The organism is Acinetobacter sp. YH12252 (assembly GCF_013417365.1).
Lineage (GTDB): Bacteria > Pseudomonadota > Gammaproteobacteria > Pseudomonadales > Moraxellaceae > Acinetobacter > Acinetobacter towneri.
This window is the reverse complement of sequence record NZ_VPEA01000001.1, coordinates 57,672-498,133: the sequence shown is the minus strand read 5'-3', so window position 1 is coordinate 498,133 and position 440,462 is coordinate 57,672. Positions and strand designations below refer to the sequence as shown.

The window sequence follows — 440,462 nt, the reverse complement described above, 5'->3', positions numbered from 1 at the left end:
GTTCCATTTTAGAGATTTGTTTAAGATAAGATATAACTCATTGAGATGTGTCATAGTATTCGTCGTTAGAAAACAATTATTGTGACATTATTTCAATGAGTTATCTATTTTTGTCGTGTACAGAGAAAATCTGATTACTGGCAGCAAACTCATCTAATTGAGTTTGCGTCACCACACGCACAGCATTCATTTCATCGACCCGCACCAAAAGTAAATTGGACAATGCAGGCTGATAACGGCGTGCGCTGCCAAAAGGCGTATAAGCCACTTTGGATTGCGAGGAAAACAGTAACCAATCTTCATGCCCAAGCATCACAGCAAAAGGCTCTAGCCCTTGATTTTGCATCTGCTTCACTATGTACTCAGCCTGCTGTTGGATTGTTTGTGCAGTCATGTTTATTTTCCAAATCTTCAAACTCAACCATAGTATAAGCTAATGTCCATTTGGTGCCGACATGCTCCACACTGATATGCATTGCGCTAAATTAAAGCTTTGCATGAAAAATGGATAATCCCCATATGTTCATGCTGAAAATAAATACAGCCTAAAACTAAAAATCATTAACAAAATATTTCTAAGTCATCTTTTGGCAATATATCTAAGACCTTAAAATTAATTACGCCACCTCAGTTAAAATAATAAATATCAATAATTTACAAATAAATAATTCTTTTAAAATATTCTAATTGCTTAAAAGGACTTTAGATTTCTAAAAATCAGTGAAAAAAATGTCAAAGAAATACATTTCTGCCCTTTAAAAATTCAAGAAATATCCCTATTAATAATTAAATAAATGGATAGGAGTTCTCTCGTGAAAAAAGTTGTTAAAGCAAAAAATTTAATTGCGTTTCGTATTTGGTTAGAAAAATTAGGTTATTCAGTCAAAAATTTGGCGGATGGTCACGGTTTCACATTTAGCTTTCAAAAAGAATATGGTTTGGTCACTTGCGAGCTTTCTGGTAATGCTTTAGCAATGAAATTAGGCGAGGAATTTGAAGACCATTTAAAAGCATAAGTACTTATACAATATAGATAAGTATGCGATAACGGTTGAACTTGATAGGATGCAAAAATAAAAATTCAAATCGTATTTCATCAACATTTAAAGATGATCTTGCCCATAACCTGTTTATGGGCTTTTTTTATGTTGAATTTTAAATCTTAAAATACATCTAAGCCTTGTCAAAGAGATACAATGCTTTAAAGCTAAAATAACAGGCAATAAAAAAGCAAGGTCATTGCCTTGCTCTTTAATGTATGGTGGGGACGGAGAGACTCGAACTCTCACACCTCGCGGCGCTGGAACCTAAATCCAGTGCGTCTACCAATTTCGCCACGTCCCCAACATCGGGTACCAACTGAGTTGTTGGATTTTAATTTGGCAGAGGATCAAGGATTCGAACCTTGACGAACGGTTTTGGAGACCGTCATGCTACCATTACACCAATCCTCTGTAACTTAAAATCAAGCTGACTTGATATTTAAGTGGTGGGGACGGAGAGACTCGAACTCTCACACCTCGCGGCGCTGGAACCTAAATCCAGTGCGTCTACCAATTTCGCCACGTCCCCGATGGCTGTGTATATTATAGAGATCACTTCCTGATGACAAGCCTTTTTTATAAAAAAGCACAATGACTGTTTAAATAAAAAACAAAAAACTATTTTTTGATTTTTTCTTAAGCATATTCAGCCACTAAGCCATAATTTCAACTCTGCAATACTCGTTGCACGCTGCGAATAGGACTTTGCCAACATGTGATTCAGCAGTGGTAAAAATGCTTGTAGATGCGTAGAAAGTTGGATATGCAATCTTTGACAATGTAAATACGCCCAATCGTGGTAACTATTTGCCTGCAAGCGTTGTTGCGTTAACCATTCATAAAAAATAATGCCTAACGCATAAATATCACTTTGTGCAGTTTTAGGCTGTCCGTGAAATAATTCTGGCGCCATATAACGTGGTGTGGCGGTCATCCCCTGACATTGAATATCTGCAACTTGCTGTGCTTGCTCAAAATCTAACAGTTTGATTTGCCCATCTAACTGCACAATATGTTCAGCTTTTAAGTCGGCATGAATCCAACCCAATTGATGCAATGCATCCACTGCTTCAAAGACACGCAAAAATATGTGTTTAATCGCTTCTGTATATTCAGGTAGATTACCCATCGCAAAAACAGCTTGCGCCTCAGACAGAATTAAAGCACGTGAATAGACCTGTGAATAATGCGATGAAATGTCGTGTGAATTACCCTGCGGCTGAATATGAATGGGTGCAGCATCCATCAATTCACATGGCAATAAAAAAGATAAATGTGATGATTGCGCGTACTGTTTATAAAAGTTCCATTCTTGTGCAAAGCCCTGCTCTACTGTCGCATAAACTCCCTGTTGTTGGGCTTTCAGCCAATAAAACTGCCCTTGATGTTCAAAACGATAAATATGCCGACCATGTTGCAAACTTTGCGCTTTACTGCGCAACTCGAACTGCGCAGTATCTAGCTGTTGAACATCCAAATTTAAAACATTAAACAACACTTGCGCCAGTGCGCATTTCTGCTGCGACTTCGGTGGATACCTCTATTTGTGGTACATTTAATAACTCTAAGCAATGTTGCAAAGTTTTACCGACACGTGCATGCGTTTCAATTGATGAAATTTTCGGCCAAGTCGCACGCTCGCCTTCACGCTGTAAAATTTTAAATAAATGTGGTTTCGGGTTTTGCAACATATAGCTGTAATGACGCAGGTTATAGCTTCCTACAATATTCACATCACCATAATAGCGTTGATCGACAATACCATAGCCATGATCTAGCAAACGACGCACAGGCGGTACAGCTCCTGCTCGCTCACGCACAAAATCCATTACCCCACGACTAATGACTTTGCCCTGACGACGAATAATCCGTTCTGGCCAACTCAGCATATCTTTACGATAGCGCTTAATATCATCCTGCATAAAAGGCACTACATGCGGATTGACCTGACTGGCGATGGTGTAATTAATATTATACAAACGCGCCATTTTTTCCTGCGGGAAATCACTACGCACACTGCCATCCACCCAACGGGTTTTACCCATATATGGAGTGTGTTCGCCATCATAGCGTTTGTTGGTTAAACGTACAGGTGGAAATAAAATTGGCACAGCACACGAGGCCAACACCGCACTCCAAACCAATAAATCTGGCGCAGTAAAGCTGTTCATAATGCGTGAGTCTTGCGATGCATCATAAGGCGCAACCGCCACATTAATATGCAAACCTGATTTTTGAAAAGCTTCTTCAAACGTGGTATCGCCCAAGTTTTTGATCAGGAATTTTTTTAAATAATGCACATCGGCAATTCCACCATTACCTTTAAGAATTTCGCGCATTTGTCTAAACTGAAATGCTTCGTGGAAAAATGACTCACCACCCAAAATATGCTGTACTTCTTCAGGTTTTGCGATGCCTAGCATTGCAGTCATTATTGCACCCGCGCTCGAACCCGACAGCACTTTAGGCATTAAATCCTGTTCAAGTAAGGCCTTACAAACACCTGTATGAAACAAACCTAGCGTTGCCCCACCAGAGAACATCAAGGCAGGTTGTCCGTATGCAGTTTGGCATTGCTGAAAAAACTCTATTTTTTCTACTTTGGTTAAAGCCTGACATTCATCTGAAGCGACAAAAGCCAAACTTTTACTGACTTCATCCACATAATCTTCAATAATTTTTTTAGTACCCACATAGGTTGCAGTAAACAACATCGGATGGGCAATATTGGCGATGTCAAAAGTTAAACCTTCACGCAAAATATAAATTAAATCGTGACTGCGTTCGGTGGTGCGATAACGGCGTAATAAATTTAAACGATGCGAGATAATTTCCGCATCAAAATATGGCGAACTGTTGTCATATTTCCATTCTTGCGCACCAGTTTCTTCATCTATACGAATGGCAATACTTTTCCATTCTTCATACGATTCGGCATTTTGAATTTGGCGCTTGAGTTTTTTTATGCGATAGGCTTGATGCGGATTAACATCTTCGGTGAAATCTTTAAATAACATAGCATTCCTCAATCCGTTGGTTTATTCGCAGCACTACGCTTGCCTATGCCTACTATACACAACAATATCTAAAAAATTGTAATACGCGTCAATGACTCGATTCACACTTTGATTGTCAAATCTAGGTCAATTGCGCTAGTCTTAAAGTGTAGCAATCTGATCTGCATTTTTTAAGCTGAATTATCATGGCAAACCTAGATTTACCCGACAACATCTTATTATCACTTTCTCATGTACTCCAACAACTACAGCAAAGTTTACCTGCTTTAAAACAAGAAACCGACTTTTCCGCCATCGCATTCAAATGGCAAGATCGACAATTGATAGCGATTCAACAACCAAGAAAAATTGATTTAGATGATTTAAAAGGCATCGAAAAGCAAAAAGAAAAAGTCATTCAAAACACCTTGCAGTTTTTAAATGGCTTACCTGCCAATGATGTGTTACTTACAGGCTCACGCGGTACGGGAAAATCATCTATTGTACGTGCCCTATTGACCGAGTATGCCAATCAAGGATTACGTTTAATTGAAATTGAACGCGATGATTTGTCTGAATTGCCAGAAATTCAAAAAATCATTCAGCATCGTCCTGAAAAATTTATTGTCTACTGTGATGATTTAGCTTTTAACGCAGAAGATGAAAATTATCGTAGTTTAAAAAGTGTTTTAGATGGTTCATTACAATCAGGTTCCAGTAATTTTATTATTTATGCAACCAGTAACAGACGTCATCTATTACCTGAATTTATGCATGAAAATACACCTGTCACTCGTGTAGATGTACCGCAATATACTGAGTTGCATCCTCAAGAAGCAATTGAAGAGAAAATTTCACTGTCTGATCGCTTTGGTCTATGGCTGTCGTTTTATCCAATGGATCAAAATCTATATTTAGAAATTGTGGAGCATTATTTACACAAAGCCGAAATGCCAATGACTGCCGAAGTACGTGCAGAAGCATTAAGATGGTGTCAGGCACGTGGACAGCGTTCAGGGCGTGCTGCCTATCAATTTTCTAAACACTGGATTGGCTCGCAGCAACTTAAAGCACTTTAAATATTTTAATGGGTTGTTTGCATATAGAAGATAGTCAGCAACCCACTCTATTTAAACGCGCTAAATGACTGAGCGACTACTGACCTTGTTCTGCAGCAATCCGTGCCAATGTGTCTTTATAAAATTCTTCGCCATGCGCCTGCATTTCTGCCACAGTCGGCTCTCCTACATATACTTCTTGCGGTACTGTCGCTTCAGGTGTGATAGCCGAAGGATGAGTTGCTACAGTAGTCAAACGAGTCGGTACTTCGACCTGTTGGGCTGTCACTGAACTCGGCTGATTTTCTGTACTATTTATATTTTGCTGTATTGACTCAGCCCCTTCGCAAGCGGTCAATACCATCATCCCCATCACACAAATAATGCAAAATGTATTTTTAAATCGCATGTTTATCTCAATTGGTTTTATATTAAATATCTACCAAAAATCATAGTTTAAAGTTGAAAACACAACAATTGGACAGGATTCACAGATTTAAATACTGCTGTCAGCTACTTTATGGATTTCTATAAATTGTAGGATGAGTGCACAAAAAAAATAAAGCAGTTCTATTTGAAACCAATACGTGAAATAAAGTTTGGGATAGAATATGACTATAAAACTTCAAAAAAATTAAAAATATTTATATTGCAATTATTTAATTTTACTTAATAAGATCAACTTTAGTCCATTGTATTATTTTATGAACCCATTATTCGCTTAAGATGCAATCTCTTTAAAACAAACAACGGTTAAAAAATAATGTTTAAATTTAAAAATTTGTTAATTACAGTAAGTTTAATTACAACGCTTACAGCATGTACACAAGTGAAAACGCAAGAGTATTATGCCGAGAACTTAGATGAAGCTAAAAAAGTTTTGCAGAAGTGCGAAGAAATGGCCAATCAAGGTAAATCACTAGAAGGTAAAAAATTAGAAAACTGTACAAATGCAGGGAATGCTGTGATGCAAGGCATGATGAAAGATCTTACCAAAGGTTTAATGGACGCAGTTCGCTAAGTCTTAAGTATTCGTTTCTAATATTAATGTAAAAATTTAGCATATAAAGTCAGAGGCAGATTATTGCCTCTGATTGATTTTATGCTACGAACAACTTAACCCGCAGTTGGATTGGTAAGCTCCGTCATTGGCCAACGTGGTGTAGTCGTAACCGATAAACCATCTTGCTGCCCTGCTTTTAAACGCTGATAGCCCGCAAAAGCAATCATTGCACCATTGTCGGTGCACAATGCAGGTTCTGCATAATAAACCGTTGCACGAATTTTAGCTAAATCTGCTTCTAAACGCTCACGTAACCGAGTATTTGCACTCACCCCACCCGCGATCACCAAGCGTTTTAAACCTGTTTGTTTTAAAGCTTTTACCGATTTTTTCACCAAAGTATCAACAATCGCTTCTTGGAAACTTGCCGCAATATCGGCATCACGGTTTTCATCACCTAACTTTTTCATTTGTACTGAAACCGCAGTTTTTAAACCGCTAAATGAAAATTCTAAGCCTTGGTGCAACATTGGACGTGGAAATTCAAAAGCTTTGGCATCGCCTTGTTCAGCTAGTTTGGCGATATTTGGCCCACCCGGATACGGTAAACCCATCATTTTGGCAACTTTGTCAAAAGCCTCGCCTGCAGCATCATCAATCGACTCGCCTAACAATTCATATTGGCCAATGCCATAAGCTGCCATGAGCTGTGTATGTCCACCCGAAACCAATAAAGCGACAAACGGAAATTCTGGCGGTGTCGCAGACAATAATGGTGCAAGCATGTGCCCTTCCATGTGATGCACCCCAATTGCAGGTTTATTTAAGGCAAAAGCTAAAGTTCGTCCAAATAATGCGCCTGTCATGAGTGCGCCCATTAGCCCCGGCCCACGGGTATAAGCCACTGCATCAATTTCAGATTTTTTGACTTGGCTCTGCTCAAGCAATTGATTGATTAAAGGAATAAGTTTGCGCACATGGTCACGTGAAGCCAGTTCGGGTACCACACCACCATACTCTGCATGCAATTTAATTTGGCTATACAGTACTTGCCCGCGCAAACCTAACTCGCTGTCATACAGTGCAAGTCCTGTTTCATCACAAGATGTTTCTAAGCCTAAAACGATCATTAAATTGCCTATAACCTGTATCAATTCTATTGCGAAACCTATTATAGACTTGTGATATGAGATGTAAATGAGTAAAATACTGACCTTCACTTGTGATCGTGGGCAATTTCGCCCAGATCTTATCCATAACTTAATGAGGATTCTTCATGCCACAAGTTAAATTGAAAGAAGGCGAACCAGTAGACGTAGCTATCCGTCGTTTCAAACGTTCTTGCGAAAAAGCAGGTGTTTTAGCTGACGTACGTAAGCGTGAATTCTACGAAAAACCAACTCAAGAACGTAAGCGCAAAAAAGCTGCTGCTGTTAAACGCTACCAAAAGAAATTGGCGCGTGAATCAGTACGTACTACTCGCCTTTACTAATTAATTTGTGATTGCCTGTCTGGATTAAATGATGACGACTTTAAAAAACCAAATTACTGACGTTTTGAAAGCGACAATGCGCGCCAAAGAAATGGATAAGTTAACGGTAATTCGTAGTCTACAGGCGGCAATTAAGCAAATCGAAGTCGATGAGCGCAAAGAGCTTGACGATGCTCAGGTTCTTGCGGTCATTGAAAAGCAAATTAAACAACGTAAAGAATCGGTTAAAGCCTTTGAAGGCGCTGGCCGAGAAGATTTAGCTAGTAAGGAACAAGCCGAAATTGAGGTGTTATCTCAGTTTCTACCAGAAGCTATGACTGAGGAAGAACTTGATTCCATGATTGCGCAAACCATTGAAGCGCAACAAGCTACTAGCATGAAAGATATGGGTAAGGTGATGAACTCTCTGCGTCCGCTCATAGCCGGGCGCGCCGATCCTGCTCAAGTATCTGCCAAAATTAAAGCCAAATTAAGCTAATTAGCTCACCCCAAATTTGTGCTTCTCCGAACACTGATTTAAATGTCAGATTAAGCCCGCTTTAATCTTTCTATCTAATGCTATTAAGTAAAATGCTAAACCTAGGATGAGATAGATTATCTATTCACCCTTAGACACTTCTGCTTTAACTTTTTACTTTAAATCGCAGTTCACTTGATATTTTTTCAGTAATTGCATTTCTTTAGATGTGCTGACCTGCTGAATCACGTCCTGTTTATTAATATTCTGATAACGACGATCCAAATAGGCACGGTTTTCATCTGCTGCCTGATATAAACGATCAACATAACGACTAACAATGCCGCAAAACTGCTGCTGTTGCTGCGGATTAAAACCCTGCTGTTGTGGGTTTAAGCCTCGTAAAAACTGTCGGGTATCTTGTTTATATTGCGCATTAATTTCTTCAACAGCCAACACATACTGCTCTGCACTCGCAGCATAGACATTTTGCAAGGTCATCCCCAAAGTAAGGCATAAATAAATATATTTTTTCATTTTCAGGTCAGGGTCGTTTCAACTCAAGTTCTATTTTAGCATTGTATATTCGGTGAATAACTATTCACACGACTCAATTGCCAAAAAGTTGGGTTTGTATTGCGCAAATGCTTGCTCACATGGTTCGGGAACTTTGCCTTGAGTCACTGTCCCTAAGCGTAAGCGAATAATATCGGGTAAATCTAGCCGATAAGAATAAATCGGGCTGCCACACTCCTGACAAAATACCCGTGCTTTATTGGGACTATGAAAATATTCTTTTAGATATTTTAAGCCACGCACCACTTCAAAATGTTCGCGTGCCACTGGACTATTCCATCCCATAATACCGCCTTGCGCACGACGGCAATGCTGGCAAAAACATAATATTGTTTTTTCAATTTCGGCATGGTAACGGTAATACACCGCACCACATAAACATTGTCCCTCAATCATTCTTAAACTCCTTTTCTTTATTGTTATGCCACCGTATGTACACCCGACTTATATTTTTAACTGTCGTTCTCTTTGCATTTCAGTCACACGGTTTTTTATATTTGCCGACATCGCCTGATTGTCTTTGGCTAAACGCTGCGCGTGCAGTAATGATTTAATTGCCTCTTCTTCCCAACCTGACCAATACTGTACTTCTGCACGATACCGTAACACATTTACCGTGCGTAATGCAGAGCTTCGGTCTACATTTGCCGTTTGCTGCATTAAATTCCATGCCGATAAATCACGTGGATTTTTTTGCAAGAAATCCTTCAAAATACTTTCTGCTTGCGTAGTTTGATTTTGACGAATCAAAACCTCGGCCCATTTATAATTCAGCGCACGATTTTCAGGCATAATTCGCGCAGGTGAACCAATTGTTTTGAGCGCTAAATCAATTTTATTTTGCCCTAAATAAATGTCAGTTTGAATAAGTGTCAATAAATTATGTAAACGATTGTGACTTTTGGCCTGATCTATACTTTGTTGCGCCAAAACAAAATCGCCTTGCTGGCTATAAAAATAAGCCAAAGCCAAATTCGCCGCAAAATGGTTACGGGTTGCAAATGCTTTAAGCTGCTGTTCTGTCGCCTGCTGCGAAACCACCAAACTATATAACTTTAAAATCTCAAAGTCTTCATCACGCAGCGAGGTTGGCACTGGTGGCAATTGATTGGCACGTAAACGCGCCTCACTCATCCGCTCTGTGGTTAAGGGATGGGTAAACCAAAAGTCAGGTAAGAAGCTCACTCGACTCGTAGTACGGTGCATCACCTCAAAAAAGTCTGCCATGCTTTGTGGGTTATAGCCTGCGCTATACATATATTGCATGCCAATACGGTCTGCTTCACGTTCCTGATTACGGCTATAAGTCAATTGCTGATCCATTAAAGCGGCTTGAGAACCCATCATCACCGCTGCGCCTGCATCACCATCGGCTTGTGAGGCAACCAATGCCCCAACCACAACCCCAGCGAGTGCCAACAAACCCTGTCCTTTAAATGCCTCTTGAGAGCGACTGTAATGACGTTGCGACACATGCGCAATTTCATGCGCCATCACGCCCGCAACTTCATCCATATTACGGGCAGAATTAATAAGACCTGTGTTTAACGCAAATAAACCACCCGGCACAGCAAAAGCATTAATTTGTGGATCATTGATAATGAGTAGCCCAATGGGTTGCCCCAATTGAGTTTGGCTGAGTAGATACGAAAACGTATTGATTAATTGATCTTCCAGCCACGGGTTTTGCGTGACAGGCATTTTACGCTGCACTTCCCGATAGACTTTTTCACCAATACTGCGTTCTTTTTGCTGATCAATTAATCCCACACCACTGCCTATTTCAGGCACATTAAATTGTGGTGTGGTGGTTAGATTGGCACTTTGGGTTGTCGCAATACTGGCAAAACTCAAACCGCAGATCAGTAATAGATGTTTCAATGGATGATCTCAAATACATATTTTGCATAATGATTCACTATAACATTGAAAAATGAACGCATTTGCAATGATGTGTTATCAATTTTTACCAAATCATCTTTAACTTTAAGACGTATAACAAGCAGGATTAACAACATATTGCGGGCGACGTCCTTCCAGCGCATCAACTAAATTTTTATAGGCTAAGTTTGCCATTTGTCTACGAGTTGCTGCAGTTGCTGAACCAATGTGCGGCAAAGTCACGACATTATCTAACTCAAATAATGGTGATTCTTGCAGTGGTTCTTTGTCATAGACATCCAAAGCTGCGGCAAAAATTTTGCCTGCTTGTAAGGTCTGAATAAGTGCCTGCTCATCAATGACCGAACCACGCGAAATATTGACCAAAATTGCATGAGACGGCATTAAATCAAGTTCACGCTGACCAATTAAGGCTTTAGAGTCTGCATTTAAATCGACTGCCAGCACCACAAAATCAGACTGTTGCAGCAATTCATCCAGACTTAAATATTCTGCATTAAATGCCTTCGCCACTTCCATTTTTTCACGACGATTGTGGTACACCACATTCATATTAAAACCATGAAATGCACGCCGTGCGATAGCCGCACCAATATGCCCCAAACCTACAATACCAATGGTTTTACCATAAATATCCTGTCCAAACTGCGCTGCACCCACGGTACGTTTCCATTGCCCTTGTTTAGTCCACCGATCTAAATATGGCACTTGTCGTGCTGCACTCATCAATAAAGTAAAGGCTAAATCTGCTGTGGTTTCAGTCAAGACATGCGGTGTATGGCAAAGACTAATCTTTTGTTGGGTTAAATAATCTACATCATAGTTGTCGTAACCGACACTTACACTCGAAATCACTTTGAGTTTAGTCGCAGTATGTAAGTTACTTTGATTAAGCAAGCGCCCTGCACCAATCATGCCATCGGCATCTTGCACATGCTCAAGAAACTGTTGATTCACGTCACCCAACTTCGGGCTGACCTGCACCACCTGATAATCTTGCTCTAGCTTACTTAAAATTTCTGCATCAATTTGACTAAACACTACCACTTTTTTACGCATGATTATCCCTGTTTCGTGTCTACAATTGCTTGTATATGTAGAGTTTTAAATATCTGAATTGACTTAGGCTTTAGGCTGTAACGATGTGATTTGTATCGCATCCCACAGACTTTTTTTCAACAGCGGTTGATCTAACATCTCTTGCAAGCTGGCTAAATGCAAACATTGTTCAGATTTAAAATGTGGTAATTGACCTAAAATCAGCATGTTTTTATCTGTGCTCAAGACATCAACAAAACCTTGCACATAATTTTCTACCCCGATGCCGTCTTGTAATACTTCTAAAGCAAAAGGCCATTGCAATACGTGATATTCGGCCTGTAGCGCATGTTGAATATTACGCCACAATTGTTGCTGTTCCTGACTCAAGGTAGTGCTTTCTACCAAAATGACACAATGTGGCAACTGCAAAGCTTCAATACTAAATGCTTCAATTTGCAGCATGACACGCGCTTCAGGAACAACTTCTGGCGCGGCCGCTTCAACTGTCGTATGTTGCGGAGATGGTTCTTGCTTAGGCTTTTCGTGAATAATCGGCTGTTGTTGTTTTAATTGTTGAGGTACTGCAGCAGGAACAATAATTTCGCTGTGTATTTCAGGTGCAGCTTGGTCGCGCCAAACCGATGATTGTGGCAAAGTTTGAGACACAGCCGTTCTGGAAACCCAAATATCGATTCCCAAACTGGCTAAAATGTCACGCTGATGCCCCATCATGTTTATCATCACCTATCTAATTTTTCGCTGCACGTATTTATCACAGAACAACATGCAAGATAGCACCTATTCTACCTAGAAAGGCTGCACAATGCTGTGCTTTCTTTCACCCAATCTGACCTATTCGTATTTTTTCAAAATCTGCTTTAAACACACCTAATCAATCAGTGTCACACAATCATCAAACTGTTTTGTTTTTGCATTTGCTCGACAATTTCTTCGGTTTTAAAACCTAAACGCCAATAGAGCAACTCCAAAACATCCAATTCATCTTGGGTGATAATACGGTCATTCCACAAACAAATTTCAGCAATGCCTAACACCATCAGTCGATCACGCAGCAGCAAACCTGCCATATCATTTAAAATTTCTGATAAATCAATCGGTTCATCTGAAATTTCTTCATAATCAATCAATTCATCTGCAGTTAAAACACGTTCTAAAATACGTTCACGTACATCTAACTGATTAACACTATTAATTTGCTGCACATGCAATAAAGCATCGATTAAACGTACAATTTGCGGTTTAACTTCGTGTAACGCTGCAGGTGTATGTAAAGGCAGCAAGTTCAATTCAAACTTGATTCGTTCAAGCAGCAAAGCATCTAACAAACCAATTTCACCATCTTCCTGAATGATTTTTGCCAATTTGGTTAAAAACTGCCGTGCGATACTCAGCGGCATACCACCAATATTTTTACACGCTTCATGGAAAATCGAGATATGTACTCGCCCATCCAAATGTAATAAAGCATCTACAATTGCACGACTCACTTCTGCTTCAGCAGGAATAAATTCACGATATTGGCGAATCATCAAAATAGCGACAATCACCTCACGCGAACCCGTTGCCGTTTGTAAGGCACGCTGAATTAGCTCTGGACGCGGCATGTTATTGCGAATTTCAGGCTTGAGTGGCTTAATTGCATCATTAATTGCAAAGCTAATCGGCGACAAGCGCAGCAAAGGCAAAGGTTGCGGCGAGCTCCACGGCGCATAATATTCAGCATTCATTTCTTCTAACGAGCGAAATAGGCTAAACAAAGGCTGATTGCGTAAACGCTTCAAATTTTCGAGTTGTAAGTCTTGCACCAAGGTTGGATCAAGCTCAAAAATACGGGCTTCAACACTTGGATGAATATTCATCCAGCTTTGCGGACTGAGCGAGTTAGCAAAGCACATGTGGGAAATCGATTCTGAATATTCACTATGAATTTGCGATCCCGCATGATGCACATAAATCCGCAGCAAAGTTTGAATATTGGCATTATTTTGAATCAAACGTTTGGTTTTTAAATCATTTTTAAAGGTACGTCCGCTTAGACTAATATATTTAATTAAGCGGGTAATCAACACTCCTAAACTGCCAAACAACCAAATACCACCACCTACAGCCACAAAAAAAGTCGCTAACTTATGTGGCGGCGCATCACGATGTTGTCCAAAACCAAGTTTGGCGATGCTACTGCCCCACTTACTAAACGTGGTTAGACTACTGTAGAGGATTTTAAGTTTAGTATTATCAATGGTTTCACCACTTAAAATATGGTTAAACTCATGGCTGAGCAATCCATAAAGCTCTTGCTCATCCAAGTTTTGCAAAGCGCCCCAAGTCAAAATAATCACAATGTCTTTATGACTAAAGCCTGCGGTTAAGGCATTCACCCCAATTTCATCGGGCAATACATATACAGTAGGCGCTGGGATTTGAAAGGTATCGGCCAATTGTTCGGTCAGTTTAAGTGCGGTACTTTCTTCTGGGGTACTTTCGAACTGGGTTAAACGACGCGCACCCAATTGTTTTGCCAAAGAATGACCGCCTGAGCGAAAAACGTAAAATTCCAAAATAACGGATACAGTCATAATCAACACCAAGACCGTAATCCAGTATGGACTTAGACTGTGCCAATAGATGGATTGGCTTGAATCGACATAATAGACCAACAGACCCAAAACTGTGTTTAAGATAAACAGGGTCAAAGCGACTGCAACCAAACATAAAATTGCAGACCAAATCATATTTTTGTTTTTAATCAAGTAACTACTCACAGACCTCAATGTAAACATCCTGAATTACATTGTATTTGAGCCACCATCATAAATGAAAAAAGCGGGAATTTCCCGCTTTTCTCACTGAGCTGATCAGAAAAAGAATTAACTCTCTTTTACACCAGTTAAGTCTACTGACGCAGCATCAATATTGACATCAATATAACCATCTTTGCCTTTTTTAGCCAAGTCGTTGCGCTTTTGCTCAAGATCATTCAGATAAGCTTCGTCAATTCCGCCAGCTACATACACACCATCAAATACTGAACAATCAAATTCAGTTAAATGCGGTACTTTATGGGTACGAACGGCTTGTTTTAAATCTTCTAAATCTTGGAAAATTAAACGGTCTGCACCAATAATTTCACGAATTTCTTCGACATTACGGTTAGACGCGATTAATTCATCTTTGGCTGGCATATCAATACCATACACGTTTGGATATTTCACCATTGGCGCTGCAGAAGCAAAGAATACTTTTTTCGCCCCAGCATCACGTGCCATTTGAATAATTTCGTTACAGGTCGTACCACGGACAATCGAGTCATCCACCAACAGTACATTTTTGCCTTTAAACTCAAGCTCTACAGGGTTCAGTTTTTGGCGCACTGATTTTTTACGCAATTGCTGACCTGGCATAATAAAGGTACGTCCGATATAGCGGTTTTTCATAAAACCTTCACGGAATTTAACCCCTAAAGTATTTGCCAATTCTAAAGCTGAAGTACGCGATGTATCTGGAATTGGAATAACGACATCAATATCGTGCTGCTCGCCCCACTCTTGAGTAATTTTATGCGCCAGTTTTTCGCCCATTTTCAAACGCGCTTTGTACACTGAAATACCATCAATGGTCGCATCTGGACGAGCAAAATATACATATTCAAAAATACATGGGCGATATTCAGGTTTAGCTGCACATTGCTGGGTAAACAATTCACCTGCATCATTAATAAAAATCGCTTCGCCTGGCGCAATATCACGCTCAACTTTAAAGCCAAGTGCGGTAATTGCAACTGATTCTGATGCAATAATATATTCCATGCCCTGTTCAGTTTCACGCGAACCATAAATCAATGGACGAATACCATTCGGGTCGCGGAAGCCAACCAATCCTTGACCTGTAATCATTGCAACAACGCCATAAGCACCTTTGCAGCGCTCATGCACACGGCTGATCACATGAAAAATATCTTCTGAAGTTGGGTTTAATTTGCCACGTTTTTGCAATTCATGTGCAAATACGTTCAATAACACTTCTGAGTCAGAATCGGTGTTCATGTGACGTAAATCTGTTTTAAACAGATCTTCGTGAATTTCTTCGGCATTGGTCAAATTACCATTGTGTGCCAAAGTAATCCCGTACGGCGAGTTCACATAAAATGGCTGCGCTTCGGCACTGCTAGATGAACCTGCAGTTGGATAACGCACGTGCCCAATACCATAATTACCTTGCAACGCACGCATGTGACGCGTATGGAATACATCACGCACCATACCGTTATCTTTACGCAAGAACAAACGTCCATTGTGGCAAGTTACGATCCCAGCTGCATCCTGTCCACGATGTTGTAACATCGTTAATGCATCAAACAACATTTGGTTAACAGGTGATTTACCAGCTATACCAACAACTCCACACATAGCAACCTCGCAGACCAGCTAGGGATTAATAAAAAGGATTATTCGTTGAGCCATCTGCGCCAGAGCGGTTTTCTTTTGCGTCAGATGCGATGTCGGAAGATGGCGCGGCACCTTTCGACTTGATGTGCTGTAAAGCCTCATTGGCAGCGTCTTTGGACAGTTCTGTTGCCCACGGTGCATACGGCAATAAAGTTTGCACAAATTTAGACTGTTTCCAATAAGGCGAGCTTTCGACCCAAGGACCAATGCCTTGAATGGTAATAAGAACAATGAGTAAGCCTTTCAAGGTACCAAATGCACCGCCTGCCAAACGATTTAATGGGCCAAGTTTCAAGCTCTTTAAAACACCATTTAAAACAGCGGTTACAATCCAGGTCAGTACCACAATCACCAAGACAATAAATGCAAAGGCTGCAATTTTTTGTACCACAGGATCGCTACTGAGTGCTGTCATCGAAGGTGCTAGGACAACTGCATATTTTGCCGCAACAATTAGGGCAAAAATCCATCCTACCAAGTTCGCAAAGGCTTTAATAAATCCTTGTCGCAAACCGTTCAACCCTCCAATAAGCAAGAGAATCAGAATAACGATATCAATGGTATTCATAAGTTATAAGGCGTTCACACAATCTTGAACCAACTCAGGACCTGCATAGATTAAACCACTATACACCTGAACCAAGCTTGCACCTGCATTTTTTTTGGCAACCGCTTGTTCGCCCGACAAAATGCCACCGACACCAATTAAAGGAATTTCACCTTTCAGTGCTGCTGAAAATGCTGCCAAACATGCAGTACTTTTTTCAAACACAGGCGCGCCCGATAAACCACCAGCTTCATCGCCATGCGGCAAGTTTTCTACGCCTTCACGCGACAAAGTGGTATTGGTCACAATCAGGCCATCAATTTTGAATTGCAATAATTGTTTGGCAATAAACTGAATATCTTCAGGGTCAAGATCTGGAGCAACTTTTAATACCAACGGCACATAATGTTGATGTTCTTCGGCTAACTCCAACTGACGCTGTTTGAGGGTTTGCAATAACTCAGTCAGCGCATCACCACTTTGCAAACTGCGCAAGTTTTTGGTATTCGGTGATGAAATGTTTACGGTGATATAAGAGGCATAGTTATAGACTTTTTCTAAACAAATCAGATAATCATCTACTGCATTTTCAACTGGCGTATCGGCATTTTTACCAATATTAATCCCCAAAATGCCTTTAAATTTTGCCGCTTTGACGTTTTCAATCAGCTGATCGACCCCATCATTATTAAAACCCATACGGTTAATAATGGCTTTGGCCTGCGGAATGCGGAATAAACGTGGATGCGGATTGCCCACTTGAGGACGTGGCGTAATGGTACCAATTTCAATAAACCCAAAGCCTAAACCAGCCAAGGCATCAATATACGCACCATTTTTGTCTAGACCTGCTGCCAAACCTACTGGATTAGGGAATTCAATTCCCATACACGTCACAGGTTTCGCTACAGTCTTTTGACGCATCAAGCCCATTTTATGGCTCGATTTCAATAGTGATAGTGTCAGCTCATGTGCACGCTCTGGTGCTAAAGAAAATAACAACGGGCGGGCTAGAGAATACAACATATCTGCAAAAGTCTACTGCTTTCTAAGTCGCCATATTATAGGCTTAGCCCAGTCAAAACGCTATGCTTGACATGGGTTTATTTTCCGAGTTTCGGACTTTATTTTTAACCTTTACTGGACTGTCGCTGTTAATTTAATCTGCCCTGCTTCAGAAATTAATTCCATTTTTTCGATACTTAAACCCATTTGCGCCAATTGGGTTAAAAAATTTGCCAACACAGCATAATTGGCATGACTCGCCACCAGTAGCATCTTGTCACCACTTTGCTGCGAAGCAACCGATAAACCCTGTTGCTGAGCCACACGCTGAATTTTATCGGCTGCACTGAGTTGTGCATCATTGGCAGGTTTCATGGTGACTGCATGACTTTGCATCACCACCACCAAATCTTTAAGATCATTCACCCGTTTTTGCTGTTTTTCGGCTGCGGCATGCATATACCACAACGCAGAACCCACAGCAGCAACGATCACAAAGATTGTGGTAAATACCACCAAAACACGTTCACGTGTATTTAAACGATCTAGATAATCTTGTATCAGTTCAATACGTTGATCGAACCAAGTTGACATTTTTTCCATGGCTTTCATTATTGTATTTTCACCAATCCTACTGCACCTGACGCGCTCGGCTGAATATTACCCAGCTCGACCTTAAAACCCTGCTGATTCAATTGCTGAGTGAGCGCTTGTAAGGTCGCTGCCGAGTTGGCATTCAATTCCATGTTCAACATATTGGCATCAAAACTCACACGATTGGCCACAATTTGATTTTGCATCAACACAGGGCCAACACGACTGAGCAATTGCAGCGCTTGAGTATCTGCATTTTTACTCATGCGTACCTGACTTTCAAACTGGCTTTGAATATTTTGTTCGGTAATACGACTATTTGCACCAAACCAATATTGATATTGTTCTATGGCTTGAACCGCTGTTTGATCTGCTACTTTTTTAAGTTTGCTCCAACGCAGTGCATCATAGCTAAACTGTACAATTAAAATCCCAAGAAATACTGCTGCACAGGCTTTCCAATAACCTGAAACACCCGTGTCTTGCTTGGATTTTGGCAGCATATTGAATGGATGCTGTTTGGCTTTCACTAATGCAGGTACTACATAATGAAAGCTTTCTAATTGTTCTTGTGTTGCAAATGCTTCAATACTTTGCATTTGTTCTGCACTAAAGTTGGTGATTTTATAGTTTCGTTCTGCAGTTTGATAATCTAGATAAAGTGCCAGATCATCAACTGAATAACCTAAAAATTCACTTTCACGTACCAACAAGCGTCCGCAAATATTTCCAATCACCGTTTGCCCTGGTTCAGGTTGCGGCAAAATTAAAAAATCAGGTAACAATGCACTGATTTTAACTGGCAACAAACTTAATACATGCAAATAGGTTTCAATACTATGCTTGGCAACTCCCAGCACGGTTATTTGCTCAGGTGGCTGAAAATGATGAACCACCTGCATCGCATCAATTGGCAATACGGTATATTCTTCTAATAAATACTTCACGCCATCGGTACCCAATTGTTTATATTGAGCTTTAGGCAAAGTTTGTTGCATGATTTGCACATCACGGCTTGGGAAAAACACCACAGCATCTTTTCCTTGAAAAGCCTGCAATGCCTGAATCAAGGCATCAAGACTATCTGCCTCTGTCCAGTATTCCCCATTTGACCATTGCCAAACCCCATTGGCTTCTGGCATCCATAAATACAGCATTATTATCGTTCTACCGTTGAATTATATTTAACTTTATACATTTATTTTATGCGTTTGGAATAAAACTTTTGATTTGGGTTGAAAGCCCCGCAGCAATTACTGCCTGCTCATAAATCCGTGCTTCTGCCAAATGATAGGGATGGAATGATTCTGAAGTCAAAATCTCTGCCATGTGCGCCACTACATTCATGTGACACACCACTGCAATTGACTCATACGGCAATTGTGACAACCATTCCACAGCAACTTTTGCATCATCTTCAGGTTTAATGGTATTGCAGACCACCACAGGCACATCTTTAAAATATTGCTGCAAATGTGCCAAAGTTTCTTGTGCACGCAGTAAAGGACTGACTACAAACACATCGGGCTGAATGATATTTTTTAAATAATCTGCCGTTTCTTGTGCTTGTATATGACCACGCTCAGTCAATGGACGCTGATGATCATTGCCCATAATCGCAGGAGCGGCTTCACCATGACGAACAAGAGTCAGTTGCATAGAATTTCCTTATAGGATGATACACATTAAGTTGTGTCAATTTAACTCAAATTATGCGCTCAGTATAACCTGAGAATATGACAATTCAGTTCACCAAACTGTCATATTCCACGCAAGTTTTTACCTACTGTGGCGCAGTTTTATGGATGTAAAACTAAACTTGATGATGCGGCAAGACAAATTCCACATCACTGCGATGTCCATTTTTCATTAAAGACAGTGCAATATTCATAGGCGGCGCACCTTCAAAAATCACTTCATAAAGCGCACAAGTGATTGGCATATACACATCTAATTCATTCGAGCGCGCCCGCACTTGCACGATGGTATTAATCCCTTCGGCTGTTTGCCCCAATTCTTCTGTGGCTTGTTCCAAAGTTTTGCCTTTGCCCAATGCATAACCCACTTGATAGTTACGACTCAATGGACTGCTACACGTTGCAAATAAGTCACCGACACCAGACAAACCCAAAAAGGTCAATGGATTTGCACCAAGCTTAACCGCAAAACGACTCATTTCTGCCAATGCACGGGTTAAAATCATACTCTTGGTATTTTCACCCACGTTATAAGCGGCTGCCATGCCCATCGCCACAGCATAAATATTTTTCAGCGCACCGCCTAATTCCACACCATTCACATCATCGCTGGCAAAAACACGGAATAACGCACTGTGTAAAGCTTGCTGCACCGCATAACGCACCAATTCAGAATGACTGGCAATAACCGTACCTGCAGGCTGCCCCGCCACAATTTCTTTGGCAAGGTTCGGGCCAGACAATACACCATACGGCACTTCTGGCAATTCTTCACGGATAATATCGCTCATAAAACTAAAGGTTTTGGCTTCAATACCCTTGGTTAAAGACACCACTGCTTGTGCGCTAATAAAAGGTTTAATTTGGCGCAACACATCACGGAAAGAATGACTTGGAATAGCCACTAAAATAATGTCACGGTCACGAACTGCAGTTTCCAAATCTGAAACGGCTCTTAAACCCTGCTCCAACTGAAAATCTGGCAAATAACGTCGATTAATATGCGTTTCATTAATTTCTTTGGCAGTCGCTTCATCACGAATCCAAATCATCGTGTCGCAGCCATTACGCACTGCTGTATTGGCCATTGCTGTACCAAAACTGCCACCACCTAGCACTGTAATGCGTAACGCAGTTTTTCGATCTATTGCAACAGGTTCAACCAAATCGGTAAAATTTAATTCTGACATTATTGTTATATCCTAAAAAATAAAGACTTATGCGTTCCAATAACGAACATAAGCTTGCGTATTCAACTCAGTGCGGGCAGGAATGGCTTTGGCTGCTGTTCCCACATAAATAATGCCTGAAATTAAATCATCTGCATTTAAGTTTAAAGCTTGTTTCAGCAAGTTCGACTCAACGACTGCCCCACTACGCCACATACTGGCAAAGCCCTGCGCCTGCAAAGACAGTAAAAAGTTCTGTACCGCAGCGCCTGTACTTAAAGTCTGCTCAAAACGTGGCACTTTTGAATGATCCTGAAATTGCGTTAACGCCAACACTAAAAGTGGCGCACGAAATGGATGCTGTTTCACTCGCTCCAACTGAACCGCATCGGTTTCGCCCATATCTGCCAAGGCTTGAGAAAGTAACTCACCAAATGCTGCACGTTGCTCGGCAGTAATCACCACAAAGCGCGTAGGTTTTAAACGATGATGATCTGGTGCGGTTAAAGCTGCCTGAAAAGCCATTTCTAGCTGCTCAGTATTTGGTGCAGGTTCAACTAACTGCCCCGTAGACTGACGTTGATGAATATTTTGATGAACGATTTCTACCGCTGTATCCGTCATTGACTTATATAACTATTTCAAAAAGCTCGGTTAAGATTAGCATAAACTCAAAAAATTGCGCTATTTCCGTATGCTTATTTGCAAGATTCTGATTAGGGTCTATATGTCTGCACTTTTAAGATGAACCTGCTCAGCACATCTAAACAATGATGCTTTGACGCATTCATCTATAGTTTAAGAGCATGAAAATACATTATGGATTGGGTTTGATGTGTATAAATGAATGACGAATTATCAACACAGCCTATACAGTGTCTACATCTAAAACCATCCAGATTATGTTCAACTAGATCAAATTGTTATTTTCAATCTCTACACATTTGAATTGAAATATCATCAACAAACAATACGCGCTACAGCGTTTTAGCCCCGAGGTAGATATGAAAAAAATAGTCGCCTTTTCTAGCCTTGCCGTTTTTGCACTTTTAACCGCATGTGCCACCACGCCAAATAATTCTCTTGCCATTCAAAAAGAAAACAACCTATATGAAGTCACAGGTTTAGGTAAAAGTAATATTATTGCCAAAAATAATGCAATTACAGCTGCCAATAAAACCTGTGGTACTCGTGCCGCTCCAGTCTTGGTTGATGAAAAAACATCTTATAACGGCGCACTCAAAGGTGTAGTCGATGAGCAAACGGGACAAATGATTCAGGCGGCAGCAACTGTTTTAGGTACAATTGCGGGACGTAATACTGATATTGCCCGTGATGATGATTATCAAACTGTGCTGACCTTTAGATGTCAGGCAAAGTAAATTATTACAGCACGACATAAGAAGCAAATACAAAAAAGTCGCTCCACTGAGAGCGACTTTTAAACTAAGAACAGCAGGATTTAAACTAAAAAATAGCTTAAATGAGTAATTAGCAATAACCATCTAAACGTGTTAATGGCAATTTTTGACCAATGGCTTTTTCAATTTCTGGTAAATAGAACGCATCATCTTCCGACAAGAAGCTAATACTCACACCACGTGTACCTGCACGACCTGTACGACCAATACGGTGCACATAATCATCTGACTGTTCAGGCAAAGTGAAATTCACCACATGCGAAACACCATCGACATGAATACCACGCCCTGCAACGTCTGTTGCAATCATGATGTTATGTTTGCCATTTTTAAACTGATCCAGCATTTTTAAGCGTTTGTCTTGGGCAATTTCACCTGACAACATCACCACTTTATAGCCATCACGCTTTAAATGATCATAAAGCTTACGCACCTGATCACGCCGATTGGCAAAAATCATGACTTTTTCAATCGGCTCATCACGTAAAATTTCTTCAAGCAATTTGTATTTATCGGTTTTGGCAACCATATATACCCGTTGCTCAACATCGGCATTGGTTTTCTTTTCAGGTTCAATTTCGACTGTAACAGGTTCAAATAACCACTGTTGAGCCAAGTTCAACACATCATAACTAAAAGTTGCCGAGAACATTAACGTCTGACGCTGTTCCTTACGCGGTGAATAACGCACAATACGTTTTACCGATGGAATAAAGCCCATATCCAGCAAGCGGTCTGCTTCATCAATCACTAAAAACTCAATCTGATCTAGCCAAACTTCTTTTTGTTCTACAAAATCAATCAAGCGCCCTGGTGTCGCAACAATAATATCGACAAAGTTTTTATTGAGTTGTGACTTTTGCTTATCAAAATCTACACCACCCAACAAAGTCACCACATTTAAGTCGGTAAATTTGGTTAAGTCTTTTGCATCACTTTCGATTTGCAAAGCCAATTCACGCGTAGGCGCTAAAACCAATGCACGTGGTTCACCACGATAACGCTGCCCTTGAATTGGGTTATTCAATAAATCGTTGATGACACTAATTAAAAAGGCAGCAGTTTTTCCTGTACCTGTTTGCGCACGACCAATGGCATCATGTCCAGCCAAAGTAAATTTTAAAACCTTTTGCTGAATTGGCGTCATTTCCTTGAAACCCAAAGCATCAATAGCCTGTTTCAATTGCGGATGTAAATTTAAGGTTTCAAAACCAGATGACATAAATATGTGCTCGAACTTATACAGACAAAAAACTGACCTATTATAAACAGAAATACAAATAAAAAACGCCCCAATCAGGATTGGAGCGTTTTTTTAGAATAATCGAGTGATTAGTCTAGTGGCTGTACTTCTTCAGCTTGGAAGCCTTTTTGGCCTTTTACTACGCTGAATTCAACACGTTGGCCGTCACGAAGTGAACGGTGGCCGTCACCTTGGATCGCACGGAAGTGAACGAATACATCGTCGCCGCCATTGCGTTGGATAAAGCCAAAGCCTTTAGTGTCGTTGAACCATTTAACTACGCCTTGTTCACGAGCTGTCATAAGTTAATCCTCATTGATTAAAAAGAAGGACCACCCGGTGTTGCAAACAGCAGAGCAAACAAAGTTTAAAAATATTTTTATTTCTAAGCTTGTAATCATTCTGTATAACTATTAACAAAATCCCGGTTACATCCATTTGTAATAGGGCGACAAACAACGATTGTCTATCTAAAATCCTAAATACGCATCGAGCTTAACACGGCTTTATGACAATTAATAGATTTTTTTTGATTTATCTTGTTCAGTTTGAAACGAGTTGAACAAATAGAAAATTTTTATTTCTGTTAAGTGACTTAGCACAATTTTGATCTATAAATTTTATTGCAAATATCTCGCAAAATAAGCCAATTCTCTTGCCCTTATGCGCAGTAAGCCGCGCAATGAATAGCCCCGATGCTTCAGATGAAATTTATTTGGGATTTGTGAGCGAATTTGCTAGTATGATCATTCTGTTTTTTAAGGCGAATTTTTACTTCAATGCTGTGTGATGCTGAACAACCTATCATAGTGATTGATGCCATGGGACAACCTTGTCCTATGCCTTTATTGATGCTGAAACGTGCCCTTAAACATTCAGATTCTGCACGGTTTTTATTGAAGTCATCTGATCCGCACAGCCAGCAAGATGTGGCGCGTTATTGTCAGTTACATCAATATAGCTGTGAAGCAAGTCAGATTTCGGCAACAGAGTTTCATTATGTGATTGATGTTGCCAAGCCAAAAGCATCGTAATAAGCGTATCTGTTTGATTGTTCATTTGTTTTAATGACTTAATATTCGCCGCTTATTGCTATAAAGATTTACATATCTACACCAATTTTACTTATTTAAGTAGAATATTGGCATTAAGATAAAGACATCGGTTATTTTACCTACCTAATCCTATAAGGAGATCTCATGAGTGACAGCAGCAATCAGTTGATGCCCCTGTCATTATCTGCACCAGGGGTAAACCTCGGGGCTTATATTAGTACTGTTAACCAAATTCCTATTTTAACGGCTGAACAAGAAAAAGAGTTAGCCGAGCGTTATTATTACGATCAAGATTTAGACGCGGCCAAAATGTTGGTCATGTCGCATTTACGTTTTGTGGTGCATATTGCACGAAGTTATGCGGGCTATGGTTTACCGCAGGGCGATTTAATTCAGGAAGGCAACTTGGGCTTAATGAAAGCCGTGAAACGCTTTGACCCGAATATGGGCGTGCGTTTGGTGTCATTTGCCGTGCACTGGATTAAAGCTGAAATTCACGAATATGTGATTCGTAACTGGCGTATTGTTAAAATTGCCACCACCAAGGCGCAGCGTAAATTGTTCTTTAATTTGCGTAGCCTCAAAAAATCTAGCAAAAAACTGACGCTCGAAGAAGCACAATCTATTGCCAATGACTTAAATGTGACTGCAGAACAAGTCTTGGAAATGGAAGGTCGTTTAACCGCTTATGATGCGGCTTTTGAAGCACAAGGCGATGATGACGATGAAGGTTCAACTTATGTTGCACCTGCATTGTATTTGGAAGATAACCGTTACGACCCTGCACGTTTAGTCGAAAACGAAGACTACGAAGAACAAAGCACTTCTGCCCTACATGAAGCTATGGAGCAGTTGGATGATCGTTCACGTAATATTTTGCAGCGTCGCTGGTTAGATGATGATAAATCGACCCTGCATGAATTGGCAGCAGAATATAATGTTTCGGCAGAACGTATTCGTCAGCTCGAAAAAAATGCCATGGAAAAAATTAAAGTGGCAATGTCATCAAACTAAACTGACATTCTCCAAATTGATGCAGACACATCGAAAAATAAAATTGGGCAAACTGCCCTTTTTTATTGTCTTTAATTGGTACAGCTACATACAGGCAGGCAAATCTCAGATTTTCCCGCCCCTAAAAATGTGCTAAGGTTAAGCGCAAAATTAAATAGGTCAATTTGCGTATGTGGATTGCAATTTCTGCCCTGAATTTAGCTATAGCAGTCATGCTCGGTGCATTTGGTGCACATGGCTTAAAGGCCCGTGCAACTGAAGCGCAATTGCTTTGGTGGCAAACTGCAACAGATTATTTTTTCTATCATGCCCTTGGACTTTTAGCATTGGGCATATTGGCCAAAGTAATTCCACAACTTCCTATTAAAGCCAGTTTTATTCTGATTCAACTGGGTATTTTATTTTTCTGCGGTTCACTGTATATCATGGCATTGGACATTGTACGCGGTTTGGGCATGATTACCCCAATTGGTGGTGCGCTCATGATTGCTGGTTGGCTGACCTTAGCATGGCAAGCCATGAAATATGCCAAATAAAGCTCAATTGTATTTTGTAATTTTGAAGATGGATTCTCGGTCATGCAAATTTATCTGAATGGCGAAGCACAACAGACCTCTCACACGACCCTGTTACAACTGATTCAGGCATTAGATTTAGAAGGCAAACGTTTTGCTGTGGAGCAAAACGAAAAAATTATTGCCAAAAGTAAACTTGCCGAAACCCCTATTTGCGATCAAGACCGCATTGAAATTATTCATGCCGTTGGTGGCGGCTAAACTCGGAGCACCCATGCAAGATACCTTTAAAATCGGTTCACGTACCTTTAATTCACGTTTATTGGTGGGTACGGGCAAATATAAAGATTTAACCGAAACAGATTTGGCGATTCAAGCCAGTGGCGCAGAAATTGTCACGGTTGCCATTCGTCGTGTAAACATTGGGCAACATCCAGATCAGCCAAACTTACTTTCCGTGATTCCACCAGAAAAATACACCATTTTGCCAAATACAGCAGGATGTTTTGATGCCAACAGTGCCGTGCGCACCTGCATGCTGGCGCGTGAATTGCTAGATGGTCACAACCTTGTCAAACTGGAAGTTTTGGGCGATGAAAAAACCCTTTACCCAAATATCACCGAAACTTTAAAAGCTGCACGCACGCTAATTGACGATGGTTTTGAGATCATGGTCTACACTTCCGATGACCCGATTGTGGCGCAAGAATTGGAAAGTATGGGCTGCGTGGCAATTATGCCATTAGGTAGTTTAATTGGTTCAGGCTTAGGTATTCTTAACCCGCATACCATTTCGATTATTAAAGAAAATGCCAAAGTACCTGTATTGGTAGATGCAGGTGTGGGTACTGCCAGTGATGCTGCGATTGCAATGGAATTAGGTTGCGATGGTGTGCTGATGAATACTGCAATTGCAGCAGCACAAAACCCAGTGCTAATGGCATCTGCGATGCGTAAAGCAGTAGAAGCAGGACGTGAAGCTTATTTGGCAGGACGTATGCCACGTAAGCGTATGGCGAATGCCAGCTCACCTGAAACGGGTTATTTCTTTAAATAATCATTAGGGTCTTTTCCAAGTCCGACAGCACAAATAAAAAGACGTTAAGTGTTAACTCAACGTCTTTTTTTATTATGCGATTTGGGCAAATAAAAGCCGATTAAGGAATCAAGCCTTCATCACGCATAGCAATTTGTACCGACTGACGCGCAGCAACTTTATTACGGATTTCAACCACATGGCTATACGGAGTTAAATCATGCTCAATATAGTTTGACCAATTAGTGATAACAAACAAATACGCATCGGCTGGACCAAAGTTATCATCCACCAAATATTCATGGTCTGATGATGCAATCGCTTGATCAATATAAGTCAACAAACGATCAATTTCTGCATAGGCTTTTTCTTTGGCTTCTGCATCTAAAGGCGCGCCAAAAAATACTGCGTAAGCGTCATGTAATTCAGAGTTTAAATAACCCAACCATTCCAAAACTTTAGCACGACCTAAACCAGATGGCGGAATTAAATCCTGTTTAGGGTCTTGCTGCGCTAAAAATGGCAATAGCGCTACGTTTTCCGTCAAAATTAAACCTGGGTTAATTTCTAAAGCAGGTACATAACCTTTAGGGTTAATTTCATAATAATCGGCACCCTTTTCTGTTTTATGGGTTTTTAAATCTACACGCTCAATATCAAAATCGACATTCACTTCATTTAAAATAATATGTGCTGCCAAAGAGCATGCGCCAGGTGAATAATAAAGCTTCATATTTGATCCTTGTTATATAACTATCTATGTTGTAAATCGCTTGTCACAAACTTGCAAGTGATTGAACCTATAAATTGCAAAAAAGCGTAAATGTCTTAAAAAGCCCTTACGCTTTGACTATCCTGCAAAAGACAGGCTTTTTCAAGTCTGTTTTGCCTGCTTTTTTATCTCTAGATGTTTTAACATACAGCCCTTTAAAGTTTCATGAAATTGAGATTGTGATTAGCCTGAAAAAAGAAGAATGGTTTTCCAATATCCGCACCGATGTTTTGGCAGGTTTAGTGGTGGGTTTGGCATTAATTCCTGAATCAATTGCCTTTGCGGCTATAGCAGGCGTCGATCCGCAAGTCGGCTTATATGCATCGTTCTGTATTGCGGTCACGATTGCTTTTTTTGGTGGGCGTACTGCCATGATTTCTGCCGCGACAGGCGCTATGGCATTACTGATGATTACCCTCGTCAAAGAACATGGTTTGCAATATTTATTGGCTGCAACAGTACTCACAGGGCTGATTCAGGTTGTGGCAGGTTATTTTAAAGTTGCCAAACTGATGCGTTTTGTTTCGCAATCGGTGGTTTATGGCTTTGTAAATGCTTTAGCGATTTTAATTTTTGTGGCGCAACTGCCTGAATTATCGCAAATGGATAGCTTAGGCTATTTATTTGTAGGATTAGGTTTGGCGGTGGTCTATCTGTTTCCATACATTCCTAAAATTGGTAAAAGCATTCCCTCGCCTTTGGTCTGCATTATTATGCTGAGTATGGTTGCCTTATTACTTGGTGCAGATATGCGTACCGTAAGCGATTTGGGACAATTTCCCGACACGCTGCCTATTTTTCTAGTGCCTGACATTCCACTGAATTTTGAAACTTTATTTATTATTTTTCCTTATGCCATGACCTTAGCCACAGTCGGTTTACTCGAAACCATGATGACCACTACGATTGTCAATGAAGCCACAGGCACAGAAGCAGATCGGCATCAGGAATGTCGTGGTCAGGGTTATGCCAATATTGTGAGTGGCTTTATGGGCGGTATGGCAGGCTGTGCCATGATTGGGCAATCTATTATCAACGTCAGTTCTGGGGCGCGTACACGGCTATCTACACTTACAGCAGGCGTATTTTTGCTGTGCTTGGTGGTTTTTCTCAAAGATTGGTTGGCATATATTCCTATAGCAGCCTTGGTTGCGATTATGATTATGGTGTCATTCACGACTTTTAACTGGGATTCCATCCGTAATTTTAAAAAGCATCCGAAACAAAGCAATATAGTCATGTTAGCTGTGGTGATTGTGGTGTTAGCTACCCATAACCTTGCTTTGGGTGTTTTTGTTGGCGTACTGCTTTCTGCTTTATTTTTGGTGAATAAACTGGAAAGTGAAGTTAAAGTCAGCTCATTTTTATTGGGCGAACATACCCGCCAATATGTGATTTCTGGACAAATTTTCTTTGGCAGTTCAGAAAAGTTTTATCAGTTTTTTGATTTTTCAGAAGATATTAGCAATGTCACCATCGACTTAACGCATGCGCATATTTGGGATATTACCTCTGTAAATATGCTGAATAGCGTGGTGAACAAATTTAAAGCCCAACAAATTAAAGTGCATATTATTGGATTGAATGAGGCCAGTCATACCTTAATTGATCAATACAGTACCCATTCGTAATTATTGTATTAAAATACCGTTGATGATGTTAAATGCTGAATCTTAATGATTCGGCATTTTTTATGCTCAAAAGATGCAGATGTATCGCAATCTTGCACGGCGCTGCGAAAAAGAGCGAAAAAATTTGACTTCAATGGCTCAGGACTTAAAATACCGCATTCGAATTTATTAGATTTGCCAAAATTATGTCGAACGATCAATTAGACCAGCACGTTGTCGAGCTGGACAACCTCAACGAGCATCGTGAAATTGTAACGTTCATGCGCCGTTCTTCACCATTGAATACGTCACAACGTAGCGCCTTGGAACAATACGGCGACTTAATTTTGGAATATCCTGTTGGCGATTTACGTCAACATTTTGAACACCCTGAACGCCCGCTTACAGTAGAAATTGGTTTTGGGATGGGGCGTTCTTTGGTACTTATGGCGCAGGCCAATCCTGAACGTAACTTTGTCGGGATTGAAGTCCATATTCCAGGGATTGCACAGTGCGTTTATGAAGCAGGTACAGCAGGTTTAAGCAACTTACGTGTCTTAGATGCCGATGCAATTCAAGTACTGCGTGAAATGCCAGACAATAGCATTGATACGGTGCAGTTATATTTCCCAGACCCATGGCAGAAAAAACGTCACTTCAAACGCCGTTTTGTTGCTCATGAACGCATGGAATTGGTAGAGCAAAAATTAGTGTTAGGTGGTACGTTCCATGCAGCAACCGACTGGGAACCGTATGCAGAATGGATGCTGGATGTATTGGACAACCGTCCACGTTTAGAAAACTTGGCGGGTAAAGGCAATAGCTACCCTCGCCCTGAATGGCGTCCACAAACCAAGTTTGAACGCCGCGGAATTGAAGCAGGTCATAAGATTAATGATTTTATCTTCAAGAAAATTAACTAATTTCTGCTAGAAAAAATGCTTCCACAAGGAAGCATTTTTTATTTGAACTCGTGTTATCGTATCAAATGACTAAGATTGATGCCGCGTTAAAATCTGTTGGCTCATTAGCGCATAAACTTCGGCAAGTGCATGTTGCTGCCCTGCTACCAATAAGTCCTGATGCATTTTTAAAATATTGTGATCACCCCGCATAGCAGGCCCTGTTTGCATTTGACGCGGATCATTCTGGGTCGCTTTATGCGCAGTTTCCAAAATAAGAGGATACAGCAGACTGAAATCTACTTTCTGAGCATCGACCACTTGCTTGGCCATGTCATAACAATAATTACTAAAATTACAGGCAAATACCGCAGCCAAATGCAAACTCAAACGCTGTGCTGAAGTATAGGCATAAACCCTTTTGCTTAGGCTATTTGCCAAAGTCATTAAAAGCTGCTGATCTTCAGCAAATGCAGCTTCTATAAATAAAGGCGTTTCTGACCAATCAATTTCACGCTCTAAACTAAAGGTTTGCAAGGGATAAAATACCCCTGAACGTACATGATGCTGTTGCAATACATCTAATTTAGTACTGCCTGAGGTATGCACAATCAACACATGATTTAAATCACGATGAACTTCCTGAATCACCTGTGCAATGCCCTGATCACTCACTGCAATAATCACTAAATCTAGATCTGAATGAAGTTTTTCTACTTCAGCAATCGCTTCTGCGCCAACCTGCGCAGCCAAATGCTGCGCCTTGTCCAGACTACGGCTATAAATTTGCACAATTTGATGCTGTGCGTTTAAAACATAAGCCAAATGATGTGCAACGCGCCCTGCACCAATCAAACTAATTCGCATAATATTTTCAGATAAAATAAGATGAAATAATCTGCACACAGCATGCCAATAAAAAAAGGACGAAGCAATTCGTCCTGATGTTTTTTGTTTGATATTGAATAGATTTAGAATTGACGCAAAGTTAAAATCTGCTCACTACGTCCAAATGGCCCTTGAGTATCATGCAAAACTGCACTCGTTAAGCCAATACCATCTTCACCATATTGTTGTGTTACTTCCAAGCCTAGCCATTCGCCTTGCGGTAAACGGTGTAAATGCATTTGCAAATCTAAATTTGGAAAACCCCAGCCCGCATTCGGGTCTAAGCGTGGCACTACGCCATTGGCGGTATCCACCATCCCCAATAAACGCACAAAACTGGATGTGTTTTGATTTTCAACCATATCCAATTGGTTTCTTAACCAAACGATGCCCTTACCTGCACGACGATCTAAATGCGCACGGGTTTCAATGCTTTGAATATAGCCGCCCGGCCAACAACGCATGCCATCCCAATCGGGCAAATATTCAGGGTTTTCTATCGGTAAATCTTCCAATCCTGCAATTGCGCGTGTATCTGAGGTTTTCATTTTCCATGCACGCGCCACAATACAGGTTTTTCCTTCAGCACACATTTCCGCTTCAATCAGCTCAATGGTTTTACCCGGTCGAATCATACGGGTGGTGATACTAAATTCACCAAAGGCAATTAAGCCAAAAATATCTAAACCGACCCGACCAATTCGCATATCATCACGCGGCATAAATTGCTCAAGTTCTGCACACAAAATACCCGTTGCAGGTGCCATGTGTTGTTCATGCGGATTCCACGCGCCTTGTGCATGAATGTTGCAACGATAGTGCGCAGTACAGCCACCATCGGCATGTTGTTCACGTTTGAGTAAAGTGTAATATGCTGACATTTTGTCTCTTTCCCTGATCTAACTTTTCTTGTGCGGATACTTTTACTACAAAGATTACTGACTAAATAATGTTATTGATCAACTATTTCTCTGCAAAAAAACCATAATAATTCATAAGTTGACAATATGTTTTACACTGACGAAAACCCACTTGAGTAAGCAATGCTGCCTGCGCATCTGCCGTAATTAAATGAAAATCATCGGCCAGTCGTGCAAGCATTTTTTCCGCTTGAGTCGTAGTTAAACCACAATCCAAAGCCAAATTCTGCATCCAGCGCAGTTCTATATTTTCAGTCTGCTGCATCAGATCATAGCTTAATAAAATCGCTGTAGGTTTTAATGTTTGGTAAATATCTTGAAAAAATAATGTTTTTTCTGCGACTGGCACAAAATGCGCCACCAAAATCGCCAATGCCGCATCAAACTGCAAATTTTCAACCTGCGCTTGTTGGGCAAATTGGTGGGTATCTGCCTGTATAAAACGTACTCGCTCATGCCCTGCCACAGACTGAATGTTTTTTTCTGCCTGCTGTAACATGCTTAAAGATGGGTCGATGGCCGTAAATTGCCACTGTGGATGTTGCTGCAGTAAATACTGCAACTCATAGCCTGTGCCACACCCCACCACTAAAACTTGTGCTGTTTCGGGCAAATGACTACTTAAAATTGCATTGATGTGTTGATGTACCAATTCATATCCGGGAATGAGTTTCCGAATATGACTGTCATAGCCTGCAACCACAGTTGCACTGTGAAAATCTTTTGCCATATCACATGATTCTTCTTTAATTTACTGACATTAAATATCTGAGTCTTTTTCAAGATCTGCTTAAGCCACAGCCATTGCATCTACCGACAATTCCGAAACGGTTGGCTTGGCACGTTCAGGCACTAAGCCTAATTTTTGGAACAATTGTTTGTCTTTGCCTTCGCCTGCGTTTGGTGTGGTCAAAAGCTTTTCACCTGAGAATAACGAGTTCGCACCTGCCATAAATGCCAACGCCTGATCTGAATCAGATAATGATTCACGCCCTGCAGATAAACGAATATAGCTGTTTGGCATGATAATACGTGCAACTGCAATGGTACGAATCCACTCAATCACATCCAGTTTTTCTACTTCAGCCAATGGTGTACCTTCAATCGGAACTAACATATTGATCGGCACAGATTCAGGATGTAACGGTAAAGTCGCTAATTCATGTAATAAACCAATACGGTCTTGGGTATCTTCACCTAAACCGACAATACCGCCACTACATACTTTCATACCTGTTTGACGCACAATATCCAAAGTGTTTAAGCGATCATCAAAACAGCGGGTACTAATCACATTAGGATAATACTCACGCGATGTGTCTAGGTTATGGTTGTAATAATCTAAGCCTGCATCTTTTAAGCGTTCTGCCTGCGATTGGTTTAACATCCCTAAAGTCATGCAAGTTTCTAAGCCCAGAGCTTTGACTTCACGCACCATTTCCAGAACATAGGGCATATCGCGTTCATGCGGATTACGCCAAGCAGCGCCCATACAAAAACGTGAAGAACCTGATGCTAAGGCTTCTTTAGCTTCTTGAATGACTTTATCCACTGCAATACGTTTTTCAGCTTCAAGCTGTGAATCATAATGCGCAGACTGCGAGCAATATTTGCAATCTTCAGGGCATTTGCCTGTTTTAATAGACAATAAGGTACTGACTTGTACGGTATTGGCAGCAAAATGTTGGCGATGCACACGCTGTGCTTCAAAGACTAAATCCAGAAAAGGCTGTTCATATAACTGCTGAATTTCTTCTCGAGTCCAATCATTGCGTACGGTCATTATTTTCATCCTTGATTATCACGCATCATGCTTAAACTTGTGCCATCTTTTATTAAGCTGAGCATGCGATATATTTTTAGTGTGATTATTCCTGTATAGAGTATCCCTTTATCTCTGCGTGAGAAATAAAGGGTGTGTGCTGACAAAATTAAAAGGTCGATCTTGCAGCAGTAAATAGCTGAAATAATGTCTTAAGCAATTTCCTTTAAATTTAATTCTTCACGCATAAATTCACGTAATTTAAATTTCTGTGCCTTGCCTGAAGCGGTCATTGGAAATTCACTAAAGAAGCGCACATAACGTGGGACTTTATTGTGTGAAATGTGTTCTGCACAGTATTGGCGAATTGCCTCTTCGGTACATTCATGGTGTTCATGCAAAATAATACAGGCACATAGTTCTTCACCATAACGATGATCTGGCACGCCAATTACTTGCACATCGCAGACCGCATCGTGAGTATATAAGAAATCTTCAATTTCTTTCGGGAACAGGTTTTCACCGCCACGAATCACCACATCTTTAATGCGACCTTTGATTTTTACAAAGCCTTCATCATCCATTTCTGCAATGTCGCCTGTGTGCATCCAACGTGCAACATCAATGACTTCTTGGGTTTTGTCATGTTCATCCCAGTAACCCAGCATGACTGAATAACCACGCACACACAATTCTCCTAACTGTCCGCGCGGCACGACTTTGCCTTCTTCATCGACAATTTTTACTTCCAGATGTGGATGTACACGCCCCACCGTACTGACTCGACGTTCCACCGAATCTTCAGTCGAACTTTGTGCGCTCACAGGCGCTGTTTCGGTCATGCCATAACAAATGGTGATTTGCGCCATGTGCATACGGTCGATGACGCGTTGCATAATTTCTTGCGGACACGGACTGCCTGCCATGATGCCTGTACGCAAGCTAGATAAATCAAATTCATCAAACTGTTCATGCTCTAAAATGGCAATAAACATGGTCGGTACGCCGTAAGCAGCTGTACATTTTTCTTGCTGAATGGCTTTTAAGGTATCGAGCGGGTTAAACACTGCCGATGGATAGACCATGGTTGAACCATGTGTGATACAAGCTAAATTACCCATCACCATACCAAAGCAGTGAAACAGCGGCACGGAAATACAAACACGGTCTTGTGGACTTAAATGAATTGCTTCTCCTACAAAGTAACCATTATTTAAAATGTTGTTGTGGGTCAGCATAGTGCCTTTCGGATTGCCCGTCGTGCCTGAGGTAAATTGAATATTAATGGTTTCATCGAACTGCAACTCACTAGCAATGTGTTGCAGTTTTTTCAGCATGTGTGTGGTTGGAGCTGTCAATAAATCCTGAAAACGATGCATTCCTGTATGTGCTTGATCATCAATTTTAATCACATGCTTTAAATGCGGTAAACGCTTGGCGTTGAGGACTTTATTGTCTGCCTGACACAGCTCTGGGGCAATTTTCGTTAAGATGTCCTGATAGTTGGTACTTTTAAACTGCGATGCAATTACCAAACCTTTACAGGAAACTTTGTTGAGCACAAATTCCAGTTCATTGCTTTTATAGGCTGGGTTTAAATTCACCAAAATCACCCCTGCCTTAAAGGCTGCGAATTGAGTGATCGTCCATTCCACACAATTCGGAGACCAAATGGCAAGGCGGTCACCTTTTTTAAAACCGAGTTTTAACAAACTACAGGCAAAGGCATTGACCTGTTGCTGTAGTTGCTTATAGGTCAGACGCACATTTTGATGCACGCTTACCAAAGCATCCTGATCTGCATATTGCTGGCAAGCCTGATCAAACTTTTCACCAATGGTCATGCCTAACAAAGGCTGATTACTGGTGCCATAGGCATAACTTAACCGTACTTGTGTCATTGAATCGATCTCCTTGATTCTTTGTAATTCTGTTTTCCATTATGACGACGATTACTTTTTGCCTGTTTTGTGCGTTGTTTTTACTACCCTCCCTGCTGTTTTCGCACTGCATTTACACAAAAGTCGGCAATTTGTTTGACAAAGTAATCTTTATAATTTTGATCAAACATCACATTGCGAGACGGGTTTAAAGGTTCAATCACTACAAAGGTCATGGAGCCAACCACACCTAAAGCAGCAGTGTTCAAATCTTCAAAATCAAACTCACCATTGACTTTTCCTTCAGCCAAAATTTCCTTGATGCTCTGTTTGATCAGTTGTTTACTGCGAAAACGCTCATGTTCCATTTCTGGGTCTACAGGCTCGAACATTAACGAATACGCCAATTGAGGGCTGTTCATCGCACGCTTCACAAAAGTGGTGACAGATTTTTGCAATTTTTGTTTTGCACTTAAATCTGACTTCGCAATGTGGTCCAAAATTTCGACCTCACGACGAATCGCATCCGATAAAACTTCAATCAAAATCTGACTTTTATTTTCAAAGTAGCGATACACCAAACCTGTAGATACGCCTGCGCGTTCTGCAATGGCTTGGATAGACGCTTCTTTAAAGCCCCCATGAGCAATAAGTTCACGAGCAGAATCTAAAATCGCCATGCGATTTTGTTCCATACGTTCCTGCATCAATGATGATCTTTTATAACTCATATCTTATTCTCAACCAGATAAAATGAATTGTAAATCATTTTGTGAATTTTAGTTCACTTTTTTAAATTTTCGATGTATGTTAGAACCTAAGCACAACAACAATGCTTGTTTTAGGAACAACAAATATAACCACAGGATGGATGAACACATGATTTTACAAAGCTTAGACTTCGGCTTAGATGAAACCTTAATCGCCCTGCGCGATTCAATCGCTGCTTTTTGTGCAAAGGAAATTGCACCCATTGCTCAACAGGTTGATCGTGATAACGAATTCCCTGCCCAGCTTTGGAAAAAATTTGGCGATATGGGCTTACTTGGCTTAACCGTGAGTGAAGAATACGGCGGCACTAACTTAGGCTATTTAGCTCACATCATTGCCATGCAAGAAATTTCTCGTGCATCAGCATCCATTGGTTTGTCTTACGGTGCTCATTCTAACCTATGTGTGAACCAAATTAAGCGAAATGGGACAGAAGAACAGAAGCAACGCTATTTACCAAAACTGATTTCAGGCGATTACGTCGGCGCTTTGGCAATGTCTGAACCAAATGCAGGCTCAGACGTGGTTAGCATGAAACTGAAAGCTGAAGATAAAGGCGATCATTACTTGCTCAACGGCTCAAAAATGTGGATTACCAATGGCGGTGATGCCGATGTTTTGGTGGTGTATGCCAAAACTGACTTACAGGCAGGCGCCAAAGGTATGACTGCTTTCTTAATTGAAAAAACCATGTCAGGTTTTAGCCACGGCAGCCATTTAGACAAACTCGGGATGCGCGGCTCAAATACCTATCCATTGTTCTTTGACAATGTTGAAGTACCAAAAGAAAACGTCTTGGGCGGTGTGGGCAATGGTACAAAAGTACTAATGAGTGGACTGGACTATGAACGTGCAGTTTTAAGTGCAGGGCCGCTAGGCATTATGGATGCCTGCATGGATACCGTGATTCCTTATATTCATGAGCGTAAACAGTTTGGTCAGGCATTGGGTGAATTCCAGCTTATGCAAGGCAAAATTGCCGATATGTATTCGACTTGGTTGGCATGTAAAGCACTGGTCTATGCCGTTGGCGCAGAATGTGACAAAGCTGAACACAGCCGTAGTTTACGTAAAGATGCAGCCAGTGCCATTTTATACGCTGCCGAAAAAGCCACATGGATGGCAGGTGAAACCATTCAAACCTTGGGCGGTAATGGCTATATCAATGAGTTCTCTGCAGGACGTTTATGGCGTGATGCCAAACTCTATGAAATTGGTGCGGGTACTTCAGAAATTCGCCGTATGTTGATTGGCCGTGAATTGTTTAACGAAACTGCCTAAAAATAAATCACAAGAATAGACAAGGATGTTGGCATGAATCAATTACAGAGCAAAATTAATATTCGCAGCGACGAGTTTAAAAACAACCAAGCTGCGATGCAAAGCCTAGTCGATGACCTCAGAGAAAAAGTCCAAAAAATTGCTTTGGGTGGTGGCGAAACTGCACGCCAAAAACATTTAGACCGTGGCAAATTACTGCCACGTGAACGGATTGACCACCTGATCGATCCGGGTACTGCATTTATTGAAATTGGTCAGTTGGCCGCTTATCAGGTCTATCAGGATGATGTCCCTGCTGCGGGTGTAGTGGCGGGTGTCGGTCAAGTGAATGGCGTGACCTGCATGATCATTGCCAACGATGCCACAGTAAAAGGTGGAACGTACTATCCACTGACTGTGAAAAAGCATTTACGCGCACAGGAAATTGCCGAACAGAATCACCTGACTTGTATTTATTTGGTCGATTCTGGCGGTGCATATTTGCCGCTACAAGATGAAGTCTTTCCAGACCGTGATCATTTCGGACGCATTTTCTATAACCAAGCGCGTATGTCGAGCATGGGCATTGCCCAAATTGCCGTTGTGATGGGAAGTTGTACCGCAGGCGGTGCGTATGTCCCTGCCATGTCAGATGAAACCATCATTGTGCGTAATCAGGGGACAATTTTCTTGGGCGGCCCACCGCTGGTTAAAGCCGCAACAGGTGAAGTGGTTAGCAGCGAAGACTTGGGTGGTGGCGATGTACACACTCGCCTTTCAGGTGTAGCCGATCATTTGGCAGAAAATGATGAACATGCCTTGGCAATTGCCCGCAACATCGTTGCCAATTTAAATAAAAAGCCAAACCCGCAGCCTGAGCATATAGAAGCACCATTATTCGATGCCTCTGAACTGTATGGCATTGTTCCGACTGACGCGCGTAAACCGTTTGATGTACGTGAAGTGATTGCCCGTATTGTCGATGGTTCACGTTTTGATGAATTTAAAGCGCGCTTTGGCACCACATTAATTACAGGTTTTGCCAAACTATATGGTATGCCTGTCGGGATTATTGCCAACAACGGTATTTTATTTTCCGAGTCGGCACAAAAAGGCGCACACTTTATTGAACTATGCACCCAACGCAACATTCCCCTGTTATTTATTCAAAATATCACAGGCTTCATGGTTGGACGCCAATATGAAAATGAAGGCATTGCCAAAAATGGTGCCAAACTGGTGATGGCGGTTGCCACAGCCAATGTGCCTAAACTGACTTTGGTGATTGGCGGTTCTTTTGGTGCAGGTAACTACGGGATGTGTGGTCGTGCTTATTCACCACGTTTTATGTGGACATGGCCAAACTCACGTATTTCAGTGATGGGTGGCGAACAAGCATCGAGCGTATTGTCTACCTTAAAGCGTGATCAGATTGAAGCCAAAGGTGGTAGCTGGTCTGCAGAAGAAGAAGATCAGTTCAAACAGCCAATTCGTGAACAATACGAACGTCAGGGTCATCCATATTATGCGTCTGCACGCTTATGGGATGATGGTGTGATTGATCCAGCACAGTCGCGTGAAGTTTTGGCATTAAGTTTAGCCGCTGCCCTCAATGCACCCATCCAACCGACCAAATTTGGCGTGTTCCGCATGTAAGAGGTGACAAAATGGATTATCAGTTTTTACAGCTCGAACAGAACAACCAAGTGGCTACGGTTTGGATTAATCGTGCGGAATTGCATAACGCTTTCAATACAGAGGTGATTGAAGAATTACACGCCTGCTTTCAGGCACTGAATAGCCGTGATGATATTCGAGTGGTGATTTTGGCAGGACGCGGCAAAAGCTTTTCTGCAGGTGCAGATTTGAACTGGATGAAACAGGCAGGTCAAGCTTCTACAGCAGAAAATCAAGCCGATGCCCTAAAACTGGCAAAAATGCTGCAAAGTTTAGCGACGTTAAAACAACCGACTATTGCCCGTGTGCATGGTATTGCCTTTGGTGGTGGTATGGGTTTGGCAGCTGCCTGTGATATTTGCGTTGCCAGCACCGATGCCAAGTTTGCGACCTCTGAAGTACGTTTAGGTTTAGCACCATCTACCATTAGCCCTTACGTCATTCGTGCGATTGGCGCACGTCAGGCATCACGTTACTTTTTAACGGCAGAGCGTATTTCTGCAGAACAGGCACAGCAAATTGGTTTAGCGCATGAAGTCACTTCAGCCGAAGACTTAGACAGCAAAATTGATGAAATTGTGCAAGCCTTATTGCTTGGTGGCCCAGAAGCGCAACATGCTTCTAAACAACTGATTCAGATGGTTAATCATCAAGTTTTGACCGAAGATTTACTCCAACAAACTGCACAGCATATTGCACATGTTCGCCAAGGAACTGAGGCGAAAAATGGCTTAAATGCTTTTTTAAATAAACAAAGCCCGGCTTGGATCAAGACCACGGCAGAATAAAAGAAGGATCGCACGATGTTTGAAAAGATTTTAATTGCCAACCGTGGTGAAATTGCCTGCCGTGTAATTCGTACCGCAAAAAAACTTGGGATTGCGACTGTCGCGGTGTATTCAGATGCCGATGCGCAATCACAACACGTTAAACTGGCAGACGAAGCCATTTATATTGGTGAATCGCCTGCGGCACAAAGTTATTTGCAAGTTGAACGTATTATTCAGGCAGCCAAAAGCACAGGTGCACAAGCGATTCACCCGGGTTATGGTTTCTTATCTGAAAATGACCAATTCGCACTTGCCTGTAAAGACAACAATATTGTTTTTATTGGCCCGCCAGTTGAAGCCATTTTGGCGATGGGTCTAAAAGCAACCTCTAAAGCCTTGATGGAAAAAGCAGGTGTGCCACTAACTCCGGGCTACCACGGCAGCAATCAAGATGCGGCATTTTTAAAGCAACAAGCCGACAGCATTGGTTATCCTGTGCTCATTAAAGCCAGTGCAGGCGGTGGCGGTAAAGGCATGCGTTTAGTAGAACGCAGTGAAGACTTTCTCAGCTCACTCGCTTCATGTAAAAGTGAAGCACGTTCTAGCTTTGGTAATGAAGATGTGCTGATTGAACGCTATGTGATTCAACCACGTCATATTGAAGTACAGGTTTTTGGCGATACTCACGGCAACTACGTGCATTTGTTTGAACGTGATTGCTCGGTACAACGTCGCCACCAAAAAGTGCTTGAAGAAGCACCTGCACCAAAAATGCCAGAAGATAAACTCGAAACTATGCGCCAAGCCGCAATTGATGCCGCACGTGCTGTAAATTACGTGGGCGCAGGTACGGTAGAGTTTATTGTCGAGCAAGACGGTACTGCTTATTTCATGGAAATGAATACCCGCTTGCAGGTCGAACACCCCGTCACAGAAATGATTACAGGGCAAGACTTGGTTGAGTGGCAATTGCGAGTTGCTTTTGGTGAGCCATTGCCAAAACAGCAACATGAATTGCAAATTCATGGTCATGCCCTTGAAGCGCGTGTGTATGCCGAAGAACCAGAAAAAGGCTTTATTCCTGCCATTGGTCAAATCAGCTATCTGCATTATCCAGAGCAAAATGATGCCGTACGTGTCGATAGCGGGATTGTCGAAGGTGATGAAATCAGCACCTACTACGACCCAATGATTGCCAAACTGATTGTTTGGGGTAAAAACCGTGAAGCAGCATTAACGCAAATGCACCATGCTTTAGGTCAGTTCCACGTCGATGGTTTAGGCAACAACATTGCATTCTTGGATCGTTTGGTGCTGTGTGATTCCTTTAAACATGCCAATTTGGATACAGGGCTTATTCAACGTGAGGAAGCATTTTTACTTAACGCAAAACCTGAAGTCGCTACAGAAACTGTCGTTGCAGCTGCGTTAATTGATGTACTTTCTCGTATTCAAAACAACAAAGCGGCAAACAACGCGGTTTGGCAAAAAGACCACTTCTGGCGCTTAAATCAGCAAAGCGCCCACACAGTGCAATTACAGTGCAATGACCAAACACTCAAAATCCAGTTAAAACCATGCACTTCTGGTTTTGAGGCTCACTACAATGGGCAAACGCTGAGCGTTCAAGGCGAGCTTTTGGATGCACATCGTCTACAGGTTTGTATCAATGGTCAGCAACAAAAAATAGCATTTAACCAACATGCGCAAGGCATCACCCTGTTCCAAAACGGTCAGCGTCATGTGTTTAGCTATGTACAAGCAAACTTTAACAGCGATGATCAACAAGACAATGCCAACAATCTGACTGCACCAATGCCGGGTGTAATCACCCAAGTTTTGGTGGCAGCCAATGCCCGTGTGAAAAAAGATGATGTACTGATGACACTGGAAGCCATGAAAATTGAATATTCAATTCGTGCGCCTTTCGATGGCATTGTGGCAAGTTCGTACTTCCAAGCGGGCGATCAGGTCAAAGCAGGCGATGAACTGGTTGAATTTGAAGCCTTGACGGAGGAAGTTGCATGACTGAATTTGTCAAAATTGTAGAGGTTGGCCCACGAGATGGTCTGCAAAATGAGAAAACGCCACTCACTTTGGCAGACCGTAAAAACCTGATTTTGGATTTAATGCAAACAGGTTTAAGCAGCATTGAGGTCGGTTCTTGCGTATCGGCCAAATGGGTACCGCAAATGGCAGACAGCGATGTGCTGTTTGCCAGCCTGCCACAAAACCCAAACATTCAATTCAGTTTACTGACCCCAAACTCAAAAGGTTTTGAGTCGGCTTTGGCGGTGGGTTGCAAAGAAGTTGCCGTGTTTACCGCCGCTTCTGAAAGCTTTACCCGAAAAAATATCAACTGTTCAATTGAAGAAAGTTTGGAAAAATTTAGCGATGTCATGCGTCAAGCCAAAGCGCACAACATTCGCGTGCGTGGTTATGTATCTTGTATGGTGGACTGTCCTTATGAAGGCGCAATTGACCCGAAACAAGTCGCAAAAGTCACACAGCAATTATTGGACATGGGCTGCTATGAAGTGTCTTTGGGTGAAACCATTGGTACAGCAACCCCTGACCGTGTGCAAAAAGTCTGGGATGCATGTTTGGCAGAGGTCGATGCCAAAGTTTTAGCAGGTCATTTTCACAATACTTACGGCATGGCGATTGCCAATATTTATCAGTCGCTCTTGCAAGGCATTCGTGTATTTGATTCATCTATTGCTGGTTTGGGTGGCTGTCCGTATGCCAAAGGTGCATCGGGCAATGTGTCTACCGAAGACTTGTACTATTTACTGTCCAAGATGGGTTTTGAAACAGGTGTGCGGTTAGAACCGCTGATGACAGCTAGTCGTAACATCAGCAATGTCTTACAGCGCAATAATCCATCTCACTATGCCAATGCCTACTGGCAAAAGGTTTGTGCTTAAAACCTATTTCATCCTCAATAGCATTGGAACATAAGCAATAAGGATGGCAACAACACAACATGGCAAGTGAATGCCGTGCAGAGAATAAAGAGGTGACAAATGTCCAATAAAGTATATGACAGCGCACAAGCTGCATTAAATGGCGTGGTTCAAGATGGGCATACCTTGGCGGTGGGTGGTTTTGGTTTATGCGGTATTCCTGAAGCCTTGATTGCTGCGTTAAAAGATACAGGTGTGAAACAGCTGACTTGTATTTCCAACAACGCAGGGGTCGATGGTTTTGGTTTAGGCTTATTGCTTGAAACCAAACAAATTAAAAAAATGATTTCATCTTATGTCGGCGAAAATAAAGAATTTGAACGCCAGTTTTTAAGCGGTGAACTGGAAGTTGAACTTACCCCGCAAGGCACACTGGCAGAAAAATTACGCGCAGGCGGTGCGGGTATTCCTGCATTTTTCACCCCAACAGGTGTAGGCACTGTCATTGCAGAAGGCAAAGAAGTCCGTGAATTTAATGGCAAAGATTATATTTTAGAAGAATCTTTGACCGCAGATGTCGCTTTGGTCAAAGCCTACAAAGCAGATAAAGCGGGCAATCTTGTTTTCCGTAAAACAGCACAAAACTTTAATCCTGTCTGTGCCATGGCAGGCAAAATCACCATTGCCGAAGTTGAACAGATTGTTGAAATTGGCGATTTAGACCCAGACGAAATCCACTTACCCGGTATTTATGTGAACCGCATTGTCCTCAATGCAAACCCAGAAAAACGTATTGAACAAATGACTTTAAAGGCGGAGGCTTAAGACATGGCTTGGACGCGTAATCAAATGGCGCAGCGCGCTGCACAAGAATTAGAAGATGGTTTTTATGTCAATCTAGGCATTGGCTTACCCACACTGGTCGCCAATTATATTCCTGAACATATCAATGTTTGGTTGCAGTCTGAAAATGGCTTACTTGGCATTGGTGAATTTCCGACTGCCGACACTGTAGATGCCGACCTGATCAATGCAGGCAAACAAACTGTGACTGCACGTAAAGGTGCGGCATTTTTCTCCAGCGCAGATTCCTTTGCCATGATTCGTGGCGGGCATGTCAATATCGCCATTTTAGGGGCAATGGAAGTTTCTGAACAAGGCGATCTTGCCAATTGGATGATTCCCGGCAAGAAAGTTAAAGGCATGGGCGGTGCAATGGATTTGGTTGCAGGCGTACAAAAAGTTGTAGTGCTGATGGAACATTGTGCCAAAGATGGTACGCCTAAAATTGTATCGCAGTGCAGTTTGCCACTCACAGGTAAAGCGGTGGTGCATCGTATCATTACCGACTTAGGCGTGCTTGATATTACTCCACAAGGCGTAAAGTTGATTGAACTTGCACCCGATGTCAGTTTTGATGAAATTCAAAAAGTCACAGGTGTTGCCTTACAAAAAGTCGCAGCTTGATGAATTTATCTCGAGTGAATAACCCTCTCCTTTGCAAGTTTTGATGCACTGCTTTAAAACTTAATACAAGGGAGAGAGTTTATTTTGACTCCTATACTTTTCCACTCAACAAAACCAATAAATCACTGATTTATAAAACGATTCCACTAAACCAAAAATCATTTAAAAAATCACTTTCAATTTCGATATTTGCACAATACTTCGGGATTGATCCACAATAAAAAAGCCTTCACTTTGCAAAGTGAAGGCTTACAAGAAAATAGACCTATTTTAAGATCGAGGCGCCTTTTGCTCTACCACGCCAGCATCTTCCACACTACGCACCGTGCCTGTATCTACATTCAAGACTTCAAACTCAATACGGCGGTTTTTAAATTGACCTTCTGGCGTTGCATTTGCCGCAATCGGCTGCTCTGAACCAAAACCAATGGCTTGCAATTGACCCGGATTTACACCACGTGATACTAAATAATCGACCACTGCTTGCGCACGTTGTTGTGACAAAGTTTTGTTGGCATTGGCATCACCTACGGCATCGGTATGCCCTTTCACGGTTAATTGCACTTGTGGCGCGCGCTGCATCAATACCGCAGCCTGATCTAAAATAGACTTATTGGCTGCTGGAATTTCAGTCGATGCAGAATCAAAATTAATGATTTGCATATTGAGTGCCGTCGCAATATCCAAAGCTTGAATATTGTCAGGATTAATTGCAGCCAAAGCCTGCTCGGCATTGCTAATACTGCTGGTTACAGCCTGATTCACATCGGTTACTGTAGTTTCTGCAGGTTGCTGAGTCACTACAGTCATGTTTTTAGCCAATGGACGAATTTGACTGGCTAAACGCTCTGCATCGGCAGGGTTCGCGGCTTGAATAGACAGTTGATTACCCACCCAGTTTAAATTGACATTCGGTACACCTTTCAGCATTTTTAAAACGCTTGGAATCACGTCCTGATCAATAAATTCCGAATGATAGTTGGCAAAATTTTCTGCACCACAACCTGTTGGATGATTGAAAATTTGCTTCACTTCATTCTGCAGAATTTCCATATAGCTTGGATTATTCAGCAAAATTTGACAGGTCACCAAATTACCATCACTGCCTGTACTGACTTGCAACATTGCAGCCTGATTCGCTGCCACTTGGGTCTGTGTGGTTGCAGGCGCTTGGTTGCGGTCACTACATGCACGGAATAAAAATGCCAATAAACCAATTAAAATAATTAAAGCTAAAATTGGCAATAACCACGAACGGCGTTCTTCTACGGGCTCAGTCACAATGACTTCAGGTGCTTGATGTACGGTTTGGCCCGCAGCATTATTTACCCCCAAAGCAGCCAATAATGCTGTTGCCCACTGCGGTAAAGCCGCCTGAATTGAATCTAAATTGTTTTGCAGTAAATGCTGAATGGCAACTGGGTCAGATGAACCTGCCTGATTTTCCAAAAAGTTTAAACTTGGTGCAATTGAACGATTCAGGGTGTTTTCAATTTCGGTTTGCGGTGCTGTGCCGCTGACCAAATCTAAAAACTGCTGTTTTAAAGATAGATTTGAACCAAATACATCGCCCACACGTGGATTCAGTTGTCGCAGCAGATTGTCAATCAGTTCAGGTCGTGAATTTAAAATAGACAATAAAATGGGATAAAAACTATTTAATGCCTGATTTTTTTCAAGCAAATGCTGGGTTTCCCCTTCCAATACAATGGATGACACACTTTGTTTGAGCAAGTCTATAAAATCTGTTTGCATATATATGCCCTCTTTTTTGTCTTTGTTTTCAAGTTGTTTTTTAGTGTATATGCTTAAAATTTAAACAAATGTAATAAATTGTGGTGTTTTGATTTTGTTGTGAAATTTGAGTCAACGGAATGTAGAGTCTCTTCTTCGATTTTCTATTTGGGGATTGTTAAAATTCAATAAAAAAGCCAGCCGAAGCTGACTCTTATTTAAACTTGAAAATAAAATATCAATCAGAGCATATTAAGCAGTAAAGACGCGTACTGCTTTGCCTTTTACAACTTGATTAATCAAAGGCGTATTTTTGCCTTGTGACACAATCGTTTCTTTGTTCAGTGTCCATTCCACTTCTGGATCAACCAAGACCCAACCCGCTTCCTGTTCCCAACGACTTTGCATTTTTGCCACACGCGCAGGTGCAAGTGTCACTTTTTCTACCCATTCCAATGGACTGAACAGACCTTCCTGAATCAGTTGAATCCCAAATGGAATATAAGTATCAAATGCAGTAAAACCTGACAAAGTATCTGCAAATGGTGCCATTTTTGCAGAGCTATTTAACGGCTCATGATGAGTACAAATCGCATCAATCACACCATCTTTTACACCTTGACGCAGTAATGCTTTGTCTTGCTCTGAGCGCAGTGGCGGACGTACATGCGCTAACGAGTTAAAACCATCAATAATTTGATCGGTTAAATGCAGTTGATGCATCGCAACATCACAAGTGACAGGTAAACCTTTGGCTTTAGCTTGTTGAATCAATTCAACTGATGCACCACAAGACAATAAGCCAAAATGCGCACGTACACCTGTGGCTTCAATCATCAGCAAATATTTGGCAATCGCTACGGTTTCTGCCAAAGTTGGAATCATAGGCAAGCCCTGACGCGATGCAATAAAACCTTCATGCACACAGCCATCTTTAGCAATTTGCGGTTCTTCGGCATAGAACACCACGGTCATGTCCAAACCTGCAGCATATTCCAGTGTGCGAATCACGACATCATCATCTTCAAAAGGTGCATTGGCATTGGACACTGCACTACAGCCGCCTTTTTTCAGTCCCGCCATATTGGCAGGCTGCTTGCCGTTTAAACCTTGAGTTTGTGCACCAATCACTTCTAAATAAATGCCACCATCCAACATGGCTTTTTCGACCAAACCATGAATGAGTGCACCGTTGTCTTGCACGATTGGTTTAGAATCGGGTGGCGTAAATAAGTGCAGAATTCCGTTTTCACGTGCGGCCTTGCCTTCAGATTTGAGCGTGCCATGTTGTTGCTGACCAGGTTCACGTAAACGTGCGCATAAATCGACCATAGTTGGCATGAGCCATTGACCTTGGGCATCTATGCTTTCGCTAATATCTGCACTTTCTGCAACCAACTTGCCATTTTCAAGATATACCGTTTGTACGCGGTCAATTTGCTGGATTGGGTCAAGCACACGTACATTTTCAATTTTTACAATCGCCATGACTTTTTCCTTATACCGCAATCGCGTCAATCAAACCTTGTTCTTGCAATTGACCTTGCATCGCCAAGGCCAATACCGCCATACGTACCGCAATACCGTTGGTTACTTGATTTAAAATCACCGATTGAGGCCCATCGGCAATGCTTGAATCAATTTCGACACCACGGTTCATTGGACCAGGATGCATCACAATACAGTTTGGTTTTGCAAGCGCCAAACGCTCTTTGTTTAAACCGTACATTTTGTAGAATTCGGCTTGTGAGGCAAGTGCTGGCGAATCAATACGTTCATTTTGAATACGCAGGGTGATAATCACGTCGCAATCTTTAATGCCTTCTTCCATTTTGTTAAATAAACGCACGCCTGCGCCATATTCATCAAAACCGTAGGGCAACAAGGTGTTCGGTGCAATCACGCGAATGTCTTTACAGCCCAGTGTTTGCAAGGCAGCCACATCGGAACGCGCCACGCGTGAATGTTTGATATCACCAATAATCGCAACACTTAATTCTTCATAAGGTCGTTGGGTTTCACGGCGAATGGTCAGCATATCCAACATCGCTTGCGTTGGATGTGCATGACGGCCATCACCCGCATTAATAATGGCAACCTTTGGGCAAACCGTTTTAGCAATAAAATGTGCTGCACCTGAAGATGAATGACGCACCACGAAAATATCCGCTGCCATCGCCTCTAAGTTCCACAAAGTATCACGTAAAGTTTCACCTTTAGAGGTACTTGAACGGGCAATATCAATATTGAGTACATTGGCAGAAAGACGCTTGGCTGCGGCTTCAAATGTGGTGCGGGTACGGGTAGAGTTTTCGAAGAACAAGTTCATCACCGTACGCCCTTCCAGCAAATTATTGGTGATCAGTTGATTTTGTTCATTGAAAAAGGACTGTGCTGTGTCCAGAATTTTAGTAAGGGTTTCTTTGGAAAGACCTTCGATGGTCAAAAAGTGTTTTAAATGCCCATCTTTATTCAATTGAATCTGGCTCGGAGTATGCAATGCCGCCAAATGCATGAGAGATTCCTTATACGTTAAGTTAACGCATTATACAGAAATTGATTTGCCAAAGCAGTGCCCGTTGGCGTGATTTCAACAAAAGAAATAGATGATTTTAAAAATTAAGTCAGTGCAATACATCTAGACTTTCAATGAAAAAACTCGCTTGCTAAAACTCAGCACTCTCTTTGCACTTCAAATTTCAGATCTTTTTGGAAGCAAATCGAGTGCTCGACGCCAAATGCCTTCTAGCGTAATGCACCAATATAATGGTGTGCGACCTGTGCCTGATAAATTTCTTCTTCTGTTGGTTCGTGCGTCTCTTCTAAACTGTCTGTTAGCTCCTCATTATCTTCTTTTTTATCTATGCTCAGATCATTTTGAATATCATTGCCAAGATCATACTGCGGTGCCAATTTCACTAATATTGCTTCCAAACGGGATATATGATGATGCAGTTCGGCGTCTTGTGTCGCCAAAGCCAACTGCACCACATAACGTGCATAATCGGTATTTTCCACTAAATACATCACATCTATTACACGTCCACTCACACGTCTTAAACGGGTATAAATTAAAGTCGCAACCGAAAAAAGTTCACTTTGACCAAGCGCATGCAATGTACTCATCTGAATATAACCCCTTAAATTTTTTTGCTTTTAAAATGCTTTTTTCATTTGCATGATGTTCAGTATGCAACTCACATTTACGCACGCAAATACGATGTGTATTTGCAGCTTGAACTCATGCCACCAAGTATTAGCAAGATTCGTACCAATCATGTGAATATTCAGATATCTAAAAACCAATAAAAAGCGTTAAGCATAAAATGTGATGAACTTAACTCAGATCTAATGTGTAAATTTTCGCTATATCAATGATGACTGCAGAATTTAACCAAGATGCTTATTCAACACTGTTTAAAATTCTGCTGAATTCAGGCTAAATCACTAAGTTTTACCACACAAAATACGTTAAAATAGCCGATTGCTGAATTGCTTTTGGAAATTTTCATGAATTCGAAACCCCGTCTTTCTACATATTGGGTCACCTGTGCAGATGGACTTGAAACCTTACTTCAAGAAGAAATGCAAGGTTTAGGTATTCCAAATATCGAACGTTTACCGGGTCGTTTAATTTTCAAAGGCACACTCGAAAATGCCTATCGTGTCTGCATGTGGTCACGTTTAGCCTCACGTGTCCTTACACCAATTCACACACACGAAATTGAATTTAGTCACGACGCGCGCGATGTAGCCGAAGAGCTTTATGAAGGTGCGCTGAGCTTTGACTGGTCACTGATTTTTGCGCCACAAAGTACTTTTGCAGTGCGTTTGCATATAGAGCGTGACATTAAAGTGAACAGCCAATTTGCGACCTTGCGCGTTAAAGATGGTGTGGTCGATTCATTTATGGATGCAGTGGGCAAACGTCCAAGCATTGACATCAAACAGCCTGAAATTACCTTATACGTGTTGGCAGGTAAAAAAGAACATACATACTGCCTAGATTTATCTGGCGATTCACTGCATAAACGCGGCTATCGTCGTTTTATGACCGATGCCCCAATTAAAGAAAACCTTGCCGCAGCGATTCTGCAAAAAGGTCAATTACAACAAATTCAACCCGACATTATTTTAGACCCAATGTGTGGTTCGGGTACGTTTATTATTGAAGCATTGATGATGCTGACTGACCGTGCACCGGGTTTGGTACGTCGTTTCGGTTTTAACGGTTGGCAAGGTCACGACCATGAATTATGGATGAGCATTAAAGCAGAAGCGGCTGAACGCCATCAAACTGCATTACAACAACCATTGCCAAAATTTTATGCTTTCGATGCCGACTGGGAAGCAGTCAAAGCCACCAAGCAAAATATTATTGCAGCAGGTTTTGAAAGTCTGCTCGATCAGATTCAAATTGAAGAACGTACTTTGGCTGACTGGCCCGACTTTCAAGCCGAAGGTAAAAAGGCCTTTATTGTAACCAACCCACCTTATGGTGAGCGTTTGGGCGATAAAGCCTCGAACCGTGCCTTATATTTGGGTCTGTCTGCCCTCTTGCAAAAGCATTTCCCAAATCAAAAAGCAGCCGTCATTGCAGCCCAAGTTGAACAAGCCGATGTGTTGGCTTTCAATGACCCGCAAATTTTACGTTTGATGAACGGTAAACTGCCAATTTATGTCCGTTTTGGTACGATCAAACCTGCAACCGTCGCGCGTCCATTCTTAGCAGATTGGCAACCGCAACAGTTTGAACCCATTGAAGGCGCAGAAGATTTCACCAACCGTTTGCAAAAAAACATGCAGAGCCTGAAAAAATGGGCGGTGAAAGAAAATGTGCATTGCCTGCGTTTATACGATGCAGACTTACCTGACTTTAATGTCGCAGTCGATTTATACGGCGACCGTTTGCACGTGCAGGAATATGCGCCGCCGAAAAAAATTGATCCTGAAAAAGCCAAAAAGCGTTTTAACCTTGCCTTACAAGCCATTCGTGCCGTGACAGGTTTAGGGCGCGATGCGGTATTTATTAAAACCCGTGCCCGTCAGGAAGGTAAAAACCAGTACACCAAACAAAGTACCGCCTCGAAGCGTTTTATTGTGCAAGAAGGTCAGGCTAAAATTTTGGTTAACCTCACCGACTACCTAGATACAGGCTTGTTCCTTGACCATCGTCAAATGCGTTTACGTATTGCCAAAGAAGCACGTGGCAAGCACTTCCTGAATTTATACAGTTATACCTCAACTGCAAGTTTACATGCCGCGCTTGGCGGTGCAGCAAGTACCACCAGCGTCGATTTATCCAATACTTATTTGAATTGGTCTAAAGAAAACTTTGTATTGAATGGTTTAACGGTAGACCATGCCGATGAACAACATCAATTCTTTGCCAGTGATTGTTTTGAATGGCTCAAAGAAGGTCATGAACAATATGATCTGATCTTTATTGACCCACCAACTTTCTCAAACTCTAAAAAGTTCTACGGAACATTTGACGTACAACGCGACCACGTTTCTTTAATTAAGCGTGCCATGAACCGCTTAACCACAGGCGGAACGCTGTACTTCTCCAACAACTACCGTGGTTTTGAAATGGATGAAGAAATTGAAGCCATGTTTGATGTGCAAGAAATTAGCCATGAAACTATTGGGCTAGATTTCAAACGCAATACCAAAATCCACCGTGCTTGGAAAATTCAGCACCCGCCTGTTTAAATAAACGATATGGCAATACAACAAAGCCTGTTCATTTGAACAGGCTTTGTTGTATCGTAGATCAGTATCTAGATTATTGACCAGTTAAAAACTTCTTTTCACCATATTGATAATGCATCGACAGTTTAAATTCATCACCATCACGTTGAATTTGCTGATTGCTTTGCATCGCACTGAGCATCTGTTCTAATTCTTGATCAGACATGCTTTTACCCGCAGCATTCATATAATTATTCATAATAGTTTTGACTACTTGTTTGTTAAAACTCACATCGGTTTGCACTTCTAGCAAACTTGGGAACATTTTCGCTAAGCCTTCTACAGTGGTTTGATGCCCTGGCATCACTTTACCAACCAAATCTGCCCGAATACTGCCTGTGCCTAATTTCAACTGATTCTTCTTGGATTCGAACTGAAAGCCCTCATTAATCACAGCCAACAAGGCTTGTTGTACATCTTTCTCAAAGTTTTCCGCTTCTAGGCATGAGTTGTTTTGTTTTTGCACAATATCAAGAAACGTCTGCATTTTACTGCGCTGCAAATTTTTAACATCCCAATTCACTTGCAGGTCTTGCATGGCAGGCACATTATTTAAACCCAACTCGGCAATTTTAAATTTCGATTGAATATCTACCGTGCGCTCATGCAGTTGAGTATCCATACGCCAACTGAAGTCTTTCATTTTGCCTGAACCCACTGCTTTTGGGTCTTGACGCTGCATTTCTGCAATACTGAATTGGAAATAGCCCGGCTCTAAAGACTGCACATTCAAAGCCTGATTGGTTTTAAACTGCATGCCTTTTACTTGAAGATGTCCAAATTGATCCAGCACCGTCAATTGAGGCACATCAAAACTCATATTTACAATTTTCTGCTGCCCCTGACTTTGTTTCGCCTGAAACTCAATCTGCATAGGAGAAAATTTAGCTTCAAGTCCTGCTTCTTTTTTCTCTATAGCAGGTATGCTCAATTTCGTGGTCGATACACCCAACCAATTCACTTGCGTTGTCACATTTAGAGGCTGCTGAAAGAACTCGGAAAATTGTCCCTGCCCTTGTTCCAGATTCATTTTAGAATCAATTTGGTAACCTTTCCATGTCCGCTGAATTTGATCTTGTCCGTGAAACACCAGTTTTTCTTTAGCATTACATGGGTCTGCAATAATGGTCATTTTCCATTTGGCAGTACCTGTTAAAGTCCCCATGTCGTAGTCCGTATATTGGACGCTCACATTGGGTACAGGATTTAAATTTTGTTGATAATGCTCACGCAGGCTCTTATCTGCATATAAATTTCCTGCAGTGACAGCTCCTGCCAACACTGCAACCCCCATTCCACCCCATACTATTTTTGACATAGATTCTGCTCAGAATTTATCTATTCTTATTGAACAATAAATTATAATTAATCTTCTTTAAAAAAGATAATTGTTTTGCAAATAAATCACTTAAATATAATATTCATCACAAAATATTAAAAATAGCTGTCATTTTTTACCAAAAATTTTACTTATGTGACCTAAATTGTCAGTCATAAAAAACCCAGCCGAAGCTGGGTTTCTTAAAAGTTGCTTACACATAGCCAATTAGCTGAGTTTCATTTTTTCAAACAGCAAATGACCATTTTCAGCTTTAATTAAAATCGTATCACCTGCAACAAAGTCACCTGCGAGGATTTTTTGCGCCAATGTGTTTTCCACTTGTTGCTGAATTGCACGTTTCAATGGACGCGCACCGTAGACTGGGTCAAAACCTGCTTCAATCAATTGATCAAATGCAGTATCGTCTATCGACAAGCTCAAGTCGCGTTCGCTTAAACGCGCACGTAAACGATCCAATTGAATATCGGCAATGCCACGAATTTGTGCTTTTTCCAGTGAATGGAACACCACCAACTCATCAATACGGTTAATAAACTCAGGGCGGAAATGTTGTGAAACTGCGGCCATGACCACGGTACGCACTTCTTCACGTGTTGGATTGTCACCCAATTCACGTACTTCGTGTGAACCCAAGTTAGAAGTCATCACAATTACAGTGTTCTTAAAGTCCACCACGCGACCTTGCGAGTCGGTTAGGCGTCCATCATCCAACACCTGCAACAAGATGTTAAATACGTCTGGATGGGCTTTTTCCACCTCATCAAACAGCACCACACTGTACGGTTTACGACGTACTGCTTCGGTTAATACACCACCTTCTTCATAACCGACATAGCCTGGAGGCGCACCGACCAAACGGCTGACCGAGTGTTTTTCCATAAATTCAGACATATCAATCCGAATCATGGCGTCATCGCTGTCAAACAAGAAGTTCGCTAACGCTTTGGTCAATTCTGTTTTACCTACCCCTGTTGGGCCAAGGAACAGGAACGAACCACTTGGACGGTTAGGATCAGACAAACCTGCGCGTGAACGACGTACCGCATTCGACACCGCCACCACAGCTTCATCTTGCCCCACCACACGGTTATGCAAGAAATCTTCCATGTGTAGCAATTTTTCACGTTCACCCTGCAGCATTTTCGATACAGGAATGCCCGTTGCAGCACTCACGACTTCAGCAATTTCATTGTCCGTAACTTTGTTACGCAATAATTTTGGTTCTTCTTTCTCTTCAACCAACTCATCTTGTGCCAGTTGTTTTTCCAACTCAGGAATCACACCGTATTGTAAACGTGACATTTCCGCCAAGTCATTTTCACGCTGCGCTTTTTGCAATGCCATACGTGCCTGATCAAGCTGAGTCTGAATTTGCTTGGTGCCTTCAACCAAGGTTTTTTCCGCTTTCCAGACTTCTTCCAAATCATTGTATTCATTCTGAACTTCAATAATTTGTTTTTCCAGATGTGCAACTTCAGCACGGCTGCCTGCATCTTCATCTTTCTTCACGGCTTCAAGTTGCAGTTTTAATTGAATTAAACGGCGCTCTAATTTATCTAAGGCTTCAGGCTTAGAATCTAGCTCCATTTTAATCCGTGACGCTGCCTCATCCACCAAATCAATTGCCTTGTCGGGAAGTTGACGGTCAGTGATATAACGGTGCGACATTTTAGCGGCGGCAATAATCGCCGAATCTAAAATTTTAACCCCGTGGTGCACTTCGTAGCGTTCTTTCAGACCTCGTAAAATTGCAATGGTGTCTTCTACACTTGGCTCATCGACCAATACTTTTTGGAAACGACGCTCTAAAGCCGCATCTTTTTCAATATATTGACGATACTCATCTAAAGTAGTGGCACCGACGCAGCGCAATTCGCCACGCGCCAATGCAGGTTTCAACATATTGCCTGCATCCATGGCACCATCGCCTTTACCTGCACCCACAAGTGTGTGTAATTCATCAATAAATAAGATGACTTCACCTTCTTGTTTCGCCAAGTCTTTTAAGACCGCTTTTAGGCGTTCTTCAAACTCACCGCGATATTTCGCACCTGCCAACAATGAGCCCAAATCTAAAGATAAAACACGTTTACCTTTTAAACTTTCAGGCACTTCACCATTCACAATACGCTGCGCCAAACCTTCAACAATCGCAGTTTTACCCACACCAGGTTCACCAATGAGTACTGGGTTGTTTTTGGTACGGCGTGACAACACCTGAACGGTACGGCGAATTTCATCATCACGACCAATTACAGGGTCTAGCTTGCCCGCCAACGCACGTTCGGTTAAATCGATGGTATATTTATTGAGTGAGTCACGTTGATCTTCGTGATTATTGCTCATGACTTTTTCATCCCCTCTAATTTTGTCAATCACGCTACGCAAACTATCTGAGGTCACGCCTACACTGTTCAGTAGTGTTTTGGTCGCGCCCACTTCGGTCAAACCCAGCATCAACCAATCGGTTGACAAGAACTCATCACCTGCTTTTTGGGCAAAACTGTCAGCCAAATTCAAGGCTTTAACCGCATCTGGACTTAAGTTGATATCGCCTGTTGGATTGGCCAAAGTCGGTGCATCGGCAATCGCTTGCTGTAATTTGCTTTGCAAATCACGTAGGTTGGCGCCTGCTTGTTGTAATAAACTGACATTGGAGGCTTCTTCGAGCAAAGTCGCCAATAAGTGAATGCCTTCAATGGCAGTATGATCTTTCCCTATCGCAAGAGATTGGGCATCGGATAAAGCTTGCTGTAGTCGGTTGGTAAACTTTTCAAAACGCATTCTTGTTATTCCTCACAACAAATTGTGTACTTGATGGATATATGGGAACGCAGGCGTAAATTTCAATTAAATTTTTTATATATTTTTCAAAATCTTAATTAAAATTAACAGATAGATTTCAGTAATAATATTGGACTGATTAAAGTAAATTTCAAGTTTAGTCTGGTAATTTTTTATTTTAGTTGAGTCATTGACATACACTTGCATATCAATCAATTAAAGGCTTTTGATTGTTATTTATGCCATTTGAAATATTTAGTTACAATGATTGGCAAAATATACCAACCATTGTATGACCTATCAGTCAAAGCTTAATCTTGTTCAATAATTTCAAAATCATGGCTAATTTCGACGCCACCATCAGATAGCATTTTACTGGCAGAACAGTACTTTTCTGCTGAAAGTTCAACCGCCTTCGCAACCTGCTTTTCCTTGACAGCCTTGCCTTTGACCACAAAATGCAAATGAATTTTGGTGAACACGGCAGGGATGCTATCGGCACGTTCTGCTTTTAACTGACATTCAACATGCGTCACTTCTTGGCGTGATTTCTTTAAAATAGTCACAATATCGAATGAAGCACAACCACCAAGTCCCATTAAGATTAACTCCATAGGACGTGGACCACGGTTTTCACCGCCATATTCTGCAGATCCATCCATCACCACAGAATGACCACTTTCCGATTTGGCTTCAAAAGCAACGTTCTCTAACCACTGAACACTTGTTTGCATTGCAACTACCTAAAAAAAACTATAAATTGACACGGGTATTTGTACACTAACATAACTTGAGTTGATAAGGAATTTCATCTCTACTGTGTGACAAGTTCAGACTAGGTCTTGTGCGATCTATTATTTATCCATTTTCGGAACCGTTAGCATGACTTCAAACTTTTCACAGCTGAGCACTGATGCATTGTCCCCTGGACAACTGCCTGACTCAGTCAAAGCATTATTAAAACGTGCATACATCAACCGTTATCCAAAACGGACAACTATTGTTGATGCGGGGACTGAATCTAAATCGTTATATTTGATTTTAAAAGGTTCAGTATCAATTATTCTTCGCGAAGATGATGATCGCGAAATTGTTGTGGCATATTTGAATCCAGGCGACTTTTTTGGGGAAATGGGTCTGTTTGAATCGAATCCACAACGTACTGCAGAAGTTCGTACTCGTGATGTCTGTGAAATTGCAGAAATTACTTATGAAAACTTCCACGAACTCAGCAAACAATATCCTGACCTAAGCTATGCCGTTTTTGCACAGCTGGTACGTCGTTTAAAAAATACTACACGTAAGGTAACTGACCTTGCCTTTATAGATGTGTCTGGTCGTATTGCACGTTGCTTGATTGATCTTTCTGCGCAACCAGAAGCCATGATTTTGCCAAACGGTCGTCAAATTCGTATTACACGCCAAGAAATTGGTCGTATTGTCGGCTGTTCACGTGAAATGGTCGGGCGTGTTCTAAAAACACTTGAAGAACAAGGCATGATTGAAACTGATGGTAAAGCCATTCTGATTTTTGATGCTTCTTTGGAGCAAAATGAAGCCACTGATGGCGACTTTGATGACGAATAAGCCATCCACATGCTAAGCAAAAAGCAAATCTTCGGATTTGCTTTTTTATTGCCTGTATATAACTTATAGCCATTTTCAACTATAAAAATATAATTCTTACGACCATTACAAAGCATCAGCAATTTTAACTGCCACAAGCGGCTCAAAATGGTTTAGCCTCTTAGGACATGACTTCATAAAGACAATGTTAAGCGAGATGCTAAGATGCAATTTAGACCTTTGGCAAAAACAGGCATTCTAGTTCCAGAAATCTGTTTAGGCACCATGACATTTGGTGAACAAAATACCCAGCAAGAAGCCTTTCAACAACTCGATTATGCGCTAGAACGAGGCTTATATTTTTGGGATACCGCAGAAATGTATCCCGTACCACCAAAAGTAGAAACTCAAGGTGCAACTGAAACTATTATTGGCAATTGGTTACAACAACGTGGCGGACGTGACAAATTGTTTTTAGCCTCTAAAATTGCAGGCCCTTCGCAAGGCGGCAGTCATATTCGAGACGGCAAAACCCGCTTTAACGCAGAGGATATTCATTCTGCACTGGATGGCAATTTAAAACGCCTGCAAACCGACTATATCGACTTATACCAACTGCACTGGCCGCAGCGTCCAACCAACTTTTTTGGCAAACTTGGTTATGGCAACCAAGAAGCACAAAATACGCAAGAAGTAACCGACCTTGCTGAAACCTTAACCGCGTTGCAACAAGAAATTCAAAAAGGACGGATTCGCTATATAGGTCTGTCGAATGAAACCCCTTGGGGCACCATGAAGTTTTTACACTTGGCAGAACAATTAGGATTAAGTAAATTTGTCAGCGTACAAAATCCGTATAACCTGCTGAATCGTACTTATGAAATTGGTATGTCTGAAATTGCCCATTATGAAGGTGTTGGACTACTCGCCTACTCACCTTTGGCTTTTGGTTATTTAACTGGTAAATTCCGTCATGGCGCACGCCCTGCCAATGCACGTGTCACGCTATATTCACGTTTTAGCCGTTACAGTAATCCACAAAGCGAATGGGCAACCGAGCAATACGCCCAACTTGCAGAACAACACGGCTTGAGTTTGACGCAACTGGCGCTGGCATTTATCAAGCAGCAATTTTTTGTGACAAGTACCATTATTGGCGCGACCAATATGGCGCAACTCAAAGAAAATATTGATGCCTTTGACATCACCTTATCAGATGAAATTTTACAAGGCATTGAAGCCATTCATCGTCAACAACCCAATCCAGCGCCCTAATTTTATTTTAAGCACTGCTTTAAAATGAAATTAAAAATATGAACTCAGCAATAACTCATCATTTTTATGCTGTTTAAAGTCAAAAAGTCTTCATAAAAAAAGATGCGCATAAAACCATGCGCATCTTTTTTGTGTTTTATCTTAACCAGTTGAACTGGCTGAGGTCATCTTAACGACGACTTTGGTTATATAGCGCTTGTGCTGCTGGCAAGTTTTTACGCATTGCTTCAATACGCTGACTGTTCGATGGGTGAGTCGATAAGAAGGACGCACCGCCGCCACCTTCAAGCTTGTTCATTTTTTCCCAAAGGGTAATTGCAGCTTGTGGGTTATAACCTGCACGCGCCATCAGCATTAAACCACCCTGATCGGCACGACTTTCCAAATTACGTGAATATGGCAAGCCAATCCCAATTTGGGTACCCAATTGCGCTGCTGCTGCACCCAATTGACCAACGTTATTGCCTGCCGCACTTAAACCTACGTTCAAGGCAATATTGGTTAAAGCCTGTGCACCAATTTTACTTTTCGCGTGTTCTTCTAAAGCATGCACCATTTCATGCCCCATAATTGCGGCAATTTCAGCATCAGTTAAATTCAGTTTATTCACAATACCAGTGTAGAACACCACTTTACCACCAGGTGCGACAAAAGCATTGACTTGATCAGACTTAAGTACCGCCAATTGCCACTGGAAAGGCTGACCTGTTTGGTTCATTTGATTGGCATGTGGAATCAAACGCTGAAACACAGTATTGATACGTTTATACGTGGTGGAGCTTGTGTCTAACTGATTTTTATTGCGTGCGTCTTGCACCATTTCATTATAGCTTTTGGTTGCAGTTGCATTTAAGGTCGCAGTATCTGCACCCGCCATGTCTGCAACAGTCGTACACCCTGAAACTGTGATTGCGCCTGCGGCACATAAACTTAACATCAGTTTTTTGTTCATTATAATAATCTCCGCCTTGCGAGCTATCTTCATACCAATCAATTATATGAAATCAATTCAAGGCTTTAAATCTATAATCACTTCATAATCATATCATTTATGTAAACAACGCCTAAGCTGTGTACAGATTGTATGTCTGAGCGATCAATCACTACCCTAGTAAAGAAATTGATAACACAACCAAAATACTAAACAGAAAACATTTAAACCCAAGTAAATTTTAGACACTACTTCTACTTTTTCTTCCATTTCTGGATTTTTGCGTTTGTAGAGTAGGTAAGCATTTTGAATCAGAATCAGTGGCACCAAAATACAGGCAAAAATAACGCTTAAACCAATAAATGCCTGATACATAATATTCGGATCATGCTTTTGCGATAAAATCAGCATCATGGCAATGGTCGGTGCGCCGCCCATCGCAAACAATAAAGAATAAAAAATCGTACTGGTAATATTTTTATGCATCCTGCATAACCTTAATTAAATTTAATTTTCTAAAGCCATTGTAACAAGCCACCCTGCTCTGCACAGCGCCAGTCATCTGCAACTTTAGTCTTGAAAAAACAACTCACTCAGCATCATCTATAATGTTTCCAAAAATGAGTCGCTATTGAAACTGAAACAACAGCAATAAAAAGCCCCATCATTTAGACAGGGCTGAATACATCATCAGAGCTTAAATGCTATGCTAAAGCACAACGACTTAAGCATCAAATGGATGACGTAATACGATAGTTTCTGCGCGGTCTGGACCTGTAGAAATAATGTCGATTGGACATTCAATTAACTGCTCAAGACGTTTGATGTAGTTCACTGCATTTTCAGGCAATTGTTCTACACTGGTCGCGCCCACAGTTGATTCAGACCAACCTGGCATTGTTTCATAAATTGGCTTTAAGTTTTCGTATGCAAGCGCATCAGAAGAACCTACACAACCTGAATCGGTATTTTCATAACCTACGCAGATTTTGATTTCTTCTAAACCGTCCAATACGTCTAACTTGGTCAAGCAGATACCAGACAGTGAGTTTACATCGACTGAACGACGTAAAATTTCGGCATCAAACCAACCACAACGACGTTGACGACCTGTAGAAGCACCGAACTCGTGACCCACAGTACCTAAGTGTTTACCAATCGCATCACCTACGTCATTTGCTGCGTCATACACCAACTCAGTTGGGAATGGGCCTGCACCTACACGTGTGGTATAAGCTTTGGTAATCCCTAAAACGTAGTCTAAATGTAATGGACCTAAGCCTGAACCAGAGCTTACACCGCCCGCAGTTGTATTCGATGAAGTCACATACGGATAAGTACCGTGGTCAACATCAAGTAATGAACCTTGCGCACCTTCAAACATAATGTTGTCACCGTTTTTACGGTAATTATGAATTTCAGTCGTTACATCAACCACTAATGGTGCAATCACTTCACGCCATTGGTCACATAGCGCTAAAACTTCATCTAACTGAACTGCTTCAACACCGTAGTATTGTGTCAATTGGAAGTTGTGATAGTCCAATAATTCAGTCAATTGAGCGCGTAATGCTTCACCGCCACGAACCAAGTCAGCAACACGAATCGCACGACGTGCAACCTTGTCTTCATAAGCTGGGCCAATACCACGACCTGTTGTACCAATTTTGGCATTACCACGTTTTTTCTCACGTGCTTGGTCAAGTGCAATGTGGTTCGGCAAAATAAGCGGACAGTTTGGTGAAATACGTAAACGCTCTTTCACTGGCACGCCTTCTTGCTCCAAAATACCCATTTCTTTAATGAGTGCTTCAGGAGAAAGTACTACACCATTACCAATTAAGCACAGTACGTTTTCACGTAAAATACCTGATGGAATGAGGTGTAATACAGTTTTCTTACCACCAACCACGAGAGTATGGCCTGCGTTGTGTCCGCCTTGATAACGAACGACTGCCGCCGCCTGATCTGTGAGCAGGTCGACGATCTTACCTTTACCTTCGTCGCCCCATTGGGTACCAAGTACCACAACATTCTTGCCCATAATAGCCTCATTACATCATGCTGTTAAAATTGAAAACCAAGACCTGTAACATGAAACATGCCTTGGCGATTAAATTTTTTCGACTGTCCACTCACCATTTGCAAGAACCAATTGGTGCGTTGCGTATGGAACCGAGTTTAAATCATCATTGCCCAACAATTGAATTACACTAAAGCCTTGCGCACGTGTGTTTTGGATAGCCGCGATTAAATCAGGTTGTGAGCCTTTAGGCGCAACAACAACAGACGATGATTCAAAACGACCTGCACTTAATACAAACAAGTCACAAGAGAAACCTGTTGCAGGGCGCGCACGTCCGAAATGCTGACCAATGCCATCATAACGACCGCCTTGTGCCAATGGTGCAGCACGATTTGGCGCATACACTGCATACATTAAACCTGTGTGATAGTGATAAGAACGCAGCTCAACCACATCAATACCAATATGCAAGTTTGGCCAACGTGCCTGAATTTCAGCTTGTGTTGCTTTCACGGCTTCAAACGCTTGCTTAAATTCGGTATTTTCCAACACATCAGCACTTAAATGAGCCTGCAAAGCAGTTAAATCACTGGCATAGCGACCTAAAGCATAAAAATCTGAACCGAAATTTAAATCTTGGGTAAATTCTGCCAATTCAGGCAATGCTTTACGCTGATATAAATCTGACAATTGACGTTCAGTGGCTTTGCTTAATTCTGCTTGTTTAACCAAGCTACGGAACAAGCCGACATGACCCAAGTCTAAATGCACACCTTCTGCCAAACCTGCTTCTTTTAGCAAGCTGAGCATCAGATCAACCATTTCTACATCGGCATCAATGCTGTCTGAACCAAATAACTCTGCACCCAATTGCAATGGTGCACGTGTGGTATTAAAACCTTGTGGTTTGGTATGTAAAACCGTACCTGCATAGCAGTAACGTGCAATGCCATCTACAGGATGTACATGCGCATCAATACGCGCCACTTGTGGTGTCATATCGGCACGAACACCCAGCAAACGACCTGAAAGTTGGTCGATCACTTTAAATGTGGCAAGGTCTAAATCTTGATTCGATTCTGAAAGAGAAGATAGAGATTCAATGTATTCTATGAATGGCGTGTACACCAACTGATAACCTCGAGATGCGAGGAAATCCAGTGACTTACGACGCAAGCTTTCAATCACTTGCGCTTGTTCTGGTAATACATCAGCTACACCATCAGGTAATAACCATGTCTCTGAAATGGGCATGTTGTAAACCTAAATTCTTGTTTGCGCGGAACGAATCCGCATAAAAAAATCGGGAGCACACCCGATTTCTCCTAGTTTAGCATGATACTTTTGCTCATGCACCTGACTTTTTCTGAAATATGCGGTAAAAAATATGAATACACCACATCTTTCAAAGCCGTCATTTAAAAGTCCTGATTTGATTTGACCGCCTTTGCCAATAAACTGACCAACTCAGCATTTTGCATTTCAAGCTGTGCGGTTTTTTGCACAGTTTTATCGAGTGCATCTTGCTGAACTTGCATCTTTTTAGCCAAATCTTGCATAATCTCCAACGTCTTTTTTAGATGCTCTTCTAAATGTAATACTTTTTGCTCGACTTGCTGTTGATGCTGCACGTCGCTGCTGCTGTCTGCCTGATTTTTAAATTGCAACCAAATCAGAAAAATGACAGCAAGTGCCAGCAAAAAAATAAATCCCCACAATAAAATAATCATCATCCCACTACTCTATTTTCAATCTTATAGGCTAAATTTGCTATATTCATCAATGAATTAACTTCGGGTTTTCGTCTACACACCCATCACTATTACATGCTTTAGCGGCTTTGTATAGCAAACCGCATAAGCTAAAAATCACGCTACCCGCTGACTAAAAGATTCACACAAGTCGAGTAAACGGTTGGCATAACCCCACTCGTTGTCATACCACGCAAAAACTTTGGCTTGATGACCCACGACCATGGTTTGACTTAAATCGACAATTAAAGAATAAGGTGAATGGTTAAAGTCGCTCGATACCAAAGGCTCATCGGTCACTTGCATAATTTCGGCATAATCATGCGCTGCCGAAGCACACAACACCTGATTCAATTTGTGCACCGTAATTGGTGACTGAGAAATAAAAGTTAAATCAATAGCTGCAACATTAATGGTCGGTACACGAATCGAGTAACCATCAATCCGATCTGCCATTTTTGGCATGACTTGTTTTAATGCACCCAAGGCAGATGAAGTTGTAGGAATAATATTTTGCCCTGATGCACGCGCACGACGTAAATCACGGTGTGCTTGATCCAATACAGTTTGATCGGCTGTGACTGCATGAATTTCAGTCATTAATGCGGTATCAATTCCGAAAGCATCATCAATGATTTTAACTAATGGTACTAAAGCCTGCGTGGTACAAGATACGCTGGAAATAATTTGGTCGGTACTTTTGACTTCATGATGATTCACACCATAAACAATCGCAGCATCTACAGTATCGAATGGTGCAGCGCCAATAATCACACGTTTGGCGCCCGCAGTAATATGCTGCGTTGCCGCCTCGCGGGAACGAAACAACCCTGTGCATTCCAATACCACATCTACATTTAAAGCTTGCCACGGCAACTGTGCAGGTTGAGCCTGATTCAACACCTGAACTTTTAATTGCGCCAAACCTGCAGAAATATTCAAAAAAATCTGTTCATTTTCAAGGCTAATTTCCACCTGCCCTTTAAAACGACCATGGGTACTGTCGTATTTAAATAAATGAACCAAGGTTTCTACATCGGCAATGTCATTTATGGCGACGATTTCAAAATGAAAGTCTTTGGGATTTTCAAACCAAGCCCGCAGCACATTGCGCCCGATTCTACCAAAGCCATTGATTGCCACTCGTTGCATGACTGATCCTTTCATAATGAAATCAAAATTTAAGCACAGACTATGTTAATAGATTTTGAGGCCTTACTGAAAAAAATCAGATCAATTCTGCGAATTTTCACGCAATTTGTTGTTTAATTCGGCAAATCAAAAATATCAGCTTTGACTTTCTAGCTTACATTTACGTTTTCTTAAATTTTGTATTCTACTTTATGGCAGTTCGGCATACTCCGTGACCTACAGTAAACGCTTATTTTGAATGTAAATGTTCATCATCTTCTATTGCAAAGATTTATTCTGCGTAATCGCAACCAAGTTTGCGTCAGAATTGTCATCTATTCACACTAAAATGATTGGTGATAATGGCTTTTTCCGTTATAATTTGGCGTTTTTAAAATTTTAAGCCTGCATTACAGCAAAAGAATTATTTTTGTCAGACTGTCTTGCGTTTAGCCCAATCGGAAATTATGGAGTGACTTGGTTGTGAGTACTCGTTTTATGACATCAGCTGAAATTCGTGAAGCATTTTTGCGTTACTTTGAATCGCAAGGGCATACACGTGTCGCATCGAGTTCTCTAGTACCCGCCAATGACCCAACCCTGTTATTTACCAATGCAGGTATGAACCAGTTTAAAGACTGTTTCCTTGGGTTAGAAAAACGTGATTATGTACGTGCTGTATCGTCACAAAAATGTGTGCGTGCAGGCGGTAAACATAACGATTTAGACAATGTGGGTTATACCGCACGTCACCATACTTTCTTTGAAATGTTAGGTAACTTCTCGTTTGGTGATTATTTCAAACGTGATGCAATTAAATTTGCTTGGGAATTTTTAACCAGTGAACAATGGTTAGCGCTACCAAAAGACCGTTTATATGCCACGGTTTACCACACCGATGATGAAGCATTTGACATCTGGAACAAAGAAATTGGTTTAGATGCTTCTCGTATTATCCGTATTGGCGATAACAAAGGCGGCCAATATGCTTCAGACAACTTCTGGGCAATGGGTGATACAGGTCCTTGCGGTCCGTGTTCTGAAATTTTCTATGATCATGGCGATCATATCTGGGGTGGCTTACCAGGCACACCTGAAGAAGATGGCGACCGTTTCATTGAAATTTGGAACAACGTATTCATGCAGTTCAACCGCACTGCAGATGGTGTATTACACCCGCTTCCAGCACCTTCTGTAGATACAGGTATGGGCTTGGAGCGTATTTCTGCAGTATTGCAACATGTGAATTCAAACTACGAAATTGACCTGTTCCAGCACTTACTCAAAAATGCAGCACAGATTATTGGTTTAGACACGACTGCTCTTGAAGTAACTGCACAGCAAACTGGCAAGCCTGTAGACTACCCTGCTTCACTCAAAGTAGTTGCTGACCACGCTCGTTCTTGCTGCTTCCTAATTGCCGATGGCGTGAATCCATCGAATGAAGGTCGTGGTTATGTATTGCGTCGTATTATTCGTCGTGCAGTACGTCACGGCAACAAGCTTGGCGCAACAGGTTCATTCTTCCACAAAATGCTTCAGCCTTTAATTGAAGTAATGGGTCAAGCTTATCCTGAACTTGCAGCAAATCAAGCGCGTATTGAAGCGCAACTTCTAAAAGAAGAAGAACAATTTGCCAAAACGCTTGAGCAAGGTTTGAAATTGCTTGAAGGTGAATTGGCACAGCTTAAAGGCTCGGTCATTCCTGGTGAAGTGGTATTTAAACTATATGACACTTACGGCTTCCCAACAGATTTAACGGCAGACATTGCACGTGAACGCGACTTGACCATTGACGAAGCAGGCTTTGAAGTTGAAATGGCAGCGCAACGTCAACGTGCACGCGATGCAGGTAAATTTGCAGTTGACTACAACTCAATTGTAAAAGTTGAAGGTGAAACTCAATTTGATGGCTATGACGCAACGACTGGTCAGGGTCAAATTGTGGCTATTTATAAAGATGGCGAACAAGTCGATGAAGTAGTTGAAGGCGATGAAGCTTTAATCGTACTCAATCAAACCCCGTTCTATGCAGAAAGCGGTGGTCAGATTGGTGATACAGGTCTATTCAAAAACGAAACAGGTATTTTTGAAGTTCAAGACACCAAAAAATCTGGCGGTGCTTTTGTTCATCAAGGTATTGTTACCATGGGCAGTTTAAAAGCTGCGCAAGCGGTGGAAGCGATTGTAAAAGCAGACATCCGCGAAGCTACTGCACGCAACCACTCTGCAACACACTTATTGCACGCTGCCCTACGTCAAGTTTTAGGTGCACACGTACAGCAAAAAGGTTCGTTGGTTGCTTCTGATATTTTACGTTTTGACTTTGCCAATGACCAACCTGTGTCATTTGAACAATTGCAAGAAATTGAGCGTTTGGTAAATGCAGAAGTCATTGCCAATACCGCAGTTTCTACTGAATTACTGGATATTGAAGCAGCCAAAGCCAAAGGCGCAATGATGCTATTTGGTGAAAAGTATGGCGATGAAGTTCGCGTACTTTCTATGGGTTCAATCATTGAAGATAAAAACTTCTCCATTGAACTTTGTGGCGGTATTCACGTGAAACGTACAGGTGATATTGGTCTGTTCAAAATCATCTCTGAAGGTGGTGTTGCAGCTGGTGTACGTCGTATTGAAGCAATTACAGGCAGCAAAGCCGTTGAAGCCGTTCAAAAAACTGAACGCGATATCAACAGCATCAATGCTTTGTTGAAAGCACAAAAAGACCAAACTTTAGAAAAAGTGAATACATTGGTCGATACAGCATCTAGCCTTCAAAAGCAGATTGAACAGCTCAATCAAAAATTAGCGCACTTCCAAGCAGCTGAACTTTTAAGTCAAGTACAAGAACTTGCTGGACGTACCACGCTCATTACCACTGTACAAAATATGGATGCAAAATCACTGCGTAATTTGCACGACGGTGTAAAATCCAAACTCGACCAAGCAGTGATTGTACTTGCAGGTGTAGAAGGCGATAAAGTCAGCTTAATCGCTTCTGTTGCACCAGACTTTACTGCTACGATTAAAGCAGGAGACATCATCAAACACTTGGCTACAGAACTAGGTGGTAAAGGTGGTGGTAAACCTGATTTGGCACAAGGTGGCGCGCCACTTAACGAGAACTTTGCAACGGTGATGGCAGGTTTAACTGCTTGGCTTGCGGCAAAATAATCTCACTTTTTGTGTAACTGACCCTGAGCAGGTAAATTCGGGGTCATGGCTTATATGGAACAACTATGGCACTAATCGTTCAAAAATATGGCGGTACCTCAATGGGTACTCCCGAGCGCATTTTAAATGTTGCTCGTCGTGTGAAGCGCTGGCATGATCATGGCCACAAAGTAGTGGTTGTCGTTTCTGCCATGAGTGGCGAAACCAATCGCCTACTCGCTCTCGCGAAAGCCATTACCGAAACCCCTGATCCGCGTGAATTAGACCAAATGGTGTCTACAGGCGAACAGGTGACGATTTCGATGTTAGCGATGGCGCTGAATTCTATTGGCGTTGCAGCAAAATCACTAACTGGTCGCCAAGTTGGTATTCAAACTGACAGCGCATTTACCAAAGCACGTATTGAAGCGATTAATACTGACGTGTTAACTGAAAACCTAGACGCAGGCCGTGTGATTGTGGTTGCTGGTTTCCAAGGGTTTGATGCTGAAGGTAACACCACGACTTTAGGTCGTGGCGGTTCTGATACTTCTGGCGTTGCACTTGCTGCTGCATTGAAAGCCGATGAATGTCAAATTTACACTGACGTAGATGGCGTTTACACCACAGACCCACGCGTTGCACCAAAAGCCAAAAAAGTAGATCGTATTTCTTTTGAAGAAATGCTAGAAATGGCTTCTTTAGGTTCTAAAGTATTGCAAATTCGTGCGGTTGAATTTGCAGGTAAATACCAAGTACCTTTACGTGTATTATCAAGTTTTGATAATGACAATGATGGCGCATTCGACGAAGATTTTAAACAAAATGTCGGCACACTCATTACTACTGAATTGGAAGACAACATGGAACAACCTATCATCTCAGGTATCGCGTTTAACCGTGACGAAGCAAAATTAACTATTTTAGGTGTGCCTGATGAGCCAGGTATTGCATCTAAAATCTTGTCACCTATTGGCGCTGCCAATGTTGAAGTTGACATGATCATCCAAAACGTAGAAGAAGATGGTACTACCGACTTTACTTTTACTGTAAACCGTGGCGAACTTGCCAAAGCAAAATCAATTCTTGAAGCAACTGCCAAAGAAATTGGTGCACGTGAAGTCGCTACACGTGGTGACATCGTGAAAGTATCTATCGTAGGTGTAGGTATGCGTTCACACGCAGGTGTTGCAAGCAAAATGTTTACTGCACTTGCAGATGAAGGCATCAACATTCTAATGATTTCTACTTCTGAAATTAAAATTTCAGTCATTATTGAAGAAAACTATTTAGAGCTTGCAGTACGTACTTTACACACTGTATTTGGTCTAGATCGTGAAAGCGGTGAGTCTAGCGCACGCGCTTAATACGCCCCTGTCAGAAAATGTAATTGTCTGACAAATTTTGCGAAAAAGTACAAAAAAATAGAGCCACTATAGTTTTTTTTATAGTGGCTCTGTTATATTGAGCAACATGCTTTCATAAATTTTGGCAGCGCTGTATCTTATAAAATAAATAATGATACGTTCCGTTAAAATTTACTGGTTTTTATTTGGTTGTGACTTTTAAATTGCTTTAAAAATCAATGCAGGTTTAGCATTTTGCAAGGAGATAAACATGCTGATTCTGACCCGACGTGTCGGAGAAACATTAATGATTGGGGACCAAGTCAGCGTGACTGTGCTTGGTGTCAAAGGTAACCAAGTTCGTATTGGTGTAAATGCCCCGAAAGAAGTATCGGTTCATCGTGAAGAAATCTATCAACGTATTCAACACGAGCGTGCCATGCATGAGCATTTGCAACATTTAGATCAAGATTATCAACCTTCATTTGAAGAAGATAACTACTCGCAAAATGACTTTAATCGTTAAACGATTAAGGTAATTGAATATAAAGCGGCTCATTTGCCGCTTTAAATTTTTCTGCTGAATGCTTTTTAAAAACTCGCATCATTTCAGAGTTGCTCGCTGATTCGAAGCATGTAAAGACTATTTTACAGGCAACTCAGCACAAGTTTTGCATGAAAATTACTGTGAGTTTTCCATTAATTCTAAAGCTTTACGCACAGGTGCAAAACTACGTCGATGTGCCGCAATCACGCCATGCTGTGCAATGGCTTCAAAATGTGCTTTGGTTGGATAACCTTTATGTTTGGCAAAACCAAATTGTGGAAATGCTTGATCAAGCAATACCATTTCACGGTCACGCGCCACTTTAGCTAAAATACTGGCTGCCGAAATCTCTGCATGTAATGCATCTCCCCCAACAACGGCATCACAAGACATCGCTAAACCCTGCGGAATTTTATTGCCATCGACTAAGACATGCTCAGGTTGAATAGATAAGGCTTCCACCGCACGACGCATCGCCAATAACGACGCTTGCAAAATATTCAGTTCATCAATTTCGGCTGCAGATGCTTCTGCAATTGCCCAAGCCAAAGCCTTTTCCTGAATTTCAACAAATAACTTTTCACGCTTTTTTTCTGTCAGTTTTTTAGAATCATTTAAACCTTCAATCGGGTTATTCGGATCTAAAATAACTGCCGCAGCGACAACAGAACCCACTAAAGGCCCACGCCCTGCTTCATCTACACCTGCAATTTTCATCATCTTTTTCCAGAAAAAATAGGCTGAAATCTTCAGCCTATCTTACGATGCGAGTCACAACGCACCATTTTTAATTTTACAGAATCGGTAAAACTTATCTTACTGCTTCTGCCACACATGCATTAATGGTTCTTGATACTGCATTGCTCACAATGGTTGCACGTGCAGCAGGGTCAATTGCTGCAGTGGCTAAATCTACTGCAGTCACATTTTGTGGTGCTTTTTCACTAACACAACCACAAATTTCCGCTTGAACATTTTGCTTTTGCGTTGGTGTCATAACACGTGTCGCAGTGTGCCATGCAGGAATGTTGTTTAATTCAGTCACACACTTGGCATTAATTGCAATTTTAATCGCCGCCATACCCAATTGTTGAGTTGCTGTCGGTGCAGTTGTCGTTCCTGTAGTAGTACCTGTAGTGGTGGTACATGCAGATAAAACCAAAGCGATAGGTGCCAATACAGCGAGTAGTTTTTTCATGGATATTTCCTGTATTTAATATTCAAGTCATTTGAGTGAAACAATGCCGCTATTGTGCCTAAACTTGTTTGACGAAGGAATAGCTTTTTGCAATTTCTACATTCATGTGCTTAGGCTTAAGGCTAGGGGCTGTTGACAATTTTTCTATGTTTGCGACAACGCATATTTTTTAGCTGATATAAGGCATGAGGTAGGAAATTTAGTCATTCTAAATGACTGACTCATAACGCAATAGCAGCAAAAAATATGCTTGTCCTGAAAGGCTGTGGCTAAAACTTTCTCAGATTGCGTTATGAAACTTGGCAATAGTCTCGCTATTCCCTGCGTTTCATGCCTGATCTGCTCAGTTTTAGCCTACAGCGCAAACTATTTATGAAATATCAACAGCCCCCTCAAGAACGCTATTTTTTTTGCAGCGTTGCAGATTTTCAACACTCCGTTGCAGGTGGATACTTTTTTCGCTACATGCTGTTGTTTAGCATGCAAGCACACTATTCGCCTGAAACACAACATGAACAGTTCTCATTCATATTACACCCGTACCGCACAAGTTTTACATTGGCTCATGGCGATTATTTTTATTGGTGATTCGCTTATTTTGGCGTTACACCCACCCTGCGCCACAACTGCCTGACAGCATGTCACCGTTGATGAAAACACTAGCGCATTTAGGACATCTAGGTCTGTATTTTATGCTGATTGCGATTCCAATCACGGACTGTTTGTTTAGCTGGAGCGTGGGTAAACCTGTGCCTGTGTTGTATTTATTTGAAATTCCAGCCTTGGTGGATAAGAACCCCGAACTATTAGCAATTGTTAAACCTGTGCATACTTATTTGTCATGGTTTGCAGGGGCAATGGTGGTTGGGCATATGCTTGCAGCACTTAAACATCACTTTATAGATAAAGACGATGTATTGCGTAGTATGACGCAACAAGGTAAATAATTTTTAAAGCTTGAGTTTAAAGCGATTCAAATCGTTCTCCCACAAAAAAGCAGCTTAAATTAAGCTGCTTTTTTGTAGTCTAAGCTAATCTAAATTCAGTTTAACTCATCCCAATGCTTGAATTTGCTCAATCCATTTTTGCTTTTCTTCAGCCGAAATAAATGAAGCTTCAAAAGAATTAACCGCCAATTGTTTTAATTCAGCATTGCTTAAATCTAAAGCTTGGCTAATAGCAACAAAGTTATCATTCATATAACCACCAAAATAAGATGGATCATCTGAATTAACTGTCACTTTAACACCCTGCTGCAATAAACGGCGGATGTTGTGCTGTGCCATATCATCCACTACGCATAGCTTTAAATTACTCAATGGACAGACCGTGAGCGGCATTTTCTCTGCAATTAGACGTTGCATTAATACAGGATCTTCTTCAGAACGCACACCATGATCAATACGGTTTACTTTCAGTAAATCTAATGCTTCCCAAACATATTCGGCTGGCCCTTCTTCGCCTGCATGTGCCACGACTAAAAAGCCTGCTTCACGTGCTTTGGCAAAGACACGTTCAAACTTTGAAGGTGGATGTCCAACTTCGCTTGAGTCCAAACCCACTGCGATAATTTGATCTTTATAAGGCAAAGCCTGTTGAAGTGTGGCAAATGCTGCATCTTCGCTTAAATGACGCAAGAAACACATAATTAAATTTGAACTGATGCCTAATTTTGTTTGCGCATCATCACAAGCACGTTGTAAGCCATTAATCACGGTTGCAAATGCCACACCACGCTCGGTATGGGTTTGCGGATCAAAAAACATTTCGGTATGTACCACACGGTCTTCAACACATTTTTCAAAATATGCCCAAGCCAAATCGTAAAAATCTTGCTCATGCACCAACACTTGTGCGCCTGCATAATAAATATCTAAAAAAGACTGCAAGTTATGAAAGTTATATGCTTGTTTGACTTCTTCTACGGACTGATAAGGGATGTCTATTTGGTTGCGCTGCGCAATGGCAAACATCAATTCAGGTTCAAAAGTACCTTCAATATGCACATGCAATTCTGCTTTAGGTAATGCACAGATTAGCTCAAGTTGATTCATGTTCTGTCCTTTTTGCTATTTTATGGGAGAATATTAAAAAATTGATCAAAATAAAAAAGGGTGCAAACTGAGTTTACACCCCTTTTCAGTTTAAGAATATTAACCGCCAAACATGGCAAATTTTAATGCCCAAAGTGCAGCAATAATCCACACCATATAAGGTACAGACTTGGCTTTGCCAGTGAGTAGTTTAATCAGCGCATAGCTAATAAAGCCCATAGCGATGCCATCGGCAATAGAATAAGTAAATGGCATGAACACGACTGTTAAGAATGCAGGCACGGCTTCGGTGATGTCATCCCAATCAATATGCACAATGCCTTGAATCATCAACACACCCACAAATAACAAGGCAGGTGCAGTCGCAAAACCTGGTACCGATTGCGCAAGTGGTGCCAAGAACAAACAGGCAATAAACAACAAGCCAACAATCACTGCGGTTAAGCCTGTACGACCACCCGCTGCAACACCTGCAGATGATTCAATATACGGCGTTGTTGAAGATGTACCCAATGCCGCACCTGCAACAATTGCAGAAGAATCGGCAAAAAGTGCTTTTTTCAAACGGGGTAATTTACCATCTTGCAACAAGCCTGCACGGTGTGAAACACCCACTAAAGTACCTGTAGAGTCGAATAAATCGACTAAGAAAAATACGAAAATTACGCCAATTAAACTTGCTGTAAATAGACCTTCAAAGTCCATTTGCATAAAAGTAGGTGCAATAGATGGAATTTCACCAACCACACCTTTAAATTCGCTTAAACCTAAAGCTGTTGAAATAGCAGTCAGCACCAAAATACTGATGATAATTGCACCACGTACTTTAAAGTGATGCATTACTACAACCATTAAAAAGCCAAGTAGCGCTAACAGTACTGATGGTTGTTTTAAGTCACCCAAGCCCACCAAAGTCGCAGGATTATCAACAATAACACCTGCATTTTTTAGGGCGATTAAAGCTAGGAATAAACCAATACCACCGCCAATGGCTAGTTTTAATGACATGGGAATGGCATTAACAATGGCTTCACGGATTTTAAACATGCTAATGGCAATGAAAATAATCCCTGATACAAAAACTGCAGCCAAAGCCGTTTGCCAAGGCACACCCATGCCTAAACAAACCGAGTAAGTGAAATAGGCGTTTAGCCCCATGCCTGGTGCGAGTGCGATTGGGTAATTGGCAACAATTCCCATCACCAAGCAGCCAATAGCTGCGGCTAAACAGGTGGCGACAAAGACAGCTCCATGATCCATTCCTGTTTCAGATAAAATCATCGGATTGACAATAATGATGTAACACATGGTTAAGAATGTGGTTACACCCGCCAAAATCTCGGTACGGAATGTGGTCTTGTTTTCGCTTAATTTGAATAAGCGCTCAAGCATTCCCGCTGAGGATGGATTAGGAGTCGTCATGACCTAGCCCCTGTAAATAAACTGAATTTGCAGCATGACGCAATTTTAAGTCAGCACTTAAAAGCCTGTGTCAGTTGCGGCAATGGATTTGCCCAATGAGCATGTAAAATTACATGAAAAAGATAAACTTAATTCACAATCAAGCATTTGATTTTATCAAAATCAAAAATTCGGAATGCTAAATAAAAAAGCCGCATAAATTTTATGCAGCTTTGTTCATCTTTTTTTTACTTCAGTCACTCTCAAAAGTAATGCCTTTGAGTTGTGATGAAGCAGTTTCAATTGGCAAATTATACCATAGGGATTTTTTAAAAATTCTAGTTTTTTGAATTAAAGATAAAATTTTACGATAAAGTGAAGCACACAAAAGTGTGATGAATAAAGCAATTACCACACATTATGTTAGAAATTTCTACGCTTATTCTGTGACTTGCAAAATCTGTGGTGTAGCCGCTTCTGTTTTTTCTAGCGATAAATTTGCAGATTCAGTCAAAACTCGGTTCAGTTCTGCCTGCTTTCGCGTTTCCTCTTCCAAGTAAACGAGATAACCTAATAAAACGACCAACACCACCAAAACTGGCACAAGAATGTGTTTCATGTCATTTACTTTTATTGAACAATTTTCATACATATTAGCAAAAATTATGCGCGGTGTAACTCTTAATACGCCCCAGTCAAAATTTGTGCTTCAGCGATCAAACTCAATCTATTACATTAAGCCATTGTATGAATGGTATTTTTAAAACGTTTCCAAGATACATAGAAAAATGTTGTTGCAATTGCGATTAACCATAGAAAGGAAGGCCAGACCACATCCAATCCTGCATTTCGGTATAAAATTGCTTGCGCCAATGTTACAAAATGCATTGTCGTTGCAATCAACATGATATTTTGAATAATTTCTGGCATGCTTTCTCGTGGTGTACTTGCCCCAGACAACATTTGCAAGGGAATCAGAATAAGCATCATCAGCAAACCGAATTGCGGCATCGATTTAGACACGGTTGCCATATATATACCCATTGAGGTTGTTGCAAATAAGGTCAGCAAGGCTCCAAAGAAAAATAACAGCAAACTTCCTTCTATGGGTACCTGTAATGCCCCCTGCACCACTACTTTTAAGCCTAAAAAAGCTGCTAAAAGCACCACAAGGCTCATCGATAAAACCTTTGCCAGCATAATTTCAAAAACCGTGACTAGCATAACCGTTAAATGCTTAATGGTGCCATGTTCTCGCTCACGAATCAGTGCACAAATGAAATGTGGAAAGAGGCTTCAAAGCTCTAGTGCAAAATAAAAACCAATTAGTGCAAAATAAGCCGAAAACTTACATGTGTACACCACTGTGTACATATTTTTAAACTATAAGCGAATTTATGTATCTTTAAGAAAAGCAATAAAAAAGCCCTAAATCGTTATAATTCAGAGCTTTATTACTTATATGAAGTTATGTAACAACATATAATTTTAATGTATTGGTAGGCATATCCAGACTCGAACTGGAGACCTCTACGATGTCAACGTAGCGCTCTAACCAACTGAGCTATACGCCTAAAGTGCTTCGCATCATATTCAGTTTTGATTTTTAAGACAAGTCCTTTCTGTGTTTTTTCAACACATCCGAGCAAGTTTTAAGCAAATCAAAAAACACCTGCTCTGAAACACGGTCATGTTCAGGCGCATAAGAATATTGTTGATAGCACACGCCTAAACGCTTAAATGCCTCTTGTTCATTTGCATCTACCTGCGCTGCTAAACGCTGCATCCACACACTCACTGTTTCTGCATCCTGTTTTTGCAACTGAGCGGGCAATCTTTTAGAAAATTTGTCTAAGGCACGATTTATGCGAGAACCTTGCTGACGTTTTTTCCAAAAAATCCAGCCAAAATACCCTGCTAAGATCATGAGAATACTTGAAACCAACACCGCTGCCAAAGCATAGTTTGAGTGCAGCCCTAAGCGTCCAAACCAGTGACGCTGTGACTCGGCATCATAACCCACGACCTTGCTTTGCCATTGATAACTTGCATAATCACTCCACACCCGTAAAGAACGAATAAAATTAGAATGTTGGTATTGCCACATTTGTGTGTCAGCACCCAAAACGGCCCGATCATCTGCCATTAGGTTTTGCATACCATCATCTATACGTTGAGGTGCAATGATGGCTGTCGGGTCTATGCGTACCCATTGTTGATTGAGCAACACTTCTGTCCAAGCATGTGCATCTTGCTGTCGTACTTCCCAGCTTTGTCCATCGGGTGCAAGTTCCCCACCCTGATAGCCCACGACTACACGCGCTGGAATCCCGACATAACGCATCAATAAGGCAAAACTTGAGGCATAATGTTCACAAAAACCTTGCTTACTCTGAAACAAGAATTCATCGACTCGGTTTTGTCCGAGCATTCCAGGTTTTAAGGTATAACTAAAGCCATTATTGCGATACCACTGCAATACATTCTGCACGTAGCGTTCAGGTTGTTGCTGACTTTGAGCAAACATCTGCAGGGCAAATTGCTGAGCTTTTGGGTCAGATTGCGTCTGTACCTGAACATTTAAACGCTGGCTAAAGCGTCGATAACGCTCGTTCTGTGCATCATCCCCTTGAATACGTGCAGATTCCCCAACCCACTGCAAAGCAATCGGTTGAATCCGACCATTTTGACGCTGTGGCACCATACTCCAATCACGGCGTAATACATAACCGTGTTGATTCGGTACAGATTTTTCCAGCGCCATAATCCACTGTGCACGTGGGTCTGCTGCAATATATTGATACTGAAAATCGACTTGCTCTGGCTGTAATTGTGCTGCCTGAACGGGTTGTTGATTGCTAAAATTGCTTGTCCATGTGCGACCATCATATTGATCAAGTACCATCGCCCGCCAATATAGTTTTGAACGTGGCGGCAGTTGCTGCATATTCCCCACAATACGAAATGCCAAAGCAGAAGATTGTGATAATTCGGCAATATCGCCCGGTGACATCGTGTCACTAATACCTGTCACGCCTTTGGCATCAGGAATAGGTACATGCCACAATGGCGGTAAACGTGGAAAGAATAAAAACAATAATAAAAAGAATGGCAAAGCGTATGCGATAAACTTGGCGACATTTTTAAGGTCATGCTTTGCATCTTGCCTGCTCGAATGACGCGACGCATAATCTGAAAATGCACTTTTTTGAATCCGATATAACCCAATTAAACAACTGATTAAACATAGAATGACCAACACGGTCATCCACATGCTCTGGCTGTATAAAAATGAACTGGCGCTCACAAAAAGCGCAAAATTAAATAAAATAATCAGGTCGCGCTGAGTATGACTTTCTAAAGCTTTGGCAAACAAAAAGGTGCTTAATAAGGCAACCCCTGCCTCTACACCAATCAGGCTTTTATAACTCAAATAAATGCTGGCTAAGGCACAACAGGTCAATCCATAAGTCCAAACTTTAGAAATACGCGCTGTCTTGTTTTTATAGTGAAGATACAACAGCAACAACATGAGTCCGAAAATGACACTCAATGCCACAGGGCTAAACAGCATGTGAGCAGCCAAAATTAAGATCAGGCTAAGCAGAATAGATTGCTGAATCGAATTGTGCATGATCATCAAGCCTGTGCCAAAAGAATTTTTGCCTGTTTCAACTGCCGCTCGCCTACGCCTTTTTCAAGGGTCGCATGCGGCAAAAACATCGCATAATTCAACTGTTGTTGTTCACATTGTTCAACTAAGCCCATCATCAAACTTAGTTTTTCTTCGTGGGTCGGTGCAGGCATGTGTTCATAGTGAATGTCGATACTCTGTTGATCCTGATATTGTTCAAAAACTTTCACATATAAGCCCTGACCGCGTGCCGCTTGCTTCCACGACACGGCTTGTAAGGAATCGCCCAATTGAAAATCACGCAGCTCACGAAACTCGTCTAAATCGGGTTGAAAGCTGTGTTGATGCTGTTTATTCTCTGCGCTATACATGGCGGCTTTGGGTGCCACCCACGCGGTACGTGACAAATTCAAATAAGTCCACGCACGTACCAAGCCAAAAGGATAAACCGAATAAATGTGTAAATAAGGATAATGAAACTGCCCACGTTGCGCTGCAAAAAATGTCAACACATACTGCTGCTGAGTGTCTTGAATAAGAACCTTTTCTAATTGATGATCGGCTTTAATCCATAAATAGCGTGCCTGCGCGACCTCTTGTTTGAAATGCAATTGTAATTGCAATACTTCACCTACTTGCCCAACTTCGGTGGTCACAATTTCAATCTCTAATTCATGCAGCTGCTTAAAGGTCAAATAAAAACTGATACATAAAATGGCACTGATCAAAAAGCAAAAGCCTAAAATCAGGTTATTGCCATAATTCACGCCTGCAATAAACGTGATCAAAATCAGCACTAAATACAGATAGCCCTGTTGGTAAATAAAAACCAAAATATCTTTTTGTTTTAAGGCCTTGTGTCGATCAAATTTAAAACGTGTCTTGATCCAGTTTTGCCATGCCTGCTTAAACATGCGTGTACTAACTCACTTTAACCTGTTGCATCACATACAAAGTTTCTGCCTCACTCAATCCAATACGATGTGCAGCAACTGCCACAAATACCGCTTGAATATCATCGGCAGTGACAAAACTACGTTGCTCAATTAGAGCATGTGCTTGTGCTGCTTTTTTCAATGCCAAAACACCACGGGTAGATAATCCGTGACGCGCTTTACGGGTTTCTGTGGCTAAGTCGAGTAAGTAATCTAGCGCGGTATCTGACACATAAATTTCCGTGACCAATTGCTGTAAATTTAAAATTTCTGTTTCAGTAAAAATATGGGCCAAACTGGCAATCAGCGCATGTCTGGAGTTTTGTTGCAGCAACATTTTTTCAGCAAAACGCGATGGATAACCCAAAGACAGACGCATTAAAAAACGATCAAGCTGTGATTCTGGCAGCGCATAAGTACCACTTTGAAACAGTGGATTTTGTGTGGCAATCACCCAAAAAGGTTGCGGCAAGCTATAACGCACACCATCCACCGTAACCGCGCCTTCTTCCATCGCTTCCAACAAGGCACTTTGGGTTTTAGGCGAACAACGGTTAATTTCATCTGCCAATAAAATTTGGGTAAAAATAGGGCCTTGCTTAAACTCAAATTGATGTTCTTTTTGATTAAACATATTCACGCCAATCACATCACTGGCCAGCATGTCATTGGTAAACTGAATACGCTGAAATTGCAGACCCGCCAAGTGCGATAAGGCACTCGATAAAGTCGTTTTACCTAATCCGGGTAAATCTTCAAAAAGCACATGCCCGCCCGCCAACAAACAACTTAACGCCAATTTGGTCTGCTGTTCTTTATCTAAAATAATGGTATTAATTTCAGTCAAAAAAGCCTGAATTTTTCCAGCATAAGATTCAATCTGTGCATTGAGCTGTTGCTGCGCTTGCGTCAGTTGTTGTTTTTGAACTTTTTCTGTACCCCAAATCACAGTAAATCCCCTTATCCCCAATAAAAAACGGCGCATGTTTAAACATACACCGTTTTGCTAAATTTCCAAAGAAATCCTCGAGATATTCTAAACTGCCTAAAAAAGTAAGTTTTAAACAGCTCGTATCTCTATACGTTTCCATCGTGATACGGGATTAACACGGACACTTTTTCAAACCACCTTTTGCCGATGGATAACGCGCATCGACACAGTAGCGATAAAAAGTCTTCGGATCCATGGCTTCTAAATCTGGATGATGCTTACGCATGTGTTCCAAATAATTCTGATAATCGGGTACACCGACCATTAAACGAAAACTTTGTTGCAAACGCTGCCATAAAGTAGCGATACGCGACCAGTTTTTCGGATTCAGAATCAAATCCTTTTGCGACATGATGGTCATTTTAATGATGTTGTAAATCACCGTTTTACTCTGTTGGGCAAATTTAAGCTTAATCATGTGCTCACTCCTAATGACCACTATTCGGCTGAATCGTTTCAGGATCACGATAAATCGCTTCAGCTTCATGTACAGTTGGTGTTGGACTTGCCAAGGCACGACGAATCACCCCAATGGCAGCGAACAACATCACAAATGCCACAATCATAAAGAAACCACATAACACGGCATTAATTTGATTGGACATGACAATGGTTTGCATTTCAGTCACTGTTTTTGCAGGTGCTAAAATTTCATTGCGTTGAATTGCAGCATTGAAACGATCTGCTTGCGCCAAGAAACCAATTTTGGGATTGTCGTGGAAAATCTTTTGCCAACCTGCGGTCATTGAAGTAATGAACAAGAAAACCGTTGGGATAATCGTCACCCAAACATATTTTTCTTTTTTCATTTTAAACAGAATCACTGTACCTAAAATGAGCGCCATCGCTGCCAAAATTTGGTTACCAATACCAAATAGAGGCCATAAGCTATTAATACCGCCTAAAGGATCGACCACGCCTTGATAGACGAAGAAGCCCCAACCAGCCACCGCAACTGCTGTGCCAAGCAAGTTACCAAAGAAGTTATGTGAGTTTTTCACTGCAGGAATAACAATACCTACAGTATCTTGCACCATAAAACGGCAAGCACGTGTGCCTGCATCTACTGCAGTTAAAATAAATAAGGCTTCAAATAAAATGGCAAAGTGATACCAGAATGCCATCATTGAGCGGTTATTAAAAATCTCGGTGATGATATGTGCCATACCAATTGCAAACGTTGGCGCACCACCCGTACGTGACAGAATCGAGCTTTCACCGACTTCTTTTGCCAAAATGGTTAAAGCCTCAGGAGTCACTACAAAGCCTAAATTTCGTACCGCTTCTGCTGCACTTTCCACCGTTGTACCTAAAACTGCAGTGGGTGCATTAATGGCAAAGTACACGCCTGGGTCTAGCACCGTGGCACAAATCATTGCCATGATTGCCACGAAAGACTCCATCAACATGCCGCCATAACCAATCATCCGAATGTCTTTTTCGTTATTGACTAGTTTTGGCGTCGTACCTGAAGACACTAAGGCGTGGAAACCTGAAATCGCACCGCAGGCAATGGTAATAAATAAGAATGGGAACAATGAACCCGCAAATACTGGCCCTGTACCATCAATAAAATGGGTCACCGCAGGCATCTTCATTTCAGGCATTGCAAACACAATCCCGACAGCCAAACCCGCAATAACACCAATTTTTAAGAACGTCGATAAATAATCACGTGGCGCCAATAACAACCACACTGGCAAAACTGAAGCAATAAAACCGTAGGCAATTAAACACCACGTTAATTCTGTGCCACTTAAAGTAAATAAAGGCCCCCAGAATGGATGCTGTGCAACATTTTCACCATAAATAATACCCATCATCATCAGGACAAAACCAATAATGGAAACCTCAGCAATTTTCCCCGGGCGAATAAAACGCATATAAATGCCCATGAAAATCGCAATTGGGATGGTGGCTGCAATACTAAATACGCCCCACGGACTATTGGTTAAAGCTTTCACGACAACCAAAGCGAGTACGGCAAGAATAATCACCATCACGCCCAGCGCACCCAGCATGACAATCACACCAGCAAATGAACCCAACTCTTGTTTTGCCATTTCTCCCAAAGAACGCCCATCACGACGTGTAGAAATAAACAAAACCAAAAAGTCTTGGACTGCACCTGCCAACACCACCCCGACTAAAAGCCAGATCGTGCCGGGTAAATAACCCATTTGTGCTGCAAGAATAGGCCCAACTAAAGGGCCTGCACCTGCAATCGCGGCAAAGTGGTGACCAAATAACACACTTTTATTGGTGGGCACATAATCTAAACCGTCAGCCAAACGATGTGCGGGCGTTAAGCGTCGCTCATTTAACTCAAATACTTTGGTGGCAATAAATAAACTGTAGAAGCGGTATGCAATGCTATAGACACAGACCGCAGCTAAAACTAACCAGACTGCATTGACGTGTTCGCCTCTACTGACTGCCAATATCCCAAAAGATACTGCACCCAATATAGCGACCAAAAGCCATATAATTTTTGAAGTCAGACCAGACTTCGGTTGAACTGTTTCCATGTCAATCTCTCTTCTTGTTACATTTTTTAAGTGTTACTTTTATTGTCGAGATGTAGCTTTATTTCCTAAATCCTTGGTTGATCCTGCTCCTTTTATTTTGATGTCTGCTGCCCTTACATCCATAGTGTGCGCTACCGTACACTTAAATGGAGCACCAACAGTTTCCTATACTTTTCACCTATTCTTTTACCACATAATCAAATCAACAAAAAAGGGGGATGACGCGAATCATCCCCCTCTTTTACTTATGATTTATCAATAAATCATTATGCGCGTTCTAGGTATTCACCTGTACGTGTATCTACACGAACGCTTTCTTCTTGCTGTACGAATAAAGGAACACGTACCACTGCACCTGTTTCTAATTTCGCTGGTTTACCGCCACCACCAGAAGTATCGCCACGTACACCCGGATCAGTTTCGACAATTTTTAATACCACGAAGTTTGGTGCGTTTACAGTTAAAGGCACACCGTTAAACAACATAATGGTACATTTTTCGTTTGAATCATCTTTTAACCATTTTGCAGCATCGCCCATTGCGGTTTTGTCAGCAGCAATTTGCTCAAAAGATACAGGATCCATGAAGTTCCACATTTCGCCATCGTTGTAGAGGTATTCCATTTCTACTTCTACAATGTCAGCTGCTTCTAGTGAATCACCAGACTTAAATGTTTTTTCTAAAACTTTACCAGAACGAAGGTTACGAAGTTTTACGCGGTTAAACGCTTGACCTTTACCTGGCTTTACATATTCATTTTCCATGATTGAACATGGGTTACCATCAAGCATAACCTTAAGGCCTGACTTGAAATCATTCGTAGAATAATAGGCCATGACTGGCACACTCCAAACTGACTAACTTAACTATTTATGTTACAAAGCAAATGACCAACGCAGCTTTGCGATGCTCGCCATCTTGCAACATCTTTTTTCATCGGACGTATTGTAAATGAGCAAGCCATAACGAAGCAATGAAAATCCACTACCGATCACCTCAAGATATCGGTAAAATCAGCTGTTTTGTAATGATTCTGATTCAAAGCGATTAATCATTCGCGGCATTCACGCTCAATGAACAAAGAATTCATCTACGCTAAATAGATGTGTACTTGGTTCCTTTCACCTCATATTTAAATCTTTTCTGGCATGATCAACTACCTGTACCAAGAACAAAACTGGCAATCTCAACTCAGTGACTTGATCACCGACCCACGCGAATTGTTAAATATTTTAGAGCTGTCTGAACAGCAGTTGCTGTCAGGTGCTTTACTGGCATCCAATCGGTTTAAATTGCGTATCCCGCGTGCATTTGTGGCCAAAATGCAAAAAGGCAATCCACTCGATCCTTTACTGTTACAGGTTCTGCCGCATCATTTAGAACTGGAAGATCATCCTGGATTTGTGACCGACCCTTTGGGTGAGGAACAAGCCAATCAACAACCTGGAGTCTTACACAAATATAAATCACGCTTTTTGCTGACCTTGACTGGTGCTTGCGCAGTACATTGTCGTTATTGTTTCCGCAGGCACTTTCCTTATCAGGAAAATCTGCCAAAAACTGAAGACTGGGACAATATCCGTAATTACATTGAAAGTCAGCCCGATATTAATGAAGTGATTTTAAGTGGTGGCGACCCGCTCACTTTGTCAAATCGTAAATTAAATATCTGGATTGAGCGTTTAGCGTCTATTCCACAAATAAAATTTTTGAGAATTCATTCACGAGTTCCGATTGTTATTCCCAACCGTGTCGATGAATCGCTGATTTCCTTACTAAAAAATAGTAGGCTGCGTATTATTCTAGTGGTACACTCGAACCACGCATCAGAATTAGATGACTTTACCTGTTCGCAACTTGCCAAGTTAGTCGAACAAAATATCACCGTTCTGAATCAAGCAGTCTTATTAAATGGGGTCAATAATTCTGCTCAGGTCTTGGTCGATTTAAGCTATCGTCTTTTTGATGCGGGGGTGATGCCTTACTATTTACACGTGTTAGATAAAGTAAAAGGAGCGCATCATTTTGATTTAATGCCGCAAGACATTGATCACATCTATAAAGAGCTTTTAGCGAACTTACCCGGCTATTTAGTTCCTAAACTCGTTAGGGAAATTGCGGGCGAAAAAAACAAGACACCGCTTTTTGGGGTTTCAACTTATTGAGTTAAATAACAATCATGAATATGAATACTTCAGATCTTTTTCTAGTTCCCAGCGAACTAAAGCTGGAGCAATTGAGTTTTTGTCAAAATACGGTTAAAAGCATTCAGGCATGGGCAGCGGATTTATCCATTTTACAATTGGGTGATTCTTCCCAAGCTCTATTTAATGCACTTTTAGAAATTTCAGAACTGAAATGTCAGGAAACATTACGTTTTGACTTAATTCAAGCTATTCATCCGACACTTGAAAATGTGCTTACCAGTCTGGAAAAGCATTTTTTCAACCAGGCTTTGATTAGTAATGACCGCAACGATCATATTATTGAACTCGCGCTGTTATTACGCAGTCATTTCGCCAAAGTCTATATTAATATTTCCCGACGTAGCCACCAACAACTCACCCAACAAAAATTTTCTTTATTTGCCTTTAATTTAAAAAAGAACTTACAAACTGCACGAGTTCTATCTAGCTATTATGCTTTACAACAATTAGCTCTACTGCGCTATCAACAACACATGCTTTATAGCCACGCCTTGCCAAATCAGTGGTTAATTGCACACCAACTTTTAGATACAGCCATTCAACAACATTATTATTTAAATAATATTAATCAGTTACAAGGCACACAACATCAACTGATTAATATTGCTCAAGCCTATGCACAGCTGATTTTATTGGAAATTTTCAATACCCATCAAATTCGACCTGCAGAAATTCAAGGCTTATATCTCTGCAGCTTTGATTGGGCAAAACTGATTCAAGTTTTACCCAAAGAAACGACGCTTTCACGTTATGTGGTCGATGCAAGCAAAGATCATCCACCTATTTACAATACGCACCAAAGCCAAGGTTTTCATGCCAATATTTTTATTGCAACTCAACCCCTACTCGATCATTTAAATGAAGCTCAAGGTCGTAAAGGTGAACATTTATCACGCAATGAAAAGCTATTCTTAACCCCTGCTTTGCATTTCCATTTGCACAATATTTTGACCAATACAGCAGAACGTGTGCATGAGCGTTATGAATATTCGGCACGGATTAAAATTTGCTTTGGTTTGACTGTGGCACATTTTTATCTGTCTAATGGCAAAAACTTCAATGAAACGCTGGCTTTGGGCGATAACTACCAATTCCAGAATGAAAGCCAGTTTATCAATGCCATGCATACCAACTCTACGGTAGATATTAGCGCTGTTAAAACCTTAGACCGTGAAGCCAAACAAATTTACAATGCCGATGTTTTAGATATTAGTGTCAATGGCTATCGTATTAAATGGACGGGTGAAACACCGAAAAACCTTAAAACAGGTGAATTTATTCTGGTTCAGGAAAATAGCCAAAGTCCGTGGCGTGGTGGTGTCATTCGCTGGATTAAACAATCTGCTGAAAAAAGCTTAGAACTTGGCTTGGAAATTTTAACCCAAGATATTTACCCTTGTGCTGTTTTTGTTAAAACAGATCGGCATACAGGACATTATCATCCAGCATTATTGGTACAAAGTACGCAGGTCAATGAAGTCAATACCTCATTGATTTTGCCAAGTCTGCAATTATTACGTGACAAACAAACCGTACAGCTACGTTTAGGTGAAGAAGAACTAAAAGTGTTCTTAATTAAGCCGTTATTGATTACCCAAAGCTTTATGCGCTTTGATTTTGAGTTGTTGAATGACCAACAACAGCCTTTACTTGATGGTTTTATTCAGAAACAAGTGAATGAAGTTAAAAATCACGATTTATGGGAAGCATTAAAGTGAGAAATCCATTATTGTCTAAAAAGCTCAAACGTACCGAAACACGTTTACTCATAATCGATGACAACCAAATACGTTTTAATCAAATTTGTGAACAACTCACTGCAAATGAGCACCGTGTTCAGGCTTATCTATTAGATGACATTAAAAACTTTGAAAAACAATTACATTTAACTTGGGATTTGGTGATCTTTGGTCGTGCTTATGACCTAAAAGTCGATCAGGCACTCACTTTAATTCGTGCATCACAGCAACCAAATTTACCGCTACTTTTGCTCAAACCAGACGATTACGATGCCACGCAATACACCAGTTATGTGCGCAAAGGCATCTATGACATTATCAATTTAGATTACCCCGAACGCTTCTATTTTGGCTTAATTCGCGCACTGTCTTTTAGTCGCTTACAGCAGTCACAAGAACAACTTATGACTGAACTGGAAAATGCACAATCACAAGCTCAGGCGTTGGTCGAAGACAGTAGCAAAGCAGTAGCCATTATTCAGGAAGGAATTCATGCACAAGCCAATGCTGAATATTTACAGCTATTTGGTTTAAAAAGTGAAGATGACCTTATTGGCTTGCCATTATTGGATTTATTGCAACCGCAAGATATTACAGATTTTAAATTCCGCTTTAAGAAAGTCAGTCAAGGACAATTTGAACACGGCCGTTTTGATATTCATAGCCAAAACCCGCTTCTGGCAAAACAAAACCCGCTCAAAATTGAATTTGTTGGAGCAGCTGACGACGCCATACAAATCACCATAGATATTGAAAATACGGCGCAAAATACTGTCCCTGCTCAAACGACAGCAGACAAAGCAGCGGCAAAACCAAGCACATACCAATTGGTAAATCGCACTTTAGCCAAACAGCCATCTAATGCCAATGCTTTGGTGGTGTTTTCTTTGGCGAACTGTCCTGAATCAATTTTCCAAGCCGATTGGCAAACCACAAAAAATTACTTTACCAACATTCAAAATTTTTTAAAAGAACAGACCAATGTACCATTATTTAATGTGAGTAATGGTTTAGTGGTTGGTTTGTTCCAAGCAGAATCGCCTGCAATTTTAGAATCGAAACTGATTGGCTTAAATTCACTCACGAAACCGCAATTACTTACGGTAGATCAACATACTTACCCACTTAATTTGCGTATTGGTTATGTGCCATTCACTCCAGACATTCAAAATGAAAGCAGTTTTGAGCAACTGATTAGCCAAGGTTTTGCCAACGCATTACCACAACAGCAAGAACAACATAACTCAGGTTTAACCTTAGACTTGTCCTTTGGTGAATCTAACTTAAATGTAATTGAATCTGCTGCAGCTGTACCACAATCGTATAGTGAATCTGCGATTATTGCAGCGATACGTCAAAGTCTTGATCGTGGTGAAATTCATCTGAAGTATCAACAACTTTATGATAAGCAAGACACCAATTTATATACCTATGAAGTAACTAGTGGCTTTATTTTCAATAGTGAATGGAAATCACTGACAGGCTTAATAGATTTGGCTGAAGACCCAGAATTATCCATTAAACTGGATCGTTGGATTTTGGTCGAAGCCTGTAAACAATTGCACAACTTCATTACCCAATATCCTGAAGCAAAGCTGATTATCAATTTAAACAAATTTGTTTTATTACAAGACCGCAGCTTCCCTGAGTTTGTGTCTAAACTGATAACGATTATTGGTAGCCGCCTCAGCCATCCATTAATTTTACAATTCTCTGAAGAAGACATCAGCCAAAACTTAGGTGATGCGCAGAAACAAATCAGTTTATTACGTCAGCACGGCGCTGAAATTTCTCTGCGTGATTTTGGTCATTCGATTTATAGTGAATCTATCTTGAAACAAGTCGATATTCACTACTTGACCTTGCACAGTGCACTGACTGAAAAACTGGCTGCTGATGACTCGACGCAAGAATTACAGGAACAATTGAGCATTTATAGTGAAATTAAACCTGTAGAAGTGTTATTGCGTGACTTAAATGATATGAACCTGTTTGCGAATGCGTGGAATGTCGATGCGCGCTTTATTCAGGGTGATTATTTCCAGAAAAAACTCGATCATTTAATTGATGTGCAAGACCAATAAGGTCTTGTGCATTAGGGTCTATTTGTAGACCCTAAAATTTAAGGCACAAAAAAACGGGCAATTGCCCGTTTTTTTCGTACTGGATATTAACGTTTGATAGAACGTGACATACCAGCAAAACGTTGTTTGAACTTGTCGATACGACCGCCAGTGTCAACGTTCTTTTGCTTACCAGTGTAGAACGGGTGGCATGCAGAACATACGTCAAGATAAAGAGTTTCTTTACCAACTGCTGAACGAGTTTCGATTACGTTACCGCAAGAACAAGTTGCAACTAATTTTTCATATTTTGGGTGAATATCGGCGCGCATCGTCGATTACTCCTAAGATTTAAGAAGGCTTAAGCTGTCATCGCAATTGGTCACTCTCATTAAAAAAATGAGGACATGCTTTAAAAGCAGACCAACACCACAACAGACCATTCTTTTGGCCCACCGAGACGGATACCGTCAGAGCTAAGCACAACAAGTTGGGCAATATTATACGGAATAAAATATTTTAAAGCTAATTATTCTTAGGAATTTAATTCCTGAGGTTCAGTCGAATCGGGCTGCTTTTCGAGATAATTGGCTATCACACCGCACACCATCAACTGAATTTGATGGAAAATCATGATCGGTAAAACAATCATCCCCAACGGCTGCCCAATAAATAAAATTTGCGCCATCGGTACACCACTGGCTAAGGTTTTTTTGGAGCTACAAAAAAATGCGGCAATTTGGTCTTCACGTGCAAAACCCAACCATTGCGGCATAACCCACGCCAACCACATCACAAGGGTCAATAACACGGAACAAGCAATAATCAACAGCAATAAAGTCATACCACTAACTTGATGCCACAATCCTGCTACCACTGCCCCACTAAATGCACCATAAACCACCATCAAAATCGAACCCTGATCAAATACCTTGACCAGCTTTGGTAATTTCAACATCTGAGGAAAAACATAAGGACGTAATAACTGCCCCAAAATAAATGGCACCAATAACAATAAAGTAATTTGAATAATCGAATTTGTCGGGTCAAAACCGTGTTCAGACTGCCCTAAAATAAAGATGCCTACTAAAACTGGGGTAATAAACATCCCAATTAAATTAGAGAATGACGCACTGCAGACTGCGCTGGCAACATTGCCTTTTGCCACTGACGTAAAGGCAATTGAAGATTGCACGGTTGAAGGCAAAAAGCACATGAACAAAAAGCCCCAATACAGCTCCTGCCCGAGCATTGGCACTAGAATTGGCTTTGCCAGCAAACCTAAAATTGGGAATAACGCAAAGGTAAAAGTAAATACCAACGCATGCAATTTCCAATGCATCATGCCCTGAATGACAGCTTCACGTGATAATTTCGCCCCATGCAAAAAGAATAAGATTGCAATGGCAACTGTCGTAATCACACTAAAAACTTCGGCTGCTTGCCCTGACACAGGCACGACACTGGCGAGGATGACCATCACAAACAAAAGAATGGTAAAGCGATCCAATGCCAATAACTTCAACATAAACACATCCTGTATATTCTTTTACTGTTGCAAAAAAGCCCAGCAATTTTTACCTTTCGATAAAGGTATATTACTGAGCAATATTCAAAAAGCGAGCATTTTCAGGCGATGCTCAATATTTTCAAAATGAATACTGAACAACATTCAGTTTATTGCGCCATAAAGGTTTGGTTTTTACTGCTTCACTGATGAAGACTTAGTTATTACGTGCGTTCTGATCTTGCTGAATCAATTCAACTTTATAACCATCTGGGTCTTCAACAAAAGCAATGACAGTTACACCACCTTTCATTGGCCCTGCTTCACGTACCACATTGCCGCCACGCGCCTTAATTTCTTCACATGCTTTGTAGGCATCGTCTACCGCAATTGCGATATGACCATAGCCATTGCCCAAGTCATAACTGTCTGTATCCCAGTTATGCGTCAACTCCAAAACGGTGTGATTTTCTTCATCGCCATAGCCTACAAAAGCAAGGGTAAAACGACCTTCTTCATAATCACGCTTACGCAGCAAAGTCATGCCTAAAACTTCTGTATAAAATTTTAATGATTGCTCTAAATTACCTACACGTAACATGGTATGCAGCATGCGCATGTCATTCATCCTTTTGTTCAATCGGTTTTGCTTGTATGTGTTGATGGTCACGTAACAATTTCGCCACCCACACCACTAAAATTAAAATAGGGATTCCAATTAATGTGGTCATGAGGAAAAAGTTTGGATAACCAATATTGGTCACTATAGTACCTGAATAACCACCTAAAATCTTAGGAGTCAAGGTCATGAGTGAGCTAAAAATTGCATATTGCACAGCAGTAAATGACACACTGGTTAAACTGGATAAAAATGCGATAAAAGCCGCGCCCGCTAAACCTGAAGCCAAGTTATCGACAATAATCGCAAAATATAACCATGCTGTGCTATATGGCTTAATCACCTTGCCCTGAATTTCAACCATATTGTTTGAAGATGATTGAACGATCGGCAAAGGTTGTATATCTACATCCAAAGCATTGGCTTCATGTGTGTTTAAATCGACCTGATAGGTTTGGCTGTGTTGTTGTACTGTTTGCTGTCTATTCAATAATACGGCTTGCAGTTGTTTACTTGGTGAGTCTGCCAAAAGCTGCCCTGCAATCGCTGCCGTAAACATTCCTTGTGCATCTAGTTTTGCATCAAAATTTTGACCATCTAGCTGCAGTACAATTTTTTGCTGTTCGGTTAAGGCAGGCCCTGCATATTGCCCACGTACGACAATACTGTTGCTGGCTTCATTTTCGCTAATACGATTATCCGAAGTCAGTGGTAAAAACTGGAGTTGTGCAGTTTCAATCTCAGTTTGGTGCAAATACGGCATCGACACTAAACGTGACGGCGTATCGCCCGTTTGGTATTGCGCACGTACCTGAATTTCATCCTGTGTTGCTAAAACCTGACTAGGCACAGCCACTTTCCAATATCCAACTTCATCGGCCTGGGTTTGATATTGTTGCTGCCCCACAGAAACTTGCACATCGCTCAGTTGCTGTCCTGACTTCACCAGACCAATAAAAATAAGATTGGTGGATGATGCCAACACCGCGCCAACAAACATTAATTTCATAATGTTCATACGCTGTGCCAGTAAACCGCCCAAGAAGCCACCCACTAAACTGAAAATGACCCCATAAACCTTAACCGCTTCGGCAATTTGTTCTTTGCTAAAGTTCAAATCCTGATAGAACACATTGGAAATTACACCTGCAATAATGTCTGAAACTCGATAAAAACCAATCAAGAGTAATAACACCAGTGCCAGTTTCATGCCGTAGCGTTTAAAGAAATCTGCAACAGGATGCACCCATGTTTCAAATGCCATCTGTTTATTGACTGCGCCCAATTTGACCAAAATTGTGCCCATGCTTACAGCAGCCGCACCCGATGCAATAAAACGTAAAGCTTCTATAGAAAATAATAAAAATGCATCTTTGAGTTGGAATTGTTGTTTTAAGGCTTCGGTAAAATTACCCGAAAAGACGTAGCACAATACAAAACTGAATACCGCAACAAAAAACACCGTAACCAGACGAAAATAGTCGCGTCGTTGATAATGCTTGCTGACCCGATTCACTTGCGGCTCACGAATCACCAAAGTCGTGATAATGCCAATCAGCATCACCGCAGCCATCGCCAAATAGGTAATTTTCCATGCACTATAAATATAGTTGCCTTTGGCTGTACCTAACGAGGCTGCCAAAAATAAAGCACCTGCCCCTGCGACAATCATCCCAATGCGATAGCCCGCGTTATAGGTCGATGCCAACACGGTTTGCATTTGAGTTTCAGCCAGTTCGATACGGTAAGCATCAATCACAATATCTTGCGTGGCTGCAGAAAAGCCTAGTAATACTGCACCCAATGCCATTTGATATAAATGTGCCTGCCCCAAAGCTGGGTCAGAAAATGCCATGACTGCAATTGCACAGACTATTAAACATTGAGCAATGAGCAGCCATGCCCGACGTCGCCCTAGTTTTTTGGTTAAATAGGGTACGGGTAATTCATCAATTAATGGTGCCCAGACAAATTTAAAGGAATAACCCAAGGCAGCCCAACTAAAGAAAGTGACCGCACTTTTGTCAATGCCTGCTTCGCCCAACCACAAAGATAGACTGGAAAAAATCAGTAAAATTGGAATACCTGCAGAGAAGCCCAAAAACAGCATAATCAGCGCACGACGGTCTAAAAATGCCGTAAATGCAGCTTTCCACCCTGTATTTTGTGCTGAAGTTTGCCCAGTCTGTTGTGTGGTCATTCGATTATTATTTTCTATCAAGTCAAATTGTTGTTATTCAATCGCGGAATAGCTTCTGTTTCAACAGTATTTATGAAATTATCCACAACAGCCTTGTCATTTTGTAGTAAAAATTACGGCTTAGCTTGAATTTTCCGCTTAAACCTGTATACCTTTAAACTTCTAACTGCAATATTTCGTTTTGGATTTCTACAGTGACCCAAAGACTTGATCAAATCACCCCATCAATGACAACCAACACAACAACAGCAGCGCAAGATGAACAACAACCGCTTCTCAGCTCTGCCTTTGAACAAAGCGAAATACAAACGACTTTAGAAAATACACGACTCAAAGCAACACAACTAACCCATATTCCAAATTACGATAACATTCCCGCTTCGACCCGACGCATTAAACCGCTGAATAATTTTTTAGGACAAGATCGGGCACGCGCTTCGGTGGAAGCAGGTATTTCCCTGCCATATTCTGGCTACAATATTTTTGCAGTGGGTACGGCGGGATTGGGCAAACGTACCATGGTCAAGCGTTTGCTGCAGCAACATGCCAAGAGCATGCCCACACCGAATGACTGGGTTTATGTCAATAATTTCAAACACCCGCGCCAACCGATTGCCTTGCAACTGCCTGCAGGTCAAGCGCCTAAATTTCAAAGTTTGTTACATCAAACTTGGCAAACTATTTTAAAGCAACTCGAACGTCGCTTTACCGCAGAAACCTATCACAACCGCATTGAAATGATTCGTCAGCAAGCGGGTGATGAACAGCAACAAGCCTTAATTGAGCTGACCAGTGAAGGTGAAGAACTCGATTTAAAACTGATTGCGCAGGAAGATGAACATTGCTTTGTACCCGTGCATCTGAAAAATGACAAAATGCAGGAAATGTCTAAGGAAGATATTAACGCCTTGGACAGCAAAACCCGTGCAGAAATTGCGTCCAATATTCGTTATATGAATAAAAAACTGGAGCGTTTGGGTTTGCATTTAGGCGATTTAGAAGATGACGCACGTGACAAAGTACAAGACCTGAACCGTGATATTGCCAAACAAGTGGTAATGCCACGCATTGATATTATTCAAAATAAATATCCTAGTGTCGAAGGTTTGACTGAATATTTACAATACTATGCCGAAGATATTATTAATAATGTCGAGTTTGTTTTAGAACAGGAAGAAGATGATTTCCGTCCTGGCACCTTTAGCCGTATTCCTGCGCGCTACCAAGCCAATATTATTGTGACGCACAAACCCAACAGCGGTGTACCTGTTATTTTTGAAGATTTTCCAACCCATTACAATTTATTGGGGCATGTAGAACAACTCACGCAAAACGGCACCATTACCACTGACTTCACCTTAATTCGTGCAGGTAGCTTACATAAAGCCAATGGCGGCTTTTTGATGCTCGAAGCAGAGCAGTTACTGGAACAGCCTTATGCATGGCAAGGACTGAAACGCGCTTTAAAATCGGGGCAATTGAAACTTTCATCTTTGGAACACATGCTAACTTTAACAGGCAGCATTTCAATTGAACCACAAGCCATTCCACTAAATATTAAAGTGATTTTACTGGCAGAGCCTGAAATTTATTATGAAATTTTAGAGCTAGAACCCGAACTTGGCAGCGTGTTTAAAATCCGTGCCGACTTTACCGATACATTACAACGTAATGACGAAAACGAGCAGGCATATATGCAGCTGATTGCCGACTATGTGCAATCTGACAAATTATTACCATTTGACCGTTCTGCTTTGGCAGCTTTACTTACTGACTCAAGCCGTCAAGCTGAAGATCAAAGCTCACTCTCCTTACATGCCCTCACCTTGGGGGATTTAATTCGTGAATCGCATCACCATGCGGCACAGGCGGGCGATAAAACGGTTTCCGAACAGCATATCAATACCGCACTGGATCATCGCAAATATCGCTTAGGCTATTTAAGAGAACTGTACTGGCAAGATTTATCACGCGGTACGCAGTTAATAGAAACTCGCGGACATCGTTTAGGGCAAATTAATGCCCTGTCGGTCATTCACTATGCCGATGTCGAGTTTGGCTTACCTTCGCGCTTAACCGCCTCAGTCTATCAAGGCGGCGGCGATATTTTAGATATTGAACGCAGTGTTGAACTTGGCGGTTCTTTACATGCCAAAGGCGTGTTGTTGATGGCCAGTTTCCTCAAAGCACATTTTGGCCGTGAGCAAATTTTACATTTTTCTGCTGCCCTTGCCTTTGAGCAAAGTTATGGTCAGGTTGATGGTGACAGTGCAACAGTGGCAGAGCTTTCTGCTTTGATTTCTGCAATCAGCCAACTACCTATTGACCAATCTTGGGCCATTACAGGCTCCATGAACCAACTTGGTCAAGTACAGCCAATTGGTGGCGTGAATGCAAAAATTGAAGGTTTCTTTGATGCCTGCAAACTGCAAGGTTTAACTGGCAAGCAAGGCGTGATTATTCCACGTCAAAATATGCAGCACCTTATGTTGCGTAAAGATGTGATTGAAGCGGTAGAACAAGGTCAGTTCCACATTCACGCCATTGATACCATTGACCAAGCCTTAGAAATTTTAATGGCGCGTCCTGTGGGTAAACTCACTAAAAAAGGACGTTACAGTAAAGGTTCAATTTACGCTGCAGTGATGGAACAACTTGAGTATTGGCAAGCCATTGAAGATGGTGCTGAAATTGAAGAAGAGCCAAAGAAAAAGAAAAAGTCCAAGAAAGAAAAGGACAAAAAAGACCCAGAGAAAAAGGACAAAGCGCAAAAAGCCAAGAAAAAACAGAAATCGGCTGAACCATCTGATGCGGCAACTTCTGATGAAGTCACTGCTGAGTCGGCTGAAACTGCTGAACTTGCAACTGAAAGTACTACGGTAAACTAAGTGCAGTGATTCAAATCAGCTATTCAAGTGAATTCCAGATATATAAAAAGCGCCAAGGCGCTTTTTTTATATCAACTTTTTTGTATGGATGACTTTGGTCTAGTGTGACCCAAGTCCAATACTTTAAGCTTCAGGTGCTGGGCTGTATTGCTCAACTAAAGGCTTTAACTCACCTTTCTGGAACATATCCAACATAATATCGCTACCACCAATCAACTCACCGTTAATCCACAATTGTGGGAAAGTTGGCCAGTTCGCAATTTTTGGCAAAGTGGTACGAATATCCTGATTTTCTAAAATATTCACATAAGCAAAAGGACGACCAATTTGACTGAGTGCTTCTACTGCGCGCGCAGAAAAACCGCATTGTGGAAATTGTGGTGTGCCTTTCATGTAAAGAAGAACAGCATGTGTAGCAATTTGTTCACGAATTAACGCTTCGGTATCGCGTACTTGTTCAGTCATTGGTAAATCCTCAACTCATCTGTGTGGCATTATACCCAAAACCGAGCAAAACAGTACGTCTAAAGCAATAAATCCAATTTTATTTACAATTAGGCTTTTCATCTGCAGTAGATTTTGCTTATATAAGTTTTTCCCTCCAACCTAACAGATAAGAGTTAGTCATGAATAACATTACCCTTGCTCCTGTGCAAACTGATCAACCATCACATTTGATGCCTGTATTTGGCCGTCAGCCGATCAGCTTTGTCCGCGGTCGAGGTTCTTATCTTTATACTGAAGATGGCACAGAATATTTAGATGCACTTACAGGCATTGCCGTATGTGGTTTAGGTCACGCACACCCTGCAATTACCGAAGCCATTGCAGATCAGGCGGCTACCTTAATTCACACCAGTAACTTGTTTGAAGTGCCGTGGCAGACTGCTGCTGCACAAAAATTGGCGCAAGTTGCTGGCATGGAAGAAGTGTTTTTTTCAAACAGTGGCGCAGAGTCTAACGAAGGTGCAATTAAAATTGCACGTAAATTCGGTCATATGCAAGGCGTAGCCAATCCTAAAATTATTGTTGCAGATCACTCTTTCCACGGTCGTACTTTGGCTACCCTGTCTGCAACTGGCAATAAAAAAGTTCAGGAAGGTTTTGCACCTTTGGTTGAAGGCTTTATTCGTGTGCCTTTTGGTGATGTCGAAGCCATTGAAGAAGCTGCGATTCAGCATCCTGATATTGTGGCTATTTTAGTCGAGCCGATTCAGGGTGAAGGCGGTGTGAATACTGCACCACAAGGCTTTAGCTACCTAGAAGACATCCGCCGTATTTGTAATCAACACAACTGGCTGATGATGCTGGATGAAGTACAAACAGGAAATGGTCGTACAGGTAAATTCTTTGCTTATCAGCACACCAATATTGTGCCTGATGTATTGACTACAGCGAAAGGTTTGGGCAATGGCTTCCCAATTGGTGCAGTCATGACTCAAGGTCGTGGTGTGGGCGTTCTTACTGCTGGTAATCATGGCTCAACCTACAGTGGTACTGCGTTAGGTTCACGCGTGGTTTACACTGTTATTGACACCATCCAGAAAGAAAACTTGGTAGAAAATGCAGCAAAAATGGGTGGCTACATTGTGGAACAATTGCGTCAACAACTCGCAGACCAAAATGTAAGCGTGCGTGGTTTTGGCTTGATGATTGGTATTGAATTACCAAAACCATGTGCAGAGTTGGTCGATATTGCCCGCGATGAATACAAAATGATTATTAACGTAACTGCAGGTTCTGTAGTGCGTTTATTGCCAACATTAAATATTACTCAAGCCCAGGCAGATCAATTGATTGAACGCCTTGTAGCAATGATTAAAAAATTCTTGGCTTAAATAAATCCCTAACAAAAAGCCGCAGTTTGAACTGCGGCTTTTTGCTAACTAAATGGTCGATCAGTATATTATCAACATTCAATTAAGATGCTTCTTGAAACACTCGCCCACCCTGCAATTGAGAAAAATATTGTTTTAAGGCTTCCAAACAACGATGTACTTTCATCGGTTGTTGCTCATGTTTGGAAATGATTGCATACAAGGTAAATGCGGGTAATTTCCACTCAGGCAAAATTTCAACCAAACTGCCATTAAGCAAATCTTTTTGAATATCCAAATGCAAAATTCGCGCAAGCCCATGCCCTTGCATACACAAAGATTTAGACACCAACACATTATTGGTCGATAGACGCGAGCCCAACTCTACATCCACATTTTCAGCAGTGCTGATATGCTTAAAATTGAGTTGCTGAAAATTCTTCATAATGGTTAATGGAATTAACTCGTGATGTTTTAAATCTTCAGGACGTGAAATGGGCGCGGTTTGATTTAAATAACTAGGTGATGCGACTAAAACTTGGTCAATAAGTGCAATAGGAATCACATGCTGGTTTTGATCTTCAATTATTGGACTCATACGCAGCGCAATATCAATACGACCATCAATCAGGTCAATGTATTGATTGTCGGTTTCTAGATGTACAGACAAGCCACGATGGGCAGACAGCCAATGAGAAAGTGCGGGAATCACATGGTTCGCGGCTAATTCTGGAGTGGTGGCAATTCTTAAATCACCGACCAAATCATCTCTTAACTCATTAATGCGTATTTTACCACGCTCAGCAGCGGCGAGCATTTCTTGACAACTGTGGAAAAAAGCTTGTCCTGCTTCAGTCAAACTCAGTTTTCTAGTAGAACGATGCAGAAGCGTGACTTCCATATCTTGTTCTAGTGAACGGATTTGCTGACTGACGGCGCTGGTGGTGATCCCTAAATCACGTGCTGCACCGCTAAACGAGCTTTTTTCAACAACACAAGCAAATACACCCATTGCTCGAAGTTGATCTAACATAAATTCCCTCTGAAATTATAATCGTTGCCCTCATCTATCGATAAAAGCAACTTATTGTATTATACGGTGAAATTTATGCTTTGTATTCGTGATATTTAATTTATTGGTAAAACATTAGTTGGATTGATTGGCTTGCCATCTAGACGTACCTGAAACTCCAACATGGTACGTGTTGCACCAGAAGAACCCATTTCAGCAATCTTTTGACCCGCTGTGACATTTTGACCACTGCTCACATTCATCTTACTGTTATGTGCATAGGCGGTGATATAACCATCAATGTGCTTGATTAAAATCAAGTTCCCATATTCTTTTAATCCATCTGCAGCATAAACCACCTGCCCATCTGCTGCGGCATAAATTGGATCGCCCACATTGCCACCGTAACGAATTCCTTTGATATTACTTGCCAAATTAAACTGTGCAATCACAGCACCTTGTGATGGTTTCACCCAGCGCAATGTGCTGCTACGCACAGGTGTACTTGGTGTTGTTGAGCTAGTGGTCGTGGTTGTAGTCGATGTTACCGGTGCAGGTGTCACAGGTGTCGTTGGTAATGTGACTGTTTGACGTTGAATTGGTGCAGCCTGTGTTACAGGGCGAGTGCTTGTTGTACGTGGTGCATTGCCCGCTTTCAAACGAATCGACTGCCCGACATAAATACGATACGGCGGTGCAATATCATTCATTTCTGCAATGCTGAGATAGCTCAAACCATAACGTGCAGCGATACCACTTAAAGTATCACCCGAACGCACAGTATAAAAATTCGGCGCTGTTGCATAACGCGCAGAATTATTCACTTGAGGTTTAGAGGCACAACCACTCAACACGACGGTAGCCACAACAGCACTTGATAACACTAAGGTTTTCAACAATGCTGTTGGTGTGCTAAATAAACGATACTGAAACACCACAGGCATTCTTTCCTCTCTACAAATTCTAAATATTTTCTATTGCGCTAAGAGTAGCAAAAAAGTCCTTGTAATGAGGCTTACAAGCTACTTTTTCACAAAGTTATAACATTAGTTAGCCAATTTGGGAAAATTGACTGTGCAATGATTGCAAAACGTCATAATTGGTGGCATCCATCTGAATTGGTGTCACGCTGACATAGCCATTTGCTACCGCAAAAAAATCAGACTCAATTTCAGTTAAGCCTTTTTTCGGTGCAGCCACTGCCTCGCCCGACAAACCAATCCAATACACTTGACGCCCTCGTGGATCGACCTGACTAGTAATTGGCTTAGATTGGGTACGCTGTCCTTGATAGGTAATTTTTGTGCCCTGCAACACTGGCACATCTGGAATATTCACATTAAAAATATGTCGTGCAGGTAAACTTGGTAAACCTTGAGCAATAAAGTCATGTACCCACTGCGCTGCCTGCATATAATCTTGCGGATGCTGATAAGCACGTACATTATGCCCTGCAAGTGATACCGCAATCGCAGGCTGTTTCATCAAACGTCCTTCAAATGCCGCACCGACTGTGCCTGAGTACAGTACATCATCCCCTAGATTTGCACCGCTGTTAATGCCGCTGACCACCAAATCAAATTCGAAATCGAACAATCCATTCATCGACAAATAGACACAGTCTGCAGGTGTACCATTCACTGCCCAGACATCTTCAGCAATTTGCACAGGACGTAATGGTCGGTCTAAAGTCAGCGCACTCGAAAAACCACTGCGTTCACTTTCGGGTGCAACAATCACCACGCGACCCAAAGGTTTTAAGGCTTTCGCCAAAGCTTGGATACCAGGTGCAAACACGCCATCATCATTGGCTATCAAAATATTCACAGAAAAATCTCAGATAAAACAAATATAAAGGTTATATACTAAAATATAGCAACGTCGGTTCAATCTTAAACTTGTTTGTGCCTGATTCATGCCTAAGCACATTTAATAAGCACACGACAACAAAATGACTGATCAGCACATTTCATTGAAATATACAAAAGATTATATATATTTAGCGCTTAACATCCATCCAAAAATATATGTGATTCTCATGATTTTAGCTTTGTCATTTCGTCGTTTATTGGGTCTAGGTTTTGCTGCTGTATTAACGCAGTCTGTAATTGCAGAAGATTTGACTGCAGCAGAAGCCAATACGATTGTGAAAGAAGATGTTGCAGCGGCACAAGTCATGACTGAAATGTGCCCTGCACTGATTGGAAAAAATGCAAAATTAGATGCCAATATTCAAGCACTGATTCAAACTTATCTACAAGATTATTCAGAATCGAACATGACGCTTGCCAAACTACAAGCCGACGCAGAATATCAATCCGTTTTAGCTGAAGCGCGTGAAGCAGCAAAAGATACAGCCAAAGAAGAGCAAAAAGTAGTGTGTCAGGAAGCTTTAGAATTAGCACTTTAAATCACATGATTTAAATACTATTTTGAGCCTGTAAATAATTTTGCATACTCACCCTTTAAGGCAAACTTTCAAAGTTTGCCTTAAATTTTATGCTTAGTTTTTATATCTGGTATTTTTCCACTATTATTTTACGCTTTATATCAAGCCACTGATTTTCAAATTTCAGACTTTAATCTTCACTTTTTATACATGATTTGCGCTCAGATCACACAGCTTTAATACATTTTCACTCTTTCAATTCGCAAATAAATGATTCATCTTATAAGCACTTAAATGAATCGGTAGATTCAGTTCAAACAATATTTAAGGTACTTGATATGCAATTTTCTGGCTTAAAAAATTCACGTGCAGTTCATTTTTTTGGCGCAGTTGCGCTCAGTTTGGGTTTAAGTCAAGCCGCAATTGCGCAAGAAGAAAATATTGAAGTGACGCCATTACAACAAGTGACTCAGCAAGAATTAGCCGCTATTTATGTGTTATCTGAAGTTTGCCCTTCACTAGTCAAAGAACAAGATCAATTTCATCAGGGTTATACAAAACTTGCCCAAGAATATATGCCTAAAGAAAAAGACGCTGTTACTGCCTTAAGTAAACTCAGCAAACAAAAAAGCTTCCAGCCAATTTTAAAAGAAGCCCGTGCCGATGCCAAAGCTGCTGGAACAGCCAAAAACCAAGCAATTTGCCAAGAATTGACAGCATATAGCAGATAATACAATTTGGTTACAATACTTTTATCAATAAGCCGATTTCTCCCATAGAAGTCGGCTGAGCTTTGCCCTAAAATGCTAGCTCTTTTGTGCATACCTCAAGTATTGGAACCTCTTAGAATGACCCCAAAAAGCGCCCTTGCTGCATTATTACTATTACCAAGCTTTTCTTATGCAGCAACTGTCTTAGCTACACCACCAGAACTCAATAACAAATCATACGTTTTGATGGATTATGAGACGGGACAAATTTTAGCTTCAAAAAATGAAAACGAAAAACTCGCCCCTGCCTCAATGACCAAAATGATGACTAGTTTCATCATTGAACAAAAGTTATTAAAAGGCGAACTCACGGAAGATGAACAAGTCCGCATGAATGAGTCTGCATGGTGTCGTGGCAGCAGCACAGAATCATGTATGTATGTTCCTTTAAATGGCACAGCAACCGTACTTGAAATGCTACGCGGAATTATCGTGCAATCGGGCAACGATGCATCTAAAGCCATGGCAGAGCACATTGCAGGTAATGAAGGCACATTCGTTCACATGATGAATGAAGAAGCCAAACGTATTGGCATGAGCAATACCCAGTTTATGAACTCTACGGGTATGCCTGCTGAAGGTCACTTTTCTACCGCAAAAGATATGGCGACTTTAGCGCAGCACATCATCCATGACAGCTCAAAATACTACCCAATTTATTCTGAAAAAGAGTTTTCTTTTAATGGAATTAAACAAGGCAACCGTAATGCCCTGTTATATACCGACCCAAGCGTGGATGGTTTAAAAACAGGTCATACCAACGAAGCGGGTTACTGCTTAACCACTTCATCTAAACGTGGCCCAATGCGTTTAATTTCGGTGATTTTTGGTGCGCCAACCATGCAAGCTCGTGCAACTCAAACTCGTGAATTGTTAGCTTGGGGTTATGCAAATTACGAAACTGTACGTGTTCAACCTGCCAACCAAGTCTTGGCAAAAGCCAAAGTTTGGTACGGTAAAAGTAAAGAAGCTCAAATTGGTTTACCAGAAAACTTTAACGTGACCATGCCTAAAGGCAAAGCCAACCAAATCAAAACACAATTGGTGGTTCAGCCTAAATTGACTGCTCCTTTGAAAAAAGGTCAAGTCATTGGTAAATATGTGGCAACTTTAGACGGTAAAGTGATTGCAGAAAAACCATTGGTTGCTTTGCAAGATATTGAACAAGCAGGCTTCTTTGCACGTATGCTAGACCATATCAAACAGTTCTTTAGTAATTTATTCTAAGATTTTCAGCTTAGACTAAAGCGAAGCACACATGCCCGCATGTGTGCTTTTTTATTTTATACTGTGTTTAATCCTGAATTTATAAGCTATAGATGTGTCAATCATGAAAAAAAATATTCGTGCCTATTTAGACCACACCCCAAAAATTGACGCAAGCTGTTATGTAGATGAATTATCTATTGTGATAGGTGATGTGCATTTGGCTGCCAATGTATCGGTTTGGCCTTTTGCCGTGATTCGTGGCGATGTTAATCATATTCGGATTGGTCAAAACTCCAATGTGCAAGATCATGCCATGCTGCATGTCAGCCATAAAAAAGCCGACAAACCTGAAGGTTCTCCGCTAATTATTGGCGAAGATGTCACCGTTGGACATGGTGTAACGTTACACGGCTGTACCATTGGTAATCGGGTGTTATTGGGCATCAATACGATTGTTTTAGATGATGTCGTTATTGAAGATGATGTGATGATTGGCGCAGGGTCTTTAGTGCCACCGCGTAAGCGTTTAGAAAGTGGCTATTTGTACGTGGGTAGCCCTGTGCAAAAAGTTCGTCCTTTAACCGACAAGGAAAAAGAGTTTTTGCCTTATTCTGCACGACACTATGTAAAAGTGGCGGGGAATTATCAATAATCCCCCCCTCAAAGTTCTTTTTGATTGTTGTAATTTGAGGGATTACACGTTCTGCACCGTTAATTTTAAACTCAGTGTATGAATGACATGATTAATCTTATCAAATCGAGAGGCTGAATCTTGACTTAGAGTTTTATACAAAGCTTTACGGTCAATATCTGCCTCTTTTTCTATTTGTGCAATAGCTTTGACTTTGGCAACAACACCTAGCGCAAATGAGATCACATCCAGCATCACCAAATGAATCAAAGAACAAAGTACCCCTCACATCTTCCCACAACTACACAAACCTACATTTACAGTTTTAAAGAAATCCCCTTTCAACATAGCCACATCCCCCTAAATTTTGTAGAATATGCGTTTTACCCCATGGTGCTTTTCAATGACCGCTTGGACTGCTCACGTTACTGTCGCCACCGTTATCGAAAAAAACGGAAAATTCCTGTTTGTTGAAGAACATACAGAAGGTGTGACGCATAGCGTGTTTAATCAGCCTGCAGGGCATGTTGAAGCTGGCGAAAGCTTAATTGAAGCAGCAATACGTGAAACCATGGAAGAAACTGGGCATCGGGTGAAAATTAATGCCTTACTCGGTATTTATAGCTATACTCCGCCTATGTTTCCTGACCGCACCTATTATCGCTTCTGCTTTCTAGCCGAATCGCTGCAACATGATGCGCAAGCCCAGCTCGATTCCGATATTATCGGTACTGTGTGGATGTCTGCAGATGAACTGGCTGAATCGGCACGTGCCCGAAGTCCGTTGGTACTGAAAGCGGTTCAAGATGCGCTCAGTGGTCAATCTTATCCTTTATCGCTCATTTACGAGCACCAAAATTCTCCCCTTATTTCTAGTTTGGATGCCTAATCCTATGCAACAACGTGTCATCGTCGGTATGTCAGGTGGTGTAGATTCATCTGTTTCTGCTGCACTTCTACTTCAACAAGGTTATCAAGTTGAAGGGCTTTTCATGAAAAACTGGGAAGAAGATGACGGCACTGAATATTGCACCGCGATGGAAGATCTTGCCGATGCGCAAGCGGTGTGCGACAAGCTAGGCATTAAGTTGCATACAGCCAACTTTGCGATGGAATATTGGGATCGGGTTTTTGAGCATTTTCTTGCCGAATATGCCGCAGGACGCACGCCAAACCCAGATATTTTATGCAATAAAGAAATTAAGTTCCGTGCCTTTTTAGATCACGCCATGAATTTAGGTGCAGATTTTATCGCCACAGGTCACTACGCTCGTCGTGGTGGAACGCAGTACAACTCCAAAGGTGAAGCATACGCTCCACTGTTACGTGGTTTAGATAAAAATAAAGATCAAACCTATTTCTTACATGCAGTGCATGGTCGTGAAATCAATAAAACCTTGTTCCCTGTGGGCGAAATTGAAAAGCCGCAAGTCCGAAAAATTGCCGAAGAACTAGATTTAGTCACTGCCAAGAAAAAAGACTCGACAGGGATTTGCTTTATTGGTGAACGTCGCTTTAATGATTTCTTAAAACAATATTTGCCTGCTCAAGCTGGAAAAATTGTTTTAGACGATGGCAAAGAGGTTGGTGAACATCACGGCTTAATGTACTATACGCTCGGTCAGCGTGGCGGGATTGGTATTGGCGGCTTAAAAGGTGTTGCTGAAGGTGCATGGTTTGTCCTGCATAAAGATATTGAAAACAATCGTTTAGTGATTGGTCAAGGTCATGAACATCCACTCATGCAAAGCACTATTTTATGGAGCGAAGCAATTGATTGGGTGGCAGGTGAACAAGAAATTCCAGCGTCAGGCTTCCGTTGTACTTGTCGCACTCGCTATCGCCAAGATGATCAGGACTGTGTAATTTTCAATGATGACAGCATGCCTGGCGGTGTACGTGTGGAATTTGATGAGCCACAACGTGCAGTCACTCCTGGTCAAAGTGTCGTATTCTATTCAGGCGAAGTGTGTTTAGGTGGTGGTGTGATTCACCATACCAATGCACCTAAACCCGATTTTATTTAAGGATTGTTTCGGATGACAGAGTTACCGTTTCAACAGTCACCAACTCTGAATGTTCGCCAAAATCGTGCCTTGGCGTTAGCGGGTGTGTTTCAAGCCACCCAGCTCACGCACATGACTGCACTCACAGGTCGACAAAGTATTGGTGAAAGCGGTAACTTTTATTTTGAGCAATTGATTAAAGCCAGTTTAAATATCCGTCCAAGTAGCAACCACAGTTCGCAAACTTTAGATTTTTTTAATCATTTGGCCGATATATCTTTAGGTTTAAAAACACTAGAAAGCAGCATCAACCAACCTTTTAATACTGCCCCTAAATCGCGTTTACCTAAATTATCCAATACCAAACTACCCATGTCGTATGCGATGGCACTCTTACAATTAGAAAAGAAAGTGTATAGCAATCCTAAATACGTCGAAATTATTGAACAATCGCAGCAAAAAATCTTAAAACAACTTTCATTTTTTGATCATAACTATTTGCATCCCAGTATTATTGCCAATTTAGCCCAAACCTATGTCGATACTGCGGGACAAATTAACCCGCGCATTATGGTACGTGGCAATGCAGAAGCATTTAAGGATTCTGCACATACCAACCGAATTCGAGCTTCGCTTTTTACAGGCTTACAAATGGCACACCTTTGGCGTCAACTTGGTGGCAGTTCATGGGGCATGGTATTTAGCAAACGTAAATTATTACGTGATATTCAAGATCTGGCGCGTTTACAGTATCAGGTGGTTTAAACCATGCTGAACACGCTTTTGTTTTAGGTTTAATTCCAAAGTTTAAGGAATCGATATGAACGCTTTAACCGCACTTTCTCCATTAGATGGGCGCTATGCAAGCAAATGTGATGCTCTCCGCCCTTTCCTCTCTGAGTTTGGTTTAATCCATGCTCGTGTGACTGTTGAAGTGCGTTGGTTACAAGCGCTTGCCAATCGTCCTGAAATTACCGAAGTACCTGCTTTCAGTGCTGCAACGAATGCTGCATTAGATGCAATTGTTGCAGATTTCTCTGAAGATGATGCCAACCGCATTAAAGAAATTGAACGCACCACCAACCATGACGTAAAAGCAGTTGAATATTTCTTAAAAGAAAAAATTGCCAACATTGATGAGTTAAAAAATGCAGGTGAGTTCATTCACTTTGCTTGTACTTCAGAAGACATCAACAACTTGTCACATGCTTTAATGCTTAAAAATGGTCGTGAAGTATTGGTTGCAGCGATGCAGCAAATCATTGATTCGATTGTTGCATTGGCAGAAAAACACGCAGATCAACCAATGTTGTCACGTACTCACGGTCAAACTGCAAGCCCAACAACTTTGGGTAAAGAAATGGCAAACGTGGCATATCGTCTTGCACGTCAAATCAAACAGTTCAAGCAAGTTGAGCTTTTGGGCAAAATCAATGGTGCAGTAGGTAACTACAACGCTCACCTTTCTGCATACCCAGAAATCAACTGGCCTGCACATTCTCAAGCATTTGTAGAATCTTTAGGTTTAAGCTTTAACCCATACACGACTCAAATTGAGCCACACGACTATATGGCAGAATTGTTTGATGCGCTACGTCGTTTCAACACCATTCTAATCGACTTCAACCGTGACGTTTGGGGCTACATCTCACTTGGTTTCTTCAAGCAAAAACTGAAAGAAGGTGAAGTTGGTTCTTCAACCATGCCGCACAAAGTAAACCCAATTGACTTTGAAAACTCTGAAGGTAACTTGGGTATCGCCAATGCAGTCTTGGCTCACTTAGGCGAAAAATTACCAATCTCTCGCTGGCAACGTGACTTAACTGACTCGACTGTATTGCGTAATATGGGTGTTGGTTTTGCACAAAGCTTGATCGCATTTGAAGCTTGCTCTAAAGGTATTGGCAAACTTGAATTGAACGCACAACGTATTCTTGAAGATTTAGACAATGCTCAAGAAGTATTGGCTGAGCCAATTCAAACTGTGATGCGTCGTTATAACATCGAAAAACCATACGAAAAATTAAAAGCTCTTACACGTGGTCAAGCTATGACACGTGACATGATGGTAGATTTCGTGAATGGTAATGAGTTGGAAGGCGTTCCTGCAGCAGATCGCGCACGTTTAGCGACAATGACGCCTGCAACTTACACAGGTAATGCAGCTGAACAAGCAAAACAAATTCAAGATTTAATTGCTAAAATCTAATTTGTAAAAGCATTCATCACAATACAAAAATGCGAAGCTTCGGCTTCGCATTTTTATTAGAATAAAACAAATCTTCCAACTTAAACATCACATGCAAAATCAATTCCGCATTCAACATTACTGTGCTTTAGGCTTGGTTATACTCGCCATGCTTGCTGCCAGTATTCAACCACTGGAATTTGAATCGTATCTACTGCATCAGGCAGGCACAGTTTTTATGCTCGCGGCTTTATTGATTGCGTTTAAAAAAGTAGGACTGAGTTTTTCTAGCTTTGTGCTGTATTTAATATTTTTACTGATTCATATTGTCGGAGCACATTATCTGTATTCTTATGTGCCCTATAATGATTGGATTTTGCACAGCTTTGGCTTCAATTTAGATCAGAGCATGGGTTGGTCACGCAATATGTATGACCGTTTTGTGCATTTGGCTTATGGTATTTTGCTCTATCCTGTTTTATTGCGCTTGTTTGAAGTCTGGTTTCCAAAAAACAAACCTATCGTTTTATATCTTTTGGTCATTCAATTTATCATGGCAAGCAGTTTAATTTATGAATGGGTGGAATGGCTCATTGCGCTTGGCTTATCGCCAGAAGATGCTGAAAATTATAATGGTCAGCAAGGTGATATTTGGGATGCACACATGGATATGCTTTTAGCAACGATAGGAGCAATGCTGATGGGATGCTTCTACTTGATCAAGAAACCCTAACAGGATGCCTCTTTCGTACTAAATCCAAATTTATTGCCAATACCACCACCAGAAGCCAGCTAAACTTGCGACTGAAATCATCCAGATCAACACCGTTAATACTGCAGGTTTACCTGAACCCCAAAACATGGTTTTGGCAAGCCATTTTTTAAACAATACGCTGCTTAAAGTTAGGCTCGCTAAATGCACCAATACTGCAGCCAAGAATAAATTTGCAGCAAATTCATGGCACCTCTTTTAAGGTATGACTCTGGGTATAATCGGTGAAAAATCCAGCCAACACAGTTAAAGGCAATGCCAACCAAATCAACAAAATACTGAATTGAAATGCACTAGAACTACTTGACTTTAAAAACTGCAATGAAAAAAACTGCTGAGGCTGTTTCCAATAGCGTTTTACAAATTGTTGAATCATGCCTAAACGTTTAGAAATTCCTGTTGGCTGTGTGCTGTTCAACATACTCAACACCTGCCATACGATTCGTAAAGCTAAACTAATCCCCAACGTATAGCCAAAAGCCATATGTAACTGATGCCATTCTTCCGCATCACCTGTTAAATAAGCCCCTGTAAAACTTAGCAGCATCACCACATGCAAAAAGCGAATCATTAAATCTGTAGATGTTGATTGCTTCGCGGGCACACTATTTGTTTGCATATTCAATCTATCAAGGTGGTTTTGTTCTTATCACAAAGATATAACATCAAGCTGAATTGAAAATTAAGATGCTTAAATCAAAGACCCTATATTTTTGAATAAAAGTGAATAAAAAAATTGCGCTCAATTGAGCGAAATTTTTAGATAAATTTTAGAAGTTAGATCATCACTATTACAGTTTAGGATCACGGATTTGCAACAAACTGCTGTTGGCTTTGCTTAGGCTATCAACCAGTTTATTCATCACTGCAGGAATCAAACTGTCTGCCATTTGTGCAGCTTGCAAACCCAGTTTTTCACCCAAAGTTGGCTTTTTACGGGTTTGAATCACATAAATATCATGCTGTGGCAACAAACTTAGTAAGTATTCATCTGAGGTTTGTAACTTATCTACCAAGTTTAAATCCAGTGCATCCTGACCATACCAATGCTCACCTGTTGCCACTTTTTCAACATTCAGTTGTGGACGGTATTTTTCGACAAAGTGTTTAAATAGTACATGAGTTTGTTGCAATTCTTCTTCAAACTTAGCCTTGCCTTCTTCGGTATTTTCACCAAACATGGTCACAGTGCGTTTGTATTGACCTGCTGTGTACATCTCAAAATCTATATTTTTTTCTTTGAGCAAGCGATTAAAGTTAGGCACTTGTGCCACTACGCCAATAGAACCCAAAATTGCAAATGGCGCTGACACAATTTCTGAACCAATACATGCCATCATATAGCCACCACTTGCTGCGACTTTATCGACGCAAATCGTGAGATGGAAACCTGCATCACGCAAACGTACCAATTGTGCAGCTGCAAGCCCATAACCATGCACCATACCGCCTGGACTTTCCAAACGTACCACAACACGGTCACGTCCAGCTTTGGCCGTTGCCAAAATTAGGGTGATTTCTTCACGCAATTGCTCTACAGCAGACGCAGCAGTATCACCTTTAAAATCCAACACATAAATTTTTTGATTGTTCTTTTTACGGGCGCGCGCTTCACGTGCCATTTGTTGTGAAAGTTGTAATAGCTCGAGTTTAGATGCCGTGGTTTGCGCAATTTTTTTTCGTTGTTCATTAATTCGCGCATTCAAATGACTAATCCGAATTTCGGCAGGTAGTTTAGGTAAATGAAATAACATAAAAATGAGTTCTCAATTTAATTCGGTTTATTAGGACTACATTAGGTCAATTTAGACTTTTTCAATACTTTTTCTATCTTAAAGCAGCTTCTTTTTGAATCAATCGTAAATATCGTTTAGAAATCTGCCGAACAGCCATTAAACGTACAGCAAACCAAATTTGCCCCTGATAGCAAATCCCAATAATAAGTGCGTTGATCGGCCACCAACCAAACAGTAGAAAACTACCTCTACGCTCATGATCTGAAGGTGTAAGCATTGAATAGAAACACACTAAACCTACGCAGAAACACATTACGCAAAGAAATTCACCTACTGCACTGTGCAAGAACGGTAACTTATTTTTTTGTTGTGCTTTTACATAGCGATAAAACTTAAATTTAGCATTGGCATCAATATAGTCTCGCCAAGCCTGCCGAAAATGGGGATCACTTGCTTGCTGCTGTACCCTAAAATAAACAACAAGCACTATCACACCTGAAACTATCACAAATTGATCATACAACCAACGATGATAATTGCTCATATTGGGGCTTTGAGAAGTTGGAAACCACCCATCATGGTTAAAAAACGTTGCCAATAAAATACTCAGCAAAACCAAAAGTGCTGCTATCGTCTCTGCACTATGTTGAAATCCAAACAAGGCATCGATTATTTTTTTCGTGGCTTGGCGTGCTGGTTTTGCCTGTTGTCGTTCTTCTTGTGAAGGAAACTGCATTTTTTATTTTCGCTGCGCGTACAAAACAATCAATACTATAACAAAAAAACAGAATCCTAAGATTCTGTTTTAATAGCTTTCAGGACTTAAGCAGATTAACCAAAACGACCTGTAATATATGCTTCTGTTAATTGATGGTCTGGCTGAGTAAATACTTTTTCAGTTGCATTCACTTCAATCAAATCACCTAAATGGAAGTATGCGGTACGGTCAGATACACGCGCTGCCTGTTGCATTGAGTGCGTTACAATCGCAATCGTATATTGAGTAGAAAGTTCAGAAATTAGCTCTTCTACTTTTGCCGTTGCAATTGGGTCAAGTGCCGAACATGGTTCATCCATCAAAATTACTTCTGGACTTACCGCAATGGTACGCGCAATACAAAGACGTTGTTGCTGACCACCAGAAAGACCTGTGCCTGGTTGATTCAAACGATCTTTCACTTCATCCCACAAACCTGCCTTACGCAAGCTGTTTTCTACAATTTCTTCTAAATCGTACTTATCACGTGCTAAACCATGCAGTTTAGGGCCATAGGCTACGTTTTCAAAAATTGATTTTGGGAATGGGTTTGGTTTCTGGAACACCATGCCCACTTGCGCACGCAATAACACCACGTCTAAGTTCGGATCGTAAATATCTTGGTTATCCAACATTACTTTACCCGTCACACGACAGCTATCAATCGTGTCGTTCATACGGTTTAAAGTACGCAAGAACGTAGATTTACCACAACCCGATGGACCAATAAATGCAATCACTTCATTTTCATAGATATTTAAATCAATACCTTTGATGGCTTCAGACTCACCATAATACACATGCACGTCATTGGTGCTTAACTTTACATTTGAAGATTTCGCTTCTTTTTTGCTTGAAGTTTGCGTATCAAATTGTGAAACAAACGAAGTCGATGATTGCTTCTGTTCTACATCGGTAGATGTAAATTGGCTTTGTTGTGGATTCACTTGCTTATCCTGTTCTAAGGAATTCTGTTTTTCTGTGCTTGCTACAGCATTCATATTCTCTGCCCTCAATTACCAGCGTACTTCAAACTTCTTACGTAACCAAATTGCAAGGCTGTTTAAGCCAATCATTAGCGCAAGTAGTACGATAATGGCTGCAGCGGTACGTCCCTCGAAGAAGTTACGCAATTCATTACCCTGCCATAAGAAAATTTGCACAGGTAACGCAGTAGATTGATCAAGTGGAGTTGCTGGTACACTGGCAACGAAAGCACTCATACCAATTAATAACAATGGTGCGGTTTCACCTAAAGCTTGTGCGACACCAATAATTGCACCCGTTAAAATACCCGGCAATGCAAGTGGGAGTACGTGGTGGAACACTGTTTGTAAACGAGAAGCACCCAAACCTAAAGCAGCTTGACGAATAGACGGCGGCACTGCTTTTAATGATGCACGCGTGGTAATAATCACTGTTGGTAAAGTCATTAAACTCAGTACCAAACCACCGACCAATGGTGCAGACAATGGTAAATGCATCCAACCAATAAAGATCGCGGCACCCAACAAACCAAATACAATAGAAGGTACAGCGGCCAAGTTATTGATGTTCACTTCAATAATATCAGTAATCGCATTTTTTGGCGCAAATTCTTCTAAGTAAATTGCTGATGCAACACCAATTGGAATCGAAATAAAGATCACAATCAGCATCATGAATAATGAACCCATGAATGCACCTGCCAAACCAGAAGTCGCTGGAGAACTACGTGAGTCTGGGCTAACAAAAATATTGGTATTGAAAGTACTTTCAATAATACCTTGTGATTCGAGCTGATCTGCCAATTGACGTACTTCAGGGCTTAATTGTTGCTGCTCATCTGGTAAGCTGCGGTCAATCTTGCCTTCTAACCATACATCAACGTTCGCATCTGCAAGCACTTTCACTTCTTTGGTTTGACCAATTAAAGAAGGATCAGCCAAGACCATGTCACGAATACGGTATGCTTCAGAACTGGTATATAAGTAACCAAGATCATCACGCTTAGCTTCAAGCGCTTTGTCTTTCGCCACAATACCATTCACGATTAAAGCATCCCAATCGACCATACCCATTTCGGTTTGCCACGCAATCATACGGTCTTCGTATTGTGCTGGTGACTCGCCTGCAATCGCCTTAGGTTTTGGACCTGCATTGACAATCGCTGGATCGAAGTAAATTGGAAGGCTCATGCTGCTTTGCCAGAACGCAGGCAAACCTTTAGATAAGATACTGCCGAATAACAATACGACAAAGAATAAACCTGCAATAACTGCCGAGAAACCCATCAAGCGGAAGGTTTTTTCCTTACGATGACGCTTACCCAATGAACTGGCGATGGTTTTTTTACGTTGTTCACGTAATTCGGCAGCAGCTTGTGGATCTAACTGATCCAAAGACGATGTATTTGAAGTACTCATTAGTCGTATTGCTCACGATATTTACGCACGATGTATAGTGCAACAATGTTCAAACCTAAGGTAATCACGAACAGGGTCAAACCAAGTGCGAAAGCAACCAATGCCTGCGGACTTGCGAAATCTGTATCACCTGTTAATTGGTTCACAATCGTAATCGTAACCGTAGATACCGCTTCTAATGGGTTTGCGTGTAGTAAAGGACTATTACCTGCAGCCAACACCACAATCATGGTTTCGCCAATTGCACGTGACGCAGCAAGTAAGAATGCACCAATCACCCCTGGTAATGCAGCTGGCATCACCACGCGACGAATGGTTTCAGATTTGGTTGCACCCAAGCCTAAAGAACCATCACGCAGCGCACGCGGCACTTGCGTAATAATGTCATCAGACAATGAAGATACAAAAGGAATAATCATGATGCCCATCACTAAACCAGCGGTTAATGCACTCGTGGCATTAATATCTAGTCCAATGATTGCACCCGCAGTTTTAAGGAACGGGCCGATGATCATCATGGCAAATACACCGTACACAATGGTCGGAATACCTGCTAAAACTTCAATGGTCGGCTTTGCCCATGCACGGAATTTAGGCGATGCATATTCTGCAAGGTAAATGGCGATCATTAAACCAATAGGTACTGCAACTAATAAAGCAATACCACTCACCATTAATGTACCCCACAGTAATGGAAGTAAACCATAACTGCCATCTGCACTACCCGAGGTGCTAAAACCAGGGTTCCAGACTGTACCAAAGAAGAAATCCAGTGGGCTAACGAAACTAAAGAATCGCATCGCTTCACTGAACATGGACATCACAATACCAACCGTAGTTAGAATCGCAACACCAGAACATAATGCCAAAGAAATGTTGATGATTTTTTCAACTTGGTTACGTGCGCGGAATTGTTGTGAAACACGTTTCTTTGCCCACAGCAAACCAAATAAGGCCGCACAGATCACCACCGCAAGTTTGGCATAAGAACCAATGGTTTCAATTTTCGCTAATTGCTCTGCCGCTGCAACTTCGTATGCAGCAGGTGTATCACTTACACCAAAACCAGATGCAATGGCTTGTACGCGATCAACCAAAACACTTGTACTTGCAGGGTCTAGGCTTGCAGCAATGTGCGCTGGCACATTATTAATTACCACTTGCTCTAGAATACTTGGTTCAACCAAGTTCCAAACAATCAAAATTAAAAAAGCAGGAATACCACACCATAATGCTACCAACGCGCCATAATATCCTGGGCGTGAATGTAACATTGCAGAGTTATTTCCCTTACCTGCTAGGTTACGGCTCTTGCTTAACCCGATTTGATAGGCTACGGCGATAATCGCCAATAACACACCTATGAGTAGCAGATTCATGTATTCTCCACTGTTTTTTCAATTTGTGTTTTTGAAAAAACATTTCTTAGCAAAAAGCCGATGGCAGGTTGTTCCCTGCCATCAGCTGCTTTAACTCAAATTACTTAACCGCTTTACCAGCTTTGAAGTTAGCAAGAACTTGTGCACGCTCTTTGTCAGACATAGAGATCAAACCTGCTTTGTCTAATTTAGAATCTTTACCAGATACTTTCTTGCTCAAGAAGTATTCAGTAAATTGCGGTAAACCTTTGATTGATTTAAGGTGCTCACCTTTCACGTAGAAGAACAATGGACGTGATACAGGGTAAGAACCATTTAAAATTGTGTTTTCAGATGGCGCTACGTTGTTTACAGTTGCAACACGTAAACGGTCACGGTTTTGGTAATAGAAACCTAAGCCGAATACACCTACTGCGCTTGGAGAAGTTTTCAAACGTGCCAGTGTTTCTGTGTAGTCACCCGCGATTTCGATTACACGACCATCCTTACGGAAAGTAGTACACACTTTCTTTTGCGCATCTTTGTCTAATGCTTTGATTGCAGCATAAGCTTCACAGCCTGCATCAACCATTTTCTCTTGGAACACTTCACGTGTACCGTGGTTAGACGCTGGAATTACAAGTGTAATAGGCTCGTTTGGAAGTGTTTTGTCAATTTGGTTCCAACGTGTATATGGGTTAGCAACCATTTTACCTTTAGATGGTAATTGAGCTGCAATTGCTGCATATACATGGTAAGGCTTTAATTTGTAAGCCGCTTTGTTTGAGTTAGAAGCAAATACGATACCGTCGTAACCAATTTTAATTTCTAAAACTTGGTTTACGCCTGCTTTTTTACAAGCAGCTAATTCTGAATCTTTAATTTTACGAGATGAGTTCGCGATGTCGATTGTGTTATCACCCACACCTGTACAGAACTGCTTCAAACCACCTGAAGAACCGCCTGAACCAACAACTGGAGTTTTGAATTGTGGGAAAGTATTACCAAATTCTTCTGCTACAATACTTGCGTATGGTAGAACGGTTGAAGAACCCGCGATTTGGATGGTGTCACGAGCTGCGTTAGCAGTTGTTACAGCTGCTGCAGATACGGCTAAAGCAATGGCGATGTTAGTAAAGCGCATTCTGTTCTCTCTCATAGTATGCAAGTTCGGAGTACGTCACTTGTTATTAAGTTTTGTACTTATTTCGATAACTGCATTGTGGTTTTATAATATGACAACCATGTTACAGCTTTGTTACGCTTTGGTTATATTTGCTTTTCGTATCTGAAATAATTTTTAAATGATTTAAAATCAATAACTAATAAAACACTAGAGTGCTTATTTTTTTCAGTATTTAAATTTCAAATTGTAATAATTCATGCCAATGTCATCATTATTTATGGTTTTTTCTACCAAAATTGATGGTTTATTCGCCAATTGCGTAATTTTTATGTCATCCGCAGTGCATTATTTGAGCCCAAAACACCCAATCCATCACAAAATTCAAGCAAGAACGGTACAACACTTCACTGCAATATTTTTAATCAGACACAAAAAAAGCCACCGTAGTGACTTCTTTTGTTGTATTTCATAACAATCTGAATAATGAAAGCATTAGTCGATTGGTGGCGTATAAGTACCCGCGACAATCGCATCTTTAATGCGATCTGCTTCTGCCAATACTAGGCCTAACAAGTTTTTCACGTTTTCAAGTGTTGCCACTGGACTTAAAGTCGTCATCTTCAATGATTGAACATTACCGACTTTAGTTACACCAATATTGGCCTCACCACGTGCAAATAATTCATCTGCCACGTTTTGGTTCAAGCTATCCAAGAACTCTGCAGGATAACCTTCAGGCACAACACGGAACAACACTGAAGCAAATTGTGGTTCAACCAACAATTCTAAACCTGCAGTCGCTTTAATATAATCAGCAACGTCACGGGTTAGCTTCACACCATGATCAATCATAGAACCGTAAAGCTCTTCACCTAATGCTTCAATCGTCATCCAAAGTTTCAACGCATCAAAACGACGCGTTGTTTGCAATGACTTAGACACCAAGTTTGGTACGCCATGTTCTTCATCATAAGCAGAGTTCAAATATTCTGCTTCATAGTGCATGAAACGATAGTTCGCTTCATCTTTCAGTAAGAACGCACCGCACGAAATAGTTTGGAAATAATGCTTATGGAAATCCAGTGTCACAGAATCAGACAACTCAATACCATCAAGCATGTCACGATGACTGTTAGAAAGAATTAATGCACCACCCCAAGCTGCGTCAATGTGCATCCACGCGCCATATTGATTGGTGATGTCACGAATCTTTTTAAGTGGATCAATCGCGCCCGCATCGGTTGTACCCGCAGTTGCAACCACACATGCAACAATCTTACCTTCAGCTTTTAAATGCGCCATGGTTTGCTCAAGTGCAACCACGTCCATTTGTGCATTTTCATTAACAGGTACAGTAACAACCGATTGGAAGCCCATACCCATCATCGCCATGTTCTTTTGCACAGAGAAGTGTGCATTTTCAGAACAAATGACTTTCACATTACGCATTGCATCGCTTGGAATACCATCGCGCTGAACAGACCACGGATTACCGTTTTCATCTTTCCAGTTCTTTGCAATACACGCATCACGCGCCAATAACACACCCATCAAGTTAGACTGCGTACCACCTGAAGTGAACACGCCCGCTTGACCTGCACCATAGCCAACTTTTTGACGTAACCAGTCAATTAGTTGTACTTCCATCAATGAACCTGCAGGGCTTTGATCCCAAGAGTCCATAGATTGGTTGGTTGCGTTAATGAGAACTTCTGCAATTTGGCTTGCCACCATAGTTGGACAATGCAAATGTGCCAAAGAATGTGGATGATGAACTTTTAAACTTTTGTTTAAGAAAAGCTCAACCATGCGTTCCAATGACTTTTGTACACCCAAACCTTGTTTTGCAGGCTGGAAAGAAATCGCTTCACGCAATTCTTTAATGCTGCCGCCTGTGTACATTTTGTCATTTTGCAACCATGCCGCGACTGCTTGAGTCGCTTGTTCCATTGCTGCACTGTAGTCAGCAATGGATTGAGCATCATTGCAGAGTAACGCTTTACGATGTTCTGCAAAATCTACCATAAACTTATGCGCCTCGAACTGCGACTAACGCTTCAGCAACTGCTTTCTTGAAGCGAGCGATGACTTCTACACATTCTTCTTGAGTAATGATGAGTGGACAAAGTAAACGGATTACCGTACCACCACGACCACCTTTCTCAAGCAACAATTTGTTGTCAAAACATGCAGCTTGAACAGCAGCAGCCAATTGAGAGTCTGCTGGATAAGCACCTAAACGGTCTTTTTCTTGGCGTTCATCTACAATTTCGATACCAATCATTAAACCGCGACCACGCACGTTACCAATACATGGGAATTCAACAGCTAATTTTTTCAATTCAGCTTGTAAGAACTCACCACGCTCTTGCGCATTTTGTGCAAGGTTTTGTTCTTTAATGGTTTTAAGCACCACAAGACCAGTACCCATTGCCAATTGGTTACCACGGAAAGTACCCGTGTGACCTGCAGGCTGCCATGCGTCAAACTTACGTTTAATTGCAAGTACAGCCAATGGCAAACCACCACCAACAGCTTTAGACATTACAATCACGTCTGGCTCAATACCTGCATGTTCAAATGCAAACATTTTGCCTGAACGTGCAAAGCCCGCTTGAACTTCGTCTAAAATTAAAACGATGTTGTGCTTTTCAGTCACTTCGCGGATTTTTTTCAACCATTTAATTGGTGCAGTTACTACACCGCCTTCACCTTGAATTGCTTCAAGAATCACAGCTGCAGGCTTAGTTACACCGCTTTCTACATCTTCAATGAAGTTTTCAAAATAATACGTTAAAGCATCTACACCCGCTTCACCGCCAATACCAAGTGGGCAGCGGTATTCATGCGGATATGGCATAAATTGAACACCAGGCATTAAACCATTGACTGCGTTTTTTGCAGACAAGTTACCTGTCATCGCCAATGAACCATGAGTCATACCATGATAGCCACCTGAGAAGCTGATGACTGAGCTACGACCTGTATAGGTTTTTGCAAGTTTGATTGCCGCTTCTGTGCCATCTGCACCTGTAGGACCACAGAACTGCAAGCAGTATTCTTCTTGACCACCAGGCATGTGTGAAAGTAACGCTTCAGTAAAAGCATCTTTCAAAGGTGTCGTTAAATCTAGGGTATGTAATGGCAAACCACTCGCTAAAGTGTCTTGGATGCTTTGAACCACCGCAGGATGGTTATGGCCCAATGCCAAGGTTCCTGCCCCAGCCAAACAATCTAGGTACTCAGTACCTTCAACATCGGTAACCCAACAACCCAGTGCTTTCGCTATCGCTAACGGTAATTTACGAGGATAACTACGCACATTCGATTCCATCTGACTTTGGCGAGTCAAGTAGTATTCGTTTGTGGAATGGTTGGCAGGGTTTACAGAAGTAACGCTCATATCGAATTACCATCTCTGATATGGGTTGAAAGAAATAAGTCTGGTGACTTGCGGTCCTTTGACTCGGTGCTTTTTTGATCTAGCGAGATAGAGTTTTGTTCTTCAAGACTAGGAAGCGGGATAATACCTAATTTTTCTAGAAAATAAACAGGTTTAACCCAAATATTGCCTAATTTCATCGAAAAAACATATCTTGCAGATGATTCGATTGAATTATCATCTTACATTGTGACAAAGGAAAGAAAATTTAACTCTTTCCACTTCCTTTATACGTTTTTTTGCACAATCTCTCAAGTCATGCAGCATTTATTTTCAAAATAGTATAGATCATTATTTTTATTGAATTTTATAAATGCTTTTTTGCTGCAATTTTTAACGCATATTTTACAAAGCCACCACAAATTCAACTAAAAATCCTCACAAAGCAAAGTTACTATTTAAATCAATTCAAACGCTTTTCATAAATCCTGATCCCCTGAATAATAGGTCAAAATATGCGCTTACTTTCTCTCGCTGCTACCCTGTTGGCTGTTGGTGCTGCAAGCACTGCTTTTGCCCAACAAAATGAATCTTTAAATTACAATATCGTCAATGTTCAAGCCGAAGCTACACGCGAAGTTTCAAATGATCAAATGCACGCTGTGTTATATATTGAAAAAAGTCACAAACAGCCTGCTGAACTTGCATCACAAATTAACCAGTTAATGAACCAAGCCATTGCAACTGCACGTAAGTATCCACAAGTGAAAGTTGAAACGGGCTCACAAACCACCTATCCAATTTACGACAATGACAGTCGTAAGTTAAAAGAATGGCGCGGTCGTGCAGAGGTACGGGTACAAAGTACCGATTTTAAAGCCGCAAGCCAATTGGTGAGCGAGCTACAACAAAACTTTCAGACCCAATCTATTAATTTTAGCGTGTCTGATGCACAACGTAAAAAAGTTGAAAATGAGTTGATGGTCGAAGCATCTAAAAACTTTCAACAACGTGCGCAAATGTTAAGTCAGGCTTGGAATAAATCGGGCTATAACTTGGTAAACTTGAACCTAAACACCAATTCTTATTTCCCGCAGCCTGTTATGCGCGCAAGCATGGCAAAATTTGCAGTCGCAGAAACGGCTGTAGCTGATCAAGATATGGCAGCAGGTGAATCTAAAATTACAGTCAATGCAAATGGAACGATTCAGTTTAAATAAACTTGAAGCATGACATGAATTGCTTAAGTAATAAAAAACCGCTTGGATATTCCAAGCGGTTTTTTTTGATAACTTCAATTGAATGATAACTTACAGCATCATCAATAAATCGCCATGTGATTGCGGTGAATCATCTCCAACGAACGTGCCTCGCCTAACACCTGATGCACTTTGTCAGAAGCCAAGCCTTTGACCAAGTCAGCTGAACGCGAACTAAAATTAACACGTCCCACAGCGACACGATGACCCTGTGTATCTACACACTCCACCACATCGCCACGTTCAAAATGCCCTTCTACCGCTTTTACACCCACAGGCAATAAACTGCGATGATTTTCTTTAATGGCTTTGACTGCGCCATCATCAATCACCAAACGTCCTGCCGTTTGTAAATGTGCCGCCAACCACTGTTGATGTGCTGCAATACGGTCATTGTCAGTAATGAACAGTGTACCCAACATTTCGCCCGCCATTAAACGCGCAAGCACATTGTCACTTTCACCACTGGCAATTAAAGTTGGACAACCCGATTTAGCCGCCAAACGCGCTGCACGGACTTTGGTCAGCATGCCACCGCGCCCAAACTTGCCGCCACCACCCGCCATATCAAACAGACTTTCATCCAAAGCACGTACAGTATGGAACAGTTTTGCGTTTGGATTAGAACGTGGGTCGGAGTCAAACATGCCTTGCTGATCGGTCAAAATAATCAACAAATCTGCATGTACCTGCCCTGCCACCATCGCAGCCAAAGTGTCGTTATCACCAAAGCGAATTTCGTCAGTAGACACTGTGTCATTTTCATTAATGACTGGTATCACGCGCCATTCAATCAGGTTTTGCAATGCATCGCACGAGTTTAAATAACGACGACGATCTGCCAAATCATCATGGGTTAATAGGACTTGTGCAGTTTGAATCTGGTGTTTTTCCAGCACACTTGACCAAGTTTGAATCAAGCCCATTTGACCAATGGCAGCGCATGCCTGAAGACTGGGTAGATCGGTGGGTCGATGCTCAAGTTTCATTCGCACCATACCTTCAGCCACAGCTCCCGATGACACTAAAATAATTTCGTGTCCAGCATTGTGTAGATCTGCAATTTGTCCCGCCCAATGCGAGATTGCATCCAAATCTAAACCTTGCCCATTGGCTGTGAGTAAAGATGATCCGATTTTAACAACGATTCGTTTACAACCCTTGAGCTGACGTTGCCCATCTACCACTTCTATCATCTTGTCCTCAGTCACTTTTTGTAGCGCTTAGCGTACGTAGTACACTTCTACTTCGCCATCTTCACCATCATCGTCTTCGTCATCATCGCCCAGCATACCTGCAAGACGTTGCTGACGGCGCATCTCACGATACGCTTCTTTCGCGGCAATGGTTTGTTCACGTGTTTCAGCTTCCAGCTGATCACGGAATGCTTTCATTTCTGCTGCGTACTCAGGATCTTCAACTTCGCGTTCACGTTGTTGCTCAATTTGATCCATCAAGTAATACACCACTTGCTGTGTACCTTCAGACATTAAGCCTGAAGTTTTGAACACAGGACCATCCCACTGCAATTCTTCAAGAATGTGTTTACACCATTCTTCACGTGAATCTTCAGGAAGTTGATCAAGTTTATTCAACACCAACACGATTGGTAACTTTGCCAAAGTTGGAGAGAATTTTTCCAACTCTTGCAGAATTGCTTTGGCATTGTACGCAGGATCAGAACCATCAATAGGTTGAACATCCACAATGTGCAGTAAAATACGAGTACGCGCCAAGTGTTTCAGGAAGCGAATCCCCAAACCTGCGCCTTCTGCTGCACCTTCAATTAGTCCTGGAATATCTGCCATGACAAAAGAACGATGACGATCTGCATCCACCACGCCTAAATTTGGCACCATGGTGGTAAATGGATAGTCAGCAACTTTTGGTTTTGCCGCAGACACGGCACGAATAAAGGTCGATTTACCCGCGTTTGGCATGCCTAGCAAGCCTACATCGGCAAGGACTTTCAACTCCAGACGGATTTCACGAAACTCACCTTTCGTACCATGCGTGAATTTACGCGGTGTACGGTTGGTAGATGATTTAAAGTGAGTATTCCCTAAACCACCATCACCGCCTTGAGCGACCAATACTTTCTGACCGCTTTCGACTAAATCTGCAATAATATCGCCAGAGTCTGTATCAACAATGGTTGTGCCCACTGGAACGGTCAAAACGACAGATTCACCACCACGACCTGCACAGTTTGCGCCCGAACCGTTTTTACCACGTTCAGCGCGAAATTTACGGGTATAACGATAATCTACAAGGGTGCTTGCGTTGTCGTCGGCTTGCACATAAATACTGCCGCCACGTCCACCATCACCACCATCTGGTCCACCAAATGGTACGAATTTTTCTCGGCGAAAACTGGCTACGCCATTGCCACCGTCGCCAGCCTCTACGGTAATGACTGCTTCATCAACAAAGCGCATCTTGCCAATCCTCTAAAACTTTAAAAGCCGTATATTCTGCCATATTTTAGAAAATTTCTCGAATTATATTTATGCAATCGTATCAACTCAGGCTTTTTATATCAGGAACGTCAAAATCACTGATTTATTTTAACAATCATGTGATCGTTTTTTCTTATTTCTCCTTCTTAGGTTAAATTCTTATAGTGCATCCGCCCTTTTTGTTTTACTTGCATTTATGTCTGACTCTGCAACCACAACAACTGCTTTATCTCCTCAATTTAGTTTACTGATGGCAACAGCATGTGGTTTATGTGCAGGCTCTGCTTATTTTAACCAACCGCTGATTTATTCAATTGAAAAAAGTTTAGGCATCAGCACCAGCCAAGCAGGTTTTGCAGTAGTACTTGCACAAATCGGCTATGGTTTAGGATTAATGTTACTTGTGCCTTTGGGCGATTTACTCAATAAAAGAAAATTGATTGTGAGTTTGATGGTCTTTGCAGCACTCTCACAAATTTTACTGTCCTTTAGCAGCAATTTAACCATGCTGTATTTCTTTACGGTATGTGCCACATTTGGTGCGATTTCCGCACAGGTTTTAATTCCTTTTGCATCAAGCATTAGTCCACCCGAATCGAGTGCTGCCATTGTAGGCAAACTGATGAGTGGTTTGGTGATGGGTATTATTTTATCGCGCACCTTTGCTGGTTTTGTTTCGACCTTTTGGTCTTGGGAAGGTGTTTATTTAAGTAGCGGCATAATCACCCTACTGTTTGCAGGGCTGATGTGGAAAAAGCTACCTTCTACAACTGCCAATAAAAATTTGACCGTGGTAGCTATTTATCGTTCTCTAATACAATTGGCCACCACCCAGCCACATTTAATTCGCAGAGCCTGCGCAGGTGCTTTAGGCTTTGCCATTTTATCTTTAGTTTTCACTTCCATGACTTTTGTCTTGGCCAATCCACCTTATCATTTTAGTGATTTTCAAATCGGGCTTTTTGGCTTATTGGGTGTAATAGGCATTTTTTCTTCAAGCTGGTCAGGTAAAACGGTGGGCAAAGGCCGCGAAAATTTCGTCGCAATGCTCTGTATCAGTTTGATGTTGTTTTCTTGCATTCCACTCTTTTTTGCACAGCAGAATATTATGGCTTATGCAGTGGGCGTATTGATGAGTTATTTTGGCCTCACTGCATTTCACGTACTGAATCAGAACTTGGTGTATCGAATTGATGCCACCGCACGCTCACGCATTAATGCCGTATATATGACCATTTATTTTTCGGGTGCGGCACTTGGTTCTCTGACGGCGGTCTACGCATGGCAGCACTGGGGGTGGATGGGCTGTGTCGCGTGTATTTTAATTTTTGCTGTGGGCATTTTATTGATTGATCGTTATGATTTTAGACAGCAAGAAAGATAATTATTCTGACAAAGTCTGATTGATATTCTTTTCTAAATAACCAATCAACTGATTAATTTTTTCTGCAATTTGTGAACCTTCAAACGTAAGTTGATACTCCACTTTAGGCGGCACCGTTGGGTAAACTGTACGTAAAATTAACCCATCTTGCTCAAGAGTTTTCAGGGTTTGCGCCAGCATTTTTTCACTCACCCCTTCAATGCGCTGTCTTAGCTCACTAAAGCGGTGCAAACCTTCGCTTAAACAATGCAACACCAACATTGACCATTTATTGGCTAAATGTTCTAAACGAATCCGTGATGGACAATCTTTAGCAAGGACTTGCCCGAGTAAGTGACTGGTTGCATATTGCATAACGGTATCCTTCTGTTATTTCTATTGTTCAGGCTTTGAAAGCTTGAAAGCAAAATCAAATCTACTTACTTTTTAGCATAGACTCTATTTTGGTAAGTTTAGGATAGCGTATTAGGTGGAAATTTCAACACTCATCCTTATATTTAAGAATGAAATAAATGCAAAAAAAAGAGCTTCATTTGAAGCTCTTTTTGATTTTAAATTCTGTATCTACAAATTATGCATTTGTTTCAGCAGGAACTTTAGGATAGCTTACGCCGCCCATTTGCTCAGCGATACGTAATACTTGACAGCTATAACCCACTTCGTTGTCATACCAAACGTAAGCAGTTAAACGGTTGCCAGAAGTAATGGTTGCTTGCGCGTCAAATACACCCGCAGTACGTGAACCAATGAAGTCGCTTGAAACCACTTCAGTCGAGTTGGTATAACCAATCTGACCTTGAAGGTTAGAGTGAATTGAAATTTGACGAATATATTCGTTCACTTCTTCACGATCTACTTCTTTCTCAAGCGTTAAGTTCAAGATAGCAAGTGATACGTTTGGCGTTGGAACACGTACAGAGTTACCTGTTAATTTACCTTGCAATGCAGGCAATGCTTTCGCAACTGCTTTTGCTGCACCAGTTTCAGTAATAACCATGTTCAAAGTTGCCGCACGACCACGACGATCTGCCTTGTGATAGTTATCAATCAAGTTTTGGTCGTTAGTGAATGAGTGAACAGTTTCAACGTGACCATTCACAACAGTGTACTTGTCATGCAACACTTTTAAAGTTGGTGTAATTGCGTTTGTTGTACAGCTTGCTGCAGAAATAATGGTATCTTCATCAAGAATGTCTGCTTGGTTAACACCGTACACCACGTTTTTCATGTCACCTTTACCAGGTGCAGTTAAAATTACGCGTGCAGCACCTGGGCATTGAAGGTGTTGTGCAAGACCTTCTGCATCACGCCATTTACCTGTGTTGTCAATCACCAATGCATTGTTGATGCCATAAGCCGTATAGTCTACTTCAGATGGGTTAGACGCATAGATCACTTTAATGAAGTTACCATTTGCGATAATTGCTTCATTTTCTTCATCTACAGAAATCGTGCCTGCAAATGGACCGTGAATAGAGTCACGACGCAATAAAGACGCACGTTTTTCTAAATCACCATCAGACGATTTACGTACCACAATTGCTTTAAGGTTTAAGCCACGGCCAAGACCAGATTGACCAATGATTAAACGCGCAAGGATACGACCAATACGACCAAAACCGTAAAGTACAACATCTTTGCTTTCTACAGTTGTTGGATTGCCCGCTAAAGATTTCACAGCGTCTGCAACAAATGCATTTACATCGCCGCCTTTTTCTTTATATTCAACAGCAAGTTTACCTAAGTCGATTTCTGCTGAACCGATGTTGTCTACTTTAGCCAAAGCTTCAAGCAATGGGAAAGTGTGAACAACTGAAAGTTCTACGTCCATCATACGAGTACGACGGTGTGCTTTCAAAATTTGAATCACAGAACGGTTAACTAAAGAACGACCAAAAACTGAAACCATGATATTTTTTTCACGGTACAACTGACCGAGTAAAGCAATCATACGTTCCGCGATTTCTTCACGGTTTTTCCAGCGACCTTGGTGCTCTGCGTGTAGGGCGATGATAGTCTCTTTGCTCACAGATACGTCCTCTAATTAATTGTATATCTAGGCATGAATTTCAAAACCCGATAATTGTAATGGAATTGTCGTCAAGATTGAATCAAAAGCTGGTACTGACCCGAATATTTTCCTATATATTCACTATAAATTCATAAAATAGTTGTAATTATTTTTGTGATTTTAGTTTTTTCAACAAAAGTTCAATTTTTTAGACGAAAAGGAGGATGATGCCAAACCTCATTATCCTCTTGGAAATTTGAATATCTCACCATAACGACGGCTTTTATTATTCAGATGACTGTTGAATTTTCCGCTGTAAATCTTGCTGATTCATTTTTTGCTTTCTTAAATGCAAGCACCCTTCAACCACCAATAATGCAACTGCCAACCAAATTGGGATATAAGTCAGCCATTCCCCTGCTTCAACTCGTTCACCTAACAACATAGACACAAAAGCCAACAGCACAGGTTCTAAATAACTCAGTAAACCAAAAATCACAAAAGGCAAATGGCGGCTGGCCAAAATATAACTGCCAAGTCCCAATGCACTTAAAAAGCCCAATCCAAGTACCGACCAAATTAAATATGGAAAAGCTGCGATGACATTTACACTGTCACTATAATAAAAGCCTAAATATACCGCGACAGGAATAACTAGCAGTAAATCCCACCAAAACCCGCCCAAGTGATCGGTTTGAAAGACCCGACGTAAAAAGAAATATAAAGGATAGGCAAATGCCACATATAAGGTTTCCCACGCCACCGTGCCAATGCGCCAGATTTCATGACTGACACCTAGCACGGCTAAGGCAACTGCTGCCATCTGCCAAGTCGATAACTTTTCTTTATATAGCACACAGCCAAGCAAAACCATGATCAAAGGCAATAAGAAATAACCCAAAGAAACCTGCAAACCACGCCCGTTAATCGGCCCCCACAAAAATAACCACAATTGCGTAGTGCATAAAAAAGAACTAAAAATCAGCCAAAGTATGAATTGTGGTTGTTGTTTGAGCCGCTGAAAAATCGCGGAAATATGTTTTAAATCTCCCGACCACCACATAAACAAAGTTAGGAATGGCAAAGTTGCCAACATACGCCACGCAAAAGTTTCTTCGCTGTCTAAAGGTTTGAGTAATTGGGTATAAAAATACAGCACCCCAAAAGTGACCGATGCTAAAACCGATAGTGCAATGCCTTTATACATCCGACTCTCCCCTATATCAGTCGGCATTATACTCATATATACGTTGTTTTAGAGATTGATCGAATGTTCAAAATTTAAAATGACAGGATATAAAAAACCACGCAGCTTTTGCGTGGTCAATTGGTCTGCATACGTTTGTCTGCTTATATCTATAAGTAGCTCTGGAGCTGCTGCAACTTAGTCTGACTTTTTAGTTTGCGTATGTCTGGTATAAATCACATCACTTAAGTCATAACCGAGTGATTTGGCATAGTTCAGATATTCAGTCACGACAGCCTGATCAGGATGCGGCGTACGTGAAAGTACCCATAAATATTTACGGCGTGGTTCACCCACCAAGGCAGTTTGATAGTCATCATCTAGCTTTAACACCCAATAATCACCACGCCCTACAGGCAACCAACGAATGACTTCAGGTAAAAAGCTAACTTTGAGTTTGCTGTTAAAAGGCGCATTTTGTACAAAAGCTTCGCCCAAAGCACGCATTTGTTTGCCATCTTTTGCAATACAACGGTTATCCACCTGCACATTGCCATTTTCATTCAATGTATATGCTGCTGTTACATTTGAACCGCATTTGTTTTGGAAATATAAAGGCTTTCTTGCAACCTCATACCAAACGCCTAAATATTTATCTAATTCGACTTTTTCTACCGTTTTCATCGGTTCATTGGTTTTGGAATATGCCATAGTCGCAGCACCCAAACCAATCAGCACCACACCACCAAGGGCAATTTTGGCAAGTCGCGCACCTGCAAACGGAAGTTTTTTAGCCATTGTCCCAACCTCTAAACTCTAAACTCTAATGTTCAGTCAATTTTGTTTATCTTCTTCAAAAATAACCGCAAGCATTTCAATTTACTGTATGGATATGTAATTTTTGCAACTCAAATTTTACATAGCAAGTTTAGTATGCAAACTCGCACTTACACTGACAGTGCAATTCGCCCCAATTTAGCCAGATTGCAACATTTGCGCTTTTAAACGCAAAATTTCATCACGTAAACGAGCCGCTTGTTCAAATTGCAGTTCTTTAGATGCTTTCAACATCTCTTTTTCAAGTTTGGCAATATGTTTGGCATACAGTTTAGGATCAGCCAAAATGTGCTGTTCATCGTCACTTAAAGCACGGCTTTGTGCATTGATTTTTTCATCAATTTGCTCATCGTTCAGCACTTCACCTGTGTCGATTTCTTTAATCACCTGACGCACTGCACTACGTGGAGTAATGCCGTGCAATTCATTAAATTCAATTTGTTTGGCACGACGACGCTCTGTTTCATCTATCGCCTTTTGCATTGAATCGGTAATGCGATCTGCATATAAAATTGCTTTACCTTTCAAGTTACGTGCTGCACGTCCAATGGTTTGAATCAACGAACGTTCTGAACGTAAAAAGCCTTCTTTGTCGGCATCTAAAATTGCCACTAAAGACACTTCAGGCATGTCTAAACCTTCTCGTAACAGGTTAATGCCAACCAAGACATCATGCACGCCTGTACGTAATTCGTGAATAATTTTGACGCGTTCTACGGTATCAATATCAGAGTGTAAATAAGCCACTTGAATGCCGTATTCTTTTAAATACGAGGTCAAATCTTCAGCCATGCGTTTGGTTAAAGTGGTGACCAACACCCGCTCATTCAATTCTTTACGCAAATTGATTTCAGACAGCACATCATCCACCTGCGTTAACACAGGACGAATTTCAATTTCTGGGTCAATCAATCCTGTTGGACGCACCACTTGCTCTACAATTTGTTGCGATTTTTCCAACTCATATTGTGCAGGTGTAGCGCTCACATAAATTGTGGATGGGACGATGCGCTCCCATTCTTCAAATTTCATTGGACGGTTGTCTAACGCACTAGGTAAACGGAAACCATAATTCACCAAGTTTTCTTTACGTGATCGGTCACCTTTATACATCGCGCCAATTTGCGGAACGGTCACGTGCGATTCATCAATAATCAGCAAGGCATCATCAGGTACATAATCAAACAAAGTGGGCGGTGCTTCGCCTGCAGGTCGTCCAGACAAATGTCGTGAATAGTTTTCGATGCCGTTGGTATAGCCCAATTGCTGCATCATTTCTAAATCATAGCGGGTACGTTGTTCTATGCGCTGCGCTTCTAGCAATTTGTCATGTTCGCGAAAAAACACCAAACGCTCTTTTAGTTCTTCTTTAATGGTACCAATCGCACGTTCCAAATTATCCTTAGGCGTAACATAGTGACTTTTAGGATAAATAGTCACGCGCGGCACTTTACGCACCAATTTGCCTGTTAATGGATCAAACCAACGAATCGAATCGACTTCATCATCAAATAATTCTATGCGAATAGCATGCTGATCAGATTCAGCAGGGAAAATATCTAAAATTTCACCACGAATACGGTAAGTACCGCGCAAAAACTCTAGCTCATTACGGCTATATTGCATTTCCACCAAACGACGGATCAAATCATCACGATTCACCCGATCACCTTGCACCACATGCAGCAACATGCTCATATAAGCATTGGGGTCACCCAAACCGTAAATTGCAGATACCGATGCGACAATAATGGCATCACGACGCTCTAGCAAAGCACGTGTGGCCGAGAGTCGCATTTGGTCAATATGATCATTAATAGCCGCATCTTTTTCAATAAAAGTATCGGAAGATGGTACATAGGCTTCAGGCTGATAATAGTCATAATAACTGACAAAATATTCGACTGCGTTGTTCGGAAAGAACGCTTTAAACTCACCATACAACTGCGCTGCCAGCGTTTTGTTATGTGCCATGACAATGGTCGGACGCTGTGTTCTGGCAATCACATTGGCCATGGTATAAGTCTTACCTGAGCCTGTAACCCCAAGTAATAGCTGATCATGATAGCCCTGTTCTATCCCTTGAACCAATTTTTCAATGGCTTGTGGTTGGTCACCCGCAGGTTGATAGTTGGTGACTAAATCGAAAGGTTGCTTATCACTCACAAATGCAGCTCTCAGGTTTGATGCGACCTAATATTTTAGCAGATTTGCCTACACTCAGGACATCCGAATATGTTGTGGCGATGTTGCGTAGCTACAAAGCCATTGCTCGGTTTTAATTCTGTATTGGACGCTGTTAGAACGAAGATGTGCTACGACTAAATTGAGCACGGGGAAACTGCTTTAAGACTTGACCCACTGGCTATTCAAAGGCAACATGAAATTTCAGGACGACAACCATAAAAGCACACATTCATGACTTACCAATATCACGACGAATCAATTATCAAAAGCCTCCCTGAAGATACTGTTTTCGTATTTGGCAGTAACATGGCAGGACAACATGCAGGTGGTGCAGCACGAACAGCCAAAGAATTTTTTGGTGCCGTTGAAGGCGTCGGGCGCGGTTGGGCAGGACAAAGTTTTGCCATTCCAACCATGAATGAACATTTACAACAAATGCCACTATCGCAAATTCAGCACTATGTGGATGACTTTAAAATCTATGCCAAAAACCATCCTAAAATGAAGTATTTTTTAACTTCAATTGGTTGTGGTATTGCAGGTTATACGGTTGAAGAAATTGCCCCTATGTTTAAAGGCATTGCCCATAATGTGATTTTTCCTGCGTCGTTTCGTCCTTTTGTCGAAAAAGCATTGCCTAAACTAACGCAAAAATTACTACACACCATTTACCGTGATTCTGTGATTTTTACCCCTGCCACCGATGAATTAATTGAAGTCTTGGCATTGAGCGATAATGAAAAAGCCTTGGCTAAAATCATATTGAATACACAAATGTACCCAACTGACAGCAATGGGCGTGATCGGGTCTTTGAAATTCAGGATATTTTGCACAACTTAAATGGTAAGGTATTCGAGTTCCAAAATAATTCAGAAGGCCCAATGCTATTTGGTGCAGCGATTTTGGCTTTATTGGAATTGTATAATATCAACGAGCAAGATTTTAGCGATGTATGGCATGGCGTACGTGAAATCTCGCCGCCAAAACCTGCCAACAAAGCGCGTAAGCATGTTCGTTAATTTCAATACTTTTAAATCCCCATCAATAAAAAATGCCACGTAATTGTGGCATTTTTTTTAGCGCTTACCCATCGAACGACGAGTACCACGTGGCGGTGGCCAAGTCTTATCCGCATATTGCTCAGGTTTAGGACGCACCGAATTATGTACCGCCTGATCATTATCCTGCGCTGTGTTTGGCATTGGGAATGGGAGATTCACCAATGGTTTTTTTGAAGTAGGCTGCTGCTTACTCATGACCATTACTCTTATAAAATTTGGACTATTTTAAAGTTTTTTGCCGCCCGATGCGAGAAACTTCCACCTCACAGCAGTTTTAATCACGATTTCATAGGAAATTGGTCTAATTTGGTGATTTTTTATTAATTTGATGCAATTTTAAACGACGCAGACATCGAATTTAAGCTAAGATAATATGCTTTTTATTTTTTTTATCCCCATAAGAAGGAATATGCCGTGGACGTACGTCTCTCTGATCGTGTCAATGCCATCAAACCGTCCCCAACACTTGCAGTAACCAATAAAGCCGCTGAACTTAAAGCTGCGGGTCATAACGTTATTGGTTTGGGTGCAGGTGAACCGGATTTCGATACACCACAACACATCAAAGATGCAGCTATTGCAGCAATTAATAACGGTTTTACAAAATATACTGCTGTTGACGGTACGCCTGGTCTTAAAAAAGCCATTATCGCAAAATTAAAACGTGACAATAATCTTGACTACCAAGCGAACCAAATTTTGGTGTCTTGTGGTGGTAAGCAATCATTCTTTAACTTGGCGTTGGCTTTGTTAAACAAGGGTGATGAAGTGATTATCCCTGCACCGTTCTGGGTAAGCTATCCAGATATGGTGATTATTGCTGAAGGCGTGCCAGTCATTGTGGAATGTGGTGAAGAACAACGTTTCAAAATCACGCCTGAACAATTAGAAGCTGCGATCACTGACAAAACACGTTTAGTGGTGTTAAACAGCCCATCTAACCCTACAGGTATGATCTACACCAAAGCTGAATTAGAAGCTTTGGCTGCTGTACTACGTAAATACCCTGAAGTATTCATTGCATCTGACGATATGTATGAACCAATCCGTTGGGATGATGAGTTCTATAACATCGCAACAGTTGCACCAGACCTTTATGACCGCACAATCGTATTAAACGGTGTGTCTAAAGCTTATGCAATGACTGGCTGGCGTATTGGCTATGCAGCGGGCCCTGCTAAACTAATTGGTGCGATGAAGAAAATTCAATCTCAATCGACTTCTAACCCAACTTCTATTTCGCAAGTTGCTGCAGAAGCTGCATTGAACGGCCCACAAGACGTACTTGAGCCAATGGTTGAAGCATTCAAACGCCGTCACGACTTAGTTGTAAATGGTTTGAATGACATCAAAGGTATTTCTTGCTTACCTGCAGATGGCGCATTCTATGCGTATGCAAACATCAAACCATTGATTCGTGCGAAAGGCTTAAAATCTTGCACAGAATTCTCTGCTTGGTTATTGGAAGAAACTGGTGTTGCCGTTGTTCCTGGTGATGCGTTCGGTTTAGGCGGTTTCATGCGTATTTCTTATGCAACTGCAGACGAAGTACTTGTAGATGCGCTTGCACGTATCAAAAAAGCTGCTGAATCAATTGAAGGTGTAGATGAAGCGATTGCTTCAATCGAAGCTGAAAAAGCTGCAAAATAATCTAAACCTGTTTAGATGAACAAAACCCACGATTGAATCGTGGGTTTTTGTTTTTAATTGCGTTTTTTCACTCACTATTTCCCCTTCTTTCTGAGGAGAGAGATCACAAACAACGCTTTAAAAAAGCCTCACAATCATTTCTTGATAGATATAAGAAATTCAATAAAAGACCAAACCCGCTGCAATCTAAACGGTTTTATACACGTGGTTTAGTTAAAATCACCATCAAAATACCACACAACACAATCAAGGTTGCCACGACCATCAACAGGGTGAGTTGTTCACCTAAAAAAATCACACCGCCTAAAATCGCCAAACACGGTACAGAAAGTTGCACAGTACTTGCGGTAATGTGATCAATTTTTTTCACAATGCTATACCACAACACATACGCGCCAGCCGAAGCCAATGCACCCGACAACACTGCCAAAACCACACCCTGCCAAGTGATAAAACTTTCAGGTAAATGCCAAAGAAAAAATACAGCAACAAGTGGTGTCGCCAGAATGAAATTAGATAGAGTATTGGTTAAAGCATGCTGCATCGTCTTTGCAGCAATACTGTAAAAACCCCATGCAATACCTGCCAGTAACATCATCAATGCATATTTGAACGTTGGCGTACTGGCTTCAGGCAATAGCAACAAACCCATCCCCAATATAGCACAACCTAACCCGACCCAGCGCGGCAAAGTCATGCGCTCACCATGCAAAATCGCATAACTGATCATGGTGATTTGCACTGCGCCAAATAGAATCAATGCACCAATGCCTGCATCTATATGCAAATATGCCAACGAAAAACCGAGCAGATATACAGCAAGGCTGAGTGCAGATTTCCATTGGAATTGAATTGGTTGTTGAACCTGCAAAACAGCATAGAATATGCCTAAGCACACTGCCCCACTGCCAACCCTGAGCAAACTAAAACTCATAGGGTCAATTTGCTGTTCAGCCAATGCCAAACGACACAGCAAAGAATTTGCAGCAAATGCGAGCATGGCAATGCATATTTTAATCCACACGGCTGAATATCCTTTTCAAGCTGTTCGCAAATTTTTATCGCAGTTTATAACACTATTTTGGTGCGAGTCATTTAACTCGATTCAATGCAAATCTATTTGGCTGGCAATGATCAATCATCATAGATTAAACACTGTTTTTCAACGCAGTAATCAGTTCTGATTTAGACACTGTAGGTTGAGATGTTCCTTTATATTCACATAAATAGCGAAAAGTAAAGTCTAATTCTACACGCAATTGTTCTTGTTCAGACACAGACCACACGCGTGAACGGTTACTCCCCGAAAGCGCGCTGCCCGCCAGTTGGTACAAATACAAATCATGATCACGCTGCAATGGTTTTTTTGTGCCGTTGTCTGGATGGTCTGAAAGCAATTGGCAGGTCGATTGAATGAGCCATTTTTCACTAAACCACAACTGCAATAAATCGCCCAAATACAAATCTTGAGGTGCCAAAGGCCAGACATGAATAAACGCGCCTTCTACAGCAGTGTAGTATTGTTCAGGCGTAGACAAGATAGAAAGATAATGTTCTTGATAATAAGAAAATTGAGAAAAAATGTCAGAAATGCTGAGCGTATTCATTCGCTTACTCCGATTTAGCCATTTTAGTGCTGGCAAGTTGGGTTAAATCCACACTGTTTAAGATGCTACTTAAACGCTTTGTTCTGTCACTCAGACTAACAACCGATTTTGTGTAACGCAAGTCTTGTGGGTGATTTTTTAATAAAATTTTGTTTTTTGTTCAAATAAAAAGCATATAAAGTCAAAATGAAAGAAACATGACAATTTATGCTTGACCCTTGCTTAAATCTGCTTATAATCGCATTCAGATTCTCCCATAGCTCAGTCGGTAGAGCGACGGACTGTTAATCCGCAGGTCCCTGGTTCGAGCCCAGGTGGGAGAGCCAAATTCTAAAAAGCCCAAGCATAACGACTTGGGTTTTTTATTGCCTAAAATTTATGGATGATGTGGTCTGTAAATAACCAAGCAGCGATTCATGCCTTAATCGTTCAAAAAGATGAATGTAACTGTTTTGGGCAATTCAGCTTAATGTAATTCCTAATCTTAGCCTTGATCATTTCTAAGTGACTTAGGCAACAATCCACAATCAAAATACCTAAGCAATAACTTGATTGATAAAAAAACGGAACCGAAGTTCCGTTTTCTATCTTAGATCATCTACAAGTTTTAAGCGGCTTGCACAGGCACGCCACTATGAAAACGGAACAAATCATCTGGACTTAAAATCAGATTCTTTTCCACTTCACGTATATGCTGAATTCGTCCCTGAATATCTTCTTCAGGGTTTTTCAGTTTTTCCATTTTTGCAACATCCAAAGCCAGTGCTAAATAGTCTTCATAATGACGTGATTCTGATTTAAGCAAATAACGGTAATACTTACCTAATTCTTCATCCACCAGTGGTGCTAGCGCATAAAACCGCTCGCATGAACGTGCTTCTACAAAGGCACCAATCACCAAAACATCAATCAATGCTTCGGGTTCATAGGTGCGGATTTCTTTACGTAAACCACCTGCATAACGCCCTGCACTTAAACCTTGCCACGTTTGCCCGCGCTTTGCCATGAACTCTAGCACCTGCTCATAATGCAGCATTTCTTCGCGTACCAACTGTGCAAGTTTGACCTGTAAATCGGTAAAAAAGCTATAACGAAACATCAAGTTCATGGCTGTGCCTGCTGCTTTTTTCTCACAGTTGGCATGATCTTGCATCAAAATATCTAAATTATTTAATGCTTCATTCAACCATTCTTTAGGTGTTTCACAGCCTAAAAATGCTATTACAGGCTGCATCAATTCATCATAATTTATGCTGGACATAACGTTTCAAATTTTATCTTTCAATTTCAAATATACAGATTAACGCGCTGCATCAATCGCAGCTTTCATGCGTTTAACAGCCTGTTCCAAGCCGACAAATACAGCATCACCAATTAAAGCATGACCAATATTTAACTCATGGATGTGTTGAATAGCGGCAATTGCACCTACATTGTCCAAGTTCAAGCCATGCCCTGCATTAATCACTAAGCCACGGCTAGCTGCATATTCTACGCCCTGAACAATACGGGTCAATTCGGCTTGCTGTGCAGCTTCATTTTCTGCATTGGCATACGCGCCTGTATGAATTTCAATGGTCGGTGCACCACATGCAACGGCCGCATCAATTTGTGCAAGATCTGCATCAATAAACAGTGACACATCACAGCCAATTGCTGTTAATTCCTGAGTAGCGGCCTTAACTGCTGCAAAATTGCCTACTACATCCAAACCACCTTCAGTGGTGACTTCTTCACGGCGCTCAGGTACCAAACATACATGCTGTGGACGAATTTCTTTGGCAAACTCGATCATTTCTTCAGTAACTGCCATTTCCAAATTCATACGAGTTTTTAGCAACGGACGCATACGACGCACATCATCATCCTGAATATGACGACGGTCTTCACGCAAATGCAAAGTAATCCCCTCTGCACCCGCCTGTTCACAAACTAATGCGGCCTTCACAGGGTCTGGATAGTTCGTGCCACGCGCTTGTCTTAAAGTTGCCACATGGTCAATATTGACACCGAGTAAAGCCATAATAGGTTCCTACATTACGCTTGGGTTTGAGAATTCTGAATCCACAATTGGCGACTTTTTAAAGGTCGATCACCCAACAGTGAACTAATCATTTGTCGATACAGCCGAGACAGTAATTGTAACTGTTCTGGGTTAAAATCCCTACCTTTTTCATAGTCGCACATACTGAGGATCTGTGCGCCAAGCAAATTGGCTCGTGAAGCTTGTGCAGTAGGAATAAAACCATCATTCAATTGAAAATGATAATGCATATTGGGCTGAATCGGCTCTTGGTTCGCATTGACTGAAAAATCAATCGCATAGCCTAATTCTTCCAATAAAGCATGTTCAAACTGACGCAAAATTTGTCTTAAGAATAGATTGGGGTTTTCTTGACTAGATAAGTGTTGTAAATGCGCCAAAGTCTGATGATATTGCACAAAGGTTTCAGGCATTTCCACTTCGGCAGAACACAAGCGCAACACGATTTCATTTAAATAAAAGCCTGAAAAAAATGCATCACCAAAGAAGAAAACCGGTTGATTGACAATTTCCAGCTTGGTGAAATTTTTAAGGTCTGATTTTCCCGAAGCTTGTATGCGAATCGGTTGATATTGTGGCGGTGGCATTTGTCTTAAAATACCATCGACCCGCCCATGTTCGCGGGTAAACAAGTGCACAATATGGCTACGTTCGCGGTATTTTCGATGATGGATTAAATAACCATGCAAGATTTCATTACGCATGATAGCGTCAATTAATCCTGTTCTTTAGAGGATTCTTGTTTGGATTTTTCTTCGTCATCACCATCTGGAATGACAGCACCAACTACAGCAGCAGTGCCTTTCACCACACCCTTTGTAGTTTTGTAGGCAACTTTTACGGGAACTGTCACAACTTTGTGAATACAACCTTGCAAGACAAACATACATGCCACAATGGCCAACACTTTCATCATCACAGTTCCCTTTTCGTCAAACTTAGATATCGCTATATCCTAAGCTTTTTAATGCACGTTCATCATCAGACCAACCACCTTTGACTTTCACCCAAAGCGTCAGCATGATTTTTTGCTCGAACATTTTTTCCATGTCGACCCGTGCATCCATACCAATTTTTTTCAGCTTCGCGCCTTTTTCACCAATCACAATGGCTTTTTGACCAGAGCGATCTACAAAAATAGTGGCATCAATATAGGTACATGGTGCTTTCATACGACCCGTTTTTTCATTTAAAACCGCATCTTCAGTTTTAAATGATTCGATTTGCACGGTTAAATCGTAAGGCAGTTCTTCGCCCAATTGGCGCATGATCTTTTCACGGATAATTTCAGATGCCAAGAAACGTTCTGAACGGTCTGTGATTTGATCTAGCGAATACAACGGTGGCTGGAATGGCAAATAGCGTTCAATCGTGTCACGCAAATGATCTAGGTTCGCGCCGCGCAATGCCGATACAGGTACAATTTCGGCAAAGTTCATTAACTTGGCACGTTCTTGAATAATCGGCAAAGCCTGATTTTTATTCTCAAAAGTGTCGAGTTTGTTAATCACCAGAATCACTGGCATTTCTGCATTTTTCAGCTTTTCTAGGACTAACTCATCATTTTGCGTCCATTTTTGTGCATCCACCACAAACAAAACCAAGTTCACATCACGCAAAGCAGATGATGCAGCACGGTTCATCATTTTGTTGATGGCACGGACTTCTTTTTTATGCATCCCTGGTGTGTCTACAAACACAGCCTGAGATTTTTCACGTGAATCAATTCCCACAATTTTGTGACGTGTGGTTTGCGGTTTACGTGAAGTAATGGATAGTTTTTGACCCAATAAGTGGTTCATGAGGGTCGATTTACCCACATTCGGGCGACCAACAATCGCAACAAAACCACTGCGGAAATCAGATGGAATTTCAGTTCCCTGACCGCTAAAGAATTGGTTAATTAGGTCATTGGCGTCGTTATTCGACTCGTGATCAGCATCTACGTGATCGGAATGGATGGTCATTCAGACTTTTGCTCCAAGAGTTTTAAAATATCTGCCGCAACTGCCTGCTCGGCAAAGCGACGGCTTGAACCTTCACCCTTCATTACAGGTAAGCTATCGACTCGGCATTCCACAATGAAATGCTGATTCGGTGCATCGCCCTGAATATCTACAACCTCGTAAACCGGGAGAGGTTTTTTACGTGCTTGTAAATACTCTTGTAAGCGTGATTTAGGGTCTTTGAGTTGATCGGTTGGCTCAATATGATCTAAATAAGGGCTGTACCATTTTAGCACAATCGTTTGCAGCAAATTCAAATCACCGCTATCGACATAAATAGCGCCAATAATCGCTTCTACGGTATCTGCCAGTATAGACTCACGATGATGACCGCCAGATTTCAATTCACCTGTACTGAGAATTAAATTTTGGCTGAGCTTTAAATCATTGGCGATTTTGCCTAAGGCTTCCTGACGTACCAGTGTTGCCCGCATGCGCGTTAAACGCCCTTCATTTTCATGTGGATAAGCCACATATAAATAATTGGCAACAATCATTCCCAATAACGAATCGCCTAGAAATTCCAGACGTTCGTAATTGTGTTTATGACTCACCGAGCGGTGAGTCAAAGCCAGTTTAAGCAATTCAGGTTGCTTAAACTGATAACCGATTCGGCTGGCTAGACGGGTCTCATTTAGCTTGGACTGAGCTTTGATCAAAACTTTTCTCGAACTTCATTACAATATCAATATTCAATAAGAAAGGTTTTCTTATTTCATATTCTTTTTTCACTTCTAAACCATCTACGTTGGTCACTTGAGCTACATCTGCAAATTTAATATCGCGAATGTTGTTCATGCTTAAACGCTTGTCCATTTCACCAATAAACTTTTGTGGTGATAGGTTTTTTGGCCCATTCAACAATTGCTCTTCAATTTGATTGTCCAACATTCGATCATCGAAATATGGTCCCCAAACCGCAATTGCCACTTTTGCCATAAATGCAAAACCAATAATTGCAATTAAAATTGCAATATAGGATGCCCCTTGTTGATGACGCATTTTTTATTTTCCTAATCTGCTGTATTAATCAATTTTGCCGTTACGACTAAATGACGGCAAATTAAACCCAGGCTCTTTATGCATCCACACATAGAATGCACGACCTGTTAGGTTTTCCTCTGGTACAAAGCCCCAAAAACGACTGTCAGCACTTTGATCGCGGTTATCCCCCATCGCGAAGTAATGACCTTCTGGAACTTTGACTTCCCAATATAAACCATTTTCTGCTGAATATTTACCATTGTCTACATAGTTCAGGAATGGCGCCTGACGTGCCACATTCACCCCTTCCAGCTCACGCATAGTAAAAGTGTGCTCACCCAAAGTTTCCTGATGGTAAATTGAAGTAGGTGTATCTAGACTGTCTTTTTCGCGGCTAAACTGAATAGGTGTTTTACTCACTTTTTCACCATTAATACTCAGCTGACCATGATCATAGACAATGTGATCGCCTGGTAGACCGACAATACGCTTAATGTAGCTGATACTTGGTTGTGGTGGATAACGGAAAACTGCTACCTCGCCACGTTCTGGTGAACCCACATCAATAATTTTACTGTTGATGATTGGCAAGCGCACACCATATTCAAACTTATTCACCAAAATAAAATCGCCTGTTTCCAAGGTTGGCACCATCGAGTCAGACGGAATATTGAATGGCTCATATAAGAATGAACGCAATACCATCACTACCGCCAAAACAGGCCAAAAGTCATAGGCCCATGTAATAATGAAGTTTTCATTGCCTCGGCCTTTGTTGGCTCTTTGCTTAAATACAAATTTATCCAACAACCACACTGCAATAAAAAACAGCGTAGCAGGAACGAGAATCAAATTAAAATCAAAATCCATGGGCTTGTTATCCTTATAATTTTAGCGATCGACTTTTAATACAGCCAAGAATGCTTCTTGTGGAATTTCAACACTTCCCACTTGCTTCATACGTTTCTTACCTTCTTTCTGTTTGGCAAGTAGTTTCTTCTTACGTGAAACGTCACCACCATAACATTTCGCAAGTACGTTTTTACGCATTGCTTTTACAGTTGAACGTGCAATGATCTGTGCGCCAATCGCAGCCTGAATGGCCACATCAAACATTTGACGTGGAATCAAGTCTTTCATTTTTTCAACCAAGGCAATACCACGGTGACGTGCATCTTGACGGTGACAAATCATCGCCAAAGCATCTACCTTCTCACCATTAATCAGTACATCCACCTTAACCAGTGACGAACTTTCAAAACGCACAAAGTTATAATCTAAAGACGCAAAACCACGTGAACATGACTTCAATTTATCAAAGAAGTCCATCACCACTTCCGCCATTGGAATTTCAAAAGTAACTGACACTTGGTTACCCAAGAATTTCATATCTTTTTGCACACCACGACGCTCAATACACAAGGTCATGACGTTACCTAAGTATTCCTGTGGCACTAAAATATGACATTCGGCAATGGGTTCACGTAAATCTTCAACTGTTGAACCATCAGGCATTTTTGATGGGCTGTCGATATAAACCGTTTCGCCATTTTTCATCACCGCTTCATAAATAACCGTTGGTGCCGATGAAATTAGGTCTAAATCGTACTCACGCTCTAAACGCTCTTGTACGATTTCCATGTGCAACATGCCCAAGAAACCACAACGGAAACCAAAGCCTAAAGCATCTGAACTTTCAGGTTCAAAGAACAAAGCTGAGTCGTTAATTTGTAGTTTGTGCAAGGCTTCACGGAACGGTTCAAAGTCGCTGGCATCAATTGGGAATAAACCTGCATAAACCTGCGGCTTAACTTTTTTAAAGCCTGGTAAGGTTTCTACTTCTGGTGTAGTTGCGAGTGTGATGGTATCACCCACTGGCGCACCAAAAATATCTTTAATACCCGCAATAACAAAGCCAACTTCACCTGCTTCCAAAATACCTGTTTCGGTATGTTTTGGATTAAAAATACCAACTGAGGTAATAATGTGCGTTTGACCTGTCGATTTCATCAACATTTTATCGCCTTTACGCACGCGACCTTGCTTGATACGTACCAGCGACACAACGCCCAAATAGTTATCAAACCATGAGTCAATAATTAAGGCTTGCAATGGCGCATCACGATCACCTTGTGGTGCAGGAATGACATTCACCAAGGTTTCTAATACATTGTCGATGCCTAAACCTGTTTTAGCCGAACAGGTGGGTGCATCTTGCGCTTCGATACCAATAATTTCTTCAATTTCATGAATCACGCGCTCAGGTTCTGCCTGCGGTAAATCAATTTTATTCAGTACAGGTAAAACTTCTAAGCCTTGCTCAATTGCGGTATAGCAGTTTGCAACTGATTGCGCTTCTACCCCTTGTGCCGCATCGACTACCAATAGCGCACCTTCACAAGCTGCCAAAGAACGTGATACTTCATAGGAAAAGTCAACGTGTCCTGGGGTGTCAATGAAGTTTAACTGGTATTCCTGACCATTTGGATGGTTGTAGTATAAAGTCACCGAGGTGGCTTTAATGGTAATCCCACGCTCACGCTCAAGCTCCATAGAATCCAACACCTGAGCTTGCATCTCACGATCTTGTAAACCACCACAGGTTTGAATGAAACGATCTGCTAGAGTCGATTTACCATGGTCAATATGGGCAATGATCGAAAAGTTACGGATGTTTTTAATATCAACAGTTTTTTTAGCTTGCGCCATGGGTTACCTTGAAAAATAACACGCTCTGCACCTCAAAATTCATGCAGAGCAAAAGCCGAATAGAAATTGCGAAGGATTATAGCAGATGGATTTTTCAATGTATCCATAATAATGACTTCCTTTTGCAGCCTCACGCGTTTTTCTTTTTATTCGAGAGTTTTAGGCTTTTTATGCAGAGATGTGTGTCGTAATTAAAGTGAGAATTGAAGAATACTTCATGCTATTTGAAACAGGTGAATACCCTCTTTAACAACATCGACAGCAATAACATGCAGCAACTTTCAATGACGCTACACTTGGTGCTTCAACTCATCTTAATGAATCATACTCACTAAAATCCAACGGATTCACATCAGCAGCAAGGGGTTGATAGGCTTGCGTAAATGTCGGTGACATGCGTTTTGGACGACCTGTAGCAATTTCCACACAAGCCCATTGTGTATTGCCCATAAACAGCAGACTTTTATCTTGAGGGCGATAAAACGCATATTGGCGGAATGAATACAACGCATTCAAATCACTTAACCATGTACGCAAAATCAGCTCCTCACCTTCGAGTGCCGCTTTACGATATTGCACATGATGTTCCACCGCCACCATCGCATGTTTTAGTTTTAAGTATTCCAGCACCCCTAAACCTAATGTTTCGATATGCGCCGATGCTACATCCTGCATCCACTGCACATACACCACATTATTGACATGCCCTAAAATATCAATATGTTCTGGCTGTACGGTGATTTTTAAATCAAATATGCTGCTCATGTCATCCTTTTAACTAAAACGGCGATGTCGGTCTAGTCTAACAAAAATACCGAGTTACATAAAAAAGTCGCCCTAATTCAAGAGCGACTTCCTTAAAATAAGTGGCTATTTAAAGTTTAGCAAGATTCTAAATTTTAGATAGATTTACGATTTTATGCCACATCAACTTATTGAATACGCATGCCAATAATCGCACGTTGCCCTTGACGGATAATCACCACACGCGCAATTGTACCTTGTTTCAAGGTAGATACTGTTTCAACAAATTGGTTGGCATTTTGGATGGTGGTGTTATTCAGTTGCACAATCACATCACCTGGCATAATACGTGCCTGAGCTGCCGAACCACCACGACGCACTTCCTGAATCAGCACACCGCCTTTAATATCTAATTGGCGTTGTTCTGCAACGCTTAAATCACGAATCGACACCCCTAAAACAGGGCCTTTGGCTGCTGTGTCAGGGTTGTTTTTGGCAGGCGTGTCGTCAGGTGCTGTGCTCACCGTAGCGGTAATATTACGGCGTTTATCATCGCGTAATACTTCAAGCTGAATACTTTGATTTGGCACTGAACGGTTTAAATAGTTCAACAATTCAGACGTTCTGGAAATAGGTGTGCCGTTGTATTTAAGAATCACATCGCCCGCGCGCAAACCTGCACGTGCCGCAGGTGAGTTTGGTGCAACTTGAGTAATTAATGAACCTTCAGGCTTACTGAGTTTATAAGATTCTGCCAAATTGCGGTCAATATCTTGCAAACTCACCCCTAAATAAGAACGAGTCACTTTACCGTTACGCTTTAACTGATCGGCAACATCCATGGCAACATCAATAGGAATGGAGAATGACAAGCCCATATAACCACCCGTACCACTAAAAATACGGGAGTTCACGCCGACCACTTCACCGCGCTGGTTAAATAGTGGCCCGCCTGAGTTACCTGGGTTAAGCGCCACATCGGTCTGAATAAATGGCACTGAAGTTTCACCCATCATATTACGCATTTTGGCACTCACGATTCCTGCCGATGCAGAATAGTCAAAGCCAAATGGTGAACCAATCGCAAGTACAGGCTCACCTACACGTAATTGATCGACATTGCCTGTACGCAGTTCTGGATAACTGCTGCCCTGCACTTTTAATAACGCGACATCGGTACGTTCATCACTACCCACGACAGTTGCATCAAGTTCACGGCGGTCATTCAGTACAATGGTAACTTTAGAAGCATCTTCAACAACGTGGTGATTGGTTAAAAGGTATCCATCTTTACTGATAAAAAAGGCACTGCCGTAACCTGTTTTTTCTTGTGGAATTTGCTGTTGAGGAATAATCACTTGATTGCCAAAAAAACGGCGTAAAATTTCTGGAACTTGTTGTTGTAAGAGTTCTTCCTGACTCATTTTTTTGACAACATTGACACTCACCACCGCAGGACTGACCTGCTCAACCAAATTAGAAAAGTCTACTGGTGGTGCTGCTTGAGTCTGCACAGTTGCCATAGTAAAAACAGCCGCATATAAACCTTTTTTTAAGTTGCGATTTTTCATAAATAGCATTCACTCAATAATAATTATGACTTTGAACTCACCTTATTTAGCACAAAATAATAGGCTTTTGGGTAATAAAATGTTGAATCTTTTTCAATTACGGTTTGGCAGGCATTGTAGAGGATAGCTGAGATAGTATCTCGTATTTACCCCATCAAAAATTACGCATCAAAGTGCTATAAATGAAATGAAAAGCGTGGAATCGAATCACAATAAAAGTGGGATATTCCATAAAAGTTGCCAGTTTATTCTTTTTTTTCATTATTCAAATCCACTTCGCACTTGCCTTTTTCTGTAAAAAGGGGTGTCATTATCCAACTTTTTTCAAATTAGCTGATGGACATGCCTAATTTAAACACAACACATCAATTTGATGTGATTATTGTGGGAAGTGGTGGTGCAGGTTTGAGTTTAGCGCTCTCATTACCCCAGCATTTCAATATTGCCGTTTTGGCGAAATCTACCCTCACTGAAGCCAGCACCTTCTATGCGCAAGGCGGTGTCGCGGCAGTGCTTGATGAAACAGATTCAATTGAACAACACATAGATGACACTATGATTGCAGGTGCGCATTTATGTGAAATGGATGCTGTCAAGCAAACCGTAGAAGGCGGCAAACCTTCGGTAGATTTTCTGCTGAAACAAGGTGTGCAATTTACTTTAGATGAACAAGAACAGTTGCACTTAACCCGTGAAGGCGGTCACTCACAGCGACGTATTATTCACGCTGCCGATGCAACAGGGCGCGCAATTTCGACCACTTTGGTACAACGTGCCCAAGAACAGCAAAACATCACCATTTTTGAAAATTATATTGCGATTGACCTAATTACCTCGCAAAAATTAGGTTTAAATGAAAGCAATCGCACTTTAGGCTTATATGCACTAGATGAAAAAACACAAAAAGTGCATAGCTTCCTTGCACCATTTACCGCACTTGCCTGCGGTGGTGCAATGAAAGCCTATCTGTATACATCTAACCCAGACATTGCCACAGGTGATGGTATGGCGATGGCATACCGTGCGGGTTGCCGTGTGGCAAATATGGAATTTAACCAATTCCATCCGACCTGTTTGTATCATCCTCAAGCACGTTCGTTTTTAATTACTGAAGCCATGCGTGGTGAAGGTGCATATTTGCGTTTACCCGATGGTGAGCGTTTTATGCTGCGTTTTGATGAGCGTGCAGAATTGGCGCCACGCGACATTGTAGCACGTGCGATTGACTATGAAATCAAACGCTTAGGTATTCGTCATGTGTGGTTAGACATCACCCATAAACCTGCAGAATTTGTGAAAGAACACTTCCCAACGCTGTATGCACGTTTACTGGAATTGGGCATTGATATCACTACCGATATGATTCCTGTTGTACCTGCTGCCCACTACACTTGTGGCGGAGTAATGGTGGATGAACATAGCCAAACCGATATTGCTGGTTTATACGCGATTGGTGAAACGTCTTATACAGGTTTGCATGGCGCTAACCGCATGGCAAGTAACTCTCTTTTAGAATGTTTTGTATATGGAATGGCTGCCGCCAAACATATTAAAGCCCATTACACTGCAGATTATAGCTCGCCTGAAGTTCCTGCTTGGGATGATTCGCAAGTGACGAATCCTGACGAAGATGTGGTGATTTTACAAAACTGGGATGAGCTACGCGCAACCATGTGGAACTATGTCGGCATTGTACGCACCACCAAGCGTTTAGAGCGTGCCTTGCACCGCATTGAAATGCTGAAACGTGAAATCACCGAGTATTATCAGGACTATCAAGTCAGTAAAAACTTAATTGAACTGCGTAATTTGGTTTTAGTTTCGGAAATGATTGTGCGCTGTGCCATGCAACGTAAGGAATCACGCGGTTTACACTTCACGCTAGATTATCCTGAACTTGCGCCTGAATTGCGTAAAACTGTGCTTATTCCACCAAACTTCCAAGTGGAAACCCCATTGGTGAATGAGTGATCTGATTGCTTGTTACACAACAGCATTTGCATAAAAGTATCTGTGAATAAAGTGCATTTGAATTCTAATGCAAGAAAGCACCGAATCGTGTTCCATAACACGATTCGGTATTTTATCATTTTGAATATGATGACGTTAACTTACTAAACTTCCCCCCAAGAATTCATCAAGTTGATTTTTAGATTACGGCTGCAACTTGAGTACCATCTTGAATAAATGCTTCTAAGCGAACTTGACCAGCCAATAGTTGCTGTAATTGGTGGCTAATTATGTACTGCAATTGCTGCCGTGTTTGTTCGTCTATAGGCGCATTTTGCAATTGTTTTGACAAATGCTGTAATGCTGCTTGAGCCCCCAACTGCTGCATTTTAATTGCATACAGATAGCCCAACACCACTCCTTTCTGTACATAATTTGCAGCTAAATCATGCTGCAGATGATAAATCAAAGCACCCATCACCCGTTCATTGGCTGAGAGTTTACGCAAAGGGTCACGTGCCACACGCTGACACGGGTCTTTATAGGCATGTTCACATGAGTCCAGAAAGCTCTGTGCCAGATGCTTTAAGTTTTGCTGACGATGCGGCAACTGTGCAGCTAATCCCAACGCTACTTGTGCCGAAACAGCGCGGGTAAAATCTGCAACCAATGGGTCTGCCATTGCGACACCAATACTGTTATGCCCTATTAAACTGGATAACCAAGCCATCATGGCATGTACACCATTCCATAAACGATTTTTAATGAGTTGGATTTCGGCAATATCATCTACCAAAATCATTTGACGCATGTGTTGCAATAATGGACTGGCATTTTCCACATAAATAGGCATGTCACTTTCAGCATGAAATAAAATTAAATCCATACTTTGCAAAATGTGACTGGGCTGAAAATTGCGTCTTAAATCTTCTACATATAAGGTGGCTTGACGCTCTTGCTCAGGCTGCAATCGAGTATTGTCTTCAATTTCAATTGGCTCTGCTTCGTCATCCAACTGAAATTGCTTAAAAATATTATACTTGATGCGTAATTGGCGATATAAGTTTTGATCGCTTAATTTAGAGACCATTCTATTTACGACAGTATCGCAAAAATAATGCTGCGCCATAATTTTGGCTGCCGTATCGGGATCCAACAACGTCTCTAACGCCTGATGAATATGCGTCATCAAGAGCTGTTTTGCCCCAACTTTATTTAAAATTACCAAAATAGTTAAAGGCTGATGGAGTTCAACTTGCGCTATAAAACGGGCATATAAGCCCTGCGCAATTACTTTAGCCTCTTGCTGTAAAGCATGTTCAGGCAAACATAATGCAATTAGGCTCGACTCCACATACATTTGCTGCATCTGCTGCAAGTTCTCCGCATCAATGATGTGCATATTTTCAATTCGTTCATCATAAGAACATTGTCCATAACGAATTGAATACGTTCCAAAGGCGTTTACTGCAGAACGATATAAGGTATTCCGTGTAGAAGCATAAATACGTTTAGGACGGGTATAGCCATCCCAGTGCGATAAAATTTGGGCCAAATAGCCCCCACCTATTGCACCAAAACCATGAATCCCCACACTCAACTGATTTAAAGTTTGCGGGAAGGCCTCTTGTAAACTCGGCATTTCCAATACAGGAATAACTTGATTTAAGTCATCTAAATAAGCTTGCATACTTGCGTAATAATGCTGCGTGAGTGACAACATATTAGCATTAGGTTTTTTGATATCCCGAAATAGTATGGTTATGCCACCCGCTGCATGTGCAGATTTGATTCCATTTTCAGAATCTTCCAGCATGAAACATTCGCTGGGTTCTAGATTAATTTTTTGTGCGGCTGTTATAAAAATTTCAGGATGTGGCTTGCCCTGTTGCACCTCATCGCCACAAACTAATACATCAAAAAACTTATAGACATTGGCATTAATCAAATATTCTTCGGCAATGGCACGACGACTAGACGTAGCAACCGCCATTCTCAAGCCAGACTTTCGTAACCGCTCTAATACCTGCAACAAACCTTTTTTAATGGGCACACCAAAATTGCGCACACTTTCTAGTTCTAGTTCATCAGCACGCTGACGGATCTCACGGTAAGGAATGTCTGCACTATATTCTGCTTGCGCCAGTTGTTCAGCGCTCTTTGCACTCAAACCCAAACATTGCATGAGGTATACGTCTGAAAATTCAACGCCAATGAGCTCCTGAGATGCCTGCTTCAATGTTTGAAACCGTAATCGTTCAGTATCAAACATTGTTCCATCCATATCAAAGATTGCTCCATGAACAACATTGTTCTTAAATTTAAGCATTTAGCTCCCTTGTTTTATCACTTACGGGTTGCTAGCTTAGACAAAAGCAGATTTGATCTATATGAAAAACATAAAATGAAATATTTGTGATTATTTTTTAACCAATCAAACCCTGATTTTCATGTAGTATGTGTACATATGTAACCACATGGTAAATATAAGTAACTAAAATTAAGATAAAGCTGACTTTATTCTCAGCCAATCTGTGGAATCGAATACGTCCCTGTGACATGCGCCACGGCATCATCTACACCTTCGGAATATACCCAAACCTCACCGACCACGAGGTTTTTCCCTACTTTCATTAAGCGACATTCACCACGTAAATTACGCCCTGCTGCGGGCTTGCGTAAAAAGTTGATGTTTAAATTACTGGTCACCGCCAAAGCCACCAAACCCAACTCCCCTAAAATGGCGATATAAAGTGCATAGTCTGCAACAGTCATCATAGTCGGCCCTGATACCGTACCACCTGGGCGTAAATCACGTTCATCGATGTGATAATTCACCAATGCCCCACGTGGCGTGATGGACACAATTTCACATTTTTCCAGACTTTGCGGAAACTCTACTTTTAAAAATTCAATAATTTCTTCTTTGGTCATACTTACTATTCGCTATTTTTTAAAAAAATCTTCTAAAGCGTTTCCACTATAGAAGATTTTTCCATTCAATCAAATGTCTAACTACAACCCAATGGCTTGTTATGCCTTTTTGTATATGCCTTTGCGTTTTATGCCTTCGCTTACAAATAGTGCATCGCTTGTGCAAATACTTGATCTGGACTTTGTGTTGCATCTAAGCGCTTCACCCGCTCAGGATGTCGCTCCCACAAAGATTGATAGCCACCCCTTACTTTCTCAAAAAAAGTGGCTTTCTCTTGCTCAAAACGATCAAGCGCTCCACGCGCACGTGCACGGGTCATACCCAGTTCAATCGGTGCATCGAGCCAAAAAGTTAAGTCAGGCATACGTGCGACAAAGTTATTGTTTAAAGTCATCAACTTGCTTTCACTTAAACCACGTCCCGCACATTGATAAGCAAAACTGGCATCGCTAAAACGGTCACATAGTACAGTTTTTCCTGCAGCCATTGCTGGTAAAATCACCTGATCTAAATGCTGAGCACGCGCTGCATACATCAACAATAACTCAGTGTCTGAACACATTTTTTCTTCATGGTTGACCTCGAGCAACAAAGCACGAATTTGCTCTGCCATAGGGGTTCCACCTGGCTCACGGGTTAAAACCACCGACTGACCTTGTACAGTAAAATAATCATGAATACGGCGAATAAGTGTAGTTTTACCCACCCCTTCAGTACCTTCAAAACTGATAAACATACTTATTCCCCTGATTTTTTCATGCGCAGTACGTTTAAATATTCCTGTACGGCACGGTTATGATCTTGCAAATTGGTGCTAAATTTATGCCCACCGTTACCTGTCGCCACAAAATAAATGTTGTCAGATTGATCTGGATGCATCGCCGCTTCAATGGCTTTTTGACTTGGCAATGCAATTGGCGTTGGCGTTAAACCACTCATGGTATAGGTGTTGTATGGCGTTGGAGTGCGTAAATCCTGACGGGTAATATTGCCCTGATAACGATCTCCCATACCATAAATCACGGTTGGGTCAGTCTGTAAACGCATACCCAGTTTTAAACGACGTACAAACACACCTGAAACTTGCTCTAATTCCGCATCAACATTGGTTTCTTTTTCAATAATGGACGCCATGATTAAAGCTTCATATTTATTTTTATAGGGCAAATCTGCCGCACGATTATTCCAAGCATCATCCAATGATTTCATTTGACGCTGATACAAATCGGTTAAAATTTTACGGTCAGTTTCACCTTTGGCAAAGAAATAAGTATTCGGCGCAAATAAACCTTCGGGATGTGCAAAAGGGATATTTAAAGCTTTTAGCATTTGATCATACGGCAAGTGCGACACTTCTTTGGTGACCAGTTCATCTTTCTTTAACGCATCAATCAATTGTTTAAAGGTCGTACCTTCGATCACCAAAATACGGTTCATTTGTGCATTTTCAGCATTGGCGATCATTTCCAAAACCTGACGTACACTCATGCCCTGACGGACTTCATACACGCCTTTTTTCATGCTGTCGTGAATCATCACCCGTTGATAGAGTTTTAAAACAATTGGAAAATTCACATGATCTTGTTCTGCCAAACGGTCAATAAAACGTGAGTAAGTATCACCATTATTAATCGCCAATAATTGTTTTTGACCTTCAACAGGATAATCTCTAAACAGACTTGACCATAAAATCACGCCAAGCACCAGTAATAGCCCCAGTATAAAAATGATGCCACCTTTCAAGGCACGCATAGACTGTACTGTATTAGTTTTCTTTTTAGATTTTGATGGGCGTTTAGGTTTAGACATAAGAATGTATCTGATTCAGTTGAAGTTGCTTAAATAATTGAATACACGGTTGCACATCCAAAAGCTGTGACTGTAAATGGCTGGCAATTTTCATTGGACTAAGCGCATTGCAAAAAAATAAACTTTGAATGTTCGCAATTTCTGCAGCATCTATATCACGTTGTTCACACGCAATATTGTGCTGTTGCATCCGCGACAAAATTTCTGCCCGCATCACGCCGTGCACGCCATTATAACCAAGTTGCGGGGTAATCCATGTATTGTTTATAAGAATGAAACAATTACTACTCACACCTTCAACCACACGCCCCTGCACATCGGTTACCAAAGCCTCAAGCCACCCCGCTTGATCGGCCTCTTGTTTTAATAAAACCTGTTCAAGACGGTTCAAACTTTTCACACCGACCAACTGTGGCATCGTCAAGCCAATAGTCTGTTCTAAGACACCGCTTTGAATGATTTCGTAGTAGTATTCTGCCCCTAAAGTTTCTTGCACTTGAGGATAAAAGAATACCCATACATCGGCAGGATGTTCGGGCAAGCTATAACCACGTTGACCCTCACCACGACTCAGCACAAGCTTTAATGTGCCATTTAACTTGCCCTGTTTTTGTTTTAAATCGGCAAGTGTTTTGTTAATAAGTTCAAGATTTGCAGTTAAATGCATGTGTTCTTTGGCATGTGCTAAACGCGCTAAATGACGATGCCACAACTCAACTTGATTGTTGCGAATCCGTGCAGTGCTAAAACAGCCATCGCCATAATGAAATGCTCGGTCTAATAGATGGATGTGCTCAATAGGCTCAGCATTTTTATAACACTGCATAGACGACTTACTCATGATTTATCACAAAATATAAAAAAGAATGAAGAAATTTATATTTATCATTTGCTGATATTCACCGCATTTTAAATTATTTTTTAAGAAAATGAACTGACTATATGCTTGCCTCATTCAACTCAGCACACAACAAAGCATAAACCAATGAGGTCAATCATGAGCTTTTCAAAATTTAAAATTGGGGTACTGGCAGCCATACTTTCTAGCACAGCACTGGGTGTATCTGCAAAAGACTTTCTCAATGTTTCTTATGACCCTACCCGTGAATTATACGAAGATGTCAATCAACACTTTGGCAACTACTGGAAAAAACGCACTGGGCAAACTATTAATTTCAAGCAATCACACGGTGGTTCAGGTAAACAGGCACGTGCGGTGATTGATGGTCTAGGTGCCGATGTCGTGACTTTGGCACTGGCTGCCGATATTGATGAAATTGTCAAACGCGGTCTATTACCTAAAGACTGGCAAAAGAAATTTCCGCACAACTCGACCCCTTATACATCCACAATTGTATTTTTAGTGCGTAAAGGCAACCCAAAAGGTATTCGAGATTGGGGCGATTTGGTCAAACCTGGTGTGGAAATCATTACTCCAAATCCAAAAACATCTGGCGGTGCACGCTGGAACTATTTGGCAGCGTGGGCATGGGCAAAACATCAACCTGCGGGCAATGATGCTAAAGCGCAAGAGTTTGTTCGCCAAATTTATAAACAAACCAAAGTATTGGATTCAGGCGCACGTGGCTCAACCACCACTTTTGCAGAACGTGGCATTGGTGATGTTTTGTTAGCTTGGGAAAATGAAGCCTATTTAGCCGTGCGTGAACAACCGGGTAAATTTGAGATCATCACGCCTTCTCTATCTATTTTGGCTGAACCGCCTGTGGCGATTGTAGAGAAAAATGTGCAAAAAAAAGATGGCAATCAACACTTAGCCAAAGCCTATTTAAACTATCTCTATTCGCCTGCGGGTCAAAACATTGCTGCGAAGAATTATTACCGACCACGTAATGCTACGGTGTTGGCACAATATAAGTCGCAATTTAAACCATTGAAGTTGGTGACTATTGATCAAGAGTTTGGTGGATGGAGCAAAGTTCAGAAGCAACACTTTGAAAATGATGGCATTTTCGATCAGATTGTCAAAGCCAACCAAACCAAATAATACTCCGAAAGGTAAATCATACTAAAGCGATAGCTGAAAACACCCAAATTGAAAAATACGGGTGTTTTCACAAACGTATTTTTACCTGATTCACATATATCTTTTTTATTCATATAAAATTCATTTTTAATTATTTTTTTTGCATAGAAACTCTAGCTATCCTTGTTGCAGATTATTTAAAACATGAATTTTACAGCATTATCTTACTGAATTTTGAATCCAAGTGATCACAGCCAAAGCTAAAAATGATGGGTTTAATTCATATTTAAGCATTATGCAGATCATCATTTCAGGCTGAAATATGCGAAGGAGCATCGACATGATTCATACCGTAATTGTTCCAGGTGTAGGTGGCAGTGAACATGCTCACTGGCAATCTTGGTTACAACGACAACTCATGTCTTGCTCGCGTGTACAACAGTCAGACTGGAATAGCCCAATTTTACAGAACTGGGTTGCTGAATTTGTCAAAACAGTTGCCCCGATTCAGAACGATATTCAAATTGTGGCGCACAGCTTTGGTTGTCTGACCACAGTGGCAGCCTTAGCACAGCAACCTAAATTGCAGGCGAAAATTAAAAATGTGGTTTTGGTTGCACCTGCTAACCCTGCCCGTTTTGGTGAATCTGGTTTTGCACAACACAGCCAAAGCAATTATTCGGCTTATTTTCAGCAACTTAAATTGGCTGTACCGACACGCTTATTGATCAGTGAAAATGACCCGTGGCTAAGTTTTGCAGATGCACAGGCACTTGCCCAAGCATGGCAATTAACACCGATTAATTTAGGACAAGTGGGTCATATTAATGTTGCATCAGGCTTTGGGGCATTTCCTGAAATTTATGATTATTTGATTGCAGAAAATATGCAATCACATATCAGTATTTCTGATAACAACAAGTATTTATTCAAATTTGCAATTTAATCTTCGCAAATTATGCTTGTGCCGAATTTATCTTTTACTTTTATCTGTTTGTTTTCAAACACTCATTCTCTCTTTTGAGGAGTCATCATGTCGCAGCGATCCAAAGTGCTGCCAGGATTTGGTCTTTCTCTAGGCTTTACCCTAGCGTATTTATCCTTAATTGTTCTTATTCCCTTATCGGCTGTATTTATTAAATCGCTGGGTATCGGTTGGGATGGTTTATGGGAAATTTTAAGTTCAGAACGTATCCAAAAATCTTTGCAACTCAGTTTTAGCGCTGCGCTCATTGCAGCCTTTATTAATGTCGTCTTCGGCTTATTATTGGCATGGTGTTTGGTACGATACAGCTTTCCGGGCAAACGTATTATAGATTCTTTGGTCGATTTACCTTTTGCATTGCCTACTGCAGTTGCGGGTATTGCCCTGACTTCTTTATACGCACCGACTGGCTGGATTGGACAATATTTAGAACCATTAGGCATTAAAGTCGCGTATACCCCTATCGGGATTACCCTTGCCCTGATTTTTATTGGTATTCCATTTGTTGTGCGTACCGTGCAACCCGTACTCAGTGACTTAGAAACCGAGTTGGAAGAAGCAGCATCTGCGCTAGGGGCTAACCGCTTTCAAATTGTCACCAAAGTGATTTTCCCTATTTTATTGCCTGCACTGATTACAGGTTTTGCCCTCGCATTTGCGCGTGGCGTGGGTGAATATGGCTCGGTGATTTTCATTGCAGGTAACCAACCATTTAAAACTGAAATTGCACCCTTAATGATTATTTCTCGTTTAGAAGAATATGACTACGCAGGTGCAACCACAATTGCTGTGGTGATGTTGCTGATTTCTTTTGTCATGCTGTTCTTAATTAACTTATTACAAGCATGGGCAAGTCGTCGCACAGGGAGAACTGCACGATGAGTTTAAATACCAACAGCAATGCTTTGGCTGAAAAACTACAATCACGCGATGCAACACGTGAACCGACTTGGGTACGCTATACCCTGATTGCAATTGCCTTCATTTTCTTCTTAAGCTGTCTGATTTTGCCGCTGATTTTGGTTTTTGTCGAAGCGTTTAAACAAGGCATTGGTGTCTATGCCCAAGCATTGGTGCATCCTGACACTTTATCGGCAGTGAAATTAACCTTACTCACTGCAGCGATTGCCGTACCTTTAAACGTGGTATTTGGTATTGCCGCAGCGTGGTCAGTGGCGAAATTCAATTTCCGTGGTAAGTCGATTCTCACCACCTTAATTGATATGCCTTTTTCAGTTTCTCCTGTCATTGCAGGTTTAATGCTAGTCCTGATTTTTGGTACACAAGGTTGGATGGGCGGCTGGTTGATGGAACACGACATCAAAGTTTTATATGCCGTACCTGCAATTGTGATTGCCACCATCTTCATTACTGTACCTTTTGTGGCGCGTGAATTGATTCCTTTAATGGAAGCGCAAGGCACAGAGGAAGAAGAAGCTGCGATTGTATTAGGTGCATCGGGTTGGCAGACCTTCTGGAAAGTCACTTTGCCAAATATAAAATGGGGTTTAATTTACGGCGTGATTCTGTGTAATGCCCGCGCAATGGGTGAGTTTGGCGCGGTATCTGTGGTATCGGGGCATATTCGCGGAGAAACCAACACCCTACCGCTGCACGTCGAAATTCTCTATAACGAATATACCTTTAGTGCTGCGTTTGCGGTGTCCTCTCTCTTGGCACTTCTCGCGATTGTGACCCTGATTTTAAAAACTTGGGTTGAAATTCGCCAAGAAAAGCAAAACCAACGCAATGAAGATTCAACTGTTTCTTAAGGAATGACCGCATGAGTATTCAAGTTAAAAATATTGAAAAAAATTTTGGTGCATTCCATGCACTTAAAGACATCTCCCTCGATTTTCCAGATGGTCAATTGGTAGCACTGCTTGGGCCTTCAGGCTGTGGTAAAACCACCTTGTTGCGTATTATTGCGGGGCTAGAATCGGCAGATCGTGGGCAAGTGATTTTAGAAGGTCAGGACGCAACCAAAGTGCATGTACGCGAACGTCAAGTTGGATTCGTTTTCCAACACTATGCCCTATTCCGCCACATGACCGTATTTGACAATATCGCATTTGGTTTACGGGTACGTCCACGTGCAACCCGACCTTCAGAAGCTGAGATTAAAAAACGTGTTATGCGTTTGCTCGACTTGGTACAGTTAAGCTTTTTAGCAGACCGTTATCCTGCGCAGTTATCGGGTGGACAACGTCAACGTATTGCTTTGGCACGTGCCTTAGCGGTAGAACCACGCGTATTGTTATTGGATGAACCTTTTGGTGCGCTTGATGCCAAAGTGCGTAAAGAATTACGTCGTTGGTTAAGAACTTTGCATGATGAATTACACATCACTTCAATTTTCGTGACCCACGATCAGGAAGAAGCACTCGAAGTTGCCGATCAAATTATTGTCATGAACAAAGGTAATGTCGAACAAATTGGTTCACCGCGTGAAGTGTATGAACAGCCTGCAACTCCGTTTGTATTTGACTTCTTAGGTCAAGCCAACCGTTTTGAAGGACAACATCATCAAGGGATTGTGCAAATTGGTGAAGATCGCGTACAACTTTTCAATCAACCGAATGCGCCTCAAGGCAAAGTGATTGCATTTGCACGTCCAGATGAGTTGCATATTCATGCCCAACCACAGGAAAATACCATTCAAGCGACCTTCTTACGTGAGGTTTGGATTGCTGGTAAAGTAGTTGCAGAATTGCAAGATCGTCAAGGGAATTTGATTGAAATTGCACTCACCGCAGATGAAGCGAAACTGCACCAATTCCGCCCAAATCAAACGGTTTGGTTAAGTGTAATCACTTTACATTTATTTGAAAATCAAGTCGCATAAGGACATCAAGATGGAGCCTAACCCGCTCCATCCTTTTTAGGGTTGCACCACTATGAACTTCCAACAACTTAGAATTATTAGAGAAACCGTTCGGCAAAACTTTAATTTAACCGAAGCGTCTGCGGCACTATACACTTCTCAATCGGGCGTGAGTAAGCACATTAAAGACCTTGAAGATGAACTTGGTGTGCAGCTTTTTGTGCGCAAAGGCAAACGTCTATTAGGTTTAACCGAGCCAGGACAAGCGTTGCTAAGTATTGTCGAACGCATGTTGGTTGATGCAGATAACATTAAACGCCTTGCTGATGACTTTAATAAAGTCGATGAAGGCACGCTCACCATTGCGACTACACATACCCAAGCGCGTTATGTGCTGCCGCCTATTGTGAATTTGTTTAAAAAAGAATTCCCTAAAGTACATTTGATTTTGCAACAAGCCAGCCCTGTAGAAATTGCCGAAATGCTGCTGCAAGGTGAAGCCGATATTGGTATTGCAACTGAATCTCTAACCACTGAAGAGAACTTAGCAAGTGTGCCTTATTATGACTGGTGTCACAGCATTATTACCCCACAAGATCATCCTTTAGCCAGTAAAACTGAGATTAGCCTGACCGATTTGGCAGAATATCCAATCATCACTTATCACGGCGGCTTTACGGGACGTTCTAAAATTGACAAAGCATTTACCGATGCAGGAATTGATGTCAATATCGTCATGTCTGCACTTGATGCAGATGTCATTAAAACCTATGTTGAATTGGGCATGGGCGTAGGTGTGGTGAACAATGTGGCATACGATGCAGAACGTGATTACCGCCTAAAACAAATCCAGACTGATATTTTTGGGGTAAACACCACGTGGATTGCGGTTCGCAAAGGACACTTACTACGTGGTTACGGCTATGAGTTTATTTCTTTATGTGCACCGAATGCCGATATTAAAGCTTTAAAACGTATCGCCTATCCTGAAGAATAAAACAATAATGCATAAGAGAGCCTAGGCTCTCTTTTAGTTCTCTGGCAAAATTCTTGCTGATCTAAATGCCTAGAAATAATCAAAATAATGATTTTAATTTATCAGAAACATGAATAAAATATAATCAATAATAAAAAACGTAATTTGATTTTAAACACAATTGTATAATTTAGACCAAGGACGTAACATGAAATTTCACATTTTTGTTGGATTGCTGTGTGTCCTGCCGCTAGGTTATGCCTCTGCTGCCGCTTTAGAACGTAGCGGTCAATCGGTACATGCATTATTTGAAAAAGGAAATTATGCGGAAGTCGCTTTGCTACACGTGGATACCAATATTTCAGGTCAGGTACAGCATCAACAAAATATTGCCGAATTAGGCGTTCAAGATTTTTCAACAGGCAATTTAGTCAATAATCAACACTTCATCCAAGCTGCATTAAAATTACAACCACATCCACAAGTTTCGGTCGCATTATTATTTGACCAACCTTTTTTTACGGATGTGGATTATCAATTCGACACGAATCAACCCTTATCAGAAATTGCAGACGTTGAATTCGATTCAAACAACATGACTACACTGGTTGGCTATCAACCAAATGCAAACTGGAATCTGTTTACGGGTGTGAGCTACCAATCCTTTTCAGGGAATCTCAGAATTGGTACACACGTCGAAAATTTTTATTTTGATTATGATGTGCACTTCCCTAAAGATCACGCATGGGGCTGGCTGGCAGGTATCAGCTATCAACTTCCTGAATATGCATTTAATACTGCAATTACCTACCGCTCTAAAATTAAGCACCATACTAATGCTAGTGAAAGTTTTTTGGGGTTTCCTCTAGAGATTGCACCACAGCATACGACTACTATTCAGACACCAGAATCGATTAATCTAGATTTTCAAACAGGTTTACCTTCCCAAAATTTTCTCTATGCATCATTAAGATGGGTGAATTGGCAAGATTTTGAAATTCAGCCCACACAATATGCTGCAATGCTACAGCAAGTACCCAATATGAATTTAAATCTGATTGATTACCAAAAAAATCAGTGGTCGGTACGTTTGGGTTTAGCGCATCAATGGTCACCCAAATGGATCACTGCTGTTGAAGGATTGTGGGACTCAGGTGCAGGAAACCCAGCTTCCAGCTTCAACCCTGTAGATGGTTATTTAGGTTTAGGTACTGGCCTTATTTATAATTTCACCCCTAAAACTTTTGTGATTAGTGGGATTCATTATTTGTACTTTAATCAACCAAAGAATGCACAAGGGTCTTCTTTTCTTTCACAAAACTCACACTTTTCACAACTCGAAGAACGGGATGCTTGGATTTATCATCTCAAACTTGCACACCGTTTTTAGTCCATAAAAAAACGAACCGAAGCTCGTTTTTTTGGTTTAGCTGAAACTAACGGATATTACCAATGGTAGCTTACACCTAGTTTCGCTACTGGCATCCATTCATGTTTATCATCTGTACGAATTTTTTCCTCTTCAATGGCAATATTGTCTACCAAGCTTCCTCGAACAGCATTATCAGCTGCACCGCCACTCACAAGCGTCAAATTGGCGTCTGGATTACCCGTATAATAAGCGCCGACTTCACCAAACACACCCCAGTTATTGTTAATCTTTGGTGCAAAACCTAAACCTAAGTAAGGTGCGATGTCATTTTTATAACTCATTTTACCATTGATATGAGCACCATCTGTACCCGCTGTAAAAGGAGTATGGTTTACAGAGAAACCTTCACCAGGCTTAACACGGCGGTCTAGGTCATATTCATTATCTACATAACCAACACCAGCAGCTACATAAACGCCTTGAGCCCAACGGTTAGCACTTGCACCCCACGGACGGATCTCAGCATTTAAATAGGTCAGGTTATTCTCCATATCCATATCATACTTTGAGCCATTGACTGATAAATCATCCGACCAAGAAATATCACCACCGTTATAACCCAGCGCTAAGCCCACATACGGGTTTGCAGTCCAAAGTAAGGCACCGCCATAACCTGTTGTACCTACTTCAGCACGTACACCTGTTGGAATTAATTGGTTACGATCAAACGCATAGCCATCTTTTACCACAGCTGTATCTGCCATTGCAGAACCTGCAACTGCTGCCAATACCGAAGCGGCTAAAATTGTATGTAAAGTTTTCATTGTGTTTCTCCTCAAACTAAAACTTTTTGAATTTTCATTCGTGTTTGTCATGAGAAAACTATAGAGCATGTTGCGGTCAGCTTTTATGCAAAATTTACCCCGTTTTTGTTATTTTTTGATACAAATTTATTCTTATTGTTTATTGCAAAAGCATTTATTTTCAAAACTTCAACAATTTAGCGCGCAACTTAACTTGTTTATCTTACTAAGGATAAATTCCAATCTGTTCCAATTTTTATCTATTCCTCACTGAATATAGTGTAAAATCTTTGGAAAATTTTTTTCTGGTAAGAACATCGATGTCTCAGCTTTCAACAATCATTGAACAAGCATTTGAAGACCGCGCTAATTTCAGCGCTGCAGATTGTCCCGCTGAAATTCGTCAGGCAGTTGAACAAGCAATTGCAGGTTTAGATAACGGCACATTACGCGTTGCTGAAAAAATTAATGGTGAGTGGATCGTTCACCAATGGTTAAAAAAGGCAGTTTTGTTATCTTTTAAACTCAATGATAACAAGCCAATTGAATCTTGCGATTTGCGTTTCTACGACAAAGTAGACACGAAATTTACAGGTTGGACTGACGAGCAATTCAAACAAGCAGGTGTGCGTGTTGTACCGCCAGCAGTTGCACGTAAAGGTTCATTCCAAGCCAAAAATGTGGTGTTAATGCCATCTTATGTCAATATTGGCGCTTATGTAGATGAAGGCACCATGGTTGATACATGGGCAACGGTAGGTTCATGTGCACAAATTGGTAAAAACGTGCATTTATCGGGTGGTGTAGGTATTGGTGGAGTACTTGAGCCACTTCAAGCAAATCCAACAATTATTGAAGACAACTGCTTCATTGGCGCACGTTCTGAAATTGTTGAAGGTGTGATTGTAGAAGAAGGTTCGGTCATTTCTATGGGCGTTTATATTGGTCAATCGACCAAAATTTATGACCGTGAAACTGGCGAAATCCATTATGGTCGTGTACCTGCAGGTTCGGTGGTAGTTTCTGGTAACCTGCCTTCTAAATATGGCACTTATAGCTTGTATGCTGCTATCATTGTGAAGAAAGTAGATGCAAAAACCCGTGCAAAAACCAGTTTGAACGATTTATTACGCGAAGACTAAACTTTTTTTAGTTTTCCCCATCTCTACGGCCAGCAATGACCGTAGGGATTTTTGTTTTTTTACATACTGTGATGAATTTTATGAATACCCTCCGATCTTCCGCTATTCCTGTTTCTGATCCGTCTGCGGGTTTACGCATTACGGAGATTTTCTATTCATTGCAGGGCGAAGCCAATACATCGGGCTTGCCAACCGTGTTTATTCGTTTAACGGGTTGTCCATTGCGTTGCCATTACTGTGATACCACTTATTCTTTTGAAGGTGGCGAACGTCAATCTTTAGATGACATCATCCAAACCACGCTAGAATTTAAAACACCGTATGTATGTGTGACGGGCGGTGAACCTCTGGCTCAACCGAATGCACTGCCACTGATGCAACGCTTGGCAGATTTAGGTTGTGAAGTGTCTTTGGAAACCAGTGGAGCTTTAGATATTTCTAAAGTGGATAACCGTGTGTCGAAGGTGCTGGATTTAAAAACCCCTGCATCGGGTGAAATGTCACGCAACTTATTATCAAATTTAGATTTTTTAAACCCACATGATCAAATCAAATTTGTGATTTGCAATCATGACGATTATCTTTGGGCGAAGCAGCAAGTTGAGCAATATCAGTTGCATAAAAAAGTCGATACAGTGTGGTTCTCCCCTGCATTTGCTGTCGAAAAAGGTGCAGTCGCCTTGCCACAACTTGCACGTGATTTGGCACAGTGGATTTTAGCCGACCATCTCCCTGTTCGTTTCCAATTGCAATTACATAAATTGCTTTGGAATGATGAAACAGGTCGTTAATCTCCTCACGAATCCCCATTCGTATTGACGTCAATCTTCACACTTTTGCTCAAGTTCTATCGCTATATTTTAAAATTTGGAGTTCAATTATGCGCCCTCGTGCCATTGTATTATTATCTGGTGGATTAGACTCAACCACGTGTTTGGCATGGGCACAAGCGCGTTATGAATGTATTGCACTTAGTTTTATGTATGGTCAACGCTCGACTACAGAGCTAGATGCTGCACGTGCCTTGACTAAAAATGCAGGCATTGAGCATCGTGTGATTAATATTGATTTAGGCAACTTGGGCGGTTCTGCTCTGACCGATCACAGCATTGAAGTACCTGATCATGAGCAAGAAGGTATTCCTGTGACTTATGTGCCTGCGCGTAATACCATCTTCCTGTCTTATGCTTTGGCAGCTGCCGAAGTTTTTGATGCAGAAGCAATTGTGATTGGTATTAATGCGGTAGATTATTCGGGCTATCCTGACTGTCGTCCTGAATTTATTGATGCTTTTGCCAATATGGCACGCTTGGCAACCAAAGTTGGCGTAGAAGGCAAACCGTTAAAATTTGAGACACCTTTGTTACATTTATCCAAAGCAAATATTATTCGCTTAGGTATTGAACATGGCGTAGACTATAGTCAAACGGTTTCTTGCTACCAAGCAGATGACCAAGGACGTGCTTGTGGTAAATGTGACAGCTGTCGCTTACGCAAACAAGGTTTTGCCGATGCCAGTGTTGCAGACCCAACGCGTTATATACCGTCATAACAAGGTAAAGTGTATGAAAAATTTAAAATCAAACATTATAGTTTCTGCGATTATGTCTGTTGCTGCATTATTCGCAACAACGACACACGCAAATAATGACAAGTTGCAACAAGCATATAAAAGCACCAATGTAAAAGCAGCTTTAATTAATGTTTGTAAAGAAGAAACTGCAAAAGGCAAAAAACTGACTACAGCTGAAGTAAGCAAATATTGTACTTGTGCAGTAGAAGCAGATGGTAAATTAACCAACGCTCAAAAATGGGAAATTCAAAGCGCAATTAACCAGAAAAAGAGCCCTGCGACTTTAGCTTTTGTACAAAAGCAAAATAAAGATTTGCAAACTTGTTTTGGTCCTCAGCTTACAGGTAAATTAAAAACCTTAACTGAAGAAGCAATGAAAGCGGCTGAGAAAAAATAATTTTTCTTAACAATTTCAACTAGCCACTTTATGTGGCTAGTTTTTTATGTGCATGATTTTGGAGAAAAATATGAGCACGACAATTCAATTACCAAATCAAGCTTTTCCTGCAACCACAGGCGAAGTCAATTTAACCGAACTTGGTACAGATTGGTTAGTGGTGTATTTTTACCCGAAAGATTCTACCCCAGGCTGCACCACACAAGCTGTCGATTTTACTGCGCTAAAGCCACAATTTGATGCGCTTAATACCACCATCATTGGCATTTCGCGCGACTCAGTCAAAGCCCATCAAAACTTTACCGAAAAACAATCTTTAGGCATCAACTTGATTAGCGATAAAGAAGAAGTATTGTGTCAGTTGTTTGATGTGATTAAAGAAAAAAATATGTATGGCAAAAAAGTTATGGGCATTGAACGCTCTACTTTTATTTTCCATCAAGGTCAATTACTGAAAGAATATCGTAAAGTCAAAGCTGCAGGACATGCCGAGCAAGTGCTTGCGGATTTAACCGCTTTACAGGCTTAATTTTCAGCCTCTAAAAAAACACAATGTTCTGGATGATTGAAAGCTTTTTCAATCATCCTTTTTCATTTAAAAACTGGATTACTCCGTCAAATTACTGCTGTCCTGCTGCTGGTATTTGTCTTGTAATTGACGATAAATTTCCGTGTTTTGAAATGCGGTTAAGAAATCAATTGTGCCTTGCGGGAAAAAATTAGGCTGTATTTCCCCACGATAATAAGCCTCACGTGCAGGCGTAGCAGACATGGCATCTTGCAAGCTGTCTAATTCTACCATCTCCCATTCAGGGAAAAACTTTAAATAATAAGACGAGTCATCTTTAAAATGCCCAATTAAACCAACACAATCTTGCGGTTGAATCAATTCACCGACTAAAGATTTGACTAGTTTTTGCCATTTTTCATCATTGTAGACATCTACGACATGCACAAACTTAATCCGTTCTTGCATCTCAGGTGAAAAGTTAGACAAAATCATCTGCTCACGTTCTTTGGCTAAAAACGGATTTTTTAAATTGCGCTCATTTTGTGCAGAACCTAATGCCAAAATCACATAATGACTACGTGCTAACGCAATTTGAATGGTTTGCAAATGCGCCAAATGAAATGGCTGAAAGCGGCCAATGAAAACCAAATAATCAAACGTATATTGCATAATAAATACGCCAATCCTAATTTTGATAACAACATGATGCTATCTGATACGCGGAAATGTCATCCACAACCTGCGTGGTATCAACTCATTATTGTTTTTGCAAGATAATAAATCAAAAACAATAATTGGGCAGGTTTCGTGGATGACAAATGGTTTTGCCTACTTTTGCCAAAACAAAAGTAGGTCGAACCGAAGGTTAATCCTAAAATAGAATTAATAGACGTTAAGATTCCGCCTTGCTTATTCATTTTTTAAATGAACAACCCCAAATTCTAAATAAATTTCACATTGAATTAGGAACGCAAATCTCATCATTCACTAACTTTTTATGAACTCATGAGTTGTGCCAGCGCTGCGAATTTGCGACATAATGAGCCATAAATTCAAACCAATCAAAGCAAGGATAGTACGATGACACTGAGCTGTATTCAACAACCTCACCCACATTTGAATGCGAATTTAGACAATGGCGTACTGACTTTAGCCATCAACCGACCAGAAGCAAAAAACGCGCTGTATGGTGAATTATATTTGTGGATTGCACAAGCCTTAGATGAAGCAGATCAGTCCAACGCAGTACGTTGTGTGATTTTACGTGGTGCAGATGCAGACTTTAGCGCAGGCAATGACATGCAAGACTTTATGAAGTCTGCCGCACTTAAAGGACAACTACCTGCTGCCGAAGGTCCTCCATTCATCTTATTAAAATCTGCAGCCAAGTTTTCTAAACCGCTGATTGCAGCTGTACGTGGGGTGGCGATTGGCATTGGTGTCACAATTTTATTGCATGCAGATTTGGTGTATAGCGACAATACTGCCCTATTCCAAATTCCATTTGTGAGCTTGGGCTTATCGCCTGAAGGTGCATCAAGCAAACTTCTGGTAGAACAAGCAGGCTATCACAAAGCGGCTGAACTGTTGCTAACTGCACAAAAATTCAATAGCGAAACGGCATTATCGGCAAATTTAGTTAATAGCATTGAAACCGATGTCTATGCAACGGCGCAACAAAAAGCAGCACAATTGGCAGCTTTACCATTGGCATCACTTAAACAATCTAAAGCCCTCATGAAACATAATGTCAATGAAATTGTGGCGTGGATTGACCATGAAGCAGAGATTTTTATGCAACGTGTCGGTTCAGCAGAAATGATGGAAGCAGTGCAAGCCTTTATGCAAAAACGTAAACCTGATTTCAGCCAATTTAATTAAGCGCTGTTTAGCTGAAATGTACTTACACCCATTTCAAGTAAACTAGACGTTTTAAAACCACATTCATTTTGGCTGAATGTGGTTTTTTCTTTATTCGCCCCCATATTCTGCAATGTGCTATCAATCATTAAAAAATTGAGGAAAATTGTAATGTCTAATCCAAATCCAGCCGATGTTAAAGCTGAAAAAAAAGAACGTTATTTTGAGCCTGCACGACAAGATATTGATATAGAAAACTTTAAAAAAGTCATTCAAAGCCGTCGTTCGGTGCGTAAATTTACCGACAAAGCCATTCCTGCAGAAGTATTGGATGATTGTTTAGATATGGCTTTATTGGCTCCAAACTCATCTAATTTACAACCGTGGACTTTTGTCGTGGTGCAAAATCCTGCCAAGAAAAAACAACTGGTTAAAGCCTGCTTAGGACAACTCGCTGCTCGTACTGCAGCAGAGCTAATCGTGTGTATTGCACGTACAGACCGTGTTGATGAAATGGCAAAAAAGAATATCAGCGAGTTCCCTTTTCCTGAAGCACCTGCTGCAGTCAAAAAATATTACAAGTTTATTCCTTATAACTACATGACTGGCTACTTAAACGCAGTAGGTAACTTTAAGAAAGTCGCTTTCAAAATTGCGCGTAGTTTAGATAAACAATTACCTGTGACTGCATTTAACCCTGCAGATGCCAAACTTTGGGCAAGTAAAACTACAGCACTCGCCTGTGAAAATATGGTCTTAGCCCTTCGCGCACACGGTTTTGATAGCTGCATGATGGAAGGTTTTGATGAGCCGATGGTACGCAAACTCTTAAAACTGAATGAACAACAATTTCCAGTGATGGTGATTGCTGCAGGTGAACGTGCCGAAGATGGTGTCTTTTTCCCGCAATACCGTTTTGACCGTGACCTGTTTATTCAGAAAGTCTAGGGGTTGTTAACATTTCATAAATGGCTTGCGCTGTAGGCTAAAACTGAGCAGATTAGGCATGAAACGCAAGGAATAGCGGGACTATTGCCAAGTTTCATAACGTAATCTCAGAAAGTTTTAGCCACATGAGCAAGAACAAAGCGCTGCTTTGTTTGCTGCGCAAGGGGACGAGCATATTTTTTGCTGCTATTGCGTTATGAGTCAGTCATTTAGAATAACTAAATTTCCTGCCCCATGCCTTATATCAGCTAAAAAACCTTGCGAGATATATCTCTCACGTTGCAAACATAGATGAAGTGTCAACAGACCCTAATATTTCAACTGTACTTTTAAAACCTAGCCACATTTTGACTCGTGATAAGGCGACAAGGATGTCGCCCGTTAGACTGTGGTACAGGACGTACCATCAGTCTAACAGAGGGCTTTTGTTACTTTTCGCCCGTGAAAAGTAAAATCTATCTACGCAACTTATATTTGCCCCAATCCATATATGAGTGATCGTACAATTCTATTTTTCTTTAAAAATTGGTATTTAAGTCTTTAAAAATTAATATCTAAAAGTTGCATAAACTCAAAGGCAGGCTCTTCGTAAGGATGACTTGCCTTGAGCGCTTTTGCGACTGCCTGAGCATTTTGCTCAGGTACAATAGTTTCCACGCGCCACTCGGCAACGTGTTCCAAAGCATCTAACTCGCCAACAAACGGATTTGCTCCTTTGACAGGTTTAAATTGCCCTGTGCCTAAAACCTGCCATGCACAATGTTCATAATTGCCAATTCCACCTGCACCCGCTGCAAAAATAGCCAGTTTGGTTTCTTCAAGATGAGATTCAGGCACATAATAAATCAGTTTGAGCATATTTAAGCTTCGCTATCCATTTCACAATTAATTAGAAATTAGCATAAAAATTTGAGCATTGTTGCTATTTTGGCAACCTATACGCATCATCCAATCCTCAATTTATACAGTTCCCCAAAAAAACTTTAAAGTACGCTTCGCCACAAACTTATCCCCCATTTTGTATGAATTTAGATTTAAAAAGACAAGCCATGTCGCACGCCCCTAGAGCTTTTGTCATTTTTTTGGCATGATGCAAAACAAGCACATAGTGAATAATGATAAATGACTCAAATGCGTTGGTTAGAACTGCTTTCCACAGTTCGAATTGGTAGTAAAAAACAAAGTACAGAACAGGCGCGCAGCCCTTTTCATAAAGATTATGACCGTATTATTTTTTCGCAAAGTTTTAGACAGTTAAACCGTAAAACCCAAGTCCATCCATTGACTCAACACGATGGTATTCACACTCGCCTAACCCATTCTTTAGAAGTGTCTTGTATTGGACGTTCATTAGGGATGTTGGCTGCAGGAAAAATTAGAGACCACTTGCCTATGTGGATTTCCCCTGCCGATGTCGGTGCGATTATTCAAGCTGCTTGCTTGGCACATGATATTGGTAATCCACCTTTCGGGCATGCAGGCGAATATGCCATTCGTGAATGGTTTGATGATGCTTCACACGGCAATTTCCTCGCCAAACTCAGCGATGAAGAAGAAGCTGATGTCCGTCAGTTTGAAGGCAATGCACAAGGTTTACGTCTACTCACCAAAATTGACTATCATCCAAATGATGGCGGCATGCGTTTAACCTATGCCACTTTAGGCGCTTATTTAAAATATCCATGGCTCTCCAAAACCATTGCCGAACAAGGCAACCGCCCTGCCAATCAACGTGATAAGTTTGGTTGTTACCAAGCCGAAAAAGAAATTCTCAAACAAATTGCAGAACAGCTTGGTCTGATTCAATTGGGCGATTATCACTATTGCCGTCATCCACTGACATATTTATTGGAAGCAGCAGATGATATTTGCTATGCCTTAATTGATTTGGAAGATGGCATTATCTTAAACATGCTCAGCTATGAAGAAGTTGAACCGATCTTTTTAAACTTGATTGGTGACTACGGTATTCCAGCAGAACTGGCGATGGCACGTACCACATGGCAACAAAAAATTGCCGCTTTGCGTGGTCGGGTCATGAAACGTTTGGTCGATGAAGTCACCACAGCGTTTGCCAAACACCATTTGGAAATTCTAATGGGACAGCTCAAAGGCAGTCTTTTACAATATTGCTCGGCAGATATTGAAATTGGTATTAATCGCGCCAAAGACTTAGCCCGTGAGAAAATTTTCGAGCATCCACAAAAGGCAGGGCTGGAAATTATTGCGCATCAAAGTTTACAAAACATTTTGGATGCGTTTATTCCACTCACCACGCCACATAAAACCCTAAGTTTTAAAGAGCAGCGTTTAATGTCAATCTTGCAACGCTCAGGGGCAGATTTTGCGCATAATCACTATGACAATATTATGCAAGTCTTGGATATTATCTCTAAGTTTTCAGATCACCAAGCCTATAACTTATCGCAAGAATTACAAGGCAATAAGGTCGGCTTGCTATAATGAGTAATTTGCATATCAATACTTGTATCTAAATAGAAGTAGGATTTAAGCGCAGATTTTGCCTTTTGTGAAAATGCGCTCTACTATGCGAACAGCAACTTATTTTAAATTAATCAGTGAACCACAAATATGATCGGATGTCTTATTGGCGAAGTATTGGCTTTAGAAGCACCAACCGTGTTGCTGAATGTAAATGGTGTGGGCTATGAAATTGACACGCCACTCACCACATTTTGCCAGTTACAAAAGGGGCAGAAAATTACCCTGTGGACGCATTTAGCTGTGCGTGAAGATGCTCAATTGTTATATGGCTTTTTAGAAGCCCAAGAAAAAACCATTTTCCGTACTTTACTCAAAGTCAATGGTGTCGGCCCGAAAATGGCACTGGGTATTTTATCGACCTTGAGTGTCGAGCTACTGATTCACACCGTAGAACATGAAGATATTAATACCCTGATTAAAGTGCCAGGTGTGGGCAAAAAAACTGCTGAACGTTTAATGATTGAATTACGTGATCGCTTTAAAGCCATGTCCAACGAAGTGAGCAGCAGCAATTCCACAATGGCTCAAATCCAGTTTACAGGCAATTCTGCTGTTGCCGAAGCCGAAGCCGCTTTACAATCTTTAGGTTATAAACCTGCCGAAGCACAAAAACTGATTAATGCAGTCAAGGGCGATTTTACTGAAGCCAGTGATATTATCCGTGCAGCATTAAAGTCGATGAATAAATAAAAGATGCCAACAAACCTAGCGTAAGTTCATCTTTCCAATATTGGATACATGACTGGCGACATGGATGTCGCCCGTTGAGTTGGGGTATAGGGATATACCCTCAACTCAACATAAGATTTTTGTTACTTTTGATCTTTCAAAAGTAAAATCATGCCTTCGCAAAGGCATTTAAACGCAACTCATACTTTGAGGCTGTGCATGCAGCATCAAAATGCCCAGCTCAAGAGATTAGTTAACACGATATGCAAGACCGTCTAATCAGTGGTTCTGAAAAACCCGAAGATCAAATTGATCGCGCCATTCGCCCCACTTCACTCGATGACTATATTGGGCAACCTGTAGTGCGTGAACAAATGGAAATTTTCATTGGTGCAGCCCGTGGACGCGCAGAAGCACTGGACCACACCCTGATTTTTGGACCACCAGGTTTAGGTAAAACCACACTCGCCAATATTATTGCCCGTGAAATGGGCGGCAATCTTAAATCCACTTCAGGGCCTGTCTTGGAACGCGCAGGTGATTTAGCCGCCATGCTGACCAATCTTGAAGAAGGCGATGTGTTATTTATTGATGAAATTCATCGTCTTTCACCTGTGATTGAAGAAATCTTGTATCCAGCGATGGAAGATTATCAACTGGACATCATGATTGGTGAAGGGCCTGCAGCACGCTCCATTAAACTGGACTTGCCACCATTTACCCTTGTCGCCGCTACCACACGTGCAGGCTTACTCACCTCACCGTTACGTGACCGTTTTGGTATTGTGCAGCGTTTGGAATTTTATTCGGTTGAAGATTTGACCCATATTGTCAAACGCTCGGCGAGTTTAATGGATGTGCCAATGACCGATGCAGGAGCCAATGAAGTCGCTCGTCGTTCGCGCGGTACACCACGTATTGCCAACCGATTATTGCGTCGCGTTCGTGACTATGCGCAGGTCAAAGGCACAGGTGAAGTCACGCAAGAGATGGCACAACGTGCGCTAGATATGCTGAATGTCGATAAAGATGGTTTAGATACCTTAGACCGTCGTTATTTATCAATGTTATTAGAGCGTTTTGATGGTGGGCCTGCAGGTGTGGAAGCTTTGGCCGCTGCTATGGCTGAAGACTCTGGCACTTTGGAAGATGTAATTGAACCATACCTAATTCAACAAGGTTATGTAATGCGAACCGCTCGCGGGCGTATTGCGACCAATATGGCGTATTTACAATTTGGGATGACACCGCCAGAGCCAAAAGAAAAATAGCTCAAAGGAAAAAATAGCTTGAAGGGAGCTATCTCCCTTTAAGTTATTAAATATTTAGGTCAATTGGGTCTGTAGATAGACCCTAATTTTCAATAATACGCACATCTTCAATAAGCATTAATTCACACGCGCCCGCCCCTGTATCATGACGGCTTAAAGAACTGCGCCACTGCCACCCATCTGCGGCAGTAACTTCAACCAATTTACCTTTCAAATAAATCAAATCATCTTCATCAATCTGTTTTAACTGTGTCGCAATCGCGGGTGTGGCAGGAATTAAATGCGTATTAGCGCTCAAACTTGCAATCTCTTGCACAGGAATCGGTGGTGCTTGTTCATAACGCCAATGATACCAACGGTTGCTTTGACGAATAGACAACTGTTTATACACTTCAGGCTTGGCCATTTCGCCCCATCCCAAAGCAAAATCGACAGGGCTAAGTTCGGCTTCACGTCCAAAATTATAATTTTCACGTGACAATACCCGAAACTCACCTTCATAGGTTTCCAAAGCTTGAATGGTATAGTCTTTAAATTGATGCACTTGCTGCGATGACTGATAGGTTGTGCTATCCGCAATTCCTCCATCTGGCTGGAACAGCGTCATCCACAACAAATACAATATGGCAATTACCACAAAAAATTTAACTAAACGGCTCATGTGCTGCTCATTGGGGTGGATCATCTGCATGTATCAGGCAGGCAGCTAATTTTAACTTAAAAGCATGTTTGAAATCTTGTGCCATTGGACGAAGCGTTGAGAATGATAAACTGCCACGCTATACACAGCTTGACTTATAGCCCCGATTCACGTCAATTTCACAGACACGGCGTAAGCTATAAGTATTGCTTATCAAACAACTTTGCAACATTGAAGCGGAACATCATCATGGCGAATAAATTTGAATTTAAAATTCGTATCTATATGGAAGATACTGATGCAGGCGGCATTGTTTACCACGCCAACCATATTCGCTTTATGGAACGTACCCGTACCGAATGGCTTCGTGCATCGGGTGTTGATCATTATTGGCATCAACAAGATTACAACTTTGTCGTGCATAAAATTAACGTGAAATATTCACGTCCAATCTTAATGGATGACCTAATTACTGTTACAGCAAGTGTAGTTTCGTGTAAAGCGTCATCATTTGTATTGCAACAAAATATTTATCGTGGTGAAATCATGCTTGCATCTGGCGAGGTTGAATTGGCCTGTCTTGGTTCAGATATGAAACCACGTCGTCTGCCAGATGAAATTCGTAGCCTTATTCTGAAAGAATTAGGACAAGATTAAAAAAATGAATTGGCACATGTAGTAACTATGGCAACACAACTCGAATCATCTCTTCAAGTATCAGATCTTATTTTACAAGCAAGTCCTGTTGTTCAGCTGGTAATGCTCTCGCTGCTTTTAGCATCATTATACAGTTGGTATCTGATTGCCAAGTTACACATGAGCTATAAAAAAGCACAGGCAGATGATCAGCATTTCCAAAAAATCTTCTGGTCTGGTGCAGAATTAAATACGCTTTACAACAATGCACAGCTCAATTCAAAACGTGTCGGTTTGGAAGATATTTTCTATCAAGGCTTAGGTGAGTTTTTAAAACTCAAAAAACGCCAAGCGCCTGCTCCACAAACCATTGAAGGCACAGAACGTATTTTACGTGTCGGTTTAAGCCGTGACCAAGCTCAGCTAGAACAAGGCTTAGGCGCACTGGCCAGCATTGGTTCTGTCGCACCGTATGTGGGTTTATTTGGTACAGTCTGGGGCATTATGAATGCCTTTATTGGACTGGCAGATGTCGATCAAGTCACATTGGCAACAGTCGCACCAGGGATTGCCGAAGCCCTCATTGCCACAGCCATTGGTTTATTTGCCGCCATTCCTGCGGTACTTGCCTTTAACCATTACACCGCCAAAGGCGAAGCGATTTATTCTGATCGTGCTTTATTTGCCGAAGAAATGGTGGCTTTATTACAACGTCAATCTTTAGGCAATACTAAGGATCACGACTAATGGCCATTCAACGCTCAGGACGCTTCGAGCGCATTAAGAAACCACTCAAAAGTGACATGAATGTAGTGCCCTATATTGATGTCATGTTGGTGTTATTGGTGATTTTTATGGTTACTGCACCGATGATTACCAGTGGGATTCAAGTCGATTTACCTCAAGCCAATGGTAATCCAATTGAATCGAAAGATGCCCCTGCTTTGGTGACTTTAAATAAAGATGGGCAATATTTTTTAGAATACAAAGAACACAAAGCCGAACCTTTGGAATTAGCCCAACTGAAACAAATTTTGACCGATGCTCAAATTCAAGCCAAAGCTGAAAACAAAGAGTTTCAGGTTGTTATTCGCGGTCATAATACACGCCCTTATGGTGATGTGATTGCGTTAATGTCTGACTTACAAGATGCGGGTTTAACCCAAGTTGGATTGCTGACCGAGCCTTTAAAGTAATTTATGAAAGATTTTAAAAAGCCACCTTTTCAACAAAAAGCTATCGCGATTGGGTTCACTGTAGGTGTCCACCTTATCGCAGTGGTTGGCTTGCTTTACTTGGGCATGAGTAAAGCACCTGAGCCACCTAAACCCATTAAAACGGTACTGATTAAACCCGAAGATTTAAAACCCTTATTAGAAACTGAGTCTGCTGAAACCACACATGAAAATGTAGCAGAGCAAATTACTCAAACTGCTGAACCTGCGCTTGAACCTGCCCCTGTCATTCCGACACCTGCAGCAACCCCTACACCGCCCGCACCTCAAGTGGATACAAAAAAAGCAGCTCAAGCGGCAGAGGCTCAAGCACGTGCAGAACGACAAGCTGCTGAAGCCAAACAAATTGCAGAGCGACAAAAACTAGAAGCTGAACGCTTAAAAGCTCAACAAGCACGCGCCGAAGAACGTGCTCAACGAGAAGCTGACGCCAAAGCAAAAGCTCAAGCCGATGCCAAAGCACGTGCTGAAGCAGATGCTGTACGTCGTAAAGAAGCCGAAGCCCTGAAAAAAGCAGAAGCGGCAGAAAGACGTCAACTCGAAGCCAATGCAGCAGCAAAACGCAAAGCTGAAGCAGATGCAAAAGCCAAGGCAGATGCTGAGGCAAAACGTAAAGCTGACGCAGATGCAAAAACCAAAGCAGATGCCGATGCAAAACGTAAAGCTGCAGCAGATGCAAAAGCCAAAGCTGATGCCGACGCAAAACGTAAAGCTGCTGCAGATGCAAAAGCCAAAGCTGATGCCGAAGCAAAACGTAAGGCTGACGCAGATGCAAAAGCCAAAGCTGATGCCGAAGCGAAGGCACGTGCCGATACTGAAGCCAAAGCTTCAGCTGCCAAACAAGCTGCAGAAGAAGCTGCTCAGAAAAAGGCTGAAGTACGACGCATTGCATCCACTGCTAAACGCGATTTCGAAAATAAAATCAGACGAGCGTGGGATACCCCAGCTGGTTCTTCGGGTCAACGTGCAACTGCCCGCGTGACTTTAAGTGACAGTGGCGCAGTTCAGTCTGTCGTGGTTAATTCTAGCGACCCTGACATGAAAGCCAGTGTAGAAGCTGCTGTTCGTGCTGCCGCACCTTATCCGATGCCATCAGACCCAGATGCACGACGCGAAGCACGTAGCTTCACCTCTACCTTTACAGCGCAATAAGTTACCAGTTAGCCGAATAACATCTATTTGGCTAACTCCTTCTCAAAATATTTACGAGTATAAATAAATTTAAATTTTCACAGTGTTATAACAGTTTTATTATAAATTCATGCTTTCATTCCTACCAAAGCATGCCATTATGTACCACAATTACATCCAAAAAAGTTATGTTGATTTGAGAAAATAGCGAATGATGGAAACAACGCGTAAACACCTACTTTGTCTTGCTATTTTAACTGCGCTTAGCCCAGTTTTAAGCACACAATCTTTTGCACAACTGCATTTAGAAATTGCCAAAGCACCAGAAGAAGCACCTAAAATTGCGATTGTGCCGTTTGGCAATGATCAAAGTATTTATCCTATTGTAGAAAACGATTTAAACCGTTCAGGCAAATTCACCAGTTCATCTAAAAACCTTGCTGCAACTGCAAGCATGAACAATCCAAATGCAGCTGCATGGCAAGCCGCAGGTGTACCTTATGTGGTGACGGGAAATGTCAAAGCCACTGCAGAAGGCGGTTATGAAGTTCATTACCAACTTTATGATGTGCAAAAACAGCAATACTTATTGAATGAATTATTAAGCGTGCCTGCGTCACGCGTACGTTCTGCTGCACACATGATCAGTGATGCCATTTATGAAGCACTCACGGGCATTAAAGGTGACTTTAGCGGACGCATTGCTTATGTACTGCGCAACCCTGCAACACCTGAACAACGCTATACCCTGCAAATTGCCGATACTGATGGTGAACAGCCTAAAACCATTTTGACTTCGCGTGATCCTATTTTGTCGCCTGCGTGGACACCAGATGCCAAAAAAATTGCCTATGTGTCGTTTGAAACCAAACGCCCTGCTATTTATGTGCAAGATTTGGCGACAGGTCAGCGTGAAAAATTAGCCAGTTTCCGTGGTTTAAATGGTGCTCCAAGCTTCTCACCAGATGGTCAAAGTATGTTGTTTACCGCATCCATGCATGGCAATCCAGAAATTTATCAAATGAATTTAAGCACCCGTGAACTGCGACGCATGACCAATGACAGTGCGATTGATACCGAAGCACGTTATGCACCAGATGGTAAATCATTTATTTACACTTCAGATCGTGGTGGTTCCGCACAAATTTATCGTTATGACTTTGCCACAGGCAGCAGCAAACGCCTAACCTTCCGCGGTGCATTTAACGCACGTGGTACGCTCAGTGCCGATGGTCGTAAACTGGCATTGGTGCATCGCCCAAGTGGCAGTAATTACAAAGTCGCAATTCAAGACACCAACACCAATATCACCAATATTTTAACCCCAACCAGTTTGGATGAGTCGCCAAGCTTCTCACCAAATGGGCAAATGGTGGTGTATGCAACGCGCGAAGGCGCACGTGGCTTATTGTCAATTATGTCTTTAGATGGTCGCTTCCGCATGAACTTACCTAGTGAACAAGGTGAAGTGCGTGAACCTGCGTGGGCACCAAAATAATGAGTACCCGCAAAGTAAATACGTTTTCAGTTCTGTTTTAAAACCAAAAATCAAGCTTCATGGAGATGAGGATGAACGCAGTTAAATTATTGGTACTCCCTGTTTTGGCATCGGCTTTAGTGATGACAGGTTGTGCAAACCGCAAACCAACGACTGACTTACAAGCAGGTCAAACACCAAGTGGCGCAACCACAGTCAACACCCAAGGTTTGAGTGAAGATGCAGCTTTAAATGCACAAAACCTTGCAGGTGCATCTGCTAAAGGTGTAACCGAAGCCAACAAAGCTTTCTTAGCAAAGCGCGTGGTGCATTTTGACTACGACAGCAGCGAATTATCTAATGATGATTACCAGACTCTACAAGCACATGCACAGTTTTTAATGGCCAATGCCAATTCTAAAGTGGCACTTACAGGTCATACCGATGAACGCGGTACACGCGAATACAACATGGCTTTAGGCGAGCGTCGTGCCAAAGCGGTTGAGAGCTTCTTAATCACCAGCGGCGTTAACGCAGGTCAGCTTGAAGCAGTGAGCTATGGTAAAGAAATGCCAGTCAACCCTGGACATGATGAAAATGCATGGAAAGAAAACCGTCGCGTAGAAATTAACTACGAAGCTGTTCCACCATTATTGAAATAATAATTTGCTGTTTGGGAAAAACTCGTTTAGAACGTGTTTCCCCAATACGAAAAAAGCGCTCTTTATTACAAGGGCGCTTTTTTATGACATAAAAAACTGGGCAAACGAATATTTTAAAAACTAACAGATAAGTGCAGAAATACAGCTTTGCTTCAGTTATTCCGACTCGGCATCAGCTTTTGCAGTTTGCATAGATTCAATCAAATCATGCTTGTTAAACTTTTTATATTCAGGTTTAGACTCGTAATCTTTCCAAGCGGCTTTCATCTTGTCCTCAGAAATATCGTCTAAACTAATCCCTTCGCTTGGCGTTGGAGTCGCATCAAACTTTAACGTTGTCATATCTGTGCTCCTATCTCAAATTAAATCCTTCACATCAACATAGCACTTTCTGCAGGACTTGCAAGGGTAAAATCACAGCAAATAGTCGAGTTTAATTTTTCTTTTAACGCGTTCTCATCTAAACTATTGCAGCATATTGTTATCCTCATTTTTGCAGTCATTCGGAGTTTTCCAGTCATGTCATACCGCACCCTTTCCCAATTTCTACAACAACAAACTGGAAATTTAACACCCGAACTTGCTCAAGTGATTGAAACTATAGCCAATACTTGCAAAACAATTGACCAAACATTACAAAAAGGTGCATTGGCGGGCGTATTAGGCAGTGCACAAAATGAAAACGTACAAGGCGAAGAACAAAAGAAATTAGATGTTATTTCAAATGATTATTTAATTGAAGCGTTACAAAAACATCCTAATGTGGGTGGTTTGGCGTCGGAAGAATTAGACGAATTCACTCCTGCTCAGGAAAATGGTCAATATTTAGTGTTATTTGACCCACTGGATGGTTCAAGCAACATCGACATCAATATGTGTGTGGGTACCATTTTCTCAATTTTACCTGCAAAAAATGCCGTGACCCAAGCTGCAGACTTTATGCAAGCAGGTACACAACAAGTTGCTGCAGGTTATGTCCTGTATGGCCCATCTACCATGATGGCGCTCACTGTTGGTGCAGGCGTGGTATTCTTTACCTTTGACCCAGAAAGCCAAGAGTTTTTGGTGACTGCAGACAACATTCAAGTTGCTGCCGATACAAAAGAATACGCGATCAATGCTTCAAACCAACGCCATTGGGAAGCACCTGTAAAACGCTATATTGATGAACTTTTGGCTGGTAAAACTGGGCCACGCGAAAAAGACTTTAACATGCGTTGGGTTGCATGTATGGTGGGCGATATTCACCGTATCCTTTGCCGTAGCGGGGTTTTCATGTATCCATACGACTTAAAAGACCCGAAAAAAGCAGGTCGTTTACGTTTAATGTATGAAGCCAATCCAATGAGTATGCTCATGGAACAAGCAGGCGGTGCGGCAACCACAGGTCGTGTGCGTATTTTAGACATCCAACCCACAGACCTACATCAACGTGTGCCTGTCATCATTGGCTCAAAAAATGAAGTCGATTTGGTCAGCAGCTACCATCAATAATTTTTAACAACAGCAGTCGGCCATTCGCTGACTGCTGTGGATTTTATCGCATGCCTACGATTTTTTTAGAATCAAAAGATAACCCGAAAATTAAACACTTACGTGGTTTAATTGAACAAAATAACTATCGCAAAAAACAGGGACAAACGGTACTTGAAGGTACACATTTGTGTCTGGCGTGGTTACATGAAAATAAAAAAATCAATTCGATTTTTACCACCGAACATGCACTAAGCCATCCTGACTATGAGCGTATTTTGGCTAAATACACAGGCGTGGTCTTTGTCATTGGCGAATCTTTATATAAAGATTTAAGCACTTTAGGCACTTCCCTTGCCTGTTTAGCCATTGTCGACGTGCCAAGTTCAAGCCAAGCTTTAGACTTTAAAGCAGACACACTGATTTTAGAAAATGTGCAAGATCCGGGTAATGTCGGCACCTTATTGCGCTCTGCAGCAGCAGCAGGTATTGAACAAATTATTTGTACCAAAGGTTCTGCCTCACTTTGGTCGCCACGGGTGTTACGTGCAGGCATGGGCGCACACTTTAGCTTGCATACCTTTGAAAATATTGAACTCGAAGATGTCTTAGCACAATTTCAGATTCCTGTATATGTGACCAGTTCACACCATGCAGAAAGTCTCTATTCCAAAAATCTGCGTAAGGCTTGCGTCTGGATTCTAGGCAATGAAGGTCAAGGTGTGTCCGATTATGCCTTACAGCATGCAGAAGCGGTAAGCATTCCACAACCAGGTGGACAGGAATCTTTGAATGTGGCAATTGCAGGCTCAATCTGTTTCTTTGAAATGGTACGCCAACGTCTGTAAATGGTTAATTTATTTTAAAAAGACTAGCCCTGCAAAAAAAATAGATTAGACTGAAAATAATAACTTGCAATGTCAACCAAACCATTGTTTTTAGCGTTATAAAAATATGATGTTAAAAATAATGGTGGGTATCCAATGACAGGATTTTCCATCTCTATGGATTTAAACCCGAAGTCGTCACACTCGGAAAATTTGAGTGCTCTTAAGAGTACGGCTGAGCAACGTCTGAAGAATTTCATGCAAGACGTAACGGGGCGTGCCTTAGTGATGATGGAAAGTGCAACGCAAGGACAGCACGGCATTGCTATGGATTTGGTGCAAGAAGCCTTTATTTCCTTGCATAAATCTTATGCTGACAAAGCCACAGAGGAATGGTATCCCCTGTTTTACACCATTTTAAATAACAAATTACAAGATTGGCGTCGTAAAGAAGCTCGCCGCGCTCAACCGTTTTCATGGTTCAAAAAAATTAGTTTAGATGATGACGATGTTGAACAACTTGATATTGTCGATGAGCAAGCACTCAATCCTGCAGAGTTTTTAGATCAAGCTGTGACTGTAGAAGAAATTCAGGCAGCAATTGCGGGGCTTCCTGTGCGGCAACAACAAGCTTTTATGTTACGTGCTTGGGAAGGTTTTGATACGCAAACCACCGCACAAATTATGAACTGCACTGAAGGCAGTGTAAAAACGCATTATCACCGTGCTATTCAAGCTTTACGCAAGAGTTTGGCACATATGAATCCGTATCTGGGAGGATCATCAGAATGAAACAAGATGATTTCTTAAAACAAGTGACATCTAAACTTGATGGATTGGCTCGCCACCATCAAGACAAAGCCACGGTCATGAATCATGTCTTGGACAATATTCAAGACAAGAAAACATCGCGCTATGGGCTTTGGAAAATGTCAGGTTTTGCATTGGCTGCGGCAATTGCAGGTTTTGTGGTCTTGCCAAATTCAATGGAAATGACCACACAGCCGCAGAATCAAGCTGTATCTGTTCCTAAACTTTCTCCACAAATGGTGGAAGATTTAGAAATGTTAATGGTGTTGGGTGAGGACAAAGTTCCACATGGCAGCTAAACGAATTGTGATTGCGTGTTGTGCGCTCAGTTTTTTACAAACCAGTTTTGCAGGGTTTGAGCGTTTTTGGATTTTTTCCAAAGATGCAGATACGCAAATTTCAGAAACCTGGGAAACTCTTTCTGAAGAAGAACAATTGGCCTTAATTAAGCGCTATCAAAACTTAAAAGAAATTCCTGCAGAAAAAAGCGTAGCTTTACAGCAGCGGATGGATTGGTTTACTCAACTGCCTGATAGCGAAAAACAAAAAATGCGTGAAACTTGGCAAAAAATGAGCACGCAAGAACGTCGTGAATTAGGACAACGCTTGCAACAAGCAACACCTGAACAACGACCTTTAATTCGTCAGGAATACATTCTTAAATATCAGCAGCCTGCAATGAGTCACTAATTTTATCTGTTCATGGATGATAGAAAGTACTTGAAGTCACCAATAACAAAAGCCTCATCGTGTAAAACAGATGAGGCTTTTGCAATAAAGAGTCGGTAGATTACGATTTTCTTGGACGTTGACGATAGAACGCCAATCCGATTAAACCAAACATACCCCAGAAACCTAAGCTTCCCCCACCGCCACCACTGGCTTCATAATTGGTATTTTTCGCTGTATTTTCTAAAGTAATGGTCGCTTCAGGCGATAATTCCAGTTCATGATCGAAAATCGTGTATTTCAGCTCATAATCAAATGGGCTAAAGCTATTTCGTACTTGAACCTGAATATTGCCACCATAACAAATTTCACGTGCATAATCCCCAGGACAAGGTGCTTGACGATCTGCCGTAAGTACCACACCTGAAGGTACTTGTGTAAAACGAATTGCCAGTTCTTGTCCTGTACTATCTTTATAGAATGCAGGCTTATTGGTATTTTCAGCTAAAGTACTGATTATGCCATCCCCACCATCGCTATCATTCAGCAATGGATTAAAACTCACTTTGAGGTCTGTACCATATTCAAGTCGTACACGATCATCTTTTGCAATTGGGGCAATATTGCTAAATTTACCTTCAAGTAAGCCCGAAGAATGCAAATTACTGTCCAATTTTGAGGTAATGGTGTATTTACAATACGCTGAATCGGTTGCTTCTGTGACTTTATCATTCAGTCGATACATCACAATCCGTTGCAACTGTGCATCCCATTCACATTTGAATAGTGGATCTTGGGTCAATTTATCGGTACTAAATGTGGTACCTGAACCCGAAATTGCACCAATCCCCAATACTTCAGTGCTAATGCTAAAGTTGTCAGAATTAAGCTGTCTTAACTGAACAAATTTCCCATCTGCAGTTGGTTCATCTTGCTTTAATGCCATCGCAAATGGATCAACATAAATGGCACGATATTGCTGCTTAGCTTTGGTATTCGCCAACAAATCCTGCATCGTTTTCAAATCAGTACGCGATTGAGAAACGACCGAAGATGCAGCATCTTTACTTTGATCTATCGCAGACTGAATACGGTCAATTTGTTGCTGATAATTGGCAAATAAACTTTCATAAGAGACATTACGCAAGCTTTGAATATCGGCTGCATTTAAGCGCATCACTTCTACAGAGCCAATTTCACAGGTATTTTTTGCATCAGGATTTAAAGTTAAAGTTGCATTACTCACCCGCGCTAAACCACGTTGTTCATAATCACTACACCCCATGCTGTTTACATCAATCAAATCTTTCGCAGGGTCTGAACCAAGTTTTGGATAATACAACGGCAGGAATAAATTATAAGCAGATGGTTCTTGCAAGGGCTGCAATACTTGATCAAAGCTAAGCCCTGTCAAATCCAAATTTTTAGCACCATCATAAGAACTATTTGCTGTTTCAGGCAAATCACACTCGCCTTGCTCTGTCGCTGATCCCATTGCGAATAAGGCATTGCGAATTGTGTTGATGTTGCGCGCCTGCTCTAAGCTCGCAGGGAATGCATAACGACAAGATTTACCTTGGTTAAAGGCCAACATATTAAAAGAGAGGACAATACGTGGATAATTGTCATAAAACAAAGTACTCAATGCTTTATTTTCAACAATGGTATTACTTTGCAAATACACCTGTGACAAAGTGCTAAGCGGATGATTTTCTGCATTACTTAAGTTAAAGATATGACCTTTGCTGGTATCAGCTTGGTTTTGTGCAATCGTACTGGCAGTCAACGCAAGATCTGGTTGGCCGCAAAGATCAAAAGTACTAAGACTATTTGCAGCACCATTTTTCACAATACTGCTGCGGTCAATTTTCACCATAGAGCGTGTATTGACCAAGTTGGCACTACAATCCATTGCCAACACACTACCTACTTTGGCTTGGTTCGCATGGATATAAGCATTCTCTAAATTGACTTGACGCTCCGCTTGATGAGCAACAACGTAAATTGCACCACCTTGTTCTGCATGCGACTTTTGAATTTCGACATTGTTCGCAGCTAGTGGGCCTGCCACAAATAATGCACCACCTTTGCCTGCATCTACAGGGTTCGCATTACCACCACCATTGGCATCCCCATTTTTTAGAATGACATCGTATAGCGCCACGCTGGCTTGGGTATCTGAAGTATTGATAATACGGCTATTGCCCTGTGCATTAATACTGGTTTTTAACGGTGCAATTGAAGGATAACGATGGGTAATCGGATCTACTTGGTTATAGTCGACCGCTGTCGCCCCATAAATACGCACCATAGATTGCGGGCGTAATTCTGAGTTTAAGATATATTCCCCAGCCTGCAACTGAATCATATCGGTTGCACCACGGTTGGTATTGCCTGCGCTACATCCACCGAACGCAATATTCTGCTTGGCCGCAACTAACGCTTCACGTAATGAACATTTGCTTAAGTCTTCACCATTTTGATCTTCAAAGGTCGTGACCTGAATCACACGATTATCTGCTGCCATAAGCGACATAGCAGACAGCACCATTATCCCTAATAGTGTTTTTTTATTATTTTTCATATTCATCCTTTATGCTTTTCTACGGCGTAAACCCAACAAGCCCAATAAAGCCATTAATCCGTAAGCGCTCCATGCACCGCCAGAAACTTTTATTTTATCGCTTTCCATACGATTTTCATGTTCTTGAATAACTTGGACTTTCACTTCCATATAAGGTGTTGTGCTGTTAAAACGTGTGGTACTGGTGACTAATTTAATTTTAAAAACATCTGCACCATGCCAAGCAGAATCTGGGGTATATACCAAATTCCCCAACTCATCTACGGTCAATTTTCCTTTAGAACGTGTATCGAGTTGCTCAATTTGCACACAACCTGCTTGCCATGCTTGGCCTGTCGGATTGTTTGGATAGACTTGATCACAAAATTCTTTAGGCACCAAATCACTATCACCCAACAAATCACTCACCGACATTTTAGCAATTTGACCCGCCAAAATATCTTGACCTATAAGCCCCATAGTTTCAGGAACCATCACCTCTATTGCACCACGGTCACATAAGGTAATATCTGACTGACGGTTTTTACCGCGCTGATCTGAAGCAGCACAACCGACTACCGTATTATCCCCCAGTTGTAATTGCCCCTGATTCAACACCACAGAATCTTTCAGACTGTTATAATTGAGCAATACGCGTGGGCGCATAAAGCCCAAGAATGAGTTTTCAGGAACTTGATATGGACAAAAGAGTGCCGTTTTATCTTGACTGAGGGTTTGGCATGCACCTTCAAGCAGATTACCTGCAAGCACCGAATTTGCAGTCCATAGCGTATTTGGATAGTTGCTATCGCCTGCTCCACAGCCTGCGCCGACTAAATTATTTTGCAATCTTGTTGCATCTGAACCTGCTTGCACACAGTTTGCTGCAGTATTCACACTCACAGGATGTGGATTACCCAAAATCACACTATTGGCAATATAGGCTTTACCCAAAGGTGCGTTGAGATACACACCACGGCTGTTACCAATCAAGCTAATGTTATTGACACCAATATCATCCAGCACATTCATGACATAGCCTTCATTTGCAGTAAAAGTACTGCTCACGATCATATTCCCCATACTAGGAAAGGCTTTGATTTCTTCATCTGCCAAACTTGCTGCAGAATAGAGATTGGCTGAAGCAACTGATATGGTTTTGTTGCCTTTAAATACTGAAGTTGTAATCACAAAGCGTGGGAATTGCGTATAAATGACGCCACCTTCCTGCGCTTGGTTAGCTTCAAGCAAGCTATTTTTGATCTCAATAAAACCTGCAGGGATCTTCTCGTCAGTCATTTGTGCGAGGTTATAAATTGCCCCACCTTGATTGGCTACACCCTGACTCAGTTTCACATAGTCTAAAATTAAATGTTCATTATTATAAATCAGACCACCTTGTTGCTGACGACAGCGTTCCTCACCGCAGCCCTGTAAAGTTAATTCTTTTAAAGAAACTTTTAAGAAACGATCCTTGCTATCTTCAATGTGGAAAATTCGCTCATTGCCGCGCATCTGAATCGTGGCATTATTCAAACCTGGGGCAGTTTTATCATTCAGACTACTGTCATAGGTGGTTTTAATTTCAAGGTTTTCTGTAATTTTAAGTTGAGTATCAATTTGATAGACGGCTTTCTTTTCTAATAAAATCACACTTGAGGCATTTTTGCCGCCACAGCCCAAATAGCCTTCTTCGGGCATGCCTAAATTAATATACTCAATGGCTTCACGCAAAGAACATTGTTGATCATCTGCTTTGGTGTCAGCAGTGGTGGTGACAATGATATTACTACTATATGCATGACCTGCGATAAACAGCATACCAATGCCGATGCTCTGCTTGAGCATAAGCGTACTCCTTGTAATTTTCTTTGTTTTTTTTCTTCTTTAGTTGCAAATTCCCTGCAACTTCGAATTATTTTCCGAATAATTTGGCATAGCTTGCGCAAATTCTCAAGTAATTTTAATTTTTACCGATATTCGTCAATTAAAGCATAAATCTGACGCAGGTTTGCTCCACTTAATTTCGTTTTCTCTCCTTTAAGTAATTGCACCAACTGTTCAAGGCTTTGCAGCAAAATCGAGGTCTGCTGTGGGCCATGTAACAACAAATAATCAATAATTTGTGGGTCGATGATAATCCCGCGACGCTCTAACACGGAACTCACTAAAGCTTGTCGGTCTGCATACAAACTGCCTGAAGGCACTTTAACACTCACTGCCTGCGTCAAACGTGATTGCAAATCGGGCAATTCAAGCTTTAATTCAATCGGTGCAAAACGTGATGAAAACACCAACTGACCACCAACCTCATTGCTGTAATTGATTAAGTGAAACACCGCACGTTGCCAATGTGGTACACCACTAATCGCTTCAATATCGTCTAAAGCAACCAAATCATAACGGTCTAAAGAGGTAATTGCTTCTGTTGGGGCATCCAATAATTCAAGTAAGGATACTTTAATAGCTGATTTGCCAATTTCTAAATAGGAATCGCAAATTGCAGACAATAAATGACTTTTGCCTGTGCCCGCACCACCATAGACATAAAAGCGATTGACCAATCCTGCATGAAGCTGTCGAACTGCATCAATCACATGCCCCCAACCCGGACCAGAAAAATCACTGATCCGTGCATCTAATTGAGGCTCGATATCTAACTGCAGTTGACGCATAGAATTGTAATCACCTAGGAGTTTTGCTGATCTGAGGGCTTTATCTTACTTGATTTTTCAGTCTGTTGCAGTGAATTTGCTGACTGAGGATCAAGCTCAATATCAATATGAACTTGTGCTGTATCAATGCTGATGTCACCCGATGCACCATCTTCCGACACCACCACAGGTTGCCCATACAAATAACTTTTTTCGTAAAAATCACGTAAATGACGCAGTAAAACCACAATCACTGCTGCTACTGGTAAAGCAATCAACATCCCCATGAATCCAGCCAGTTGTGCACCCGCTAAAACAGCAAACACCACCGCGACTGGAGAAAGTCCGATTTTATCGCCCAGTAAAAATGGCTGTAGAATATAGCCTTCGACTGCCTGTCCAATCATAAAGACCACGAGGACTAAAACCAATTGCATCCAGTCAATGCCAAATTGTAGGAAAGTGGCGATGATGGCTGCAACAATCCCTACAGCGAAACCTAAGTACGGAATAATACTGGCAAGTCCAGCAATCATTCCAATAATCAAGCCGACTTCTAAACCAATCAGTTGCAATCCAGTCGCATAAACCACACCCAACAAGATCATCACCAAAAACTGGCCTTTAACAAAAGCACCTAGAACACTGTGACATTCTTGTACCACAGCCAACGTGCTTTGCTCATAAGGACGCGGAATTAAGCGACGTAGACTGTCGAGCATACGCTGCCAGTCGAGTAGGAAATAGAAAGCAATAATTGGAATGAGCACCACGGTGCCACCAATTTGAATAAAATTCAAACCAGACTGTGCGACACGCAATATCATGGCTTGAATACTATCGGCGCTATAATTGGTTTGTACATAATCCATGACAATACTGCTCATGTGCGTAGTATCAATTTCCATTTCTTCAATATTGAAAGTAGCCGATGCCCATGGCAAAAAGGTCGAATTTATCCAATTAATACCAACTGGAATGCTGTCACGTGCAATAATCAACTGTTTCCAAACCAAAGGAATGATGTACCAAACAGCCAAGGTCAGCATGATGCCAATCCCAATAAAAACTAAACTGATTGACAGCCAACGTGGCAAACCGACTTTGCAAAATTGTTCAACCAGCGGGCTAAATAAATAAGCCATGAAAAATGCTACGACAAAAGGAATGACCACTGGTTTTAATAAGTACAGCACCCAAAGGAGCAGCACTATCCCAGACAGGATAAAAATGCGACGTAAGGTACGATCGACCATAGAAATTCGCCTTTTTTCAGTTTATTCGTTATAGAAGTTAAAATATTTGAATAAAGATAGCATTTTAGCGCATAAATAACATAAGAGTTTCGTATATTCAGGTATAATCGCCCCGCGAATGCGGAGACTTCATTATGAGCAACTCAACTTCTAACCCAACCACTGGTTTAAGCTATAAAGATGCTGGTGTCGATATTGAAGCGGGCGACGCGTTAGTCGATCGTATCAAATCTGTCGCTAAGCGCACGACTCGTCCTGAAGTGATGGGTGGATTAGGCGGCTTTGGCGCACTTTGTAAAATTCCGAAAGGTTATGAAGAACCTGTGCTCGTATCTGGCACAGATGGTGTAGGAACTAAATTACGTTTAGCGTTGAACCTAAACCGCCATGACACAATTGGTCAAGATTTGGTGGCAATGTGTGTAAATGACTTGCTGGTGTGCGGTGCTGAACCTTTATTCTTCTTAGACTACTATGCAACAGGTCACTTAAATGTAGACGTTGCAGCCAATGTTGTTACAGGAATTGGTAAAGGCTGTGAGCTTGCAGGCTGTGCGCTTGTAGGTGGTGAAACTGCTGAAATGCCAGGCATGTATGAAGGTGAAGATTACGATCTTGCAGGCTTCTGTGTGGGCGTGGTTGAGCAAAGCAAAATTATTGATGGCTCTAAAGTAAAAGCTGGTGACGTTCTGATTGGTGTCGCTTCTTCAGGTGCACACTCAAACGGTTACTCTTTACTTCGTAAAATTTTAGACGTAAAAAATGTTGATTTAACTCAACTGGTTGATGGTCGTCCACTGGCTGACGTTGCCATGGAACCAACACGCATTTATGTCAAATCAATGCTTGAACTGTGCAAACAAGTTGATGTGCATGCTATGGCGCACATTACGGGTGGCGGTTTACCAGGTAACTTACCACGTGTATTGCCAAATGGTGCGCAAGCAGTGATTGACGAATCATCTTGGGAATGGCCAGAACTGTTCAAATTGTTACAACGTGAAGGCGGTGTAGAACAGTTTGAAATGTATCGCACCTTTAACTGTGGTGTAGGTATGGTTGTTGTTGTAGATGCCAACGATGCAGACAAAACAGTTGAGCTTCTCAACAGCCTTGGCGAAAAAGCTTGGGTGATGGGTCGTATTCAAGACAACGCCGAATCCGTTGAAGGCGCAGATGAAAAAATTCGCGTAATTTTTGCGTGATTTGACTCAGATGATCAAAATAGCTGTCCTCGTTTCAGGCAGCGGAAGTAACTTACAAGCCCTGATAGATGCCAATCTTTCAGGGCAAATTGTTGGGGTTATTTCCAATAAGCCTGATGCCTATGCTTTACAACGCGCTCAACAAGCAGGGATTCAAACTGCAGTGATTGAGCACAAACAATATCCGAGTCGTGAATTATTTGATGATGTCATGCATCAACAATTACTTGCATGGGATGTTGATTTGGTGGTGCTTGCGGGCTTTATGCGTATTTTAAGTGCCAAATTTGTGCATGCTTGGGAAGGTAAAATGCTCAACATTCATCCTTCACTCTTGCCGCATTATAAAGGCATGCACACCCATCAACGTGTACTCAATACAGGCGATACTTTACATGGTTGTACCGTGCATTATGTCACTGCTGAATTAGATGCAGGTCAAGCACTGGCACAAGGTGTGTTGCAAGTAAACATCCACGATGATGCCGAAAGCTTGGCGAACCGTGTGCATGTGTTGGAGCATTTGATTTATCCGCAAGTGGTTGAATGGATTTGTAACGGAACCATTCAGCACACTGCGCAAGGTGTGATGTATCGCCAACAACTGATACAACAACCTGTGCAGTTTTGCAATTTTTAAATATTCTTTAAGTATGTAGCTTTTGATATATACGAAAAAACGCCTGTTGATCAGGCGTTTTTTATGGCTCGTACTTGGTTCGGACTGAATCAAACAGAAGCAGCTTTACTCTGCTGTGCCTGAATCAAGTCTTTAATCAACTGCACCGTCGCTTCAGGTTTTTCTAAAGGGAACATATGTCCACCTTCAACCACCTGATAAGCAATGTTGAATTTCTTGGCGGTAATTTGTGGGAAACCTGCTTTTAAGAACGGCCCTTTTTTTGCAATCACCAATTCTGTCGGCACTTGCAGTTTTGCTTGCGGTAACCACCACAGTGATGGATTGGTTCTAAAAATATTGACCTCGTCCATTTTTGGAATGGTCAATTGTACTCCGCCTCGCACATGGTCATCAGTCAAAGCATGCTCGATATAAGCCTGAAAACAATCGGCATCGAAATCTTGATAAAAACCTTTCGGACGCAATAAGTCTGCTGCTTGCTCACGACTTTCCCAATGATCACGACGGCGCAAAGACAAAGATGCAGGCGACAGTTGATCTACTGCTTTAAGCTTAAACATTTTGGCAAAATGTAAAAACACCGATGCTTTACCCATAATTAAAGGTGGATCAAGCATGATCACTTGTTCAAATAATTCAGGGCGTTGTAAAGAGGCTTGAAACGACAACACTGCACCTAAAGAATGCCCCAACGCAATCACTTTACGTCCCTGAGCTTGACGTACAACACTATCAATCACTTGTTGGGTTAAGCTTTGCCAATGATTATCAATCGGATAACGCTTATCTGGCCCCAACAAAGGGACGTAAATCACATCGTAATCATCTTTAAGTAAATCAAACAGTTTTTGATAAACCTTCGATGGCACGCCATTGGCATGCGCAAAATGAATCAGTGGTTTCATTGTAATTTCGCGTTTTGCTCAGTCTGAATATGTTGAGATAAAGAAGTGGCAAAGCCCTCTCCCACTGCTGCACCCATACGACCCAACACAGAGTCTAAAGGACTATGTTCAATGGTATAGTTCACTGTTTTATCTAGGTTTAAATCACGCTTCAGGCTATTTAAACTGCCAATCTTATCGGCAATGCCTAAAGTCACGGCTTGCTCACCTGTCCAGAACAGACCTGAGAAAATCGCAGGATCTTGTGATTTCAGTTTCGCGCCGCGTCCATCTTTCACTGCTTGAATAAAGTGGCCATGCACATTATCTAATACGGCTTGCACATGTTTTTTCTGTTCAGGATCAACAGGTTGTGTCATCGACAATAAGGCTTTATTTTCACCTGAGGTCATAGTACGATCTTCCACACCCATCTTCTGCATTAAACCGCTCAGCCCATAATTTGGCATAATCACGCCAATTGAACCCACCAAACTTGATGGATTGACAATAATTTCATCTGCAGCGGAAGCAATGTAATACGCACCTGAAGCGCCAGTATCGCCAATCACGGCATAGAGTTTTTTCCCTTGATGCTGTTTTTTCAGATATTGAATTTCTTGCCAGATTTCATCTGACTGCACAGGTGAACCACCCGGAGAATTAATATTTAGCACCACCGCCTGACTGTTGCTGTTTTCATAGGCTTTTTTCAGTGACTTGATGGTGTCATTGCTGTTCACACTTTGCTTATCAGATGCAATTGTGCCAACAATATCCACCACCGCGATATGTGGACTCGCTGCCGATGGATTCGTGGTCGTGGTACTGCACCCTTTGCCCATTATCACCAACAGTAAAAATATATAAGCAAAAGTTAAAAACTTAAAGAAAATCCCCCAACGACGTGCACGACGTTGTTCTTCAACTGAAGCTAAAACAGCTTTTTCTAATAGTTTCCACTCATTGCCTGTGGGCTGCTGTGCTTGTGGAGATATTTGTTGTGATTCATTTTGTGGTTTTGGTGGCCAATCGGACATGAAACAATCCAAAAAATAGTAAATTTGCTCCATTATATACACGGAATTGGCAAAAACTGTCTAAAGCCTGTATTTTCTCCTATAATATTTTACATCTTTATCCTTTCTATCAATTGATGCTGTCGTTATGACCGAACCTGCACCGACAACGGCTTTATCGCGCCTGCTTGATTTTGTCAGTCGACAACCTTTAACAGTTGCGCGTTTTTTTGCAAAATCTTTGGCTTTTTTGGTCAATACACTGCGTTTGAGTAAAACCTCTCAAACCATTCAACTCAATCTACAAATTGCGCTTCCTGAGCTGAACTCACAACAACGCGAACAGATTACCCAGCAAGCAATTCGTAACGAACTGACCTCTTATTTTGAGTTTTTTCATATTTGGGGATCAAGCAATCAAAAAAATATTCAAAGAATCCATCAGGTACATGGTTTAGAACTATTACAAGATGCACTGGCTGCACAAAAGGGTTTGGTCTTAATTGTGCCGCATTTTGGCACTTGGGAAATTATGAATGCGTGGATCGCTCAATATACGCAAATGACCATCATGTATAAACCTGTCAAAAACCCTGCGGCAGATGATTTTGTGCGCCAAGCACGTAGCCGTGAACAGGCACATTTAGTCCCAACAGATGAATCTGGGGTACGTCAAATTTTTAAAGCACTCAAACAAGGCGGAACCACTGTCATTTTGCCAGACCATACCCCAAATATAGGTGGTGAGATGATTCCTTTTTTTGGTATTCCGTTGGAATCGAGTAATTTAAGCGCCAAATTGATTCAGAAAACTAAAGCAAAAGCTTTGTTCTTATATGCGTTAAGAAATGCAGATCAAGGCTTTGATATGTATATCGAAGCGATAGATGAGCACATTTATCAGTGTGATGCCAATGCAGGGACAGCTATTATTCACCGTGCAATTGAAGATTTGATCCGTCGTTATCCTACACATTATCACTGGAGTTATAAACGCTATAAAGCCCATCCAGATTTACGCGGGGTCTATCATAAACCTGTGCAAGAAGCCTTGGCAGATGTGCAGGCTGTACGTGCCCAGACACAGAACCAAACTAACGCTGCAACCACAATTTCTGCTGCCGATACGGCTGTATAAGCATACGCTGTTGTGCATCTACAGAAAAACGTACGCTGCCCTGTTGTATGGTGTTCATGAACGGAATATTGAGCGCAGCTAAGCGTTGCTGAACTAAAGAACTAGGATGTCCATAACGATTATCAAAACCTGCAGATGCCACGGCCAATTTGGGTTTAAAATGTGCTAAAAAATCATAGGCAGAACTGTGCTTACTCCCATGATGACCCAAAATTAACACATCTACTTTTAAATCAGGATATTCCTGCAACAATTGATATTCAGTTGCCCAACCTGCATCGCCCATCACTAAAAAATGCTGATATGACTGTGCGGATGGCACTGAAATATACAACACACATGACAACTCATTTTGTTGCTGTGCGGCATAGGGTAATTGACTCGGTTTAGGAGATAAAACTTGTATCTGTACCTGATGTGGTAAAGACCACTGTTGCCCTTGCTGACACAAATTAAACTTGCTATTTACTGCCACATCTACGGTCTGATTGGCAAAGACATGCTGAATATTGACTTCATTTTGCAAATGAGGAAATGCACCACTATGGTCTTGGTCTAAATGACTTAAAACCACCAAGTCCAGTTGTTTAATACCATGCACCGCTAAAAATGGACGTAAAATTTGCTGTCCAATACTAAACTTACTTTCATCATAAGAACCGCCCACATCAATCATCATGTTGTAATGACCTGAACGTAAAAATAAAGCTTGTCCCTGCCCCACATCGAGTACTGTTAATTCAAATGGTTGTCGTTGGCTATCGACTATAATCAGTGGAACAAAACATAAGATTGCCCAAGTTTTAGGCAATACCGATTGTGGTAAAAATAGCAGAAATAAGCCTAAACATAGACAGACATACACCGCTGCAGACATCGACAAAGTATGTAACTGTGGTACAAAAACGGTTTCCATCCCCCGAAAAATCAAGCGCAACAAAGCCATAGCTAGATCATTCAATTGAAACAGTATTGACGCCAAGGGTTCAAAAATAAAAAAGCAAATTCCTGCCAAAACATCTAAAGGCACGATCAGCATACCAATCAATGGAATTGCGATGATATTAATAAGCGGTGCAATCCACGCCACTTGTTTAAAAAACACAATCACCAAAGGAAATAAGGCAATAAAAATTTTCCATTGCGACTCGATTAGAATTTTGCTGGCATGTTTCAGTTGCTGCCAACGATTCAGCTCTATACGTGGTTGCGCACTCAAGCTCTGATAAATACGCAGTAGAATAAAACAGGCCCCGTAAGACAGCCAAAAAGCAGCAGACAGTACACTTAAAGGATCAAACCATAATAATAAGGCAGCACTATAAATCAGCAAGGCAAAGCCTTGAAGCTTCTGCTTCAGCACTAACATTACTGTCACTAGACTGCACATCAGCAAGGTTCTTAATGCAGGAATTTCAAAACCGACAAAGGCGGTGTACAGCAATACACAACTTAAAAATGGCAACATGAGCAAGTATTGTTTAGGCATCCACAAATACCAATGCGGACGGTAATACCTAATCAGCTGACGTAATGCCCAACATAGCATGCCTGCAAAAATCAGCACATGTGGCCCTGAAATAGCCAATAAGTGGCTAATTCCAAAACGCTGAAACTGTGCTTCAGTTTCTGCATCTAATAGGCTTTTATCTCCTGTGAGTAATGCAAGAATTAAACCTTGATGATGCAAAGGTTGCTGCTGAATAAACAGTCGAATTTGATAACGCTGCTGTTCAATCCATAATCGAAATTTTGCCCATAGCGTCTGTTGGGCACGCCAATGTTGTGTAAACCCCATGGCATAAATTTGTTCAGCCGAGATAGGCTGAATCTGCTCAACCCGAAAACCACTCATAATATTTTGCTGTAAATACCACCGCTCTACATCAAATGCACCTGCTGTGGCATAACTATGCGCAGGGCGAATTTTTCCACTTAATTTGTAATAGTGTCCAAGTTTTAAATTTTGCTCTTGATCTACCTGAGTTTGTGCTAAAGTTGCTAACCATGTCACTGTTTGAGGATGTCGGTTTAACACCTCAACCCTTTGTGAAATGCTGTTGTCATTTAGCTGATTTAACTGTCTGACATAAACCACGACTTCAGCAAATTCAGGTTGTAGTTCACGCCATTGCAAACGCTGCTGCATCTGCGTATCCGCATAGATCAAACCGAAAACAAGACTCAAAACACCTGCCACTCCTACATTCAAACATTTCCAATAGATTGAAGATAAGCGAGCTTGCAACAAGTATTGCACAACGATACTGCATAAAATCAGTAAAACCATTGCACTAGGCATGGAAGTCAATGAATGTATTGGAAAAGAAGAAGAACGTATTCCGACACAGGCGATCCCAATCACCCAAGCCAGACCAATCAATTGCAGCATGAATATTAAACTTATTATTTTTATTGGCATGCATCATAAAGCCCACCGAAGTGGGCTTCAACAAAAAAATCTTATTCCAGCAATTGCGGTTTTAAACGCAGTCGCTTTTGAGTGGCTTTAGGAGCGATGCTCACACTAAGCATCTACCCAAACACCATCTTGCATGTGCAAAATGGTATCGGCAGATTTTGCCAGTTCTTCATCATGGGTCACAATCAGCATCGCCATGTTAAATTCACTGCGTAATTCACGCAGCAATTCAAAAATTTTAACTGCAGTTTTGCGGTCTAAGTTTCCAGTAGGCTCATCGGCAAGCATGAGTGCGGGTTTCGCCACCAACGCACGTGCCAATGCAACACGCTGACGTTCCCCTCCAGAAAGCTCACCAGGTTTGTGGGTTAAACGATGCGACAAACCGACACGCTCAAGCAGATACTCTGCCTGTGCCTTCACCTCTTTATAGTTCGTGCCTGCGCGTAACATTAACGGCATCGCCACATTTTCAAGCGCACTAAACTCAGGCAGCAAGTGATGAAACTGATAAACAAAACCGAGGTATTGATTACGCAAATAACCGCGCTCAGCTTCGCCTAAATTGTCAAAACGCTGACCATTTAAAAATACTTCGCCTGTACTTGGTCGGTCTAAGCCACCTAAAACATGCAATAAGGTACTTTTACCCGAACCACTCGCCCCAACAATAGACACAAATTGCCCCTGCTGAACTTGTAAATCTAGACCACGAATCACTTCAACAGTGGTTTTGCCATCGGTAAAGTGTTTAGAAACTTGTTTGGCTTCCAGAACAATCTTACTCATAACGCAATGCCTCTGCTGGTTGAATTTTCGCGGCACGTAATGCAGGGTAAATCGTCGCCAAGAAACTTAAAATTAATGACAAGCTCACAATCACCACCACATCTTGCCATCTTAAATATGAAGGTAAGTAGTTGATAAAGTAGGCATCAAATAAGTTTAGCCCTAATACATTATTCAACCATGCAATAAAGCCACTGATACTGGACGCGAAAATAATCCCCAAGATTGCACCTGAAACCGTACCAATAACCCCAATGACCGTACCTTGCACCATAAAAATTTTGGTAATCGTGCTTGGTGATGCACCCAAGGTTCTTAAAATCGCAATATCCGATTTTTTATCGGTCACAACCATCACCAAAGAAGACACGATATTAAATGCAGCCACCAAAACAATTAGGAATAACAATAGGCTCACCATCGCCTTTTCCATTTGAATGGCGCTAAACAAGTTGCCGTGCGTATAAGTCCAGTCCGAAGCATAAAAATTGGCAGGTAGCTCTTGCACAATATCTCGAGATACTTGTGGTGCAGCAAAAATATCATCCAGTTTTAAACGTACACCTTGCGCACCATCGGGTAAACGCAGCAAAGTCGAAGCATCATTCAGGGCGATATATCCCATCATCGAATCGACTTCTGCACCAATACTAAAAATACCAACCACTTTGAAGCGTTTAAAACGCGGTACAACCCCTGCAGGGGATGGCGTTGCTTCAGGTAAAACCAAGGTGATGCTGTCGTTTAAACCCAAACCCAAGGCATCAGTCATTTGTTTGCCCAAAACAATACCGAACTCACCCTTTTTCAGATTGTCGATACTGCCTGCAACCATGTGGTTTTGAATGATGGATACTTTCTTTTCGTATTCGGGTTCAATTCCCGTGACCATAATGCCCGACACTTGCCCTTGTGCGGTCAACATGCCTTGCAATTGCGTAAATGGTGCAGCACCAACAACATGCTTATGTTGCTCAACTTTCGTTGCAAGTTCTGGCCAATTTGTTAAAATTTGTGTTGATGAAACAGTGGCTTGAGGTATCATGCCCAAGACACGATTTTTTAATTCACGATCAAAACCATTCATCACCGAAAGTACGGTAATGAGGACGGCAACACCCAAAGTTAGACCGATCATCGAAACTAAGGCAATAAAAGAAATAAAGTGGTTACTGCGCCGAGCGCGCGTATATCTCAACCCTATATATAGCGAGATTGGTTTAAACATACCATCAAGTCCGAGGTAATACATTATGGAAAATTTACAGCATCAAAGCGTCGCGTCTGAACGTCGTGTCATGTCACGAATTGATGCTGCCCTGAGAATCAATTACCAGATCATTTCTGACGATGTTGCGCTGAACGACCCTTACGATGCTAATTTTGTTTTACCGCGTTATTTTCTACTACTCGCAGAATTAGATCAATTTGATCATGCATTAAACTACGAATTAGAACAATTAACTGAAAAAGATCAACAAATTGCTCGAATCTTATCCTTATTCAACCAAAAATTAAACCTTATTACAGGGTCTTTATACGATGCAATTGTACAAAGCATGTTACCTATCCCTGAACAGGTCAATTTTTCAGAAAGTGGTTTCAGTTTTTATAGTGAACGTGAATTAAACACGGGCAGTTATATTCATGTCACGCTCAGCCATCCTGAAAACTTTTTCCATATAGCCGCAACCGCGCAAGTGGTTTACAGCCGTGAAGAAGAAAATGGACAATATCGTACTGGGGCGTATTTTATTACTTTACACCCTCAAGATCGCGTCAAACTTGCAGAAGCCGTTGCTTTAAAACAAGCATAATCTAAGAAATAAAATAAATCATTTCTGCATGTTCGCGTATATAAAATCACGTGGATAACGCCATCTTTGCATATCGTTAGGATGGTGTTTTGATTTTCTGAGCCAATGCCCGACTTGCTTTAAGATCACGATAAAAATACAGCACTAAGCCTGACAATAAAACCAAAGCGCCCAAAAATACCATGACCGATAAAGCTTCTTGATTGAGTAAAGCACCAATCAACAAAGCAATCATTGGCGTCATGACGGTGGTTAAAGATAAGGTGGTCGCCTGAATATTCTGCACCAATTTAAAATAACAGAACATTGCAATCAAAGAAGCCATGATCACGGTATAAAGTAAAGCTGCGATAGATTTAAGACTCGGCAAACTAGTCGGTACATATTGCCAAATAAACGGCACAATACATAAAGCCGCAATGGTTGATACCAAAATCGAGCCAGTTGCCTGTGCTACAGGTTCAACTTGCGCATTAACTTTTTTCACCCAGAAAATAGACATGGTGTAGGTCAATACACTAAACAGCATTAAAACAATACCCAGAGGATGCACATGCTGTGTTTCGCCGCCAAAGCAGATGATGCCAAGCCCTAAAATGGACACTGTCATTCCGATCCATTGAATACGTGCCAAATGCAACTGAAACACAAAACGACCAATCAAACCTGCTATGATGGGGGTCAGACCAAACATCAGGGCGATAATGCCTGAGCTTAAATAAGCGGTGGCAATGTAGGTGAAAATTTGTGAACCGATCAGACTAAACGAACCTGCCAAATAACTATGCCACGCTTGTAGATGATGTGGAAATTTCACTTTTAACAGCAGCAATAAAATAATAGCTAAGGGCAAAGCAATGAAAAAACGTAGCACCAAAGCCCAAAGCATGTGTAAATCTGACACACTCCAGACAATTGCCAAAGGCGTTGTTGCCCAAATGAAAACCAATAAGGCATAGGTCATCATAATATTGGTTTTAGAAGGCATGCGTGACTCGTATTAAGCAGTTTTACGTTTTTGCTTTTGGATAGTTTGATCTAGACTACTTGAAAACTCACGTTTATCACGTTCTGAAATAGGTGCTGGCCCACCTGTTTGTACGCCTGCACCACGCAAAGTATCCATAAAATCACGCAAATGCAGACGCGCTTTCACATTGGCAACAGTATAAATTTCACCACGTGGATGAATCGCTATTCCGCCCTTTTCAATCACTTGTGCCGCTAGTGGAATATCCTGCGTGATCACAATGTCGTGTTCCTTCATGCGATCTACAATTTCCTGATCGGCGGCATCGGCACCATGCATCACTTGAATAGAGTTAATCCGTACCGAAGGCGTAATCCCGACCGATTGATTGGCAACAAAAGTGACTTCAAGTTGGTAACGATCTGAAGCACGTAAAATGACTTCTCTTAGAATTTTAGGTAATGCATCTGCATCAACCCAAAGTTTAAATGGCAGCACTGTGCAACCCTGATAATAATATGCGACTAGTGTATCAAACTCATTACATTGCAGTATGTTTAAAATGCTCAGAATTGCATGCTAAAGTGTAGATGGATGTGATTTTGTTTCTGCTGCATCGCTGTCCACAATCTGTACAAATGCAGTGGCATTACATGAAATTTCAGCCAAAGACTTGAAAAATCGAAATAACCCTCGATCTAAGAGTAAAGAAAAGAACCCAACATCTCAAAGTGCTTATGAACAATCAAAATAGACCAGAAATCATCCGCATTGAAGATCAGAACTTCGGCAGCCATGTTGAACATTGGAATTTACTCACGGATGAACCCTGCACCGAAGTTCCAAAATGGTTAGGACTGGCTCTAGATGCACCAATTATGCCAATGGGTTTATGCCGCCAAGAAGCAGAAATGGATCAAAGCACATGGCTGATTCAAGGCCCAAGCAAAGAGGCAATTCAATTGACACAAGTGATTGCGGTTGAAAATAACAAACCACAAGCTGTAAAAACGGCTTTCCCTTGCTTTGAAAGTCCTTACAAAGTTGAAGCTAAAATTGAACGTATCATTAGCTGCAAATCTAACACTCAAGCGGTGCTTCGACTCAATTTAGGCAACAACAGTATTGTCTATGCTTTTGACAGTTTATACAGCGTCAACCATCAACAATACCAAAAAGATCAAACCTACTGGGTGCATTTAAACGCATGGGCGTATGAACTTGAAGCTGTTGCTGAAGGCGAACAATTGGTGGTCGATGATCCTGCGTCAATTAAACACCATCGTGCGCTGAATGATATTTTAGCAGCCAATGATGGTGTTGCACCTGCCAATCTGCAAGAACAAATTGACGCATGGCAACCTAAGTCCGAAGATGACAAAGCACCTGTAACGGTGGATTTTTCTAAAATGGTCGCATATTTATATGGCGAAAATATCGGTCAGGAAGATGAAGCTTGGTTTCAGGGCAATGTTGTTGGTAAAACCAGTTTTGAATTCATGAATCAAGCCTATACTGTTTATGATGTCACTCTAATTCATGATGAAAATCAGCCTGCGATTTTAATTCGTCTTGCAACTAAAAATCCTGCGCACCAAAACTTTGAAATTGGACAATACATTCGTGGCAATATTTGGATTCAAGCCAATATTCACAATATAAAACAGTAGTTTATTAAAAATAAACCTCAAAGTAGCTGTCTAAATAATAAATTCATATTCATCATCCCCCCATCCTCGCCTTCTCCTCAGGGAGAAGGAACTTTCAATACTTATTTCACTGATGGCTTATAATCAATTTTTGATTGTTAAAAGCGTGCTATTGATAGTATGAATATATTGATGCTTATTTAAGCATTTTAAATTCAAAAAAACGCAGTTATCCACAGCTTTAAATTTATTATAAATTCAAAATCAGCCATATTTTAAATCGAATATGTGGATAAGTTATTTTAAAACCCAAACATCTGCACCAAGCACCGTAGATAATCTGAAAGCCTTGAGTGGTGCGGATTTTAAAAATCAACACAGAATTAATTCATTATTGGCAGATATTATATTTAAAATAAAATTAGTACTTTATTTAATCAATTTTTTATGCTAAAAATATAGCCGTATTTAAATATTTAACGATAAATAGATCATCGGAAAATAATATCTATGAAAATCGTGCAAGAAGAAAACTTACAGCATGTAGAACATCAACTTGAGCAACGCTATCAGCTCGACCCGATGTCTTGCCTATTTTTTGCATTAGGCATGCTGCTCTCCGCCTACGGCTTACACTATTTTGTGTTCTGAGTTTCACTCATCAACAAGCCTCTATGACTTTTCACCTATTTCTATAAAAAAAACCCAGCTAATTCAGCTGGGTTTTTGCTTTTTACTACTATCAATTAACCGTGACGTTTTGCAAAGTCATCCATAAAGTTAACCAAAGCTTGTACGCCATCTAATGGCACTGCATTATAAATACTTGCGCGCATACCACCTACAGAACGGTGACCTGCCAAGTTCAACAAACGGTTTTCTTCAGCTTCTTGCAAGAATTGTTTTTCCAGTGCGGCATCAGCCAAAGTAAACGGAACGTTCATAATTGAACGGTTTGCGCTATAAATTGGATTCGCGTAGAAATCGCTTGAATCGATATAACCGTATAATAATTTCGCTTTTTCTAGGTTAGCTTGATGAATCGCATCTACACCACCGTTTTGCAATAACCACTCAAACACTAAACCAGACAAATACCATGCATAAGTTGCAGGTGTATTCACCATGGAATCATTTTTTGCCTGTGCTGAATATTTCAAAATGCTTGGAATTTCAGGCTTGGCTTGATCAAGCAAATCTTCACGTACAATCACAATGGTTAAACCTGCTGGGCCAATATTTTTTTGCGCACCTGCATAAATCAGACCAAATTTAGATACATCTAAAGGTGCAGATAAAATGCTTGATGAGAAATCACATACCAACGGTTTGTCTGTTTCTGGAATATTGGCAAACTGCAAACCACCAATTGTTTCGTTATCTGCATAATGCACATAGGCAGCATCGGCAGATAAGTTCCATTGGCTTTGTTCGCTAATGGCATGCTTACCTTCAATCTGAATACCCGCTTCAACGACATGAATATCGCCATAGCGCTGCGCTTCTTTTAAGGCTTTTTCAGACCAAATACCCGTGTGGATATAATCTGCCTTGTTGTTTTTACCCAAAAAATTCAATGGAATCGCAGAGAATTGTAGCGATGCACCACCCTGCAAGAACAATACTTTGTAGTTCTCAGGAATATTCATGAGTTTGCGCAGGTCTGCTTCCGCTTTTTCAGCCATGGCAACATAGTCGGCACTACGGTGGCTCATTTCCATGATCGAAAGACCTTTGCCATGCCAGTCAAGCATTTCAGCTTGAGCTTTTTCAAGTACGGCAGTCGGTAATGCTGCAGGACCAGCACAGAAGTTGTACGCGCGCATGATTTTTCCTTTCAGAGTGAAACACAATAAAATGATGGCATTTAACCATATCTGGCAGAGTCTTGCACAAAATTATTTCAATCTATGAGCCAAGATAGAGTCAAAAAATCAATGTAGATTCGAGGGATAAATTTACTAAATCAAAAAAAGAGGTTGAAATGTATGCGACAATATCTGTCGCAAATTGATCAAAAAAACCACCCACTACTCCTAATTAAATGATATTTTAAATAAATATTAAAGGAGAAATAAACAATGACAACATTCCTCAATCACTTTAAGGTAGATAAAAATTTACTTGAAGTTGACTTCTTTGACCCTAATCTGGAAACAGATACTCGCTTATACATTGATAGTTATTATTTAACTCGTTGTGAGAACATACATTCCAAGTCTGCTCTGACTACTCAGCAAAATTTTATGAAATGTTTAATGGAAGCTCTTAAAGAAAAAGATGAAATTAAAGCAAGAAAATTATGCTCCCATTTTCCTGAGCCCAAATATACTGGCATTGGTGCAACTAAAGAAGGAGTAAATGGCAAAGGATCACACGATATTAAAGTTGAATATATACTCACATGCTTAAAGTCTTCTCAGGCAGCTCAGACAGGCTTATTAGAAGATCTTGAAGAATTAATATTAGTTGCAGATGGTATAGGTCTGGACACTATTTCAGATATAACGACTAGGGTCTGTTGACATTTCATAAATGGCTTGCGCTGTAGGCTAAAACTGAGCAGATCAGGCATGAAACGCAAGGAATAGCGAGATTATTGCTAAGTTTCATAACACAATCTGAGAAAGTTTTAGCCACAGCCTTTCAGGGCGAGCATATTTTTTGCTGCTATTGCGTTATGTGCCAGTCATTTAAAATGACTAAATTTCCTGTCCCATGCCTTATAGCAGCTAAAAAACCTTGCGAGATATATCTCTCATGCCGCAAACATAGACGAATTGTCAACAAACCCTAATATTTGCTTTAAACATTTTGCAGAATATACATTAGAACAATGTGAAAAATTAGGTATAGAAACGACTGAAACAAAAGAGGCTATTCATTTCTTTTGTGCAATCGATAACGAATGGAAAAAATCAAAATTTTCACTTCCTCACGCTCCTTGGGGGCCTAATAAAGTTGTTGGACCTGTAATTTTGTTACCTCAAAATATCTTGGAATCTATGATTAGCTATAAAACTAATTATTTTTTCACTAATATTAGACCTCTTGCGAAAGTAAAAAATTGTTTATACTCATCTCATGAAATATGAAAATTTAACAAGATTTAATGATGAAGAATTTAAACGACTTGTTGGAGTTCCTCGTCCATTATTCTTAAAAATGGTATCAGTGTTACAACATGCTGAACTTGCCAAGAAAAAATCTGGAAGACCTCATTCGTTGTGTTTAGAGGATCAATTGTTGTTAACTTTAAATTACTTACGCTGTTATAGAACTCAAATTGAGTTATCCGCCGACTATAACCTAGCTGAAAGTAATGTGAATCGTACGATTCAGAAAGTTGAAAATGCTCTGATTCAATCACGGATTTTCGCATTGCCGAAAAGGAATCAAAAGTTTAATGAGGGGGATTATGTAATCGTTGATGTTACTGAGTCACAGATTGAGCGTCCCAAAAAAACAAAGAAAATTCTATAGTGGTAAAAAGAAGAAACATACGCTAAAAACACAGGTCATTTTTAACCCCCAATTAAAGCAAATTGTAAGTATACAGATTGAAGATGGCAGAAAACACGATCTGAACATTGCGCGTAAGCATTTGAAGGAGATGATTATTTATCCTTATATCATAGCAGATTTAGCCTATAAAGGATTTCATCAGATTAAGAGTAAGTTACTCATTCCAATCAAGAAACCTAACAATTTATCATTACCCCAAATAGCAAAACAGATCAACCAAGAAATCAGTCGGCGTAGGATCACAATTGAACATATCAACGGCAAACTTAAACATTTTCGGATATTAACAGAACGCCATAGAAATAGACGGAAACGATTTGGTCTAAGAATGAATTTAATTGCTGGAATGGTGAATTGGATGCTCTTAAATTAACTTTCGCAAGAGATCTATTGCCACCCCTTTATTTAAAGAAGAAGTTTTACGTAGAGATGCTTCAGCAAGCTTTATTTATTCTTTAAAATCTGGCGAGAAAAGAGTGAATGTAAAAAAATGCGAGAGCAACATCCTGAATTTCGAGGGGGGAAAAAGCAATATGGATGAATTAATCGCAAAAAATCCAAGACTTTTAAAAGAATATATAGAGAAAAAGTAGCTAAAAAACGCTATTTAAAAAGAAAAGGTAAAAAAAGAAGATTAGAGGACGCATAAGCGTGCTTTTTATAGACAAATGTACAAGAAACAATACTATAACTTTACACTAGTTCTATCTGCGAACCTTTGATTTATACTAGCGGGATAACATTACCGGCTTTATATCAGTTTAGCGACTTTATGAACTTAAAGAAAAATAAAAGACAGCTTGTCTGGGGTTTAAATCTGCTTGCATCTATGATGTATGGCAGCTTTGCTCATGCACAGAGCATCAGCTTTCAGGATGCTGAACGTCAGTTGTTGCAAAATTCTTATAGCAGCCAAGCCTATCAAAGTCTGGAACAGGCTTCAAAACTTGAAGCTGAAGCAGTAAAAGGCGTAGGTCTGCCACGTGTCGACCTGAATGTTCGTGCCTATGCCTTTCACAGTGAAGTCGATATTCCATTAAAGCAATTTAAAAATAATCTGGAGAATTCACTCTCTCAAGGCGTGAATGGCCGGCTTAATGAGTGGGAGGCCAGTAATGGCGTGGATCTACCTGCAGGTATTACCGATCCACTGCGTGATGGACTTAACAATACTATTCATAGCGGAGTTGGTCTGATTCCGGATACGTCTAATGTCATCCTTGAAGATCAGGTGATTCGCCCCACTGTTTCCGTGATTATGCCAATATATACTGGAGGCCTCACCCGTAGTGCCAAAGAAATTGCCAATATTCAGGTCGGTCGTAGTCAGCTCAGCAACAAACAGCAGCAAGATACGCAGCGTTTTGAACTGATTCAAAGTTATTTTAATGTGCAGCTCCAAAAGCAATTGCATGCAGCTGCGCTGTTTAATCTGAATGCCATGCAGCAGCATTATCGCAATGCCTTAAAAATGGAACAGCAAGGTTTTATCAGTAAAGGCCAGCGTATGCAATTTGAAGTGGCACGTAATAATGCCGAGCGCAGCCAGCAAAATACGCAGGCCAATTTGAATGCTGCGCTGTTCCAGCTGAATAATCTGCTTCAGGAAAGTAGCATCACTGAGCTTTCGACGCCTTTATTTGTCAATAAAACCGAGCCACAGGCCTTAAATCATCTGCTAAAAACTTTTAGTCAGAACTCTGCGCTGATTCAAAAAATGCAGCTGGATACCCAATTGGCCCAAGCCAATGTGAAAGCCCAGCAAGCAGCGAAAAAACCAAATGTATTTGCTTTTGGCGAATATAGTCTGGATCAAAATGAAAACTGGATTGTCGGGGTTGCCGCACGCTATAACCTGTTTTCCGGGATCGATAAAAACAAGAATATTCAGGCTGCCGAACTCAAACGCTCTGCAACAGAACTGCTTACTGCACGCACCCAGCAGGAAATTGAAAATCTGATTTATAAATCTTATAGCGAAGCACTTAGTGCACAGCAAAGTGATGTACTTCTGGCACAAAACTTGAAAGCCGCACAGGAAAATTTACGCATCCAAGAATTGTCTTTTAAAGAAGATACGGGCACCGCCACACAGGTCATCGATGCACAAAATATGCTGAGCGGACTACGAGCTGAAACTGCCTTGAATGCTTACAAATATGTGATGTCACTGGCCACACTATTACAAAGCCATGGCTCGATTGCAGAATTTCCAACCTACATTCAACATGCCAACACCCACTATATTCGCTAATGGAGCCGAACATGAACGAAGATCAAAAACCCAATGATCCTGTGAATGAAGTGGCTTCATCCAGCGATACAGAAAAATCGCCTGCGCAACAGGTAGAAACAAAAACTGAAATAGAAAACAACGCGACGACTTCGACCGAGCAACAACAAGCTCCTGAAATCGCTAAAAAGAAAAAATATTTATTGCTCGCCCTGATTCCAGTTCTGCTGGCAGTCATCGCTTTTGGATTGTGGAAAAGCTACCAACCGGCTCCGCTTGAATTGCAGGGTCGTGTAGAAGCTGAAACAGTTCAGGTGGCGACCAAAGTGCCAAGCCGTATTGAAGAAATCTATGTAGAAGAAGGTCAGCGGGTCAAAAAAGGCGATGTACTGGTGCGCTTAAACAGCCCGGAAATTCAGGCCAAAAAACAGCAAGCCGCAGCGGCTTTACAATCTGCGCTGGCCTTACAATCGACTGCTGAACGTGGCTCGCAGGAAGAAAATATCGCCAGTCTGTATGCCAACTGGCAATCGCTGAAAGCACAGCAAAATTTAGCCAAAGTTTCTTATGAGCGTGGTGCAAATTTATTGAAGGAAGGTGTGATTTCACGCCAGCGCCGTGATGAATTGTATGCAGCCAGTCAATCAGCGGCGCAAATGACAGAAGCAGCGTATCAGCAATACGCACGTGCCAAACGTGGCAGCACCTCGCAGCAAAAGAGTTCTGCCGATGCACAAGTAGATATTGCCCAGGCTGCGCTGGATGAAGCCAATGCTTTAGAAGCAGAAACCCAATTAGTAGCACCTGTAAACGGAACGGTGTCTAAAACCTATGGCAAAGTCTCGGAGCTGGTAGCCACCGCAGTCCCTGTGGTCAGCCTGATTGAAGATCAAATGTGGGTGAGCCTGAATATTCGTGAAGACCAATATGCCCCATTTCAGAAAATGAGCAGTATTAAAGGTTATATTCCCGCCCTAGATAAAACCGCCACTTTTCAAATTAGACAGATCAGTGCTGAAGGTGAATTTGCCACCATTAAGACCACACGTCAAACCGGCGGTTATGATGTGCGCAGTTTTAAGCTGCATCTTGTACCCACACCAGCGATTTCTGAACTGAAAGTCGGGATGAGCGTGTTATTTAAACTGAAAGAGACCCGATAATGTGGACGGGTATATGGCGCGAACTGCGCTATCTGCTCAGCGAAAAATGGGATCTGTGTCTGGTCACGCTGGCACCTGCACTGGTGATTATTTTATTCAGCAGCATGTTTGCTCAAGGGAAATCGGATCATTTACCGATTGCGATTATTGATCAAGACCAGAGTGCGCTGAGTCAAAGCATTTATCAACATGTGGCGCTGAATCATACTCTTAAAATTGCTACGGTGTCGGAACAAACAGCTGAAATTGAGCGCCTGTTAAATCAAAATAAAATTTGGGGTTATATCCATATTCCAAGCGGTGCCGAGCAACGTCTGGTTCGTGCCCAGGATGCTGACATCAGTATTGCTTTTAACCAGAGTTATTTCAGTATTGGAAATACCATTTCCTCGGCCATGCTGGTCAGTACCCTACAAGCACTCGCTGAATTTAGCGGACAGCAATATCTGGGCAACCGACTCCCCTCTCTCGAAGCACCGTCACCGCATATTAAAATATCTCCGCTGTATAATCCGCAGCTGAATTATGAATTCTATCTGGAACCCTATGTCATTCCGGCAATTCTGCATTTACTGCTGTGTTGTTGTGTGGCATTTTCCGTCGGTCAGGAACTGAAGCGGCAGACCTTAACAAGCTGGATTAGCAACTCATCCATCTGGATGGCATTGCTGTCTAAGAACCTGATCTATGTGGCTATTTTTAGTCTATGGACCTGGATCTGGATGTTCTGGCTGATTGAAATTCGCGGCTGGTTTGTTGCCGGCTCGCTCGCTCTGATTCTATCGGCACAATTTCTGCTATATAGCGCTTATGCATTTTTAAGCAGTGCAGTGGTTCTGGCAACCAAAGATTTAAGTAAATCTTTTGGCATCATTGCGGTCTATGGTGGTTCATCTTTAAGTTTTGCCGGTGTGACTTTACCTTTAAATAATGCGCCCCTATTCACCCAGCTCTGGTCCAATATTATTCCGTTTACGCCCTATGCCAAATTACAAACTGAACAATGGGTGATTGGTAGTCCATTGCATATTTCACTGCAAGCTGGATTAATGCTGCTGATCTATGCCCTAGTCTACGCTCTGCTGGCTTATCTGTTTCTTAAAAAAATAGCTAAAGGAGCAGTCCAATGAAATCCCTCTGGTTTTACTATCTGCAAAGCTTCAAGGATATTGTCAGTCACGGCACGATCTTTACCACGCTGATTCTATCTGTCTTGTTTTACAGCTTTTTTTATCCAACCGCTTATCAGGCACAGCAGGCTGAAGCCTTACCGATTATTATTGTCGATGAAGAACAAAGTAACTTAAGCACCCGTATTATTGGTCAAGTGGCACAAAGCCCCAATGTGGAGATTGAGGCGATTACCGGCAATTTTTCCGAGGCCAAACAATGGGTGGAATCACAAAAAGCCGATGGTATTTTACTTCTGCCGGACAATTTATCGCAAAGCTTAAGGCATGGTGAAACAGGTGGCATTGGCCTGTATTTAAGTACAGCCAACTTTTTAGTAACCAAACAAATTGGTCTGGGCTTAGCCACATCAGTTGAGCAAACTTTGGCAGATTATACTGAACGCTTTGGCAAGGTCTCGGATTTTTCACCTGCCCTTTCTGTGCATCAAATTCCTTTATTTAATCCGCTGTCCGGCTATGGCAGCTATGTCTTTCCTGCGGTTGCACCTTTAATTATCCACCAAACCATTCTTTTGGGTTTGAGTATGCTGATTTTGGTATATCGGGAAAGAAAAATAGAATTAAACACAAATGCATTGATTGGGATGTGTTTAGCGGTCTTCACCATTGGTTGTCTGGGATGTTTCTATTTATTCGGCTTTAGCTTCTGGCTATTTGATTATCCGCGCGGTGGCAACCTGCTCGGGATGCTGCTGGCTGTTGCGGTTTTTATCTACACGATAATTGGCATGACCTGCTTATTTGCTAGTTTTCTGGATCTGCCGGAACGTGCGGGGCATGTCATTGTATTCACTTCTATTCCACTGTTCTTTTTATCTGGTGCGGCCTGGCCGCATGCTGCCATGCCCACCTGGATGCAAGTCGTTGGCGAAATCCTGCCCTCTACCCAAATTGTGCAGATGTTTATTCAACTCAATCAGATGGGTGTGCCTACAACACTGATCTTGCCTAAATTGCTCTATCTTGGAATGATCGGTAGCTTGTGCTTTTTTTTGGCTTATCGACGTTTAATTTCTGGTCATCAAAGCAGATAGAGCATTATAGCAATGCTCCTATTCCACTTATTTACCCGATTCGCCAAAGACTTGAATATTGAAATTACGAATCTTGTTGCTACCATTCGGCTTGTCAAAACTAACATCATACTGAACCAGATTTTCCGGATAGGCAATTTCATAGCTGACCTTATATTGCCCAAGCTGATTGGTTGCTTCTTCAATCTCTTTGGTCATTAAAGTCTTAGACTTGTATTCACCTTGAGGAATTGAACGTGAAAAGCGTTTCATCAGCTTTTCATTGTCCTTAAACTGGGTTTGCAACTGCGGCTCTAACTGATCCAAAAACTCGTCATACTTCCCATCACGCAAATCCTCATAGGCTAGCTGTGCCGCCTTTTCCTGTTCAGGACTCGGATCTGGAATATTGTCCATTGAATTACAGCCACTCAATGCAACCGCTGCTGCCAACAACATTAATTTGGTTTTCATCGCTTACCCTTATGCAGTCAACGTTTATAAAAAAGGACGCCGAAGCGCCCTTTTTATCAGTAAAAAACTTATTCTTCTACTGAATTTTCACCGTCTTTTTCCACTTGCTCAGTTTCAGCAACTGCATCCGTTTCAGCCACTAAAGATTCTGCACCTTCAATCGCTTCAACAAACTCGTCTTCTTCAACAGCTTCAATCGCTTCTACACCCACCAGTGTTTCGTTTTCACCCAAGCGGATTAAACGTACACCTTGTGCATTACGACCTGTTTGCGCCACTTCAGAAGCGCGAGTACGCACTAATGTACCGCCATCAGAAATCAGCATCAGTTCTTTGCTTTCATCAATAGCAACTGCACCGACCAATTCACCATTACGTTCAGAGGTCTTAATGGCAATCACACCTTTACCACCACGTTTTTTGGTTGGGAAGTCGTCTACAGGTGTACGCTTACCATAACCATTCGCCGAAGCACACAAAACTTCGCCTGTTTCTGGTACTACGACTAGCGATACGATACGGCTGATGAGTGCTGAATCTGAACTGTCTTCATCATCGCCATCGACTTCTACATCTTCGACATCTTCAACTTGTGCTGAACCGAAGCTGACACGCATACCACGTACGCCTTTGGCCGCACGACCCATTGAACGTACATCGGTTTCAGCAAAACGAATCGCTTTACCTTCATTGGAGAACAACATAATTTGCTGTTCGCCATCGGTAATTGCAACACCAATTAAAGTGTCTTCTTCATTCAATTCAATGGCACGTAAACCATTCGAACGTACGTTACTGAATTGTTCCAATTCAACACGTTTCACTGTACCTGATGCCGTTGCCATAAAGACATAAAAGTTTTTACGCAAGGCTTCTGCTTGTGATGCAAATTCTGCAATGATCTCATCGTCTAAATCGGTTGCAGAAAGCTCTACACCCAATTGTTTCAATTGCACACGCAATGCATCAGATAAATCATCACCATCTGCTAATTCAGCAAAGGCAGCTTCTAATTCTGCATAATGTGCAGCAATGATTGCGTTGGTTTGTATATGTGTAGCATTGGCTTTTACATAGCTACGGAAGTCTGCCAAACGCTCGGTAAATTTCTTCGGTGCATCAATGACAGGTAAAATCGCGGTGATGGTTTCATTGGCATCTAATGGCAATAAGTTCACCATTGGACGACCTTTCGCACCACGCGATGCCTGTGGCACTTCAAACACTTTCAGACGGTACACTTTACCCACATCGGTAAAGCACAGCACCGTTGCATGGTTAGATGTCACGATTAAATGCTGCACATAATCATCTTCTTTCATCGACGTTGCAGATTTACCACGACCACCACGACGCTGCGCTGCGTAATCTGACAATGGTTGAGTTTTTGCATAACCTGTTTGTGATACTGTCAGTACCACTTGTTCTTCTGGGATTAAATCTTCACGCGAGAAATCAATGCGAGATTCTACAATTTCAGTACGACGTGCATCGCCATATTGCTGTAAAACTTGCGCCAACTCTTCACGAATCACGCCCATCAACAAATTAAAGTCATTCAAAATTGCAGTTAATTCAGCAATTTGTGCCAAAATTTCAGAATATTCTGCATGTAACTTGTCTTGTTCTAGACCTGTTAAACGATGCAAACGTAATTCTAAAATTGCGGTCACTTGCGCAGGTGATAAACGATAGACCTGACCATCTAAACCAAACGGGCGGTTAGGGTCTTCGCCTTCAATTTCATCTGGACGTACAGAAACTGAACCTGCTTTTTCCAATAACGCAACTACACCACCTGCTGCCCACTCGCCTGCCTGTAAACGCTCACGCGCTTCGGCTGGGTTGGCAGAAGATTTAATCGTTTCGATGATGGCATCAATATTGGCCAACGCAACGGTTAAGCCTTCTAAGATGTGTCCACGTTCACGCGCTTTACGCAACTCGAACATGGTACGGCGGGTCACTACTTCTTGGCGGTGACGAATAAATGCCGCAATAATATCTTTCAGGTTCATCAATTTTGGCTGACCATTGTCTAGGCAGACCATGTTGATGCTGAATGAGTTTTCTAACTGCGTATTTAAGAACAGGTTATTCACAATCACTTCAGCGTTTTCACCACGCTTCAGATCAATTGCAATACGCATCCCTTCTTTATCAGACTCATCACGTAATTCTGAAATACCTTCGAGTTTCTTCTCTTTCACCAGTTCAGCAATACGCTCAATGGTTTTGGCTTTGTTGACCTGATAAGGGATTTCAGTAAAGACGATGGTGGTACGACCAGATTTTTGATCTTCTTCAAAATGGTACTTACCACGAATATGCAAACGGCCTTTACCTGTACGGTAAGCATCAACAATGCCTGATTTACCGTAAATAATACCGCCTGTAGGGAAGTCTGGACCTGTGATATGTTCCATCAACCCTTCAATTGAAATATTTGGGTTGTCTGCATAAGCCAAACATGCATGCACCACTTCAGTCATGTTGTGCGGTGCCATATTGGTCGCCATACCTACAGCAATACCTGCAGCACCATTGACCAATAGGTTTGGAATACGAGTAGGCATCACTTGAGGAATACGCTCAGAGCCGTCGTAGTTATCTTCCCAATCGACAGTGTCCTTTTCTAAATCGGCCAACAGTTCATGAGTAAGTTTGCGCATACGGACTTCGGTATAACGCATGGCTGCGGCACTATCGCCATCAATCGAACCGAAGTTACCCTGACCATCGACCAATTGATAACGCAAACTGAAATCTTGCGCCATACGAACAATTGTTTCGTAAACTGCATAATCACCGTGAGGGTGATATTTACCGATGACGTCACCGACTACACGGGCAGACTTTTTGTAAGCTTTGTTGTAGTCATTGCCCAATTCGTGCATTGCGAATAGCACACGACGATGCACAGGTTTTAGACCATCTCGTACATCTGGCAGCGCACGTGACACAATCACGCTCATCGCATAGTCTAAATACGAGTGCTTGAGTTCATCCTCAATGGCAATCGGTCTAATTTCCGATACGCTCATGCATACTCCTTATTCTGCAAACAAATTTTGCTTGCATTTTATATGTCGTAAAACTTGCAAATGATTAGCCTGAAATGCAGGCTAAAAATAAAAACTAGCGAAAAATTATAGCATATACGCCTGTGTTTTTGTGCTTTAGAGATGATCTTAATCTTGTTAATTTACTTAAATTTAACGGTGATTTTTTAGGCAAAAAATATTCACACCCAAGAAACAAAAGTGCTTCATATTTTTAAGAGTCACGTCAAAATATCTTCAACATATACTTGCTCGATATGTACCCACATATACGCTAAGTTCACATAATGTACTTAAAACCAATCACTGCATCTTAATTAAAAAAAGACAATAAAAAACGCCCCTATGCTATTCACATAGAGGCGTTTTTGACTGTGTTCAGTAATTAGATTTTAGATACTAACTCTGGAACAACAGTATTCAAGTCGCCCACTAACCAGTAGTCAGCTACTGCGTTGATTGGCGCTTCTTCGTCTTTGTTGATCGCAACGATCACTTTAGAGTCTTTCATACCTGCCAAGTGCTGAATCGCACCAGAGATACCTACAGCGATATACAAATCAGGTGCAACGATTTTACCTGTTTGACCAACTTGCATGTCATTTGGTACGAAGCCCGCATCAACTGCTGCACGAGATGCACCTTGTGCTGCACCAAGTTTGTCTGCCAATGGATCAAGTACTTTGTGATAGTTCTCACCAGAACCTACACCACGACCACCAGAAACTACAATACGTGCTGCAGTTAATTCTGGACGCTCTGATTTCACAATTTCTTCAGAGACGAACTTAGAAATACCAGCATCACCTGTCACAGTAGCAGCTTCAACCGCAGCCGAACCACCTTCTGCAGCCACTGGGTCAAATGCTGTACCACGTACAGTACCCACCACAATCGCCTCTGAAGATTCTACAGTTGCAATCGCGTTACCTGCATAAATTGGACGCTTGAATGTCTTTGCAGAATCTACAGCGACGATGTCTGTGATCATACTAACATCAAGAAGCGCAGCTGCACGCGGTAAAATGTTTTTACCTGTTGTTGTAGAAGCAGCAAGGATATGGCTATAACCTTTGCCTAATTCTGCAACAAGTTTTGCTACGTTTTCAGCCAATTGGTTTGCATAAGCCGCATCGTCAGCAAGTAATACTTTACTTACGCCTGCAACTTTAGCTGCTTGGTCTGCAACTGCTTGTGCACCAGAACCCGCAACCAATACAGTGATATCACCACCGATTTTTTGAGCTGCAGCAACAACGTTTAATGTTGCACCATTTAGTGCTTTATTGTCGTGCTCAGCGATAACTAAAATACTCATGATTTTTATCCTTCTGTATTAGATCACTTTCGCTTCGTTTTTCAATTTTTCTACAAGCTCATCTACAGATTTCACTTGTACGCCCGCTTTACGCTCAGCAGGTGCTTCAACTTTTACAGTTTTCAGCTTAGTACCTGTTGCAACGCCATAATCTGCAGGAGATTTGGTGTCTAGCGGTTTTTTACGTGCTTTCATGATGTTTGGAAGTGCCGCATAACGTGGCTCATTCAAACGTAAGTCAGTGGTGATGATTGCAGGAAGTGCAAGCTCAACAGTTTGTAAACCACCGTCAATTTCACGTGTTACCTGAACTTTGTCGCCATCTACTTTTACTTCTGAAGCAAAAGTACCCTGACCTGCACCAAGTAAAGCGCCTAGCATTTGACCAACTTGGTTAGAGTCGTCATCAATAGCTTGCTTACCCAATAAAATAAGTTGTGGTTGTTCTTGTTCAACAACACCTTTTAAGATTTTAGCCACTTCAAGTGCACCAATCTCATCGGCTGTTTCAACCAAAATACCACGGTCTGCACCAAGCGCCATTGCAGAACGAATTTGTTCCTGCGCTTCTTTAGGACCAATGGATACCACTACGATTTCTGAAACAGTTCCTTTTTCTTTTAAACGAACCGCTTCTTCCACTGCGATTTCACAGAATGGGTTAATTGACATCTTAACGTTAGTTAGGTCAACTCCACTATTATCCGGCTTAACGCGAACTTTAACGTTGGCATCTACCACACGTTTTACAGCAACAAGAGCCTTCATGTAATCCTCGGCTGTTTTAGCAAAAGTAAATATTGAGAAAAGTTAATAATAACTCTTCGCTTTAAATTTTTTAGGTGTCCTATCTTGCTATGTGATCGGCATTTCGGTCAAGTCAGAATTGTCTAAACAAGGCTAAAAATGCCGAAAATTAACTGAACGATGCGTTCATACTTTTTTATTTCTAAAAATTAACAAACCAAGCGACGATTATATAAGCAATTTTAAGCTTTGATTTATATTATGTTTTTTATTTATTTCCCTCATCAACAAGATTGATTGAAATGCAATTCAAATTGAGTTCCCCCTACAATTTAAGCAAAGTTCCTTACATAAAACCCCATAATCTGACTGTCATTAAAGATAGAAAACTTTATTTTTTGCAGTATTTTTTCAGATATAAATGCTCTTTTAAAATGTGACTGCTGGTTCACAAAACTGTATTCAGCAGTTTATTGGGTATGAAATAAACAATCTGTTTTATTTTGATGGATATTTATGCGCTTTCACCACGCCACCTCCCTGATAAAGGGCATAAAAAAAACTCAGCTTAAACTTGCTGAGTTTCTAAAAAGTCACGGTGGATATGACTTAAATCTATCAACTCATAGGCCTGTAAATTAAAAATTTCCCAAACTGCAATAAAATCTTCTTTTACATCTATTTTACTACCAGCGGATGAGCGTGCTTGCCACTGCTGATCTGAAATCCATAAATAGCTTTGTTGCGTTTGCGGATGAATCGCCTGCATTTTACCTTCGGCATTAATACCCTGCACTAAACAATCGGCAGGTAGTTCTTGCTCGATCATCGGCAAGCTTATTTCGACAAAATGTTTCACTTGACGCAAGCCATAACCTGCAAAAATTTCTTTTTGGCTTGGGCTTAATTGTTCATATTTTTCTTGAAGATTCGAAATCATGGTTTTGCCTATCATTTGATATCCAAAGTGTTATGCAGTGGAACAAAAAATAATGTCATCCATGTCTATTATTCGTGTGACCCACTCTTTCTGCTTCTTTATACTGCATAACGCACTTTTTTATTATTCTACAATAGTTGCAATGACATCTTGGTGAAAGCGCTTTTACTTAAAGTATTAAGTACAGCACAAAGGCTTTACAACTGACTGTGAGAAAAATATTTGCAGTATGAAATAGCTATATTTTAACTTGCAAAAATAATGCCGACTTTAGGTAAAGCTTTACTTTTTACTCGCACGTGGATGTGCCTGATCATAAACTCGCGCTAACTGATCAAAATCGACATGGGTATAAATTTGCGTGGTGCTTAAATTGCTATGCCCAAGCATTTCTTGGACTGCACGTATATCCCCACTATTCGACAGCATGTGACTTGCAAAACAATGTCGCAATAAGTGCGGATGCAAATCGACATTAACGCCCGCACGCTGCGCCTGAAACTTCACCCGATTTTCAATTTGGCGTGCTTTTAAAGGTTCACCTTTTTGAGTAATAAACAATGCTGCATCGGGTACAAAATCGCCCTGCCATAAAGGGTAAATCTGCAGCCATTGCATCACCGCATCTTTGGCTTTGCGACCAAAAGGCACTATACGGGTTTTATTGCCTTTACCCGTAATGCGCAGCAATTGACGGTTAAAATCTAAATCGCGGATACGTAAACTTTGTACCTCTGCTAGGCGCAAACCACTCGAATAGAGCAATTCTAAAATCGCTTTATCGCGTCGCCACATTTGTTGTTGTACTTCAGTTTCAGGTTCAGGCTGATCCAAAATTTGATGAATCGTTTCAATATCAATCAAACCCGGCAAAGGTCGTGGCTGACGTTTTAGCTGAAAATTATCAATTGGATTAAATTGTAAATACTGCCCTTGCTCGGCCCATTTCATAAACTGACGAATCGCTGACAACATGCGCTGTAAACTGCTGCTATTTAACTGTTGCTGTTCTACTTTTTGCGCTAAATAATGGCGCAAATCTGCAGCCTCTACATCATATAAGGCAAGTTGTTGTTGCTCACAAAAGCTAAAAAAATCGTTTAAATCGCGTGCGTAGGCTTTTAACGTATGCGGTGACTGCTGTTGTATTTCTCGTTCTTTGAGCCACATCTTTAATAGTTGCTGCGGATCGTACATTAGTCACGCTCCGATTGCTGAACTGCGGCAAACTGAGATAAATAAGCAGCAATGTGTTCAGCCGCCTGATCTGCATGTGTTTCTAAAAACAAATGATCACCATCATGCACAATTTTTAATACGGCTTGTGGAAATTGTTGTTGTAAAAACTCACCTACCGCCAGTGGACTTATCGGGTCTTGATCACCCCATAACAACAAAATAGGCATGTTGATTTTAGCAAAGTCTACCGTGTAATCGGCCTTTGCCTCTACAAACCAGTCAGGATAATTTAAATCACTTGCTTGATAGTCTTGTCGCCAATCTTGCACCTGAAAACTGCTTAAATCCATGCCACCAGATGTTGCAACCAATACTAATCCTTTGACTTTTTCTGGATATTGCAACGCGGCAGCAACTGCAAAAATACCACCCATCGACTGTGCAATGATAATGCAATCATCTGGGATATTCGCCAACACATAAGCCTGCAAACTTGCAAAATCATGTACCTGTGAATGTGCAGGTTGATGATTAAATTCAGGATAAGCCACAATTTTTACAGCATTCTGCCACGGCAATTTTTCAATTTTTTCGATTAGCGGATGAAAAAATGCGGTATTGCCTGAAGCGCCAGGTAAAAAAATCAGTTGCGGCATAATGAGTAGAAGTTTTTAGAGTGACATTCAGTACAGCATACCTAATCCGTGCTGCAAGATACAAAAAAGCACCATTCGTTTTGAAAAGTGCTTTTAAGTAAGATAAGAGCTGTTCATGTTAGAACGAAACATCAGCCCTGAAAATAATTTAAATCCAAACGACCGTGATAGACATTAGCAGTTGGCCCTGTCATCCACACCACATCGCCTTCACGCCATTCGATTTGCAACTTACCACCTGCCAGTTCAATTTCAACTGAATTAGACAATAAGCCACGGCGCATACCCGAAACGGCTGCAGCACATGCACCTGTACCACAAGCCAAGGTTTCACCTACGCCACGTTCAAACACACGCAAACGCGCATGTTTTTCGTCAATGATTTGCATAAAACCTGCATTGACGCGCTGTGGAAAACGCTCGTGTGATTCCACTTCTGGGCCAATACCTGCAACATCGGCAGTCAATACATCAGGCACAATGGTCACAGCATGAGGATTGCCTATGTTCACCACATCAATGGTCAATGCAGCACCATCTTTCAGCGCAATGTCATATAAGTTATCAGGCTCATCGGCAATGAATGGAATCTCATGCGGCAAGAATTTTGGATAGCCCATATTCACCCGCACCCAACCGTTTTGCCCCAATTCAGGCTCTACAATGCCTGCCTTGGTTTGCACCTTGATTTTGGTTTTGGTCGTAAGCTGACGTTCATGCACAAAACGTGCAAAACAACGCACACCATTGCCGCACTGCTCCACTTCAGAACCATCGGCATTGAAAATGCGATATTTAAAATCGACATTTGGTAAATCGGGCGGTTCCACAATCAGGAGTTGGTCAAAGCCAATCCCGAAGTGGCGGTCTGCAAGGCGTTGAATAGTCAGCGCATCCAAATACGCACGCTGGCTGATGAGATCAACCACCATGAAGTCATTGCCCAGACCATGCATTTTGGTAAATTCTAATAACATCTCGAATTCCCCTTATGGCAATAAACGCTCTCTTTCCCACAGCGATTCAATGCTTTCACGTTCACGAATTAAATGTGCTTGATCTGCATCGACCATGACTTCAGCTGCACGACCACGGCTGTTGTAGTTAGAACTCATCACAAAACCGTATGCGCCCGCACCCATTACAGCTAAAACATCATTTTCTTTGATCGCAAGCTGACGTTCTTTACCCAAGAAATCACCTGTTTCACAAATTGCACCAACCACATCCCACTCTAGCGTTTCAACATCAGTACGTGGGGTTACGGGCTGAATGTCCATCCATGCTTCATATAACGCAGGACGGATTAAGTCATTCATGGCAGCGTCAATAATCGCAAAGTTACGATGATTGGTCGGTTTGAGTAAATCAACTTTTGTTAGCAGCACGCCCGCATTGGCAGAGATACTACGACCCGGTTCCATATACACTTTAAGACCTAACTTTTCTAAAGCGGGACGTAAAGCATTGGCATATTCTTCAACCGTTGGTGGAGTTTCATCTTTATAAGTCACCCCTAAACCACCGCCAATATCAATGTGTTTGAGCTGAATACCCATTTCTTTTAAGGTATCAATCATCACAATCACGCGATCTAAAGCATCGACAAACGGTTGTGTTTCGGTCAATTGTGAACCGATGTGACAGTCAATTCCAACGATATCTAAGTTTGCTAAAGAAGCCGCATATTCATAAGTGCTATATACCGAATCAGACGGAATCCCGAACTTGTTTTCTTTTAAGCCTGTAGAAATATAAGGATGGGTTTTGGCATCGACATCTGGGTTAACCCGTAATGAAATTGGTGCTTTGACATTCATGCTTGCCGCAACTTTTTGAATACGGTCTAATTCTGCATGCGATTCTACGTTAAAGCAGGCAATCCCAACTTCCAACGCTTTTTGAATATCGGCTTCAGTTTTACCTAAACCTGAAAAAACAATTTTCGATGCATCACCACCTGCTTTGAGAACACGCGCCAATTCACCGCCTGTCACAATATCAAAACCTGCACCCAACTTAGCCAATACATTCAATACCGCAAGATTCGAGTTTGACTTTACCGCAAAACAAATTTGATGATCGATAAAGTGGAAAGCACGATCCATATCTAAATAATGCTTTTCAAAAGTCGCTTTTGAATAAACATAGAGTGGTGTGCCAAATTGCTGTGCGAGTTGTTGTAGCGAACATTGCTCGGCGTGCAAAACCCCTTGAATGCGGGTAAAACTCATGAATGTATCCTTTATCTAGAAAGCGTTAAGGTGTAGTCGATGTAGATGCAGCAGGTGCAGCAAACTGCTGTTGCACAGGTACGGCTGTGTCTGACGATGTTGCCGATTGCGTTGCACGTTTAGGCGCAGCATCTGGATATAACAAATATTTTGCGCGTTTGTCGTAATTTGGGTCATTGGGTAACTGTAATGTACCTGACTGACCACAACCGACCAAAACCACTGTTGTAAGCAAAACACTCATGCAGCAAATGACGGTACGCATCTGACCACCTATAAAATATTTTCGATGAAGTATAACGCGATCACTGCCGCGACCAAAGTGCTAATGCAGAGAGATTATATTGAGCTTAGTAAAAATTCTAGCTTACTTACTATTCTGCTGGCATAGATTGACCTTATCAGGTCTGAAAAATTGCGACTTCTGACACAGATAAAGTCAATTTTATTTCAAGGCATCAATTGTCAAAATCTAAAAACTATGCAAAAAATATAACGTGCTTAAAACCAAGTTCTTTTAACAGGAAGTTTTAAAGACTGGCATATCACTTGCTTAATTTTTACAACTGTTCAACTACAGTCACAAACTAAGCATTTATACACTGCGTTTATAAGAAGAAATTTATGCAAAATTTACAATCGATGATGGAAACCCTAAGCGGTTGGGTCTGGGGTCCATACATGCTGGTTCTCATTGTGGGAACGGGCGTCTTCCTCACCTTCCGCTTATTGTTCTGGCAATTCCGCATGCTGCCACTGGCTTTTAAACAAGTCTTTTGCAAACACGACAAAGCGCAAAAAGAACCGGGCGATATTTCACATTTCGCATCACTGATGACTGCACTCTCTGCCACCATTGGTACGGGAAATATTGCAGGTGTTGCAACGGCTTGCGTCCTCGGTGGCCCGGGTGCAGTGTTTTGGATGTGGATGACTGCCCTGTTTGGTATGGCGACCAAATATGGTGAAGGTGTTTTGGCGGTTAAATACCGTATTAAAAACGAAAAAGGGCAAATGTCAGGCGGCCCAATGTACTACATTGAACGCGGACTAAAATGGAAATGGCTCGCGATTATCTTTGCCTTTTTTGGCACAGTCGCCTCGTTTGGAATTGGTAGTTCAGTACAATCCAACACCGTAGCTTTAGCAGTTGAAAATAGCTTAGGTGTAGAAACTTGGATTACTGGCGTGGTAATTACCGTATTTTCTGCATTGGTGATTTTGGGCGGAATTAGCTCGATTTCCAAAGCATCTTCGGTGATTGTTCCGATTATGGCCATTCTGTATGTTACAGGCGGTTTAATTATTATCCTGAATAATTTACACCTTGTCGTGCCTGCATTTGAGCTAATTTTCCGTGATGCCTTTACTGGTGAAGCAGTTGCGGGCGGTGCAATTGGTGCAGTAATTCGTTACGGGGTTGCACGTGGCGTATTCTCCAACGAAGCAGGGATGGGTTCTGCCCCAATTGCTGCTGCGGCTGCAAAAACCGACCACCCTGCGCGTCAAGGTTTAGTGTCTATGACAGGTACCTTCATTGATACCATTATTGTCTGTAGCATCACGGGGATTGTTTTGGTAATGAGCTTCATTATGGCAGGTAATAGCTTTGGTGGTGCAACAGGTGCTGTACTCACCACACAGGTTTTTGACCAGTTATTGCCAGGCTTTGGTGGTTGGGTCGTCACTTTCGGGATCATCTTCTTCGCCTATTCCACCATTCTCGGTTGGAGCTATTATGGTGAAAAATGCTGTACTTATTTATTCGGCGAAAAATACGTGTTGATTTACCGCTTAATTTATATTGCTTCAGTGTTCATTGGCACCATCGCCACCCTAGATTTAGTCTGGTTATTTGCCGATACCTTTAATGGTTTAATGGCTGTACCAAACTTAATTGCCTTGTTGTTACTGTCTGGTGTGATTGCCAAAGAATCCAAAGACTTTATTGCGAAGCGCAAATCTGGCGAGTTGTATTAGGGTCTGTTGACAATTCGTCTATGTTTGCGGCAACGCATATTTTTTAGCTGATATAAGGCATGGGACAGGAGATTTAGTCATTCTAAATGACTGGCGCATAACGCAATAGCAGCAAAAAATATGCTTGCCCTGAAAGGCTGTGGCTAAAACTTTCTCAGATTGCGTTATGAAACTTGGCAATAGTCTCGCTATTCCCTGCGTTTCATGCCTAATCTGCTCAGTTTTAGCCTACAGCGCAAGCCATTTATGAAATGTCAACAAACCCTAAATAAACCCAATTCATTGAATTATTCCGTTCAAATCATAAATCATACAATCACCCACGTGGTTGTATGATTTTCCATGAAAAATCCAGATAACATTCATTTCGCGAACATTCCTCTGTATGCTGTAGTCAGTTTTTAATTGATGCAATGACTGGGTTATGGCAAAAGTAAAAAGTGTCTATCGCTGTGAACAATGTGGTGCAGATCATCCTAAATGGGCAGGTCAATGTTCAGAATGTGGGGAATGGAACTCACTTCATGAGGTCAGTATTTCCCCTGCGGTGACGCATCGTGCCCAACCTAAAATGGGCGGTGGCTATGCAGGACAAGCGGCCGCCATTACCACGCTTAATAAAGTGTCTGTATCGCACGAAACCCGTTTAACAACAGGCATTGGGGAATTTGACCGTGTTTTGGGTGGCGGTTTGGTTACGGGCTCTGTGGTACTGATTGGTGGAGATCCTGGTATCGGGAAATCGACCATTTTGCTACAAACTGCGACTCACATGGCGGCTGCCAATAACACCGCTTTATATATCACAGGTGAGGAATCTCTTTCGCAAGTGGCGTTACGCGCTCAACGCTTAGACTTACCCACCGATCAACTGAAAGTCATGGCAGAAACCTGTGTCGAACGGATTTGTGAAGTTTTGGCGCATGAACGCCCTGCGGTAGCCATTCTGGACTCGATTCAAACTTTATATACCGAAACGTTGCAGTCTGCTCCAGGTGGTGTTTCACAAATTCGTGAATCAGCTGCCTTGCTGACTCGTTTTGCTAAAAATAGTGGCACTGCGCTGTTTATTGTCGGTCATGTGACCAAAGAAGGGGCTTTAGCGGGGCCGCGCGTCCTTGAACACATGGTCGATTGCGTCTTGTATTTTGAAGGACAGTCAGACTCACGCTACCGTATGATTCGAGCAGTCAAAAACCGTTTCGGTGCAGTGAATGAACTGGGCGTTTTTGGCATGACCGATAAAGGCTTACGCGAGGTTGCCAATCCATCTGCGATATTTTTGAGCCGTTATGATGAGGCAATTCCAGGTTCTATTGTCATGATTAGCCGCGAAGGAACGCGACCACTTTTAGTTGAAGTACAAGCTTTGGTGGATGATGCACATGGTCAGCCTAGACGTGTGGCTTTAGGTCTGGAACAAAACCGTCTGAATATGCTATTGGCGGTGATGCATCGGCATGGCGGCGTACAAACTTCAGGGCAAGATGTGTATGTGAATGTGGTCGGCGGCTTAAAAATTACCGAAACAGGTTCAGACCTTGCTGTACTACTTGCCTGTGCTTCTAGCTTGCGTGGCAAAGCCCTGCCACAACAATTGGCAGTATTTGGTGAGGTCGGTTTATCGGGTGAAATCCGCCCAGTACCAAATGGTCAGGAACGCTTAAAAGAAGCTATTAAACACGGATTTAAATATATTATTGTGCCGCGTGGCAATGCCCCACAAAAAGCCATTGCAGGTGTGCAAATTATTGCGGTGGCGCGTTTGCATGAAGCCTTAACTGAAGCCATGAATTTAAGTGAAAACTTAGGTTAAATCCTTGGATGATATTTTTTCAGTTTCAAGAAAAAATATCATATTTATATTGAAATTCGCAGCAAATGCCTGCATAAATACACAGCTTAACTTTATTTTAATATAGGAAAATTTGATGGAAGTTCGACAGCGTGGTTTGATCGCAGCAATGCTCACAGCGACTTTATTGGTAGCTCCGTTAGCAGCAGAAGCAAAACGTGCAGGTGGCGGTAAAAGCCATGGCATGAGTCGTTCGGCTGCTCCAACTCAGTCTTACCAACAACCTCGTCAAACAACGCCAGCACAACAACCAACAACTGCACCAGCACAGCAAAAATCTGGTCCAGGCGTAGGTGGTATGGTTGCTGCAGGTGTTGCAGGTGCGGCAATTGGTGCGGTTGCTGCCAATGCCTTGGCCGATGATCAAGCTGCAAGTGCTGCCGAAGCGCAAGAGGAAAAAGGCGGTATTCCAAGCTGGATTTGGATTTTACTCGCTGCTGCTGTTGCCTTCTTCATTTTCCGTAAGATGGGCGCAAAAAAAAAACTAACGCCTAATCCGTATGCGCCAAATAGCGGTGCCAATCAGGCACCGTTTGCGCAAACACCACCTGCTGCAGCGCCACGTAACGACAATACCAATATTTTTGGTCAATCTGTTGGGGGGTCTGCCGCTTCTACCCAAGCGCCTTTTGGTCAAGCTGCCAATAATAACGCGCCATTTGGTGCAGCTTATACCAACAGTGGCAATCAATTGCCTGATGGTTCAGAGCCTGCAACCTTTTTACGTGTAGCGCGTCAGCGTTTTAACCATATTCAGTCTATGAACACAGCCAGTAATATCGCAGAAATTCAGCGTTATTTAACTCCTGATTTATATCAGTCGATGTATCAGGACATTATGGCAAACCAAGACCAAGATGTAGCAGAGTTTTCTAACTTGAATGCCATGGTGGTCGATTCTGCAACTGAAAATGGTCAATATGTCATAAGTGTACGCTTTACAGGTACAGTCAGCGAAGACCTGAACAGTTTACCGCAACCATTTACAGAAATTTGGCACTTTGTAAAACCTGCAGGCTCTAATCAAGACTGGTTAGTGGCAGGTATTCAGCAAGAGCAATAATTTCAATGGATCTAGAAAAACAGCGACTTCGGTTGCTGTTTTTTATGCCTTTCTTTATCTAAGTTGAGACCCATCATGTTTAAACAGCACGTTTAAATCTTCTAAGACATCAACACCGAATACATCCACACTTGCCACACAAAACCAAACCCTCGATTGATTAGATCTATCAAAAAGTATCATCATTCATCAATACAGTTTATTTAGCCCACCTTCTCTTTGTATCTACCCAGAGATAAATCAAATCACGTTATCCGTATCACTTTGGTTATTTCCAGTCGATCTTCATTTACTTAGCCAACAAAAAAGCCCTGCAAACGGGCAAGGCTAAATTGTTACTGTTAAATCTATTATTCAGGCAATGGAATAAATTGCTTATCGGTATTTTGAACTTTGCGCTCACCGACTGCGACTTCCAAATCTAAGGCTTCTTCACCACGTTCAACTGAAACAGTCACCGTCGTATGCGGTGCTTGTGCAGCAACATAATTAATTAAATGCGAGGTTGAAGTAATCGCTTCATCATTCACTTTTAAAATTTTGTCACCACGTTTTAAACCTGCTTCTGCTGCAGGGCCACCGCGCAGTACATCAGCAACCACTACACCGCCTTGTGCAGGTTCTAAAATGTTGTCTTGTTGCACAGGCAACAAACTAATACCTAACCAACCACGAACCACACGTCCATCTTTTAAAATCGAGTTTAAAACCTGCTGACAGACTTGTGCAGGAATTGCAAAGCCGATGCCCAATGAACCACCTGATTGCGAGAAAATTGCCGTATTTACCCCAATCAAATTCCCTGCCACATCAATCAATGCACCACCTGAGTTACCTGGATTAATTGCTGCATCGGTTTGAATGAAATCTTCATAGGTATTAATACCCAAGTCAGAACGTCCTGTCGCAGAAATAATCCCTTGAGTCACGGTTTGTCCCACACCAAATGGGTTACCAATCGCAAGTACGACATCGCCCACTTCATTGCCACTCAGTTTAAATGGCAATACAGGCAGTTTTTCTAGATCAATTTTAATGACCGCTAAGTCTGTGTCTGGGTCAGTTCCAACAACTTTTGCAACCGCACGGCGTCCATCGTGCAAAGCCACGACAATTTGTTCAGCCTGCGCGATCACATGATTATTCGTTAAAATATAACCATCTGGACGAACAATGACCCCAGACCCCAAACTGTTTTCATTTGGGCCTTGCTTAAATTGATCGGGTAACTGATTGCCAAAAAATTCACGAAATGCAGGGTCATTTAACAATGGATGATCCATTTGTTTCACTTTTTGTGTGGTAAAAATATTTACCACCGCAGGCGCTGCCACTTTAACCGCAGCGCTATACGACACCACCCCACCTGTCCGTGTTGTATCAATTAATGGTTCAACTTTCTCGGCAGGCATTTTGACCCCATCGGCAGCCACAGGCGCTTTCGGTTTTTGCAGTTGTTGCCAAGTCACAAAGCCAATAATAACCAGAATGAGTAACACCCAAGGTAACCAGGTAAAGGTCCGGCGCACGTTTTGTACCTCTAAGTAAATTTTTTTTGATGATTAAGTCATTGAATGAGCTATTGTAAAACGAAACACAAATAGAAACATAAAAAAGCCCAAGAGTTTTGTCTTGCTTTAGTTACAATACAAAATATGTTTTGATATTGGCTAAATATGAGCAATTTGAGAAAGTTATGGCGCAGCTAAAAGAAATTATTCAATGGTGTGATCAAACTTTAAATACACATGAATTTAAAGATTACGCGCCCAACGGTTTACAAATTGAAGGTAAGTCTGAAGTTCAAAAAATTTTATGTGCAGTGACTGCCTCTCAAGAGGCTATTGATGCTGCTATTGCCCAAAATGCAGACTTACTGTTGGTACATCATGGCTATTTTTGGAAAGGCGAACCTTACCCAATTACAGGCATGCGCGGTAAACGCATCAAAAGTTTAATCCAGCATGATATTTCTTTGGTGGGTTATCACTTACCGCTCGATTCACACCCAAGTCTAGGCAATAATGCTGCCATTGCTGAATGTTTGGCATTAGAAAATTTGCAAGCCCTAGACCCGAGTGAACGTCATCCTATTGGTAATATTGGTTTTTTAAAGCAAGCCATGAGCGCAACCGAATTTCGTGACTATCTCACAGCGCGTTTAGGCTTTAAAACCATTCATCTTCCTGCCGAAAAAAGTCAGATTCAAAAAGTAGGGTTCTGCACGGGTGCAGCACAAGATTTTATTGGCAAAGCGGCAGAACAAGGTTGTGATGCCTTTATTTCGGGCGAAGTCAGTGAACGCACCTATTATGAAGCCAAAGAACTAGGCGTGCATTATTATGCCTGCGGACATCACGCGACTGAGCGCTATGGTGTACAACGACTCGCAAAAGCTATTTCAGAACAGTTTAATATTGAGTATAGTTATTTTGAATTAAATAACCCAATTTAATACACCGTTTCACCCAACGATTTCACTCAAATGACATCTGTGTTTAACATAGTCTTTAGATGTATACATTCGAGTCTTATTCTGTATGGTTATTTATACCTAATGCGCAATTTGATCTCGAAATCTATTACAATAGAGCCACTTAATGTTAAAACCCAGCAAAATGCAAGGAATTGAAAACATGACAACCATTACTTTACCGGCTTTACCATACGGTTACGAAGATCTTGCTCCGCACATCAGCAAAGAAACTTTAGAATACCACCACGACAAGCACCACAATACTTATGTGGTAAATCTAAACAACCTAATCGCAGGTACTGAGCTTGAAGGTAAAACTTTAGACGAAATCATTAAAGCTACTGCGGGTGATGCAGCTAAAGCTGGTGTATTCAACAACGCAGCGCAAGTTTGGAACCACACGTTCTACTGGAACTGTATGGCGAAAAACGGTGGTGGTAAAGCTACTGGTGCTTTGGCTGCTAAAATTGATGAAGCTTTCGGTTCTTACGAAAAATTTGCTGAAGAATTTGCTGCTGCTGCAACAACTCAATTCGGTTCAGGTTGGGCTTGGTTAGTAGCTGACGAAGTGAATGGCAAACTTTCTATTATGAAAACTTCAAATGCTGACACACCAATGGCGCACGGCAAAGTTGCAGTATTGACGATTGACGTTTGGGAACACGCTTACTACATCGACTTCCGTAATGCACGTCCTGTTTACATCAAAACTTTCTTAGAAAGCCTTGTAAACTGGGATTACGCAAATGCGAAATACGCAGGTCAAGATGCTGGTGTAGAAAAATAATTTCTATTTTTCTGTAGAAAAACTGCTCTTTATGGGCAGTTTTTTTATTTTTGCAGATGAAATGAATATTTATAAAGCAAACAATACATTTCTGATGATGAACGTGTTGACGATTTAAACTTTCATCCCTAAAATGCCCCACAGATTCTCCAATAGCTCAGTCGGTAGAGCGACGGACTGTTAATCCGCAGGTCCCTGGTTCGAGCCCAGGTTGGAGAGCCAATCTATTCTCCCATAGCTCAGTCGGTAGAGCGACGGACTGTTAATCCGCAGGTCCCTGGTTCGAGCCCAGGTGGGAGAGCCAAGATTCTAAAAATCCCACGCAGTATGACGTGGGATTTGTTTTTGCAATTTTTATTGTTTTTATAGTGGATATGATGTTCTAAACGAATGGAACAGGCCTCACTCTCCCCTTAAATCAAAATTAAAACCATACAGTGAAGATCGGGCTATCCCCTCTTGTGATGACTCTATTTTTTCGCTAACTTAGGTTCATCAACAACAATAAAACTTGAAAGCCCATGCAAGCGCCTTGGTTAAAATCCCTGATTTTTTGGACAATTCTGATTGTGGTGATTTTTGCAATTTTTCAATGTACGCAAAAATCTGAAAGCAATAAAACTGCTGCGACACTCATGTATGAACGCCTGTATCAATGCAGTCGTGATCTGAACGCACAACAACAAGCCACCTTAAAACAAATTCAAAGCCAAGTGAAAACAGAAATGACTCAGCAAGAGATGCTGCAATTAATTAACTTATGTCGTAAAACCAACCCACCACAGACACGCGAAGATTATATAAAAGCCATTCAAGCACTCTAAAAACTGCGTTGAAACAAAGCTAGATGATTATTTTTAAAGCAGTTAATCTATAATTACGGTTTTTTTTCAATTCCAGCTTGACCAAAAACAGATACCCACATAGAATGCGTGTCAGATTCTCCCATAGCTCAGTCGGTAGAGCGACGGACTGTTAATCCGCAGGTCCCTGGTTCGAGCCCAGGTGGGAGAGCCAAAATTCTTAAAAAACCCACGCATTATGACGTGGGTTTTTTATTCCTGCTGTTTAGGGTCTAACGACACCGCATCATCTATGTTTGAATCCAGTCAATCGACTTTCTTGCTTATTGGTAGCTTGGCTAGCCTTGCCCTGTTTATCTTAATTTTTAAGCAATTATTTTTCCCCAAGAAAAACTTTTATCCTAAACCGATGATGACTGCTTTTGAACGCAGAATGTTTATGCGTTTAAAACAAGCTTTTCCTGAGCATCACATCTTGGCACAAGTGGCGTTTAGCGCATTAATCACCAACAACCACTATAAAATTCGTGCGCTGTTTAATCGTAAAGTGACTGATTTTGTGATCTTAAATGCAGAAATGCAGGTCATTGCAATTATAGAGTTAGATGACCCCTCACATATTGGCAAAGAACAGGAAGATGCAGAACGGGATGCAATGTTTCACGAGGCAGGTTATCGCGTTGTCCGATACACCGAGATTCCAAGTATCAGACAACTACAATCAGATTTGAGTTGAGATCATCAACTCGATATTAAGGTGTAGCTTCTGAAGCAGCTTGTGTCTGACCCGCCTGCTTCGCTTGCTGTGCTGCAGCTTCACGCGCTTCAATACGCGCAATAATTTCTGCCTGCTGTTGTTTATATTTTTCCTGATTTTTGGCATCACTATTGACTGCTAAAAATGCCATGCTGACCAAAAAGATAGGAATCAACAAACCTAAGCTTGCCAAGAAAATCATCTTTTTTAGGCTTGGCTTTTTTGCAGGTGCTTGCTGTTCAGACTGTGACATCATCTATTCCTAATTCAAACTTCAAAATGAGGCTCAATATATCAGAATAATGCTGATTGTGCTTTGTGCATAAGTACGCACGTTCTAATGCTCAGTTTAATTTTTAACAGCAAAAATTGATCAGCGATCGAATAAAAAAGCACCTGACCAAACTACCATCAGATGCTTTGCTCAGTTTTTTATCGCACAGAAATATTTACATTAAAGCCAATACGATTCCTGAAAAAATAATCAGCCCTACCCAACGGTTATGACGAAATGCCCAAAAACAACGTTGCGGATCTTTATCTTTAGTTTTACTCCATTGATATATAAAGTCTGCAACCACCACCAATAACGCCGCTAAACCAAACGGAATCAATAAATTTTCTAACCACAATGCCGTACCAATCAAAAGCACACTGCCCGCTTGCAACAATGAAATAATCTGAATGTCATAGCGACCAAATAAAATTGCGGTAGATTTCACCCCAATTTTCAAATCATATTCACGGTCAGTAATTGCATATTGGGTGTCATAAGCCACAGTCCACGCCAAATTGCCAAAATACAATAACCAACAAGTAAGATCAGGCGTTGCACCTACAGCGGTATAAGCCATCGGGATAGACCATGAAAATGCAGCTCCCAAGAACACTTGCGGCAAATGAGTGTAGCGTTTCATAAACGGATAAATAAACGCTAAAAATAATGCCCCAAATGACCAATAAAAAGTTTCAATCGGTAAGAACAACAACATGGCTGCGCTAAGTGCAACCAAACCCAAGAATACATAAATGGCTTCTTTGGCACTAATCACACCCGTGGCTAAAGGACGTGTTTTGGTACGCTCCACATGACCATCCACCTTACGGTCAGCAAAGTCATTAATGGCACAGCCTGCAGCGCGCATAAAAATTGTGCCCAGAATCATAGGGATTAATATCCCGATAGACGGCATGCCCTGATTAGCAATCCACAAGGCCCACATGGTTGGCCAAAACACCAGTTCTGTGCCAATCGGTTTATCGAAACGACACAAATAATAATATGCTTCTAAACGCTCACGCCACGTGATCTGCTGTGCCAATGCCATACCAATCTCGTATCTTAATGTTGTTGAATAAATTGCTCAAAACGCGGTAAAAAAGTTTCTTGCACAATAAATTTACAGCCATGCCAAGTATAGCAACTCTGTCGTGTCCAGCCTTCATCGAGCAAAACCACACGCCTTTGACACAACGGATTGGTACGCTGAAATAAAAACCAGCCAATGGGTTTATTGCCAATATGCTGAAATAAACGGGCTTTGCTTTGTAAACTTAAAATCGGAAAAATACTTTTGGCTTTGACCCACGGCTGTTCATCGCAACCATATAAATAACTTTCACGCACCCATGAGGTGTGCCAATGTGGCATTTGCATCCACTGGGCATCTTGTAAATTTAAACGCTGAAAAGATTGCTGCAGTGGTTCAACTTTAAATTGTCCGCCTGCGAGCTGAGTCAGTTGTTGGGTCAAAGAACCTGCTGCATATAGCCATGTTTTTAATTCAGAAGGCAGATTTGCCTGCTTGGGAAAAATAGGCTGTGTTCGCATGTTCCGCCACCTTAACAAGATAGCCTAGTGTAGCCCAAATTTAGGCAAAGTTTTGTGACCGATGGCGCAATTCCCTGCAATTATCCAAAAAAATTAAGCGAATTCTTATATTTTGATAAAATCCATGCCAATTCAAAACCATGATTGCACCATCTAAAACAAAAAACCCGCCGAAGCGGGTTTTTCAAATTTAAGATTTTTGATGTATTACAAGCTGTAGTACATATCAAATTCAACTGGGTGAGTCGTCGTGTTCAAACGACGTACATCTTCAGTTTTCAATTCGATATAAGCATCAAGCATGTCTTTGGTGAATACACCACCTTTTAATAAATAGTCGTGATCTTCTTTCAAAGCATCAAGCGCCATTTCTAGGTTGTGTGCCACAGTTGGGATTTTTGCTTCTTCTTCAGGCGGAAGGTCATACAAGTTTTTATCTGCAGCTTCACCTGGGTGAATCTTGTTTTGAATACCGTCAAGACCCGCCATCAACAATGCCGCAAAACCTAAGTACGGGTTCATCATTGGATCAGGGAAACGCGCTTCAATACGTTTGCCTTTCGGGCTAGACACGTAAGGAATACGAATAGATGCAGAACGGTTACGCGCTGAGTAAGCCAACATAATTGGTGCTTCAAAGTGCGGTACTAAACGCTTATATGAGTTGGTCGATGGGTTAGTCAACGCGTTCAAAGAGCGGGCATGTTTGATAATACCGCCAATGAAGTACAACGCCATTTCTGACAAACCTGCGTATTCATCGCCTGCGAATAAGTTTTTGCCATCTTTAGAGATAGACATGTGTACGTGCATACCTGAACCGTTATCGCCTACCATTGGTTTAGGCATAAAGGTTGCAGTTTTTGCATATTGATGCGCAACGTTCCAAACTGCATATTTGAACTGTTGCACTTCGTCAGCCTTACGCACCATAGTATTGAAGCTCACACCAATTTCTAACTGGCAAGATGCAACTTCATGGTGATGTACTTCTACACGACCAGGCCCCATGATTTCTTCAATTTTTGCACACATATCTGCACGCATATCTTGAGAAGAATCTACTGGTGGTACTGGGAAATAACCGCCTTTCACACGTGGACGGTGACCTGAGTTACCAGCTTCGTAGTCTTTACCTGTAGACCATGCAGCTTCTTCAGCGATTAATGTGTGGCGCGCGCCAGACATATCGATGTCCCATTTTACTTCGTCAAATACGAAGAATTCTGGTTCTGGACCAAAGAAAGCAGTATCACCAATACCTGTCGATTTTAAATATTCTTCAGCACGGCGAGCAATAGAGCGTGGATCGCGGTCATAGCCTTGACCTGTCGATGGTTCGATAACATCACACGTTACAACCACTGTTGGTTCTGCAAAGAACGGGTCAATGAAACCTGTGTTGGCATCTGGGCGTAAGATCATGTCTGATGCTTCGATTCCTTTCCAGCCTTCAATAGAAGAACCATCAAACATTTTACCGTCTTCAAAAGTATCTTCATCGATACTGTCTGCAGGATAAGTTACGTGCTGCTCTTTACCCTTAGTATCTGTAAAGCGGAAATCGACCCATTTTGCACCACTTTCTTGGATGAGTTGAAGGACCTTGTTCGCCATGCTCATTTTGCTCCGATGTTTTTTGTTGCACCCGAAAGTGCGTGTTAGTAGTTGGCAGTTATTAAGCAATTAGCGTACCAACTTTTAAAAGCAAAGCTAAAACCATGAATTCCGTATGAGAATACATCATTTAAAAAAATTACTTTGTCGCTATTATACTGTCAGAAATACGATTTGCACCATATTCAAACACTGTTCATTTGATTTGATTTAAAACTGCAAAACATAGCACCATTTTAGTGCATTTATGTTTTATTTCTGTTGAATTGTAGATCAAAAAATAGCTCAAACTGTATCTATGCAAGTATTTTGCTGTGCCGTACTTTCATTGAGCAATGCAAATTATTCAACAATATTAAACAACACTTTATTTTTTATTGAGCAAAAATAATAAGATCGTTTAAAAATCCTAAATCTGTATTCTTTTCGAGCAAGCTGATTGAAAATATCTATACTGCAGATTTGTATTTTCTATCGAAACGCTGCACTCAAACTACCTGACGTGAACCGCTAATAACATGCGCCATGATGCTACTTTTTAGCGCATTTTTTACGTTATCTATAAGTGTGAAGCTAAAATATGACTGCTGAATGACCCAGCTTGATCAAGTGATCATTTCTTTCAGATCAAACCTGAACATTGCGCAGCAAGCTTTGAAAATCTATAAATTGGTGAATGCGCTGATAAGCTTTAACAGGGATTATCATATAAATAGTCCGCAGAAAATGCTTATTTTTTGCTATGATGATAAGCGCTTCCTTATTCCACCTTCTTTTCGACAAGAAAAATAAAGTCCTTTCTCGTTATAGGCGCAGGAATAAAGCAAATTATCTCAGACTCTTTAGCACTTAAAGTGTTCAATTTTCAATAGGTTAGCTCATGCTTTTAATGATCGACAACTATGACTCTTTTACCTACAACATCGTCCAGTATTTTGGCGAGTTAAATCAGGAAGTAAAAGTCGTTCGTAATGATGCCGTGACATTAGAAGATATTGAGCGATGGCAACCCAAGTATTTGGTGATTGGCCCAGGCCCTTGTTCTCCATCTGAAGCAGGGATTTCTATTCCTGCAATTCAGCATTTTGCAGGCAAAATTCCGTTACTGGGTGTGTGTTTAGGACACCAAAGTATCGGACAAGCCTTTGGTGGAAACATTGTGCGCGCTAAAACCGTGATGCATGGTCGTTTATCGGATATGTACCACAGCAACACAGGTATTTTTAGCAATCTGCCTTCACCATTTTCTGCAACCCGTTACCACTCTTTGGTGATTGATCAAGCAACCTTGCCAGATTGTCTGGAAGTGACATGCTGGACCAAAGAAGCAGATGGTTCGATGGAAGAAATTATGGGCGTGAAGCACAAAACTTTGCCTGTTGAAGGCGTGCAATTTCACCCCGAATCGATCCTGAGCCAACACGGTCATCAAATCTTTAAAAACTTTTTGGAAATTTACGCATAATGAGCGAGTCAAATCACATGAATATTCAACAAGCACTCAACCATATTACAAAACAAATTCACCTGACTCAGCCTCAAATGGAAGATGTGATGCGCGCGATTATGTCGGGCGAAGCAACAGACGCTCAAATTGGTGCATTGATGATGGGCTTACGCTTAAAAGGCGAAAGCATTGATGAAATTACTGCTGCTGCACGTGTAATGCGTGAATTTGCCATCAAAATTGATGTCAGCGATATTCCTTACCTCGTGGATATTGTCGGCACAGGTGGCGATGGTCAAAACCTATTTAACGTATCTACCGCCTCTTCCTTTGTCATTGCAGCTGCAGGTGCAACCATTGCCAAACACGGTAACCGTGGGGTTTCAACCAAATCAGGCTCATCTGACTTACTTGAGCAAGCAGGCATTAATCTTGACTTAAACATGCAACAAACTGAACGCTGTATTCGTGAAATGGGCGTAGGTTTCTTGTTTGCACCGAATCATCACAAAGCCATGAAATATGCGGTTACCCCGCGTAAAGAGTTGGGTATTCGCAGTATTTTCAACTTGCTTGGGCCATTGACTAACCCTGCGGGTGTAAAGCGTTTTGTCATTGGGGTGTTTAGCAATGAATTATGCCGCCCGATTGCAGAAGTGATGAAACAGCTCGGTGCTGAGCATGTCATGGTGGTGCATTCTAAAGATGGTTTAGATGAAATTAGCCTTGCTTCGAGCACTTATGTTGCAGAACTCAAAGATGGTGAAATTACCGAATGGGAACTTACCCCTGAAAGCGTGGGAATTGAATCTCAAACTTTAACAGGACTGATTGTAGAAAACTCTGCTGAAAGCTTGAGTTTGATTAAAGATGCTTTAGGCAAAAACAAATCAGACAAAGGCGAAAAAGCGGCCAATATGATTGCACTCAATGCGGGTGCGGGTATCTATGTTTCGGGTCTAACTACAAGCTACAAACAAGGTGTCGCTTTGGCACATGACATTATTTATGGTGGACAAGCTTTGGAAAAAATGGGCGTGTTGTCTGAATTTACCAAAACGCTCAAACAGTACGAAGCATAAAGCAAATCAGGAAGGTGCATCATGGTGGATATTAGCAATACCATTTTAGGTAAAATTGTAGAACGTAAAAAAGAAGAGTTTGCCGAGCGTTTAAAACAACGCAGTTATGCAGACCTAGAACAATTGGCACGTGCAGCAACACCTGCACGTGGCTTTGCACAAGCCTTGCGTAACAAACGCCCAGCGGTGATTGCGGAAATTAAAAAAGCATCACCATCTAAAGGCATTATTCGTGAAAACTTTGACCCTGCCGAAATTGCACAGCAATATGAAGCCGCAGGTGCAGCCTGTTTATCAGTGCTGACTGATGTCGATTTCTTTCAGGGTGCAGATGAAAATATTCAGATTGCCCGTTCACACTGTAACTTGCCTGCCCTGCGTAAAGATTTCTTGATTGATCCGTATGGTGTGGTAGAAGCACGTGCCCTACACGCAGACTGTGTGTTATTGATTGTGTCTTGCTTATCTGACCAACAGTTGGAAGAAATGTCGGAAACGGCTTTTGAACATCATTTAGATGTGTTGGTTGAAGTGCATGATGAAACTGAATTGGAACGTGCTTTAAATCTTTCAGAGCGTTGTATTTTAGGGGTCAATAACCGAAATTTAAAAACCTTTGAAGTCGATTTAAATACCTCATTGCGTTTAAAAAACTTGTTGCCACCTGCACGTTTATTGGTCACGGAAAGTGGTATCGCCACACCAGAAGATGTCCGCATGATGCAAGACCATGAGATTCACAGTTTCTTGGTCGGTGAAAGTTTTATGAAACAAGCACGTCCTGACCATGCCTTTACGGCACTGTTTGGTCAGCCTGAAAATCTATAATCCAATTTGAAATACCATGAGTAAACATGATTCTTCGCTTTCTAAAGAACAGTACAATTTACTAAAATCTTTTAAAAAGCAAATCACTCAGCCTCATACTTCAAGCATTGCCAAGCCGTCTGAACCCAAAGTTCAGACGCCTGAGCAACAACAGGAAGATGATCTCGCATTGTTTCGTCAGCAAATGCAAGGCGTTCAAAAAATGGACGCAGGCAATATTGCAAAAATCGAACACACTGCCAAGAAAAAACCAGATGCCCAAACGCTGGCCAAACGTGCAGCAGCCATAGGCCCTATGGAAACCGATGATACCTTGCTGTCCGATACGCAAGCCATGCTTAACCCTGTGGGCAGCCAAGCTTCGCTGAGCTATCGCATTGCAACTTTGCAACATAAAGTCTTTGAAGATTTAAAAGCAGGCAACTTACGCTGGTTTGAAGCTGTTGATTTGCACGGTTGTACGGTAGAAGAAGCGCGGGTAGCCGTTTTGCAAATCATTCAAATGGCTAAAGATGAAAACCAGAACGTGATTAAAATTGTGCATGGCAAAGGCCCTGAAGCCATTTTAAAAACTTATGTAAATGGCTGGCTGCGTCAGCATCGTGATGTTTTGGCTTTTGTGAGTGCGCCTGAAAAACAAGGTGGCACTGGTGCAGTTTTAGTGTTGCTTAAACGCAGCGAAAAGAACCCAAAGTTTAAACAGTAATCGGTTTCATCTTTTAAACAAGGCATTGCAATAGTTTTCTGTTACAATGCCGACCTTGTTCAATATCAGTGTAAGTGAACACGTCTTATGTCTATGCAGCAATCCTACGCAAACATCCTAACCGCCGTTGGTGAAGATCTTAATCGTCCAGGTCTAAAAGATACGCCGATGCGTGCTGCTAAAGCTTTTTCGTATTTAACTTCGGGCTATAGCCAAACCTTAGCCGAAGTGACCAATAATGCCGTATTTCCATCCGACAACCGTGAAATGGTCTTGGTGAAAAATATTGAGTTCTACTCACTGTGTGAACATCATTTATTGCCATTTTATGGTCGCGTGCATATCGCCTATTTACCTGAAGGTAATGTTTTAGGCTTGTCTAAATTTGCCCGTATTACCGAAATGTTTGCACGTCGTTTGCAAATTCAGGAAAATCTGACTCAGCAAATTGCGGAAGCTGTGGCTGAAGTGACCAAAGCACGCGGTGTTGCTGTGGTGATTGATTCAGCCCATATGTGCATGATGATGCGCGGTGTAGGCAAACAGGAATCGACCACACGTACCGTATCTTTTGTAGGTGACTTTAAAACAGATAAAGAAGCCCGTCGTGAATTTTTAAGTGCGGTGCCTGAGAGTTTTTAAATTGTGGCTAAGTTCCTCAATCAAATAAAAAATCCCGAAATTTATGTTCGGGATTTTTGGGTTTTAGATTAAAAAATTAGCTTGATACATCTTCAGATTCAACCTACAGACACATTGTTGCGTCCATTATTTTTTGCCATATACAAGGCTTTATCCACTTCTTCAAAAAAACGTTGATAGTCTGGATGCCCATCATATTCATGCACACCTATACTAATGGTAAAGTTAAATTCTTCACCTGTTGATGTTTTTAATGTGGCTTTTTCGACACGTTTACGAATATTTTCAGCGACTACCAAGGCACGATCAATGGTGGTATCAATCTGTAACAGTAAAAATTCTTCGCCGCCAATTCGGAAGGCATAGTCACTGCCTTTTGCATATTGCAAAATCACATCAGCTAAAAACTGTAATGCATCATCTCCTGCTGCATGTCCATAACGGTCATTGATTGATTTAAAATGATCGGCATCTATCGCCAACAATGTTAAAGGCGAATTATTTTTTCGTGAAAAATTAATTTCACGGGACACGATGGTATTTAAATAACGGCGGTTGAGCAGTTGAGTTAAGGCATCATTGCCTGAATTGATATATTCAGACACCTGAAAAATTTGATCGACTAAATGCAAAATTTCACGATTCTTGGCACGAATGGATTGAATCATTTCAATTGCCTGTGCCTGACTTTCACATTGACCAATTTTCTGAATTAATTCATCCACCTGATAAATAAATTCAGTAATAGTTTGTACTTGTTCCGAACTTGAAAATGCATAAGCCGCTTTATGAATAAACCATAAACCAAATTCTGTTTTAGATAAAATCGGTTGCGTCATTTTGGTGTGATCGGACACCACCTGAAACATCAGTTCATTTTCCCAATCCAGCAAAGTTCCGCGTTGTCGATCTTTGTGCACGGCAACATCTTGCATGGCAGAAAATAAGCGATAGGTATGTTTCATATCATTATGTACTTCGACCTTCATTTCATAAGATCGGCACATAATTTCTGTGGCAAAGCATAAAATTTGGCTTAAATAATTAAACTGATTTAAGTTGCTATTGGCTTCTGTTGCAAAAAACTCAAAAGCCTTTTTTATAATAACGCGCACACCACGAATAATCAGCCAAGATGGAATTTGTACACGTGCATGCACATCGCCCACTTTAAATTGCTTTTCTACAATCTCGTTATAATTGTGTTGAAACGGAACTTCAAAACTGGAAATTAGCCACTGATATAAAGAGTTTTTTAAGCGATTCTTCACCATCTCTGCAGACAAAAATTCTGTCGCATGTTCTTCAAGCAACATTTGCTGATAGAACTCGATCACAAAATCTTCTGCATGTGCTTGAATAAACTGGAATGTCGCTTGCAAATCTTCTGGCTTAAATTGCTCGCAAATTGACTTCCATTGCTCTGCAAGCTCATGCGTACACTCTTGATACATCCACAACAACCCAGCCAAAAGAAACTGCTAAATTTTAACGGGTTTCACCAGCAACTCAACTTGTTTAGCTGGTTTTTTACAATTCAGTATAAATTCAACAGCTCTTTAAAAAAAATGCACATAGCCTAAACTGGTCTTGTTCCAGTCCTGTTTGTCCTGTTGTTGATATTCCCAACCCAATCGCAACACATGCTGCGGGTTGAGTACATATTGCAACTGGCTGTTCAGCTTAAATTGCCATTGGTGACGATCTTCCCAATACGGTAATTCAAGCTGAACCAAACTATTCATGCGTGCTGACCAGATATTTTGACAACCCAGTGTTGGGCCAATTCCAACACGCCAGCCTTTGTCTAAAGCCTTACCCGCTTGCACATGATTTTGAATTTGCACATAACACAAATGTTCACGCGCTTGATTAGCCACGCTATAACCAAACTGTGTTTTTAAACTTAAAACACCATGCTGTTCCGTTTCGCTAAAAGCCCCGTGCGAATTCAGGGCTTCTTGCTGCCAACCCAAATTAAAGCCCCAACTAAGTGGTGTTTTAAATGCGGTCATTGGGTTATAAGAGTTCACCGAGAGTAAATCTAACTGATTCAGTTTTAAGCGGTCTTCACGATATTGCACAGAAGCTTCTAAAAAGTTGAGTTGCGTCCCTGTACGAAAACCACCTTGCGGATCAAGTAAGTCATGGTAAGCCTGTCGATGACTCAACTCTACAAAATGCTCGCCTTGCACCTCGCCAGTACGCACAGCAAAGCTTCGTGCATGATGCCCCTGCACAGGATCGACCTGAGGGCGTGCGACATCCTGACGTTGTTTTTCTAAATTGATCTGACTTCTTAAACTTAAAATTTGTCTCAGTCGCGGTTGTGCAATTTTGGCTTCAATTTTGCGTCCAATCAGTTTCAGATACAAATCGTCATAAGCCATTTCCAGAATTTTAGCTTGATCGATTTGGCTGTAATTTTGCAAAATTGCCGCCACATTTTCAGGTTCTGCTTCGGCCACTTGATGGGCAGTTTTTGCCAAAGTTGTACCATGTTGTCTGGCTTGCGCCAATAACTGAGTTTCCAAAGCAGGACGATAGACAACATCTGCCACTAAATTTTCCTGCTCTACAGCTTTTAGTGTTTCAATTGGAATAGATGCGACTTTAAACTGCTGCTGTAAATTTAGCTCAGGACGCACCAAATCCATTAAGCCCAATAAGCGATAGGCACAATTGTCACTGATAAAATAATACGGAAATTGCACATGCTTCATTTCCCAAATGTGCTGCACCAAAAATGTGGTTTCCTGCTCATTCAGTGCCAGTTCGTACTCCCACAAATCTCGGCTTTCTAAATCGCCATATTCTTTTACTTTGCGGTAATACGGCATCAGTGAATATTCACCCGGATATTGCCCTGTAAGTCCTTTCCATGCATAAGACCAACCTTCGCTGCCCGTTACCGTTGCTGCATAATTGACAGCATAAGAAATTAAATTCAGTTGTTTTTGATCTTTTGGGTCTAAGCGCAATAAAGTATGCCCAAACATAGAACTTGGATTGCCCATAAAGTCTGTGGCATAAATCAGCACTGCTTTATAAGGTTTAATTTGTCCAATCCATTCGTCCAATTCAGGACATTGCACCTGTGCCAAATCTTGTTGAGGAATTTGTAATTGTTCAATTAACCAGCGGCTACGTGCAGGAAATTTACACTGCACCGATTGATTGGCAGGCGCTGTTTCAAATAATGCCTGCACATTGCGAAGTAACTCTTGGTTTAAATTGCTTCCGCCTTGTTCCGACACAAAATAGCCTGCATATTGCACTTCACTTTTGCCTTGCTGCGCATACATTAAACGCTGCCAAGTCACCTGTTCTGCCAAGTGTAGGTCTTTGGCTTTTTGCACATAATGTGCGGAAGATATTGCTAATTTATTTGTATTTTGTACTGTAGAAGTGGCTGTAAGTGGCTGAATCTGTATTGGAGATATTTCAGGAGATAACGCAAAAACCGTAGGAGATAAAAAAACTAAACTACTTAAAATAATGGATTTCATGGACATTTTATAAATTTTATATACATATTCAGGCTTAAACGTATTCTTGTGCTATAAAAAAGCCCTGCGAATAATGCAGGGCTTTATTCAAACTTAAACGTATGCTTTTAAAACGTCATCATTCGCCATCACGCTCTGTAAAGATGCCAATACTTCTAAAGAAGTCTGGTTTTCTGCAGAATAAATAGATGCAAAGTTTTGCTTAGAAACCGCAAAGAAATGTGCTTTATCTTCTGCTTTAATGCTTAATAATTCAGCCAATACGTTCAAGCTTTCGCCTTCACCAACTGCCATATCGCGTGCCAATGTTTCAGCATTTTCATTGGTAAATGTCACAACTTGTGCAGTTACTGTACCTGTACCGCTACAACCTAAAGTACCAAATGTGATACCAAACAATTGGTTTGCAAAAATACCGTTTGTAGTTGCTGCTAAAATTTTTGCAACTTTGCCAGACTGACCTGCCCAAACTTGAGAACCGATACCACAACCTGCATCACGGTCTGCAAATGCTGCTGTAGAACCCACTGCCAAGACAGCAGCCAATGCTAATTTTTTAATCATCGCCTTACTCCAGAGATTTATTATTCGAAAAATTATGCTTCGAATCGTTATTCTTTATTGCTATGTGTAATTTTTATTACACTATTTTAAGATAGCGAGATGTCACTCAGAAGGCAAAACATTTATCACAAAATCAGGCATTATTTTTGTGCATTTTTGTAGCGTCGATTGGTTTTTAGCTTAAAGATTGGTCTTAAATTTGAAAATAGATTTTAGTGTTGAAGATAGCATTTAGATTTACAGCTGCTGTTGATCCTCAGTTTTCAGTGTCCACTGCCCTTCTGCATCGCGATAACCCAAAATTTTCATGACCAGAACCAGACTCAGTAACAGCAATAAATACCAAGAACCGAGTTTGCCCCAGCCGACCATGTGCCACGCATCGACCTGACTTGGATACAACCATATTTGATAAAAGGTGCTAATGTTTTCTGCGACCCAAATAATAAAAGCCAAAAGCATCAATACAGGCAACATTGGCAGTTGTAATTGAGACCGTTGTAATTGAAAACGAATTTTGGTTTTCCAGAAAATCACAACGCTCCACGCAAACAAGCCATAACGAATATCGGGGATAAAAAACTTGCTCATGAAGTTGATGTACGACAACACTGCCAAGGCCATCATATTGCTAAAAGTCGGCAAATTCCGTAAAGATACCCGATACAAACGCAAAGAACGCGCAAAGAAACTGCCAACTGCAGAATACATAAAGCCTGCAAAAAGCGGTACGGTCATAATTTTAAAGACAGCAGGTTGAGGATATTGCCACGATGCAATTTGTGGATGAGTTAAAAAAATTTCCATGATCATCGCTAAAATATGAAACAAAGCGATGACTTTGGCTTCTGCCCAAGATTCCAGTTTTAAATATAAAAGACAAACTTGAATAATTAAGGCATAGAATAATAAATAGTCGTAACGGAAAAATCCGAAATATTCCTGACCGCCCATTGAAGCAGTCAGGGCAAATGCAATCAGCAATAAAATTCCAAATAAGGCAGCCGAAGCTGCCTTAGTCGAAAACTCAACTCCTGACTTTAGCCATGTTATCCACATGATGTGACAACCTGACTGAAGCTGAGATTACACCGATACATCTACAAATGATCCATCTATATCATTGTGCGATTATAGATATTTGGCACTGTATTCATGAACCGTGTCGATAAATACTTTAGGACGTTCAGGGTCTACCCACTGGGTAATACCATGCCCTAAGTTGGCTACATAACCTGTTTTTTCACCATTGGCATAGGCATCATCTAGCATCGCACGTGTTGCTTTGGCAATTGCTTCAGGTGAACCGTACAAAGTGGCTGGGTCTAAGTTACCTTGCAATGCGGCACGACCACTCACCGTTTGACGTGCGACATTTAACGGTGTTGTCCAGTCCAGACCAAAAGCATCTGCACCTGTTGCAATCATTGGCTCCAGCCATTGACCGCCACCTTTGGTAAATAAAATAACAGGGATTTTACGTCCATCTTTTTCACGTTGCAGACCTGACACAATTTTCTGCATATAGTGGAGTGAAAATTCAAGATATTCACGATGGGCCAATGCACCGCCCCAACTGTCAAAAATTTGTACTGCCTGTGCACCTGCATCAATTTGTGCATTTAAGTATTCGGTCACTGCATCGGCCAGACAGTCTAATAGTGCATGTAAAACTTCAGGCTGTGCGTACATCATGTTTTTGGTGAAACGGAAATCTTTGCTTGAACCACCTTCAACCATATACGTTGCCAAAGTCCATGGACTACCTGAAAAACCAATTAAAGGCACTTGTCCGCCCAAAGCAGAACGAATGGTCGATACTGCATTCATGACATAGTCTAAGTCTGACTTGGCATTAAATTTAGGTAAATTGGCAACGTCTTGCTCGGTACGCACCGTTTTATGAAACTTTGGCCCTTCGCCTACTTCAAAATACAGACCTAAGCCTAATGCATCGGGTACAGTTAAAATATCTGAAAATAAAATAGCGGCATCTAATTCATAACGACGCAAAGGCTGTAAAGTCACTTCACAGGCAAATTCAGTATTTTTGCATAGAGAAAGAAAATCTCCTGCCTGCGCACGTGTAGCACGATATTCTGGTAAATAACGTCCTGCCTGACGCATCATCCATACGGGCGTGCAATCTACTGGCTCACGTAATAAGGCACGAAGAAAACGATCATTTTTTAAGGTCGTCATTTACTTTCCCAACTCATTTTCAATCTTGCAGCCATCATATCAAAAAGGTTGAAGTTTTAATAACTTCATTTCTTGCTCGTCTTTTCAGCCTATTCTAAGTGTTCAAATTCAGCTTACGTTTATGTGAAATACATCACACAAACAAAAGTCACTGTAAAATTGGGGTTATCTTGCATATTTACACAAAACAACTACTGCATCTCCTTAGTTTTTCTGCAATACTTGGCTAGTTTTTATCTATGTAAATGAATAATTCTCAAGGTTGAATTACATGTTGGTTCGCACAATACTCGCAATGAGTTTAAGTTGCATTTTTGCAGGGACTACTTTTGCTGCATCTACTGCTGAACAACCGTTAAATCCACAAGTGATTAGCAATACCGCTATTGAAGATCCGATTGATCCTTTAGCGACAGAAGCATCGGCTGCACAAAATAATCTAAATGCAACAGACACTGCTATTACGCAACAAGAACAAAATGATTTAAATAAGGCTTCAAAAACCTTAGATGATCTACACAAAACTGAAGATACCACTGCCGATGTAGGCACTGCACCAACAAAAAGCTCTGCAAGCCAAACTGCTACATCCAACACAGCAGCACCAAAAGCTTCATGGACTTTAGATGGTTTAAATAATGCCACTTGGTATGAAAATATTGGTAAAGGTCAGTTCCCTGTGTATGCACGTGCACACGTGATGCTGAACAATTCACATGCTTCTCCAGGTGCAATTGATGGCACTAGTGGTAAGAACACCCTAAAAGCAATTGCATCATTCCAGCAAATGAATGGCATTAGCCCAACGGGTATTTTAACCAAAGAAACTTGGGATGCGTTGGTTGCACGTCAAGGTTCACGTCCTGCATTTGTAGAATACACGGTTACTGAAGCGGACTTAAAAGGTCCTTATGCGAAATCTATTCCGCATGACTATGCAGAACAAGCCAAAATGAAAGGCTTGTACTACACCCGCGTAAGTGAAATGTTAGGTGAAAAATTCCACATGGATGAAAATTTCTTAAAGAAATTAAATCCGAATGCAACATTTAATAAAGTGGGTGAAAAGTTATTGGTGACCAACGTTCGCAATGACTTACCTGAAGACATTCACCTGATTGTGGCGCACAAAGGTGCAAAACAACTGTATTTGTTCAACAAACAAAACCAAATGGTCGGCTCATTCCCAGCAACCATTGGCAGTGCAGATACTCCATCGCCAACAGGTACTTATAAAGTGACAGGTGTTGCACCAAACCCATGGTACAGCTATTCACCAAGTAACTTTATTCAGGGCAAAAACTTAAAACCGCTGTCTTTACCACCAGGCCCTAACGGCCCTGTGGGGAATATCTGGATTGGTTTAAGTAAAAAATCATTCGGTATTCACGGCACACCAAACCCATCGACCATTTCAAAAACAGCGTCGCATGGTTGTATCCGTTTAACCAACTGGGATGCAAACGATTTAGGTCGTAAAGTACGTTCTGGCGTGACTGTAAAATTCCTTGAATAATCAGTGATCGCTTTAAACCGCAAAAGACCCACGTTTTTACGTGGGTTTTTTAATGCCGCGATAAAACTCTAAAATGTCTAGGTTCTGCAAAAAATCTACACATGTTGCAATTTTAGAACGGCATGTTGCAGTTCGCCTCTAGGTCGGCTGCGGTGAAAAGATTAAGATTAGTTCAAGTTAAAAAAATGATAGGAGCATTATCATGAATGCTTATTTACACCGTAGTGAAGATCGTGGTCATGTGAAAATGGGGTGGTTAGACACCAAACATAGTTTCTCTTTTGGTAATTGGTATAACCCGAAATATATGGGTGTTAGTGCCTTACGTGTCATTAACGATGACCGTATTGCCGCACATAATGGTTTTGGTACTCACCCACACGACAACATGGAAATTTTGACTTGTGTATTAAGTGGTGCGATTTCCCACCGCGACAGCATGGGCAATGAACGCCATATTACTGCAGGTGAATGGCAGTTAATGAGCGCAGGTACAGGCGTTCAGCACAGCGAAATTAACAATGGTGATGAAGAAGTACACATGCTGCAAATTTGGATTCAGCCGAATGTACGCGATGCAGAGCCGACGTATCAGCAAATTCAACGTGACCCAAATACAGCACCCAACCAGTGGCATTTAATTGTCGGCCCGAATGACAATGCCCCAATGCACATTCGTCAACAGGCAGAAGTAAAAGCAGCTGTTTTAGAAACTGGACATCGTTTAGAAGTTACAGCAACACAAGCGGTAAACTATGTGCATGTAATTCGTGGTGAAATCAGCATTGGTGAGCAGACCGTGAAAGCAGGCGATGCCTTGTTATTTGCTGATGATGCCGTGATTGAAGCAAAGCAAGACAGCCAATTTATTTGGTTTGATTTACCAAAACAGTAACTGCTTATTTTGAGTAGTGCCTGTAAATACTTTTAAGTTACCCTCTTGCCCTCTACTACAGAGGGCTTTTTTTATGGCTATAGTTGCTGTTTTCAGTTTTTAATCATAACTTTTAGTCACAATGATGACCTTACACTGTTGTCTGTAAATACGCTGCGATTTGCGCTGCCACATCTCGTGCTGTTCGGGAAACGCCAATTAAAGTTGCCGATGCTGCACCAGTCCAATCACCATAACCAACCAACCATAAATTTTGCTGTTGTAACGCTCGATTTTCTAACACATCGACTGTGCCTTGTGCATTAACCACATTCAAACTTTGTAAATGCGACAATGCTGCCTTAAAACCTGTGCACCAAATAATGGCATCAATTTCCTGTTCGCGCCCATCTGCCCAAACTGCACTATGTTCGGTTAAATAGTCAAATGGCGGCAGACCATGTAATACATCACGTTGCCGTGCTTCTTTGACACTTGGAATCATCACAATATCGCCCAAACCACCGATCGGTTGTTCAATACTGCGACCTTCCTGCTGGGCTTTTAAGCGCTCCGTGGCACGTAAAAATAAAACCCGTCCATCTACATCATCGGCTAAAAAACTTGGCGGTTGCTGTGTAACCCAAAAAGTTTCGGCCACTTTAGACACTTCTGCCAAAATTTGTGCGCCTGAGTTACCCCCGCCGACAATCATGACTCTTTTGCCCTGAAAAGCATTGGCATTGCGGTAATGAGCCGAATGAATTTGTGTGCCTAAAAAGCGTTCGCGTCCTGTATAAGCAGGAATAAAAGGCTGACTCCACGTTCCAGTAGCACTCACAGCGGCTTTGGCTCGCCAGCTTTGCTGTGCCGAACACACAATTAAATCATTGCCTTCCTTCAGGACTTTTTCGACCTGCACAGGACGCAGCACAGGAAATTGATAGCGTGTTTCATACGCTGTTAAATAGTCAATCACTTCTAATCGTTTCGGATATTCCTGTTCGGTTTTTGGCATTAACCAGCCGGACAAAGAACTCCATGTATTTGGAGAGAACAGCTGTAAAGAATCCCACGCATGTTGCCACGCACCGCCCGACTGCGTTTGATTATCCAAGATCAGAAAATTGATTTTTTGCCGTTTTAAAAAGTAAGCCGTGGCCAATGCTGCTTGTCCGCCACCAATAATAATTACATCGGCATCCATTATTTGATTCAAAATGGCTCTCCTGCTCGCAATACGCACCCTGTTGCTATGCCTAATCTTAGCGCATAAGTGCAACACGTGAGAGATTAAAAATTCAGTCCACCAAACTCAACTTATGGAAGCACGTAATTAGAAGCAAGCCATCTTGAAAAATGATGCTGCAAAAAAGCCAAGTCTTTCAACTTGACTTTGTTTTGTAAGATAGCTTGATGTGCAACACTGCAGAATCAGGTTCGGGCTTTAAAAAGCCCAAACCAATTTCAAAGTCGAAGAGTGTCCTTCAGGACGATGTTCCACTTCGGTTTCTTTCAAAAACTTTGCTTCCAAAGACCAATTATCACGTTTGTATTGAATCGCGGGACCAAAAGATAGAGCCTGTCCTTTATTGCCAATACTGACACCATTCACTTCATCATCTGTGGTTTGTTTAAATACATAACCTTCGAGTGCCAATTTGACTTGATCATTCAATTGATAACCGATTGCATAATCTCCAGCGAAATAATCCCCCGACTGATAATTTGTGTCGTCATTTTCACTGTTGAAGCTATAAGACATTTTGGTGGAAAACTCCCAACCTTGCGGCTGCAAATAAGAATACGCAAAGATAGGACGAATGGTGTTGTAGTTCTTACCTAAGTTGGCAACTACAGGACGTTGTGGATTGGCATCTTCATAATCGCCTGTTGCGAGCACACCTTCTAAAGCAGCTACACTGTGATGATTGCCTTTATGCCAACCCAACATGCTGCCAATAATCAAATCGCCCAAACCACTGTTAGAGTCTGACATGCCCATCACATTTAAACGCAAATCGACCAAAGGCTGTGCAGCATATAAACCCAACTGACCGCCTGCAATGTGTTGGGGGGTCATCCATACCAAACGTGGAATATAGACATTCACATCGGCATGGAAATTGTCTGGGCCGTCTTTAAACTCACTGGCATGATAGTTCTGATAGTAGTTGAGTAAGTATACCCCAGCTGGTGGTAAAGCCCCTGCTGCAATGCCTTCTGCGCCTAATCCAAATGTATCTAAACCGTTTTCTGTTGCATTGACGTGTGTCGCCATGACACCCAAAAGCATGAGTGCCCAAATTTTGTTATTCATAGAACATCCTATTCAATAGAAATTTTGATGAAGTCTGCCTGCTGCGCCTGAATCATTCATGCGCGAACAGCCGACTTTTAAGGGCAGCATCAACAAAGAACTTGCTGATGCTGTATTGGCGAACGTGTTAAAACTTTGTGTTTTAAGGTGTGGGATTAAGCACTTGCACGACGACGTTCAACTTCAGTCGATGGTGCATTTGCAGTGTCTTTGACTAATTCAAAGTTAAAGGTGATGTGCTTAAATGGTTTGTCTAAACCACGGCGCTGAATTTCTGCAGCATCGGTCACATCTACCGCTGTTGCAACCAGACCTTCACGGGTCGCAAATGCGAAGTCATCCCACAGGTATTGATCACCTACAATGTTAAATTGCGTAGTGAGTTTGCGGTAACCTGGTGCAGAAATGAAGTAATGCACGTGAGATGGACGGTTGCCATGACGACCTAGTTTGTTTAATAAAGCTTGAGTCGTGCCGTCTGGTGGGCAGCCATAACCGACTGGCATGGTCGTTTGCGCCACATATTTACCATTGGCATCACTGAAAATAGTACGGCGTAAGTTAAAGTCAGACTGAGATTTATCAAAGAATGAATAGTTACCTAAACCGTTGGCATGCCAAACTTCGACTTTGGCATTTTCAATGATATTGCCATTGGTGTCAGTGACTGTACCTTCAATAATTAACGTATCTAAATGGTCTGATTCTGAACCATCATCCATACGCGCAAAACCGACTGATTCAGGCGCACCTGCAACATAAAGTGGCCCTTCAATGGTACGTGGTGTACCGCCTGTTACGCCTGCTTTGGCATCGGCTTCATCGGCACGTAAATCTAGATAATGTTCTAAACCCAAACCTGCTGCAAGTAAACCAAGTTCATTGGCTTTGCCTGCATCGGTAATATATTCCAGACCTTTCCACACTTCTGAAGGCTGAATGTCTAAATCTTCAATGGCTTGAAATAAATCTGCCACTAAACGCACCACTATTTGCTGCACACGCTGATCGACAGGGCGTGTAGCGGTGTCTACGTTCATTTCCTTCACTAAAGTATCAATTTGTTGACGGTCCATGTAACTCTCCTTGGCTATTTTGGCTTTGCTGGTTGTCGCATTGCTATTTTGGCTTTTGACACTGCCTTACTGTGTTGATGATGGTGTCAGTGCTGAGCTAAATGCCTCAACACTGACCGACTTCCTTGGAAACTTTTTATCTATTGCAATTCGATAGGCTCAGTACAATATTGCAGCACCTATCCACTTTTAAATATGTGTTAAATATGTTTAAACAATGCTGAACGTGACTGACCACTTGCACCATCGGCAGCACTCAAGAAGCGTTCAGTGTGAATATCACGTTCAAACAAACGGCTTTGCATTAAGGTCGAAATTGCTGCATCAATCATGACTGGTGGGCCGCATAAATAGGCTTTATGTCCACCGCAACGCTGCTCAAAATAATCGGCAACCGCTTCATGCACATAGCCTGTAAATCCTGTCCAATGGTCTTCTGCTTTAGGTGCATTTAATGCAGGAATGTAGCGGAAGTTTGGATAGTCTTTGACTAACTGCTCAAACAGTTCTCGGTTATATAATTCCGCAACATCACGCGCACCTTGGAATAGGTAAATGGTGCGGGTATCACCCGACTCTAGTAAGTCTAAAATCATAGATTGCGGGCTAGATAAACCTGAACCACCTGCAATAAAAATCGCATCCTGATCATCCGATTTACGTACAAAGAATTGTCCGTATGGCCCTGAAATTTCCAGTGCGTCGCCTGCCGCAAGTTGCTCATGCACATAGGTCGTAGCACTGCCGCCCACAACATGACGAATATGCAATTCAATAATGCCTAGTTCGCTTGGTGCATTGGCAATTGAGAAGGCACGAGTGCCTTCAATACCCGGGAATTGCACGTTAATGTATTGCCCTGCCTGAAACTCCATCGGGCGGTCTAACTGCAAGCGCACACCTTTAATGGTTGGAGATAAGTCCTTTACCTCAAGGACTTTGGCCTGATAATCCTGAACCAAATATCCCAAGAAATCTGGGTCTTCATCAACATCGGCTTCAATGGTCATGTCTGATTCAGGCTTACAGCAGCACGCCAACACTTTGTGTTCTTCACGTTCCAAATCCATCAGCGCGAAAGGTGACGCTTCGCCGACATCATAATAACCATCGGTGACTTGGACTTTACAAGTGCCGCAAGTGCCATGCCCACAAGCAAATGGCAACCACACGCCTTGACGTAACGCGGCATCTAAAATGGTTTGATCTTCTTCAACCTCAATGGTTGTGCCAATTGGCTCAATTGTGACTTGATAGCTCATCTGCGACCTCCTGTCTTGTACTTACTGACTGTGCTTTGCTGTCTTTATTTTGTTGTGATCTTACTGTTTTAAACGTGTGCGCCCTTGTACCCATTCAGTCCTGGGGTCACAAAACGCAGTAGTGATTTTTGATCGAAGCCAATTTCTGCCAAGGTCTGTTCAGGGCGTGGCTGAATTACCTGTTTGTTTAAAGTAAATTGCACTTCATCCCATTTAATGTTTTCAAAGTCAGGATGTTGATGGAAACCCGCCTGCATTTGCTGATCCAAAAATTCCTGAAAGGTTTGCTGCTGCGAAACCAACATGGCGTGTGCAGAACAATATAAAGTGTGATGATCCCAACCCACATACACCAAAATGTTGTCGCCATAGTGTTTTTGTAGGTCGCGTGGTTCAAAGTCGTAATCTGGGCGAATAGCGCGTACTGACATGGTCATTCTCCGTATTGGGGTGGTTTGAGCCGCAAATGACTTAAACCGAAATCCTTTTAAATTTGAATCTTGAAATAACTTAAATTTTAGATATTTACTTTAGATAGTGAATGAGCGTTAAGCCGCATCACCTTTCCATTTTTTCCAGCGTTGCTGGTCTGGTGAACCTTCAATATCCAAGTTATCTGCACCGACATTGAAGCGATAATATTCGCGCAGCATGTTTTCCAAATCTAAGCCACCACAGTTGCCTTGTAGAATTTGGTTCACTGGCAACCATGCCTGCACATATTTTTCAGGTTCACGTTCAAAAATATCGTGACAACCATCTGAACAGGTGTGGTAACGCTCGCCTTTATAAACAGACTCACGATACGTAAACATGGTCGGATCGCCATCCATTTCGGTGAAAGTCATTGGCACTTGGCAAATTTGGCACAATTGCGGTAAGCCTGCGCTGTAGAAACGCTTGCCTTCTGCTTCCATCTTGCGTGCTAACTCCCACTTTGGACGGTAGTATTTGTCAAAGGTGTCTGGATATTTTTCAGATAACCAATCCATTTCCTGATCGGTTGGAATCCAAGTATGGAAACCTGCTGCATGACCGAAGTTATAGAAAATCCACCACGCTTGATGCGACACGTGTTCTTTTTCTTTGGTAATTACTTCTGAATATTTCGGCATACGAATACCGTAACGGCTCAAGTCTTTAAATAACGCACCGCCCGCTTCTTCAAAGTAGGTTTCCCACGCTTCTTTCCACGACATGACTTTGTTTGGCAGCATGTAGTCCATCATCATGCCAACTATAGATAACAGACGAGTCCCACGCCAGAACCACTTATCAATCCATTCCTGTACGATTGGCACGTTATCTTCGTGTTGTTCTAACAAGAATTTCACGATTTCTAGACCTAAAGTCATGTGACGTGCTTCATCGGACTGTGCACTAAAACCAAAGGTGACCGTTGCCATATCGCCATTGTGTGCTGCACCTGACATGAACGGTACGAACAACAAGTTGGTCAATACATATTCAAAGGCAAAGCTAATGGCTAACAAGAACTCAAACGGCCCTGCTGAACGCGCATCTTCAAAGAAAGATTTTGGTACAGACAAGTACCAAACGCGGTCATGCATGTGCGACCAATCCTGAAAACCATCAAAGAATTTGTTGTAATGGCTCATGGCATGAATTTGCGTCTGCACGTGACGTAATTCATCAATCGACTGCATTTGTGATGCGATACGTGCACCTACACCACTGAACTGACGCCCTACATGTGCATAACCTTGGAATGCCTGATATTCAAGCGGAGTTACCGCAGTTAAAAACAGTTTGATGGCATTCAAATAACGCTCATTGGTCACGTTCATTTGACCGTTGTTTTGTGCAAAAGCATCAAAAATGGCGTAAAGTTTTTTCTCTTTTTCTGCCTGATACTTCCAGTAAGCATCCATGGTTAAACGGAATGGATCTTCCCATTTAGACCAGTCTGTAATTTTAATGCCTTCAAATTCTTCGTATGGAAAGGCTTCTTTGCGGTCTGCATAAGAAAAGTCCCAATCCAAGTCACGAGTAAGTGCGCGATAACGGTCTTTGGCATTCAGTTTTTTTGCTGGGGTTTTAACTTGTGAATTCATGCTCATCATCCTTAAATTTTTTAGCGGCAATCTATGCAGCAATATGTTCTGGCGGCACTGTACTCAAATTGGCTCAGTGCACATCCTTATTCCTAGTTCCAGTGCAAACGGAAACTGTCATCATCTTCTTCGACGTTGCCGCCCAACGTAATCATGTTGAGTTGTAAAGACTGAATATCCCAATCTTGTCCAAGTTTTTCAGATACCGTTTCTGCTTTAACAATCAGACCTGTTTCGCTTTCTACCCGAATCATGGCTGGCAGATATTGAATCGTGGCATCTGGGTTGTCTTCTTCAATCGCTTCAATGATGTAGCGCGACGTGTCATTGTCCTGTAATGCGAGATAAACCTTAGACATGCTGCTTCTCCTTAAGCCTGCAAAATTTGTTCGAGTTCGATGCCAATTTTTTTACTGCGTTCCAGCAGTTTTTGTTCTGCAATGTCGACTGCATCTGCAGACAACGCCTCAGCTGCCCACGCTGCAAATGCCGCTTTCACTTCAGGTAAATATTCGACTAACCACTGGCTCAACAATTGTTTGTTATGTGCAGATTCTGCAGCTGCGGTTTTAAATACGCTGTCTGACCATTTGCGTAAATCTGCCATGGCTTCCTGCATAAATTCCATCAGCATCGCCAAGTCACGTGCTTGATGCTGTGCCAACCATTGATCAAATTGGGTGTAAACCAATTCGCTCATAAAGCTGTCAATCACCAAGTTTTGTAATAAAAACAGTTTGAAATAGTCCTGCTCGATCAAACTGGTTTCACACAACTTGCGCAGTCCTTGCCATGCTTCATCCTGCATCCATGCTTGTTTGTCTGGAATTAAAGATTCGCCCGTGTTGCCATCGAGTGCCAAACCAACCCGTGAGATGTACTGCGCCATCCCTAAACGATCCATCGCAGCATAAATACAGGCTTGGGTCAGCACCGTGCCATAACCATAAGCACTGCCCGACATCATGTGTAAATTGGCAGTCTGTTCGATATGACGAAACGGCAAAAACAAGGCAATCACTTTGGCTTTGACATCTTCAGAAATATGCTCTGCCAACTGACGCTTTTCAAAAAAGCTAAAGTTACTTTCGGCAATGTCCTGCAAACGCGCACGATGCTGCACATAAGTTCCGTAATAAAACTGACGCGGGTCTTTAAATGCGTACCAATCCTGCATTTCAATTGCAGTATGGGTTTTATCATTTAAGGTTTTTTCAGGTTTCCACAGCGGACGATAGTGAAAGTTGGTTTCCGCCTGAATATCAAAACTGACTTCCTGATAACGGGTGGCTGGCTTGTTGCCAAAACGGCGCTCAATATAGGCATAGTTTTGACGAATTGGCTCAATACCCGCTGTTTTAATTTCTAAAGTCATCGCTTATCTCCTTAAGCATTCAGTGTTGATCTTCATGATCAATGTTGTATCGCTGTGCACCGACTAAAGTGTCGTGTTCAATGCCGTAACGCCATTTGTCTTCTTCAGCATCATTCACGGCTTGCTGTTGTTCGCTCATTTCCACCACTTGATTGGTTGCGCAGAACTCGCGGAATGCTTGCTGCGGTAACACCAACTCCACATATAAAGTGGGATCGTGAATGGCAAAGTCGAACTCGACAAATGCGGCATTAATATCGCCCGTTACCCGAATATATTTGGTTAAGGGCAATGCGCCTGTTGCATCCTTCATATTGTTCTCCTACAAGATCTGATTCATTCAGAACTTGCTTCAGTTGCTTCATGCATCTGTTGCTTACTTTTACTATTACAACAAGCGTGCCAACTTTATAAAAACATTGAAAAACAGCAACTTAAAAAATCTGAGTGTTTCTATAAGAATTTGGATTTCATGATTTGATGAATTTTGATGTTTAAAAAATTTAAGATTTCATGATTTGATGAAATACAGCCCGTACAGATACAAAAATTTACCCTTGGGCTTTATGCAATTCGCTTATGATAAAGACGGAATAAAAACAACAAAAACATATAGATACAACTAAATACCTTTAAGGTTTGGCATGATGCTGTTTAGGTATTATTGAATTTTCACGAATTTGCATAAGATGGCTAAACAGCCTCGAATTTAATGGATTAAACACGGCGCATGGTACGAGTAAAATACGACAGCAGCGGCAAATATGCAGGTCATCCTCAGGAAATTCACGACCTGCTTTCCAAACTACATTTTGACACTGAGCGTGGACAAATCTGGTTTGATGAATATCGCATGTTGCTGATGCATACCAGCATCATGGGCTATTTGCGTAAAGACCTTGCCAATATGATTGGAATGGAACGCACCAAACGCTTTTTTATTCGTTTGGGCTATCAGGCAGGTCTGAAAGATGCAGAAGTCACTACTAAAATGCGCCCAGGTTTAAATGAAGAACAGGCTTTTATGGCAGGGCCGCAAATGCACGGTATTCGTGGCATGGTGCAAGTTTCTGCCAATCAATTGATTTTAAATCAAAAGAAAAAACAGTTTTATGCAGACTTAAACTGGCATAACTCTTTTGAAGCCGATGTGCATGTTGAGCAATTTGGACTGAGTCACGAACCTTCCTGCTGGATGCTGCTGGGCTATGCTTGCGGTTACAGCAGTTTTGCCACAGGCATGACCATTATTTATCAGGAAGTGGAATGTAAAGCCTGCGGGCGTGAGCATTGCCGTATTATTGGTAAACAACTCAGTGAATGGGAAAATGCCGATGAGCTGATTCAGTTCATGTCGCCTGAACCGATGGAACAGGAACTCATTGCACTGCAAGCCGAATTGTATGAACTGAAAAAGTCGATTTATGCCACCAGTAAAAATGACTACAGCATGTTCAGCTCAGTCGGACAATCGGCGGCTTATCAGCAGGTGTGTGACTTACTCAAAAAAGCCGCAGGTGCCAAAGTTTCCATTTTGCTGCAAGGTGAAACAGGGGTCGGGAAAGAAGCCTTTGCCCGTGGTGTGCATGAACTGAGTCAGCGTAAAGAACATGCTTTTGTTGCGGTCAACTGCGCGGCAATTCCACCTGAACTGATTGAATCTGAACTGTTTGGTGTTGAAAAAGGTGCATTTACAGGTGCACATCAATCACGCTTAGGTAAATTTGAACGCGCCCATGGCGGTACTATTTTTTTAGATGAAGTGATTGAACTTTCGCCACGCGCTCAAGCGGCTTTGCTGCGTGTGCTACAAGAAGGTGAAGTGGAACGCGTTGGAGATTCGCAAACCCGTCATATTGATGTTCGCGTGATTGCTGCAACCAATGAAGATTTAGAACAAGTGGTTAAAGCAGGTCGTTTCCGTGCCGATTTATATTACCGTTTAAACATTTTTCCTGTGCAGATTCCACCGCTGCGTGAACGCCGTGAAGATTTACCATTATTGGTTGCACATTTCTTAAAACGCTTTGAAAAAATGTATGACAAACAAATTCAAGGCGTCAGTGAAAAAGCCACTAACTTTATGCAAAGCTATGCGTGGCCTGGCAATATTCGTGAACTGGAAAACCTGCTCGAACGTGCGGTACTACTGACGGAAGATCAACAACTGATTAAACTGAATGCCCTGTTTCCGCAAATGCACAGCGACCATACTGTAGATGAGCAAGACAGCGTAGATTTAGACACGCTTTTAACCGAAGGTTTTGATTTAGAACAGCATGAGCAACAACTGATTATCACCGCGATGCAAAAAGCCAAACACAATGTATCTGAAGCGGCACGCTTATTGGGAATTTCCCGCGCTGCACTGGATTATCGTTTAAAAAAATACGCCATGCGCTAGAAATTCCGCAATAAAAAAGCCCTGTTTTTCAACAAGGCTTTTGCATTTCAAGCAGCCGAATTACCAGCTCAGTGTCTGAGTGCCTGGACGGAAAATTGCTTCACCCATAGCATCTGGATTGGCATATTTCAGACCTTTCATTAAGTCACCTTCAACAACACCGTACTGCTCCATACACATTTTGCAGATATACACATCACCACCTTTGGCGATAATACTTTTCAGCATGTTCTGATGCTCTGCATATTTATGTTCAAAGCGGTTAGATGCCAACATTACGCCTTGATCGACCAAATAAATCGTCAGTGGATGACCTTTGCCAAATTGGTTATTGCTCATGCCAATTGCCATTTTGGTGCGGTGCGCATCACTGCTGGTAAGCAAGACAAAAAGTGGATCTTTTTTGCTCTCTGCCATTGCTGGAGATAGACTGGCAAAGGTCAGCAAAACCGATAAACATAACAACTGAATCAATTTCATGGCAGAACTCACACTCAATTTAAATCTGGTCAAAATATTAGCATAATAAATATACTATATTTAAATAATAAATTAAGACGATAGTCTGTATGCAATAAAGCCAAGCACTAAACTTTTTCAAAAATCAAAAATTGATCACTGTAAAATGACCCCAGCATCAACAATCACAATTCAATACGTCCAAAAAACAAAGCGCCACCGAAAACGGCAGCGCCAAGCATGTATTTAAGAGCAATCTTTTCTAGTAGAAATGAAGGGTTAAGCCGCTAAATTTTTCTTAAGCTCATCTTCCACAATCCCAATTTCCAACTCACTGAAACGACGGATTTCCCCTTCTGCATGTTTTTCCAACATGCCGCCAATCAATGGCACTTTAACCTTAATTGTCCAGTTTAATTGAATATCAATTTTTTCATGGTTGCCTGTCACACTACGCTCGCCTTTAGCTTCTAAAGGCAAGTTTGCACCAAGCTCCACGGTAGAAGTAAGCGCCGTTAAATGGGTCACATCATTGCGTTTTAAACGAAATGCATCTTTTAATAATTTTTTAGCCATATCTGGAATATTCACATCTAAATTATAAGCACGGCGTAAAGTGTAAATATTACCGTTCTTTTTAGATTCTAAAATTTCCAAATTTTCACCAGGAATACGCTTGCAGACTGCTTCATGCAAAGCAACATCTGCCACTAAACGCTTAAATTCGTCAATTGAAACGCCATGAATGGTGGCGTTTACAGTAAATTGATGAGCCATTTGAGTTCCTTTTATTTTGTTTATTGATGGAGTAGGTCTAGCATCATCGTGCAATATAATTTGGCTGATGCTCAACGGGTATAAGCTGTTTTATATCCTAAATACAACTTTATTTTCAGGCTATTAAAATGTTTTTTCCGCCTGCTGTCATTGACTCTATTTTGTCTATTCTGTGTGAATGATGCCAAATTCAGCGGCATAGGTTTCATGGCTATAAATAGTTAAATAATGCCCATAAAATTCAATTTTGGCATAAAAATGTTCTGCGCCATCATCTAGTCCTGTGGAACACCATGTCGTCCCTTTGGGGAAATCATCTAACCACTGGGCTTGGTAAAAATCTGCAATCGAATCAAACTGTAAATAACGCTCAGGATACGCTAAAATATCCAATGCCAATAAATCAAATTGTTTAAGCTGCGCCTGTTTAAAATCAATTAAATTGCTCATCGCTACACGCCATCACACCGCAGAATGTGCCGCATGTTGTTGTCGGATTTTATGCCATTCACGCCAGCCCAAATAAGCAAGAACCACAAAACCTGCATATAACACAGCCGTTAACAGCAACTCTTTGTAAATAAACATGCCGATATACACCAGATCGACCACAATCCATAACACCCATGTAGCCAAGTATTTACGACTGGTCCAATAGGTTGCCAATAGACTCATAGCTGCCAGTTGTGCATCCAATAAAGGCAGTGAAGCCTGCGTCCACCACTTTAAACTTAGCCCAAACAGTAAACCCAGTATGCTACTCAGTGCAATTTGCAGCCACATTTTAGAGAGTGGCAAGCTTTGAATGATGATATGTTGTTTTTGCTGCTGTGCAGTTTTCCACTGGAAAAAACCATAAACAGCCATGCCCATAAATAGGGTTTGTAATACCGTTTCGCCATACAATTGATATTCAAAGAACAAATAGGCATACAGCAAACAGGCAATAAAATTCACCACCCAGCAAGCTATATGTCGCTTAATGGTTAAGGTCACGCCTAAAACACTAATCAACACAGCAATGATTTCTAAAACTGACATTGATGCTGCCTATGTAAAAGAAAAAGGCATGATACCTCTTTTCGGGAAAATAGCGCAAAACTCAACATTTAACCAAACACTTAACTGACAAGAAGATGCTGCAATTAATTTTCAAGAAACCTCTGTAAAATCATAAACAGAAAATCAGGCATGAAAATCAATCTGTTTGAAACTGCTCTGAATTATTGTATTTATGCTCTTGCCCAAAGCGGTCTACATGGGTAATAAAAACTCCGTATTTGCCGACAAAATATTCAAGGGATTGCTCGTAAAAACTCCAGTAAATTGACCACTCCCCCAAGTCTAACTGACGAATTTGCGTATGTGCTTTGGCAGGCATTTTATTCAGCACTTCTTGTTGAATAGTTTCGGCATCTTCAGGGTCACGACTAGATACTTTTAAGCTTAAAAATATTTCTGCGATATCATCAAATAATTGCTGTTCGTATTCGGCAACTTCTTCCACCACCTCTTCTACAGGGCGCGGTGCTTTGTGGGTAATCGGGTCTTGGACAATATTGGCAATATCTTGACAGCTTTGCTGAAAAGTACGATTAATTTTTATTTTGAACCAGACTTTCCAGACTGCATATACGGCAATCAACAACAAAATCCATAACAATAGTTTTGCCATCTTGGTCTTCGCTCTTATTTCAGGCGTTTCAATAAAGTATAACCATTTCAGGGCTTAGCGTCTATTCGCTGCTGCACGCTTCAACGCTTATGCTTTAACAGATGATTCCATCCATGCATCGCTAAAAAGTGCAATGCTCAATTACACAATGATACCGATTGCCTTAAAAATAGGACTTGTGCTGCAGTATAACGCAGTAAAACACAACAATTTTCTGCTATTTCTTTAAACACTTTTCGCTTCCAATAGAGCCTTGTTTTTATCTATCACCCTAAGCCTAGATGATTAGAGCTGCACAAATTCAAGATGTCGCCAATTTGGTTGCGGTATTACACGCCAGTATTCGCTCTTGTATTCAAGATCATCAACGCAATGAAGCCAAAATTCAGGCATGGCTAGAAAATAAAAGCTATGAAAATATTTTAATGCTGCTGCATTACAACAATTGTTGGGTCTATGTCTTACAGCATGTGGTGGTTGGCTTTATTATGATGAGTGATCGCGGGCAAATTTTACAACATGCCATTGCCCCCGAAGTACAACAACGCGGTATTGGTCAAGCCTTATTATTTGAAGCAATGAGCGATTTACAGCGCAAAAATGTATCGCATATAAGTGTATTTAGCACGCAGACTGCTTTAAGTTTTTTTGAAAAAAATGGCTTTGAAATACAACCTCAAAAAATTAACTATGGACACTTCACGCCCATGCTCAAACATCTCAATAGCGAACCCTTAGATCGCACTTAAAAAACAAACTTTCCAATATAGTGAACGCACATAAGAAAACCGCTTTCAGGTGAAAGCGGTTTTTTATTGGATGTGGATTCGATTTTATAAACGAATCTAATTTTATAAGCGAACTAGGGCAATAATTTTTTCTGCCAGTTCTTCTGTAGCTGTCGCAGTCAACTCTGCATCTGCACCACTGTTTACATCACTAATGACCACAATGCCCGTTTCGCGGAGTAATGCAACCTGCGCAGCATCTAAACCTGCTTTGGCAATGGCAACAATACCCTGCTGAATCAGCAAGCTTTCAAGTGCTTGTGCCTGTTCAAGTGCTTGGCTTGGTACACATACCGCTGCAGGTTTTTGACCTAAACGTGCAGCACGGTCTTCGGCTGTTACAGGTGTACTGTGTGCAGTCCATTCTACGCAAGCTTCAACCATACCTGCGCCAATGGTCACGTTATTTAAACGATCAATGAAAATAAACGAACCCGTATAACGACTGTCTTGATAACGGTCAAATACCACAGGCGCATCAAATTCGATGGTGACATTGGCAATTGCATTCAGTTCAAGCTGTTCAACCTGCACCTGTTCCAAAGTATTCACATTGGTACGGTAATGAATGGCTGTGACTTTTGCAGGCACAGTTTGTGTACCCACTTTTAAGTTATACAGCTTGCCAATAGATAGTGGCTGATCAGCCATCCACACCACAGTGGCATTTACAGCACGTGAAATTTCAGGACGCACTTGATCTTCACGCACCAACACATTACCACGTGAAATATCAATTTCATCGTTCAGTGTTAGGGTAACTGCTTGACCTGCAATTGCATGTTCAAGATTGCCATCAAAAGTCACAATCTCTTTTACTGTCGAGCTTTTGCCCGATGGCAATGCCACAATGCGGTCACCCACATGAATATCGCCCAAAGCAATCGTGCCGCAGAAACCACGGAAGTCAAGGTTTGGACGGTTGACATACTGCACAGGGAAACGGAAATCATTTTGAGCCGAGTTACGGTTAATTTCTACCGACTCCAATGTTCCCATTAAAGTATCGCCTGTGTACCAAGGGGTATGCTCAGACTTGTTCACCACGTTATCGCCATTTAAGGCAGAAATTGGCGTGAAAATAATATTCGATGGTTTACGATCACCCAGTTGATTCACAAAGTTCGCATATTCCGTCTGAATTTCGTTAAATCGTGCTTCTGAATAATCCACCAAATCCATTTTATTGATAGCAACCACAATATTGTTAATGCCCAATAAACTAGAAATAAAAGTATGACGACGGGTCTGAGTTTGTACGCCATAACGCGCATCAATCAAAATAATCGCCAAGTCACAAGTCGATGCACCTGTTGCCATGTTACGTGTATATTGCTCATGCCCAGGTGTATCGGCAATGATGAACTTACGCTTTTCAGTAGAAAAATAACGATAAGCCACATCAATGGTAATGCCCTGCTCACGCTCGGCTTGCAAACCATCGACCAATAAAGCTAAATCAGGTGCATCGCCCGTAGTGCCGACTTTTTTCGAGTCACGAGTCACGGCTTGTAATTGATCTTCATAAATCAATTTTGAGTCATACAACAAACGACCAATTAATGTCGATTTACCATCGTCTACGTTACCGCAAGTTAAAAAGCGCAGTAGATCTTTGTTTTCGTGCTGTTTTAAATACGCCAAAATATCTTGGCTAATTAAATTCGATTGATGAGACATTGCTCAAAGCTCCACATATTTTTTAGAAATCGGTTTTTTAATCTTTAATCCCTCTAAATCTCCCTTTTATAAAGGGAGGCTTTGCTCCGCTTTTTATAAGTCCCTCTTTATAAAGAGGGGTTTGGGGAGATTTTTCAGGAGAGATTAGAAGTAACCTTCTTGCTTTTTCTTTTCCATCGAGCCAGCTTCATCGTGGTCAATCATACGACCCTGACGCTCTGAACTGGTTGCCAATAGCATTTCCTGAATAATTTCAGGCAAGGTATTCGCTTCTGATTCGACTGCACCCGTAAGTGGATAACAACCTAAAGTACGGAAGCGTACCGATTTCATTTGTGGAACTTCACCTTCTAGCAACGGCATGCGTTCGTCATCGACCATAATTAAAGTGCCGCTACGCTCAACGACAGGACGTTCTGCAGCCAAATACAACGGTACTAATGGAATACTTTCGAGGTAAATGTATTGCCAAATATCCAATTCAGTCCAGTTAGACAATGGGAACACACGAATACTTTCGCCTTTATTGACCTTGCCATTATACAAATTCCACAATTCAGGACGCTGATTTTTCGGGTCCCAACGATGTTTTGCATCACGGAAAGAATAAACACGTTCTTTGGCACGTGATTTTTCCTCATCACGACGCGCGCCACCAAATGCCGCATCAAAACCGTATTTATCTAAAGCTTGTTTTAAGCCTTGGGTTTTCATGATGTCGGTATATTTAGAACTGCCATGATCGAATGGGTTAATGTTGGCATCTACCCCTTCTTTATTTTGATGAACAATCAAGTCAAAACCGTGCTGTTTTGCCATGTTGTCACGGAAAGTGATCATGTCTTTGAATTTCCAGCCTGTATCCACATGTAACAGTGGAAATGGCAGTTTCGCTGGATAGAATGCTTTTAAAGCCAAATGCAACATTACCGCTGAATCTTTACCAATCGAATACAACATGACTGGATTTTCAAACTCGGCTGCAACTTCACGGATAATATGAATACTCTCAGCTTCAAGCTGTTTAAGATGAGTAAGTCTTTCCTGATTTATTGACATTGATCACACCAGATGTACTTAAACTTGTGTACGAATAACACAGATAGAATTTGATTTTCATTATAGTGACTTAGTTATGCAGACTATTGCTTGTTTTATTATATTTATATGCAAAAAGCTCATATAAAAGAAAACCAATAAGCAGTATAAGTTTTATTTAATCAATAGTTTATTCCATCATATATTGAAATTTAACGTCATTCTCGCTACGTTTGATACATACAAATCGCGCTTACAAGCTGCTCATTTTTGAATAACTTCATAGATTATTCATCTAATTCAGTGCTTCAAGCATGAACAAAAAATGCTTAAAGTAAAAACATATTTTTTTATTTTTAAGATGCTCCCATGCCACAGATTGAACAGATCAAATCCAAACTTGAACAGGCGCAGCTGGCTGGTTTTTTGTATCAGCACAGCCCTGAGCTACTCGTCCTACAAGAGCCTTTAAACGATGATGCTTCAATGCTGAATGTTTTTGTGCAACATGAACTCAGTGCAGATCAGATTGGGCTGCAATTTGGTTTGCGTTGCCGTGATCAACAACTCTCCTTTTTAATAGGCGTGACGCATAGCAATCAAGACCGCAGCTATGAAATTGGTGCGGGCAATTTAAAGGCCGAACAAAAAGCCTTTAACTTAATGTATGCATTTTATAATTATCCTAAAGGTTTTTATTTGGTAGATGTGCCTTTAAATGCAACCACGGCAGAACTGCATCAAGCGATTGAAACGCAATTATTTTCGCAAGAAAAACTGGATTTCTTAAACACTGCTATTAAAACCAACCCCATGGGTACACAAGTAACTTGGATGAAAGCGCATATTTTGCAGCAAGCTTTAGAGATGAAAGTACGGATTCAAACGGCGTTGTTATAAGCATCATCACTTTAAGTTTCTGCGGATTACGCAAGATACACTTAAACCCCGCCAAAACTGGTTGATTGATTAAACTCGAAATTATCGTATACTGTACATATACACAATACACTTGGATACTAAGGCTTGATTAAGAGTTTTAAACATAAAGGTCTTCAGGCTTTTTTCCAAACTGGTTCAACAGCAGGTATTCAAGCAGCGCATTCTACAAAATTACGTTTAATACTTGCAGCACTACATGCTGCATCTACGGTGAATGATTTGCGAACTCCACCCAATTGGCGTTTACATAAATTGAGTGGAAATCTACAAGATCAATGGTCACTAACAGTAAATGGTAATTGGCGTGTAATTTTTAAATTTGAAGATGGTGATGTCTACATTGTAGATTATTTGGATTATCACATAGCTTCTAGCGCAGGAGTACAAAGATGAATATGATGTTTAATGCACCTCATCCGGGCGAAATGTTGCGCGAATATATTGGTGAAACTTCTGTGACTGAAGTGGCTCAAGCACTTGGAGTGACACGTGCAAACCTATCTCGCATTTTGAATGGTCATACTGGAATTTCTGCAGATATGGCGATTCGTTTGAGTGAAGCCTTAGAAACCTCACCAGAGTTTTGGTTGAATTTACAAATGCAGCATGATTTATGGCTTGCCAGTCAACGCCAGCGACCTATGATCAAAAAATTGGTGGCAAGTGTTTAACTTTAAGTTACAACAAAAAAACAACCTGCATTTCTGCAGGTTGTTTTTTATGTCGTCAACGATGCGCTAAAACTTAGTTTTTATGACGCATGTGTGGGAATAAAATCACATCACGGATACTCGCAGCGTTGGCAAACAACATTACCAAACGGTCAATCCCGATGCCCTCACCTGCAGTTGGTGGTAAGCCGTATTCCAAAGCTTCAACAAAGTCTGCATCGTAATGCATCGCTTCATCATCGCCTGCGTCTTTTTCTGCAACCTGTGCTTGGAAACGCTCAGCTTGGTCAATCGGGTCATTTAATTCTGAGAAACCATTCGCCAATTCACGACCACCAATAAAGAACTCAAAACGGTCAGTAATGTGTGGGTTATCGTCATTACGACGTGCCAAAGGCGACGTTTCTGCAGGATATTCTGTAATGAAAGTCGGCTGACGTAATTGAGTTTCTACGGTTTCTTCAAACACGATGGTTTGTAGTTTGCCCAAACCAAAACCAGGCTTCACCTGTTCTTTCAATTCTTCCTGCACAAATTTAGCCAAGAAATCACGGTCATTAACATTTTCTGGCGTGAATTGTGGATTATGCTCAAGAATGGCATCAAACATAGAAATTTTCTTGAATGGGCCTTTGAAGCTATACACTTCATCGCCATACGGCACATCGGTAGTACCCAAAATATCCAAAGCCAGTTTTTCTAGCATTTGCTCAGTCAATGCCATCAAATCTTTATAGTCGGCATAAGCTTGGTAGAATTCGATCATGGTAAATTCAGGGTTATGACGTGTAGACACCCCTTCATTACGGAAGTTACGGTTAATTTCAAACACACGTTCAAAACCGCCAACCACTAAACGCTTTAAATATAATTCGGGCGCAATACGCAAGAATAACGGCATATCTAAAGCATTATGATGCGTTTCAAATGGACGTGCCGATGCACCGCCAGGAATCACATGCATCATTGGCGTTTCAACTTCCATAAAACGCTGTTCAGTTAAAAATGCACGAATACCCGAAACCACTTTGGCACGAATTTCAAAGGTTTTACGGGTGTCTTCATTTACGATTAAGTCTAAATAACGCTTACGATATTTCGCTTCGGTATCGCTTAAACCATGATATTTGTCTGGTAATGGACGTAAAGATTTGGTCAACAATTCAAAATGTTGAATATGAACATATAAATCGCCTTTGCCTGAACGACCAATATAGCCTTTCACTGCGATAATATCGCCCAAATCTAGGCTCTTGATCGTCTCTAATGTTTCAGCACTAAGTTCTTTACGCGCCACATACAACTGAATACGACCTGTCATGTCTTGAATTACGATGAATGAACCGCGGTTCAACATCACACGACCTGCTACAGACACATACACTTTTTCGCCTGCTTCAATTTCTTCTTTAGAAACTTCTGCGAATTGTGCCTGCAAATCTTCTGCGTAGTTTTCACGCTTAAACGTATTTGGCCAAGGGCTAGTTCCCTTCGCCTGCGCTTGTTCTTGAATTTGCTTTAACTTGGCATGACGCTGCGCAATTAAATCGTTTTCGGAAATAGTGGGTTCAGAAGTCGATTGAGCGTTATGTTGCGTCATCTCTGCCTCGAATAATTACTAAAAAAAGAAGTTCAATAGAATAGCAGATTTAGACACGATTTCGTATGCCTTCTCTGACTCGAGCAATTTATTTTTTAAATTGCCACTTGCTTTTGTGATTTTTTGTAGACTTAGACCAAAAGCTAACTTCTTTCTCAGACTAAGCGCACTACAATATTGTTCAGAAAATAGATGAAAAAGACCGTATTTTGCTGTTTTTAAACCTGCTGATGTATCAGTCTAAATATTTTATTTTCTATCCACTTTATCTTTAGGCTCAGTTTGACTCAAGATGTTTAACTTTGTGAATCTGGCAATGAATACATGTGCTTTAAAAGTCTTGTTTTTACATGGATTAGATTCCTCGCGGGAGTCGACTAAATTCCATGCCATAGATGCAAAACAAAAATTTTGTATCAATGTCGATTATCGCAACTTAAATTATCAAACTGTTGCCGATTTTTATCACAATATCATTCAAAAAATTAAGCCTGAAATTTTAGTGGGACATAGTCTAGGCGGCTATTGGGCACTCAAAATGTCTTTGTCGCACCATATTCCGTGTGTGGTGGCAAATCCAAGTTTAGCTCCCACATTTCGCAATGACTATCCTGCAATTTCAGATGATGACTTGCAGCACGATATTCCACAATTGGCTTATTTAGAATTGGGCGATGAAATTTTGGATATGCATGCCGCGCAAGCATTTTTAGAAAACTATATGCAGACCTCTACTTTTGAGTCTGGGCATCATCGCTTATTGCATCCAGAAAATATTAATTCTTGTATTCAGCAAATCAAACAAGCTTATCTTGCCAAATAAAGTCAAAGCTATCCATTAAAAATAATCAATTAAACATCACCCATTAAAAAAGCCTGATCACAACTATGGAGATCAGGCTTTTTTACAGCAGTTACAATAACTTAAAAGGATTAAGCCACTGCTTGTTCTGGTTTAGATTTATTGTCCAATACGGACCAAATATCTAAACCTAAATTTTTGTGTAAATCTGGTAAGTCTAGGAAAATGCTTGCACCTAAAACTTGATGATTACATTTTTCAGCCAATTGTTTCACTGCTTTTAAAGTGCCACCTGTCGCCAATACATCATCTACAATAATGACTTTTTGCGCTTGCACATCGGCAGCCATTTCTAAACGGTCTAAACCGTATTCTAAGCTATAACCCACACCCACAACTGGTGGTGGCAATTTACCTGCTTTACGCACAAGTACCAAACCTTTGCCTGTACGCTGTGCCAAAAGGCTCGCCAATACAAAACCACGTGCTTCTACTGCAATAAAGCTTTCAACTTCAGCTAATTTTTCTGCAGGAATGCTGGCAATTAAAGCATCTGTTAATGAATCCAAATTATTCATAAACAAAGGCGTTAAATCATAAAAATCTACGCCTGGTTTTGGAAAATGAGGAACTGTACGAATATGCGACCACAAAAAAGTAGACAAATTGCTCATGGAAGATCAGAAATGTGACTAAAGAATGGTTGAATTTTACCGTTTATTTTCACATAAGGCTAGTGATCGAATCGGCAAGACTGCCATCAATCACGCATCAAAACACTACAAGGTTTTGATTTTTATAAACTTTAATATACTTAAAAATATTAATATATATTTATTCCATAATAAAATAGCAAAAATATAAGACTTTTACTGTACGACCAAGGTCTTAAATGGCATTTAAACGCATAAAAACGTGATTTTTCCTGCAGCCATTCTCTCATTACAATGCCGTATCTATATCAAAAGAGGTCTTTTCTGCGCGGTTATGTCCCATGCAGCTATTCATTCTATAAAAGCACAGATTAAAATCGCTTATTTACTTTACTTTAGCCGTATAACTGCGTAAAAATTTAATCAAATAGATATATCATACAACTAGTCGTAGATAAGTTTTTTGCTGATCTGGAAATTTAAAGATCGGTTTATGGAGAATTGAATGAAAAAGTATCAATGCATCGTTTGTGGATGGATTTATGACGAAGCAGAAGGCTGGCCTCAAGATGGTATTGTGGCAGGTACATTATGGGAAGATATTCCTGATGACTGGACTTGCCCAGACTGCGGCGTTTCAAAAGCTGATTTTGAAATGATTGAAGTTTAAGACCACGAAAAGACCATGTCCGATGGTCTTTTTTTAACGCCAATTTCTATGCCCTCATTTGGAGTACACCTTATGCATCCTATCGTTATTATTGGTTCAGGCATGGCAGGTTATACTGTTGCACGCGAGTTTCGTAAGCTAAATGCAGAACAAGAGTTAGTCATGATTTGTGCAGATGATGCTGCCAATTATGCCAAACCAACTTTATCTAACGCATTGGCGGGCAATAAAGCCCCTGCTCAAATTGCATTGGGCGATGCAGCTAAAATGGCAAGCCAACTCAATATGCGTATTGAAACCCACACTTGGGTTAAAGCAATTGATGCAGAAGCGCATGTACTTGAATTAGAAAAAGAGGGTGTAAGCAGCCAACAACCTTATTCTAAATTGGTTTTGGCAGTGGGTGCGAATCCTGTACGTTTAGCCATTGCGGGCGATGGCAGTGATGACATTCATGTGGTAAATAATTTAAGTGATTACACCGCATTTCGCCAACAGCTTGAACAACGTCAAGACAAACGTGTGGTGATTTTAGGTGCAGGTTTAATTGGTTGTGAATTTGCCAATGACTTGCAGCAAACAGGACACCAAGTCACGGTGATTGACCTTGCACCACAACCACTAGGTCGTTTATTGCCGGATTATGTAGCCAGTGCTTTTAAACAAAACCTAGAAGAAACGGGTATCCATTTTGTATTGGGTACAACCGTTGAAAAAGTTTCGAAAATTAAAAATGACGACTATTTAGTGACCATTACCAGTGGTCAGTCTTTAATTGCCGATGTGGTACTGTCTGCCATTGGTTTACAACCAAACATTGCTTTGGCTAAAACAGCAGGCATCGAAACCAGTCGTGGGGTCTTAACCAATGCGCAACTTGAAACCAGCCAAGCTGATATCTATGCAGTAGGTGACTGTGCGGAAGTGAATGGTATTTTATTGCCGTATGTGATGCCAATCATGCAGCAAGCACGTGCCTTAGCCAAAACCTTAAATGGTGAAACTACTCAGGTACACTACCCTGCCATGCCTGTTGCAGTGAAAACACCTGCTGCACCACTGACCGTTTTACCTGCGCCACTAGGGGTAGATGTCAACTGGCATACCGAAGAATTTGACGATGGCATGATTGCCAGAGCCTATGACCAAACCGATACCTTACGTGGCTTTGTCCTATTAGGCGCAACAGCGGCCAAACAACGCTTGAGTTTGACCAAATTAGTGCCAGACTTATTGCCTGTATCGGAATAAAATAAAAACAATAAAGGGCGATTGATTTCGCCCTTGCCTGACATGAGGATCACAACATGAATAGTGCACTTCAGTTCACCACATCGCCCTATACGGCATTTATGCACGAAACCAAAGTCGATTTAGGCAACGGAATTCAGCTGCATGTCGAAGTGGGCGGCAAAACTGAAGATCCACCTATTTTGCTGATTATGGGTTTAGGCGCACAAATGTTGTACTGGCCCGATTTCTTTTGTAAATCACTGATTGATCAGGGCTATCGTGTCATTCGCTATGACAACCGCGATATTGGTTTGTCATCCAAAATTCGCCACAAAGGCCCGCGTCTGAACACCTATAAAATGATGGGGCGTTTTAGCTTAGGTCTGCAAAACCACGGTGCGCCTTATAACTTATTTGATATGGCGGATGATGCTGCATTGCTATTAGAGCGCTTAGGCATTGAAAAGACCGAGGTGATTGGTGCTTCTATGGGCGGCATGATTGCACAAATTTTGGCAGCCAAATATGCAGATCGCGTGAATAATTTAGGCTTATTATTTACCAGTAATAACCAGCCTTTTTTACCACCACCATTTCCGAAACAACTGTTCAGCTTGCTAGAAAGACCAAAATCACAAGATGAAAATGGCATTGTTGATCATAGTTTAAAACTATTTAAGGTGATAGGCTCACCTGGCTATGTGAATCAACTCGAAACGATGCAAACTGCACGCAAATTATATCAGCGAAGTTATTACCCTGCGGGTGTACTTCAACAGTTTTTAGCAATATTATGTACAGGCTCGTTGCTACAACTGGACAAACAAATTCAGCAACCTACCCTTGTGGTACATGGTTCGCAAGATCGTTTGCTCCCACCAGGGCATGGTAAGGCTGTTGCGAAAGCGATTCCGGGCGCTAAGTTTGAATTAATCAAAGGAATGGGGCATGATATTCCTCCACACTTTATTCCTCATCTTAGCGAACTGTTTGCTCACCACTTTAAATCATAATCATTAGGACACTATGGCTGCATTACCATCTTTAAGACAGCTGTCATACCTCGTTACACTGTCTGAAACGTTACATTTTACAGAAGCGGCTCGCCGTTCTTTTGTAACTCAGTCGACTTTGTCTGGCGGGATCATGGAACTGGAGCGCCTGCTTGGCGGCGTACTGGTAGAACGTGATCGACAGAATGTACGTTTAACCCCATTGGGTGAACAAGTCGTAGCACGCGCCCGTGTTCTGTTAGCAGATGCACAGGACTTAATGCGTTTAAGCCGTGAAATGAGTGAGCCTCTCACAGGTGATTTACACTTAGGCGTGATTCCAACCATTGCCCCATTTATTTTGGCGCAACTGTTAGATGAAGTGCATAAGCAGCTACCTAAAATTCAATTGCATTTACACGAAGCGCAAAGTGAAAAAATTGTCGAAAAACTGGAACACGGCAATTTAGATATGGTGGTGTTAGCCCTGCCATTCGATACGCGTGGTTTGAAAGTGGCTGAAATTTCTAAAGAAGATTTGTTCTTGGTTTATCACAAGGGCGATCAAAAATCGGCGCAGGCCAATTCTTTAGATGATTTGGATTTATCGCGTTTAATGCTGCTTGAAGAAGGTCATTGCTTACGTGATCACACTTTAAGTGCTTGCCCGATTGGTGAACGCAAAAACGATCATCGTTTAAAAGCCAGCTCTTTGCCGACCTTGGTTGAAATGGTGTCTGCAAATTTAGGCTTTACCCTATTGCCTGAAATTGCAATTCATAATGCCATGATCAAATCGAATCCAGATTTACAGATCAAAAGTATTGAGGCTGCACCAAGCCGTACTTTGGCTTTAGTGACGCGTAAAAGCACGCCATTACAAAGTGAATTTGACGTTTTGCTGCAGATTTTACAGAAAATCACTCAAAACGCAGTCTAAATTTAGACACACGATCCAACATTTCATTAAGGAGCCAACATGGCTCCTTTTTTATTTTTCGTTCAAAAATGCGTATTGTTTTTGCAGTTCACTATGATTTAAGTGACTTATAAATATGAATAAGTTTTAAAATGTGAGATTCATCACAAATTCAACAATTCACTCTTACCACTGAACGAAAGAACGGTATCGAGTTACATTACTCACATTTTCAACATATTTCAAAAAAACATATTCAGCAACAATTACTTATATTTACCCTTTTTATATAAAAATCACTATATTTAAGGATATTCAGTTACAGCAATATCACGCACAATCTATTTATCAAAATTATTTATAGAACAGCACAGGAGTATTTGTCATGATTCACAGAGATCTCATTTTACCTGTGCCTGTTCTGCTGATTGATGATCAGGTAGAAGCATCACAAAATTTAAGCCACATTTTACAAAATTTTGGCTACCCTAAAGAGGTTCTACTTTGCAGCCCATCGCTCGCAAATGCAGTGCTGATGGTGCAGCAACATTTGCCTAATTTGGTATTTATCAATTTACAGTCTTGGTCAAAAGCTCAAATTGATTTTATCCAAAATCTCAAACTTTTCCGTAAAGACACCTTAATTGTGGCAGTGCTGCCTTCCAGTATGCCCAAACAATTGCTACAAGCCATCCATTTAGGCATTTCAGCCTATGTCTTTAGCGACCAATCTGCTACAGGCATGCAAAACCAGATTCGCACTATTTTACGTGGTGGCTCACCGCTAGATGTCAACTTGGCCAATGAAATTTTAGCCTGCGAACAATCCATTGTCGCACATGGTCATTCTTTGGCACTCTCTAAAACTGAACATGAAATATTGGCGCTTTCAGGACAAGGTTTACCTTCACAACAAGTTGCTGCCAACCTGAATGCTTCAGAACAACTGGTGCATGGTTATGTGAAAAGTATTTATCGCAAAATTATGAATGCGGATGATGCGATGTGCTGTTTTTCTTAAATTATTGATCAATAAATATCAATCAAAAATATAAGTCTTAAATAAATATTAGAAACAAAAAAAGAGCGATGTCTGGCATCGCTCTTTTTACCTGTTATAAATGTTTGAAACTAAACAATACTATCGGTCAGGATACGCTGCGCATTGTGTGGTTCTTCACCCTCAGCTGCTTTTACACGCACCCAAGTTCCATCACCCTGCAACAGCCACGCCTGTTGATTGTCTTGCATGTAGGTCAATAAACCTTGCTCATAAATACGCTTTTTCAAAGCTGGATCTTCAATTGGGAAACACGCTTCAACGCGGTTAAATAAGTTACGATCCATCCAGTCAGCACTTGAACAATAAATACGTGGATTGCCATTATTAGAGAAATAATAGACACGGGTATGTTCAAGGAAACGTCCGACAATCGAACGCACACGGATATTTTCCGATAAGCCCGGCAAACCTGGGCGCAAGCAGCAAATTGAACGGATGATGAGATCAATTTGCACACCCGCCTGAGACGCCTCGTACAATTTATTGATCAATTGCATTTCAGTCAGTGCATTCACTTTCACAATAATTTGTGCGGGCTTACCTGCTTTAGCATTGGCAATTTCTTCATCAATATAATTCACCAACTGTGCGTGCAGGGTAAATGGTGCATGCAACAACTTTTTCAGTTTTGCCATTTTACCCATGCCTGTTAGCTCTTGGAAAATACGATGCACATCTTCACACAGCTCTTTGTCTGTGGTCAGTAAACCATAGTCGGTATAAATACGCGCATTGCCTGCGTGGTAGTTACCTGTGCCTAAATGTACATAACGCACCAATTTATTATTTTCACGGCGCACCACCAAAATCATTTTGGCGTGGGTTTTATACCCCACAATACCGTACACAACCACAGCGCCCGCTTCTTGCAACACGTTAGCCACAGCAATGTTAGATTCTTCATCAAAACGTGCACGCAGTTCAATCACCGCAGTCACTTCTTTACCGTTTCGTGCAGCCTCTGCAAGCACTTGTACAATTTCAGAATCTGCGCCACTACGATATAAAGTTTGTTTGATTGCCAAGACTTGTGGATCACGTGCAGCTTCACGCAGCAAGTTAATCACGGGTGCAAAAGATTCAAACGGATGGTGTAATAAAATGTCTTGCTTTTGCATCGCTGAAAAAATATTTTCAGACTTTTTTAACACCTTTGGAATGGCGGGTGTATGTGAATCATAACGTAAATGTGGACGTTTAAAATTAGACAATAAACGCGCCAAGTTCACTGGGCCATCTACTTTATAAAGTTGTTCTTCTTCAAGATCGAACTCATCTAGCAAATAATCATAAATGGCTTTCGGGCAGTTGTGCGTTACTTCTAAACGTACCGCACGACCAAAACGGCGTGAGTTTAATTCGCCTTTTAGGGCTTTGGCCAAGTCTTCTACATCTTCATTTAACGCCAAATCTGCATTACGGGTCACACGGAATTGATAGCATCCAGTCGCAGTCATGCCCGGGAATAAGTCAGACACATGCTCATGAATAATTGCTGAAAGCATGACGTGGTGCTCTTTACCGCCTGTAAGTTCATCGGGTAAACGAACTACACGTGGTAATGAACGTGGTGCAGGAACAACCGCCAAATCAATTTGACGACCAAAAGCATCTTTCCCTTCTAAAGTCACAATAAAATTCAGACTTTTATTGACCAAACGTGGAAATGGATGTGCAGGGTCTAGGCTAATTGGGGTTAATACAGGGGCAACTTGCTCTTGGAAATATTTTTTCACCCATGCCGATTGTGCAGGGGTTAATTCACCACGACGTAAGAAACAAATGTCTTCTTCACGTAATTTTGGCAAAATTTCCTGATTTAAAATACGGTACTGGCGTTCAATAGCAGCATGTGCTGTTTTAGAAATTTGATCTAACACCTGCTTAGGGGTTAAACCATCTGGACTACGGCTTTCATTGCCCAAGTCCAATTGTTCCATCATGCCCGCAACACGAATTTCAAAAAACTCATCCAAGTTACGTGAAAAAATCAGCAGGAAGTTCATGCGTTCCAACAAAGGATGCAACGGATCGACAGCTTGCTCAAGCACGCGTAAATGGAAATCTAAAATAGACAGTTCGCGGTTAATGTAGCGATCATTATATGTATATTCTGTTTGCGCAGGAGTCGCGCCTGTTGCCGTATTCATACCCACCTATGCTTTTTTAAAATGTTTGGCACTGCTACAAGTATGCTTCAATTTTGTGACATTTTCATAAAAAAGGCCTAAAAAATTAGGCTTTGTGGATATTTTCACATTTTATAGTTTGTTTTCGCTCAATTTAGGGAATTTCCGCATAACGCATATAGCGCTGCACCATCTGTTTACGGGCTTTTAATGCCCCCGCATTACGATGTTCCTGAAAATATTTTGGATTGGTTAAAATCGCAGCCAAGAAAATTGCTTGATCACGGCTTAAACTTTTTGCACTTTTGCCAAAATAATGCTGTGCCGCAGCTTCGGCACCATAAATATTATCGCCAAATTCTACCGAGTTGAGATAGACCTCTAAAATACGCTGCTTTGACCACATGCGTTCCATCATCCATGTCGCCACAACTTCTTGCCCTTTACGCAAAAAAGATCGCTTATTGTATAAAAACAAATTCTTGGCGAGCTGCTGAGAAATTGTGGAACCACCTGCAACAACCTTGCCTTCATCTTTGTTCCGTTCCAGCGCAGTTTGAATACCTTCCCAGTCAAAGCCATGATGTTGCATAAATTTGCCATCTTCGGCAGTCACCACAGCTCGCTTTAAATTATCACTGAGTTGGTCATAGTCGCGCCATTGATGTTGTATAGGCTTACTCGGTTCAGCCCAATAATCCAAACGCATCATCATGGTCGATTGCACAGGCTGCGTACGCCACCACACCAAGCTGCTAAAAATCCATAATTGAACCAAAAGCACCACACTGACAAGAATTAACAAAGTTCGTATAAAAAAAGCTTTCATCTTGGTGCATGGCTCCTGAAGCGTTATTTTTTCGTGTTAAGCTTAGATTGATCACTACGACACAATATTCAAATATATGTCCCAACATCCCCCAAACCTGCGCAACAATAAAGTTGAAATTCACCTGTGGTGGATTACCGCAGCCCTGATTGCAATAAACGTGGCTTTGTTTGCATGGCAAGTGCACAACGGCATGAACATTAGCAATCCTAGCCCGCAAGATGCAATACGCTGGGGTGCTGATTATGCACCTTTAACCTTTTTGGCGGAACCCATTCGCCTGTTCAGCAGCATGTTTTTTCATTTCGGTTTAGTACATTTAATGTTAAATATGTGGGCCTTGTATATTTTTGGCAGCGTCAGTGAACAGTTGTTTGGGCGTGTCTATTTTATAGTGTTATATGTTTGCGCAGGTTTGATGGGTAGCCTGCTTAGTGGCTATGTCAGCATTCAAGACAGCTATACCCTGCTCGAACAAGGTGTCGCTAATCCAAAGCTGTTACCTAGCGTGGGTGCAGGTGCATCGGGTGCGGTGATGGGACTTGGAGCTGCACTGACGGTATTGGCGTTATTGCCCCAATTACCGCGCCAAAAATTTCTCTTGGATGGTAAAACCTTAGTGATGGTAATGGCACTAAACTTAGGTATGGGCTTTATGATCAGTGGCATTAATAATGCTGCACATATTGGCGGCATGCTCATGGGCGCAGCCATGACACTCATTTGGTATATTGGACAACGCAGCAAACACAGTAACTTAGTGAACGGTTTTGCGATGCTCCTTGCACCATTGGGCTGTGCTGCATTTTACTGGTATTGCCATCAACTGCTTGCCCCAATTCAACCCCTTTGGCAAGAACTGCTTAGCATAATGCAACGCAGTCTGGGTTAAACAATCAACCTTTACAACAAGTAAAACAACATCAACTAGAGATGAATCAGGACTGATTCATCTCCCTTAAACTTTGCAGTGGCGGAATATCGCATAAATAACTTAAACGATAACGTCCAATCAAGGCACACAGCACGGTCATAAATACAGGCAAAATCAGCCAGATGTCCCAATGTGGTTGCAGCATTAAATCCATGCGGTAACTGGCAACAGCACTAATGACTTCGGCAAATAAACACGCCACTATTCCCGCCATAAAGCCCATAAAACCGATTTCCAGACTCAACATACGTTTGAGTTTTTGTTTAGAACTACCAAAAGAACGCAGTAATGCGACTTCGCGTTTGCGCTCATCCATCAGCAAGTTTAAACACGCGATTAATACCAACAGCCCAGACACACTCACCAAAATGGCTAAAATGGTGATGATCTGCACCAACACATTCACAATGCGTTTAATTTCATCCAAAATTAGGCTGACATCAATAAACACTGTGTTGGCAAATTGCTGAATCAATTGAATTAGTTTCGGTTTATCTGCTTCAGGCACATAGAAACTGCCCAAATAACTGCCTGCATTTTCATCCATAGTGTGCGGTGAAAAAATAAAGAAAAAATTTGGACTAAAGCTTTCCCACTCCACCGTACGCAGATTAATCACTTCGGCTTCAAGTATGCCTTCAGGCAAACTAAAACTGAGTCGATCACCAATTTGAATGCCCAACTCGGCAGCCGTATCTGCTTCTACTGACACTTGTCCCACTGCACTGAAATTGGCTTGCCCATTTACAATGATATTATCGGCAGGATAACGGTCAGACTGTGTCAGGTTGAGTTCGCGTCTTAACGTATTGCTTTGCTGAATTAAGGCGTCGGCAAAAGGTTGATCATTTTTGGCGACCAAACGCCCGCGTATATTTGGATAAAGTGGCGTGCTGTGCCACTGCTGCTGCGTTAATTGTTGTTGAAACTCAGGCATATCAAACGGTGGCAAGCCGTAAACAAACTGATTGGGTGTTCCTTCGGGCAATTGCTGCTGCCAACGATCTAGCAGGTCGGTACGCAACACTGCAAGTACCGTAATTAAACTTAATCCTAAAGCCAATGCAGTAATTTGAAATGCCGTGACAGCAGGCGCACGAATATACGCTGCGAGTCTGCCTTTAGAATGACGCAATAATTTTAATAAACTCCACACCACTCCATACAGCAATACGCACAGCGCAATAATCGCACCAATCACCCATGTACTAAGCACTAAACTTTCGGTCAAGACCACACAAAATACGATTAGACTTAGCGTCCCTGTAAGCAACATCCACCACCAAGCGCGCATGCTTTTGTCTTGTTGGCGAATCACGCGAATCGGTGCGGTATTCAGCAATTGCAATAAATTAGGCAGCACAAAACCCAACAACACCACAGCACTGGTGAGCATGGCGATTGGCAATGGCCCAAGCAACATTGCCATGGCTGAAAATTGAATTTCCAGGTGCGGAATCAGTTGCAGCATGATTTGCAACAAAGCATAGCCCAAGGTCACGCCCAAAATACTGCCAATGCCCATAGCGATAATTAAGACCAAAGCAAGCAAAGCCAAATAAGCGGCTAAAATTTGTCGTTTACTTGCACCAATACAACGTAATAAGGCGATATGATCCTGATTTTGTTGCACATAGCGCTGATTGGTCAAACCAATCGCAATCCCACACAATAAAATGGTCAGGATATTCGCTAACTGTAAAAAGGTATCTAAATTGGCAATGGGGCGCATTAAGCGAGTATTGCCTTCACTGGCATTGCGTAGTCTTAAACTACTTTGTTCTTCAAAGTTTTGTTCAGGGCTGGCCGTTTGCTGTGCCTGTGCAGGCTGTTGTGTATGTGTTTTAAAATACTGCTCAAAATTTTGTGTATCTTTGGCGCTGCCTGCCAACAACAAACGGTAATCTATGCGGCTACCCACTTGAATCGCGTGGGTACGTGCCACATCGGCCTGTGAAATAATTACTGTCGGCGAAAAACCTGAAAAACCGAGTTCCTGATTAGAATCATGTTCAATTTTGGCAGTCACGGTAAATGCTGCATCGGCAATATTTACTGTTTCACCCAGTTTAACGTGAAGTAAATCCATAGCACGTTGGCTTAGCCAAATTTCGCCAGACTGAATCTTGTCCGCTGCAGGACTGACCCGTAATTCACCGCGTAACGGAAAATTGTGCTCAATCGCTTTGACATTCACCATCACAAATTGTGCTTGAGTATGTGCCATCGAACTAAATACAGTCACATGCGACTGTTGTAACTGATGTGCAGTCGCCTGATCCTGCCAGTCTTGTGCAATGGGTTCATTGTCGCTCAGGACTAAATCACCCGCCAACATTTCTGCCGCTTGCAACGCTACCGCATTTTGAATTTGTTCATTGCTAAACTTTAAGGCCGTGGTCGCACTAATCGCTAAAGTCAGCGCAATAATCAGTAAATATACACCACTGCTTTTAAAACTCTGCTTTAACAGCGGATGAAATAATGCGTTCATTTCATCCTCCTGTTATGGCAGCAGTTGGCTTAGCTGCAAATTGCTCAACCAATTGCCCATCAATTAAGGCATAGTGACGCTGACATTGTGCCGCCAGTTTCGGGTCGTGCGTGACCAACACCAAGGTTGTGCCCAACTCGCGGTTCAATTCAAATAACAATTGCTCAATTTCAGTTGCAGTTTCCCCATCCAAGTTTCCTGTCGGTTCATCGGCAAAAATAATTTTAGGTTCACGAATTAAAGCACGTGCAATGGCGACACGTTGTTGCTCACCTCCCGAAAGCACTTTCGGCGTTTGCTGTGCTTGTCGTTCTAAACCCACACGTTTCAGCAAGTTGAGGGCTTTTTGTTCTGCCTCTGCATATTTAAATTTTTCCTGCAAACGTAGTGGCAACATCACATTTTCCAGTGCCGTCAAATGCGGCAATAACTGAAATGACTGGAACACAAAACCAATATGCTTTAAACGAACTTCTGCACGTTGTTCTTCGTTTAATTCTGCAATTGACTCATCACATACCACCAATTTTCCACTGCTGGCCTGATCTAATGTTGCCAAAATACCCAATAAGGTCGATTTTCCTGAACCCGAACGACCTGTAATGGCCACTTGTTCACCTTCCTGAATATCGAAGTTTAAATTCTCAAAAATGGTCAATTGTTTTTGTGCAAGTTGTATCTTTTGTGTCAAATTTTGGGCAGAAATAATCGTTTGTGGCATGATATTAGATTCTTTAGTGTTTTGAGTCATACGTTTCCCATTATGCAAAATCGCAATCTAACTAGTCGTGTCTTCCCGCGTGTGTTGCTGCTCGGACTATGTTTCAGCCCACTCGTGGTATCTGCAAAAACCATTATGATTGTAGGTGACAGCTTAAGTGCAGGTTACGGCATACAACCACAACAAGGTTGGGTTCACTTATTGCAAAAACGTTTAGAACAACAGTATCCGAAACAGCATAAAGTGGTCAATGCAAGTGTCAGTGGCGAAACCACCAGTGGTGCTTTGGCGCGTCTGCCTAAATTGCTGCAGACCCATCGTCCAGACGTTGTAGTCATTGAGTTAGGCGGAAATGATGGCTTGCGTGGACAACCGCCACAAATGATTCAAAAAAATTTAGCGAACTTAATTCAGCATAGCCAAAAAGCCAAAGCGAAAGTGGTGATTTTTGGGATGAAAATGCCGCCAAATTACGGCTCGGCGTATAGCAAAGCATTTGAAAATAACTATAAAGTGGTGAGTCAGCAATATAAAGTCAAATTACTGCCATTTTTTATGGAAGGTATTGCGGGCAATAAGCAATTGATGCAAAAAGATTTAATTCATCCAAATGCCAAAGCTCAGCCTATTTTGCTAAATAATGCTTATCCATATATCAAAGGCGCTTTATAAAGCGCCTTTGAGGAAAATCTAATTGCTGTGCGGTTCGGATTAAAAATCAAAAAAAACCACTTCACCTGTTTCCAGTGAATATTCTGCACCCACTACTTTGAGCTGACCTTGTTCAATCAAATTTTCTAAAACTGCTGAACCATGACGCAATTGATTCACCGATGCGAACACATTTGAACGTACAGCATGCTTAGATAATTTCGCCAAGTCATTTTTCAGTTCAGTCTGCATTAAGGTTTCAACTGAAGGACGAACACGGTTTACAATCGACATTAAATTTGCCGATGGTGGACAATCTGGGCACATTAAAGTATCAATTGTGGCTTGAATCGCACCACAATGGCTGTGTCCTAAAACCACGACAACCGCACAGTCATAGCGCTCTGCTGCGAACTCAACGCTACCAACTTGTGATGGCGCAACCACGTTGCCCGCAACACGAATTACAAAAAGATCACCCAGTCCTTGGTCAAATACCATTTCTGCTGGTACACGTGAGTCTGAACAACCTAAAACAATCGCAAATGGATTTTGGTCTTCTGCCATTTCTGCACGCTGCTGGTGCGACAATTGTTTAGGATGTTTGGTGTCACCAGAAACAAAACGTTGGTTTCCTTGTTTAAGACGTTCTAAAGCTTCTTGAGCTGTTAGCATTCTTGATTTACCACCGATCTTTGAAGTTGCAATATTCTAAAGCCAGACTGGGTGAATGTCACTTGCAAAAAAATTAGCTTATGCTTTTTTATTTCATGATTTTTGTTATAAATTTTTTCCATTTTTCTTGAGATGTATCACATTTTCTACCATTTGTTTCCATACCATCAAAAAAGTAAGGGGTGACTTTCTAGGTGAAATATCTACAATAAAAGCAATAATCTTTCGCAATTAGACCTAAGATCTAATGCCTTAATCATTGGAGCCTGTTTTGGGTTCGTCAGGGGAAGACGTTTTCATGATGAAATTTATTCGATCACGTTATCTACATACGACTTTATTGGCTTTGGGACTAAGTACATCTTGCCTTGTGCAAAGCGCTGCGCCCAATCCATATACCTTCACAAAAAACAATAACGCCAGTAACAGCAACGCAACTGAACTTAAACTATTACAAAATCATTTTCAGCAACAGCGCAAACAAGCAGGACTAAGCTCTAAAAGCATTCGTGTTGGAGATGTCGTCTGGAGCTATAACGAAGGTGGCTCGCACAGCAAACCCACAATTTTATTGATTCATGGTTTGGCAGGCACACGTGATAATTGGAACCGTGTCGCGCAATTTTTAACCCCACATTATCATGTGATTATTCCAGATTTACCCAATAGCGGTGACACCAAAACTCCAAGCAATTTTGATAATTCAGTTCCGAATGTAACTTCACAACTGCGTCAATTTATTGAAGCAATTGACTGTGAAGAAAACTTACACGTGGCAGGACATTCTTTAGGCGGCTCAATTGCAACCGTGTATGCCTCGCAATATCCTTTTGATACGCAAAGTTTATTTTTACTCAATAGTGCAGGCATTTATAAACTTGCTAATACGCCTTACACCAAAAATCCATTATCTTTAAATGACTTAATTGTGAGCAAACATGGCGATTTAGCCGACGTCGCCAAACAAATCATGCAAAGCCCGCCTGCCATGACCTCACAAATTCAACATGCGCAAGAAGAAGTCCTGATTTCTCGCTCAGAACAAACCCGTAAAGCAATTGAGCAAATTGTCAAACTCAACCGTATTTATACTCCAGACTCATTTGCACGTTTAGCAGGATCAATTGAAGCACCGACCCTGATTTTATGGGGTAAGCAAGATCGCATTATTAATGTTGAAGTGGCGAAGGAATTACAATCTTTACTCAAACGCGCCGAAACACCTGTGATTCTTAATAATGTTGGACACATGCCGTTATTGGAAGCTGAAAAACAAGTCGCACAATATTATTTGCCGTTTCTGGCTAAAACTCAGAACCTAAAAAACCCACTTGCTGATAAACTGATTCCTCTAAATTAATTATTATATAAAACCTTCATGCAGAAACATCCCATCATTGAGCAACTAATTGAAGCTCAGCTTGATTTTTTAGATCAAGAATTTAACCAAAGTGAAATGGTACAAACTGAATTTGTGCAGTTTTACCAATGGTTTCGCAAACAAAGCTTACAAGATTTATGGACATCTGAAGCCATTCATCAACTGATTCAACATCAAATTTTAAATACACCTGCCAGTTCATTTTTAGTGGAACAAATTGCTGAGCATATTCGTTTTGCACTGGTACACCCTGTTAATGACAGCAGTAAAATTGCCGATGTGATACCTGTGCTGACCATCGACAAAATTGCACAATATGTTGCAAGTAAAAGTGGACATCGTCAGCGTTTGATTAAAGCCGTGGTGAATAATCCTGCCTTTGCCGCCATGATTACCCAACTCATTCAACATTCCATTCAGGATTATATGGATAATTCGGTGATCGCCAAAAGCGTGCCTGGCGTATCGCGTTTTATGAAAATGGGTAAATCGGTTTTGGAAAGCGTTACCGATACCAATTTAGACCAGACCATTCAGCATTATTTGCAAAAAAATGTGCAGAAGCTGACTCAAATGAGCGAGTCGGTGCTTAATCAACATTTTGATGAGGAAAAACTGTATCACTTCCAAGCCAATTTATGGCACACAGTTAAAGACTTGCCACTTTCCGTTTTAAAAAATTATATTGAAGTACAAGACCTATCCCAAACTGTCAATTTAGGACATGAAATTTGGGATCATTTACGCCAAAGTGACTATTTGAAACAGCAAGTGCATGATGGGGTTTATGCGTGGTATGTACGCAATCAGGCGCGCCCTTTTGACTTGTTATTGCACGACTTAAACATTGATGAAGCGCTAGTCCAACAACAATTACAACAACTGTTAAATCCAGTCATTCAAAAAATGATCGCTGAAGGCTATTTAAAGCAACGTGCGCGCCATTATTTAGAGAAATTTTATTATTCTGAAAAAACACAACAAATTTTAAATCTACAAACGAATGAATAGGGTCTGTTGACAATTTCAGATAAAAATAACCTCCTAAAATTTAGGAGGTTATTTTTAAGCGAGGCTTAGAGCTTATTTAAAATAAGCACCTTCAGATTGACTGTGGTCAGTCTGATCCACCACACGCATCAATTCAGGTACGTGTTGTTTCAAGGTTGTTTCAACACCTTGCTTTAAAGTCACATCAATCGCTGAACATCCTTGGCAACCGCCACCAAATTTCAATACTGCAGTTAAGCCGTGTTCTTCATCTTCAACCACTTCAACCAAAGCACAGTTACCACCATGCCCTGCTAAACCTGGGTTAATTTCAGACTGTAAAACATAAGTAATGCGTTCTTCTACTGAAGCATCTGGGCCTACGCGTGGCACTTTTGAGTTCGGTGCACGGAAAGTCAATTGACCACCAAAACGGTCTTTGTTGTAGTCAATTACGGCATCCAATAAATACGGAATAGACGGCGTATCAATAAATGCAGGAAAGTCTGGATATTCCTGTTTGTAGTCTGTAGGTACAACTTCATCGGGCGCACTATAAGCCATGCAACATTCAGCACGCGGTGTACCAGGATTTTCCACAAAAACACGCACACCAATACCCGGTGTATTTTGCTTTGCCAATAAATCCTTCAAATACTCTTGAGCAGTTGGCGTAATCAATAAGTTTGGAATTTCATCTACAACTGCTGTGCTGCTGTTCTCAGTCGACATAACAATAATATCCTCAAGCTGAAGTGGCTATTTTAACTGAAGATGCGGGGGAATAAAAAAAAATCAACCAAAATTGTCGGATTTATTCCTAAAGTTCGACTCAAACTCAGTTTTGATGCATTATTACAGCAGAATTCAAGTAAAAGAATAGGCGTTTATGCTCGATTTACCTTTTAATCATACCGTGACCATTATCATTATTACGGTCATTGTGTCTATGTTGGCGTTTTCCAAACAAGAATTAATGAATCGTCTGATTTTTTGGCCGCCTGCTATGCAACGTGGTCAATATGACCGCTTCATTACCCATGGTTTTGTGCATGCCGATGGTGCGCATTTGCTGTTCAATATGATTACCCTGTTTTTCTTTGGCAGCATTATTGAAAGTTTTTATCGCCAATACATCTATGATTTAGGCTTTGTTTTATTCTATTTGGGTGGTTTAATCGCCGCGATTATTCCAAGTTATTTAAAGCATAAAAATGACCATCGTTGGGCCAGCTTAGGCGCATCTGGTGCTGTATCTGCGGTGTTGTTTGCCTATATTTTGTTTGAGCCGTGGAAGTTGATTTTCGTGTTCTTTATTCCAGTGCCTGCCATTATTTTTGCAATACTGTATGTAGCGTATAGCATTTGGTCGGGTAAACGCGGCAATTCCAATATTAATCACAGTGCGCATTTATGGGGTGCGGCCTATGGTGTGATTGTGACTATTTTAATTGAACCACGCATCTTGCCTCACTTCCTGAATAAACTGGCGCAACTGCCGTTTTAACTTTTGAAACTATAACGACTCGGTACATCTACCACTGAGTCGTTGCTACTTTAAAGAATTTTCAAATCCGTCAATAGACTGCTTTCATAAATCCGCTTAACACCATCATTTATTGCCTCTCATCTTCAGCCTCTCTCATTGGGAAAAACGACTTTCAATCGTCATTTTATGAACTGCTGATAAGTATTTTTGATTGATGAAAGCATCTGAATGATCCAATACAGCATAAAGCACACAACAAATAACATGCAGTTACTCGACAAGCACTTATACTGAGAATATAAAGACTAAAACTATCAAGCAATCAGGAGTCAGCCATGAAAAAGTTTGCACTTCTAAGCGCCCTTTTACTTAGTTTAGGATTAAGCGCCTGTGCCGTACATACCCCTGAAGGCAGTGTGGTGATTGATCCTGACCGCACGATCTATCCGAAAGGCTATTATCCACACCAACATCCGCATGGTGATGGTGATTTTTGTCCTCCAGGTCAGGCGAAAAAAGGACGTTGTTAAGCTGTTGGTCTGAGTGAATAAAACATTGTTGATACAGCATCAGACTCATTTATGATTAGAACCTAAACATTTAAACACTGACCTTTAAATCCCAATAACATCTCATTCATATTAAAAACCTTTACGCTTCGTGAAGGTTTTTTTATTCAAATTTCACTCAATTTTGGTAGTTTTTGCTACCCAATATCGTAACTTGGCATAGATAATGTATACATCTGTATATTAATTTCAATTTAGTTTGCGAGTTTTTGCATGTCCACTTCTTACGATGGCTTACAGTTTCCAATTCATCCAGAAAACCATAAACCCAGCACCTCAAGCACAGGCAAACAAATTATTGCCGAAGCCTTAGCCACAGTCGATCATCAAAGCTCAGTTGATGCTTTGGCAGAAAAAAACTGGCGTAAGCACTATCCAAAATACTTTAAAGCCCTCGTGACCAATGGTATTCGTGAACAAGCTAACGCAATTCAAATTGCAGAAGATGGATTAAGAAAAGCTCATCAAAGTTTTGAGTTTTATCGTCATGAGCAAAAATATGTGCTGAAAGATGTCATGCACTTGCCTACTGAAACTTTACATACCTTTAAATTACAAGGCAGCAGCCAAGCAGCACCTGAATGGTATGTGCCGTATCGTGGGCAAAAGTTACAAGGTCAAGCTCTGCTATATCAAGTTGCAATTTGGCTAGCAGCAGGCATTATTGAACCAAGTCATGCCGAAGCGTTAAATGCAGCGGTGGCGCATCCTGAATGGTTTGATTTGTCTGACCGTAACATGGTGCTATTTGGCGCAGCTTCAGAAGCAGGGCCACTCACATGGTTAGCCAAATGGAAAGCCAATATTATTGCAGTCGATTTACCAAATAGCCGTGTGTGGAATAAAATTTTAAGCACTGTGCAACAAGGCAATGCCACCTTATACGCACCCAGTACAACACAACTCGCGGCAGATACCCCACTTGACGTTTTAACAGAACAATTGGGTGTAAATCTGCTAACGCAAACCCCAGAAATTGCACAATGGTTAGCTCAAAAACCTGAAACGCTAGATTTAGCAGCCATTGCCTATTTAGATGGTGAAAAACACGTGCGTGTTGCGATGGCAATGGATGCGATTATGCAATATGTCAGCGAACACAAAGCTGATAGCAGCCTTATGTTTATGTGTACCCCAACCGATGTTTTTGCCGTTCCTGAAGAAGTGATTAGCGCATCGGCAGAGAAGTTTCAGCAGCGTTCGCAAGGGCAAAAGCTACTTACCAAAAGTATTGAAACCATTTCACGCAGTCATTTCTTCCAAAAGAATCTGCATAATTTAATTGCTTCAGACAATGGTCAACATTATGGTATTGCCGACTGTTTGGTGGTTGAACAAGGGCCAAACTATGCTTTAGCAAAACGCATCCAGCAATGGCGTGCAATTTTAGCGCGTCATCAAGGACAGCATGTCAGCATCAATATTGCACCTTCGACCACCACACACTCTGTGACCAAAAATCCATTACTCAAAGCAGCACTTAGTGGCGCAAGTTTGTTTGATGTTGAAGCATTTAGCCCTGAAACCACCAATGCGATTATGGCGGCATTGTGGATTCATGACTTACGCAATCCAAACTCGGCAGCCAATCCTGAAGTGAAACTTGAGCATCCGCTCGAATTGATGATGGAAGGTGCGAACCATGGTGGATTGTGGCGCGTGGCGTATTTGGCACGAACGGCCCTACCTTTCGCTGCGCTCTATGGCTTTGCTGCAGATAAATTACCGCTGGACAAAGTCATCCAAAAATTTAAAAAGTAATGTAAACCGCTAATCTATCTATTCAAAAACTTGCCTGCAAATATTTCTCTAGACTGATCTGCAGGTATAAAAAAAGCGCTGTATCATCACAGCGCTTTTTTCAACCACTCAAAAAAGTTGAGAATGGATTAAAACACTTTTAAGAACAACCAGAACAAGCTACCCGATAAACAAATTGTCGCAGGTAAAGTGAAAATCCAAGCCGAAAGAATTGTACGCACCATTTGGAAATTCAGACCCGATTTATTTGCCACCATGGTACCTGCCACCGCACTGTTCAGTACGTGTGTAGTTGAAACTGGCATCCCCAAACCATCTGCAGCAGCAATAGTTGACATTGCCACAAGCTCGGCAGACATACCTTGACCATAAGTCATGTGCTGCTTACCGATACGTTCACCAACAGTCACCACAATACGTTTCCAGCCGACCATCGTACCCAAGCCTAGTGCTAAGGCAACGGCAACTTTGACCCAAGTTGGAATGTATTGTAAGAATGAATCTAAATGGCTGCGGTAGCTTTTAACCACTTTTTTCTGTTCTTCCGACATTTCAGGCAAGGCATTGGCTTTGTCTAAACGCTTGAATGAAGTCGTGCTTAAATACATATCATTACGCATTTCTGCTACTTCAGCTTCAGGCACATCTTTCAAGTTGCCATATTGACCCACACGCTCACCCAAATGGTCAGTTAAGCTTGCCAAAGCAGGCACGACTTCAGGGGTAATTTCTTTGGTCTGAATATAGCTAGTGATGACCTGACGTGCTTTTTCATCTGGCATATCGGCATGTTGTGGATAAATCACATCAGCCGTTTGCGTTGAAAGCTGCTGGAACGATTGAATGTGGTTTTGGCCTAACTCTTTATTTAACGAGTACGCCAACGGCACAATCCCGATCAAAATCAACATGATTAAACCCATGCCCTTTTGACCATCGTTTGAACCATGCGCAAAACTTACCCCAGTACAAGTAAAAATTAGAATGGCACGAATCAGTGGTGGTGGTGGCTTATTGCCTTCAGGTGGCTGGAACAACTCCATTTGTTTCTTGAAGATTTTTTTCACCAAGAAGAACAAAATCGCAGCAAAGGCAAAACCAATCAGTGGCGAGAACAATAAAGCCTTGCCCACTTTCATGACTTGTTCCATGTCTACGCCACTTGCACCCGCACCTGAGTTCAGCAAGTAGTTCATAATCCCCACACCTAAAATCGAACCGATTAAAGTGTGCGAACTTGAAGCAGGAATACCGAAGTACCACGTTCCCAAGTTCCAGACAATCGCGGCAATCAACATGGCAAAAACCATGGCAAAGCCTGCGCCTGAACCGACATTCATAATTAGTTCGACTGGAAGTAAGGCAATAATACCGTAGGCAACTGCACCACTGGCGACCATCACCCCAAGGAAGTTACAGAAACCCGCCCACATTACTGCCACAGGTGCAGACAAGGCATTAGTATAAATGACCGTTGCCACTGCGTTGGCTGTGTCGTGGAAACCATTCACAAATTCAAAGCCTAAGGCAATGAATAAAGCGGTCGCCAATAAAATCACCGAGTACATACTCAGCGCAGGCACGTGGGATAAGTCCGCAGACAATTGGAAACCAATATAAATAAGGGTAGAAACGATGATCGTTAAAAACACCGGCATAAAAAATTTCGGTGTAGGCACATGAACATTGGTCGATTTAGTGGTCGACTTGTGTGCTGAATCTACAGGAGTTGGATTAGAATTCATGCAAGCAGAAAAGAGGATTTAAAATCCCCTTATTGTTCAATTAAATTGTGACAATTATATGACAAAGAGCTGTTATATAAAGCAACTTTCATACTTTATTTTCACACTTTAAGCTGTATTTTTTGTGCATAAAATTAAAATTAACTTTTAAATTTAAACACTTAGAATAAATAAACCTACTTTTCTTATGCCATTCTCTCAAATTTAGATTGTTACACCTTTGTCATATTTGCCTAAAATTTCAGACAAAATTTACCGTGAGCCAATTTTGCCTGAGCAATATGACAAAGCGATGACGCATCAAAGTAAAATCAAAATTAGAATGTTCCTCATCACAACTTTTATTTAGGTTCAAAAGCTACAGCAAAATCCTAAAAATACTGCTTTATGCACTATTTTTACGACTTCCACTCTCTCTGGTCGATTCAAGTGCACGAAAGCCGTGCGAACTCTGCTAAAATAGCGCTCATTTCGGATTCAGTCATAAAGGGTTTTTTATGTCCACGCTTACCACCCTGAAAGCGCTTCTTGCCCAAAGAATTTTAATTATCGATGGTGCTATGGGTACTATGATTCAACGCCATCAATTGGAAGAAGCCGATTATCGTGGTGAGCGTTTTGCAGATTGGGCACATGACCTCAAAGGCAACAATGATTTATTGGTACTGACCCAACCGCACATTATTCAGGGTATTCACGAAGCCTACTTAGATGCGGGTGCAGACATTATTGAAACCAACAGCTTTAACGGCACACGCGTTTCTATGTCTGACTATCACATGGAAGATTTGGTTCCAGAAATTAACCGCGAAGCAGCGCGTTTAGCCAAAGCTGCCTGTGAAAAATATTCAACACCAGACAAACCACGTTTTGTGGCAGGTGTACTTGGGCCAACATCGCGTACCTGTTCAATTTCACCAAATGTAAACGACCCTGCATTTCGTAACATTAGCTTTGATGCACTCAAAGAAAACTATATTGAAGCTGCGCATGCCTTAATTGAAGGTGGTGCAGATATCCTGCTCATTGAAACTGTATTTGACACCTTAAACTGTAAAGCTGCGATTTTTGCGGTCAAAGAAGTGTTTAAACAGCTCGGGCGTGAATTGCCGTTGATGATTTCAGGTACCATTACCGATGCTTCAGGACGTACCTTAACGGGTCAAACTGCAGAAGCTTTCTGGAACTCGGTACGTCATGGCGATTTACTTTCAATTGGTTTTAACTGTGCTTTGGGCGCAGATGCCATGCGTCCACACGTTAAAACCGTTTCAGACGTTGCCGATGTGTTTGTTTCTGCACACCCGAACGCGGGCTTACCCAACGCATTTGGTGGTTATGATGAAACGCCTGAAGAAACCGCAGCTTTCCTCAAAGAATTTGCTGAAAGCGGCTTGATCAATATTACAGGCGGTTGCTGTGGTACAACGCCTGATCATATCCGCGCGATTTACAATGCGGTAAAAGACATTCCACCGCGTAAAATTCCAGAGATTAAACCTGCATGCCGTTTAAGTGGTTTAGAACCATTTAACATTTATGATGACTCTTTATTTGTAAACGTGGGCGAACGTACCAACGTCACAGGTTCTAAAAAATTCCTGCGTTTAATTCGTGAAGAAAACTTTGCCGAAGCCTTAGATGTTGCTCGTCAACAGGTAGAAAGCGGTGCGCAAATCATCGACATCAACATGGATGAAGGCATGCTCGATTCAGAAGGCGCGATGGTGCACTTCCTGAACTTGGTGGCATCTGAGCCTGATATTTCTCGCGTACCTATCATGATTGACTCCTCTAAATGGGAAATCATTGAAGCAGGCTTGAAATGCGTACAAGGTAAAGCCATTGTCAACTCTATTTCCTTAAAAGAAGGTTATGACGAGTTTGTCGAAAAAGCCCGCCTCTGCCGCCAATACGGCGCAGCTGTCATTGTTATGGCCTTTGACGAAGTCGGACAAGCCGATACTGTGGCACGTAAGCGCGAAATTTGTAAACGCTCTTATGACGTTTTGGTCAATGATGTTGGCTTCCCTGCCGAAGACATTATTTTTGACCCGAACGTGTTTGCAGTTGCGACAGGTATTGAAGAACACAACAACTACGCAGTCGATTTTATTGAAGCCACAGGCTGGATTAAACAAAACCTGCCGCATGCCATTATTTCAGGCGGTGTATCGAACGTATCTTTCTCATTCCGTGGTAACGAACCTGTACGTGAAGCCATTCACGCGGTATTCCTATATCACGCTATTCAGCAAGGCATGACCATGGGGATTGTCAACGCAGGTCAGTTGGCAATTTACGATGACATCCCGAAAGAACTGAAAGAAGCAGTTGAAGCCGTTATTCTGAACCAGAACCAAGGTGAAAGCGGTCAGGATGCCACAGAAAAACTGCTAGAAGTGGCAGAAAAATATCGTGGTCAATCAGGCGCACAAAAAGCCGAAGAAAACTTAGAATGGCGTAGTGAATCTGTCGAAAAACGTCTTGAGTACGCTTTAGTTAAAGGCATCACCACCTTTATTAATGAAGACACCGAAGAAGCGCGCCTGAAAGCCAAACGTCCATTAGATGTGATTGAAGGCCCGTTGATGGATGGCATGAACGTGGTCGGTGACTTGTTTGGTGCAGGTAAAATGTTCCTGCCACAAGTGGTGAAATCTGCCCGTGTGATGAAACAAGCCGTTGCATGGCTCAACCCGTACATCGAAGCTGAAAAAACCGAAGGTCAGTCTAAAGGTAAAGTCTTGATGGCAACGGTAAAAGGTGACGTTCACGACATTGGTAAAAATATTGTGGGCGTAGTCTTGGGCTGTAATGGATACGATATTGTCGATCTCGGTGTGATGGTACCTGCAGAAAAAATCCTGCAAACTGCCATTGACGAAAAAGTCGATATCATTGGCTTGTCTGGTCTGATTACCCCATCTTTAGATGAAATGGTTTTTGTTGCCAAAGAAATGCAGCGTAAAGGCTTTAACATTCCATTGTTGATTGGTGGCGCAACCACATCTAAAGCACATACTGCAGTTAAAATTGATCCACAGTTCTCAAACGATGCTGTCATTTACGTTGCCGATGCTTCGCGTGCCGTTGGTGTTGCGACAACCTTACTCTCTCCTGAAATGAAACCTGCTTTTGTTGCAGAGCACCGTGCGGAATACGCTAAAATTCGTGAACGTATTGCCAATAAGCAACCAAAAGCTGCGAAATTGTCGTATGCAGAAGCCATCGACAATGGTTTGAAAATTGATTGGGACAACTATACGCCTGCAGTACCAAACTTAATTGGAACTCAAGTGCTGACTAATTATCCGCTTGAAACCTTGTTGCCATACTTTGATTGGACACCATTCTTTATTTCTTGGAGTTTGGCGGGCAAATTCCCGAAAATTTTGGAAGATGACGTGGTGGGCGAAGCTGCAACCGACTTATATAACCAAGCGCAAGCCATGCTCAAAGATATTATTGCAAATAATCGCTTTGATGCACGTGCAGTCTTTGGGATTTACCCTGCCAACCGTTCTGCGGCAGATTCAGTACAAGTATATGATGCAGCACGTAATCAAGTAACGCACACCTTCCATCATATTCGCCAACAGTCTGACAAAGTCACAGGCAAACCAAACTTGTCTTTGGCAGACTTTGTTGCAACTGCAGAGCAAGGGCAAGATTACTTGGGCGGCTTTACCGTGTCGATTTTTGGTGCGGAGGAAATGGCCAATGAGTTTAAAGCCAAAGGGGATGATTATTCTGCCATTTTGGTGCAGTCTTTGGGTGACCGTTTTGCAGAAGCATTTGCAGAGCATTTGCATGAGCGTATTCGTAAAGAATTCTGGGGCTATCAGCCGAATGAGCAGCTAAGCAATGAAGAGCTGATTAAAGAGAAATATGTAGGGATTCGTCCTGCACCGGGCTATCCTGCGTGCCCTGAGCACTCTGAAAAAGCCACACTGTTTAACTGGTTAGGTTCGACTGAAAAGATTGGCACACAGCTTACGAGCAGCTTTGCAATGTGGCCGCCTTCATCTGTGAGCGGCTTCTACTATGCCAACCCTGCTTCTGAGTACTTTAACGCGGGTAAAATCTCGTTAGATCAGCTTGAAGATTATGCACAGCGTAAAGGCTGGAGTTTAGATGAAGCGAAGCGTTGGTTAGCTCCAAACTTGGATGATTCGATTAATTAATTGCTTTATGCCGCTTGGGTAGTTCATCGGCCCATGCGCTCTACATAATGTCATTTCAAAAACCAGTGAATTGTATAATTCACTGGTTTTTTGTTAAAAGGAAGTTTTAGCTAAATTGCATTAATATCATGTACAAAAATCTGTTTCAAAGGAATGGGAAGCGATTGCTGTACCGCATCAACAACAATTAGTTGACGATACTAGGAATTAAAAATCAATCAAACATAGAATAGATTAATAAACGGTTAGTCTTTTCTAATTTTACCATGAATAATTGAACGGATAATTAATCTTAAAATCATCCACCATGCATAAATACTAGCTATGGACGTTGATTCATCATCATTTAATAAACCATGTGCTACATTATTTCTTAAATTATAACCCAAAGCTTCTGTGAAAATACTTTTGATTTCAAATGTTAAATCTTTTCCAAAAATCTGCTCAGCTTCAGGAAGTTCCATTAATGTACTTAACCCATTTTCATTTTCTATACCATCAATAGAAAGATTAGTTGTAATTGCACCCGCTTGCTTTAATAACGATCTAACCATATGTTCAACTTGTGGACAAAGAAGATGTATCGCAAGACCAAACTCATTTTCAAAACCTAACCATAAGGCATTCCCCATTAAAATTTCTCTGCCATCATGAACAATAGGTGACTGCTTACAAATAGCAATCATTAGATCTTTAGAGAATCTATGTTCCAATTGAAGCTGTTTTAATGATGGAAGAATTTGAGCCTGAACTGCAAATTCAATATGGATAGAAAATTGGCTTTGAGCTTGACGAAGTAAAGCAGCTTGATTTGCAGGATCATCTTCTCCGGCTGTTAAATTTCTACCTGGCGTGATTGCTATCACACGCCCATCACCACTGAGATGACGTCCCCCAAATAAACTCCCAAAGATACTAGTCTTTAGAATATCGCTAGCACTATCTAATAATTGTTCATATTTAATTGGATGACTCACACCTGTAAAAAATAATAAGGCTTCTTGAGGAGTAGCTTTTGCTGTCACATGCTTAATAGAAGATTCTATTAAATCAGAAACATCTACACTAGGTGATGTAAAAGAAACCATTTCATCTAAAGAAGCTTGCCCTGAAGAAGTTATTTTCTGACGAATCTCAAATATCTTATTTTCAATATCATATGTACTTCGATCTTTAACAGGAATTCGGCGATACGCTTGAACAGCATTTTCATAAAATCCATTTGCCACCAAATTACTATCTAAACTTCTCTTTTCAGCTTCTGAAACATAACATTCAGCAATTGCCACTAAGGACTGTAAGTGTTTTTCAACTTCACCACATTGCTTATTTATTTTTGAAGATAGTTCGAAATATGAGATTGCAGAAAGAAAGTCACCATTATTCTTTAAGTCATTTGCTTTGTCATATAAGGTTTGTGCTATTTGAGACCTTAAATCATCGTCAATCTTCAATGTGTCTAGTAAATCAGCAATCCATAGCTGCATAAATTTACTATCCGAATACTCTTTAAGAAAAGCTGCAAAAAGCATACTTTTTATTTGCTCTAAACGTTCCCAATCCTTAATTTGTATAGCTAAACGTGCTCCTCGTTCTAAACATTTGTTTATATCTTTATGCCAAGACTGGTCATCAATTTCATTTTCAATATAAGCATCAATAGCTAATCTAGCATGGTTAATATCTTTAGGCTTTCGCATTAACCACAAAATATCAGCAAGTCGCGCCTTTAAAAATGGCTCATTTATGTCATCTAGAATCTGTTCAAAAAAGGACAATTCTTCTGCCGTTAAGTCTTCAGGAATTGAAGATCTTCTACCCATCTGAAAATCTTCCAATATAGGCTTAAACGGTTCATTTAAGCTACTTGGTATAAGTCTCATCGAAGCAGCTCTGGATAATAACTCGAGAACTTTATGTTGCTCAGTTCTTCTAGCATCTAACATACTTTTTGCTGATGCTTGTAGACTTTGCATAATAGTGGAATAACCATAGTGATCATTTTCAGGAATATCCAATTCCCAATTACATTCCAAAAATTTCTCACGTGCATGATCTAATAAGTTTTCCATCAGACTCTCAATTTTTATAAATTTAAAAAAATAAAACTTATTAAATATACAAAAATTTTAATACTTTAATTTTTTATTTTGCTTACTACAGGCTTACGTTGCATAACCCTAGAAACAACAAAGCCCTGAGATTCTCAGGGCTAAGTCGTTGATATTTGGCGGAAGCGGTGAGATTCGAACTCACGGAGGACTCACACCCTCGTCGGTTTTCAAGACCGGTGCATTAAACCGCTCTGCCACGCTTCCAATGGCGGCTATCATATAAAGAAAAATTCAGCTTGGCAAATATTTTCTAAAAATTATGATCCAAATGTTCAAAATAAAATCAAAAATCAGTCATTTTCTGCAATTTCAGGCTTTTCATAGCGTATCGAATTAATAAACCAGCTCTTTTTGCCTAACGGCGTCTGCACTTCCACCTCATCATCTACCTGTTTAGACAACAAAGCTCTAGCCATAGGTGAATCAATCGAAATATGTTGTGGATGATGATCATAAATTTCATCCACGCCCACAATTCTCAAGGTCTTTTGCTCGCCTTGTTCATTTTCAATTTCGACCCATGCGCCAAAATATACTTTACCCTCTTGTTCTGGTGCAAAATCGACAATACGCAGCTCTTCTAAACGCTTGCCCAAATAACGTACCCGACGGTCAATTTTACGCAAAAGCTGTTTGTTATATTGGTAATCTGCGTTTTCAGAGCGATCGCCGAGACTTGCCGCCCAGTTTACTTTTTTGGTGATTTCAGGGCGTTCTTCATGCCACAAATGCTGTAACTCTGCCACGAGTTTATCGTGTCCAGAACGTGTAATTAAGTTAGATTTCATGGTGTTTTTGCAGCCGGTTTTTTACATTTGGTTAACATCAATCCTATATTTTATTGCATTTTTATACACAATAAAAATTTATAAAATTTATTTCTCAATGAAATGAATATCTTATGTTACATTTTTCAAAAAATTTATGTACAAAATTTGACATCCAAAATTTTCATCTTTATTATTCGCACATCTTTTAGTTTTGATCACTTTTTAACCTGTGTATAAATTTTACACATTTTCCCTTTAATCCCAAGTCATTTTGAATGACGTCATGACTGCCCAACCCTTATTGAATTTATCAAACTTGAAAAAGTTTAAGGTGTGTTGCCTTTGCTTTTTAGGGCATAAATTACTTGTAGCGGAGCCAACATGCACAGTAGTTCAACGTCTGGGTCTAGGCTTAGCCTTCACTCATTTTTTAATCGCCTCCCATTCAAAGTCCTCGCTTTCAGTACTGTTCTTATCCCATTCCACAGTATTAACGCAGGCAAAGCCGTTCATCAATTTGACAGCGTCGTCAATCAGAACAAATTGACCGTTGTGTCTGTGGAAAATCCAACCACAGTGTTTAAAGATGGACAACATTTACATGGCTTTGGTTATGACCTTGTGCGTAACTATGCCGACAGCATGAATGTGAAACTCGAATTTAAAACGGTAAGCGACAATGCGACCGCTTTAAAATGGGTGTCTTCTGGTAAAGCGAACTTTGCCATGACCACGTCGAGTATCCAAAGCATCGAAAAGCAGCAACTCACGGCATTTTCTGCCAGTTGTGGCGATTTAAATACTTTAAAGCGTAATGGTTTAAATAGTGAGCTGAACTGGGTGTTTAAACACGCAGATGATCCTCTTAGCCAAACCGCAAGCAACTTTGTTTGTCGTGGCAAGCAAAACGGCTCAATTACCCAATTGGCTTCATTTTATAATCGTAATGTGGTCAAACAAGAATCGTGGGATGTGATCCAGCGGGATTTGCGTAATCGTTTACCTTTATATAAGGCCAACTTTAAAAAGACTGCTACACAGTACGATTTAGACTGGCATCTTTTGGCGGCAATTGGTTATCAGGAATCTTACCTCAAACCCAACTCGGTTTCGCCAACAGGTGTGCGCGGTATTATGATGCTGACCAATAATACAGCCAAAGCAATGGGCGTAAGCAACCGTACCGATCCTGCACAAAGTATTCAGGGTGGTGCTAAGTATTATGACCAAATGCTGAGCCGTTATGAGCATATTCCATTTCCTGATCGTAACTGGTATGCCCTAGTCGCTTATAACATGGGTCCTGGTGCAGTCAGTCAAATTCAGAAGCGTATTCGCTCACAAGGCAAAAACCCGAACAATTGGGTTAACCTATATGCGTATTTAGACCGTAACAAAGCGAGCAACGGTCGTTATCGTCAAGCAGTGCAATATGTGACTCGTATTCGCGCCTACCTTGAGCATATTAAGACCACACCGCAATTGGTGAATATCTAAAATTTACCTCGCGTGATTGAGTTGCAGTGTATATCAGCTGCAATTCAAACATGAATAATGCGCTGTTAAAGCTGCAGTGTATAAAAAAGCCTAGTTGATACTTCAGCTAGGCTTTTTTGTACTATAGCGGGAAATTCGCCTGCTACAGCGTAAATCGCTTGAATTAAGCAGATTGCTCAAGAATCTTCTTAAATAAGTCTTTTTGTTCTTGGCTTGGTTTTGCAGTTTGTAATGCCATTAATTGTGACATATCGCCCTGTACTTTGATTTTACCTGTCATAAAGGCTTGCATAGCAGCCGCCATGTCAAACTCTAGGAATACTTTACGTAAAGTTTCCGCATCCATATTTAATGTTGTTTTTGCGTTGTCCGCCAAACCTTTTTGGATTTTACCGCCATCTAAAGACAATTCTGTGTTGCCTGCAGCATCAGTCACCACTAAGTTAATTGCCAGATTTGCAAGTGCTGGAGGTAGGTTTAAATCACCAGCTTGAGCCGTTAAATTTTCTACAGTTGCAAACCAATCATCAGTTAAAAAAGCAGGCATGATTTTTCCTCAATATATTTGTGCATGTGTGTTGTCTATCCAGACACCATCATTATTAAGCTGTTTTGCTTGCTGATTGTTATAGCATGAACCTTTCGTGAAAGGCTAAGAAATTTTGTACGGGACGTTCAGTTTTTGTATTTTTAGTCGAAATGACGACTTTCTCAAATAAATCAAATTCATAAAAAAACACCAAGCTCTGGCTTGGTGTTGATTACATTTTAAAGGGATTGACAGGCTGTTATCGCTTAGTCTGCAGCGTAGCCTAAATTGACCATATTGATGCGTTTGTTTTGCTCTGCTGCGTTTTGTTCGGCCTGATCGGCAAAATCAAATACGCGCTGGCTGTCTAACGCTTCAAAGTCGAATAATTCACGGTCTGCCAACTGCGATGGCGATACATTCTGTAATGCGCCAAAAATACTGTGCAAACGCTTAGGATGTGCTTTATCCCACTCACGTAACATGTCGTTAATAATGGCACGCTGTAAGTTTTCCTGTGAACCACACAAGTTACACGGAATAATTGGGAATTTACGCATTTCTGCATATTTAATGATGTCTTTTTCTTCCACATAAGCCAGTGGACGAATCAGCATATTTTTCTTGTCTGATGACAACAACTTCGGTGGCATGGCTTTTAAGCTACCGCCATGGAACAAGTTTAAGAAAAAAGTCGCCAAAATATCATCACGGTGATGCCCAAGCGCCACTTTGGTTGCCCCTATTTCCTGCGCAAAGCCATACAAAGAACCACGACGCAAACGCGAACACACTGCACAGTAAGTTTTACCTTCAGGCGTTAAACGCTTGGTGATGCTATAGGTGTCTTTTTCTAATATGTAATATGGGATGTTATTTTCTTCTAAATAACGCGGCAATACATCTTCAGGGAAGCCTGGTTGCTTTTGGTCTAAGTTCACAGCCACCACATCAAAATTGATGGGTGCGATGCGCTTGAACTGCAACATAATGTCCAACAAGGTATAACTGTCTTTACCACCAGAAATACACACCATGACTTTATCGCCATCTTCAATCATGTTGAAGTCACGAATCGCATGCCCGACTTGACGACGCAGCTTTTTCAACAAACGATAATACGCAGAGCTGGTTGGAAGTTCTGGTTTGAAATTAAAGCCTTGATCGGACTCAACTGGTGAGAACATAGACGCGATTAACCCATGAAAAAAATTACCGCGCAATTTTAGCCGATTCAGACCAATCCCGCATCAAAAGAATGTAATTTCATCGCAATCTTCCTTTTCGTCAAAGAACTTAATTTCTGACTGCGCGTTCATTTCTGTTTACACACTTTATTTCTATCTGCGCAGATCGTTTTTTTCTGTAGCAAGTTTGAACCCTCAGGTTCACTTTTTCGCCAAGATGCTTATCTTTTGGACTTTTCCACAGTTTTCCACAAAAGCTGTGGATAACTTTGTGGATTTAAAACAACTTGACAACGCCTCTTGCCGTTATTCTAAGGCTTCTCTTTAAATTGATTACTTTTTGATCGATTTTATTTTAATTTAAAATCACACACTTAAGTGTGTCAAGCTGATCCAATTAAAAAAAAATAAATATTTTTTTTGATTACTCTGTCAGCAATTAAGCTTGATTTTTTTCGACACTACTGTAAATGAATTTGTACAAAGCCTTTTCATCTGTGAGATTTTTGTTAAACTCCTATTAACTGTTTGGGGACAGCTTTTAGTGTATTCACAGCATGAACAATAAAATTAATGCCTTTTTACTGTATATTTTGGGGACTGCCAGCATCATGCCTTTGGCAACGACAACGCACGCAGGTCAAATTTATATGTATAAGGACAGCAATGGCAGTACCTTGCTGACTAACCGCAAAAGTGCAGATCGTTCACTGACAAAAGTAAAAGTCACATATTATCCAGACAGCAATATTCACAGTTATCGCAACTGGGGCAATTCCGAAGCGTCGGTATTGCCAAGTTATAGCCGCAATAAAAACGCCTTTGACCACATTATTCAGCAAGCAGCACAACAACACGGTGTTTCAGAAGGTCTAATTAAAGCAGTGATGCATACCGAATCAGGTTTTAATGTCAACGCCCGCTCGCCTGTCGGTGCACAAGGTCTAATGCAGCTCATGCCTGCGACAGCACGACGTTTTAATGTCAGCAACGCTTATGACCCGCATGAAAACATTATGGCGGGTGCAAAATACTTGGCTTGGTTACTCAAACGCTTTAATGGCAACACCACTTTAGCTTTGGCGGGTTATAACGCGGGCGAAGGCAATGTTGCAAAATACGGCGGTGTACCACCTTTTCGTGAAACTCAGGACTATGTACGTCGTGTGACCAGTCGTTATAGCAACCTGTATGCCAACGGTGTTAGTGCAAGTGCTAATAACAATGCGATTACGGCAAATAACAATAGCAATACTCAGAGTCAAAATGCTCAAGTGATTGCGCAGTCAGAGAGTTACACTGCCAGTAGTCATCAAGTGGCGGCAAACAAACGCCCACAACGTCAAATTATTATGGCCGCCGATGGTCGCTTTACCCATGCACCTGCAGGTTCATACGCGACAGGGAATGCCACGGCTTCGGCACGTATTTTTATTTCAGAATAAAAGCTGCAGCACTTCATTTGAGCTTGCGGCAACGCAAGCCTTTTTGAAATGCCAATTGCAGTATCAGCGCAAAATATTTTTAGTACAGTTTTATTATTTTTTCTTGAATTTTTAATACATACACCGCATATTTACGGCATGGTTTATTAATAAATCAGATTACATTTTTAATATAAGAGGATTTACTCAATGATGCGGATTGGTTTGTTCTTGCTAACCAACCTCGCGGTACTGGTTGTAGCTGGCATAATTTTGTCACTCTTCGGTGTCGGTAGTTACCATGGCGCGGGTGGCTTAAACCTAGGCAACCTGTTGGTCATCTGTTTTGTCTTTGGTATGGTTGGCTCTTTAATTTCACTATTCATGTCTAAATGGATGGCGAAAAAAACAACTGGGACTGAATTAATTGACCCGAATGCACCTCGTAACCAAGCTGAAGCGTGGTTATTAAATGAAGTTGCGCAGTTGTCGCAACGTGCTGGTATCAAAATGCCAGAAGTGGGTATTTTCCCTTCTTACCAATCGAATGCTTTTGCAACAGGTTGGAATAAAAACGATGCTTTAGTGGCTGTATCTACAGGGCTGCTTGAGCGTATGAACAAAGATGAATTACGAGCAGTTTTGGCACACGAAATTGGTCACGTTGCCAATGGCGACATGGTGACCTTGGCACTCATTCAAGGTGTGGTCAACGCATTCGTCATGTTCTTTGCCCGTGTTGCAGGTGACTTCATTGACCGTAACGTATTTGGTCGTGAAGACGGCGAAGCACCTGGCTTGGCTTATTTTGCAATTACCATTGTACTGGATATCGTATTTGGTATTTTGGCCTCTTCAATCGTGATGTGGTTCTCGCGTCAACGTGAATACCGTGCCGATGAAGCAGGTGCACGTTTGGCAGGTAAGCAAGCCATGATTTCTGCATTATTACGTTTACAGGCAGAATCTGAAATGCCTGATGCAATGCCAAAAGAAATGAAAGCTTTTGCGATTTCTGCAGGTAAAGAAGAAGGTTTTAGCTTGGCAGCGTTATTCCAAACTCACCCAAGCATTGAACAACGTGTTGCAGCTTTACAGCAATTAAATTTACCTTAATACTGCTAGCAAGATATTGTAACAGCGACTCCAAAAAGCTTCCTCAGGGAAGCTTTTTTCATGTCTGTAAATTAGATCTGCCAGATGGTTTTGTACTTTAAACAGGTTCATTTAAACAGCAAAACTTTGTGACCAGTGCCACAACCAACTTGCACCGAGCCATGCTGCCCAAATAAAGAAAATAAGAAAAATCACACCAAGCAAATCAGGCAAATGTAGCCACAGCCATGCCACTACAGGATTACGCCAAAATGCTGACTGCTGCTGTTTACGTTCCAATCGCTCATGTAAAAAAGGATGTACCACATGATGCTCACTGTGAATCTGATATTCTTCACGGATATGCGTATGTACTACATCTAAAGCTTTACGGCTTGGACGAATAAATACATCAAATACTGTGCCGACAATTGGCACAAAACCAACTACTGCATCCATCACAGCAAGTTTAATCACGGGAGTGAGTTTGGTTTGTGGTACACCAATTTGTTTGGCTTTATAAATCGCATAACAGGTCAGTGCAAAACCTGCGACATCCCCCGCGACAGGTACAGTGCCTAATGCGGCATCTGCTCCCACGCCCTGCTTGGTAAATGGAATACGCACCACAGAATCCATCATATTGGCAAACTTGGCTAAATCGCGCTCTAAGCGAATCACCTCTTGCTGGCTAAGTTTTTTTGAAGATGCAGGTTCTGGCATAGAAAACGTATCGTTGGGTAAATGCAATCTACTTGAGAATAAAGCAGTTTTTTACTCAGGTCTGTTATGATTTTATAAACAGAATTTTGATCAATGCAAAAAGTTTAAGATGAGGTCTTGAATAAGTCATCATCACCGACAGTGTTTAAAGTAACAACTGTGAAGCAATAAATAAGTACACCACCACGCCCGTTGCATCACAAATCGAGGTTACCAAAGGCGCAGAGGCACTGGCAGGGTCTAGTTTCAGGCGATGCAAAATAAAAGGCAAACTCATGCCAATTAAACAGCCCATCAGCACAATGCCCAGCATACTCAGTGCCAATACCACAGACACCATCATATCGCCACGGTAATAGCCTAAAATTGAAACCGCAAAAGCCATAGTTCCACCCAAACATAGCGCCACCAAACTTTCACGTCCGAGTAAATGCAGCCAATCTTTAAATTGCACATCACCTGTAGCCAGTGCCCGTACCATTAAGGTCGCAGACTGAGAACCCGCATTACCACCACTACCGACCAAAAGCGGCAAGAAAAAAACCAGTACAATATGTGCTGCAATAGTGTCTTCATAATGCGCAATGCCAATTCCAGACAATAAACTGCCAAATACCAAAATCACCAACCAAAACACACGTTTGCGATATAAAAATAAAATTGGCGCAGTTTTTATACTCATGCCAGGTGAAGACGCTACCGCACTTGATTTTAAAAAGTCTTCTGTAGTTTCTGCCTGTACCACGTCCATCGCATCATCATAGGTGACAATCCCCAGTAAATGCTGTGCATCATCTACAATCGGTAAGGCCAAAAAATCATAATGGCTGAGTTTTTGCGCGATACTTTCCTGATCTTCTGTCACTAAACCAGTGACTAAATCTGTGCGCATCACATTTTTAATTTTCTGTTCAGGCGGGTTTTGAATTATTTCTCTTAAAGAAATCACCCCCAATAGTTTCATCAGTTCATCGACAATATAAATCAGGTACAAAGTTTCCCGATCTGTGGTCATTCTGCGTAATTCATCTATGGCTTGCTGCATGTTCAGTTCTGGTGAGAGCACCACGAAATCCGAACTCATAATCGCGCCCGCAGATTCTTCAGGATATCGCGCTAAAGTCTGAATCTGTGCGCGTTTTTCTTCCGTAATGTGTAAGCTGACAAAACGCTGTAAATGCGGAGAAAGTAACTTAAATAAGTCGGTGCGGTCATCTGAATGCATGGCTGAAATCAGTTTGACCAATTGCTGCGGTGCCATCGCCTCTGCAATTTGATGTTGCGAATGCAGTGGTAAAAACTCCATCACCAAGGCAGCACTGTCAATTTGTTCAATTAAACTCAGCTGTGCTTTCAGACTCAAGTGCTGCATTAAGTCGGCTAAATCGGCAGGGTTGATACCATCGATCAAGCTGCGCACTGTACTTGACTGATGTAATTGCAAGGCTTGTTCTAACTGTTCAGCGTGCAGATTGGTCATTAATCTCACCCACTCCATCATTCCAAAACGTAAAATGAAGAATGGGCAAAGTTTCTCAGCCCAAACCAACCCTTAAAAACCCGAAAATCTGTAGATTTATACAAGATTTTTAGCGTTTCATATCATAGCCTATAATTTTGCTAAGTGCCTAATAAAAAACATCTTTAGTTTATGGGTGATGAACGATTCACTTGAAATATAGAACGAACCAGCACATACATAAACGGAATAAAAACAAGCACTAAAATTGTGCCAAAAATAACTCCACCTAAAACACTCACCCCAATTTCCTGACGGCTTGCTGCACCTGCACCAAAGGCAAATACTAGCGGCAAAATACCTGCACCAAATGCCAATGAGGTCATTAAAATAGGTCTGAGCCGTAAGCTTGCACCTTCTAAAGCGGCTTGAATCACCTGTTTGCCTTGTTGCTGCGCAGCCGAAGCAAACTCCACAATTAAAATGGCATTTTTACATGACAAACCAATGGTGGTAAGCAAGGCAATTTGGAAATAAATGTCGTTCGGGAAACCTGCCAAATAGCTGAAAATAATATTTCCACCAATTCCTAAAGGAATGGCACTCATCACGGCTGTTGGAATACTCCAACTTTCATACAAGGCAGCAAGGCATAAGAAAATAAACCCGATGGAAACCAAATACAGTAACAAAGCCTGATTGCTGGACTGATTTTCTTCAAAAGACAACCCACTCCATGCCAAGTCAATGCCCTGCTGCTGTGCCACCATCTGTTCTAAATCACGCATCGCCTGCCCTGAGCTATATCCTTCGGCAGTATCGGCTTCCATTTGCACGGCGCTATACCCCATAAAACGATTGACGACTTCTGGCCCACCGCTCCAACTGAGTTGAGCAAACTGGCTAAAAGGTACCATTTGATTTTGCTGACTGCGTACCGACCATTGATTCAAATCTTCAGGTTTACCACGAAATTCGGCATCACCCTGCATAATCACACGTTTAATTCGACCACGGTCAATAAAGTCGTTGATATAACTACCGCCCCAAGCTGCCGCTAAGGTACTGTTAATAGCCGTTTGATTTAAACCTGCTGCCATCGCCTGTTTCTGATCAATCGTGACGTTTAACTCCGCTTTTTCAGGATTGGCACGTTGATCTAAATTTTTAAAGCTTTGATATTGAGCGGCTTGCTGCTGTAAATTTTGAAATTGCTGAATTAAAAAATCGCGTCCTGTACCATTCACATCGCGCATCCAGAACTCTAAGCCATCGGTTTGCCCCAAACCACGAACTGCTGCGGGCATGCCAATGGTAATTTGTGCATTGGGATGCTGTCGAAAATGCTGCATGGCACGTTCACGAATAGCTTGTGCGGTATGCTGTTGCCCTTGACGCTCATCCCAATGTTTTAGCGCAATAAAACCCTGCCCTAAATTCTGCCCTGTTCCCGAAAAATTACGTCCATAACGAATCATCACCAAATCAACATTGTGGGCTTCATGCTGCATAAAGTATTCACGTATGCTTTCGCCCACTTCACGACTTTTAGACAACGGCGCACCTTCCTGTAATTTAAATTGCACCGACAACATGCCCTGATCTTCATTCGGGATAAAACTGGTAGGTAAGGCACGGTAAAACAAGGCAAACACCGTCAATAAACCTGCAAAAATAACCAGACACACCGCTTTATGCTGAATCGTCCAGCCTGATAATTTGAGATAGTGTTGTTTTAAGCGTTCCAGTTTTTGATTAAACCAGATGGCCCATTGGGCTGGTTGTGGATTGGGTTTTAAAATCAAGGCACACAAGGCAGGCGTTAAAATTAAGGCCACACCTAAAGACAGCACCATCGCAGTGACTAAGGTGATGGAAAACTGGCGATAAATCACCCCAGTCGAACCACCAAAAAATGCCATAGGAATAAATACTGCGGTCAAAACTAAGGTAATGCCGACCAAAGCACCGCTAATTTCCTGCATAGATGCGATAGATGCCTGTTTAGCCGAGAGCTGCTGTTCGTGCATTAAACGCTCGACGTTTTCGACCACGACAATCGCATCATCCACCAACAAACCAATCGCTAAAACCAAAGCGAATAAGGTCAGCGTGTTAATACTTAGGCCAAAGAGTTGCAACACGGCCATAGTGCCTAAAATCACCACAGGCACGGTTACGGTAGGAATGAGCGTCGCGCGCCAGTTTTGTAAAAACAAGAACATCACGATGACAACTAAAATCACCGCTTCAATTAAAGTTTTCACCACTTCATTAATTGATTCCTGCACGAAAGGCGTGTTATCTCGTGGATAGACAATTTGGTAACCTTCGGGCAATTGTTGTTTTAAATGCTCAATTTGTTTTTGAATTAAGGCTGAAGTTTGTAACGCATTGGCACCAGAAGATAATGAAATCCCCATCCCTGCCGATGGAAAACCATTAATGGTATTAAAGCTTTGATAATTTTCTGCACCAAGTTCAATACGTGCCACATCTTTTAAATAAACAAAGCCACCTGCCTGATCTGCTTTTAAAATAATATTTTCAAATTCTTCTACCGTTTTTAAGCGTGAACCTGAGGTGACTTTGGCATTGAGATATTGTTCTTGTGCTGTGGGTAATTCACCAATTGCGCCTGCTGCGACTTGGGTATTTTGTGCCAATACTGCAGCACGTACATCACTTGGCATGAGTGCGTATTGTTTTAACTTTAACGGATTCAGCCAAATCCGCATTGCATATTGTGCACCAAAAACATCGACCTCACCCACACCTTCAATGCGTGCCAACTCTTGCTCTAAATGACTCATCATATAGTCAGACAAGGCAATATTGCTGCTTTTGGCTGTGGCATCGTACAGCCCAATGACCATGTGGGTATCACCCAATGATTTAAAGACATTTACCCCCTGACGCTGCACATCTTCAGGTAAGCGGTTAATTGCGCCATTAATCGCATTTTGTACCTGGACTTGTGCGGTATCGGGGTTGGTACCATTTTCAAAGCTAATGCTGATGCGACTTCGTCCTGAAGAATCACTGCTAGAACTGAAATACAGTAAGTGATCTAAGCCTTTAATTTGCTGTTCCAAAACCTGTGTGACGCTTTCTTCAACAGTTTCTGCCGAAGCTCCTGTATACGTTGCGCTGACGGTGATACGAGGTGGTGCAATGTCTGGGTAGCGTTCTACAGGTAAATTTAATACTGAAAAAATCCCGAGTGCCATCACCACAATGGCGAGCACACCTGCAAAAATAGGACGTTCAATAAAAAATTTAGACAACATAAAACTGGATCACTTATAGATGGCAATGTTGATATTTAAATATGAAATGAATCAAGTGGATGAAGATCATCAAAAAAACTTGAAACCGTTTTTCAAATTAACACAGCAAAATAGAACTTCGATGACTGCATATCAAAAAATCTAGTTTTGTCACAAAAATATTGATTGGTCTTCATTTTTTCTCACAGATTTTGTATTTGACCTCCCAATTTTGGGATAGCTCCTAGATTCATCTTATTTCTATACTTCTGACATAACAATTTGGATGACAAGGAATTCATGATGAAAAAAACCTTATTATGCTTAACTTTAGCAGGCTTACTCAGTGCATGTGGTGGTTCAGACAATGATTCTGGTAGTTCTGCTCCCCCACCATCAAACACCACAAAAACTGGCGTACTGACCGATGGGCCTGTGAGTGGTGCAACTTATACAATTAATGGTGTCTCTAAACGTACAAATGCTCAAGGGGAGTTTGAATATCAAGAAGGTGATGAAATCACTTTCCATATCGGAAATATTGAAATTGGCACAGTAACTGGTGCTGATCGTATTACCCCTGTGGAGTTAGCCGATGATGTAACAACACGAACAAATTTACTTATTTTTTTACAATCTTTAGATTCTGAGGGTGATCATGACGATGGTATTCAAATCCCTGACTCAGTGAGTCAACTCCCTGCAAACTCAATTGACTTCTCTAAACCAACAACAGAATTTATTACAAGCTTTCAACCTGTTCTACAAACAATAGAAGTTTTTAAAGATAAAGTCGTAGTTAGCGCAACAGAAGCACAAGCTAACTTTAACAAAACACTCCTCAAAGATATCGTTGGGGTTTGGTACGCAAAAAATGCTGAATCAGAAATCGTACTTCAAGTAACCTCAGACGGGAAATACCTGATTGGCGAACCTATTGTTAGCTCACCATCTGATAGTGCGAATGGCATGGAGTACGGTGAGTTATCGGTAAATGCTGTTGCTGGAGATTTATGGGCGCAATCTTCAATTGATACAAATGAAGATTGGGGCTTAACTGATTCTGGAAAAACACGTGATATGAAAATATCATTTGATGGTACACAGTTAAAAATTTCTGAAGCTCAAAACCCTAATGAAAGTGCAACATTTACTAAAGTCCCTCAAAACAATTCGAGCATTGCAGGTGCTTGGAACTCAAGTTCAGGCAAGCAACTATTTGTTTTCAATCCGGATAATAATACCTATATCATGGTTGATGCTGTTGGGGACGATCAAGTGGAAGTTGGAGAAACGCCTTGTGGTGGACCAGGTATCGAATATGGTAAATATCGTGTTCAAGATGGAAAGTTATTCGTAGATAATATCCTGATCGATACAAATGGCTGTGCAGGCTTATCTGACAATAGTGCAAGCTCAAGCTCAGGTCTACCAGTCACGGTTAATACGACATCACTTACACTCCACGAACCAAATGAAGGTACATTTATACTCACAAGACCCAATATAGAAGGTACTACCACAAGTAGCGCAAGCCAATTCTATAAAGATATTGCTGGAACTTGGGAAATTGGACGCACCAACACATCTGCTGTTTTATTACATATTTTACCCGATGGACGTTATGCGCTAGGTGAAGCAGATGAAGCTGATGTAACGGGGCAACCTGGTATTGAAATAGGACGACTAAATTGGAATGCTTTAACTTCAGCACTGAGTCCAGAGATCTCACTCGATACAAATGGTGACTACGGGCTTTCACATCCTGACAATGATGGTCATCACCGCTTAAGTTATAACGGTACAGATCTAGTGCTGACCGATGTAGGAAGTAATAGCACCTATATTTTAACTAAAGTAAAACAATCATCAGGTCTAGTCGGCACTTGGCAATTTAATCAAACTCACTTGTTTGCTTTCTTTGACACAGGATTCTATTTCTTGTTAGACACCGAAGGTGATTGCGATAACCCAGGAATTGAATATGGTAAATATTCAATAACATCCAATACACTTGCCGTAACAGAAGTGTTATATGACACCAACGGTTGCGGTGGATTACATGACACTTCGGATAGCACTAAAGTTAATGCAACTTATAGCATCTCCGGAACAAGCCTAACCTTGCATCCGCAAGGCGAAGACTCTGTTACCCTACAACGTAGTAACTAAAATACTCAGAAGCAGCTTAAGCCCGACTTAGGCTGCTTTAACCAATATGCTCAAAATGAATGGTACAACCCATTAATAAATGCATGAGTTCAATTTGCGAGTTGCATTGGGTTTTTTCATAAATATTTTTAAAATAAGTGCGCACCGAACTGAGGGTAATCCCGCAATGTTCCGCAATTTCTTCTAACTTATAACCATTCAACAACAACTCACACAACTCAAACTCACGTTTAGATAATTGATAAGCTTGCTGCAAATAGGCTTTAGACAAGGCATAGTGCTGATGTTTATCGGTCAGAAATACCGCAATTTGATGTTGTCCTGCATTTTGATGCTGCATATTTTTTAATTTAGAACAAGGTACGATAGTCAGCATTAATTGTTGTCCTTTCGCATCTGACAAAGACAATACACCGCCTACATCTGCGTTTAATGCCGACTGTCCCAACAACGCTGAATGTAATAGTTGATCTAAACGACTTTGATCATAAGCATGGGTTTTTAATCGATTATACAAATCCAAATCTAAACATGAATCGTGTTCCAGCATGCTTTGAGCTAAAGGGTTTGAATAAGTCAAACTCAGCTGATGATCAAGCAAAATTACACCTGTTTTTAAATGATCGAGCACGCTATACAAACTTAAATTTTCTTGTTCAACCAAACTAAACTGACGATGGATTTGTAAAGCACGGCGTAAATGCACACCCAAATGCTTTAAAAAATCCAACTCTTTTTGTTGATACGGCGCTACATCTGGCGCACGGTGTAATCCCAAAACCGCCCAGCGATGTGAACCCTGATCGAGCAAAACAGCCGAGATATAACTAATTCCCGTCGGATTCAAACACCGTTCATAAAAGATATATTCATCACTTTCAGGGTTTTCCCCATAATGCGATAAATCCGAGCTCGCTACTTGGCCCACACCTAAATTTTCCCACAATACTCGGTGTAACTGCATGTCAATCACACGAATCCGCTCATCACGATAGGCATGCAAAGCTTCATCTGGAATATTGTGACTAAATAAAAAATCGTAACTTGGACTAAATTGATCTAAGGCAGTAAAAATGGCGGTTTTACTGTCTGTATATTGAACAATTTTTTCAATTACTTGCGGCCATAAATTCACATCTACAGCGGCATCATAAATACTGCCTATAATTTCGTGTTCTCGGTTATCCATTTTTATCCCCTTTATGCCTACTCCAATCTGCATTACATTTATTTAATCATTTGTTTTTCTTATTGTTCTAAAAAGAATAATGAGTTTTATTCACAAAAAAAAGGAGTTTAGATACATATTACACATTTAATGTGTAAATAAAAAATAGCTAGGTGATTTTGTCTTTTCATGTGTGCAATCTCTACATTACAAAAACTACGCCATAAAAAAAACCCCGTATCTGACGATACGAGGTTTTTGAAGTTTGGGTACGCTGAGGTTTACATCATACCGCCCATACCGCCCATGCCACCCATATCTGGCATTGCTGGCTTGTCTTCTGGAATTTCAGTAATCATACATTCTGTTGTTAACATCAGGCCAGCAACAGACGCTGCATGCTCAAGTGCAGAACGAGTTACTTTTGCAGGGTCAAGAATACCCATTTCCAACATGTCGCCATATTCACCAGTCGCAGCGTTATAACCATAGTTACCTTCACCGTTCTTCACAGCATTGATTACTACAGATGGCTCATCACCAGCATTGGCTACGATTTGACGAAGCGGAGCTTCAATTGCACGACGAAGAATGTTGATACCTACGTTTTGGTCATCGTTAGCACCAGTCAGACCATCAAGTGCAGATGCAGCACGCACCAGTGCAACACCACCACCTGCAACAACACCTTCTTCAACCGCAGCGCGAGTTGCGTGAAGCGCATCATCCACACGGTCTTTCTTCTCTTTCATTTCAACTTCAGTTGCAGCACCAATTTTGATGACTGCTACACCGCCTGCTAATTTAGCAACACGTTCTTGAAGTTTTTCTTTGTCATATTCAGAAGTAGATTCTTCGATTTGCGCACGGATTTGCTGAACACGCTCAGAAATCTGATTTGCATCACCAGCACCATCCACAATCACGGTGTTTTCTTTAGAGACTGTAACTTTGTGCGCGCTACCCAAATGCTCTAGTGATGTTTGCTCCAAAGACATACCAATTTCTTCAGAAATAACCGTACCGCCTGTCAAGATTGCAATATCTTGAAGCATTGCTTTACGACGATCACCAAAACCAGGCGCTTTCACTGCACATACTTTAATGATGCCGCGCATGTTGTTCACAACAAGCGTTGCCAGCGCTTCGCCTTCAACATCTTCAGCGATGATCAGAAGAGGCTTACCTGTTTTTGCAACCGCTTCTAGGACAGTAATCAGTTCACGAATGTTGCTGATTTTTTTATCAACAAGAAGAATGAACGGGTTTTCAAGTTCTGCAGTCAAAGTATCTTGTTTGTTCGCGAAGTATGGCGAGATATAACCGCGGTCAAACTGCATACCTTCTACAACGTCAAGCGCGTCTTCAAAGCCTGAACCTTCTTCAACAGTGATTACGCCTTCTTTACCAACGCGTTCCATTGCTTCTGCAATTAACTTGCCCACAGTAGTGTCCGAGTTTGCAGAAATAGAACCTACTTGCTCAATCGCTTTCGTGTCAGAAGCAGGTTTAGCCGTTGCTCTAATGTCTGCAACGACTGCCTTTACAGCAAGGTCGATACCACGTTTCAAATCCATTGGGTTCATGCCCGCAGTTACAGATTTGATGCCTTCATTTAAAATGGCTTGTGCAAGTACTGTTGCAGTGGTCGTACCGTCACCTGCGATATCATTGGTTTTGCTAGACACTTCACGTACAAGCTGAGCACCCATGTTCTCAAACTTGTCTTTTAAGGTGATTTCTTTCGCAACAGATACACCATCTTTAGTGATGTGCGGTGCACCGAAAGAACGGTCAATCACTACGTTACGACCTTTAGGGCCTAAAGTTACTTTAACTGCGTCTGCAAGTACGTTTACACCTGCGATCATTTTTGTGCGAGCTGAATCACCAAATTTTACGTCTTTAGCTGACATGTTTAACTCCAAATATTTTTAAATAATGTTCAAATTTGCTTTGAATATGAGTTCTGAACTTAGCTTTCAAGTACCGCTAAAATATCAGACTCTTTCATAATTAGAAGTTCTTCACCGTCTACTTTAACTGTGGTGCCTGCATAAGTACCAAACAAGACTTTGTCGCCCACTTTTACGTCTAAAGCGCGTACGCCATTGTCTGTAATTTGACCATTACCTACTGCAATCACTTCACCTTGGGCTGGTTTTTCTGCAGCAGAACCTGGAAGCAAGATACCGCCAGCTGTTTTTGTTTCTTCTTCAACACGACGAATAACTACACGGTCATGTAATGGACGAATGTTGCTCATAAATAACTCCATCAGACTAGGTCTATGTACAGATTCCTGATGACGACTTATTTATTCCTTTGGTCATCATCAAAATAAATTTTAGATGACACAGTTGTGGGGATGGAAAAAAACGCTTCAAGGGGAAAAGCTAAAAATTTTTCAATTTTTGTTGTTTTTTTTAGACAAGTTGGCTAGATCGGTGATTTATTCTGCATTTTGTTGCCACAACACAAATTGCTTTTTTTCAGCATCAAAAATGTAATGCTGCACATCACCATTGTTACACAATACATTTAAGCTATTCGGCATACCTTGATGCAAACGATATGAAATTGCAGTACCCGCATGAATATCCAGCACAGGATGCGCTACACCTAAGGCATAAATTTGATTTAAGTCATACACGGCTGGTTGATGTAAATGCCCATGCAGCAAGGCATACAAACCATTTTTGCTCCACTGCTCTAAGGCAATTCGCCCCAACACTGGGCAATCTTTAATGCTGTGGCGATCATCTGGTGGTGTATAAAATGGTTGATGCGCCACCAAAATTTTAAACTTATTACTTGGCGCGGTTTGCAGCAAAGCATCAATCTCCTGAATTTGACTTAAAGAAATATGCCCGCGAGTATGAAAACGGCGTCGAATACTATTTACGCCTATCAGATAAAAATGTTGCGTTTCCAACACACTTTCCATGCGCCCAAAAAACAACTGATAACGGGCGAATGGACTCAAAAACCTTTTCCAGAGATGATACAGCGGAATATCGTGATTACCTGGTACTACCAAATACGGCACATCTAAACTGTCTAAAAAATGCTTACAGGCATAAAATTGTGCATAACGTGCGCGTTGAGTTAAATCGCCGCTCACCACTACCGCTTCAGGCTGCAATGATGCACACAACTGTTGAATCGCCTGCATACACGCGATATTTTCGGTGCCGAAATGCAAATCAGACAGATGCAATAACATGCGGCACCTTAATGTTGAGTGCATTCTTCTGCACCAAAATATGTAATGGCGGACGCATTTTGACAATTTCCCCATCTATCGCCACGGTCAGCTGCGTCTGTGTACTGTGAATTACCACCTGATCTGCAGCAAAACTATAAACATCACTGGCTTGATCTAGTTTGCCCTGAATCATTTGCCATAAAATTTTAAATAAAGTCAGCTTATCGCTTTTGGCAACCACGACACCCGCAACTTTGCCCTGTTCTGCCGCTTGCGCAATACGTAAATTCATTTCAGATAATTGCAATTGATTATTGCCAAAGAAAATCAACGGGGTTTTTAAGGGATAAAGTGTGCCATCGATTGCAATTTTTAATTTTAACTCTTTACGGTCACGAATCAGTACATCCAAACCTGAAGTATAGGCATGCAAAGGTAAACGTCCTAAATATTGGTTATAACGCTCGCGCTTTTGAATGAATAAAGGATACAAACCCAAACTGGCATTGTTTAAATAAATATGTTGATTGATTTGTGCCACATGCACAGCTCGCGTCGTGCCTGTGGCAATGACCTGTGCGGCTTCAATTAAATCTAGCGGAATATTCAGTAGGCGTGCCACATAATTAAACGTGCCCAAAGGCAAAATACCCATGGGGATAGATGTCCCTTTTAACTTTGCAGCAACCGTATTTAAAGTACCATCTCCACCCGCTGCCACCACCACACCCGCTAAATCAGGATGTTGATGACGTGCCAACACCTGTTGCATTAACGCATCAAAGCCCGTACTCGCCCCAATGTCAAAAGATTGAATTTCGAAGCCATGCTGCGATAAAACGTGCAACAACTCTTCATAAATATCGTCTTTATGATTGGCATGAAATCCAGATTTTTGATTATAAACAATCGATAAGGGCTGTAGCTGCATAAACCTCTGTGCCATTTTTTAAAGCTTTTGTTCTAATTTCAGTCAATTGATGCAGAATGAAAAGCAGCTTTATGTAAAATTCAAATGATGACCATTTATTAAATCAATGACAAACCGATCAAAAATTACAGACTCAAAACATTGAATTATATAAAAATAATTTAAATAAATAATGTCCATCAAATATTTAAATAATAAAAAATGCAGCAACCAAAAAATGTAAGTATATGTTTAATATACAGTATTATTAATTTATCCAAACTTTTTATCAGAAAGCCAAATCATGCCTAAGTCTTATTTTTTTTATGATTTTGTGCTTTAATACAGCCACTTTTTTTCATATTTCATCTGAACGATGTATCCCATTATTCAGATTGTACTTTGTACATCATTTGTACACATTTAAGATAGGCCTCACCATGACCCAAGTGAACGCACCAGAATTCGTTCGTCACCCTAAGCTTATTGCATGGGTTGAAGAAATTGCAAAGTTAACGAAACCAGCAAAAATTGAATGGTGTGACGGTAGCGCTGAAGAATATCAACGTCTTATTGACTTGATGATCGCTAACGGCACCATGCAAGCATTAAACCAAGAAAAACACCCTGGTTCGTACCTTGCAAACTCTGATCCTTCTGACGTTGCTCGTGTTGAAGACCGTACTTTCATCTGCTCTGAAAACAAAGAAGATGCTGGTGCGACCAACAACTGGGAAGCGCCAGCTGAAATGCGCGCTAAATTAAACGGTTTATTCGACGGCTCAATGGCTGGTCGTACCATGTATGTGGTTCCATTCTCTATGGGCCCATTGGGTAGCCACATTGCGCACATCGGTATTGAATTAACTGACTCTCCTTATGTTGCAGTTAGCATGTCTAAAATGGCTCGTATGGGTAAAGCTGTTTATGACGTACTTGGCACAGATGGTGAATTTGTACCTTGCGTACACACTGTTGCTGCACCATTGGCTGAAGGCGAAAAAGACGTTGCTTGGCCATGTAACAAAGAAAAATACATCGTACATTATCCAGAAACTCGTGAAATCTGGTCGTATGGTTCTGGTTACGGCGGTAATGCATTATTGGGTAAAAAATGCTTAGCGCTTCGTATTGCATCTGCAATGGGCCGTGAACAAGGCTGGTTAGCAGAGCACATGCTGATTTTAGGCGTGACTAATCCACAAGGCGAAAAACACTATATCGCAGCGGCATTCCCTTCTGCATGTGGTAAAACCAACTTCGCTATGTTGATTCCACCAGCAGGTTATGAAGGCTGGAAAATTGAAACTGTAGGTGACGATATTGCTTGGATCAAACCAGGTGAAGATGGTCGCTTATATGCAATTAACCCAGAAGCTGGTTTCTTCGGTGTTGCACCTGGTACCAATACCAAGACTAACCCGAACTGTATGGCAACCTTACACAAAGACGTAATTTATACCAACGTTGCTGTGACTGATAACGGTGAAGTATGGTGGGAAGGTCTAACCAAAGAAGTTCCTGCAAACTTAACAAACTGGAAAAACCAACCACACACTGGTGAAGAAAAAGCAGCTCATCCAAATGCGCGCTTCACGGTTGCAGCTGGTCAATGTCCTTCTATTGATGCTGACTGGGAAAATCCAGCAGGTGTTCCAATTTCAGCGTTCATCTTCGGTGGTCGTCGTGCAGACACAGTGCCTCTAATTTCAGAAGCATTTGACTGGGTAGATGGCGTTTATAAAGCTGCAACAATGGGCTCTGAAACGACTGCTGCTGCAGTTGGTCAACAAGGTATTGTACGCCGTGACCCATTCGCTATGCTTCCGTTTGCTGGTTACAACATGGCAGACTACTTCTCTCACTGGTTAGAAATGGGTGAGAAAGTTGGCGAGAAAGCAAAAGCTGCTGGCAACAAATTACCAGGCATCTACAACGTAAACTGGTTCCGCCGTGACGCAGAAGGCAACTTCGTATGGCCTGGTTTTGGTCAAAACATGCGTGTTCTTGAGTGGATCATTGATCGTTGCGAAGGTCGTGCAGACGCAGTTGAAACACCAATTGGTCGCGTTCCGACTTATGAACAATTGAACTGGACTGGTTTAGATTTCACTAAAGAACAATTTGAAACTGTTACAGCGCAAGACAAAGAACAATGGATCAAAGAGTTAGAAAGCCACACTGAGTTATTCAACAAACTTGGTGAGCGCCTACCTGCTGCATTGAAAGCACGTCAAGCTGCTTTACTTGAAGCGGTTAAATCTGCGTAATTCAACGCTGATTGCTAAGAAAAGGTCACTTCGGTGACCTTTTTTTATTGCCCTAATATTTTATGTGTTAAAAGCACCGAAATCCGCTCTTCAACAATCCCACCTGATGTGTAAATACTAAATAATACGAAGATTCAAGGTAAAAACATGACATCACAAGCACACGCTTATCAGCTCAAATATAGACAGCCTGCTACACCGCCAACAAAGCCATGCTTTGTCCTCTCAGCTATGGCATACTTCAAACAAGAATTAATGACTTCAAAACATGGGACATGATCATGAATAAAACCATGAAGAATACAATGATTATTTTGGCTATGACGGGACTTGGGTTAGGTTTATCCGCTTGTCAAAGTTTGCCTGAGCAAAACGAGAATAGTTTTGTTGGCTATAAAGTCGAAAGCAAAACTGATCGCACCGCAGTATTAGCCTACACTCTTGCAGGACGTCAAAACCAACAGCGCGATGAAAGTAAATTACAGCGTGCCTGCCAAAAAGAACTTGGTGCGCATAAAACTTATCAATTGCGGATTTTAAGTATTAATGAAGTGGTGAATCCTGCAGCCAACCAACAAGACCCGTATGGTCGCCAACTTGGGCAAAGCCGCACCTCTATTGGCTTATCGAACACACCTGAGCTACATAGCAGTGAAAACTATGCTACACGTCAGGCCTTAGATGCTCGCCCAAGCACACTGCGCATTGTGCGTTATAGCTGCAATTAATTCGCGCCACAAAACTGGCTTCCTATAAGACGTGATGAGTTATCGCGTCTTATAAAAACTCACATTACGGAACTCTTTGGCTTCATCCAAATCTGGCCATGTGGTCGCGCTGCGTTCATCTATTTTTATATATTGTGGATGACTAAAGTTTTTCACTCGGCTGTCTGCCACCCAAACTTCTGGGGCGAACTTTAAGAACTCATCTAAAAAAAAGCGATTGCATTGATCATAAAGTACATCAGCAGCCAACAATACATCCACTTGTTCTGCTTTGTATAGATCATCTAAATATTCAAGCACCACATCATTCAATTCAGCATTGGCTCGACAGGCTGCAAGGCTAATGGGGTCAATATCACAACAAATTACCCGTTTGGCACCTGCCATTTTTGCAGCAATCGCCACCACGCCCGAACCTGCACCAAAGTCTAAAACGACTTTATTTTTTACTTGCTGCGGTTCTGCCAATAACCATTGCGCCATTGCAAGTCCTGAAGCCCAACAGAAAATCCAGTACGGCGTATCATTCCAAATACGACGAATCACTTCATCATCTAGCTTGTCGGTCGGAAATACTGGTGGAATAAGCCAAAGTGAAATAGGCGTTTCAGGCAATTGCTGTGCCAGTAATTCACAATTTGGAATTACATCATGTAAAGCATCTAAAAGATGTTCAGGGGCTTTAGGAAATTGAAAGGTACAGCTCATTGGATTTTTATTCGTTCTAATTTAAAAAGTTCCCTCTGCTTTTTTAAAGGAGAGGGAGCATTCATTATTTTTACAATGAATTCCCCACTCTTTTTTAGGAGAGTTAGGGAGAGAATTTTTAAGCCCTCATCCCAGCCTTCTCCCTGAGCCGTATACGGCGCAAGAGAAGGAGCATCCATTATTTTCACAATGAATTTCCCCTCTCCTGAGCAAAATTTAAAGCACTGCTTTTAAATTGAAGCGCAAGAGAGGGTTAGGGAGAGGTCTTCATCAACCTAACGCTTTCTCAGCCGCTTCAACCGTTTGACGAATCAAAGTTGTAATCGTCATTGGGCCAACGCCACCTGGTACAGGCGTATATGCAGAAGCAATCTCTTCAATGCCTTGCAATTGGATATCTCCAACACCACCGCCATCACGTGGATGGAAGCCTGCATCAACAACCACAGCGCCTGGTTTGATCCAGTCTTTTTGAATCAATTCAGCTTTACCAACCGCACCAACAATAATGTCCGCTTGTTTCACAAAACTTGCAAGATCTTGGGTACGTGAATGGCAAATGGTTACTGTTGCATTGGCTTCAAGAAGCATCGCAGCCATTGGTTTACCTAAAATTGCCGAACGCCCCACAACAACGGCATGTTTGCCTGCAATTTCAATGTTTTTTTCTTTAAGAATGGTCATAATGCCTGCAGGTGTTGCAGAACCATATGCAGCTTCGCCCATTGCCATACGACCATAACCTAAACAGGTCACACCATCTACGTCTTTTGCAAGTGAAATCGCATCAAAACAAGCACGCTCATCAATTTGCGCAGGAACTGGGTGTTGCAACAAAATACCATGCACATCAGGATTGGCATTCAATTTTTCAATTTCTGCCAATAATTGTTCTGTGGTGGTTTCTGTTGGCAATTCTACTTTTAAAGAATCCATGCCCACACGACGGCAAGCATTGCCCTTCATGCGTACATAAGTTGCAGATGCACCGTCATCACCGACCAAAATAGTCGCTAGAATTGGGGTACGACCTGATTTTGCTTTTAACGCTTCTACACGTGTTAACAGATCAGCTTCAATTTGTTTTGCCAATGCACGACCGTCTAAAATTAATGCCACGGCACATCTCCAAATGTTGATATGAATCAATTTTGCAAATAATACATGATTATTTAGACTATTTTATTCTATATGTCGAATTAATGTGCATCTGCTCATTTAATAGTATTGTTTTTTTTTCAGAGCTTGCTAATATACGCATCACAAGACGCGGCGGGGTGGCAGAGTGGTCATGCAGCGGACTGCAACTCCGTGGACGCCGGTTCGATTCCGACCTCCGCCTCCAATCTTGTAAAACTATGCCCGAGTGGTGAAATCGGTAGACACAGGGGATTTAAAATCCCCCGCCCTCAAAGCGTGCCAGTTCGAGTCTGGCCTCGGGCACCATTTTAAAATAGATTAAAATGGTGCAAATAAAGAACCCAGCATTAAGCTGGTTTTTTTATGCCTAAATTTTAGGTTTTCCCCTCTTTATTCAATATTCAATGATGCCTCTATGAACCCTAAACAAGCGCTTCTTGATTTGCAGCAATTGCAACAACAATACCCTGCTGCATTTAAAAGAAATATTTTGTTTTATGGTTTTATTCAAAGCAAAGGCATGCTGGATGATTGGAAAGAAATGATTCCATGGGTCTTGGCCTGCCTGATTTTTATTCCTATTTCAATCAGTCTGGCGCACGGGATTCAAAACTTTGTAACGCAGTACGATGCCTTTCAAGCCAAGGCATTGGCGATTTTAGCCATCATGTTAGGTTTTATGCTGCTTCTACCTTATGTGTTGTATCAAATTAAACACAGTTCGGCATCGTGGTATCAACTACAGCAACATGCCACCATAAAAATAGCAGTATTGATTCTGCTACAAGCGGTAAATTTCGCCTATTTTCAGAGTGCAATTCTGCAAGGGATTTTATTCTTTTTCTGCATCAGTTTTGGTTTTGTACGTTTCTATAAAGAGAATATGTTCCGTGACCACATAAGCCTTGAACAAAAATATTGCTTAACGCAATTTCGCCGTGCTGCGTATTGGTCATATCGTCAAGCTGCTAAAATTCAATATCGGATGTATTTTTCCAATAAAAATAGCCCTCGTTTTGCCCAATTGAATCAGCAATATCAACATGCAATTCAGTTACATCAACAACTGATGCAGGTTGAACACAATTTATGTAAAAGCATTAAATACATAGATTTAGACAGTTATATTCAAGATAAACTCGATTAAAAACCTCCGCTTAATCATCAAAAAAAACCGAGCAACTTAGACTCGGTTTTCTGTAAATATCACACCAATTTTAAGCAGTTTTAGCGACATCAATGATTGGTTTTAAGTCTACACCATACTTCTGTTGATGACCACGCGTATCATCGAGTTTGTATTCACGTGCCTTAACCGTATCTATAAACTTCCAATCTGCAACCACTTGCGCACGATCAAAAGTCACCGTTAAATAACCACGTTGATTTAAGTTGCAATAATCCAGTTCATCAATCAGTTCTTGAAAGGCATATTCCAACGCTGCCATTTCGTCTGCAGGCACATTTAAGTAATACTCAATTCCGGGCGATGATACCGAGCTGGTCGCGAATTCCAACCCAACCTTATGATTTGTTTCATGTGTATGCAAGGTTGCAGCCCAAGCATTGTGAGTATCACCTGCCAACACCACTGCTTTTTTCCCAAGTTGCTGCAATGTCCCATACACAACTTCTCGCTCGTAGGCATAACCATCCCAAGCATCGAGGTTATAAGGTGCAACCGCATACAAACGTGCCTTATCTACTGCTGTCAAAGTTGGATCATTCGCTTTTAAACGCAATTTCAGCGTGACCAATTCTGTAATTTTCTGCTTCATTTGTGCAAGTGTTTCAGGTTGCTGATCACCATTGGTGATTTTCGCTAAAGGCAATAACAGTTCTTGTGGAATCAGCATTTTCGCCATCAACACTTGTTGAGCCAAAACATTCCAAGTAGCCTTAGACTGCCCCAACTGCTTTTGCAACCATTCTCGTTGAACTCCACCCATCAATGTGCGTTGATCACTAAATAAATCTGCCTGAAATTTAGCAGCATCAATACCTTCTGCCGTCATATAGTTAGCATAATCTAATTGCTTATGACGCGCCAAAATACGCGTATCCAGCATCATCAAATTCACCAAACCACCAAAATCAAACTGGCGATAAATATTCAAATGATCATTTTCTGCAACTGGACGAATTGGCATCCACTCGAAATAAGCCTGTAATGCCGCAATTTTACGTTCTATAAAGCTGCCTTCACCTTCTTGATGATTATCTGCACCCGCTTCCCAAGTATCATTACTGAGTTCATGGTCATCCCAAATGACAATAAATGGATGGCGTTGGTGAGCAGTCTGCAAATCAGCATCGGTACGATATAAAGCATAACGTTTACGATAATCATCTAACTTGATAATTTCTTTATCATTGTCTGCAGCAAAGGTACGTCCTAACTGTTTTGCATCGTCAGTCGCGTAGCCACCTTGTCCATATTCATAAATATAATCACCCAAGTGAATAATCACATCCAGATTGTTTTCCTGTGCCATTTCTTTATACACATGAAAATAACCTGCGGGATAGTTCGAGCAAGAACAGACCGCAAATTTCACTTGATCGCTGCGTTGTGGCAAGGTTTTGGTCTGTCCTATAGCAGAAACCGTATTACCAAAGCGGAAACGGTAATAATATTTAGTCCCTGCCTGTAAACGATCTGCGTCCACTTTAACAGTAAAATCTTGCGCTGCGCTGGTTTGTACTTTGCCAGTATTTACCAATTGCTTAAACGCCTCATCGCTGGCAATTTCCCAAACCACTTCAATGCATGCTGCCATGTCACTTGGCGTTGCACGTGTCCATAAAATGATACGATCATGCAGCGGATCACCACTGGCGACACCATGCAAAAACTGCACCTTTAATGCATTTTCTGCTGTATTTTCATTGTCATCACCACATGCAGTTAATGCGACTGGCAATGACAACGCCCCAAAACCAGCCAAACTTTTTTGAATCAGCTCTCGGCGAGTTAAGCGAATGTTCATGAATATTCCTTTTATTTTTCTTGAGCGCTCAACATAGAAATTTATGATTTCGCTTTGATCTCAAATTCATGAAATATTGATGACAAACAGCAGAAATATACTGCAAACCGAACTTTTTTCAAGCTAATAAGTTGAATTGATTGAAAAGAAAGCAATTGTAAATAAATTTACTTGCCAAGATTTATTTCGTCCTCTATTATTGCGCACATGCCCGAGTGGTGAAATCGGTAGACACAGGGGATTTAAAATCCCCCGCCCTCAAAGCGTGCCAGTTCGAGTCTGGCCTCGGGCACCATTTTAATGAATCAAATCATTCAAATGGTGCAAATAAAGAACTCCAGCATTAAGCTGGTTTTTTATGCCTAAAAAATATAATATTGAAAACGATAACACTTATGTGCCGATGATTTGAAATGTCTCTACAACGCTTTATCTTCTCTTTCAAATGGGTGATCTGTTTATGCTGCTTGCTCAGTTTTGCAAGCCATGCACAAAATCCCAGCCTTGAGTCAGCAACCGAATCCGTAAACCCAATTGAAACTGATGCAGAATTTTATGATGTTTTTGCAGGAACAGTGCAATATAAAAATCAAGAATTACAATTACGTCGTTGCAGCTTAGGCAACAATTTATATTTATTAAATTTCCAAAATCCTGAAGATAAAAAGCAACTCAAAACTTTGCTGCAACAAAATACAAAGTTTTGGGTCAATTTAATTGCACAGCCGAATGAACATAATGGGCTATATACGTTGAATGTTCGGGAAATTGCAGAACTACATACACAGCAAAGTTGCCATTTGGATGATGTTTTAGATGATTTATTGAATCACCCATAAATTAAAGCTGAAAGAGAGTGACCTATCACCACTCTCTCGTTGCAATCAACTCTTCCGTTTCAATCTCGAAATAACCTTGATCTTGCAACACCATCATCATCGCCTCAGCAATATAATCTGCTGCGGTATCGTCCAAATCTGAATCCAAATCTTCAAATTGTGGTTTCATTTTATTAATGGCTTGCACGGTCTGATCAGCAAAATGATAAATATCCGTTTCAGATAAATTGGATTTAGACACGTGTTTTGCAAACTGTTGAATCAGTTGTTTTAACTCAGCAACTAAAATATCAGGATAAAACTCATCATCAAACATCGGGAGAAGTAAATCTGCAAACATACAAGCACTCAAAAATACAGAGATTCAAGCGTGCCTATATAGCATAAGCAGGGCTTTAATTCTAGCTTCGCCCCAATTTGCATATTGCGATTAATTTGCCAACTGCATTGCTTGCCAGACTTTAATGGCGTCAGACATGGCTTTCACATCATGCGCACGCACCATACAAGCACCTTGCTGAATACTGAGTAAATGTGCCGCTACAGAACCAACTGCACGCTGTGTTGGCTCTGCCCCACCCAAAGCTTCACCAATAAAGCGTTTACGAGACAATGCCGATAAAATTGGATACCCCATACCATTAAGTTGATGCAACTCATTTAACAATTTCAGATTCTGTTGTGCATTTTTCGCAAAACCAAAACCCGGATCAATCATGATATTTTCAGGCTTGACCCCTACCGCCAAAGCATCAGCGACACGTTGCTGCAATTCTGCAATCACATCTGCAGTGACATCATCATATTGATCTAAATTGTTCATGGTGGTCGGTTCACCACGCATGTGCATAATAATCACGGGGATATTTAACTCAGCAGCTGTTTGCAACGCATTTGGACGGGTCAGCGCACGTACATCATTCCAGATATGCGCCCCCGCAGCTACGGCAGCACGAATCACTTCAGGCTGTGACGTATCAATCGAAAGCACTACATCATAAGTAGATAAGGCTTCCGCCACAGGAACCACACGACGAATTTCTTCTTCTACACTCACAGGACTAGCTCCCGGACGTGTAGACTCTCCGCCAATATCAATCACGGTTGCACCTTCGGCTATCATTTCCAAAGCACGCGCCACAGCAGCATCTTTTTCATTATGTCGCCCACCATCACTAAACGAGTCTGGTGTCACATTTAGAATTCCCATCACATGCGGCTGAGATAAATCTAAACGCAAACGTCCACATTGCAATACACGTTTGGGTAATGGCATTAGCTGCATGCTGGTCTTCCTTTCAATTTGAAAAGCTTATTTTAACAAGGCTAATTTTAAAGATGTGGAATTCTTTTCGATGAGCGTCAACAGACCCTAATATTCCGGTCACAACTGCACATAAACCACACGAATAAAAAAAGAGCCTTTATACAAAGACTCTTTTTTAACATCATGTGAGCTGATTAGCTCGCTGGTAATGGTGGCGGTGTGCTTGGACCATCGGTTGGTGTTACATCAATCACAGGATTGTCTGCAATATACACCTTCGGTGGCTGTGGCTCACGACCTTCCATAATGTCACGGATTTGGTCACGATCAATGGTTTCCCATTCCAACAATGCTTTTACCATTGCGTGGGCAATGTCTTGGTTATTTTCCAAAATATCGCGGGCAACTTTATATTGCTCATCAATAATACGACGAACTTCAGCATCCACTTGTTGCTGGGTGGCTTCAGAAATGGTACGGCTGCCTAAACTACCCATGAATGATTGTTGTGTATCGTCTTCATAGACCATTACGCCTAACTTGTCAGACATACCGTATTTGGTCACCATCGCACGTGCTAATTTAGTCGCACGCTCAAAGTCATTCGATGCACCTGTCGACATTTGATTAATAAAGACTTCTTCTGCAATACGACCACCAAACAAGATAGACAAGTCGTTCAGCATTTTGTCTTTATAATGGCTAGTTTGGTCATGTTCAGGCAATTGCCATGTCACACCCAATGCCCAGCCACGTGGCATAATCGTTACTTTATGCACAGGGTCTGTACCCGGCAGCATTTCAGCAACAATCGCATGACCTGCTTCATGATAAGCCGTTGCACGACGTTCTTCTTCACGCAGCACCATCGACTTACGTTCAGGGCCCATATACAACTTATCTTTAGCATCTTCAAAGTCGTGCATATCCACCGTATTTTTATTACGACGGGCAGCAAACAATGCAGCTTCATTCACAAGGTTTGCCAATTGCGCACCAGAGAAGCCTGGTGTACCACGTGCCAAGACTTTGACATCTACACCTGTAACTGAAGGCAGTTTTTTCAAGTGAACATTCAGAATTTGCTCACGACCTTTAATGTCTGGCAAGCCAACCATGACTTGACGGTCAAAACGACCTGGACGCAATAAAGCTTTATCCAGTACATCGGCACGGTTTGTCGCAGCGATAACAATAATGCCTTCATTGCCTTCAAAACCATCCATTTCAACAAGCATTTGGTTAAGTGTTTGCTCACGTTCATCGTGACCACCACCTGTACCTGAACCACGGTGACGACCTACCGCATCAATCTCATCAATAAAGATGATACACGGTGCATGACGTTTAGCTTGCTCGAACATATCACGGACACGAGAAGCACCCACACCCACGAACATTTCAACGAAGTCAGAACCAGAAATGCTAAAGAATGGCACTTTGGCTTCGCCAGCAATGGCTTTGGCCAATAAGGTTTTACCTGTACCCGGTGGACCCACCATCAACACACCTTTAGGAATAGTTGCACCTAAACGCTTGAATTTAGCAGGGTCTTTTAAGAAATCTACAATTTCAACCACTTCTTGTTTTGCTTCGTCACAACCTGCAACATCGGCAAATGTGACTTTAATTTGGTCTTCAGACAACATTTTGGCTTTAGATTTACCAAAGCTCATCGGGCCGTTTTTACCACCTGCACCGCCACCCATGTTGCGCATAAAGAACATGAATAACAAAATGATTAAAAGTACAGGGAAACTTGCGATCAATAGTTGCATTAACAAACCTTGACGTTGAGGTGCAGTACCTTCAACAACAACGTTGTTTTTAATCAGATTCGGCATCAGTTCAGGGTCTTGAACTGCTGGACGAATGCTTTCAAAGGACGAGCCGTTGACTTTTTCGCCACTAATTCTTTCGCCATCAATTGTGACTTGCTTAATTTGACCAGCATTCACCGCTGTAACAAACTCTGAGTAGTTCATTGCAGTTGGCTTTTCACTGTTATTGATGTTGCTGAAAATTAGAATCAGCACACCAAGTATAATCAGCCACAATACGGCATTCTTGAAGAGATCGCTCAAAGCTTTATTCCCATATCAATCTAATTTGATCATGCCCGTTACTGGGTGACCTTTCATTCAAAAAGCTGAAGATCAGCTAGACAATTCGTTAAAAACGTACAAAATGCACAATTTTTAACGGCTTGGCAAGTAAACTTTATTTAGACGCCTTTTTACGTCCTTGTCCAATAAGGAATACTTCTTTGGAACGCGCCCGTGAAGCAGCGGGTTTTGCTGTCTTTAGAACATCAAAACTGTCCACCACCTGTTTACGAAATTCGTCAAACCCCGAACCTTGGAACACTTTAACCACAAACTGGCCATTGGGTCCCAATACACGGTTGGCAAAATCGAGCGCCAACTCGCATAAGTAAATTTGACGCGGTTGATCTACAGCTTTATTACCTGATGTATTGGGGGCCATATCAGAAATTACAACGTCTACCGTGCGTCCGTTTAAAATATTTAACAATTTTTCGAACACTTCCTCTTCACGGAAGTCACCTTGTAAAAAGGTCACATCTGGTAGTGCGTCCATTTCCAAAATATCGGAAGCAATCACCAAGCCTTTGTCGCCCACAAGTTGCCCTGCAATTTGTGACCAACTGCCAGGAGCAGCACCTAAGTCCACCACAGTCATGCCGGGTTTGATCAGTTTATATTTTTCTTGAATCTCAAGTAGTTTGTATGCAGCACGTGCACGATACCCTTCTTTTTGTGCTCGTTTCACAAAGGGATCATCTAAGTGCTCTCTCATCCACGCACGACTACTTTTGGATAACTTTTGGTTGGTAATGCGTGTTGCCATAACTCTCTTAATAATGAATAGACATCTAAATTGCGATTGTACGTGAAAATTCACCCGCTTGCAGTAGACATCTGTATCTAAATGCCAAGAACTGACCTATTTTTTCTATTAAATCCATCGCTTATTTCTGTACTGAGGCTTAAAAAAGTCACTTTGACTGTTACAGAGAAATATCACCAAGTATTCAGTTTCAATATTTCTACATGGCAGTAAGATCACAGATTATTTGCATAGAATTTACAGCGTTTCAAACTGGCTTTTGTTATACTAAGCCGTTTTTAAAATTAGGTTATCTTTATGGCGGCTCTATCTATTCAGGAACGCAAGCGTTTACGTCAAATTGGTCATGCACTCAACCCTGTAGTGATGATTGGCGGGCAAGGTTTGACTGAAAATGTGATTGAAGAAACCAACCGTGCTTTAAACGATCACGAATTGATTAAAGTCAAAATTGGCGGTGAAGACCGTGAAGTACGTGCAGCTGTGATTACTGAAATTGCTGCAGCAACTGGTTCTGAAGTTGTACAAAGCATTGGTAAAATTGTCTTGCTCTATAAAAAAGCAGCCAAACAAAATGCTAAATTATCTAATTTAGTTCGCCACGCTCACTTGTCTAACTAATCTCCCTCAATGGCAAGTTACGAACTCAGTGCATTTAACCGTCAATTTCAGGCCATTTCTTTGGTCGGTGCAATTGAACAACAAAGCCCATTTACGTTAAATGTTGGCTTTTGGCTGCGCGATCCAAATCAGTGGGTCGAATGGCCTGCTTTGGTGGCGTCACATCCACGTCAGGATTTTTTGTGGGAACACACCTGCTTTGAAATGTTCATTGGCGTTCAGGGCGAAGATTTTTATCGTGAAATCAATTTATCCCCTTCTCAAGCTTGGCAAGCCTACGCCTTTGAAGAATATCGTTATCCTGAGCAAATGCCGCCCGTGGCTGCGTACGATATTGAACTGAATCAGCTGAAACGCACCCATTATGGTTTGAATGTGAGTCTGGATTTAACCGAATTTATGCTGAAACATAAACTGAAATGGACAGATTTGTTTATAGGTCTAACGGCTGTGCTCAAAACCAGTCAGGGCGAACAGTTTTATGCCATGCAACACAGCAGTCCTGCAGCCGATTTTCATAATAAACGAGATTGGTTACATCAATTCTAATCTTGACTAGTTTCAAAATGCATAATTGGATTTTCATTTTGTACTTGAGCAGAAATTTGAATAAAAAAAGTGAGGCCGAACCTCACTTTTTTATGGCTGATTAGGCTATAAGTCTTACTTGTTTAAGCTTGATCAGTCTCGTCATTCGTTTCTGTTTTTTGTGGATTAACTTTTTTCCACGCTTCCAAAGTGTGTTCTTTAGAACGCTGAAACGTTTCAACCAATTGGTCTTTATGTTTCACTGAAATGCTGCTGACATCTTCTTTCAACTCTTTACCCAGTTTAGAAAGATCATCAATAATTGCGCTAAATTCAGTTTTCACAAAGTCTTTTAATTCACCCAAATCTTTAGGTGAACTGCCAAATTGTGCTTTTAAAGCTTCAATTCTTTGCAACACATCTTGCTTTAACTGACCCAATTGCTCTTGCACGCTGGCATTGAGTTGTTTCGCTTCGGCTTGAAGTTTTTCTTGCGTTTCCGCAACCACATCAAGCACCTGTTCTTTGGCATCATGAGTGACTTTTTCAAGCTTTTCAGCACCCTCATGCACCGCATCTTTGATTGCTTTATTGTCAGCTACTGATTTTTCTTGTTCAGTCATTTTGCTTCACCCAAGGTCGTTGTTGTTTATATTTTCAGCATAAGTGAATTTGCTCGAATATGGGTTTTGTATTGTTAGACAATCGTAGATTACTTACATTTTACTACATTGCTAAAACATAAATCGGCTAAAAAAAGCAAGCCCTTTATCTTACATATTCATCAGAAACTGAATGGACTTTTGGTGAGCTCATGCGTATAATGCAATGTTAAGTTCAAGCGAGCAGACATAGGAGGGTAGGTTTAAACATTGACCTTCCTTTTTTTTCGTCTACTCGCTTTTTTACAGCCCTATTTTTGTGGTTTTAGTTCAGGAGCTTTGGTTTGAGCACCCCCGCCATTTTAGCCCTTGCCGACGGTACAATCTTTAAAGGTACGTCTATCGGTGCAACGGGAAGTACGACTGGTGAAGTCGTTTTTAACACTGCCATGACTGGCTATCAAGAAATTTTGACCGACCCGAGTTATGCACAGCAACTTGTGACTTTAACTTACCCGCACATTGGGAACACAGGTTGTAATGATGAAGATGTCGAGTCTGGTCGTATTCATAAAGTATGGGCAAACGGTTTAATTATCCGTGATTTGCCTTTACTACACAGTAACTTCCGTTCTAATCAATCTTTAGCGGAATATTTGCAAGCACACAACGTGGTTGCGATTGCAGATATTGATACCCGTAAATTGACCCGTATTTTACGTGCCAAAGGTGCGCAAAACGGCTGTATTCTTGCTGGTGAAAATATCACTGAAGAAGAAGCAATTGCTAAAGCACGTGCATTTGGCGGCTTAAACGGCTTAGATCTTGCAAAAGTATGTTGTGATCCTGAAGGTTTTGAATGGACTGAAGGTTCATGGGAACTTGGCAAAGGCTTTACTCAACCTGAACTTAAATATCATGTGGTTGCATACGATTACGGTGTCAAAACCAACATCCTGCGTATGCTGGCAGACCGCGGTTGTAAACTGACCGTTGTTCCTGCACAAACCCCTGCTGAAAAAGTCCTTGCATTAAACCCAGATGGCATTTTCTTGTCAAATGGCCCTGGCGATCCTGCTGCATGTGACTACGCAATTGAAGCTGTAAAAACAATTGTAGAAACCACGAATACTCCTGTATTTGGTATCTGTTTAGGTCACCAAATTCTTGCACTTGCATCAGGTGCAAAAACAATGAAAATGCCGCACGGTCACCACGGCGCAAACCATCCTGTACAGAACTTAGAAACTGGTACAGTGATGATTACTTCTCAGAACCACGGCTTCGCGGTAGATGAAAGCACCTTACCAAGCAATGTATGTTCAACGCATCGTTCATTGTTCGATGGCACAAACCAAGGTATTCATCGTACAGACAAGCCTGCATTTAGCTTCCAAGGTCACCCAGAAGCAAGTTCAGGTCCACATGACTGCGCACTCTTGTTCGATCATTTCATCGAACTTATTGAAGCCGCTAAGAAGTAATTAAGGAGCGAAATAATGCCTAAACGTACGGATATTAAAAGCATCTTAATTATTGGTGCTGGTCCTATTGTTATTGGTCAGGCTTGTGAGTTTGACTATTCTGGTGCTCAAGCATGTAAAGCGCTGCGTGAAGAAGGTTACCGCGTTATTTTGGTAAACTCGAACCCTGCGACCATCATGACTGACCCTGCAATGGCAGATGCAACTTACATCGAACCAATCACTTGGCAAACTGTTGCAGCAATCATTGAAAAAGAACGTCCAGATGCAGTACTACCGACCATGGGTGGTCAAACTGCACTGAACTGTGCGCTTGCACTAGATGCCAACGGTATTTTAGAAAAATACAATGTTGAATTGATTGGTGCGACCAAAGACGCTATTGAAAAAGCTGAAGACCGCAAATTATTTGACCAAGCTATGCGCAAAATTGGTCTTGAATGTCCAAAAGCGGCAATTGCTGAATCTATGGAAGAAGCGCTGGAAATTCAATCTCGCTTCGGCTTCCCTGTAATTATTCGTCCATCATTCACCATGGGTGGTTCTGGTGGCGGTATTGCATACAACAAAGAAGAATTCCTAGAAATCTGTGAACGAGGTTTCGATCTTTCCCCAACCAAACAATTATTGATTGATGAATCATTGATTGGCTGGAAAGAATACGAAATGGAAGTTGTTCGTGACAAAAACGACAACTGTATTATCGTATGTTCAATTGAAAACTTTGACCCAATGGGCGTGCACACTGGTGACTCAATCACCGTTGCTCCTGCGCAAACTTTGACGGACAAAGAATACCAATTGATGCGTAATGCATCTTTAGCGGTACTTCGTGAAATTGGTGTAGAAACAGGTGGTTCTAACGTTCAGTTCGGTATTTGCCCGAATACTGGTCGTATGGTTGTGATTGAGATGAACCCACGTGTATCTCGTTCATCTGCACTTGCATCTAAAGCCACTGGTTTCCCAATTGCAAAAGTTGCAGCGAAATTGGCTGTGGGTTATACCCTTGATGAACTGAAAAATGACATCACAGGCGGTACCACTCCTGCGGCATTTGAACCATCAATTGACTACGTTGTCACTAAAGTTCCACGTTTCAACTTTGAAAAGTTCCCGCAAGCAGACGCGACTTTAACCACACAGATGAAATCTGTAGGTGAAGTCATGGCAATTGGCCGTAATTTCCAAGAGTCTGTAAATAAAGCGCTTCGTGGTTTAGAAACTGGTGCGTGTGGTTTTGACGAACAAATTGAAGTGGGTGCTGAAGGCGCACGCGACAAAATTTTAGTTGAATTAAAAGTTCCAGGCCCTGAGCGTATTTGGTACGTGGCTGACGCATTCCGTCATGGCTTTAGCTTGGACGAAGTTTTTGAAGCGACCAAAATTGACCGTTGGTTCTTAATTCAAATTCAAGACATCGTGAACACTGAAAATGAAATCAAAACTTTAGGTTTTGGTGATCTAAACGCTGACAACATCCGTTCGTTCAAACGTAAAGGTTTATCTGACCTACGTATTGCGAACTTGATGGGTATTTCACAAAAGCAATTCCGTAAACACCGTTGGAACTTGGGCGTAACCCCAGTTTATAAACGTGTAGATACCTGTGCTGCAGAGTTTGAATCTGACACAGCATATATGTATTCAACTTACGATGAAGAGTGTGAGTCGAATCCTTCAGCGAAAGACAAGATCATGGTGATTGGCGGTGGTCCAAACCGTATCGGTCAAGGTATCGAATTCGATTACTGCTGTGTACACGCTGCGCTTGCAATGCGTGAAGATGGTTATGAGACCATCATGGTGAACTGTAACCCTGAAACAGTATCTACCGATTATGACACTTCAGACCGTTTGTACTTTGAACCAATTACTTTGGAAGATGTGCTTGAAATCGTACGTACTGAAAAGCCAAAAGGCATTATCGTACAGTACGGTGGTCAAACTCCATTGAAATTGGCACGCGCTTTAGAAGAAGCAGGTGCGCCAATTATTGGTACATCACCAGATGCGATTGACCGTGCAGAAGACCGTGAGCGTTTCCAGCAAATGATTCAACGTCTGCAATTGCGTCAGCCTAACAACAGCATTGTAAAATCTGCTGAAGAAGGTATCGCAGAAGCAGCGAAAGTGGGTTACCCGCTCGTTGTTCGTCCATCTTATGTATTGGGTGGTCGTGCAATGGAAATCGTGTATAACGAAGAAGAATTGAAACGCTACTTGCGTGATGCAGTTCAAGCATCTAACGATGCACCTGTACTGTTAGACCGTTTCTTGGATGATGCGATTGAAGTTGACGTAGACTGCGTATCTGACGGTAAAGATGTGGTGATTGGCGGTATTATGCAGCACATCGAACAAGCAGGTATTCACTCTGGCGACTCAGCATGTTCAATTCCACCTTATTCATTGTCAGATGAAGTACAGGACGAAATGCGTCGTCAAACTGTTGCAATGGCAAAAGAGTTGGGCGTTATTGGTCTAATGAACGTACAGTTTGCAGTGAAAGGCAATGACGTTTATATCTTGGAAGTGAACCCACGTGCATCACGTACTGTTCCGTTCGTTTCTAAGTGTATTGGCGAATCATTGGCTAAAGTTGCAGCACGTTGTATGGCAGGTCAATCTTTAGAAGCACAAGGCTTTACTAAAGAAATTATTCCGCAACACTTCTCTGTGAAAGAAGCTGTGTTCCCATTCAACAAGTTCCCTGGTGTAGACCCTGTGCTTGGGCCTGAGATGAAATCTACAGGTGAAGTGATGGGTGTGGGCAAAACTTTTGGTGAAGCATTCTATAAAGCTGTGTTAGGCTCGAATGATCGCTTACCAGGAATCCCAACTGAAGGCGAAGTAAAACATGCATTCTTATCTGTACGTGAGTCAGATAAACCGCATGTGGCGCGTATTGCAAAACAATTGGCTGATTTTGGCTTCAAACTTGTTGCAACGGGTGGTACGCATAAAGTCATCACCGATGCAGGTATTGAGTGTGAACGTGTGAATAAAGTGACTGAAGGTCGCCCACACATTGTAGACCGCTTGAAAAATGGTGAGATTCACCTCATCATCAATACTTCTGAAGGCAAACAAGCTCAGCAGGATTCATTCTCAATCCGTCGTTCTGCATTGCAAGGTAAAGTGTATTACACCACGACCTTGAATGGCGCAGATGCTGTATGCCAAGCCTTAGCGATTAAATTACCAATGGATGTATATCGCCTGCAAGATCTTACTGTAGGTTAATACATTTCAATAAAGTCCCGTCACCTTTCGGGTGGCGGGCTTTTTTCATTTATAGACTTCAATATTTTTAAAGAGGGACAACATGCAACGTTATCCTATGACGCCTGAAGGTAAACACGCTTTAGAGCAAGAATTACAACAACTTAAATCGGTTGAACGTCCACGTATTACTGCAGCGATTGCAGAAGCGCGTGAACATGGCGATTTAAAAGAAAATGCTGAATACCATGCCGCACGTGAACAGCAAGGTTTCTGCGAAGGTCGTATCCAAGATATCGAAGGTAAATTAGGCGCTTGCCAAGTAATTGATGTTAAAGAATTGGAACAAAACGGACGTGTGGTTTTTGGTGTGACTGTGACCATTGAAAACCTAGACACCGAAGAGCAAAAAACCTACAAAATTGTAGGTGATGATGAAGCTGATTTTAAAATCAATAAAATTTCAGTGAATTCGCCTATTGCACGCGGTTTGTTGGGCAAAAATGAAGGCGATGAAGCCAAAATTGTCACTCCGCAAGGCGAAGTGGAATATGAAATTGTAAATGTAGAATATCTTTAAGTTTTAATAAAGATGACTACACGCGATGCCCCTCTTTGAGGGGTTTTTTATTGCCTATAAATCATACAGCCGAGCTTATAGATTATACTGCGATAAAAATAGAGGAAAATAAGATGGAAAATCGCATCATTCATGCATTTGTTTATGCGCTTTCTGGGGCTGTGTTAGGACTGATTTTAATTCCAGTCTGGGGACTCTTTATCAATACACAAACCAGTCCTGTCAGTATCGTATTGGCATCATCACTCTTTTTTGCTATTTGGGGATTCTTATTTCCAAACAGTGTTAAAAATGTTTTTATGTATTTGTGGAATTTTTTAAGATAGATACTTTAAGCTTTCAAATCACTAAAGTGTAGTGGTCAACTAATATTTTGAATATTCCCTCTCCTTCTAGGAAAGGGCTAGGGAGAGGTTCAAAATTTCAGATATAATCCCCTCATCTCTCCACACGAAAAAACCATGTCCGAAACGCTGATTAATTCCCCTGTTAAACACTGGTGCGAATTTGAGTTCATCTCCAAAACTGTGAAAAACCCCAACATCCACATCAAAGGCAATTACTCTTATTATTCAGCCTATTGGGATCAGGGTTTTGAACGTTGTGTGGTGCGTTATTTACATGACAAACCTGCAACAGCAGACAAGCCAATTGATCAATTACATATTGGCAATTTTGTCTGTTTTGGTGCGGAATGCGTGATTATGATGGGTGGCAATCAATTGCATCGCAGTGACTGGGTTTCGGCTTTTCCGTTTGATACTCGCAGTTTTGTTGCGGCAGGTGATACCACAATTGGCGATGGCTGCTGGATTGGCAGTCGCGCCATGATTATGCAAGGTGTTGAACTAGGCGAAGGTGCAATTGTGGCGACAGGTGCAGTGGTTACGCAAGATGTACCGCCTTACGCTATTGTGGCAGGTGTGCCTGCCAAAGTAATTAAATACCGCTTTAGTGAAACAGAGATTGCTCAACTTTTGGCGCTAAAACTGTATGATTTTGATGAAAAATATTTACTGAAAATCCGCGAACAATTGCAGAGTAATGATGTCAATCAACTGATCGATTTTTTGACAAACACGCAAACAAAAAATGACTAAAACTTTAGTTGAATTGAAAGCACAGCTTCATAATTTCATGCTAAATTAAGGTGAAATAAGGACTTACAGCACTCAATTATCTTTATGAAATTACTGGGTTTTATTCTATATGAATTCAGCGTAAGATAAGACAGGACTCAGAGCGAATATTTTATTAAAGTATTGAAATTACAATAAGGAGAAACACTCATGGCTTACCAAAACATCCTCGTACCAGTGGACGGTTCTGAAACTTCTTTTGCCGCTGTTGCAAAAGCTGCTGAACTTGCAAAAGCATTTGGTAGTAAAATCACTGTGGTACAAGTACTTACACTTGACCCGTATATTGCTGCAGAATACATCACTGCAAACCAAACCAATGACTTGATTGAACGCGCTCGCGCTTCTATCGTAAAAACTTTAGAAGAAGCAAAGCAAAAATTCACTGAACAAGGTGTTGAAGCTGAAACTAAACTACTTGAAGGTCAAGTAATTGCACGCGAAATTACCAATGCTGCAAAAGACTTAAATGCTGACCTTATCGTGATTGGTTCACATGGCCGCACTGGCTTGAAAAAATTATTCTTAGGTAGCGTTGCGCAAAGCATCCTAAGTGAAGGTACAACACCTGTATTGGTTGTACGTCAATAAGATTGCGTGTTCCTCATTTCTACGGAAGTGAGGAACTTCCCCTCTCATTTAGATTTCTTTGTTTGTTCTAAAATTTTTATTTGCAGCACTCTATTCAGCAAATTTTCTCAGTATCACCATATCTCAATATTAAACGCTCGATTTAGCAGCTCAGTTTAATTCTGCCATTGGTATTGTTTTAAATTCACCTTTTCTGCAATTACCACAATCCCTTCTTCCTGTAATTTTAAAGTTTGTATATTTTCTCCTTGGGCGTTTAGTTTGCTTAGGCTAATTTTTCCTTGCGCATTAATCACCCGATGCCACGGCACAGTATGTTCTGCCGATAAATGCCTGAGGACATAACCGACCAAACGTGCATGTTTGGGCAGACCCGCTAGGCGTGCCACTTGCCCATAGGTCGCAACCTGACCTGCTGGAATCAAACACACCACGTTCAAAATCATGTGTGCTAATTCATCACTCGGTTTACGGCTTAACGTTGTTTGCATCTATCCACTCGCATTCATTTAGCCTATAAAAAAGGAGCGACTGGCAGCACTCCTTTTGTTTATAAAACTTGATTTTTAAGTCAGTTAAATTGCGGCATTGAATGTATCACAATCACTGATCAAGCCTGATTTTAAGCCAGTCTGGAACCATTGTACGCGCTGTGCACTGGTACCATGCGTAAAGCTATCAGGCACGACTTGCCCACGTGCACGTTTTTGTAAATAGTCATCGCCAATTTTATGTGCCGCATCCATTGCTTCTTCAATATCACCTTGTTCGAGGAATTGAGTACGTTGATGGTTATGATGCGCCCACACTCCCGATAAACAGTCCGCTTGTAATTCCTGACGTACCGAAAGCTGATTACCCTGTACTTCGCTGACTTGCTGACGTGCTTTATGCACTTGTTCTGAAATCCCTAAAATGGTCTGAATATGATGCCCAACTTCATGCGCCACCACATAGGCTTGAGCAAAATCGCCCGCCTGATCATTTCGGCTTAATTCAGTCTGATTTTGTTCACCACCAATGCCCATTTGCTGACGCATGGCTTGGAAGAATGAAGTATCAATATATACTTTTTGATCGGCAGGACAATAAAATGGCCCCATTGCCGATTGTGCCGTACCACAGCCAGAATTGACCACACCTGTAAATAACACCAGTTTAGGTGGTATATATTGGCTATTTAACTGCTGCTGAAACACTTGTGACCACGTATCTTCTGTATCGGCCAAAACAGTGCCCACAAACTCCATCGCCTCTTGTTGTTCAGGAGTTGGATTATCTAAACCTTTAGTTTCAGCACTTTGCGCATGTGAGGTGACTTGCTTGGTCGCTTGATAAGCCGATTGCGGATCGATGCCAAAGAACTTCCATGCAACAAAGGCCACCACTAAGCCCAAAATACTGATACCGCCCGCTTTTGCTCCACCGCCACCACGGCGGTCTTCTACATTCGTGCTAACTCGACGACCTTTCCAACGCATTATTCTTATCCTTCTCTTAAACTCTGATAATAGATTAAGCCGATTTAGACTTTGACCACACTTTTTGAACAAGTGCGACCACAATCACCACCAAGATGCCTGCCAAAATACCCACGACAAGGTTCATCAACATTGGCGTGACTGAACCTACAATACTGCCCATCGTTGGAATGTCTTGTACATACTCTACCGTATCTTCTGTGAAATGGTGCACAAAAGGAATAGCATGATTGATAATTCCTCCACCAACCAAGAACATCGCTGCAGTACCCACCACAGATAAAGTCTTCATTAAAATTGGAGCAAATGCCAGTAAACCACTCCCAATACGTTGTTTAAAATTGGCAGCTTGTTCTGTGAGGTATAAACCAATGTCATCAATTTTGACAATTAACGCAACGAACCCATAGACACCCACCGTCATGGCAATCGCAATTAAACTTAATACTGTCACTTTGGTTAGAAAGCCTGCCGCAGCCACAGTCCCCAAAGAAATCACCACAATTTCCGCCGATAAAATAAAGTCAGTACGCACAGCACCTTTAATTTTTTCGGTTTCATAAGCCGCAAGGTCTTGCTCAGTTTGAATTAGCTCAAGTTGCGCTTCTTTAGCCGTTTGGGCTTTTTTGTGTTGTAAGGTGTGCATGATTTTTTCCACACCTTCATAACTTAAAAATAGACCACCAACCACCAATAAAGGATTGATTAACCACGGCGCAACGACACTAATTAATAACGCGAGCGGTACTAAAATTAGCTTATTGATGAATGAACCTTTAGCCACACGCCATACCACAGGCAACTCACGCTCTGCAGGTACACCACTGACTTGCTGCGCATTCAACGCCAAATCATCGCCCAAAACCCCTGCGGTTTTTTTTGCAGCCATTTTGCTCATAACTGCCACATCATCTAAAACTGTTGCAATGTCATCTAATAAAAGTAATAAGCTGCTCGCCATTGCGTTGTTATCCTTATATGATTTTCAAGTTATTTTAAAACTGAATTTATATAGGGTCTGTATTTACTTCATTAATTTTTACAGCAAAATTTTTTACAGCAAATTCTATTCAACTCACTTAAGGAAGTGACATTGAAAAATGTTATGCCTTACAATGTAGCAATTCATCGGTACATAGATGTCGTAGATACGACTTGGAATAAAAAATGAGTAATCAAGATAATCGTCCTGTGATTTTGACAGGCGATCGTCCAACTGGACAACTACATTTAGGTCACTTTGTGGGTTCTTTACGTTCACGTGTAGGTTTACAAGACTCACATCATCAACACCTGTTACTTGCCGATGCTCAAGCCTTAACTGACAATGCCGATAACTTTGAAAAAGTCCGTCGTAATATTATTGAGGTAGCAACCGATTATTTAGCGGTGGGGATTGATCCAACAAAAACCACCATTTGCGTGCAATCTTGCCTGCCTGCATTAAACGAACTCACCATGTTGTATTTAAACTTCGTGACTGTGGCACGTTTGGAGCGTAACCCAACCATTAAATCTGAAATTCAGATGCGTGGTTTTGAGCGTGATATTCCTGCAGGTTTCCTGTGCTACCCTGTAGCTCAAGCAGCCGATATTACTGCATTTAAAGCAACGGTCGTTCCTGTAGGTGAAGACCAAATTCCAATGATTGAACAGACCAATGAAATTGTGCGTCGGGTGAATCGTCAAATTGGTCATGACTTGCTACCTGAATGTCAGGCATTGTTGTCAAATGTCGGACGTTTACCTGGTTTTGATGGTAAAGCGAAAATGTCAAAATCACTGGGCAATACCATTGTGTTAGATGCCACAGACAAAGACATTAAAAAAGCTGTCAATGCAATGTACACCGACCCAAATCACCTGCGTATCGAAGACCCAGGTCAGGTTGAAGGCAACGTAGTATTTACTTATTTAGATGCCTTCGATACCAACAAAGAAGAACTTGAAGAACTGAAAGCGCATTATCGTCGTGGTGGTTTGGGCGATGGTACGGTGAAAAAGCGTTTGGAAGGCATTCTAAAAGAATTGATTGGGCCGATCCGTGAACGTCGTATCGAACTTGCTAAAGATCCTGACTACATTATGGATATTTTGAAAACAGGCACCGACAAATGCCGTGATATTACCCAGCAAACTTTAGATGAAGTGAAAGCTGGCTTGGGTGTATTCCGCTTCTAAGCATTTTGTAGATACAAATATTTTAAAGTCTCTTATTCACATGAATAAGAGACTTTTTATTTGAGTGAAAAATCAACACAAGCTGACTCGACTCACAAAAAACACTTATTACTAACGTGATTTAACATCACGCAACCTGAATACTGCGGAATAGTATTCATTCTCAGTTTAGTATACTTACATGCTTTAGGAGCCATCCTAATTTCATAACATTTCTCCGTTATCGAAGCTGTGAAAGCAGATTCGTTTTTCATACGCAATGATCACCCCAATCATTGCGTATTTTTTTATTTGAATCAGCTATTTATACAGCTTGTACAACAATAAAAATAATTTCCCGAGATGCAAAAACTACTTGAACGGCTTTGTCGCACAAAGATTTCATAACTATATGATTTAAAAGTTTTGATTATTTTTTGATACAAAATTAAATTTATTTAAATCAGATGCTTACATATTTATGCAACAAAGCAATACCAAATTAACTCTTATCATATACTTTATCTCTCAAATGTGGCTAATTTTTCAACATAAAAAATCCCCAAAATTGGGGATTGAGTACTGAATAAAATCAAGATCTTCAAAATTTGTTATTTAAGCAAACCTTGATCTTTTAATACTTGCCACATGGTAGAACCCAATTCAGCAGGGCTACGCGTATAAGCAATTCCAGCACGCTCAAAGGCTGCAAATTTTTCTTCCGCAGTGCCTTTACCGCCTGAAATAATTGCACCCGCATGTCCCATACGCTTACCTTTAGGTGCTGTCACTCCTGCAATATAACCCACCACAGGTTTGCTAACATTCGACTGGATATATTCCGCAGCTTCTTCTTCTGCCGTACCACCAATTTCACCAATCATAACAATCGCATCGGTGTCTGGGTCGTCTTGGAACAATTTTAAAGCATCAATTTGGTTCATACCTGGAATTGGGTCACCACCAATCCCGATACAGGTCGATTGCCCTAAGCCTAATTTGGTGGTTTGTGCCACAGCTTCATAGGTCAAAGTACCTGAACGTGAAATAATGCCAATTCGTCCTGGTTGATGAATATGCCCTGGCATGATGCCAATTTTACATTCACCTGGTGTAATCACACCTGGGCAGTTTGGTCCCACCAAACGTGTACCATTGCCATTGGTTTCTAAATAACGCTTGGCTTTAAGCATGTCGATGGTTGGCACACCTTCCGTAATCACCACAATCAAACCTACTCCAGAATCGACTGCTTCTACAATCGAATCTAAAACAAACGGTGCAGGCACATAAATCACCGATGCATCTGCACCTGTTTCACGTACAGCTTCTTTCATGGTGTTAAATACAGGTAATTCCAAATGGGTTTGACCACCTTTTCCTGGCGTTACCCCACCCACCACTTTAGTTCCATAATCAAGTGCTTGTGCTGAGTGAAAAGTACCATTTTTACCAGTGAAACCTTGTACCAATACTTTGGTGTCTTTATTAATTAATACGCTCATCCTGATTCTCCTTAAGCTTTCACTGCAGCAACAATTTTTTCTGCGGCATCAGACAAGCCGTTTGCAGAAATAAGTTTTAATCCTGATTCATCGAGTAATTTTGCACCAAGTTCCGAGTTGTTCCCTTCTAGGCGAACCACTACAGGTACTGTCACATTTACTTCCTGAACCGCTGCAATAATTGCTTCCGCAATCATGTCACAACGTACAATTCCACCAAAAATATTAATCAGTACGCCTTTAACCGAGTGATCTGCCAAAATAATTTTAAAGGCTTCAATCACACGCTCTTTGGTTGCACCACCACCTACATCTAAGAAGTTCGCAGGCTGGCCACCATACAACTTAATAATATCCATCGTTGCCATTGCCAAGCCCGCACCATTGACCATACAGCCAATGTTGCCTTCCAAAGCTACATAGTTCAGGTCAAATTCTGAAGCACGCAATTCACGCTCATTTTCTTGTGACTTATCTCGCAGCGCCAAGACTTCAGGTAAACGGTACAACGCATTAGAGTCGATTCCGACTTTAGCATCGACACATAAAATCTCACCATTTTCGCGCACTGAAAGTGGATTAATTTCAAACAAAGCAAAATCATTATCAATAAATGCCTGATAAGCCGCAGTCATAATTTTTACAAACTGAGTGATTTGGCTATCTTTTAGTTTTAAGGCGAAAGCAACTTCTCGCGCCTGAAATGGCAATAACCCCACCAATGGATCGACTTCTACTTTAATAATTTTTTCAGGGGTTTCTTCTGCGACTTTTTCAATTTCAACCCCACCTTCGGTAGATGCCATAAAGGTGACACGACGGCTTGAACGATCTACCACAGCACCTAAGTACAATTCGCGCTCTACAGGATAGACATCTTCTGCAACCAAAATACTGTTTACCGGCTGACCATAAGCATCAGTTTGATAAGTGACCAAGCGTGTACCAATAATTTCATTGGCATAGTCTGCAGCTTCCTGTGCAGATTTCACCACTTTTACACCACCCGCTTTACCACGGCCACCCGCATGTACTTGCGCCTTCATTACGGCAAATTTTCCGCCCAGTTGCTCAAAAGCTTGCACAGCTTCTACTGCTGTCGTGGCCAAGATTCCTTCCTGAACAGGCATGCCATATTTTTTTAATAGCGCTTTCGCTTGATACTCATGTAAATTCATTGACTAACCTTTTACTACTTCTTTTATTCAGTTCTCACCACCCGCATCAAATCTGGGTTTGATCTTGGTCTTCCATGGTGGTGCTATTTTCTATGCTCTTTATTTTTAGATGATTATTCCCACAAACACAACCATCAAATGTAAAAAGAGCGGCCTAAGCCGCTCTTTTTAGTGTTATTTGCGTTTACGCTGAATCGCGTGAATCGCACGCCCATCCACCGCTAAAGCAGCTTCATGCACTACTTCAGAGAAAGTTGGATGACCAAATGTCATTAATTGTAAATCTTCAACTGAAGATACAAATTCAAGGGCAATCATACCTTGGTGAACAATGTCAGACGCTGCAGGGCCAATTACATGCATGCCCAATAGACGATCTGTTTTTGCATCTGCTACAAACTTCACAAAGCCTGCACCTTCACCAGCAGCTAAAGCACGACCATTTACAGCGAAACCGAATTGACCAGTTTTCACTTCATGACCTTTTTCTTTGGCTTGCTCTTCAGTTAAACCTACCCACGCCGCTTCAGGGTGTGTGTAAATCACTGAAATGATGGTGTCGTAGTTCACTTGTGCAGCATGGCCATGAATACGCTCAACAGCCATCACGCCTTCTTCCATTGCTTTATGTGCAAGCATTGGACCACGCACCAAGTCACCAATTGCATATACACCTTCAACAGAAGTTGCACACCAATCGTTCACTTCAACTAAACCACGTTCAGTCAGTTTAATACCACAGTCATCAGCCAATAAGCCTTCTGCATAAGCACGACGACCTACACAAACGATTAACTTGTCAAAAGTTTGTTCTTTGTCTTCGCCGCCTTGGGTATATTTAACAGTCACTTCACGACCGTTAATTTCAGTACCTGCAACTTTTGCACCGATACGGATGTCCATACCTTGCTTAGTCAACAGTTTTTGGTAGTCTTTAGCCAATGCTTTGTCAGCCATTGGTAAGAATGCATCCATTGCTTCAAATACTACAACTTCTGCACCCAAACGACGCCATACTGAACCAAGCTCAAGACCAATGACACCTGCACCAATCACACCTAAACGCTTAGGTACTTCAGCGAACTCAAGTGCACCTGTTGAATCAACAATCAGGTCTTGATCTACTGGCGCTACAGGAATGTTAACTGGTACAGAACCTGTCGCAAGAATGACATATTTAGGCTCTAGAACCTGAGTTTCACCTTCGTGAGAAACGAACTCAACTTTCTTGCCAGCAAGTAATTTACCTGTACCTTTTAACCACTCAATACCGTTACCTTTTAATAACTGATCAATACCGCCAGTCAATTGGTCAACGATTTTGTCTTTTCGTGCTAAAAGTTTTGCAAGGTCAAACTGTACTTCGCCTGTGGTGATACCGTGATCAGCCAAGTGATGAACCGTATCTTCATAACGATGTGAAGAATCGAGTAATGCTTTAGATGGGATACAACCCACGTTTAAGCATGTACCACCCAAAGATGGTTTACCTTTGTGAATACGTTTTTCGATACACGCAACTTTAAAGCCAAGTTGAGCCGCACGAATTGCCGCTTCATAACCACCTGGGCCACCGCCAATAACAACAAGATCAAATTGTTGAGACATTTTTATCTCCAAAAATGGGCTTAGAGGATCGCTCCAAGCCCACTGATTTATTCTTTAGAATTAAAGGTCAAGGATGAGTTTAGCTGGCTCTTCTAACAATTCTTTGATTGTTACAAGGAAACCTACAGCTTCTTTACCATCAATTAAACGGTGGTCATAAGAAAGCGCTAAGTACATCATTGGCAAGATTTCAACTTGACCATTTACCGCCATAGGACGCTCTTGGATTTTGTGCATGCCCAAAATTGCAGTTTGTGGCGTGTTTAGAATTGGTGTAGATAACAATGAACCGAAAGTACCACCGTTAGTAATGGTGAATGTACCGCCAGTCATATCTTCAATACCTAGCTTACCGTCACGTGCTTTATAAGCATAGTCACGAATACCGTTTTCTACTTCAGCGTAGTTCATGCGGTCTGTATCACGTAATACAGGAACCACTAAACCACGGTCAGAAGAAACCGCTACACCGATGTCGTAGTAACCGTGATATACGATGTCTTCGCCATCAATAGAAGCGTTTACTGCTGGGTAACGTTTCAATGCTTCAGTTGCAGCTTTCACGAAGAAAGACATAAAGCCTAAACGTGCACCATGACGTTTTTCAAATGCGTCTTTGTATTGTGCACGCATTTCCATGATTGGCTTCATGTTCACTTCGTTGAATGTTGTTAACATTGCAGTTTCTTGAGTCGCTGCAAGTAAACGCTCTGCAACACGCTTACGTAAACGTGTCATAGGAACACGTTTCTCGATACGCTCACCTACCGCAACGCTTAATGGCGCAGCTGCAGCAGCAGGTTTAGCTTGATGATTTGCAACATCTTCTTTAGTGATACGACCACCACGACCTGTACCAGAAACGTCTGCAGCATTGATACCTGTTTCAGTCAACGCTTTACGTACTGCTGGTGCTTGGTCAGCAACTGGTTGTGCACGCTCAACAACTGGCGCAGCGCCTGCTTCAGTTTTCGCCGCAGCTTGCTCTACTTGTGCTTCAGACTGAACTGCTTGAGTTTGAGCAGCGCCAGAAACAGCACCCGCTTCAAATTGAGCAATTACTTCGTCAGAAAGAACAGTATCGCCTTCGTTTTTGATGATTGCAGAGATTGTGCCATCAGCAGGAGCGACTACTTCCAAAACAACTTTATCGGTTTCAATATCACAGATCACTTCATCACGTGAAACTGCTTCACCTGGTTGTTTGTGCCAAGTTGCAATCGTACCGTCTGCAACTGACTCTGGAAATACCGGTGCTTTAATTTCGGTTGCCATTACTTCGAATCTCCTGTTATTCAGCTACGATCGCAAGCGCGTCATTGATGAGCTGAGCTTGTTGTTTTGCATGCAAATATGGTGAACCACACGCTGGTGCTGCAGATGCTTCACGACCCGCATAACTAATGCGAATCTGTTTACCAGTTTTCATTACGTCATCATATAAACGTGGCGCGATGAATAACCAAGCACCTTGGTTCTTCGGCTCTTCTTGAGTCCAAACTAATTCTTTTACGTTTGGATAAGAAGCAAGAACTTCAGCAAGACGTTGTTCTGGATATGGGTACAACTGTTCAATACGAACAATTGCAGTATTGTTCAATTCTAATTCACGACGCTTTTCAAGCAAGTCGTAATACACTTTACCACCACACAATACCAAACGCGTCACGTCTGATTTGTTGATGTTGTCAACTTCATCAATCACAGTCTGGAATGTACCAGTTGCAAGCTCATCAAGGTTAGACACTGCTAACTTGTGACGAAGTAAAGACTTCGGCGACATGATGATCATTGGCTTACGGATTGGACGAATCGCCTGACGACGTAAAGCGTGGAAAATCTGTGCAGGTGTTGTTGGTGTCATCACTTGCATGTTTTCTTCCGCACAAAGCTGTAAGAAACGCTCTAAACGTGCAGATGAGTGCTCAGGACCTTGACCTTCAAAACCGTGTGGAAGAAGCATCGTTAAACCACACACACGCTCCCACTTGGTTTCGCCAGATGAAATGAACTGGTCGATTACCACTTGAGCACAGTTGGCAAAGTCACCGAATTGTGCTTCCCAAATAATCAAGCTCTTTGGAAGGGTCGTCGCATAACCATATTCAAATGCCAATACTGCCATTTCAGACAATAATGAGTCGTAGATTGCAACGCGTGGTTGGTTCTCTTTGATGTGGCATAACGGAATATAAGTTTTACCATCGACTTGGTTATGCAGTTTTGCATGACGGTGCGAGAAAGTACCACGACCAACGTCTTCACCAGTCAAACGAACAAGGTAACCCTCATCCAACAAAGATGCGTAAGCTAAAGTTTCAGCTGCACCCCAGTTTAGTGGCATTTCACCTGTTTGCATTTTCAAGCGATCGTCAATCACTTTGGCAACTTGGCGCTGCATCACGAAACCTTCTGGAAGTTTACGCATGGTTTGACCAAGTTCTTTCAAACGCTCGATAGGGAAAGTTGTATCCCAAACGTCTGTATAGTCGTGACCCAAGTATGGCGACCAATCTACAAACATTTTGGTATTTGGCTCAAGTACCAATGCGTTCGCAACGTGATTACCCGCTTCTAAATCTGCGCGGTAATCTTCAATCATTTGATCTGCTGCTGCGCGATCCAACACACCTTCTTGCACCAATTGGTCAGCATACAAAGTACGTGTAGTGGTCTTTTTGTTAATCACTTGATACATCATTGGCTGAGTTGCTGCTGGCTCGTCAGCTTCGTTGTGACCACGACGACGGTAGCAGAACAAATCAATCACAACGTCTTTACGGAATGTGTGACGGAAATCGTGTGCCAATTGAGATACAAAAATTACAGCTTCAGGGTCATCGCCATTCACATGGAAAATTGGCGCCTGAATCATTTTTGCAATGTCAGTACAGTATTCTGTAGAACGCGCGTCACGTGGGTCAGAAGTTGTGAAACCAACTTGGTTGTTAATCACAATGTGAACTGTACCACCTACGGTATAACCACGAGTTTGTGACATTTGGAAGGTTTCTTGGTTCACACCTTGACCTGCAAATGCTGCGTCACCGTGTACGATTAATGGCAATACGTCATCACCACCAATGTCTTTTCGACGTACTTGGCGTGCACGAACAGAACCTTCAACCACTGGACCAACAATTTCCAAGTGTGATGGGTTAAACGCAAGCGCCAAGTGCACTTCACCACCTGGTGTCATCACGTTAGATGAGAAACCTTGGTGATATTTCACGTCACCCGAACCTTTTTTGTGTAAGCTCTTACCTTCGAACTCACCAAATAGGTCTGCTGGGTTTTTACCCATGATATTCACAAGCAGGTTCAAACGACCACGGTGTGGCATACCAATCACAACTTCTTTACAACCTACAGCACCTGCACGTTGAATAATTTCGTTGACCATTGGGATAAATGATTCGCCGCCTTCTACACCAAAGCGTTTTGCACCCACGTATTTGTTACCTAGATATTTTTCTAGACCTTCAGCCGCTGTCAAGCGCTCAAGTACGTGTTTCTTCTGGTCTGCAGTGAACGTAAATTTACCGCGTGCGCTCTCTAAGCGTTGTTGAATCCAGCGTTTCTCTTTGGTATCAACAATGTGCATGTATTCTGCACCAATTGAACCGCAGTAGATTGACTGCATGGCTTCAACCATTTCACCTAGGGTCGCTTCAGCTTTATCAATCGCCAAGTTACCTGTGTGGAATACCGTGTCTAAATCTGACTTGGTTAAACCATGCGCAGCAAGATCTAAATCTGGCACGTCTTCACGTTTTGCCAAACCTAATGGATCTAATTTTGCTTTTTGGTGACCACGGTTACGGTAAGCTGCAATCAGTTGCAACACGCCAATTTGACGTTGTTCGTGTTCAGAACTCACTGAACCTTGAACAATGGCTTGAACGCGATTTGAATTACGACCTAATAAAAGGAATTGCTCACGTACATTGCTGTGTGGTTGATCACCCTTCGGGAATTTATCGAAATATTCACGCCAATCAGCACCGACTGATTCCGGTGACGTCAAATAATGCTCGTAAAGTTCTTCAATATACGCTGCACTATCAGCGGAAAGTTCAGTGTCAAGACGCAGTGCGTCAGCAACTTCTTGCATTTGTGGACCCATTTCCTATTGCAAAAACATTTTCCAGGATGCTTTTTAAGCAAAACCCATGATTGATAATGTCAAATTGGTAACATGACATTAGTCCCCAGTTGACAAATGTCATGAGGCGTTATCACTACATTAGGAAAACCCAATGTCATTTATGAATCATAACGCCCTCATTGGCATCATCACTCATCTATATACTCGACCCAAGCCGAGCAATTTTTTGCAAAATCGTTTTAGAAAAATGAAGTTCACTCACTTCGCTTTTCTAACCCGACTTTTATACTTTTAGTCTGATTAAATAGCACACTAAACAGCGTTAAAATGTTGATAAAATGTACAAAATTTCAATATTTTTTAAATATAGCGGTTCATTAATCGTAACATGATCTCATAAACCAATTGATTTTTTTGACACATACCTCCTATAAATTGGCGAAATACAGTGATTCTATTTTCATCTAATATATGGTGCTTTATTTAAAAAACAGAAGCAATTTAGACCAAAGTCCAACCCCACTATTTTAGATAAAAGAAAAGAGAGCACATCTCTCAATCTGCCCTCTCAATTACACGTTAAATGATAACATCTAAAAACAAATATTGCAGCTAATCTTGGCATTTGCCTATGCTTTACAACAAAATAGCAGCACTGGATTACAATTGTGTGCAACTTTAGTCGCCTTTTATCGGTTTTTGTCTATTAATCCAGCAGTTATACCTAAAAAATATCAAGCACTCATTTTTTAATCACTTCTTTGCATACTACGTTTATATGTTCGATATTAAAAAACACACCTCGTTATTATTTTACTTTTACAGCAATATTAAGCCATAAAAAAAGCACATCCAAAGATGTGCTTTTTTTCAACCTTAGCTCGCTTAGCCAGCTTGGTCTAATAACATGTTACGAATGTGACCAATTGCTTTCGTCGGGTTCAAACCTTTCGGACAAACAGACACACAGTTCATGATGCCTTTACAACGGAACAATGAGAATGGGTCGTCAAGACGAGCCAAACGCTCTTGAGTTGCAGTATCACGAGAGTCAATGATGAAGCGGTATGCATTCAACAATGCTGAAGGACCCAAGAACTTGTCTGGGTTCCACCAGAATGATGGGCATGAAGTTGAACAACATGCACAAAGAATACATTCATACAAACCATCAAGGTGTTCACGGTCTTCTTGAGACTGTAAACGCTCTTTTGGAGGCGCAGGCTGGTTGTTGATCAAGAACGGATGAATCTTGTTGTACTGATCGTAGAACTGATTCATATCAACAACTAAGTCTTTAATTACTGGAAGACCTGGAAGTGGACGAATCGTAATCACTTCTGGTAAGTCGTTTAGGTTCCAAAGACACGCTAAACCATTTTTACCGTTGATGTTTACACCATCAGAACCACAAATACCTTCACGACATGAACGACGGAACGTTAAAGTTTCGTCTTGTACTTTCAATGCAAGAAGCGCATCAAGCAACATACGGTGCTTATCAGTCAATTCAAGCTTAAAAGTTTGCATGTACGGTGCTTTATCCTTATCAGGATCGTAGCGGTAGATATTAAATGTACGAGTACCTCTACTCATCTTACTTCTCCCAATTAGAATGTACGTGGTTTAGGTGGAATAGCAGCTACAGTAAGCGGCTTGTAACGTACTGGTTTGTACTCAAGACGGTTATCTGTAGAGAACCATAAGGTGTGCTTCATCCACTCATCATCACGACGACCATAAGAATAAGTTGGGTGATCTGGTGGTAACTCGAAGTCTACAACCGTATGCGCACCACGACATTCTTTACGTGCAGCAGCTGAGATTAATGTCGCTTTAGCAACTTCATATAAGTTTTCAACTTCTAAAGCTTCTACACGCGCAGTGTTAAATACTTTAGATTTGTCTTTCAAATGAATGTTGCGAACACGTGGTTCAAGCGCAAGAATTTGTTTAACACCTTCTTCAAGCAACGCTGAAGTACGGAATACACCTGCGTGATCTTGAACGATGTTACGAATCGTATCTGCAACTTCTTGAGCATTTTCACCAGAAGTCGATTCGTCAAGTTTACGAATACGGTTCACAGTGTTTTCAAGAACAGTTGTTGGAAGTGGTTCGTACTCACCATCGTGTTGCTTAGTTACATACTCAATGATGTGCTGACCAGCAGCTTTACCAAATACAACCAAGTCAAGCAATGAGTTTGTACCTAAACGGTTTGCACCGTGTACAGATACACATGAACACTCACCAATTGCATAGAAACCTTTTACTGGTTTAGCAAAATCACGGTCACCCGAGTTTGTTGTATAAGTATCAGTTTCTGCGTTGTAGTTCGCAACCAACTCTTGAGTTTCACGGCTTTCTGGCACAACCACTTGACCATGAATATTTGTTGGAATACCACCCATTTGATAGTGGATAGTCGGCACTACTGGGATTGGCTCTTTTGTACAGTCAACGTTCGCGAATTTCTTACCAATCTCGAATACAGATGGAAGACGCTTCATGATGGTGTCTGCACCTAAGTGCGTCATATCAAGCAAGATGTAGTCTTTATTTGGACCACAACCACGACCTTCTTTAATTTCTTGGTCCATAGAACGTGATACGAAGTCACGTGGCGCCAAGTCTTTCAAAGTTGGTGCATAACGCTCCATGAACGGCTCGCCTGAATCGTTACGAAGGATACCACCTTCACCACGACAGCCTTCCGTTAACAATACGCCTGCGCCCGCAACACCCGTAGGGTGGAACTGCCAGAATTCCATATCTTGTAATGGAATACCTGCACGAGCTGCCATACCAAGACCGTCACCAGTGTTGATATATGCGTTTGTAGATGCGCGGTAAACACGACCAGCACCACCAGTAGCAAATAATGTCGCTTTCGCTTGGAATACTGCAATTTTGCCAGTTTCTTGATCAATTGCTGTAACACCAAGTACATCGCCTGCTTCGTTACGGATTAAATCAAGAGCAATCCATTCAACGAAGAATTGAGTACCCATTTTCACGTTGCTTTGATAAAGCGTGTGAAGAAGTGCGTGACCAGTACGGTCAGCTGCAGCACATGCACGCGGCACAGCTTTTTCACCGTAGTTTGCAGAGTGACCACCGAATGGACGTTGGTAAATTGTACCGTCTGCGTTACGGTCAAATGGCATACCCAAGTGTTCTAATTCATAAACCACTTGTGGCGCTTCACGCGTCATAAACTCGATCGCGTCTTGGTCGCCTAACCAGTCAGAACCTTTTACTGTGTCATAAAAGTGGTAGTGCCAGTTATCTTCTTGCATATTACCAAGAGATGCACCAATACCACCTTGCGCCGCAACAGTGTGCGAACGTGTCGGGAATACTTTGGTCAGTACCGCAACTTTTAAACCCGCTTGAGCAAGCTGGTAAGATGCACGCATACCTGAACCACCACCACCAACGATGACTGCGTCAAAAAATTGGTGTGGAATATTTGTATAATCTTCTTTAGGGTTAATCGCGCCCATGATATTTTCCTATCAATTCGCCCAGAAAATCTGGATAGCCCAGATTGCGTATGCAAAAACAGCAATAATCACTGCTGAAGTCAGCACTAGGCGTAAACCTGAAGCTGAAGGACCCATTTGACGAGTAGTCACATAGTCAGTGAATACTTGCCACATGCCAATCCAAGCGTGTGCAACAAGAGATAAGACTGCCAATAAAGACATAATCTTCATTGGTAATGTCATCATAAAGCCGTACCACTGTTCAAAGTTGAATCCACCGTTAAGAAGAATCCAACCAAATACCACAACGGTATAAACAGCAAGAACTACAGCACTAACACGTTGGATATACCAATCGCGAGAACCTGAACCCGTTAAACCTGTAGCACTTTTCATTAGATTACAATCCATACAAATGCTGCAACGATACCAATTGCAGACAAGATCAATGAAATAGTAGCTGCAATGCGACCGCTTTGCAGTTCTTCTGCAAAACCAAGGTCAGCAAGTAAGTGCTTAATACCAGCAATGAAGTGATAAATTAAGCCGGCTACAAATACCCATACGATAAAGCGTACAAAGAAACCGTTAAAAATTTCTTGAACTTGAGCAAAACCTTCAGGTGAAGACAATGACTTGTCTAACAACCATAAAAGTACCGGTACGAGTAAAAATACGATGACACCAGAAAGACGGTGTAGAATTGATGCAATAGCCACGGGCGATTTTAAGTTTACTTCTAAAACTTGACCCATGGACAAATTGACAGGTCTGTTGCTTTTCACAGCGGGCATCCTGTAAGTAAAAACTCCATCCGGAGTTTGTTGGAATAAATTCGAAGGAAAGCTGGCATTGTCAGGCAAATTCATGCCTAACCTTAAAACGACACTGAATTATAAAACGTCAACTGTCAAAATACAAACAACACAGCTCGGCTTTTTTGCCAAAAATCCTTTAAATAAGAATCATTAACAACAATAAGAATCAACAACCTGCTTAACTAAATTACAATCATACTTATAACACAATGTTTTTATACAATTTATTTAGCAATAGGCTCTATATATAGCTTTATATCTATTTAGAATATTTAGACTAAAGATAAATTTGCACCTTACTCTCTATCATATCTATTCGTGTCTACAAACATTGAGCACACAGCTTTATCGGACACTCGCATCTTTTACTGTTAAAGCTGTGATACGTTGCTGCAAAGCAACAATTATTGGCTTACTCACACTCGGATAACTTTTATTTATTTATAATCAACAGACTTAGACTGTTTTATATTTCCCCGATTACAAGGTTTACAACCCAGACTATTTCTCAAACTTATATTCAGCGTCCGCTCTAAATACCAATCTACCTTTTTTACCATAATCATCATGCGAAAGAATGACTTATCCAGTATTTTCCAATATTACACAAAACAAGAAACTCTTAATCTTATGCAGAACCCCATATTCTTTTGCCCAAAAAATGCTTATTCCTGAAATTTTTTCTGAGTTTAATCAGTCATTTTTTGATCAATTAACATCTATTTTAAATACCCGACTTGCAGCCTGTATCCAAAAGACAAACCTACCTGATGCCTATGCAAAAACGTGTAAGTTATGAGAATTAGATAAATTTAAGTTTTGGGCTGCAACCCACCGCAGAATCACCACAGCAAAACCATTATTTAAAATTGCTTACAATTAATCCCAAACGATGATTTTTTTCTGCACATCCAACAAATTTTGACTTATGATACTGCGGCTGTGCTGTGATTTTATTGATTTTTTTACTGGAATTTTTTCGGCTTTTTCTGCAAACAGTCGTCTACTTAATCCATAAGTATAATTGACAAAATTTCAGTACTCTCTAATCTTAGAGCAAATTTTTAATCCGTCTGACTTGCGCATTAAAAGATTGATACTTCGAGTCAGATCAACATTCACCAGGACAGGAGATCTATTGAATGTCTGAAGCAACTGGCAAAAAAGCCGTATTACAGCTTGATGGAAAAGAAATTGAATTACCAATTTACAGCGGCACATTAGGCCCAGATGTAATTGACGTTAAGGATGTGTTAGCGGCAGGTCACTTTACTTTTGATCCTGGTTTTATGGCAACAGCGTCTTGCGAGTCTAAAATCACATTTATTGATGGTAACAAAGGTATTCTTTTACACCGCGGTTACCCAATTGACCAATTGGCAACTAAAGCTGACTACTTAGAAACTTGCTACTTATTATTAAATGGCGAGCTTCCAACAGCTGAACAAAAAGCTGATTTTGACGCAAAAGTTCGCAACCACACTATGGTTCACGACCAAGTTAAGCGTTTCTATAACGGTTTCCGTCGTGATGCTCACCCTATGGCAATCATGGTTGGTGTTGTTGGTGCGTTATCTGCGTTCTATCACAACAATTTGGACATCGAAGATGTTAACCACCGTGAAATCACAGCGATTCGTTTAATCGCGAAGATTCCTACTTTAGCGGCTTGGAGCTACAAGTACACAGTTGGTCAACCATTCGTTTACCCACGTAACGACTTAAGCTACGCAGAAAACTTCTTGTACATGATGTTTGCTACACCAGCAGACCGTGACTACAAAGTTAACCCTGTTCATGCACGCGCTATGGATCGTATTTTCACGCTTCACGCTGACCACGAACAAAACGCGTCCACTTCAACTGTACGTTTAGCTGGTTCTACTGGCGCTAACCCATACGCATGTATCTCTGCAGGTATTTCTGCACTTTGGGGTCCTGCTCACGGTGGTGCGAACGAAGCTGTTCTTAAGATGCTTGATGAAATCGGCTCTGTAGAAAACGTTGCAGACTTCATGGAAAAAGTGAAGACTAAAGAAGTGAAGCTTATGGGCTTCGGTCACCGCGTTTATAAAAACTTCGACCCACGTGCAACAGTAATGAAGCAAACTTGTGACGAAGTTCTTAACGACTTAGGTATCAACGATCCACAACTTGCACTTGCAATGGAACTTGAGCGTATTGCGTTATCTGATGAATACTTCATCAAGCGTAACTTATACCCTAACGTAGACTTCTATTCAGGTATCATTCTTAAAGCGATTGGTATCCCAACAGAAATGTTTACTGTAATTTTCGCTCTTGCACGTACTGTAGGCTGGATCAGCCACTGGTTAGAAATGCACAGCGGTCCTTACAAAATCGGTCGTCCACGTCAGCTTTACACAGGTTACACTCAACGCGACATCAACCGTTAATTCGGTTCGCATTGTACCTTGTAAAACGAGTACGACTCAAAAAACCACCTTCGGGTGGTTTTTTTATTTTTGAATATTTATCCACACTAGAATACAAAGCCTTGGTAGTTTGACTTAGACAACATAATTAAATTGGGTCGCAACCCATTTTACGCTATATTTTTAATGTCAGCCTTTCATGATCAATTTACATGCTGCAACTGCATTTCTTATTTTTAAGTCTGCTCATGCGTTTTTTAAAACTTGCGCAGTTTAAATATCGCTACTTAACACCTGCAGAAATACAGCTCTGCCAGTCTGTGTTCGGCCATTTAATTGACTACAGCAAAGTCAGAGTCATGAATCACCCCTATTTACCTTGGCAACCACAACATATATTTATGGCACCCTGTGGTGATATTCATGTGCGTAATTTGCATTACCGTTCAGACTACACTCAAGCACATTTAGGCTATCAAGCCATTTTTATTCACGAAATGGCGCATGTCTTGCAATATCAACAGAAAATCAATGTCTTGCTACACGGTGCACTCCTACAAACGGCATATTATTTAAGCTTTAAACAGTACAATCCATATCGCTATCAATTGACTACAAACAAGCCTTTTTTTGCCTATAACATTGAACAACAAGGCGACATCGCTAAAGATATTTTCCTGAAAAAAATTGACAATATTATTCTGAATCCACCAAAACCAATTGCTTAACTGAATATTCTTTAACTTGAGCGATCAGGCTTAAAACCACAGACAAACCTAATCTTAAAATATAATAATTTCAAATAAATAGCATAAAAATTCTGTCACATTTCAATGATATTCTGCAGCATACAAGAATAAAGTGTATTCGATGCTAGCATCTATTCTAAATTACGATAAAATAGCAAAAGTCTCTATTTTTGCACCGCAAAATAAGATCTTTATCTGTTAGATAATAAATGGTTTTTATTTGTGCCTTTCGGCAGTCGTTTAATCCACAATACACTGCGCTGAAATTTTTATAACAATAATAATCAGTTGTTTATGTGTATTTTAAACCTATAGGAATAGGACTTAATTTAAATGAAATCTTTTAAAATTGCCCTTGCACAGTTCTCTCCACACATCGGCAATCTCGAAGCAAATGCGCAAAAAATGCTTGAACAGGCAAATGAAGCGAAAAAACAACACGCAGATCTGATTATTTTTCCTGAACTTTCTCTCTTGGGTTACCCAGCAGAAGATTTATTACTGCGCCCAAGCTTGAATAAACGCACTCAACAAGCATTTGAACAATTACGTGAAATTAAAGATATCGTTTTAGTTTTCGGTTTTGTGAATGAAACTGAAGATGGTCAACGTTTCAACTCTGCTGCAGTCATGAAAGATGGCAATATTCTTGGTATTTATAACAAACAAAATTTACCGAATTATGCCGTATTTGATGAGAAGCGTTATTTCGATGAAGGTCATCAACATCTGGTATTTGAATACCTTGGACATAAATTTGGTGTATTAATTTGCGAAGATTTATGGGCACTGCCAACGGTACAGCAACTCGCACAACTCAATGTTGAAACAGCATTGGTGCTCAATGCATCACCTTATGAAGTGGGCAAGCCACAACATCGTGTACAAACTATGACTGAGCTGGCTAAGCAACTCCATTTAAATGTCGTGTATGTGAACCAAGTGGGCGGTCAGGATGATTTAATCTTCGATGGTACCAGCTTCGTGATCAATCAAGCGGGCGATATTGCACTACAAGCACCGACGTATCAGGAAGGTGTATTCTTCGTTGAATATGATGCTGCTCAGAAATACTTTAAAACTGCAGAGATTAGCCCCGCTTTAGATACGTTGGCAGAAATTTACCAAGGCTTGGTTTTAGCTACACGTGACTATGTACAACGTTCAGGCTTCCCTGGGGTTATTTTAGGTTTATCGGGTGGTATTGACTCTGCGCTGACACTTGCAATTGCAGTCGATGCCATTGGTGCAGACAAAGTACAAGCGGTGATGATGCCATATACTTATACAGCACAAATCAGTGTTGAAGATGCGGCAGAGCAAGCCAAAGCATTAGGTGTTACCTTCGGCATTGCCGAAATTCATCCTGTAGTGAATAGCTTCATGCAAACCTTGTATCCGTTCTTTGGCAATAGCCCAAGTGACACCACTGAAGAAAATTTACAAGCCCGTGCACGCGGTACAATTTTGATGGGGCTTTCCAACAAATTTGGTAACTTAGTCCTGTCTACAGGCAACAAATCTGAACTGGCTGTTGGCTATTGCACCTTATACGGCGATATGGTTGGTGGTTATGCCGTACTCAAAGACGTATATAAAACCATTGTATTTGAACTGGCAAAATACCGTAACAGTATTGCTGATGCGCCTGTCATTCCAGAACGTGTGATTACTCGTCCACCTTCTGCAGAATTACGCCCAGATCAGAAAGACCAAGACTCTTTACCACCGTACGAAATTTTGGATGCAATTTTGTATGCCTACATTGAAGAAGACCAAAGCCAAGAAGATATTATTGGCAAAGGCTTTGAACGTGCAATGGTTGAGAAAGTGATTCAATTGGTCGATCGCAATGAATATAAGCGCCGCCAAGGTGCCTTAGGACCACGTATCAGTTCACGTGCATTTGGCCGTGAACGTCGTTACCCATTAGTGAATGGCTGGAAACCTGGAATTTAAGCGAAAGTATAGCTTGAACAGAAGCGTAAAAAACCAAGCGAAGGCTTGGTTTTTTATTGCCTGTATTTTAAGAACGGGGGCAATAAAGCGTATCTTAAAATTTGATATAAAAAAAGACCAAGCTGAGAGCTTGGTCTATAAAAATGGTGGCTATGACGGGACTTGAACCTGTGACCCCCGCATTATGAGTGCGGTGCTCTAACCAACTGAGCTACATAGCCATAAACTGTGTGCGCATTATCTAAACTTAGCTCTGCATCGTCAAGTATTTTAATTTACAAACGCTCACAGTTTAAACAAATACTTTTCAATTTATTAGTTTTTAGGCAATTTACCTTTTTCTTACGGATTATCATCCATATTTATTGCAAAATTTATTCAAATGACCAGAGAAAATACTATGTCTTCTACTCTTCGTTTTAAATGGCTTGCTGTTGCAGGCTTAGCTTTGAGCTTAGGTGCATGTCAGGTCGTTGGGCCAATTTTGGTTGACTACAACGGTGTACGCCGTGACGTAGCACAGTATATCAACTCAAAAATGAGTTACGGCTTTGCAGATAAACGCGTATTGGTAGCCTATGCCAAAGGTCAGCAAAAGATTCTTACTGCAGATCGTCTCAGTCCTGAAGCCCAGCAGCAATTGGCCTATGAGCGTGCGGTGGGGCGTTATTGCGCATCACAACATATTTCACTGAAAAAGTTAAATCAGGTGGATGCCAAAATTTTTAGCTATCCTGATCAGCAAGCCAACTGGCAACATATTCAAAACCTGCAAATGCAAATTCAGCTCGACACCAACAACATAGATTGCACAGGTAAATTTTAAAGATAAAAAAAGACCACATTAGTGAATGTGGTCTGAAAAATGGTGGCTATGACGGGACTTGAACCTGTGACCCCCGCATTATGAGTGCGGTGCTCTAACCAACTGAGCTACATAGCCAAAAACTGTGCGCGCATTATCTGCTGTAATCTAGGTAACGTCAAGCCTTATCACGCATCAATTGCTTAAAATTTGGTGAAGTGAACCGATAAGCCGGGTTCTGTCGAGAACGATCATTCCTCTAGGCGTACAATCACTCATACGCTCAAGCGACCTACCCGAATCCAGTACGGGCCGTACCTCAGGATTCCTATTTGGTCTTGCTTCTGGTGGGGTTTACCATGCCATGAACTGTTACCAGCCATGCGGTGCGCTCTTACCGCACCCTTTCACCCTTACCTTCAATTTCTTCCGAAAAAGAAACCATATGAAGGCGGTCTACTCTCTGCTGCACTTTCCGTCGGCTCACGCCGCCCAGGCGTTACCTGGCACCCTGCCCTATGAAGCCCGGACTTTCCTCCCCTGTTTCAGTCACGGAGACCTCCACAGCAGCGATCGTCTGGTTCACTTCGAAGGCGCATCTTAGCAAAATTATAAGTTAATTGCTTGCGCTTTTTTGAGCAATCAGTTTTTTATATTTTTCCAGCAATTGTTCCTGTGTTTCTACATGCTCTGGATCGAGCGGAATACAATCGACTGGGCAAAATAACTGACACTGCGGCTGCTCGTGATGTCCTACACATTCAGTACATAATGCTGGATTAATCTCATAAATCAGCTCACCCATATAAATTGCCTCATTTGGGCATACAGGTTCACAGACATCACAGTTAATACATTCATCGGTAATATATAAAGACACGCTACCAACCTTGTCGTAATTTACGCTCAAAGGCTTCGACCACAACAGGTGCAACAAATTTAGTCACATCACCTTTTAAGCGTGCAATTTCACGAACTAATGTAGAAGAAATAAATGAATATTGCTCTGAAGGAGTCAGAAATACCGCTTCATATTTCGCATCTAATTGACGGTTCATATTTGCCAACTGAAATTCATATTCAAAATCTGAAACAGCACGCAAACCACGCAAAACTGCAGTCGCATTTTGCTCACGGAAAAAATTAACCAATAAACCATCAAATCCGACAAATTCAACATTAGGCAAATGCTTTAAAGATGCCTGTGCCAATTCCACACGTTCTTCCAAAGTAAAAATTGGATTTTTATGATGTCCAATGGCAATTGCGACCACGACTTCATCAAACATTTTTGCAGCACGTGTCACCAAGTCAATATGACCATTAGTAATCGGGTCAAAGGTGCCCGGATAAATTACGCGAGTTTTAGACATCCATTATGCTCTAGTTGGTTTTGTCAAAGTTAGTTTAACAAATACAAAAAATTTTAGTGAACTAAAGTCTACCAAATTATGAAATATCAAAGCAGTTTAGCCAACAGTTGTGATGATTTTGATTTGTCAGCAAGCCTTGGTTTGAGGCACAATAGTCATAAGTTTGGAAGTAATTGAATATGGCGAAGCTAACTGTAGTTAAAAAAAATACGGGCGGAACAATTGCACAGAATAAACGTGCACGCCACGATTATTTTATTGAAGAAAAATTTGAAGCAGGACTTTCTTTGCAAGGTTGGGAAGTCAAATCTTTGCGCGCAGGACGTATGACTATTACCGAAAGTTATATCCTGTTTCGTGACAATGAAGCCTTTTTATTTGGTGCACAAATTCAACCACTCTTGTCGGCTTCAACGCATGTAGTGCCTGAAGCGACCCGTACCCGCAAACTCTTACTTTCACGACGTGAAATTGAAAAGTTGATGGGTGCAGTCAATCAAAAAGGTTATTCTTGCGTACCTTTAGCATGTTATTGGAAAGGCCCTTTGGCGAAGCTTGAAATTGCTTTGGTGAAAGGTAAACAATTGCACGATAAACGCGCTTCTGAAAAAGACCGCGATTGGCAGCGTGATAAAGCACGTTTGATGCACAAATAATTTTGCACATTCCGCCCATAAAAAATGCTCGAGATCAACATCGAGCATTTTTTATGGAAGTTGTAAAACTAAAAATGCTTAGTCTTTAAGTTTTAATTCCACCAAATATTTACCAAATTTGACTGCAGTTTCCAAATCACCTTCGGGTGGCGTAACTTCAACACTGGCATTATCAGACTGCGTCATTAAACCCAAAAAGCTCGACATGCGGTTAATATCGTGTGGACTACGCCCTGTCGGCATAAACGGTAAACCTGACCACAACATGCCATGCTGCATCGCAAATAAATTAATTTGTTGCAGCACCGCCAGTTTATCGCCACTTAAACCACCGCCATTGGTAAAACCTGCCGCCAGTTTGCCCTGCCAAGTTCTGGCCAACCAACGCTTAGACGATTGCTCCATAAACTGTTTTAAAGCCGAAGTAATGCTGCCCATATAAGTTGGACAGCCCATAATGATAATATCGGCTTGATCTAGGCTATCCCATTCAATTTCAGCCACATCCATCAAAGTCACCTGAGCATCCATTTGCGCAGCACCTTGTGCAATATGCTGTGCCACCTTAGCAGTATGACCATAAGGACTGTGATAAACCACCGCCACACGAATAGCAGCGCAAGAAGATGTTGAATGAGTCACTAACATGAGAATGTTTAAAACCAAATAATTAAGTCAAGTTTAACACTAAGCCTGCATAAACACGAATGTTGCCATACGTCCTGTACGTGCTTGACGGCGGTAAGAATAGTAATCATCGGCTTGTTGATACGAGCACTGATCACCGCCCAAGACCGTTGTAACACCATGCTGCTGCAAAATAAAACGCGCGATCGCATACAAGTCAGCAAGATATTTACCTTGCTGCTGCCCTGCAATAAAAGCCGTGTCTAATTCAGGATATTTATCGCAAAATGCCTGTTTCACCTCAGCCCCAACTTCAAAACACGGCTGACTAATAGCCGCACCCAACCACGCCCATGTTGGAGCACTTTGCATTTCGGCGATGGTGTTTTCGATAATACCGTTGGCAAGACCACGCCAGCCTGCATGCAGATTCGCAACCTCAGTGCCTTCGGCATTGCCCAAAACCACAGGTAAACAGTCTGCGGTCATCATCATTAAAGCATGCGCTTTACGCTGAGTGACCAAACCATCGCCTTCTAAAGCTTCACAAGTGATTTGCTCATTAATGGTCTGACACAACACGCTATGTGTTTGCGTCATCCACGTCATTTTATCGACCCCATATTCAGCAAACTCTGCCAGTAAACTCATACGATGCTGCTGCACACGCCATGCATCATCCTGCACATGCAGCGCCAGATTAAAACCAGATACATCGGCACAGTCTGTCGCTAAAGCTTGCACATGTTGTATGCGGGTTTGCCCAACATACACACCTGCAGGTAATCCTTGAACAAATTGCATAAATCTATCCTTAGTCGTTTTCTGGCATTGCCGTATCTGAGTTGATCTTGTTAATGCTGTCTATGCAACAATTAGTAGGCCGCATTTTCACTGCGTAACACGTCTACCAATTGTTTAAAGTCTTCAGGCCACGGCGCTTCAAACATCATTTCTTCTTGAGTACGTGGATGCACCAAACCGAGTTTGACGGCATGTAAGGCCTGACGTTTAAAGTTACGCAAGGTATCGTTTAATAATGCCGATGCGCCTGCTGGCACACGTACACGTGGCGTATAAACAGGATCGCCAACCAAACCATAACCAATATAACTTAGATGCACACGAATTTGATGAGTACGTCCAGTTTCCAAACGCGCCTGAACACGAGTGAAATGCTGAAAGCGTTCTTTAACATTGTAATGTGTGACGGCGTCTTTGCCGCCCGGCAAAACAGCCATTTTCACTCGATCTACAGGATGGCGTTTAATCGGTTCATCAACCGTGCCGCCTGCAATCATGTTGCCATACACCACCAAGTCGTATAAACGATAAACTGATTTCTTCGCCAGTTGTTTGGTTAAAGCAAACTGTGATTCTAAGTTCTTCGCTACGACCAACAAGCCTGAAGTGTCTTTATCAATACGATGCACCAAGCCTGCACGGGTCAATTCGGCAGATTTAGGATAATGATGCAGCAAGGCATTCACCAAAGTTCCTGAGCTATTACCAGCTCCAGGATGCACCACCATGCCCACAGGCTTATTGATCACAATGATGTCATCATCTTCATAAATAATATCGAGTGGAATATCTTCAGGCAGACTACGGGTTTGCGCTTCAAGCTCCACCTCTAAAGTCAAAAGCTCATCGCCTTCGCACTTATATTTAGGTTTGACCGTGTTACCATTTACCAACAAATGACCGTCTTTCAGCCACTGTTTTAGCTTTTCACGTGAAAATTCACTCCAAATGATCGCGGCAACCTGATCGATACGTAGTCCCAAATGGCTGTCATCCAATTGAAATTGCAACGATAAACGTGTTGCAGTTGAGTCTGAAGTATGGTTATCTGCATCCTCAGCATCTTCAAGTAAATTGAACTCAGTTTCAGGTAAATTGGAATGGGTAGATTGTGCTTGACTCATTTGCTCATTCAGACAAAAGTGGTTTAATAGCGCAATTGTAGCTCATTGCCCGTATTAACAGAGGAATTTTTATGTCGCTACCACGTTATAAAATAACAATGCTTGCTCTTTCACTCGGCGTTGCGTCTGCAATTGTGGGCTGTAGCAGCAATCCAAAAAAAGAAGTGGTCGATACTGGTCCGCAGTCTAGCGAACAGGTTTATATTGAAAAAGCAGAAAAAGCACTGGATCGTGGTCAATATACCGATGCGGTGAAGCATCTTGAAGCTTTAGAAACATATTACCCAACAGGTGATTATGCGCAGCAGGCGCAGCTTGAATTATTGTATGCAAAATTCCAGCAAAAAGATTATGAAGGTGCAATTGCAGTTGCAGATCGTTTTATCCGCATGAACCCGCAGCATCCTAAAGCCGATTATGCCTACTATGTGCGTGGCGTGGCGAATATGGAACAAAACTATGATGGTTTGTTGCGCTATACCTCACTCAAGCAATCGCACCGTGATGTCAGCTATTTAAAAGTGGCTTATCAAAACTTTGTTGATTTTATTCGTCGCTATCCTTCAAGTACTTATGCGGTAGATGCTGCACAGCGTATGCAGTTTATTGGTCAAGAACTGGCTGAAGCTGAAATGAATGCAGCACGTTACAACATTAAACGTAAAGCATGGGTCGCTGCAGTTGAGCGTTCTTTGTGGGTGATTGAACACTATCCACAAACGCCACAAATTCCTGAAGCTTTGGCAACCGTTGCTTATGGTTATGGCAAATTGGGTGATCAGGCAACAGCACAACAATATATTGATGTGTTGAAACTGAACTATCCAAACCTAGTCAAAGCTGATGGTAGCGTGAACTTGCGTGCTGCCCGCCACGATGCAAGCTGGATTAACCGTGCCACTTTGGGTATTTTTGGACGTGAAGCAAAAAGCAGTACCGAAGCACAGCAATCCGAGGCCAATACACAAGCAGCACCATCACGCAGCTTAACCAACCGTTTAAGTTTTGGTTTGTTAGATCGTCCTAAGTCTCAAAACGATAGTGCTGAATAGAATAAGCTCAAGCTAATTGAACAATATTGAAAAATACCAAAGGCAAGTTATGATACTTGCCTTTTGTTTGACTAGGGCTTGTTTCAAACAGCAGAAACAGCTACAAAAGAGAATAATTCTGCTAGCACTGACTTCAGTTTTCGACCTGTTCGGCAAAAACTGCTTTCAAACCAATTAAGAGATAAAAGACCAAAACGTATGGCCATTCCACAACACACGATTGATCAAATTCTAGATCGCACTGATATTGTCGATCTGATTGGTCAGCGCGTGAAACTAAAAAAAACAGGTCGTACCTATTCGGGCTGTTGCCCATTCCATCAGGAAAAAACACCGTCTTTTCACGTCTACCGTGACAAGCAGTACTATCATTGCTTTGGTTGTCAGGCCAACGGTAACGCCATCCGTTTTTTAATGGATATTGATAACCGAAATTTTGTAGATGTCATGAAAGACTTAGCCAGTCAAACAGGCATCGAACTCCCGAAAGATCAGCACGACAGCAAAAAACTCTCCTATAAACGTGAAGCCAAAAAGCCAGCAACAATTACAAAGCCAAAACCGCCTGTAAAAGATCAGCAGGAAACTGCTGCGGCTCCAACTGCAACAAACGAACATGCTAATGATGCTGACACGAGTGTGGGAATCGACTTTGATCCTTTTGCCGAGTTTCAAAGCACTGAATACTCAAGTTCTGAATTTCAGAACAGTACAGACCCGTTTGCAGGTTTTGAACAATGGGACGCCATACAGGAAACACCTGCGCAGGAAGGTAACTTATACGACTTGCTCGAAAACGTGGCTCAATATTATGAGCAGCAATTACCGCATAGCCCTGCTGCACAACAGTATTTCCAAAAACGTGGTTTAACTGCACAGACCCTGCAATTCTGGCGTTTGGGCTATGCACCTGAAGACTGGCAACATTTGGAAAAAGCCTTTCCACAAGACATTGCAGGCTTAAAGCTTCTGGGCTTGATTCGTACCAGTGACAAGGGACGTGACTTCGATTTATTACGTGATCGGGTGATTTTCCCAATCCGTGACAGCAAAGGTCGTGTAGTCGGTTTTGGTGGCCGTGCACTCAATGATGAAATCAAGCCCAAATACATTAACTCGCCCGACTCGGAAGTCTTTCATAAAAACCAATTGCTCTATGGTTTATATGAAGGCCGCAAACAAAAAGCCCAAGATTATTTAATGGTCGAAGGCTATATGGATGTGATTGCCTTGCAGCAATACGGCATTCATGGTGCTGTAGCGACACTCGGTACAGCCAGTAATACCGATCATTTAAACATTCTATTCCGCCAAAACAACCGCATTACCATCGCGTTTGATGGCGATGCCGCAGGTCAAAAAGCCGCACGTCGTACACTGGAAATTGCACTGCCTTTGCTCAATGATGGACGTGAACTGAAGTTCTTTGTTTTACCCAATGAGCACGACCCTGACTCACTTATTCGTCGTGAAGGCATCGAAAATTTCCGACGTTTATTAGATCAAGCACCTTTGCTATCAGATTTTGTCTTTGCGCATCTCACCCAAAACCATAATATCAGTACCCCTGAAGGCAAAAGTCAGGTCATGGGTGAACTGCGGCAGTTGACCGAACTTTTGCCCAAAACGGGTTCTTATCGCTATTTGCTGCAACAGTTTTTCCGTGAAAAGTTAGGCTTTAACCGTAAATGGCAGGCACAGACCAATAATGATGCATCCCTAAGTTTTAGCACCAAAGTCGATGCCGAAGAATATGTGATTGCGATTTTGATCAATCATCCGTATTTATATATTCACTTCGAGCCTTTACGTGCACTGATTCCGAGTGATCACTTACTGCATCAAATTTTAAATATTTTAAATATTATTTTTGATGACTTACCGGATGATCCAGAACAGGCTAAATATTATATTTTAGGTGCATGTGCAGCCTATCATTTTGAGTTACAACGTATTTTGCAACAAGCTAATGTCAGTGATTACACGACTTCTCCTGAACACGTCGATAAATTGGCGCAGGATTTTTCGACCAAATTGCAATACGACTGCTTACAGCAAAAAATTCGCTCCAAAAAATTCAGCAGCATTGAAGAAATGAAGCGCTTGAAACATCAAATTTATGAAATTGATAAAAAAAGATCGCTGACCTTGTTAGAGGAATAAGCGATCTGATTAGATTAAGTTTGTATCATCAAAAATCTTTTTTGTGAATCACGTTAATCTTGCTTATTTGCGACGATGTTTGGCAGTCGCTGCTAAATTTTCCTGCATAAACTCAAAACATTCAGGCTCATCACCTTTGGCTGCTTCACGCAATAAAATAGAAGTTGGATGCAGCAGTTTTTGGGTTAAACGATAGGAAAATTCTTGCATAACTTGTGCAGCATCTTCACCTTTGGCAATACGCGCCATCGCCAAATTTAATTCTTCCTGACGCAAGCTTTCGCCATGTTCACGGTAAGCATGAATGGTCGCACCTGCTTGCTGAACTTTTTGATGGGTCACCAACTCAGTCACAAGCTGATTGACCATTAGCTCTGCTTCCACAGCCGCCTGACGACGCTGCGCCAAGTTTTCATCAATCACGCTTTGCAGGTCATCGACCCCGTACAAATACACGCCATCCAAATTTTCAATTTTAGGATCAATATCACGTGGTACGGCCAAATCGACCAACAACATTTGCTGATAGCGACGTTTCTTTAACGCTGCTTTCACTTCAGGATAAGCAATCACCTGATGCAAACTACCCGTACAGCTTGAAATTACATCAGCGCGGTGTAAATTGGCTGCTAACCGATCAAATTCAATAATTTCAACTTCAACCCGATGCGCAATTTCTTGTGCCAAAGTTTCGGCGCGGGCGCGGGTACGGTTACAAATTAAAATTTTAGCGACGCCCATCTCAGCTAAATGCTTCGCTACAAGGCTATTCATTTCGCCTGCTGCCACCACCATCACGGTTAGTTTTTCAGGATGGCTAAATACTTGTAACGCCAGTTGCGCTACCGCATAACCCATCGACACAGCATGGCTGCCTACGGCAGTTTCTGAACGTACCCGTTTGGCAGCATAAAACGCATATTCAAAAATTCGGTTGAGTTGTTGCGAAACCGTATGTGAGTCTTTGGCTAAAGACAGCGCAGTTTTGACCTGACCTAAAATTTGCGGCTCACCCAACATGAGTGAATCTAGCCCACTGGCTACGCGCATTAAATGCGACACCGCCTGTGCATTTTCATAACGATAAACATGACGACTCAATTGCTTCGCATCAATACCATTGACGTGTGCAAGCCAATCCAACACCTGTTCTGGATGTTCAGACATGGCGTAGACTTCGGTACGGTTGCAGGTAGACACCACCACCAAATCATTCAGTTCGGGATGTTGGCTTTGCTCAGCAAGTAAGGCACTTAACTTTTCTGGGTTAAATGCAATTTGCTCGCGCAACTCTACAGAGGCGGTTTGATGGTTGACACCCAATGCAAAGAAAGACATATCAGATCATCATTTCGCTAAATTTATGCTATTGTGCAATAACGGTGTCATAAAAAGCATTACTTGGATCAAGAAAAATTGCGTCAAACAAATAGCCGACCATACGGCGCGACAATTAAGCAATATTCTACCACATTCTTACTGGTCGGTAGCATGGCTTCAGTTGCTCATCTTAGAGCATCTGAAGAAATTTATCATGCAAATTCAAATTATAATGCGGTAAAACAAACCATGGTGGCAGAATTTGCCTTGGCTTATGGCGATATTCCAACTGCATTACACAACTACACGGTCTTGGCAATTAAGAACAATTCGACTTCCATTAAACAACGCGCCCTGAATATTGCCATTGAACAAAATGACCTACGTGCCGCATTAGATATTGCAACACATTGGGTGGTACAAGAACCATCCGATGTCCCTGCACTGTTTTATTTGGCGCACATTGCACTCAAAGCGCATGAATATGACTTGGCTGCAGAAACCTTAGATAAAATTCTAAATATTGATGCCACGGCTGACTTAGAACAAATTTTGGCGGGAATTTCCCCTGAATCTGTAGAAGACCGTGAATTTCTGATTCAAGCCCTGCGCACCAGCAAAGCCAAAGACAATCCATCTATTTTGGTATTGATTGCAGGTTTAAAAGCGCAAAATGGACAATATCAAGCCGCGCTCGACACCATTAACAGAGCGTTGCGCAAACGCCCGAAAGTCACTGGCTATATTTTAATGAAAGCCAATTTGTTGAGCGTACTTGGCAATGAAGAAGAAACGGCAGCTTGGTATGCAAAATCCAGCCGTAAACACAAAAATAATTTTGAAGTCCGTTTAGCCGAAGCCAAATATTTGGTCAAAAAAAATGAAGCAACTTTGGCGCTAACAAAGCTAGAAGCTATTTTAAAAAAATGGCCTACGGAAGATGAAGCCTTATTTATTGCAGGTTTGACCAGTATTGACTTGAAACAATACGAAAAAGCCGAAAAATATTTAGTAGAGTTGCGCTATTCAGCCCAATATCAAAACGAAGCCTATTTCTATTTGGCAGTCAATGCCGAGCGTAAACAGCACTTTGAAACAGCCAAAGCCTATTATCGTTTGGTCGATGGTAGCCTCTATACGGTTTCACGTCGCAACATGATCAGTATTTTTGCCCAGCAAGATAAACTGAACGATGCTCTGCGCTTTTTAACGCAGGAACGGGTCAACTATCCGCAGCACGCCAGTTTTTTATATCAGGCACAGGCCGATATTTTAAAACGTATGGATAATAAAAAAGCAGCACTGCGTTTGTTAGATGAAGCCATCAAAAACCTGCCCGATGATCCTGACCTGATCTATTCAGAAGTCTTACTATTGGATGCACATCAGGAAAAAGACAAACTGGATCAACTGCTCACCAAGTTACTGGAAATTGAGCCGAACAGCCCAACCTATTTAAATGCCTACGCCTATACTCTTGCACTGCAAAATCGTCGTTTGGATGAAGCGCGTCGCTATGTAGAGCAAGCACTTGAGTTTGCACCTGAACAAGCCTCTATTTTAGATACTTTAGGTTATGTCAGCTATTTGCAAAATGACTACACTGCTTCGGCACAGGCTTTGGAAAAAGCCTACGCGCTGAGTCATAGTGCCGCGATTGGCTCACGTTATGCAAAATCGTTGTATATGCAAGGAGATATTCAAAAATTCAGCCAAGTGTTACAACAATTACAACAAAATCATCCGAATGATCCGCAATTGCAACAATTAAATTCGCTATTGTTAGCGCAGCCCGTTAAAAAGAGTTAAGTGATTTTATGCGTTTATTCTCAAAATTAGGTCTTACCCTGTTTGTCAGTACCAGTCTGTTCATCACAGGTTGTCAGCCTTTTGTGCAATCTCCTGCCCATGTTTCACAGCAAGTTGAAGCCGAAAATCAGTTTAACCTACAAGGCAAAATTGGTGTGCGCACTCCGCAGCAATCTGGCAGTGCCTTTTTTACTTGGGTACAGCAGCAACAGCAGTTTGATATTGAACTGAGCGGCATTTTGGGCGTTGGTAAAACGCAAATTAGCGGACAACCAGGACAAGTCACCCTCAACAGTGCCAAAACAGGGATAATTTATGCCGAAAGTCCTGAAGAACTGTTAGAACAAGCCACAGGTTGGCAAGCGCCCATCACCCACTTGGTCGATTGGGTACAAGCCCGACCTGCAACGGTCAATGCCCAAATTCAAAAAGACCCCCAACAGCGCCCGACTCAATTTATTGAAGATGGTTGGACGGTCGATTTGAGCTATAACGACAGTGCCAGTTTGCCAAACCGTCTGATTTTGAAACAAGCACTTGAATCAGGGCAAGAAAACCGTATTACAATGCTCATCCAAAATCGTTAATCACTTGCCAAGTTTCGCCATGATTCGTGTACCCTCACCTGCCAAATTAAATCTGTTTTTGCACATTACGGGTCGTCGTGAAGACGGCTACCATGAACTGCAAAGTATTTTTCAATTGATTGATTTATATGACTGGCTGGAATTTGAAGTGAATGACACAACTGATATTCACATTCAGGGCTTAAATAGTGTCGATTTAGAGCAAAACCTGATTTATAAGGCCACGCAAATTTTAAAGCCATACGCCAAACAAGCGACTGGGTTAAATATTGCGATTGAAAAGCACATCCCAATGGGTGCAGGGCTTGGCGGTGGCTCATCTAATGCGGCAACCACGCTAATTGTGGTCAATCAGCTGTGGCAATGTGGCTTAGAAATTGACCAATTGGCGGAATTGGGTTTGCAACTAGGTGCAGATGTTCCCATTTTTGTACATGGGCTTAATGCATGGGCAGAAGGCATTGGTGAACGGTTAACATTCATAGACTTAGCCCCGAAACAATATATTGTGTTAAAACCTGACTGTTTTATCAGCACTCAACTACTTTTTTCACAAAAAACATTGACAAGAAACTCGAAGCCCACTAAATTCTGCGGCTATCAGATAAAGCCATCTGACTTTGGAAATAATTTTGAGCCTGTGGCACGAAGTTTATATCCTGAAGTCGATGAAGCAATGCGTTATTTAGACCAATTTGGTCAAGCAAAGCTTACAGGTACAGGTGCTTGTGTTTTTACTGAAGTGACTGCAGAAATGAATGTTGAATACATTTTGGCAAACTCACCATGTACCGCGTACTGCGTGAATAGCCTAGATGAATCTCCATTACGACATTTCACAGTACAATAGGGGTATCGCCAAGTGGTAAGGCACCGGTTTTTGATATCGGCATCCGTTGGTTCGAATCCAGCTACCCCTGCCATCTCTTTCACCTGTAGATTACTGTATTAGGGGTATCGCCAAGTGGTAAGGCACCGGTTTTTGATATCGGCATCCGTTGGTTCGAATCCAGCTACCCCTGCCATCTTACAGTGATCAAATCTAGGGGTATCGCCAAGTGGTAAGGCACCGGTTTTTGATATCGGCATCCGTTGGTTCGAATCCAGCTACCCCTGCCATTTTCTCGCATTAGACAGAACCCCCAATATTAGCGCTATACTGTTAATTTACCTTGACAGAACGCCGTAAAAATATTAAAGTTCTGCCGCATTAGGGGTATCGCCAAGTGGTAAGGCACCGGTTTTTGATATCGGCATCCGTTGGTTCGAATCCAGCTACCCCTGCCATCTATTCCTACATACACCAACCGCCAAGGGTGCTTCATGCCCAATCTTGTCGTTTTTAGTGGAACCGCGCATCCACAATTCGCTCAAAAAGTCGTAAGCCACTTGCACATTCCTTTAGGTGCTGCATCAGTTTCTACCTTCTCTGATGGTGAGATTGCTGTAGAGATTACCGAGAATGTCCGTGGTAAAGACGTATTTATCGTACAACCTACTTGTGCGCCAACCAATGACAACCTAATGGAAATCTTGGTGATGGCTGATGCTTTGCGTCGTGCAAGTGCTGGTCGTATTACTGCCGTTATTCCTTACTTCGGTTATGCCCGCCAAGACCGTCGTCCTCGTTCTACACGTGTTCCAATTACAGCCAAAGTGGTTGCAGATATGCTAACGACTGTAGGGATTGACCGTGTAGTGATGATTGACTTGCACGCAGACCAAATTCAAGGTTTCTTCGACATCCCTGTAGACAACATTTATGGTACGCCTGCGCTATTGGCTGACCTGCGTCAACAGTCACACGACAATCTCATGGTAGTTTCACCAGACGTTGGTGGTGTGGTTCGTGCGCGCGCTGTTGCAAAACAAATGGGTGATATCGATCTTGCAATTATCGATAAACGTCGTCAAAAAGCGAATGAATCACAAGTGATGCATTTGATTGGTGATGTAAAAGATCGTGACTGTGTCATTGTAGATGACATGGTGGATACTGCAGGTACATTATGCAAAGCTGCCGATGCACTTAAAACTTTTGGTGCTCGCCGCGTTGTTGCTTATGCTACCCACCCTGTACTTTCAGGCAAAGCGATTGAAAACCTGAAAAATTCTGTGATTGATGAACTGGTTGTTACAGACACCATTCCTCTTTCAGAAGAAGCTCAAGCACTTGGTAAAATTCGTCAAGTGTCTGTTGCGAGCATGGTTGCAGAAACAATTCGTCGTATTAACAACGAAGAATCTATTAGCGCAATGTTCGATTCTTATCTATAATAGAGCGCTGAATTTTCAAAGCCCTGCCAATTGGCAGGGTTTTCTATCACTAGATTGGTCGCAGATCTAGTTTATTTAAACTCAAAATAAGGATGTCTATCATGGCAAACTTCGTATTAAACGCTCAAGCGCGTGAAGCAGCTAACCAAGGGAAAGGTGCGAGCCGCCGCCTTCGTCACGCTGCATTAGTTCCAGCTATCATTTATGGTGGCGACGCTGAGCCTGTAACAATCACTTTAGAACTTCGTGAGCTTGTAAAAGCTTTAGAAAGCAATGCTTTCTTTGAAGAAGTTGTAGAAATCAAAGTAGGCGACAAAGTTGAAAACGTGAAAATCCAAGCGTTACAACGTCACCCTGCTAAAAACACACCTATGCACGCTGACTTCAAACGCGCATAAGTGTTCATGGTATAATTAGTGGCTAATATTTCACTGATTGTTGGTTTGGGCAACCCTGGTAAAGAGTATGCCCAAACCCGCCATAATGCAGGCTTCTGGTTTGTAGAACGCCTTGCAGATCAATATGGCATTACATTAAAAGCCGATCCTAAATTTCACGGGATCAGCGGACGTGGTAATATCGAAGGTCAAGACGTTCGTCTGTTATTACCCACAACCTTTATGAATCGTTCTGGTCAAAGTGTTGTTCCCTTCGCCAAATTCTATCAAATTGCACCTGAAGCAATGCTGATTGCTCATGATGAACTGGATATGAACCCAGGGATCATTCGCCTAAAAACGGGTGGTGGTCATGGTGGACATAATGGTTTACGTGACATCGTGCCGCACACAGGTCCAAACTTCCATCGTTTACGCATTGGTATTGGGCATCCGGGTTCAAAAGAACGCGTGTCTGGTCATGTACTGAGCAAAGCACCAAGTAGCGAGCAAACTTTAATGGATGATGCACTTGCACATGCATTAGGTCGTATCAAGTTACTGGTCAATGGCGAAGTACAACAAGCCATGAATCAAATCAATGCCTATAAACCGAACTGATGAATCCACAATTGTTGAACAATCACACTTGCCATGTCGCAATTTTCAGAGCAAAATGCGCTTTCTGCTCGGAACTGACATCCAGCAAGCAGTGTTTGAATTCAACCATAAGATAAAATCTTAGGTCCACTAAGGAGACGCTCACCATGCTATCTCGTTTATTAAAATGCAAAATCCACCGTGCTTTTGTAACTCATGCAGAACTTCACTACGAAGGTTCATGTGCAATTGACGGAACACTCATGGATTTGGCTGGCATTCGTGAATATGAAGAAATCCACGTATGGAACGTGACCAATGGTAAGCGCTTCACAACTTATGCAATTCGTGGTGAAGACAACTCAGGCATCATTTCAGTCAATGGTGGTGCTGCACACCAAGCCGATGTAGGCGATATTATTATTATTGCAACCTTTGGTGACTTCACTGAAGCAGAAGCCAATGCGCACGAACCACGTTTGGTCTATGCAAACCCAGACAATACCGTGAGTCACACTGCAAACTGTATTCCTGTACAAGTGGCTTAAGCCATTCCTGTACAAAATAAAAAAACTCGCAAATTTTGCGAGTTTTTTTATGGTTCAATAAAAGTCTTTCTAGCCTTTAATCGCAAGAATTACAAATTAATCATCTTGCAAGCTATGCAATAAGCTATGGCTAATACCATCAGCCCTTAAAAATGCAAAATCATAACTTGCGGTTGCAAGCGCCAACACGCGACGTTCAAACTCCTGCCACAAAGGTCGCACTTCTTTGTAGTGAATGCCCAAGCCGCTTTCATCGGTAAAATGTCGATTTTTTTCACAAATTTTCAGTGCATGGTACAGCTTACGCCCTTTTGAAGCATCATCGCGTAAACGCACACGCTTAGAGCGGATAAACCCTTCGACATGACGCAAGTCAGCAAAAGGCAACATAGGCACTAAAATCTGATCAAGCTGTGCATCTAAACGACGCCAAACGGCAGTGTGTTGTTCAGACGTATAACTGTTCCATTGAATCACTTCATGGTTAAAGCGACGGCAACCTCGACAGACAGCATCACCAAACACCGTAGAACAACGACCTGCACACGGGGTTAAAGTGGCAATTTGACGATCCTTACTCAACACAACACTCCAATATTTAACAACACCTGTTGGCGCATCAACATGAACACAACATTCTTCTTTGAAACGAGTGGCATCATACCCCGTTCTGCTACATTTTTAAAATGTTGTGTCGTGCTTTAAAAACCATGTACCGCACTCGGTTTTCTCGCATATTCACACAAAGCAGGTTAGAATATGCGCCTTAAATTTTTGTCTTTCATCTATTGGAGTACTCCATGAACGCTACTGTAGAACAGCTTGCACCTGTAGAACAGCCAGCGACCACGACTTGGGTTGTTGCCGCACTTTATCAATTCAAAGAAGTTGCAGATCCTGCCGATCTTCAACAACGCTTATTAGATTTGGTAAATTCAATCAACCTTTGCGGTACTCTCATTGTGGCAGGTGAAGGCATTAATGGAACTGTAGCGGGTGATCGTGCCGCGATTGATCAAGTTCACCAATTTCTGTTGGATGAAGGCTTTACCGCAATGGAATACAAAGAGTCACATAGCTCTGAAAAGCCATTCCGTAAAATGAAAATCAAGCTGAAAAAAGAAATTGTGACTTTGGGTGTAGAAGTAAAACCACGTGATTTAGTCGGTCACTACCTAGACCCGAAAGAATGGAATGAACTGATTGCTCGTGACGATGTCATTCTGATTGATACCCGTAATGACTATGAATACAAAGCAGGAACGTTTAAGGGCGCAATTGACCCGAAAACCGAAACTTTCCGTGAATTTCCAGAATATGTGAAACAAAACCTAGAACAGCATAAAGATAAAAAAATTGCGATGTTCTGCACAGGCGGGATTCGTTGTGAAAAATCGACCTCTTTATTGTTGCAAGAAGGTTTTACCGAGGTTTATCACTTAAAAGGTGGCGTACTTAAATACTTAGAAGAAACACCAGCCGATGAAAGCTTATGGGAAGGTGAATGTTTCGTATTTGATGGCCGTACTGCGGTGACACATGGTATGCAAGAAGGTCAAAACACCAAATGTCATGCTTGCGGTTGGCCATTACTGCCTGAAGAAGTTGAATTACCAAGCTATGAACACGGTGTATCTTGTGTGTACTGTATTGATAAAACCAGTGAGAAACAAAAAGAAGGTTTCCGTATGCGCCAATCACAAATTGCCGCAGCTAAACGTAAACGTCTGTAATCCGTACAGGCTCATACACATCAACAAGGTCTAACAAAAGCCATGTTGATGTTGTATCGACCACTCTAATCATATTGAAAAAGTCCTCATCCAGTATGGGGATTTTTTATGTCTACATATATGCTTCACGCAAGATTACATAGAACATAAAAATACAACGCTTGTTTACCAAGCATTGCGCAATATCCCCAGATTGGGTGATAGCATTCAATCAAAATAAGCCACAAAATCTGTGGCTATATTGGTGCAGATGTTCAGCACAAACTCAACATCTCCCATAACCCAAAATTCAAGGATCGTTATGTATTCCTAAATTTATATGCCGCAATCAGGAGTGACGCTATGCCTAAAACAACAATTTCAAATTCAATGCACACACTACGTTTTACGCCTGTAAAATCTGTGACTGCTACGCATAGCACAACAATGCAAGATGGTTTGGAACATGAATCTCATACTTTTATTGTGGCTTTAGGTGCAATTTTAGGCGGTATTATTGCGGCATTTGTTGGCTATCATCTACAAGCGCATTTCTTGAATTACGCCCTGCTCTGTGCCATTCCTATACTTGTGGCATATAGCTTAAGACGTGTATATATCTATACCCTGACCCATGCAGAGCTTGATTAAGTCTAAATTGCGCAAGACTTTACTGTTCGTCCAATACTGCTTAGGATAGAAGCACTTTTCTAAAGCACAACTTGCATGAACTTAACTGAATGGATTATTTCCATTATGGAACAACTGGGCTACCTTGGTATTGCCCTGTTAATGTTTCTGGATAATGTTTTTCCACCCGTTCCTTCTGAAATTATTATGCCCTCTGCAGGCTATTCTGCATCGCAAGGGCAATTACTGCTATTGGGTGTCATCATTGCAGGCTGTATCGGCTCGTTGTTCGCAGCGGCAGTGTTATATTGGGTAGGTTATCGCTGCAAACATGAAAGTATTTACCACTGGGTCAATCGCTACGGTAAATATCTATGGATTAAAGAACAAGACGTCCGAAACTCCCTGCATTGGTTTGAACAATATGGACATCGGATTGTATTTTTTGGGCGCATGATTCCCGCTATTCGTTCTCTCATCAGTATTCCTGCAGGCATGAGCCACATGCCATTTTGGAAATTTATGTTTTATAGTGGTTTAGGCACAATTATTTGGACCACTTTTTTAGCTTGCGTGGGTTATTATTTTGGTGAAAACCAACAATTGATGCAGCAAATTTTCAGTCAGGTCAGCCATGTCATTATAGGCTTGGTGCTCTTAGTCATCGCAATTATTTTATACCGTAGGCATCGCCGTAAAATGCGTGACTAATGCTTGTGTTGCTGCGCAATTGAATCAATTTTTTGGGGAAAATCAGACATGAAACCATATTTATTATTTTTTGCTGCGGTTTACAGTATTACGCTGGTCTTACTCATTACCGTATTGATTTTTGGTCTGAACTTAGGTGGCTTGACCTTGCTCCCTGCATTAATTGCCGCAGCATTCATTAGCGCAGGACATTTTGTCAAAAAAGAACAACGCTTACCGAGCAGTGATGAAAAAATTCAACTGGTTTGGGGCTCAAGTGCGGTGGCAATTATTATTGGTAGCTTCTTTGTGTTTTTCTTGGTGCTGATGAATCCGAATGCAGAAGCCATTTTAAAAGCTGCAGATAAAGCAGGACTAGCACTGGCTGCGGTGGTGATGCTGTGTTTGATTGCGATTCATGGTGCAGTTTTTCATGTTGCCTATGGTTGGTATGCGAACCGTTATTATCAAAAAAAGTACTTATAAGCTTACCTAAAGTACGTATTTCACACTGAACCGCAACATCAAACACTTAAAATCAACATCAGGCTGATATATCACACATAAATTTACGTCTGACATGCGCTGTAACTGAAATGCATTCTGAATAGGCTATAAGCCTACATTGTAGCAGCGTAGATTAAGCCTATTCATAGCGATTTATGAATATAGGAACGCTATAACGCATACAAAGATAAAAAGGTGATTCGCATGTCAGATTTTGAACGCAATGAAAAAATTGACCGTGATGTGGTTAAGAACTTACCAAAAGAAGAACGTGATCGCTTAAATGCCGATCCAATTACAGGAGAACCTGGTGCACACCCTGTCGGTACTGGTTTAGGTGCTGTTGGCGGTGCGGCTACTGGTGCAACAGTAGGTGCGCTGGGTGGTCCAGTAGGTGCTGTGGTCGGTGGTGCTGTAGGCGCTGTAGTGGGTGGTTTGGCAGGTAAAGGTGCAGCAGAAGTTGTGAACCCTACCGAAGAAGAAGCTTACTGGCGTACCAATAGCTTAAATACAACCTACTTTACAGAAACACGCAACCATTATCATGATTTAGATTATGATCGTGACTATCAAAATGCCTATCGCATTGGTTATGAAAACCGCCCACATTATGATACGCACACACGTTTCGAAGATGTTGAGCCCGATCTAAGAAGCAAATGGGAGCAAATTAAAGGCAGTTCACGCTTAACGTGGGAACAAGCTAAATTTGCTGTCAAAGATGCTTGGGATCGTGCGACACGCTAATTGGTAACATGATCATTGAAGCGCCATAATAAAAAACGCACTGCGATTTGCGCAGTGCGTTTTTTTTATGAGGATTACATATTACACAATATGTAAACCAAGCCATTAATCAGGCGTGTGGTACATCAAATATAATTCATTCAGGTTTTCAGGAATTTCTTCTGCAATTTCGTCCATTAACTGACCATTGCGACGGAAAGATTCCATTTGTGGATCTTCTTCATCAATGCCGCTAAACACCATCATTGGCAAAGTTAAATCAACCAATTGCTCTTCAAATTCAGGCGTAAACCATGCTTCTTCGTTTAAGAACATCGCATCGACAAAGCCAACGCTCCAATCACCCAAACTTGAATCAACTTCTGCTTCTTCAATTTCAAATGGAAACTCAATGCCTTCTTCATTGGCTAAACTTTGGCGAATGCTTTCTAACCAAGCCTGAATTTGCGCAATAATTTCAGCAGGCACTTTCTTTTGGTTGCCTTCAAACAATTCATTTAACCATGGGTCAAATTGAGGTCCAACTGCAATGGCACACAAGAAACCATGCGTTGCAGCGAAGTCTAGACCATACTCGTTTTGGTCACCATCTAGATATTCACTTAACAGGTCTAAATCTAAAGCAGTCATTTCAAATCCATCGGTGTCAATTTAGGGGTGTAGCATAGCATTTTCAATGCCAGATACAGTACCTGATTTTAGTCATCTTCATCGTCAAAATCGTCGTCATCGTCAAAATCATAATCAAAATCTTTGAGCTCACGTTCCAAACGACGTTGTGCGAGTAAATCATCAATCAAACGGCGCTTTTCTAAAGATTCTTTCGCGCTTATTTTGTTTGATGCCTCATCGAAATTAACATCATCATCACCGTAGTTATCATCTAGTTCAAAATCTGTAGAAGACACTAAAACTACCTCAGAATGAAAAAATGTGAAGGGTCTAGCCGCTATTTATCTGCCTTTATAAATATTGTCAAGTTTTATTTATTTTTTTCAAAAAACTGCAACATAGACAGCTTGCAACATTGCGGCAAATTTGTGTATTTATGAACAAGTTAGTATCATTATTTGAGATTCGCCCCAATCATAAAAATATTTTGCGGGCAAAAAGGAAATTGACTTGAAAAACAGTAATGAAGCCCCATATTCCTATCACATTCTTCATTCAAACATCATTTTAAAATCATGCTTGATTGATCAATTCACCCCCTATTTAAAGCGAATTGTGCTATCATGCACGGTTTTTCACTGCCACAGATTCAACGAAGAGTAAGCAAAGATGAGCGATATGAATTCCCCTACTTCGCAAGTAGCGGCTCTGATTAGCCGAGGCAAAGAGCAAGGTTACCTAACTTACGCTGAGGTTAACGATCATCTCCCGGACTCAATCACAGAAAGCGAGCAGATTGAAGACATTATTCAAATGCTTCAAGACGTCGGTATTCCTGTGCATGAACGTGCGCCTGAATCTGATGATGCAATGTTCGAGGATAATGCGGAAGCTGCCGACGAAGTTGCTGAAGAAGAAGCTGCAGCGGTACTTGCCTCTGTAGAAAATGAGCCTGGTCGCACCACAGACCCTGTGCGTATGTATATGCGTGAAATGGGTACGGTTGAGCTGTTAACGCGTGAAGGTGAAATTAGCATTGCGAAACGTATTGAAGAAGGGATTCGCGATGTACTTCACTCGATTGCCTACTGGCCAAACGCAGTGCAAGTGGTACTGCAAGAATATAAAGATTATGAAGCAGGCGAACGTCGCCTTGCCGATATTTTATCAGGTTATTTAGACCCTGAAACCGATGAAGAAATTCCAGAAGTTTTAGAAGACGAAGCCGATTTAGACAAAGAAGAAGACACCAGCAACAAACCAACCAAAGACGTCAAACTTGATGATGACGATGAGGAAGAAGAAGCTGAAGCCGAAGAAGAATCTGAAGCAGATTCAGGTCCAGACCCAGAAATTGCAAGAATGCGTTTTGGTGAATTGGAACAGGCTTATCTTGCAAAAATTGCTGCCATTGAAAAACATGGTCGTGAAAGTGCCGAAGCTCAAGAGGCTTTAGAAGCTTTAGCGACTGTATTCATGATGTTTAAATTTACGCCACGTTTATTCGATATTATTTCGGAAATGATTCGTGGTACACATGAACAAATTCGTACTGCTGAACGTGAAGTGATGCGTTATGCGGTGCGTCGTGGTCGTATGGATCGTACTCAATTCCGTACCTCATTCCCAGGTCAGGAATCTAACTTTGCTTGGTTAGACGAGCACATTGCCAAAGCACCTGCCGACCAAAAAGGCTATTTGGAAAAAGTACGTCCAGATATTTTGGCGTTCCAACAAAAAATTGCCGACATTGAAAAAGAGTTAGGCTTAGATGTTAAAGGCATCAAAGAAATTTCTAAGCGTATGGCAGTAGGCGAAGCCAAAGCCCGTCGTGCGAAAAAAGAAATGGTTGAAGCCAACTTGCGTCTGGTTATTTCGATTGCAAAAAAATACACCAACCGTGGTTTACAATTCCTAGACTTGATTCAGGAAGGTAACATCGGCTTGATGAAAGCGGTAGACAAGTTCGAATACCGTCGTGGTTATAAGTTCTCGACTTATGCAACATGGTGGATTCGTCAGGCGATTACCCGTTCTATTGCCGACCAAGCGCGTACCATTCGTATTCCAGTACACATGATCGAAACCATTAACAAGATCAACCGTGTATCGCGTCAATTGCTTCAGGAAATGGGTCGTGAACCGACTCCAGAAGAATTAGGCGAACGCTTGGAAATGGATGAAGTTAAAGTTCGTAAAGTTCTGAAAATTGCCAAAGAGCCGATTTCTATGGAAACGCCAATTGGTGATGATGAAGATTCACATTTGGGTGACTTCATTGAGGACAGCAACATCACCTCACCTGTTGATGCGGCAACCTCTGAAGGCTTAAAAGAAGCGACCCGTGAAGTGCTTGAAAACTTGACTGAACGTGAAGCCAAAGTTCTGAAAATGCGTTTTGGTATTGATATGCCAACCGATCATACTTTGGAAGAAGTTGGGAAGCAGTTTGATGTGACCCGTGAACGTATCCGTCAGATTGAAGCCAAAGCCTTACGTAAACTTCGTCACCCTTCTCGTTCTGAACACTTACGCTCGTTCTTGGAAAATGACTAAGATTGCTGCATAAATGAGCTATTGAAATTTTTAAATTCAGCCTCATTTATTCAACAAGACAAAAAACGCCTGCCCTATGCAGGCGTTTGATATAGAGATAGAGACACACGCTTATGACGTTATTCAACCGTACCCCATCTCGTGAACTACAAGAGCATCTTTGGGTGTTTCCAATGGATTACCCAATTAAACTCATTGGTGACGCGGGTGATGAACTGCGTATTGCTGTGCTTGAAATTTTAGTGAAGCACTTCCCTGAGTTTGATGCACAAAGCATCAGCATTACCCCATCACGCACAGGCAAGTATCATTCAATTACAGCACAATTGCGTTTTGAAGAATTGGAACAAGTGCATGCCATTTATGCAGATTTGGCAGCTTGCCCACTGATTAAAACTGCATTGTAATTTTGTAGATTGATTTTCAAATAACACGCTTTCGGGCGTGTTTTTTGTTTCTGCGCTGCCAAAATCTTATTCAATCCACAAATCCCCTACAGCCGCCACATTTTCGTATAATAAAATCAATTTCTTGCTTTTATGGATAGGACTGCATCACTGTGGATACTGCACAACGGCCAAACCTGATTATTCGTCAATATCATGACCTGACTGACTATCAAGCTCGCTTTCAGGAAATGAAAGACTGGACTGAACAACGTGATGCAGACAGCCCTGACCAACTCTGGATTTTGCAACATCCGAATGTACTGACCCAAGGGCAAGCAGGCAAAGCCGAACATATTTTAATGGCGACAGATATTCCTGTGGTACAGACTGATCGTGGTGGTCAAGTCACATGGCATGGCCCAGGCCAATTGGTCGCCTACTTCATGTTTGACCTGAACCGTTTAGGCTGGAATGTCCGTACTTTGGTATCTTATGCTGAAAACTTGATGATTGAGCTGCTTAAAAAATACGGCATTGAAGCCTATGCCAAAGCCGATGCACCAGGGGTATATGTCAATGAACGAAAAATTGGCTCACTCGGTTTTAAAATTCGTAAAGGCCGTAGTTATCACGGTTTAGCCCTCAATATTGATTGTGACTTGACTGGTTTTCAAAGTATCAACCCTTGCGGCTATGCAGGTTTGGAAATGGTACGTGTGATGGATTTAGTAAATGACTATCCACATTTTGAAAACTTCTGCGCAGATATCATTGAAACTTTACAAAACAGCGGTTACTTTAATGACGTTCAAGTCATTCACGTATAAATGGCTTTCTTTTCAATAAGAAATAAAATAGAGTATTTACTCTAAATAATGATTTATAACACAGGGATTCAGCGCGTGATTTCAACTAAATCTGTGAAACCCGCTTTGCAACTGGCCTATGTCAAACTCATGATGGATGTGATTGGCAGAGGTTTAGTCATGGCAAGTCAGGTCGATGAAGAAATTAAACAAGAAGTTGCCAAATTTCCCAGCAACTTTGTGTTGTCTATGAAAGTTTTTCCGAATGGTCCAGCCTTTGTTGCCAAAGTCACTGCAGATCATCAATTAGAACTGTTACAGAATACGGCACAAAAACCCGATTTAACCATTACCTTTAAACACTTAAATCATGCATTTTTAGTGTTTTCATTTCAGGAAAGTACCGCACAGGCCTTTGCGCATGACCGCATGATTGCCGATGGTGATGTGTCTTATGCAATTCGCTTGGTACGTTGCCTGAACAAAATGGAAGCACTGATCTTGCCTAAATTACTGGCAGAACTGGCGGTAAAACAATATCCGACTGAACTCAGCTTAAAAGAAAAACTATCAGGTGCAGCCAATATCTATCTAAAAGTTGCCCAATCTTATTTCAAACGGAGTGCATAACATGGCGAAGCCTTATTACGAATTTTTTTGCCCAGTCAAAGTCATTGCAGGTCATGCAGCGCTTGAACATATTCCGTTTGAATTGGCGACACTCGGTTCGCAGCGCCCAATGATCATTACCGACAAAGGCGTGCGTTCCAACAATTTGCTTGCACCGATTGAAGCGGCTTTTGAATCTACCGATGCCGTGATTGGCTATGTTTTTGATGATGTCCCGCAAGATTCAAGTGTGGCGACAGTTCGCCGTGCTGCGCAGTTGTACCGCGAAAACAACTGTGATGCCATTATCGCGGTGGGTGGCGGTTCAGTCATTGACACCTCTAAAGCCACCAATATTTTAGTCAGTGAAGGTGGTGATGACTTATTGCAATATTCAGGTGCGCATAACTTACCACGTCCACTGAAACCTTTTTTTGTGATTCCAACCACATCTGGAACAGGTTCAGAAGTGACTATGGTTGCGGTGGTATCCGACACAGAAAAGAACGTCAAAATGCCATTTGCATCGTATTACTTAATGCCACATGCAGCCATTTTAGACCCGCGTATGACGCAAACTTTGCCACCACATTTAACAGCAATGACGGCTATGGATGCCATGACGCACGCCATTGAGGCTTATAGTTGCATGGCAGCCAACCCAATTTCTGATGCTTATGCCACTGCAGCAATTAAAAAAATCAGCAATAACCTGTTCAATGTATTAGACAACCCAAGCGATGAACAAGGCCGTTTGGAACTGGCACAAGCATCGACTATGGCGGGGATTGCATTTTCAAATTCCATGGTTGGTTTAGTGCATTCCCTAGGTCATGCGCTGGGTGCTGTGGCACATTTGCCACATGGACTGTGCATGAATTTATTCTTGCCATACGTGTTGGAATACAACAAAGACGTCAATGCCGATAAAATTGCCGAGCTGCTATTACCGTTGGCAGGCGCAGACGTCTATGCGCAAACCCCTGCACATTTACGTGCCGATAAAACCATTGCGACACTCTTAGCCATTCGTGACCGCTTATATGCACTGACTAAATTGCCACGCACTTTACAAGAAACTGGTAAAGTCAGCGAAGCACAATTAGATGAAGTCGCTGAAAAAGCCCTGAACGATGGTTCGATTATTTACAACCCGAAAGAAGCCAATTTAGAAGAACTCAAAGCCATCTTAAAAAAGGCTTGGTAATTCCTACAAAATAGGCGAACATAGCCGAAAATCTAGCCTGATGTTTTTCTAAACATCGGGCTTTTCATTGGTAGACTGCTGCGTCTGATGTTTTTTCATCAATATGGCGTTTTTTCTGCTAAAAAAGAAAGCAAAGATACTGACAAAGCGCGTCATTATGGAGTAGATTGGCGCGTTTTTACTTTTTATGTAGGGGGGATTGTTCGTCTCAAACAATCCTGAACAAACATGACTGATCCTTGATCAACGATTAAGAGGATAACGCCGTTGACAAATATCTCTGGGACTCAATCGGCAGCTAAACTGCAAAAAACGCTAGGACTCTGGCACATTATTATTATTGGTTTAGCCTACATTCAACCGATGACGTTATTCGACACTTTCGGCTTAGTATCGGAAGAAAGTCATTTTCACGTACCCACATCTTATATTTTTGCACTGGTTGCCATTCTTTTAACTTCTTTAAGTTATGGTCACATGATTCGTCGTTATCCTTCTTCTGGGTCGGCGTATACCTATGCACAAAAATCGATTCACCCCAACGTTGGTTTTATGGTGGGTTGGTCATCTTGGCTAGATTATTTACTCTCGCCAATGGTCAACATCATCTTGGCGGTGATTTATCTGGAAGCCTTATTCCCTGATGTGAATCACTGGATTTGGGTAGTGGTACTCACGGCATTTATGACGGGTGTCAACTTGCGTGGTGCGCGTTTTGTCGCCAACTTTAACAGTATGATCGTTTTGGTACAGTTGGTGGTCATTGGCGTATTTACATGGATGATGTACACCAAACTTCAGGCAGGTTTCAATGCCGATGGTCCAATCACTGCCGAGCAACGCTATCAGTTATGGAGCTTAGAACCTTTCTGGAATGAACTGACTTCGGTAGGCGCATTGATTACAGGTGCAACCCTACTCTGCTTTTCATTTACAGGTTTTGACTCACTCAGCTCGCTTGCAGAAGAAACCAAAGACACTGAAAAAACCTTACCGAAGGCAATGTTCTTAACTGCGCTGATTGCGGGTGTGATTTTTATTGTCAGCACCTATTTCATGCAGATTTTCTTCCCGAATGAACCAGGCAGCTACTTTAAAAATATTGCTGAAACACAGCCAGAAATTCTGCTCTTGGTCGGCGGCTCGTTGTTCCAGTCATATGTGCTTGCCTTTGCTATTGTAACGGTAATGGCATCGGGTATTTCGGCTCATGCGGGCGTATCGCGTTTAATGTACGTGATGGGTCGTGATGGCGTGATCAACAAAAAAATCTTTGGTCATATCAGCCCACGTAGCTATACACCTTCATACAATATTTTAATTGTAGGTGCTGTGGCGTTAACTGCTGGTTTTATGAACTTGGATTTTGTCATTTCATTAATCAGTTTTGGTGCCCTCACCGCATTTAGCTTTGTGAATTTATCGGTGATTTCACGTTATGCGCTACGTGATGGTCGCACCAAAGGCTTTAAAGACATTCTCAATTTTGTGATCGTACCGTTGTGCGGCTTTATTGCAGTCTTTGCTTTATGGCTCGAAGTCGATGAAACTTCATTGAAGTATGGCTTATGGTGGGCGATGTTTGGGGTTTTATACCTCGGTTATAAAACCAAAGGCTTTAAACACCCTGCTCCGCAGCACAATGAGTTTGATGATCGCTAAGACAAATAGCATCACAACTTTAAGATCAGGCGCTTTATGCGCCTTTTCTTATGCCTCAAATGGATTGCAGCGTTAAATCAGCAAAATAGCGAAAACAAAAAAGCTGAGTACAGTTTTGTCTCAGCTTTTTATCTATCAATTGTACGCATTGATGCTAAAGATCGCATTAAATTTGAAATGAATTGATGCTCAAATTAGAGCAATGCTTTAAAACCTTGCTGACGCCATGCCTCATACACAATCACAGCCGTTGCATTAGACAAGTTTAAACTGCGTGAGTTTTCTGCCATGGGTAAACGAATCCAGTGCTGCTGCGGAAACAACATGCGTACTGCTTCTGGCAAACCACGTGTTTCAGGCCCCATCAACAAGGCAACAGGTCGGTTTAAATCCGAAGTATGTGGTGTTTCTGTGCCTTTGGTGGTTAATGGATAAATCGCATCCAACCCCACGCCTTTGCTGTCTAAATTAGCCAAGCATTGCTCAAGATTGTCCCAAATTTGCATACGTGCCCATTCATGATAATCCAAACCTGCACGTTTCAGCTTTTTATCATCCAGCTCAAAACCCAATGGCTTAATCAAATGCAATTGCGCACCTGTATTGGCACACAAACGAATGATATTGCCTGTATTGGCTGGAATTTCAGGCTCATATAAAACAACGTGGATCACAAATTTTCTCTACTTTTCACAATCCCTCCTCAGCTCCCTTTAGAAAATGTGGGAACTCCCCTCTTTTTAAAAGAGGGGTTGGGGGAGATTCATTACCATTTCAACTGTTCACGTAAATTGACCACTTCACCAATAATGGTCAAGGTAGGTGCCTGAATGTGATGCTGTGCGACTTTACTGGCAATATCCGCCAACGTCCCCACCACCACTTTTTGTTCAGGTGTCGTGCCTTTAGAAATTAAGGCGACAGGCATATCCGCCCGTTGTCCATGTGCAATCAGTTTTTCACAAATGCTTTCTAAGCCAACCAAGCCCATATACAGCACCAAAGTTTGCTGTTCATACACCAATTCTGACCACGGCAATTCAGGCGAACCTTCTTTTAAATGTCCAGTAAGAAAACGCACACTTTGCGCATAATCTCGATGAGTCAGTGGAATACCTGCATAAGCCGAACAGCCCGAGGCTGCGGTGATGCCCGGTACGACCTGAAATGACACACCTGCTTCATACAATTCTTGAATTTCTTCACCGCCACGCCCAAAAATAAACGGATCGCCACCTTTTAAACGGCAAACTCGCTTACCTGCTTGTGCATATTTCACCAATAATGCATTGATGCCTTCTTGCGGTACAGCATGGTTAGAACGTGCTTTTCCGACATAGACTTTTTCGGCATCACGGCGACACAATTCTAAAATAGGTGCAGACACCAAACGATCATAAATCACCACATCGGCTTGCTGCATTAAACGCAAGGCTTTTAAGGTCAGTAACTCAGGATCACCTGGCCCTGCACCAACCAAATACACCTCGCCTTTCGGTGTTTGCCATTCCGCTAAAGCCTGTTGGATACTTTGGTTTGCAGCGTCAAGATTGTCGTTGAACACCTGTTCTTTAAGAGGACTGGCATATAGCTCCTCCCAAAAAATACGGCGCTCATCTGGATTTACAATTTTCTGTTTTACTGCGGCACGCCACTGACCTGAAAACTCTGCCAGTTTGCCCATACCATGCGGAATGGTACTTTCCAGTTGTGTACGAATTTGACGTGACAATACAGGCGATGTGCCATTACTCGCGACTGAAATCACCAAAGGCGAACGGTCAATGATGGCAGGCACCATAAAACGGCAATGTGGTGGATCATCAACACTATTGACCAGCACATTTTCGGCTTCGCAAGCTGCAAAAACTTGCTGATTGACCAAATTGTTATCCGTTGCAGCAATCACCAAACGATAGTGACGTAACGCAGTAGATGGACTAAAAACATCCTGTACATACTGCCCCTGACTTTGTTGCACCAGTTGCAATAAATTGACATCAATTTCAGGGGCAAGCACATCAACTTTTGCGCCCGCTTTAGCCAGTAACACCGCTTTGCGATAAGCAATATGCCCACCGCCCACAATCAGACAAGGTTGCTGCTGCAACTTTAACGAGATTGGAAAAATATCCACACTAAACCTCAATATTTAAATCTGATTGTAAGCAATTTCATCCTAAGTCGACCTGCACTCAACTTAGTCAATAAACTCTAAACCGCCCATGTACGGACGTAATACTGCAGGAATTTCAATCGAACCATCAGCACGTTGATAGTTTTCCATAACAGCCAATAAAGTACGTCCTACCGCCAAACCTGAACCGTTTAATGTATGCACAAATTCAGTTTTCTTTTGGTCGGCACGGTAGCGTGCTTTCATACGACGCGCTTGGAAATCCCCCATGTTTGAGCATGATGAAATTTCACGGTAAGTGTTTTGACTTGGCACCCAAACTTCTAAGTCATAGGTTTTGGTTGCGCCAAAGCCCATATCGCCACCACATAGAATAATTTTACGGTACGGTAAACCAAGTGCCTGCAAAATACCTTCTGCATGTCCAGTCAACTCTTCTAAAGCCTGCATTGAGGTTTCTGGTTTTACAATCTGCACCATTTCGACTTTATCAAATTGGTGCTGACGAATTAAACCACGAGTATCGCGACCATAAGAACCTGCTTCGCTACGGAAACAAGGGGTATGCGCTGCATATTTTAATGGCAAGCGTTCAGGGTCAATGATTTCATCACGCACAAAGTTGGTTACTGGAACTTCGGCAGTTGGAATTAGATAGTATTCTTTTTCACCTTGTAATTTGAACAAATCTTCTTCAAATTTAGGCAGCTGACCTGTACCACGCAATGAATCTGCATTGACCAAATACGGCACATACGCTTCGGTATAACCATTTTGAACAGTATGTGTATCTAACATGAACTGTGTAATTGCACGTTGTAAACGTGCCAATGGCCCTTTTAAAACACTAAAACGAGAACCTGTTAATTTGGTTGCAGTTTCAAATTCCAAACCACCCATTATTTCGCCAAGGTCGGTATGATCTTTAATTTCAAAATCAAACTGGCGTGGTGTGCCCCATTTCAATACTTCTACATTATCAGCCTCGTCTTTACCTTCAGGCACAGACTCATCTGGCAAGTTTGGAATAGACAATGATTTAGCTTCTAACTCATCTTGCAACTCTGCCAAAGCCACTTCAGCGGCTTTGATTTCATCGCCAATAGCAGCCATACGCGCCATAATTTCAGAAGCATCACCACCTGCTTTTTTAATCTGACCGACTTGTTTTGCGCCCGAATTACGCTCTGCCTGTAATGCTTCGGTTTTAGATTGCAATTCTTTACGACGTGCTTCAAGTGCTGCCCACTCTGCCACATCTAATTGCACACCACGTTTTGCCAAGGCTAAATTTACAGCCTCAATATTATTTCTGAGTAATTTCGGGTCAATCATAGCCAATCTTGGAATAAGAAAAAAACTGGCTATAGTGTAAGCGCTTCGGGTTAAAAAATACAGTAACCCGATTCACGGCTGCACCTTATTACAGCAATCTCTGCGTATTTTTGTGCAATTTTATTGGCTAGGATACTGCGGCAAACTTGGCAAATATTCAGGCTTAATTAATTTTTCCGTCGTATAGTAAGGCAGAATCAACTCAGGCATACCTTCTGCATAAGATGCCAATTCATACAACGGGTAGACAAAGACCAAACCATTGGCGCCATAATAAAAATTATCGCTCAGTTTAAACTTTTCACGGGAAATATCATGTTCATCTAGCCAGTTATAATTATGGTTAAATAATTCTTCTGTCATTTTGGCTTCCGTATTGGGCAGCATAATATCTTGCAACGCCAAACGCTTTTTCTGTTTTAAATCAAAAGTCACAAATTCTTGGTGATGAATACCATGTGCTGCACCCGCAGGGTAACTATAGCTTTGCAAACTAAACGTCGCTAAATTGGCATGTTGCCCGATATAACGCACATAGCTCGAACTCTGACTCAGTCGCATAGGATCGGTTTCTTCTACCTTTGGCGTTGCAGTTGATGCCACAGCTTCAGAAAATGCAATTGGGTCTGCCTTTTGCAAACGTTGCATAAAATATTCATCAATCCACGCCACATTGGTTTTTACTGTCTGAATATCGTAAGCAGTACAGCCTTCTTCATCACAAATTTGCTGTTGTGGCAATTTAAGCGCCACCACTTTAGCTTGAATCACAGGAATCTCGGCTGTGACAGATGCAGGCGCAGCTTGCTCAGTTTCGGTTTTAGAAGTTGCCTCACTCTTTGGCTGACATGCAGTCAACAACAGAACCGAACTTAAAGCGACAGCACCCAAAAACACCTGTGATTTTAAATATTGCATTAAATTCCCCTTCTACCACGATTCATAAAGTCCAATGATTAGAAATGCAAACCTGCACAAATCTTGCGATAAAATTGCTTCAATTGAATTAGTCAAGACTATAGATAACTCTCGCTGTTCAATCCTAGAGCAGTTGTGTAACGGAATAATCGGGGGATAAAGTTGCTTAAAATTAATGCTCATATTTTTGTATGATTATTTTTATTTTTTCATTATAAATCAAAATATTGATAACACATCATTAGTGCAAAATGATGATCTGTGATGACTCAGTCTATATCCTGCATATTGCAAAATGTGAATTATCCCAAGATTTATCCACAGAAATTGTGGATTTCTCAGGAAGAATATTCAAATAAATTTCCGCTATGCTGAAGCTGAAAACCTTCTCCCTGTGGGAGAAGGCTAGGATAAGGAATAACAAATTATGCTTTTAAAAGAATGTATGAAAACATTCAATTATTGATCAATAATGTCCGTGCCTTTTGGTGGAGTAAAATTAAAAGTTGAGGCTGGTATCGCCGCATTGACTTTTACATTATTAAAGCGCACATGCGTGGTTTGTCCCAATGAGTCCTGTAAAATCATTAAGGTTGGCGCGTTACGCGCACCAAAACTAATGGTTAAACTCTGAAATACGCCATCATCACTTTTTGGGTATAAGGTGTAATAAGTCTTTGACTTATTCGGCTGGGTCACACGATACGACTGCATGATTTGATTGGTATTGCCCGAAAGCAACAACGCAGGCGTATTTGCCACTTGATCATCTAGGCTTTGGCGTACAGCTTGTTGTAAGTCTGGGTCATAAATCCATACGGTTTTACCCGTAGTCACAATTGTTTGTTTGGCTGGACTGGTGGTTTCCCAAAAGAATTTACCCGGACGCTCAACTTTCATAACCCCTTTAAAATTCTGGTTCATGTGCTGTGCCGATAAACCACGGTTTGGCAAAGCCTTGCCATTGTTGCTAACTTTTGTGGTTTGCTCAAAATTGGCGGTAAAACTTTTAATACCATTCAATTGTTTAACAAGGTTTGCTGTCGCTTGTTGCTCCGATGCTGCCACTGGCGCAGCAAACACTGTAGTACTCATGATTGGCGCTAAAGTGGTTGCACCCAATGCCACAGCACACATCGTTTTACGAAGCATATTCATAGATTCACCTTTTTATATTTGCTCAATCGCAATGTTTTGGATGTCCCATCTTAAACCAATTTCTGGCGCTAATATGATAGAAAATAAGAAGTTTTGTATGCTTATTAATATAAAATGTAGAAATTTATCCATCATGATGAAGAACTAAAAGTTATCCTTTGACCCTAATTTTCCATCATACAAGCATAAAAAAACCCACAATCACTTGTGGGTTTTTTCACTATTTCAGCTTACGCTTCAACAGATACGTAGCGACGGCCAAATTGACCTTTCACTTCGAATTTTACTACGCCGTCAGCAGTAGCAAATAAAGTATGGTCACGGCCCATACCTACGTTTGCACCAGCGTGGAATTCTGTACCACGTTGACGAACGATGATGTTACCAGCAGTTACAGTTTGACCACCGTAAACTTTAACACCTAACATCTTAGGATTCGAATCACGACCGTTCTTAGTCGATCCACCGGCTTTTTTAGTTGCCATGTCTATTTACTCCTAGTGATTAGCCTGCAATACCAGTAATTTTCAACTCGGTAAACCATTGACGGTGACCTTGTTGCTTACGGTAGTGTTTACGACGACGCATTTTAACAATACGGATTTTGTCGTGACGACCATGACCAACCACTTCTGCAGTTACTTTAGCGCCAGCAACAACTGGAGCACCGATTTGAACGTTGTCACCGTTTACAACCATTAATACGTCATCAAACGTAATAGTTGCGCCAGTTTCAGCTTTCAATAATTCAACTTTAAGGGTTTCACCCTCAACAACACGGTGCTGTTTACCACCGCTTTGGATTACTGCGTACATAATGTACTCCAAACATGCCCGTGTCGTCGTGCCGATAAAGGGATATATCGATCTTAAAACGAACGCCACTGGGGGTTATTCAAGGGCAAAGATTTTAAGCGATATTCGCACAAACAACAAGCCATTTACGGCAATTATTGCACAACAAGGTTGATTATTTAATACCCAGCCGCGTAAATGACTTTCTGCAGCCTCATCCATATTCAATGGATCAATCAATACAGACAGATTGTGTTGGCGTAAACTGCTGTGCTTGTTAAAATCATGCCCAACTTGAGCAAATAACTGAATTTACCCACAAAGTTATTGACTTCGTTTTCTAGTAGAATTAACAATTACAGCATTTGGCAGGTGCCTAACTATTGCATTCATTGCGTTATTTTCGCAGACTTAAGCAGTTTTCTTGGCTGTAACATAAGTTACAACTGATTCAACTAAGTTGTCATTCAATATTATTGAGGTTTCTCTTCACATGACCATCGACTTTAAGCAAGACATTCTCGCCCCTGTTGCTTCTGATTTTGCCGCGATGGATACATTTATTAATGAAGGGATTACCTCTAAAGTCGCGTTAGTGATGGCGGTTAGTAAGCATGTGGTCGAAGCTGGCGGTAAGCGCATGCGTCCAATTATGTGCTTACTTGCTGCCAAAGCTTGTGGTGCAGAAGATTTAGAGCGTCAACGTAAACTGGCTGCAATTATTGAAATGCTGCATACCGCAACTTTGGTGCATGATGATGTGGTGGATGAGTCTGGTTTACGTCGTGGTCGACCTACTGCTAACGCCACTTGGAATAACCAAACAGCGGTTTTAGTCGGTGACTTTTTAATCTCTCGCGCCTTTGACTTATTGGTCGATTTAAACGATTTGGTATTGCTAAAAGACTTTTCTACAGGGACTTGTGAAATTGCCGAAGGTGAAGTTTTACAATTACAGGCACAGCATCAACCTGACACTACAGAACAAATTTATTTAGACATTATTCACGGCAAAACTTCACGTTTATTTGAACTTGCCACTGAAGGTGCAGCAATTTTAACAGGCACGCCACAGTACCGCGAGCCGTTGCGTTTATTTGCAGGACACTTTGGCAATGCCTTCCAAATTATTGATGATATTTTAGATTACACGTCAGACGCTGAAACATTAGGTAAAAATATTGGCGATGATTTAATGGAAGGCAAACCAACTTTGCCTTTAATCTCTGCATTAAGAAATACCACTGGCGAACAACACCAAATTATTCGTCGCAGTATTGCGACAGGTGGTACTTCTGACCTCGATCAGGTTATTGCCATTGTGCAGTCCTCTGGCGCTCTCGATTATTGCCGCCAGCGTGCCACAGAAGAAACAGAAGCCGCAATTGCCGCTTTAGAAGCACTGCCAGACTCGGAGTATCGTCAGGCCTTAAAGAATTTAGCCTTAATGGCTTTACATCGCATTCAATAATTTAAGCAGCTTATGCATATAAAACTCAACGATTTACTTAGAAAAATGCAAGAGCAGCTAGATACACCCAAAGCTGTTCTGGATGAAAGTCTGCTGATTGAACTGGTCAATCGTATCCGTCCAAGTGACACTCAAGATTTAGAAGAAACCCATGAAAAGTTTCAGGCTTTTTTGCAAGCACTTCTGCTAACGCCTGATGCCAGCTCAACCCTGCAACATTTTGTTTTACGTCTAATCAATCAATACAAACAAACCAGTTTATTTGCCGACACGGGTATTTTATCGCTCGATGGCTTTTGGAATCAGTTATTTCAACGTTTAGGCGCACATTTTTTACCGCTAATTCATGATGAAAGCCAACTGCAAGATTTAGTCCGTCGAATTTTCCCACTGCGTAGTGACAAATACTGGCTCGATAATATTGAAGATGCCGAATGGCAGCAATTATTTACTTTGCTGAATCGCGGACATGGTGGACAAACGCAAAAACGCCTGATTCGCAGTGAAATTATTAAAGCCCTGACAGTGTTGTCGTATCGGGTCAGTGGCATTGGTTTGTATCCTGAATTTATTAATGCCTACCCTGAACTGAGTGAATATGATTCACCTTTTTTGGCACAAAACCGCGAAATCAACGAGTTTATTCAGCTTTATAAAGTTGCCGATCAACAACACGATCAAATCAGTGCCATTCAACCACCCGATGCCTCTCAAGCTTTGGTGATGATTGACCAATGTCATGATGTCAGCAGTAAAATTCGTCGTGCCACCAAACGAACTGGCGTCAGCATCAGTCTGACCTACTTATTGTCTTTACTTGAACAATGTTTAGAGCGGATTGAGCTGTTGCTAAATTTAATCGTGGCGCAAGACAATGTCGCTTATGTTTCCGCAGGACAGTTACTTGTAGATGTCACTGCGGCACTATATAGCGAACGCAGTGTACGTTCCTTGCTTGCAGAAAACAGTGAGTTAATTGCCTTACAAGTCACTGAAAATGCTAGTAAAACGGGTGAGCATTATGTAAGTACCGACAAAGACGGCTTTTGGGGCATGTATAAAGCTGCGGCAGGTGCAGGTGTTTTAATTGCCACGATGGCGACTTTAAAAACCCTCGCCTCGCGTTTAGTGCTCGCTCCGATGATGCAGGCCATCATCAACAGCATGATTTATTCATTTGGTTTTATGCTGATTCATGTCTTGCACTTTACTGTTGCCACCAAACAACCCGCAATGACTGCTGCAGCATTGGCTTCTACGGTACAGCATCGTAAAGGCTCTAAAATGGCACAAATTGCCGAACTTGCTGCCTTAATTATTAATATTATCCGCACGCAGTTCGTCGCCATTTTGGGCAATATCTCGATTGCCATTCCAGTCGCAGCCTTAATTGCTTTTAGTTGGGATGCCATGTTGCATGAACCGTTGATGTCACATGCCAAAGCATCCAATATGCTGCACGACTTGAATCCGTTTACTTCACTTGCCATTCCACATGCCGCCATTGCAGGGGTATTTTTATTTCTGTCTGGTTTGATTGCAGGTTATTTCGATAACATGGCCGTGTATCGTAAAGTCGGGCCACGCCTAAAAGCCCATCTGCATTTAAAAAAGCTACTCGGGCAAGAACGTCTCAATATATTTGCCAATTATATAGAACGAAACTTAGGGGCTTTGGCAGGTAATTTCCTGTTCGGGATTATGCTCGGCAGTACCGCCACACTGGGTTATATTTTGGGTTTACCGATTGATATTCGCCACATTGCCTTCGCTTCTGCCAACTTTATTCAGGGTTTAATGAATATTAATGGCTCACCTGAAATTGGCCTGATTATTGTGTCCTTTTTAGGCGTACTGCTAATTGGTTTAACCAACTTATTTGTCAGCTTTACTTTAACCATTATTGTGGCATTGCGTGCGCGTCGGGTACGTTTTGAACAGTGGAAACCTTTGGCAAAATTGGTGCTGACTCACTTCTTAACCCGTCCAAGTGATTTCTTTTGGCCACCGAAACAACCAATTACAGTGGATGACGATGCATCCTCAAATACTGAACGAAATGCTAAAATTTAGTGCACATTTACATTGCGCACAAAGTAACAAAAAAAGAAATTCTTCTCATTTACATTGGCTTGAAATAAAGTGTACTGACTAGTACACTTTATTCCATTCATCAACCGTGCTCAAATCGGTTAAACTTACAGGGATTTTTAGCATGCCTAAAATACTGCTTTATCTCGGTAGTTTACTATTTATAATCAGTGTGTTAGTGCTAAACATTCCAAGTTGGCAACAATTTGATGTTGCCAGTGTGGAGTTTTTAAGTACCCAGCGCACCGCACATTTGAATCAATTGGCAATCACACTTTCTGTATTAGGTGGCATGCCATTTGTATTAATTTTAACCTGCCTATGGTGTTTCTATTTGGCATGGTATAAAAAATACACAAAAATTGTTTTTATCAGTGTAGGACTGGTCGTAAGTATTGCGCTTTCATGGCTGCTCAAATACCTATTCGCGCGACCTCGCCCGCCTGAAGCATTGCATTTGGTGGAAACTTTTGGCGCATCATTTCCAAGCGCTCATAGTTTTTATGCTGCAACTTTAGGTTGTTTGGTGATTTACCTGAGTTTGCAACATCCAGCGCATAAAATTTTGTCTGTGTGCGCGTGGTTATGGATGTTGCTGATGGGCATTTCCCGTGTGTATCTGGGAGTGCACTATCCTTCAGATGTCCTCTCTGGTTGGAGCATAAGTTTTATTTGGATCACATTGTGGTATCTGTTTTGCGCTCAATATCTGCAAGACAAACCAATACATAAGTTTAGATAAAAATCTAATAGAGGTGAAAGAATGATGTCTGCAAAGCTTTGGGCTCCTGCCCTGACTGCTTGCGCATTAGCCACAAGTTTAGCACTTGTGGGTTGTAGCAAAGATCCAAAAGATGCACAGCAAGCAGGTGCAGCTCAGGAAATGCCACCGACTGAGGTTGGCGTACTGGTGGCACAGCCACAAAGCGTGGAACAGTCTGTAGAACTGTCTGGACGTACCACAGCCTTTGAAATTTCAGAAGTTCGCCCACAAACCAGTGGTGTGGTTCTGAAACGTTTATTTACCGAAGGCAGCTACGTGCGTGAGGGTCAGGCGCTTTATGAAATTGACTCACGTACCAACCGTGCCAGTCTAGACAGTAGCCGTGCAGCACTCACCCGCCAGCAAGCGCAATTGAATGTGTTACGCATTAAAGAAGGTCGTTACCGTCAGTTGGTAGGCAGCAATGCAATCTCTAAACAAGAATATGATGACATTGTGGCACAGGTAAAACTTGCCGAAGCCGATGTTGCTGCGACTCAAGCAGAAGTACGCAATGCCGAAATTAACCTAGGCTATTCGACTGTACGTGCCCCAATTTCAGGGCAAACTAACCGCTCTACTGTGACTGCAGGTGCATTGGTTACTGCGAGTCAGGCGGAACCGTTGGTGACGATTCAACGCTTAGACCCAATTTATGTAGACATCAATCAGTCCAGCGCAGAGTTACTACGTTTACGTCAGCAATTGAGTCAAGGTAGTTTAAATAGCAGCAACAACACCAAAGTAAAATTAAAACTTGAAGATGGCAGCTACTACCCTGTTGAAGGTCGTTTGGCTTTTTCTGATGCCAGCGTGAACCCAGAAACAGGCACCGTGACTTTACGCGCCGTGTTCCCAAATTCAAATCATTTATTATTGCCGGGTATGTTTGCCACTGCGCAAATTGTGCAAGGTGTGATTCCTAACGCAATCTTAATTCCACAAGCTGCGATTAGCCGTACCCCAACAGGTCAGGCAATGGCAATGATTGTGAATGCCAAAGGTATTGTTGAACCGCGTCCTGTGACCACAGTTGGTACGCAAGGCAGCAACTGGATTGTGACTGAAGGTTTGCAAACTGGCGATAAAGTGATTGTCGAAGGTATTGCCAAAGTAAAACCTGAACAGCAAGTGGTCGCTAAGCCGTATCAACCGCAAGGCGCTGCTCCTCAAGCTGCACCTGCTGCACCAGCAAAATCGGGGGATGCCAAACCAGCCTCAGAAGCCCAAGCAACTAAATCAAAAGCTACTTCAAATACATAAGGAGTAGACGTTAATGGCTCACTTTTTTATTCATCGCCCCATTTTTGCATGGGTGATTTCATTGGTAATCATGTTGGCGGGGATTATTACCCTCACCAATATGCCAATTGCCCAATATCCGACCATTGCACCGCCAACGGTCACCATTGCTGCAACCTATCCGGGTGCATCTGCTGAAACTGTGGAAAACACAGTAACGCAAATTATTGAACAACAAATGAACGGCTTGGATGGTCTGCGCTATATTTCATCCAACAGTGCGGGGAACGGTTCTGCATCCATTACGTTAAACTTTGAACAAGGTATCGACCCAGATATTGCACAGGTTCAAGTACAGAACAAATTGCAATCTGCTACGGCGCTCTTGCCTGATGATGTGCAACGTCAAGGCGTGAAAGTGACCAAATCAGGAGCGAGCTTCTTACAGGTTCTCGCTTTTTATTCACCTGATGAAAGCCTGTCTGCCGATGATATTAAAGACTATGTTAACTCTAACATTTCTGAACCGCTGAGCCGTGTTGCAGGTGTGGGTGAAGTACAAGTCTTTGGTGGCTCATACGCGATGCGTATTTGGATGGACCCTGCCAAAATGGCGAGCTTGCAAGTCACACCAAGTGATATTGCTCAAGCGATTCGTACCCAAAACGCACAGGTTGCGGTAGGTCAATTGGGCGGCGCACCTGCAATTCAAGGTCAGGCTTTGAATGCTACAGTAACTGCGCAAAGCTTGCTGCAAACACCTGAACAATTCAGCAATATTTTTCTAAAAAATACCGCTTCAGGCGCTCAAGTGCGCTTGGGTGATGTGGCACGAATTGAACTTGGTGCAGACAACTATCAGTTTATTTCTAAATACAACGGCAAGCCTGCGGGCGGTGTCGCAATTAAATTATCTACAGGTGCTAACGCCCTAGATACTGCTGCTGCTGTGGAAGAACGCCTCAAGCAATTACGTCCTAACTACCCTGCGGGTTTAAAGGATGAGTTGGCTTTTGATACCACGCCATTTATTGAACTTTCGATTAAGAGTGTTGTTAAAACCTTAATTGAAGCGATCATTTTGGTCTTTATTGTGATGTTCCTGTTCTTGCAGAACTGGCGCGCCACAATTATTCCAACTATGGCCGTACCTGTGGTGGTACTGGGTACCTTTGCCGTGATCAACATGTTTGGCTTCTCGATTAACACCCTGACCATGTTTGCCATGGTACTGGCGATTGGTCTATTGGTCGATGACGCAATTGTCGTGGTGGAAAACGTAGAACGTGTCATGGTCGAAGAACATCTTGACCCTGTGGCGGCGACTGAAAAGTCGATGAAACAGATTTCAGGCGCACTGATCGGGATTACCTCGGTATTGTCTGCGGTATTCGTACCTATGGCATTCTTTGGTGGGACTACAGGCGTTATTTATCGTCAATTCTCAATTACGCTTGTGACTGCAATGGTGTTGTCACTGGTCGTAGCGTTGACCTTTACCCCTGCCCTATGTGCCACGATTCTTAAACAACACGATCCAAACAAGCCTGAAAGCAACGGTATTTTTGCGCGTTTCTTCCGCTGGTTTAACCGCAGTTTCGATAAGCTCTCGGTTAAATATCAAGGTGGTGTTAACCGCATGACGCATCATAAAATCTTCTCGGGGGTTTTATATGCAGTGGTACTGGGCATTATTGTGTTAGTGTTCCAAAAACTACCATCATCATTCTTGCCTGATGAAGATCAGGGCGTGGTGATGACATTGGTACAACTCCCACCAAATGCAACTTTGGAACGTACTGACGCCACCATGACCAGCATGACCAACTTTTTCAGAGAAAATGAAAAAGAGCATGTGCAGTCGGTATTTAGTGTTTCAGGCTTCTCTTTCTCAGGCGTTGGTCAAAACGCAGGTATGGCGTTCATTAAGTTAAAAGACTGGAGTGAGCGTACAAGCCCTGAATCTCAAGTTGGTGCAATTATCCAGCGTGGTATGGCACTGAACATGATTGTGAAAGATGCGACTTACATCATGCCATTACAGCTTCCTGCGATGCCAGAATTAGGTGTCAGCTCAGGCTTTAACTTGCAACTAAAAGATGCTGCGGGCAATGGTCATGAAAAACTCACCATGGCACGTAATATTGTGTTGGGTGAAGCATCTAAAGACCCTCGCTTAATGGGCGTACGTCCAAATGGTCAAGAAGATACACCACAGTACCGTATTATTATTGACCAAGCGCAAGCAGGTGCGGCAGGTGTCAGCATTGCTGAAATCAACAGCACCATGGGCATGGCTTGGGGTGGTTCGTACATCAATGACTTTATTGACCGTGGTCGCGTGAAAAAAGTCTATGTGCAAGCCGAATCTGATTCACGCATGATGCCTGAAGACCTGAACAAGTGGTATGTGCGCAATAACCGTGGTGAAATGGTGCCATTCTCTGCCTTTGCAACAGGTGAATGGACTTATGGTTCACCTCGTTTGGAACGCTATAACGGCGTATCTGCCAAGAACATTCAGGGTGCACCTGCGCCAGGTGTCAGCTCTGGTGAAGCCATGCAAGCGATGGAAGAAATTGTCGCAAAACTTCCATCTATGGGCTTAAACGGCTTTGACTATGAATGGACAGGTTTATCACTTGAAGAACGTGAATCGGGCGATCAGGCACCATTCCTCTATGCACTGTCATTACTGATTGTATTCTTGTGTTTGGCAGCCTTGTATGAAAGCTGGTCTATTCCATTCTCGGTGCTGTTGGTGGTACCGTTGGGTATTGTCGGAGCATTATTGCTCACCTTCGGGGGCATGATCTTGTTCAAAAACCCGAACCTATCCAACAACATTTACTTCCAAGTGGCAATTATTGCCGTGATTGGTTTATCAGCCAAAAACGCGATTTTGATTGTGGAATTTGCCAAAGAGCTACAAGAAAAAGGTGAAGACCTGTTTGAAGCGACCTTGCATGCTGCAAAAATGCGTTTACGCCCAATCATTATGACCACTTTGGCCTTTGGTTTTGGTGTATTGCCGCTTGCACTTTCATCAGGTGCGGGTGCAGGTAGCCAACACTCAGTAGGTTATGGTGTGTTAGGTGGTGTGATTAGCTCAACCTTGTTAGGGATCTTCTTTATTCCTGTATTCTATGTCTGGATTAGAAGTATCTTTAAATACAAACCAAAACAACAAAATAATCAGGAGCATGTATCGTGATGCAAAACTTATGGTCGCATACAGGCCGTGGTATTGCGGTTTCTGCCCTCGCGCTTGCTTTGACAGCTTGTCAAAGTATGCGTGGGCCAGAGCCCGTTGCACAAGCGGATATTCCACAAAGCTATACCAGTACTGTCGCAGGTACGTCAGTTGCTGAACAGGGCTACAAAGATTTTTTTGCTGATGCACGCTTAATTCAAGTACTTGATTTAGCTTTAGCAAATAACCGTGACTTACGTACTGCTGCCTTGAATATTCAACGTGCTCAAGAACAGTATCAAATCACGCAAAACAACCAATTGCCTACCATTGGTGTGAGCGGTGATATTACTCGCCAAACTTCTGTCAATGCGTTAGGTGAATCCAAACCAAACACAACCTACCGTGTAGGTTTAGGCGTAACCTCATACGAGCTTGATTTTTGGGGTCGTGTACGCAGCTTAAAAGACAATGCATTAGATAACTTCTTGGCAACTCAAAGCTCGCGTGATGCCACACAAATTGCCTTGATTGGTCAGGTGGCGCAAGCATGGCTCAACTATTCTTTTGCCAATGCCAATTTAAAACTGGCAGACCAAACCTTAAAAACACAGCTTGAGTCTTATAACCTCAACAAAAAGCGTTTTGATGTCGGCATTGATAGTGAATTACCTGTCCGTCAGGCACAAATTTCTGTTGAAACTGCACGTAATGATGTCGCCAACTACAAAACCCAAGTCGCGCAAGCACAAAACTTGCTGAACTTGTTGGTGGGCGAACAAGTTCCAAGTGCATTATTGCCATCACAACGTGTGACACGTATTACCAAAACTACCGCAATTGGCGCTGGCTTACCAAGTGACTTGCTGAATAACCGTCCTGATATTCGTACTGCAGAGTATCGACTATCGGCTGCGGGTGCCAATATTGGTGCAGCAAAAGCACGTTTATTCCCAAGCATTAGCCTCACGGGCAATGCAGGCTATGCATCAACTGACTTGAGTGATTTGTTTAAATCAGGCAGTTTTGTTTGGGCAGTGGGCCCGAGCATCGACTTGCCAATTTTTGATTGGGGCACACGCCAAGCCAACATCAAAATTTCAGAAACGGATCAACAAATTGCTTTGGCTGACTATGAAAAATCAATTCAGTCTGCATTCCGTGAAGTGAATGATGCTTTGGCAGTTCGTCAAAATATTGGTGATCGTTTAGCGGCACAAAAACGCTTGGTTGATGCGACCAATACCACTTATAAATTATCTAATGCACGCTTCCGCGCAGGCATTGACAACTATTTAACCGTGTTGGATGCACAGCGTACGTCTTATGCAGCAGAACAAGGTTTATTGTTGTTGGAACAAGCCAATTTGAACAATCAGGTGGAGTTGTATAAATCTTTGGGTGGCGGTGTGAAAGCCAATACTTCAGATGCCACATCACAACCTGCATCATCGGCAGAACGTAAAGCGCAATAAGTCTTTGCGTCTACCTTAAATTTGCTGCTTAACAGCTCAGATATAAAGACTAAATCAGCTCACTTCGGTGGGCTTTTTTATTGCTTTTTGCAAGCACATTTCATATCTTCAATACGTCTTGTTTTTAAATATTAGAATCTTATGTTGCTTAGTAATCTTGAATCTGTACCAGGTCATCGTATTTCACGGCAAATTGATGTGGTCTATGGCAGCACCGTACGCAGTAAGCATGTGGGGCGTGACTTCTTGGCAGGACTCAAAAATATTGTCGGTGGTGAATTAACGGCTTATACCGAATTACTAGAAGAATCACGCCAAGAAGCGATGGATCGTATGATTGCTAAAGCACGTGGTTTAGGTGCCAATGCTATTGTTGGGATTCGCTTTTCTACTTCAAATATCGCTCAAGGTGCTTCGGAATTGTTTGTTTATGGTACAGCAGTGGTGGTCGAGAAAGCAAAGATTATTGAACAGGAATAACATCACATGGATAATTTAATTCTGCAAATTGTTGTCTTTGCGATTTTATTTGCCGTAGGCTTTGGTTTTGGGCGACACAACGAACGCAAACATTTCAAATATTTAGCCGAGCAAGAACTGCATTTAAGTTATATTCAGATTGATAATAACCGCTTCCAGACCAGTCCCAATTTTGGGCAATTGATACACAGCAATGTGGTCATTTCTCATGATTATTTTAAGTTTGTGATTGCCAATATTCAGAACTTCTTTGGCGGGCGCTTGACCAGTTATGAAAGTATTGTCGAGCGGGCGCGTCGTGAAGCCATCGTCCGTTTAAAATTAGAAGCTGAAAAAATGGGCGCAAATCATATTATGGGGCTGCGTTTAAGCACCACAGAATTGGGGATGCAAGGCGGCATGGTCGAAGTCTTTGCTTATGGAACGGCGGTTCAAAATAGCGTTAGTCAATTCTCTGCAAAACGCTGAGTACATCTTTCAGCGTTTGTAAAGAATTTAGTATAAATACTGATCTCGATAAGGCTGAGGAATTTGATATTGCCGACCATCAAATTTTAAAGTGAAACGCTGTTGAGTAGACACTCGTTTAGTTTCTTTGCAATTTTCTAAATCGCCCGACATTTCATAATGTTGAATACGATCACGTAATTGCATATCAAAATATTGTCGAGTTGTATTTCGCAAGATCATTAAAATAGCTTTGCTTTCTATTACTTTGGCATTACAACGTGTATCGGTTTCTGCCTGATAGCGCGCTACGATTAAGCCGTTTAAAATTTTCTTGTTATGTTGTAAATCATATAAATCGAGTACTTGCGCCGAAAAAGGATTGGCACTTGAACGTCCTGCATAATTCCTTCTTAAACCAATTGCCCTTAAGCTTTCAGAAACTTGATACGGCGCCAAATCTAAATGGATAGAACGCAGTTCAATTGCATCTGAAGGCAAAAGCTCTTTCACGTGATAGATTGAATGAAGCTTTTGCGTTTTACTATTTACGGTTAAAAAAGTCAGCTGATAATCATCTACAGGTTGATCATCTTTTGTCTGAGTTTCAGCATAAGCAATTAAAGTTTGTTCAGTAACATTGGGGAAATCTGCACAAGCCAAAAAGTCCTCATTCACTGTGGTTGTATTTGTGTGCTGTCGTAAAATCTTTTCAATATATTCAGGTTGTTTACACAACGAATCATCGTTTGTTTGTAATTTGGCAAATGTCGTTTGAGTCATCCCTAAGAAAGCGAAAAGCCACGCGCTGATAAAAAAACCTTTCATTATTAAACGCATGGCTCATCCTTCTTTTTGTTTTTATTATTTTATTTTGAAGTCACTTTGATTAAAAATTACTTCACTTTGGTTTTACGAATCATTTTATATAAAGTACTTGGCGATAAACGCGACACCAACACGCCCAGTTTTTCTTTAGCGCCCCCGACCACGATATATTCATCGCCTGCCATGAGTGCTTTAACTGTATTTTTAGCAAAAACATCGGCATCTAAACCATTTTCAATGGCTTCATCTTGATGTCCTTGTGGTTTGCCTTCACCATTCAACGCATTAAAAGACACATTGGTATTCACAAATCCTGGGAAAACAACTGAAACCTGTACGCCCTGCTCCGCTACTTCGGCACGCAAACTATTCGCCCACATGTGAATGGCACTTTTCGCTGCAGAATATGACGCGCGATATTGCGTACCCAATAATGCTGCAACACTAGATACAAAAATAATGCGACCATGTTTTTGCTGTAAAAAGGTCGGCAAGACAGTTTTGGTCAGAAAGACCTGAGAAAAATAATCCACTTCCATAATGGTGCGTTCAGTCTGCATAGTGGTATCGGCAATTAAAGCGCGCTGACTTAAACCTGCATTATTAATTAGCCAGTCAATGCGTCCTTTACGTGCCAAAACTTGTTCATACGCATGTAACACCTGACTTTCATTGGTAATATCTGCACATACAGAAAGATGACGTTCAGGATTCAGTAAACTCACGCGTACTTTTTCAAGTTCTTCATAACGACGTGCGGTTAAAATCACTTGTGCACCTTGTAAAGCACACTCTTTTGCCAATGCCTTACCAATGCCAGAAGATGCACCTGTAATCCACACCACTTTATGTTCCAAGTTTTCCCGTTTTGCCATAACCGTTTGTCCGCGTTATTTAAAAATTTAAGTCATCAAAATTTAAGTCTTAGGTTTTGCAGGATGCTGCAAAAACCCAAGAAAATGGTTTAAATATATCTCTGCACTTTCCAAATCGAATTGCGCACCCATTTTTTCTAGGCGTTTATACCCCAGTTGCGTAGTCAAATGAATCACGCCGTTTAAAGTTTTATCGACCACCAAATTAAATTTCAGCATTTTTTTCGGATCACGAATTAAACAGCTTACGCCTTGATCAATGATTTGAACAAATCCTTTAAAGGCAGGGTCAATATAGGCACTGTTGCCCTGCTTAATCTGCTCAATATTGCCTAAAGTTTCTTTGATTAAAATGCTATCTACAGGATAAGTTAAAACTGCCTGACTTGCCTGTTGATCCATCATCTCGGCCAAATAATTGACCATAGGCGTTAAGCGTTCATTGCCAAAAAATGAAACCGACCACGGCATATATTTTTGCATGGTATCGGTTACCTGTTGAATGGTTTTTTCAGACTCATTGTCTAGCGCATGTTTAGAGCGTGACATTTCACCAAACAACTGCTCAATCACTTCACAGGAAATTTCGGTTAAGACTGCTCCTAAAGGCTTGGCCAAACTTTCAGTTTCGCCTGCATTGAACTGTTGATGCAATTGTTGAAATTTTTGATAGGTTTCTGGTTTTAATTTTAATGCTACAGCATAAGTCATAACTGAACTTGCCTATTTTGACCGTATTGATGTGTTGTCATCTATTTTAAAACTCCTTGCTTAACCTCAGTTTAAAACCGAGTGATATACAATGAGCATCTTCAAGTTTTTATCATCCTTATTGCTCATCATACGATGAGTTTGCCTAACTGCCAATTGCAAGAAGTTTGGCGATGCTGAATCTCGCTTAGCTGGCAATTTTTTTGCTACAATAGACGCAATTTTTTATTCACTTTTAACCTGTTCTTACTATGACTGATTCAGCGCAAAATATTGCTACAACCTACGATCCAACCGAGATCGAGAAAAAATGGTACAAGACTTGGGAAGACAACGGCTATTTCAAGCCATCTGAAAAGGGCGAATCATTCTGTATCATGATTCCGCCGCCAAACGTCACTGGTAGCTTGCACATGGGTCATGGTTTTAACAATGCCATTATGGATGCCCTGACTCGTTTTAACCGTATGTCGGGTAAAAATACCTTATGGCAACCAGGTACAGACCACGCAGGTATTGCCACGCAAATGGTGGTTGAGCGTCAATTGGGCGCACAAAACATCAGCCGCCACGACTTAGGTCGTGAAAAGTTCATTGAAAAAGTTTGGGAATGGAAAGAACAATCTGGCGGCAACATTACCCGTCAAATCCGTCGTTTAGGTTCTTCGGTAGACTGGTCACGTGAACGCTTCACCATGGATGAAGGCTTATCGAATGCGGTGAAAGAAGTTTTCGTGAAATTACACGAAGAAGGTTTAATTTACCGTGGTAAACGCTTGGTTAACTGGGATCCAAAATTACAAACTGCACTTTCTGACTTAGAAGTTGAATCAGATAAAGAAGAAGCAGGTTCATTGTGGCACTTTAAATATTTCTTTGAAGACAAGTCACTGCGTACGCACGATGGCAAAGATCACATCGTCGTTGCAACCACTCGTCCTGAAACGTTGTTAGGTGATACAGCTGTTGCTGTCGCGCTAGATGATGAGCGTTACTCGCACCTTGTTGGTCAAAACATCATCCTCCCAATTACAGGTCGTGCCGTTCCAATCGTAAAAGATGAATATGTCGATAAAGAATTCGGTACAGGCTGTGTAAAAATTACCCCTGCACACGACTTCAATGACTATGAAGTGGGTAAACGCTGCGAATTGCCAATCATCAATATCTTCAACAAAAATGCTGAAGTATTGGCTGAGTTTGAATATATTGCGAAAGCAGGCGAACAAATTTCTAAAACCATTCCTGCACCTGCAGACTACATTGGTTTAGAGCGTTTTGAAGCACGTAAAAAATTAGTTGAGCAAGCGGAAGCTGAAGGCTGGTTAGATCAGATCCAACCGTACACGCTAAAACCACCTCGCGGTGACCGTTCAGGCGTGATTGTTGAGCCATTATTGACCGACCAATGGTATGTCAAAATTGCACCGTTGGCGCAGCCTGCAATTGAAGCAGTGAAAGATGGTCGCATCAAGTTCGTGCCTGAGCAATACAGCAATATGTATATGGCGTGGATGAACAACATTCAAGACTGGTGTATCTCGCGTCAATTGTGGTGGGGTCACCGTATTCCTGCTTGGTACGATGCTGAAGGCAATGTTTATGTAGGTCGTAACGAAGAAGAAGTTCGTACGAAAAATAATATCCCTGCCGATGTTCAATTAAACCAAGACGAAGACGTACTCGATACATGGTTCTCATCAGGTCTGTGGACATTCTCAACTTTAGGCTGGACAGGCGATGCTGAAAAAGACAAAGCCAACTACTTCTTAAACACCTTCCATCCAACAGATGTATTGGTGACAGGTTTTGACATCATCTTCTTCTGGGTTGCCCGCATGATCATGCTAACCATGCACTTCATGAAAAATGAAGATGGTACGCCACAAGTGCCGTTCAAAACTGTGTATGTACATGGTTTGGTACGTGACAGCGAAGGTCAAAAAATGTCGAAGTCTAAGGGCAACGTGCTTGACCCATTAGACTTGATTGATGGTGTTGATCTTGAAACTTTAGTACAAAAACGTACCACAGGTTTGATGAACCCGAAACAAGCAGCGAAAATTGAAAAATTGACCCGCAAAGAATTCCCAGAAGGGATTCAGGCTTATGGTACAGACGCCGTTCGTTTTACCTTCTGTGCATTGGCAAACACAGGTCGTGACATCAAGTTTGATATGAAACGTGTGGAAGGTTACCGTAACTTTGCCAACAAAATTTGGAATGCAACTCGTTTTGTATTGATGAATGTTGAAGGTCAAACGGTTGGTCAAGAAGCACGTCAAGACCTTTGGGAATTGCCTGAACAGTGGATTGTGAGCCGTTTACAAAAGGCAGAACAAGCCGTTCATCAAGCCTTTGCAACGTATCGTTTAGACTTGGCTGCGCAAGCGATTTATGACTTTATCTGGAATGAATACTGCGATTGGTATGTAGAGCTAACCAAACCTGTTCTGAATGATGAGTCTGTTTCTGAAGAACGCAAAGCCGAAGTTCGTCGTGTATTACTTGCGGTCATGGAAGCTTCTTTACGTCTTGCTCACCCAATCATGCCGTACTTGACGGAAGAAATTTGGCAGACCCTTGCACCAATGATTGGCTTGGGTGGTGAAACCATTATGTTGGCAAACTACCCTGTTGCAGATGAGGCCAAAATTAACGAACAAGCCGAAGCAGATATGCAATGGCTACAAGGTTTGATTGGTGCGGTGCGTAACATTCGTGGTGAAATGGGTCTAGGTAATGCACGCTTATTACCAGTGCTTTTACAGAACACCACTGAAGCAGAAAAAGCACAAATTTCTCGTATTGAGCCGTTGTTTAAAGCATTGGCAAAAGTTGAGAGCATTACCTTCTTGGCAGATGGCGAACAACCGCCATTGTCTTCTTCTTCTGTCGTGGGTCACGTGTCTGTATACGTTCCAATGAAGGGTTTAATTGACCCTAAAGCGGAATTGGGTCGCCTACAAAAAGACTTAGACAAGGTTCAAAAGCAGCATGACCAAATTGTAACTAAACTTGCGAATGAAGGTTTTGTGGCCAAAGCCCCTGCTGCTGTGGTTGAAGGCGAGAAAGTGAAACTTGCTGAGTTTGCTGATCAGTTAGCGAAGATTAAAGCGAATATGGAGCAGATTGCAGCGCTTTAATGTGTTGTTAGTTTGATCTAATTTGTGTATAAAGGGCTGATTATTCAGCCCTTTGTTTTTCAATATGAGCCAAGATGACATCAATAAATATAAAATTCTATTTGAAGTTTCCAAGCATGAATATCAACTAGAGATCGATAGAAGTAAATCACTGGATGATAAAGCAATTAAATATTCAACAATGGTTGGTATTGTGATAGTTGCCTACTCAGCAGCACTAACCAAGTTAGAAACTTTTACTGCTTATGCTTGCACTTCATTAACTAAATGGATTTTATATATTTTATGTGTAATCTTGTTTATAGCAATTCTAAGCTGTTGGTATAAAATTGCAAAAGTACTTAGTCTTTCTGCACTAGAAAAAGTTCCGTTGGATGACACCAATTTAATTAACACTTTTATGGATAATGACGAAAGAACATGCCTGTGGTATATGGGAGAAATTTATCAGGATTTAATTTCTCGAAATGCCCAAATGCTTGAAGACAAAGTTATTGCTTTAGAAAAAGCTTATTCAGAGATTAATTGTGCAGCAGCTATTTTTAGCATATTATGTCTATATCTATTAATTTTATGGTTAACGGGAGAATGCAATGTCCAGACATACACAGAACTCTCAAAACTCTACATCAAGAAATAATCAAAATACTTTAACAACCCTAACAGCTTCTAGCCGTCCTAGACCTACATGGGTTAAAGATTCTGTTAATTTACCGTCAAATTACAGAGTAACTACGGAAAGTGCTGATCCCCGTGTAGATTTTGAATCAAGCAATCGTCGATAATTTTCAAAATACCTCTTTAATAAAAGAGGTATTTTTCAATTCAGAACACACCTGCCACAAATCCTCCAACACCACATCCACCCTTCCCAACACATCATGATTCCAATACCGAACAACCGTTAAACCCAAAGCCTCTAAAAACTTAGTTCGCTCAGCATCGTATTCAATCGCATCATTCGTTCCATGCTGACTACCATCCAACTCAATCACTAAACCAATTTCATGACAGTAAAAATCTAAAATATAAGGTTTGATCACATGCTGACGGCGAAACTTGAGATTCATAAAGCGTTTGGCACAAAGTCGCTGCCACAGCAAATTTTCAGCATCCGTAGCAGCATGGCGCATAGATTTGGCAAATTGTAAGAGTTGCGGATTCATCTTCTTATTCATTATTTTTGTATTTATAGTTTTTAGGCAATATAACAAATTTCTATGTTTCTAAACCACTAAAATAATTGCAGTTCTTTACTCAAAACCACTATTTTACCCACTCAATTTAAGCATAGTATCAAGCATCAAAATAACAAAATAGACAATCTATGGATTGGTTCACCATCTTCATTCACGACACCACATGGACATTTGTTGCAGAATTAATGATTCGTGCTGCACTCATGTTTGGCATGATTATTCTATTTTTACGCCTCACAGGAAAACGCGGAGTACGCCAGCTTTCTATTTTTGAATTGGCCATTATTTTATCGCTCGGTTCTATTGCGGGCGACCCTATGTTCACTGAAGATTTACCCTTGGTACATGCCTTGGTGGTGATGACAGTGGTGATTGGGATGTATCGCCTGACCACATGGCTCATGATGAAATACCAACCCTTTGAAGATTTGATTGAAGGTAAATCGCTATATATTGTAGAAGATGGTGAATTGGTCTTAGAAAAAATTAAGTACGGTAAAATGTCGCATGATGAATTCTTTGCCGAAATGCGCCAACAAGGCGTGGAGCATTTAGGGCAAGTACGTGTTGGCTTACTAGAAAGTGATGGAAAATTCAGCATGTTGTTTTTTCATGGCGATGCCACACGCTATGGTTTACCCTTATTTCCTAAAGCTTGCCAACTCGCGTACCGCATAGTTCCACACACTTATTATGCCTGCATGTATTGCGGGCATGTCCGTTTACTTAAACATGCCAATGAAGTCTGCCCGCGTTGTAATCACCAACAATGGACACAGGCAATCAATACCCCATACCGCAGCTAGAATATGCTGATTTTACCTGCAACATATTTCTATGCGACTTAAGTTGTCGCAGGATTGTCATAATTAAAAGTTATACTACCTGCGCTGCCGAAGTGAAGCACTGAAAGCGCAAATAATAATTTTTGAAAATCACAAAAACGAGATCGGTATCTACTTCAATGTGGATACCTTTTATACTCCAGCGACTCTTTAAGGGTCGCTTTTATTTTTTCACTCAATGTATTTTTTAAAGTGGTTTAAGTCTGTCATCCTGTCTTGATGATCTATATTCTTATTCAAGTGCTGATAAATGAGTGCTTTTCGCAAGCTTTGCCCATTTCCAGATCGGTACAAGGCAAAAAATCGCAACAATACAAATCAACAATAAGTAATTCGCATAGCCTAAAGCATCGCCCAACATTCCACTCAGGGTATAGAGTACCCCGCTCACAGTCGCCATAATCGCAACCTGAAATGTAAAGTCGGTCCCTGCGTATTGTTTACGGCTGTACTGCATAATCAAGGTCAGCATCACCACAAGTAACATGGCAGAGCACAAATCTTCTGCAGCATTAATGCTATAAATCAGCCAGTGTGCAACATCAACTTGCTGTTCATACAATTCAGCCAAATAAGCATAGGCCACTAAACTCAAAATTTTAAGCACAGAAAAAATGATGAGGGCATGCGCTCTAGACCACCATTTCAGCATCAACCCTGCGATGCCTGCACCCAACAAAGCGGCCATTGCTCCCAACATGGTCACATAAATGCCAATTTGAGAAAAGCTTAAGCCTAAATCTACCATTAAAGGTTTTAATAAAGGGCCAGCCAAACCATCGGCAATTTTAAAGCTGAGTAACACCCATAGCCATGCGTACAGTACAGGCGTTTCCACAAAATAGCGCAGATATTCACGAATCGCAGCAAGACGTGCGTGAAATGACATTTTACTTTGAGCTTGAACAAGCACTTGTTTAGCAGCATGTTGTGGCTCTTTAAACATTAAAATTGGCAAGGTATTTAAAAACACCAATCCCGCTAAAATTAAGAAAGTTTTTTGCCAATCTAGCCAATCCAATGCCCACAGAATTGCACCACCACCCACAATAAAGCCCAGTCGTGAACCAACCACCTGAAAGGTATTACCCCAATGTTGCTGTTTGGCTTGTAAAATATTGACCGCCAAACCATCGGTGGCAATATCTTGGGTTGCACCGACCAAGTTCATACCGAGCAAAGCCACAAAAAACACCCACAAATATATAGGATGATTTAAGGACTCAATCGGTAAAAAGGACAGCCCAATCAGCACCAAAACACTCAGCCACTGGCACGGCAAAATCCAGCTACGATAATGCCCAAAATATGAATGTCCAAAGCGATCTACCAAAGGTGCCCAAAACACTTTGATTGACCATGGCAGCATTAACAAACCGAAACCGCCAATATGTGTCAAAGACACACCTTGCGCACGTAAAATCACAGGCAAGGCATGGGTCATAAAACCAACAGGCAAGCCCTGCGCCCAATACAGAGAAAATAACAACAAATAAGTTTGGCGCAAATTGGGCATAGCATCTCAATTTAGATATGGGCAAAAGATCAAAAAAACGCAGTACTACACTAAAATTTTGAATAATGGATTGTTATTTTTCATCACTTTCACATTCAGATTTCGACTATTTTGCCAATGAATCAGACAAAGCGAAAGTCTAATATCTTGAATAGATTTAGATTCATGCGTCATGATATTGGGTATTTATTGTTGTTAATCACGCACGTCAGGATGACATCGCATTCATGAAAATCACCAATCCTTTTGCACGCAGTGCACGGCAATTTCCACAGTTACCCGACCAAGTTCCACAACGTGGAACAGCCAGCAGTCGTGCTTTATTTAAAAATATTTTTTTGGCGCAAGGCTGGCAAATGGTGGGCGAATTTCCCAACTTGCCCAAAGCAGTTGCTATTATCTCACCGCATACGTCAAATATTGATGCGTGGCATGGTTTTACCGCCCTACTCGGTTTAGGTATTCAAATTACTATTTTTGGTAAGCACACTTTATTTGAAACCCCACTCAAGCCACTTTTAAACTGGATTGGGGTAATTCCTGTGGTGCGCCATTCTCCTCAAGGACATACCCAAGATATTATTGAGATTGTACGAAAAAAAGAAAAAATCTGGATTGGTATGGCGCCCGAAGGCACACGTAAACAAGCCGAAAATATCCGCAGTGGCTTTTACCATATTGCCTACGGCGCCAATATCCCAATTGTGATGTTCTCTTTTGATTATGCACACAAAACCATTCATATTTTGGGCGTGTTTCATCCTACGGGCGATTATGCTCAAGATTTAGATGCAATTTATACGCAATATCACGGCAAGTTTTCGGCTAAAAATCCACATTGGTTGGCAAAACCGTTACAAAAGCTTTTGAAAAAGGGCTAGTCAAAGTTTCTATTTTTTGTTCAGATGGGCGCAATATTCTTTGATCTAAATTTAGATTTGATATGCAACTGATTCGTTATTCTTTAGTGGGCGTACTAGCTCTAACTTTGGCTGGCTGCGACAAAACAACAAAAACACCGCCAAGCACCACACCTATCCAAGCACGTGAACCTGTAATTGCACTGGCGCTGGGTGGCGGTGGTGCTAAAGGTTTTGCACATATTGGCGTCATTAAAGTTTTAGAGTCTCACGGGATTAAACCAAAAATTGTCACAGGCACCAGTGCAGGCAGCTTTGTCGGCAGTTTATACGCCAGTGGTAAAAGTCCTTATCAGCTCCAACATATTGCCCTAACCTTTAAAGAATCCGACATTCGTGATTTAACCTTAAACCGTCAGGGTTTTATTGCAGGTCAAAAGTTACAAGACTTTGTCAATCAACACGTAGCCAATAAACCGATTGAAAAATTTCCAATTCGTTTTGCTGCCGTTGCCACACGTTTAGATAATGGACGTAAAGCCGACTTTATTAAAGGCAATGCTGGTCAAGCCGTACGTGCCTCTTGCAGTATTCCGAATGTTTTTGTACCTGCCACCATTGGCGGAACACAATATGTGGATGGCGGCTTGGTCAGCCCAATTCCCGTACAGACGGCTAAAGCGATGGGTGCCGACTTAGTCATTGCAGTGGATATTTCTGCACGTCCGACAGGCAATCAACCTGTCAGCATGTGGGGCTTACTCGATCAAACCCTCAATATTATGGGGCAGCAAAGCATCAATCAGGAATTGGCGCAGGCCAATATCGTGATTCAACCTAAAGTTGGACATATTGGTACTCTAGATTTAAAAGCCAGTAACCAAACCATTTTAGAAGGTGAAAAAGCCGCACAATTACAGGTCAAAGCAATTCTGCAAGCCATCAATAACTTTAAAAAATCACCGGCTGCATTAAAACCAGCACCACGTCCGAAATTTTAGGATTCAGTGATTTTTTTAATATTCATAAACTTATTGATCTGTTAAAGTGATGAGAGCGCATCTTTTTAAGTCGATGCGTTTCTCTAAGCAATTAGAATTAACCAATCGTAAAAAATACGCGAGTAGATGTATGGAATTCGTTCTTGAACCTTGGCACTGGTTTGTACTAGGCGTTCTGTTAATGCTTTCAGAACTGGTCTTGCCTGCGTTTGCCGCTTTATGGTTTGGTATTGGGGCAGTCATGGTCGGTATTTTATACTGGATGTTCCCCATGATGGGTACCACCACCCAATTGGTGATGTGGATTATCTTGTCGGTACTATGTACCTTGGCGTGGTTTAAATTTATCAAACCCTTATCTACCGATAAAACCAAAGCAGGCTTGTCACGCGAAGCCACTATTGGACAAATTGGCATGGTTATTCAAACCAACTTGGAACATGATCAAATTAAAGTCCGTTTCCCGATGCCCGTACTTGGTTCAGACGAATGGAACTGCCGCACCACAAGCCCTGTGCAAGTGGGAGATCGTATTCGCGTGATTGATATTTTGGGTAATGATTTGGTGGTGCAGCCGCATCACAGCGCACATGACAACGAAAAAGTGAGAAATTAAAATGTCTGGTGGATCTATTATTGTTTTAGCGATTTTAGCCTTTGTTGGAATTACCATTTTTAAAGGCGTGCGAATTGTTCCGCAAGGTTATAAGTGGATTGTGCAACGTCTGGGTAAATACCACACCACGCTTGCACCGGGACTTAACTTCGTCATTCCTTATGTCGATGAAGTGGCCTATAAAGTCACCACCAAAGATATTGTATTAGATATTCCATCTCAGGAAGTTATTACCCGTGACAACGCAGTTCTACTCATGAATGCGGTTGCGTACATAAACCTCACGACTCCTGAAAAAGCAGTGTATGGCATTGAAAACTATACTTGGGCGATTCAAAACCTTGTTCAAACCTCATTGCGCTCTATTGTGGGTGAAATGGATTTGGATGATGCCTTGTCTTCACGTGATCACATCAAAGCCAAACTCAAAGCAGCCATTTCTGATGATATTTCAGACTGGGGAATTACCCTTAAAACTGTAGAAATTCAGGATATTAAACCATCGCATACCATGCAGGCAGCTATGGAAGAACAAGCTGCAGCAGAACGTCAGCGTCGTGCTACCGTAACCAAAGCCGATGGTGAAAAACAAGCGGCTATTTTAGAAGCCGATGGTCGTTTGGAAGCTTCACGTCGTGATGCAGAAGCGCAAGTTGTATTGGCAGAATCTTCTCAACGTGCTATTGAAATGGTTAGCTCTGCGGTGGGTGATAAAGAAATTCCTGTGGCGTACTTATTGGGTGAGCAATATGTAAAAGCCATGCAAGATATGGCGAAATCGAACAATGCCAAAACTGTGGTCTTACCTTCAGATGTCTTGAATACTATTCGTGGTGTTATGGGTCGCAATAATCCATAAGCAAATCAGATAAACATCAAGATGATAGGCAGCTTTCAAGCTGCCTATTTTATGCCCATTCAGAAAAAAATCTGAAATATTTTTTAATGTATGGTTAAATTTCGCGTTTCTTGATGAAATCAGCACCGCAGATGAGATCTCTGCACTCACAAAATTGAGTGACTCACGTCTAGCAGCAGTCTGTATTTTCATCGACTGTCCAAAACCCAAATGGATACTGTATGAGCGCACTCAACCCCACCATTATTACTTTCCTGTTTTATATTGTCGCCATGATTGTCATTGGTTTATTAGCTTATCGCGCGACTCGAAATTTCTCGGACTACATTTTAGGTGGTCGTCGCCTTGGCAGTTTTGTCACTGCACTTTCTGCAGGCGCATCCGATATGAGTGGCTGGTTGCTGATGGGCTTACCCGGTGCCATTTATCTTTCAGGTTTGTCTGAAATGTGGATTGCCGTTGGTCTGATTATTGGCGCATGGCTAAACTGGCTTTTGGTGGCAGGTCGTTTACGAGTACACACCGAAGTACAGCACAATGCACTGACTTTGCCTGATTATTTTTCTAACCGTTTTAATGATCAAAGAAAAATTTTAAGGATTGTATCTGCCTGCGTAATTCTAATTTTCTTTGCGATTTATTGTGCTTCGGGCATGGTTGCAGGTGCGCGCTTATTTGAAAGTATGTTTGATCTGCCTTATAGCACTGCATTGTGGATTAGTGCTATTGCCACCATCAGCTATGTGTTTATTGGTGGTTTCTTGGCAGTCAGCTGGACGGACACCATTCAGGCTGGCTTGATGATTTTTGCGCTCTTGCTGACCCCTATCATTACCCTACTCAGCTTTTCTGACCTAAGCCAAGTCACACTTGCTTTAGAAGCGGCTCGTCCGCAGGCGCTGAATTTAGTCGGAGATTTAAGCTGGGTCGCGATCATTTCCCTCATGGCATGGGGCTTAGGCTATTTTGGACAGCCACATATTTTAGTGCGTTTTATGGCAGTTGATTCAGTCAAGTCTATTCCGAATGCACGTCGTATTGGCATGACATGGATGACCTTATGTTTAGGCGGTGCGGTGGCTGCGGGCTTTTTTGGTATCGCCTACTTCCAACAACATCCTGAACTGGCAGGTGTGGTCAATGCCAACCCTGAAACAGTATTTATGGAACTGACCAAAATCCTGTTTAACCCGTGGGTAGCAGGTGTGGTACTGGCGGCAATTTTAGCTGCTGTGATGAGTACCCTAAGCTGTCAACTTTTGGTCTGCTCAAGTACTTTAACCGAAGATTTTTACAAATCTTTCTTACGCAAAAATGCTTCACAAAATGAATTGGTCTGGGTCGGACGTGGCATGGTTCTCATGATTGCACTGCTTGCTATTTGTATGGCGGGTAATCCTGAATCGAAAGTCTTGGGATTGGTTTCTTATGCTTGGGCAGGCTTCGGTGCAGCATTTGGCCCGCTGATTATTCTGTCTTTGTTCTGGAAACGCATGACTTTAAATGGTGCATTGGCGGGGATGGTTGTTGGCGCACTAATGGTGATACTTTGGAAAAACCTTTGGGCAGATACGGGTATTTATGAAATTATTCCAGGTTTTGTGTGTTCTTGGATTGCGATTGTGGTGGTGAGTTTATTGGGCAAAGCACCAAGTCATGAAGTGACAGACCGTTTTGAACAGGCCGATCAGCAATATAAAGAATCGCAATCAGCTGTAGATTGATCTGCATAGAGATAAAAAAGCAATAAAAAAAACCAGTGCCTTGAATTGCACTGGTTTTTTTATGTCTAAAATTAGTTTTGATGCACTCAAATCAAGTCAATGAATCGGTGGTTTTTTCTTTCTCTGCTGCGGCTTTTTTTCTTGGCTTACGAAACCGTTTGGCCGGCCAAACCATCGTAAAACGTGCACCGCCCAAGTTCGGACTCTGATCGACTTCAACCTTCCCACCAAACCAATAAGCAATGCGGCTCACAATAGGTAATCCTAAACCGTAACCACCTGAAGCGCGGGTACGGCTGTCATCCAAACGGGCAAAGACTTCAAATACACGTGCACGGTCTTGTTCAGGAATCCCTGGCCCATCATCTTCCACACAAACATAGGCCATGCCTTGCTCGTTAATGCCGCCACTGATCAAAATTTTATGCTCACAGTAACGGACTGCATTGCCCACCAAATTCTGTACCACACGGTGCAGGTAACGGCGTTCAGCTTCCACTTCCAACGTTACAGGTGGTGCAAGCAACTGAATATCTTTTTGAGTTTTCAGCGCTTCGGTTTCCGTAACCACCTGCTCTAGCACTTCAACCAAAACAATTTTTTCAATCTCTAAAGATGGCATGCCCTGTTCAAGCTTGGCATAGGTCAGGATCTCATCAATCAAGGTGTTTAAAGCCTCGATATCTTTATCAATCATTTCGACTTGCTGTAAGCGGTATTCATAATCATCTTCTTCTGCCAGCATTTCCATACCAAAACGGATACGTGCCACAGGCGTGCGCAGCTCATGCGAAACAGCACGCATCAGTTCACGCTGCGCCTCAATCAAACGCTGAATATGGTCGGACATGCTGTTATAGCTCGATGCTAAACTTGCCATTTCATCTGTGCCATCTACAGGCAAACGCATGTTTAAATCGCCCGATTTGGTACGGTCTAAGGCATAGTTCACTTGGCGAATTTTACGCTGCATAGGCAAGATCAGACCGTAAACCCCTAAACTCAACATAAACATACTGAGCAAGGTAATGCCTGCTGCCAACTGGAATGGCATCCAGTCAAATAACGGTACAGGCCCTAAAACCAAAACTTCTGAGGGGGAGTTTGGCATCGGTGACACAATCGAGATGGTTGTACCACGCATGCTGACACTGTCTTTATACAGCAGCACGCTCTGGTCCTGACGCAAACGGCTAATCTGCTCAGGGTCGAGGTTAATGTCTCGGATATCGGCAATTTCAATGGGATAATAGAAGTGCTTTTTAATTTTTTCCAGATATTCGCGCTCTTGACCTGGATAAAAGCTCAGGTAGTCCAGCACAAAAATCGGCAGCGCTCTCATCTGCCGCTCCCTAATTTTATGCACCTTAATGTAGAGAAAATGCTTGGGATCATCTTTCATGCCCAAAATAATATAGGCAATCATATTTTTGGCATCAAAGCGCACAGCGGCTTTACGTTCTTTAATCCGTCGAAGCTCTGTGCGCGACAAATCTACTTTGTCTGCCTGCACATAATACATGGGCAATTCTAGCAAATCCGATGCATCAGAAATCCAGTCTTTCTTTTGCTGTTCGTTTTGTTGTCGTGCAATCCCTTCACTAATAATATAAGCCATACCATCAGTTAAAGACTCACGATATTCTTGCGCACGCTGATAGTTGATGATTTGCACCAATAAGTAAGCCAAAATGGCAACTACCGCAACTAAGATCACCAATCCTGCATAGATGCGCAAGAATATACTGTGTTTAAGCACAAAACCCGTCCTATGTGACTTATTTTATATTTGAGTCGGTATTAAACTCAGAAAAAAGCGTATTACATGCCGTTGGTTTCTTTAACGAACAAATAACCTTTACTGCGTACCGTTTTAATACGTTTTGGATTTTCAGGATCATCGCCAATTTTTGGACGAATACGCGAAATACGCACATCAATTGAACGGTCTTGACCATCATATTCAATGCCGCGCAGACGCTCAAAAATATCTTCACGAGATAAAATACGCCCTGCATTCGAAGCCAATAACCATAATAAGTCATATTCTGCGCTGGTGAAATCAACCAATTCACCATTTAAAGTCACAGAACGGCCACCGTTATCAATCACTAAATCATCAAATTCAATGCGCTGTGCCACTTCATCTTCAGTCACATTGTCGGTACGGCGTAATAAAGCACGAATACGCGCCAACAATACGCGCGGCTGCACAGGTTTTGCAACATAGTCATCGGCACCCATTTCCAAACCTAGCACCTGATCCATATCTTCGGTACGTGCAGTCAACATCAAAATCGGTTGGTGATAATGTGGACGAACTTCACGGCAAATAGTTAAACCATCGGCACCTGGTAACATCACATCGAGCACCACAAGATCTGGTTGCTCGGCAATAATACGGCGAATCGCGCGGTTGCCATCTGGTTCTACCCCAACTTCTAAACCATTACGAATTAAGTATTCCTGCGTAAGTCGTGCAAGACGTTCATCATCTTCAACAATTAAAATTTTTGTTAACTTTTCTTCTTGACTCATAGTCTGTCCCTTTATTGGATTCAACCTATCCTTTTAAAATCTGAGAGATAGGGCTTGATATAGTTTGCAATATACACACGTTTACATTGTAAACAAGATACTGTTCACCAAAATGATACATCTGCGTAGTATTTTGTTGTATTTTTATTAAGCATTGAATTTATAGTATTTTTCTAGTTTTAGTGATTTTTGGGCACATTTAAGAAATATTAAGTTACAAAATGGGTATTTTTTGCACTAGATCAAGCCCTTGCTTGATTTAGAAAAATTATCTCCTAACTTTCCAAGTTATCCACAAGGTTATCTATAAGCAGTTTTTCCGAGCTTTGCTATGCTATGCCCTTGTCTGATAAGGCTTATAGCCGAAAGGACAAAATTCGGTATTTTTGAGATAAATTTGAATCCTAAAATAGTCAAAATTTAAAAGAAAAAGTCAATATTGATCTACCCTCAATTTTCCCGTATCTTGTGTTCAATTCAATTTTAAACCACTAAGTCTTGTGTTTATCCCTCAATCACTGCGGCCTAAGTTTTGCCCAGTTTAATGGTCCATAAACATAACAATAGATGACAATGGAGCTATGCTGACATGAGCGTAATCACCTCAACCCCTGGTCAATTACAAGTGATTAAACGCACTGGTGATGTTGCCGCTTTTGATGCTGAAAAAATTGCAGTTGCAATTGGCAAAGCGTTTTTGGCTGTAGAAGGTCAACAAAGCGCCGATTCAAGCCGCATTCATGATCGGATCGAACAACTGACTGAAATGGTGTTGAACACATTCAACCGTCGTTTACCCTCTGGCGGAACCATTCATATTGAAGAAATTCAAGATCAAGTTGAACTGGCGCTTATGCGTACAGGCGAGCAAAAAGTTGCTCGTGCTTATGTCATCTACCGTGAACAACGCTCAGAAGCACGTAAGCAAGCAGGTGAAAACCATCACCCGACGTTACAAGTGTCCGACGCAAACGGTCAGCTTAAACCACTAGATTTAGGTGCTTTAAAAGCAACCGTGAATAAAGCGGCAGAAGGTTTAGAAGGCATTGATGTAGATGCCATCATTGATGAAACCGTGAAAAACCTCTACAACGGTGTAAAAGAGTCTGACATCTCAACCACCATGATGATGGCGACCCGTACCCGTATTGAGCAAGAGCCGAACTATACTTATGTGACTGCGCGTTTATTGCGTAATGACTTGGTGGCAACAGGTTTAGAGTTTTTAGGTTTGGCAACAGATACACCTGAAGGCGAAGCATTAGAAACTTTCCTGAAAAAAGGTGTAGAACTTGATTTGCTTTCTGCAGACTTACTTGAGTTTGACCTTGCCAAACTTGCTGCAGCGATTCAGCCTGAACGCTCAAACCAGTTTACCTATTTAGGTCTGCAAACTTTATTTGACCGTTATTTCATTCACTCAGATGGCGTACGCTTTGAACTTCCACAATTGTTCTTTATGCGTGTGTCAATGGGTCTGGCGCTTAATGAAGATGACCGTGAAGCACGTGCAATCGAGTTCTATAACTTATTGTCTAGCTTCGACTACATGGCTTCTACGCCTACCCTGTTTAACTCAGGTACGCTACGTCCACAGTTATCAAGCTGTTACTTAACTACAATTTCTGATGACCTTTACAACATTTATGGTGCAATGCGTGACAACGCAATGCTGTCTAAATGGGCAGGTGGTTTAGGCAATGACTGGACGCCAGTACGTGCTTTGAACTCATACATCAAAGGAACAAACGGTAAATCTCAAGGTGTTGTTCCGTTCCTTAAAGTTGCTAACGATACAGCTGTTGCGGTCAACCAAGGTGGTAAGCGTAAAGGTGCGGTATGTGCGTACTTAGAAACTTGGCACTTAGACATCGAAGAATTCCTAGAGCTGCGTAAAAACACAGGGGATGACCGTCGTCGTACCCATGATATGAACACAGCCAACTGGGTACCTGACTTGTTCATGCAACGCGTCTTTGAAGATGCAGAATGGACACTGTTCACGCCATCTGAAACACCAGATTTACACGATTTGACGGGCGAAGCTTTTGCTGAGCGTTATGCGTACTACGAAAGCATTGCCAAAGAAACTAACATGCTGCATAAAAAACTTCGTGCGAAGGACTTATGGCGCAAAATGTTGTCAATGCTGTTTGAAACAGGTCACCCGTGGATCACATTCAAAGACGTATGTAACTTACGTTCACCGCAACAACACGTTGGTGTAGTGCACTCATCTAACTTGTGTACTGAAATTACCCTAAATACGAACCAAGATGAAATCGCGGTATGTAACTTGGGTTCTATCAACCTTGTACAACACGTTCAAGGTGGTGTGTTAGACCGTGAGAAATTGGCACGTACTATTAAAACTGCAGTACGTATGCTCGACAACGTCATCGACATCAACTACTACGCTGTACCACAAGCACGTAATTCAAACTTGAAACATCGTCCTGTTGGTATGGGCATCATGGGCTTCCAAGATGCGCTTTATGAGATGAACTTGGCTTATGGTTCAGATGCTGCAGTTGAATTTGCCGATGAATCTATGGAAGTAATCAGCTACTACGCGATTCAAACGTCTAGCGACTTGGCGGTTGAGCGTGGTACTTACGAAACATTTAAAGGTTCATTGTGGGATCAAGGCATCTTGCCAATTGACTCTTTAGACATTGTGGCGAAATCACGTCCAGAACGTATGTTTGAAGTAGACCGTACACAGCGTTTGGATTGGGACAGCTTACGTGCCAAAGTTCAAAAAGATGGTATGCGTAACTCAAACGTGATGGCGATTGCTCCGACTGCAACCATTTCAAATATTTGTGGCGTTTCTCAGTCTATTGAGCCGACATTCCAAAACTTGTATGTGAAATCGAACTTGTCTGGTGAATTTACAGTAATCAACCCTTACCTCGTTCGTGCATTGAAAGAGCGTGATTTGTGGGATTCTGTGATGGTGAATGACCTGAAACACTTTGAAGGTTCAGTACAAAAAATTTCACGTATTCCTGAAGAATTGAAAGCGATTTTTGCGACTGCGTTTGAAGTTGAACCACGCTGGATTGTAGATGCAGCATCACGTCGTCAAAAATGGATTGATCAGGCGCAATCGTTGAACTTGTATATTGCAGGTGCAAACGGTAAGAAACTTGACCTGACTTATAAAATGGCATGGTTACGTGGTCTGAAAACGACTTATTACCTACGTGCATTGGGTGCAACGTCTGCAGAGAAATCGACCATTAACACGGGCGCATTGAACGCAGTAAAACCTGCAACAGTAACAGCAGCCCCTGTGGCAGCCGTTACACCAGAAGCGTCTGCAGCTGTTGATGAAGATTTTGCTCAAGCAGCACCAGTGCCAATGGCATGTAGTATTGATAATCCTGATTGTGAGGCTTGTCAGTAAAATAAATAACTAGAAGTCAGAAAACATTATTAGCTACCTACGTGGCAAATAATGTGACTCTAGTAGATGTTTTTACTAGCACATCGCCATGAAAGTAGCTTCTTACAATATAAATGGAGCTATCATGAGCTTATTAATCATTACATTTTTACTAGCTTTAGCTGATATTTTAAACAGTTGTGCAAATTTAGTAGAAGCAACATCAAGCCTTTTGCTAGCGATTAATATTCTGTTAGAGAATGAGTTAGTAACAAAATTATTGAGTTCAACTTTTAATTTATAAGATTTTTTGGTTGTCTTAAAACTTAGGGCAACCAATCCAGTTGAATAACCAAGGAAATCACCATGCCACACATGACCCACAACTATATGTTAGGACTCGCGGTCTTGCTGGTTTCCTTTGTAGTGTTGTTTTACGCACCGATTGCTTACTTTTGGGTACAAGCGGCAAAACAACAACGAAAGCAAAATAAGTCGTGAGCAAATTGGTCGGAATGTACATTTTTCAGACCAAGATGAGCAAAACTTAATTTTGCTTTCACAAATTAAGCGTATATTAAGACATCTCAGCGTGGCTGGATGTCCATAAAAGATATAAAGCAACGAAGAGAGAATTGATATGTCTATCCTAAGTTGGGACGATTTCGAAGATGATTCGCAAAAACCGGCTGCTCCTGAACACAAGTCTGCGCCCATCGAGCCGCAAAAAGCGCATGATACGCAGATGGTATCTGATGCAGAGCAACCACAGACGACTGTGGCAGCTGCACAACCCGCTGCAGCCCCTAGAAGTAGAACAACAGATTCAACCGATCCGTTGGCAAGAGCATCTAACGCTCTAGATCAATTGGACGTTGCACCTGGTCTTGAAGAACTAGAAATGGGTGCATCGCGCGTACAGGTTGATGATAAAGCCATGATCAACTGTCGTGCAGACTTAAACCAGCTTGTACCGTTCAAATACGAATGGGCATGGCAAAAATATCTAGATGGTTGTGCAAACCACTGGATGCCGCAAGAAGTCAACATGAACCACGACATCGCGTTGTGGAAGTCTGAAAATGGCTTAACTGAAGATGAGCGCACCATTGTTATGCGTTCACTTGGTTTCTTCTCTACTGCAGACTCATTGGTTGCTAACAACTTGGTATTGGCAATTTATCGCCACATTACCAACCCTGAATGCCGCCAGTACATTTTGCGTCAAGCCTTTGAAGAAGCGATTCACACTCACGCTTACCAGTACTGTATCGAATCGTTAGGTATGGATGAAGGTGAAGTCTTCAATATGTACCGCGAAGTACCATCGGTTGCACGTAAAGCAGCATGGGGCTTGAAGTACACGCAATCTTTAAGTGATCCTACTTTCAAAACAGGTACACCAGAAAACGACCAAATTTTGCTACGCAACTTGATCGCATTCTATTGTGTACTTGAAGGTATTTTCTTCTACTGCGGTTTCAGCCAAATCTTGTCGATGGGCCGTCGTAACAAAATGAATGGTGTTGCAGAGCAATTCCAGTACATTTTACGCGATGAATCTATGCACTTGAACTTTGGTATCGACATGATTAACCAAATCAAGATTGAGAACCCACACTTGTGGACTGCAGAATTCCAGCAAGAAGTGATTCAAATGATTCTTGAAGGCACGATGCTTGAAATTGAATATGCGCGTGACACTATGCCACGTGGTGTATTGGGTATGAACGCAGGCATGATGGAAGAATATTTGAAATTCATCTGTAACCGTCGTTTAAGTCAGCTCGGTTTACCTGAACAGTTTGTTGGCGTAAACAACCCGTTCCAATGGATGTCTGAAATGATGGACTTGCGTAAAGAGAAGAACTTCTTTGAAACGCGTGTGACTGATTATCAGACGGGCGGTGCGTTGAGCTGGTAATAATTACCGCGGTAAACGACACATCCAATGACATTTGCAGCACATCCGTGTCACTCGAAAGCAAAACTTGAATGACATATGATGCTAAAAAAAATAGAGCCTAATGGCTCTATTTTTTATTTACTTTAAAAAATCAAAAAGGATAATATCCAACAGCTTTTGGAGTTAAAGCTGTATTATGTTAAATTTAAAAACTCTATAAAATATAAAATTAGTTCTATTGATCAATGAACTAAAATTAGATGTAAGTTAAAAATAAATAGAATAAGGGGTTATAAAAATGAATCTTGACTTAAGTAAATGGAGTCTAGTTAAAAATGTTTTTTCTAAAGCACAAAAAGCAAATATGCATGTAAATATTGCGAGTGTTTCTATAGAGGGCATACCTAACATCACCCCAATAGGAACAGTTTTCTTAAATGATGATGGAACAGGCTTTCTATTCGATTCATTCTCTAAACTACTCGCAGAAAATCTCCAAACAAATAACAATATTTGCATCAGTGCTGTAAATTCAAGCAAGCTATTTTGGTTATCTTCATTTATTCAAGGTCAATTTAGTTCTTATCCTGGTGTAAGGCTCTATGGAGAACTTGGGGACTTGAGACCTGCAACACAAGAAGAAAAATTAAAAGTTAATCGACGTATCCAATCGCTAAAATGGACTAAGGGCAGTAAATTAATTTGGTCTGATTTTACAAATGTCAGAGAGTTTAAAATTAAGAGCTACAGATGGATTAGCTACCCTAATATGATGGATCATTTAACATAATAGTGATCACAATATAGCCACATATTGGCATAAAAACAGCAACTTAAAAAGCCACGCAACGCCCTAAAACCCAATTTTAATCTATAAAAAGCACCACTCAATATGACCACCCGCACCCAAAATTTACTGGCCTTATTACAGTTAGAACAAAAAAGTGAACATTACTTTATTAGACAAAGCCAAACGCACTTTGGCACGCGTGTATATGGCGGGCAATTACTGGCGCAAAGTATTATGGCTGCAGCAAACTTGACAGCTAAGTCTCTGTATAGCCTGCATGCTTATTTCTCTATACTGGCGATGCCACCGCACCTATTCTGTATCACACAGAACTTTTACGTGACAGCCCAAGTTTTAGCACCATACAACTCACCGCTTTACAGTTTGGACGTCAAATTTATAAAGCCATGTTGTCATATATGCAGCCTGAAGATGGATTGGAGTACCAGACCACTGCGCCTGAATAAACCGCAGCAGAACAACTACACACAGAACAGTGCTATAAACAAAATAAAGAAAGGCGCATCGCGCGCCTTTTTTTATTCAAACCACTTAAATTTAAGCAGGAATACGTAACACTTGTCCTGGGAAAATGTCATCAGCATTTTTCAATAATGGACGGTTAGCTTCAAAGATTTTGTTGTATTGGTTGGCATCCCCATAAAACTCTTTAGAAATTTTAGATAAGGTATCGCCTGATTTTACTGTGTAGAACTTGCTTTCTGGCTCTGGTGTTGCAACAGTGAGTTGATCATCTACTTGTGCAACGTGGTCAATATTACCTACCGCAAGAACAATTTTTTCACGGTCTGCCTGACTATTTACCTGTCCACGCACCGTAGCTAAGTCTGTCGTTGCGTTATAGCTGACCGATAAACCTGTAATTGGCAAACCTAAGCTTTTTACATGCCCCAAAAGTTTGTTGGCAATTTCTTGTGCAGAAGGTTCTGCCGGTGTGCTTGGTGCAGCTTGTGGCTCTGCAGGTGCTGTGTTTTTCTTACCAATCCCTTTTACAAAATCAAAAAGACCCATGAGGTGCTCCTATTTTCTTTTCTGCTGTTATAAAGCGTCACTCATTTGCATGAGCACGATGTTCTCATTTATTTATAACTAAAAAATAAGCCACTTCGGTTGTGATTAGACATTAGCTTGGTAACAAAATGTAAGCTACATCATACATTTCACAAAATGCGCCTTTTTCATATTCGATTGTAAAAACGACAGCGCATAAAAAAGCCACCTTGCGGTGGCTTTCATTTCAGCAGAGCTGAAATCAACAATTAACCAAGTTTTTTAGTTACGTAGTCGATTGCTGATTGAACTGTTGTGATTTCGTTAGAATCTTCGTCTGGGATTGTGATGTCAAAATCGTTTTCGAAAGACATTACAAGCTCTACTAAGTCTAAAGAGTCAGCACCTAAGTCATCCATAAAAGATGCTTCGTTTTTGATTTCTTCAGCTTTAAGACCAAGTTGTTCTGCAACCGCTTGTTTAACGCGTTGTTCGATATCGCTCACAGGAATTCTCCTCATTGCTTGTGGCGTTTTTAATGCCGTTAGTTTAATTGAATCTATAAAATTTTGAAAGTTTATACTTGAGCTTAGCTCATGTATAAACCACCATTTACGTGTAACACTGTACCAGTGATGTAACCAGCTTTGTCAGAAGCCAAGAAACTCACTGCATTTGCGATATCTTGTGGATCACCTAAACGGTTTAATGCCACTTGCTCACTCATTTTTTTGCGAATTTCTTCACTTAACTGATCTGTCATTTCAGTTGCAATAAAGCCCGGCGCAACCGAGTTTACTGTAATTTGACGACTGCCCATTTCTTTGGCAAGGCTTCGGCTGAATGCTTCAATACCGGCTTTTGCCGCAGAATAGTTGGCTTGTCCTGGGTTCGCAAAATGTGCCACCACAGAACTAATATTAATAATGCGTCCAAAACGTGCTTTGGTCATGCCTTTCAAGACACGTTTAGATAAACGGTAAACTGCCTTTAAGTGAATGTTGAGAATGTCATCCCAATCATCTTCTGACATACGCAGTAACAAATTATCTTTGGTGATACCCGCATTGTTGACCAATACCAAAACTGAACCATAGCTTTGTTCAATGTCAGAAACTAAGGCATCAATGGCAGCACCATCACGAACATCTAAAACTTTACCTGCACCGTTTTCTGCAAAACTTGCCGATAATTTTTCTGCGCCCGCTTCAGAAGTGGCAGTACCTACCACAAAAAAACCGTCTTGAATGAGTTGCTGAGCGATGGCTGCACCAATCCCTCGGCTTGCACCTGTGACTAATGCAACTTTACGTTCTTGTGTCATGCAATTTTCCCTTCTGCCACTAAAATGGCATTTAGTGCATCTTCCATACGACTTTGTGTGTCGAGTGGGAATGCTTTTTCGATATTCGGTAAACGCTTCGCAAGATTCGCCAATACGTTGCCTGGGCCACATTCCACGATATATTCAATACCCTGATCTTGTAGGTATTGCATGGTTTGTGTCCACTGCACCGATTGGTACAATTGCGCAGTGAGTGCCTGACCTAATTGCGCAACATCTGCCGCGATTCCAGCGTTGACATTTTGTATTACAGGAATACGCGGTAGCTCAATGGCAGTTTGTTCCAAAGCTTGTGCAAACTGTTCGGCAGCAGGTTTCATCAATGAACAGTGTGAAGGTACAGATACAGGCAGGGCAATGGCTTTACCGCCATTTTCTTTGGCCAATGCCATTACTGCTTCGACTAAAGTTGTATCGCCTGCAATAACCACTTGCCCTTGTGCATTGTAGTTGGCTGCTTCTACCGAGCCACGACCTTGCACATTCACTTGTTCACATAGCTCAAGCACTTTGGCATCTTCAAGGCCTAAAATGGCAGCCATTGCGCCCTGCCCTTGTGGTACAGCATTTTGCATTAACTTACCACGTAAGTTCACCAATTTGACTGCATCGCCCAAGCTTAGGCTGCCTGCTGCAACCAATGCGCTGTATTCGCCTAATGAGTGCCCTGCCAAGTATTTTGGTGCAACACCACCCAACTCTAACCACACATGCCATAAAGCGATACTTGCAGTGAGTAATACAGGCTGAGTAAATTCTGTTTGGTCTAAACCTTCACCACTTTGTGCAATGTGCCATAAGTCAAAGCCAATTGCTTCAGAGGCTTCCGCAAATGTTTCGCGCACACCGCTAAACTGTTCTGCAAGCTCAGCCAACATACCGGCTTTTTGTGAGCCTTGACCAGGAAAGACAAATGCAGTTTTAGTGGCTTGAGCCGCTTGCTCGAGTCGTTTAGCAGACATAAAAAATCCTTTAATTAAGATGCGCAAATTGTAGTTTTTAGCCACTACAACCCACACCTTCTCATGTAAGCTCAGTTATGGAGCGAAAATTTAACACTTAATTTTGCTTTTAGTAATTGCCAAATACAACAAAAATCGGGCACAAAAAAAGGGAGCTTACGCTCCCATTTTTTCTACTAAGCTTGACGCTTAATACATCACCAATTATTCAGCATCTGCTGCTTTAGCGAATAATTGACGACCACGGTAGAAACCATCTTTAGTTACGTGGTGACGACGATGAGTTTCACCAGTAGCTTGGTCTACAGTTAATGCATTCTCGGTTAAAGCGTCATGTGAACGGCGCATGTCACGGCGAGAGCGACTTTTACGGTTTTGCTGAACGGCCATGATGGCTCCTTACAAAGATCGAAAAAATGGATCAGAACAAATTGAGTTGTCTTAACTGGAAATTATAACATAATTTTCAGTTAAGTTTACCTTTCAAACTTGCCAAAACATCAAACGGATTATCACGTTTTTCTTCAGCAATGTTCTGAATGGCAGGTTGATGCTTATGCTCGCAAGCGTCATGCTTAGGAGATAAAGGCAACAACAATAACAATTCATCTTCTATAAGTGACAGTAAATTAGCCGTCGCAGGCGAATCATAATCGCCTTTGGTGGTGGCTTCACTTTCACCTAATACAATGAAATCAGCATCCTCATCCAAGCGCTCTATCAGTGACTCATCATCCACAAGAGCTAGATGAAAATCTGAAACGAGGTCTATTTCTACAGAACCCAAGCAGCGCTGGCATTCCATTGGAACTCTCGTTTCAATATGACCATCTAGCCATACAATGCGATGATACGCATCCATTGATAGCTTACAGTCTATGTTAACCAATTGATCATCAATTGATCCAACAGCTTCACGGGCGATACGAGCAAAGCGAGACAATGGCAGGTTACCTGACCATGTAAAGCCCTGTTCAGCCCATTTAAACGGCTCAATCTGTGCCGGAAAGGTATTTGCTGACATAATTAAGGCGGCAATTCTACAAATTCATCAGTACTCTGTCAAAGATTAAGATACAATTTTGTACTTATTTAGACAGACCAATTTTGGGTAACACAGTCATGCATCTGTTGCAGCCGCAAACAGAAGTGAATTTTTCATCACTTGTGAGCACACTTCCAACCACCAATTCTGACACTTCGCACCCCCAAGTGCAACTCTCGGACTGGGCAAAACTCAATACAGAAACGGAACAGGTGGACTGGCTCATCTTACACTTTAATCACTGGTTTTCCCACCTAAATGTGAACTTGGTCAAAGGTGATTTTGAACCTGAGTACTTTCCTGCCACGGCAACACAGCCTGCACGTATTCAATTTGCACATGGTTTCTTTAATAGCGCTTTACATGAAATTAGCCATTGGAGCATCGCAGGCGAACAACGACGTTTACTGCCAGACTTAGGCTATTGGTATGCTCCCGATGGTCGTACTCAGGAACAACAAGCCTTATTTGAACAGGTTGAAATTAAACCTCAAGCCATTGAATGGCTGTTTGCTCAAGCGTTTGGACGAAAATTCCGTGTATCTTTAGATAACCTGACTGGTGAAGGTGGAGATGGCCGCACATTTAAAGACAATGTCTTTGCCCAAGTGCAGCGTTATTTTAACGGAGAAGCCAAATTACCACGCGATGCAAAACGCTTTATTGAATGTATTTGTTACTGCACCCGAGGTGGCAAAACATTACAAATTGCAGAGTTTGAACGAAAAAATTTGGATTAAATGTAATAATGTAATAAAGCACAAGGCAATGATTGCAACTGACATCAATCCCCTTTCATAATGAGCCTAACGTCACATTTACGCTACTGAGGAATTCATATGTTGCATTTAAGAGTACATCCTGAAAATCCACAGCCGCGTCTAATCAGCCAAGCGGTTGAACGCATACGCGCAGGCGATGTGGTGGTCTATCCAACCGATGCTGCTTATGCGATTGGTTGCCAAATTGGTAATAAAAACGCGATGGAACGCATTTCACAAATTCGTGGTTTAGGCGCAAAACACCAATACGCTATTATTTGTGCCGATTTATCGGATATTGCCACCTACGCCAAAGTGGACAATGCCATGTATCGTCTACTGAAAAACAATACGCCTGCGGTCACCACATTTATTTTACCTGCGACCAGTGAAGTTCCGCGTCGCTTGATGCATCCCAATAAAAAAACCATTGGTTTGCGTATTCCAAGCAACCCCATTTGTCGCATGCTGCTTAAAGAATTAGGCGAACCTTTACTGACCAGCACCCTGATTTTACCGGGGCAAGAAGACCCTTTAGATGATCCATACGAGATTGATCTACAACTCAACAAACGTATTGATGTACTGATTGATGGTGGCTTAGGCACACTTAGCACCACCAGTATTATTGATTTATCGGGCGACAACCCGCAAATTGTGCGTCGTGGTGTGGGAGATGTGAGTGCTTTTGAATAAGCATTCACCACCTGCAAAGCGATTGACAGCACTACGGTTTAAAAGCCTTACTTGCACGAATTAAACCCATGACTTTATTTCAGGTATTGTTAAATTTGCAGCAGTTTTCGGATGAGATGCACATTTATGTGCAAAATCCGTGGACGCTAGAGTCCGATGCAATCGTGTGTTCCCAAACTGCATTCACAGCAACAATACCTGAACCTCCCGATTCTTATACTTACTTTTTAGATGCAGCACTATGTAAAGCACTTTTAGCGCAATCGCAAACTCGTAATCTGTGTTTACAAGACAGCTGCATGGCAATGATTGAATACGCATTACAGAATAAAACAGAAATAAATACTTAAAGATTGAATGAGTTAATTTTTACAACTTGCCTTAAATCTCCCTCAATCCCGATTTATTTTAGGCTTTTTTTGATATTTGGTCGTAGAACAGATTTATTTCAATCACGATATCCTTTAGACTAACCGCTATTAATTCTGAGCTATTTCTCCATCTCCTTCTTATCTGAAGCGGAAATAGCATTTGCATGCTTTTGAAAATTCGCGTGGCCCAACACTGTAATGAATCAATCCCTCCACAATGCGATGGAACCTGCCCAACACATTCGTGTGTTAGATGAGTGGCAAGAGTCGATTCCTGAGGATTTGTATATTCCTCCTGCAGCATTTGAAATTCTGTTAGAGCATTTCGAAGGACCACTCGACTTTTTAATTTACCTGATTCAAAAAAATGGCTTCGATTTACTTCAGTTAGATATTGCCCCGATTGCATCGCAATATCTGTCGTATATGGATGCCATGAAATCGCTAAATATTGAACTGACTGCCGATTATATGGTGATGGCGGCATTACTGGCCGATTTAAAATCCCGCCTGTTGTTGCCTAAACCTGCCAGTATCAGCAGCATTGAAAAAGACCCAAAACAAGAGCTGATTGACCGTTTAGAAACCTATTTAAGAGTCAAACAAGCAGCTGAACGCTTGGGGCAAATGCCTGTTTTAGAACGCGATACTTTTGCTACCAATGTTAGCTTAGGGCATACCGCAGTCAATAATGTCGGCTATGCAGCCGATCAATTACGTGATGCCTTGTTCTGCATTTTTAATCGTCCTGAACCTGTCACCCATCAAATTTTGCAAGAACCTGTTTTACTTGAAGAACGGATTGCATTTATTGAAGCCAAACTCGCATCGGGTGAAGTACTGAGTTTTGATGCGTTGCTTAAACCAAGTCAGGGACGCATGGGCATGGTTGTGACCTTTATGGCGATTTTAGAACTGACTCGCCAGCAAAAAGTGTGCATTATCAGCAGTGGGATTGAAACACCATTGAGCATTCAAGGGGCGCAGGCATGAATCCAGAACCCATGATTTCTAGCTTGTCTGAAGGCGAACAACAGCATGAAGTGCTGATGCAACTCGAAGCAATTATTTTTGCCAGTGACAGTGCTGTGTCTTTAGCACGTCTGAAAGAAGCGTTTCAAGATAAGTACAGCAAAGCGCAATTGCGCCAGTTTTTACAACAATTGGCCATGTTACAACATGGTCGCTCGATTGAACTGATCGAAACCGCACAAGGTTTCCGTTTTCAGGTGCGGGCAAAGTATCGTACAATTATTACACAGGTATGGCCTGAACGTCCGACCCGACTTTCACCCTCACTGCTAGAAATACTGGCGGTGATTGCCTACCACCAACCTGTGACCCGTGCAGATATTGAACAAATTCGCGGAGTATCAAACAATAGTCAAATTTTACGTACATTGTTTGATTGGAACTGGATTAAAGAATCAGGTTTCCGAGAACTCCCAGGAAGACCTGCGTTGTTGGTTACAACGCCTCAATTTTTAAATGCGTTTGGCTTGAATTCCTTAAGTCAATTGCCTCCCCTACAGGATGCCAAGGAAGCTTTCATGGCACTCGATGCATCTGCGTCTGTGTCTTGAATAGGTAAACTGTTGATGATCATTTCTAAGGTTATGCTGTCATGAGTGAAAAGTTGCAAAAGGTACTCGCACGAGTAGGCTTGGGTTCTCGCCGTTATATGGAAGAAGTCATTGCCGCTGGTCGTGTGAGTGTCAACGGCCAAGTTGCCCAAGTGGGTGAACGTATCGAACCAGGTGATGAGCTTCGCATCGATGGTCGTAAAGTTCAGTTCCAAATTGAAGATGAAATTCGTCGTCGCGTTCTGATTTACTACAAACCAGAAGGCGAAATTTGCTCACGCAACGACCCAGAACAGCGCCCAACTGTATTTGATAACCTGCCTGCAATTGCCAATGATCGTTGGGTAATGGTTGGTCGTCTGGACATTAACTCGACAGGTTTATTGCTATTCACCAACGATGGTGAATTAGCCAACCGTTTAATGCACCCATCGAACGAAATTGAACGTGAATATGCAGTTCGTGTGATGGGTGAAGTGACACCACAACTGAAAAACAACATGCTGCGCGGCGTAGTGCTAGATGATGGCCCTGCCAAGTTTGAATCTTTCTCTGAAATTGGCGGTGATGGTATTAACCGCTGGTATCAAGTGGTGGTAAAAGAAGGTCGTAACCGCGAAGTTCGTCGTATTTTTGAATCACAAGGTCTGAAAGTCAGCCGTCTATTGCGTACCCGTTACGGCACGGTAATTTTACCGCGTGAATTGCGTACAGGTCGCTGGATGGAATTGGATAAAAATGACATCGACAACCTTGCCAAAGCAGTTGAATTAAAACCACGTCAAGGCACAGGTTTGTACGGCATGGCAAAACGTCGCAATGAGCGTATGCAAGAAAAACCATTGGCAGCACGTCGTGGTGGTTTCTTGCGTCAGCAACGTCGTGACATCGAAGAAGCTGCACAAAACACAGGTTTTGCACCGCGTGAACGTCGTCAGGACGGTAACAGTTACGGCAACCGCGAACCACGCCAAGACGGTAACAGTTACGGCAACCGCGAACCACGCCAAGACGGTAACAGTTACGGCAACCGTGAGCGTCGTCAAGATGGTAACAGCTATGGCAACCGCGAACGTCGCCAAGACGGCAATAGCTATGGCAACCGTGAGCGTCGCCAAGACGGTAACAGCTATGGCAACCGCGAACCACGTCAGGATGGTAACAGCTACAGCAACCGTGAACCACGTCAGGATGGCAACAGCTACGGCAACCGTGAACGTCGTGACGAAAATGCACCACGCAAACCGTTTGGCAATAAAAGCTTTAAAAAATTCTAAAAGCTGAAATACGCCAAATTGATAAAAAGCCACACGTTCATGTGTGGCTTTTTTATTGGGCAAATTGGTTGGACAAAAAATAATAAAAATTAAATATTTGGCAATACAGGAATTTCAATCCACTGTGCTTTTGGAAAGCTTTTTGACAAATAATTTTTTAAATATTTGGCAGTATCCTGCGAAATTAAAGGGTCTTGTGATTCATCGTTCAAATTATATGCCAATGCATGTAAATTCAAACCACGTGTTTTTAAAGCTTCCAAACTGAGCAAAGTGTGGTTAATACTGCCCAAACGCCCAGAACTCACCAAAATAACAGGATATTGTTTTTGCTCAATATAGTCGATGGTGAGTAGGTCTGTGGTCAGCGGCACCATGAGTCCACCCGCACCTTCTAATAATACTGCATCATACTTTGCTGCCAGTTGCGCAGTCGCAGCCTCAATTTTAGCAAAGTCAATCTCACGACCATCAATTTGTGTAGCCAAATGCGGTGAAGCAGGATAGCTAAAAATTTCAGGCATGGTGAGTTTGTCATCATCTTCAGGCAACCATTCACTGCCCATAATTTTACGATGCTGCTCAATATCTTCTGAAACGTCTTGATTGCCCGTTTGAATCAGTTTTTGGGTAATGGTCTGAATACCCTGTTCATTCATGGTCTTGGCTAAATAACCCGTGGCATAGGTTTTGCCAATCCCTGTATCAATACCACTCACAAAATAGACTTGAGCTGTCATGGCATTCTCCGTGCAAGACAATAAATAGGATGATACGTGAGCGTATAACTTTTTTGCTGTGAGCTATGCTGCTGACTAAACTGTTCATAGCCCCGATAAAATTCGGTTAAAGTCGTTTTGTTCCAACGCTGCCCTTGTGCTGTACCCGTGACACCTGTGGCTTTTAAATGCTGCAAAATCTGTTTAGGATGTTCAAAACTTAATGATTCAAGCTGCTCTGAACAGTGTAATACTTCAAAGCCCTGCTGTTTAAGCTGTTGTTGTAACGCATCCATACTCAAATAATGTAAGCCTTGACCTGTTAATTGCTTAATTTCAGTCAAGTTTTGAGGGCCAAACGTCGAAAAGCACAAATACCCTTGCGGCTTTAACGCTTGATTCGCCTTGCGCAATAATGCTCCAAAATCTTCCACCCATTGCAAAGCCGAACTCGAACAAATTAAATCCAAAGACTGCGGAAAATCGAGCTGTTCTATATCGCCAATTAAGCCATGAATTTGCGTACTAGTTGTTTGAGGATTATGCAGATACGCATGCAACACTTCGGCATATAAATCATTTAAAGTCAGCTGTTGAATTTGAAATTCACGCAGTAGCAAGTCGGTTAAATTCCCTGAACCACAGCCGATTTCCAAGACGTTTTCAAAGCAAGGCTGAGGTTGATCTGACAACTTTTGCTGCACAATATATTGCTGCATTTTTGCCATTAACTGCTGACAAATTTGCTGCTGTACCACGGCATGCGTTTTATAACTCTGATGAGCGCGGGCAAAACGCTGTGCCACTTGTGCCTTATCTATACGCATACGCACACTCAAAGCAAATCCAGTAACTGTGTTAAATCTGCCGTTTCAAATTGCGTATTTAAACAAATCCGCAGTCTTGAACTGCCTTGCGGCACAGTCGGTGGACGTACAGGCATCACATAAAAACCTGCAGTCTGTAACTGTCGGGCTTTGCTTACAGTTGCAGTAGAGTCGCCAATAATCACAGGTACAATTTGCGAAGTTGATGGGCAAGCAAAACCTTTGGCCTGAATCCCCTGCTGTATAGATTGGCTCAAGGCCGCCAAATGCTGACGCTGTGCCTGCATGTGCACAATCTGATTCAGCATAAACTGCGTCCACGCCATACAAATAGGTGGCTGTGCGGTACTAAAAATTAGCGGGCGCATCCGATTAATTAGGTAATCACGGATAATCGGATCACAGATCAAATATCCCCCAACTGAAGCAACGGCTTTGCCAAACGTCCCAACCAGAAAATCAATGGCATCAATCACGCCATATTGTTCGGCACAACCTAAACCTTGCTGCCCACGTACGCCAATCGCATGTGCTTCATCGACATATAACATGACTTTGGCAAAATGCTGTTTCAGCGCGACCAATGCGGCTAAATCAGTTTCATCACCATCCATACTAAAAATGGATTCAGTCACCACAATAATGCGTTCATAATTGTCATCGGCATGATATTGCGTCAGCAATTGCTGCAAATGTGCCAAATCATTATGTCGATAACGCAAATATTTGGCAGATGACAAACGAATGCCATCAATCATGCTGGCATGTACCAGTTTATCGGCCAAAATTAGGGTTTTCAAATCTGCCAATGCAGGTAAAATACCAATATTCATGTGATAGCCGCTATTAAACAGCAAAGCAGCTCGCCCATGAAATAATTGCGTTAATGTGGCTTCAAGCTGTTCATAAGCAGGGAAATTTCCAGTCAGTAAACGTGATGAAGATGCACTCATTAAACGCTGTGCATTCGGTGTTTCATCAAAAAACTGTTCACGTAAGCGCAAGTCAGCGGCTAAACCCAAATAATCATTGGAAGATAAATTCAGCATCTGCTGTTGCTGAATTTCAATTGTTTTACCTTGCTGCTGATTGCTGCGAAATTGACGAAAATTACCCTGTTGGCGAAGCTGATCAAGCTGTTCTGCATAGTGATCGAGTAAACTCATGCGCTCGCTCCTTGCATGCCTGCCACCACCTCAGCCAATTGCTGCAATAAAGTATTTAGTTCTGCTGCTGTAATCACATACGGCGGCATCACATAAACCAATTTACCAAATGGACGCACCCAAATACCGCGTTGCACAAATTCTTGTTGCAAGCTTTGCATATCGACAGCATGTTTAAGTTCTACCACACCAATTGCACCTAAAACCCGCACATCCTGCACCCATGCCAAATTAGCCAATGGCGTTAAATGCTGTTCAAGTTGCTGCTGAATGCGTTGAATATTGGCTTGCCAGTCTTGTTCTAATAATAATTGGGTACTTTTTACTGCAACCGCGCAAGCCAGTGGATTTGCCATAAAGGTCGGGCCATGCATAAACACACCTGCCTCACCCTGCGAAATCATTTCTGCAACATGCTTCGTGGTCAATGTGGCAGACAAAGTCATATAACCGCCTGTCAGCCCTTTGCCGATACACATAATATCGGGTTCGACCTGAGCATGTTCCCATGCAAACAACTTGCCTGTACGCCCAAAACCTGTGGCAATTTCATCAAAAATTAACAACACATCATATTGCTCACAAAGCAATTTGGCTTGACGCAAATATTCAGGATGATAAAAACGCATGCCGCCTGCACCTTGCACAATTGGTTCAATAATCATGGCGGCAATCTGCTGATGATGCTCTACCAAACTTTGCGCCAATTCTGCAATATCGGCAGGATTCCACTCTTGGTCAAAACCTGTTTGTGGTGCAGATACAAAATAACGACGCGCCAAACTTGAGCCAAAAACCTGATGCATCCCTATAACAGGATCACAAACCGACATGGCATTCCATGTATCGCCATGATAGCCAGAACGGGTGGTAATAAAATTGGTTTTTTCAGTTTTGCCTTGTGCAGTCCAGTATTGCACAGCCATTTTCAGCGCCACTTCAACGGCGACGGAGCCTGAATCTGCATAAAAAATTTTATCTAAACTCGGTGGGGTAATTTCGAGCAACAAACGCCCTAACTCAATAGCAGGACGATGGGTCAATCCACCAAACATGATATGCGCCATACTGTCGAGTTGCTCAGTCACAGCACGGTTCAGCTCAGGATGGTTATAGCCATGAATCGCGCACCACCACGATGACATGCCGTCAATCAACTGGCGACCATCTTCAAGTTCAATGGTGCTGCCAAATGCCCGCTTAACCTTAAAGGTTGTTAAGGGCTGAGTCATAGAGGTGTAAGGATGCCAAAGATGTTCACGATCAAAAGCCAAATCCATCTGTTCTGTCATCCCACCATCATCCTTGATCTTGTAAAAAACTTGATGTGCTAAATCTTAAACCTGTCTACAGATAAAATAAATTGCGAGATTTGTCACTTATGGACCTGTTGGCGGGTTTTTCTGTAAATATTGGCAGATTTTGCTAGTCAACTCATCGGCATGGAACAATGGCAGCCCATGCGAGCCTTGCAAAACATCTACGCTTAAAAACTTTGCAGCTAAATTTTGCAGTTTAGCTGCAACTTTGCAATCAACTAAAACATCCTGCTCGGCAAAAAGATGATACTGCAGACCTGTATAATTTTTAAGCTTAGTCACCAAGTTTAAGTTTTCCAATAAATCCAAACCGTGTTGAAGCAAAGATTGCGGCTGTGGCTGAACCAAACTTTGTAATTGTAATAGGTCGGTTTTACTACTAGTGACAC

414 protein-coding genes, 18 tRNA genes, 1 other RNA gene and 3 pseudogenes (1 of these 436 only partly in view) are annotated in these 440,462 nt (G+C 41.5%); 202 read left to right on the top strand and 234 right to left on the bottom strand.

All coding sequences use genetic code 11. From position 1 onward, the window contains the following. Positions 1-100: 100 nt before the first annotated feature. Positions 101-394 carry a hypothetical protein gene (locus tag FTV28_RS02435; protein ID WP_179989341.1) on the bottom strand — a complete coding sequence of 98 codons (294 nt, stop codon included), beginning with the start codon at positions 392-394 and terminating at the stop codon, positions 101-103. 418 nt (positions 395-812) lie between these two features. Here FTV28_RS02435 and FTV28_RS02430 point away from each other — a divergent pair, with 418 nt between their 5' ends. Then, a complete protein-coding gene (locus FTV28_RS02430; RefSeq protein ID WP_004971452.1) occupies positions 813-1,016 on the top strand; it encodes a hypothetical protein in 204 nt (67 codons plus the stop codon). A 243-nt stretch (positions 1,017-1,259) separates the two neighbouring features. On the opposite strand, the gene FTV28_RS02425 is transcribed toward FTV28_RS02430, so the two are convergent. From FTV28_RS02425 to FTV28_RS02405, 5 genes are all read right to left on the bottom strand, one after another. Then, positions 1,260-1,344 (bottom strand) — tRNA-Leu (locus tag FTV28_RS02425). A 36-nt stretch (positions 1,345-1,380) separates the two neighbouring features. Further along, positions 1,381-1,454, bottom strand: a tRNA-Trp gene (locus FTV28_RS02420). 33 nt (positions 1,455-1,487) lie between these two features. Then, positions 1,488-1,572: transfer RNA gene (locus FTV28_RS02415), tRNA-Leu, on the bottom strand. A gap of 117 nt (positions 1,573-1,689) precedes the next feature. Beyond that, complete coding sequence (locus FTV28_RS02410) at positions 1,690-2,541, bottom strand: protein kinase (protein WP_179989340.1); 852 nt, start codon at positions 2,539-2,541, stop codon at positions 1,690-1,692. Beyond that, positions 2,531-4,060 (bottom strand): DUF3336 domain-containing protein, encoded by a 1,530-nt coding sequence (locus tag FTV28_RS02405; RefSeq protein WP_131261332.1) that lies wholly within the window; start codon positions 4,058-4,060, stop codon positions 2,531-2,533. The genes FTV28_RS02410 and FTV28_RS02405 overlap by 11 nt, the downstream gene beginning before the upstream one ends. A 185-nt stretch (positions 4,061-4,245) precedes the next feature. Between FTV28_RS02405 and FTV28_RS02400 the strand changes: the two genes are divergently transcribed. After that, positions 4,246-5,118: an ATP-binding protein gene (locus FTV28_RS02400; protein WP_096902520.1), complete on the top strand. Its 873-nt coding sequence runs from the start codon at positions 4,246-4,248 to the stop codon at positions 5,116-5,118. Positions 5,119-5,194: 76 nt separating this feature from the next. On the opposite strand, the gene FTV28_RS02395 is transcribed toward FTV28_RS02400, so the two are convergent. Continuing rightward, positions 5,195-5,506, bottom strand: coding sequence for a hypothetical protein (locus tag FTV28_RS02395; RefSeq protein ID WP_104851815.1), 312 nt, complete (start codon positions 5,504-5,506; stop codon positions 5,195-5,197). 354 nt (positions 5,507-5,860) lie between these two features. Between FTV28_RS02395 and FTV28_RS02390 the strand changes: the two genes are divergently transcribed. Further along, positions 5,861-6,118, top strand: a complete 258-nt coding sequence (locus tag FTV28_RS02390) for an EexN family lipoprotein (RefSeq protein ID WP_004971457.1) — start codon at positions 5,861-5,863, stop codon at positions 6,116-6,118. A 95-nt stretch (positions 6,119-6,213) separates the two neighbouring features. On the opposite strand, the gene tsaD is transcribed toward FTV28_RS02390, so the two are convergent. Then, positions 6,214-7,230, bottom strand: coding sequence for a tRNA (adenosine(37)-N6)-threonylcarbamoyltransferase complex transferase subunit TsaD (tsaD, locus tag FTV28_RS02385; RefSeq protein WP_004971458.1), 1,017 nt, complete (start codon positions 7,228-7,230; stop codon positions 6,214-6,216). A gap of 146 nt (positions 7,231-7,376) precedes the next feature. On the opposite strand from tsaD, the gene rpsU reads away from it, so the two are divergent. Next, entirely contained in the window at positions 7,377-7,592 is a 216-nt protein-coding gene (rpsU, locus tag FTV28_RS02380) for a 30S ribosomal protein S21 (RefSeq protein ID WP_001136722.1), read from the top strand. Positions 7,593-7,623: 31 nt separating this feature from the next. Beyond that, positions 7,624-8,070 (top strand): GatB/YqeY domain-containing protein, encoded by a 447-nt coding sequence (locus FTV28_RS02375; RefSeq protein WP_096902523.1) that lies wholly within the window; start codon positions 7,624-7,626, stop codon positions 8,068-8,070. A 153-nt stretch (positions 8,071-8,223) separates the two neighbouring features. Here the strand turns inward: FTV28_RS02375 and FTV28_RS02370 are convergent, their stop codons facing one another. The 14 genes from FTV28_RS02370 to FTV28_RS02305 form a co-directional block, all read right to left on the bottom strand. Beyond that, complete coding sequence (locus tag FTV28_RS02370) at positions 8,224-8,586, bottom strand: hypothetical protein (protein WP_004971462.1); 363 nt, start codon at positions 8,584-8,586, stop codon at positions 8,224-8,226. Positions 8,587-8,646: 60 nt separating this feature from the next. Then, positions 8,647-9,021, bottom strand: a complete 375-nt coding sequence (locus tag FTV28_RS02365) for a GFA family protein (protein WP_096902524.1) — start codon at positions 9,019-9,021, stop codon at positions 8,647-8,649. Positions 9,022-9,069: 48 nt separating this feature from the next. Next, positions 9,070-10,506 (bottom strand): M48 family metalloprotease, encoded by a 1,437-nt coding sequence (locus FTV28_RS02360; RefSeq protein WP_179989339.1) that lies wholly within the window; start codon positions 10,504-10,506, stop codon positions 9,070-9,072. A 105-nt stretch (positions 10,507-10,611) separates the two neighbouring features. Continuing rightward, entirely contained in the window at positions 10,612-11,586 is a 975-nt protein-coding gene (locus FTV28_RS02355; protein ID WP_179989338.1) for a D-glycerate dehydrogenase, read from the bottom strand. Positions 11,587-11,649: 63 nt separating this feature from the next. Continuing rightward, positions 11,650-12,300, bottom strand: a complete 651-nt coding sequence (locus tag FTV28_RS02350) for a hypothetical protein (protein WP_179988426.1) — start codon at positions 12,298-12,300, stop codon at positions 11,650-11,652. Positions 12,301-12,470: 170 nt separating this feature from the next. Continuing rightward, positions 12,471-14,360 (bottom strand): M48 family metalloprotease, encoded by a 1,890-nt coding sequence (locus FTV28_RS02345; RefSeq protein WP_179989337.1) that lies wholly within the window; start codon positions 14,358-14,360, stop codon positions 12,471-12,473. Between the two features lie 96 nt (positions 14,361-14,456). Further along, the gene (gene purF / locus FTV28_RS02340) at positions 14,457-15,995 is read right to left on the bottom strand and encodes an amidophosphoribosyltransferase (protein WP_096902526.1); all 1,539 of its coding nucleotides are present in this window, start codon (positions 15,993-15,995) and stop codon (positions 14,457-14,459) included. Between the two features lie 25 nt (positions 15,996-16,020). Continuing rightward, on the bottom strand, positions 16,021-16,602 hold the full coding sequence (locus FTV28_RS02335) for a CvpA family protein (protein WP_179989336.1): 582 nt from the start codon (positions 16,600-16,602) through the stop codon (positions 16,021-16,023). Between the two features lie 3 nt (positions 16,603-16,605). Beyond that, entirely contained in the window at positions 16,606-17,607 is a 1,002-nt protein-coding gene (locus FTV28_RS02330; protein ID WP_179989335.1) for a quinone-dependent dihydroorotate dehydrogenase, read from the bottom strand. A 111-nt stretch (positions 17,608-17,718) separates the two neighbouring features. After that, positions 17,719-18,198, bottom strand: a complete 480-nt coding sequence (gene gspM, locus FTV28_RS02325; RefSeq protein WP_096902527.1) for a type II secretion system protein GspM — start codon at positions 18,196-18,198, stop codon at positions 17,719-17,721. Next, entirely contained in the window at positions 18,198-19,337 is a 1,140-nt protein-coding gene (gene gspL / locus FTV28_RS02320; RefSeq protein WP_179989334.1) for a type II secretion system protein GspL, read from the bottom strand. Before gspL ends, gspM begins: the two co-directional genes overlap by 1 nt. Before the next feature lie 46 nt (positions 19,338-19,383). Then, positions 19,384-19,839: a histidine phosphatase family protein gene (locus FTV28_RS02315; protein ID WP_004971483.1), complete on the bottom strand. Its 456-nt coding sequence runs from the start codon at positions 19,837-19,839 to the stop codon at positions 19,384-19,386. Positions 19,840-19,993: 154 nt separating this feature from the next. Then, positions 19,994-21,067 carry an NAD(P)H-dependent glycerol-3-phosphate dehydrogenase gene (locus FTV28_RS02310; RefSeq protein ID WP_179989333.1) on the bottom strand — a complete coding sequence of 358 codons (1,074 nt, stop codon included), beginning with the start codon at positions 21,065-21,067 and terminating at the stop codon, positions 19,994-19,996. Between the two features lie 27 nt (positions 21,068-21,094). After that, complete coding sequence (locus tag FTV28_RS02305; RefSeq protein ID WP_179989332.1) at positions 21,095-21,670, bottom strand: nitroreductase; 576 nt, start codon at positions 21,668-21,670, stop codon at positions 21,095-21,097. A 380-nt stretch (positions 21,671-22,050) separates the two neighbouring features. On the opposite strand from FTV28_RS02305, the gene FTV28_RS02300 reads away from it, so the two are divergent. Continuing rightward, complete coding sequence (locus tag FTV28_RS02300; RefSeq protein ID WP_004971490.1) at positions 22,051-22,428, top strand: hypothetical protein; 378 nt, start codon at positions 22,051-22,053, stop codon at positions 22,426-22,428. A gap of 109 nt (positions 22,429-22,537) precedes the next feature. On the opposite strand, the gene rhlB is transcribed toward FTV28_RS02300, so the two are convergent. Further along, positions 22,538-23,689: an ATP-dependent RNA helicase RhlB gene (rhlB, locus tag FTV28_RS02295; RefSeq protein WP_004971493.1), complete on the bottom strand. Its 1,152-nt coding sequence runs from the start codon at positions 23,687-23,689 to the stop codon at positions 22,538-22,540. 110 nt (positions 23,690-23,799) lie between these two features. Next, positions 23,800-24,012 (bottom strand): cold-shock protein, encoded by a 213-nt coding sequence (locus FTV28_RS02290; RefSeq protein WP_004648643.1) that lies wholly within the window; start codon positions 24,010-24,012, stop codon positions 23,800-23,802. 477 nt (positions 24,013-24,489) lie between these two features. On the opposite strand from FTV28_RS02290, the gene FTV28_RS02285 reads away from it, so the two are divergent. The 5 genes from FTV28_RS02285 to FTV28_RS02265 all read left to right on the top strand — a co-directional run bounded on the left by FTV28_RS02285 (position 24,490) and on the right by FTV28_RS02265 (position 27,351). After that, entirely contained in the window at positions 24,490-24,744 is a 255-nt protein-coding gene (locus FTV28_RS02285; protein WP_154320852.1) for a sulfurtransferase TusA family protein, read from the top strand. 165 nt (positions 24,745-24,909) lie between these two features. After that, positions 24,910-25,779 (top strand): RNA polymerase sigma factor RpoH, encoded by an 870-nt coding sequence (gene rpoH, locus FTV28_RS02280; RefSeq protein WP_004971496.1) that lies wholly within the window; start codon positions 24,910-24,912, stop codon positions 25,777-25,779. Between the two features lie 170 nt (positions 25,780-25,949). Continuing rightward, positions 25,950-26,315, top strand: a complete 366-nt coding sequence (locus FTV28_RS02275; protein WP_096902534.1) for a DUF423 domain-containing protein — start codon at positions 25,950-25,952, stop codon at positions 26,313-26,315. A gap of 42 nt (positions 26,316-26,357) precedes the next feature. Next, on the top strand, positions 26,358-26,555 hold the full coding sequence (gene thiS, locus FTV28_RS02270; RefSeq protein ID WP_070156019.1) for a sulfur carrier protein ThiS: 198 nt from the start codon (positions 26,358-26,360) through the stop codon (positions 26,553-26,555). Between the two features lie 13 nt (positions 26,556-26,568). Then, positions 26,569-27,351, top strand: a complete 783-nt coding sequence (locus FTV28_RS02265) for a thiazole synthase (protein ID WP_004971502.1) — start codon at positions 26,569-26,571, stop codon at positions 27,349-27,351. Positions 27,352-27,451: 100 nt separating this feature from the next. Here FTV28_RS02265 and FTV28_RS02260 read toward each other — a convergent pair whose 3' ends face one another. Beyond that, positions 27,452-28,063: a glutathione binding-like protein gene (locus FTV28_RS02260; RefSeq protein ID WP_096902535.1), complete on the bottom strand. Its 612-nt coding sequence runs from the start codon at positions 28,061-28,063 to the stop codon at positions 27,452-27,454. 218 nt (positions 28,064-28,281) lie between these two features. On the opposite strand from FTV28_RS02260, the gene FTV28_RS02255 reads away from it, so the two are divergent. Next, positions 28,282-29,733 carry a SulP family inorganic anion transporter gene (locus FTV28_RS02255; RefSeq protein WP_179989331.1) on the top strand — a complete coding sequence of 484 codons (1,452 nt, stop codon included), beginning with the start codon at positions 28,282-28,284 and terminating at the stop codon, positions 29,731-29,733. A 185-nt stretch (positions 29,734-29,918) separates the two neighbouring features. Next, positions 29,919-30,635 (top strand): tRNA (guanosine(46)-N7)-methyltransferase TrmB, encoded by a 717-nt coding sequence (gene trmB / locus FTV28_RS02250; protein WP_004971514.1) that lies wholly within the window; start codon positions 29,919-29,921, stop codon positions 30,633-30,635. 69 nt (positions 30,636-30,704) lie between these two features. Here the strand turns inward: trmB and FTV28_RS02245 are convergent, their stop codons facing one another. From FTV28_RS02245 to FTV28_RS02220, 6 genes are all read right to left on the bottom strand, one after another. Beyond that, positions 30,705-31,481: a Rossmann-like and DUF2520 domain-containing protein gene (locus tag FTV28_RS02245; RefSeq protein ID WP_179989330.1), complete on the bottom strand. Its 777-nt coding sequence runs from the start codon at positions 31,479-31,481 to the stop codon at positions 30,705-30,707. A gap of 104 nt (positions 31,482-31,585) precedes the next feature. Further along, positions 31,586-32,383 (bottom strand): thioesterase family protein, encoded by a 798-nt coding sequence (locus FTV28_RS02240; protein WP_004971519.1) that lies wholly within the window; start codon positions 32,381-32,383, stop codon positions 31,586-31,588. An 82-nt stretch (positions 32,384-32,465) separates the two neighbouring features. After that, positions 32,466-33,152, bottom strand: a complete 687-nt coding sequence (locus FTV28_RS02235) for a class I SAM-dependent methyltransferase (RefSeq protein ID WP_131261346.1) — start codon at positions 33,150-33,152, stop codon at positions 32,466-32,468. A 60-nt stretch (positions 33,153-33,212) separates the two neighbouring features. After that, the gene (gene bioB / locus FTV28_RS02230; protein WP_004971522.1) at positions 33,213-34,205 is read right to left on the bottom strand and encodes a biotin synthase BioB; all 993 of its coding nucleotides are present in this window, start codon (positions 34,203-34,205) and stop codon (positions 33,213-33,215) included. 191 nt (positions 34,206-34,396) lie between these two features. Next, positions 34,397-36,085, bottom strand: a complete 1,689-nt coding sequence (locus FTV28_RS02225; protein ID WP_096901051.1) for an AMP-binding protein — start codon at positions 36,083-36,085, stop codon at positions 34,397-34,399. 83 nt (positions 36,086-36,168) lie between these two features. Then, complete coding sequence (locus tag FTV28_RS02220; RefSeq protein WP_004971526.1) at positions 36,169-36,795, bottom strand: TetR/AcrR family transcriptional regulator; 627 nt, start codon at positions 36,793-36,795, stop codon at positions 36,169-36,171. Between the two features lie 148 nt (positions 36,796-36,943). Between FTV28_RS02220 and FTV28_RS02215 the strand changes: the two genes are divergently transcribed. The 7 genes from FTV28_RS02215 to FTV28_RS02185 all read left to right on the top strand — a co-directional run bounded on the left by FTV28_RS02215 (position 36,944) and on the right by FTV28_RS02185 (position 44,915). Next, on the top strand, positions 36,944-38,116 hold the full coding sequence (locus tag FTV28_RS02215) for an isovaleryl-CoA dehydrogenase (RefSeq protein WP_004971528.1): 1,173 nt from the start codon (positions 36,944-36,946) through the stop codon (positions 38,114-38,116). 33 nt (positions 38,117-38,149) lie between these two features. Next, a complete protein-coding gene (locus tag FTV28_RS02210) occupies positions 38,150-39,751 on the top strand; it encodes a carboxyl transferase domain-containing protein (RefSeq protein WP_131261348.1) in 1,602 nt (533 codons plus the stop codon). 11 nt (positions 39,752-39,762) lie between these two features. Beyond that, complete coding sequence (locus FTV28_RS02205) at positions 39,763-40,560, top strand: enoyl-CoA hydratase/isomerase family protein (RefSeq protein ID WP_004971533.1); 798 nt, start codon at positions 39,763-39,765, stop codon at positions 40,558-40,560. A gap of 15 nt (positions 40,561-40,575) precedes the next feature. Further along, on the top strand, positions 40,576-42,570 hold the full coding sequence (locus FTV28_RS02200; RefSeq protein WP_167845930.1) for an acetyl/propionyl/methylcrotonyl-CoA carboxylase subunit alpha: 1,995 nt from the start codon (positions 40,576-40,578) through the stop codon (positions 42,568-42,570). Continuing rightward, positions 42,567-43,469: a hydroxymethylglutaryl-CoA lyase gene (locus FTV28_RS02195; RefSeq protein ID WP_178318497.1), complete on the top strand. Its 903-nt coding sequence runs from the start codon at positions 42,567-42,569 to the stop codon at positions 43,467-43,469. The genes FTV28_RS02200 and FTV28_RS02195 overlap by 4 nt, the downstream gene beginning before the upstream one ends. Before the next feature lie 99 nt (positions 43,470-43,568). Beyond that, complete coding sequence (locus FTV28_RS02190; RefSeq protein WP_179989329.1) at positions 43,569-44,273, top strand: CoA transferase subunit A; 705 nt, start codon at positions 43,569-43,571, stop codon at positions 44,271-44,273. Positions 44,274-44,276: 3 nt separating this feature from the next. Beyond that, positions 44,277-44,915, top strand: coding sequence for a CoA transferase subunit B (locus FTV28_RS02185; RefSeq protein ID WP_178318495.1), 639 nt, complete (start codon positions 44,277-44,279; stop codon positions 44,913-44,915). 270 nt (positions 44,916-45,185) lie between these two features. Here FTV28_RS02185 and FTV28_RS02180 read toward each other — a convergent pair whose 3' ends face one another. From FTV28_RS02180 to FTV28_RS02165, 4 genes are all read right to left on the bottom strand, one after another. Beyond that, the gene (locus FTV28_RS02180; RefSeq protein ID WP_179989328.1) at positions 45,186-46,670 is read right to left on the bottom strand and encodes an OmpA family protein; all 1,485 of its coding nucleotides are present in this window, start codon (positions 46,668-46,670) and stop codon (positions 45,186-45,188) included. A gap of 231 nt (positions 46,671-46,901) precedes the next feature. Continuing rightward, positions 46,902-48,137 (bottom strand): dihydroorotase, encoded by a 1,236-nt coding sequence (locus FTV28_RS02175; protein WP_004971548.1) that lies wholly within the window; start codon positions 48,135-48,137, stop codon positions 46,902-46,904. Positions 48,138-48,147: 10 nt separating this feature from the next. Then, complete coding sequence (locus FTV28_RS02170) at positions 48,148-49,164, bottom strand: aspartate carbamoyltransferase catalytic subunit (protein WP_179989327.1); 1,017 nt, start codon at positions 49,162-49,164, stop codon at positions 48,148-48,150. 230 nt (positions 49,165-49,394) lie between these two features. Then, positions 49,395-49,775 carry a hypothetical protein gene (locus tag FTV28_RS02165; RefSeq protein ID WP_168542516.1) on the bottom strand — a complete coding sequence of 127 codons (381 nt, stop codon included), beginning with the start codon at positions 49,773-49,775 and terminating at the stop codon, positions 49,395-49,397. A 384-nt stretch (positions 49,776-50,159) separates the two neighbouring features. Between FTV28_RS02165 and rlmKL the strand changes: the two genes are divergently transcribed. Next, positions 50,160-52,364 carry a bifunctional 23S rRNA (guanine(2069)-N(7))-methyltransferase RlmK/23S rRNA (guanine(2445)-N(2))-methyltransferase RlmL gene (gene rlmKL, locus FTV28_RS02160; protein WP_179989326.1) on the top strand — a complete coding sequence of 735 codons (2,205 nt, stop codon included), beginning with the start codon at positions 50,160-50,162 and terminating at the stop codon, positions 52,362-52,364. Positions 52,365-52,437: 73 nt separating this feature from the next. Here rlmKL and FTV28_RS02155 read toward each other — a convergent pair whose 3' ends face one another. From FTV28_RS02155 to FTV28_RS02145, 3 genes are all read right to left on the bottom strand, one after another. Further along, positions 52,438-53,721, bottom strand: coding sequence for a DUF945 family protein (locus FTV28_RS02155; RefSeq protein WP_004971558.1), 1,284 nt, complete (start codon positions 53,719-53,721; stop codon positions 52,438-52,440). A 228-nt stretch (positions 53,722-53,949) separates the two neighbouring features. Then, entirely contained in the window at positions 53,950-56,529 is a 2,580-nt protein-coding gene (gene clpB, locus FTV28_RS02150) for an ATP-dependent chaperone ClpB (RefSeq protein ID WP_004971561.1), read from the bottom strand. Between the two features lie 311 nt (positions 56,530-56,840). Further along, a complete protein-coding gene (locus FTV28_RS02145; RefSeq protein WP_004971563.1) occupies positions 56,841-57,263 on the bottom strand; it encodes an OsmC family protein in 423 nt (140 codons plus the stop codon). Between the two features lie 148 nt (positions 57,264-57,411). On the opposite strand from FTV28_RS02145, the gene crp reads away from it, so the two are divergent. Beyond that, positions 57,412-58,116, top strand: coding sequence for a cAMP-activated global transcriptional regulator CRP (gene crp / locus FTV28_RS02140; RefSeq protein ID WP_167845925.1), 705 nt, complete (start codon positions 57,412-57,414; stop codon positions 58,114-58,116). 204 nt (positions 58,117-58,320) lie between these two features. Further along, positions 58,321-59,370 carry an NADP(H)-dependent aldo-keto reductase gene (locus FTV28_RS02135; RefSeq protein WP_179989325.1) on the top strand — a complete coding sequence of 350 codons (1,050 nt, stop codon included), beginning with the start codon at positions 58,321-58,323 and terminating at the stop codon, positions 59,368-59,370. Positions 59,371-59,539: 169 nt separating this feature from the next. On the opposite strand, the gene FTV28_RS02130 is transcribed toward FTV28_RS02135, so the two are convergent. The 6 genes from FTV28_RS02130 to FTV28_RS02105 form a co-directional block, all read right to left on the bottom strand. Further along, on the bottom strand, positions 59,540-60,322 hold the full coding sequence (locus FTV28_RS02130; protein ID WP_004971571.1) for a M48 family metallopeptidase: 783 nt from the start codon (positions 60,320-60,322) through the stop codon (positions 59,540-59,542). Positions 60,323-60,478: 156 nt separating this feature from the next. Beyond that, complete coding sequence (locus FTV28_RS02125) at positions 60,479-60,787, bottom strand: hypothetical protein (RefSeq protein ID WP_004971573.1); 309 nt, start codon at positions 60,785-60,787, stop codon at positions 60,479-60,481. A 238-nt stretch (positions 60,788-61,025) separates the two neighbouring features. Beyond that, positions 61,026-62,345 carry an adenylosuccinate synthase gene (locus tag FTV28_RS02120; RefSeq protein ID WP_004971574.1) on the bottom strand — a complete coding sequence of 440 codons (1,320 nt, stop codon included), beginning with the start codon at positions 62,343-62,345 and terminating at the stop codon, positions 61,026-61,028. A 69-nt stretch (positions 62,346-62,414) separates the two neighbouring features. Then, on the bottom strand, positions 62,415-63,581 hold the full coding sequence (locus FTV28_RS02115; RefSeq protein ID WP_096901061.1) for an ATP phosphoribosyltransferase regulatory subunit: 1,167 nt from the start codon (positions 63,579-63,581) through the stop codon (positions 62,415-62,417). 164 nt (positions 63,582-63,745) lie between these two features. Continuing rightward, positions 63,746-64,060 (bottom strand): hypothetical protein, encoded by a 315-nt coding sequence (locus FTV28_RS02110; protein WP_004971580.1) that lies wholly within the window; start codon positions 64,058-64,060, stop codon positions 63,746-63,748. A gap of 135 nt (positions 64,061-64,195) precedes the next feature. Further along, positions 64,196-65,230 carry a type I glyceraldehyde-3-phosphate dehydrogenase gene (locus tag FTV28_RS02105; RefSeq protein ID WP_179989324.1) on the bottom strand — a complete coding sequence of 345 codons (1,035 nt, stop codon included), beginning with the start codon at positions 65,228-65,230 and terminating at the stop codon, positions 64,196-64,198. A gap of 462 nt (positions 65,231-65,692) precedes the next feature. On the opposite strand from FTV28_RS02105, the gene alaS reads away from it, so the two are divergent. The 3 genes from alaS (at position 65,693) to csrA (ending at position 70,237) form a co-directional block, all read left to right on the top strand. Further along, complete coding sequence (alaS, locus tag FTV28_RS02100) at positions 65,693-68,386, top strand: alanine--tRNA ligase (RefSeq protein WP_179989323.1); 2,694 nt, start codon at positions 65,693-65,695, stop codon at positions 68,384-68,386. 65 nt (positions 68,387-68,451) lie between these two features. Then, complete coding sequence (locus FTV28_RS02095) at positions 68,452-69,732, top strand: aspartate kinase (RefSeq protein ID WP_004971586.1); 1,281 nt, start codon at positions 68,452-68,454, stop codon at positions 69,730-69,732. Positions 69,733-69,982: 250 nt separating this feature from the next. Next, a complete protein-coding gene (gene csrA, locus FTV28_RS02090; RefSeq protein WP_004971589.1) occupies positions 69,983-70,237 on the top strand; it encodes a carbon storage regulator CsrA in 255 nt (84 codons plus the stop codon). Positions 70,238-70,393: 156 nt separating this feature from the next. On the opposite strand, the gene rnhB is transcribed toward csrA, so the two are convergent. Beyond that, complete coding sequence (gene rnhB / locus FTV28_RS02085) at positions 70,394-70,975, bottom strand: ribonuclease HII (RefSeq protein WP_004971591.1); 582 nt, start codon at positions 70,973-70,975, stop codon at positions 70,394-70,396. Between the two features lie 94 nt (positions 70,976-71,069). After that, a complete protein-coding gene (locus FTV28_RS02080; protein ID WP_004971594.1) occupies positions 71,070-71,456 on the bottom strand; it encodes a hypothetical protein in 387 nt (128 codons plus the stop codon). 511 nt (positions 71,457-71,967) lie between these two features. On the opposite strand from FTV28_RS02080, the pseudogene FTV28_RS02075 reads away from it, so the two are divergent. Next, positions 71,968-72,403 (top strand): annotated as a pseudogene (locus tag FTV28_RS02075) (cytochrome b). A 105-nt stretch (positions 72,404-72,508) separates the two neighbouring features. Here the strand turns inward: FTV28_RS02075 and FTV28_RS02070 are convergent. The 11 genes and pseudogenes from FTV28_RS02070 to efp form a co-directional block, all read right to left on the bottom strand. Next, positions 72,509-73,510, bottom strand: a complete 1,002-nt coding sequence (locus FTV28_RS02070; RefSeq protein WP_179989322.1) for an adenosine deaminase — start codon at positions 73,508-73,510, stop codon at positions 72,509-72,511. A gap of 99 nt (positions 73,511-73,609) precedes the next feature. Continuing rightward, a complete protein-coding gene (locus FTV28_RS02065; protein ID WP_096901065.1) occupies positions 73,610-74,932 on the bottom strand; it encodes an NCS2 family permease in 1,323 nt (440 codons plus the stop codon). A 418-nt stretch (positions 74,933-75,350) separates the two neighbouring features. After that, the gene (locus tag FTV28_RS02060) at positions 75,351-75,530 is read right to left on the bottom strand and encodes a hypothetical protein (protein ID WP_004971601.1); all 180 of its coding nucleotides are present in this window, start codon (positions 75,528-75,530) and stop codon (positions 75,351-75,353) included. A gap of 116 nt (positions 75,531-75,646) precedes the next feature. Continuing rightward, positions 75,647-76,183, bottom strand: a pseudogene (locus FTV28_RS02055) (ABC transporter permease); the annotation flags it as partial. 225 nt (positions 76,184-76,408) lie between these two features. Then, a tRNA-Val gene (locus FTV28_RS02050) sits at positions 76,409-76,485 on the bottom strand. A gap of 32 nt (positions 76,486-76,517) precedes the next feature. Next, on the bottom strand, positions 76,518-78,545 hold the full coding sequence (locus tag FTV28_RS02045) for a DUF3488 and transglutaminase-like domain-containing protein (protein WP_179989321.1): 2,028 nt from the start codon (positions 78,543-78,545) through the stop codon (positions 76,518-76,520). Positions 78,546-78,550: 5 nt separating this feature from the next. After that, positions 78,551-79,459: a DUF58 domain-containing protein gene (locus FTV28_RS02040; protein WP_154320866.1), complete on the bottom strand. Its 909-nt coding sequence runs from the start codon at positions 79,457-79,459 to the stop codon at positions 78,551-78,553. A gap of 7 nt (positions 79,460-79,466) precedes the next feature. Further along, entirely contained in the window at positions 79,467-80,426 is a 960-nt protein-coding gene (locus FTV28_RS02035; protein ID WP_096901148.1) for a MoxR family ATPase, read from the bottom strand. 157 nt (positions 80,427-80,583) lie between these two features. Continuing rightward, positions 80,584-80,889 carry a YbdD/YjiX family protein gene (locus FTV28_RS02030; RefSeq protein WP_004971610.1) on the bottom strand — a complete coding sequence of 102 codons (306 nt, stop codon included), beginning with the start codon at positions 80,887-80,889 and terminating at the stop codon, positions 80,584-80,586. A gap of 10 nt (positions 80,890-80,899) precedes the next feature. After that, on the bottom strand, positions 80,900-82,999 hold the full coding sequence (locus FTV28_RS02025; RefSeq protein ID WP_004971612.1) for a carbon starvation CstA family protein: 2,100 nt from the start codon (positions 82,997-82,999) through the stop codon (positions 80,900-80,902). A gap of 266 nt (positions 83,000-83,265) precedes the next feature. Continuing rightward, positions 83,266-83,835 (bottom strand): elongation factor P, encoded by a 570-nt coding sequence (efp, locus tag FTV28_RS02020; RefSeq protein WP_004971615.1) that lies wholly within the window; start codon positions 83,833-83,835, stop codon positions 83,266-83,268. 312 nt (positions 83,836-84,147) lie between these two features. Here efp and epmB point away from each other — a divergent pair, with 312 nt between their 5' ends. From epmB to FTV28_RS02005, 3 genes are read left to right on the top strand one after another with little or no spacing between them, the layout of a single operon-like run. After that, positions 84,148-85,164 carry an EF-P beta-lysylation protein EpmB gene (gene epmB, locus FTV28_RS02015; RefSeq protein ID WP_179989320.1) on the top strand — a complete coding sequence of 339 codons (1,017 nt, stop codon included), beginning with the start codon at positions 84,148-84,150 and terminating at the stop codon, positions 85,162-85,164. Positions 85,165-85,178: 14 nt separating this feature from the next. Next, positions 85,179-86,924 (top strand): GTPase, encoded by a 1,746-nt coding sequence (locus FTV28_RS02010; protein ID WP_096901069.1) that lies wholly within the window; start codon positions 85,179-85,181, stop codon positions 86,922-86,924. Next, positions 86,906-89,029 carry an EAL domain-containing protein gene (locus FTV28_RS02005; protein ID WP_179989319.1) on the top strand — a complete coding sequence of 708 codons (2,124 nt, stop codon included), beginning with the start codon at positions 86,906-86,908 and terminating at the stop codon, positions 89,027-89,029. The genes FTV28_RS02010 and FTV28_RS02005 overlap by 19 nt, the downstream gene beginning before the upstream one ends. An 86-nt stretch (positions 89,030-89,115) precedes the next feature. Here FTV28_RS02005 and rpmE read toward each other — a convergent pair whose 3' ends face one another. The 4 genes from rpmE to FTV28_RS01985 all read right to left on the bottom strand — a co-directional run bounded on the left by rpmE (position 89,116) and on the right by FTV28_RS01985 (position 93,334). Next, entirely contained in the window at positions 89,116-89,340 is a 225-nt protein-coding gene (rpmE, locus tag FTV28_RS02000; RefSeq protein ID WP_004971624.1) for a 50S ribosomal protein L31, read from the bottom strand. A gap of 203 nt (positions 89,341-89,543) precedes the next feature. Further along, complete coding sequence (locus FTV28_RS01995; RefSeq protein WP_179989318.1) at positions 89,544-90,542, bottom strand: bile acid:sodium symporter family protein; 999 nt, start codon at positions 90,540-90,542, stop codon at positions 89,544-89,546. 190 nt (positions 90,543-90,732) lie between these two features. Continuing rightward, positions 90,733-91,134 (bottom strand): lactoylglutathione lyase, encoded by a 402-nt coding sequence (gene gloA, locus FTV28_RS01990; RefSeq protein WP_004971627.1) that lies wholly within the window; start codon positions 91,132-91,134, stop codon positions 90,733-90,735. A gap of 1 nt (position 91,135) precedes the next feature. After that, entirely contained in the window at positions 91,136-93,334 is a 2,199-nt protein-coding gene (locus FTV28_RS01985) for an MFS transporter (RefSeq protein ID WP_179989317.1), read from the bottom strand. 227 nt (positions 93,335-93,561) lie between these two features. On the opposite strand from FTV28_RS01985, the gene FTV28_RS01980 reads away from it, so the two are divergent. Then, positions 93,562-96,222, top strand: a complete 2,661-nt coding sequence (locus FTV28_RS01980) for a Lon protease family protein (protein ID WP_167538853.1) — start codon at positions 93,562-93,564, stop codon at positions 96,220-96,222. Between the two features lie 123 nt (positions 96,223-96,345). On the opposite strand, the gene grxD is transcribed toward FTV28_RS01980, so the two are convergent. Then, positions 96,346-96,687 carry a Grx4 family monothiol glutaredoxin gene (gene grxD / locus FTV28_RS01975; protein ID WP_179989316.1) on the bottom strand — a complete coding sequence of 114 codons (342 nt, stop codon included), beginning with the start codon at positions 96,685-96,687 and terminating at the stop codon, positions 96,346-96,348. 161 nt (positions 96,688-96,848) lie between these two features. Between grxD and FTV28_RS01970 the strand changes: the two genes are divergently transcribed. Then, positions 96,849-98,060, top strand: coding sequence for an aspartate aminotransferase family protein (locus tag FTV28_RS01970; RefSeq protein ID WP_131261143.1), 1,212 nt, complete (start codon positions 96,849-96,851; stop codon positions 98,058-98,060). 82 nt (positions 98,061-98,142) lie between these two features. Here FTV28_RS01970 and FTV28_RS01965 read toward each other — a convergent pair whose 3' ends face one another. The 3 genes from FTV28_RS01965 to surE form a co-directional block, all read right to left on the bottom strand. Beyond that, positions 98,143-99,072, bottom strand: a complete 930-nt coding sequence (locus FTV28_RS01965) for a LysR family transcriptional regulator (protein WP_179989315.1) — start codon at positions 99,070-99,072, stop codon at positions 98,143-98,145. Between the two features lie 95 nt (positions 99,073-99,167). After that, positions 99,168-99,995, bottom strand: coding sequence for a peptidoglycan DD-metalloendopeptidase family protein (locus FTV28_RS01960; protein ID WP_096901076.1), 828 nt, complete (start codon positions 99,993-99,995; stop codon positions 99,168-99,170). Between the two features lie 106 nt (positions 99,996-100,101). Continuing rightward, positions 100,102-100,878: a 5'/3'-nucleotidase SurE gene (surE, locus tag FTV28_RS01955; RefSeq protein ID WP_096901077.1), complete on the bottom strand. Its 777-nt coding sequence runs from the start codon at positions 100,876-100,878 to the stop codon at positions 100,102-100,104. Between the two features lie 211 nt (positions 100,879-101,089). Here surE and FTV28_RS01950 point away from each other — a divergent pair, with 211 nt between their 5' ends. From FTV28_RS01950 to FTV28_RS01935, 4 genes are all read left to right on the top strand, one after another. Further along, the gene (locus FTV28_RS01950; RefSeq protein ID WP_026438310.1) at positions 101,090-101,461 is read left to right on the top strand and encodes an MCR_0457 family protein; all 372 of its coding nucleotides are present in this window, start codon (positions 101,090-101,092) and stop codon (positions 101,459-101,461) included. Between the two features lie 317 nt (positions 101,462-101,778). Further along, positions 101,779-102,171 carry an MCR_0457 family protein gene (locus FTV28_RS01945; RefSeq protein WP_004971644.1) on the top strand — a complete coding sequence of 131 codons (393 nt, stop codon included), beginning with the start codon at positions 101,779-101,781 and terminating at the stop codon, positions 102,169-102,171. A 117-nt stretch (positions 102,172-102,288) separates the two neighbouring features. Next, the gene (gene dacC / locus FTV28_RS01940; RefSeq protein ID WP_179989314.1) at positions 102,289-103,437 is read left to right on the top strand and encodes a D-alanyl-D-alanine carboxypeptidase PBP5/6; all 1,149 of its coding nucleotides are present in this window, start codon (positions 102,289-102,291) and stop codon (positions 103,435-103,437) included. A 103-nt stretch (positions 103,438-103,540) separates the two neighbouring features. After that, a complete protein-coding gene (locus FTV28_RS01935) occupies positions 103,541-104,071 on the top strand; it encodes a gamma carbonic anhydrase family protein (protein WP_179989313.1) in 531 nt (176 codons plus the stop codon). A 42-nt stretch (positions 104,072-104,113) separates the two neighbouring features. Here the strand turns inward: FTV28_RS01935 and FTV28_RS01930 are convergent, their stop codons facing one another. Next, positions 104,114-104,320 carry a DNA-binding protein gene (locus tag FTV28_RS01930; protein ID WP_104851773.1) on the bottom strand — a complete coding sequence of 69 codons (207 nt, stop codon included), beginning with the start codon at positions 104,318-104,320 and terminating at the stop codon, positions 104,114-104,116. A gap of 133 nt (positions 104,321-104,453) precedes the next feature. Between FTV28_RS01930 and FTV28_RS01925 the strand changes: the two genes are divergently transcribed. From FTV28_RS01925 to FTV28_RS01905, 5 genes are all read left to right on the top strand, one after another. Beyond that, positions 104,454-104,939, top strand: coding sequence for an NUDIX hydrolase (locus FTV28_RS01925; RefSeq protein WP_004971655.1), 486 nt, complete (start codon positions 104,454-104,456; stop codon positions 104,937-104,939). Positions 104,940-104,943: 4 nt separating this feature from the next. Beyond that, complete coding sequence (mnmA, locus tag FTV28_RS01920) at positions 104,944-106,077, top strand: tRNA 2-thiouridine(34) synthase MnmA (RefSeq protein WP_004971657.1); 1,134 nt, start codon at positions 104,944-104,946, stop codon at positions 106,075-106,077. 12 nt (positions 106,078-106,089) lie between these two features. Next, on the top strand, positions 106,090-106,821 hold the full coding sequence (hflD, locus tag FTV28_RS01915) for a high frequency lysogenization protein HflD (protein ID WP_004971659.1): 732 nt from the start codon (positions 106,090-106,092) through the stop codon (positions 106,819-106,821). Between the two features lie 55 nt (positions 106,822-106,876). Further along, the gene (gene purB / locus FTV28_RS01910) at positions 106,877-108,265 is read left to right on the top strand and encodes an adenylosuccinate lyase (RefSeq protein WP_019837658.1); all 1,389 of its coding nucleotides are present in this window, start codon (positions 106,877-106,879) and stop codon (positions 108,263-108,265) included. A gap of 91 nt (positions 108,266-108,356) precedes the next feature. Continuing rightward, positions 108,357-108,977, top strand: coding sequence for a DUF2238 domain-containing protein (locus FTV28_RS01905; RefSeq protein WP_004971662.1), 621 nt, complete (start codon positions 108,357-108,359; stop codon positions 108,975-108,977). A gap of 30 nt (positions 108,978-109,007) precedes the next feature. Here FTV28_RS01905 and FTV28_RS13535 read toward each other — a convergent pair whose 3' ends face one another. The 10 genes from FTV28_RS13535 to FTV28_RS01860 all read right to left on the bottom strand — a co-directional run bounded on the left by FTV28_RS13535 (position 109,008) and on the right by FTV28_RS01860 (position 119,801). After that, on the bottom strand, positions 109,008-109,181 hold the full coding sequence (locus FTV28_RS13535; protein ID WP_257222780.1) for a hypothetical protein: 174 nt from the start codon (positions 109,179-109,181) through the stop codon (positions 109,008-109,010). A gap of 19 nt (positions 109,182-109,200) precedes the next feature. Further along, on the bottom strand, positions 109,201-109,635 hold the full coding sequence (locus tag FTV28_RS01900; RefSeq protein ID WP_257222779.1) for a cytochrome b/b6 domain-containing protein: 435 nt from the start codon (positions 109,633-109,635) through the stop codon (positions 109,201-109,203). Between the two features lie 172 nt (positions 109,636-109,807). Next, positions 109,808-110,770, bottom strand: coding sequence for a protease SohB (sohB, locus tag FTV28_RS01895; RefSeq protein WP_004971667.1), 963 nt, complete (start codon positions 110,768-110,770; stop codon positions 109,808-109,810). Between the two features lie 73 nt (positions 110,771-110,843). Next, the gene (locus FTV28_RS01890) at positions 110,844-111,488 is read right to left on the bottom strand and encodes a hypothetical protein (protein WP_004971669.1); all 645 of its coding nucleotides are present in this window, start codon (positions 111,486-111,488) and stop codon (positions 110,844-110,846) included. Between the two features lie 95 nt (positions 111,489-111,583). After that, the gene (gene pstB / locus FTV28_RS01885) at positions 111,584-112,510 is read right to left on the bottom strand and encodes a phosphate ABC transporter ATP-binding protein PstB (RefSeq protein WP_004971671.1); all 927 of its coding nucleotides are present in this window, start codon (positions 112,508-112,510) and stop codon (positions 111,584-111,586) included. A 15-nt stretch (positions 112,511-112,525) separates the two neighbouring features. Continuing rightward, positions 112,526-113,914, bottom strand: a complete 1,389-nt coding sequence (pstA, locus tag FTV28_RS01880) for a phosphate ABC transporter permease PstA (RefSeq protein WP_004971672.1) — start codon at positions 113,912-113,914, stop codon at positions 112,526-112,528. Continuing rightward, on the bottom strand, positions 113,914-115,293 hold the full coding sequence (pstC, locus tag FTV28_RS01875) for a phosphate ABC transporter permease subunit PstC (RefSeq protein WP_004971674.1): 1,380 nt from the start codon (positions 115,291-115,293) through the stop codon (positions 113,914-113,916). The genes pstA and pstC overlap by 1 nt, the downstream gene beginning before the upstream one ends. 100 nt (positions 115,294-115,393) lie before the next feature. Next, positions 115,394-116,416 carry a substrate-binding domain-containing protein gene (locus FTV28_RS01870; RefSeq protein ID WP_179989312.1) on the bottom strand — a complete coding sequence of 341 codons (1,023 nt, stop codon included), beginning with the start codon at positions 116,414-116,416 and terminating at the stop codon, positions 115,394-115,396. Between the two features lie 474 nt (positions 116,417-116,890). Beyond that, a complete protein-coding gene (locus FTV28_RS01865; protein WP_179989311.1) occupies positions 116,891-118,423 on the bottom strand; it encodes an aspartate aminotransferase family protein in 1,533 nt (510 codons plus the stop codon). A 4-nt stretch (positions 118,424-118,427) separates the two neighbouring features. Next, complete coding sequence (locus FTV28_RS01860; RefSeq protein ID WP_004971681.1) at positions 118,428-119,801, bottom strand: diaminobutyrate--2-oxoglutarate transaminase; 1,374 nt, start codon at positions 119,799-119,801, stop codon at positions 118,428-118,430. A 494-nt stretch (positions 119,802-120,295) separates the two neighbouring features. Between FTV28_RS01860 and FTV28_RS01855 the strand changes: the two genes are divergently transcribed. Then, on the top strand, positions 120,296-121,000 hold the full coding sequence (locus FTV28_RS01855; protein WP_179989310.1) for an SIMPL domain-containing protein: 705 nt from the start codon (positions 120,296-120,298) through the stop codon (positions 120,998-121,000). A 101-nt stretch (positions 121,001-121,101) separates the two neighbouring features. On the opposite strand, the gene proB is transcribed toward FTV28_RS01855, so the two are convergent. Both proB and cgtA read right to left on the bottom strand, forming a co-directional pair. Next, the gene (gene proB / locus FTV28_RS01850; RefSeq protein WP_096901091.1) at positions 121,102-122,235 is read right to left on the bottom strand and encodes a glutamate 5-kinase; all 1,134 of its coding nucleotides are present in this window, start codon (positions 122,233-122,235) and stop codon (positions 121,102-121,104) included. A gap of 27 nt (positions 122,236-122,262) precedes the next feature. Next, positions 122,263-123,477: an Obg family GTPase CgtA gene (gene cgtA, locus FTV28_RS01845; protein ID WP_179989309.1), complete on the bottom strand. Its 1,215-nt coding sequence runs from the start codon at positions 123,475-123,477 to the stop codon at positions 122,263-122,265. Positions 123,478-123,694: 217 nt separating this feature from the next. Here cgtA and FTV28_RS01840 point away from each other — a divergent pair, with 217 nt between their 5' ends. Beyond that, entirely contained in the window at positions 123,695-124,882 is a 1,188-nt protein-coding gene (locus tag FTV28_RS01840) for an MFS transporter (RefSeq protein ID WP_179989308.1), read from the top strand. Here FTV28_RS01840 and FTV28_RS01835 read toward each other — a convergent pair whose 3' ends face one another. The 5 genes from FTV28_RS01835 to uvrB all read right to left on the bottom strand — a co-directional run bounded on the left by FTV28_RS01835 (position 124,883) and on the right by uvrB (position 131,082). Then, the gene (locus FTV28_RS01835) at positions 124,883-125,236 is read right to left on the bottom strand and encodes a helix-turn-helix domain-containing protein (RefSeq protein WP_179989307.1); all 354 of its coding nucleotides are present in this window, start codon (positions 125,234-125,236) and stop codon (positions 124,883-124,885) included. It lies immediately after the preceding gene. A 217-nt stretch (positions 125,237-125,453) separates the two neighbouring features. Beyond that, a complete protein-coding gene (locus FTV28_RS01830; protein ID WP_004971695.1) occupies positions 125,454-126,911 on the bottom strand; it encodes a glyceraldehyde-3-phosphate dehydrogenase in 1,458 nt (485 codons plus the stop codon). A 268-nt stretch (positions 126,912-127,179) separates the two neighbouring features. Next, a complete protein-coding gene (rarD, locus tag FTV28_RS01825) occupies positions 127,180-128,100 on the bottom strand; it encodes an EamA family transporter RarD (protein WP_004971698.1) in 921 nt (306 codons plus the stop codon). 177 nt (positions 128,101-128,277) lie between these two features. After that, positions 128,278-128,877 (bottom strand): lipocalin family protein, encoded by a 600-nt coding sequence (locus tag FTV28_RS01820; RefSeq protein WP_004971700.1) that lies wholly within the window; start codon positions 128,875-128,877, stop codon positions 128,278-128,280. Positions 128,878-129,054: 177 nt separating this feature from the next. Beyond that, a complete protein-coding gene (uvrB, locus tag FTV28_RS01815; RefSeq protein WP_104851763.1) occupies positions 129,055-131,082 on the bottom strand; it encodes an excinuclease ABC subunit UvrB in 2,028 nt (675 codons plus the stop codon). Positions 131,083-131,334: 252 nt separating this feature from the next. Between uvrB and FTV28_RS01810 the strand changes: the two genes are divergently transcribed. Continuing rightward, the gene (locus tag FTV28_RS01810) at positions 131,335-132,123 is read left to right on the top strand and encodes a hypothetical protein (protein WP_004971705.1); all 789 of its coding nucleotides are present in this window, start codon (positions 131,335-131,337) and stop codon (positions 132,121-132,123) included. Positions 132,124-132,180: 57 nt separating this feature from the next. Here FTV28_RS01810 and FTV28_RS01805 read toward each other — a convergent pair whose 3' ends face one another. After that, a complete protein-coding gene (locus FTV28_RS01805) occupies positions 132,181-132,360 on the bottom strand; it encodes a hypothetical protein (RefSeq protein WP_004971707.1) in 180 nt (59 codons plus the stop codon). A 219-nt stretch (positions 132,361-132,579) separates the two neighbouring features. On the opposite strand from FTV28_RS01805, the gene FTV28_RS01800 reads away from it, so the two are divergent. Next, the gene (locus FTV28_RS01800) at positions 132,580-133,815 is read left to right on the top strand and encodes a pyridoxal phosphate-dependent aminotransferase (RefSeq protein WP_004971708.1); all 1,236 of its coding nucleotides are present in this window, start codon (positions 132,580-132,582) and stop codon (positions 133,813-133,815) included. A 196-nt stretch (positions 133,816-134,011) separates the two neighbouring features. On the opposite strand, the gene FTV28_RS01795 is transcribed toward FTV28_RS01800, so the two are convergent. Then, positions 134,012-134,839 carry a DMT family transporter gene (locus FTV28_RS01795; RefSeq protein ID WP_179989306.1) on the bottom strand — a complete coding sequence of 276 codons (828 nt, stop codon included), beginning with the start codon at positions 134,837-134,839 and terminating at the stop codon, positions 134,012-134,014. A 124-nt stretch (positions 134,840-134,963) separates the two neighbouring features. Further along, positions 134,964-135,422 (bottom strand): hypothetical protein, encoded by a 459-nt coding sequence (locus tag FTV28_RS01790; RefSeq protein ID WP_179989305.1) that lies wholly within the window; start codon positions 135,420-135,422, stop codon positions 134,964-134,966. Between the two features lie 250 nt (positions 135,423-135,672). Here FTV28_RS01790 and FTV28_RS01785 point away from each other — a divergent pair. After that, positions 135,673-135,748 (top strand) — tRNA-Asn (locus FTV28_RS01785). 281 nt (positions 135,749-136,029) lie between these two features. On the opposite strand, the gene FTV28_RS01780 is transcribed toward FTV28_RS01785, so the two are convergent. From FTV28_RS01780 to FTV28_RS01730, 11 genes are all read right to left on the bottom strand, one after another. Further along, entirely contained in the window at positions 136,030-136,683 is a 654-nt protein-coding gene (locus FTV28_RS01780; protein ID WP_179989304.1) for a tRNA-(ms[2]io[6]A)-hydroxylase, read from the bottom strand. Between the two features lie 39 nt (positions 136,684-136,722). Further along, complete coding sequence (gene pdxJ, locus FTV28_RS01775) at positions 136,723-137,448, bottom strand: pyridoxine 5'-phosphate synthase (RefSeq protein ID WP_026438307.1); 726 nt, start codon at positions 137,446-137,448, stop codon at positions 136,723-136,725. A gap of 11 nt (positions 137,449-137,459) precedes the next feature. Beyond that, positions 137,460-138,173 carry a DNA repair protein RecO gene (recO, locus tag FTV28_RS01770; RefSeq protein ID WP_179989352.1) on the bottom strand — a complete coding sequence of 238 codons (714 nt, stop codon included), beginning with the start codon at positions 138,171-138,173 and terminating at the stop codon, positions 137,460-137,462. An 8-nt stretch (positions 138,174-138,181) separates the two neighbouring features. Next, a complete protein-coding gene (locus FTV28_RS01765) occupies positions 138,182-138,382 on the bottom strand; it encodes an NF038104 family lipoprotein (RefSeq protein WP_019837686.1) in 201 nt (66 codons plus the stop codon). Positions 138,383-138,404: 22 nt separating this feature from the next. Next, positions 138,405-139,427, bottom strand: a complete 1,023-nt coding sequence (gene era / locus FTV28_RS01760) for a GTPase Era (RefSeq protein WP_171062564.1) — start codon at positions 139,425-139,427, stop codon at positions 138,405-138,407. A gap of 2 nt (positions 139,428-139,429) precedes the next feature. Further along, positions 139,430-140,131 (bottom strand): ribonuclease III, encoded by a 702-nt coding sequence (gene rnc, locus FTV28_RS01755; RefSeq protein WP_179989303.1) that lies wholly within the window; start codon positions 140,129-140,131, stop codon positions 139,430-139,432. Next, complete coding sequence (locus FTV28_RS01750) at positions 140,103-140,474, bottom strand: DUF4845 domain-containing protein (RefSeq protein ID WP_004971723.1); 372 nt, start codon at positions 140,472-140,474, stop codon at positions 140,103-140,105. Before FTV28_RS01750 ends, rnc begins: the two co-directional genes overlap by 29 nt. Positions 140,475-140,498: 24 nt before the next feature. Further along, entirely contained in the window at positions 140,499-141,326 is an 828-nt protein-coding gene (gene lepB, locus FTV28_RS01745) for a signal peptidase I (protein ID WP_167845909.1), read from the bottom strand. Positions 141,327-141,347: 21 nt separating this feature from the next. Continuing rightward, entirely contained in the window at positions 141,348-143,165 is a 1,818-nt protein-coding gene (gene lepA, locus FTV28_RS01740) for a translation elongation factor 4 (protein ID WP_167845908.1), read from the bottom strand. A gap of 309 nt (positions 143,166-143,474) precedes the next feature. Then, positions 143,475-143,930, bottom strand: a complete 456-nt coding sequence (locus tag FTV28_RS01735) for a thioesterase family protein (RefSeq protein WP_004971726.1) — start codon at positions 143,928-143,930, stop codon at positions 143,475-143,477. Positions 143,931-144,097: 167 nt separating this feature from the next. Then, the gene (locus FTV28_RS01730) at positions 144,098-145,480 is read right to left on the bottom strand and encodes a Do family serine endopeptidase (RefSeq protein WP_131261155.1); all 1,383 of its coding nucleotides are present in this window, start codon (positions 145,478-145,480) and stop codon (positions 144,098-144,100) included. A gap of 336 nt (positions 145,481-145,816) precedes the next feature. On the opposite strand from FTV28_RS01730, the gene nadB reads away from it, so the two are divergent. Then, the gene (nadB, locus tag FTV28_RS01725; protein WP_179989302.1) at positions 145,817-147,451 is read left to right on the top strand and encodes an L-aspartate oxidase; all 1,635 of its coding nucleotides are present in this window, start codon (positions 145,817-145,819) and stop codon (positions 147,449-147,451) included. 178 nt (positions 147,452-147,629) lie between these two features. On the opposite strand, the gene mtlD is transcribed toward nadB, so the two are convergent. The 5 genes from mtlD to pabC all read right to left on the bottom strand — a co-directional run bounded on the left by mtlD (position 147,630) and on the right by pabC (position 153,000). Continuing rightward, positions 147,630-149,759, bottom strand: a complete 2,130-nt coding sequence (mtlD, locus tag FTV28_RS01720) for a bifunctional mannitol-1-phosphate dehydrogenase/phosphatase (protein WP_179989301.1) — start codon at positions 149,757-149,759, stop codon at positions 147,630-147,632. Positions 149,760-149,953: 194 nt separating this feature from the next. Continuing rightward, the gene (locus FTV28_RS01715) at positions 149,954-150,364 is read right to left on the bottom strand and encodes a PaaI family thioesterase (protein ID WP_004971730.1); all 411 of its coding nucleotides are present in this window, start codon (positions 150,362-150,364) and stop codon (positions 149,954-149,956) included. 140 nt (positions 150,365-150,504) lie between these two features. Then, the gene (gene tmk, locus FTV28_RS01710) at positions 150,505-151,101 is read right to left on the bottom strand and encodes a dTMP kinase (RefSeq protein ID WP_179989300.1); all 597 of its coding nucleotides are present in this window, start codon (positions 151,099-151,101) and stop codon (positions 150,505-150,507) included. 2 nt (positions 151,102-151,103) lie between these two features. Beyond that, entirely contained in the window at positions 151,104-152,174 is a 1,071-nt protein-coding gene (gene mltG / locus FTV28_RS01705; RefSeq protein ID WP_179989299.1) for an endolytic transglycosylase MltG, read from the bottom strand. After that, positions 152,167-153,000: an aminodeoxychorismate lyase gene (gene pabC, locus FTV28_RS01700; RefSeq protein ID WP_179989351.1), complete on the bottom strand. Its 834-nt coding sequence runs from the start codon at positions 152,998-153,000 to the stop codon at positions 152,167-152,169. The genes mltG and pabC overlap by 8 nt, the downstream gene beginning before the upstream one ends. 171 nt (positions 153,001-153,171) lie before the next feature. On the opposite strand from pabC, the gene FTV28_RS01695 reads away from it, so the two are divergent. The 7 genes from FTV28_RS01695 (at position 153,172) to FTV28_RS01665 (ending at position 160,336) form a co-directional block, all read left to right on the top strand. Beyond that, positions 153,172-154,182: a sulfate ABC transporter substrate-binding protein gene (locus FTV28_RS01695; protein WP_179989298.1), complete on the top strand. Its 1,011-nt coding sequence runs from the start codon at positions 153,172-153,174 to the stop codon at positions 154,180-154,182. Between the two features lie 319 nt (positions 154,183-154,501). Next, positions 154,502-155,107 (top strand): alpha/beta hydrolase, encoded by a 606-nt coding sequence (locus FTV28_RS01690; RefSeq protein WP_179989297.1) that lies wholly within the window; start codon positions 154,502-154,504, stop codon positions 155,105-155,107. Positions 155,108-155,194: 87 nt separating this feature from the next. Next, complete coding sequence (cysT, locus tag FTV28_RS01685) at positions 155,195-156,028, top strand: sulfate ABC transporter permease subunit CysT (RefSeq protein WP_004971748.1); 834 nt, start codon at positions 155,195-155,197, stop codon at positions 156,026-156,028. Beyond that, the gene (gene cysW / locus FTV28_RS01680; protein ID WP_096901108.1) at positions 156,025-156,918 is read left to right on the top strand and encodes a sulfate ABC transporter permease subunit CysW; all 894 of its coding nucleotides are present in this window, start codon (positions 156,025-156,027) and stop codon (positions 156,916-156,918) included. The genes cysT and cysW overlap by 4 nt, the downstream gene beginning before the upstream one ends. An 11-nt stretch (positions 156,919-156,929) precedes the next feature. Then, positions 156,930-157,991: a sulfate/molybdate ABC transporter ATP-binding protein gene (locus FTV28_RS01675; RefSeq protein WP_179989296.1), complete on the top strand. Its 1,062-nt coding sequence runs from the start codon at positions 156,930-156,932 to the stop codon at positions 157,989-157,991. Positions 157,992-158,043: 52 nt separating this feature from the next. Continuing rightward, positions 158,044-158,967, top strand: coding sequence for a CysB family HTH-type transcriptional regulator (locus FTV28_RS01670; protein ID WP_178318841.1), 924 nt, complete (start codon positions 158,044-158,046; stop codon positions 158,965-158,967). 187 nt (positions 158,968-159,154) lie between these two features. Continuing rightward, positions 159,155-160,336, top strand: a complete 1,182-nt coding sequence (locus FTV28_RS01665; protein ID WP_004971759.1) for an outer membrane protein transport protein — start codon at positions 159,155-159,157, stop codon at positions 160,334-160,336. Positions 160,337-160,392: 56 nt separating this feature from the next. Here the strand turns inward: FTV28_RS01665 and carO are convergent, their stop codons facing one another. Beyond that, the gene (gene carO / locus FTV28_RS01660; protein ID WP_179989295.1) at positions 160,393-161,142 is read right to left on the bottom strand and encodes an ornithine uptake porin CarO; all 750 of its coding nucleotides are present in this window, start codon (positions 161,140-161,142) and stop codon (positions 160,393-160,395) included. A 299-nt stretch (positions 161,143-161,441) separates the two neighbouring features. Here carO and dapD point away from each other — a divergent pair, with 299 nt between their 5' ends. The 5 genes from dapD to FTV28_RS01635 all read left to right on the top strand — a co-directional run bounded on the left by dapD (position 161,442) and on the right by FTV28_RS01635 (position 164,762). After that, positions 161,442-162,263 (top strand): 2,3,4,5-tetrahydropyridine-2,6-dicarboxylate N-succinyltransferase, encoded by an 822-nt coding sequence (gene dapD / locus FTV28_RS01655; RefSeq protein WP_179989294.1) that lies wholly within the window; start codon positions 161,442-161,444, stop codon positions 162,261-162,263. A gap of 80 nt (positions 162,264-162,343) precedes the next feature. Then, entirely contained in the window at positions 162,344-163,054 is a 711-nt protein-coding gene (gene queE, locus FTV28_RS01650; RefSeq protein ID WP_136144777.1) for a 7-carboxy-7-deazaguanine synthase QueE, read from the top strand. 89 nt (positions 163,055-163,143) lie between these two features. Continuing rightward, positions 163,144-163,815 (top strand): 7-cyano-7-deazaguanine synthase QueC, encoded by a 672-nt coding sequence (gene queC, locus FTV28_RS01645; RefSeq protein ID WP_096901113.1) that lies wholly within the window; start codon positions 163,144-163,146, stop codon positions 163,813-163,815. A gap of 13 nt (positions 163,816-163,828) precedes the next feature. Further along, a complete protein-coding gene (locus tag FTV28_RS01640) occupies positions 163,829-164,233 on the top strand; it encodes a hypothetical protein (protein WP_004971768.1) in 405 nt (134 codons plus the stop codon). Positions 164,234-164,303: 70 nt separating this feature from the next. Next, a complete protein-coding gene (locus FTV28_RS01635; RefSeq protein ID WP_096901114.1) occupies positions 164,304-164,762 on the top strand; it encodes a peroxiredoxin in 459 nt (152 codons plus the stop codon). A 78-nt stretch (positions 164,763-164,840) separates the two neighbouring features. Here the strand turns inward: FTV28_RS01635 and FTV28_RS01630 are convergent, their stop codons facing one another. Next, positions 164,841-165,413 carry a nicotinate-nicotinamide nucleotide adenylyltransferase gene (locus FTV28_RS01630; protein ID WP_179989293.1) on the bottom strand — a complete coding sequence of 191 codons (573 nt, stop codon included), beginning with the start codon at positions 165,411-165,413 and terminating at the stop codon, positions 164,841-164,843. Positions 165,414-165,824: 411 nt separating this feature from the next. On the opposite strand from FTV28_RS01630, the gene FTV28_RS01625 reads away from it, so the two are divergent. Both FTV28_RS01625 and FTV28_RS01620 read left to right on the top strand, forming a co-directional pair. Beyond that, positions 165,825-166,625: an enoyl-CoA hydratase-related protein gene (locus FTV28_RS01625; protein WP_179989040.1), complete on the top strand. Its 801-nt coding sequence runs from the start codon at positions 165,825-165,827 to the stop codon at positions 166,623-166,625. Positions 166,626-166,775: 150 nt separating this feature from the next. Then, entirely contained in the window at positions 166,776-167,552 is a 777-nt protein-coding gene (locus FTV28_RS01620; RefSeq protein WP_179989292.1) for a nitroreductase family protein, read from the top strand. Between the two features lie 540 nt (positions 167,553-168,092). Here FTV28_RS01620 and FTV28_RS01615 read toward each other — a convergent pair. Further along, the gene (locus tag FTV28_RS01615) at positions 168,093-168,410 is read right to left on the bottom strand and encodes an NGG1p interacting factor NIF3 (protein ID WP_096901118.1); all 318 of its coding nucleotides are present in this window, start codon (positions 168,408-168,410) and stop codon (positions 168,093-168,095) included. Between the two features lie 264 nt (positions 168,411-168,674). Here FTV28_RS01615 and FTV28_RS01610 point away from each other — a divergent pair, with 264 nt between their 5' ends. The 3 genes from FTV28_RS01610 to ruvB all read left to right on the top strand — a co-directional run bounded on the left by FTV28_RS01610 (position 168,675) and on the right by ruvB (position 171,997). Further along, complete coding sequence (locus tag FTV28_RS01610) at positions 168,675-170,015, top strand: deoxyguanosinetriphosphate triphosphohydrolase (RefSeq protein WP_179989291.1); 1,341 nt, start codon at positions 168,675-168,677, stop codon at positions 170,013-170,015. A gap of 129 nt (positions 170,016-170,144) precedes the next feature. After that, on the top strand, positions 170,145-170,747 hold the full coding sequence (gene ruvA, locus FTV28_RS01605) for a Holliday junction branch migration protein RuvA (protein WP_179989290.1): 603 nt from the start codon (positions 170,145-170,147) through the stop codon (positions 170,745-170,747). Positions 170,748-170,989: 242 nt separating this feature from the next. Further along, entirely contained in the window at positions 170,990-171,997 is a 1,008-nt protein-coding gene (gene ruvB, locus FTV28_RS01600; protein WP_004971787.1) for a Holliday junction branch migration DNA helicase RuvB, read from the top strand. A gap of 82 nt (positions 171,998-172,079) precedes the next feature. Here ruvB and FTV28_RS01595 read toward each other — a convergent pair whose 3' ends face one another. Then, on the bottom strand, positions 172,080-172,658 hold the full coding sequence (locus tag FTV28_RS01595; protein WP_179989289.1) for a hypothetical protein: 579 nt from the start codon (positions 172,656-172,658) through the stop codon (positions 172,080-172,082). Between the two features lie 228 nt (positions 172,659-172,886). Here FTV28_RS01595 and ybgC point away from each other — a divergent pair, with 228 nt between their 5' ends. The 6 genes from ybgC (at position 172,887) to pal (ending at position 177,778) form a co-directional block, all read left to right on the top strand. Continuing rightward, on the top strand, positions 172,887-173,294 hold the full coding sequence (gene ybgC / locus FTV28_RS01590) for a tol-pal system-associated acyl-CoA thioesterase (RefSeq protein WP_004971791.1): 408 nt from the start codon (positions 172,887-172,889) through the stop codon (positions 173,292-173,294). Between the two features lie 27 nt (positions 173,295-173,321). Then, positions 173,322-174,020 (top strand): protein TolQ, encoded by a 699-nt coding sequence (gene tolQ / locus FTV28_RS01585; protein WP_179989288.1) that lies wholly within the window; start codon positions 173,322-173,324, stop codon positions 174,018-174,020. Then, on the top strand, positions 174,020-174,469 hold the full coding sequence (tolR, locus tag FTV28_RS01580; RefSeq protein ID WP_070154130.1) for a protein TolR: 450 nt from the start codon (positions 174,020-174,022) through the stop codon (positions 174,467-174,469). The genes tolQ and tolR overlap by 1 nt, the downstream gene beginning before the upstream one ends. Positions 174,470-174,472: 3 nt before the next feature. After that, positions 174,473-175,660, top strand: coding sequence for a cell envelope integrity protein TolA (gene tolA, locus FTV28_RS01575; RefSeq protein WP_179989287.1), 1,188 nt, complete (start codon positions 174,473-174,475; stop codon positions 175,658-175,660). Between the two features lie 193 nt (positions 175,661-175,853). Next, on the top strand, positions 175,854-177,137 hold the full coding sequence (gene tolB, locus FTV28_RS01570; protein WP_179989350.1) for a Tol-Pal system beta propeller repeat protein TolB: 1,284 nt from the start codon (positions 175,854-175,856) through the stop codon (positions 177,135-177,137). 71 nt (positions 177,138-177,208) lie between these two features. After that, positions 177,209-177,778: a peptidoglycan-associated lipoprotein Pal gene (gene pal, locus FTV28_RS01565; protein ID WP_131261174.1), complete on the top strand. Its 570-nt coding sequence runs from the start codon at positions 177,209-177,211 to the stop codon at positions 177,776-177,778. 156 nt (positions 177,779-177,934) lie between these two features. On the opposite strand, the gene FTV28_RS01560 is transcribed toward pal, so the two are convergent. Then, positions 177,935-178,120, bottom strand: coding sequence for an NF038105 family protein (locus FTV28_RS01560; RefSeq protein WP_004971800.1), 186 nt, complete (start codon positions 178,118-178,120; stop codon positions 177,935-177,937). Between the two features lie 177 nt (positions 178,121-178,297). Here FTV28_RS01560 and FTV28_RS01555 point away from each other — a divergent pair, with 177 nt between their 5' ends. From FTV28_RS01555 to FTV28_RS01535, 5 genes are all read left to right on the top strand, one after another. Further along, on the top strand, positions 178,298-179,272 hold the full coding sequence (locus tag FTV28_RS01555; RefSeq protein ID WP_004971801.1) for a class 1 fructose-bisphosphatase: 975 nt from the start codon (positions 178,298-178,300) through the stop codon (positions 179,270-179,272). 50 nt (positions 179,273-179,322) lie between these two features. Then, a complete protein-coding gene (locus FTV28_RS01550) occupies positions 179,323-180,099 on the top strand; it encodes an RNA methyltransferase (RefSeq protein WP_004971802.1) in 777 nt (258 codons plus the stop codon). 156 nt (positions 180,100-180,255) lie between these two features. Continuing rightward, the gene (locus FTV28_RS01545) at positions 180,256-180,870 is read left to right on the top strand and encodes an RNA polymerase sigma factor (protein ID WP_179989349.1); all 615 of its coding nucleotides are present in this window, start codon (positions 180,256-180,258) and stop codon (positions 180,868-180,870) included. Further along, positions 180,867-181,187 carry a hypothetical protein gene (locus FTV28_RS01540; RefSeq protein ID WP_179989286.1) on the top strand — a complete coding sequence of 107 codons (321 nt, stop codon included), beginning with the start codon at positions 180,867-180,869 and terminating at the stop codon, positions 181,185-181,187. The genes FTV28_RS01545 and FTV28_RS01540 overlap by 4 nt, the downstream gene beginning before the upstream one ends. Further along, a complete protein-coding gene (locus tag FTV28_RS01535) occupies positions 181,177-181,578 on the top strand; it encodes a DUF3106 domain-containing protein (RefSeq protein ID WP_004971806.1) in 402 nt (133 codons plus the stop codon). The genes FTV28_RS01540 and FTV28_RS01535 overlap by 11 nt, the downstream gene beginning before the upstream one ends. 100 nt (positions 181,579-181,678) lie before the next feature. Here FTV28_RS01535 and FTV28_RS01530 read toward each other — a convergent pair whose 3' ends face one another. The 4 genes from FTV28_RS01530 to cxpE all read right to left on the bottom strand — a co-directional run bounded on the left by FTV28_RS01530 (position 181,679) and on the right by cxpE (position 188,030). Continuing rightward, a complete protein-coding gene (locus FTV28_RS01530) occupies positions 181,679-184,093 on the bottom strand; it encodes a CSLREA domain-containing protein (RefSeq protein WP_257222778.1) in 2,415 nt (804 codons plus the stop codon). Between the two features lie 57 nt (positions 184,094-184,150). Further along, positions 184,151-185,968 carry a rhombotarget A gene (gene rbtA, locus FTV28_RS01525; RefSeq protein ID WP_167845887.1) on the bottom strand — a complete coding sequence of 606 codons (1,818 nt, stop codon included), beginning with the start codon at positions 185,966-185,968 and terminating at the stop codon, positions 184,151-184,153. 122 nt (positions 185,969-186,090) lie between these two features. Continuing rightward, the gene (hda, locus tag FTV28_RS01520) at positions 186,091-186,795 is read right to left on the bottom strand and encodes a DnaA regulatory inactivator Hda (protein ID WP_004971812.1); all 705 of its coding nucleotides are present in this window, start codon (positions 186,793-186,795) and stop codon (positions 186,091-186,093) included. 14 nt (positions 186,796-186,809) lie between these two features. Then, positions 186,810-188,030, bottom strand: a complete 1,221-nt coding sequence (gene cxpE, locus FTV28_RS01515) for a chloramphenicol efflux transporter CxpE (RefSeq protein ID WP_179989284.1) — start codon at positions 188,028-188,030, stop codon at positions 186,810-186,812. 134 nt (positions 188,031-188,164) lie between these two features. On the opposite strand from cxpE, the gene purM reads away from it, so the two are divergent. Together purM and purN are read left to right on the top strand one after the other, a co-directional pair. Then, the gene (gene purM, locus FTV28_RS01510) at positions 188,165-189,235 is read left to right on the top strand and encodes a phosphoribosylformylglycinamidine cyclo-ligase (protein WP_004971815.1); all 1,071 of its coding nucleotides are present in this window, start codon (positions 188,165-188,167) and stop codon (positions 189,233-189,235) included. Positions 189,236-189,245: 10 nt separating this feature from the next. After that, positions 189,246-189,875: a phosphoribosylglycinamide formyltransferase gene (purN, locus tag FTV28_RS01505; RefSeq protein ID WP_104853305.1), complete on the top strand. Its 630-nt coding sequence runs from the start codon at positions 189,246-189,248 to the stop codon at positions 189,873-189,875. A gap of 89 nt (positions 189,876-189,964) precedes the next feature. On the opposite strand, the gene FTV28_RS01500 is transcribed toward purN, so the two are convergent. Further along, positions 189,965-190,783, bottom strand: coding sequence for an alpha/beta fold hydrolase (locus tag FTV28_RS01500; protein ID WP_004971819.1), 819 nt, complete (start codon positions 190,781-190,783; stop codon positions 189,965-189,967). Continuing rightward, positions 190,780-191,802 carry a signal peptide peptidase SppA gene (sppA, locus tag FTV28_RS01495; RefSeq protein ID WP_004971820.1) on the bottom strand — a complete coding sequence of 341 codons (1,023 nt, stop codon included), beginning with the start codon at positions 191,800-191,802 and terminating at the stop codon, positions 190,780-190,782. The genes FTV28_RS01500 and sppA overlap by 4 nt, the downstream gene beginning before the upstream one ends. A 127-nt stretch (positions 191,803-191,929) precedes the next feature. Between sppA and FTV28_RS01490 the strand changes: the two genes are divergently transcribed. Then, positions 191,930-192,919, top strand: coding sequence for a lysophospholipid acyltransferase family protein (locus FTV28_RS01490; RefSeq protein WP_004971822.1), 990 nt, complete (start codon positions 191,930-191,932; stop codon positions 192,917-192,919). On the opposite strand, the gene FTV28_RS01485 is transcribed toward FTV28_RS01490, so the two are convergent. Beyond that, positions 192,876-195,221 (bottom strand): DNA internalization-related competence protein ComEC/Rec2, encoded by a 2,346-nt coding sequence (locus FTV28_RS01485; RefSeq protein WP_257222777.1) that lies wholly within the window; start codon positions 195,219-195,221, stop codon positions 192,876-192,878. The two genes, FTV28_RS01490 and FTV28_RS01485, sit on opposite strands and share 44 nt — an antisense overlap. Here FTV28_RS01485 and FTV28_RS01480 point away from each other — a divergent pair. Next, positions 195,220-195,432 carry a hypothetical protein gene (locus FTV28_RS01480; protein ID WP_179989186.1) on the top strand — a complete coding sequence of 71 codons (213 nt, stop codon included), beginning with the start codon at positions 195,220-195,222 and terminating at the stop codon, positions 195,430-195,432. The genes FTV28_RS01485 and FTV28_RS01480 overlap by 2 nt on opposite strands. Positions 195,433-195,446: 14 nt before the next feature. On the opposite strand, the gene lolD is transcribed toward FTV28_RS01480, so the two are convergent. Both lolD and FTV28_RS01470 read right to left on the bottom strand, forming a co-directional pair. Beyond that, on the bottom strand, positions 195,447-196,130 hold the full coding sequence (gene lolD, locus FTV28_RS01475; RefSeq protein ID WP_004971826.1) for a lipoprotein-releasing ABC transporter ATP-binding protein LolD: 684 nt from the start codon (positions 196,128-196,130) through the stop codon (positions 195,447-195,449). Beyond that, positions 196,123-197,358 (bottom strand): lipoprotein-releasing ABC transporter permease subunit, encoded by a 1,236-nt coding sequence (locus FTV28_RS01470; RefSeq protein ID WP_104853304.1) that lies wholly within the window; start codon positions 197,356-197,358, stop codon positions 196,123-196,125. The genes lolD and FTV28_RS01470 overlap by 8 nt, the downstream gene beginning before the upstream one ends. Positions 197,359-197,383: 25 nt before the next feature. Between FTV28_RS01470 and FTV28_RS01465 the strand changes: the two genes are divergently transcribed. Next, a complete protein-coding gene (locus FTV28_RS01465; protein ID WP_004971830.1) occupies positions 197,384-197,947 on the top strand; it encodes a PilZ domain-containing protein in 564 nt (187 codons plus the stop codon). Between the two features lie 76 nt (positions 197,948-198,023). Here FTV28_RS01465 and FTV28_RS01460 read toward each other — a convergent pair whose 3' ends face one another. Both FTV28_RS01460 and FTV28_RS01455 read right to left on the bottom strand, forming a co-directional pair. Beyond that, on the bottom strand, positions 198,024-198,935 hold the full coding sequence (locus FTV28_RS01460; protein ID WP_179989282.1) for a DMT family transporter: 912 nt from the start codon (positions 198,933-198,935) through the stop codon (positions 198,024-198,026). 12 nt (positions 198,936-198,947) lie between these two features. Further along, the gene (locus FTV28_RS01455; RefSeq protein ID WP_004971836.1) at positions 198,948-199,415 is read right to left on the bottom strand and encodes a YaiI/YqxD family protein; all 468 of its coding nucleotides are present in this window, start codon (positions 199,413-199,415) and stop codon (positions 198,948-198,950) included. 239 nt (positions 199,416-199,654) lie between these two features. Here FTV28_RS01455 and FTV28_RS01450 point away from each other — a divergent pair, with 239 nt between their 5' ends. Together FTV28_RS01450 and FTV28_RS01445 are read left to right on the top strand one after the other, a co-directional pair. Then, positions 199,655-200,587 carry a hypothetical protein gene (locus tag FTV28_RS01450; protein WP_019837949.1) on the top strand — a complete coding sequence of 311 codons (933 nt, stop codon included), beginning with the start codon at positions 199,655-199,657 and terminating at the stop codon, positions 200,585-200,587. Between the two features lie 489 nt (positions 200,588-201,076). Next, positions 201,077-201,217 (top strand): hypothetical protein, encoded by a 141-nt coding sequence (locus tag FTV28_RS01445; protein WP_004971840.1) that lies wholly within the window; start codon positions 201,077-201,079, stop codon positions 201,215-201,217. Positions 201,218-201,312: 95 nt separating this feature from the next. On the opposite strand, the gene serC is transcribed toward FTV28_RS01445, so the two are convergent. Next, complete coding sequence (gene serC / locus FTV28_RS01440) at positions 201,313-202,392, bottom strand: 3-phosphoserine/phosphohydroxythreonine transaminase (protein ID WP_179989281.1); 1,080 nt, start codon at positions 202,390-202,392, stop codon at positions 201,313-201,315. A gap of 255 nt (positions 202,393-202,647) precedes the next feature. On the opposite strand from serC, the gene FTV28_RS01435 reads away from it, so the two are divergent. From FTV28_RS01435 to FTV28_RS01405, 7 genes are all read left to right on the top strand, one after another. After that, positions 202,648-203,091 (top strand): hypothetical protein, encoded by a 444-nt coding sequence (locus FTV28_RS01435; protein ID WP_131261181.1) that lies wholly within the window; start codon positions 202,648-202,650, stop codon positions 203,089-203,091. 255 nt (positions 203,092-203,346) lie between these two features. Continuing rightward, the gene (locus tag FTV28_RS01430; RefSeq protein ID WP_035310653.1) at positions 203,347-203,661 is read left to right on the top strand and encodes a hypothetical protein; all 315 of its coding nucleotides are present in this window, start codon (positions 203,347-203,349) and stop codon (positions 203,659-203,661) included. After that, positions 203,651-204,464, top strand: a protein-coding gene (locus FTV28_RS01425) for an IS5 family transposase (protein WP_179989280.1) whose coding sequence is annotated in 2 segments (ribosomal slippage) — positions 203,651-204,037 and positions 204,039-204,464 — 813 coding nt in all. Because the reading frame shifts where the segments join, the coding sequence is not laid out codon by codon here. Before FTV28_RS01430 ends, FTV28_RS01425 begins: the two co-directional genes overlap by 11 nt. A 399-nt stretch (positions 204,465-204,863) precedes the next feature. Then, positions 204,864-206,345 (top strand): TolC family protein, encoded by a 1,482-nt coding sequence (locus FTV28_RS01420; protein WP_004971852.1) that lies wholly within the window; start codon positions 204,864-204,866, stop codon positions 206,343-206,345. An 11-nt stretch (positions 206,346-206,356) separates the two neighbouring features. Then, positions 206,357-207,487, top strand: a complete 1,131-nt coding sequence (locus FTV28_RS01415; RefSeq protein ID WP_131261183.1) for an HlyD family secretion protein — start codon at positions 206,357-206,359, stop codon at positions 207,485-207,487. After that, positions 207,487-208,617 (top strand): ABC transporter permease, encoded by a 1,131-nt coding sequence (locus FTV28_RS01410; protein ID WP_179989279.1) that lies wholly within the window; start codon positions 207,487-207,489, stop codon positions 208,615-208,617. The genes FTV28_RS01415 and FTV28_RS01410 overlap by 1 nt, the downstream gene beginning before the upstream one ends. Continuing rightward, entirely contained in the window at positions 208,614-209,714 is a 1,101-nt protein-coding gene (locus tag FTV28_RS01405; protein WP_096901141.1) for an ABC transporter permease, read from the top strand. The genes FTV28_RS01410 and FTV28_RS01405 overlap by 4 nt, the downstream gene beginning before the upstream one ends. A 27-nt stretch (positions 209,715-209,741) precedes the next feature. Here FTV28_RS01405 and FTV28_RS01400 read toward each other — a convergent pair whose 3' ends face one another. The 10 genes from FTV28_RS01400 to FTV28_RS01355 all read right to left on the bottom strand — a co-directional run bounded on the left by FTV28_RS01400 (position 209,742) and on the right by FTV28_RS01355 (position 220,568). Next, positions 209,742-210,167, bottom strand: coding sequence for a DUF3887 domain-containing protein (locus tag FTV28_RS01400; RefSeq protein ID WP_096901142.1), 426 nt, complete (start codon positions 210,165-210,167; stop codon positions 209,742-209,744). Positions 210,168-210,235: 68 nt separating this feature from the next. Beyond that, a complete protein-coding gene (gene gyrA, locus FTV28_RS01395) occupies positions 210,236-213,211 on the bottom strand; it encodes a DNA gyrase subunit A (RefSeq protein WP_167845878.1) in 2,976 nt (991 codons plus the stop codon). Between the two features lie 403 nt (positions 213,212-213,614). Then, complete coding sequence (locus tag FTV28_RS01390; RefSeq protein ID WP_004971866.1) at positions 213,615-214,547, bottom strand: electron transfer flavoprotein subunit alpha/FixB family protein; 933 nt, start codon at positions 214,545-214,547, stop codon at positions 213,615-213,617. An 18-nt stretch (positions 214,548-214,565) separates the two neighbouring features. Continuing rightward, complete coding sequence (locus tag FTV28_RS01385; protein ID WP_096901145.1) at positions 214,566-215,315, bottom strand: electron transfer flavoprotein subunit beta/FixA family protein; 750 nt, start codon at positions 215,313-215,315, stop codon at positions 214,566-214,568. Positions 215,316-215,862: 547 nt separating this feature from the next. Then, positions 215,863-216,234 (bottom strand): hypothetical protein, encoded by a 372-nt coding sequence (locus FTV28_RS01380; protein ID WP_004971871.1) that lies wholly within the window; start codon positions 216,232-216,234, stop codon positions 215,863-215,865. A 282-nt stretch (positions 216,235-216,516) separates the two neighbouring features. Further along, entirely contained in the window at positions 216,517-217,431 is a 915-nt protein-coding gene (gene xerA, locus FTV28_RS01375) for a site-specific tyrosine recombinase/integron integrase (protein ID WP_004971874.1), read from the bottom strand. Continuing rightward, entirely contained in the window at positions 217,431-218,069 is a 639-nt protein-coding gene (locus tag FTV28_RS01370) for an alpha/beta fold hydrolase (protein WP_096900946.1), read from the bottom strand. Before FTV28_RS01370 ends, xerA begins: the two co-directional genes overlap by 1 nt. A gap of 131 nt (positions 218,070-218,200) precedes the next feature. After that, positions 218,201-219,046: a diaminopimelate epimerase gene (gene dapF, locus FTV28_RS01365; RefSeq protein WP_167845877.1), complete on the bottom strand. Its 846-nt coding sequence runs from the start codon at positions 219,044-219,046 to the stop codon at positions 218,201-218,203. Between the two features lie 12 nt (positions 219,047-219,058). Beyond that, positions 219,059-220,303 (bottom strand): diaminopimelate decarboxylase, encoded by a 1,245-nt coding sequence (gene lysA / locus FTV28_RS01360; RefSeq protein ID WP_004971882.1) that lies wholly within the window; start codon positions 220,301-220,303, stop codon positions 219,059-219,061. 25 nt (positions 220,304-220,328) lie between these two features. Beyond that, positions 220,329-220,568: a lipoprotein gene (locus FTV28_RS01355; RefSeq protein ID WP_004971884.1), complete on the bottom strand. Its 240-nt coding sequence runs from the start codon at positions 220,566-220,568 to the stop codon at positions 220,329-220,331. A gap of 359 nt (positions 220,569-220,927) precedes the next feature. Between FTV28_RS01355 and FTV28_RS01350 the strand changes: the two genes are divergently transcribed. The 3 genes from FTV28_RS01350 (at position 220,928) to FTV28_RS01340 (ending at position 225,201) form a co-directional block, all read left to right on the top strand. Continuing rightward, entirely contained in the window at positions 220,928-222,283 is a 1,356-nt protein-coding gene (locus FTV28_RS01350) for a sodium:alanine symporter family protein (RefSeq protein WP_179989278.1), read from the top strand. Between the two features lie 424 nt (positions 222,284-222,707). Further along, positions 222,708-224,099: a DNA repair protein RadA gene (gene radA / locus FTV28_RS01345; RefSeq protein ID WP_179989277.1), complete on the top strand. Its 1,392-nt coding sequence runs from the start codon at positions 222,708-222,710 to the stop codon at positions 224,097-224,099. A gap of 115 nt (positions 224,100-224,214) precedes the next feature. Further along, positions 224,215-225,201 carry a Tim44 domain-containing protein gene (locus tag FTV28_RS01340; RefSeq protein WP_004971891.1) on the top strand — a complete coding sequence of 329 codons (987 nt, stop codon included), beginning with the start codon at positions 224,215-224,217 and terminating at the stop codon, positions 225,199-225,201. 350 nt (positions 225,202-225,551) lie between these two features. Here the strand turns inward: FTV28_RS01340 and FTV28_RS01335 are convergent, their stop codons facing one another. Continuing rightward, entirely contained in the window at positions 225,552-226,730 is a 1,179-nt protein-coding gene (locus FTV28_RS01335; protein ID WP_004971893.1) for a trypsin-like peptidase domain-containing protein, read from the bottom strand. 167 nt (positions 226,731-226,897) lie between these two features. Here FTV28_RS01335 and FTV28_RS01330 point away from each other — a divergent pair, with 167 nt between their 5' ends. The 7 genes from FTV28_RS01330 to FTV28_RS01300 all read left to right on the top strand — a co-directional run bounded on the left by FTV28_RS01330 (position 226,898) and on the right by FTV28_RS01300 (position 230,003). Next, positions 226,898-227,656, top strand: coding sequence for a Nif3-like dinuclear metal center hexameric protein (locus tag FTV28_RS01330; protein ID WP_004971895.1), 759 nt, complete (start codon positions 226,898-226,900; stop codon positions 227,654-227,656). 181 nt (positions 227,657-227,837) lie between these two features. Next, positions 227,838-228,464 (top strand): superoxide dismutase, encoded by a 627-nt coding sequence (locus FTV28_RS01325; protein WP_179989276.1) that lies wholly within the window; start codon positions 227,838-227,840, stop codon positions 228,462-228,464. A gap of 146 nt (positions 228,465-228,610) precedes the next feature. Continuing rightward, positions 228,611-228,686: transfer RNA gene (locus FTV28_RS01320), tRNA-Asn, on the top strand. Positions 228,687-228,692: 6 nt separating this feature from the next. After that, positions 228,693-228,768, top strand: a tRNA-Asn gene (locus FTV28_RS01315). A 217-nt stretch (positions 228,769-228,985) separates the two neighbouring features. Further along, the gene (locus FTV28_RS01310; RefSeq protein ID WP_004971899.1) at positions 228,986-229,288 is read left to right on the top strand and encodes a hypothetical protein; all 303 of its coding nucleotides are present in this window, start codon (positions 228,986-228,988) and stop codon (positions 229,286-229,288) included. A gap of 117 nt (positions 229,289-229,405) precedes the next feature. Beyond that, positions 229,406-229,481, top strand: a tRNA-Asn gene (locus tag FTV28_RS01305). A 78-nt stretch (positions 229,482-229,559) separates the two neighbouring features. Beyond that, on the top strand, positions 229,560-230,003 hold the full coding sequence (locus tag FTV28_RS01300; protein WP_004971902.1) for a DUF2726 domain-containing protein: 444 nt from the start codon (positions 229,560-229,562) through the stop codon (positions 230,001-230,003). Positions 230,004-230,019: 16 nt separating this feature from the next. On the opposite strand, the gene FTV28_RS01295 is transcribed toward FTV28_RS01300, so the two are convergent. From FTV28_RS01295 to glnA, 4 genes are all read right to left on the bottom strand, one after another. Further along, entirely contained in the window at positions 230,020-230,277 is a 258-nt protein-coding gene (locus FTV28_RS01295) for a hypothetical protein (RefSeq protein WP_167845873.1), read from the bottom strand. A 196-nt stretch (positions 230,278-230,473) separates the two neighbouring features. After that, a complete protein-coding gene (gene ubiA / locus FTV28_RS01290; protein ID WP_131261595.1) occupies positions 230,474-231,352 on the bottom strand; it encodes a 4-hydroxybenzoate octaprenyltransferase in 879 nt (292 codons plus the stop codon). 14 nt (positions 231,353-231,366) lie between these two features. Beyond that, entirely contained in the window at positions 231,367-231,855 is a 489-nt protein-coding gene (locus FTV28_RS01285; protein WP_004971911.1) for a chorismate lyase, read from the bottom strand. Between the two features lie 207 nt (positions 231,856-232,062). Continuing rightward, entirely contained in the window at positions 232,063-233,478 is a 1,416-nt protein-coding gene (gene glnA, locus FTV28_RS01280; protein ID WP_171287402.1) for a type I glutamate--ammonia ligase, read from the bottom strand. A gap of 874 nt (positions 233,479-234,352) precedes the next feature. Between glnA and FTV28_RS01275 the strand changes: the two genes are divergently transcribed. The 5 genes from FTV28_RS01275 (at position 234,353) to folE (ending at position 238,177) form a co-directional block, all read left to right on the top strand. Continuing rightward, positions 234,353-234,937: an aminodeoxychorismate/anthranilate synthase component II gene (locus tag FTV28_RS01275; RefSeq protein ID WP_004971915.1), complete on the top strand. Its 585-nt coding sequence runs from the start codon at positions 234,353-234,355 to the stop codon at positions 234,935-234,937. A gap of 17 nt (positions 234,938-234,954) precedes the next feature. Continuing rightward, on the top strand, positions 234,955-236,001 hold the full coding sequence (gene trpD, locus FTV28_RS01270) for an anthranilate phosphoribosyltransferase (RefSeq protein WP_004971918.1): 1,047 nt from the start codon (positions 234,955-234,957) through the stop codon (positions 235,999-236,001). A 21-nt stretch (positions 236,002-236,022) separates the two neighbouring features. Next, on the top strand, positions 236,023-236,829 hold the full coding sequence (gene trpC / locus FTV28_RS01265; protein WP_179989275.1) for an indole-3-glycerol phosphate synthase TrpC: 807 nt from the start codon (positions 236,023-236,025) through the stop codon (positions 236,827-236,829). Positions 236,830-236,845: 16 nt separating this feature from the next. Next, positions 236,846-237,535: a Smr/MutS family protein gene (locus tag FTV28_RS01260; RefSeq protein WP_104853200.1), complete on the top strand. Its 690-nt coding sequence runs from the start codon at positions 236,846-236,848 to the stop codon at positions 237,533-237,535. 93 nt (positions 237,536-237,628) lie between these two features. After that, complete coding sequence (gene folE, locus FTV28_RS01255; RefSeq protein WP_171062567.1) at positions 237,629-238,177, top strand: GTP cyclohydrolase I FolE; 549 nt, start codon at positions 237,629-237,631, stop codon at positions 238,175-238,177. 98 nt (positions 238,178-238,275) lie between these two features. Here folE and FTV28_RS01250 read toward each other — a convergent pair whose 3' ends face one another. From FTV28_RS01250 to hemE, 5 genes are all read right to left on the bottom strand, one after another. Continuing rightward, positions 238,276-239,631, bottom strand: coding sequence for a diguanylate cyclase (locus tag FTV28_RS01250; protein ID WP_104853199.1), 1,356 nt, complete (start codon positions 239,629-239,631; stop codon positions 238,276-238,278). 105 nt (positions 239,632-239,736) lie between these two features. Next, positions 239,737-241,686 carry a DUF4105 domain-containing protein gene (locus tag FTV28_RS01245; protein WP_179989274.1) on the bottom strand — a complete coding sequence of 650 codons (1,950 nt, stop codon included), beginning with the start codon at positions 241,684-241,686 and terminating at the stop codon, positions 239,737-239,739. 93 nt (positions 241,687-241,779) lie between these two features. Next, positions 241,780-242,250 (bottom strand): DUF3015 family protein, encoded by a 471-nt coding sequence (locus FTV28_RS01240; protein WP_104853198.1) that lies wholly within the window; start codon positions 242,248-242,250, stop codon positions 241,780-241,782. 237 nt (positions 242,251-242,487) lie between these two features. Then, positions 242,488-243,309, bottom strand: coding sequence for a DUF817 family protein (locus tag FTV28_RS01235; protein WP_179989273.1), 822 nt, complete (start codon positions 243,307-243,309; stop codon positions 242,488-242,490). 72 nt (positions 243,310-243,381) lie between these two features. Next, entirely contained in the window at positions 243,382-244,452 is a 1,071-nt protein-coding gene (hemE, locus tag FTV28_RS01230; RefSeq protein ID WP_104853196.1) for a uroporphyrinogen decarboxylase, read from the bottom strand. A 271-nt stretch (positions 244,453-244,723) separates the two neighbouring features. Here hemE and FTV28_RS01225 point away from each other — a divergent pair, with 271 nt between their 5' ends. Both FTV28_RS01225 and FTV28_RS01220 read left to right on the top strand, forming a co-directional pair. Beyond that, a complete protein-coding gene (locus FTV28_RS01225; RefSeq protein WP_004971948.1) occupies positions 244,724-245,968 on the top strand; it encodes a L,D-transpeptidase family protein in 1,245 nt (414 codons plus the stop codon). A 202-nt stretch (positions 245,969-246,170) separates the two neighbouring features. Continuing rightward, entirely contained in the window at positions 246,171-246,863 is a 693-nt protein-coding gene (locus FTV28_RS01220; RefSeq protein ID WP_104853195.1) for a pirin family protein, read from the top strand. A gap of 130 nt (positions 246,864-246,993) precedes the next feature. On the opposite strand, the gene FTV28_RS01215 is transcribed toward FTV28_RS01220, so the two are convergent. The 9 genes from FTV28_RS01215 to FTV28_RS01175 all read right to left on the bottom strand — a co-directional run bounded on the left by FTV28_RS01215 (position 246,994) and on the right by FTV28_RS01175 (position 255,263). Further along, positions 246,994-248,061, bottom strand: a complete 1,068-nt coding sequence (locus FTV28_RS01215; protein ID WP_179989272.1) for an ArsO family NAD(P)H-dependent flavin-containing monooxygenase — start codon at positions 248,059-248,061, stop codon at positions 246,994-246,996. A gap of 228 nt (positions 248,062-248,289) precedes the next feature. After that, positions 248,290-249,162, bottom strand: a complete 873-nt coding sequence (locus tag FTV28_RS01210) for a transporter (protein ID WP_004971953.1) — start codon at positions 249,160-249,162, stop codon at positions 248,290-248,292. Positions 249,163-249,317: 155 nt separating this feature from the next. Further along, complete coding sequence (catA, locus tag FTV28_RS01205) at positions 249,318-250,238, bottom strand: catechol 1,2-dioxygenase (protein ID WP_179989271.1); 921 nt, start codon at positions 250,236-250,238, stop codon at positions 249,318-249,320. A 200-nt stretch (positions 250,239-250,438) separates the two neighbouring features. Next, positions 250,439-251,500, bottom strand: a complete 1,062-nt coding sequence (locus tag FTV28_RS01200; protein WP_004971960.1) for an NADH:ubiquinone reductase (Na(+)-transporting) subunit F — start codon at positions 251,498-251,500, stop codon at positions 250,439-250,441. 68 nt (positions 251,501-251,568) lie between these two features. Continuing rightward, positions 251,569-251,931, bottom strand: coding sequence for a phenol hydroxylase subunit P4 (locus FTV28_RS01195; RefSeq protein ID WP_179989270.1), 363 nt, complete (start codon positions 251,929-251,931; stop codon positions 251,569-251,571). 117 nt (positions 251,932-252,048) lie between these two features. After that, on the bottom strand, positions 252,049-253,575 hold the full coding sequence (locus FTV28_RS01190; protein WP_004971966.1) for an aromatic/alkene/methane monooxygenase hydroxylase/oxygenase subunit alpha: 1,527 nt from the start codon (positions 253,573-253,575) through the stop codon (positions 252,049-252,051). Between the two features lie 92 nt (positions 253,576-253,667). Next, entirely contained in the window at positions 253,668-253,934 is a 267-nt protein-coding gene (locus FTV28_RS01185) for an MmoB/DmpM family protein (protein ID WP_004971969.1), read from the bottom strand. Between the two features lie 11 nt (positions 253,935-253,945). After that, a complete protein-coding gene (locus FTV28_RS01180; RefSeq protein WP_179989269.1) occupies positions 253,946-254,950 on the bottom strand; it encodes an aromatic/alkene monooxygenase hydroxylase subunit beta in 1,005 nt (334 codons plus the stop codon). 19 nt (positions 254,951-254,969) lie between these two features. Further along, positions 254,970-255,263 carry a phenol hydroxylase subunit gene (locus FTV28_RS01175; RefSeq protein WP_004971972.1) on the bottom strand — a complete coding sequence of 98 codons (294 nt, stop codon included), beginning with the start codon at positions 255,261-255,263 and terminating at the stop codon, positions 254,970-254,972. Between the two features lie 417 nt (positions 255,264-255,680). On the opposite strand from FTV28_RS01175, the gene mobR reads away from it, so the two are divergent. Further along, entirely contained in the window at positions 255,681-257,354 is a 1,674-nt protein-coding gene (gene mobR, locus FTV28_RS01170; RefSeq protein ID WP_179989268.1) for a phenol degradation transcriptional regulator MobR, read from the top strand. Between the two features lie 60 nt (positions 257,355-257,414). Here the strand turns inward: mobR and FTV28_RS01165 are convergent, their stop codons facing one another. From FTV28_RS01165 to FTV28_RS01145, 5 genes are all read right to left on the bottom strand, one after another. Beyond that, the gene (locus tag FTV28_RS01165) at positions 257,415-257,834 is read right to left on the bottom strand and encodes a DsrE family protein (RefSeq protein ID WP_004971976.1); all 420 of its coding nucleotides are present in this window, start codon (positions 257,832-257,834) and stop codon (positions 257,415-257,417) included. 258 nt (positions 257,835-258,092) lie between these two features. Further along, positions 258,093-258,590, bottom strand: coding sequence for a DUF2505 family protein (locus FTV28_RS01160; RefSeq protein ID WP_179989267.1), 498 nt, complete (start codon positions 258,588-258,590; stop codon positions 258,093-258,095). Between the two features lie 165 nt (positions 258,591-258,755). Beyond that, the gene (locus tag FTV28_RS01155; protein ID WP_096900962.1) at positions 258,756-259,040 is read right to left on the bottom strand and encodes a hypothetical protein; all 285 of its coding nucleotides are present in this window, start codon (positions 259,038-259,040) and stop codon (positions 258,756-258,758) included. Between the two features lie 12 nt (positions 259,041-259,052). After that, positions 259,053-259,631 (bottom strand): nicotinamide riboside transporter PnuC, encoded by a 579-nt coding sequence (gene pnuC / locus FTV28_RS01150; RefSeq protein ID WP_004971981.1) that lies wholly within the window; start codon positions 259,629-259,631, stop codon positions 259,053-259,055. A gap of 157 nt (positions 259,632-259,788) precedes the next feature. Continuing rightward, positions 259,789-260,265 (bottom strand): hypothetical protein, encoded by a 477-nt coding sequence (locus FTV28_RS01145; RefSeq protein ID WP_167845869.1) that lies wholly within the window; start codon positions 260,263-260,265, stop codon positions 259,789-259,791. Positions 260,266-260,546: 281 nt separating this feature from the next. On the opposite strand from FTV28_RS01145, the gene FTV28_RS01140 reads away from it, so the two are divergent. Further along, complete coding sequence (locus tag FTV28_RS01140) at positions 260,547-261,014, top strand: GNAT family N-acetyltransferase (RefSeq protein ID WP_179989266.1); 468 nt, start codon at positions 260,547-260,549, stop codon at positions 261,012-261,014. Between the two features lie 102 nt (positions 261,015-261,116). Here the strand turns inward: FTV28_RS01140 and cysN are convergent, their stop codons facing one another. Together cysN and cysD are read right to left on the bottom strand one after the other, a co-directional pair. Beyond that, positions 261,117-262,733 carry a sulfate adenylyltransferase subunit CysN gene (cysN, locus tag FTV28_RS01135; protein WP_096900965.1) on the bottom strand — a complete coding sequence of 539 codons (1,617 nt, stop codon included), beginning with the start codon at positions 262,731-262,733 and terminating at the stop codon, positions 261,117-261,119. 144 nt (positions 262,734-262,877) lie between these two features. Beyond that, positions 262,878-263,786: a sulfate adenylyltransferase subunit CysD gene (cysD, locus tag FTV28_RS01130; protein ID WP_026438300.1), complete on the bottom strand. Its 909-nt coding sequence runs from the start codon at positions 263,784-263,786 to the stop codon at positions 262,878-262,880. Between the two features lie 354 nt (positions 263,787-264,140). Between cysD and FTV28_RS01125 the strand changes: the two genes are divergently transcribed. The 3 genes from FTV28_RS01125 (at position 264,141) to FTV28_RS01115 (ending at position 265,384) form a co-directional block, all read left to right on the top strand. Further along, on the top strand, positions 264,141-264,671 hold the full coding sequence (locus FTV28_RS01125; RefSeq protein ID WP_096900966.1) for a hypothetical protein: 531 nt from the start codon (positions 264,141-264,143) through the stop codon (positions 264,669-264,671). A gap of 126 nt (positions 264,672-264,797) precedes the next feature. Beyond that, positions 264,798-265,106 (top strand): type II toxin-antitoxin system RelE/ParE family toxin, encoded by a 309-nt coding sequence (locus tag FTV28_RS01120; RefSeq protein ID WP_096900967.1) that lies wholly within the window; start codon positions 264,798-264,800, stop codon positions 265,104-265,106. Then, on the top strand, positions 265,103-265,384 hold the full coding sequence (locus FTV28_RS01115; protein ID WP_004971994.1) for a HigA family addiction module antitoxin: 282 nt from the start codon (positions 265,103-265,105) through the stop codon (positions 265,382-265,384). Before FTV28_RS01120 ends, FTV28_RS01115 begins: the two co-directional genes overlap by 4 nt. Before the next feature lie 73 nt (positions 265,385-265,457). Here FTV28_RS01115 and lysS read toward each other — a convergent pair whose 3' ends face one another. Further along, the gene (lysS, locus tag FTV28_RS01110; RefSeq protein ID WP_096900968.1) at positions 265,458-266,984 is read right to left on the bottom strand and encodes a lysine--tRNA ligase; all 1,527 of its coding nucleotides are present in this window, start codon (positions 266,982-266,984) and stop codon (positions 265,458-265,460) included. Positions 266,985-267,300: 316 nt separating this feature from the next. Between lysS and FTV28_RS01105 the strand changes: the two genes are divergently transcribed. Next, positions 267,301-267,807, top strand: a complete 507-nt coding sequence (locus FTV28_RS01105) for a YqiA/YcfP family alpha/beta fold hydrolase (RefSeq protein ID WP_179989265.1) — start codon at positions 267,301-267,303, stop codon at positions 267,805-267,807. Positions 267,808-267,917: 110 nt separating this feature from the next. Here the strand turns inward: FTV28_RS01105 and FTV28_RS01100 are convergent, their stop codons facing one another. Continuing rightward, positions 267,918-268,460, bottom strand: a complete 543-nt coding sequence (locus FTV28_RS01100; RefSeq protein ID WP_004972003.1) for an adenine phosphoribosyltransferase — start codon at positions 268,458-268,460, stop codon at positions 267,918-267,920. A gap of 484 nt (positions 268,461-268,944) precedes the next feature. Here FTV28_RS01100 and rubA point away from each other — a divergent pair, with 484 nt between their 5' ends. From rubA to FTV28_RS01075, 5 genes are all read left to right on the top strand, one after another. After that, entirely contained in the window at positions 268,945-269,109 is a 165-nt protein-coding gene (gene rubA / locus FTV28_RS01095; protein ID WP_004972007.1) for a rubredoxin RubA, read from the top strand. Positions 269,110-269,181: 72 nt separating this feature from the next. Continuing rightward, the gene (locus FTV28_RS01090) at positions 269,182-270,360 is read left to right on the top strand and encodes an FAD-dependent oxidoreductase (RefSeq protein ID WP_096900969.1); all 1,179 of its coding nucleotides are present in this window, start codon (positions 269,182-269,184) and stop codon (positions 270,358-270,360) included. A gap of 56 nt (positions 270,361-270,416) precedes the next feature. Continuing rightward, complete coding sequence (locus tag FTV28_RS01085) at positions 270,417-271,355, top strand: alpha/beta fold hydrolase (RefSeq protein ID WP_131261612.1); 939 nt, start codon at positions 270,417-270,419, stop codon at positions 271,353-271,355. A 13-nt stretch (positions 271,356-271,368) separates the two neighbouring features. Further along, positions 271,369-272,274 (top strand): LysR family transcriptional regulator OxyR, encoded by a 906-nt coding sequence (gene oxyR / locus FTV28_RS01080; protein ID WP_096900971.1) that lies wholly within the window; start codon positions 271,369-271,371, stop codon positions 272,272-272,274. Between the two features lie 364 nt (positions 272,275-272,638). Further along, positions 272,639-273,274, top strand: coding sequence for a LuxR C-terminal-related transcriptional regulator (locus FTV28_RS01075; RefSeq protein WP_179989264.1), 636 nt, complete (start codon positions 272,639-272,641; stop codon positions 273,272-273,274). Between the two features lie 110 nt (positions 273,275-273,384). On the opposite strand, the gene ppk1 is transcribed toward FTV28_RS01075, so the two are convergent. Both ppk1 and mtgA read right to left on the bottom strand, forming a co-directional pair. Next, positions 273,385-275,466, bottom strand: coding sequence for a polyphosphate kinase 1 (gene ppk1 / locus FTV28_RS01070; protein WP_096900973.1), 2,082 nt, complete (start codon positions 275,464-275,466; stop codon positions 273,385-273,387). A 133-nt stretch (positions 275,467-275,599) separates the two neighbouring features. Next, positions 275,600-276,274: a monofunctional biosynthetic peptidoglycan transglycosylase gene (gene mtgA / locus FTV28_RS01065; RefSeq protein WP_004972019.1), complete on the bottom strand. Its 675-nt coding sequence runs from the start codon at positions 276,272-276,274 to the stop codon at positions 275,600-275,602. Positions 276,275-276,350: 76 nt separating this feature from the next. Between mtgA and FTV28_RS01060 the strand changes: the two genes are divergently transcribed. Further along, on the top strand, positions 276,351-277,166 hold the full coding sequence (locus FTV28_RS01060) for a rhomboid family intramembrane serine protease (RefSeq protein ID WP_179989263.1): 816 nt from the start codon (positions 276,351-276,353) through the stop codon (positions 277,164-277,166). Between the two features lie 46 nt (positions 277,167-277,212). On the opposite strand, the gene FTV28_RS01055 is transcribed toward FTV28_RS01060, so the two are convergent. Both FTV28_RS01055 and FTV28_RS01050 read right to left on the bottom strand, forming a co-directional pair. Beyond that, a complete protein-coding gene (locus FTV28_RS01055) occupies positions 277,213-279,702 on the bottom strand; it encodes an ABC transporter permease (protein WP_179989262.1) in 2,490 nt (829 codons plus the stop codon). Position 279,703: 1 nt separating this feature from the next. After that, the gene (locus FTV28_RS01050; protein WP_179989261.1) at positions 279,704-280,453 is read right to left on the bottom strand and encodes an ABC transporter ATP-binding protein; all 750 of its coding nucleotides are present in this window, start codon (positions 280,451-280,453) and stop codon (positions 279,704-279,706) included. 12 nt (positions 280,454-280,465) lie between these two features. Here FTV28_RS01050 and FTV28_RS01045 point away from each other — a divergent pair, with 12 nt between their 5' ends. After that, positions 280,466-281,095: an arylesterase gene (locus tag FTV28_RS01045; protein ID WP_234113847.1), complete on the top strand. Its 630-nt coding sequence runs from the start codon at positions 280,466-280,468 to the stop codon at positions 281,093-281,095. A 39-nt stretch (positions 281,096-281,134) separates the two neighbouring features. Here the strand turns inward: FTV28_RS01045 and FTV28_RS01040 are convergent, their stop codons facing one another. Continuing rightward, complete coding sequence (locus FTV28_RS01040; RefSeq protein ID WP_168418702.1) at positions 281,135-281,749, bottom strand: carbonic anhydrase; 615 nt, start codon at positions 281,747-281,749, stop codon at positions 281,135-281,137. A gap of 298 nt (positions 281,750-282,047) precedes the next feature. On the opposite strand from FTV28_RS01040, the gene FTV28_RS01035 reads away from it, so the two are divergent. Both FTV28_RS01035 and FTV28_RS01030 read left to right on the top strand, forming a co-directional pair. After that, positions 282,048-283,109: an alpha/beta fold hydrolase gene (locus FTV28_RS01035; RefSeq protein ID WP_026438298.1), complete on the top strand. Its 1,062-nt coding sequence runs from the start codon at positions 282,048-282,050 to the stop codon at positions 283,107-283,109. 18 nt (positions 283,110-283,127) lie between these two features. Then, the gene (locus FTV28_RS01030; protein WP_179989260.1) at positions 283,128-284,141 is read left to right on the top strand and encodes a hypothetical protein; all 1,014 of its coding nucleotides are present in this window, start codon (positions 283,128-283,130) and stop codon (positions 284,139-284,141) included. A 72-nt stretch (positions 284,142-284,213) separates the two neighbouring features. On the opposite strand, the gene nfuA is transcribed toward FTV28_RS01030, so the two are convergent. Then, positions 284,214-284,852, bottom strand: coding sequence for a Fe-S biogenesis protein NfuA (gene nfuA, locus FTV28_RS01025; RefSeq protein WP_096900978.1), 639 nt, complete (start codon positions 284,850-284,852; stop codon positions 284,214-284,216). Between the two features lie 157 nt (positions 284,853-285,009). Between nfuA and FTV28_RS01020 the strand changes: the two genes are divergently transcribed. The 3 genes from FTV28_RS01020 (at position 285,010) to FTV28_RS01010 (ending at position 287,939) form a co-directional block, all read left to right on the top strand. Then, on the top strand, positions 285,010-285,627 hold the full coding sequence (locus FTV28_RS01020; protein WP_096900979.1) for a rhomboid family intramembrane serine protease: 618 nt from the start codon (positions 285,010-285,012) through the stop codon (positions 285,625-285,627). A gap of 317 nt (positions 285,628-285,944) precedes the next feature. After that, positions 285,945-286,139 (top strand): hypothetical protein, encoded by a 195-nt coding sequence (locus tag FTV28_RS01015; RefSeq protein ID WP_004972042.1) that lies wholly within the window; start codon positions 285,945-285,947, stop codon positions 286,137-286,139. A gap of 252 nt (positions 286,140-286,391) precedes the next feature. Then, entirely contained in the window at positions 286,392-287,939 is a 1,548-nt protein-coding gene (locus tag FTV28_RS01010; RefSeq protein WP_179989259.1) for a hypothetical protein, read from the top strand. Positions 287,940-288,067: 128 nt separating this feature from the next. Here FTV28_RS01010 and FTV28_RS01005 read toward each other — a convergent pair whose 3' ends face one another. Next, positions 288,068-289,684: an inorganic phosphate transporter gene (locus FTV28_RS01005; protein ID WP_179989258.1), complete on the bottom strand. Its 1,617-nt coding sequence runs from the start codon at positions 289,682-289,684 to the stop codon at positions 288,068-288,070. A gap of 497 nt (positions 289,685-290,181) precedes the next feature. Between FTV28_RS01005 and metH the strand changes: the two genes are divergently transcribed. Further along, a complete protein-coding gene (gene metH / locus FTV28_RS01000; protein WP_179989257.1) occupies positions 290,182-293,871 on the top strand; it encodes a methionine synthase in 3,690 nt (1,229 codons plus the stop codon). Between the two features lie 245 nt (positions 293,872-294,116). Here the strand turns inward: metH and FTV28_RS00995 are convergent, their stop codons facing one another. The 3 genes from FTV28_RS00995 to greB all read right to left on the bottom strand — a co-directional run bounded on the left by FTV28_RS00995 (position 294,117) and on the right by greB (position 296,773). Next, positions 294,117-295,943: a DUF4209 domain-containing protein gene (locus tag FTV28_RS00995; RefSeq protein ID WP_218944894.1), complete on the bottom strand. Its 1,827-nt coding sequence runs from the start codon at positions 295,941-295,943 to the stop codon at positions 294,117-294,119. A 156-nt stretch (positions 295,944-296,099) separates the two neighbouring features. Beyond that, positions 296,100-296,189 (bottom strand) — tRNA-Ser (locus FTV28_RS00990). A gap of 86 nt (positions 296,190-296,275) precedes the next feature. Continuing rightward, the gene (gene greB, locus FTV28_RS00985; RefSeq protein ID WP_004972106.1) at positions 296,276-296,773 is read right to left on the bottom strand and encodes a transcription elongation factor GreB; all 498 of its coding nucleotides are present in this window, start codon (positions 296,771-296,773) and stop codon (positions 296,276-296,278) included. A gap of 363 nt (positions 296,774-297,136) precedes the next feature. On the opposite strand from greB, the gene FTV28_RS00980 reads away from it, so the two are divergent. Beyond that, entirely contained in the window at positions 297,137-298,252 is a 1,116-nt protein-coding gene (locus FTV28_RS00980) for a transglycosylase SLT domain-containing protein (RefSeq protein WP_179989256.1), read from the top strand. A 163-nt stretch (positions 298,253-298,415) separates the two neighbouring features. On the opposite strand, the gene FTV28_RS00975 is transcribed toward FTV28_RS00980, so the two are convergent. Together FTV28_RS00975 and ttcA are read right to left on the bottom strand one after the other, a co-directional pair. Then, entirely contained in the window at positions 298,416-298,799 is a 384-nt protein-coding gene (locus FTV28_RS00975) for an SCP2 sterol-binding domain-containing protein (RefSeq protein WP_004972111.1), read from the bottom strand. 248 nt (positions 298,800-299,047) lie between these two features. Continuing rightward, on the bottom strand, positions 299,048-299,968 hold the full coding sequence (gene ttcA / locus FTV28_RS00970; protein ID WP_104853169.1) for a tRNA 2-thiocytidine(32) synthetase TtcA: 921 nt from the start codon (positions 299,966-299,968) through the stop codon (positions 299,048-299,050). A 611-nt stretch (positions 299,969-300,579) separates the two neighbouring features. On the opposite strand from ttcA, the gene FTV28_RS00965 reads away from it, so the two are divergent. Both FTV28_RS00965 and htpX read left to right on the top strand, forming a co-directional pair. After that, positions 300,580-301,413: a lytic transglycosylase domain-containing protein gene (locus FTV28_RS00965; protein ID WP_257222786.1), complete on the top strand. Its 834-nt coding sequence runs from the start codon at positions 300,580-300,582 to the stop codon at positions 301,411-301,413. 189 nt (positions 301,414-301,602) lie between these two features. Next, a complete protein-coding gene (gene htpX, locus FTV28_RS00960) occupies positions 301,603-302,508 on the top strand; it encodes a protease HtpX (protein ID WP_004972117.1) in 906 nt (301 codons plus the stop codon). A 111-nt stretch (positions 302,509-302,619) separates the two neighbouring features. Here htpX and FTV28_RS00955 read toward each other — a convergent pair whose 3' ends face one another. From FTV28_RS00955 to FTV28_RS00945, 3 genes are all read right to left on the bottom strand, one after another. After that, complete coding sequence (locus tag FTV28_RS00955) at positions 302,620-303,210, bottom strand: DUF4112 domain-containing protein (protein ID WP_004972119.1); 591 nt, start codon at positions 303,208-303,210, stop codon at positions 302,620-302,622. 145 nt (positions 303,211-303,355) lie between these two features. Then, positions 303,356-304,690: a magnesium transporter gene (gene mgtE / locus FTV28_RS00950; RefSeq protein WP_179988559.1), complete on the bottom strand. Its 1,335-nt coding sequence runs from the start codon at positions 304,688-304,690 to the stop codon at positions 303,356-303,358. Positions 304,691-304,854: 164 nt separating this feature from the next. Then, entirely contained in the window at positions 304,855-307,959 is a 3,105-nt protein-coding gene (locus FTV28_RS00945; protein ID WP_154320956.1) for a multidrug efflux RND transporter permease subunit, read from the bottom strand. Between the two features lie 282 nt (positions 307,960-308,241). On the opposite strand from FTV28_RS00945, the gene FTV28_RS13530 reads away from it, so the two are divergent. Further along, positions 308,242-310,110 carry a hypothetical protein gene (locus FTV28_RS13530; protein WP_257222774.1) on the top strand — a complete coding sequence of 623 codons (1,869 nt, stop codon included), beginning with the start codon at positions 308,242-308,244 and terminating at the stop codon, positions 310,108-310,110. Between the two features lie 37 nt (positions 310,111-310,147). Here FTV28_RS13530 and FTV28_RS00935 read toward each other — a convergent pair whose 3' ends face one another. The 5 genes from FTV28_RS00935 to FTV28_RS00915 all read right to left on the bottom strand — a co-directional run bounded on the left by FTV28_RS00935 (position 310,148) and on the right by FTV28_RS00915 (position 315,417). Then, on the bottom strand, positions 310,148-311,299 hold the full coding sequence (locus FTV28_RS00935) for a LuxR C-terminal-related transcriptional regulator (protein ID WP_179989255.1): 1,152 nt from the start codon (positions 311,297-311,299) through the stop codon (positions 310,148-310,150). Positions 311,300-311,559: 260 nt separating this feature from the next. Then, positions 311,560-313,194, bottom strand: a complete 1,635-nt coding sequence (gene groL / locus FTV28_RS00930) for a chaperonin GroEL (protein ID WP_096900991.1) — start codon at positions 313,192-313,194, stop codon at positions 311,560-311,562. A gap of 59 nt (positions 313,195-313,253) precedes the next feature. Beyond that, a complete protein-coding gene (gene groES, locus FTV28_RS00925; protein WP_179989254.1) occupies positions 313,254-313,544 on the bottom strand; it encodes a co-chaperone GroES in 291 nt (96 codons plus the stop codon). A gap of 186 nt (positions 313,545-313,730) precedes the next feature. Further along, entirely contained in the window at positions 313,731-314,504 is a 774-nt protein-coding gene (locus tag FTV28_RS00920; RefSeq protein WP_179989253.1) for a metallophosphoesterase, read from the bottom strand. Beyond that, positions 314,485-315,417 (bottom strand): diacylglycerol kinase family protein, encoded by a 933-nt coding sequence (locus FTV28_RS00915; RefSeq protein ID WP_257222772.1) that lies wholly within the window; start codon positions 315,415-315,417, stop codon positions 314,485-314,487. The genes FTV28_RS00920 and FTV28_RS00915 overlap by 20 nt, the downstream gene beginning before the upstream one ends. A gap of 419 nt (positions 315,418-315,836) precedes the next feature. Here FTV28_RS00915 and FTV28_RS00910 point away from each other — a divergent pair, with 419 nt between their 5' ends. Together FTV28_RS00910 and FTV28_RS00905 are read left to right on the top strand one after the other, a co-directional pair. Then, positions 315,837-317,666 (top strand): phosphoenolpyruvate carboxykinase (GTP), encoded by a 1,830-nt coding sequence (locus FTV28_RS00910; protein WP_179989251.1) that lies wholly within the window; start codon positions 315,837-315,839, stop codon positions 317,664-317,666. 293 nt (positions 317,667-317,959) lie between these two features. Beyond that, complete coding sequence (locus FTV28_RS00905) at positions 317,960-318,394, top strand: hypothetical protein (protein ID WP_026438295.1); 435 nt, start codon at positions 317,960-317,962, stop codon at positions 318,392-318,394. A gap of 39 nt (positions 318,395-318,433) precedes the next feature. Here FTV28_RS00905 and FTV28_RS00900 read toward each other — a convergent pair whose 3' ends face one another. After that, entirely contained in the window at positions 318,434-319,102 is a 669-nt protein-coding gene (locus tag FTV28_RS00900) for a methyltransferase (RefSeq protein WP_004972140.1), read from the bottom strand. Positions 319,103-319,372: 270 nt separating this feature from the next. Then, positions 319,373-320,221, bottom strand: coding sequence for a bifunctional methylenetetrahydrofolate dehydrogenase/methenyltetrahydrofolate cyclohydrolase FolD (gene folD, locus FTV28_RS00895; protein ID WP_004972142.1), 849 nt, complete (start codon positions 320,219-320,221; stop codon positions 319,373-319,375). A gap of 152 nt (positions 320,222-320,373) precedes the next feature. Between folD and FTV28_RS00890 the strand changes: the two genes are divergently transcribed. The 3 genes from FTV28_RS00890 (at position 320,374) to FTV28_RS00880 (ending at position 321,389) form a co-directional block, all read left to right on the top strand. Then, positions 320,374-320,447: transfer RNA gene (locus FTV28_RS00890), tRNA-Cys, on the top strand. Between the two features lie 15 nt (positions 320,448-320,462). Next, a tRNA-Leu gene (locus tag FTV28_RS00885) sits at positions 320,463-320,548 on the top strand. Between the two features lie 109 nt (positions 320,549-320,657). Then, complete coding sequence (locus tag FTV28_RS00880) at positions 320,658-321,389, top strand: hypothetical protein (protein ID WP_179988554.1); 732 nt, start codon at positions 320,658-320,660, stop codon at positions 321,387-321,389. A 70-nt stretch (positions 321,390-321,459) separates the two neighbouring features. On the opposite strand, the gene FTV28_RS00875 is transcribed toward FTV28_RS00880, so the two are convergent. Next, a complete protein-coding gene (locus FTV28_RS00875; protein ID WP_179989250.1) occupies positions 321,460-323,232 on the bottom strand; it encodes an alkaline phosphatase in 1,773 nt (590 codons plus the stop codon). A gap of 209 nt (positions 323,233-323,441) precedes the next feature. On the opposite strand from FTV28_RS00875, the gene FTV28_RS00870 reads away from it, so the two are divergent. Together FTV28_RS00870 and FTV28_RS00865 are read left to right on the top strand one after the other, a co-directional pair. After that, positions 323,442-323,527, top strand: a tRNA-Leu gene (locus FTV28_RS00870). A 118-nt stretch (positions 323,528-323,645) separates the two neighbouring features. Continuing rightward, the gene (locus FTV28_RS00865) at positions 323,646-324,071 is read left to right on the top strand and encodes a hypothetical protein (RefSeq protein ID WP_179989249.1); all 426 of its coding nucleotides are present in this window, start codon (positions 323,646-323,648) and stop codon (positions 324,069-324,071) included. A 25-nt stretch (positions 324,072-324,096) separates the two neighbouring features. Here FTV28_RS00865 and FTV28_RS00860 read toward each other — a convergent pair whose 3' ends face one another. The 4 genes from FTV28_RS00860 to rlmE form a co-directional block, all read right to left on the bottom strand. Continuing rightward, complete coding sequence (locus FTV28_RS00860) at positions 324,097-324,411, bottom strand: DUF5713 family protein (protein WP_096900998.1); 315 nt, start codon at positions 324,409-324,411, stop codon at positions 324,097-324,099. 90 nt (positions 324,412-324,501) lie between these two features. Then, on the bottom strand, positions 324,502-325,356 hold the full coding sequence (folP, locus tag FTV28_RS00855) for a dihydropteroate synthase (protein ID WP_096900999.1): 855 nt from the start codon (positions 325,354-325,356) through the stop codon (positions 324,502-324,504). 176 nt (positions 325,357-325,532) lie between these two features. Then, positions 325,533-327,422 carry an ATP-dependent zinc metalloprotease FtsH gene (gene ftsH / locus FTV28_RS00850; protein WP_004972155.1) on the bottom strand — a complete coding sequence of 630 codons (1,890 nt, stop codon included), beginning with the start codon at positions 327,420-327,422 and terminating at the stop codon, positions 325,533-325,535. A gap of 136 nt (positions 327,423-327,558) precedes the next feature. Continuing rightward, entirely contained in the window at positions 327,559-328,209 is a 651-nt protein-coding gene (gene rlmE, locus FTV28_RS00845; RefSeq protein ID WP_168418844.1) for a 23S rRNA (uridine(2552)-2'-O)-methyltransferase RlmE, read from the bottom strand. Between the two features lie 297 nt (positions 328,210-328,506). Between rlmE and yhbY the strand changes: the two genes are divergently transcribed. Both yhbY and FTV28_RS00835 read left to right on the top strand, forming a co-directional pair. Then, positions 328,507-328,830, top strand: a complete 324-nt coding sequence (gene yhbY, locus FTV28_RS00840; protein WP_168418845.1) for a ribosome assembly RNA-binding protein YhbY — start codon at positions 328,507-328,509, stop codon at positions 328,828-328,830. 9 nt (positions 328,831-328,839) lie between these two features. Further along, positions 328,840-329,379, top strand: coding sequence for a DOMON-like domain-containing protein (locus FTV28_RS00835; protein WP_179989248.1), 540 nt, complete (start codon positions 328,840-328,842; stop codon positions 329,377-329,379). A gap of 122 nt (positions 329,380-329,501) precedes the next feature. Here the strand turns inward: FTV28_RS00835 and FTV28_RS00830 are convergent, their stop codons facing one another. Next, complete coding sequence (locus tag FTV28_RS00830) at positions 329,502-329,981, bottom strand: hypothetical protein (RefSeq protein WP_179989247.1); 480 nt, start codon at positions 329,979-329,981, stop codon at positions 329,502-329,504. A gap of 323 nt (positions 329,982-330,304) precedes the next feature. Here FTV28_RS00830 and carA point away from each other — a divergent pair, with 323 nt between their 5' ends. The 6 genes from carA to FTV28_RS00800 all read left to right on the top strand — a co-directional run bounded on the left by carA (position 330,305) and on the right by FTV28_RS00800 (position 336,979). Beyond that, the gene (gene carA, locus FTV28_RS00825) at positions 330,305-331,444 is read left to right on the top strand and encodes a glutamine-hydrolyzing carbamoyl-phosphate synthase small subunit (protein WP_179989246.1); all 1,140 of its coding nucleotides are present in this window, start codon (positions 330,305-330,307) and stop codon (positions 331,442-331,444) included. 15 nt (positions 331,445-331,459) lie between these two features. Beyond that, positions 331,460-334,690: a carbamoyl-phosphate synthase large subunit gene (gene carB, locus FTV28_RS00820; protein ID WP_179989245.1), complete on the top strand. Its 3,231-nt coding sequence runs from the start codon at positions 331,460-331,462 to the stop codon at positions 334,688-334,690. An 82-nt stretch (positions 334,691-334,772) separates the two neighbouring features. After that, complete coding sequence (gene greA / locus FTV28_RS00815) at positions 334,773-335,249, top strand: transcription elongation factor GreA (protein ID WP_004972169.1); 477 nt, start codon at positions 334,773-334,775, stop codon at positions 335,247-335,249. Positions 335,250-335,362: 113 nt separating this feature from the next. Then, positions 335,363-335,575: a hypothetical protein gene (locus FTV28_RS00810; protein WP_004972171.1), complete on the top strand. Its 213-nt coding sequence runs from the start codon at positions 335,363-335,365 to the stop codon at positions 335,573-335,575. 135 nt (positions 335,576-335,710) lie between these two features. Then, positions 335,711-336,349 carry a CatB-related O-acetyltransferase gene (locus tag FTV28_RS00805; RefSeq protein ID WP_096901002.1) on the top strand — a complete coding sequence of 213 codons (639 nt, stop codon included), beginning with the start codon at positions 335,711-335,713 and terminating at the stop codon, positions 336,347-336,349. 189 nt (positions 336,350-336,538) lie between these two features. Next, positions 336,539-336,979: a universal stress protein gene (locus FTV28_RS00800; protein ID WP_004972175.1), complete on the top strand. Its 441-nt coding sequence runs from the start codon at positions 336,539-336,541 to the stop codon at positions 336,977-336,979. A 155-nt stretch (positions 336,980-337,134) separates the two neighbouring features. Here FTV28_RS00800 and FTV28_RS00795 read toward each other — a convergent pair whose 3' ends face one another. The 3 genes from FTV28_RS00795 to FTV28_RS00785 form a co-directional block, all read right to left on the bottom strand. Further along, positions 337,135-337,470: an MGMT family protein gene (locus FTV28_RS00795; RefSeq protein WP_004972177.1), complete on the bottom strand. Its 336-nt coding sequence runs from the start codon at positions 337,468-337,470 to the stop codon at positions 337,135-337,137. Between the two features lie 84 nt (positions 337,471-337,554). After that, positions 337,555-338,460: a neutral zinc metallopeptidase gene (locus tag FTV28_RS00790; RefSeq protein WP_104853154.1), complete on the bottom strand. Its 906-nt coding sequence runs from the start codon at positions 338,458-338,460 to the stop codon at positions 337,555-337,557. Positions 338,461-338,494: 34 nt separating this feature from the next. Beyond that, positions 338,495-339,421, bottom strand: coding sequence for a DUF808 domain-containing protein (locus tag FTV28_RS00785; RefSeq protein ID WP_179989244.1), 927 nt, complete (start codon positions 339,419-339,421; stop codon positions 338,495-338,497). 206 nt (positions 339,422-339,627) lie between these two features. Here FTV28_RS00785 and trpS point away from each other — a divergent pair, with 206 nt between their 5' ends. Continuing rightward, positions 339,628-340,641: a tryptophan--tRNA ligase gene (trpS, locus tag FTV28_RS00780; protein WP_004972183.1), complete on the top strand. Its 1,014-nt coding sequence runs from the start codon at positions 339,628-339,630 to the stop codon at positions 340,639-340,641. Positions 340,642-341,231: 590 nt separating this feature from the next. On the opposite strand, the gene sucD is transcribed toward trpS, so the two are convergent. The 9 genes from sucD to sdhC all read right to left on the bottom strand — a co-directional run bounded on the left by sucD (position 341,232) and on the right by sdhC (position 353,304). Then, positions 341,232-342,125 (bottom strand): succinate--CoA ligase subunit alpha, encoded by an 894-nt coding sequence (gene sucD, locus FTV28_RS00775; RefSeq protein WP_136144279.1) that lies wholly within the window; start codon positions 342,123-342,125, stop codon positions 341,232-341,234. Between the two features lie 11 nt (positions 342,126-342,136). Further along, on the bottom strand, positions 342,137-343,303 hold the full coding sequence (gene sucC / locus FTV28_RS00770) for an ADP-forming succinate--CoA ligase subunit beta (RefSeq protein ID WP_168418044.1): 1,167 nt from the start codon (positions 343,301-343,303) through the stop codon (positions 342,137-342,139). Positions 343,304-343,477: 174 nt separating this feature from the next. After that, the gene (lpdA, locus tag FTV28_RS00765; RefSeq protein WP_179989243.1) at positions 343,478-344,911 is read right to left on the bottom strand and encodes a dihydrolipoyl dehydrogenase; all 1,434 of its coding nucleotides are present in this window, start codon (positions 344,909-344,911) and stop codon (positions 343,478-343,480) included. A 60-nt stretch (positions 344,912-344,971) separates the two neighbouring features. Next, entirely contained in the window at positions 344,972-346,186 is a 1,215-nt protein-coding gene (gene odhB, locus FTV28_RS00760; RefSeq protein WP_004972191.1) for a 2-oxoglutarate dehydrogenase complex dihydrolipoyllysine-residue succinyltransferase, read from the bottom strand. A 16-nt stretch (positions 346,187-346,202) separates the two neighbouring features. Further along, positions 346,203-349,025 carry a 2-oxoglutarate dehydrogenase E1 component gene (locus FTV28_RS00755; protein ID WP_179989346.1) on the bottom strand — a complete coding sequence of 941 codons (2,823 nt, stop codon included), beginning with the start codon at positions 349,023-349,025 and terminating at the stop codon, positions 346,203-346,205. An 879-nt stretch (positions 349,026-349,904) separates the two neighbouring features. Continuing rightward, positions 349,905-350,615, bottom strand: coding sequence for a succinate dehydrogenase iron-sulfur subunit (locus FTV28_RS00750; protein WP_096901010.1), 711 nt, complete (start codon positions 350,613-350,615; stop codon positions 349,905-349,907). Positions 350,616-350,629: 14 nt separating this feature from the next. Further along, positions 350,630-352,528 (bottom strand): succinate dehydrogenase flavoprotein subunit, encoded by a 1,899-nt coding sequence (gene sdhA, locus FTV28_RS00745; protein ID WP_168418040.1) that lies wholly within the window; start codon positions 352,526-352,528, stop codon positions 350,630-350,632. Positions 352,529-352,540: 12 nt separating this feature from the next. Beyond that, a complete protein-coding gene (sdhD, locus tag FTV28_RS00740; RefSeq protein WP_096901012.1) occupies positions 352,541-352,906 on the bottom strand; it encodes a succinate dehydrogenase, hydrophobic membrane anchor protein in 366 nt (121 codons plus the stop codon). Then, positions 352,906-353,304, bottom strand: a complete 399-nt coding sequence (gene sdhC, locus FTV28_RS00735; protein ID WP_143228670.1) for a succinate dehydrogenase, cytochrome b556 subunit — start codon at positions 353,302-353,304, stop codon at positions 352,906-352,908. The genes sdhD and sdhC overlap by 1 nt, the downstream gene beginning before the upstream one ends. Before the next feature lie 1,166 nt (positions 353,305-354,470). Between sdhC and gltA the strand changes: the two genes are divergently transcribed. The 3 genes from gltA to FTV28_RS00720 all read left to right on the top strand — a co-directional run bounded on the left by gltA (position 354,471) and on the right by FTV28_RS00720 (position 358,432). Then, complete coding sequence (gene gltA / locus FTV28_RS00730; protein WP_096901013.1) at positions 354,471-355,745, top strand: citrate synthase; 1,275 nt, start codon at positions 354,471-354,473, stop codon at positions 355,743-355,745. Positions 355,746-355,936: 191 nt separating this feature from the next. Next, positions 355,937-356,452, top strand: a complete 516-nt coding sequence (locus FTV28_RS00725; RefSeq protein WP_178318539.1) for a hypothetical protein — start codon at positions 355,937-355,939, stop codon at positions 356,450-356,452. Positions 356,453-356,806: 354 nt separating this feature from the next. Beyond that, on the top strand, positions 356,807-358,432 hold the full coding sequence (locus FTV28_RS00720) for an NAD+ synthase (protein ID WP_179989242.1): 1,626 nt from the start codon (positions 356,807-356,809) through the stop codon (positions 358,430-358,432). A gap of 144 nt (positions 358,433-358,576) precedes the next feature. On the opposite strand, the gene FTV28_RS00715 is transcribed toward FTV28_RS00720, so the two are convergent. Beyond that, positions 358,577-358,653: transfer RNA gene (locus tag FTV28_RS00715), tRNA-Met, on the bottom strand. A gap of 179 nt (positions 358,654-358,832) precedes the next feature. On the opposite strand from FTV28_RS00715, the gene FTV28_RS00710 reads away from it, so the two are divergent. Beyond that, positions 358,833-359,258, top strand: coding sequence for a hypothetical protein (locus tag FTV28_RS00710; RefSeq protein ID WP_179989241.1), 426 nt, complete (start codon positions 358,833-358,835; stop codon positions 359,256-359,258). 40 nt (positions 359,259-359,298) lie between these two features. Here the strand turns inward: FTV28_RS00710 and FTV28_RS00705 are convergent. The 4 genes from FTV28_RS00705 to coaD all read right to left on the bottom strand — a co-directional run bounded on the left by FTV28_RS00705 (position 359,299) and on the right by coaD (position 360,610). Continuing rightward, positions 359,299-359,375 (bottom strand) — tRNA-Met (locus FTV28_RS00705). Between the two features lie 73 nt (positions 359,376-359,448). Continuing rightward, positions 359,449-359,826, bottom strand: an RNA gene (rnpB, locus tag FTV28_RS00700) — RNase P RNA component class A. Between the two features lie 27 nt (positions 359,827-359,853). Continuing rightward, positions 359,854-360,117 carry a YfhL family 4Fe-4S dicluster ferredoxin gene (locus tag FTV28_RS00695; protein ID WP_004972206.1) on the bottom strand — a complete coding sequence of 88 codons (264 nt, stop codon included), beginning with the start codon at positions 360,115-360,117 and terminating at the stop codon, positions 359,854-359,856. A gap of 1 nt (position 360,118) precedes the next feature. Further along, the gene (coaD, locus tag FTV28_RS00690) at positions 360,119-360,610 is read right to left on the bottom strand and encodes a pantetheine-phosphate adenylyltransferase (protein WP_004972207.1); all 492 of its coding nucleotides are present in this window, start codon (positions 360,608-360,610) and stop codon (positions 360,119-360,121) included. 179 nt (positions 360,611-360,789) lie between these two features. Here coaD and smpB point away from each other — a divergent pair, with 179 nt between their 5' ends. Next, positions 360,790-361,266 (top strand): SsrA-binding protein SmpB, encoded by a 477-nt coding sequence (gene smpB, locus FTV28_RS00685; protein WP_004972209.1) that lies wholly within the window; start codon positions 360,790-360,792, stop codon positions 361,264-361,266. 78 nt (positions 361,267-361,344) lie between these two features. On the opposite strand, the gene FTV28_RS00680 is transcribed toward smpB, so the two are convergent. From FTV28_RS00680 to rluD, 3 genes are all read right to left on the bottom strand, one after another. Then, positions 361,345-361,914 carry a flavodoxin family protein gene (locus FTV28_RS00680; RefSeq protein WP_179988548.1) on the bottom strand — a complete coding sequence of 190 codons (570 nt, stop codon included), beginning with the start codon at positions 361,912-361,914 and terminating at the stop codon, positions 361,345-361,347. Between the two features lie 39 nt (positions 361,915-361,953). Continuing rightward, on the bottom strand, positions 361,954-362,697 hold the full coding sequence (pgeF, locus tag FTV28_RS00675) for a peptidoglycan editing factor PgeF (protein WP_179989240.1): 744 nt from the start codon (positions 362,695-362,697) through the stop codon (positions 361,954-361,956). A 71-nt stretch (positions 362,698-362,768) separates the two neighbouring features. Beyond that, positions 362,769-363,821 carry a 23S rRNA pseudouridine(1911/1915/1917) synthase RluD gene (gene rluD, locus FTV28_RS00670; protein WP_179989239.1) on the bottom strand — a complete coding sequence of 351 codons (1,053 nt, stop codon included), beginning with the start codon at positions 363,819-363,821 and terminating at the stop codon, positions 362,769-362,771. A 71-nt stretch (positions 363,822-363,892) separates the two neighbouring features. Between rluD and FTV28_RS00665 the strand changes: the two genes are divergently transcribed. Together FTV28_RS00665 and FTV28_RS00660 are read left to right on the top strand one after the other, a co-directional pair. Next, entirely contained in the window at positions 363,893-364,873 is a 981-nt protein-coding gene (locus tag FTV28_RS00665; RefSeq protein ID WP_168418030.1) for an outer membrane protein assembly factor BamD, read from the top strand. A 198-nt stretch (positions 364,874-365,071) separates the two neighbouring features. After that, a complete protein-coding gene (locus tag FTV28_RS00660; protein ID WP_179989238.1) occupies positions 365,072-367,036 on the top strand; it encodes a DNA primase in 1,965 nt (654 codons plus the stop codon). Between the two features lie 63 nt (positions 367,037-367,099). On the opposite strand, the gene hemA is transcribed toward FTV28_RS00660, so the two are convergent. Next, the gene (gene hemA, locus FTV28_RS00655; protein WP_154320975.1) at positions 367,100-368,374 is read right to left on the bottom strand and encodes a glutamyl-tRNA reductase; all 1,275 of its coding nucleotides are present in this window, start codon (positions 368,372-368,374) and stop codon (positions 367,100-367,102) included. Between the two features lie 78 nt (positions 368,375-368,452). Between hemA and FTV28_RS00650 the strand changes: the two genes are divergently transcribed. The 11 genes from FTV28_RS00650 to panD all read left to right on the top strand — a co-directional run bounded on the left by FTV28_RS00650 (position 368,453) and on the right by panD (position 374,554). Continuing rightward, on the top strand, positions 368,453-370,165 hold the full coding sequence (locus FTV28_RS00650) for a tetratricopeptide repeat protein (RefSeq protein WP_179989237.1): 1,713 nt from the start codon (positions 368,453-368,455) through the stop codon (positions 370,163-370,165). Between the two features lie 8 nt (positions 370,166-370,173). Beyond that, positions 370,174-370,752 (top strand): lipoprotein insertase outer membrane protein LolB, encoded by a 579-nt coding sequence (lolB, locus tag FTV28_RS00645; protein ID WP_154320977.1) that lies wholly within the window; start codon positions 370,174-370,176, stop codon positions 370,750-370,752. Between the two features lie 19 nt (positions 370,753-370,771). Next, complete coding sequence (ispE, locus tag FTV28_RS00640; RefSeq protein ID WP_179989236.1) at positions 370,772-371,602, top strand: 4-(cytidine 5'-diphospho)-2-C-methyl-D-erythritol kinase; 831 nt, start codon at positions 370,772-370,774, stop codon at positions 371,600-371,602. Next, positions 371,601-371,675, top strand: a tRNA-Gln gene (locus tag FTV28_RS00635). The genes ispE and FTV28_RS00635 overlap by 2 nt, the downstream gene beginning before the upstream one ends. 27 nt (positions 371,676-371,702) lie before the next feature. Beyond that, positions 371,703-371,777: transfer RNA gene (locus FTV28_RS00630), tRNA-Gln, on the top strand. Between the two features lie 19 nt (positions 371,778-371,796). After that, positions 371,797-371,871 (top strand) — tRNA-Gln (locus tag FTV28_RS00625). Positions 371,872-371,964: 93 nt separating this feature from the next. Continuing rightward, positions 371,965-372,039, top strand: a tRNA-Gln gene (locus FTV28_RS00620). A gap of 36 nt (positions 372,040-372,075) precedes the next feature. Beyond that, positions 372,076-373,029, top strand: a complete 954-nt coding sequence (locus tag FTV28_RS00615) for a ribose-phosphate pyrophosphokinase (protein ID WP_004972226.1) — start codon at positions 372,076-372,078, stop codon at positions 373,027-373,029. Positions 373,030-373,130: 101 nt separating this feature from the next. Then, complete coding sequence (rplY, locus tag FTV28_RS00610) at positions 373,131-373,427, top strand: 50S ribosomal protein L25 (protein WP_004972228.1); 297 nt, start codon at positions 373,131-373,133, stop codon at positions 373,425-373,427. Positions 373,428-373,445: 18 nt separating this feature from the next. Next, entirely contained in the window at positions 373,446-374,027 is a 582-nt protein-coding gene (pth, locus tag FTV28_RS00605; protein WP_004972230.1) for an aminoacyl-tRNA hydrolase, read from the top strand. 146 nt (positions 374,028-374,173) lie between these two features. After that, the gene (panD, locus tag FTV28_RS00600; RefSeq protein ID WP_004972232.1) at positions 374,174-374,554 is read left to right on the top strand and encodes an aspartate 1-decarboxylase; all 381 of its coding nucleotides are present in this window, start codon (positions 374,174-374,176) and stop codon (positions 374,552-374,554) included. A gap of 96 nt (positions 374,555-374,650) precedes the next feature. On the opposite strand, the gene FTV28_RS00595 is transcribed toward panD, so the two are convergent. Then, complete coding sequence (locus FTV28_RS00595; RefSeq protein WP_179989235.1) at positions 374,651-375,136, bottom strand: DUF1289 domain-containing protein; 486 nt, start codon at positions 375,134-375,136, stop codon at positions 374,651-374,653. Positions 375,137-375,354: 218 nt separating this feature from the next. On the opposite strand from FTV28_RS00595, the gene FTV28_RS00590 reads away from it, so the two are divergent. The 5 genes from FTV28_RS00590 to FTV28_RS00570 all read left to right on the top strand — a co-directional run bounded on the left by FTV28_RS00590 (position 375,355) and on the right by FTV28_RS00570 (position 378,840). Then, positions 375,355-376,287, top strand: a complete 933-nt coding sequence (locus tag FTV28_RS00590) for a rhodanese-related sulfurtransferase (protein ID WP_004972236.1) — start codon at positions 375,355-375,357, stop codon at positions 376,285-376,287. Between the two features lie 342 nt (positions 376,288-376,629). Next, on the top strand, positions 376,630-376,917 hold the full coding sequence (locus tag FTV28_RS00585; protein WP_179989234.1) for a hypothetical protein: 288 nt from the start codon (positions 376,630-376,632) through the stop codon (positions 376,915-376,917). A 75-nt stretch (positions 376,918-376,992) separates the two neighbouring features. Further along, complete coding sequence (locus FTV28_RS00580; RefSeq protein WP_004972240.1) at positions 376,993-377,607, top strand: DedA family protein; 615 nt, start codon at positions 376,993-376,995, stop codon at positions 377,605-377,607. A 48-nt stretch (positions 377,608-377,655) separates the two neighbouring features. Continuing rightward, positions 377,656-378,072 carry an ABZJ_00895 family protein gene (locus FTV28_RS00575; RefSeq protein WP_004972241.1) on the top strand — a complete coding sequence of 139 codons (417 nt, stop codon included), beginning with the start codon at positions 377,656-377,658 and terminating at the stop codon, positions 378,070-378,072. A gap of 225 nt (positions 378,073-378,297) precedes the next feature. Then, positions 378,298-378,840 (top strand): hypothetical protein, encoded by a 543-nt coding sequence (locus tag FTV28_RS00570; protein WP_096901027.1) that lies wholly within the window; start codon positions 378,298-378,300, stop codon positions 378,838-378,840. Between the two features lie 105 nt (positions 378,841-378,945). Here FTV28_RS00570 and FTV28_RS00565 read toward each other — a convergent pair whose 3' ends face one another. Further along, positions 378,946-379,470 carry a YecA family protein gene (locus tag FTV28_RS00565; RefSeq protein WP_004972244.1) on the bottom strand — a complete coding sequence of 175 codons (525 nt, stop codon included), beginning with the start codon at positions 379,468-379,470 and terminating at the stop codon, positions 378,946-378,948. 68 nt (positions 379,471-379,538) lie between these two features. Further along, positions 379,539-379,748, bottom strand: a complete 210-nt coding sequence (locus FTV28_RS00560) for a PA3496 family putative envelope integrity protein (RefSeq protein WP_004972246.1) — start codon at positions 379,746-379,748, stop codon at positions 379,539-379,541. A 373-nt stretch (positions 379,749-380,121) separates the two neighbouring features. On the opposite strand from FTV28_RS00560, the gene rpoD reads away from it, so the two are divergent. The 6 genes from rpoD (at position 380,122) to FTV28_RS00530 (ending at position 386,681) form a co-directional block, all read left to right on the top strand. Next, entirely contained in the window at positions 380,122-382,008 is a 1,887-nt protein-coding gene (gene rpoD / locus FTV28_RS00555) for an RNA polymerase sigma factor RpoD (protein WP_004972247.1), read from the top strand. Between the two features lie 113 nt (positions 382,009-382,121). Further along, positions 382,122-382,415: a YbeD family protein gene (locus tag FTV28_RS00550; protein WP_004972250.1), complete on the top strand. Its 294-nt coding sequence runs from the start codon at positions 382,122-382,124 to the stop codon at positions 382,413-382,415. 152 nt (positions 382,416-382,567) lie between these two features. Further along, positions 382,568-383,224 carry a lipoyl(octanoyl) transferase LipB gene (gene lipB, locus FTV28_RS00545; RefSeq protein WP_004972253.1) on the top strand — a complete coding sequence of 219 codons (657 nt, stop codon included), beginning with the start codon at positions 382,568-382,570 and terminating at the stop codon, positions 383,222-383,224. A 75-nt stretch (positions 383,225-383,299) separates the two neighbouring features. Beyond that, on the top strand, positions 383,300-383,833 hold the full coding sequence (locus FTV28_RS00540) for a hypothetical protein (RefSeq protein WP_026438100.1): 534 nt from the start codon (positions 383,300-383,302) through the stop codon (positions 383,831-383,833). Between the two features lies 1 nt (position 383,834). Beyond that, on the top strand, positions 383,835-385,019 hold the full coding sequence (locus FTV28_RS00535) for an iron-containing alcohol dehydrogenase (protein ID WP_104853139.1): 1,185 nt from the start codon (positions 383,835-383,837) through the stop codon (positions 385,017-385,019). A 267-nt stretch (positions 385,020-385,286) separates the two neighbouring features. After that, entirely contained in the window at positions 385,287-386,681 is a 1,395-nt protein-coding gene (locus FTV28_RS00530; protein WP_131260687.1) for an APC family permease, read from the top strand. 194 nt (positions 386,682-386,875) lie between these two features. Here the strand turns inward: FTV28_RS00530 and FTV28_RS00525 are convergent, their stop codons facing one another. The 7 genes from FTV28_RS00525 to rplU form a co-directional block, all read right to left on the bottom strand. Further along, entirely contained in the window at positions 386,876-387,355 is a 480-nt protein-coding gene (locus tag FTV28_RS00525; RefSeq protein WP_136144597.1) for a tRNA (cytidine(34)-2'-O)-methyltransferase, read from the bottom strand. A 92-nt stretch (positions 387,356-387,447) separates the two neighbouring features. After that, a complete protein-coding gene (gene cysG, locus FTV28_RS00520) occupies positions 387,448-388,818 on the bottom strand; it encodes a siroheme synthase CysG (RefSeq protein ID WP_004972262.1) in 1,371 nt (456 codons plus the stop codon). A gap of 63 nt (positions 388,819-388,881) precedes the next feature. Next, positions 388,882-390,153, bottom strand: coding sequence for a serine--tRNA ligase (gene serS / locus FTV28_RS00515; RefSeq protein WP_004972265.1), 1,272 nt, complete (start codon positions 390,151-390,153; stop codon positions 388,882-388,884). Positions 390,154-390,273: 120 nt separating this feature from the next. Beyond that, positions 390,274-391,071, bottom strand: coding sequence for an RsiV family protein (locus FTV28_RS00510; RefSeq protein WP_179989233.1), 798 nt, complete (start codon positions 391,069-391,071; stop codon positions 390,274-390,276). Positions 391,072-391,530: 459 nt separating this feature from the next. Continuing rightward, positions 391,531-392,229: an outer membrane lipoprotein chaperone LolA gene (gene lolA / locus FTV28_RS00505; RefSeq protein WP_096902723.1), complete on the bottom strand. Its 699-nt coding sequence runs from the start codon at positions 392,227-392,229 to the stop codon at positions 391,531-391,533. Positions 392,230-392,459: 230 nt separating this feature from the next. Beyond that, complete coding sequence (gene rpmA / locus FTV28_RS00500; protein WP_004760935.1) at positions 392,460-392,714, bottom strand: 50S ribosomal protein L27; 255 nt, start codon at positions 392,712-392,714, stop codon at positions 392,460-392,462. A gap of 19 nt (positions 392,715-392,733) precedes the next feature. Next, positions 392,734-393,045, bottom strand: a complete 312-nt coding sequence (rplU, locus tag FTV28_RS00495) for a 50S ribosomal protein L21 (protein WP_004972275.1) — start codon at positions 393,043-393,045, stop codon at positions 392,734-392,736. 472 nt (positions 393,046-393,517) lie between these two features. Between rplU and sdsA the strand changes: the two genes are divergently transcribed. The 8 genes from sdsA (at position 393,518) to FTV28_RS00455 (ending at position 404,207) form a co-directional block, all read left to right on the top strand. Further along, complete coding sequence (gene sdsA, locus FTV28_RS00490) at positions 393,518-394,495, top strand: All-trans-nonaprenyl-diphosphate synthase (RefSeq protein WP_179989232.1); 978 nt, start codon at positions 393,518-393,520, stop codon at positions 394,493-394,495. A 12-nt stretch (positions 394,496-394,507) separates the two neighbouring features. Then, positions 394,508-396,568, top strand: a complete 2,061-nt coding sequence (locus FTV28_RS00485) for a site-specific recombinase (protein ID WP_179989231.1) — start codon at positions 394,508-394,510, stop codon at positions 396,566-396,568. Between the two features lie 142 nt (positions 396,569-396,710). Continuing rightward, the gene (locus FTV28_RS00480) at positions 396,711-397,328 is read left to right on the top strand and encodes a phosphatase PAP2 family protein (RefSeq protein ID WP_179989230.1); all 618 of its coding nucleotides are present in this window, start codon (positions 396,711-396,713) and stop codon (positions 397,326-397,328) included. A 21-nt stretch (positions 397,329-397,349) separates the two neighbouring features. Next, complete coding sequence (locus FTV28_RS00475) at positions 397,350-398,612, top strand: efflux RND transporter periplasmic adaptor subunit (protein WP_179989229.1); 1,263 nt, start codon at positions 397,350-397,352, stop codon at positions 398,610-398,612. 13 nt (positions 398,613-398,625) lie between these two features. Further along, on the top strand, positions 398,626-401,805 hold the full coding sequence (locus tag FTV28_RS00470; protein WP_004972283.1) for an efflux RND transporter permease subunit: 3,180 nt from the start codon (positions 398,626-398,628) through the stop codon (positions 401,803-401,805). After that, entirely contained in the window at positions 401,805-403,259 is a 1,455-nt protein-coding gene (adeK, locus tag FTV28_RS00465; RefSeq protein WP_179989345.1) for a multidrug efflux RND transporter AdeIJK outer membrane channel subunit AdeK, read from the top strand. Before FTV28_RS00470 ends, adeK begins: the two co-directional genes overlap by 1 nt. Positions 403,260-403,400: 141 nt before the next feature. Next, positions 403,401-403,739, top strand: coding sequence for a YbjQ family protein (locus FTV28_RS00460; protein ID WP_179989228.1), 339 nt, complete (start codon positions 403,401-403,403; stop codon positions 403,737-403,739). Positions 403,740-403,745: 6 nt separating this feature from the next. Next, entirely contained in the window at positions 403,746-404,207 is a 462-nt protein-coding gene (locus FTV28_RS00455) for a YbjQ family protein (protein WP_179989227.1), read from the top strand. Between the two features lie 27 nt (positions 404,208-404,234). On the opposite strand, the gene FTV28_RS00450 is transcribed toward FTV28_RS00455, so the two are convergent. From FTV28_RS00450 to FTV28_RS00440, 3 genes are read right to left on the bottom strand one after another with little or no spacing between them, the layout of a single operon-like run. Then, complete coding sequence (locus FTV28_RS00450) at positions 404,235-405,026, bottom strand: hypothetical protein (protein ID WP_179989226.1); 792 nt, start codon at positions 405,024-405,026, stop codon at positions 404,235-404,237. Between the two features lie 56 nt (positions 405,027-405,082). Beyond that, entirely contained in the window at positions 405,083-405,889 is an 807-nt protein-coding gene (locus FTV28_RS00445; RefSeq protein ID WP_004972288.1) for an SDR family NAD(P)-dependent oxidoreductase, read from the bottom strand. A 42-nt stretch (positions 405,890-405,931) separates the two neighbouring features. Further along, positions 405,932-406,600 carry a hypothetical protein gene (locus FTV28_RS00440; protein ID WP_179989225.1) on the bottom strand — a complete coding sequence of 223 codons (669 nt, stop codon included), beginning with the start codon at positions 406,598-406,600 and terminating at the stop codon, positions 405,932-405,934. Between the two features lie 251 nt (positions 406,601-406,851). On the opposite strand from FTV28_RS00440, the gene FTV28_RS00435 reads away from it, so the two are divergent. Both FTV28_RS00435 and FTV28_RS00430 read left to right on the top strand, forming a co-directional pair. Then, a complete protein-coding gene (locus FTV28_RS00435; RefSeq protein WP_179989224.1) occupies positions 406,852-409,746 on the top strand; it encodes a valine--tRNA ligase in 2,895 nt (964 codons plus the stop codon). Positions 409,747-409,810: 64 nt separating this feature from the next. After that, the gene (locus FTV28_RS00430) at positions 409,811-410,386 is read left to right on the top strand and encodes a hypothetical protein (protein ID WP_136144609.1); all 576 of its coding nucleotides are present in this window, start codon (positions 409,811-409,813) and stop codon (positions 410,384-410,386) included. A gap of 148 nt (positions 410,387-410,534) precedes the next feature. On the opposite strand, the gene FTV28_RS00425 is transcribed toward FTV28_RS00430, so the two are convergent. Next, complete coding sequence (locus FTV28_RS00425) at positions 410,535-410,924, bottom strand: endonuclease domain-containing protein (protein ID WP_179989223.1); 390 nt, start codon at positions 410,922-410,924, stop codon at positions 410,535-410,537. Positions 410,925-411,073: 149 nt separating this feature from the next. Between FTV28_RS00425 and FTV28_RS00420 the strand changes: the two genes are divergently transcribed. Beyond that, positions 411,074-411,751 carry a YetF domain-containing protein gene (locus FTV28_RS00420; RefSeq protein WP_178866190.1) on the top strand — a complete coding sequence of 226 codons (678 nt, stop codon included), beginning with the start codon at positions 411,074-411,076 and terminating at the stop codon, positions 411,749-411,751. A 271-nt stretch (positions 411,752-412,022) separates the two neighbouring features. Here FTV28_RS00420 and FTV28_RS00415 read toward each other — a convergent pair whose 3' ends face one another. After that, complete coding sequence (locus tag FTV28_RS00415) at positions 412,023-413,306, bottom strand: MFS transporter (protein WP_179989222.1); 1,284 nt, start codon at positions 413,304-413,306, stop codon at positions 412,023-412,025. Between the two features lie 227 nt (positions 413,307-413,533). On the opposite strand from FTV28_RS00415, the gene FTV28_RS00410 reads away from it, so the two are divergent. From FTV28_RS00410 to putP, 5 genes are all read left to right on the top strand, one after another. Then, entirely contained in the window at positions 413,534-414,187 is a 654-nt protein-coding gene (locus tag FTV28_RS00410; protein ID WP_004972299.1) for a 1-acyl-sn-glycerol-3-phosphate acyltransferase, read from the top strand. A 62-nt stretch (positions 414,188-414,249) separates the two neighbouring features. Next, positions 414,250-415,167, top strand: a complete 918-nt coding sequence (locus FTV28_RS00405) for a patatin-like phospholipase family protein (protein WP_096902052.1) — start codon at positions 414,250-414,252, stop codon at positions 415,165-415,167. 130 nt (positions 415,168-415,297) lie between these two features. Continuing rightward, positions 415,298-415,783: an NfeD family protein gene (locus FTV28_RS00400; protein WP_096902094.1), complete on the top strand. Its 486-nt coding sequence runs from the start codon at positions 415,298-415,300 to the stop codon at positions 415,781-415,783. 1 nt (position 415,784) lies between these two features. Further along, a complete protein-coding gene (locus FTV28_RS00395; RefSeq protein WP_179989221.1) occupies positions 415,785-416,642 on the top strand; it encodes an SPFH domain-containing protein in 858 nt (285 codons plus the stop codon). A 221-nt stretch (positions 416,643-416,863) separates the two neighbouring features. After that, positions 416,864-418,366 carry a sodium/proline symporter PutP gene (gene putP, locus FTV28_RS00390; protein ID WP_179989220.1) on the top strand — a complete coding sequence of 501 codons (1,503 nt, stop codon included), beginning with the start codon at positions 416,864-416,866 and terminating at the stop codon, positions 418,364-418,366. Between the two features lie 91 nt (positions 418,367-418,457). On the opposite strand, the gene bfmS is transcribed toward putP, so the two are convergent. Next, complete coding sequence (bfmS, locus tag FTV28_RS00385) at positions 418,458-420,125, bottom strand: sensor histidine kinase BfmS (protein WP_368856235.1); 1,668 nt, start codon at positions 420,123-420,125, stop codon at positions 418,458-418,460. Positions 420,126-420,187: 62 nt separating this feature from the next. Further along, complete coding sequence (gene bfmR, locus FTV28_RS00380; RefSeq protein ID WP_070152993.1) at positions 420,188-420,904, bottom strand: response regulator transcription factor BfmR; 717 nt, start codon at positions 420,902-420,904, stop codon at positions 420,188-420,190. A 589-nt stretch (positions 420,905-421,493) separates the two neighbouring features. Between bfmR and FTV28_RS00375 the strand changes: the two genes are divergently transcribed. The 6 genes from FTV28_RS00375 (at position 421,494) to FTV28_RS13520 (ending at position 427,567) form a co-directional block, all read left to right on the top strand. Then, positions 421,494-424,316 carry a ribonucleoside-diphosphate reductase subunit alpha gene (locus FTV28_RS00375; RefSeq protein ID WP_179989219.1) on the top strand — a complete coding sequence of 941 codons (2,823 nt, stop codon included), beginning with the start codon at positions 421,494-421,496 and terminating at the stop codon, positions 424,314-424,316. Between the two features lie 124 nt (positions 424,317-424,440). Further along, on the top strand, positions 424,441-424,599 hold the full coding sequence (locus tag FTV28_RS00370; RefSeq protein WP_179989218.1) for a hypothetical protein: 159 nt from the start codon (positions 424,441-424,443) through the stop codon (positions 424,597-424,599). 62 nt (positions 424,600-424,661) lie between these two features. Next, the gene (locus tag FTV28_RS13525) at positions 424,662-424,796 is read left to right on the top strand and encodes a hypothetical protein (protein ID WP_004972322.1); all 135 of its coding nucleotides are present in this window, start codon (positions 424,662-424,664) and stop codon (positions 424,794-424,796) included. A 139-nt stretch (positions 424,797-424,935) separates the two neighbouring features. Beyond that, entirely contained in the window at positions 424,936-426,219 is a 1,284-nt protein-coding gene (locus FTV28_RS00365) for a ribonucleotide-diphosphate reductase subunit beta (RefSeq protein ID WP_179989217.1), read from the top strand. Between the two features lie 280 nt (positions 426,220-426,499). Further along, on the top strand, positions 426,500-426,991 hold the full coding sequence (locus FTV28_RS00360; RefSeq protein WP_178319281.1) for a pyridoxamine 5'-phosphate oxidase family protein: 492 nt from the start codon (positions 426,500-426,502) through the stop codon (positions 426,989-426,991). 102 nt (positions 426,992-427,093) lie between these two features. Next, on the top strand, positions 427,094-427,567 hold the full coding sequence (locus FTV28_RS13520; RefSeq protein ID WP_257222771.1) for a hypothetical protein: 474 nt from the start codon (positions 427,094-427,096) through the stop codon (positions 427,565-427,567). Here FTV28_RS13520 and lysM read toward each other — a convergent pair. The 6 genes from lysM to FTV28_RS00325 form a co-directional block, all read right to left on the bottom strand. Continuing rightward, the gene (gene lysM, locus FTV28_RS00350) at positions 427,550-428,023 is read right to left on the bottom strand and encodes a peptidoglycan-binding protein LysM (protein ID WP_168418821.1); all 474 of its coding nucleotides are present in this window, start codon (positions 428,021-428,023) and stop codon (positions 427,550-427,552) included. The genes FTV28_RS13520 and lysM overlap by 18 nt on opposite strands. A 248-nt stretch (positions 428,024-428,271) precedes the next feature. Further along, positions 428,272-428,508, bottom strand: coding sequence for an acyl carrier protein (acpP, locus tag FTV28_RS00345; RefSeq protein ID WP_001279871.1), 237 nt, complete (start codon positions 428,506-428,508; stop codon positions 428,272-428,274). 83 nt (positions 428,509-428,591) lie between these two features. Further along, positions 428,592-429,326, bottom strand: coding sequence for a 3-oxoacyl-ACP reductase FabG (gene fabG, locus FTV28_RS00340; protein WP_019837736.1), 735 nt, complete (start codon positions 429,324-429,326; stop codon positions 428,592-428,594). Then, positions 429,323-430,309 (bottom strand): ACP S-malonyltransferase, encoded by a 987-nt coding sequence (gene fabD / locus FTV28_RS00335; protein ID WP_179989216.1) that lies wholly within the window; start codon positions 430,307-430,309, stop codon positions 429,323-429,325. The genes fabG and fabD overlap by 4 nt, the downstream gene beginning before the upstream one ends. 204 nt (positions 430,310-430,513) lie before the next feature. Further along, positions 430,514-430,699, bottom strand: coding sequence for a 50S ribosomal protein L32 (gene rpmF, locus FTV28_RS00330; RefSeq protein WP_000290730.1), 186 nt, complete (start codon positions 430,697-430,699; stop codon positions 430,514-430,516). Positions 430,700-430,775: 76 nt separating this feature from the next. After that, complete coding sequence (locus FTV28_RS00325) at positions 430,776-431,333, bottom strand: DUF177 domain-containing protein (RefSeq protein WP_131260705.1); 558 nt, start codon at positions 431,331-431,333, stop codon at positions 430,776-430,778. Between the two features lie 98 nt (positions 431,334-431,431). On the opposite strand from FTV28_RS00325, the gene FTV28_RS00320 reads away from it, so the two are divergent. The 6 genes and pseudogenes from FTV28_RS00320 to rluB form a co-directional block, all read left to right on the top strand. Then, positions 431,432-432,094 carry an elongation factor P hydroxylase gene (locus FTV28_RS00320; RefSeq protein ID WP_096902070.1) on the top strand — a complete coding sequence of 221 codons (663 nt, stop codon included), beginning with the start codon at positions 431,432-431,434 and terminating at the stop codon, positions 432,092-432,094. A gap of 99 nt (positions 432,095-432,193) precedes the next feature. After that, on the top strand, positions 432,194-432,811 hold the full coding sequence (locus FTV28_RS00315) for an L-threonylcarbamoyladenylate synthase (protein WP_004972336.1): 618 nt from the start codon (positions 432,194-432,196) through the stop codon (positions 432,809-432,811). A 68-nt stretch (positions 432,812-432,879) separates the two neighbouring features. Beyond that, positions 432,880-433,161, top strand: a complete 282-nt coding sequence (locus tag FTV28_RS00310; protein ID WP_179989215.1) for a hypothetical protein — start codon at positions 432,880-432,882, stop codon at positions 433,159-433,161. A gap of 219 nt (positions 433,162-433,380) precedes the next feature. Next, a complete protein-coding gene (locus FTV28_RS00305) occupies positions 433,381-434,175 on the top strand; it encodes a ScpA family protein (RefSeq protein ID WP_179989214.1) in 795 nt (264 codons plus the stop codon). Next, positions 434,172-434,765: an SMC-Scp complex subunit ScpB gene (gene scpB, locus FTV28_RS00300; RefSeq protein ID WP_154320996.1), complete on the top strand. Its 594-nt coding sequence runs from the start codon at positions 434,172-434,174 to the stop codon at positions 434,763-434,765. Before FTV28_RS00305 ends, scpB begins: the two co-directional genes overlap by 4 nt. A gap of 41 nt (positions 434,766-434,806) precedes the next feature. Further along, a pseudogene (gene rluB, locus FTV28_RS00295) lies at positions 434,807-435,730 on the top strand (23S rRNA pseudouridine(2605) synthase RluB); the annotation flags it as partial. A gap of 401 nt (positions 435,731-436,131) precedes the next feature. Here rluB and bioD read toward each other — a convergent pair. From bioD to FTV28_RS00270, 5 genes are all read right to left on the bottom strand, one after another. Beyond that, the gene (gene bioD, locus FTV28_RS00290; protein ID WP_096902081.1) at positions 436,132-436,782 is read right to left on the bottom strand and encodes a dethiobiotin synthase; all 651 of its coding nucleotides are present in this window, start codon (positions 436,780-436,782) and stop codon (positions 436,132-436,134) included. Continuing rightward, on the bottom strand, positions 436,779-437,588 hold the full coding sequence (gene bioC / locus FTV28_RS00285; RefSeq protein WP_179989213.1) for a malonyl-ACP O-methyltransferase BioC: 810 nt from the start codon (positions 437,586-437,588) through the stop codon (positions 436,779-436,781). Before bioC ends, bioD begins: the two co-directional genes overlap by 4 nt. An 8-nt stretch (positions 437,589-437,596) precedes the next feature. Next, complete coding sequence (locus tag FTV28_RS00280) at positions 437,597-438,754, bottom strand: 8-amino-7-oxononanoate synthase (protein WP_179989212.1); 1,158 nt, start codon at positions 438,752-438,754, stop codon at positions 437,597-437,599. Then, positions 438,751-440,034: an adenosylmethionine--8-amino-7-oxononanoate transaminase gene (gene bioA, locus FTV28_RS00275; RefSeq protein WP_179989342.1), complete on the bottom strand. Its 1,284-nt coding sequence runs from the start codon at positions 440,032-440,034 to the stop codon at positions 438,751-438,753. Before bioA ends, FTV28_RS00280 begins: the two co-directional genes overlap by 4 nt. Positions 440,035-440,133: 99 nt before the next feature. Beyond that, positions 440,134-440,462, bottom strand: the 3' end of a protein-coding gene (locus FTV28_RS00270) for an alpha/beta fold hydrolase (RefSeq protein WP_096902085.1). It continues 403 nt past the right edge of the window; only the last 329 of its 732 coding nucleotides appear in the window; its start codon lies off the right edge, out of view; its stop codon occupies positions 440,134-440,136.

What these genes read in the sequence shown, in the direction of transcription:
- FTV28_RS02080 (WP_004971594.1), bottom strand. Translation starts at nt 71,456, where the DNA reads ATGAAAAAACTACTCGCTGTATTGGCACCTATCGCTTTGGTTTTATCT.
- csrA (WP_004971589.1), top strand. Translation starts at nt 69,983, where the DNA reads ATGCTGATTCTGACCCGACGTGTCGGAGAAACATTAATGATTGGGGAC.
- queC (WP_096901113.1), top strand. Translation starts at nt 163,144, where the DNA reads ATGCGCCCTCGTGCCATTGTATTATTATCTGGTGGATTAGACTCAACC.
- FTV28_RS02165 (WP_168542516.1), bottom strand. Translation starts at nt 49,775, where the DNA reads ATGAGTACATTGCATGCGCTTGGTCAAAGTGAACTTTTTTCGGTTGCG.
- fabD (WP_179989216.1), bottom strand. Translation starts at nt 430,309, where the DNA reads ATGTCTGCTAAACGACTCGAGCAAGCGGCTCAAGCCACTAAAACTGCA.
- FTV28_RS00785 (WP_179989244.1), bottom strand. Translation starts at nt 339,421, where the DNA reads ATGGCGAGCAGCTTATTACTTTTATTAGATGACATTGCAACAGTTTTA.
- FTV28_RS01220 (WP_104853195.1), top strand. Translation starts at nt 246,171, where the DNA reads ATGAATGCTTATTTACACCGTAGTGAAGATCGTGGTCATGTGAAAATG.
- FTV28_RS00980 (WP_179989256.1), top strand. Translation starts at nt 297,137, where the DNA reads ATGCACAGTAGTTCAACGTCTGGGTCTAGGCTTAGCCTTCACTCATTT.
- FTV28_RS02155 (WP_004971558.1), bottom strand. Translation starts at nt 53,721, where the DNA reads ATGTCAAAAATAGTATGGGGTGGAATGGGGGTTGCAGTGTTGGCAGGA.
- glnA (WP_171287402.1), bottom strand. Translation starts at nt 233,478, where the DNA reads ATGAGCATGGCGAACAAGGTCCTTCAACTCATCCAAGAAAGTGGTGCA.
- coaD (WP_004972207.1), bottom strand. Translation starts at nt 360,610, where the DNA reads ATGTCTAAAACTCGCGTAATTTATCCGGGCACCTTTGACCCGATTACT.
- lepA (WP_167845908.1), bottom strand. Translation starts at nt 143,165, where the DNA reads ATGGCGCAAGCTAAAAAAACTGTTGATATTAAAAACATCCGTAACTTT.
- FTV28_RS01485 (WP_257222777.1), bottom strand. Translation starts at nt 195,221, where the DNA reads ATGCCTAGTGCAATGGTTTTACTGATTTTATGCAGTATCGTTGTGCAA.
- FTV28_RS01085 (WP_131261612.1), top strand. Translation starts at nt 270,417, where the DNA reads ATGAATAGTGCACTTCAGTTCACCACATCGCCCTATACGGCATTTATG.
- FTV28_RS01040 (WP_168418702.1), bottom strand. Translation starts at nt 281,749, where the DNA reads ATGCTAACAGCTCAAGAAGCTTTAGAACGTCTTAAACAAGGAAACCAA.
- lolA (WP_096902723.1), bottom strand. Translation starts at nt 392,229, where the DNA reads ATGAATATGCTTCGTAAAACGATGTGTGCTGTGGCATTGGGTGCAACC.
- FTV28_RS00590 (WP_004972236.1), top strand. Translation starts at nt 375,355, where the DNA reads ATGAACGCTACTGTAGAACAGCTTGCACCTGTAGAACAGCCAGCGACC.
- FTV28_RS01260 (WP_104853200.1), top strand. Translation starts at nt 236,846, where the DNA reads ATGAGTAAACATGATTCTTCGCTTTCTAAAGAACAGTACAATTTACTA.
- FTV28_RS01450 (WP_019837949.1), top strand. Translation starts at nt 199,655, where the DNA reads ATGAACAATCAAAATAGACCAGAAATCATCCGCATTGAAGATCAGAAC.
- FTV28_RS00965 (WP_257222786.1), top strand. Translation starts at nt 300,580, where the DNA reads ATGCCTTTGGCAACGACAACGCACGCAGGTCAAATTTATATGTATAAG.
- FTV28_RS00430 (WP_136144609.1), top strand. Translation starts at nt 409,811, where the DNA reads ATGAGCCAAGATGACATCAATAAATATAAAATTCTATTTGAAGTTTCC.
- FTV28_RS01855 (WP_179989310.1), top strand. Translation starts at nt 120,296, where the DNA reads ATGCGCTTACTTTCTCTCGCTGCTACCCTGTTGGCTGTTGGTGCTGCA.
- FTV28_RS00570 (WP_096901027.1), top strand. Translation starts at nt 378,298, where the DNA reads ATGTCAGATTTTGAACGCAATGAAAAAATTGACCGTGATGTGGTTAAG.
- thiS (WP_070156019.1), top strand. Translation starts at nt 26,358, where the DNA reads ATGCAAATTTATCTGAATGGCGAAGCACAACAGACCTCTCACACGACC.
- nfuA (WP_096900978.1), bottom strand. Translation starts at nt 284,852, where the DNA reads ATGTCGACTGAGAACAGCAGCACAGCAGTTGTAGATGAAATTCCAAAC.
- FTV28_RS02065 (WP_096901065.1), bottom strand. Translation starts at nt 74,932, where the DNA reads ATGACGACTCCTAATCCATCCTCAGCGGGAATGCTTGAGCGCTTATTC.
- FTV28_RS00800 (WP_004972175.1), top strand. Translation starts at nt 336,539, where the DNA reads ATGGCTTACCAAAACATCCTCGTACCAGTGGACGGTTCTGAAACTTCT.
- lpdA (WP_179989243.1), bottom strand. Translation starts at nt 344,911, where the DNA reads ATGTCTCAACAATTTGATCTTGTTGTTATTGGCGGTGGCCCAGGTGGT.
- FTV28_RS01670 (WP_178318841.1), top strand. Translation starts at nt 158,044, where the DNA reads ATGAACTTCCAACAACTTAGAATTATTAGAGAAACCGTTCGGCAAAAC.
- FTV28_RS00955 (WP_004972119.1), bottom strand. Translation starts at nt 303,210, where the DNA reads ATGCCAGAACCTGCATCTTCAAAAAAACTTAGCCAGCAAGAGGTGATT.
- FTV28_RS02040 (WP_154320866.1), bottom strand. Translation starts at nt 79,459, where the DNA reads ATGTTTAAGCAGGCATGGCAAAACTGGATCAAGACACGTTTTAAATTT.
- FTV28_RS01665 (WP_004971759.1), top strand. Translation starts at nt 159,155, where the DNA reads ATGAAATTTCACATTTTTGTTGGATTGCTGTGTGTCCTGCCGCTAGGT.
- FTV28_RS01165 (WP_004971976.1), bottom strand. Translation starts at nt 257,834, where the DNA reads ATGAAATTGATTCAGTTGTTATGTTTATCGGTTTTGCTGACCTTTGCC.
- FTV28_RS02290 (WP_004648643.1), bottom strand. Translation starts at nt 24,012, where the DNA reads ATGACAGCTCGTGAACAAGGCGTAGTTAAATGGTTCAACGACACTAAA.
- FTV28_RS00810 (WP_004972171.1), top strand. Translation starts at nt 335,363, where the DNA reads ATGGAAAATCGCATCATTCATGCATTTGTTTATGCGCTTTCTGGGGCT.
- FTV28_RS00900 (WP_004972140.1), bottom strand. Translation starts at nt 319,102, where the DNA reads ATGAGCTGTACCTTTCAATTTCCTAAAGCCCCTGAACATCTTTTAGAT.
- tolR (WP_070154130.1), top strand. Translation starts at nt 174,020, where the DNA reads ATGGCCATTCAACGCTCAGGACGCTTCGAGCGCATTAAGAAACCACTC.
- FTV28_RS00310 (WP_179989215.1), top strand. Translation starts at nt 432,880, where the DNA reads ATGACTTTATTTCAGGTATTGTTAAATTTGCAGCAGTTTTCGGATGAG.
- tolB (WP_179989350.1), top strand. Translation starts at nt 175,854, where the DNA reads ATGGAAACAACGCGTAAACACCTACTTTGTCTTGCTATTTTAACTGCG.
- mltG (WP_179989299.1), bottom strand. Translation starts at nt 152,174, where the DNA reads ATGTCTAAACCTAAACGCCCATCAAAATCTAAAAAGAAAACTAATACA.
- FTV28_RS00405 (WP_096902052.1), top strand. Translation starts at nt 414,250, where the DNA reads ATGCAACTGATTCGTTATTCTTTAGTGGGCGTACTAGCTCTAACTTTG.
- FTV28_RS01325 (WP_179989276.1), top strand. Translation starts at nt 227,838, where the DNA reads ATGACAACCATTACTTTACCGGCTTTACCATACGGTTACGAAGATCTT.
- FTV28_RS01060 (WP_179989263.1), top strand. Translation starts at nt 276,351, where the DNA reads ATGTCCCAACATCCCCCAAACCTGCGCAACAATAAAGTTGAAATTCAC.
- lysM (WP_168418821.1), bottom strand. Translation starts at nt 428,023, where the DNA reads ATGGGTCTTTTTGATTTTGTAAAAGGGATTGGTAAGAAAAACACAGCA.
- FTV28_RS01535 (WP_004971806.1), top strand. Translation starts at nt 181,177, where the DNA reads ATGGCAGCTAAACGAATTGTGATTGCGTGTTGTGCGCTCAGTTTTTTA.
- FTV28_RS01965 (WP_179989315.1), bottom strand. Translation starts at nt 99,072, where the DNA reads ATGTTAGATCAACTTCGAGCAATGGGTGTATTTGCTTGTGTTGTTGAA.
- FTV28_RS01405 (WP_096901141.1), top strand. Translation starts at nt 208,614, where the DNA reads ATGAAATCCCTCTGGTTTTACTATCTGCAAAGCTTCAAGGATATTGTC.
- hemE (WP_104853196.1), bottom strand. Translation starts at nt 244,452, where the DNA reads ATGACGACCTTAAAAAATGATCGTTTTCTTCGTGCCTTATTACGTGAG.
- rlmE (WP_168418844.1), bottom strand. Translation starts at nt 328,209, where the DNA reads ATGGCAACACGCATTACCAACCAAAAGTTATCCAAAAGTAGTCGTGCG.
- FTV28_RS01310 (WP_004971899.1), top strand. Translation starts at nt 228,986, where the DNA reads ATGCAAGCGCCTTGGTTAAAATCCCTGATTTTTTGGACAATTCTGATT.
- FTV28_RS01595 (WP_179989289.1), bottom strand. Translation starts at nt 172,658, where the DNA reads ATGAGCCGTTTAGTTAAATTTTTTGTGGTAATTGCCATATTGTATTTG.
- FTV28_RS02060 (WP_004971601.1), bottom strand. Translation starts at nt 75,530, where the DNA reads ATGAAACACATTCTTGTGCCAGTTTTGGTGGTGTTGGTCGTTTTATTA.
- carO (WP_179989295.1), bottom strand. Translation starts at nt 161,142, where the DNA reads ATGAAAACTTTACATACAATTTTAGCCGCTTCGGTATTGGCAGCAGTT.
- cysN (WP_096900965.1), bottom strand. Translation starts at nt 262,733, where the DNA reads ATGTCTCATCAATCGAATTTAATTAGCCAAGATATTTTGGCGTATTTA.
- FTV28_RS00420 (WP_178866190.1), top strand. Translation starts at nt 411,074, where the DNA reads ATGGATTGGTTCACCATCTTCATTCACGACACCACATGGACATTTGTT.
- FTV28_RS00370 (WP_179989218.1), top strand. Translation starts at nt 424,441, where the DNA reads ATGAGCTTATTAATCATTACATTTTTACTAGCTTTAGCTGATATTTTA.
- tolA (WP_179989287.1), top strand. Translation starts at nt 174,473, where the DNA reads ATGAAAGATTTTAAAAAGCCACCTTTTCAACAAAAAGCTATCGCGATT.
- xerA (WP_004971874.1), bottom strand. Translation starts at nt 217,431, where the DNA reads ATGTACGATCCGCAGCAACTATTAAAGATGTGGCTCAAAGAACGAGAA.
- FTV28_RS01295 (WP_167845873.1), bottom strand. Translation starts at nt 230,277, where the DNA reads ATGTCACAGTCTGAACAGCAAGCACCTGCAAAAAAGCCAAGCCTAAAA.
- FTV28_RS01175 (WP_004971972.1), bottom strand. Translation starts at nt 255,263, where the DNA reads ATGAAGGATGCAACAGGCGCATTGCCCTTAACCAAATATATTCGGGTA.
- FTV28_RS01810 (WP_004971705.1), top strand. Translation starts at nt 131,335, where the DNA reads ATGACTTACCAATATCACGACGAATCAATTATCAAAAGCCTCCCTGAA.
- FTV28_RS01540 (WP_179989286.1), top strand. Translation starts at nt 180,867, where the DNA reads ATGAAACAAGATGATTTCTTAAAACAAGTGACATCTAAACTTGATGGA.
- FTV28_RS02115 (WP_096901061.1), bottom strand. Translation starts at nt 63,581, where the DNA reads ATGCCCATTTCAGAGACATGGTTATTACCTGATGGTGTAGCTGATGTA.
- rpmA (WP_004760935.1), bottom strand. Translation starts at nt 392,714, where the DNA reads ATGGCAACTAAAAAAGCCGGTGGATCGACTAAGAACGGTCGTGATTCG.
- FTV28_RS00475 (WP_179989229.1), top strand. Translation starts at nt 397,350, where the DNA reads ATGATGTCTGCAAAGCTTTGGGCTCCTGCCCTGACTGCTTGCGCATTA.
- FTV28_RS00365 (WP_179989217.1), top strand. Translation starts at nt 424,936, where the DNA reads ATGTCTATCCTAAGTTGGGACGATTTCGAAGATGATTCGCAAAAACCG.
- serC (WP_179989281.1), bottom strand. Translation starts at nt 202,392, where the DNA reads ATGCGCGCGTACAACTTCTGTGCTGGTCCTGCAGCATTACCGACTGCC.
- FTV28_RS01300 (WP_004971902.1), top strand. Translation starts at nt 229,560, where the DNA reads ATGTTTGAATCCAGTCAATCGACTTTCTTGCTTATTGGTAGCTTGGCT.
- clpB (WP_004971561.1), bottom strand. Translation starts at nt 56,529, where the DNA reads ATGCGTTTTGAAAAGTTTACCAACCGACTACAGCAAGCTTTATCCGAT.
- FTV28_RS01820 (WP_004971700.1), bottom strand. Translation starts at nt 128,877, where the DNA reads ATGGCTAAAAAACTTCCGTTTGCAGGTGCGCGACTTGCCAAAATTGCC.
- purB (WP_019837658.1), top strand. Translation starts at nt 106,877, where the DNA reads ATGAACGCTTTAACCGCACTTTCTCCATTAGATGGGCGCTATGCAAGC.
- FTV28_RS01950 (WP_026438310.1), top strand. Translation starts at nt 101,090, where the DNA reads ATGATTTTAGCTTTGTCATTTCGTCGTTTATTGGGTCTAGGTTTTGCT.
- FTV28_RS01285 (WP_004971911.1), bottom strand. Translation starts at nt 231,855, where the DNA reads ATGCGAACACAGCCTATTTTTCCCAAGCAGGCAAATCTGCCTTCTGAA.
- FTV28_RS01970 (WP_131261143.1), top strand. Translation starts at nt 96,849, where the DNA reads ATGAATAACATTACCCTTGCTCCTGTGCAAACTGATCAACCATCACAT.
- mnmA (WP_004971657.1), top strand. Translation starts at nt 104,944, where the DNA reads ATGCAACAACGTGTCATCGTCGGTATGTCAGGTGGTGTAGATTCATCT.
- FTV28_RS01500 (WP_004971819.1), bottom strand. Translation starts at nt 190,783, where the DNA reads ATGAAACCACTGATTCATTTTGCGCATGCCAATGGCGTGCCATCGAAG.
- FTV28_RS00450 (WP_179989226.1), bottom strand. Translation starts at nt 405,026, where the DNA reads ATGCGTTTAATAATGAAAGGTTTTTTTATCAGCGCGTGGCTTTTCGCT.
- FTV28_RS02125 (WP_004971573.1), bottom strand. Translation starts at nt 60,787, where the DNA reads ATGCATAAAAATATTACCAGTACGATTTTTTATTCTTTATTGTTTGCG.
- tsaD (WP_004971458.1), bottom strand. Translation starts at nt 7,230, where the DNA reads ATGATCGTTTTAGGCTTAGAAACATCTTGTGATGAAACAGGACTTGCA.
- rpsU (WP_001136722.1), top strand. Translation starts at nt 7,377, where the DNA reads ATGCCACAAGTTAAATTGAAAGAAGGCGAACCAGTAGACGTAGCTATC.
- FTV28_RS01250 (WP_104853199.1), bottom strand. Translation starts at nt 239,631, where the DNA reads ATGTATCAAGAGTGTACGCATGAGCTTGCAGAGCAATGGAAGTCAATT.
- FTV28_RS01385 (WP_096901145.1), bottom strand. Translation starts at nt 215,315, where the DNA reads ATGAAGGCTCTTGTTGCTGTAAAACGTGTGGTAGATGCCAACGTTAAA.
- FTV28_RS02190 (WP_179989329.1), top strand. Translation starts at nt 43,569, where the DNA reads ATGTCCAATAAAGTATATGACAGCGCACAAGCTGCATTAAATGGCGTG.
- cysT (WP_004971748.1), top strand. Translation starts at nt 155,195, where the DNA reads ATGTCGCAGCGATCCAAAGTGCTGCCAGGATTTGGTCTTTCTCTAGGC.
- FTV28_RS01750 (WP_004971723.1), bottom strand. Translation starts at nt 140,474, where the DNA reads ATGCGTCATCAACAAGGGGCATCCTATATTGCAATTTTAATTGCAATT.
- FTV28_RS01145 (WP_167845869.1), bottom strand. Translation starts at nt 260,265, where the DNA reads ATGGCAAAACTATTGTTATGGATTTTGTTGTTGATTGCCGTATATGCA.
- FTV28_RS01460 (WP_179989282.1), bottom strand. Translation starts at nt 198,935, where the DNA reads ATGCCTTCTAAAACCAATATTATGATGACCTATGCCTTATTGGTTTTC.
- FTV28_RS01985 (WP_179989317.1), bottom strand. Translation starts at nt 93,334, where the DNA reads ATGACCACACAACAGACTGGGCAAACTTCAGCACAAAATACAGGGTGG.
- FTV28_RS01355 (WP_004971884.1), bottom strand. Translation starts at nt 220,568, where the DNA reads ATGCGTACCGTCATTTGCTGCATGAGTGTTTTGCTTACAACAGTGGTT.
- lysS (WP_096900968.1), bottom strand. Translation starts at nt 266,984, where the DNA reads ATGACGCAACATAACGCTCAATCGACTTCTGAACCCACTATTTCCGAA.
- FTV28_RS00360 (WP_178319281.1), top strand. Translation starts at nt 426,500, where the DNA reads ATGAATCTTGACTTAAGTAAATGGAGTCTAGTTAAAAATGTTTTTTCT.
- smpB (WP_004972209.1), top strand. Translation starts at nt 360,790, where the DNA reads ATGGCGAAGCTAACTGTAGTTAAAAAAAATACGGGCGGAACAATTGCA.
- FTV28_RS02145 (WP_004971563.1), bottom strand. Translation starts at nt 57,263, where the DNA reads ATGCAAACAAGTGTTCAGTGGTTAGAGAACGTTGCTTTTGAAGCCAAA.
- FTV28_RS01370 (WP_096900946.1), bottom strand. Translation starts at nt 218,069, where the DNA reads ATGCCGCAACTGATTTTTTTACCTGGCGCTTCAGGCAATACCGCATTT.
- FTV28_RS00865 (WP_179989249.1), top strand. Translation starts at nt 323,646, where the DNA reads ATGTCTCTACAACGCTTTATCTTCTCTTTCAAATGGGTGATCTGTTTA.
- FTV28_RS00325 (WP_131260705.1), bottom strand. Translation starts at nt 431,333, where the DNA reads ATGTCAGCAAATACCTTTCCGGCACAGATTGAGCCGTTTAAATGGGCT.
- FTV28_RS01560 (WP_004971800.1), bottom strand. Translation starts at nt 178,120, where the DNA reads ATGACAACGTTAAAGTTTGATGCGACTCCAACGCCAAGCGAAGGGATT.
- FTV28_RS01190 (WP_004971966.1), bottom strand. Translation starts at nt 253,575, where the DNA reads ATGAATTCACAAGTTAAAACCCCAGCAAAAAAACTGAATGCCAAAGAC.
- FTV28_RS02355 (WP_179989338.1), bottom strand. Translation starts at nt 11,586, where the DNA reads ATGCGTAAAAAAGTGGTAGTGTTTAGTCAAATTGATGCAGAAATTTTA.
- FTV28_RS00415 (WP_179989222.1), bottom strand. Translation starts at nt 413,306, where the DNA reads ATGCCCAATTTGCGCCAAACTTATTTGTTGTTATTTTCTCTGTATTGG.
- FTV28_RS01125 (WP_096900966.1), top strand. Translation starts at nt 264,141, where the DNA reads ATGCCACAGATTGAACAGATCAAATCCAAACTTGAACAGGCGCAGCTG.
- gloA (WP_004971627.1), bottom strand. Translation starts at nt 91,134, where the DNA reads ATGCGCATGCTGCATACCATGTTACGTGTAGGTAATTTAGAGCAATCA.
- greA (WP_004972169.1), top strand. Translation starts at nt 334,773, where the DNA reads ATGCAACGTTATCCTATGACGCCTGAAGGTAAACACGCTTTAGAGCAA.
- FTV28_RS02245 (WP_179989330.1), bottom strand. Translation starts at nt 31,481, where the DNA reads ATGCGAATTAGTTTGATTGGTGCAGGGCGCGTTGCACATCATTTGGCT.
- putP (WP_179989220.1), top strand. Translation starts at nt 416,864, where the DNA reads ATGAGCGCACTCAACCCCACCATTATTACTTTCCTGTTTTATATTGTC.
- FTV28_RS00455 (WP_179989227.1), top strand. Translation starts at nt 403,746, where the DNA reads ATGGATAATTTAATTCTGCAAATTGTTGTCTTTGCGATTTTATTTGCC.
- FTV28_RS02240 (WP_004971519.1), bottom strand. Translation starts at nt 32,383, where the DNA reads ATGTCAGCATATTACACTTTACTCAAACGTGAACAACATGCCGATGGT.
- purF (WP_096902526.1), bottom strand. Translation starts at nt 15,995, where the DNA reads ATGTGTGGAGTTGTTGGTATAGCTGGTAAATCACCTGTTAACCAAATG.
- FTV28_RS02370 (WP_004971462.1), bottom strand. Translation starts at nt 8,586, where the DNA reads ATGAAAAAATATATTTATTTATGCCTTACTTTGGGGATGACCTTGCAA.
- cysW (WP_096901108.1), top strand. Translation starts at nt 156,025, where the DNA reads ATGAGTTTAAATACCAACAGCAATGCTTTGGCTGAAAAACTACAATCA.
- FTV28_RS00805 (WP_096901002.1), top strand. Translation starts at nt 335,711, where the DNA reads ATGTCCGAAACGCTGATTAATTCCCCTGTTAAACACTGGTGCGAATTT.
- FTV28_RS01715 (WP_004971730.1), bottom strand. Translation starts at nt 150,364, where the DNA reads ATGACCAAAGAAGAAATTATTGAATTTTTAAAAGTAGAGTTTCCGCAA.
- proB (WP_096901091.1), bottom strand. Translation starts at nt 122,235, where the DNA reads ATGATAGAAGTGGTAGATGGGCAACGTCAGCTCAAGGGTTGTAAACGA.
- sohB (WP_004971667.1), bottom strand. Translation starts at nt 110,770, where the DNA reads ATGTTATTTCATTTACCTAAACTACCTGCCGAAATTCGGATTAGTCAT.
- FTV28_RS01020 (WP_096900979.1), top strand. Translation starts at nt 285,010, where the DNA reads ATGCTCGATTTACCTTTTAATCATACCGTGACCATTATCATTATTACG.
- sppA (WP_004971820.1), bottom strand. Translation starts at nt 191,802, where the DNA reads ATGTCCGATTGGCCACCAAAACCACAAAATGAATCACAACAAATATCT.
- FTV28_RS01235 (WP_179989273.1), bottom strand. Translation starts at nt 243,309, where the DNA reads ATGTGGATAACATGGCTAAAGTCAGGAGTTGAGTTTTCGACTAAGGCA.
- ispE (WP_179989236.1), top strand. Translation starts at nt 370,772, where the DNA reads ATGATTCGTGTACCCTCACCTGCCAAATTAAATCTGTTTTTGCACATT.
- FTV28_RS01980 (WP_167538853.1), top strand. Translation starts at nt 93,562, where the DNA reads ATGACAACCAACACAACAACAGCAGCGCAAGATGAACAACAACCGCTT.
- mtgA (WP_004972019.1), bottom strand. Translation starts at nt 276,274, where the DNA reads ATGAAAGCTTTTTTTATACGAACTTTGTTAATTCTTGTCAGTGTGGTG.
- pstB (WP_004971671.1), bottom strand. Translation starts at nt 112,510, where the DNA reads ATGAATGCTGTAGCAAGCACAGAAAAACAGAATTCCTTAGAACAGGAT.
- rplY (WP_004972228.1), top strand. Translation starts at nt 373,131, where the DNA reads ATGGCAAACTTCGTATTAAACGCTCAAGCGCGTGAAGCAGCTAACCAA.
- FTV28_RS00790 (WP_104853154.1), bottom strand. Translation starts at nt 338,460, where the DNA reads ATGCGTTGGAAAGGTCGTCGAGTTAGCACGAATGTAGAAGACCGCCGT.
- FTV28_RS01330 (WP_004971895.1), top strand. Translation starts at nt 226,898, where the DNA reads ATGGCGCAGCTAAAAGAAATTATTCAATGGTGTGATCAAACTTTAAAT.
- FTV28_RS01350 (WP_179989278.1), top strand. Translation starts at nt 220,928, where the DNA reads ATGCAAAATTTACAATCGATGATGGAAACCCTAAGCGGTTGGGTCTGG.
- pstC (WP_004971674.1), bottom strand. Translation starts at nt 115,293, where the DNA reads ATGAATCTGCTACTCATAGGTGTGTTATTGGCGATTATCGCCGTAGCC.
- FTV28_RS02405 (WP_131261332.1), bottom strand. Translation starts at nt 4,060, where the DNA reads ATGTTATTTAAAGATTTCACCGAAGATGTTAATCCGCATCAAGCCTAT.
- FTV28_RS00575 (WP_004972241.1), top strand. Translation starts at nt 377,656, where the DNA reads ATGAAACCATATTTATTATTTTTTGCTGCGGTTTACAGTATTACGCTG.
- FTV28_RS02375 (WP_096902523.1), top strand. Translation starts at nt 7,624, where the DNA reads ATGACGACTTTAAAAAACCAAATTACTGACGTTTTGAAAGCGACAATG.
- FTV28_RS01900 (WP_257222779.1), bottom strand. Translation starts at nt 109,635, where the DNA reads ATGCAAACAAATAGTGTGCCCGCGAAGCAATCAACATCTACAGATTTA.
- FTV28_RS00880 (WP_179988554.1), top strand. Translation starts at nt 320,658, where the DNA reads ATGAACCCTAAACAAGCGCTTCTTGATTTGCAGCAATTGCAACAACAA.
- grxD (WP_179989316.1), bottom strand. Translation starts at nt 96,687, where the DNA reads ATGACTGAACAAGTACGCGATACCGAAGCGTTAATTCGTGAACAAATT.
- trpC (WP_179989275.1), top strand. Translation starts at nt 236,023, where the DNA reads ATGGTGGATATTAGCAATACCATTTTAGGTAAAATTGTAGAACGTAAA.
- FTV28_RS00795 (WP_004972177.1), bottom strand. Translation starts at nt 337,470, where the DNA reads ATGCAAACAACGTTAAGCCGTAAACCGAGTGATGAATTAGCACACATG.
- FTV28_RS00835 (WP_179989248.1), top strand. Translation starts at nt 328,840, where the DNA reads ATGGCAAGTTACGAACTCAGTGCATTTAACCGTCAATTTCAGGCCATT.
- FTV28_RS00485 (WP_179989231.1), top strand. Translation starts at nt 394,508, where the DNA reads ATGCATATAAAACTCAACGATTTACTTAGAAAAATGCAAGAGCAGCTA.
- sdhA (WP_168418040.1), bottom strand. Translation starts at nt 352,528, where the DNA reads ATGGGCGCGATTAACCCTAAAGAAGATTATACAAATATTCCACACCAA.
- lolD (WP_004971826.1), bottom strand. Translation starts at nt 196,130, where the DNA reads ATGAGTAAGATTGTTCTGGAAGCCAAACAAGTTTCTAAACACTTTACC.
- FTV28_RS01050 (WP_179989261.1), bottom strand. Translation starts at nt 280,453, where the DNA reads ATGACTCAAAACACTAAAGAATCTAATATCATGCCACAAACGATTATT.
- FTV28_RS01860 (WP_004971681.1), bottom strand. Translation starts at nt 119,801, where the DNA reads ATGAGCGTTACTTCTGTAAACCCTGCCAACCATTCCACAAACGAATAC.
- FTV28_RS01490 (WP_004971822.1), top strand. Translation starts at nt 191,930, where the DNA reads ATGACCGAACCTGCACCGACAACGGCTTTATCGCGCCTGCTTGATTTT.
- FTV28_RS13530 (WP_257222774.1), top strand. Translation starts at nt 308,242, where the DNA reads ATGAAAAAAACCTTATTATGCTTAACTTTAGCAGGCTTACTCAGTGCA.
- FTV28_RS02310 (WP_179989333.1), bottom strand. Translation starts at nt 21,067, where the DNA reads ATGTCAGAATTAAATTTTACCGATTTGGTTGAACCTGTTGCAATAGAT.
- FTV28_RS01035 (WP_026438298.1), top strand. Translation starts at nt 282,048, where the DNA reads ATGATGAAATTTATTCGATCACGTTATCTACATACGACTTTATTGGCT.
- FTV28_RS01625 (WP_179989040.1), top strand. Translation starts at nt 165,825, where the DNA reads ATGACACTGAGCTGTATTCAACAACCTCACCCACATTTGAATGCGAAT.
- rubA (WP_004972007.1), top strand. Translation starts at nt 268,945, where the DNA reads ATGAAAAAGTATCAATGCATCGTTTGTGGATGGATTTATGACGAAGCA.
- FTV28_RS01945 (WP_004971644.1), top strand. Translation starts at nt 101,779, where the DNA reads ATGCAATTTTCTGGCTTAAAAAATTCACGTGCAGTTCATTTTTTTGGC.
- gspL (WP_179989334.1), bottom strand. Translation starts at nt 19,337, where the DNA reads ATGCTGTATTTATGGATGCCAGAAGCCAATGGGGTTTGGCAATGGTCA.
- oxyR (WP_096900971.1), top strand. Translation starts at nt 271,369, where the DNA reads ATGGCTGCATTACCATCTTTAAGACAGCTGTCATACCTCGTTACACTG.
- hda (WP_004971812.1), bottom strand. Translation starts at nt 186,795, where the DNA reads ATGCGTCAACTGCAGTTAGATATCGAGCCTCAATTAGATGCACGGATC.
- yhbY (WP_168418845.1), top strand. Translation starts at nt 328,507, where the DNA reads ATGGCGGCTCTATCTATTCAGGAACGCAAGCGTTTACGTCAAATTGGT.
- FTV28_RS01480 (WP_179989186.1), top strand. Translation starts at nt 195,220, where the DNA reads ATGGAAGTCAATGAATGTATTGGAAAAGAAGAAGAACGTATTCCGACA.
- FTV28_RS01210 (WP_004971953.1), bottom strand. Translation starts at nt 249,162, where the DNA reads ATGAATAACAAAATTTGGGCACTCATGCTTTTGGGTGTCATGGCGACA.
- trmB (WP_004971514.1), top strand. Translation starts at nt 29,919, where the DNA reads ATGTCGAACGATCAATTAGACCAGCACGTTGTCGAGCTGGACAACCTC.
- crp (WP_167845925.1), top strand. Translation starts at nt 57,412, where the DNA reads ATGACTTCAAACTTTTCACAGCTGAGCACTGATGCATTGTCCCCTGGA.
- rarD (WP_004971698.1), bottom strand. Translation starts at nt 128,100, where the DNA reads ATGTATAAAGGCATTGCACTATCGGTTTTAGCATCGGTCACTTTTGGG.
- FTV28_RS01415 (WP_131261183.1), top strand. Translation starts at nt 206,357, where the DNA reads ATGAACGAAGATCAAAAACCCAATGATCCTGTGAATGAAGTGGCTTCA.
- bioA (WP_179989342.1), bottom strand. Translation starts at nt 440,034, where the DNA reads ATGGATTTGGCTTTTGATCGTGAACATCTTTGGCATCCTTACACCTCT.
- FTV28_RS00440 (WP_179989225.1), bottom strand. Translation starts at nt 406,600, where the DNA reads ATGACTTATGCTGTAGCATTAAAATTAAAACCAGAAACCTATCAAAAA.
- FTV28_RS00975 (WP_004972111.1), bottom strand. Translation starts at nt 298,799, where the DNA reads ATGCCTGCTTTTTTAACTGATGATTGGTTTGCAACTGTAGAAAATTTA.
- FTV28_RS02070 (WP_179989322.1), bottom strand. Translation starts at nt 73,510, where the DNA reads ATGAATCAACTTGAGCTAATCTGTGCATTACCTAAAGCAGAATTGCAT.
- FTV28_RS02195 (WP_178318497.1), top strand. Translation starts at nt 42,567, where the DNA reads ATGACTGAATTTGTCAAAATTGTAGAGGTTGGCCCACGAGATGGTCTG.
- bioB (WP_004971522.1), bottom strand. Translation starts at nt 34,205, where the DNA reads ATGACCGTACGCAATGATTGGACTCGAGAAGAAATTCAGCAGTTATAT.
- FTV28_RS02180 (WP_179989328.1), bottom strand. Translation starts at nt 46,670, where the DNA reads ATGCAAACAGATTTTATAGACTTGCTCAAACAAAGTGTGTCATCCATT.
- FTV28_RS01550 (WP_004971802.1), top strand. Translation starts at nt 179,323, where the DNA reads ATGCCTACGATTTTTTTAGAATCAAAAGATAACCCGAAAATTAAACAC.
- FTV28_RS01160 (WP_179989267.1), bottom strand. Translation starts at nt 258,590, where the DNA reads ATGGCTCATCAATTTACTGTAAACGCCACCATTCATGGCGTTTCAATT.
- FTV28_RS02185 (WP_178318495.1), top strand. Translation starts at nt 44,277, where the DNA reads ATGGCTTGGACGCGTAATCAAATGGCGCAGCGCGCTGCACAAGAATTA.
- FTV28_RS02170 (WP_179989327.1), bottom strand. Translation starts at nt 49,164, where the DNA reads ATGCATTTGGCGGCATTGCATACTCCGAGCCAGATTCAATTGAATAAA.
- FTV28_RS01620 (WP_179989292.1), top strand. Translation starts at nt 166,776, where the DNA reads ATGTCTAATCCAAATCCAGCCGATGTTAAAGCTGAAAAAAAAGAACGT.
- FTV28_RS01545 (WP_179989349.1), top strand. Translation starts at nt 180,256, where the DNA reads ATGGATTTAAACCCGAAGTCGTCACACTCGGAAAATTTGAGTGCTCTT.
- FTV28_RS02110 (WP_004971580.1), bottom strand. Translation starts at nt 64,060, where the DNA reads ATGATGATTATTTTATTGTGGGGATTTATTTTTTTGCTGGCACTTGCT.
- metH (WP_179989257.1), top strand. Translation starts at nt 290,182, where the DNA reads ATGTCCACGCTTACCACCCTGAAAGCGCTTCTTGCCCAAAGAATTTTA.
- hemA (WP_154320975.1), bottom strand. Translation starts at nt 368,374, where the DNA reads ATGTCTTTCTTTGCATTGGGTGTCAACCATCAAACCGCCTCTGTAGAG.
- FTV28_RS01925 (WP_004971655.1), top strand. Translation starts at nt 104,454, where the DNA reads ATGACCGCTTGGACTGCTCACGTTACTGTCGCCACCGTTATCGAAAAA.
- FTV28_RS01780 (WP_179989304.1), bottom strand. Translation starts at nt 136,683, where the DNA reads ATGTCCAGCATAAATTATGATGAATTGATGCAGCCTGTAATAGCATTT.
- FTV28_RS01610 (WP_179989291.1), top strand. Translation starts at nt 168,675, where the DNA reads ATGACTCAAATGCGTTGGTTAGAACTGCTTTCCACAGTTCGAATTGGT.
- FTV28_RS01530 (WP_257222778.1), bottom strand. Translation starts at nt 184,093, where the DNA reads ATGTCGCTTATGGCAGCAGATAATCGTGTGATTCAGGTCACGACCTTT.
- FTV28_RS00400 (WP_096902094.1), top strand. Translation starts at nt 415,298, where the DNA reads ATGGAATTCGTTCTTGAACCTTGGCACTGGTTTGTACTAGGCGTTCTG.
- FTV28_RS01200 (WP_004971960.1), bottom strand. Translation starts at nt 251,500, where the DNA reads ATGAGCTATCAAGTCACAATTGAGCCAATTGGCACAACCATTGAGGTT.
- FTV28_RS00915 (WP_257222772.1), bottom strand. Translation starts at nt 315,417, where the DNA reads ATGCAGCTACAGCCCTTATCGATTGTTTATAATCAAAAATCTGGATTT.
- ttcA (WP_104853169.1), bottom strand. Translation starts at nt 299,968, where the DNA reads ATGTTCTCACCAGTTGAGTCCGATCAAGGCTTTAATTTCAAACCAGAA.
- FTV28_RS01155 (WP_096900962.1), bottom strand. Translation starts at nt 259,040, where the DNA reads ATGAGCAATTTAATTGATTTTAAACAGGCGCAGCTTAAACAATTTGAT.
- serS (WP_004972265.1), bottom strand. Translation starts at nt 390,153, where the DNA reads ATGATTGACCCGAAATTACTCAGAAATAATATTGAGGCTGTAAATTTA.
- radA (WP_179989277.1), top strand. Translation starts at nt 222,708, where the DNA reads ATGGCAAAAGTAAAAAGTGTCTATCGCTGTGAACAATGTGGTGCAGAT.
- epmB (WP_179989320.1), top strand. Translation starts at nt 84,148, where the DNA reads ATGATCAACTACCTGTACCAAGAACAAAACTGGCAATCTCAACTCAGT.
- FTV28_RS00875 (WP_179989250.1), bottom strand. Translation starts at nt 323,232, where the DNA reads ATGAACATTCGCTTAACTCGCCGAGAGCTGATTCAAAAAAGTTTGGCT.
- sdhD (WP_096901012.1), bottom strand. Translation starts at nt 352,906, where the DNA reads ATGAAAAGTGCTACAGGTTTAACGGGTTCAGGTTCTCGCGATTGGTAT.
- mobR (WP_179989268.1), top strand. Translation starts at nt 255,681, where the DNA reads ATGGTACGAGTAAAATACGACAGCAGCGGCAAATATGCAGGTCATCCT.
- FTV28_RS02300 (WP_004971490.1), top strand. Translation starts at nt 22,051, where the DNA reads ATGAAAAAAATAGTCGCCTTTTCTAGCCTTGCCGTTTTTGCACTTTTA.
- FTV28_RS02400 (WP_096902520.1), top strand. Translation starts at nt 4,246, where the DNA reads ATGGCAAACCTAGATTTACCCGACAACATCTTATTATCACTTTCTCAT.
- rpoD (WP_004972247.1), top strand. Translation starts at nt 380,122, where the DNA reads ATGAGCGATATGAATTCCCCTACTTCGCAAGTAGCGGCTCTGATTAGC.
- FTV28_RS00565 (WP_004972244.1), bottom strand. Translation starts at nt 379,470, where the DNA reads ATGACTGCTTTAGATTTAGACCTGTTAAGTGAATATCTAGATGGTGAC.
- pnuC (WP_004971981.1), bottom strand. Translation starts at nt 259,631, where the DNA reads ATGTCAGTTTTAGAAATCATTGCTGTGTTGATTAGTGTTTTAGGCGTG.
- pal (WP_131261174.1), top strand. Translation starts at nt 177,209, where the DNA reads ATGAACGCAGTTAAATTATTGGTACTCCCTGTTTTGGCATCGGCTTTA.
- FTV28_RS00510 (WP_179989233.1), bottom strand. Translation starts at nt 391,071, where the DNA reads ATGCAATATTTAAAATCACAGGTGTTTTTGGGTGCTGTCGCTTTAAGT.
- FTV28_RS01140 (WP_179989266.1), top strand. Translation starts at nt 260,547, where the DNA reads ATGATTAGAGCTGCACAAATTCAAGATGTCGCCAATTTGGTTGCGGTA.
- FTV28_RS01245 (WP_179989274.1), bottom strand. Translation starts at nt 241,686, where the DNA reads ATGAAATCCATTATTTTAAGTAGTTTAGTTTTTTTATCTCCTACGGTT.
- cgtA (WP_179989309.1), bottom strand. Translation starts at nt 123,477, where the DNA reads ATGCGCTTTGTTGATGAAGCAGTCATTACCGTAGAGGCTGGCGACGGT.
- trpD (WP_004971918.1), top strand. Translation starts at nt 234,955, where the DNA reads ATGAATATTCAACAAGCACTCAACCATATTACAAAACAAATTCACCTG.
- FTV28_RS02205 (WP_004971533.1), top strand. Translation starts at nt 39,763, where the DNA reads ATGGATTATCAGTTTTTACAGCTCGAACAGAACAACCAAGTGGCTACG.
- FTV28_RS02130 (WP_004971571.1), bottom strand. Translation starts at nt 60,322, where the DNA reads ATGAACAAAAAACTGATGTTAAGTTTATGTGCCGCAGGCGCAATCACA.
- FTV28_RS02220 (WP_004971526.1), bottom strand. Translation starts at nt 36,795, where the DNA reads ATGAGTTATAAAAGATCATCATTGATGCAGGAACGTATGGAACAAAAT.
- FTV28_RS00315 (WP_004972336.1), top strand. Translation starts at nt 432,194, where the DNA reads ATGTTGCATTTAAGAGTACATCCTGAAAATCCACAGCCGCGTCTAATC.
- ybgC (WP_004971791.1), top strand. Translation starts at nt 172,887, where the DNA reads ATGGCGAATAAATTTGAATTTAAAATTCGTATCTATATGGAAGATACT.
- FTV28_RS01180 (WP_179989269.1), bottom strand. Translation starts at nt 254,950, where the DNA reads ATGACTTTAGAAATTAAAACAGCGGGTATTGAGCCAATTCGTCAAAAC.
- FTV28_RS01865 (WP_179989311.1), bottom strand. Translation starts at nt 118,423, where the DNA reads ATGGTAGATTTTGCAGAACATCGTAAAGCGTTACTCTGCAATGATGCT.
- rplU (WP_004972275.1), bottom strand. Translation starts at nt 393,045, where the DNA reads ATGTACGCAGTAATCCAAAGCGGTGGTAAACAGCACCGTGTTGTTGAG.
- FTV28_RS01870 (WP_179989312.1), bottom strand. Translation starts at nt 116,416, where the DNA reads ATGCGCTTTACTAACATCGCCATTGCTTTAGCCGTATCTGCAGCAGCT.
- folP (WP_096900999.1), bottom strand. Translation starts at nt 325,356, where the DNA reads ATGCAGCTAATGCCATTACCCAAACGTGTATTGCAATGTGGACGTTTG.
- FTV28_RS01420 (WP_004971852.1), top strand. Translation starts at nt 204,864, where the DNA reads ATGAACTTAAAGAAAAATAAAAGACAGCTTGTCTGGGGTTTAAATCTG.
- FTV28_RS00910 (WP_179989251.1), top strand. Translation starts at nt 315,837, where the DNA reads ATGACCCAAGTGAACGCACCAGAATTCGTTCGTCACCCTAAGCTTATT.
- FTV28_RS01030 (WP_179989260.1), top strand. Translation starts at nt 283,128, where the DNA reads ATGCAGAAACATCCCATCATTGAGCAACTAATTGAAGCTCAGCTTGAT.
- FTV28_RS01790 (WP_179989305.1), bottom strand. Translation starts at nt 135,422, where the DNA reads ATGAATACGCTCAGCATTTCTGACATTTTTTCTCAATTTTCTTATTAT.
- FTV28_RS00920 (WP_179989253.1), bottom strand. Translation starts at nt 314,504, where the DNA reads ATGTTATTGCATCTGTCTGATTTGCATTTCGGCACCGAAAATATCGCG.
- FTV28_RS02005 (WP_179989319.1), top strand. Translation starts at nt 86,906, where the DNA reads ATGGGAAGCATTAAAGTGAGAAATCCATTATTGTCTAAAAAGCTCAAA.
- FTV28_RS02305 (WP_179989332.1), bottom strand. Translation starts at nt 21,670, where the DNA reads ATGACGGATACAGCGGTAGAAATCGTTCATCAAAATATTCATCAACGT.
- rlmKL (WP_179989326.1), top strand. Translation starts at nt 50,160, where the DNA reads ATGAATTCGAAACCCCGTCTTTCTACATATTGGGTCACCTGTGCAGAT.
- FTV28_RS01225 (WP_004971948.1), top strand. Translation starts at nt 244,724, where the DNA reads ATGTTGGTTCGCACAATACTCGCAATGAGTTTAAGTTGCATTTTTGCA.
- FTV28_RS02175 (WP_004971548.1), bottom strand. Translation starts at nt 48,137, where the DNA reads ATGGCGATTGTAAAAATTGAAAATGTACGTGTGCTTGACCCAATCCAG.
- bfmR (WP_070152993.1), bottom strand. Translation starts at nt 420,904, where the DNA reads ATGAGTCAAGAAGAAAAGTTAACAAAAATTTTAATTGTTGAAGATGAT.
- dapD (WP_179989294.1), top strand. Translation starts at nt 161,442, where the DNA reads ATGTCTCAGCTTTCAACAATCATTGAACAAGCATTTGAAGACCGCGCT.
- FTV28_RS01400 (WP_096901142.1), bottom strand. Translation starts at nt 210,167, where the DNA reads ATGAAAACCAAATTAATGTTGTTGGCAGCAGCGGTTGCATTGAGTGGC.
- FTV28_RS01630 (WP_179989293.1), bottom strand. Translation starts at nt 165,413, where the DNA reads ATGCAATATACGTTTGATTATTTGGTTTTCATTGGCCGCTTTCAGCCA.
- rbtA (WP_167845887.1), bottom strand. Translation starts at nt 185,968, where the DNA reads ATGCTCAAGCAGAGCATCGGCATTGGTATGCTGTTTATCGCAGGTCAT.
- FTV28_RS00905 (WP_026438295.1), top strand. Translation starts at nt 317,960, where the DNA reads ATGAAGAATACAATGATTATTTTGGCTATGACGGGACTTGGGTTAGGT.
- FTV28_RS00425 (WP_179989223.1), bottom strand. Translation starts at nt 410,924, where the DNA reads ATGAATAAGAAGATGAATCCGCAACTCTTACAATTTGCCAAATCTATG.
- FTV28_RS01640 (WP_004971768.1), top strand. Translation starts at nt 163,829, where the DNA reads ATGAAAAATTTAAAATCAAACATTATAGTTTCTGCGATTATGTCTGTT.
- FTV28_RS01105 (WP_179989265.1), top strand. Translation starts at nt 267,301, where the DNA reads ATGAATACATGTGCTTTAAAAGTCTTGTTTTTACATGGATTAGATTCC.
- bioD (WP_096902081.1), bottom strand. Translation starts at nt 436,782, where the DNA reads ATGACAGCTCAAGTCTATTTTGTGAGTGGTATTGATACAGGGATTGGC.
- sucC (WP_168418044.1), bottom strand. Translation starts at nt 343,303, where the DNA reads ATGAATTTACATGAGTATCAAGCGAAAGCGCTATTAAAAAAATATGGC.
- FTV28_RS02095 (WP_004971586.1), top strand. Translation starts at nt 68,452, where the DNA reads ATGGCACTAATCGTTCAAAAATATGGCGGTACCTCAATGGGTACTCCC.
- FTV28_RS02330 (WP_179989335.1), bottom strand. Translation starts at nt 17,607, where the DNA reads ATGTTGTATTCTCTAGCCCGCCCGTTGTTATTTTCTTTAGCACCAGAG.
- bioC (WP_179989213.1), bottom strand. Translation starts at nt 437,588, where the DNA reads ATGCGTATAGATAAGGCACAAGTGGCACAGCGTTTTGCCCGCGCTCAT.
- rpmE (WP_004971624.1), bottom strand. Translation starts at nt 89,340, where the DNA reads ATGCGCGCCGATATTCACCCAAAATATGAAAAATTAGTTGCAACTTGT.
- FTV28_RS01935 (WP_179989313.1), top strand. Translation starts at nt 103,541, where the DNA reads ATGAAAAAAAATATTCGTGCCTATTTAGACCACACCCCAAAAATTGAC.
- FTV28_RS01690 (WP_179989297.1), top strand. Translation starts at nt 154,502, where the DNA reads ATGATTCATACCGTAATTGTTCCAGGTGTAGGTGGCAGTGAACATGCT.
- FTV28_RS02025 (WP_004971612.1), bottom strand. Translation starts at nt 82,999, where the DNA reads ATGGAAACAGTTCAACCGAAGTCTGGTCTGACTTCAAAAATTATATGG.
- catA (WP_179989271.1), bottom strand. Translation starts at nt 250,238, where the DNA reads ATGGACCGTCAACAAATTGATACTTTAGTGAAGGAAATGAACGTAGAC.
- FTV28_RS00550 (WP_004972250.1), top strand. Translation starts at nt 382,122, where the DNA reads ATGACGTTATTCAACCGTACCCCATCTCGTGAACTACAAGAGCATCTT.
- FTV28_RS00945 (WP_154320956.1), bottom strand. Translation starts at nt 307,959, where the DNA reads ATGTTGTCTAAATTTTTTATTGAACGTCCTATTTTTGCAGGTGTGCTC.
- FTV28_RS01075 (WP_179989264.1), top strand. Translation starts at nt 272,639, where the DNA reads ATGATTCACAGAGATCTCATTTTACCTGTGCCTGTTCTGCTGATTGAT.
- dapF (WP_167845877.1), bottom strand. Translation starts at nt 219,046, where the DNA reads ATGTTATTAGAATTTACCAAAATGCATGGTCTGGGCAATGACTTCATG.
- tolQ (WP_179989288.1), top strand. Translation starts at nt 173,322, where the DNA reads ATGGCAACACAACTCGAATCATCTCTTCAAGTATCAGATCTTATTTTA.
- FTV28_RS01090 (WP_096900969.1), top strand. Translation starts at nt 269,182, where the DNA reads ATGCATCCTATCGTTATTATTGGTTCAGGCATGGCAGGTTATACTGTT.
- FTV28_RS00615 (WP_004972226.1), top strand. Translation starts at nt 372,076, where the DNA reads ATGCCCAATCTTGTCGTTTTTAGTGGAACCGCGCATCCACAATTCGCT.
- FTV28_RS00435 (WP_179989224.1), top strand. Translation starts at nt 406,852, where the DNA reads ATGACTGATTCAGCGCAAAATATTGCTACAACCTACGATCCAACCGAG.
- mgtE (WP_179988559.1), bottom strand. Translation starts at nt 304,690, where the DNA reads ATGACCAATCTGCACGCTGAACAGTTAGAACAAGCCTTGCAATTACAT.
- FTV28_RS02215 (WP_004971528.1), top strand. Translation starts at nt 36,944, where the DNA reads ATGATTTTACAAAGCTTAGACTTCGGCTTAGATGAAACCTTAATCGCC.
- FTV28_RS02285 (WP_154320852.1), top strand. Translation starts at nt 24,490, where the DNA reads ATGCTGTGTGATGCTGAACAACCTATCATAGTGATTGATGCCATGGGA.
- FTV28_RS01465 (WP_004971830.1), top strand. Translation starts at nt 197,384, where the DNA reads ATGGAAAATTTACAGCATCAAAGCGTCGCGTCTGAACGTCGTGTCATG.
- gspM (WP_096902527.1), bottom strand. Translation starts at nt 18,198, where the DNA reads ATGAAAGCCATGGAAAAAATGTCAACTTGGTTCGATCAACGTATTGAA.
- FTV28_RS02335 (WP_179989336.1), bottom strand. Translation starts at nt 16,602, where the DNA reads ATGAATACCATTGATATCGTTATTCTGATTCTCTTGCTTATTGGAGGG.
- FTV28_RS00750 (WP_096901010.1), bottom strand. Translation starts at nt 350,615, where the DNA reads ATGAGTAGAGGTACTCGTACATTTAATATCTACCGCTACGATCCTGAT.
- FTV28_RS02045 (WP_179989321.1), bottom strand. Translation starts at nt 78,545, where the DNA reads ATGCACAATTCGATTCAGCAATCTATTCTGCTTAGCCTGATCTTAATT.
- greB (WP_004972106.1), bottom strand. Translation starts at nt 296,773, where the DNA reads ATGAAATCTAACTTAATTACACGTTCTGGACACGATAAACTCGTGGCA.
- FTV28_RS01695 (WP_179989298.1), top strand. Translation starts at nt 153,172, where the DNA reads ATGAGCTTTTCAAAATTTAAAATTGGGGTACTGGCAGCCATACTTTCT.
- FTV28_RS13520 (WP_257222771.1), top strand. Translation starts at nt 427,094, where the DNA reads ATGACCACCCGCACCCAAAATTTACTGGCCTTATTACAGTTAGAACAA.
- ppk1 (WP_096900973.1), bottom strand. Translation starts at nt 275,466, where the DNA reads ATGAATACGGCAACAGGCGCGACTCCTGCGCAAACAGAATATACATAT.
- FTV28_RS02315 (WP_004971483.1), bottom strand. Translation starts at nt 19,839, where the DNA reads ATGCAACTGACTCTTGTTCGTCATGGTGAAGCCGCTCCTGCGATTATG.
- FTV28_RS01010 (WP_179989259.1), top strand. Translation starts at nt 286,392, where the DNA reads ATGTCCACTTCTTACGATGGCTTACAGTTTCCAATTCATCCAGAAAAC.
- purM (WP_004971815.1), top strand. Translation starts at nt 188,165, where the DNA reads ATGAGCAACTCAACTTCTAACCCAACCACTGGTTTAAGCTATAAAGAT.
- FTV28_RS01675 (WP_179989296.1), top strand. Translation starts at nt 156,930, where the DNA reads ATGAGTATTCAAGTTAAAAATATTGAAAAAAATTTTGGTGCATTCCAT.
- rnhB (WP_004971591.1), bottom strand. Translation starts at nt 70,975, where the DNA reads ATGAAAATTGCAGGTGTAGATGAAGCAGGGCGTGGGCCTTTAGTGGGT.
- FTV28_RS00320 (WP_096902070.1), top strand. Translation starts at nt 431,432, where the DNA reads ATGCATCTGTTGCAGCCGCAAACAGAAGTGAATTTTTCATCACTTGTG.
- FTV28_RS01890 (WP_004971669.1), bottom strand. Translation starts at nt 111,488, where the DNA reads ATGCAGTTTCCTTCACAAGAAGAACGACAACAGGCAAAACCAGCACGC.
- scpB (WP_154320996.1), top strand. Translation starts at nt 434,172, where the DNA reads ATGAATCCAGAACCCATGATTTCTAGCTTGTCTGAAGGCGAACAACAG.
- FTV28_RS01840 (WP_179989308.1), top strand. Translation starts at nt 123,695, where the DNA reads ATGTCTGACTCTGCAACCACAACAACTGCTTTATCTCCTCAATTTAGT.
- FTV28_RS00995 (WP_218944894.1), bottom strand. Translation starts at nt 295,943, where the DNA reads ATGGAAAACTTATTAGATCATGCACGTGAGAAATTTTTGGAATGTAAT.
- FTV28_RS00480 (WP_179989230.1), top strand. Translation starts at nt 396,711, where the DNA reads ATGCCTAAAATACTGCTTTATCTCGGTAGTTTACTATTTATAATCAGT.
- rluD (WP_179989239.1), bottom strand. Translation starts at nt 363,821, where the DNA reads ATGAGTCAAGCACAATCTACCCATTCCAATTTACCTGAAACTGAGTTC.
- FTV28_RS00755 (WP_179989346.1), bottom strand. Translation starts at nt 349,025, where the DNA reads ATGCAAGAAGTTGCTGACGCACTGCGTCTTGACACTGAACTTTCCGCT.
- FTV28_RS01445 (WP_004971840.1), top strand. Translation starts at nt 201,077, where the DNA reads ATGAAAATCGTGCAAGAAGAAAACTTACAGCATGTAGAACATCAACTT.
- groL (WP_096900991.1), bottom strand. Translation starts at nt 313,194, where the DNA reads ATGTCAGCTAAAGACGTAAAATTTGGTGATTCAGCTCGCACAAAAATG.
- FTV28_RS01835 (WP_179989307.1), bottom strand. Translation starts at nt 125,236, where the DNA reads ATGCAATATGCAACCAGTCACTTACTCGGGCAAGTCCTTGCTAAAGAT.
- FTV28_RS01390 (WP_004971866.1), bottom strand. Translation starts at nt 214,547, where the DNA reads ATGAGTATTTTAGTTATCGCTGAGCACGACAATAAAGCACTAAATGGT.
- dacC (WP_179989314.1), top strand. Translation starts at nt 102,289, where the DNA reads ATGACCCCAAAAAGCGCCCTTGCTGCATTATTACTATTACCAAGCTTT.
- FTV28_RS02390 (WP_004971457.1), top strand. Translation starts at nt 5,861, where the DNA reads ATGTTTAAATTTAAAAATTTGTTAATTACAGTAAGTTTAATTACAACG.
- FTV28_RS01115 (WP_004971994.1), top strand. Translation starts at nt 265,103, where the DNA reads ATGAATATGATGTTTAATGCACCTCATCCGGGCGAAATGTTGCGCGAA.
- lysA (WP_004971882.1), bottom strand. Translation starts at nt 220,303, where the DNA reads ATGAGTTTTACCCGCATTCAAGGGGTTTTGCACGCCGAGCAATGTTCG.
- ubiA (WP_131261595.1), bottom strand. Translation starts at nt 231,352, where the DNA reads ATGGCATTGGCACAGCAGATCACGTGGCGTGAGCGTTTAGAAGCATAT.
- FTV28_RS00830 (WP_179989247.1), bottom strand. Translation starts at nt 329,981, where the DNA reads ATGACTGAACAAGAAAAATCAGTAGCTGACAATAAAGCAATCAAAGAT.
- pabC (WP_179989351.1), bottom strand. Translation starts at nt 153,000, where the DNA reads ATGCAGTGTTATAAAAATGCTGAGCCTATTGAGCACATCCATCTATTA.
- FTV28_RS01615 (WP_096901118.1), bottom strand. Translation starts at nt 168,410, where the DNA reads ATGCTCAAACTGATTTATTATGTGCCTGAATCTCATCTTGAAGAAACC.
- FTV28_RS01015 (WP_004972042.1), top strand. Translation starts at nt 285,945, where the DNA reads ATGAAAAAGTTTGCACTTCTAAGCGCCCTTTTACTTAGTTTAGGATTA.
- rhlB (WP_004971493.1), bottom strand. Translation starts at nt 23,689, where the DNA reads ATGTCATCTGGTTTTGAAACCTTAAATTTACATCCGCAATTGAAACAG.
- FTV28_RS01100 (WP_004972003.1), bottom strand. Translation starts at nt 268,460, where the DNA reads ATGAGCAATTTGTCTACTTTTTTGTGGTCGCATATTCGTACAGTTCCT.
- FTV28_RS00720 (WP_179989242.1), top strand. Translation starts at nt 356,807, where the DNA reads ATGAAATCTTTTAAAATTGCCCTTGCACAGTTCTCTCCACACATCGGC.
- tmk (WP_179989300.1), bottom strand. Translation starts at nt 151,101, where the DNA reads ATGTTTATCAGTTTTGAAGGTACTGAAGGGGTGGGTAAAACTACACTT.
- FTV28_RS00660 (WP_179989238.1), top strand. Translation starts at nt 365,072, where the DNA reads ATGGCCATTCCACAACACACGATTGATCAAATTCTAGATCGCACTGAT.
- FTV28_RS00935 (WP_179989255.1), bottom strand. Translation starts at nt 311,299, where the DNA reads ATGGATAACCGAGAACACGAAATTATAGGCAGTATTTATGATGCCGCT.
- FTV28_RS02225 (WP_096901051.1), bottom strand. Translation starts at nt 36,085, where the DNA reads ATGACACAAGTACGGTTAAGTTATGCCTATGGCACCAGTAATCAGCCT.
- fabG (WP_019837736.1), bottom strand. Translation starts at nt 429,326, where the DNA reads ATGACACAAGAACGTAAAGTTGCATTAGTCACAGGTGCAAGCCGAGGG.
- FTV28_RS01470 (WP_104853304.1), bottom strand. Translation starts at nt 197,358, where the DNA reads ATGTTTAAACCAATCTCGCTATATATAGGGTTGAGATATACGCGCGCT.
- panD (WP_004972232.1), top strand. Translation starts at nt 374,174, where the DNA reads ATGCTATCTCGTTTATTAAAATGCAAAATCCACCGTGCTTTTGTAACT.
- FTV28_RS01055 (WP_179989262.1), bottom strand. Translation starts at nt 279,702, where the DNA reads ATGAACGCATTATTTCATCCGCTGTTAAAGCAGAGTTTTAAAAGCAGT.
- sdhC (WP_143228670.1), bottom strand. Translation starts at nt 353,304, where the DNA reads ATGCCCGCTGTGAAAAGCAACAGACCTGTCAATTTGTCCATGGGTCAA.
- sucD (WP_136144279.1), bottom strand. Translation starts at nt 342,125, where the DNA reads ATGAGCGTATTAATTAATAAAGACACCAAAGTATTGGTACAAGGTTTC.
- adeK (WP_179989345.1), top strand. Translation starts at nt 401,805, where the DNA reads ATGCAAAACTTATGGTCGCATACAGGCCGTGGTATTGCGGTTTCTGCC.
- ruvA (WP_179989290.1), top strand. Translation starts at nt 170,145, where the DNA reads ATGATCGGATGTCTTATTGGCGAAGTATTGGCTTTAGAAGCACCAACC.
- rpoH (WP_004971496.1), top strand. Translation starts at nt 24,910, where the DNA reads ATGAGTGACAGCAGCAATCAGTTGATGCCCCTGTCATTATCTGCACCA.
- lepB (WP_167845909.1), bottom strand. Translation starts at nt 141,326, where the DNA reads ATGGATTTTGATTTTAATTTGATTCTCGTTCCTGCTACGCTGTTTTTT.
- FTV28_RS01045 (WP_234113847.1), top strand. Translation starts at nt 280,466, where the DNA reads ATGCAAAATCGCAATCTAACTAGTCGTGTCTTCCCGCGTGTGTTGCTG.
- hflD (WP_004971659.1), top strand. Translation starts at nt 106,090, where the DNA reads ATGACAGAGTTACCGTTTCAACAGTCACCAACTCTGAATGTTCGCCAA.
- FTV28_RS00470 (WP_004972283.1), top strand. Translation starts at nt 398,626, where the DNA reads ATGGCTCACTTTTTTATTCATCGCCCCATTTTTGCATGGGTGATTTCA.
- FTV28_RS02275 (WP_096902534.1), top strand. Translation starts at nt 25,950, where the DNA reads ATGTGGATTGCAATTTCTGCCCTGAATTTAGCTATAGCAGTCATGCTC.
- trpS (WP_004972183.1), top strand. Translation starts at nt 339,628, where the DNA reads ATGAGTAATCAAGATAATCGTCCTGTGATTTTGACAGGCGATCGTCCA.
- carB (WP_179989245.1), top strand. Translation starts at nt 331,460, where the DNA reads ATGCCTAAACGTACGGATATTAAAAGCATCTTAATTATTGGTGCTGGT.
- FTV28_RS01735 (WP_004971726.1), bottom strand. Translation starts at nt 143,930, where the DNA reads ATGAGCAGCATATTTGATTTAAAAATCACCGTACAGCCAGAACATATT.
- queE (WP_136144777.1), top strand. Translation starts at nt 162,344, where the DNA reads ATGAATACCCTCCGATCTTCCGCTATTCCTGTTTCTGATCCGTCTGCG.
- FTV28_RS02350 (WP_179988426.1), bottom strand. Translation starts at nt 12,300, where the DNA reads ATGATGGGGCATCAGCGTGACATTTTAGCCAGTTTGGGAATCGATATT.
- FTV28_RS02135 (WP_179989325.1), top strand. Translation starts at nt 58,321, where the DNA reads ATGCAATTTAGACCTTTGGCAAAAACAGGCATTCTAGTTCCAGAAATC.
- groES (WP_179989254.1), bottom strand. Translation starts at nt 313,544, where the DNA reads ATGAGCAACATTCGTCCATTACATGACCGTGTAGTTATTCGTCGTGTT.
- FTV28_RS01240 (WP_104853198.1), bottom strand. Translation starts at nt 242,250, where the DNA reads ATGATTAAAAAATTAGCATTGGCTGCTGTCTTGGCAGTGGGTTCTACA.
- FTV28_RS00305 (WP_179989214.1), top strand. Translation starts at nt 433,381, where the DNA reads ATGAATCAATCCCTCCACAATGCGATGGAACCTGCCCAACACATTCGT.
- FTV28_RS00395 (WP_179989221.1), top strand. Translation starts at nt 415,785, where the DNA reads ATGTCTGGTGGATCTATTATTGTTTTAGCGATTTTAGCCTTTGTTGGA.
- FTV28_RS02010 (WP_096901069.1), top strand. Translation starts at nt 85,179, where the DNA reads ATGAATATGAATACTTCAGATCTTTTTCTAGTTCCCAGCGAACTAAAG.
- FTV28_RS01195 (WP_179989270.1), bottom strand. Translation starts at nt 251,931, where the DNA reads ATGTCAGTACGCGCTATTCGCCCAGATTACGACTTTGAACCACGCGAC.
- cxpE (WP_179989284.1), bottom strand. Translation starts at nt 188,030, where the DNA reads ATGGTCGATCGTACCTTACGTCGCATTTTTATCCTGTCTGGGATAGTG.
- nadB (WP_179989302.1), top strand. Translation starts at nt 145,817, where the DNA reads ATGGACATGCCTAATTTAAACACAACACATCAATTTGATGTGATTATT.
- mtlD (WP_179989301.1), bottom strand. Translation starts at nt 149,759, where the DNA reads ATGCTTAAATTTAAGAACAATGTTGTTCATGGAGCAATCTTTGATATG.
- FTV28_RS13525 (WP_004972322.1), top strand. Translation starts at nt 424,662, where the DNA reads ATGCCACACATGACCCACAACTATATGTTAGGACTCGCGGTCTTGCTG.
- FTV28_RS01555 (WP_004971801.1), top strand. Translation starts at nt 178,298, where the DNA reads ATGTCATACCGCACCCTTTCCCAATTTCTACAACAACAAACTGGAAAT.
- FTV28_RS00665 (WP_168418030.1), top strand. Translation starts at nt 363,893, where the DNA reads ATGTCGCTACCACGTTATAAAATAACAATGCTTGCTCTTTCACTCGGC.
- FTV28_RS00710 (WP_179989241.1), top strand. Translation starts at nt 358,833, where the DNA reads ATGTCTTCTACTCTTCGTTTTAAATGGCTTGCTGTTGCAGGCTTAGCT.
- FTV28_RS00680 (WP_179988548.1), bottom strand. Translation starts at nt 361,914, where the DNA reads ATGTTAGTGACTCATTCAACATCTTCTTGCGCTGCTATTCGTGTGGCG.
- FTV28_RS01765 (WP_019837686.1), bottom strand. Translation starts at nt 138,382, where the DNA reads ATGATGAAAGTGTTGGCCATTGTGGCATGTATGTTTGTCTTGCAAGGT.
- FTV28_RS02210 (WP_131261348.1), top strand. Translation starts at nt 38,150, where the DNA reads ATGAATCAATTACAGAGCAAAATTAATATTCGCAGCGACGAGTTTAAA.
- FTV28_RS00375 (WP_179989219.1), top strand. Translation starts at nt 421,494, where the DNA reads ATGAGCGTAATCACCTCAACCCCTGGTCAATTACAAGTGATTAAACGC.
- htpX (WP_004972117.1), top strand. Translation starts at nt 301,603, where the DNA reads ATGATGCGGATTGGTTTGTTCTTGCTAACCAACCTCGCGGTACTGGTT.
- pstA (WP_004971672.1), bottom strand. Translation starts at nt 113,914, where the DNA reads ATGAGTACTTCAAATACATCGTCTTTGGATCAGTTAGATCCACAAGCT.
- FTV28_RS02435 (WP_179989341.1), bottom strand. Translation starts at nt 394, where the DNA reads ATGACTGCACAAACAATCCAACAGCAGGCTGAGTACATAGTGAAGCAG.
- sdsA (WP_179989232.1), top strand. Translation starts at nt 393,518, where the DNA reads ATGACCATCGACTTTAAGCAAGACATTCTCGCCCCTGTTGCTTCTGAT.
- FTV28_RS01275 (WP_004971915.1), top strand. Translation starts at nt 234,353, where the DNA reads ATGCTTTTAATGATCGACAACTATGACTCTTTTACCTACAACATCGTC.
- FTV28_RS00410 (WP_004972299.1), top strand. Translation starts at nt 413,534, where the DNA reads ATGAAAATCACCAATCCTTTTGCACGCAGTGCACGGCAATTTCCACAG.
- FTV28_RS00725 (WP_178318539.1), top strand. Translation starts at nt 355,937, where the DNA reads ATGCTGCAACTGCATTTCTTATTTTTAAGTCTGCTCATGCGTTTTTTA.
- FTV28_RS01805 (WP_004971707.1), bottom strand. Translation starts at nt 132,360, where the DNA reads ATGAGTAAGCAGCAGCCTACTTCAAAAAAACCATTGGTGAATCTCCCA.
- FTV28_RS01380 (WP_004971871.1), bottom strand. Translation starts at nt 216,234, where the DNA reads ATGATTTCGAATCTTCAAGAAAAATATGAACAATTAAGCCCAAGCCAA.
- FTV28_RS00445 (WP_004972288.1), bottom strand. Translation starts at nt 405,889, where the DNA reads ATGGCAAAACGGGAAAACTTGGAACATAAAGTGGTGTGGATTACAGGT.
- FTV28_RS02265 (WP_004971502.1), top strand. Translation starts at nt 26,569, where the DNA reads ATGCAAGATACCTTTAAAATCGGTTCACGTACCTTTAATTCACGTTTA.
- FTV28_RS00280 (WP_179989212.1), bottom strand. Translation starts at nt 438,754, where the DNA reads ATGAGTTTACTCGATCACTATGCAGAACAGCTTGATCAGCTTCGCCAA.
- FTV28_RS01635 (WP_096901114.1), top strand. Translation starts at nt 164,304, where the DNA reads ATGAGCACGACAATTCAATTACCAAATCAAGCTTTTCCTGCAACCACA.
- FTV28_RS01185 (WP_004971969.1), bottom strand. Translation starts at nt 253,934, where the DNA reads ATGTCTAAGGTTTATCTCGCATTACAGGACAATGACACGTCGCGCTAC.
- FTV28_RS01340 (WP_004971891.1), top strand. Translation starts at nt 224,215, where the DNA reads ATGGAAGTTCGACAGCGTGGTTTGATCGCAGCAATGCTCACAGCGACT.
- FTV28_RS02365 (WP_096902524.1), bottom strand. Translation starts at nt 9,021, where the DNA reads ATGATTGAGGGACAATGTTTATGTGGTGCGGTGTATTACCGTTACCAT.
- folE (WP_171062567.1), top strand. Translation starts at nt 237,629, where the DNA reads ATGCAGCAATCCTACGCAAACATCCTAACCGCCGTTGGTGAAGATCTT.
- FTV28_RS01410 (WP_179989279.1), top strand. Translation starts at nt 207,487, where the DNA reads ATGTGGACGGGTATATGGCGCGAACTGCGCTATCTGCTCAGCGAAAAA.
- efp (WP_004971615.1), bottom strand. Translation starts at nt 83,835, where the DNA reads ATGGCCTATTATTCTACGAATGATTTCAAGTCAGGCCTTAAGGTTATG.
- FTV28_RS01730 (WP_131261155.1), bottom strand. Translation starts at nt 145,480, where the DNA reads ATGAAAAATCGCAACTTAAAAAAAGGTTTATATGCGGCTGTTTTTACT.
- FTV28_RS01005 (WP_179989258.1), bottom strand. Translation starts at nt 289,684, where the DNA reads ATGAATTCTAATCCAACTCCTGTAGATTCAGCACACAAGTCGACCACT.
- FTV28_RS02030 (WP_004971610.1), bottom strand. Translation starts at nt 80,889, where the DNA reads ATGATTAAGCTTAAATTTGCCCAACAGAGTAAAACGGTGATTTACAAC.
- FTV28_RS00860 (WP_096900998.1), bottom strand. Translation starts at nt 324,411, where the DNA reads ATGTTTGCAGATTTACTTCTCCCGATGTTTGATGATGAGTTTTATCCT.
- gyrA (WP_167845878.1), bottom strand. Translation starts at nt 213,211, where the DNA reads ATGAGCGTATCGGAAATTAGACCGATTGCCATTGAGGATGAACTCAAG.
- FTV28_RS01435 (WP_131261181.1), top strand. Translation starts at nt 202,648, where the DNA reads ATGACAACATTCCTCAATCACTTTAAGGTAGATAAAAATTTACTTGAA.
- FTV28_RS02235 (WP_131261346.1), bottom strand. Translation starts at nt 33,152, where the DNA reads ATGGCAAAAGATTTTCACAGTGCAACTGTGGTTGCAGGCTATGACAGT.
- FTV28_RS00585 (WP_179989234.1), top strand. Translation starts at nt 376,630, where the DNA reads ATGCCTAAAACAACAATTTCAAATTCAATGCACACACTACGTTTTACG.
- FTV28_RS02200 (WP_167845930.1), top strand. Translation starts at nt 40,576, where the DNA reads ATGTTTGAAAAGATTTTAATTGCCAACCGTGGTGAAATTGCCTGCCGT.
- FTV28_RS02395 (WP_104851815.1), bottom strand. Translation starts at nt 5,506, where the DNA reads ATGCGATTTAAAAATACATTTTGCATTATTTGTGTGATGGGGATGATG.
- FTV28_RS01960 (WP_096901076.1), bottom strand. Translation starts at nt 99,995, where the DNA reads ATGCCTGTGGTGTTTCAGTATCGTTTATTTAGCACACCAACAGCATTG.
- lolB (WP_154320977.1), top strand. Translation starts at nt 370,174, where the DNA reads ATGCGTTTATTCTCAAAATTAGGTCTTACCCTGTTTGTCAGTACCAGT.
- FTV28_RS02260 (WP_096902535.1), bottom strand. Translation starts at nt 28,063, where the DNA reads ATGAAGCTTTATTATTCACCTGGCGCATGCTCTTTGGCAGCACATATT.
- FTV28_RS02105 (WP_179989324.1), bottom strand. Translation starts at nt 65,230, where the DNA reads ATGCAACGAGTGGCAATCAATGGCTTTGGTAGAATCGGGCGCAATGTG.
- odhB (WP_004972191.1), bottom strand. Translation starts at nt 346,186, where the DNA reads ATGGCAACCGAAATTAAAGCACCGGTATTTCCAGAGTCAGTTGCAGAC.
- rpmF (WP_000290730.1), bottom strand. Translation starts at nt 430,699, where the DNA reads ATGGCCGTTCAGCAAAACCGTAAAAGTCGCTCTCGCCGTGACATGCGC.
- FTV28_RS00535 (WP_104853139.1), top strand. Translation starts at nt 383,835, where the DNA reads ATGGCGAAGCCTTATTACGAATTTTTTTGCCCAGTCAAAGTCATTGCA.
- FTV28_RS00460 (WP_179989228.1), top strand. Translation starts at nt 403,401, where the DNA reads ATGTTGCTTAGTAATCTTGAATCTGTACCAGGTCATCGTATTTCACGG.
- gltA (WP_096901013.1), top strand. Translation starts at nt 354,471, where the DNA reads ATGTCTGAAGCAACTGGCAAAAAAGCCGTATTACAGCTTGATGGAAAA.
- FTV28_RS02120 (WP_004971574.1), bottom strand. Translation starts at nt 62,345, where the DNA reads ATGGGCAAGAATGTTGTGGTACTTGGTACCCAATGGGGCGACGAAGGT.
- purN (WP_104853305.1), top strand. Translation starts at nt 189,246, where the DNA reads ATGATCAAAATAGCTGTCCTCGTTTCAGGCAGCGGAAGTAACTTACAA.
- FTV28_RS00580 (WP_004972240.1), top strand. Translation starts at nt 376,993, where the DNA reads ATGAACTTAACTGAATGGATTATTTCCATTATGGAACAACTGGGCTAC.
- FTV28_RS01905 (WP_004971662.1), top strand. Translation starts at nt 108,357, where the DNA reads ATGCAAAATCAATTCCGCATTCAACATTACTGTGCTTTAGGCTTGGTT.
- ruvB (WP_004971787.1), top strand. Translation starts at nt 170,990, where the DNA reads ATGCAAGACCGTCTAATCAGTGGTTCTGAAAAACCCGAAGATCAAATT.
- pgeF (WP_179989240.1), bottom strand. Translation starts at nt 362,697, where the DNA reads ATGCAATTTGTTCAAGGATTACCTGCAGGTGTGTATGTTGGGCAAACC.